This window comes from Micromonospora sp. WMMD1120, assembly GCF_029626235.1.
Taxonomy (GTDB): Bacteria; Actinomycetota; Actinomycetes; order Mycobacteriales; family Micromonosporaceae; genus Micromonospora.
Map to the genome: position 1 here is coordinate 6,621,027 of NZ_JARUBO010000005.1, position 461,373 is coordinate 7,082,399.

Genomic DNA, 461,373 nt, shown 5'->3' on the forward strand with positions numbered 1-461,373 from the left:
GCCAACCGCTCCGGCTGGCCGCCCACGTCGTCGAGCGGGCCACCGTCGGGGTGCTCGTCTGTGCGGCGTTTTTCGAGCTGGTCACGGGTCTGTTCAACGTCGCCCAGTCGTACCCCTGGGGGTTCTTCTTCCCGGCGGCGCACCACGCGGTCGCCTGGCTGCTGGTGGGTGGGCTGCTGCTGCACATCGCGGTGAAGCTGCCCACCGCCCGCACGGCGCTGGGCACGCCGCTGCGCCGGAACCGGATGATCGACGAGCGCGCCGACCGGGAGTCGTCCGGACGACGCGCGTTCCTGCGTACGTCGGCGGGCGTCGCCGGCGTCGCCGTGCTGGCCACCGCCGGGGTCACCGTTCCGTGGCTGCGTCGGGTGTCCCCGCTGGCGTGGCGCTCCGCGTCCGGGCCGCAGGGCGTGCCGATCAACCGTACGGCGGCGGCCGCACGCGTCATCGTCCCGCCCGACTGGCGGTTGGAGATCGTCTGGCCCGGTGGTCGACAGACCTTCTCCCTGGCCGAGCTGTCCGCTCTGCCGCAGCGCACCGCGCGACTGCCGATCGCCTGCGTGGAGGGCTGGAGCGCCTCCGCGCGGTGGACTGGCGTGCCCGTCGGCGAGTTGCTACGGCGAGCCGGCGCGCCGGCCGGTCGACCGGTGCGGATCGCCTCGCTGGAGGCCGACGGCCTGTACGCCACCAGCACGCTCCCGGCGAACCATGTCGGCGACCCGCTGACCCTGCTCGCACTGAGGATGAACGGAGAAGAGTTGTCCCCCGACCACGGCTATCCATGCCGCCTCATCGCGCCGAGCCGGCCCGGCGTGCTCCAGACCAAATGGGTGACCCGGCTGGAGGTGCCACGGTGAGAGCCGCCCGACTGCTGCTGTTCCTGCTCGGCGCCGCCTCGGCGGCGTACGGCGGTCGGCTGCTCCTCCCCCAGCTCGGCCCCACGCTGCCGTGGCTGATCGGCGGTCCGGTGCTCCACGACCTGGTGGTGGCGCCGCTGGCCGGGCTGGTGGGGCTGGCCCTGGGCCGACTGGTGACGGATCGGCTCCGCCTGACCCTGATCACCTTCGGCCTGCTGGCCAGCGCCACACTGCTGCTGATCGCAGCGCCGCTGCTGTGGCGGCCCCCCTCGGCACCCCCGAACCCGGGCCTACCGGACCGCGACCATCCGCTGGGTCTCGCCGTCGGGCTGGCTGTTGTCTGGGCCGCGGTCGCGCTCGCCCTGGTCGTCGCCACCATCGTCAACCGGCGCGGCGCGAGCCGCCGAACCGACACCCGGTGAGGAGCAGCGCCATGGCGGCCGAAGCGACACCCGTCGAAGGCCCGCGGATCGGCGTGATCGGCGGGTCGGGTTTCTACGAGTTCCTCGACGAGGTCACCGAGGTTGCCGTCGACACGCCGTACGGGGCACCGAGCGACCAGGTCTCCATCGGTGGTCTCGCCGGGCGGGAGGTGGCGTTCCTACCGCGGCACGGACGTCGGCACGCTCTTCCCCCGCACCGCATCAACTACCGGGCCAACCTGTGGGCGTTGCGGGCGCTCGGCGTCCGGCAGATTCTCGCACCGGGCGCCGTCGGCGGCCTGCAACCGGAGTTGGGCCCCGGCACCCTCGTCATTCCGGACCAGTTGGTGGACCGGACCAGCGGCCGCGAGCAGACCTACCACGACGGGCGACCCGGTACGGACGGGCAGCTCCCCCAGGTCGTGCACGCTCCCTTCGCCGACCCCTACTGTCCGGTCGGACGGGCCACGGTCCTCGACTCCGCCCGGCGCGGGGGTTGGTCGCCGGTCGACGGTGGCACCATGGTGGTCATCGCCGGCCCCCGCTTCTCCACCAGGGCCGAGTCACGCTGGTACGCCCGGGAGGGCTGGACAGTGGTCGGGATGACCGGCCACCCCGAGGCGGTGCTCGCCCGGGAACTGGGGCTGTGTTACACCGCCCTGTCGCTGGTGACCGATCGCGACTCGGGTGTCGAGGCCGGGCAGGGGGTGACCCAGCAGGAGGTCTTCGCGGTCTTCGCCCGGAACGTCGACCGCCTCCGCGTCCTGCTCGCCGAGGCCTTGGGCAGGTTGCCGGCGGGCCAGGTTGGCTGTGCGTGTGCGGGACACTGACCGAAACCGAGAGGAGATCGTCGTGCGGGTTCCGATCCTGAGGTCGCGCCCGGCCTGGGCCGCTCTGGCCTGCGCCGTCGTCGTGGGGCTCGTGGTGGGCCTCTACTGGTTCCAGCCGTGGAAGCTGTTCACCGACACCTACGTCGACGAGGCGGTTCCCCCCACCGAGACCGCGGCGACGGTGCCCACCGCCACGGCGGCGGCCCCGGCGACCTCGGCCGCCGCGCCAGCGGCCACCGAGGTCCTGACCGCCGGCGCGTTCGTCACCCACGAGCACCGGACCACCGGCCGGGCCGAGATCCACCGGCTCGCCGACGGGCGACACCGGCTCGTCATCCGTGACCTGGACACCTCGAACGGGCCGGACCTGCGGGTGTGGCTGACCGACCAACCGGTGGTCGAGGGCACGGCCGGCTGGCGCGTGTTCGATGACGGCGAATGGGTGGAGCTGGCCCGGCTCAAGGGCAACAAGGGCAACCAGGTGTACGAGCTGCCGGCCTCGGTCGACCCCGGTGACTTCCGCAGCGTCTCGATCTGGTGCAAGCGATTCGCGGTCTCCTTCGGGGCTGCCGATCTGAAGAGCGTCTGACCGGACCCACCTGCGACCGGCCCGTCTTGTCGGGCCACCGCCGCACCGGTTCGTCGGGCCGCAACCCGACGGACACGACATTGACATCTTTCACTGCACGATCTAGCGTCTGAGCGAATCGATTCGAGGCCAGGCGGGGCGCTCCGGCCCCGTCCGGCTCGGTCGGGTGGCGTTCGGGCGCGTGCGGTGCGGGCCACCGACGATTCGACGACCACCTGGTCCGCGTGGGCAGCGAGACCGGTGGCGGGAACCCGTTGTGCCGGGCTCAGGTGCCGTGACCCGAGCGCGCCCTCCGGTGTCCCGCCCGCGGTGAGCGCGCCGGCGGTGACGACCCGGCCCGGCGTGCCGATCGCCGCGCGCCCTTTCAGCTGCATCGATTTCGTGCCGAACGGCGGGAGCCCCATCATGACAAGACGTAGACCCATCAGCGCCTCTCTCGCGGCGGCGGCGGTTGCCGTCGTCACCACCGTCGCGGCGGCACTCGCCGGCGGACTGGGCGGCACCGCGTCGGCCGCGGACGTCACAGCTGCCGCCGCCACCGCGGGATGCGGTAAGGCGCCGACGTTGACAAGCGGTCAGCGGTCCATCCAGAGCGGCGGGCAGAACCGAAGCTTCATCCTGAGGATCCCCGACAACTACGACCGGAACCACCCCTACCGACTGATCTTCGGGTTCCACTGGAACGGCGGCACGGCCAACGACGTGGACGGCGGCGGGTCGGACGGGGCCGCCTGGTCCTACTACGGGCTGCGGCAGCAGGCGAACAACAGCACCATCTTCGTGGCCCCGCAGGGCAACGGGAACGGCTGGGCCAATCCCGGCGGCCAGGACGTCACCTTCGTCGACAACATGATCAGCCTGATCGAGGCCGACCTCTGCGTCGACACCACGCAGCGCTTCGCGCTCGGCTTCAGCTACGGCGGCGGCATGAGCTACTCGCTGGCCTGCTCCCGGGCGGGCGTCTTCCGCGCCGTCGCGGTCTACGCCGGCGGGCAGCTCAGCGGGTGCAGCGGCGGCAACGAGCCGATCGCGTACATGGGCATCCACGGCATCGGTGACTCGGTGCTCAACATCTCCGCCGGACGGTCCCTGCGCGACAGGTTCGTCCGGAACAACGGCTGCACCGCACAGAGCCCACCCGAGCCGAGGGCGGGCAGCCTGACGCACATCACCACCACCTACTCCGGCTGCCGGTCCGGCTACCCGGTGGTGTGGGCGGCCTTCGACGGCGGGCACACCCCCGGCCCGGTGGACGGCGGCGGGGACAGCGGCGCCCGGACCTGGACCAAGGGCGAGGTGTGGAGGTTCTTCACCCAGTTCGGCGGTACCGACCCGACCACCCCACCCCCGACGGACCCGCCCGCGGGCGGCACGTCGCCCCTGCGCGGCGTCGCGTCCGGACGGTGCCTGGACGTCAACGGCGGCTCGCAGGCCAACGGCGCGGCCGCGATCATCTGGGACTGCCACGGCCAGAGCAACCAGAGCTGGACCTCGACAGCCGCCCAGGAACTGCGCGTCTTCGGTGGCAAGTGCCTCGATGTCAACGGCGCCGCCACCGCGAACGGCAGCCCGGTGATCGTCTGGGACTGCAACGGGCAGTCCAACCAGAAGTGGCGGCTCAACTCCGACGGCTCGATCACCGGCGTCGGTTCGGGCCGGTGCCTGGCCACTGCCGGTAACGGCACCGCCAACGGCACCCGCGTCCAGATCTCGGACTGCAACGGCGCGGACAGCCAGCGCTGGAGCCGGAGTTGACCCCGCCGACGACGGAGAAAGGTTTCGCTGTGCCACCTCGCAGACTCGCCGCCGCGCCCTGGCTCGGAGCGGTCCTGGCAGCCCTGGTCCTGGTTGCCGTGGGGATGTCCGTCGTCGCGACCGTCGCGCCGGCCGCCGCGGCGCCCACCGCCGGATGCGGCAAGGCGCCCGGCCTGACCAGCGGCACCCACACCATCCAGAGCGACGGCAAGACCCGCAGCTTCATCCTGCGGCTCCCGGACAGCTACGACAACACCTATCCACACCGGCTGGCCTTCGGCTTCCACTGGTTGGGCGGCACCGCCACCCAGGTCGCGTCGGGCGGCACCGACGGCGCCGCGTGGGCCTACTACGGCATGCTCTCGCAGGCGAACAACACCACGATCTTCGTCGCCCCGCAGGGCATCAACAACGGTTGGGCCAACTCCAACGGTGAGGACGTGACCTTCACCGACGACATGATCCGGACAATCGACAACGCACTCTGCGTCGACACGTCGCAGCGGTTCTCGGTCGGGTTCAGCTACGGCGGCGCGATGAGCTACTCCCTGGCGTGCTCCCGGCCGACCGTGTTCCGGGCGGTGGCGGCGATCGCGGCCCCGGGCCCGATCAGCGGATGCAGCGGCGGCACCCAGCCCGTCGCGTACCTGGGCATCCACGGCATCAACGACAACATCTCGAGCGGGCGGGCGTTGCGCGACAGGTTCGTGCGGAACAACGGCTGCGCCGCGCAGAACCCGCCCGAGCCGGCGGCGGGCAGCCGGACCCACATCACCACCGCCTACTCCTGCCAGCCCGGCTATCCGGTGCTCTGGGCCGCGTTCGACGGCGGCCACCAGCAGGGCCCGGTGGACGGGTGCGCCGGCTGTGAGAGCGGGGCGCGGAGCTGGGTCAAGCAGGAGGTGTGGCGGTTCTTCGCCCAGTTCGGTGGCACCGATCCGACCACCCCGCCCCCGACCACCCCGCCGCCCGGGCAGCAGAACGTGCTGATCGCCGGCACCCAGTCGGGACGGTGCGTCGACGTGCCCAACTCGAGCACGAGCAACGGCGCCCGGGTGCAGCTGTGGGACTGCAACGGTGGCAGCAACCAGCGCTGGACGCACACCGCCAACCGCACCCTGACCGTCTACGGCAACAAGTGCCTGGACGCCAGCGGAGCGGGCAGCGGCAACGGCACCGCGGTGATCATCTGGGACTGCAACGGCCAGCCCAACCAGCAGTGGAATCTGAACGCCAACGGCACCATCACCGGCGCACAGTCCGGGCTCTGCCTGGACGCCGCCGGGTCCGGCACGGCCAACGGCACGCAACTGCACCTCTGGGCCTGCCACGGCGGCGCCAACCAACGGTGGAGCACGCGCGCCTAGCGCGCGTCGGCGTCCTCGATCGGTCGAGGAGTCCTGGAGCGGTGCGCCTCAGGGGCGAATCCATGCCCCTGAGGCGCACCGCTCGACACCGCAGTCGCCGCCGTGCGTCGTGGAGTTGCGGACACTGGCCGCCGGGTTTTCTAATCGGCCTCAACCGTCCGTCTGATCCACGCCAGATAATCCGCCGAGCCGTGAACAACCGCTACGGCCGTAACTTGCGGATTGTCCCACGGGTGCGCGTCGACCAGGTGTGATTCCAGGGCGGGATACCGGTCGGCGGTGGTGAATAGCAGCACCTGCCATTCCTCGCCGGCGCCTCGTTCGCCGAGGTGCCAGAACACGGACGTGACCGGGCCGGTCACCTGCGCGCCCGCCGCCAGGCGTGCCGTTGTTGCCCCCTCGGCCAGCTTCACTGCGGCATCGCGGGTGGGGGCGGATGTCGACACCTGCACGTAGTCGCTCACCAGCACAGGCTAACGGCGCTGGTGTCCGCGGACAGGTGCGGACAGCCGGAGGACAGTTGCACCCATCTGAACGTCCTGGCAGCCCGTAACGTCCCACTCACGAAACGGCGGCGCTGCGTCTATGCCCGATGTCGATGCGCGGTCCCCCCGCCGTACCGCCGAAGGGCGGGGGGCGTCCGAGCCGGACAGACCGGGCGCCCCTCTGCCAGCCCAACCCGAGGAGACGGCCATGATGGGGGCGGAACCAACAACAGTTCAGGCGGGCAGCACCCTGTACGCCCGGCGGACGGCGGCGGAGCTGAACGGGCGGTTGGGCGGAGAGCACGTACCCCGGCGCCCGCAGTGGGACTGCCTCGCGTGCGAGCAAGATTCGCCATGTGATCCGGCCCGGATGCGGTTGGCCGAGCAGTACGGCGACAGCCGGATCAACCTGTCGATCTACGTGGGCGGCCTGCTCTTCGTGGCCATCGCCGAACTGCCCGACGCCAATCCGGCTGATCTGCACGAACGGTTCGTTGCCTGGACCAGGTGACCTGTCGCTCGCGGCCCGCTCAGCCCACCGAGCAGGGCGCGCCGTTCAACGAGAAGCCGGTCGGCGGCGCGTCGCTGGCACCCCACCGTCCCTGAACGCCGAAGGTCGCCGAGCCGCCCGGCGCGAGCACCCGGTTCCAGTCGACGTTACGGGCGGTCACCGTGGCGCCGGCCTGACCGACGGTGGCGTTCCAGGCCGAGGTGACCTGCTGGTCACCAGGGAAGCCGAAGGTGACGATCCAGCCGTCGACCGGCGCGGCTCCGGTGTTCTGCACCGCCACCGTGGCCACGAAACCGCCCTGCCACTCGGACTGGTTGCGGTAGGTCACCCGGCAGGTCGAGGGCGGCGGGGTCGGTGGCGTCGACGTCGTGGGCAGCTCGATGGTGTTCGAGGCGATCGACACGTTGCCGGCCGCGTCCCGGGCCCGCACGTAGTAGCGGTTGCGCAGCGGCGTCGTGGCCGGCAGCGGCGTCGTGTACGTCGTCCCCGGGACGGTGGCGACAAGCCTCGAGGTGAACCAACCGTCGAACTCGTAGATGTTGTATCCCAGTACGGCGACGTCGTCCGTCGACGGGGACCAGGACAGCGTGGCGGTGGAAGGGGTCACGTCGCCGAGGGTCAGGTCCTGCGGCGCGCTCGGCGGGGTGGTGTCCGGGCCGGTGTCCGTCACCGGCGTGACCACTGCCAACGCGTTGGACCAGTTCGACCGGTGTCCGAGGTCGTCCCGGGCGGACACCCGGAACGTGTACTGCTGGCCCGGCGCGATGTGGTTGGTGATCGTGGTGGTGGTGACGGCGCCGACGCTGGCGCTGAAGGCCAGGTCGCCGAACTCCTGGTAGTACGCGATGTCGTAGCCGGCGATGGCGCAGCAGTCGGACGTCGCGGCGGTCCAGGTGAGGGTGATCGACCCGGTCCGCACCTCGGCGGTGGTCAGGCCGGTGGGCGCGCCCGGCGGCGCGACCTCACCGGACGCCGGAGCGACCGCCGGATGGACGGCGGGCGCGGCGCCTGCCGCCGACGCCGCGTTCAGCGGGGTGCCCACCACCGCTGTCGAGAGCACGACGGCGGCCAGCAAAACCGGCCGTGAACGGCGGAACAGCGAGGAGGAGAGGGCGCCTGTCATGTCCAGACGATGCCGCCGTGACATCGATGATCGCCAACGCGTCTCACCACTCGGTCCGGGGAAACCTCAGGATTTCCGCCGCGGCCGTACGCGCCTGTTCGGGACGACCACGGACCTGACCCCGCTGTACATCTACAGTGCCCACCGCATCAACTGATCTCCTGCCCCTGGCACTGCGGGACGGAGACGTGGGCGGTGACGATCCGCCAACCGACGGGTAGGCGTACCCAGGTCTGGGTCTGCCGCCCGGTGGCGTCGGCGTCGGCGTAGCCGAAGCGGGTCGTCACCACCGCGAGGTCCGTGCCGAACGTGGTGACCACCGGGTCCACCAGCCGGCGACCGGCCGGCAGCGGCGGCTGCGCCGCCCGCCACTTGCGCTGCTCGTCCAGCCCGTACTGGTGGTCGGCGAGGCCGAACCGCACGGTCCGCCCGGAATCCCAGAAGTACGCGCAGATCCGGTCCGCGTCACCGTCCACCAGCGCCCGTTCGTAGTCGGCGAAGGCCGCCGCCACCTCGGCGACGACCTCGGTCCGGTCGATCTCCATCCGGTACGTCCCTTCGATCGGTCGGGTCGGGTGTCGGCGGTCCGGTCGGGAGCGGTGACCTCCCGACCGGACCCGACCACTCAGCCGGGCAACGCGGACGTCCTCCGGTCGGCGTCCGTCCGCTGGTGGGCGGGGTCGGCGCGATCGGGCTCCTGGTCCGGTTCGAAATCCTCCGGTTCGGGCTCGCGGGGGGTGGGGCGGCCGAGCGCGAAGACCGCGCAGATCGCCGCCACGAAGAGGTAGCCCAGCGCCACCTGGCCGTTGGCGTTCCACTCGATCCGCTCGCCGTGAATGAGCCCGATGAACGACAGCAGCGCGCCGGAAGCGGCGAAGATCGCGGCCCGGACGAACCGCCTGTCGATGATGAAGACCACCACCGCGCCGAGCACCAGCCCGGCGAGGATCGCGCCCTGACCGAGCACCAGCAATCCGTCGTAGACCACTCCGGCGCCGTTGAGCGCGTCGTCGCCGACCGCCGCGGCGGTGGTGCCGGCCGCGGCCAGGGCGTTGTCGATCTGCCCGGTCGCCCAGGCCGCGATGTTCGGGATCAGCGCGGCGACCACGGCGGCGGCGTGCGCGCGGGGCGTGGCCTGGAACGCCTGCGCCCCGATCAGCAGCCCGATGTAGAGCAGGATCGGCACGATGGCCGCCGTCGGGAAGATCGCGCCGAGCAGCCCGAACATGCCGAAGAAGCACAGCAGGGCGATCACCACGCCGGTCGCCATCGAGTAGCCGGTGCGTCCGCCGGCCGCCTTCCAGCCCGGGTGCCCGACGTACACGGCGGGCGGGAACGGCGAGCCGAGCGCCGCCCCGACCACCGCGCCCGCGCCGTCGGCGAGCAGGACGCTGCGCAGGTTGTAGTTGTCCCCCGCGGTGGCCGCGCTCTCCACGTTCGTCATGCCCTCGGTGAAGTTGTAGACACCGAGCGGGATCGCCGTCGCCAGCAGCGGCGCCATGTCGGCCAGCCCGGCGCCGAGCAGGTCCAGCTTGAGCGAGGGTACGGCGAGCGCGATGTCCCGGGCCGCCGCCGTGACGTCCGGCACCGACATCGCTCCACCGGCCCAGCCGATCGCCGTGCCGAGCAGCAGCGCGGCCAGCCCGATCGGGAAGTTGAAGGGCAGCCTCACGTCGGTGAGCAGGCCAATCAGCAGCAGCGCGAAGACCGGCAGGGCGACCCAGGCCATCCGCCACATCTGCCCGGCCGGGTTCATCGAGATGAAGGTGATGGAGATACCGGCGAGGGTGCCGAGCAGCGCGGCCCGGGGCGCGTACCGGCGGATGTAGGGCCCCACGAACGCGCCGATCAGCACGATCACGCCGATGATGAAGGCCCACGCCAGCCCGGCCTCCCAGGCCCGCACCGGGTCCTGGGTACGCAGGTAGATCGGCAGCATGATGACGAAGATGACGATGAACATGTGCGGCACGCTCGGCCCGTACGGCAGGGCCGTCACGTCGCTGCGGTTCTCCCGCCGGGCCAACCGGCGGGCCAGGTAGGTGTAGTAGATGTTCCCGGCGACCAGGGCGATGCCGAGCGCCGGCAGGATCGTGCCGAACACCTCCCCCTCGGGAAGGTTCACCACGACCAGGCAGAGCCCGGTCAGGGTGAGCACGTTGACCAGGACGTTGACGCCGAAGCCGAAGAACGCGTTGGTGTCGCCGCGTACCCAGTACGGCAGCGGGGCGACTGTCGGTGTGGTCGAGGCCATGACTGCTCCCGGTCAGGAGGAGGGCTGCAACACGGGGGTGGTGGGCAGCGCGGCGCGCACCTGCGCGGAGTCGGCGACCCAGCCGAAGATGCCGCCCTGGGCGGCGATCATGTCGAGCCCGACCCGCTGGAACTCGGGGAAGTAGGACCCGACACAGTCGGCGAGCACGAGACACTCGTACCCGCGGTCGTTGGCCTCCCGGACCGTCGTGTGCACGCACACCTCGGTGGTGACTCCGGCGACCAGGAGGCTGCGGACGCCCCGCTCGGCGAGCAGGGCGTCCAGGTCGGTGGCGTAGAAGGCGCCCTTGCCGGGCTTGTCGACGACCGGCTCGCCGGGCAGCGGCGCCAGCTCGTCGACGATGTCGTGGCCGTACTCGCCGCGGATCAGAATGCGGCCGTTGGGTCCCGGGTCACCGATCCGCCGGCTCGGCGCGCCACGGTGGAGCTTGGCCGGCGGGCAGTCGGACAGGTCGGGCAGGTGCCCCTCACGGGTGTGCAGGACGTTCAGGCCCACGGCGCGGGCGTCGGCGAGCAGCGCGGCGAGCGGCGCGATGGTGCGGCGCAGGTGGCCGACGTCGTTGCCCAGGCTCTCACCGAATCCGCCGGGTTCCAGGAAGTCGCGCTGCATGTCGATGACGAGCAGCGCCGTGCTCGCGATGTCGAAGGTGTACGGGCCGGGTCGCGCGGCGGCGATCGTCAACACTGGGGCACCTCACCCGGCCGTCGCGGCGATGACGTCGTCGGAGGTGGTGACGCAGCCGAAGACACCGCCCTGCATGGTGACCATGTGCAGTGCCGCGTCGTGGTTGGCCTTGTCGGTGGCGCCGGTGCAGTCGGACAGGATCAGGCACTCGTACCCTCTGTCGTTCGCCTCGCGCATCGTCGTGTGCACGCAGACGTCGGTGGTGATGCCGGTGAGGATCAGGTGGGTGATCCCCCGGGTACGCAGCACCAGGTCGAGGTTCGTGGCGTAGAAGGCGCCCTTGCCCGGCTTGTCGATGACCACCTCGCCGGGGAGCGGGGCGACCTCGGGCACGATCTCCCAGCCCGGCTCTCCTCGGACCAGGATCCGACCGGCCGGACCGGCCGAGCCGATCTCGGCGCCGATGCGCGCGGAGCGCCACCGTTTGTTCGCCGGGAGGTCGGACAGCTCCGGGTCGTGTCCCTCCCGGGTGTGCACGACGAGCATCCCGAGCGCGCGGGCGTGCGCCAGCAGCCGGGCGGTGGCCGGCAGGCCGGCCCGGGTCAGCCCGATGTCGTAACCCATCGCGTCGACGTAGCCGCCCGGTCCACAGAAGTCGGTCTGCCAGTCGATGCAGAGCAGTGCGGTACGCGCGGTGTCCGCCACGCCGTCGTACGGCCACGGATAGGGGTTGGCCGGTACCGGTCCGATGCTGCCCATCCTCTCGCCTCCTGTCGTCATCGCGGGTGTCCGCCCGCCCTATCGCCGGACGGCGGCGCGCCGGTAGGCCCGCCATCCGCCGGCAGCGCTGATGTCCTCGGCCGGTGGGCCGGCCGCGTACGCCTCGCAGAGGAAGCCGAGCACGTCCCGGCCGTCGTGCAGACGGACCCAGCCGAGCGAGAGCGGCGCCGGCACCCCGGCCAGCAGCCCACCGACCGCGTGCCCGGGTAGTCGCCACAGCTCGACGTCGATCTGGTGGCCGGCGGGTCCGTCCGGCGCGACCCGCACCAGGCCGGGCAGCCCTTCGCCATCCGGGGTGTCCATCCGGAACAGCCGGTAGAGCGGGGCGGTGCGGGCGGCGCCGACGAGGGACGCACCGCGCCCGACCAGCTCGGCGTTGCGGGACTCGCCTGTCAGGTGCCGGCCGACGACGGCGACCACCAGCTCGGCCGGTGGTGGACCGCTCTCGACCGCCACCGCCGGCGCCTGCTCCCCGGTGAGGGTGGCGGCCAGGCGGGCCAGCGTGGTGTCGGTGAACGCCGGGCCGACCAGGGTCAGGCTCGCCGGCCGGCCGGCGCTGGTGAAACCGTTGGGGACCGTCACCGCGGCCAGGTCGAGCAGGTTCGCGAACTGCGTGTAGCGCCCGAGGACGGCGTTGCGCCCGATCGGATCCTCGGCGATCTCGTCGAGCGTGAACGTGGTGCCGACGGTGGGCACCACCAGCACGTCGACGTCCTGCCAGATGTGATCGACCTGGGCGCGCAGCGCACGGAGGTGGTGCTGGCCCCGGAAGGCGTCGACGGCGTCGTAACGCCGTCCGGTCTCCAGCACGGCCCGGGTGACCGGGTGCACGGAGTCCGGGTGCGACCGCAGGAAGTCGTCCAGGGCGACGAGTCGCTCGGCCACCCAGGGCCCGCGGTAGAGCAGGTCGCCCGCGTCGAAGAAGGGACCGAGCGGCACCGGCCGGGATGACCCCACGAAGGTCCGCAACCGTTCCACTCCCGCCGCGAACCGCGCCTCCTGCCCGGTGTCGCCGAAGAACTCCAGGTCTTCTGCCCGTGGCACGCCCAGGCGTAGCGTCCCCGGCATGCGGGCAACCACCTGCTCCGTCGGCAGCGGACGCCCCCACGGGTCGGCAGTGGTCACCGCACGGGCCGCGTGCAGCACGTCGACGGCTCCGGCCACGTCGGTGGCGAAGACCGACACGCAGTCCAGCGAACGGCAGGCCGGGACCACGCCGGCAGTGCTGAGCAGCCCCCGGGTGGGCTTCAGGCCGACGATCCCGTTGAGCGCCGCCGGCACCCGGCCGGAGCCGGCGGTGTCCGTACCGAGCGCGAAGCTGACCTGGCCCGACGCCACCGCCACCGCCGATCCGGAGCTGGACCCGCCGGAGACGAGGCCGCCGCCGAAGACGCTCTGGCAGCTGCCGTACGGCGAGCGGGCCCCGGTCAGGCCGGTGGCGAACTGGTCGAGGTTCGTCTTGCCGACGAGCAGCGCGCCGGCGTCGAGCAGCCGGCGTACCACCGGAGCGTCCCGGGTGGCCAGGTACCCGAAGTCGGGGCAGCCCGCCGTGGTGACCATGCCGGCCACGTCGATGTTGTCCTTGACCGCGAAGGGAATGCCGTACAGCGGCAGCGCGGGGTCGCCGTGGCGGGTCAGCGAGCGGGCGCGCTCGCGCAGCCGGTCGGCCGGGACCGTGCTGATCCAGACCGGCCCTCCGTCGCGTCCGGCCAGCCCGTCCAGGACGCGTTCGACCTGGTCCGTCGGGGTCAGGCCGCCATCGCGGTACGCCGACCGGAGTTCCGAAATCGATTGCACTGGATCTGGCATACAGTCGATTGTCGACTGTTCTGTTACGGCAAACCGCGCGGCGCGTAACGAGGACATGACGGCGCGTGGCGTGAGCCGGTCGCCCGGTTCGCGCGCGCCACACCTCAGCCGAGGTACGAGCGGGCACCGTGCCCGGAGAGCACGGTGAGCACCTCCTCCGGGTCTCCCCCGGCGACAGCCTCGAACAGCCGCTCGTGCCGGTGGACCCCGTCCAGTGGCTGCGCCACCTCGGCCTCGCGGCGCAGATTGATCGCCATGTAGAGCTGCAACTTCACCAGGATCGAGCCGTACACGGCGGAGAGTTGCCGGTTGCCGGCGAGCGCGACCAGCTCGACGTGGAACTGCCGGTGCGACTCGGCGACAGCCAGCCGGTCACCGGCCCGGGTCGCCTCCCTCAGCTGCTCCAGCGTGGCCCGCAGCGGGACGAGGTCGCTCTCCCGGGCGACCGGGATCCCCGCCCGCACCGAGAACCGCTCCAGCACGTCACGCAGCTCGTACAGCTCGCGCACGTCGCGGTCCGACAGGGTGGCCACCCGCACCCCACGCCGGGGCACGTGCTCGACCAGTCCCTGCTGGGCGAGCAGCCGCAACGCCTCCCGCAAGGGCGCCCGGCTGATCCCCAACCGGCGGGTCAGCTGCTCCTCGACCAGGCGTTCGCCCGGGTCGCTCTTGCCGCTGAGGATCTCCCGGGTCAGCCGGGAGACGGCGAGGTCCACCAGACTGACGCTCTCCAGCTCACCATCCACCGTCGGTGCGGCCCCGTCGTTCACTCCGATGAGTCTGCCACCTGCTTGCCGGGGGTTCGCGTACGCGCGTGCCGTCGGGTGTCGACCGGCGGACGGCGTCGCCGCCGGACGGAGGGCCTGCCGAATCCGGGCTGATAACCGTCAATGTTGCCAGAGCGGACCCAGGCATGTTGAAATGGCTCACATCGCCGCAGCACGGGGGCAACCGTGCTGGGGACGGCCGCGCGGGAGCAGCGCAGTGCCGGCAGCGTGTCGCTTGGGCAGACCCACGCACGCCGCATGGCCGGGCCACCTTCAGGACGACGGGCGCTTCGACGGGCAGGTTTCCCGCCCGGTCGTACGCGCGCCCCGGTCTGCCAGCACACCAGAACCGGCGACGAGGTGAGAAGCAGTCATGATTTCCCGAGAGGCTTTCACGGGGTGGTACCGACACCGCCTGGTGTGGGTGACGGTGATCCTGCTGGTGGTGTCGGCCGGCGCTGTCGTCCTGGTCAACCGCTCCGGCGCGGAGACCGAGCCGGAGGATCTACAGGCGCAGATAGTGGCCCGGATGCGCACCACACTGGAACGGGTGGACCCGGGGCAGCACAACCACGCCGGACACACCGCGCAGCAGGCGGCCGGCGGGGACCAGAAGCCGGCGGTGATCTGCGGGGTTCGCGTCTACGGCTACGAGCCCTCCGACGTCACGGCGCTCGCCGACGTGCGGACGGTCTACGGCTTCCACCTCTGCGGGATCGCCGAGAAGAAGCGCCCGTGGGACGTGGCGGTCAAGCTCGTCGGCCCGGTGATCATGGACATGTCCACCGATCCCCCCGGCATCCAGGTGGTCGAGGCGACCGAGAACGTCAGGTTCGTCGACAGGTTGCGGGAGATGTTCCCGGACAAGTACGAGGAGCTGGCGCTCAAGGAGGCGCTGACCGAGTCGGAGATGGCCGACCAACGCCGCCGGTACGACGCCGCAGCCGGACTGTGAGCGACCGGATCGGACGATTCGGTCCAGCTCGATCCACATCCCACCTTAGATAGATCAACATTGATATTTAGACATATAGATGTAACAGTTGGCTTGGGAGCGTTCCCAACCCGTCCCGAAGAACGGAGGATGAACAGTGCGTTCACACGTGTCCGATCAATCCGGCGGACGATCCCGGTCCACTGTCCGTCGGTCGCTCCAAGCGCTCGCCCTGATGTTCGCCATGGTGGTCGGCACGCTGCCGTTTACCGGCGCCGCCCAGGCGCACGGCACGATCATCAACCCGGCGAGCCGGGCCTACCAGTGCTGGAACACCTGGGGCAGCCAGCACATGAACCCGGCGATGCAGCAGCAGGACCCGATGTGTTGGCAGGCGTTCCAGTCCAACCCCGACACGATGTGGAACTGGATGAGCCAGTTGCGGGATGGACTCGCCGGCCAGTTCCAGGCCCGGACCCCGGACGGGCAGCTGTGCAGCAACGGCCTCTCCCGGAACAACTCCCTCAACCAGGTGGGAGCCTGGAAGTCGACGACTGTCAGCAGCAACTTCACGGTCCAGCTGTACGACCAGGCCAGCCACGGTGCTGACTACTTCCGGGTGTACCTGACCAAGCAGGGCTTCAACCCGGCGACGCAGCAGCTCGGCTGGGGCAACCTGGACCTGGTCGCGTCACCGGGGCGGTACGCGCCGGCACAGAACATCTCGTTCAACGTCTCGGCGGGCGGGCGCACCGGAAACCACATCCTGTTCGTGATCTGGAAGGCGTCCCACATGGACCAGACCTACATGTGGTGCAGCGACATCAGGATCGCCTGATCCGCGACGTCCCCGGTAACACCGTTCCGGCCCAGGGTGTTCACACCCTGGGCCGGTTCGTCGCTTCCGGCACCACCGGCGCGGTCGCGCACCGAACCGCAGGAGTGGACCGACATGCGCGCCAACCCGCAACATCCCCGAAACTACCGGTTGAAACTTCTGGAATTTTCTGCGAGCCTGAGGCATCGATAGCTGTGAACGTTAACAGGATCCATCGTGGGTCGGAGGCGCCGTACCCGACTCCTCGGGCCCACCCGCACCGCCGCTGAGCACGTCCCACCACCGCATGGGAGCAGCGCGCACGCCATCTTCCCACCCCACCACCGGAGGATCAGCATGACTTCCCGGTCCCGTCCCCCCGGACGCGCCAGACTACGAACGTTCACTATTTCCGGAACAGCCGCGATAATTGTGGCCCTGGCCGCGTCGCTGCTGCCCAACCTCGCCCAGGCCGCCGAGCCGACCCTCGGCGCCGCCGCGGCCCAGTCCGGTCGATACTTCGGCGCCGCGGTGGCCGCGAACAAGCTCGGTGACAGCGCCTACACGACGATCCTCAACCGGGAGTTCAACAGCGTCACTCCCGAGAACGAGATGAAGATCGACGCGACCGAGCCGCAGCAGAACAACTTCACCTTCGGCAACGCCGACCGGATCGTGAACCATGCCACCTCCCGGGGTTGGAAGGTCCGGGGCCACACCCTGGCCTGGCACTCCCAGCAGCCGGGCTGGATGCAGGGCATGGAGGGCAGCGCGCTGCGCAACGCGATGCTCAACCACGTGACCCGGGTCGCCACCTACTACCGAGGCAAGATCCACTCCTGGGACGTGGTGAACGAGGCGTTCGAGGACGGCAACAGCGGCGCCCGTCGTAACTCGAACCTCCAGCGCACCGGCAACGACTGGATCGAGGCCGCGTTCCGCGCCGCCGACGCGGCGGACCCGAACGCGAAGCTCTGCTACAACGACTACAACACCGACAACTGGACCTGGGCCAAGACCCAGGCGGTCTACAACATGGTGCGCGACTTCAAGTCCCGGGGCGTGCCGATCGACTGCGTCGGGTTCCAGTCGCACTTCAACGCCAACTCGCCGTACAACAGCAACTACCGCACCACGCTGTCCAGCTTCGCCGCCCTCGGGGTGGACGTGCAGGTCACCGAGCTGGACATCGAGGGCTCCGGCACGACGCAGGCCAACACCTACCGCAACGTGGTCAACGACTGCCTCGCCGTGGCCCGCTGCAACGGGATCACCGTGTGGGGGGTTCGGGACTGCGACTCGTGGCGCTCCGGCGGCACCCCGCTGCTCTTCGAGTGCAACGGCAACAAGAAGGCCGCCTACACGGCCACCCTCGACGCGCTGAACAGCGCCACCCCCACCAACCCGCCCACCGACCCGCCGACCGACCCGCCCACCAACCCACCGGGCTCGGCCAACGAGATCGTCGGGACACAGTCGGGCCGGTGCGTGGACGTGCCCAACGCCGCGACCACCAACGGCACCCGGGTGCAGCTCTACGACTGCAACCGGCAGACCAACCAGTCGTGGACGTACACCTCCGGCAAGCAACTCCAGGTGTACGGCAACATGTGCCTCGACGCCGCCGGCTCCGGCAACGGCGCGGCAGTGCAGATCTACAGCTGCCACAGCCAGACCAACCAACAGTGGAACGTCAACTCCAACGGCACCATCAGCGGCGTCCAGTCCGGCCGCTGCCTCGACGTCTGGAGCACCGCCAACGGCGCCCAGATCCAGCTCTACGACTGCCACGGACAGGCCAACCAGCAGTTCCGGCTCAACTCGCTCGGCGGCACCACGCCGCCGCCGACGACGCCGCCGACCACGCCGCCGCCGAGCAGCTCCTGCGACCTGCCGTCGACGTACCGCTGGTCGTCGACCGGCGCGCTGGCGCAGCCGAGGTCGGGCTGGGTCTCGCTGAAGGACTTCACCGTCGCGCCGTACAACGGCCAGCAGCTCGTCTACGCCACCACGCACGACACCGGCACCACCTGGGGCTCGATGAACTTCGGCCTGTTCAGCAACTACTCGCAAATGGGCTCGGCCAGTCAGAACGCGATGAACTCCGCGACCGTCGCGCCGTCACTGTTCTACTTCGCGCCGCGCAACATCTGGGTGCTGGCCTACCAGTGGGGTGGCCCGGCGTTCTCGTACCGGACCTCCAGCGACCCGACCAACCCCAACGGGTGGTCGTCGCCGCAGACGCTGTTCAGCGGCAGCATCTCCAACTCCAACACCGGCCCGATCGACCAGGCGTTGATCGGTGACGACCAGAACATGTACCTGTTCTTCGCCGGTGACAACGGCCGGATCTACCGGGCCAGCATGCCGATCGGGAACTTCCCGGGCAGCTTCGGCTCGAACTACACCACGATCATGACGGACTCGACGAACAACCTGTTCGAGGCCGTTCAGGTCTACAAGCTCCAGGGCCTGAACAAGTACCTGATGATCGTCGAGGCGATCGGCGCGAACGGGCGCTACTTCCGCTCGTTTACCGCCAGCAGCCTGGGCGGCACCTGGACGCCGCAGGCCACGTCCGAGAGCAACCCGTTCGCCGGCAAGGCCAACAGCGGCGCCACCTGGACCAACGACATCAGCCACGGTGAGCTGCTGCGGACCAACGCCGATCAGACGATGACGGTGGACGCCTGCAACCTGCAACTGCTCTACCAGGGTCGCTCGCCCAGCTCCGGCGGTGACTACGGGCTGCTGCCGTACCGGCCGGGTCTGCTGACCCTGCAACGCTGACGGACGGCGCATCCACGGGGGCGGGCGGCTCGGCGAAGGGCCGAGCCGCCCGCCCCACACCACACGACCACCAGGAGGTACCGACCGTGCGCGCACACGGATACCACCCCCCGAACTCGGGGGACACGCCTGCCGGCCGGGTGTCGCCCCGGTCGCGGGGACGACTGTTGAAGCTCGCCGCGGTCGGGATGGCGGCCGCTGTCGGGTTGCTCGGCATGACTGTGGCGACCGGGTCGGCGTCCGCGGCCGACAACCCGTACCAGCGCGGGCCAGACCCCACCCGGACCAGCGTCACCGCCGTGAACGGCCCGTTCGCCAACACGTCGGTGAGCGTCCCGACCGGGTACGGCTTCAACGGCGGCCGGATCTACTACCCGACCGACACCAGCCAGGGCACCTTCGGGGCCATCGCGATCTCGCCGGGCTACACGGCGTTGTTCTCCGCCGAGCTGGCGTGGATGGGGCCGTGGCTGGCCTCGCACGGCTTCGTCGTGATCGGCATCGAGACCAACAGCCGCAACGACTTCGACACCGCCCGGGGCACCCAGTTGCTCGCCGCGCTGGACTACCTGACCCAGCAGAGCCCGGTACGCGACCGGGTCGACCCCACCCGGCTGGCCGTCGCCGGTCACTCCATGGGCGGCGGCGGAGCGCTGAGCGCGGCCATGCGGCGTCCGTCGTTGAAGGCGGTGGTGGGCATCGCGCCGTACTCGCCGTCGTCGAACCTGGCCAACGACCGGGTGCCCACCATGATCTTCGCCGGGCAGGCGGACACCGTGGTCACCCCGTCCTACGCCACCGGCCTGTACAACAGCATCCCGACCACCACGGAGAGCGTCTACCTGGAGGTCGCCGGCGCGGACCACGGGTTCATGGTCGGCCGGTCGAACCCGGTGATGGTCCGGACGATGCTGCCGTTCGTCAAGATGTTCCTCGACAACGACACCCGGTACAGCCAGTTCCTCTGCCCGCTGCTGGACAACAGCGGCGTGGTCACCTACCGCAGCACCTGCCCGTTGCTGCCCACGACACCGACCACCCCACCCACCGACCCACCGACCGACCCGCCCACGGACCCGCCGACCACGCCACCCGGCTCGGCCGGTGAGATCGTCGGCACCCAGTCCGGCCGGTGCGTCGACGTCCCCAACGCGTCACGCACCAACGGCACCCGGGTGCAGCTCTGGGACTGCAACCGGCAGACCAACCAGACGTGGACGTACACCTCCGGCAAGCAACTCCAGGTGTACGGCAACATGTGCCTCGACGCCGCCGGCTCCGGCAACGGCGCGGCAGTGCAGATCTACAGCTGCCACAGCCAGACCAACCAACAGTGGAACGTCAACTCCAACGGCACCATCAGCGGCGTCCAGTCCGGCCGCTGCCTCGACGTCTGGAGCACCGCCAACGGCGCCCAGATCCAGCTCTACGACTGCCACGGACAGGCCAACCAGCAGTTCCGGCTCACGCCCCGCGCCTGACGGGCGTCGCCGCTTCGACGAACACCCGAAACAGGTCGCCACGACACGGGCGGGCTCGGCGTCATCGCCGGGCCCGCCCGCGTCGTACCCGACCCGCCAGGGGGCTGCCTCGCTAACGGTGTTCCCGGCGATCTTGGTCAGTAGATTTCAGCGGCTGGGAGTGATAACGAAGGCGTTCAACGCGGGTTCCAGCGCATCGTCCATCGGGTTGGGCCCGCTCCGGCAGGGTCCAGGGACCAGGTCACCAGGTACAGACGCTTCAACGCGGCCTGCTCCTTGGGGAAGTGGCCGCGGACTTTCACGGCGCGTCGGTAGCGGGCGTTCAACGACTCGATCGCGTGGTGCATGACCTGCTCGACGCGGGCCAAGCTGCGTTGCTGCCGACGCAGAGCCACCCCAATCCTGCAGGCCATCCTCGCCCTTCAAGCCGCCGAGGACGCCCGCTACCACGATGAAAATGGCTCAGTGCATTGACCTGTGGGTTCCGGACGGTCGCCGATCGGCCCAGCCAGCCTACCTAAAGGGAGCAGTCGAGCATGGACGCCCGTCGCTAGACTTGGCATGAGTGCTGATTAATCGATCATCGCGCTCTGCTTACCAGGCAAAGATCGGCGACCATGGAACACAAGAATTCCGGCGAAGTCGTGAACCAGCAGACGGTGCAACGTTGGCTAAGCGCCACCACGGGGCTGAATGCAGTAGTCTGCGTTTCCCTGTTCACGCAGAAGAGTGGAGATCACTCCAGCGTGGGCACACTAGCCTACTTGGCCCTCGCCGCGGCTGGCGTCTACCTAATTGCACTCCTGGCATTCAGCTTTTACTACAGGAATCACCAGCAGGATCATAAGATTGCCACACTTACGACTTGGATATCGCAACAAGTCTCCACCATCCCCCTAATCGGCGCATCCGGCATTCTACTGCTTAGCATATCGTTAATCGGCCTGGACACTGCCCGGCCTGACGAAGTGCCCGACGAGAGCGCTCCCGACCTGCCAGTAGACCCAGATGACGAACCGTTCAAATTTAGCTCACCAAGTGCGGAACCCGCCCTACCACGCAGCGAGAACACGGACAGCAAGGTATTCGCGCTACGAGGTCTCCAGCTCGCCTACGACAAAAGAATGAATCGGATGTCAATCCATGTCATCAACCGCACGGACGAGGTCCAGCTAATTCGACGCCTCGCCTTTGCTGCCCAGTCCGACGGCAGCGGTGAATGCCAATCCGAGCATTGGATATGGGAGCTAGAAAAGACCATTACCATCGCTGGAGATGGCAGTTTTCGAGGGCAAGTTAAGTCGAAGCGCGGACCACTCGAAGGCTTCAAAACAGATGTCGGCGGATCACTTGAGATGGGATGTGATGCCTTCTCGCTTCAGGTGAACTTGCGCACCGCCGTGTTGGTTGAACCGCATGCCGTCGGGGTTCTCACGCTTGATTTACCGAGAATACTTCGCGGAAAAGTCTCCCGCATCCTCTATTCGATGGGGCCGGACCGCCCAGATGTGGTGGGGAAAACGGATGACATCGAGATGTGCTTCCCTGAGCCAGCGGCTTTCCACGTCGCAGCCAGCACGGCAACATCGGGCGATTATGATGTGACATTTTCGACGTACTACGGTGAACTGGGTGAGCAAAGTCCACCGGGGCTAACGTCCCCCCTCCCCTGCTAGTGCCGTGACCACCAACGTTGGCCGGGTGGGTGAGCCGCCGGGCCGGGTCTGCCGGGTGGTTTCGGGTCGGTCAAGACTGTGTATGTGTAGGTGGCAGAACCCGTTCGAGTACGCCGATTAAGCGATCCAGGAGGCCACGAGCTGCAACGCGTCGTGCGTCAAGGGACCGGTTCGGCGGTCCGTCTGCGGTGTCATCCACCGGTTCAACGAGACGGGGATGCCCAGCCTGGACCCTCAGTGGGCGGGTGGCCGTCCCCGCCAGATCAGTCCTGACGACGAGCGGTTCATCGTCTCGACGGCCAACACCCGCCCGAGCAAACCCCGGCAGCCGTTCACCCGCTGGAATATCCGCAGGCTCGCCTGAGTGTCTAGCCGCCAACCCGACCGCAGCGCCGTGGTGGGCCGCGAACGGCTACGGCAAACTCCTGCGCAAACACCAGATCACCTTCCGGCACACGAAAACGTGGAAGAAGTCGAACGACCCGCAACGGGAGGCGAATTCGGCGTCATCCACCAGCAGAAATCCACGGTCAACACCCTCGCCGCCCTGAAATCGATCTGCGCGAAACGCGCGGACGGCACCCCGATCCACGTCATCCTCGACAACCCGATCGAAGCCACTTCGGGCCGCTACGCACCTTCGTGATCGCCGGATCCGCCCACCACAACCGCGTCGCTCTGTCGCCACCTACATCAATACCCATGCTGGCGCGACGCCAACGCCGCCCCCGACGTCCTGACCGCTCAACGCCGCGAACGCGCACGCGTGCGCAGCGAACGACATCACCGCTGGGGCCACCCCGCAGTCAGGGCCACCTAACCACCCCGGCGAACGTTTGTGGTCAAGGTGCTAGCCGGCGGTGGCGCGGGCGGCGGTGTCGATGAAGTCCGCGACGGCGCCCGGTTGGGAGACCGCCACGGCGTGGGACCCGTCGACCTCAATGGTGGTGGACCCGGCCCGCTGGGCCATGAAGCGTTGCAGCTCCGGCGGAATGCCCTGGTCCTGCGTGCTGATGAGGGTCCACGACGGAATGGTCTTCCAGGCGGTCTTGGTGACGGTCTCGGTCTGGGCCTTCTCGCTGGCCGGCCGCTGCGTGACCGCCATCAGCCTGGCGAGGTCGGGATCGACGTCGGCGGCGAACACCGCCGGGAACTTCTGCTCGTCGATGTACTGGTCCTTCCCGGTGCTGCCGTCGTCGAGACGGAACGGGACCATGGTGATGGCGGTGCCGAGTTGGCTGCCGGGATATTTCATGATCAGGCTGAGTGCGCTCTCGCCGACCTCCGGGCTGATGCTGGCGACGTACACCAGGGCCTTGACGTTGGCGGCGCCGTCCGCGGCCTCGGTTATCACCAGCCCGCCGTACGAGTGCGCGACCATCACGACCGGCCCGTCCACGCTGTCGATGAGAGAGCGGACGTAGGCGGCGTCGTGCTGCACACCGCGCAGCGGGTTGGCGGCGGCCATGACCGGGTAGCCCCGCTGCTTGAGGTGCGCGATCACCCCGTTCCAGCTCGACGAGTCGGCGAACGCGCCGTGCACCAGCACAACGGTGGGCAGCCCCGCCCCCTGGGCAGGCGTCGCAGGAGTGGCGTCCATGTGGCATCCCCTCTGTAGATCGCCCGGCATCCCAGCCCGGTGCGGTACACCACAATCTTCGGCACGAGCAAGACCTGTGTCAGCGAGATCGAGCAAACCGGCCGAATCAGGACACTCTGGGTGGATCGGTTGGCCGCCCGGCCATGGCCCACCCGACGACCGGTCCCGCAGCGCCGGCGGACCTGTCAACCGCCGTGGGTCCCGGCGTCGCGGGTGCGTGCCGCGATCCGGATGGTGGTGCCGGCGGGCCCGCTGTCGACGAGGAGGTAGTCGGCCATCTGCCCGACGACCCACAGCCCGATTCCTCCGGTGCCGGACAGGGGCGGGCGCCCGGCGGGCAAGACGTAGTGCGCGGCTTCGAAGCCCTGCCCCTGGTCGACCACCTCGCACGTGAGCTGACCGTTGAGGAGCAGGCGCACCGCACCCCGGCCTCCCCCGTGCCGGATCACGTTGATCAACAATTCGTTGACCGCTGTCACCCAGTCCTCGATTTCGTCCTGGTCGAGGCCGCACCGGCGACTGACGGCCTCGACCTCGTTGCGAACGCGGGCGAGGTCGGCGAGGTCGAACGACGTGGAGAACACCGGCGTCCCGGCAGTCGACGCGGGCTGGTCACATGGTGGGTCCGTCACCGCTCCCCCCTTCCCCGTCGGACACGCCGGCCGGTGACGTCGCCGATGGCACGACGCGGATAACTCTCCGCAACGGGCTCACCGGACGACTCGAGCGTTCAATGTGACATGGGAAGGTACCTCACGCCGAAGGTCCGACGCCGTTCAGCGCGCCACCGCACTCCTGGCACACCGGCAGTGGCGGCCCGGCGTCTAGGCTGCCTGAGTGGCCGGTACCGAGGTGGTGACGAACGAGGAGCGGCTGCGCCGTATCGCGGCGATCACCGATGCTGCCCTGTCGGACCTGGACATCGCCGAACTGCTCGACGAGCTACTCGCACGTGTGCAGGATCTGCTCAAGGTCGACACCGCCACCATCTTGCTACTGGAGGGGCACACCGGCGAACTCGTCGCCACGGCGGCCAAGGGTCTCGAGGGAGAGGTGCGTCGCGGCTTCCGCATCAGGATCGGACGGGGCTTCGCCGGTCGGGTGGCGGAAACCCGTGCTCCGGTCACGATCTACGACGTCACGTCTGAGGACGTGGTCAGTCCGATCCTGCTCGCCAGCGGCGTACGCGCCCTTCTGGGCGTGCCCATGCTCGCCAACGGCAAACTCGTCGGCGTGCTGCACGTCGGCTCGTTGGCCCTGCGCCGGTTCGGTCCCGACGACGTGCAGCTGCTGCAGCTCGTCGCCGATCGTGCCAGCTCCGCGGGCCAGGCCCGCGCGCAGGTCCTCGACCGGCAGGCGGCGCTCGCTCTGCAACGCAGCCTGCTGCCCGCCCGGTTGCCCGACATCCCCGGTCTGGACCTGGCCGCACGGTACGTGCCGGGCCACGACCTGGGCATCGGCGGCGACTGGTACGACGTGTTCGTGTTGCCGTCCGGCTGGCTGGGCGCCGTCATCGGCGACGTCTCGGGCCACGGGCTGCCATCCGCCGTCATCATGGGACGCATCCGCAGCGCACTACGCGCCTACGCACTCGACGCCGACGACCCCGCCGAGGCACTGACCTCCCTCGACCGCAAGATCCACCACTTCGAGGCCGGCACCCTGACCACCGCCGTCTACGCTCTCATCGCGCCCGACCGCTCGACGGTCCACCTCTCCTCCGCCGGTCACCTGCCACCGCTGCTGGCGACCCCCGGCCACCCCACCCAACTCGTCAACCTGGCGGTGGACCGGCCGCTCGGTGTGGGCCGACCGACGACCAGTCGCCGCACCACGGTTGTCGACCTACCGCCGGGCGCGGCGCTCGTCTTCTACACCGACGGGCTCATCGAACGCCGTAGCGAACTCATCGACACCGGCATCGAGCGCATCGCGGGCGTCGTGCGGTCGGAGCCAGCCGGAGCGCTGTGCGATCGCATCATGACCACCACCGCTGAGGAGCACCCGAACGACGACATCGCCCTGCTGGTCATCCGCCGTTGGCCACCAACCGTCGAAGAATCAGGCGGTGGTCCGGGACGATGATGGCCGACCTCGGCGGCGGCGTCGTCACCCCCGACCTCATCTCCACCTGGGTCGCCTGGAAGCGCGCCAACGAGGTCAACATCGCCGCCGGGCTCTCGGCCACACGCCGGGCCGCGCTGCACGACGCGCTGGCCGCGTACGTCGCTGCCGTTGCCGGTCAGCCCGCCTGCCCACCGAAGCGTGCGTGGACCTCGCTGGGGTAGGACCCCTTCTGCCAGACCACCGAGAGTCGGCCCGTCGGGCTGGACGCCGGCTGCGCGTACCGCCCGTCGGGGGCGAGGATCTCGGCCGTGCCGAACAGGCCGTCCTGCCCGAACGTCCGGGCGTGCACCCGGCTGGTCGAGTAGTCAGGGCTCGGCGCCTGCCAGGTGACCAGGCCGTCGCCGTCGTCATCCATCGTCAGCTTCGGCCAGTCGCCTACGCCGAGCCGGGTGACCGGACCGAGGACGCCGCCGCGGGAGATCGAACGGGCGAAGACCTGCGTACCGTCGGAGGTCCAACGGCCCCAGGTCAGCACGGCGTCACCGTCGAGGTCGCCGGCGAGTTCGTCGAAGAGGCTCAACTCGTGGGCGGCCGGCGAGACGCTGATGACGCTGCCCAGGGTGTCGGTGCTGCTCCAGTGCCGTACCCGCAGCCGGGGCCCCTCTCCCGCCCGCACCCACCGGTAGCTGATCACCGCGTCCCCGTCCCGGTCCACGGCGAGCGAGACGCTGGCGTACCTGATGTCGGTGGCCGCGCCCGCGATGACGCGCAGGGCGGAGACGCCCTCCGGGCGGACCCGGCGCGCGACGACCCGCTCGTAGCCCTCGGTCCAGGCGACGACGGCGGTCCCGGCGCGGTCGACGCCGACGACCGGCTGGTCCACTCCGCCGCCCAGGGTCAACTCCGGGCCGAGGGAGCTGTCCGCGCCGAAGTAGCGGGCCTTCGTCGTGTACGCCCCGTCGCGGATCTCCGTCCAGGTGACCAGCGCCAGACCCGACGGGTCGACAGCGACGGCCGGGCTGATCCCGTGCCACGTCGCGATCATCACCAGCGGACCCAACTCGCCGGTGGCGGACACCCGGCGCCCCGCCACGAGACCGTCCTGCGTCCACACCGCTGCGGAGTCTCCGTCGTCGTCGGACGCGATCTTGGGCCAGGACGCGGACGCGCCGAGCGGTGACAGCGTCCGGACCGGCCCCAGCGCGCCGTCGACCGACCGGGTCTGCGTCTTCACCTGGTCGTAACAGCCGCTCGCGCTGCTGTCGCAGCCAGCCCAGGCGAGCAGCGAGTCACCCTCCCGGTCGACAGCGACGAAGGGCTGGTCCTGCCCGCTCCAACCGGCCTCCGACACGACCTGGATCGGCGACCAGGTGGCCGCCCGCGCGGGTGTCGGAACGGCGGCCAGGAGCGCCACCGCGCCGACCACCCCGGCCGCGAGTCGTCGGGTCGCTGCTCTGCCTGCTCGGTGCACCGTCGCCCCCTCGATCGATGAACATGCTTGATCAAGGGCATGATGCCATCGACCGACCCGGACCGCTCGCCGGAGAGCCGTCGCGCCGGGGCCGGTTCGTGCCGTCGGTCTCCCGGTCGCGAGCCACGGTCAGGTCGAGCACGAGGAAGCCGCCGATCCGGTCGCCATCTCGGTCCCGGATGGAGCGTCAGCCTGCGCGCTGGTCGCCCCGGTCCCGCGGAGGAATGACGACAGCAGGTCCCGGAACTCGCGCGGGTGCTCGACCGCCGGCACGTGCCCGCACCGACCGAACACGTGCAGCCGAACATCGACCAGGTGCCCGAGGAGCGGCAGCGCCGCCGTCTCGAGCGGGGTGACCCGGTCCTCGGCGCCGTGCACGAGCAGCACGGGCGCGCGCACCGCCGCCAGCGTCTGCGTCGAGAGGGTGAGGTCGTCGACCCAGCGCGCCCTGGGTGCAGGAAACAACGGCGCGTACGCGGCTGCCCCCTCCCGCATCGCGGCGGCACGGGCGTCGACTGCCGCATCGGTCACGAGCGCCTGGTCGAAGAGGAGACGTCGCAACATGTCCCGTGCCCCGATCGGGCCGGCGGGGGCGGCCCAGAGCGCGTCGAGATCGTCCGAGAGCGGAGCCCCGGGAGCGCCCATCGTCGCGACCGCCACGACCCGGGTCACCTGCTGCGGGCGAGCGGCGGCCAGCGCCAGCGCCACGGCGCCGCCCATGGAGTGACCCACCACGGCGTAGCGCTCGATGCCGAGCGCGTCCATCAGGCCCGCGGCCTGCTCCGTCCACAACCGGAGGCCACCCGTGGCGCCCTCCGGGAGAGGTGTCCGCCCGAATCCCGCCTGGTCGGGAGCCACCACGTGGCAGGACCCGCCCAGCGCCTGCGCCGTCGTCGCCCAGGCTCCGGACCCGGTCGTGCCGGGCCCGGAGCCGTGCAGCATCAGCACCGCGGGCCCGGCGCCGCTCTCCAGGACGTGCACGGGAGAGCCGTCGACGGTGACTGTCCGAGGTGCGGTCACCGGGGCAACCCGGGTGCGCTCATGCCGATCCGGAGGCGACAGACTTCGAGAAGACCTCCATCATCGCCCTGCCAAACTGCGGCATGTCGGGCCAGCCCCGGCACGAGACGAGGTTGCCGTCCACGACGTCGGGCGCGTCGATGACCGTCGCGCCAGCATTTTCCATGTCGCCGGTGATGGGCGGGAAGCACGCCGTCTTGCGGCCCTTGAGCAGCCCGTACACCGCCGGCACCTGCGCTCCGTGGCAGACCAGCGCGATGGGCAGGTTGCGCGCGAAGAAGTGCTCGGTGATGCGCCTGACGTCGGCGTCGGTCCGGATCCACTCGGGGGCGCGCCCGCCGGGGATGATGAGGGCGTCGTAGCGCTCCACGTCGACATCGGCCCAGGGCACGTCGACCGGCAGCTTCCGGCCGTCCTTCTCCACGTAGGCGTCCGAGTTGGGGTCGAACTCGTGGATGACCAGTTGCACGTCGCGCATCGTCCGCGACGAGACGTCGACGTCCCAGCCGCCCTCCTGCACACGGTAGTAGGGATACATGGTGTCGAGTTCCTCGGCGGCGTCGCCGGTCAGGAGCAGCGCTCTGGGCACCTGGTTCTCCTCGTAGCTGGGGACGGGTGAGGTAGATCCAATCCGATCCGATCCGGTCGAGTCAGCATTCCTCGGCCCAGCCCGGCCGTCAAGCCTCTACCGGTGCCCCGTCCGCATCCTTGGCCTCATCGAACAGCCGCCGGAAACGCTCGCCGGAGCGCAGGATGTGCCGCCGCATCGCGTAGGCGGCGGCGTCGGGCTCGCGCGCGGCGATCGCGGCCACCACCTCCTCGTGCTCGGCCATCGCCAGGTGCGTGACCTGGGTGTCGTGGTGCAGCCGGAAGAGGTGGACGTGACTGTGCAGGCGAGCGAGGGCCTCGCGGATGACCTGGTTCTCCGCGCTCAGGGCGACGAGGTCGTGAAAGGCGGCGTCGCGGAGCCCGAAGGCGCCGTAGGCAGCGGGGCCGGCGCCCCCCTCCAACTCCGCCATCTCCTCCAGCATCCGACGCAGGCCGGCGACCTGCTCCAGGGACGCGCGCTCGGCCGACCGGCGCGCCGCAGCCGGCTCGAGGAGCAGGCGGACCTCGAGCATGTCCTCGAAGCGGTGCCGGGTGATCTGGGGAGGAATGCGGTAGCCGGCGTGCGGCACCCGCACCACCAGGCCCTCGGCCTCCATCCGGTTCAGCGCGTCCCGGATGGGTGTCTGCGAGACCCCCAACTCCCGCGCCAGGACGTCGATCGTGACGCGGGAGCCAGGTTCGATCCGTAGCGACATCAACTGCCCGAGCAGCGTGTCGTACACCTCGTCGGCGAGCCGGCCGCCGGATCTCGCCGCCGGCGTCGCGCCCGTCACGGCCTTACGACCCCGCCCGGTCATAGCTGCGTCGTCCATCGTGACGTGATGTCCTCTCCTGCGCCTTCGGGAATCTGTTGACATCTGTCACAACGCTGCGACATGCTGACGCCCACCTCAGATCGTATAGGAAAAGTGGCGCAAGTCCGCCATTCCACACCGTTCCGACGGCCGACGACCCGGCACACCGCGGCGTACCCGTACGGCCGGTCCGCGGGTCGGCCGCCGTGCCGGCACCGCACCACGACTCGAGAACACGTAACTGCTGTGCGAAGCACCTAGCGAGGCCCTAGAAGTTCCCACCACCCAGAAAGCAGGCTCGAAGATGCGGCAGCCAGGGCGAACAGGACGCACATCCACTTCCCGTCGAAAGATACAGCTGGCGACGGCGGCCATGCTGATGGTGGCCGCGACGCTGACGGCCTGCGGCGGCGACGGCGAGGACGACGGCGCGAAGGCGAGCGCCCCCAAGGCGCCGGCGACCATCCCGCAGCTCTCCACGGACCCGGTGACCCTCAGCTTCATCTGGTTCGAATGGCCCCCCGCGCAGGCGCTGGAAGCCTTCGCGAACGCCGAGTACAAGAAGGAACGGCCGAACACCACCATCAAGGTCAACACCGTGCCGAACGCCAACTGGCACGACGCGATGTTCACCCAGTTCGCCGCGCGCAAGACCGACTTCGACATCGCGATCCTGGACTCGCAACACATCGGTGAGGCCGTGACGAACGGCAACATCCTCGACATCACCGACTTCGTCAAGAACAACATCGAGGTCTCCGCCTACGACCCGTACCTGCTCGCGGCCTACGGCCAGTTCCCGCAGGCGGAGACCGGCAAGCGCGACGAGAACGCCAGCCTGTACGGGCTCCCGCTGCTCGGCGACACCTGGACGATGATCTACCGCAAGGACCTGATCGGCGACAAGCCACCGCAGACCTGGGACGAGATGATCTCGGTCGCCGAGAAGTGCCAGGCGGACAACCCCGGCGTCAGCGGGCTCGCGTTCCACCAGGCCAACGGCTCCGATGCCGCGGCCGTCACCTACAACACCGTCAACGGCGTCTACGGCGGCAACCTCTGGGACGCCAAGACGCGCAAGATCGATGGCATCCTCAACGACGCCGCCGGCCAGGAGGCGATGGACGTCCTGGTCAACAAGATGAAGCCGTTGACCGCCAAGGGCTCCGGCAACTGGTTCATCGACGAGGTGAACGCTGCGGTCGCCCAGGGCAAGGCGTGCATCGCGTTCAACTGGATCGCCGCGAGCGGCGGGCTGCTCGATCCGAAGCAGTCGACGCTCGGCACCTCGCGCGAGCAGATTCTCGACAAGCTGGGCTTCGCCACCCTGCCGAGTCAGAAGACGAACCTGGTCCCGCTCGGCGGCATGGGGATGCACGTGTCGGCCTACTCCTCCGCGGCGAACCAGGCGGAGGCCCTGAACTTCATGAAGTGGTTCGAGCGGGCCGACATCCAGAAGAAGTGGGCCGCGGCGGGTGGCGTGCCGTCGCGTACGGACGCGATCCAGTCACCGGAGTTCCTCAACGCCGGGCCGTTCAACAAGGTGTACGCCGACTCGGTCCCGCGGATGCGGGACATGTGGAACGTGCCCGAGTACGCGCGCCTTGTCGACATCGAGAACACCAACGTGAACGCGGCCCTCAACGGCGCGAAGAAGCCGAAGGACGCGCTCGACGACATCGCCAGGGAGCAGCAGAGCGTGCTCGACTCCAGCAACCGCAAGGGCGGCGGCGGACTGTGAGCGACCCCGTCCCTCTGACGACCGACGACCCCGGGCGGGTGGCGTCCGCGACGCCACCCGCACCGGGTCGGTCCCGCCGGTTGAGCGACCGCTGGCTCGCCGTCACCTTCATCTCCCCCGCGATGCTGCTGTTGCTCGCCATGTCGGTGTTCCCGTTGCTGTGGGCGCTGTACCTGTCCTTCACCGACTACTCGGCCACCCGGGGCGGGCCGGCCAACGGCGTCGGGTTCGGCAACTACACCGCCATCCTCACGTCGCCGCAGGTCCACACGAGGACCCTGACGACGCTGATCTACGTGGTCGGCGCTGTCGGCCTGCAGACCGTGCTCGGATTCGGCATCGCCTACCTGATCTCCCGGCGTACGCGCGGACGAGGGGTGCTCACCACCCTGTTCCTGGTGCCGATGATGCTGTCGCCGGTCGTGGTCGGGCTGTTCTGGCGGTTCATGCTCGACGCGCAGTTCGGCGTGGTCAACAGCATGCTCGGCTCGCTGGGGCTGGGGCAGGTGGAGTGGCTCACCCGGCAGCGGACCGCACTGATCTCCCTGATCGTCGTCGACACCTGGCAGTGGACGCCGTTCATCATGCTCATCGCGCTCGCGGGCCTCACCGCGGTGCCCAAGTACCTCTACGAGGCCGCCTCGATCGACCGGGCGTCCGAGTGGTTCCGGTTCCGCACCATCACTCTTCCGCTGGTGTGGCCGCTGCTCCTCATCGCCGTGATGTTCCGGGCCATCGAGGCGTTCCGCCTGTTCGACCTCGTCTACATCCTGACCAACGGAGGTCCGGGCGTCTCCACCGAGACGTTGTCGTTCCACGTCTACAAGGTGGCGTTCCTGGGCTTCAACACCGGAACCGCATCGGCGTACGGGATTCTCATGGTCCTCGTCGTCATCGTCCTCACGCAGCTCTACCTGCGCTACCTGAACAAGCTGAAGGAGGGCTGATGGCCGTCTCCGTCGACGAGGCCGTGGCGGCGGGTCCCGCCCGCGACCACACGCCCCCCGCGCGCCGCCGGGGCGGCCGGGGCCGCTCGCTGCTGGAGGTCGCGCTGCTGACCGTGCTGGCAGTCGTGATGCTCTTCCCGGTGCTGTGGATGATCGAGACGTCCATCAAGGAGAACCGGGACGTCTACGCGGTCCCGGCCGAGTTCTTCGGCTTCACGGTCACCATGGACCACTTCAAGGACGTGTTCGTCGCCCCCGGCGGCGGCCGCTCGGCGCTGTCCGTCGCGTTCCTCAACTCCGTCGTGGTCGCCGGGGTCTCCACGGTGCTGGCCACGGTGCTGGGGGTTCCGGCGGCCTGGGCCTACGCGCGCTTCGCCGTGAGGGCCAAGAAGGACCAACTGTTCTTCATCCTGTCCACCCGCTTCATGCCGCCCGTGGTGGTGGTGATCCCGATCTTCCTCATGTACCGGCAGGTCGGGCTCATCGACACCAAACTCGGACTGATCCTCATCTACACCGCGTTCAACGTGCCGTTCACGATCTGGATGATGAAGGGATTCGTCGACGAGGTGCCCGCCGAGTACGAGGACGCCGCCATGCTCGACGGCTACACCCGTCTGCAGGCGTTCCGGAAATTCACCCTTCCCCTGCTCGTGCCCGGCATCGCCGCGACGGCGGTGTTCGCGCTCATCTTCTCGTGGAACGAGTTCGTGTTCGCCACCTTCCTCACCTCCAGCGACAGCGTCCGGACGGCCCCACCCGCCATCGCCGGTCTGATCGGCGGCACCACCACGGACTGGGGTCTCGTGGCCGCCGCCTCGGTGGTGTTCGCCCTCCCGGTGCTCGTCTTCGCCTACCTGGTCCGGCGGCACCTCGTCGCCGGTGTGACGCTCGGGGCGGTGCGACGCTGATGGCGGGTATCGAGGTGACCGCTCTGCACAAGCGCTACCCGGACGGGACGCTCGCGGTCGAGCACGTGGATCTCTCCATCGGCGACGGCGAGCTGTTCGTGATGCTCGGCCCCTCGGGCTGCGGCAAGACGACGACGCTGCGCGCCATCGCCGGCCTGGAGCGGCAGACCAGCGGCGACATCCGCATCGGCGACACCCTTGTCAACGACCTGCCCCCCGCCGAGCGCGACATCGCGATGGTGTTCCAGTTCTACGCCCTCTACCCGCATCTGCGTACCCGCGACAACCTGGCGTTTCCACTGCGGGCCGAGGGGCTGCCGAAGGCGGAGGTGCAGGAGCGGGTCGACGAGGCCGCCCGGCTGATGCGGCTCGGTCCCCTGCTGGACCGACGACCGCGCCAGCTCTCCGGCGGCGAGCAGCAGCGCGTCGCGCTCGCCCGCGCCCTGGTACGACGACCGCGCGCGTTCCTCATGGACGAACCTCTCACGAACCTCGACGCCGAGCTGAGAGCCGACATGCGCACAGAGATCAAGCACCTGCAGGGCGAGCTCGGGACGACGATGGTCTACGTCACCCACGACCAGGTCGAGGCGATGTCGCTCGGTCACCGCATCGCCATCCTCAACAAGGGCCGCGTCGAGCAGATCGGCACGCCGCTGGAGGTCTACGGCCGCCCGGCGAGTCTCTTCTGCGCCGCGTTCATCGGCTCCCCGCCGATGAACCTGATCGAGGTGGAGGTCGCCGACGGGAAGCTGCGCGGCAAGGGCGGCCTCGTCCTCACCCCGCCGCCCGGTCTGCCGCGCGACCGTCCCCTGGTCGCCGGCGTCCGGCCGGAGGCGCTGGAGGTCACCGCACCCGGGGCGGACGGTTCGGTGCCGGCCCGTGTGGTCTCGGCGGAGTGGCTGGGCGACGAGATCATCTACGTGGTCGACCACGGCGGCGAGCGGGACGTACGGGTCCGGATGCCACCGACTGTCCGGTTCACCGCTGACACCCCGGTCGGCCTACGGCACACCGGCGGGACCCCGGCGGTCTACGACGTGCGCACGGAAGAGCTGGTGGCCTGATGGGAACCGTGGCAGCAGATGGGCTGCACAAGTCTTTCGGCAAGGTCAAGGCCCTGGACGGGGTGACGCTGGACGTGCCGGACGGCTCGTTCTTCGTCGTGCTCGGGCCCTCCGGGGCGGGCAAGACGACGACCCTGCGAGCGATCGCCGGCCTGGAGAAGCTCGACGCCGGCTCGGTACGGCTGGACGGCAGGGACGCGACAGGCGACGCGCCGGCCGATCGCGACCTGGCCATGGTCTTCCAGAACTACGCCCTCTACCCGCGACACACGGCGTACGAGAACATCGCCTCGCCGCTGCGGGCACGCCGCTGTTCCTCGGCCGAGATCGCCACCGCGGTCGAGCGGATGTCGAGCCTGCTGCACATCGAACGTCTGCTGCAGCGTCGTCCCGCGCAGTTGTCGGGTGGTGAGATGCAACGCGTCGCCCTGGCCCGGGCGCTGGTCCGCAGCCCTCGGGCGTTCCTGATGGACGAGCCGCTGACGAACCTCGACCTGAAACTCCGCGTCGAGATGCGCACCGAGCTCACCCGCATCCACCGCAGCCTCGGCGCGACCTTCGTCTACGTGACGAACGACCAGGTCGAGGCCCTGTCCATGGCCGACCAGGTGGCGGTGCTCAAGGAAGGGAAGGTGCAACAGGTCGGCACGCCGACCGAGGTGTACGAGCGTCCCGCCAACCGGTGGGTCGCGGGGTTCGTCGGCAGCCCGCCGATCAGCCTGCTCGCCTGCCGTGCGGAGGGTGACCGCCTGGTCGGCGCGGAGGGCTGGAGTCTGCCGCGGCCCCGCTGGACCACGGCCGGGGACGGGCAGCCGCTGCTGCTGGGCCTGCGCGCCGAGGACCTCTCCGTCGAGCAGCGGGGGGACGCGTCCCTGTCCGGCGAGCTCTACGGGCTCGAGCCGCTCGGCGACCGGACGGTCGTCGACGTCCGGGTGGGCACGGACATCCTCAAGGTCAAGGCACGACCCACTGTCACCGGTACGCCGGGCGAGCGGGTGCTCGTCACCGTCGACCTGGACCGTGCGCACCTGTTCGACGCGGACACCGGGCTGTCGCTGTCCGAGGCGGGGCGGTGAGAGCGCCGTACCCCGCACCTCACCACGACGATCACAGGAGGCGACGCGATGAGTGACCCGATGAACGTCCTGGCGCCCGAGCACCGGCGGCTCCGGATCGGCGACGCGTGGCGCGCCGCCGCGAGCGGCGCCACCTTCGCCGTCGAGGACCCGGCCACCGGCAAGACCATCGCCGAGGTGGCGGACGCCGACGTCGTCGACGGGCTCGCCGCTCTGGACGCGGCGAGCCGGGCGATGGCGGAGTGGGCGGCGACCCCGCCGCGACGGCGGTCCGAGCTGTTGACCGCCACGTACCGGGCACTGACCGAGCGATCCGAGGACGTCGCCCGGCTGATCACGCTTGAGATGGGCAAGCCGCTCGCCGAGGCTCGGGCGGAGGTCGCCTACGGCGCCGAGTTCTTCCGGTGGTTCGCCGAGGAGGCGGTGCGTGTCGAGGGGCGTTACAGCGTCGCTCCGGCAGGTGGCTACCGCATCCTCACCGTGCCGAAGCCGGTCGGACCGTGCGTGTTCGTGACGCCCTGGAACTTCCCGCTGGCCATGGGCGCCCGCAAGATCGCCCCGGCGTTGGCGGCGGGCTGTACGACGATCACCAAGCCAGCGGGTCAGACGCCCCTCACCATGCTGCTCCTGGCCCGCATCATGGAGGAGGTCGGCGTCCCCGCTGGCGTCGTCAACGTGGTGACCACAAAGCGTTCCGGCGCCGTGGTCTCCGCGCTGCTGGCTGACGCCCGGACCCGCAAGCTCTCGTTCACCGGCTCGACCGAGGTCGGGCGCGTGCTGCTGCGTCAGGCCGCGGACAACGTGCTGCGTACCTCGATGGAGTTGGGCGGCAACGCGGCCCTGATCGTCTGCGCGGACGCCGACCTGGACGGCGCTGTCGACGGCGCCATGGTGGCCAAGATGCGCAACATCGGGGAGTCCTGCATCGCGGCCAACCGGATCTACGTCGAGGAGCCGGTGCGCGAGGAGTTCACGGCGCGTTTCGCCGAGCGGATGGGCGCGCTCTCGGTGGGGCACGGCCTCGACGACGGCGTGGACGTCGGCGCGCTGATCGACGAGGCATCGGTCGCCACCATCGACGGGCTGGTCGCCGACGCCGTCGATCGCGGCGCCCGGGTCCTGGTCGGTGGCGAGCGTCCGGACGGGCCGGGCCACTTCTATCCACCCACCGTCCTGGTCGACGTGCCCGACGACGCGCGGCTGCTGAAGGCGGAGATCTTCGGCCCGGTGGCGCCGATCATCTCGTTCACGTCCGACGACGAGGTGCTGGCGAAGGCCAACGACACCGAGCACGGCCTGGTCGGATACGTCTTCACCAGCGACCTCCGCAGGGCGCTCCGGTTCACCGAGGGGCTGGCCACCGGCATGGTCGGCGTCAACCGTGGTCTGATCTCGGACCCGTCGGCCCCGTTCGGGGGCGTCAAGCAGTCCGGGATCGGCAAGGAGGGGTCGCACGAGGGCATCCTCGAGTACCTCGACCTCACCTACGCGGCGATCGACCTGCCGTGACCGGCCTGTTGCTCCGGGCACCCGCCCAGCAGATCACCGCCGACGTTCCGAAAGAGGCACCGACATGCTTGAGACCGTGCGCGGACCACGCCAGCTCATCGTGGGTGAGGGCGTGGCGCAGAACATCCCCCGGGTGGTGGCCGAGAGCGGCTCGCGCGTCCTCGTCGTGACAGACAAGGTCCTCCTGGGGCAGCCCGGCGTGGCCGAGATCGTCGCCGCCGTACGGGAGAGGGTCAGCGCCGTCGAGGTGTTCTCCGACGCGACGGCGGACGTGCCACTGAGCGATGTCGCGGTGGCCGTCTCGGCCGCCGCCGCCGTGGACGCCGACGTGATCCTCGCCATCGGTGGCGGCACGGTGATCGACCTCGCGAAGATCGTCGGTGTGATCCGGCGGCACGGGGGGACGCCGCGCGACTTCTACGGCGAGTCGAGGGTGCCGGGGCCGACGTTGCCTCTCGTCGCGGTCCCGACCACCTCCGGCACCGGCTCAGAGCTGACACCCGTGTCGGTGCTGACCGACCCGGACCGCGCGCTGAAGGTGGGGGTTTCCAGCGTCCACATCGTGCCCGACTTCGCCATCGTCGACCCCGAACTCACCTACAGCTGCCCAGCGACGGTCACCGCCCACTCCGGCATCGACGCGTTCTGTCACGCCGTGGAGAGCTACACCGCGCGACCCCGGCCGCACGGACCACGCGACCCGGTGGAGCAGGTGTTCCTCGGCCGCAACCCGATCACCGACCACTACGCGCTGCTGGCCGCGGAGCGGATCGCCCGTGGTCTGCGTCGTGCCGTCCGCGACGGAGGCGACACGGAGGCCCGCGCGGACATGTCGTACGGGTCGATGCTCGCCGGGATCGCCTTCTCCCACGCGGGCAACGCCGCCCCGCACGCCCTCCAGTACCCGATCGGCGCGGCCACGCACACGCCGCACGGCCTGGGCGTCGGGCTGCTCCTGCCGTACGCGCTGGACGCGGCCAGGGACGCCATCAGCGACCGGTTGGCCATCCTCGCCCGGGCGTGTGGGCTCGACGTGACCGACGCCTCCGACGCCGAGGCCACGGACATGTTCCTCACCTGGCTCGACGGGCTGCTCGCCGACATCGGCATCCCACCCACCCTGGCGGACATCGGCGTGGCACGCGGGGACCTGCCCCGCTTCGCGGAGATGGCCAGCGGTGTCACCCGCCTCATCCAGAACCACCCGGGCCCGACCGACACCGCCAGCCTGACCGCGATCCTCGAGGCGGCCTGGACCGGGAACCGGACGTCCCGGTAGCTCGGGCAGGCGCTCGTCGGTCACTACAGTGGCCGTCATGAGCGTACGTCCGCCTCTCGCCGAACAGTTCGACCTGCGCCCGCATCCCGAGGGTGGTTGGTTCAGGGAGACCTACCGGTCCGCCGTCGCGTTCGAGCCCGCCGGCTACCCGGGCAGTCGTGCCGCCGCGACCGCGATCCTCTTCCTGCTCGAACCGGGTGACTCGTCGGCCTGGCACACCGTACGGTCGGACGAGCTCTGGTTCTGGCACTCGGGTGGGCCGTTGGCGTTGACGGTCGGTCGGGACAACCCGCCGACGATCCTGAGCGCCGAACGCCCGCAGATCCTGGTCCCGGGGGGCGAGTGGCAGTCCGCGAGACCGGCGGGCGACAAGCACGTTCTCGTCAGTTGTGTGGTGGCACCGGGCTTCGACTTCGCCGACTTCACGATGCCGTGAGCGCTTGCCCCCGGCCCGGGACCTGCTGACCGGCGCTGTCGCGTCACTCCTGCGGAGCGATCAGACGACCGTCGGTGGCATCGCGCACCGTGATCGCCTCCACCGGGCACGAGTCGGCGGCGTCGAGAACGACATCGGCCGCATCGACGACGTCGACCAGCGGCGCGGACCGGCCGTCGACAAGGCGGAAGTGCTCGGGCGCGGTGCCGGCGCAGATGCTCGTGCCGATGCACCGGCGCGAGTCCACCCCGACCCGCCACGCGGTGCTCACCAGGTCACCGGCATACCGAGCAGGCCCCGCACCAACATGCCGCGTTTCCACTCCAGCTCGGTTTCCGGTACGGCGAGCCGCAGCCCGGGCAGGCGGGTCACCAGGGTGCCGACGGCGACCTGCAACTCCATGCGGGCCAACTGCGCGCCGACGCAGTGGTGGACGCCGTGCCCGAACCCCATATGGGGGTTCTGGGCGCGATCGAAATCCAACCGGTCCGGGTCGGCGAAGACCGTACCGTCCCGATTCGCCGACGACAGTGAGCCGAGAACCGGCTCACCGGCCCGGACCAGCACCCCGCCGACCTCGACGTCCTCCTTGGCGTACCGGGCGAACGAGGAACCGACGCCGAGCGGCACGTACCGCAGCAGCTCCTCGACCGCGGCCGGCACCAGCGACGGATCGGCCCGCAGCCGAGCGAGTTGGTCGGGGTTGTGCAGCAGGACGTAGACGAAGTTGGGGATCTGGGTCACCGTGGTCTCGTGGCCGGCCGCGAGCAGCCCTCCGGCCAGCTCCACCAATTCGGTCTCGCTGAGCCGGTCCTGGTTCTCGTCCCGGGCCCGCACCAGCGCGCCGAGCAGGTCGTCGATCCCGGGCTCGCGGCGGCGCTCGGCGACCAGGGCAGCGATGTAGCCCCAGAGACTGTCCAGGTACTCCTGGATCGTCTCCACCGGCAGGGAGGTGGTCGAGACGATCGCCTCGGACCAGACGTGGAAGCGGTCGCGATCGGCGTACGGAACCCCGAGCAGCTCGCAGATCACCTGGATCGGCAGCGGCGTGGCGACGTGCTCCACCAGGTCGGCCGGAGGACCGAGCCGCACCATGTCGTCGACCAGCGCGTCGGCGATCTCCTGGGTGCGGGGGCGCAGCGCCTCCACCCGGCGTGCCGTGAACGCCTTCGCCACCAACCGGCGCAGCCGGGTGTGCTCGGGTGGGTCCAGGGTCAGCATGCCGCTGTACTGCTGGCGCGGCGTCAGCCGGGGCTCGTCGCGCTGGACGGCCGGCGCACGGCCGAACCGCACGTCGCCGAGGACGGTACGGACGTCGTCGTACCGGGTGGCGAGCCACGCCTCCTCGCCGTAGGGCAGTCGCACCCGGGTCATCGGCTCGGTCTCGCGCAGCTCGGCATAGGTCGGGTCGACAACGAGACGGTCGGGCACGCTGAACGGGTACGGCCGCGCGGGTGGAACGGTTCGGCTCTCGGTGGTCTGCGCGCTTGCCGAGCACGGCGGGGCGGCCGCACCGATCAGAAAAATGCCGCCGCGCCGTCAGTCCTGGTGGCCCCCACGCTCCCGATGGAAGGATCCATGACCATGACCGACGCTAGACCGCTGGGCGCCGACGAGGCCACGTTCCTCGCGGCGGTCCGCTCCGGCGACCCGGCGCGGTTCGCACGATTCACCGAACGTCACCGGCGTGAGTTGCAGGTGCACTGCTACCGGATGCTCGCGAACTACGAGGACGCCCAGGACATGACGCAGGAGACGTTCCTGCGAGCGTGGCACAAGCGGGAGTCCTTCAAGGGCCACGCGGCCCTGCGGACCTGGCTGTACCGGATCGCGACGAACGCCTGCCTCGACTTCCTGGCGAAGCGCACCGACCGCAGCCCGATAACCGCCGAGCTGCCGGGAGTGGAGTGGGAGGTGCGATACCTGCAGCCCTACCCGGACCGGATGCTCCCGGAGGACCCGCAGGAATCGGTGGTGGCCCGCGAGACGATCGAGTTGGCCTTCATCGTCGCCGTCCAGCACCTGCCGCCCCGGCAGCGGGCGGCGTTCATCCTGCGTGACGTGCTCGGCTGGCCGGCGTCGACGGCGGCCGACACCCTCGGGCTGACCGTCGCATCGGTGACCAGCGCACTACAGCGGGCGCGCGTGACGATGCGCGAGCGGCTGCCCGACCGCCGCCTCGACTGGCGCAGCCCGGCGACGCACGAACTGTCGAACGACGAGCGCGCCGTGGTGAAGTCGTACATGCGGGCCCATGAGCGCAACGACCTCGACGGGCTGACGGCCCTGCTCCGCGATGACCTGCGCTTCGCGATGCTGTCCGAACCGGGCGCCTGGCTCGTCACGGCCAAGGACGCGGTGGACGGCTGGGTCTCCAACGGGCTGTTCGGGCGCGGCTTCGACGACTGGCGCGGCGTCGCCACGACTGTCAACCGGATGCCCGCCGCCGCGCTCTACCGCCGCACCCCCGACGACCCGACGTACCGGTTGTTCACCATCGCCGTCCTGCACGTCGTCGACGGCAGGATCGCCGAGCTCACCGGGTTCGACGCGGCCGGCAAACCATGGCTGGACCTGCCCCCGACCCTGTGACCGGACCGGTCCGGTCAGCAGCAACGCCGCCCCGCCCACACCACGGGCGGGGCGGCGTCGACGGTTCAGCGCCTCGTCTCGTACCGGGTCAGCACCACCCCGCCGGGGAACGTCCTCGTCTCCACGAGTCTCAGTTTCACCCAGGTGTCCAGCGTGCTGAAGAACGGCGTGCCGCCGCCCACCAGGACCGGGTAGGTGACCAGGACGTACTCGTCGATCAACCCGGCCCGCATTGCCGCTCCGGCGAGCGTCGCCCCGACGATGTCCATCGGGCCGCCGTCCTCGGCCCTGAGCCGGGTGATCTCGCTGACCGGGTCGCCGGTGACCAGCCGGGTGTTCCAGTCGACAGATCTGGGCGTCGAGGAGAACACCACCTTCGGCATGTCCCGCCAGCGGCCGGCGAACTCGATCTCCGCCGGTGTGGCGCCGGGCCGCTGGTCGGCGGTCGGCCAGTGGGAACTCATCGTCTCCCACAGCTTGCGCCCGTACAGCGCGAGGCTCGTCGCCCCCACCCGGTCGGACCACCACTGGAACAGCTCGTCGCCCGACGACGAGTCCGGACCCTCACCCCCACTCCAGCCGAGGTCACCGGGCGCGGCGATGTAGCCGTCCAGTGTCACGTTCATGCCGAAAATCAGTTTCCGCGTCATGTCAGCCTCCTGTGAGTCGATCACAGGTACAGACGGGCGCGGTCCGAAAAGCTCATCGGTCCACGCGGGCGCGTCGACGTCGGCGTTGTTCGGCGCCGCCGCCCGCGTCCGGCGTCAGAAGGGTCCGCCGGCCCGGCTGGCCTGGTCGATCAGTCCGGCGAGCAGGGCGGTACGCGGGACCACCGTATCGAGGTCCAGCCACTCCGACGGGCTGTGGTCGGCGCCGCCGACCGGGCCCAGCCCGTCCAGCACTGCCGCACCCGCCTCGGCCAGCAGATTCGCGTCGGCACCCCCACCGGTGGCGGTGTGCGACAGCGGGATGCCCAGCGCCGCGCCGACCTTCGCGGCCAGCTCGGTGAGCCAACGGCTGGTGGGGTTCGGCTCCCAGGGTGGGGTCGGCGCGTGCACGACCAGTTCGGCGCGGACCCCGGCGACGATCGGTGCCGCCGCCAGCCGACGGATCTCGGCCAGGGCGGCCTCGTACTCGCCGGTGCGCCAGGCCCGCAGGTCGACCAGCATCCGGGCGCGATCGGCGATCACGTTGGGTCGGTCTCCTGCCCGCAGGTGCCCGACGTTGACCGTCACCCCGGCCCAGCGGCCGTTGAGGGCGTCCAGCGCGACGGTCAGCCGGGCCGCCGCGAGCAACGCGTTGGCGCCGCGCTCCGGCTCGATGCCGGCGTGTGCGGCGCGGCCGTGCAGGGTGACCTCCAGCTCCGCGACACCCTTGCGCGCGGAGACCAGGTCGCCGTTGTCCCGCGCGCACTCCAGACAGAGCGCGAAGTCCACCTGCGATCCGAGGCCCCGAAGGAGGGCCCGGCTGCCGGGCGAGCCGATCTCCTCGTCCGGGGTGCAGACCAGGATCAGCTCGCCGTACTCGGCCAGACCAAGCCCGGTCAGGACCTCGATCGCGGCCAGCCCGGCCAGGACGCCGCCCTTGTCGTCGCTCACCCCCGGGCCGTACGCCCGCCCGTCTCGCACACGGAACGGGCGGGCGGCGGCCGTGCCGGGCGGGAACACCGTGTCCAGGTGGCCCGCGAGCAGGATCCGGCGGGTGCCGCGGCCCCGGCGGCGGGCGGTCAGCACGTCACCCAGCGGTGTGCCCGTCGGGTCGACGACGGGTGTCCGCTCGACCGCCAGGCCGGCGGCCAGGCACCAGGTCTGGACGAGATCGGCGGCGGCGCGCAGCCCGTCGACCTGACCGGACCCGGAGTCGATGCCGACCAGTTCGGCCAGCCGCTTCTCATAGGTCGTGAGCCGGTCGCCGGCGGCGGCAATGAGCAGGTCCATCAGAGCACCTTGTCCAGGAAGGCACGGGTGCGGTCGTGCCGGGGGTTGCTCAGCACCTCCGCCGGTGGACCGGACTCCACGACCACACCGCCGTCGAGGAAGGCGACCGAGTCGGCCACCTCCCGGGCGAAGCCCATCTCATGGGTCACCACGACCATTGTCATACCGTCGACGGCGAGGCCCTTCATCACCTCCAACACGTCACCCACGAGTTCGGGATCGAGCGCCGAGGTGGGCTCGTCGAAGAGCATCAGCTTCGGATGCATGGCCAGCGCCCGGGCGATCGCCACCCGCTGCTGCTGCCCGCCGGAGAGCTGCCCCGGGTACGCCCCCGCCTTCTGCGCCAGTCCGACCCGCTCCAACAGCCGGACGGCTTCGGCGCGGGCCGCCTCGGGGGCGGTGCCGAGCACCCGGATCGGCGCCTCGATCACGTTGCCCAGGGCGGTCAGGTGTGGAAAGAGGTTGAACCGCTGGAACACCATCCCGATGTCCCGCCGACGGCGGGCGACCTCGCGGGGTTTCAGCTCGTACAGCTTCTCGCCGCTGCGGCGGTAGCCGACCAGCTCGCCGTCAACCCAGAGCTGACCGCCGTCGATGCGTTCAAGGTGGTTGACGCAGCGCAGGAAGGTGGACTTGCCGGAGCCCGAGGGGCCGAGCAGGCAGGACACCTCGCCGGGTGCGATCGCGAGGTCGATGCCGCTGAGCACCTCGAGCGGGCCGAACCGTTTGGTGACCGCCTCGGCCCGGACCATTGCCGGCACCGCTGTGGTCGTCGCGGGCCCGACGCCGGGACGTTCGACGGCCGTCATCGCACTCCTCCCCTGCTGAAGCCGCGGCCGAACCGCCGTTCGATCGCCCACTGCCCAGCGGAGAGCAGGCTCACCAGCGCCAGGTACCAGATGGCGGCGACCGTCAGCAGCGGGATCACCTTGTAGTTGCCCTGGTAGACGGTCTGCACGGCGGTCATCAGGTCCCGCCCGGCGATGATCGAGACCAGTGCGGTGGATTTGAGCATGGTGATCGTCTCGTTGCCCATCGGTGGGATGATCACCCGCATCGCCTGGGGCAGCACCACCCGGCGCAGGGTGAGCGTGGGGCTCATGCCGAGCGCCGCGGCCGCCTCGGTCTGGCCCTGGTCGACGGCCAGGATGCCGCCCCGGATGACCTCGCAGGCGTACGCCATCTCGTTGAGCGACAGCGCCAGGACGGCGGCTACCGTGCCGGTGATCACGACGCTGGTCGGCTGGTCGAACAGGACGGTTCCGGTGAACGGCACGCTCAACGTCAGCCGGGGGAAGAGCGCGCCGAGGAACCCGAAGAAGATGATCTGGACGAGCAGGGGTGTGCCGCGGAAGACCCAGACGAAGGCCCAGGAGACGCCGCGCAGCACGGGGTTGGGCGACAGCCGCAGCACGGCGAGCAGGACACCACCGGCTGTGCCCAGCACCATCGCCAGCACGGTGAGCCAGAGCGTGGTGACCACGCCCTCGAGGATGTAGTCCTTGAACAGGTAGTCGCCGATGGTGCCGGGTTCGAGGTTGGGGCTGTCCAGCAGCGCCCGGAGGAACAGGGCCGCCAGGCCGACCACGAGCAGCGCGGTCAGCCAGCGTCCGTAGTGCCGTACGGGGACCACCCGCACGGCCTCGACGTCGCTCATGTCGGAGTCTCCTGGGAAGACGGTGGGCGGTCGCCGGGTGCCTTCCGGGCCCGCCCTCACGGTGTCGAAAGGGGCACCCGGCGACCGCGGTTCAGGGGGTCGCCTCCGCCGGGATCAGTCGATGGCCTGGTCGATCGTGGCCTGCTTGACGGCGATCGGGCTCTGCTTCCACCGGCTGAGGATCTTGGCGTACGTTCCGTCGTCGATCAGCGACTGCACGGCGGCCCGGTACGCCTCGGCGACGTCCTTCTCGCCCTTGCGGAAGCCGAACCCGTTCGGGCTGGCCAGCCAGCCGTTGGGTGCGCTCGGGTCCTCCACCAGGTCGGCCTTGCCGGCCAGCGTGTCAGCGGTGTCCACCAGGTTGACCTTCGTGGCGGCGACCACCTCCACGTTGCCGGCGATCAACGCCTGCACCGCCTGCGGGTTCTCCGGGTATTCCCTGACCTCGACGGCCTTGCCGGCGCAGCTGGCCGTCGAGTACGCAGCCAGGTTCTTCGCCTGATTGCTCGCCTTCTGTACGGCGACCTTGCGGCCGCACAGGTCGGCGACGGCCTTGATGCCGAGCGGGTTGCCGGTACGCACGAGGAAGCCGGTGCCGGAGGCGGAGTAGTCGACGAAGGTGGCGACCTGTTGCCGTTCCTTCTTGTCGGTGATGCCGCCGGCGATGGCGTCGTACTTGCCGGCCTGCAGGCCGGGCACCAGGCCGTCGAAGGGTTGTTGGGTGAAGGTGGCCTTGAGGCCGAGTCGGGCGGATGCGGCGAGGAACAGGTCGTGGTCCAGACCCGTGAACTCGTCGGTCCGGCCCTCCTGCTTGAAGTCGATGAACGGCTCGTACGGAGCGTTGGTGGCGACCGTGACCGCACCCCGGCCGCGCAGGTCGGCAGGGACCTTCCGGGCGAGGTCGGCGTTGGTGCCGATCGGGCCGACGCCCTCGACGGTGACGGTGACGGTGGACGCCTCGCCACCGGAGCCGGCAGCGGTGGTGCCGCCGCAACCGACGGTGGCGGCGAGGAGAGTCGCGGCCAGGGTGGCCAGGGTGAACTGACGGGTACGCATGGGGGGTCCTTCCGGGTGCCCGACGAACCAGCACCCGGACTGTAACGCACATTACGATTTCTGTGGGGTTACAGTTTTCTGTAACGAGAATCAACCGGTGTGGAACTCCTGCTGCGCCTGCTCCATCGCCTTCAGACGGGTGCCAGCGACCGGCCCGAGTCGATCGACCACCGCCGCCACCACCGTCTCCACCAGCGCCAACGCCGGCACGAAGCTGTCATACAGCGACGGTGATTCGACCCGACCGGGCAGCACCACCTCGGCCAGACCGGCCACCGGGGAGAGCCACCGGTCCGTGAACAGCACCACCCGCGCGCCGCGTGCCGTCACCTCCCGGGCCAACGCCAGGGTCGGCTCCTCGTAGCGACGGAAGTCGAAGAGGACCACCAGGTCCCGCCGACCCACGTCGACCAGCATGTCGGTGCGCTCCACCGGGCTGACCGGCAACAGCCGGCTGGCCCCGCGCACCTGCATCAGATGCAGCACCAGGTAGTGGGCGAGCAGCCCGGAGAACCGGCCGCCGGCCGCGGTGACCCGTAGCTGCTGGTCGGCGATGAGTCGGGCCGCGGCGTCCAGTTCGCCCTGCGGCAGCTCGACGAGGGTGCGGGCGACCGCCTCGGGCAGGCTGTCCGCCGCGCGGGCCAGCGCGCCCGTCGACGGATAGCTGGCCCGCTCCGCCGCCCGGTACGCGGTCAGCGGCGAGGTCTCCCGCTCGGTCAGCTCGTCGCGCAACGCCCGCTGGAACTCCGGGTAGCCGCCGAAACCGAGCCGACCCAGGAAACGCAGCACCGTCGGCGCGCTCACCTCGGCGCGTTCGGCCAGCGTCGCCACGGTGCCGAGCCCGGCGGCCGGATAGTCGGCGAGCAGGGCACGCGCGACCTTCCGTTCAGCCGGGCTGCACTCACCCACGCGCTGCCGGACCAGGGCGGCGACACCCACCCCACGCGGCTCGTCCGGCGCGGGACCGCCCAGGTGGTCGCCCGCCTCGGTCACCTCGGCCCGCTGATCGGATGTCGACACGCAGCCGAGCCTAACGGGCGACGACCTCTCACCCGGTGCCGCGACGTGACGGTGACCCTCGGCAGCCGAGCGTCACCGTCACGTCGGACGAACCGCCCTACGACCTGGCGAGCGCGCAGCTGTAGTCGGTTCCACCCGAGCCGGAGTACGCCTCCAGGTCGACGTAGTAGGTCGCCGAGCCGGACGCGGTGCGGCTCGTGGACGCCGACTCGTCGGCGCCCGCGCCGTCGTTTGTCGACCGGGCCAGCGTGCTTCCGGTCGAGCTGAGCAGGTAGAGGTCGGCGTCGTACGCGCCGGGCACCGCGCAGGTCACCGTCAACGTCTGCCCACTGGCCAGGATGACGGCGAAGTAGTCCCGGTCACTGCCACTCTTCATGTCTCCGGTGATGGTCAACGGATAGCCGAGAGCCCGCACGTCGTTGGCCTCGGCGCGTGAGTCGTTCGGCTCCCTCTCGGGGTAGCCGGACCCGCCGCCGGGCGGCGCAGTGCCGCAGTCGGTCACCGGGGTGCCACTGTAGAGGCTGCTGCTGGGCACCCCGTTGGTCACGCTCTTCAGGTAGTAACCGCAGGTGGGGCGGTTGGCGAAATCGTAGGTCTGACCGGTGGTCAGCTTCCAGATCTTGAAGTTGGCGTAGGTCAACGGCCGCCCCGGGGCGGCCACCTCAGGCTGGTGGTCGCCGAGCACCACGTACGCGCTGGGCCCGGTGAGGGTGGCCAGGCCGTTGCGGTCGATGAAGAGCGAGGCGCCCTCCTCCACCCCGACACCCCACGCCCTGCCCCCGCTGCTGCGGCCGTCCTGGACGGCACGAGCCACGAACGCCATGAGCCGACCCATCCGGTCCCGGGTGACGAAGTGCGAGTCGTTGATGGTGTTGGCGTAGTTCGGCCAGCGGAACATCCCGGTGGTGAACGTCAACGAGGAGTCGTACGGGTCGTCGAGCGCGATGTCCGAGGTGGCGCTGCCGCCGCAGGCGTCGTACACGATGTCGCTGTTGACGTGGTGCCCGGCGCTGCCGCCGCCGACGCCGCCACCCTTGGCCACCACCGACTCGACGGAGGCTTCCAGCGCGGTGCCCTTCCAGGCCACGTAGCGGCACTGGTCACCGCCGGCGAAGTACACGAACTCGGCGTTGCGGACGTCGGTGTTGACCTGACTGTTGTTACCGTCGCTGGCCGCGGTGAGGGTGAGGGTGGTGCATGAGTTGACCCCGCTCAGGCCGCTGATCACGTCGCATTCCGGGGTGCCGCTTCCAGAGCCGGCGATGACGACGACGTCGATGGAGCCGGAACCGCCGCGGATCGCGCCGATCGCCTTGTTCATGGTCGCGGTGATGATGCCGCCCGAGCCGTTCATGGTGAACGCGGGCCCGGACCAACCGGCCCGGCTGACGTCCGCCGAGCTGCCCTGCCGGACCCGGGTGACCTGGGCTTGCGCCGCGGTCACCCCGATCGGGGCCAGGGTCAGCACTGTCACCGTGGCGGTGAGCACCGCGAGCCGGACGCGGATGGGATTGGGGTGTTGGAACATGGGCACCTCCGAGGGGCCACGAAACGATGAAACAGAAATTACATCCATCGCCGTCATTGCTCAATAAGTATGTTCTGTTACACCGCCGTCGACCGCTGCGCCGACAGACCGGGCGGCCGGGGTGGTGGCGCACGCCGTCGCCCCGAGGCACCTGGATGCCCCGGGGTCCGGCGAGCCGGCACGGGTCAGGCCGCGCCGATACCGACCACCACGCCGGTGAACGAGGTGACGTCACCGGCCCGCCAGCCGGCGAGGTCCCTGCCACGGGCCAACCGCGCCTCGAACCGCGGACTGTTCTCGTACGAGGTGCCGGAGACCGAATCACAGTCCCGGTTGGCGACCAGGCCCTCGGCCAGGCCGACCATCTCGTAGTTGTAGAAGACGTCGTCCGACGCTGCGACGGGGCAGGGGCCGGCGGCGGCACGCACCGGCTGCTTGCCGGGCGCGACGACCGGCTGCCAGCGCTCGGCCCGGTACCGGTCGCCCGTGGTCAGCCGGCTCCACCGAACCCCTTCGATCCCCCAGACCCGCGTGTCGGTCACCCGGGACCGGCGCAGGTCGAGCACGCTCACCCCACGCGCGCCCAGCACCCGCAGCGACAGGTGCCGGGTGCCGACGCCGGTCACCTCCAGCGCGGTGTCCTCGTCCAGCCCGAAGACCCGCCGGTGTCCGGTGTCCGCCGCCAACCGGATCGACCGCGCCTCCCGGCCCCGACGGGAGAAGTGGGTGTCGAGCAGACCCTCGGTGAAGAACCCGAAGCCGCCCCGGGGCAGGTAGGCGAGGACGCTCGGGTCGTCGAAGTAACCGGGCCGGGACCCATCGCGCAGGCCCGGCTCGGTCGACCCGCCAGTGATCATGTCTCGACCGGCCATGATCTGCGCTCCCGCGCTGGTACCGGCCACCACCGCGCCGCCCCGCAGCTTGCGCCGCACCGCGGCGAGCGCCGCGGTGTCCCGCTGCGCCTCTCCCCGGGTCATGGTGGTGACGTAGCGGTACTGGTCGCCGCCGCCGAAGAAGAAGCCGGTCATCGAGTTGATCTGCTCGACCACGACCGGATCCTCGGCCGCCCCGGGCCGGTCCAGGTCGATCGGGATCCACTGCGCGTCGGCGACCCCGTACGAGCGGAACAGGGTGGCGTAGTAGTCGCCGTTGCAGACGCTGTTGTTGCAGTTCCCGGTGTTCGCGTCCGGGTCCTCGGCCGGCACCGGCGCCGCCGCGGTGAAGATCCCGATCCGGGCCTTGCCGGTGCCGCCGGCCAGTCGGACGATGTCGCCGTAGATCGCGGCGTTGTCGTCGGCGAGCCCGCCACCGACCAGCACCAGACTTCCACCGTGGGTGCCGTGTGGGTGGGCCGAGGCCGGCACCGAGGCCAGCGGAACGCTCAGCGCGACCGCCAGACATGCGCTGAGCGACACTGTCGACAGGTGTTTCAAGGGCATGACCGCTCCTCACTGGAACCGTGAGGGCGGGCCGATCAGAAGCATACGACAACGCCGTGTCGGCCGGCGGTGTTGACCGGATCAGCACCACCTGTCGAATCGATGCTGACAAGTCGTGGCCAACCAGGCCCCGACGGCGTCCCCGGCCTCACCGCCCGGTACGACTGACTGCCCACCAACCCGCCGTCCCGGTTGGCCGGCACGGGCCGTTGACCACGCGGGAGAAGAGCACCATGGACACGAACTTCCGCAAGGGCACCCAGCCGCCATGGGTTCGGTGGCCGCTTGGCCCCGGACGGCGCCGCGCCCGGGTCAGTCCTCGTCGTCCTTCTTCTTGTCCCGGTTCATGGCCAGGTCGAGCGCGAGGACGCTACCGATGATGAGCAGCGGGTCGACGCCGGCGGTGACCCGCACGGCATAGGTGTCCCGGATCGACAACCACCGCTTGGAGACCGCCGCCACCTCGGTGCCGTCGCGCTCGATCACGTACTCGTGGTCGAGCAGGTTGCCCTTCATCTCCAGGTCGTCGGGGCCGGGCACGTCGATGGTGAACCTGTCCCGGAACGGCGTGAGCAGCTTCTTGCGGACCTCCGCCGCCTTCTCGCCGCCGATTCGGATCTCGTACGTGGGACGCAACGCCACCAGGTGCCGGTGCACCGTGGCGACCTCCTGGCCGGAGGCGTCCTCGATGACGACCCTGTTGCGGACGCTGAGCACCTTGCCGTCGACGTGGAAGACCTTGGTGCCGTGCTCGTCGAGCACGTCGAAGTCGTCGCCGATGGAGAAGAACCGCTCCCTGATGACAAACATCAGTCGATTCTCCCCGACCACACCCGGAACCGCCGGCCGCGTGTTTGCCGTTCTGCCCGGCGGCGGCCGAACTCCTCGGCCGCGCTGCGGACCGTGACCAGGATCGGCGCGCTGGCACCGGCGCCACCCGTGACGAGTCATCAGGGTGGATGCCGGCGCAGCCGCGACGGCCCCGCGACGATCAGCTCGTCCGGCCGGCGCCCACCTTCCGCACCCCGCCGCTCGCGCCCGAGCGGGTGAGCAGGAACGCGCCGCCACCGACGAGGACGGCGCCGAGCACCAGCCCGATGGTGTCGCCCTGGGACAACGCGGTGAACAACATCAGGAGACCGAAGATGACTGCCACGCCACCGGACAGTCGCATGAGGTATCGACCGATCGACCTGCTTCGCTCATTCGCCATGGCCCGTTCCATTCCCGACGTGCGCGCTCCACAAACGCCGGACGCCGCTGGGCCGTCACACCGGTGGGGACTGGGAGTTCCATGCGGGCGCGGGAGTCGGGGCGGCCGGCGAGGATCGCGGCGAGGATCTCCGCGCCGTCGACGACCCTCGGGCCGGGGCGGTTGAAGTAGGCGGGCCCGTCGACCACCCACACCTGCCCGTCGCGCACCGCGGGCAGGTCAGCCCACCCGGGTTGCGTGGTCGCCACGGACAGCTCGTCGATGGTTCGCTCGGGTGTGAACCCGCACGGCCCGAACACCAGCACGTCCGGGGCCAGGTCCGCGACCACCGACCACCGGTGCGGGATGCTGTGCGCGCCCGGCCCGAGCAGCAGGGACTGCCCGCCCGCGTAGCCGATCTGCTCCGGCACCCAGTGCCCGCCGGGCATCAACGGGTCCAGCCACTCGACGAACAACACCCTCGGCGCGCCGTCGACCGGCCCGGGCAGGGCGGCGAGGCGACGCTCGCCGTCGGCGCGGATCTCCGCTGCCCTCTCCTCGGCGCCGGTCAGCGCGGCCACGGCATCGACGGTGTCGAAGATCCCGCCGATGGTCCTTGCCTCCAGGGAGAGCACCTTGACATCAAGGTCCATCAGTCGGACGGCGTCGTTGACCCGGGCGTAGGAGACCGCACACACGTCGCACAGATCCTGGGTCAGGATCAGATCCGGCTTCAGCTCCTCCAGCACCGCGACGTCGAGTTGGTACAACGACGACCCCCGGTGCGCGTCGCCGGCGATCGCCGCCGAGATCTCCCGGCTCGTCAACGCCTCCGGCAGCGACGTCGCGGTCACCGCCGGGACGTCGGCCAGCTCCCCCGGCGGCCAGTCGCACTCATGGGTACGGCCGACCAGATGGCCGGTCAGGCCGAGCATGGCCACGATGTCCGTGGCTGCCGGCAGCAGGGAGACGATGCGCACACCCGTGTGCCTACCAGGCACTACCGGGCGGCGTCCACTCCGCACGACGGGCGACGGCAGCGGGCTACTCGGGCGGCTCGGCCAGCCGCTGCATCCGGTTCCAACCGGACCAGCCACGCTCGCGCATCAGCTCACGCAGCCGCCGCACCCGCGGGTCGGACTCGACGGCGAGCGCGTCGATCAGGTCGTGCGGGAGATGGTCGTCATCCTCCCCGTCGGGCATGACCTCGCCGGCGGCGTGTGCCTGCTCCGCCAGGCAGGCCATGATGTCGGCGGCCTCCGCCAGCCGCGGGTCGTCCTCCTCGTCACCGTCGAAGATCTCCGAGAGCACCCGGTAGAGCCGGACGACGGTCGGATCGTCGAGCGCGGCCATCTTGCTGGGCATCCACTGCGCGATCTGGTCCGGCCAGCGCGCCGCGACCAATATCCACCCGTCCCGTTCGGCCTCCACCATCCGCTGCGACGCCCCGACGGCCCGCAGCCGGTCGAGATAGGCGACGACCTCCTGCGGAAGCGCCAGGCCGTGCCCGGCGGTCAGCCGCGCGATGTGCGAGCGGCTGGTCTCCAGCCGTTGGATCTCCGCGCGCAGCTGGCCGTCGATGGTCCGGATCGCCTCGGCAAAGGCTGGTGGGTCGGCTTCGAGCATCCGACTGATCTGCGACAGCGGCACGCCGGCGTCGGCGAGCGTGCGGATCTTGATGAGGGACACGACAGCCGTCGCGCCGTACCGCCGGTAGCCCGACGCGTCCCGATCCGGCTCGGGCAGGAGTCCGACCTGGTGGTAGTGCCGGACCGCCCGAACCGTGACACCGGCGTAGGCGGCCAGTTGACTGATCGTCAGCATGCTCCGATCCTGCCCCCTGTCTTGCCCGGTCAGGGCGATACCGGCTCAGGAGACCTTGCGCCGGTAGGTGAGGCCGGCGAACAGGTAGGCCAGGACGAGGATGCCGACGCACCAGGCGAGGGCGGTCCAGATGTCGGCGTCGACCGGCTGCTGGGCGAACAGGTCCCGGATCGCGTTGACGATCGAGGTCACCGGCTGATGCTCGGCGAAGGCGCGCACCGGGCCGGGCATCGACCCGGTGGGCACGAAGGCGGAGCTGACGAACGGCAGGAAGATGAGCGGATAGGAGAACGCGCCCGCGCCGTCCGGCGTCTTCGCGGTGAGGCCGGGAATCACGGCGACCCACGTCAGGGCCAGGGTGAGGAGGGTCAGGATGCCGGCGACGGCGAGCCACCCTCCCACGTTCGCCCCCGTGCGAAAGCCCATGATCAGGCCGACGCCGATGACGACCACGAGCGAAACCAGGTTCGCGACCAGCGAGGTCAGCACGTGCGCCCACAGCACCGACGAGCGGGCGATCGGCATGGACTGGAAACGCTCGAAGATGCCGCCCTTCATGTCCAGGAAGAGCCGGAAGGCCGTGTACGAGATGCCCGAGGCGATCGTGATGATCAGGATGCCGGGCAGCAGGTAGTTGACGTACGAGTCGGAGCCGGTCTCGATCGCGCCGCCGAAGACGTAGACGAACAGCAGCATGAACGCGATCGGCATGATCGCGGTGGTGATGATGGTGTCCGGGCTGCGGGCGATGTGCCGCAGCGAACGCCCCAGGAGAACCATGGTGTCGCCGAGAAAGTGTTTGTTCATCACTGTTCCTTGTCCGTGCGGGCGCCGACGAGGGTGAGGAAGACGTCCTCGAGGCTGGGCTGCTTCTCGACGTACTCGACTTTCGCAGGCGGGAGAAGTTTCTTCAGCTCGCTGAGGGTGCCGTTCACGATGATCCGCCCCTCGTGCAGGATCGCGATCCGGTCGGCGAGGTGTTCGGCCTCGTCGAGGTACTGGGTGGTCAGCAGCACCGTCGTACCGCCCTTGGCCAGTTCCTTCACGGCCTGCCACACCTCGATGCGCGCCTGCGGGTCAAGTCCGGTCGTCGGCTCGTCGAGGAAGACGACCGGCGGGTTCCCGATGAGGCTCATCGCGATGTCCAGACGGCGGCGCATGCCTCCGGAGTACGTCGCCACCCTTCGGTTGCCCGCCTCGGTCAGCGAGAAGCGCCCCAGGAGGTCGTCCGCGACCGCGCGCGCGTCCCTGAGGTGCCGGAGCCTGGCGACCAGGACCAGGTTCTCCCGGCCGCTGAGCATCTCGTCGACCGCCGCGAACTGACCGGTGAGGCTGATCGACTCACGGACGTCGGCGGCTTGGGTCTGCACATCGAAACCGTTGACCCGGGCAGTCCCCGCGTCGGCCTTGAGCAGCGTGGAGAGGATCTTCACGACGGTGGTCTTACCGGCCCCGTTCGAGCCGAGAAGGGCGAAGATGCTGCCCCGCGCCACGTCGATGTCCACCCCGCGCAGGACCGTCAACTGCTTGAACGACTTCTCCAGGCCGTGCACGCGGATCGCGGGTTCCTCGACCTGGGCTGGTGTTGGCGAATTACTCACGGCAGAGAGCATGAAGGGTTGACGCTGCGTCAGGGTCAAGCCCACGGCGTGGGAATCGGCTCCGTCTGCGGGAACACCACAGCCGCGAGCAGAGCCGCGATGATCATCACCGCCCAACCTGCCGCGACACTGACACCGGTCGGTGTCGGTTGGCGGCCGGCCGGGGCCGACGGACTCGAATCGACAGTCACCACGCGCCTCCTGCGACGGTGAGGACCCGTGTCTCGTGCCCTAGTCGCCATGTCACTCCCGGGGGCGCGGCGCCGTCGATGGTTTTCACGCACGCGCTACGACCCGAGCCCAACTTTTGACGCCGCCGTGACGGCGACCGCTCGCGTGAACCGAATTGCGGCGGACCCGTCCGACGCCATCAGAGCACCGATCGATTCTCAATAGGCGTGAGGTTGGTCGCGATGCCGATGTCGGTGCGGCAGGGTAGGTTTATGACCGGTGTGCCGGGAAGGCTGGTCGGCAATGTTCTTGTCGTGCCTGGTTGAGGAGCTTCGTGTCCGGTACCCCTTCTCGTTCGCCTCGTTTCCTGTTCGGCCGTGGTAGCTGGCCAGAGACCCGCCGGATCGGTGACGTGTTGCGCACCGAAACCGTTGGCGGGGCGCTGCTGCTGGGCGCGGCAGTGCTGGCCCTGGTCTGGGCGAACTCTCCGTGGGCGTCGGCCTATCAGAAGCTGGGCGCGTTGCAGATCGGGCCGCACGCGCTGCACCTGGACCTGACTCTCGCGCAGTGGGCTGCCGACGGCCTGCTGGCGATCTTCTTCTTCGTCGCCGGGCTGGAACTCAAGCGTGAGTTCGTCGCTGGCGACCTGCGCGACCCGCGTCGGGCGATCATGCCGGTCGCCGCGGCCCTGGGCGGCATGATCGCACCGGCACTGATCTACACGGCGATCAACGCGAACACGGCCGGCGGGGCGTTGTCCGGGTGGGCGGTGCCGACCGCCACCGACATCGCCTTCGCGCTCGCCGTGCTCGGGGTCATCGCCACCCACCTGCCCGCAGCGCTGCGCACGTTCCTGTTGACGCTCGCCGTTGTCGACGACCTTCTCGCCATCGTCATCATCGCGGTGTTCTACACCAGTAGCCTGCACCTGCTGCCGCTGCTGGCCGCCCTGGTGCCGCTCGCCGGGTTCGCGGTGCTGGTGCAACGCCGGGTGCGGTCGTGGTGGTTGCTGCTCCCGCTGGCCGCCGCCACCTGGGCGCTGGTGCACGCCTCGGGGATCCACGCCACCGTCGCCGGCGTGTTGCTCGGGTTCATGGTGCCGGTGCTGCGTCGCGCCGAAGGCCCCGGGCCCGGCCTGGCGGAGCATTTCGAACACCGGTGGCGGCCACTGTCAGCCGGAGTGGCGGTGCCGGTTTTCGCGTTCTTCGCCGCCGGGGTGTCGCTGGCCGGCGCCGGCGGGCTCGGCGCGACAGTGCGGGACCCGGTGACCATCGGCATCGTCGCCGGTCTGGTTCTCGGCAAGTGTGTCGGCGTGCTCGGTGCGACGTGGCTGATGCAGCGGGTCACCCGCGCTTCCCTCGGCGACGAGGTGAGCTGGTGGGACGTGCTCGGGCTGTCGCTACTGGCCGGCATCGGGTTCACCGTGTCGCTGCTGATCGGCGAACTCGCGTTCGGCACCGGCAGCGAGAAGGACGAGCACGCCCGCATCGGCATCCTGGCCGGATCGCTGATCGCCGCGCTGCTGGCCACCGTGGTGCTGCGCGCCCGCAACCGCCACTACCGGCGGCTGTGCGCCGTGGAGGAGGCGGACGCGGACGCCGACGGCGTCCCCGACATCTACCAGCGGCAGGACTCCGACGTACCGCGCTGAGCCTGGCGGGGCTCCCCTCCGTGGCGGCAGCGAGTACCCAGGACGGCGAGGGCACGGCGTGGTCGGCGGGCGGTCCCGTGACCCAGGGGCCGGCCAGCTGCACGGCGCGGCCCGAGCAGGCAGGTTCCTAATTCCGGCGTCGCGTCAGGTGTACGACCACCTCGTCGCCGTCGGTCTTGCCGATCGCCCTGCGCACCGCGCCGTTGATGGGCAACTTGTGCGTGCCGTCACCGAGCGCCATGAAGGCTCCCTCGAACGGCACGCCGTCCACGGTGCCGGCGACCTTGACGAGGCCCCGGGTGCCGAAGATCTCGGCCGAGTCAGGCAGTTTGACGCAGGTCCAGGTGTCGCCCTCGCTGATCTTGCCCAGGGTGGCGGTGAAGGTGATGTCGAGCGGTCCGAGAGCCATGTCGGGTCCTTCCGGATCGATGTGACGCCGGCAGGAGGTCATGCGAAGGCGCCGACGATGGCGCCGATGGCGAGCAGCTTGATCAGCCAATCGGCGCCGTGCAGTGTCGCGCTGCGGACCGGCACGTTCTCCCAGACGACCGAGCCGGCCAGCAGGACGACCGGCAGGGCCCAGAGTGCCAGGCCCAGCAGCACACCGGCGGCCAGACCTGACCAGTCCCCGGCGATCAGCAGTCCCGCGGTCAGCGTGGCCGTGACAGCGTTCCGCAGCGCCTCGGCGATGACCTGCCACGCCTGCGGGCGCGTGGGCGCCGTTTCCACCACGGCGGGCGCCGCGGGCACGACCGAGTAGAACGCGAAGCTGACGATGGCGGCGACCAGCGTCGCGACCGAGATCCCCACGACGACCACAACCCCGACCCCCTTATAGTACCGCAGGGTACTAATTGCGGACAGCGTAGGAGCGCAATTAAAGTACTGTCAAGTACCGAATTTGGAGGATGGTCATCACCGAGTCAACCGCACGTCGGCGTGGACGTCCCAGCGGCACTCGCGGCGCCGAGCTCCTCGGCGTCGCACGCGAACTGTTCCTGACGCACGGCTTCGCGGCCACGACGATGGACGCGGTCGCCGCCGCGGCCCGCATCTCCAAGGCGTCGCTCTACGCACAGCACCCGTCGAAGGGCGCCCTCTACGCCGCGGTGGTCACCGACTGGGCGAGCCGAGGACGCGACGCGATGCGACCGCACCTCGACGCGCTGGTCGCCGCGCCGGATCTGCCGGCCGCGCTCGGCCGCTTCGGGCGCACGCTGCAGGCGGCGGTGCTGAGCTCCGGCGTGCTCCGCATGCGACGGCTGGTCGCGGCCGAGGCCGACCGGCATCCCGAGGTGGCCGCCCGCTACGCCAGCGAGAGTTGGGACCGCAACATCGCCGCCCTCGCCGCCGCCCTCGCCGAGCTGCACGACCGTGGCAGCCTCCGGGTGGACGACCCGGCCGTGGCGGCGCAGCAGTTCACGTGGCTGCTGCTCGGCGCGGCCCTCAACGACCGGACCCTGCGGGGCGAGATCGCGCCACAGGAGGACCTGTCCACAACGGCCGATGCCGCCGTCGCGACCTTCCTCGCCCGCTACGGCCCAGCCGGAGTCGCACCGCGACGCTGACGGAGCGCTGCCGATCGGCATGCTCATCGCCGGAGGCGCCGTTCGCGTAGCCAGACCAGCACCACCATGGCGATGTTGACCGCGCCGAGGATCAGCACCGTCGCGTCCCCGGAGTCGGTGGACCGGTCGATCGCGTAGGGCTCGCCGTCCGCCAGCACCGTGTTGACGATCCCGAACAGGACGTTGTTGGCGACGTGGAACGCGACCGGCCGATGCTTGGCCGGTCAGGAGCCGTACTCGACGAAGGGACCGTCGGCGCGGAACGCCCGCTGCGCGAAGCGTTCACCGATGCGCAGGTGGGTGGCGGTGTCCGGGTGTAGTTGGTCGGGCAGCGGCAGCTCGGCGAAGTCGGCCTCGCCGTAGAGGCCGAGGCCGTCGAGGTGGTGCAGGTTCGGATCGTCCACCGCGCGCTGGGTGGTGATACGGGCCAACTCGTCGCGGACGACGCCGAGGGTGAGTTTCCCGCTCGCCCGTTCCGCCGGGTCGCCGGTGGCCCGGAAGCTCACCTGACCGGCGGCGAGGGCGGTGAGGTCGAACGTGCCGGGGCCGGGGGTGTCCTCGTGGATGGGGCAGTAGATCGGTGACACGACGAGCAACGGCGTGCTCGGATGCCCCTCCCGGATGGTGTCGAGGAAGCCGTGTACGGCCGGGGTGAAGGCGCGCAGCCGCATCAGGTCGGCGTTGACCAGGTTGATGCCGATCTTCACGCTGATGAGGTCTGCCGGCGTGTCCCGCATGGTGCGGGCGGTGAACGGGTCGAGCATCGCGCTGCCGCCGAAGCCGAGGTTGATCAGGTCGACGCCGCCGAGGGACGCGGCGACAGCGGGCCAGATGGCGGTGGGGTTGGTGGCGTTGGAGCCCTGACTGATGGAACTGCCGTGGTGCAGCCACACGCGGCGTCCCCGCTGCGGCGTGGGCGCCACCGGAGCGTCGGTACGCAGGGCGACGAGTTCGGTGGTCTCGCGGTGCGGCAGCCAGATCTCGATGTCCTTCACCCGGTCGGGCAGGCCGGTGAAGCGGACGGTGCCGGGTGGACCGGACCGGCGCTCCGTGGTCCCGCTTGCCATGTCGATGATCTCCGTGTCGCCGCCGGCGGCACTGGCCTGGTCCGTCAGCTGGCCGTCGACGAGCAGGTCGTAGACGCCGTCGGGGCGGGACGGCAGGCCCTTGTGGACGACGCGGGTGGGCAGCGTGTCGAGTTCGACGGAGGTGGCGCGGGTCCGGAAGGCCAGCCGCACCCCGGAGGGTTGGGACTCCACCATCGTGAGCTGGTCGTCGGTGTACTGGGCACGGGCCCAGGCGGGCAGGCGGTGCGGCAGCACACCGCGCCGGGTGTGCTGCAGGTCGAGCGCGCCGCGCAGAAGCTCGGTGCTGATCGGGGTGGTGATCCAGGTGTGGGTCATGTTCTCGATCCGTGGCTCGGTGTGACATGGTCCGCGCCCGGCGGCAACCGGGTCCGCTGTTACAGCCAATCGTGTTCGCGGGCGTAGCGGGCCGCTTCGTGACGTGTCCGGGTCTGGGTCTTCCGCATGGCGTTGGACAGGTAGTTGCGGACGGTCCCCGGGGCGAGGTGCAGCCGGACGGCGATGTCGGCGACCGAGTAGCCCTCACCCGTGACCCGTAGGACGTCGGCCTCACGATCGGTGAGGGGGTTGTCCTCGGTGACCGCGAGCGCGGACACGTCCGGGTCGATCCAGCGCTTACCCGCGTGCAGGGTGGCGATGACGGAGGAGATGTGCGCCGGCTCGGCGGACTTGCTGACGAAGCCCTGGACGCCGAGCTTCAACGCCTTGCGCAGCACGCCGGGGCGGGCGTGCCGGGTCAGCATGAGGACCACCTGGTCCGGGCGCGTACGCCGGATCTCGGCGACCGCGCCCAGGCCGTCCACTCCCGGCATCTCCAGGTCGATGACCAGCACGTCGGGCTCGTGCCGCACTGTGGCAGCGACGGCCGTCGCGGCGTCGGACGCCTCGGCGAGAACGGTGATGTCGCCCTCCATCGGCAGCAGCGCGGCCAGGGCCGTACGCAGCAGCGCCTCGTCGTCGGCGAGCACGATCCTGGTCATCGGCCGGCGCTCCGCCGCCTGCCGGCACGCACGGTGGGGAACACCGCCGCCGTACGGAACTCGTCCTCCTGCTGTTCCACCGTCAGCTCCCCTCCGTCGCCCGCCACCCGTTGCCGGAGTGCGGCCAGTCCTCTCAGCTCGGGCGGCGAGGTCGCGGTCACGCCGTCGTTGGCGATGGTGATGCCCGACTCGGCGAGCGTGATCCGCACCTGGGTGGCCTGCGCGTGGCGCAGGATGTTCGTGGTCGTCTCGCGCAGCACCTGCCCGAGCAGTTCGCTGAAGCGGGCGTCGACCTCGGCCTCCCGGGTCACCCGCACCCGGATGCCGGCCGCCTCGAACAGGTTCTTGGCGTTCTCGATCTCCGCGGTGAGGTTGAGCCGCCGTTGCGCGTAGGCCAACTCCTTGGTCTGCGCGATGGTGTCGCTGACCAACCCGTACGTCTCCCGCAGTTCCCTCTCCGCCCGCGCGGTGTCGCGGAGCAGCAGTCGCTGCGCCAGGGCGATCTTCAATTTCACCACGTGCAGGGTGTGGCCCTGGATGTCGTGCAGGTCGCTGGCGAAGCGGACGCGTTCGCGGATCACCGCGAGTTCCGCTTCCCGCTCCCGGGTCTGCTCCAGTTCCCGGATGAGGTCGAAGAACCGTTCGCCCACGATCGTGAAGACCGTCACGATGATGGTCAGGACGGTCGGAATGAGAACGTAGGTGAGCAGCACGGCACCGATGTCGTCCCGCTGCACCAGCAGTCGCGTCGCGCCGACGGCGGCGACGTAGCCGAAGAGCCCGGCCAGAGCGCGCTTCCGGTGCCGCCGGACCTCGCGCATGGCGAGGGAGCCCACCGCGCAGAACCCCCAGTAGGCGTTGGGGCTGGCGGTCACCAGGACCCCCAGCGGCCACACCACCCCCGCCACGACCAGGCACGGCCGCGCCACCCGCGCCAGGTCGTCGGCCGTCCACCGCTCGAACGCCACCACCGCCGCCACAGCTCCGGGCCCCAGGATGATCACATGCCACCAGGTACGCGCGTCGACGTAGAGCAGGACCACCGCGGCGAACACCACGGGCGGTAGCGAGGTGGCGAGGTTGAGTCGGCGCAGTCTTCCCTGCGTCGACTCGGTGTAGCGCGGCGACGTGGCGGTCACCACCCCAGTATTGGGCAGCCAGGAACCGCGAACAGTGACACCACGTCACATCCGGTGGTGACGTGGCGCCACTGACGGGGAGGCCGCGTCCGCGCTGTCATTGGCCCATGTCCACCACACCAGTCATCGAAGTCGACCGGCTGAACCTCACCTACGGCGACTTCCACGCCGTCAGGGAGCTCTCCTTCGAGGTACGGCCCGGAGAGCTGTACGCGCTGCTGGGCACCAACGGCGCCGGCAAGACGTCGACCCTGGAGGTCGTCGAGGGCCACCGGAGGCCGACCTCGGGCTCGGTACGCGTCTTCGGGCACAGCCCCGACGACCGTCGGGCGGTCCGTCCCCGGACGGGGGTGATGCTCCAGGAGAGCGGATTCTCCCCGGACCTCACCGTCCGTGAGTCAGTCGGCCTGATCGGCCGGCTCACCCGACGCACCGACGACGTCGACCGGGTGCTCGACGTGGTCGACCTCACCGGTCGGGCCGGCCGCAGGGTGTCCCAGCTGTCCGGCGGGGAGAAACGCCGGCTGGACTTCGCCACAGCGGTCTACGGCACCCCGGAGCTGATCGTCCTGGACGAGCCGACCACCGGTCTCGACATCCAGTCCCGCGACGCCGTCTGGGCCACCGTCGACCGGCTGCGGGAGAACGGTTCCACGATCGTGCTCACCACGCACTACCTGGAGGAGGCGCAGCAGCGCGCCGACCGGATCGGACTCATGCACGACGGCGCCCTGCACCGCGAGGGCACCGTCTCCGAGCTGACCCGCACCCTTCCCGGCATGATCCGCTTCTCCCTGACCGCGCCGGTGCCGCCACTACCACTGCCGGCGGCCGTCGACGCGGACGGAAAGGTCACCGTCGAGTCCTTCGAACTGCAGAATGATCTGCACCTCCTGCTCGGCTGGGCCCAGGAGCACGCCGTGGAGCTGCGCGACCTGGCGGCGGGACCGACCCGACTCGACGACGTGTTCCGCGCCATCAACAGTTGATCCACTTCTCCGAGAGGTCCAGCACCGTGTTGTCCATCGCGTCCAGCGAGCTGATCCAGATCTTCCGCAACCGGCTGGTGCTGATCACCAGCCTCATCATCCCGGCGGCGGTGTCCGCGTTCTTCGTCCGTCAGCACGACACCTACGCCGCCCTCGGGAGCCTCGGCTACGTCGCCGCGATCGTGCTGTTCACGATCACCGCGTTCGGGCTCTACACCACGGCCGTCACCACCCTGGCGTCCCGGCGGCAGAACCTCTTCCTCAAGCGGCTGCGCTCCACTGCCGAGAGCGACGCCGGCATCCTCGCCGGTTTGCTGCTGCCCGTACTCCTGCTCACCGTGGTACAGGTGACGGCGATCCTGACCGCCCTGGCCGTGGTCGCCGGTGGCCCGGACAACGTCGTCCTGCTGGTGGTGGCGGCCCTCGCGGCAGTGGCCATGTTGATCGCATTGGCCCTGGCCACGGCCGGGTTGACGAACTCCCCCGAACACGCCCAGGTCACCACCCTGCCCGTCACCCTCGGTGTGATCGCCGTGGCGAGCTGGGTCGGCATCTCCGGCACCGAGAGCCTCGCCTGGCTCAAGCGGCTGCTGCCCGGCGGAGCGGCCACCGAGCTGACGATGAACGCCTGGAACGGCGGCGTCGCCGTCGTCGACTCCCTGCTCCTGCTCGCGCCCACGCTCGGCTGGGTCGTCATCGCCGTCATCCTCGCCACCCGACTCTTCCGCTGGGAGCCCCGCCGATGACCACCGCACCCCGGGCCGACACCCCGACCCTCGCCGAGGACCTCCTCCTGCTGTTCCAACCCGCATCCGGAACCATCGCCGGCGAGAACACCCTCTTCTACGTCCTCGGTGGAGCCGTCCTCGCCGACCTCGCCCTCGGCGACCACCTGACCGCCGAGGCCAAGGGGCGGGTCGGCAGCGTGCCGGGGCATCCGCCGTCGGACGGCCTCCTGCGGTCGGCGTGGGACTACCTCGCCGCGAAACCCCGAGGGGTGCAGACGGCCCTGGCGGCGATCGGTCCCACCCTGCGCGAGCCGGTGCTGCGGCGGCTCATCGCGCGCGGTGATATCGACCAGGAGCCCCACAAGGTGCTCGGCCTGTTCCGCACCACGGTTCTGCGCGACGGCCGGACCGAACGCCGGCCACGCCTCCTCGCCGACGTCCGGCGGGTGCTCGTGGACGGCGCGGAGCCGCCGGCCCGGGTCGCCGCGCTCGCGGCGCTGCTCTCCGCGAGCGGGACGCTCCCGCAGTTCCACCGGGAGATCCCGTGGACGTCACCGGTGATCAACCGGGCCAAGGAACTCGAGCGGGGCGACTGGGGCGCCGACGCCGCCGGTGCGGCCGTGACGCGTACCGTGACGGCCACTGTCGTCAACAGCGCCATCGGGGCCATCACCGTGCTCCCGCGAAGCTAGCGCCGACGCGCGTGGCCCCGATGCCCAGCCGACGGTGACAGTTCGGCGCCCGTCAGGCGTGCGCAGACATCGAGCAACCCGTCCTGTCTCTCCGGGGATTTCTCGGCATTCCCCGGTCGCCAGGCGCGTTGCCGTCGACCGTCACCTCCCGCTCGTTGGCACCCATGCGGCCGAGACCGACGTTCAGCACGACTGTGTCGTACGGGCCGAGCTTCTGCGCATCAGCCACGCGGCCACCGCCGTGGCCGAGGCGGTCCTGGTCACGGCGCCGGTCTGGCGACCTGGCTCGGGGTGACCATCATCGGTGGCGAGTTGGCCACGGGTGCCGCGCTGCGCGGCACCTGGAACATCCTTCCGCTCGTGCTGCTCAGCCTCGGCGCGGCGGTGTTAGCGGTCGGCTGGACACCTCGTTGGACGATGCTCGTCGGCGGCCTGCCCACCACCGGTGGTTTTCTCCTGCTGGTCACCGCCGAGAGCATCGCGGCGCCGGTCCGGCGTCGGCGCGTCGGCCTGACCGCCGTCACGCCGTTGCGAGGAATCCTCGCGTGTGACCGTCGCATGCTCCAGAGTCAGAATAAGAAGCCATCGATAGGCGGGAGTGAACCATGTCGGCGGAACAGGTGATCACGGCGGCGTTGGCAGCAGGGGCGGGCGCGGGGCTGAAGGACACCGCCTCGGCGGTGGTGCAGGACGCGTACGCGGGTTTGAAGGATCTGCTCAAGCACCGGTTCGGCGACCGCGAGGGTACGGCGGCGCGGGCGTTGGCGGCCGACGAGACGGACCCCGGTGTGTGGCAAGCCCGGATCGGAGAGGCCCTGGTCACGTCCGGCGCCGACGGCGACGAGCGGGTCCTCGCCGCCGCGCGCCGACTGTTGGACCTGGCTGACCCGGTGGGCAAGTTCCGTGTCGACGCCCACGCGGCCAAGGGTGTGCAGATCGGTGACCACACCACCCAGAACAACACCTTCTCCTGACCCGGACCGGCCGCCGAGGCCGGCCCACCGGTTTGACGTCCGCGCGGCCGGTGCGGTGTTGGCCGGTGATCGCCGTACTCGAACGGAGGCCCGGTGCGCAGACTCCGCCACGCCCTCGCCGTCTCCCTTCTCCTCCTCCTCGCGCTCACCGCGTCGGGTTGCGGGCGCGACCGGTCGCTGTGCGAGTACGCCAACGGCCTGGTCACTGACGCCCGTCTGACCGAGGCGGCGAACGCCTACGCTGCCGCTCAGCGAAGTGGCGAGGGACGCTGCGCCGACACCGGGGCGGACAAGGTCGCCGACCTGCGACGGGACGTCACCAAGCACGTGGCGGCGGGGCGCGCGGCCCTGGCGGCAGGCGACAAGGCCAAGGCGCGGAGCGCGTACGAGGCGGCGCTCGCCGTCGACCGCGGCGACGAGACAGCTCGGGGCGAGTTGCTGCTGCTCGGCCAGGCCACGCCCGCCCCGCCGGTGCCGACGCTCGTCGTGCAGGAGGTGCCGGCGAAGCGGGACCGCCCGAGCGTCTTCACCTGGCTGGCTCTCGCCACGGCCGTCACCACGGCGATCGTCAACGCGGCGCTGTTGGTCCTGTGGCACCGCCGGGTCGCGGCGATCGGTCGGCAGGTGGGCGCCTCCCTGCGCACGGTTTACGGCATGGACCAGCGGATCAGCGACGTGGAGCGTCGCGCCGCCGCGACCGATCGGCGAGTCGACGAGGCGGGCGCGCGGATCGACAGAACCGGCGCAACCGTGGCGGCGCTCGACCGGACGGTCACCGAGTCGGCGCTCACCGCGCGACAACTGTCCGCGATGGACGCCCGGCTGTCGGAGGTCGACGGTCGGGTCGCGTCGGCCAACGCCCGAGCGGTGGCGGCGAACACCCGGATGGACGGCCTGGCCGCCGATGCTGCCGCCCTGCGCGACGACGTCGAGCGGTCCCAGCGCACCCTCCTGCGCCTCATCCGGTCGACGGCGACGCGCGACGGGCGGGCGGTCGCTCATGAGAGGTTCGTCCGACCGGAGGACACGTGAGCCAGGACATCACCGTCGGCCTGTTCCTTCTCGAGGACGGGCCGGACACCGCCGACGACCACGCCCGTCTGCTGATCCACCGGAGAATGCGCACGGACGAGGGCGGCCGACTCGACGAGTTCTGGATCTCCGACTGGGTCGATCCCCTGCGGATCGCGTCGGTCGGAGCCGAGGACGACGACGACACCGGCGACTGGCACGGCCTACTGCTCGGCCTGGACCTGCCGACTGTGACGTTCCGCGCCGCACCGACACCGATCGTGCTCACCCGAGGTGAGCGTGAGCGGTTCGCGGGTTCCCGTCCCGTCCCGTTGCTGCGCGCCGAGGCGCGACTCGACGACAGCGGCATCGTGCTCGACGCCATCCATGCCGACCTGCGGTTCAACCGCGACGAACCGCTGGTGGTGGGCTTCCTGCGGGCCGTCCGCGACACCATCGACGGTCTCGACCTCAGCATCCAGCGCGCCGCGGACGTCACCGGGCGCTCCGTCGGCCCCGGCCAGCCGGTCGCTGATCCGGAAGCCGTCCGCCCGCACCCCGCCCGTCCGCGCCGGACCCGCACGGACGGGTTCACGGTGGCGAACGAGCTCGACGCATGGGTCGTCGAGCTGCGAGACGTGCGCGGCGCGCAGATCGGCAACCACAACCGTCAGATCAACCGGTTCGTCGTACACCGGCCGGACCGGGCCATCGACTTCCGCGACGTGCTCGACCGCGAGAACGTGCAGCGGGCGATCCGCCGGCTGTCCGAGCAGCGCGACGACCGGGGCCTGCGCGACGACCTCGTCGCGGCGCTGCGCGGGGCTACCGGCGGGTGGGTCGCCGAGAAACCGCTGGCGCTGACCGCCCGAGTACGGGAACCGGGCTTCTGGGAAAGCCTGCTCTTCGTCGACGATGTGCGTGGAGTGCAGGTCGGCGATCACGGGACGCAACGCAACACGTTCCGCTACACGGTGATGGACGAGCCGCGGGCCGCCGCGTTGCTGCGCGAGAGCCCCGGCCTGGCCCGCGCGCTGGCGGACTGTCTCTGCCCGCGAGACGGCCGCGGCGACGTGAACGCGGTGACCCGGACGCTCGACACCCATCTGCGCTCGCTGCCCGTCGAGGTCGACCGCCACCGGGGCGTGGCTGTCGGCACCCCGGGGCGGGGCGAGCATCTGCGGATCATCCGCACGGACGGGGTGACGGTCGGGGTTGGCAACGCGATTCGCAACGACGAGCAGTTCGAGTTCGCACGGCTCGCGCGGACACGCGCCGAACTCCTCGAGCAGATGCGTCTGACGCGGCCGGAGCGGGAGACAGACCATCCCGGCCGCGGATTCGACTTCTAGCGGTGAACCGTCGACCGACTGACGAGCAGGTCCCGGGTCAGCGGGCTGCGGGCGGGGTGGGCCGGTTCGAGGCTATCTGCCAGCAGGCGTCGCGCGCGTCGGTCAGCTGTTCCGGGGTGATGCCCTCAAGGGTTCTGGCGAGTTGACCGGCTCGTTGGCGCATCGCTGTGGTGACCTGGTGGGTGCCGGCCCAGGTGAGGCGCGGGTCGGCCATGGCGGTGCGTAGGCTCTGTAGCAGCGGGTCCAGCATGATCGCGGCGGTCTGTAGCGCGTGGAGCGTTTCGGTTTCGAGGATCTGCTCGGGTTGCAGCGTCGGTGCGGCCGCGTGTCGCACGTCGACAGCGTAGAGATGGCCGGCGTCGTCGTGGGCCAGGGAAAGGCGTGGCAGGCGCGCCATCCGGTGGTATGTCCAGTTGGAGATCGTCGTCAGGCAGGCGTGGCGGACCACCGCCATCTGATCGGGGCTCAGCCCACGCAGCAGCGGTGCGAGCTGGCGATGCTGCCAGCGCAGAAAGTTCCGTTCATGGTGGCACCGCGGCGGCAGGGCAGCGGCCGCCGCGTTCACGGCGAGCGACGCCGCACTGATCGCGAGCAGCGTTTCGCAGCCAACGGTGTGGTCGAGCCCGGCGAAGCCCGGTGCCCGCTCGCGTACCCCGGCCGGGTCCAGGTCGGCGGCAGACGTCGGTGCCGGGGTCTCCTTGGGAAGCGGGGGCGGCGTGTCGGTAGCGGTTCGCCAGACGACGCTGACGTACCAGTTCGATGGGGCCTGACCCGGTCTACGCATCTCGTGGTAAAGCGAGACGCTGCCACTGTCCCTCCCCCGTCCCAGCGAGTACCTGACCATGCAGGTCGCGTCGACGTATTCAGCCACCTCGGCCGCGGCGACGCTGCCGAGCGCACACCCAAAGGTCCGCAGTTGCTGTGGGTACTCGACGAACGGCCGGCCTGGACGCCGCCACGCGGCGTGTTCCCAGGTGCCGTCGCGGGCCCGCTGAGCGAGGACGAGCGTGGCTTCCCGCGGTGCGGGGAAGCCGGCGGGGAAACGTGGAGGCAGCCCCGCGTCCAGTTCGGTCAGGCCCGTCGCGGCGCCGTAGAAGATGTCGGCCTGGGCGTCATAGTCGTAGGGCGGCTGTGGTGGCCTCCTCGGCTCGAGTCGGCCGTCGATGTCGGCCGCGTCGAGCTCACCGAGGACGATCCGGACGACGTGCTCGGCGTACTGACCTTCGTCCTTGAGATCCAGCCGAAAGACCGGAACATCGTCCTCCACGAGCACCGAGCACCAACTCGGCAGCGGGTCCTCCGGGACGTCCGGATGCGGTATCCGGCCAACCCTCCGAACCGCGCGCCGCAGCGCCGCGACGCCAGCGGTCTGGTCTGTGGTGTCGTATAAGGCGAGGGCCACCTGGGAGCAGTGGTCAGCAACGTAGGCGACCAGGTCCGCCTCGTCATAACGCAGCATCGAGCGATGTTCTCACGCCCACCGCGGTGCGGTGTCGCCGTCGAAAACATCTCGACTGGACCGGCGGGATCGACCACGATGCCAGCGTGGATCGCGAGCGCCTGGTGAGGTTGAGCAAACGGATGTCGAAGGCCCTCCGGCACGATCCCGACCGGGCCGGCCTGGTGCTCGACCCGGCCGGTTGGACTCCGGTCGACGCCCTGCTCGCCGCCCTCCGCATCGAGCGGGCCGAGCTGGACGCGGTCGTCGCCGGCAACGACAAGCAGCGGTTCGCTGTCGAGCGTGGCGCCGACGGGGTGCTGCGGATCCGGGCCAACCAGGGCCACTCCGTCCCGGTGGACCTCGGGCTGCCCCCGGCGACCCCGCCGGACCGGCTCTATCACGGCACCGGTGCCGGCGCGCTGGAGTCGATCCGGGCCACCGGCCTGCACCGCGGCGGCCGGCACCACGTCCATCTCTCCGCCGACTCCGAAACCGCCCATTGGGTCGGCGCTCGACGGGCCGGTCGGGTGGTGATCCTCACCGTCGACGCGGCGACGATGGCCGCCGACGGGCACGTGTTCCACCGCAGCGCCAACGGCGTCTGGCTCACCGACGCGGTCCCGGCCCGCTACCTGCTCGACTGAGCTGGCCGCTGTTCCTGGCGGTCGCACGCGGCACCGGACCAGCCTCTACGGCAAAATGATCGCATGCCAGGCCTTCGCATCGCGCTCGCCAATGTCGAGATCCCGACGAGCCCGGAGGACTCGGTGACGCGGGCCGAGCACGCGGTGCGGGCCGCCGCCGAGGCGGGCGCTCGCATCGTGTGCTTCCCGGAGGCGTACGTGCCGGGGTACCCCTGGCCGCCGCGCACGCGTAAGCCGGTGACCGCCGAGTTCCTGGCGGCCGCGCACGAGCGCATCGCCAGGGTCGCGGGCGAGAGCCGGATCCACGTGGTGCTCGGCACCGAGCGGTACGTGTCGGACAAGCCGCGGCTGACCGCGCTCGTGCTGGGACCGGATGGCGACGTGGTGGGGCACCAGGACAAGGTGCAGCTTGATCCGGACGAGGACGCCACCTACGAGCCGGGCGCCGGGCGGCGGGTGTTCGACGTCGACGGCGTCCGCTTCGGCATCACGATCTGCCACGAAGGCTTCCGCTACCCGGAGACCGTGCGCTGGGCGGTACGCAACGGAGCGCAGCTGGTGTTCCACCCGCACTACAACGAAGCCGAGCCCGGATCGTTCCAGCCCACCGAGTTCGCCGACCCGAGGAACTCCTTCCACGAGAAGGCGTTCCTCTGTCGCGCCGCGGAGAACGCCTGTTACGTCGCCGCCGTCAACTGCGCGAGCCCCGGCTCGCCCACCACCTCCGCCGTCGTAGGACCGGACGGCACGCTGCTCGACTTCCAGCCGTACGGCACGCCCGGCCTGTTGGTCTGCGACATCGATCCGACCGCGGCCAGCCCACTGCTCGCCCAGCGGCTGCGAACCACTCCTTGACCCGCCACAGCGGGTCGATGGTCCGAAGGAACGAGCGGTGTACGCCGGTACAGTTCACGGCACGCGGGGCAGCTCGGGCGTGCTAGCCAGTGGTCGCCTCGCGCTGGATCTGCTCGAACTGCGCGGCCATCGCGGCGGCCAGGGTCTGCGCGGCGGACAGCGGTCGAACCATGACCGTCAACTCATCGATCAGACCGCTCTCATCCAGATGCAGGAAGTCACAGCCCTCGACGGCGACGTCACCCATCCGCGCCTCGAACACCAACGCGTGATCGCGACCGCCCTCGCCGCTCAACTCGCGGACGTACCGGAAGTCCTCGAAGACCCGCAGCACACCCCGCACGATCGCAACGGTGATCGCCTTGCCCGGATAGGGCTTGAACGCCACTGGACTGCGGAACACCACGTTGTCGGCCAGGGACGCCTCGATGGCGTCGAGGTCGCCCGCTTCAACCGCCGCACGAAAGTCGGTCACCACCTGAGCGTACGGGCTCTGCCACCGTCGTTCTGCCCGCGAAGGCCATCCGGCGCACGGTGACGGTCATGCCCTGAACGTGCGGCGGTAGGTGTCCGGCGGCACGCCGACCGAGCGTTGGAAGTGGCGACGCAGCGTCGTCGCGGTGCCCATGCCGGCGGCCGCCGCGATCGCGTCCACGCCGTCGTCGGTGTTCTCGAGCAGCTCCTGCGCGCGCCGGATCCGCTGGGTCAGCAGCCACCGCAGCGGGGTGGTGCCGGTGACCGCGTGGAACTGCCGGGTCAGGTGACGGGTGCTCAGGTTCGCCTGCCGGGCCAGGTCCGCCACGGTGAGCGGCTGGTCCAGCCGCCGCATCGCCCACGGCATCAGATCGGCCAGTGGATGGTCGTCCCGGACCGGCACCGGCGTGGTGACGAACTGGGCCTGGCCACCCGCCCGGTGCGGCGGCACCACCAGGCGACGGGCGACGATGTTGGCGACCGCCGACCCATGGTCACGCCGGACCAGGTGCAGGCAGAGGTCCATCGCCGCGGCCTTGCCCGCCGACGTCAGCACCTCGCCGTTGTCGACGTAGAGCACGTCCGGGTCGACCGTCACCCGGGGATGACGCGCGGCCAGTTGCTCGGTGTGCGCCCAGTGCGTGGTCGCCCGCAGGCCGTCCAGCAACCCGGCGGCGGCGAGCACGAAGACCCCGGTGCACAGGGAGACCATCCGGGCGCCCGCCCGGTGGGCCTCGCGTACCGCGGCGACGAGGTCGGCCGGCGGGTCTGCGTCGACGTCGGCGACCGCGGGGACGATCACCGTGCCGGCACGGGCCAGGTCGGCCAGGTCGCCGTCCGGCTCCAGCAGGAAGCGGCCGACGCGCGCCGGCCTCGTGCCGCAGACGCTCACGTCGTACCAGGGGCCGGGGACAGCGTCGGGCGGTGAGCCGAAGACCTCGTAGGCCAGGGCCAGTTCGAAGTGGAGCATCCCGTCGGTGGCGGCGATGGCGACGGAGCGCGGGACGACATCCATGTCGGGAATTGTATGGGGCACGTCGTTCCGGACACTGGTGGCGACCATCCGGCCCGACCAGGATCTCTGGCAGTGGATCACCTCGAGGCATGGAGAGCTGGACATGGCGACGGTCGGGAACATCGCGGTCTACGGCGCGTACGGGCACACCGGGCGGTTCGTGGTGGCCGAGCTGCGCAGGCGCGGGTTGGTCCCGCTGCTGCTCGGCCGGGACCGGGACCGGCTGCTGGCGCTGGCCCAGGACCATCCGGGTGCCGAGGCACGACCGGCGTCGGTCGACGATCCGGCCTCGCTCGACCGGGCCCTCGACGGCGCGGAAGCTGTGATCAACGCCGCCGGGCCGTTCGCCTCGACCGCCGGCCCGGTGGTCGAAGCAGCCCTGCGCGCCAGCATTCCCTACGTCGATGTGGCGGCGGAGATCGAGGCCAACCTCGACACCTTCGCCCATCACGCCGAGCGCGCCCGCGCCGCCGGCCTCTTGGTGGTCCCCGCGATGGCCTTCTTCGGCGGCCTCGGTGACCTGCTGGCCACTGCCGCGATGGGCGACTGGACGGCCGCGGACGAGGTGCATGTCGCGTACGGCCTGACCAGCTGGCACCCCACCGGCGGCACGCTGGCCTCGGGGGCGGTCTCGACCCAGCGGCGCGGTGGCCGCCGCCTCCGCTTCACCGGCGGACGGTTGCGTCACCACGACGACGCGCTGCCCACCCTGGAGTGGCCCTTTCCGGCCCCGCTCGGCCCGCGACCCGTGCTCGGCGAGTTCACCATGGCCGACGTCGTCACCATCCCCAGCCACCTGGCCGTCTCCGAGGTCCGCACCTACATGACCACCCGGGCGGCCGCGGACCTGGGATCTTCCGAACCCACCGCGCCGACCGCCGTCGACGAGTGGGGCCGCTCCGCGCAGACGTTCGTCGTCGACGTCCTCGTCCGGTCCGGCGGCACGGAACGCCGACTCGCCGCCACCGGTCAGGACATCTACGCCGTCAGCGCGCCCCTCGCGGTGGAGGCCGTCGACCGCATCCGCACCGGGCGTGCCCGGACGACAGGTGTCGTCTCCGCGGGCGCGGCCTTCGACGCCGTGGACTTCCTCGGCGCTCTCTCCACGCACCTCACGGTGCACCGTCCGGCGGACGTCTGAAGCCGGTCGCCCATCGACGGGGTAGCGCTCAGACGGGTTGACGTACATCGATTGATTGCGGTTACGATCCTCACGACCATCGTTACTCGCCCCACCTCCACGATCCAGAGTGGGATCGACCAGGTGTGGACCCCGCACCGGTGACGGCCAGCGGCACTCGCAGTTCCGGGACGCCTCGAGCCACCGATCGACCTGCCCACTTCGGCACTTCGGCGATGGAGGAGCAATTCATGCAGCGTTCGGTCGACTGGGAACCCGGCTGCGTCGTCGCTGTCGACCAGACGACACTCCCCCACGAGATGACCGTCCTGCACATGACCAGCATCGACCAGATCATCACGGCGATTCAGCGCCTGGCGATCCGGGGCGCTCCGGCCCTCGGACTGGCAGGTGGACTCGGCGTCGCCCTGTCGGCGCACCTGCGATCCGTCGACGACAATGTCGATCATGCTGCGGTACGGGCGGACGCCGAACTACTCGCGGCCGCCCGACCCACCGCCGTGAACCTGCGGTGGGGTGTTGACCGGGCGCTCGGCCGGCTCGCGGACGGCCCGGATGCCGTCCTGCAAGAGGCCCTCGACATGATCAGCGAGGACGAGCGGACGAACCGCGCCGCAGCGACACGTGCCGCGGCCCTCATCCGTGAGGTGTCCCCGCGGCGGCCACTGCACGTCCTCACCCACTGCAATACCGGCCGATTGGCGACCGGCGGCTGGGGAACGGCCCTGGGCGCGATCCGCGAGCTGGCGGCCGGCCGTGACCTCGGCTCGGTGCTCGCGACCGAGACCCGGCCACTGCTGCAGGGTGCCCGACTCACCGTGTGGGAGCTCGCCGAGGCGGGCATCCCGCACCGGCTGTGTATCGACTCGGCCGCCGCGGCGGCCATGGCCCGTGGCCTGGTCGACTGCGTCATCGTCGGCGCGGACCGCATCGCCGCGAACGGCGACACCGCCAACAAGATCGGCACCTATGCGTTGGCCGTGGCCGCGGCGCGCCACGACATCCCGTTCGTCGTCGTCGCACCGGAGTCGTCGGTCGACGTCACCACGCCACACGGCGATGACATCCTCATCGAGGACCGGCCCGCCGACGAGGTACTGGAGATCTCGGGCGCACAGATCGCGCAGCCCGGGACAGCGGTCTACAACCCCGCGTTTGACGTCACACCGATCGACCTGATCACAGCCATTGTCACCGAGGACCGGATCATCCGGCCCACCCGGACCGGCGACACCCCGCCGATCCGCCACGCAGCCGCCCACCTGGCGCGGGAGGCCCGGGAGCTGTACCTGCGGGGGTGGCTCGAGGGTACGTCCGGCAACCTCTCCACGCGGCTCGACGACGCCACGATCCTCGTCACCACGAGTGGACGCAGCAAGGGACGGCTGACGGAGAGCGACACCGTACCCGTCAGCGTGCGGACCGGGACGCCCGTGCGGGCCGACGGGCCGAAGCCGTCCGCCGAGACCAGCATCCACGCCGCCATCTACGCCGCCGATCCGCGCTGCGGCGCGGTCATCCACGTGCATTCCCCGCACGCCACCGCCGTCGCCGTGTTGGCGGCCCGCGCCAACCGGACGTCGGTACGGTTCGTCGATCTCGAACTGATCAAGGGAGGTCCTGACCTCCGCGTGGTGGAACGACGCGGATGCTGTGGCGGGCGACGTGCGCGGTGCGGGTTCCGCGAGTGTCGTCATGCGCCTGTTGACGCAGGACGCCCCGTTGGGCCTCACGACACGCTATGCCTCGCGAGACGTATTCGTCGACACGCTCGGCCAGATACCACGAGGCGCCCTGATCGAAGTGGATCTGGCCAGTGCGAGCCTGCAGTCGGGCACCGCTGAGACGGACGATCGCCGCATGGCCCAGAGCTACGTCTTCGGGGCGGGAGCGCACCGCTGCCCCGGGGACCGCTTGGCGATGCTGGAGGCGCAGGCCTACCTGGACGGGCTCCTCACCCTGGACGCTTCCGAGTACGCCCCCGTTGCCGCGGCCGAACCGCGGCCGTCGACGTTCCGGCACCTGCCCTGGCAGGCACTGGAACGGACGACGAAGTCGGGCGCGGGCACTCCCGGTGGGAGAAGCATCGCGGATGCATAGAATTGTGGTCGGTACTGCCGGACCAGCACATTTTCCGAACTTCCAGTATCTGGTTGGGGACCCTGCGACAGGCCATGCGGTGGTCGTGGATCCGGCATGGGACAGCAAGAGCATCGCCCGAAGAGTTCACCGTGAGGGTTGGAGTCTCCAGGCGGTGCTGCTGACGCACTCGCATTCTGATCACGTCAACGGAGTCGCCGAGCTGGTGGGCCTCCTGCCGGCTCCGGTCTACCTGTCCGGTAACGAAGCCGCCTTCTACGGCTGCGACCAACCGGGGATGGTGCACGTCCGCGACAGCGAGAGCCTGGCGGCTGGCTCCATCGAGGTGAGTGTGCTGGAGACACCCGGCCATACGGTGGGCTCGTCCTGCTTCCGCATAGGCGACGCTCTCTTCGCTGGCGACACGCTGTTTCCCGAAGGCATAGGTTTCACGCACTTCGATGGAGGCTCCGCCACAGACCTCTACGACAGTGTGCGGCGGTTGGAACCAGGAGGTCTCCGAGGACGTCCGGGTCTATTCCGGACACCGGTACCGACGCGGCCCCGGGCTGACCTTCGCAGAGCTTCGGCGGCTCAACGTCTATTTCCACCTGTCCAGCCGGAGGGAGTTCGTCGAGTTCGCCAACAGGCGGACAGTGGCGACGTCGCACGATCGGCTTCTGGGCAGAACGTCAACGACACGCCCCGAGATTCTTGGGTTGACGTGGAGTGATGGCGTCTCGCTCGGTGCGTGACCACACGGGTTCGCATCAGACGTCACTCGCGGTGCAGGACCAGGCCGTACCCACCCTCGCGGGGATCTTGCTCTGGACCAAACCGTGATGCGACAGCTGGTTCCTAGGCATCGTTCCTGCCCCAGTCGCCGAGTGCGACGATCGCCTCGCGCAGGGCGAGCCCGCGATCGGTGAGCGCATAGGCCCGCGTGTTGTGTCGAAGGGGCAGGCGGAACAGCACGCCAGCCGCTTCCAGCTCGCGCAGGCGTGTCGCGAGCATGTTCGTCGGAGCACCGAGGTCGCGCTGCAGATCGCCGTAGCGTTGTGGCCCGTCGAGCAGCCGTTCCACGATGAGAAGGGCCCACCGTGCTCCGACGATGTCGAGGGCCGCGGCGAGGTCGCTCACGCGGTCGGATCGGCGTCCGCCTTCATCCAGAACGGTGAGTAGTGGTAGCCGTCGGGGTCGTCGAATTGGCGCTGGTACATGAAGGGGTAGTCGTCGGTGTCACCGATCCGCCCGCCGGCCGCGCCGGCGCGGTCAACCAGCTCGTCGACCGCCTCGCGGCTGCCCAGGTTGAACGAGACCGTGACCTTCGAGGGCGTGTCAGGTCCACCGACCAGCTCTTCGACTCCGCCGACGCTCGCGTACATCTCGCGGCTGCCGAGCATGACGTACTGCTCGGGCGCGATCGCGAAGCACGACACATTGTGGTCGGACATCTCGGTGTTCAGGGTCCAGCCGAGGGCCGTGTAGAAGGCGGTTGCGCGCTCGACGCTCTCGACCGGGCAGGTGATGAAGAGGCTCATGCGGGCCATGCTTGCAAAATGCAAGTGGTCTGTCAAGGGGCATCCGTCCCGCACAAGGGCCGGGTAGTGCCTGCGTCCCACACCACGGTGTCGCCGTGGGCGCCCGGGTCGTCGACGAGGCGCCGCGATGGCGTTCATGACCGCTTCGAACTGGGGCGCGTCGCCGGCTTGGCCGTCAGCGCGGCCGTGGACGCGGTGGCCGCCGCCGTCAGGGATGTTGCCGGGTTTCTTGATGTCGACGTGGACCCGGTCGCCGGGGGCGCCGTGACCCGGCGACCAACGGCTCCTTACCGTCGTTCAGGGCACGCCGCTGCTGCGCCGATCGCCGGCCCGGCCGTGGCGCGTTTCCGTCAGTCGCAGGGCGGCCGGTACGGCAGGCTCGGCACGTAGCGGGCCCATTGCTCGGGGCTGATCGGGTCGCCGACGCTGGCGCAGATCCGCCCAACCGCCCGCGCCGGATCCACGTCCCAGAAGTCGACGCGGCCATCGCCGCTGTTGACGGTGAGTTGCCGGCCGTCCGGGGTGAAAACGAGCTCAACGTCGCCCAGGCTGGTCTCTTCAAACGCGAAAGCACCGCGCAGGACCGGCCGGCCCGGGTCGGCGACGTTCCACAGCTCCACGCGGCTCACCCCGGCGACCTCCGTCTCGAACGCGATCGTCAGACCATTCGGACTGAACTCCAGACCATGCGGCGCGCCGCCCGTGCGAACCACCGACGGCGGGTCGACGAGCCGGTCGGCATCGACCCGCCAGGTCCACAGCGTTCCGGTGGTGTCGCCGGCCATCAGCAGCCGACCGTCGGGGCTGAAGGCACCGTTGGCGAGGATGGACCGGGCGGTCAACTGCCGCACGGGGCCGACCATCGGCCGACGTGGGTCGGAGAGATCCCATGTTAGGAGAGCGTTGTTGCCGAAACCCGCGAGCAGTCTGCCGTTTGGGGAAAAGCTGGTGTCCCAGACCTGGCCGGGCAGCGACGCGATTCGTTGCGGGCGGACGGGATCGGTGATGTCGAACAGCTTCACGGAGGGCGGCCTGGTGATGCTGGAACTGAACTCCGCGTTGTCTACCACGGCGAGCAGCCGTCCGTCAGGGCTGAACCTCATCTCGATCGCGCCGTTGTCGAGGTCGGTGATGGTGGCGACCGGATCGGCCAGCAGGCTTTCGGTGCGCCGCAGTTGCACGGCGACGAGCTTCCCCACTGGCTCGACAGTCGCCATAAGGGTGCCGTCCGGTCTGAGCGCCAGGCCGCCGCCCTGCGCCGGGCCGACGCCGGGGATCTGCCCGAGCAGTGTGACGGGCGAGTCCTCGCCGATCCGCCACACCTGGGTCCCGGGGGCACCGGCGAGCGCGATGAGGCTGGGATCCGAGCGGCTGAAAGCCGTAGACGTGCGGAAGCCGCCCGGCGTCTCCGCCAGACTCATCCGTGTCCCCGGCCGCCACGGGTTCGCGGCGTCCCAGACCTGTACGCCGTTGCCCGTGGCCTGGAGCAGTTGCCAGCCGGCCGGAGAACGGCGCAAAGCCGGGGCGGCGCCGACCGACGCCTTGACCCGGCCCGCCGCCACATACTGGGCCGGCCGGCCGGAATTCGGGGCAACGAACCGGTAGAGGCGGGTTCCGTTTCGGCTCCCGACAGCCACCACCTGGTCACCCGCGCCGAATGTGAGCCCGACGATCTCCTCGCTCGAGAGTCCGCCTGCTATCGCGAGCCGCCGGGGGCGATCGGGCGGGCGCACGTCCCAGACGGCGGACTTCGCCGGGTCGTCGCCGCTGGGCGCGACCAGGTAACGACCGGCGGCATCGAAGGCGACCCGGCGGGTCCACACCCGTTTGTCAAAATCCTGGTCGCTGGTGTCCGCCGGGTTCCGGCGCACCGGCGCCGCCGGCACCTGCGACAGCAGGGTGAGGCGAGCGGGATCGGCGACGGACCACATTTTCAGCTTGCCGTCGTCGCCCGCGCTGGCCAGTGTCCGGCTGTCCGGGCTGAACGCCAGCGAGTCGGCCCATCTCGGGTGGGCGACCAGGTCGGGTAGCCGGGTCGGCGCCCCGGCTGAGGCGAGCCGCCACAGCGCGATCCGCCCGGAACCGAGCGCAGCGGCGAGCAGCCGGCCGTCCCGGCTGACCGCCAAGGCGTTGACGGTGGACTCCGGCACCGGTTGAACCGCGACTCTGGTGACGGTGGCCGGATCGGTCAGCCGCCAGATCGCGACGACCTCGCCCTTGGCCGGCTCGTCGTACAGCGACGCGGCGAGCAGCCCGCCGTCCGCTGCCAGTGCGATTGCGCCGACCTGTTTGTCGTTCAGGTCGGTGACCTCGCTCCGGCGGCCGTCGGTCAGCCCACGGAGCAGCAGTTGCCGGCCCGTGGACAGGGCCAGCACGGATCCGTCGCCGCCGAGCGCGAGGTCGTGCGCGGGCTGCTCGGCGTTGAACACGCCGGGCGTCTCCTGGGCCGCGTAGACCGCTCCCGCGCCAATCGAGCTGTCGACGCCGTAGGCGATCAACGCAAGCTGCTTGGACAGCCCTGGCTGGCTCTCCCGCTGGCTCTCTGCCTCGGACACGAGGAGTCTCGTCAGGGCGATGTCGCGCTGGTCAGCCGCCCGCCGCTGGAAGGCCAGCGCGCCGACGCCACCGGTCACCGCCAGCAGTAGCAGCACCACCAGGCCGGCTACCACTGCCCGCCGCGCACGGGCGGCACGCTCCTCGTACCGGCGGGACGCGGCGAGGAACTCCGCCAGCGCCGGGGGAAGCTCCACCGCCTGCGGGGTCGCCGCCGCCCGCTCGCGCACCGCCCCGAGTCTGGTGCCACGGTAGAGCAGCGACGGGTCCCGGCCCGAGCGCCGCCAGCCTTCCGCGTCGGCGGTCAACTGCTGACGGGTACGTAGCCAGTCCCGGTCGGCGTCGATCCATCCCCATAGCAAAGGCCAGCCGTGCAGCAGCGCCTCATGGCTGATCCGTACGGTGTCCCGGTCGAGGGTGACCAACCGGGCCTCGGCGAACCGGGCGAGCGCCAGGTCCGCGGCGAGGCCCCCGGGCACCCCGTGCAGCAGCGCGCCCCGGTCGACGGGGCGGGCCGTATCCATCGCCTCGTCGTCGATGTGGACCAGCCGGGGCAGCATCCAACGGGTCGCCTCGCGTCCGGCGTCGTCGAGTGCCGTGTACGTCTGATCGGCCGTGACGGCGAGGGCTTGGGCAACGCCGCCCGTGGCCCGGTAACCGGCGACGGTCAGCCGGGTGCCCTGCCGCCGCTGCCAGGTCGCCCAGAGGGTGTGGGCGAGCAGCGGGAGCATGCCGGCGTGCGGCTGGCGAAACGAGCTCGCGCCCAGCTCGTGCAGGACCAGGTCCGCCAAGCCGTCGTCCAGGACCCACCCCGTCGCGGCGGCCGGCTGCTCGATGGCGGCGCGCAGATCGGCGAACTCCATCGGCCCCAGGATGAACTGATGGTCCGACAGCGCCTGGGCCAGCACCGGATGGGCGGCGGCCCGCCCGTACAGATCGGCGCGCAGGGCGAGCACAACCAGCGCCGAACCGGCATTGCCGGGAGCGTCCGCGATTGCCGCGAGGGCCGTGAGGAACGCGACCTGCTCCACCTCGTCTGGCCCGAGGGTGAACAGCCGTTCGAGCTGGTCCACCACGAGCACCAGCCGCGCCTCCGGCCGGGGCCGCGGTAGCGCCTCGACCAGCGCCGCAGCAACAGCCGGGTCCCGCCTGATCCGGTCGGCCGCATCCGCCTCGGCCGGGGCCAGCCGGGCGGCCAGGGCTTCCAACGGGTGCTCCTGCGGCGTCAGCACGATCCACGGCGATCCTCCGCAGCCAGGCAGCTCGGGCGCCCCCCACTGCAGCCGGGCCAACAGCCCGGCGTGCAGCAGTGACGTCTTGCCGGCGCCCGATGGGCCGACCACCACCACCGGTTGGCGGGCGGCGAGCGCGCCGCTGGCCACGGCGACCAGGCGGTCGACGACCCGCTCCCGTCCCCGGAACAGGTCCGCGTCCTCGATGCCAAAGGCGGCCAGACCAGGGTACGGGCAGCGGCCCGGCTCCGGTTCCCGCAGCGCCGGATCATCCGGCTCGGGCGGCGCCGGCTGCACGAGATTCGGTGCGAACACCAGCTCGCCACTGCGGTCGCCGGCCTGCCGCTGCGGCAGCGGATGGCTCCGCGCCCGCATGGTCCGGAAGAGATGGTCATAGACGGCGTCAAGGGTGAGCTGTCGGGGCGCGCGCGGATCGCCCCGGTCCAGCAGGTCGATCAGCGAACCTGTGAAGGCCGTGTACTCCTCGTCGGCCGGCGCGGACGCGTACCCGTGAGCCGACCCGAGCCAGTAGATCCCATGCGTGGCCGGCAGAGTGAACGCCAGCTCTGGACTGCGCCGCACACCCGACCCAGCCAGGGCACGGCCGGCGAAGCAGCAGTCCAGGACCACCACGACCGCAGCGGCCGGGCACGACGTGACGGCCTCCCGAATGGCGGCCACCGACAGAGCCTGGTGAGCGGCGAGCCCGGGAACCAGCCGATCCGTGCCGGTGGCCGCGAGGTACAGTTCACCGCCGGGACCGAGTAGACCGTGGCCGACGTAATAGACGAGCAGGACGCTGTCAGCGGCCCGGGCGGCCTCGGCGATCGCGGCGGCCATGGTCGCCGCGTCGGGTGGGTCGACCAGCAGGCGCAGCCGGTCCGGACGGACGCCGCAGCGATCGAGGAGCCGTTGGCGCAGCGCCATCACGCTCCGAGCCGCCGCCGGCACCGGGGTCAGCGTCGGCCCCTCGTGTCCTGCGGTGCCGATCAGCAGTATCCGTACGCCGGCACCGGCCAGGTCTGTCACTGCGGCGGCGGGTCGGGAGGCAACTCCCGCCCCAACAGCCGGGTCAACCGGTCGACCTCGTCACGCACGGCCGCCTCGTCCAACTTGCGTACCCGGAACGCCGACACCTCCACCTCGCCGCCGTCAGCCGAGGTGACCCGGATCGTCACGTCCGAGGTGCGGTGGCGCAGCCAGGAGATCACGGCAACCGTCATGGCCGCGACCGCGCCGCCCGGCCCGAGGGCGACCAGCAGCGCCTCCAGAACGGGCCCCAGTCTGCCGGGCGGCGGCGGGGACTGTTCCATGGTCACGCGGCCGCGCAGCTCGGGCGCGTCGAGTAGCCACTCGTACAGGAATCGCAGCTCGTCTTCGGCATCCGGTGCAAGTGCCCTGATCCGTAGGTGTTCCACAGCGTCATACTGCTACGCGACGACAACTCTACGCATCCCCAGGCCGCGGCATGAGCCACGAACTGCTCGTCGACGCGGCCGTCGAGCACCTCTCGGCATGGCCGAGCGCGAAGGAGAACGGCCGACGCAACGGCGACGCCGCTGTGATCGACAGTGCCACAATGCTCAGCTACATCCGCCCGGTCGAGGCAGGTCGCGCCCACGCCGCCATCTTCGATCGCTACCGCGAGTGTCGACGGCGCTGGCCACCCCTGATTGCTACGCCCACACCTCCGGCCGCCAGAACCTGCTCGCCAAGATCCTGCAACCTCTCACCTGCTCGCCGCCGCTGAACGGGCCGGAAACGATGTCTTCACCCACCCCGATTCACCAGTCGTTCGCCCCTGCGGGCGCGAGTCCCCCGCCCTACCGCTGAGGGGGCGGACTGGGCGGGTCGTGCTCCGCGGCGAGCACGCGGTACGCGGCGAGGCCTTCGAGGGTGCCTCTCATCCAACGCCGCCGGCCGTCGTTCGGGCCCGCCGCAGGCCGGCCAGGGGCTTTGACACACGCCCTAACGGCCCGCCGGCCGACTCGCTCCGTGGCCGCCTTACCGACACAGGGGGCGCCGCCCGCCGTTCACGACGAACGACACCTTCGGCGACCCGCCGCGGCGGCTGTTGCAGCCGACGCGCGACGTGGCGGTCCGCCGGGCCGAGCAGATCCTTCGGGCCGCTGGCGTGAAGGCCGACATCGTCCGGCGCAGCCCGGCGACGTCGTGATCGTGTTCGTCGGCCCGCACGGCGGTCCCTGACGAAGCACTACCATGCGCGGTTCATCACCAGAGCGCCTGACCCCCCGTGGTCGAGTTGCGGTGATCCTGCGGTCAACCGCGTGGCGCTCGGTCCGCCGGAGCGTCACGACGCTGAGCTGCACGGCTCGGCTGCCCGGGGATGGTGCCGTCAGGACGAGTCGCGGCCCCCGCAGCCACAGCCTTGGATGTGCGGCGGTGGAGCGTGAGAGTCACGACCAGCACGACAAACGCTCCGACGATCAGCCCGAGGATCGCGCTGGCCACCGTGTTGACGAGCCAGCCGACGAGCCCGCCGAGAACACCCGCGGCGTCGTGGGCGGCGACCTCCACATGGTGCACGGCCTCGTACAGGAAGTGCAGGTTCAGCTCGTTCGTGCCTAGCAGCAGGATGTGCCCACCCACCCACAGCATCGCCGCGGTGCCGACCACCGTCAGCACGGTGAGGACCGCCGGCATCGCCCTCACCAGACCACGGCCGAACGTGGCGACGGCGCCCGACCGTTGCGACAGGCGCAGCCCGGCGTCGTCCATCTTGACGATCAGAGCCACCACGCCGTACACCAGAACGGTTATGACGACGGCGACGACAGCCAGGATCACCAGGCGGGACCAGAACGCCTCATCGATCACCTCGTTGAGGCTGATGACCATGATCTCCGCCGAGAGGATCAGGTCGGTTCGTACCGCCCCGGACACCAGTGTCGTCTCGTCCTGCACCTGTTCCTCGCCCGCGCCGGAGGCACCGTGATGGGCGATCTTGGCCCACACCTTCTCTGCGCCTTCGTAACAGAGGTAGGCGCCGCCGAGCATGAGGATCGGGGTGAGCAGCCAGGGCACGAACTGACTGAGCAGCAGCACCGCCGGCAGGATGATGAGGAACTTGTTGCGCAGCGACCCCACGGCAATGCGCTTGATGATCGGCAACTCACGCTCGGCCGCCAGGCTCCGCACGTACTGCGGCGTGACGGCGGCATCGTCGACGACGACGCCCGCAGCCTTGGCGCCGGCCTTGGCGGCGGCCGCCCCGATGTCATCGATCGACGCGGCAGCGGCCCGGGCCAGCACCGCCACGTCATCCAGCAGGGCTACGAGTCCACCGGCCAAGGGAGGGTCCTTCCAGGGGTTGCGGTTCGAACTGGCCCATTCTCGCTCAGGTCCCTGCGCCCGGCACGCCACCGCCCGGTCCCATTTCGGCGGGAGTTCGAGGTGAGCGACCATCCTGCTCGGCCGGCGGCCCGCCACCACCGCGCCCGGGTCATCACCTAGCGCCAGCTCGGGACGCCACTCCCGCTCTGACCTGGAGGACAAACGTGGAGGCCCGGTACCAACAACTTGCCCAGGCTGATGTCGTCGACGTAGGTGCCGTCGATCAGGAATTCGTCGATGTGTCGGCCTTCGACGGCGTAACCGTGCTGTTCGTAGAGCCGGATGGCGCCGGTGTTGGTTCCGAGGACGCGCAGTCCGACTTTCTTCGCACCCTGTGCGCCGGCAAGGCGTTCGGCGGCCGAGAGCAGGGCCGAGGCGATGTTCATACGGCGGGCTTGCTCGGCCACCATCAGGTTCCACAGGCCGAAGACGTGGGCCCCTTCCGGGAGCGGGGTCGTCCGGTGGGTGCTCACGGTGCCGACGATCTGGCCGCCGAGCGCGGCGACCAGGTGAGTTTCGGGCTTTCGTCGTTCGTTGAAGTAGGCCGTTCGCTCCTCGGCGCGGGTGGAGGGGATTTCCGATCCGGCCGTCCACGCCGCTCGGTCCAGGGTGAGGAGAGCGGTGTCGTCCTCGGTTGTGGCGGGTCGGACCAGGGGCCGCCAGTCGACGGTGAGCGGGTTCCTGGTCGCGAATCGCAGCAGGTGGCGGGTGATGGTGTCCGCCACCGCGGCGATGTCGTCCGCCGCGCCGGCTCTGACGATCAGGTCGAGGTGTTCGGCCGAGGCCACGAGCAGGCATCCGCCGCGGCTGAACCTGATAGACCCGCGTTCCTCGCTGAGTTCGGTGGGCACCTTGCGCCCCATGTGTGAAACCAGCTGTTTGAGGTAGCGGTGGGGGCGTTCGGTGACGACGTGTGCGGTCGAGTAGAGCATCTGTTGCCTTTCCGGCAGTCGTGACGTCGGAGCTGGTAGGTACGCCGATCAGGCAGCGACCGCGTCGGCGGGACGGCTGTCCTGGGTCGGGCTCTTGTGATCGGCAAAGCCACGGAATGCCGCCTCGACTCGGCGGTTGCTGGTCATGGTCGACGTGAGGGCGGTCATGGCGAGGAGGAGACCGGCGGCGGCGTAGAGCGGAGTGCGCACGTCGAAGGTGGTGGCCAGCCAGCCGCCGAGAAAGGCCCCGAACGGGGCGGCGCACACGGCCAACATGCGCGAGGTGGAGGCGACGCGGCCCATCAGGGCGGCTGGAACAATCGCCTGCCGCAGGGAGGGTGCGAGCACCATCGTGGCGCCCATCCCGGTTCCACAGACCGCGAGCGCCAGCCCGGCCACGTACGGGTTCGGGGCCGCGGCCAGGCCCAGGACGGCGAGTCCTTCGGCCGCGGCTGTGCAGGTCAGTGCGGTGCCGGTGCCGAGTCGCCGGCCAAGGTAAGAGGCGATGCCGGCGCCGAGCAGGCCGCCGGTTGCTTCTGCCGTGAGGAGCAGGCCGAAACCGTACGTGCCGATGCCGAGGCGATCGTGCGCGAAGAGAGCGAGGACGGTGCCCACCGCGAGGAAGGCGACGTTCCCGACCGCCGGGCGCAAGGCGAGCCCGAGCAGCAACCGGTCCCGGAAGACGTACGAGGCTCCGGCCCGCGCCTGCCGAAGCAGCGACTCGCGAATCTCCGGCACAGGCCGCGGCATGGCGGGCAGCGACCGTACGAGCAGTGCGGAGAGCGCGAACGACACCGCGTCGACGAACAGTGGAACCGCGCGCCCGAGCGCGAGCAGAGCGCTCCCGGCGGGTGGCCCCGCGAAGCCGGACATGGCGGTCTGCGCGCCACGCAGGCGAGAGTTGGCTCGCTCCAGGAGTGCGGGGTCGCGGCCGAGCAGATCCGGCAGGTAGGCGCTGGTGGCGGTGTCGAAGAAGAGTCCGCCGAGGCCGAGCAGGAAGGCGACGGCCGCGAGCAGCGGAATACTCAGCACGTCGAACGCGGCCGCTGCGGCCGGTATCGCGAGCAGCACCGCACGCGCCGCGTCCGTGACCCACATCGTGCGTCGGCGGTCCCAGCGGTCCACCAGCGCACCGCCGAGCACCCCGAAGAGCAGCCACGGCAGTGTCCCGCCGGCCGTGACGACGGCGAGCGCCATCGGGTCCCGCGTCACCATCAACGCGAGCAGCGGCAGCGCCGCATGTGACACCCCGTCACCGAGCGAGGACACCGTCTGCGCCGCCCACAGCCGCCCGAACCCGGCCGGCAACCTCCGCAGGTCCGACGTCACCTCGCACCTCCTTCGATCTGCCCGCGCGGTGCCGGGTGAAGCAGCGCGATCGACGCCGGTATCCGCACCTCCAGATGTCCCCGCACCCGCGTCTGTACCACCGTCACGACGCCGGCCCGATCGAGCAGCCGTACGCGGCGGCAGCTGGCGCGCCCCCGTTGGTGGGCGGTGTGCCGAACCAGCGCGAGAGCGCGTCTCGCAGCGTCGCCCCAGCGGTGACGGTGGGTTCGTCGAGCGTCGCGGCCCAGGCGACGTGCCCGTCGGGGCGGATCAGGAGGGCGTCTGCTGGCGGGGTGTCGGTCTTCGCGGTGCGGATGTCGACGCGAGCCATCCAGTCTCCGGCGATCTGGCGCAGGTCGGGGCGGTCGGCAAGGTCGAGGAGGACGGGCCGTGCGGTGTGCATGAGTTCCGCGACGCTGGTGATGCCCCGATCGGTGTGCAGGGTGAGGTCGGGTACGAAGGGGCCGGCCAAGGCGTGGTGGCCGGCACCCGGCATCGGGTAGCGGACGTCGGCATGGGCGACGAGTGCTCCCATCCGGCGCAGCGCCGGCTCGTCGATGACCAGTTCCTGGAAGACCTGCCGGAGCGCTTCGGCGGCCGGGTCGTGTCCGCGTCTCATGGCCGCTTGGGCTCGGGTCTGCAGCTGTGCGCGTGCGCCGGCGAGGTGGCGCTCGTCGTGGTAGGTGTCCAGCAGGCCGGCCGGCGCCCAGCCGTGGATGTCGGCGCCCAGCTTCCAGGCGAGGTTGACCGTGTCGAGCATGCCGACGGTGAGTGCCGTACCGGTGGCGGGGAACAGGTGGGCTGCGTCGCCGGCCAGCATGATCCGCCCGTGGCGGTAGCGTTCGGCCTGCCGATCCTTGAACGTGTAGCGCGACAGCCGGATCGGTTCCCCCAGGGGGAGGTCCGCGCCGAGCACACGGCGAGCGCTCTCGGCGAGTTCGGTCAGGGTCAGCGGTTCGTCGTCGTCGTACTCGGTGGTCTCGTCCTCGGTGATCTGCATGAACAGGACGCCTGCGGTGATCGCGAACGCGAACACCCCGCGGTCCGTCCGGGTGAATCCCGCGCGGATCCGGCCCAGCCCGGGAACGTCGATGTCGCCGTTGTCGAGCACCGTCACCGAGTCGGGCACGGTGACCTGGCCCAGCCTGTTGACCTCCGGGTAGGTCACGCCGGGGAACGCGATCCCCGCGAGGTCGCGGACCCGGCTGCGTCCACCGTCGCAACCGACCAGGTATCGAGCGGTCACTCGGTCGGGCCCGTTCGGTCCACGCACGTCCGCGGTCACCGTGGCATCGTCCTGGGTCACCCCGACCACGTCGTGTCCACGCCGGATATCGGCGCCGAGTTCCCGCGCGCGTTCCTCGAGCAGTCGCTCGACCTTCCGCTGCGGAATCGGCATCGCCCGCATCGGCGGATCCGCCAGGTGCGTGAAGTCCAGGTGCAGAGTGCCGAACGGAAATCGAGGGGCGACCCGAGGATTGCCGCTGGCCTCCTCGAATCGCTCCAGAATTCCCCGGTGGCGCAGCAGGTCCAGGACCCGCCCGCCGAGGCCGCTGGCCTTCGGGATGTCTCGCGGCTGCGGGTGGCGCTCCAGCACCACCGTTCGGGCTCCGGCCAGGCGCAGTTCCCCGGCCAACATCAAGCCCGCCGGCCCGGCGCCCACGATGATGACGTCAGTCTCCATTACTCTCCGTTCCCCTGTGAGGTTCTTCGCGTCCCGGGCACCGCCGTCGCGGCGGGTGCCGCCGTCAGTGGGTCGGCTCGCTGAGTTGTTGCACGTGGCCGGCACGTAGCTGTAGGTGCGTGCCGGCGAAGCGAGCCCGCATTCGGCGGTCGTGGGTGACGACGACCACCGCGCCCGGGTAGTCGACCAGCGCCTGCTCCAACTCCTCGACCAGAGCAGGGCTGAGGTGATTGGTCGGCTCGTCCAGCAGCAGCAGGTCGACCGGCTTGCTGACCAGGCGGGCCACTTCGAGCCTGCGGAGTTGTCCGTACGACAGTTCCCGCACCCGCAACCGCAGGTTAGTCGGCCGAAACAGGCCCAGCGACAGCAGTTCGTCCGGGTCACCGGCCGGCCCGCCGGCGAACGCTTCCAACACGGTCAGGTCCGGCGGCCACGGCGTCATCTGCTGCCGCAGGTGACCGATCCGGCCCCGGGTGCGTACCGCCCCATGGTCCGGGCGGACTTCTCCTGCCAGGACCTGGATGAGGGTGGACTTGCCCGCCCCGTTGGGCCCGGTGACCAGAAGCCGGTCCGTGCCACCGATCCGCAGGTACGGCACGGACAGTCGGTCGGTGACGCGAACCTCGGCGAGCTCGGCAACCGTCTCCGGGGCGTCCCTGTCGACGCCGGTGATGCTGACCGAGAACACCAGCGGGTCGGGCGGCGGCGTAACAGGGCTCGCGGTGAGACGCTCGATGCGCTCCTTGGCGTTGCGGATGCGTCCCATCGCTCCGTGATCACGGCCGCGGGCACGGAAGGCCCCGTGCCCGAACTTCGCCATCGGCGTCTTACGCGGGATCGCTTCCAGCCGGAACGCGTTGGCGGCAGCGAGCTTGTGGTTGCGAGCTACCTCAACGCGCCAGTCCTCGTACTCCTGTAGCCGACGGCGGCGTTCGGCGGCCGTGGCGGTCAGGTACCCGTCATAGCCGTCGCCGTGGCGCGTCACAGTGCCCTGACCGACGCTCAGGATCGTGTCGGTGACCTGGCTGAGGAACTCCCGGTCATGGGTTACCGCGAGCAGTGTGCCGCGGTGCTGGCGCAGGCGCGCCTCCAGCCAGCCCACGGCCTGGTCATCGAGGTCGTTGGTCGGCTCATCGAGCAGGAGCAGTTCCGGTTGAGAGGCCAGCGTCGCGGCCAGCGCCACCCGGGACCGCTCCCCGCCGGACAGGGTGCCCAGCGCCCGCGTCCGGTCCAGATTCGGCAGGCCGAACCGGTGCAACGCCTCCTCCACCCGGGCGTCCGCCCCGTACCCACCCCGTGCTTCGTAACGGGAGACCAGCCCGGCGTAGTAGTCCAGGCCGGCGACGAGCTCAGCACTCGACAGTCCACTCAGTGCGGCCTCGGTCTTCATGATCAGCGATTCGAGCTCGCGGAGGTCGGCCAGAGAGAGGTCGATCGCGTCCTGGACCGAGGCACGTGGCGGCAGCGCCAGCGATTGGGCCAGGTAGCCGACGCCACCCGGCGCGATGACCGTCAGGTCCCCGTTGTCGGGTCGGTCCACCCCGGCGATCAGGCGTAACAGGGTCGACTTCCCGGCGCCGTTGTCGCCGATGATGCCGACCTTCTCGCCCGGTTTGACGTTGAAGGACACGCCGGCCAGCACGATGCGCTCGTCGTAGCGGCGGATGATGTGGTGCAGCGAAAGTTGCGACGTGAGCAAGACACACCCTGTTCTGGCAGGTGGAGAAGGACATGCCGGCGACGGCCGTCCGGCCGCGACGGCCAGGTGGCGAGCGCGAGCGCACTCAACCTGTTGCGGCGCCGCCTCGTTGGCTACGTTCACCGAGGCGGCGCCGCAAGGGCCCCACACCGGCCGGGGTCACGCTCGCTTCGTGAAGGGCCGCCGGGTGGCGGCCCGGGATCACCAGGCGGGTCTCGGCTCCCGACCGGGGCGGCCCATGTCCGGGAGCGGACAGGATCTTTCATCACAAACCTCTCTTCATCGGGGCACAGGTCAGCCCGGACGTGCCACTGGATCGGAGCCGGGGCCGCCGGTTACGGCAGGGTGAGTTCGTAGCGGAGACGCCGCCCGAGAGGGCGGAAACCCAGGTGTCGACGCAGGGCGGCCATGTCGGAGTCCTCGTCGGCGGTGCGGGTCTCGATCTCCTCGACATGTGGATGGATCTCGCGCAGTCGGGTGAGCAGAGCGGCGTTGACCCACAGCCCCAGCCGCCGGCCGCGATGACCGACGAGCACGGCAGGGCCGTACTGGCGGGCGCGACGCTGCGGCAGTGCAGCCGTCGTCGCCAGGGCGTAGGCGACCACGCCGCCGTCCGACTCGGCGGCGCTCACCACCGCGGCACCGGGCCTGCTCGGATGCCGGAGCAGTTGCTCCACGCTGGTCGCGCCGCACGCATCCCCGGTCCAGTGACGGAGTCGGTATCCGGGGTGCTCGACGTCGACCAACTCACCCAGCCAGGCATGGTGGACATCGCAGTACGTGAGCAGATCATGGCTCCCGGATCCGGTGCGCCGAAATCCGTGCCGCTCACAGAACGACTGCGCGGCAGAAGCCGGGCCGGTCTCCACGATCAACCGCTGCCCCACCGCGTACGCACCGACGGCGGCCAGCAGACGCGATCCGATCCCTCGACGACGCCACTGCGGCTGCACCCAAAGGCTCAACTCGAGGGTGCCCGGCCGCAGGGCGGTCGGCGGTGACAGTTCGCCTCCGAACGACATGGCCGGACGCAGGCCAGCGACCCCGGCCACCGCACCGGGCGACGTCACAGCGTGCCAGCGTGGGGCCCCGAGATGATCCGGCGCCGCCACGATGTCGATCACGCTTTCGCTCATGCGTCCACCATCGCCCGGCGGCCCCGGCCGAACAACGCTCAAGATCGCATCGCCGCATTAGCCAGCGGTGATCGATCGACGACAGAACCTGCGACGGAAGGCTCTCCGAGTCGCGCTCGTGCAGCCCGGTCTCGCCGCGGCCGTAGACTGCCCAGTCCCAGGCCACGATGATCGGAGACAGGGCCGTCCGGTGGAGCTGCGCGATATCGAGATCTTTCTGACGCTGACCGAAGAGCTTCACTTCGGTCGCACAGCCGAGCGTCTGCACGTGTCCCAGTCGCGAGTCAGTCAGTCGATCAAGCAGCAAGAACGCCGGATCGGCGGGGGCCTCTTCGAGCGTACGAGCCGTGCCGTTCGGCTCACCCCGCTCGGCGAGCGGCTACGCGACCGCCTCCGCGCCGGTTACAGCGAGATCATCTCCGGCATCGAGGAGGCCACCGCCACCGCCCGCGGACAGGCCGGCACGCTGACCATCGGCACGATGGCCACCCAGTATCAAGCGCTCGAGGCCGCCCTCGACCTGTTTCGGCAGCGGCACCCGCAGTGCGAGCTGCGCCTGCGCGAGGTCCTGCCGACCGATCCGCTCGGGCCGCTGCGGGCCGGTTCGGTCGACATCGGGATTCTTTGGCTACCCATCCGCGAACCCGACCTCACAGTCGGGCCGGTCCTGCACCGCGAGGAGCTGGTCCTGGCCGTCGCCGCCGGCCATCCGCTGGCCGGCCGCGGCAGCGTCGATCTGGAGGATCTGGGCGATCATCCGGTGGTCTACCCCGAAGGACCCATTCCCGACTACGTGTGGGAGGCGCACACCCCGTCCACCACGCCGGCCGGACGGCCCGTCCGGCGCGGACTGGGCATCGTCACTCTCGAAGAGGCGTTCAGGGCGATCGCCCGCGGCAGCGTGGTTTCTCCGATCGGCTCGGATGTGGCCTCCACCCGGCGGCGAGGCGACATCACCTTCCTGCCCATCACCGATGGACCGGTGTTGCATTACGCGCCCGTGTGGCGCAAGAAGGGAGAGAACGCCCTGGTACGCGCGTTCGTGCAAGTTGTCACAAAGGCGCGGCAAACGTCGTAGCCGGGCGTGGCCCCGCCCGCTACAGCGGCGGACGGAATTCGCTCAACCGCGCTACGTTGCCCAGCCAGAGCCGAAATCAAGGCCGCCCTGCGGCTGGTTAAACGGGTGGGCAACGACGTGGACAGCTTCGGCGAAAGCGCGAACGCGGGCGGTGGCGTCGTCCGTGCGCCAGAGCAGACCCCAGTGCAGGGGTGGCGCGTCGCGCAGGTGCACGTAGGCGACGTCGGGGCGTGGGTAGTAGCGGCTGGCGTTGGCACCGACGGGAAAGACGCCCTGTCCGTCGCCGACGAGGGCGAGGATCTCCTGGAACGTCGAGGCGGACTGCCCGGCTTTGATGGGCAGTCCGGCCGGGGTGGTGTGTGGGGTTCGGTCGGCGAGCAGGGATCGCGGCAGCGTGTCAGGCAGTTGAAGGACGGTGACCGTGGCCAGGTCTTCGACCGAGACAGCGTCGCGACGGGCCAGTGGGTGGTCAACCGGCACGGCCAGGAACCGGGCCTCGGATACCAGGACCGGGCCGGCGGCCACGCCGGGCTCGTCAACGGGGAACGTGGCCAGGGCGAGGTCCACGTCGCCACCACGTAGCCAGGGCATGAGCTCGCCTATCTGTGCTTCGCGGATCTGCACGTCGCACTCGGGATGGTCCTGCCGGAACGCCTGGCTGGCGCGGACCAGCAGCCGGCCGCCGGCGGCGCCGGTGAAGCAGACTCGCAGGATGCCGGTGACCCCACGGCCGGCCACGACCGCCCGCTCCAGCGCCGCGGCGATCTGATCATGCGCCGGTCGGAGGTCTTCGTACAGCGCGCGCCCCACCCGGGACAACTCGACCCGGCGGCTCGTCCGGTCGAACAACGCGACACCAACCTGCCGTTCCAGCTTGCGGATGGTCTGGCTGACCCGCGCGGTGGAGACCCGCAACCGTGCTGCGGCGCGGCCGAAGTGCAGTTCCTCGGCGACGGCGAGAAACGCCTCCAGTTCGTTGCGCTCCAGCACGAGCGTCCCCCAGATCGTTAAGTCCAGCTTCACGATCGTTACACACCTCGTCGTTGATCATCGCGCGGGCCTGCCGCAGGGTGGAGACACCAAACAGTTGCTCAGAAAGGACCACAAATGAATGCCCTGAGCTCGTTGCGCTGCCCCGTCCGCGGCCAGGTCTGGCTCCCTGGCGAGGGCGGCTTCGATGCCGCGCGCCGCCCCTGGAACCTCGCCATCGAGCAGCCGGTCGACGCCGTTGTCGAAGCTGCCGCCGCGCATTCTCTGACCGGTATGCCGGGCAGCTCACCGGTGGTCAGTGTCGCCGGCGTCGCGCTCGGCGGTGGACTGAGCTGGTTCGGTCGTGCGCACGGCTGGATCGCCGACAACGTGACGGCGTTCGACATCGTTGACGCCGATGGCCGGGAACGTCACATCACGGCGGACCTCGAACCCGACCTCTTCTGGGCACTGCGCGGTGGTGGTGGCAGTTTCGCCATCGTCACCGCCCTGGAGCTCGATCTGCACCCCGCGCCGAACCTGTACGGGGGCCGGGTGCTGTGGCTCGCCGAGCACGCGCCGGCGGTCCTCGAAAGCTTCCGCGATATCACGGCCACGGCGCCGGACGCTCTGACGCTGTGGCTGGACCTTCTGCACTTTCCCGGTGCCGCGCCGATGGTCGCCCTGGACGTCACTTTTCTCGGTGACGCGAAGGAGGCCCGAGAGCTTCTGGCACCGCTGGATCACCTACCGTCGGCGATGTCGGACAGCCGGCGAGCCATGTCGGTAGCGGAGATCGGATCCATCACCGCGGAACCCACCGAACCGAGCGCCGGCCTGTCCCAGGGCGAACTCCTGACCACGCTGGACGACGTCACCGCCAAGACGCTGTTGGAGCAACCTGTCGATCCGCTGCTGAGTCTGCAGCTGCGGCACCTCGGCGGCGCGCTCGCCCGCCCGTCGGACAGTCCACACGGTGCCCTCGCGGAGCCGTACGCCATGTACCTGTTCGGGCTGCCCACAGACGCGGCTCGCGCCGAAGCAGTCACCGCGAAGCAGCGCGCCCTCGCCGCCGCGCTACCCACCAGCGGCCGGAAGCCGTTCAGCTTCCTCAACCCCGGCGAGGCCATCATCGACGCCTTCTCCCCGCAGGTGGTCGAGCGGCTGCGCGACGTCAAACGGCGTCACGATCCACACCACGTGTTTCGCGCCAACTTCCCGGTAACGACCTGAAGGAGCGGTTTGGCGGGCTGGTGACCGGTGCGGGGTCAGTGCCCGTTCGCATCGGTGTGCAGGACATCGCGCGCCTGCTCGGCGGCGCGGGTGATGGTCTCGCTGATGAAGTCGAGGAAGCGGGCGACGTTTTCCAGGCGGGCGGCGGCGGGGGTGTGCGGACCGAGGACGGCGACGCCCTGGCGTGCCGTCGCGGACAACTGGTCGTTCGCCCGGGCGCTGGCGATCGTCGCCTGGTAGAAGAGTTCGGTGTCGACGACATAGCGGTCGCGGCGGCGCTCGTCGCGCTCCCGGCGCACGAGACTCTGACCCTCCAGGAAGCTGATCGCCTTGGAGATGGACGCCGGGCTGACGTTCAGGCGCCGAGCCAGCTCAGCCGCGGTGAGGCTGCCCGTGTCGGTGGTGAACAGGGAGGTCAGCACCCTGGCCCCCATCTTGTTGACGCCCGATGCCATGAGGACGGTGGTGAACACCTCCTCGTACTCGGCGACGGCCTCGGCGTCCCGGCCGTGCGGCTGCGGGACCGACTCGCCGGTCCGGGTGGTGGCCGGCACCCGGCGGCGGGCGCGGCGTTCGGTGGCACGGTGGGCAAGGTCGGCGCGGTAGGCGTTCGGACCGCCGTTGCGCAGCACCTCCCGCGTGATCGTCGAGGTCGGACGGTCGAGGCGCCGAGCAATCTCGGCGTACGGGAGGCTGTCGGCCAACCCCGCCGCGATCTGCTGACGTTCCTGCTGGCTGAGCCTGCCTCCCGGCACGGTGATCTCCTCGGTGCTGCTCTCGCGGTGGCTGTCGTGCCCCATCACCATAGCGTTCATCATCATTCGATTGCAACGGCGACAGTCCTTGTCATTGCGTTACCCGCAGGGTTGTTGCAACGGTTTTACCGTCTCTAGCTGCGGGTTTTGACTTCTCATGCAACATCACAGTTGCCTCCATATAGAAAGCAACGTAGCGTTTCCGGTGTTGGAAACATCCTGAACGAGCATCGGAGAACACCGTGCAGACCTTCGCCACCCCCGCCCCCATCGCCGCCATCCTCGACATCCCCGCCGGGCGCGTTCAGCTCATCGCCGCCGACCGTGCGGACACCACCGTCGAGGTCCGGCCCGCCGACGCCGGCCGCAGCCGCGACACCCGGGCCGCCGAGCAGACCATCGTCGCGTACGCCGACGGTGTCCTGCGGGTCACGGCCGCCGCCCCAGCCCACCAGCTCCTCGGGACCGGCGGCTCGGTGGAGGTCACCGTCCAACTGCCCGCCGACTCCCGCGTCGAGGTCCGGGCCGCCAGCGCCGAGCTGCGCGGCGTCGGACGCCTCGGCGACCTGTTCATGAACGGCGCGTACCGCCGCATCAAGATCGACGAGGCGGCGAGCGTCCGCCTCACCGCCATCGACGGCGCCGTCGAGGTCGGCCGGCTCAACGGACCCGCCGAGATCACCACCACGCGGGGCGACATCCGCGTCGCCCAGGCCACGCGCGGCACTGTCGTGCTGCGCACCGATCTCGGCGACATCTCGGTCGCCGCCGCCGCCGGCGTCTCCGCATCGCTGGACGCCGGCACCGGCTACGGCCGCGTCAGCAACGCCCTGGCCAACAACGGCAGCGCCGACCTCACCATCCACGCCACCACCTCGTCGGGCGACATCACCGCCCGCAGCCTCTGACCCCCAACCCCCACGAAGGAGTACGACGATGACGACGACCAACGATTCCTCGACCAGTTCGCCGTGGACCGGCATGGTGCCGGTCGACGACACCGCCCTGGCCGTCACCGACACCGGTGGCGGGGGCGTTCCGGTGGTCTTCCTCAACGGCCAGTTCGCCACCCAGGGATACTGGCGGCACGTCCTCGGCGACCTGGGTGACGGGTGGCGGCACATCACGTACGACGAACGGGCGCGCGGCAGGCAGTCGGGACGGTCGGCGGACTACTCGTTCGAGGCCGCCGTGCGGGACGTCGACGCCGTTCTCGCCGCGCGAGGCGTCCAGCGGGCGGTGCTCGTCGGCTGGTCGTACGGGGCTGCCGTCGCCGCCCACTGGGTCCACCGCAACCCGGACCGAACCATCGGGGCAGTCCTGGTCGACGGCGCGTTCCCGCACGACTGGCTGGACGAGGCCACGGAGGAGCGCATCCGCAAGCTGTTCCGGCGCATGCGCTGGTTCGCGCCGCTGCTGCGCCCGGTCGGCCTGATGCCACGGATGACCGCCGCCCAACAAGCAGAGAGCAACATCGAGCTGGGCCGGTTCTCCCGCGAACGGGTGCTGGGCCCCGTGCTCGACGGCATCACCGTGCCGGTGCGGTACGTGATCGCCTCGGGAACGTCCTTCGGCAGCAAGGGCGACGAGCAGGAGCGCATCCGCGCCAGCCTCGACGCGGTGACCGTCCGCAACCCGAACATCCAGATCCACGCCAAGGTCGCCAGCAACCACGGCGCGATCCTCAAGAAGGACCACGCGGTTGTCGCCCAGGCCGTACGCGAGGTCGCCACCCCTGGCGGCAAGCTGCGCTGAGCGATCACCCGCCCCAGCACCCCGGTCTGCCCCTTGCGGCCGGGGTGCTGGGCGGAACTCCGCCGGCCGCCGTCGTGGGCGGGCGTTCGGAAAGCCACTCGCGATGGTGGGACGGCCAGCAGGCAGTACTGGCCCCTGCCACGGGGTCCGACGCCGCCTCGGGCACCCCGCCGGCCTCGCCGCCGTCAGGCCTGGGCTCTATCGGTGCCTCCGGCAGCTCGCCGGCCGTGACCCTGATTCACTGAACGGTGTCCACGCGCATTGCTGTGTCTGGCGTCAGTCGTCAACCCGCCATCTGCCGTCTGCGTACCGCCAGGTCCGCCAGTACCCGCCCGCGATGGTGGTGCCAGGCCAGGGAGTCGGCGATCCCGGTGCGCAGGTCGCGCTGCGCCCGCCACCCCAGCATCTCCCACGCACGCCGGCTACGGGTGTAGCCGCCGGCGGTATCGCCGGCACGCCGGGGTGCCTCGCGGACCAACACCGGACGATCCACCACCGCGTTGAACGCCGAGACGAGTTCCAGCACGGTGGTACCGGTGCCGCTGCCCAGGTTGAGGGCCGTGTGCGCAGCACCCGCGTCGGTGATGATGTCGTCGAAGCGGCTCAGCGCCCGGAGGTGGGCGTCGGCGAGATCCCAGACGTGGACGTAGTCGCGCAGGCCCGAACCGTCGCGGGTGGGCCAGTCCAGTCCGTTCACCGAGAACGGCACACCGGCCTGGTATGCCTGCACCAGACGACCCAGAGCGTGCGATGGGGCGGCGACCTGGAGACCGGTACGCAGCGCCGGGTCCGCGCCGATCGGATTGAAGTAGCGCAGGGACAGCACCCGCAGCCGGCTGCTGGCGGCGATGTCGGCAAGCATCCGTTCCACCACCACCTTGGTCTGCGCGTACGGGCTGGTGGCTTGCATCGCGGATGTCTCGTCAACGCCGAGATCCACTTCCGGCTGGTAGATGGCCGCCGACGAGCTGAAAATCAACCGGTGTACGCCGTGGGCGAGCAGCCGGTCGACGAACTCCAGGGTCGCGGAGACGTTTGCCCGGTAGTAGTCGACCGGCCGCGCCACCGAGTCCGGTACCGCGATCAGGGCGGCGCAGTGCACCACAGCCTCGATGTCCGGATGTCGAGTCAACAGCCCGTCCACGGCGTCCGCGTCCGCGATGTCGCCGAGATGGAAGGACCGCCCCCGGCAGAACTCACGTCGCCCGGTCACCAGGCTGTCCAGCACCACCGGCGTGTGACCCGCGTCGATCAGGGCCGAGGCGATCGTACTGCCGATGAATCCCGCCCCGCCGGCGATCAGCACTTTCACGAGCAGACCTCCCTGGGTGACCTGGCGGTGCCGTACCCATCTGCATCCTGACCACAGGGCAGACCTCCCACCTGCGGAATCGCCGGATCGGCACCCAGCCATGGGGACGACACAAATCGATGACTTATCCGTGCCGGTCGGGGTACGCGGCGGCTCGGGTCGGACGGTCGGGTCGAATCAGGAGGCGGCATGGCGGGACAGCGCATCGGGGTCGCGGTGGTCGGTCTGGGTGGCGCGGTCGCAACGACGGCGATAGCCGGGGTGGAGTTGTTGCGACTGGGCATGACAGACATGTCGGGGCTGCCTCTGGCGCACCGCAGCGATCTGGTCCCGTACGAGGCACTGGTCTTCGGCGGTTGGGACCTGGCGCCCGACGACCTGGCCAAGGCGGCGCACCTGCATCGGGTGGTGGAGCCGGCGCACCTGGAGACCGTCGCCGGGCCGCTCGGGCAGATACAGCCCTGGCCCGCGGTGGCAGACCCGGCGTACTGCCGCAATGCCAGCGGGGCCAACGTGGTGCCAATTGGGCCGCTGCGCGACCGGGTGGCCCACCTGCGCGCCGACCTGGGTCGGTTCAGGTCGACACAGGGTGCGGAACGGGTGGTCGTGGTCAATCTGGCCTCGACCGAGGCGCGCCCGGATGCGGCGTCGCCGGTGCTGCGCAGCCTCGCCGGTTTCGAGGCCGGGCTGGACGCCGACGATCCGGCCATCACCCCTGGCCTGCTCTACGCGTACGCGGCGATCCTGGAGGGTTGTCCCTACGTCAACTTCACGCCAAGTCTTGGTGCCGACGCGCCCGCGCTGTTGGATTTGGCGGAACGCGAGGGCGTACCGGTCGCCGGCAAGGACGGCAAGACGGGTCAGACGCTGATCAAGACCGTCCTCGCCCCGGCGTTCCGGTCCCGCGCGCTGACCGTGGAGGGCTGGTACTCGACGAACATCCTGGGCAACCGGGACGGGCAGATCCTCGACGATCCGTCGTCGCTTGCCAGCAAACTCGACACCAAGGGCTCGGTACTCAACCAGATCCTCGGCTACGACGTGGACGACCACGTGGTCCGGATCGACTACTACCGGCCGCGTGGGGACGCCAAGGAAGCCTGGGACAACGTCGACCTCATCGGCTTCCTCGGTCAGCGGATGCAGCTCAAGGTCGATTTCCTGTGCCGGGACTCGATCCTCGCCGCGCCACTGGTGCTGGACCTGGTTCGGCTCATGGCGGAGGCCGCCCGTCGCGGCGAGCATGGCGCACAGGAGCAACTTGGCTACTTCTTCAAGGCCCCGATGAGCCGAGATGGTCGAATCCCCGAACACGCGCTGCACGCGCAGGAACGGGAACTGCTGGCCTGGCTGGACGGGCCGGCATGACCGCCACCCTGGCCGCACCACCGGTGGACCGACTTGCTGCCGTGACACCCACGCTGCGGCAGGTGGCGGACCTCAAACGGGTTCGAGTGGCACACGCCGACGGTTCGGCGGCCGAACGGGCATTCTCCCGGGCCTGGGCGTCCCTCGTCGACGGTGCCGATCCGGCGGTCGTCGCCGACCGCGAGTGCGCCGCCGCGGTGGCCGGGGCACGACTGGGTGGGGTCGACGCGGCGACCCTGAGCGCGTGCGGCCTGACCGGCCGGGAGGTGGAGGAGGTCCTCGGTCGCGCCGTCGACGAGGTCGTCGGCTCGTTGCACCCGGACACCGCACGCCGGATCTGGGCGGCACTGCCCGACCTGGTCCTGCACGGAACGTCGAACGTTGCGGTCCCGTCGTTCGTGACGGCCCTGCGCCGGCAGCCACGCGCCGGCGCCACCGCCGCCGGACGGCCACGGCTGGTGGTCGAGCCGGCCGAGAACCACGCCGAGCACTGCTGGGCGGTCGCCGTGTACGGCGCGCTGCTCGCCGACGACACCGGCGCGGACCCGGCCGAGGCGTTCCTGCTCGGCCTGGCTCACCACCTCCACAACGCCCGGCTCCCCGACGCGGGATTCGCCGGTGAGGTGCTGCTCGGCGCACACCTGGAACCGGTGATCGACCGGCTCACCGAGCGGGAACTGGCCGAGCTGCCGGACCTGCTGGCCGCCCGGGTCACCGAGGTGCTGGCGGCGCGGGCCGACGCCGAGACACCGCTGGGACGGACCTTCCACGCCGCGGACGTGCTGGACCGGGTCCTTCAGGTGCACCACCATGCCCGTGCCGCCGCGTTCACCGCCGAGCAGGCCCTTGTCGACCTGGCGCTGGTTCATGACGGCCCGGTGGTCGACTACCACCGGGCAGTGCTGCGGGCGGCCGGGCTGTGACCGCCGTCCGCGCGGCGCCCGCCGCCACCGTGACGCCGTGGTGTGGCCCGGACGGCACGCCGCTGCGAGCAGACACGCCGTACACCCTCACCGATGGTGTACGCCGCTGGCCGGTGGTCGAGACCATTCCCTGGCTGCGGCCGGACCGGGACGACCTGCGGGAACGGGCGGTGGCCGCGCTCGACGCGGGCGAACCCGACCGGGCCGCCGTAGCGCTGCTCGCCGACGCCGACGACTGGTGGGACGGCGCGCCGCCACCGGCGGAACACCTCCGGGCCGCGCTGCACGCCCGTACCCTGCGCGACGCGGTGGCGCTGCTCGGGCTCGGCCGCGTCGGGGTGTACTTCCTGCACCGCTGGTCCGACCCGAGCTGGTTGGCGGCCCTGGCGCTCACCGCCGCCCACCCGCCCAACGGCAGACCGGTGGTCGACGTGGCCTGCGGTGCCGGACACCTGCTGCGGCACCTGGTGACCCACGGCCACCCGGACCTGACCGGAGTGGACGTGGTCTTCGCCAAGCTGTGGCTGGCCCGCCGATTCGTGTTGCCCCCCGCCGCGCCGGTCGCGCTGGTCTGCGCCGACCTGACCGCCGCCTGGCCCCTGCCGATGGCGACGGCGACGGCACCTCGCCACGTGGCCTGCCATGATGCGCTGTACTTCCTGCCCGACAAGGCTGCCGTGGTGGCCGCCGCGCTCGCCTGCGCCGGGCCGCAGGGGGCTGTGCTCCTCGGTCACCTGCACAACGTGCGGCACCCGTCCGGCGGCGCCGGGCTGCCGCTGACACCGGAGGGCTGGACGGCCCTGTTGCCGGGCGCCGACGCGTACGCCGAGGAGGAACTGACCGCGGCGACCGCCGCGGGGCGACTCCCCGCGCCGGCCGAACCCGCCGCGCTGGCGCGTACCGAAGCCGTCGGCCTGGCCCACGACGCCGGCGCCGCGCCGGCCGACCCGGCGCTGCTGCGGCCCGCGTCGACGAGTCCGCTGCAAGCGAACCCGCTCTACGACGACGGGACCCGCCGCTGGCCCGACCCGCGGTGGGCGGCGGAGTACGGCGAGCGCGCCGCCACGTACCTGCCGGCGATCTGGCCGAGCGATCCCGGCCCGGACGCGGTGCGACGTCGCCTCCTGCTCGACCTGCCCGAGCGGTGGTGAGCGTGGAAACGGTCGGGTGGGGTGTGATCGGCTGCGGCTGGGTTGCCCGCGACCACGTCGCGCCGGCGATCCGCGCCGCCGGGCACCGGCTCGTCGTCGCGTGCGACCCGGACCGGGACGCCGCCCTTGCGCTCGGCCCCGAACGGCTCGCCACTGCCGACCTGGACGAGTTGCTCGACCACCCGGAGGTCGAGGCGGTACACGTGGCGACCCCCAACCACACCCATGCCGATGTGGTGACCGCGGTGGCCAAGGCCGGGCTTCCGGTGCTGTGCGAGAAGCCCCTGGCCGCCACAGTGTCCGACGCGCGGCGGCTCGTTGACTCGGCCGGTGGCGCACTCGCCGGCACCGCCTTCGACCAGCGGTTCCATCCGGCTCACCGGCGGATCGCCGACCTCGTCGCCGAGGGCGCCCTCGGTACGGTGACAGCGATCCGGATCGTCTACGGCTGTTGGTTGCCCGAGCGGTGGAGTCCGGACGGGCGGCCGCACGACAACTGGCGGGTCGATCCCACCCGCTCCGGCGGTGGCGCCCTGGTGGACCTGGCCCCGCACGGTGTCGATCTGGTCGGCGCGCTGCTCGGCGAGGATCTGGTCGAGCTGACCGTCCGCACCCAGCGGCGGGTGCACCCCTACCCGGTGGACGACGGGGCGCTGCTGGCCGGCGTGACCGGCGGCGGAGTGCTGTTCCAGGCCCACGTCTCCTTCAACACCGCCGACGCACTCCCCCGCCGTCGACTCGACGTGGTCGGCACCGCCGCGCAACTCGTCGCCGTCGACACCCTCGGCCAGAGCGCCGGCGGCACGCTGACCCGCCTCGACGCCGCCACCGGCGCCACCACCGCAGTGCCGTTCGACGTCGACACGACACCGTTCACCGCCCAGGCGCGTGCATTCTCCACCGCCGTGCGCGACGGCGGTTGGCAGTGGCCGTTGGCACGGGATCTGCGCCTGCACGAGTTGCTGCACACCGCCGCGGAGAGGAGCTGACAGTGCCCCTGCGCCCGTACGCCTGCGCGAACTGCGGCCACTGGCAGCGCTGGTTCGCGGCCCCGTCGTCCTGCCCGGTCTGCACGGACGTGCGCAACGCACTGCCCGAGGACGGCTGGCAGTTCGACGCCGCCGACGAGGTGGCCGTCGGCCGTCGGGCACTGTGGACCGAGGTCGCTCCCGGGGTGACCGGCTACTGGTCCGAGCCGCAGCTCGGGCTCGGCAGCACCGGCTGGGTGATCGAGACCGACGCCGGTCTGGTCGGCTGGGAGGCGGCCGGCTGGTACCCGCCGGAAGCCCTCGCCGACCTGCGCGCCCGCGGCGGCCTCGTCGCCCTCGGCGCGAGCCACGTGCACGGGTACGGCGCCCTGTGGCAGCTCCAGGACGAACTCGCCCCGCCGGTGCTCGCCATCGGCGTCGACGACCTCGTCTGGACCAAGGCGTTCCAGGTGACCTGGCCCACCGACGATCGGCTTGCGCTCGCGCCCGGCCTGGTGATCCACCGCAGCGGCGGCCACTTTCCCGGTCACAACGTGCTGCACGACGAACGGCGCGGAATTCTCTTCGTCGGCGACCTGATCAAGGTCGAGTTGGCCGGCGGGACACCTACCGCGCTCTCCTGCCACAAAGCCTTCCACGCCCAGATCCCGCTCTCGCACGCCGAGGTGGCACGGGCCCGCGACCTGGTCGAGACGCTCGACTTCGACGCGGTCGCCACTCCGTTCGAGTACGCCGCACCGGTCTCCCGCAGGCAGGTGCTCGCCCTGTTCGACCGGCAGCTGCGGGGGCAGCCGACGGCCGGGCCCATCCCGATCGAGGAGTTGACGTGAGGCGAGCCGTCGAACCGCGTACCCCGACCGTTTCGGCGTTGTCGGTCGCCGACCGGCTCGCCGACGCCCTGCCGCCCGGCGAGGTCGGTGACTTCGACGTGTCCGGACTGGACCGGATCGGTCTGCCGGTGATCTCCGCCGACCACCTCGGCGACGGCTGGCCCCGGGCCGCCGCCGTGGGCTACGGCGCCACTGTCGAACAGGCGCGCACCGGCGCCTACGGCGAGCTGGCGGAGGCGCTGCTGCTGCACGGACAGCTGCGAGCCATGGTGCCCCGGCGGGCCTCGTACGCCGAACTTCGCGCCGAGGTGGGCCCGGCCGGCGTGGTGGATCCACGGTCGCTGGTGCTTGCCGCCGGAACGACTGTCGACGACCACCAGCCCCGCTCCTGGCTGCCCACGACGCGGTGGCGCACCGGCGAGACGGTGCTGGTGCCGGCGGAGTTCTGCGCCTCCGCCGGCGAGGACCTGCCCTGGCAGGACCCGGCCGAGCGACTGATCACGGTGATCACCAACGGGTCGGGCGCGGGTGACACGATCGAACGGGCTGTCGCACACGGCCTGCTGGAGCTCCTGCAACGCGATGGCAACACCACCGCCTTCCGCGCCATGGACGCCGGCGTCGCGATCGACCTCGACGAGATCCGCGACCCGGTGACCCGGGCGACCCTCGATCGCCTGCGGAACGCCGACATCGAGGTGATCCCGAAGCTCGCCTCGACCGCTTTCGGTCTGGTCGACGTGCACGTCGTCGGCATCGACCGAGAGCCGGACACCCCACCGCTCGCCGTCACCGCATGTGGGGAGGCCGCCCACCCGGACCGGGAGACCGCGCTGCGCAAGGCGCTGCTGGAGTACGTCTCCTCCCGCTCCCGCAAGGTCTTCTCCCACGGGCCGCTGGAGACCCTGCGGCGGGTCACCCCGCAGGCGTACTGGCGGCGGGAACTCGCCCGGCCGGTCGAGTCCCAGGAAACCCGGGCGTTCACCGCGATGCGCGAATGGACCCACCTCGACGGTGGACAGCTACGGGCCCTGCTGGAGCCCGTGGTGCTGGCCCGCAGAAGCACGGTGCTCTTCAGCGCTCTGCCCACCGTCGCGCCCGGAAGCCTGGACGACCCGACCGCGCTACTGGTCGACCTGTTACAACGACTGGCCGACTTCGACGTCCTCGTCGTCGTCGCACCCGGGGACGGAGCGGCGGCGGTCAAGGTGATCGTGCCCGGTCTGGAGGCGGAAACCATGTCGTACGGACGGATCGCCGCGCGCGGCGTACAGCGGCTGATAGAGCGGGAATCGCCGCTGGTCGGGCTCGGGGCGCCCCCGCACGACGGTGCCGCGCCGGTGGTCCTCGACCCGGCCGGCCGGGAGCGACTGGGCGGCGACGCCTGGCTCGACCTGGACGCGGTCGCCCGGACCATCGGACCGCTCTACCCGCTGTACCGCGAACCGAGCCGGCACGTCGTCGCCCGGAGTGGGGAATGAGCCTGCGATTCGCCTACAACACCAACGGCCTGACCTCGCACCGCCTCGACGATGCGCTCACGTTGCTCGCCGACTGCGGCTACGACGGCGTCGCACTCACCCTCGACGTGGCCCACCACGACCCGTACGCGCCCGATCTCGCCGGGCGCACCCGTCGGCTGGCGCGCCGCCTCAACGCGCTCGGCCTCGCGAGCGTGGTGGAGACCGGTGCGCGGTTCCTGCTCGATCCGCGACGCAAGCACCACCCGACCCTGGTCTCGCCGACCAAGGAGGATCGGATCCGGCGGCGTGACTTCCTGCGCCTCTGTGTTGACGTGGCGGTCGGACTCGGCAGCGAGGCGGTGTCGTTCTGGGCCGGAGTGCCGGAGCCCGGCGCCGACCGCGACCGCAGCTGGCACTGGTTGGTCGACGGGGCTCGAAGCGTGGTCGAGTACGCGGAGCGGCACGGCATGACGTGCGCGCTGGAACCGGAACCGGGCATGCTGGTCGACGACTGCGACGACTGGGCCCGTCTCGCGGCCCAGATCCCCGGTCTCACCCTGGCCCTGGACACCGGGCACTGCCTGGTATCCGGCCGGTACGCGCCGGACGCCGCCGTCCGGGTCTTCGCGAGCAGGCTCGGCGCCTGCGCCATCGAGGACATGCCCCGCGGTCGGCACGAGCACCGCGCACCGGGCGAGGGCGACCTGGACTTTCCCGCGGTGCTCGGCGCGCTGACCGATGTGGGATACCCCGGTCTGGTCAGCCTCGAACTCTCCCGCGACGCGCACAGAGCCGACACCCTGGTGCCCGCCGCGCTGGCCGCGCTGCGCGCCGCCGAGCAGCAACCGAACACGACCGCCGAGCTGAAGGTCGACGCCTGATGAGGATCTGCTTCGTGTCCCGCCGCTACTGGCCGGCCGTCTCGGGGATGAGCGCGTACGCCGAGAACCTGCTTCACCACCTGGTGCGTGCCGGCCACGAGCCGACCCTGGTATCCCAATACCGGGGCGACAGCGCGGGTCGCGCCGTGTACGGCGGTGGTCCACCCCCGGCGGACCGGGTGCCTCCGGGGGTCGAGGTGCACGCCCTGGAAGCGCACGGGGAGCAGGCCGTGGGCCGGGGTGAGCCCGCGGACTTCGAGGCGGACGTGGCCAGGATGACCGAGATGGTGCTGCGGCTGCACGCCCGCCGACCCTTCGACGTGCTGCACGCGCAGTACGCCTACCCGAACGGGTTGGCGGTGCTGCGGGCCGCGCGGGCGACCGGGCTACCCGCCGTGGTCTCCGTGCAGGGCGGCGACGGTCACTGGGTCGGCACCTGCTGCACCACCCATCGCGAGCTGGTGCGGGCGGTCTTCGCGCACGCGCCGGCACTGCTGATCGGTTCGCCGTCGTTCGCCGCCGAGGTCTGCCGACGACACGACCTCGATCCGACCCGCTTCACCGTCGTACCCGGCGCCACCGACGTCGAACGGTTCGTACCGGTCGCGTCCCCGGGACGGGTCTCCGACCCGGCGGTGCTGCTCTACCACGGCCGGGTCGACGCCCGTAAGGGCGTACTCGATCTGCTCGACGCGGTGGCCAAGCTGCGCGCGGACGCGGTGCCGGTCCGGCTGCTGATCTCGGGTATCGGCCCCGACCTTGACGCGGTCGCGAGCCGGATCACCGAGCTCGGCCTCGCCGACGTGGTCGAGCTGCTCGGCGCGGTGCCCTACGAACGGGCCCACGAGGTGTATGCCCGCGGCGAGGTCTTCGTCAGCCCCACCTATGCCGAGGGCTTCTCCAACACCATCCTGGAGGCGCTGGCCAGCGGCCTGCCGGTCATCTCCACCGACGTCGTCGGCGTCCGCGACTGTGTCCGCCCCGACGAGAACGGCCTGCTGGTGCCGCCCGGTGATCCGGCTGCCCTGGCGGCGGCCGTGCGTCGCCTGCTCGACGACCCGGCGCTGCGCCGTCGGCTCGCCGAGCAGGGCCGCCGCGACGTGGAGCGGCAGTGGAGCTGGCCGGTGATCGCCGACCAGATCACCGGTGTCTACGACGGGCTGACCCCGGCCGTCCCGGAAATCACCGATCCGCCGGTCGACCCGACCTGTCGCTTCCGCGCGGCGCCGCACCTGCTGTGACAGCGCGGATCGCGCCGGGTTCGGAAGCCCCGGCAGGCGGCAATTCCGGGGTTGCGGTGGCAGTCAGTCCGCACCTGGACGACGCGGTGTTCTCCATCGGCGGGACTCTCGCGGCACTGGTCGCGGCGAGCTGGACGGTACGCGTGGTCACCTGCTTCACCGCCAGCGTGCCGGACCCCTCGCCGTTCGCCCTTGCCTGCCAGCTCGACAAGGGACTCACCGCCGACGTCGACTACATGGCGGTGCGCCGGGCAGAGGACGCCGCGGCCTGCGCGATGCTCGGGGTGCAACCCGTACATCTGCCACTGCCCGAGGCACCGCACCGCGGGTATCCCGACGCGGCCGCGCTCTTCACCGGTGTCCGGGCCGACGACCGGATCACGGCGGCACTGGACCCGATGCTCCGCCCACACCTGGCAGAGGCCGACGTGGTCCTCGCGCCTCAGGCCCTCGGTGATCACGTCGACCACCGCGTCGTCACCGCGACCGTCGCACGGCTCGCGCCCGACGGCCTGTGGTGGCGCGACGTGCCGTACGTCAGTCGACAACGGGCGGCGTCCGCAGGAGTCGGCGCACCCGGGGCCGTCGAGGCGGGCGTCGACATCGGCGGCTACCTGGCCGCGAAGATCGCGGCCGCCCGCAGCTACCACAGCCAACTCGGCTTTCAGTTCGGTGCTGGCGGGGTGGCACCGCTGCTGCAGGACCTCGCCGCCGCGGAGGCCGCCAGACTGGGCCTGCCTGGCACGGTCGAGGCGCTGCGTGGGCGCGCGGACTGCCTGGTGAGGATCGGCGCGGTACTACCGGCGTCCAGCGTGTCGACGAACACGACGGGCCGCCGCACCAGTCGGCTCCGACACCGTTGACCCGTTCGGCGAATGCCGGTCCATGGAGTTGGATAGCACATTGACCCGACGACGCATCTGGTTGGCGACCTGCAAGGCGGCGCCTGCGGTGCGACGGTGACTGAACAGACCGACGAGGGTGTCCACCGGCTTCGGGGGCTCGACGGTCTCGCGACTATTGCGGCGGGCAGCCGGGTCGCACGGCGTGGCAGAGGTCAGGAACACCATCGCGGCGTAGCGAAGCTGGACCGCTGCGACGCGCTGGGCGCCTGCACGGCGGCCAACAGTGGCGGAGGTTGGTCTCTAACGTGACGTGGACTTGCAGCAAGAGCCTCCTGGTTGGTCCTGAGTGACAATCTACGGGCTGGTCCGTGGGAGGATGCTTGTGAGCAGCTTGGAATCGCTGCGGCAGTTGCTGCGGCAGTCGCACCATGCCCGTCCTGATGATCTGCCGGAGATGGCGATGCGGGCGGCGCCTCTACTGGACGCACGTGCCCTGGTGATCTACCTCGTGGACCATCAGCAGCGGCTGCTGCTCCCGCTGCTGGGCGGCAGCGCACCCGCCCGTGACTCGATCGACATTGACGGCACGCTCGCCGGACGAGCGTTCAGCACCGCGTCGACCTGCGTCAGCACCAGCGGCGCTGACGGCGTGCGGGTCTGGGTGCCGGTGCTCGACGGCAGCGAGCGCATGGGCGTGCTGGAAGTTGTCACCGACGTCCCGATGGCCGACGAGAGCGTCGACGACTGCGCCGCGGTCGCGTCCCTGCTCGCCGAACTGGTCGTCACGCGAAGTTCGTACAGCGACAGGATCGAGCGGCTCCGGCGCCGGGCCCCAATGCAACTGGCCGCGGAGATGCTGCGCGCGCAGCTACCGCCGCTGACCTTCTCGACCGGGCACCTGATCATCAGCGGCATCCTCGAACCGTGCTACGACGTGGGCGGCGACGCGTTCGACTACGCGGTCAACGGTGACATCGCGCACCTCGCGTTGTTCGACGCCGCCGGCCATGGCTCCAGTGCCGGCATGCGGGCCGTGGTGCTCGCCTCCATCGCCCTCGCCGCCTACCGCAACGCCCGCCGCACCGGCCTGGACCTGACCGCCACCTACCATCACATCGACGTCGCGGTCCGCGACCACGACCGGTACGGGATGATCACTGCGGTGCTTGCCGAGCTCGACCAGCGCAGCGGAATCCTGCAGGTCATCTCCGCCGGTCACCCCGGTGGGATCGTGCTGCGCGACGGCAAGGTCGTCAAGGTTCTGCCCACCCCGACCGCTCTCCCGGTCACCCTCGGCGACCGGCGCCCACCGGTCGTCGTCGAGGAAGCCCTCGAACCCGGCGACCAGGTGCTGCTTTACACGGATGGCATCATCGAAGCCCGTACACCCGAAGGCGAGACGTTCGGCATGGAACGCCTCGTCGAGTTCGCCACCAAAGCAGTCGCCGACCGACTGCCGCTGCCCGAGACCGCCCGTCGGCTCGTGCACGCCATCCTCAACCACCAGGACGACCGCCTCCAGGACGACGCCACCGTCCTGCTCGCCCAATGGCGCAGCCCCGCACCCCTACAATCGGACCGGGAAACGATCAACGCGCCAACCCACCAACCACTCGAAACGCAGTCAAAACCCGACTGACCTCACCGGATTCTTCCGCGAAATGCGCTGACCGAAGTGGCGGCCAGTACGCGAGGTGCTCCTGCCGTTTCCCGGCGTCGACGGCTACCGCGCCGGCGCGGACGCGCCGTTGCACGCCATGATCTACAACGACTCCAAGAGCCCCGTCACGGTCACCGTCACCACTCAGGACGCCCGCGACGTCGTCCTCGTCGGCGCGGAGCAGCCACTACCGACCGGCGAGCACACACCTCCTGCCGGTCAGCCCGCCTCGCCCGCCGGCTTCCGGAGCCCGGAAGGGGCACCGACGGTCACCGCATCAGCCGGCGGCCCGGCGACGGGGCCGGCCGCCCAGCCCGCACGCTTCGAACTACCCCCGCTCAGCTTCGTCCGGTTCAACGAACAGGTCGGCCGGTTCTTCCAGCTCCTCGGGCTGGAAGAATCCGTCCGTTCAGGCCAGGTCGCCCACGCTCGTCCGAGCGGCGCGAGCCGAGCGGGTACAGGCCGCCGGGGTCGCGCTACCGTGCGACGGGCAACGGCGACGGCATCATCGGTTGGTGGGCTGGAAGACGGCTCGTACGCATCCGTCCAGTTTCTGTTTGAACATCTCGTAGCCGCGCGGCGCTTCGTCCAACGGCATCGTGTGTGTCGCGAGATGCTCCGTGACCAGCTCGTCGCGGGCCATCCGCTCCAGCAGCATGGGAATGTAGCGCTGTCCGTGCTGCTGTGCGCCGCGCAGCGTGAGCCCTTTGTTCATCACCGCACCGAGCGGGAACTTGTCGACCAGGGCGGCGAACACGCCCAAGATGAACACGCTGCCGCCTTTGCGGCAGTTGTAGATCGCCTCCCGGGCGGCGATCGGGCGGTCGGACTCGATGCGCAGCTGCTGCTTGACCTGGTCGTACCAGAATTGCGGACCGCTGCTGTGCGACTCCATTCCCACTGCCTCGATGCACACGTCGGGGCCTCGACCGCCACTGCGCTCCAGCAATTCACCACTGACGTCCTGCTGCTCGTAGTTCAGCGTCTCGACGCCGAGATGTGTCCGGGCCATCTGGAGCCGGTTGTCGAGTCGGTCGATCACGATCACCCGATCGGCACCAAGCAGCACGGAGGCCCGAGCCGCCATCTGCCCTACCGCGCCGGCACCCCAGACCGCCACGACATCGCCCGGTTTGACCCCGGCGAGGTCAGCGCCCATCCATCCCGTCGGCGCGGAGTCGGAGGCGAAGAGCGCGCGCTCGTCGCTCACCTCGTCAGGAACGGTGAAGGCGCCCTGGTCGGCGTAGGGGACGCGGATGTACTCGGCGTGGCTGCCGGCGAAGCCCCCGAGTGCGTGCGAGTAGCCGTAGCAGCCTCCAGGCGCGGCGCCCCAGATGTTCTCGGTGATCATCGGGTTCGTGTTCCCGTTGTCGCACAGCGAGAACTGTTGTTGCTGGCAGTACCAGCACTTGCCGCAGGAGACGAACGAGCAGACGACGACGCGGTCGCCGACCTTGTGGTTGCGGACCTGCGGACCGACCTCGACGATGTCGCCGAGGAACTCGTGCCCGAGGACATCGCCGCGCTCCATGAACGGGATGTACCCGCCGAGCAGGTGCAGGTCCGAACCGCAGGTCACGGTTCGACGGACCCGCACAATGGCGTCCTGCTCGTTGCGGATCTGCGGGTCGGGAACCTGCCGCACCGCGAGTTCGTTGGCTCCCTCCCAGACCAGCGCCTTCACTGTCGTCCCTCCCGCCGGCCCTGTCGGGTGGCCATTCGCAGTGGCTTGTTCAGCAGAGTCGGCTCGGTGGTGGGCGGATAGTCCGGGTGCAGGACCTCGCTGGTCTCGATCAGTTGCTTCGACTCTCGCAGGAACAAACAAGTCAGCAACCGGTACCGTCAGGGTCGCTCGTGGTGTGGCGCAACAGCTGCAGCCGGCCGGACCGGTTACGGCCTGGTGATGGACCCCTCAACCCGACATCGGAGATACGAGCCCGTTACCTGGCATCGCGGATCACGGCCATTCGTCGCTGGGCTCGCTCGGGTCTTGTAACGGCAGGTCGATGATGAGACGTGCAGCGTCCGCCGGCCGTGTTCGACAGCTCGGCGTCCTTCGCCAAAGCCGTCCCGCTCGAAGCATGGGCGCCGAGGCACGGGGTATCCGCCCCGGCATGGGTAGCCAACAGCGTAACAAGCATGACAGCGGCGGCGAGTCGGCGCGAGGCCGCCGGCACCCGGGCAGCGGCGCACGGGGTCGGCAGGGGGCCACGGTGGAGCACTCGCCGAACCAGCGGCACGAGCGCACCGCAACCGGGTCAGCCGGCACCGAGCGCGACCACAGCCGGTCGAAGGCGGCCCGGGAGGGGCGGGTAAACCGCCAAGGTACGGCCTGATCCTCGGTTACCCTCCTCCCCGCAGCGTTATTCGAAAGACACTCGAAACCGGAGCGCGCTGTCGCGCGTTGGCCCTCGCCATCCTCCAGACGATCACAGCCTTCCTCACACGGGCCACCCCGTAGCCCGCGGAGGGCCCTGATCCCGTCAGTCCGCAGCGCAGCAGGAGCAGCCGGGCTGGCATCCGCATCCGTCACCGGCGCCGCTGGTGACACCGGCGCGGGTGCCAGCGACCGGCTCGGCCAGGGGAACGATGCAGCAGGCATCACCGCGCCACGCCTCGCGGCCCTCCTTGACCGCCACGGCGGCGATGACGAACGCGGCGAGCGGGTCCGCCCACGACCAGCCGAAGAGGCTGTTCACCGCGAGGCCGACGAGCAGGACCGCGGACAGGTAGGTGCACAGCAGGGTCTGCTTGGAGTCGGCGACCGCCGAACGGGAGCCGAGTTCCCGGCCGGCACGGCGCTGCGCGTACGACAGCCCCGGCATGATCCCCAGGGACAGCGCGGCCAACGCCAGACCGACGGTGGAATGCTCGGCCTCGACGCCGCCGACCAGTGCGCGTACCGACTCGACGGTGACGTAGGCGGCGAGGGCGAAGAACGAGACCGCGATGACCCGCAGCGCGACCTTCTCCCGGGCCTGCGGGTCGGGGCCGGTGAACTGCCACGCCACGGCGGCCGCAGACGACACCTCGATGATCGAGTCCAGGCCGAAGCCGATCAGGGCGGTCGACGAGGCGATGGTGCCGGCGGTGATCGCCACGACCGCCTCGACGACGTTGTAGCCGATGGTGGCGGCGACCAGGAGGCGGACCCGGCGGGTGAGCATCTGCCGGCGAGCCGGCGACGGCACCACCGGCCCCGGGTCGACCAGGGGCAGGGACATCAGCAGCAGCCCTTTTCGCCGGCGGCCGGACACGCGGCCGGGTCGACGGCCAGGACGAGACCGAGCAGGTCGGCAAGGGCATGCGCCAACCGGGGGTCGGCCAACTCGTAACGAATCCGGCGGCCCTGCGGCACAGCGACCACAAGGCCGCAGCCACGCAGGCACGACAGGTGGTTGGACAGGTTCTGCCGGGTCGTGCCCAGCAGGTCCGCCAACTCCGCCGGGTAGCCGGGCCGCTCGCGCAGGGCCAGCAGCAGCCGCGCCCGGATCGGGTCGGACAGGGCGTGGCCGAAGCGAGCCAGCACCTGCCCGTGCGTCACCGTCTCCACCGGAGAAACAGTACACCGTTTGATGTACTAACGCGCCGGGTGCGACACTCAGGCCGAGTTCTCGGCGTGGCGCAGCACCTCCGTGATGAGTCTCCTGGTGGCCTCACCCGGCAAGGTGTAGGTGACCTCCCGACCGCGACGCTTGCGCCGGATCAACCGGGCGTCCCTGAGGTACCGCAGGTGGCGGGCGACGAGCGTCGGATCGACTGACATCGCCTCCACCAGTGAGGCGGGCGTCTGGTCGCCCTCCTGCAGCAGGACGAGAATGCGTATCCGGTGCTCGTACGCCATGGCGCGCAGCACGACGACCGCCCGGTCCAGCGCGCGCCTCGTGACGTCGAGGTGTGCGGTGCTCATGCCGGCCCCGCCGGCAGGCCGGTGATCGCGGTGGGCCGGAACGAGACCAACCGGGACAGCACTGTCGACAGCGCCAGGATCGCGGTGGCGGTCAGGGTGATGCTCGCGCCGGCGGCGACGTCCCAACGGCTCGACGCGTACAGACCACCGAGCCCGCTGATCGCGCCGAGTGTGACGGCGAGGGCGGTGATGATGCTCAGCCGGTGCGACCACTGGCGCGCCGCCGCTGCCGGCGCCACGATGAGGGCGAGGGCGAGGATCGTGCCGATGGCCGGGACGATCGTCACGACCGCCACCTGGATGACGAGCAGCAGCACGACGTCCCAGACTCCGGTGGCGAAGCCGGCCGCCTGCGCGCCGTGCCGGTCGAAGCCGGTGTAGCGCAGCGGGCGGGCGCAGGCGGCCAGGACGGCCGCGACGACGACGAGCGCCACCGCGGTGGTCACCAGATCCTGCGGGCTGACGGTGAGGATCGATCCGACGAGGAACGATGTCAGGTCTCTGCTGAAGCCGCTCTGGGTGGCGACGAGCCCGGCGCCGAGCGCGAAGCCGCCCGAGAGCAGGACGCCGGTCGCCGCTGCCGTGTTCTGGCTTCGGTGGCGGCTGAGCGCGGCGACGCCCAGCGCGACGACCGCGCCCGCGACCACACCGCCGATGATGATGTTGACGCCGATGATGGAGGCGGCCACCACCCCGGGGAACGTGGCGTGGGTCAGTGCCATGGTGAAGAAGGACAGCCGGCGGAGCACGACGTGAACGCCGACGAGTCCGGCGAGCGCCCCGGCGAGCAGCACTTCGGCAGTGGCCCGGTGCAGCGCGTCATCCCACCAGTTCATGTGGGGACCTCCTTGCGTCGGAGACGATCCGCCCGTGGTTGCGCCGTGACCGCAGCGCGCCCAGCGGGAGCAGCAGCAGGTAGGCGAGCACGAGCAGCAGGACGACGGCGGAGGCCGAGGTGAGGGCAATGCCGTAGTCGACCGAGGCGGTCCAGCTGGCGAGCAGACCGCCGTATGCGGCGATGAGGATGAGACCGGTGCCGATCACCGCCATCAGCGCCAGGCGTGTGGTGAGCAGGCGGGCGGCCGCGGCCGGCACGATGAGCAGCGCGACCACGAGGATGGTGCCGACCGCGCGCACCGCGGCCACGACGACGAGCGCGACGATGACGTTGAGTAGCAGGTCGAGCCCGGCGATCCGGAAGCCGGCGGCGGCGGCGCCGGCCGGGTCGAAGGTGCGGAAGACAAGAGCGCGGGCGCTGATCAGCAGCAACCCGAGGATGACGACCGCCAGCACGGCGGTCTCCGCGATCTGGCGCGGCGTCACCGTCAGGATGCGCCCGAAGAGAAACGACGTCAGATCCGATGTGTACGAGGAGCGCCGCGACACGAGCACCACACCGATCGAGAACATGGCGGTGAGCACCACGGCGGTGGACGCATCGTCGGACAGCGCCCCGCCCTGGCTGAGCACTGTCAACACCACAGCGGTCACGACGCCGGCGACCAGCGCTCCGACGACGACGCCCTCGATGCCAGCGGCCAGGAACCCGATGACAACGCCGGGAAAGACGGTGTGCGTGAGCGCGTCCGAGACGAACGACAGACGGCGGACGAAGACGAAGACACTGACCGGTCCGCAGATGAGGGCGAGCAGCGCGAGTTCGGCCAGGGCACGTCCCATGAACGGTACGGTGAACGGCTCGATCATGGCTCCACCAACACCGTTCGGCCGTCTCTCAACTCGATGGCGTGTCCGCCGTACGCGCGGCGCAGCGTGTCGGCGGTCAACGTCTCCTCGGGCGGGCCGAGCGCCCACTGCCGGCCGTTGAGCACGCAGACCGTGTCGGCGAACTCGTGCGCGAGCGTCAGGTCGTGGGTGCTCAGCACGAGGGTGGTTCCGGCGGCGCTGAGTTCGCGCAGGACGGACAGGATGGCGTCCTGGCTCACCACGTCGATGCCGTTGAACGGCTCGTCGAGCAACAGCAGTCGGGGCTCGGCGGCGAGGGCGCGGGCCAGCAGCACCCGCTGGCGTTGGCCACCGGAGAGCACGCCGAAGTGGGTCTTCGCGTGGTCGGCGAGGCCGAGGCGGTCGAGCGCCTCGTGGACTGTTCGACGGTCGACGCCGCGGGTGGGGCGCCACCAGCCGATGCGCCGGTAGCGGCCCATCATGACGACCTGGCCCGCGGTCACCGGGAAGTCGGCATCGAGGGAGTCCGTCTGGGGCACGTAACCGATGAGCGCCCGGGCCTTGGCCGGCGCGCGGCCGAGCACGGTGGACCTGCCGGCGAGAACCGGAACCAGGCCGAGGATCGACTTGATCAGCGTGGACTTGCCGGCGCCGTTCGGCCCGATCAGGGCCAGGCGCTGCCCGGGGATCAGGTCGATGTCGACGTCGGTGAGCACGGGCGTGCCGTGGTAGCCGACGCTCACCCCGGTGTAGCGAAGGGTGGCGTCGGCCACCGCGACATCGCTCATGTCAACCGCCCAGAGCCGTGACGATGACCTGGGTGTTGTGCCGCTCCGCGCCGAGGTAGGTGCCCTGGGGGGTGCCTTCGGCGCCGAGGCTGTCGCCGTAGAGGGCGTCCTCACCGCCGATCACCTTGACACCGGCCTGCTTCGCGATCGCCTCGGCGCTCTTCGGCGGCAGCGAGGACTCCGCGAAGATGGCCTTGGCACCGGTCGCCTTGATCTTCGCGACGAGATCGTTGAGCTGCTTCGCGCTCAGCTCCGCCGAGGTGTCGAGGCTGGGAATGACCGAACCGACGAACTGCAGCCTGTACCGGTCGACGTAGTAGCCGAAGGCGTCGTGGTTGGTCACGAGCTTGCGTTGGTCGGCAGGGATGCGGGCGAAGGCGGCCTCGTTGTCGGCGTCGAGCTTGTCGAGCTCGGCCGTGTAGTTCCTCAGATTGCCGGCGAAGGCCGCGGCGTGCGCGGGGTCGGCTGCGGCGAGGCCCTTCTCGATGTTGGCGACCATCGTCTTGGCGTTCTGCGGGTTGTGCCAGATGTGCGGGTCGTACTCCTCGCCCTCGTGCGCCTCCTCGCCCTCCTCGTGGCCCTCGCCCTCCTCGTGGCCGCCCTCGCGCAGGGCGACACCCTGGCTGGAGTCGACGACGGCGCCCTTGAAGCCGGCCGACTCGATGGTCTGGTCGAGCCACTCCTCGAGGCCGACACCGTTCTTGACGACGACGGCGGCCTTACCGATGGCCTGGATGTCGGCCGGGGTGGGCTCGTAGTCGTGCGGGTCCACGTTCGGCTTGATGATCTGTGTGACGGTGACGTCGCCACCGCCGACGGTGCGGACGAAGTCGGCTACCTCTGGGGTGGTGGCGACCACAGCGAGCCTGGTGCCGGGCGAGGCGTTGCCGCCGTCCCTGGCGGCATCGTCTCCCGAGCCACAACCGGCAAGAAGGACGAGCGCGGCGGCGGTCGCCGTGGCGATGATCATACGGTGTTGATGCTTCACGAGAACGCTCCATTCCTGAGATGCGGAACGGTAATCGTTTTCGCTAAGTATCGTCTAATAGTGAGATGACGACACGTGCATGTGTCCCCCGCGGCCGTCGGGAACCGGGCGGTCGAGCCTCAGGTCCTGGCCGCCAGCGCCGCGTGCCTGCCACATCGCCAGAGAACCCCGGCCTCGCCGAAGCCGGCCTCCCGAGCGGCGGCGGCGTGCCAGCCGCCCGAGGCGGTGAACTCGGCCGGCGGGCGGTTCGCGAAGATCGCCGCCCGCTGCGCGAACAGTGGGCGCAGCTGCTCCATCTGCCCGATGTCGTTCCACCACTGCGCCCAGGCCAACTCCGCGGCGGCTTCGTCCGGCGCGGGGTCCAGGGCACTCATCAGGGACGGGAGGCTCTCGTCAGGCATGAGGTCCGCGACGATCAACAACCCGCCGGGCGCCAGGCAACGGCGGACGTCGTCATAGAACGCACGCACCTGAACCGGTGGGAGGTAGTGCAGGGTCATCACCACCGTGACAAGGTCGTAGCCGCCACCCACGCGGTCCACCCAGTCCGGAGCCGACAGGTCACCCTGTAGCGCCCGCGCCTCGCCGGCCAGGGCGCCGCTGGCCAACGCGAGCAGCACGGGGTCGATGTCCATGAGGGTGATGGCGGCACCGGTCCATCGCCGCGCCATCCGCCCGGCCAGCACGCCGGGACCGCCGCCGAGGTCGAGCACGCGACCGGGCGCCGGGCCGTGAACAGCCTCGGCGACGCGGAACAGCGTCTCCTCAAGGCCGGCGAGGTGCGGCACGAACCCCTCCATGACCTGGGACCACGTATCGCGCCAGCGAACGATCTGCGCGGGGTCGAGCACGGCGCTGGGCGCGCCGGTGGTCGTTGCCATGGATGCACTCCGGAGGATACGCCGACGGAAGGCCACACGATAACGGAAGCCATTTCCGAAAGAGTAGGTCATCCCGCCCGGCAGTACCGGCGTATCGCGGTACGTGTCGGTCAGTCGCGGTCGAGCTCGACCAGGACCGACAGGAGCCGGTCCACCTCCTCGGCCGTGTTGTAGACGTGCAGGCTCGCCCGTACCGATGCCGTCTTCTCGCCCTGGTCGCCCTGGCAGTGACCGTCCGCGCGGACCAGGAGGCCGTGCGCGGCGAGGATGAACCCCAGGTCGTTCGAGCCGATCAGTCGATGGCGGAAGGCCACGATGCTCTGCCGTTGCTGGATCGGACTGTCGGCGGCCAGGCTGCTCTGACAGCCCAGCACCTCGATGGTGGCCAGCCTGCGTAGCCCGTCGGTCAGCCGAGCGCCGAGCGCGGTGTTCCACCGGGCGATGCGGTCCAGGCCGGCGGCGTCGAGCCAGTCCAGCGCGGCGACCAGGCTGATGATGCCACTGGTGTTCGGAGAGCCGTTCCAGCCGGCCGGCGCGTAGATGGGGCCCCGCTGGTTGCGCGCCCAGATCGCACCGGTGCCCGGCAACGCCATCGCCTTGTGCCCGGAGAAGACCACGAAGTCGACATCGGTCGCCGTGGTGGACAGCGGCAGGTGGCCCACGCCCTGCGCGGCGTCCAGGCAGATCGGGATCGTCGCTCCCGCCGCCGCACGCAGCCGGTGCACGTTCATGTCGTTGCCGTAGACGTGGTGTATGTGGGTCGCGGCGATCAGGCGCGTCCTGTCGTTGATCATCGACGCGAGCCTGCCGGTGTCGTAGTCGTGGGCGGCGTCGTAGGGCATCGGACGGACGCCGACGGACACGCCACGGTGCCGCAGCAGCTCAACGACCTCCAGCCAGGGCGCGATGTTGGCGGCGTGATCGGCGAACGGCACGATGATCTCGTCGCCGTCGCGCAGCTGCGGCGCGAGCCAGTCACGGGCGACGGCGCGCAGCGCCTCGGTGGTGCCGGAGACGAAGTGCACGCCCGAACGCTCCGGCACCGGATCGTCGAGGAATCGGCGCAGGCGGTCGCGGGCCTGCTCGATGCGGGCGGTGGTCCGGTTCGCCCACGGGTACGTACCCCGCGCGGCGTTGGCATTGCCCGTCGTGAGGTAGGTCAGGACGGCGTCGAGGACCGCCTGCGGCTTCTGCGAGGTGGCGGCGCTGTCCAGGTAGACCACGTCCGGGTTCGCGGTGATCAGCGGGAACTGGGCGCGCAACGTCTCCTGCCACGGACGTAGCTCGTCGAGAACGTCCACGTCAGTCGCGTACGAGCTCAGCGCCCGCGTCGCGCCAGGCGATGATCCCGCCGTCGAGCGACCGGACGTCGGGATGACCCATCCTGGTCAGCAGCGCGGCGTACCGGGCCGACTTCTCCCCCACCGGGCAGACCAGCAGCACCGGCTGACGACGACCGAACGGCAGCCCGCCGTGCAGCAACTCGGCGAAGAGTTCGTCGACGATGTTGATCGAGCCGTCGATGTGCAGGGCCTGGTACGCGAACGGGCTACGCAGATCCACCATCAGCCCCCGGCGCTCGGCGATCCACCGCTGGGCTGCCGCGACATCCACTGTCGCCGCCTGTCGCACCTCCGCGTCGGTCACCGTGCGGACGGAGTTGCGCCGCGGTGGCCGACCGAACAGCTCGGGACGCCGCTCCCGCAGATAGCTCATGTAGCTCTCGACCCGGTCGCAGACGATGAAGACCGCCGTACGACGGTCGGTGAGCTGGGCGTCGATGGCACGCAGGTGCCGTACGGCGCCCTGGTACGCGCCGCCGCCGGTCGGTCCGGCGAGCGTGCCGCACCGGCGCACGAGAGTCAGCAAGCCATCGATGGCGTCGTCAGCGGTGATCGTCTCCACCACGTCGTAGACGCCAGGGTCGAACAAGCCGACCTCGTGCACCTCGTCGATGGTGCGGATTCCCGGTATGAAATCGGACTTGTGCGCCACCAGCCCGACGACCCGTACATCGGGGTTGTGCTGGCGCAGCGCGGCCGCCACCCCGGTGGAGGAGCCGGCGGTGCCGACGCAGGCGATGAAGTAGTCCGGTGCTCGGCCGTCGAGGTCCTTCACGATCTCCGGGCCGGTGCCGTTCAGGTGGGCGTCGACGTTGAGTTCGTTGAAGTACTGGTCGGTGTGCAGGTAGCCGCCGCCCGACGCGGCCAACCGGTGGTACATCCTGGTCAGCGGGTCGTCGGTGTCGGTGGGGTCGAGGCATTCGGCCTGTCCGGGCAGTTCGTCGATCTCCGCTCCGAGCAGCAGGAGCAGGTCCTTGATCTCGGCGACCTTCATCCGGTTGGTGACGCTCCTGAAGGTGAGCCCGTGCATGCCGGCGATGACGGCGAGAGCCTTGGCAGTGTTGCCACTCGACAACTCCACGACGGTGTCGCCGCGTTCGACGGCCTGGGCGAGCAGCGGCCGGGCCATGTTCCAGGCAGCGCGGTCCTTCAGGGACCCGAACGGGTTGAGCAGCTCCATCTTGGCGTACAGGTCGATGTTGCGCAGACCGTGCACGGCGGCGTCGATCCGCACCAGCGGCGTGTTGCCGATGGCATCCGTCATGTTCTCGAATCTCATGGTGCCTCCACGCGATGGTGAACGGGCCAGTACTGCTCGTCGAGGCACCATCGCCACGCGCCACCGTCGCGGTACAGCGCGACCTTGCGGCCGATCGGCTGGCGCAGCGCATGCGTGGCGCTGAAGTCCATGAGGTAGCCGGCGGTGTTGACGAAGGCCAGCAGATCGCCGAGGCGGGGTCGGGACGGCAGAAAGACCTTGCGCCGAGTGATGAGATCCGATTCGAGACAGAGGTTGCCGAACAGGTACACCTCCGCGGACCCCACACCGGCCGGGGTCGTACGGTGCACGACGACCGGGTCCATCAGGACCCCGTGCTCCTCGAGACTGACGTCACGCGCGTTGCAGTCCAGTCGCACGATCGTGTCACCGTTGGGCTCGTCGCGAACCTCGAGAATGCGCGCCAGCACCACACCGCACTGATCAAGCAGGGCCCGCCCCGGCTCGACGTGCAGGTCGTACATGTTGTCCAGCAGCAGTGTCCCGAGTGGGCGACGCTGTTCGGGCGCGGCTGTTCGTAGCAGTCGATCGAGGTACGCGGGCCCGGAGATTGGCCGGTGAGCCGGGTAGAGGTTCAGAGCACCCCGAATGTGGCCCCCCTCGGCGCGCAACCCGTAACCGTGCCCGTTCCAGGTCAGCGGTGCCCGTCGGCCGAGCACCGCCTCGGTCAACGCGGACGTGTATTGCTCCCACTGCGCGCCGTCGGCGAGGTAGTCGACGCCGAACCCACCGCCGATGTCGACCGACCAGGGCCGTAGACCGCGCTGGCGACACTGCTCCAGCGCGGCGAGGCAACCTTCCAGCGCCGCGGCCTTCTCCGGCAGCCCCATGGTGTCGAGATGGAACGCCACGCCGACCAGGTCCAGGACGTCGGCATGTTTGTCGATCACGTCGACGACTTCGCTCGCCGCGTCGGCCGACACTCCGAAACGGCTGCGACGGCTGTTGAGCTGCACACCCGCCGAGGTGAAACCCGACAGGCGCGCCGTCACCCGCGCGCGCGGCAACGACCGATCGGTGACCAGTGCGGCGAGCGCCGCCAATTCGCTGACCGAATCAGCGCTGACAGTGACTCCGGCGCGGGCGCAGAGCCAGAGGAACTCCTCGTTCTTCGGCCCGGTCGCCACGATGCGCTGCGGCACGAGACCGGCCCCGAGCGCGTGCTGCAGCTCGGCGAGCGACGCCACGTCGATCCCCGCGTCGGTTGCGGCGAGTTCACGCACCAGGGCGCTGGAGCGATTGGCCTTGTGCGCGTAATAGATCTGACCGGAGAGGCGGTGGTCGGAAAAGACCGATCGGAATGCGGCAACGTTGTCCGTCAACTGCTGTGGCAGGATCACTCCGAGCGGAGATCCCAACGCATCGGTTAATTGTGCCAGTAACGCGGTTTTGTCGAGCGCCGACTGCAGTGTCGGACCGATTCGCGGAGACAGAAAAAGGGGCAATGCGACTCCTCAGGTGAGCCGTGGCGCCACGGACGCCGCCACCCCTCTCACCCAAAACCCTTCGTGACGACGGCCTGCTTCAACGTAACCGATGTTCCGACGCCCGCCAAGAGGTGGCAGCCGAGCGATGGCACGCTTCGCCAGACATACACGAGTGCGCATATATGACAGTTGCCGTCAATGCATCCGTGGAATATCCAGCCGACCGAAGACGACGGGCCGACATCACCGTCCTTTCTGACCGGAGCACGCTCTACGCCCGGTGCGGGAGATACCCCGAATCCGCGGTTCAGCCTTTCGCGCGGGCTTCGCAGATTCCGAAGATCCGATCCGTGGACGCGGCACGGCGGAGGTCGGCGCTGGTGGGGCGCGGCGCCTACGGGGAGTAGGCGCCGCGCCGGTCGCACCCACCACAGCCCACCCGTCCCAGCGGAGCGGACACCGACAACGTGGTCGCGGATCAGGCGCGCTGGAAGGGGTCAGGAGAGAACTTCGAAGGTGAAGGTCCTGGCACCCGAGCTGACGGTGGCGCCGCTGGAGGCGAGCTTGCCGGTGACTTCGAAGGTGACCGCGTAGGTGCCGGCCGCGTCGAAGCCCCAGTTCGCGTGGGCATGGGTGTTGTAGTTGACATTGAGGCTGTCGGGTAGGCCGTTCCCGCTGTCGAAGAGCACAGTGGGGGCGCCTCCGGAGACGGTGTAGACACTGAAGCCGGCAGGGCCGGAGACGCTGGTGAGCTTGAAGGTGACCCGGTTGTTCTGGAAGGTGCCGCTGGGCACCTCGGTGGTGTTCCACCCGGCCCACAGGAGCCCGGCGGTGCTGGACTGCGGCAGGACCCACGCCTGGCCGCCGGTGCCGAGGAAGGACCAGGCCGAGGTGCCCGGCACGGTGATCTTGGCCGTGTTCGGCACCCGGAAGAGCACGTCGGCGGGGTTGCGTTCGACGCTCGTGGAGCCCGTGCCGTCCAGGACGTTGACGGTGAGCGCGCCGGCGGCGTAGTCGACGTCGATCACGTCGACATGACCGCTGGAGAGCACCAGCGGCGCCGCGGCGACGGGCGTGCCGGTTCCGACGAGCAGCGTGGCGGTCACGATGAGACCGGCGATCAACCGGCGGCGGATACGCACGGCGCTCACGCCTTGACCGCGAAGCGCAGCGTGGTGGGGGCGGAGGTCACCTGCTGGCCGGTGGCGACCAGGGTGCCGGTGGCGCGCACGGTCACCTTGTAGTTGCCGGCCTGGTCGAACGCCCAGTTGGCGTGGGTGTGGTCACCGGCGGTCACCGTGATGTCGTCCGGGAGACCGTCACCGCTGTCAGCCAGGACGGTTGGCTGGCCGACAGCGTTCTCGGTGTAGATCGCGAGCTGGCCGGGACCGCTGATCGACTGCACGGACAGCGTCAGCGCGTCGTTGGCGAAGACTCCGGCTTCGATCTCCTCGGCAGAGATGCCCGGCCAGATGAGGTTGGCGTTCTGGATCTGCGGCAGGACCCACACCTTTGACACGCCCGGGGTGCCCAGGAAGGCGAAGGCGGGGTCGGCAGGAACGGTGATCCTGGCCTGGCGCTTGACGACCAGCTTGACCTCGTCGGCGTCGTACTCGATGTCGTTGTCCTCGTCGTGGACGCCGACCTCCAGCGTGCCGGCCTCGTAGGCCACGTCGACGAGGTCGAGATGTCCGGTGTTGAACACCACGGCAGACGTGGTGGCGGCCTGGGCGGGCAGGGCCGTGGCGACCAACGCCAGGCCCAGGACGCCCGAGGTCAGCAGATTACGCATGGTGTTACGCACGAAGAGACTCCTCTCCGGCGACGGTCCCGAGTGGACCGCCACTTAATGAAAACGATAGTCGTTTCAGTTAGCGTGCGGTAGGGCTGGGAGAGGATTCGGAGAAGCGTCATCGCTGAGTTCAAGCCCGCCGGGGCGTCGCCACCGTCGGGTCAGGAGGCCGTGCCGCGGGGCGATCAGCCATGCGGCCAGGAAGACCACTGTGGCGATCAGCACGATGGTGCCGCCGACCGGTGTGTCGAAGCTCCAGGACAGGTACAGCCCGACGGTCGCCGAGATGCCGCCGATCAGCGGGGCGAGCAGCATCATGACGCCGAGCCGGTCGGTGAGCAGGCGGGCTGCCGCCGCAGGAGTGATCAGCAGGGCCAGGACGAGAATGTTTCCGATGGTCTGCAGGGAGATCACCACGGCCAGGGTGACCAGGACGTAGAGCACGATGTCGAGCCAGAAGACGGACAGCCCCATCGAGCGGGACATCTCCCGGTCCAGGCAGACCGCGACGAATTCCTTGTGCAGGGCGAGCACCAGGCCGAGGATGACCAGGCCGGTGCCCCCGACGACGTACAGGTCCCGGTCCGGGATGCCGGTGATCGAGCCGAAGAGGAACTGCTGCAGCGATCCGGCGTAGCCGGGGGCCTGCGAGATGATCACAATGCCGAGCGCGAACGCGCCGACCAGGAAGACCCCGATGATCGAATCCTCCTTCACGCGCCGGTTCTGCGCGAAGATCGCGATCAGCAGGGCGGTGGCGACACCCGCGACGGCGCCACCGAGCACCAGGCTGCCCTGCAGGACGAAGGCGACCGCGATACCCGGAAAGACCGCGTGCGCCACCGCGTCACCGATGAACGCCATGCCACGCAGAACGACGTAGCAGCCGATGACGCCGCAGACGATGCTCGACATGACCGCGATCGCCAGCGCCTTCGGCAGGAACGCGAGGTCGGGGTTGAGCAGGTCGGTGAGAAAATCGGTGATCGACATCAGGTTGCCCTCACGAGCTTCAGCAGTGCGGAGGTGGCGCTCACCCCGAAGGTCTTCGTCCACAGCTCGGCGTCCTGCAGGTCCGCCGGCTGCCCGTCGGCGATGATCCGACCGTTGAGCAGGACCAGACGGGTGCAGGAGTCCACCGCCGCGACGAGATCGTGCGTGGTCATCAGCACCGCACGGTCCTCTCTCGCCAGGCTGGTGAACAGGTCGCCCAGCAGTTCCTGCGTGGGCATGTCCAGTCCGGTGAACGGCTCGTCCAGCAGCAGGATGCGCGGCGCGAGCGCGAGGGCGCGGGCGACCAGGACGCGTTGCCGTTGCCCGCCGGACAACTCACCGACCGGCCGCTGCCGTAACCCGGTCAGCCGAACCCGGTCCAGCGCGTCGCCGACCGCCCGCCAGTCGGCGACGCCCGGTCGGCGCAGTAGGCCGATGCGGCCGGTCCGGCCGCTCATCACGGCCTGCTCGACCGAGATGGGAAAGTCCCAGGTGAACTCGTGGCGCTGCGGGACGTAACCGATGTCGGACCGGCCGGGACGGGCGGGCTTGCCCTGCACCGTCACGGTGCCGCCGCGACTGCGGGTCAGTGCCAGGATGGCGCGGAGCAGAGTGGTCTTGCCGGCGCCGTTGGGCCCGAGCAACCCGACCAGTTCGCCCGGCTCCAGGTGCAGCCGGATGTCCCGCAGGACCGGTCGGCCGCCGAGGTCCACGTCCAACCCGTCGATGTCCAGCGCTCTCACCGCTGGCCCTCCGACGGTACGGCGGCGCGTTCCTGTTCGGCCCGGCGCCTCGCGCCGCGTCCCCGTAGCAGCAGGAGGACCAGTCCGACGGCGAGCAGGGCGGCCGCGCCTCCCAACGCGATGAGCAGCAGCGTCGTGGACGGGCCGGTCGGCTCGTCGTCCGCGGCCCGCTCCTCGCCGGTCGGTGCCCGCCCTGCTGCGCTGGGAAGGTCCGCAGTTGCGGCGAGAGCCTCGTCGGCGCTGGTGGTGTCGCCCACGGCGAAACGCAGCGTGCGGGTCGCCGACACCGTCTCACCGTCGACCAGGTCGGCCGACGCCTGAACCGCGACCAGGTAGATGCCCGGTGCGGTGAACACCCAGTTGGCGTGGGTATGGGTGTTGACCTCGGCCCAGAACGGCTGCGCCGTGGAATCGGCGGAGCGCCACAGCGGCTGGGGTGCGGCGAAGTTGCCCGACTGCAGGTACGTGGTGAGGGTGCCCGGTCCGCGTACGCCGAGCAGGGTCAGGGTGACGCCACGGTCGATGGTCTGCATCACCCGGGGGTCCTGGGTGTTCCAGCCGAGCCAGACCACGCTCTGGTTCTGGGTCTGCGGCACCACGTACACCCGCCTGCCGGCCTCGACGCCGAGGAAGGCGTACGCCGGGTCGTCCGGAACGGTCTGCAACGCCGCGTCGGAGACCCGGAGCAGGGTCTCGTCGGGGTTACGCCACACCGGTCGCGCCTGCGTGCCGTCGTGGATCAGCAGTGTCCACTGGTTGTGGACATAGCGGGGGCCCAGGTCGACGTGACCGGTGGCGAGCTCCGCCCGACCGGTGGCCAGGGGCTGGTCGGCGGCGATCGACTGGCCAAGACCCGGTGTCGGCTCCTCGGCCCGAGCCGGGGTCTGCGTCGTGGCCAGCACGATGACCATGGCCACGGCACACCGCAGGATCGCGGTGCTCGTACGAGGGCGTCGGCGCGCCCGTCCTGCCGTCACTGGCTCCTCCATCACTTGTCCGTCAGGCAGTCGTGCAGCGATTCGGCGTTGAACCGCATCATCTCGAGGTAGGTGGTGACGTCCCGGTCCAAGGTGTCGCCGTAGATCGCGCAGATCCGCAAACCCTCCTCGCGGGCCACCTCGGTCAGGGTGGTGGATCGGGCTGCCAGATTGGGTTCCAGGAAGACGGCGGGAATCCTCAGGTTGCGGATCGTCTCGGTGAGCCGGCGGCGGTCGGCGAGACTCGGCTCGGTGGCGGGGTTCGGGGTGACGAAACCGGAAATCTGGATCCCGTACGCCTGGCCCAGGTAGCCGAAGGCGTCGTGGGTGCTGACCAGGTGTCGGCGCGAGAGCGGGATACGGGCGATGGTGTCCCGGACCTCGGTGTCGAGCGTCTCCAGTTCCCGCACGTAGGCCGAGGCGTTCGTGCGGTAGTCCGTCGCGCCCTGCGGGTCGGCACCGATGAGGGTGTCCCGGATCAGCTCCACGTAGGAGATGGCGTTGCGGACGTTCTGCCACAGGTGCGGATCGATCTCGCCGTGCACGTGCTTGCCGAGCACCGCCTGCGGAAGTTGGTAGACCTGGGTGCCGGGCCGGCCCAGGAACCGGAAACGGCGGTCACCGGGCACCTCCAGCAGTGCCTTGTTGGGCACCTCGATCACCGTGCTGGCCGGGTCGTACACCCGCTGGTTGGCCTCGCCGCTGCCCTCCGGGTCGGCGAACAGGTAGAGCCGCCGCTCGTCGAGGTCGACAGTGACGTCGGCGTGCCCGGAGTTCAGCACCTCCGCGCCCGCCATCCCCGGCACCGAGTGCGGGTCCACCCCGACGGCGAAGGTGAACACCTGCTCCCCCATCGGAACAGGGGCCGTGTCGGGGGTGACCGCCAACTGCGCCCGCATGGTCAGCCGGTAGACGCCGGGCTTGGTGAACGCCCAGCTCATGTGGGTGTGCGCGTCGGGTGGCAGCGTGGCGGTGTCGTCCCGGTACCCGTTGGCGGCCTCGAACCCGTCGCCCGAGTCGACGGAGAACGACGGGTTGCCGAACGACTCGGTCAGGTACGCGAACACCCTGCCCGGCCCGTTCGCGGCGGTCGCGCTGAGCAGCACGTCGGAGGAACGGTTCGCGCCCTGCGCCGCACCGGTGCCGCGTACCCGCATGCCCAACCAGATGGTGTCCAGTGACACGTCCTCGACCAGCGGGATGATCTCCGCGGCGTACTTCACCGCTCCCTCGGCCAGCGAGATGTTCGGTACGCCGTCGCGCAGGTTCGCGTCCAGCGCCTTGATGACGGCCTGCTCCTCCAGAAGCAGGTAGTTGCTGAACGCCACGTCGGCGTAGACCACATCCCGAACGTCCCGCAGCGACGGCTCGTAGCTGTGCGGGTCGGCGTTGTCGGGCACCAGGGAGGTGACGGCCACCCGCTCTCCACCGACGTTGCTCACCAGATCCCGCAGGATTCCGGTGGTCGTGATGACCTGGAGCCGGTCGTCGGCGGCGGTCAACGCCACCTCCGACCGACAGCCGGCGATCAGCCCCACGATCAGCAACGGCAGGATCGCCTGCCGCAGCCGTGGCACGACCAGCGGGTTCATGCGTCTGCCGTCGAGAGGCCGGCACGGCGGCGACGGCCCAACACCACCAGCAGGACCCCCGCCGCCACGAAGACGATGCCGACCACTCCGGCGGTCATCACCCAGCCAGCACCGGTACGCGGCAGGGGCCCTCCCCCGCCCTGGGCCCCACCGCCGTTCCTGTCACCGTCAGCGCCACTGCCACTGCCACTGCCACTGCCACTGCCGGAACCGAAGCCGCTGTTCGGATCGGTGCTGTCGCCAACGGCGAGGGTCAGCGTCTTGGTGTCGGTGACCGCCTTGCCGGCGCTGGTGGTGCCGTTCATCTGCACGGCGAGGCGGTACAGGCCGGGCTTGCTGAACGCCCAGTTGCCGTGCGCGTGGGTGTTCAGCGGAACGCTCAGTTGCTGCGGGAACGCCTTGGCCGAGTCGAACAGCACGTCGGCCTTGCCGAACGAGCCGGTCAGGAAGAGGGCGAACCGGCCGGGCCCGTTGACGCCTTTCAGCGTCCAGGTGACGTTGCCCTTGATCCCCGACACGACGGACTCGTGCTGGGTGTTCCAGCCGGGCCAGACGATCCCCGCCTGCTGGGACTGCGGCAGCAGCCACACGGCCTCGCCCTGCTTGCCGAGGAAGTCGGCGCCGGCGGGCACCGTGATCTTCGCGTTGTCCTTGACCTGCAGGACCACGTCGGCGGTCTCCCGCCAGACCGGAGGACTCGTGCGGTCATCCTTGATCCGGATCGTCCACGTGTCTCCGGACAGTTGGGGGCCCATGTCGACGTGCCCGTCGGCGATCACCTGGCGGGCACCCGTGGCGGTGGTGGCCGCCGCCTTCGCGGCCGCCGCCGGCGGGGCTGCGGCGGGTTTCGGCGCAGCCGCGGGCGCCGGCGCAGCCGCGGGCGCCGGCGCAGCCGCGGGCGCCGGCGCAGCCGCGGGCGCCGGCGCAGCCGCGGGCGCCGCGAACGCGCGCGCTGCCGACTGCTCGCCGGACCCCGGCACCTGCTTGGCGGGAGGGGCAAGCGGCGCCTGCTCGACCGGGTTGATCGCCGGCACGCGCACCCGGTACGTCGTCTCCGCGCTGACCTTCCGGCCGGAGCGCAGGGTGGCCGAACCGGTCAGGGCCAACCGGTAGTCACCGGCCGCGTCGAAGGCCCACACCACCCCGCCGGTCCGCGTCGCCACCGGTAGCTGCGCCGTCCGCGCCAGACCCGGGCCGCTGCCGAAGAGCGGAGTCGCCGTGCCGAGACCGGACACGGTGTACGCCGTGAACGTTCCCGGGCCCTCGACCGAACGTACGGTGAGGGCCACCGTGTCATCGGTGACGACGCCGGGGCGTACCCCGGTGGTGTCCAGCGCTGGGAACCCGCTGTCGCCGGCGGACAGTGACCACACGGCGTGCCCCGGCGAACCGAGGAACGCGAAGCTCTTCCCTGCCGGCACTCGGCCGGCCAGCCCGCCAGCCGGGCCGAGCACCACCTCGGCCGGGTCGTGTCCGGCCGCGTCGTGGGACACCTGCGCGGCGTCGCGCAGTCGCAGCGACATCGAGTCACCGTTCAGGGCGACGGACACCAGGTCCGCGCCGGCCGCGGTGACCGCGGCCGGTTCCGCGGCTGCCGGCGCACCCCCGAGGGCCAACGCCAGTACGGCTAACGCAAGGCCGGCGGCACCGGCGCGCATGGTTCTCATCCTCATTGCCTGCTCCAGACGGGTTCGTGGTGGTTCATCGACGTCGTGCCGCTCCGGTCGCGGCGGAGGCGGCGACCTCGCCGTCCTCCGACGCCCGTTCGGTCTGCCGGCCGGCCTCGGAACGCCCCTCCTCCCGGGCGGCGGCTACCGCCCGGGCGAGCTGTCGGGCCCGCCGTCGGCGGGCGGCGATCAGTGCCCAGCCGCCGAGGGCGAGCAGGACCAGCAGGGCCAGCTGGGGCCAGGGCACCGCCCAGGCAGTGGCGCGCGCCGTGCCGCTCTGCGGCTGCGGGTCGAGGACCTGGTCGCCCACGGCGGCGGGTGTGACGGCGGCGTTCACGGTCAACCGGAACAGTGGCGGCACACCCGTCATGCGTACGGTGGTGGTCAGTTCGCCACCGGGCAGGATCTCCGGCAGTGCCGCCCCGTCGGTCGAGCGCCGGCCGAGGCCGAACGGCCCGGCCGCGGTGAGCGTGGGCCGCCCGGTGAGCCGGACGTTGCCGGTGTTGCGGACGGTGAAGGTGGCGGTGAGTGTGCCGCCGGCGAGGGGGTTCAGCGAGCCGGTGTGCCGTACCTGAAGGTTTTCGACGGTCATCGCTGGTTGCAGCTCGCCGCTCACCCGCAGGTAGATCCGCGCGCCGACCCGGTGGTCGACGGCGACCTGGTTGCCCTGTGCGTCTGCCGCCGTGGAGGCGAGCGAGGCGACGATCCCACCGGCGTGGTCCCCGGGCGTGGCATTGTTCGGCACGGTGAGCGTGAACGGGATGTCCAGGCGGGACGTGGACGGGATGGTCACGGTGCCGCCGGTGAAGCGGACCCAGGCGCCGACGTCGGTGGGCTTCTGACCACCGGCCAGCAGGTCGAACCCGCCCTGCGCGGTGGTGAACGCGTCGCTGGCATAGAGGTTCAGGGTGAGCGGGCGCGTCGAGTGGTTGGTGACCGCGACGTAGTCGGTCACTGTGGCGCCGGGATCGAGCTTGTAGGTGAACGCCGGCCGACCGTTCGGGCCCTTCGCGCTCGACGGCGCCACCCCCCACGTCGCGGCAGACGCCGGCGGTGCGGAGGGCGCCGGCGTGGGCGGTGCCGGAGCCGCGCCGAGCAGGACGATGCCGGTGGCGATGGCGACGAACAGACGCATGGTGGGGATGGATTCCGTTCCTGGATACGAGGGGTGAAGCGGGGTGGGCGGGTCGCGGCAACGGCCCACCCACCCCGCGGCCGTCCGGTGGCACGGTTCAGCGCCGGGCCACCGGACAGGTTCGGGCGATCAGATCGCGGTGAGGGTGAGGGTCGCGGAGTACGTCCCCGCGGCCGTCTCGGTGGGCAGGCTCAGCCGCAGACCCGCGCCCAGTTGCGCGGTACCCCGCCCGGCACCGTTCGGCGCTGCTCCCAGCACCGCGCTGTTGCCGAGACCGCCGCCGGAGCCGACGACGTACGGCGTAACCTCCGGACCAGCGACGACACCCTGCCCGGCGCCCTGGGTGATCACCCGAGGGTCCCAGCCGAGGTAGCCGGAGCTGAACGTCGCACCGTCCGGCCCGGCGAAATCCGCCGGGATCTGGCCGGACGCGCTCCACCCCGGTTGCCCGGCGCGCGTGTCGGTCACCGTGACCGGGCGGAGCTCACCGTTGCTCTCCCACCGGTCAGCACCGGCGGTGAGCTGTGCCGGTGGCAGCACCACGGCACGGTCGTCCGGGTTGACGCTGATCACCAGAGAACCCTGCGTCTCGTCGATCGACGCGGTGATCGTCTGTGAGGTGCCCGGCTCCTGCGGCGGGAACGCCACCCAGAGGGACACGGGTTCGCTGGTCGCTACCACCTCGTGACCGTCGCCGTACAGCTTGGCCACGTACTCGCAGGCGTTCAGCTCCCGGGTGGCCGTGAACGAGTAGCTCGCTCCCGCCTCACCCGCGATGATGCTCCAGTCGTCCGTGCCGGGGCACCTGCTGAACCAGTGGTAGTGGTCCAGCTCGGTCTGCGGCGTCTGCACCGCGTTGAGCGTCACCGTGTCGTTGGGCTGGTACTCGTCGGCCATACCGCGGACCGACAGGCTGACCTCCGGCCCACCGCCGGACAGCTCGCCGACGACGAACGAGTAGTCGACCGGCCCGGTGCTGACCGTCGTGCCGTTGGTCAACGTCGCGTCGGCCTGGAACTTCAGGGTGTAGCTACCCAGCGCGCCGAACGCCCAGTTCGAGTGCGCGTGGGTGTGCACCGGCACGTCGATCGCGTCCGGCAGGCCGTCGTCGGAGCGGAACTTGATGATCGGACCGCCGAACGAGTCCTGGGTGAACAGCGTGACGCTGCCCGGTCCCTGCACGCCGACCAGGCTCAGCCGCACCCTGTTTCCCTCGAACACCCCCGAACCGAGCGTCGTGGTGTTCCAACCCGGCCAGAGCAGATCCGGGTCCTGGGTCAACGGGAGCAACCAGACCTGGCTGCCCGCCGGCCCGAGGAAGGCGAACCGAGGATCGTCCGGGACGGCCATCGCCGCCTCCGGCAGAACCTGGAACGTCACGTCGGCCGGGTCCCTCGTCACCGAAGGGCTGACCGTGTCGTCGTGCACCTTCAACGACAGCGCACCACCCTCGTAGTGCACGTCGACCGCATCGGTGTGCCCCTTGGACAACACCACCTTCTCGGCCGCCGACGCAGCGGTCGGCGCCAGCACCGTGCCGGCGACCACCACCGCCCCGGCAACCAGGGCCGCGAAACCGCGAGCCCTCAGAGTCGCATTCATACCTTCCCTTTCAGCACCGCGCGTACCTGGGCGCGGTGGGTACATGTGGTGACATCACCAGGACGCCTTGCGCACCCCGGGCATCTCGCCACGTAGAGCCAGCTCCCGGAACCGCACCCGGGACAGCCCGAACCGGCTGAGCACCCCGCGCGGGCGGCCGTCGATCTGGTCGCGCGAGCGCAGCCGCACCGGGCTGGAATCCCGCGGCAGCCGGCTGAGCCGACGCACCGCATCGGCGCGCGCGCCCGGGTCGGTGTCCGGATGGGCGACCAGCCGCTTCAGCTCCGCCCGCCCCTCGGCGTGCCGGGCTACCAGTTCCTCGCGGCGCGCCTGCCGGTTGACCAGGCTCTTCCTGGCCATCAGCGGGCCTCGCGGAACTCGACGTGCCGGCGGACGACCGGGTCGTACTTCCGCAGGACCAGCCGGTCCGGGTCGTTGCGACGGTTCTTGCGGGTGACGTACGTGTAGCCGGTGCCGGCGGTGCTGCGCAGCCGCACGATCGGTCGTACGTCGGTCTGGCGGGCCATCAGAGCTTCACCCCCCGGGCGCGCAGCTCGGCGACGACCTTCTCGATGCCCTTGCGGTCCACGGTCTTCAGCGCCTTCGTCGTCAGGGTGAGGCTGACCCATCGGCGTTCCGACGGCAGCCAGTAGCGGTGGTTCTGCAGGTTCGGGTTCCACCTGCGGCGAGTGCGTCGGTGGGAGTGGGACACGGCGTTACCGAAGCTCGGCTTCGCGCCGGTGACGTCACAACGTCGGGACACAGTGCACGCTCCTCGCTCAGGTTGACGATAACGACAACGGTTTTCAGTTTTACATCATCCGATCGGCCAGACCCTCGCCGGGTGGGTGCCGGGCCCCCCATCAGGCGTGCCCACGCCCGGGGGCCATCCCGCCGTCGCTCCGCCGCCACGATATGGCTAGAATGACAATCGTTTTCATTAACTGTCGAGAGGAGCGTGATGTCCTCGTCACCACAGGCCCCGACCAACGTCGTGACAACAGACGCTGACACCCGCCCGTCGTTGACCGTGCTGTCCGGCTTCTGGCCGGCGGCGACCTTCGCCGTCGCACGGGCGTTGCTCGCCGCCGACGAGTCACTGCTGCTGGTGCGCCACGACCTCACCGGGATCCGCGACGGCGTCGTGCGCCGGGTGGTGCGATCGAGCGCCGGCATCATCGAGGACGAGCAGGTCGACCTGAGACACGGCTGCGTCTCCTGCACCCTGCGCGAGGACGTGCTGCCCACCCTCGTTCGACTCGCGCGCGACCAGCCCGGTCGGGATCTCGTGCTGATGCTGCCCGAAGTGGTGGAACCAGAGGCGGTCGCCGCGGCCTGCGCGCACTGCCTCGTCGACGGCGCCCCGATCACCGAGCTCATCCGCGTCGACTCCTACGTCACCGTCATCGACGCCGAACACCTGCTCGACGGCCTCGCCAGCACCGACGACCTCCGCGCACTCGGCATCCAGGCCGCCGACGACGACGACCGGGCGCTCGCCGACGTCGTGGTCCGCCAGATCGAGTACGCCGACACACTGCTGCTCTGGGGTCAGTCCCCGGAAGGCGCCTTCGACACCAGCCGACTGTCGGTCCTGCTACAGCGGATGGCGCCCTGGGCGGTACACATCCGCGTCGACGGTGACCTCGTCGACGCCAGCACGCTGACCCGTCAACTGCGCCACACCCATCGACACCGGCCGGAGACACCAGGGCTCCTCGCCCGCGGGCTGCAGGGCTACACCCTGGGCTCCCATGAGCCCGAAGGCGACTGCGGGGTGGTCTCCGCCGTCTTCCGCGCCCGCCGCCCGTTCCACCCACAACGCCTGCACGACGTCCTCGAGGACGTCAACGCCGAGATGATCCGCGCCCGGGGTTACCTCTGGCTGGCCAGCCAACCTGACACCGTGGTGGCTTGGGAATTCGCCGGCGGCGGTCTGGCCATGGGATCACTCGGCCACTGGCTGGTGAGCCTGCCCGAGGACCGTTGGGAGCACGTCGAGGACCAACGCCGCCTCGCCGCCGCCCTGGACTGGGACCCCTACTACGGCGACCGCCACCAGCACCTCGTCTTCATCGGCCTCGACGTGGATGCCGTCGACCTACACCGCACCCTGACCCGCTGCCTGCTCACCGACGCCGAACTCGCCGACGGCGAAGAGGTGTGGCGCACCTACCACGACCCGTTCGCCGGCTGCTTCCCCCTCGGGGTGGAGGAACTGGCAGACACCGACACCGAAACCGAAGGAGCGCAACCCGCATGAAGCCCGGAATCCACCCCGACTACCGCCCCGTCGTCTACCGCGACAAGGGCGCCGACTTCGCCTTCCTCACCCGCTCCACCGCCACCAGCGACCAGACCGTCGAATGGTCCGACGGCCGGACCTATCCCGTCATCGACGTCCAGATCTCCTCCGCCAGCCACCCCTTCTGGACCGGCAGGCAACGCCTGCTCGACACCGCGGGCCGAGTCGAGAAGTTCCGCCAGAAGTACGCCCGCCGCGGGCCACAGGGCAGTTGACCATCGGGGTGCCGGGCTATCGGACCGACCAGCGCCGCAGGGTGTGGGGGCCATCGGCCAGGACCGGGCTTGGTACTCGGAGGTCGGCCGCGAGCTATCTGTCCACGGTGACCGGCTCGCGGTCGACCCTCGGCGGCGCCGGCGGGATGGCCCTCGCGGTGCTCGCCGCGCTGACCTTGCCGCAACCCAGCGGCGAGCGTCAGTCGTCCACACTGGTGCGACCGAACGCGATAGCTACGACGACTCTTCCGGATCTGCCGCACCGGGTGTCCGCACCGCGACGGTGACACGGATCGCGGTGGTCAGGGCCAGGCCGCCACCGGGTACGCGAGCGGGCTCGAGCGCTCGGGCGGCGTCGGTGGTCGCGGCGTCGAGACGGTCGGCCGGGATGTGCCGCAGCAACGCGCGCGCGCCGTGCGACCACAGCCACGTCATCCAGTGGTCGACGTCGCGGAAGCGACTCTCGACATGGTGCTGAGTGATCGCGGTGACGGCGAGACGGGCCGCCGTCATGGTCGCGGTGATGGCTTTGTCATCGGCGAACGGGTCCGCGGACGGAGCAGGCCGAGGCCCGTCCGCCGGCAGGTGAGCTGCGAGGGCGTCCATGGCCGCGACGAAGGCTGGGTCCTGCGCGGCGAAGGTGCTGATCGCCAGCCGGCCCGACGGTCGCAGCAGCCGCCCGTACGCTCGAATCGCCTGACCGGGATCAGGCAGCAGGAAGACGACGAGCCCGGCGAGGACCCTGTCGAAACTGCCCGGAGGGAAATCGGGTTGCTGGGCATCGCCGACCCGGACATCGACGTGGGCCAGGCCGGCGCGGGTGACGTCCTCGGTGGTCAGCGCCACCATGGCCGGTGCGAGGTCGATGCCGGTGACGCGGCCGGTCGGCCCGGTGGCCTCCGCCGCTGGAAACAGGACGGCTCCTCGGCCGCACCCGACGTCGAGGACACGATCGCCTGGCCGGACGCTGGCGCAGCGCACCAGGTCGACGCCGAGCGGACCGAAGAAGGACACGCCCGTTCGGTCATAGCTCGAGGCAGCCTGCTCGAACACCTCGACGGTCGTGTTCGATCGCCTACCGCTGCTCATCAACAATCCCCCTCGTTCTCAGACAGCGCCAGGGCATCAGCCGGTGGTACCCCGGCACCGGACGGCGCGGCAGCATTCACCAGCGGCCCCCGGGCCGATGACACGCCATCAGCGCGCCGCGACCAGTTTCGTGGTGGCGCGTCATGGGTCCCCGATCGCGCCGCCACGTGCCGACATCCGAGTCGGCATGGCTAAACCCGAACAGGGTCGACAAGGTCGTGTTCGTGCGGTTCGCTCAGGTCCCACTCGGGGAACGGGTCGGGCAATACCCGCCAGGCATCCGCTCCGGCGGCGATCTCGGCGTCGGTGAGCAGGCAGGCGGTCAGGGCGGCCCGCAGCCCCTGGCCGTCCAGATCGATACCGATGAGGACGAGTTCCTGCTGCCGGTCTCCGAAGACCGGATGCCAGCGAGACTCCAACTCGATCCGCTCGTCGGGATCCTCTGGCCACTCTCCGGATACCACGACGGGCGCGCCGACCGGATCGCACCGGCCCGACGGACCGGCCTGCGACCACAGTGCCTGCACGTCCGGGCGGCTGGCCAGCCACAGGAAGCCCTTCGAGCGCACCACACCGAACACGTCCAGCCCTTCGGCCAGCAGGTCCCACAGCCGCTGCGGGTGGAACGGCCGGTGGTCGCGGAAAACGATGCTGGAGATGCCGTACTCCTCGGTCTCCGGCACGTGCCCACCGTTGAGCTCGGCGACCCAACCCGGCGCCGTCTCCGCGCGCTCCAGGTCGAAGCGGCCCGTGTGCAGAATCTCCGCCGGGGCCACCCGGCCGTGCACGGCACGGACCTGTCGGGCGGCCGGGTTCAGGCGGGTCAGCAGCGCCTCCACCATCGCCAGATTCTCCGGGGCGACCAGGTCGGTCTTGTTGACCACCAGTACGTCGGCGAACTCGATCTGGTCGACCAGCAGGTCGGAGACGCTCCGGTCGTCCCCTTCGTACGCGGCCAGCCCGCCCGCCTCGAGGGTTTCCCCCGCCTCGACGCGGGCCAGCAGGCCCGCGGCGTCGACCACCGTCACGGTGGTGTCCAGCCGCGCCAGGTCATCAAGGACCCGCCCGTCCTCCACGCCGAAGGCGAACGTCGCGGCCACCGGCATCGGCTCGGAGATGCCGCTGGACTCGATCAGCAGGTAGTCGAAGCGACCGAGCCGGGCCAACCGGGCCACCTCGTCGAGGAGATCGTCGCGTAACGTGCAGCAGATGCAGCCGTTGGTCAGCTCGACCAGCCGCTCCTCCGTCCGCGACAGTGCTCCGCCGTCCCGCACCAACACGGCGTCAATGTTGATCTCGCTCATGTCGTTGACGATCACCGCCACCCGCAACCCAGCACGGTTGGCCAGCACATGATTGAGCAGGCTGGTCTTACCCGCGCCGAGAAATCCGGACAGCACCGTCACCGGCAGCCGGCCCGTCACGGCTGATCCACCACCTGACGCCCCTTGTACAGCCCGCAGTGCGCACAGGCACGGTGGGGCACCACCATCTCCTTGCGCGGACACGGGCAGGGCGTCAACTGCGGCACAGTCGCCTTCCACTGCGCGCGACGGTGGCGCGTGTTGGACCGGGACATCTTGCGCTTGGGCACGGCCATGACGGATCTCCTCACCGATGGGTCACCCAGATGCTAATGGTTCCCGTTTTCGATTAGGAGCTCGGGTGCCGGAGAGCTCACGCTCAGCCCACGCACTCGGCACACGTGCCGAAGATTTCCAAGGTGTGACCGACATCGACGAACCCGTGCTGGGCGGCAACCTGGTCCGCCCACCGCTCCACGGCCGGCCCGGCCACCTCGACCGTGCGCCCGCAGTTCCGGCAGACCAGGTGGTGGTGGTGCTTGCTCTGGCTGCACCGGCGAAAGAGCTGTTCGCCGCCCGGCAGCCGAGTCGAGTCGATCTCACCGGCATCCACCAGCAACTGCAACGTTCGATAGACGGTGGTCAGGCCGACCCCCGCCTTGCGCGCCAGCAGCATCTGGTGCAGTTGCTGTGCCGAGTGGAAGCCCTCCACCTCGCGCAGGAGCGCCAGCACCTCTGCCCGCTGCCGCGTGTTGCGGGTCACATTCGGCATCGCCTGGTTCACCGTGGCCGCCCATCCTCCCGTGACGTTGGGCGCCGCCGACGCCTGCCGCTTCCGACACGTCGCCTCGCTGCCCGTCGGACCATTATGCGTCGTTGCGCATGAACGCCGTCGCGCCATCTCCGGGGTCCACCTCTGTGCCGTCTCCGGCGATCACACCAACCCCGTCTCGGGTCGGCACCACCACCGGCCGCACGGTAATGGAAACGGGAACATGTATCGACAGGTGGCAGCGTGGCGGGGCCGACAGACATGGTCGCTGCCGGTGACCTGCTGCGGAGCGTGCCGGTGTCGGCGCGGCCGGCGACCCGGCGCGGTCGCCGGCATCCGCGCCGTTGGCTCGGCACGACATTCGCCCGCTGGTGAACGGCCACGCACCGAACGGCGAACCGGCGCCCGACTACCGCAACGCGGCGATGGCCGAATGTGGTCAGCAGACCATCCTTCGAGGCCACGGCGGTTGGTCTCAGCCTCACCGCGAACTGGCGCGCCGACGATGTCACGGCGAGATCACAACATGGATGCATCTATCGACATCGACTACCAACACCACGAAGGATTCGCTCACGCGTGCCCTGTCGTCTCAGGGCCCTGTTCTCTGGAGGAAAGAGAACGTGAGTAGACCCCGCAACCTGAGCAGGCGTACCAGCGCCGCGCTCTTCGCATCGGTGGTGGCCGCCGCTGCCATGACCGTGACGGGTGCCGCCACCGCGAGCGCCACTCCCTCCACCCCCGACACTCCGCAGGCCACCCCCGCCGAGGCGTTGGGGTCGCACGACGCCAAGCTGCTCGCCCAGGCTGAGGCGAAGCACGCGCCTACGGTCACTGTGATCGTCGCCGCCGAGAAGGGCCAGAGTAACGCCGTCGTCGACGGAGTCGAGGCGCTCGGCGGTGCGGTCAACCGGCGCTTCGACCAGATCGGCTACGTCCTGGCCACCGTGCCGACCAGCAAGGTCCTCAGGGCGGCCCGGCTGCCGGGCGTCGCCGCCGTCGACCTGGACGAGGTCATCCAACTGCCCGACCCGACCGCCGGCACCACGGGTTCCGGCGCCAAGGCGGCCGCGCAGGGCGCGACTCTCAGTGGTCCCGGTGCGGGCACCGGCGCGGTCAACCCGTACATGCCGACCAACGAGACCGGCGCCGAGTCCTTCAAGGCCGCCCATCCGCAGTGGGACGGCCGCGGGGTGACCATCGGCATCATGGACTCCGGCATCGACCTGGACCAGCCGGCGCTGCAGAAGACCACGACCGGCGAGCGAAAGATCGTCGACTGGGTCACCTCCACCGACCCCGTGACCGAGAACGACGACACCTGGCGGCAGATGGTCACCGAGGTGAACGGCCCCTCGTTCGGCGCGGACGGCGCGACGTGGACCGCGCCGGCGGGGAGCTACAGGTTCAACCTGTTCCACGAGTCGACCACCGCCGCCAGCGACCCGGAGGGTGACGTCAACCGCGACGGGGACACCACCGACGCGTGGGGCGTGCTGTACGACCCGCAGACCCACGACATCTGGGTGGACGTCGACCAGGACAACAGCTTCACCGACGAGACGCTGATGCGCCCGTACCGGGAGCGCTTCGACGTCGGGCACTTCGGCACCGACAACCCCGCCACGGCCGTACGGGAACAGATGCCCTTCGTCGTCGAGTACCGCGAGGACGTCGACATCGACCCGGGTGACGGGAAGCCCGGCCCGTACGCCGACTACGTCAACATCGGCATCATCGAATCCACGCACGGCACCCACGTCGCCGGCATCACCGCCGCCAACGACATGCTCGGCAACACCGCCTTCGACGGCGCCGCCCCCGGTGCCAAGCTCGTCTCCGCCCGGGCCTGCTCCTGGGGTGGTGGCTGCACCGCCGCGGCGCTGACCACCGGCATGGCCGATCTGGTCATCAACCGGCGCGTCGACGTGGTCAACATGTCGATCGGCGGCCTGCCGTCGCTCAACGACGGCGCGAACGCCCGCGCGCAGCTCTACAACGACCTGATCACCACCTATGGCGTGCAGATGTTCATCTCCGCCGGGAACTCCGGTCCGGGCCTGAACACCGTCGGCGACCCGTCGGTCGCCGAGAACGTCGTCAGCGTGGCCGCGAGCATCAGCAGGGACACGTGGCTGGCCAACTACGGCTCGGTGGTCACGAAGAAGAACGCCCTGTTCAACTTCTCCTCTCGCGGTCCGCGCGAGGACGGCGGCTTCAAGCCGAACATCAGCGCTCCCGGATCGGCGATCTCCACCGCGCCGACCTGGCAGCCGGGCAGCGCCGTCGCCGAGGCCGGCTACCCGTTGCCGCCGGGCTACCAGATGCTCAACGGCACGTCGATGGCCTCTCCGCAGGCCGCCGGCGCCGCCGCCCTGCTGCTCTCCGCCGCCAAGGCAACCGACAAGGGTGTCACCCCGGCCGCGCTGCGCCGGGCCATCTACACCTCGGCCAAGCCCATCGCCGACGTGGCGACGTACGCCCAGGGCTACGGCATGTTCAACGTTCCCGGCGCGTGGAAGCTGCTCGCCAAGACCGTCGAGACCCGCTCGTACGTCTCCGACGCCCCGGTCTGCACCGAACTCTCGGAGAACCTGACCCGCTACGACCGCGACCTGAGCCGATTCGTCCCGAACCCCAACCGTGGCGCCGGCGTCTACAACCGCTGCACCCCGGCCGAGGGCGGGCACAGGGTCGGCCAGAGCCGCACCTACCCGGTCAAGGTCACCCGGACCAGCAGCCCGGCCGGCACCATCAGCCACAGGCTGGCCCTGCGCGGCAACGACGGCACGTTCACCGCACCCAAGACGGTCGCGCTCCCGTTGAACAAGACCGTCACGATCCCGGTCACCGCCAAGCCGCCGACCACCGGAGCGCACGGCACGATCCTGACCGTGGACGACCCGAAGACCTCGGTGCTCGACTTCGAGGTCTCCGCCGTCGTGGTCGCCGCCACCACCGTCACCCAGCCCGGCTACTCGTTCTCCGCCGAGGGCTCGGTGGCACGCAACAGCTTCACCTCGTACTTCGTCACGGTGCCGGCCGGCGCGGGGGCGCTGCAGGTGAACCTGTCCGGCATCGCCACCGGGTCACAGACCCGGTTCATCGCCATCAACCCCTACGGCGTGCCGGTGGAGAGCACGGCGAGCACCGCCTGCTACACCAACTACTCAAACGCCGCCGCCTGCAAGCCGCAGGAGCGCGACTACCAGAACCCGATCGCCGGGGTCTGGGAGATCGAGGTCGAGTCCCGGCGGACCTCCCCGGCGCTGAACAACCCGTTCCAGCTGCAGACCCGGGTGCAGGGCGTACAGGTCGAGCCGTCCGTGATCGAACTGCCCGCGGTTGCCGCCGGCCAGCCGACACCGGCGACCTGGACGCTGACCAACACCTTCGGCCCGGTCGCGGTGACCGGCAGAGGCGGCCCGCTGTCCAGCGTGCACGCCGAGCGGCCGACCATCGCCGAGGGCGACCAGCAGGAGTACCTGGTGGACGTCCCGGCCGGCGCCAGCAGCTTCACGGCCCGGATCGGCAACACCGCCAACCTGGGCGCCGACCTGGACCTGACGGTGTTCCGCGGTGACGTGCAGGTCGGCCAGGCCGCCGACGGTGACTCCGAGGAGGCGGTCACCATCGCCAACCCGCCGGCGGGCACCTACCGGGTCGTCGTCGACGGGTACGCCGTCGACGGACCTAACACCAGCACCGCCTACGACTACCGGGACTCGTTCTCGGCATCGTCGCTGGGCACGCTGGACGCCCCGGCGACCTCGCTCGCCCTGCCCAACGGCGCCACCGCCACCCTCACCGGAACGATGACCGCCCAGTCCGCCCCGGCCGCCGGGCGCGAGCTGTACGGCGAACTGGCCGTCGTCACCAGCGACGGCGCGGTCGTCGGCCGCGGCGCCGTCTCCATCGGCGCCGTCAACTGATCCTGCCGCACCGCACGGGAGCCCATCTCCGATCTCGTGGGATGGGCTCCCACGCACCCCGCGATGTGCAGCACGACGACCTCGTCGCCGCGCCTCCCACATCGAGGGCAAGGTCAGACACCTTGCCCAACACCAACGCCGGTACGGCTGGGCGGCCAAGCTAACGCCCCATCCACATGCCCCGAGCAGAGAAGAGGGTGGCGTGGCCGCATCTGAGCCCACCACGTCGAATCCTGGCGACAGGTAACCGCCCCCAAGGACCCGTACGAGTAGCCCTCGCAGCGTCGAGCGCACACCCGGGTCGAGTACGGCCACCGGAGCGTCGCAGGTTCGCACATTCGCCACGACGCCGACTGCGCGCGCGCCGGCATCCGTTGCCCGCCGAACGTGGTCGCGGCGTCAACGTCCGCGATCGGTCACCTGCCTGAGCCTTCTGCCGCGCCGTCCGGGGTGAAGGCGCCGCCGCCGGGACTGGTGTCCAGGTAGACATGTTGATGGCCTTGACCAGCATCGATGTTGACCTGATCGAGTTGGGTGGCCGCCACGGACCAGGCCGCCACCGCCTGGACTGCCTGCCGTTTCGCCAGAGCCGTCAGAGCCGCCCGTTGGGCGGGCGGCCCGGTGACCGCGAGGAGATACGACTCGACCGCCAGGGACGCCTGCTAGACCGCGCCGCGCAGCCCGCCGCGGGCCACGTTGGTCGCGGTGGTGCCCGACGGGGGATCCGCGAACGGCTCCGCCGCCCGTACCATAATCTGTCGCCACTGGCGGGCCTGATCCAGGCCCGGTTGCCCACTGGTCGGCGTCTCCGCGCGCAGGGCGCTGAGAACGGGAGAGATCTCCTCACGAAGGCGGCGCGCCGTTGCCGTCAGCTCGACTATCTGCTGGCTGTCGCGCTCCGCCTCGGCCTCGCGTATGTCCGCGACAACTGACTCCGTGGCGTCCGGCCGATTGGCCGTGTAACCGGCGGCGCCCCCCACCAGGACAGCCGCGAGCCCGACCGTCGCGACGACGACAGCGACGCGTGCCACCCGCCGCCGGCTCGTGTCAGGAACGGGCATCTGGTAGGAGGGCTTACCGGTACGGCGCGACACGACATCCTCCTGCGTCGATCGAGGCCTGCACGCAGGTTAGCCTCTCCGTCCGATGACAGTCGATAGTCAGCACGGTTTCACCGCTCGGCGCGCAGCCACCGAACGGGTGCCGGCACTGGTCGCGATTACCCCTCGACAGCCTGGGTAACAACCAGCATGGCTCCGTCGACGCACACCACCGCCCGGAGTCGACGGTGACTGCCGGGTGGTGGATTCCTCTGGTGGTCGTGGCCTGGCTGACCGTCGGCCTGCTCGCCGCCGCGTGGTTCGTGATCCGTGCCGGCCATCGCCACCGGATGTGGTACGTCGTCGGTGGATTTCTCGGCCCGCTCTTCATCCCGATCGTAGCGGAACGGGGACGCGCAGACGCGGCGGTGGTCGAGGTGGCCCAGGGACCGCCGAGCGGACCGGGCACGGGCCTGAAAGTGGCAGTCGGGGTGGATGGGTCACCCGATTCGGACCGGGCCCTGCGCACTATCGCCCGGGCGCTCACCGGTACGGCAAGTGAACTGGTGCTCATCACGGTGACGAGCCCTGACGCGGTGGGCGTGGACGTCGGGGTCGAGCAGCGGGCCGCCCGACGCACGCTTGACGAACGCGCGGACGCGCTGCCTGACCAGTTACCGCCGCCGACCACCGAGATCCTCCGCGGTCACCCGGTGGACGCACTGCTGGCGGCCGCCGAGTCGCATGACGTCGATCTGCTGGTCGTCGGCCGGCACGGCCATGGAGTGCGGGAGCGGCTGCTCGGCAGTGTGGCCGAGGAGTTGGCCCGCCGTTCCTCCCGCGCCCTGCTACTTGGCGGCCTGCCCGACCGGTGAGGAACAACGCCCGCACGTTCGTCAGTTGGACGTTTGACGCAGCACCGCGACGGGACAGGGCGCGTGGTGCAGCAGGGAATGGCTGACGGAGCCGAGCAGCAGACCGGCGAAACCACCCCGACCGCGCGCCCCGACCACGACGAGCTGCGCGTCCCGGGCGGCGTCGAGCAGGACGGCCGCGGGCTGTCCAGGCAGGGACACCTGTTCCACGGTGAGGCCCGAATGGCGGGCGGTCGGGTCGGCAGCTTTCACGGCCTCCGCCAGCAGCCGGGGCTCCGCCCTGTCCAGCTCGCCACTCCCGGGACCCAGGGCCGGGCCGGCGACCGCGTGGACCACTCGCACCGCGGCCTGGCGCCAGTCGGCCTCTTGCAGGGCGAAGGCGAGAGCGGCGTCCCCGTGCGGTGACCCGTCCACGCCCACCACGACCGGACCGCGTGGGACAGGTTCACCCCGTACGACGAGCACCGGGCAGGCGGCGTGCGGGGTGACACCCACCGCCACCGAACCGAGCAGTAGACCGCTGAAACCGCCGAGGCCGCGGCTGCCAACCACGATCATCTCCGCCGTGCGTGCTTCGCCGATCAGCACCGGTGGGGCGGCACCCTCCACCACCACGCCCACCACGTCTATCCCGGGCTCCTGGGCGCGGGCCTGCTCGACAGCCCGCTCGACGATGCGGTTGGCCTCATTGCGCAGTCCGCTCTCTGGCGGGCCCCCCTCCGGCGGGCCGAGCGGTACGTTGAACAGCGGCCAGATGAACGCATGGACCACCCGCAGCGGCAGACCCCGCCAGCTCGCCTCCCGGGCGGCTTGCCGTACCGCGCGATCCGCGTCGGCAGATCCGTCGGCACCGACGACGATTGCGGCACGATCGGTGTCCATCAGCGTTCAGTCCCGGTGCGGCATCGGGAAACCGGCCACCACGATCCCGTAGAGCAGGTGGTCGGCGATCAGTGCCACCTGCTCGTGGACGTCGGCCAGCCGCTGCTCGATGCGCAGCATCGGGGCGATACCCACGTGGAACACGACCAGGAGGGCGGCGCCGTAGAGCGGACCCACCCACACCCGGTGACGCAGGTGAGCCGGGAGCATCCCGAAGGCCAGCCCGGCGTTGAGACCGTACCCCCAGTGTGCGACCGCGAGCAGCGCCGGGTGGTGACTGTGGTGGACACGGCTGAGCAGTCCGGGCGCGAGTTTTTCCAGCACCGACTTGGGTGGAGAACTCTGCACCAGATTCAGCGAGGTGGTTGCCTGCCGCAGACCCGACATGGCCATCGCCGCGACCACGCCGCGGGTGCCGGTCCTCACCATGGTGCCCCAGTTGAGCTCCAGCTTCATCGCAACTCCCAGACGGCAGGCGGGCAGGATGCGTCGGGCTACCCCCTTGCTACGCCGTGAAACTCGGCAGTCCTCGGCGGTTGACGGCGCGGGGTCGAAGCCTCTGAGCTCAACAGCCGCTCGTGCTCGGGCGTGCGGCGCAGCGCGCACGGGTGAGCGACGCTCGTCGGGTCTCGCAAGGTCACAGCAGATGCCGTCGTAGTCGCTTGTCGAGCGCGACCACGGCCGCGGCGGCGACCGCCACCGCCAGGATGCGCAGCCAGACGTCGCCGCTGATCGGTGCGGTGTTGAAAATGTCGTTCATGACCGGCAGGTAGGTGATGGCGAGCTGGGCGACGGCCTGCACCAGCACACCGGCCAGGATCCACCGGTTGGAGAAGAGACCGACATGCCACGCCGAGTGGACGAGGGAGCGGCAGCTGAACAGGTAGAACGTCTCTACCACGACGAAAAGGTTGAGCGCTGCCGTACGCGCTTCGGCAACACCGGCGCCTCGGTCCTGCTCCCACTGGAACAGCCACCAGGTACCGGCGACGAGCAGTGCGGCCACCAGCACGATCCGGACCACGAGAGCACCGGTCAGCAACGGTCGACGGGGGTCGCGGGGCGGTCGCCGCATGATGCCCGCCTCCTTCGGCTCGAAGGCGAGCATCAGGCCGAGCAGGACGGCGGTGGTCATGTTGATCCACAGGATCTGCGTCGGTAGCAGCGGCAGGGTGGCCCCGAGGACGATGGCCACGAAGATGACCAGCCCCTCACCGAGGTTCGTCGGCAGCGTCCAGACGATGAACTTGGTGAGGTTGTCGAACACCCCGCGGCCCTCCTCGACCGCGGCTTCGATGGTGGCGAAGTCGTCGTCGGTGAGCACCATGTCGGCGGCCTCCTTGGCCACCTCGGTCCCGCTACGCGCCATGGCGATCCCGATGTTCGCCTGGCGCAGGGCCGGGGCGTCGTTGACCCCGTCACCGGTCACCGCGACCACGTGGCCCCGCTGCTGGAGCGTCTCCACCAACCGCAGTTTCTGCTCCGGCGACACCCGGGCGAACACCGTGGCGCGGTCCACCGTCTCCGGGAACCGATCAGCGGACACTGCCTCCAGGTCTCTGCCGGTGAGCACGTGTCCATCATGATCGTCGCCAAGTACGCCGAGCTGGGTGGCGATGGCGGTGGCCGTCGCCGCATGATCCCCGGTGATCATCTTCACGCCGATCCCGGCGGTGTGACATGCCTGCACCGCCGACGCGGCGGCGCTCCTGGGCGGATCCAGCATGGCCTGTAGGCCGGTCAGGCACAGGGTGCCGGGTAGTTCCTCCTCGCCGAAACCGGCGGACCCGCCAGCCGGACGCACGGCCGTCGCGAGGACCCGCAGTCCTCGGCCGGCCAGGTCCTCCGCCGTACGCAGGACCGCATCGCCGTCCAGCGGGCGGCTGCGCCCTTCAACGCCCATCTCGGTCCGGCACATCGAGACGACCCGCTCCACGCTGCCCTTGACCAGCACCACCTCCCGCCCGGAGCCGCGTTCGCCGTGCAGGGTGGCCATGTACTGCCGCTCCGAACTGAAAGGAATCGTGGCGGTACGTGGACATTCGCCTTCGAACCGGTCCCGGTCGATGCCACCCTTTCCGGCGACCACCAGCATCGCGCCCTCGGTCGGGTCACCGGCGAGGACCCACTCGCCGTCCTCCTCCGACAGCCGGGCGTCGTTGGAGGCCGCGCCCGCGAGCAGCGACCAGTGCAGTGCCTGGCTGGTCGTCTCGCTGACCGGTACGCCCGAACCGTCGGTGATCTCCCCCTCGGGCCGATAGCCCGAACCCGTGACGGTGAACTCGCCGTCCGGCGTCCACAGCGCCCGCACCGTCATCTGATTCTCAGTCAACGTACCCGTCTTGTCGGAGCAGATGACCGTGGTGCTACCGAGCGTCTCGATCGCCGGCAGGCGTCGGACGACCGCCCGTCGCCGCGCCATTCGCGTCACTCCGATGGCCAACGTGATGGTGACCGCCGCCGGCAGCCCTTCCGGAATCGCCCCCACCGCGAGAGCGATGGCCGCGGTGAAGGTCTCGGCCGCCTCCTGCCCCCGCAGCACACCCACGCCGAAGGTCAACCCCGCCAGGGCGAGGATGGCCACCGTCAGCACCTTGCTGAACCGGGCGAGCTTGCGGGTCAACGGGGTCGCCAGCGTCTCGGCCGCGCCCACCAGCCGGTGGATCTGGCCCAACTCCGTCTCGGCGCCGGTGGCCACCGCGATGCCGGCACCACTACCCGCCGTCACCAGCGTCCCCGAATAGACCATGTTCCGCCGGTCCGCCACCTCGGTCACATCCGGCAGTTCCACCTCGTCCTTCGCCACCGGGGTCGACTCGCCGGTCAACGCCGACTCGTCCACCCGCAGCTCGGCGAGGCGCACCAGGCGCAGGTCGACCGGCACCTTGTCGCCGGCCTCCAGCACGATCAGATCGCCGGGGACCAGCTCCTCCGAGGAGAGCGTCCGCTCCTGCCCGTCGCGCACCACCCGCGCCTCGGCGCGCGCCATCGACCGCAGGCTCTCCAGGGCGGATTCCGCCTTGGACTCCTGCGCGTATCCGATCGCCGCATTGACCAGCACGACCCCCAGGATCACCGCGGAGTCGACATACTCGTCGAGAACCGCCGTAATCACCGCAGCCGCCACCAACACGTAGATCAACGGATTGTGGAACTGGCGAAGGACCCGCCGCAGGACCCCACCGCCGCCGGCGGCAGGGAGCACGTTGCGCCCGTACCGCTCCAGCCGGCGCGCAGCCTCCTCCCCACGCAAACCATGGCGTGGGTCCGTCTCCAGCAGGAGCACCACCTCATGGGCGGCCATGGCGTGGTGCCCATCGCGGCGAGGAGACCCCGGCAGTTCGCTAGAACCCACCTTCACCTCACCATCGGGGATCGGACCCACGCCGCCTACTGCGGAGCGGGTGGCCCCGGCCTCTGGGTCGCCGAGCTGGAGCCGGACAGTTGGTCAAATTCTCGGCCACGCCGACGGGGGTTGACCGCGAAAAGCCAGAACGGCGCGAAAGTCGTCGGGCTCACCCCGGCTGCCCCTGACGAGGGGCCAGCGGCGATTCCGGCCGGCGCCTGTGAACGGCGAAGCCGGCTGATTCGTCGAAAAGGCGGTGCCCGTTCCCCGACGATCGGGACATGAACCGGACCCGGACCGTGGGGCGCGACCTCGTCGACTGGCGCGAACGTGCGTCCTCCGGGCAGGTTCGACTCTGGCCGTTGGCAGCGCTGGCGCTGCTGGTGACCGCATCCGCCGCGGCGGGTCTGATCCCCCGCTGGCCCGGTGTGGTGCACCTCGTCGGACTTCCCCCGCTGGATCTCTACGGAGACCTGCGCCTCCTGCTGACCTGGGCGCCGTCCTGGCCGTTGTTCCTGCTCGGTCTCGGCGCCGCGCTCACCCTGCGGGTGTCCGTCCTGGTCCTGATGTTGGGCGGCTTCACCCGCGCACGGGTCCGCTTCGCCGTCACCTTCTACCTGGTGAGCCTGCCAGTGCTCCTGTTGGCGGCCGAAGCGGCCTACGCAGCGGCTGCGCTGCTGTACTCCCGGCTGTTCTGGCCGGCGTTGACAGTGGTGGCGGTGGTGACGATGCTGGTCGGCCCGGTGCCGTGGCAGGGGTCCACCCGGCTCAGAAGTGCGGTGGCGGGTCTGGTCCGGGCCGGACTGCGGGCACCGGTCATGCTCACGTACGCGGTGGTGGTCGCGGGTCTCGGGGCGTTGGCAGACACCGGCTCGGCCGTGGCGGTCTGGCTGGTACCGGTCTCGGCCCTGGCCACCGCGTTGACGATCCGGACGTTGAGCCGCCCGGCCCCGCGCTGGGCGCTGTGGCGGCTCGCCGGAGTCGTGGTGGCCATCCTGTTCGCGTCGGTGGTCTTCGTGAGCACCCGGGGCGTCGAGCCGGGCCCGGCCGCGTCCCCGCGCCCCGGATCGGTTCTCCTGATGTCCGGAATCAACTCGGGTTCCGGGCGGGGAACGATGTTCAGCAGCCGCTCCGACGAGTTGGGCTACGACTGCGACCAGACCTACTACTTCTCGTACGCGCGTACTTCGCCGCCTGGCACTCGGCCCGGCACGTCGCCCGGTTGCTGCGCGCCGACCCCGACAACGAGCGTGACCTGGCGGCCGGGAGGTTGGGCGCTCCGCTCCGCAGGTTCGCCCGACAATCGGCGCTACCCAGCATCGGCGCCTGCGCCGTCCTGGCCGCTCTGCTGCACAGTGCGACGTCGACCGCCGGTGAGGGCTCATCTTTGTTCGCGGCTGACCCGCTGCAGGTGGTCTTCGCGGTACTCGCCGGGCTCACCGTCCCGCACGCGGTGCTGGTCGCTCGGTTCGGCAGCAGGACGAGGGGGTGGCCGGCCGTCCCGACGCCCAGCGGGCGAACTGCGGCTCACCGCCCTGATCGCGCTCGTGAGCCCCTGCGGCCGCACTCCGACGGCCGCCTCTGACCGGGTGGACGCCTGAGGTCAACGTCGAAGCCCTATGGCCCGTCGGGTGGTCGACCGTCGTCGGGCGCCGGCGGGGACGTGTCACGCTGTTCGGCCCGGTGCCGCAGGAGGACAGCGCCGGCCCGGTGCAGCACGGCCAGGATCGGAACCGCGATGACCGCTCCGGCGATACCCGCGGTCAAGGTCCCGGCGGTGACGGCGAGAAGCACCGGGGCGGGATGCGGTTTGAGGGCTCGACCGACGATCAGCGGCTCCAGCAGGTTGCCTTCGAGTTGTTGGACGACGATGACGGCGGCGACGACGAGCAGAGCGTCCGCGGGCCCCTCGGTGACGAGGGCGACCAGCGCGGCGGCGGCGCCGGCGGCGGTGGCACCGACGATCGGCACGAATCCGCCGAGGAAGGTCAGCAGCGCCAGGGGCAGGACCAAGGGCACACCGATCACCAGCAGGGCGATGCCGATACCGACGGCGTCGACCGCCGCGACGACCACCTGGCCGCCGATGTAGCGGCTGACCGCCCACCAGCCGGCCCGGCCCGCCTCGTCGATCGGGGCGCGCAGCCGGTCGGGGAAGAGCCGGAGCAGCCAATCCCACATCCGGGGTCCATCGCGGAGCAGGAAGAAGAGCAGGACGAGGGCCAGCAGCGCCGCGCCCACCGCCTCGAGGGTGGCCGACACGGTGGCGGCGGGATCGACGTCCCCCGAAGCCTGGGTGAGTCGCCGCTGCGCGGCCTCGGCGGCGGCCCCGAGTTGCTCGTCGCCCACCGGCAGTGGACCGTTGACGATGGCTTCCCGGATCTCGGCCAGGCCGCTCGACAGTGTCTCGCCGAGGTCGTCGAACTGGTTGACGATCTGGTTGGTCACGAGCACGCCGGTGAGCGCGAGCACGCCCAGCAGGGCGAGTACCCCGCCCAGGGCGGCCAGCGTGTTCGGTAGCCGGAGTCGCCGCAGCAGCCGGCTGACCGGGTGGAGCAGTGCGGCGAGCAGGAGTTCGACGGCCACGGCGAGGGAGAGCGGAGCGACGGCGAGCAGGAGCCGGCCGACCAGGTACGCGGTGGCGGCCAGCACCAGCAGGCACAGGCCGTACAGGGCGGCGACCCGCAGTAGCCAGGGCAGGGCCTGCCACGGACTCCGGGGTCGGCCCGTCCCGGCTGTGTGCTTCGGCATGGTGGACTCAACTCTCCCGCGGCGGCCCCCGGTCGTTCGCGGCCCAGGCGTGCAGGGCGTCGCGGGTCTGGCCGGCGTCAAGGTTGAGGGCGGCCTCGATCAGGGCGAGGTGGGTGAACGCCTGGGGATAGTTGCCCAGGGCGGTGCCGTCGGCGGCGAGCTGTTCGGCGTACAGGCCGAGCGGTCCGCAGGACACCAGCAGTTGGTCGAACAACCGGCGGGCGTCGTCGTGCCGACCGGCGAGGACGAGAGCGGAGACGAGTTCGAAGGAGCACAGCAGGAACGCTCCCTCCTCACCCGGCAGGCCGTCGTCGGCGGTGTAGCGGCGGATCAGCGCGGGCCCGATGGAGAGACCCCGCCGGATCCGCTCGATGGTGCCGACCACCCGAGGGTCGTCGCCGGGCAGGAAACCGACCAGCGGAATTCGCAGCAGCGAGGCGTCCAGGTCGGTGGTGCCGTAGGCCAGAACGAAGCTGCCGACGCCTTCGTCGTAGCCGCGGTCCAGGATCTCGGCGCGCAATTCGTCGCGGGCGGCCCGCCAGTCGTCGACCGGCGCCCGCTGGTCGTTAACGAGCTCGGCGAGTTGAATGCCCCGGTCGAGGCAGACCCAGATCATGACCTTGGAGTTGACGTAGTGCCGGCGCGGGCCGCGGATCTCCCACACACCGTGGTCGGGCTCCCGCCACCGGTCAGCCATCGTGTCCACGTGCCTGCGGAGCAGCTGCCACTGTTGTCCAGTCAACTCCCCGGTGAGCTCGTGATAGGCCAACGCGGCATCGAGAATATGACCGTAGGTGTCGAACTGGATCTGCTCGGCCGCCTTGTTGCCCACGCGTACCGGCGTCGAGTTGGCGTATCCGGTCAGGTGGGGCAGTTCCCCCTCGGCGGTGGTGTGCCCCCGGATGCCGGTCAGCGGAGCGAGGAGGTCCTGTTGGGTGCACAGACTGAGCAGGAAGTGCATGTAGCGGCGGCCCTCCTCGGCATGGCCGAGCCGGAAGAGGGCGAGCAGCAAGAGCGCCGCGTCGCGGTGCCAGGTGTAGCGGTAGTTCCAGTTGCGTACCCCGCCGCGTTCCTCCGGCAGCGACGTCGTCGCCGCGGCGAGCAGGGCGCCGGTCGCGTCGTGCGACAGGCCGCGCAACACCAGGGCGCTGTGCCGCACGGCGTCAGCGGCGAATCCGCTGTAGTCGCTACGCGACGCCCAGTCCCGCCAGGTCCGGCACGTCCGCTCGACCAGTCCGCCCGCGTCCGCGCTGGTCACATCGGCCCCGTAGGACAGCAGCAGCGCCACCGTCGAACCGGCCGGCACCCGCCCGCGGACCACGAGCGCCCCACCGTCCTCGGTGACGGGTAGGTCGGTGGCGAACCGCAGCGGCGTGCCGTCCGCCTGCCAGACCGAACCGACGCGCCGCCAGGAAACCGTCTGGGCGCCGAACTCCGGGCGGGCCTCCAGGCGCGCGTGCACCTGTACGCAGCCGCGCCGCGCCGTGACCAGCCGCACCAGGACGCGGTCTGCCCGGACCGGCTGCTCCGGTGATCCCGCGTCGACCGCGAGACAGTCGAGACCGACCGCGGTGCCGTCCGGGCAGTCCCAGCGGCTCTCCAACACCAGGGTGCCGGGCAGATAACGCCGAGCGGGCCCGGGAGCGCCGGACACCGTCAACGTGAAGCAGCCACCGACGTCGCGGTCCAGCAGGCGGGCGAGGACGGCGTCGCCCTCCGCGTCGGGCACGCACAGCCACTCGACCGCGCCGTCCGGTGCGACCAGCGCGGTGGTGTGGGTGTCGGAGAGGAACGCGTACGCGTCGATCGGCGGGAAGCTCATGCCAGCTCCGGCAGGACGCGAGCGCCGAAGACCTCCAGGAACCGGTCTTGGTCGCGCCCCACATGGTGCAGGTGGATCTCGTCGAACCCCAGGTCGGCGTACTCCCGTAGCCACTGCGCGTGGCGGCTCGGGTCGGCGGAGACCAACACGTGCGCCCGCATGTCCTCCGGGCGGACGTAGGCGGTTGCCTCGGCGAACTCCGCCGGCGTGGCCAGTTCCCAGCCGAGATCGCTACCGAGGATGGCGCTGCGCCACTGCTCGTGCGCGACCCGCAGGGCGGTCGCCTCGTCGTCCGCCCAGGACAGGTGCACCTGCAGAACCAGCCGGCCGCCCCCGCCGCCGTCGCGGTACGCCTCGACCACGCGCCGTACCTGCCCGACGCCCTGGTTGATGGTGATCAGCCCGTCCGCCCAGGAGGCCGCCCAGCGGGCGGTGGCCTCGGTGACAGCGGCCGCGAACAGCGGCGGCGGGTGCTCGGGCCGGGACCAGAGCACCGCCCGATCCACGGTGACCCGCCCCCGGTGGGTGACGCACTCGCCGGCGAACAGCGCCCGGATGACGTCAACGCACTCGCGTAGCCGGGCGTTTCGCTCCGTCTTCGTCGGCCACGGCTGCCCGGTGATGTGTTCGTTGAGGGCCTGCCCGCTGCCCAGCGCGAGCCAGAAGCGCCCGGGGAACATCTCGGACAGGGTGGCGGCAGCCTGGGCGACGATGGCGGGGTGGTACCGCTGACCGGGCGCGTTCACCACCCCGCACGGCAGGCCGGTACGGTCCAGCGCGGCACCCAACCAGGACCAGGCGAACCCCGAGTGGCCCTGCTCGACCCCGAACGGCGCGAAGTGGTCCGAACACATGGCACGGGTGAATCCGACCTGCTCGGCCTCTGAGACGAGACGCAGCAGCGCGCTGGGCGGGAACTGCTCGTGCGAGGCGTGGAACCCGTAGGCCGCCATCCGTCCCTCCCACCGTCGACGGCGGTGACGGTCCCGCCTGCCCTGAGCGGGCAGGCGGGGATACCCGGACGTGGCGGTTGGAAACGTCACCGTTCGGTGAGCGCACCGAGCATGAGCTGGTTCCACAGCCCATACCGGCGGCGACTGCCCGCCGCGCCGCCGGGTAAGCCGCGGACGCCCAACGACGACGAAAGGGGGCGAGGAATTGCCGCCGTCGTTTGTCAACCGGTCGGGCAACCTGCGCTTCACGCCAGCCCCGTTGGCCGAACCCGCGAAGAGGACGAGCTGCCGGAGACGGAGGGGGTGAAGCTGGTGAAACGGCTGGGTGGCCTGATCCGGGACAACGGCCGAGGAGCTTGGCATCGGGTGCGTGACAACCTCCTGGTGGCGGCGCAGGCAGGGTTGGCCGCGACCCTGTCCTGGGTGGTGGCGCGGCAGTTGCTCGACAACTCGCAGCCGACCTTCGCGCCGGCCGCCGCGGTCGGCGTGATAGCCGCCGCGATGGGCAACCGCTTCCGCCGTGCGGTCGAACTGATCGGCGGGGTGGTACTCGGCCTTGTCATCGGCGATCTGCTCATCGCCCTGCTCGATACCGGGCCGCTACAGACGGGACTGATCGTCTTCTTGGCCGTCTCCGCGGCGGCAGCGGTTCGCGGCAGCGGCGCGTTGCTGGTTCAGGCCGGTGTCACCGGGGCACTGGTCGCCACGCTCACCCCCACCGCGCCGAACGTCGAACTGCCACGGACGCTGAACGCGCTGGTCGGTGGCGTGGTCGGCCTCTTCGTGGTGCTGGTGCTGGCACCGCTCAACCCATTGCGGGCGGTCCGCCGGATCGCCGACCCCGCCCTGGACCGCTTCGCCGACGAGATGACCGCCGCGGCCGGCGCCCTCGCCAGCGGCGACGCCGCCGAGGCCGAAGCGGTGCTGGACCGGATGCGCGAAGCCGAAGCAACACTCGATCAACTACTCGAGGTCGTGACGGCGGCGGACGAGGTGGTGCGGCTCTCGCCACTACGATGGCGGCGGCGCCGCGCGCTGGACGCCTACCGGGATGGTATCGAGCACATGGAACGGGCGTTCCGCAACAGCCGCGGCATGGTCCGCCGGATCAACACCACGCTCCGGGACGGAGAGCCGGTACCCGCGGACCTGCCCGCCGGGGTCGAGCACTTCGGGGAGGCCGTCCGCCTGCTGCACCGCGAATTCCTGGCAACCCGGGAACCGGTGAAAGCCAGGGAACGTGCCCTCGAGTCGGTACGCGAGGCAGGCCGCGCCTATCGGCAGGGCCTCGGCTTCTCCGGAGCTATCGTGGCATCCCAGCTTCGCGCCGTCGCCAGCGACCTGCTCCGCGCGACTGGCCTGCCTCGGGACGAGGCTCGTAGCCTGGTCGGTCAGGCAGCCGCCACCGATGGGTGACCCGCGATCACCACGTCGATTCCAGCTCGGCGCCTGGGCGGCGGACGCCGCGCCGAACTGACCCAGCGTAGGTGATGGTCGCGGCCACGAACAGCCGCACCCGGCGGATCAGCACCGCCCGTCGAGGCGGCGACGGCGTCGCGGTCAGCGGGATGCGTGGCGGGCTCATCAGCGGCAGCCCTCGGCCTCGGTGCTCGGGCAGGCGGCCGGGTCGACCGCGAGGACGAGATCGAGGAGATCCCCCAAGGCGTGCGAGAGGCGCGCGTCGGCGAATTCGTAGCGCGACCGTCGGCCCTCGGGCACGGCGACGACCAGGCCGCAGCCGCGCAGACAGGCCAGGTGGTTGGACACGTTCTGCCTGCTCGTGCCCAGCAGGTCGGCGAGGTCTGCCGGATAGCCGGGGCCGTCGCGCGGTGCAAGCAGGAGCCGGGCTGGGCAGGAGGCGGCAATTGCGCTGGTCAAGAACTTCTGCCGCAGGCGATTGGCTGTACTGACCCGTGAGGTTGGGGACGCGGCCACACCGCGCCCGATACACTCAGATCGCTGTCGATGGTTGTGAGCAAGCCAGAGGTCAGGGCACGCACGCCGCTCTACACCAACGCCAGTACGGGTAGGCGACCAAGCTGACGCCCCATCCACATGCCCTGAGCAGAGAGAAGGGGGCGGCGTGGCCGCATCCGAGCCCACCACCTCGTCGAGCACCAGCACAGCCCCCGACGCGCCCGTCGACACAGACGGCACGCGGCCAGGCACCACCACTGCTCCGCATGACCATGGCCACCCACCCCCTTCCCTCTTCGCCGGCCGGATCGGTTCGGTCGAGGTCCTCGCCGCCGTACTCGTGCTGCTCATCTTCCTGCGCGACCCCCTGGCGAGGCTGCTGTCCGCGCCCTCGCTGGCGACCTGGACGACGGTGTTCGTCTCCGTGATGGTGCAGGCCGTGCCATTCCTCGTCTTCGGTGTGCTGCTGTCCGCCGCCATCGCGGTGTTCGTACCCCGCTCCTTCTGGGCTCGGGCCCTGCCGAAGCACCCGGCCCTCGCCGTCCCGGTCGCCAGCGCCGCCGGGGTGATCCTGCCCGGGTGCGAGTGCGGGGCCGTACCGATCGCAGGCTCTCTGATCCGCCGCGGCGTCACGCCGGCGGCGGCGCTGGCGTTCCTGCTCGCGGCGCCGGCGATCAACCCGATCGTCCTCGCCGCCACCGCTGTGGCCTTCCCCAACAATCCCGAGATGGTCCTCGCCCGCGCTGTCGCCAGCCTCGTCGTCGCCATGGTCATGGGCTGGCTCTGGCTACGCCTGGGCCGCACCGACTGGATCCGACTCCCGCACCGACCCGACCTGGACGGGCTCCGACGCGGGGAAGCGTTCTGGTCCGCCGTACGGCACGACGTGGCCCACGCCGGCGGGTTCCTCGTCATCGGCGCGATGGCCGCCGCCACCATCAACGTCGTCGTCCCCGAACAGTGGCTGCAGACCCTCGCCGACCAGCCGGTGCTCTCCGTGCTCGCCCTGGCCGCGCTCGCCGTCCTGCTGTCCATCTGCTCCGAGGCGGACGCGTTCGTCGCCGCGTCACTGTCACAGTTCTCCCTCACCGCCCGACTGGCCTTCCTGGTGGTCGGCCCGATGGTCGACCTGAAACTCATCTCCATGCAGGCCGGCATCTTCGGCCGACGCTTCGCCGCCCGATTCGCGCCGGCCACCTTCACGGTCGCCGTCGCGGTCGCCGTCACCACCGGGATGGTGCTGCTGTGAACCGGATGGCCCAGGCCTGCATCATGATCTTCTTCGGTGCGGCGGTCCTGCACGCCAGCGTCACCGACCTCTACCTGCGCTACGTCAAGGAAGGGCTGCGCCCGTTCCTCATCGCCGCCAGCCTGCTGCTGATCGCCGCCGCGGTGATGACCCTCTGGTACGACCTACGTCCCCGAGCCGACGTGCCCGAAGATCACCACGACGAGCACACCCACCGCGAACCGCGAGTTGCCTGGCTGCTCCTGCTACCCGCTCTCGGGCTACTGCTGGTGACTCCACCCGCCCTCGGCTCGTACGCCGCCGGCCAGGCGGGCACCGCACTGACCGCTCAGCAGGACTACGACGACGACTACCCTCCCCTGCCCGCCGGTGATCCGGTCACGACCACCGTCTTCGACTACGCCGCCCGAGCGCTGTTCGACAAGGGTCAGTCGATCGGCGACCGCCGGATCCAGCTCACCGGCTTCATCACCCCCGGACCCGACGGACAACCGATCCTCGCCCGCATGATCCTGTCCTGCTGCGCCGCCGACGGCCGACCCGTCAAACTCGGCATGGCCGGCAACGCACCCACCGGCCTGGCGGACGACACCTGGATCCAGGTCACCGGCCGCTACACCGACCGCGTCACCCGTGATCCCGTCAACGACGAAGAGATCCCCTACATCGACGTCGAATCCTGGCGGCAGGTGACCGCTCCCAAGGACCCGTACGAGTAGCTGCCCGCACCGCCGACCGAGGACAACCCGAGGTGGGCACATGGCCGGACCGCGACGTGCACGATGCCTACGCGAGGCCCGCCTTCGGCTTCGACGACGACGTCACCGGCTGAGCTACGCGGGAGCGTTGCGCAGTTCGGCGGCCATCGCGGCCGAGTAGTGGTCGAGCCCGACGCCCTCGACGATGATCACCTCGCCCTCCAGGTGGTTTGCCCGCAGCGGCAGGATCGCCTGGTAGGCCGCCGACTCGTACCACTCACGCGCGTTCCGCACCGACGGGAACTCGAGCATCACGACGCTCCCGGGCCAGCTACCCTCGCGGACGTCGACCGGCCCGCCGTGCACGACGAAGCGACCGGAGAACGGGTCCATCGTCGCCTGGACCCGCTCCATGTACTCCAGCACCTGCGGGTGAAGCTGCTCCGGGTCACGCAGATGCGCGATCACGTAGGCGGTCATGGTTTCTCTCTCTGTTGCGTCGACGACCGAGGCTGGCTGAGCCGCCCGACGACGAACCCGCGCCGGTGGCCAACCGGCCTGAGCGCCCTTCTAACAGTCGTCTCAGATTCGCTCGGTACGAAGGTCGGCATCCAGACAAGTGGTGTGACCCGTTCGTAGGAGGCTAGTGATGGCAGTCGACACAGCGCCGCCCGGGGAAGCGCCGGCCGGTCGGTTGGCAGGCCGGTGGGTGCCGTGGTTGGTGATCGGCCTGTGGGTGGCGCTGGCGACGGTCATGGTGCCGTTGAGCGGAAAGCTGAGCTCGGTCACCACCGACAGAGCCGTGGACACGCTGCCGGCCGGTGCCGAATCCACCAGGGTGGCGGTGCTGGAGGACAGTCTCCCCGGCGGTGAGGACAACACGTTCGTCTTCGTGTACCACCGCGCCGGCGGCATGACCGAGGCCGACCGCGCGACTGTCGAGCGCCACCACGACACCCTTACCAGGCGGTACCCGCCGAAGGTGGCGGCCCCGGCCGGCGAGGACGACGAGGGCCCGCCGACGAGACTCTCCACCAACGGCAGGGCGATGATGTTCACCCTCGACGTGAGCACGACCTACGGCGCACCGGAGGCCATCGTCGGCCCGTTGCGGGACGCCGTGGAGGACCGCCCCGCCGGCCTGGAGCTCGACGTGACCGGCCCGGCCGCGATCGACGGCGACATGGACGCCGTCTTCGACGGCATCGACCTGCAGGTCTTCCTCACCACGGTCATCGTCGTCACGCTCCTGCTCATCCTCACCTACCGCAGCCCGGTGTTGTGGTTCATCCCGCTGGTGGTCGTGAGCGCGGCGGCACTGATGGCGATGGCGACCGTCTACCTGCTCGTCAGAGGCTTCGGCATCGTGGTCAACGACCAGAACTCGGCGCTGCTGACGATCCTGGTATTCGGCGTCGGCACGGACTACGCGCTGTTGCTCATCGCTCGGTATCGGGAGGCACTGCACCACCACGAGAACGTCCGGGTTGCGATGGTCCACGCGTTGCGCGGCGCGGCGCCGGCGATCGTCGCCTCCGCGGCCACCGTGGTCGCCGGCCTGCTCTGCCTGCTCGTCGCGGACCTGAACAGCACCAGCGGGCTGGGCCCGATCGGTGCGGCCGGCATTCTGTGCTCGCTGGTGGCCATGCTGACGCTGTTCCCGGCGGTGCTCGTGGTGCTCGGCAGGCGGATCTTCTGGCCGGCCGTCCCGCGGTTCAGCACGAGCGTGGAGGAGAAGCCGGGGCTGTGGGGGCGGCTCGGCGCCGCCATCAACCGCCGCAGGTGGGTGGCGACGCTCGGCTCGCTCGGAGTCCTCGGCGTGCTCGCCCTCGGGCTGGCGGGCAATACCGGCCCCCTGCGGGAGCAGGACCAGTTCCTGTCCGCGCCGGAGTCGGTCACCGGCTTCACCGTTCTCCGCCAACACTTCCCGGAGCTCGGCGGCCAGCCGATGACGATCTTCGTGCGGCCGGCGTACCAGGAGCGGGTGCTCGACGTCGCCACGGACACCCGCGGTGTGGCCATGTCCATCCCGGGTCAAACCAGCGGTGGCTGGGCCGACATCTCCGTGTTCCCGACGGACGCGCCGGACACCGTCGCGGAGTACGACACGATCAAGCGGGTACGCACCGCCGTGCACGCGGTGAGCGGGGCGGAGGCGATCGTCGGCGGGCCGAGTGCGGAGAACCTCGACACCGAGGTGACCACCAGCCGCGACGAGAAGCTGGTGATCCCGCTGGTGCTCGCCGTCGTCCTGATCGTGCTCGGGCTGCTGCTGCGCGCGATAGTGGCCCCGCTGGTCCTGATGGCCACCGTGGTCGTGTCATTCGCCGCGGCATTCGGCGGTAGCGTGTTCGTCTTCGACACGATCCTCGGGTTCGAGGGGATCGACTATTCGGTGCCGCTGCTGGCATTCCTGTTCCTGGTGGCGCTCGGCGTCGACTACAACATCTTCCTGGCCAGTCGTGCCCGGGAGGAGGCCGTACGTCTCGGCACCAGAGACGGCATGCGCAAAGCCCTCTCCGCCACCGGTGGCGTCATCACCTCGGCGGGCCTGGTCCTGGCCGCCACGTTCGCGGTCCTCGTCTCACTTCCGCTGGTGATGCTGATCGAGGTCGGGTTCCTGGTCGCCTTCGGCGTGCTGCTCGACGCCCTGCTGGTGCGGTCGGTCCTGGTGCCCGCCCTCACCCTGCTGATCGGCCGGCGGATGTGGTGGCCGAGCCGACTGTCCCGACCGGTGGAGCCGCCGGACGGGCGACAGTCGCCCGCCGACGACGAGGAGCCCGCGCTGCAACGGTGAGCGCGGCGGCACGAGCGAGATCCGGGACGGAGCCGCTGGCCCGTCCCGGATCGTTTCATGACCCTGCGGTGGGCCAGGTGATTCGACCGGGCGGGGCCGCAGCCGGAAGGTCGACCCGAAGCAGCGCGCCACCGCGTCCGGAGCGGGCGACGGTGGCCCGGCCGCCGTGGGCGTCGACGACCCGCTGGACGATCGACAGCCCGAGACCGGATCCTGGCAACGCCCGGGCGCTGTCGGCACGGTAGAACCTGTCGAACACCCGCGGTACGTCGGCGGCGTCGATGCCCGGTCCGGCGTCGTCGACCTCAAGCACCGCCGACGCGCCCTCGGCGCGGAGCCGGACCTGGACCGGTTGGTCCGCGGGGGACCACTTGCCGGCGTTGTCGATGAGGTTGAGCACCGCCCGTTGGAGCGCAGCGGGACGGCCGCTCACCCACACGGAGGTGACGTCGAGCGCGACCTCGATGTCGGGCACCCGGGAACGCGCCCGGGTCGCGGCGGCCACCACCACGTCGGCGAGGTCGAGCAGCTCGGTGTCTTCGTCGCTGACGTCACCGCGCGCCAGGTCGGTCAGCTCGGCGGCGAGGGTGCTCAACTCGGCTACCTGGGCGCCGAGGTCGTTGAGCAGCCGGGTCCGGCTCTCCGCCGGCAGTGCGCTGTCCAGGGTGCCGCGCCGATCGAGCCGCAGCAGCAGCTCGACGTTGAGGCGCAGGCTGGTGAGCGGGGTCTTGAGCTCGTGGGCGGCGTCCTCGGCAAGCAGCCGCTGGGCCTGCCGGGAGTCCCGCAGCGCGGCGAGCATGTCGTTGATCGACTGGATCAGCCGACGGATCTCCCCACCGCCCTCATCCGGGATGCGGCCGTCGAGATCCCGGGTGTGCGCGACATGCACCGCGGCGGCGGTCAGTCGGTCGATCGGTGCCAGCCCGGTCCGCGCCACGGTCCGCCCGACAAGGGCGCCGCCGACCACGCAGAGCAGCCCGATCAGCAGCATGCCGAACCCGAACTGGTTGATCGGGCTGTCGTCGGCGACGCTGGCCACCTGAACCGCGCCGTCGCCCGCCCGGAGCGTGTAGATGAGGTAGCCGTCCTCGTCGATGCCGTTCGACTCCATCAGGTCGACCGAGCCGCCCTGCGCGACGCGCCCGGCCTGCTCGCTGACCGGGGGCAGCGCGGGTTGGCCGGCCGGCGTCCGGGTCGAGCCGTCGGGCAGGATGACCCGCACCAGTCGACCGGACCCGGGATACGGCGGTAGCTGGACCTGCGCCAGAGCGGCGCGCTCGGCGTTCGCCGCCAGGACGCGGGAGTCGGCGCGCAGCTGGTCCTCGGCGGTGTCCCGCAACTGCCAGTCCAGCAGCTCGCTGGCCACCTGGAAGGCCATGAACACGCTGACGGCGATGGCCGTCGCCGCGATCACGGTCAGCCTGGTCCGCAGTGACCGCCGGCGCCACCATCGGGTCAGCCGGCGCGGTTCCCGGCCGGCGGGCCTGCTCACGGAGGAGTTTCCCGCAACGTGTATCCCAGGCCGCGCAGCGTGTAGATCAATCGCGGCTCACCCTCGGCCTCCATCTTGCGGCGCAGGTAGCTCACGTACACCTGGAGGTTGTTGGCGGTGGCGCTCATGTCGAAGCCCCAGATCGCCTCGAACAGCGCGTCGCGGGTCAACACCCGGGTCGCGTTGCGCACGAGGACCTCCAGGAGAGAGAACTCGGTCCGGGTCAGGCGCAGCGGCCGCCCGCCCCGCCACGCCTCGAACCTGTCAAGATCGATCCGGACGTCGGCGTACGACAGGACCGGCGACTCCTCGCCGGCCGGCGCACGCCGACGCAGCAGGGCCCGCACCCGGGCCAGCAACTCCTCGGTGGCGAACGGCTTGGGCAGGTAGTCGTCGGCACCCGCGTCCAGCCCCGCGACCCGGTCCGAGACCTGGTCACGGGCGGTCAGCATCAGCACCGGCAGATCCCGACCCGCCGCCCGCAACCGCCGGCAGGTCTCCAACCCGCCGAGGCGGGGCATCATCACGTCGAGGATCAGCAGATCCAGCGTGTCACCGCCGACCCCACCGACCCCGTCGAGCACGGCGAGACCGTTGGCGACGGTGCTGGTCTCGTAACCCTCGACCTGGAGAACCCGCTCCAGCGACTCGCGGATGGCCGTGTCATCATCCGCGATCATGATGCGCACGCCGGGGCACCCCTTCCGGTAGATGCTTCTGCCGCTCATTGTCCCCGATCAACCTGAGGCCATGATTCGAAAGGTCTGGGTGGGCTCCCAGCCTTTGTCAGCCAGGCAAACCGCCGTTAGATGGGTCCGCCACCCCCGAATCGACAAACCGCACGTCGCGGTACACGTCGATGCCGTTGCCGTCCGGCAGCCGGGCGTCGAGCACCGCGACGTCGGGCCGCACCTGTGCAGCCGGCTCACACGGGGCCGGTTGGTCCTGCACCAGCTAGGCCGGCAGAGGGCCGGAGGGCCTGCGGTGACGGGACCTCACGCTCTACCCCGTGGGCGTAGGCAATCCGAGGATGAAACAGGACGTGAGAGGAGCCCGCCACGAGGGCCACGAAGACCGCCGCGCACCGACAGCACGGCATGCAGCCGGATGCTCGAGGTCGCGCGACCACAGCACTGATGGTGTTCGGCAGCCGCAGGCACGGCGGGTATGCCAGCTTGTGGCCGGGCTCGGTGACCCGGCGGGTGGTCACCCACGCGCCCCGCCGTGCTGCGCGGGATGAAGCGGCTGGCCGTACCGAGAAAGGAGTCACGTCATGACCACCAAGAAAATCATCGTCGGTTACGACCAGTCGACCGAGGCTAGGTCCGCGGCGTCCTGGGCGCTGGACGAAGCCGCCCGCACCGGCGCCCCGGTCGAGTTCTTCTACGCCTGGGAATGGCCCACCTGGGCGCCCGGGGCGTCGATGATCCCGGCGGCGGATGTCTGGCCGGAGGGCGAAGTGGAGCGTTTGCTCCGCGGCGGCCTTGAGGATGTGGTGAGCGCGGCGAAGCTGAGCCACCCAGGCGTGCACACCACGATCTCCGTCGTGCACGCACCCGCCGCGCTGACCCTGATCGACCGGTCCGCCGAGGCGAGCACCATCGTGCTGGGCAGCCGTGGCCACCACGCGATCGCCGCGCTGGGGTCGCTGACCGTGGCGGTCAGCGCCCACGCCCACTGCCCGGTCGTCGTGGTACGCGGCGTGCCCGCGCCGGATGCCCCTGTGGTGGTCGGTGTGGACGACTCCGACTGCGCCCGGCTCGCGCTCGAGTTCGCCATCGAGCAGGCCGCCGGACGCGGCGTCCCGCTGCGGGTCATCCGCGGCGGCACCTTCGCCGCCGGCCTGGTCGAGGAACGCCCCAGCGTGGCGGAGCAGATCATCCAGGAGCAGAGCGACGCCGTCCGCGAGCTACTGGCCGAATGGCGGCAGAAGTACCCGGACGTGCGGGCGACAGCGACATACCTGGCCGAGCACCCGGCCGACGCGCTCACCGAGGCGGCCGCCGGAGCGCAACTGGTGGTGGTCGGCAGCCGCGGGCGCGGTGCGCTCCGCGGGATGCTGCTGGGCTCGGTCAGCCAGCACCTGCTGCACCGGTCGCCATGCACGGTGGCGGTGGTCCGGGAAATCCCGCAGGCCTGAACCACGGCGGTGAACGAACCGAACGGGCCCACCGGTACGCGCGCGGGCCGGTGGTCCCGTGCTCGCGGGACCACCGGCCGTGCCGCCGTAGATCGACGGAGACCTACGTTCGAGGGGACGGATCGACGGAGGGCGGAAGCATGATCGAGACCTTGGTCGCGAACGGTCTCAAGGCGTTGGCCGACTACGACTCCTACGACCAGAAACAGGTCGACGAGATCGTGAAGAAGGCGTCGGTGGCCGCGCTTGGCCGGCACGCCGCGCTGGCGATGCTGGCGGTCGAGGAGACCGGCCGCGGCGTGTTCGAGGACAAGGCGGTGAAGAACATCTTCGCCTGCGAACACGTCACCAACCACATGGCCGACATCCGTACCGTCGGGGTCATCGCCCAGGACGACATCGCGGGGCTCACCCAGATCGCCGAGCCGGTCGGGGTGGTGGCCGCGGTGACGCCGGTGACCAACCCGACCTCGACCACCATCTTCAAGGCGCTGTTGGCCCTCAAGACCCGCAACCCGGTGATCTTCGCCTTCCACCCGGCGGCGCAACGTTGCAGCCAGGAGGCCGCCCGCACGGTCCGTGACGCCGCCGTCGCCGCCGGCGCGCCGGCGCACTGCGTCCAGTGGATCGAGAAGCCGTCGGTGGCCGCGACGAACGAGTTGATGCAGCATCCCGGTGTCTCGGTGGTCCTGGCGACCGGCGGCAACGCCATGGTCCGGGCCGCCTACTCCACCGGCAAACCGGCGCTCGGCGTCGGCGCCGGCAACGTCCCGGCGTACCTCGAGGCTTCGGCCGACGTGGCCCGCGCGGTCAACGACGTGGTGCTGTCCAAGTCGTTCGACAACGGCATGATCTGCGCCTCCGAGCAGGCCGTCATCATCGACGACGCGATCCAGCCCGCCGTCCTCGCCGAGTTCCGGCGACTGCACGCCCACGTCGCGACGCCGGAGGAGAAGTCGCTGCTGGAGACGCTGCTCTTCGGCCTCGGAGAACTCAACCCGGACGTGGTCGGGCAGTCGGCGACCTGGATCGCCGAACACGCCGGTTTCGCGGTCGCCCCGGACACCTCGATCATCCTGGCCCCGGTCGACCGGGTCGGCCCGGCCGAGCCGCTGACCAGGGAGAAGCTCTGCCCGGTGCTCGCCCTGCTGCCGGCCACCGGTCACGACCAGGCCTTCGCGTACGCCGAGCAGATGGTCGAGTTCGACGGACTGGGCCACAGCGCCGTCATCCACACGCGGGACGCCGATCTGGCCGAAGCGTACGGTCGCCGGGTCAAGGCCGTCCGGATCATCTGGAACGCACCAGCGTCGCAGGGCGGCATCGGCGACATGTACAACGCCTTCCTACCGTCGCTGACGCTGGGCTGTGGAAGCTACGGCCACAACTCGGTGTCGCACAACGTCACAGCGGTCGATCTGATCAACATCAAGCGGGTCGCCCGGCGTACGAACAATCTGCAGTGGTTCAAGGTTCCACCGAAGATCTACTTCGAGCCGAACGCGATCCGTTACCTCGCCGACATGTCCGACGTGCACCGGGTCACGGTGGTCACCGATCACACCATGACCAAGCTGGGGTACGTGGACCGCGTGCTGTCCGTGCTGCACCGCCGCCGCGAACAGGTGGCGCTACAGATCATCGACGACGTCGAGCCGGAGCCCAGCGTCCGCACTGTCGACCGTGGCGCCGAGTTGATGCGGTCGTTCCGGCCGGACACCATCATCGCCCTCGGCGGGGGTTCGGCGATGGATGCCGCCAAGGTGATGTGGCTGCGTTACGAGCACCCCGAGGTCGTCTTTGCCGATCTGCGGGAGAAGTTCTTCGACATCCGCAAACGCGCGTTCAAGTTCCCCACCCTCGGCGCCCTGGCCCAACTCGTGTGTATCCCGACCACCTCCGGCACCGGCGCCGAGGTCACCCCGTTCGCCGTCATCACCGACACCACGTCGGGCAAGAAGTACCCGCTCGCCGACTACGCCCTCACGCCGAGCGTGGCGATCGTCGACCCGGTGCTGGCCGCCGACCTGCCGGCGGTGGTCACCGCGGACAGCGGCTTCGACGCGCTCACCCACGCGGTCGAGTCCTACGTGTCCGTCTACGCCAGCGACTTCACCGACGGCCTGGCCCTGCACGCCATCCGGCTCATCTTCGGCAACCTCGCCCGCGCGGTGCAGCACGGCGCTGCGGACCCGCAGGCCCGCGAGAAGATGCACAATGCCGGGACGATCGCCGGAATGGCGTTCGGCAGCGCCTTCCTCGGCATCGTGCACGCCATGTCGCACACCCTGGGCGCCACCTTCCACGTCGCACACGGGCGCACCAACGCGATCCTGCTCCCACATGTCATCCGCTACAACGGGGCCGTGCCGAGCAAACTCACCGGCTGGCCCAGATACGAGAGCTACCGGGCGCCGCAACGCTTCGCCGACATCGCCCGCACCCTCGGGCTGCCCGCGGCGACGGACGCCGAAGCGGTCGAAGCTCTGGCGACGGCGATCGAGAAGCTGCGGGACGAGGTCGGTATCGAACCCTCGTTCGCGGCTGTCGGCGTGGACGAGCGGGCCTTCCTCACGGCGCTGCCGCAGCAGGCGCTCATCGCGTACGAGGACCAGTGCGCGCCCGCGAATCCCCGGATGCCGATGCTCGCCGACATGCAGGAGCTGATGCGCGCCGCGTACTACGGACCGACGAGCGCCGGCTGAGCAGGCCGGAACGTGCCGCTTCGCGCAGAAGGGAGAGGCCATGAAGGGAACAGCGCTCCAACGGCCCGGCCGGTAGCTCACGTGGGGAGCCACAGCGGGCGAGCCGGGCAGCCTGATCACGGAGCGCCGGATGTTGCTCGGTATCAAGCAGAGCGCGGAAGGCGCGTCATGAACGTGCTGGCCCGGTGCGTGGCGGCGGCGACACTCGCCCCTTCGCTGCACAACAGCCAGCCGTGGCGTTTCCGGATCACCGGCCGGGAAGTGCGGGTGTACGCGGACCACAGCCGCCGACTCGACGCGCTGGACCCGTCCGGTCGAGAACTCCTGATCAGTGTCGGTGCGGCCCTGTTCACCCTGCGGCTGGCTCTGCGAGCAGAGGGTTGGCGCACGACGCACGTCCTCTTCCCGGAGCCGGACTCGCCCGACCTGGTGGCCCGGGTGCTGCTCGATCGAGAAGCCCCACCGCCGGAAACCGTGACGACGTTGGCCGAAGCGATCGCCCGGCGGCACACCAATCGGTGGCCGTTCGCCGACTCGGCGGTCTCTGCCAACGCGATCGAGGAGCTGACCATGGCCGCTGCGGACCAGGGGGCGGCACTCACGGTCGCCGGCCCGGCCGCCCGCAACGCCATCCTGGGGCTCGGGCACCAGGCCGAGCGCCGGCTACGCGCGAGCGGCCGCTACCGGGCCGAGCTGAGCCACTGGACGAGGCCCGCGCCGGGCCGCCACGACGGCATCCCGGCCGCCACCATCGGACCGTGGGACGCCCTCGAACGGATGCCGATCCGAGACTTCGGCCTCGTCCACCCGCAACCCCGGCGGACCAGTGAGTTCTTCGAGGCGCACCCGACCATCGCCGTGCTCGCGACGCTCGGTGACGGCCCGCACGACTGGGTCCGCGCCGGTCAGGCGCTTCAGCACGTCCTGCTGGCGGCCACCCGGCTGAGGCTGGCCACCACCCCCATCAGCCAACCGGTCGAGGTTCCGGCGATCCGCGAACTGCTCACCGACACCGCGGCCGGCCGTTGGGCGCAGATGATCATCCGGATCGGGTACGGACCGCAGGCCGCGGTGACACCGCGCCGGCCGCTCTCCGAGGTACTGAAGAGGAACGACCAGTGATCTTTTCACGTGCATGGCGCCGCTGGATGTACCCGGGCGGCCGCCCCGGTCGCCTGGCGCGGGTACTCAACCGGATCGCCGCCGCCCAGCACAGCAGCGGATTCCTGGCGCCGTCGACCTGGGTGACCCTGGAAGTGCTCGGCCGCAGGAGTGGGCGGACGGTGGCCTTCCCGTTGGTGATGGTCATTCATGACGGGCAGCGCTACCTGGTCTCGATGCTCGGGTGGCGGGCCAACTGGGTGGCCAATGTCCGGGCCGCCGGCGGTGCGGCCACCCTGCGCCGTGGCCGGCGCGAGCCGGTCCGGCTGGTCGAGGTCGACGTGGCGCAACGAGCGCCGATCCTGCGCGAATATCTCGCCAAGGCGCCGGGTGCCCGGCCGCACTTCCCGATCGGTCGACGATCTCCAATCGCACAGTTCGCTCCGATAGCTGCGGAGTACCCGGTATTCCTGATCACACCGGCGGGGCCCTGAGGTCCCGGAGTCGGGGGCCGGAAGTCCTTCCACGGACGGCTTCCGGCCCTGGGTGGCCGGCCTCGGCTGGGCCTACCGTGAGTCCGACAAGCCGAGATCTGTGAAAGGAACCACGTGACCGCGGTCGTTTCCGAATCCCGTACGCTCGCCGAACTCGACGACATCGAACTCGCCCGTCTGGACGCGTGGTGGCGGGCGAACAACTACCTGACCATCGGGCAGATCTATCTGCAGGGCAACCCGCTGCTGCGCGAGCCCCTGTCGGCTGAGCACATCAAGCCACGCCTGCTCGGTCACTGGGGCACCAGCCCCGGTCTGTCGCTGATCTACGCGCACGTCTCCCGGCTGATCCGGCACACCGGGCAGCAGGCGATCTACCTTGCCGGTCCGGGTCACGGCGGTCCGGCGCTGGTGGCCGCCGGCTACCTGGAAGGCACCTACAGCGAGGTCTACCCGGACGTCAGCCAGGATGAGGCCGGGATGCTGCGTCTGTTCCGGCAGTTCTCCAGCCCGGGTGGGATTCCGTCGCACGTGTCGGTGACCACCCCCGGCTCCATCCACGAAGGCGGCGAGCTGGGCTACGTCCTGGTCCACGCGTTCGGCGCGGTCATGGACAACCCGGACCTGCTAGCCATCGCGGTGGTGGGCGACGGTGAGGCCGAGACCGGGCCCCTCGAGGGCTCCTGGAAGGGCGTGTCCTTCCTCAACCCCGAGCGCGACGGCGCTGTTCTGCCGATCCTGCACCTCAACGACGCCAAGATCTCTGGTCCCACCGTGCTGGGGCGCAAGGAACCCGAGGAGGTACGCGCCCTGCTGCGCGGCCACGGCTACGACGTCATCGAGGTCGAGGGCGCCGACCTGCCCGGCATGCACCACCGCTTCGCCGCCGCCCTGGCCACTGCCTGGACGACGATCCGCGACATCCAGAACGCCGCCCGTGACGGTTCCTGGGACGGCACCCGCCCGGTCTGGCCGCTGATCGTCCTGCGGTCGCCGAAGGGCTGGACCGGGCCGGACTCCGTCGACGGGATCACCGTCACCGGGACATGGCGGTCACACCAGGTTCCGCTGTCCGGCGTCAAAGACAACCCGGAACACCTCGCGCTCCTCGAGCGCTGGCTCACGTCGTACCGTCCGGAGGAGCTGTTCGATTCCGCCGGCTCGCCCGTGGCGTTGATCCGGGACCAGGCTCCCGACGGTGACCTACGGATGAGCGCCAGCCCGCATGCCAACGGCGGCGTGCTGACCCGGGATCTGGACCTGCCGGACTTCCGTACCTACGCGGTCGACGTGTCCCGGCCCGCGCGGCAGCGGACCGAGTCGACACGCAAGCTGGGCGAGATGATGCGCGACATCTACAGCCGCAACGCCGACCGGTTCCGGTTGTTCTGCCCGGACGAGACCAACAGCAACCGGCTTGGTTCCGTCTTCGAGGTCTCCGACCGCGCCTTCATGGAGCGGGTGACGCCAGAGGATGTGGCGATCAGCCGCGACGGCCGGGTCATGGAGGTGCTCAGCGAGCACAACTGCCACGGCTGGCTGGAGGGCTACAACCTGACCGGCCGGCACGGCATGTTCGCCACCTACGAGGCGTTCGCCATGGTCAGCGCCTCGCAGACAGTGCAGCACGGCAAGTGGTTGCAGGAGGCCAAGCACCTGCCGTGGCGCGAGAAGGTGCCCAGCCTCAACGTGCTGCTCACCTCGACGGCGTGGCGCAACGACCACAACGGCTTCTCCCACCAGGGGCCGGGCCTGATCCAGGTGGTGCTGACCCAACGCGGCGACGTCGCCCGGGTCTACCTGCCGCCGGACGCCAACACCCTGCTGTCGGTGGCCGACCACTGCTTCCGGTCGCGGTCGTACATCAACCTGATCGTGATCGACAAGCAGCCGCAGCTGCAGTACCTCTCCATGGACGAGGCGATCGAGCACTGCGCCCGTGGCGCGGGTGTCTGGGACTGGGCCGGCACCGACGACGGCACCAGCGACCCCGACATCGTCCTCGCCTGCGCCGGCGACGTCGTCACCATGGAGACGGTCGCGGCGGCACAGATCCTGCGCGACCGGCTGCCCGGCTTCAAGGTCCGTGTGGTCAACGTGGTCGACTTGATGACCCTGGTCCGGCCCAAGGACCACCCACACGGCATGAACGAGACCTTGTTCACCGAACTGTTCACCGACACCGTCGACGTGGTGTTCTCCTTCCACGGCTACCCCGGCGCGATCCACCAGCTCGTGCACGGCCGCCCCGATGTGGACCGGTTCCGCGTCCGCGGCTTCATCGAGCAGGGCACGACCACCACCCCGTTCGATATGACGGTGCGCAACAGGGCGTCGCGGTACCACCTCGTGATGGACGCCATCAACAACGCCAAGCGCCTCCCCCGCGGCGCAGCGGACCTCAAGGCGTGGTGCCAGAGTCAGCTCGACCGCCACGAGACGTACGTGGTGGAACACCTCGAGGACATGCCCGAGGTCCGCGACTGGGCCCTCGGCGACTGGGCGGCACGCGGCTGAGTTCCACCGAGACGGTCCCGCCGCGACCCGTCGATGCGGGACCTCCGACCCTACGACGAGCTGCCCCGACCGGCCTACAAAGGAGACAAGGGAAGGGGTGCCAAGGGCCATGACCAGATACGTGTACGACTTCACGGACGGCAACAAGGACCTCAAGGACCTGCTCGGCGGCAAGGGCGCCAACCTGGCCGAGATGACCCTGATGGGCCTGCCGGTACCGCCGGGTTTCACCGTCACCACCGAGGCGTGCCGCGCCTACCTGCGCACCGGCACGATGCCGGCGGGCCTGCTCACCGAGGTCGAGCACCACCTACGACAGATGCAGACCCGGATGGGCAAGACCTTCGGCGACCCCAGGGATCCGCTGTTGCTGTCGGTGCGCTCCGGTGCCAGGTTCTCGATGCCAGGGATGATGGAGACGATCCTGGACATCGGCCTGAACGACGCGAGTGTCGCCGGCCTCGGACGGCGGAGCGCGGATGAGCGGTTCGCCTGGGACTCGTACCGGCGCCTGATCCAGATGTTCGGTAAGACGGTTTTCGACGTTCCAGCCGAAGCTTTCGAGGAGGAGCTGACGGCCGCCCGGTCGATCGCGGGCGTCGGGACGGACCCGGAACTCGACACGGCTCAACTGCAGGACCTGGTACACGCGTACAAGAAGGTGTTCCACGAGCACACCGGCCGGACCTTTCCGCAGGCACCGCACGAACAGCTGTTCCTGGCGATCGGCGCGGTGTTCCGCTCGTGGAACGCCGAACGCGCCGTCCTGTATCGCCGGCAGGAGCGCATCCCGCAGGATTTGGGCACCGCGGTCAACGTCATGGCGATGGTCTTCGGCAACCAGGGGACGAACTCCGGCACCGGGGTCGCCTTCACCCGGGACCCGGCCACCGGCCGGCGCGGCGTCTACGGCGACTACCTGCGCAACGCCCAGGGAGAGGACGTGGTCGCCGGGATCCGCAACACGGTGCCGCTGGCCGAGCTCGCCGTCATCGATCCAGCCAGCTATCGGCAGCTACTGTCGATCATGCAGCGGCTCGAGCAGCGTTACCGCGACCTGTGCGACATCGAGTTCACCATCGAGAACGGCACGTTGTGGATGCTGCAGACCCGGGTCGGCAAGCGCACGCCAGCCGCCGCGTTCATCATCGCCGCCCAGCTGGTCGACGAAGGCCGCATCACTCTGGACGAGGCATTGCAGCGGGTCACCGGGGAGCAACTGGCCCAGCTGATGTTTCCCAACTTCGACACCACCGCCGCTCCCCCGCCGCTGACCACCGGCGTGCCGGCCTCTCCGGGCGCGGCCGTCGGCGCGATCGTCTTCGACTCCGCCTCCGCGGTGGCGGCGACCGAGCCGGTCATCCTGGTGCGCCGGGAGACCAACCCCGACGACCTGCCCGGCATGATCGCTGCTCAGGGCATCCTGACCTCGCGCGGTGGCAAGACGTCGCACGCCGCGGTGGTCGCCCGCGGCATGGGCAAGACGTGCGTCTGCGGAGTCGAGGAGCTGCGCGTCGACGCCGACTCGGTCACCGTGGCGGGCCGCACCCTGCACGCCGGTGACGTCATCTCGATCGACGGCACCACCGGAAGGGTCTACCCGGGGTCGGTCGCCGTGCGGCCCTCCGCGGTGGTGCGGTACTTCGAGGGCGACCTGACGGCGCACGACGACCCACTGCTCTCCGCCGTGGAACGGCTGATGATCCACGCCGATCACCGGGCCCGGCTCGACGTGCACGCCAACGCCGACACCGGCGCCGACGCGACCCGAGCACGCCGCTTCGGCGCCACCGGAATCGGCCTGTGCCGCACCGAGCACATGTTCCTCGGCGAGCGCCGCCGGCTGGTCGAGCGGCTGATCCTGGCCGAGGACGACGCCGCCCGCGCCGAAGCCCTCCAGGCGCTGCTGCCCTTGCAGCGGGCCGACTTCGAGGAGTTGTTCGCCGCGATGGACGGGCTGCCGGTGACCGTGCGGCTCATCGACCCGCCGCTGCACGAGTTCCTGCCCCCGCTGGAGGAGCTGACCGCCCGGGTGGCCCGCGCGGACGCGCTCGGCGTGGACCCCGGCCATGACGGTGCGCTGCTGACGGCGGTGCGGCGAATGCACGAGCAGAACCCGATGCTCGGGCTGCGCGGCGTACGCCTGGGCCTGATGATCCCGGGTCTGTTCGCCATGCAGGTCCGCGCGATCGCGCAGGCCGCGGCCGCCCGGGTCGCCGCCGGCGGCGACCCGCGGCCGGAGATCATGGTTCCGCTGGTCGGAGCGGTCCAAGAACTCGAGACGGTACGCGCGGAAGCGGAGCCGGTGCTGGCGAGCGTGCCCGGTGCGCCGCCGATCCGGCTCGGCACCATGATCGAGGTCCCCCGGGCCGCCCTCACCGCCGGGCAGATCGCCACCGTCGCCGAGTTCTTCTCGTTCGGCACCAACGACCTGACCCAGATGACGTGGGGCTTCTCCCGCGACGACGTGGAAGGCGCGTTCTTCGGCCGGTACCTCGAACTGGGCATCTTCTCGATCTCACCGTTCGAGAGCATCGACCGCGACGGCGTCGGCGAACTGGTCCGCACCGCCGTCCAGCGCGGCCGAGCCGTCCGGCCCGATCTCACCGTCGGGGTCTGCGGTGAGCACGGTGGCGATCCGACCTCCGTGCGGTTCTTCCACGACGCCGGCCTGGACTACGTCTCCTGCTCGCCGTTCCGGGTGCCGATCGCCCGGCTCGAGGCCGGTCGTGCCGCGAGCGCGGCGGCCGGCTCGGACAGCCGCTAGGAGGTCGTGATGACGACGACGGTGACCCCGGTACGCCGTGGCGATCGGGAGATCGGCGCGGTGACGATGGGTCCCGGCGGCTGGATCAGTCTCAAGCGCACCGGCAGACCACCGCTGCGCGCCGCTTCGACGAACCGGCCCTGGTGGGCTGCTGCGCGCGCACCGGCTCGTCGAGCAGCGCTGAGGTGTTCCGCCCGCACGCCGCCTGGCGCCCGTGCTGCCGTAGACCACCCACAGGGCCGACGAGATCGCGCCCACACCTGAAGGTCCCGGACGGTCCCGACCCGTCCGGGACCTCTGGCCCTTAAACCACGGGTTGTCACTCGGCGAGGCTGGAGGAGACGAAGGAGGGGCCATGGCCACCACATTCCACGAAGCCTGGCGCGGGTTCCACGGCACCGGCTGGCGCGAGACGATCGACGTCGGCGCGTTCATCCACGACAACATCGAGCCGTACACCGGCGGGCCGGAGTTCCTGACCGGGCCGACGCGCCGTACCGAGCGGATCTGGCGGCAACTGCGGCACATGTTCGTCGAGGAGCGCCGCCGCGGGGTCTACGACGTGGATACCCTCACCCCGTCCACGATCACCTCGCACGAGCCGGGCTACCTCGACCAGGACGATGAGCTCATCGTGGGCCTGCAGACCAGCGCGCCGCTGCGCCGCGCGATCATGCCCAACGGCGGGCTGCGAATGGTGGAGGCCGGTCTCAAGGCGTACGGCTTCACCCTCGACCCGGCCGTGCAAGCGATCTTCAGCCGGTACCGCAAGACGCACAACGACGGCGTCTTCGACGCCTACCCGGCCGACGTGAAGGCCGCCCGCCGCTCACACATCATCACCGGGCTGCCGGACGCGTACGGCAGGGGCCGGATCATCGGCGACTACCGGCGCGTCGCGCTGTACGGAGTGGACCGCTTGATCGCCGAGCGCCAGGCGGTCAAGGCGTCGCTCGACGCTCAGCTGTCGTCGGAGGACGTGATCCGCGACCGTGAGGAGTTGGCCGAGCAGATTCGCGCGCTGGAGGAGCTGCGACTCATGGCCGGCCGGTACGGGTACGACATCTCCGGCCCGGCGAGCACCGGCCGCGAGGCCATCCAATGGCTGTACTTCGCCTACCTGGCGGCAACCAAGGAGCAGAACGGCGCGGCGATGTCGCTCGGCCGGACCGCCACGTTCGTCGACGTCTACCTGCAGCGCGACATCGTCGAGGGCCGGCTCACCGAGCGGGAGGCGCAGGAGCTGGTCGACGACTTCGTCATCAAGCTGCGGATCATCCGGTTCCTGCGCACGCCCGAGTACGACCAGTTGTTCTCCGGCGACCCGACCTGGGTGACCGAGACGCTCGGGGGGATCGGCTGCGACGGCCGACCGCTGGTCACCCGCACGAGCTTCCGCTACCTGCAGACCCTGTACAACCTGGGTCCGGCTCCGGAGCCGAACCTGACCGTGCTGTGGTCGCCGGCGCTGCCCGAGGGGTTCAAGCGGTTCTGCGCCCAGATCTCGATCGACACGAGCGCCATTCAGTACGAGAACGACGACCTGATCCGGCCCGCGTACAGCGACGACACGGCCATCGCCTGCTGTGTGTCCGCCATGCGGGTGGGCAAGGACATGCAGTTCTTCGGCGCGCGCGCCAACCTCGCCAAGGCCCTGTTGTACGCGATCAACGGCGGCCGCGACGAGATGACCGGCGAGCAGGTCTTCGTCGCCGAGCCGCTCACCGACGACGTGCTCGACTACGACGAGGTCCTGGCCGCGTACGACCGGACTCTGGACTGGCTGGCCGAGACCTACGTCGACGCGCTCAACGTCATCCACTACATGCACGACAAGTACGCCTACGAGCGCATCGAGATGGCCCTGCACGACTACCCGGTGCACCGTTTCCTCGCCACCGGCATCGCGGGCCTGTCGGTCGCCGTGGACAGCCTGAGCGCCATCAGGCACGCCCACGTCAAGGTGCTGCGTGACGAGAACGGTCTGGCCGTCGACTACGCCGTGGACGGCGACTTCCCGGCCTTCGGCAACAACGACGACCGCGTGGACGCGATCGCCGTCGATCTGGTCGAACGATTCATGGCCAAGATCCGGCGGCAGCCCACCTACCGGGGTGCCGAGCCGTCGCTCTCGGTTCTGACGATCACCTCGAACGTGGTCTACGGCACGCACACCGGCAACACGCCCGACGGGCGGCGCGCGGGTGAGCCGTTCGCGCCGGGCGCCAACCCGATGAACGGCCGCGACAGGCACGGCATGGTCGCCGCCGCGCTGTCGGTCGCCAAGCTGCCGTACCGCTGCGCGCGCGACGGGATCTCGCTGACGATCACCGTCGCTCCGGACGGCCTCGGCCACGCCCGCGACGAACGGATCACCAACCTCGCCGGAGTGCTCGACGGCTACACCGACAGCGGCGGCTTCCACATGAACGTCAACGTGCTGAGCCGGGCGACGCTCGAAGACGCCATGGCCCACCCGGAGAAGTACCCGCAGCTGACCATCCGGGTCTCCGGGTACGCGGTGAACTTCGTCAAGCTCACTCCCGAGCAGCAGCGCGACGTCATCTCCCGGACCTTCCACGGGTCGCTGTGATGACCGCCGTCACGGCGCCGGTGACCGGCTCGCTCCACTCCTTCGACATCTCCACCGGAGTGGACGGGCCGGGCACCCGGTTCGTCGCGTTCCTGGCCGGCTGCCCACTGCGCTGCCTCTACTGCCACAGCCCCGACACCCAGTACCGCCGTTTCGGCCGGCCCACCTCCGTCAACGACCTGCTCACCAAGATCCGCCGCTACGAACGCTTCCTGAAGGTCGCCCACGGCGGCGTCACCCTCAGCGGCGGCGAACCGCTGCGACAACCCGCCTTCACCCGCGAGGTGCTGCGCCACTGCAAAGAGATGCGGCTGCACACCGCCCTGGACACCAGCGGCATGCTCGGCGACTGCGCCGACGACCCCCTGCTCGACGCCACCGACCTGGTACTACTCGACATCAAGTCCGGGGACCCGGCCACCTACCGGACCGTGACCCGCACCGGGAGGCTGACGCCGACCGTGCGGTTCGCGCACCGCCTGGCCGACCGTGGCATGCCGATCTGGGTCCGTTTCGTCGTCGTGCCCGGCCTCACCGATGACCCGTTCAACGTCGACGCCGTCGCGTCCATCGCGGCGGACGTGCCCACCGTCGAACGCGTCGAGGTACTGCCCTTCCACCGGCTGGGCGCTCGGAAGTACGCCGCCCTCGGCCTGCCGTTCCCGCTGCCGGACACGCCGCCGCCGGATGAGGCGCTGCTGCATCGGGTCCGTGGCCAGTTCCACGATCGCGGGCTGACGGTGTACTGACAGCCAGCGGCGTGGTCGAGCCCGGCGGAACGAACGCGCGAAACAGCCGACAACCGTGCAGCGGTGGACCAGCTCGGGCGGGTGCGGACGCGGATGAAGGCCGCCGCGCCCCGAGCCCTCGTCGTCGCCGACCGACCCCCGCGAGAGCTCGGCCCGGACCCAGATCGCTGATGAAGTCGGCTGCCGACCACGAGCGGAGGCAGGACACCGGGCATGTCCTCACGTGCCGGCATCGTCGCCCCTTCCATCGGCTTCGTCTCGGTGACCGTGCCCCCGTTTCGGCCGTACCGAACCCGCCACCCGTCGACGGCTACTTCCCCATTCGAGGGTTTGGATCGCCGGTGCGTGGAAAGGTGACGACCAAGGTGCTTTTTGGCGATAGGGGCATTCCATGCGGATTGGGTACAAGCTGGCCAGTGAGGGGTTCGGGCCGAAGGAGATCATCCGGCAGGCGCTCCGAGCCGAGGAGGTCGGCTTCGACTTCGTCGAGATGAGCGACCACTTCCATCCCTGGCTTGACGTGCAGGGCCACTCGTCATTCACCTGGACAGTCTTGGGTGCCATCGCCGCCCGGACCGAGCGGGTCGGGCTGGTCACCGGGGTGACCTGCCCGACGGTGCGCTACCACCCGGCGATCATCGCGCAGGCCGCGGCCACTCTCGCGATCGTCTCCGACGGCCGGTTCACCCTCGGTGTGGGTGCCGGCGAGCGGCTCAACGAGCACGTCGTCGGCCAGGGTTTTCCGAGCGTGCGGGGCCGGCACGAACGGCTTCGGGAGGCGCTGGAGATCATCCGATTGCTCTGGCGGGGCGGTTACCAGTCGTACGAGGGCAAGCACCTCCACCTGGAGGACGCCCAGGTCTTCGACCTGCCCGATGAGCCGCCAGTGATCGCGGTGGCTGCCAGCGGGCCGGCGTCGGTGGCGATCGCCGCCGAACTCGGCGACGGGCTGTTCGCCACCGAGCCGAAGCCCGACCTGGTGCAGGCGTACCAGCGTGGCGGCGGAAGTGGCCCACGCTACGCGGAGGTGCCGCTGGCCTGGGCTTCCGACGAAGAGCAGGCGGTGCGGGCGGCCTGGCAGACCAGCCGGTGGGCGGTCACCGGGTGGAAGGTGATGAGTGAGCTGCCGAACCCGGTGAACTTCGAAGCCGCGTCCCGCACGGTCACGAATGACGACATCCGACAGCAGTTCGCCGTCGGCCCCGACCCCGACGTCCATGTCGCGGCGGTACGCAAGTACGCCGACGCGGGCTTCGACCATCTGGTCCTGCAGAACGCCGGCCCCGACCCCGACGGCTTCCTCGATTTCTATCGCGACACCCTCGCCGATCGCCTCCGTGCGTTCGGCTGACACCAGAGAGGAAAAGTCCTGATGCCGAGCATGCCGATGCTGGAGACGTACCCGAAGTCGATCAACCTGGACCGGGCGAAGCTCGCGGCGGCGATCGATGCCCTCAACGATTGCGCCCAGGCTTGCACCGCCTGCGCGGACGCCTGCCTGAGCGAGGACATGGTCGCGGAGCTGACCAAGTGCGTCCGGACGAACCTTGACTGCGCGGACATCTGCGCCACCACCGCCCGGGTGCTGTCCCGGCACACCGGCTACGACGCGAACATCAGCCGCACCCTGTTGGAGGCCTGCGCCACTGCCTGCAAGTCCTGCGGCGACGAGTGCTCCGGCCACGCCGACAAGCACGAACACTGCCGCGTCTGCGCCGAGACCTGCGGCGCTTGCGAGCGCGCCTGCCGAGACCTGCTCGCCACGATCAGCTGAGCGCGCCCTGGGCGGTGCCGCTGGACGACCTGCTGTCGGTCTCCCGCCTGAGCAGCACCCTCAGGAGGAAGACAATAGTCAGACAGATCGCGCTGCCCCGCAGCGCGATCTGTCACAGCGGCGTGTCGGGAACGAACAACTGCCACCGGTCGTAACGCCGACCAGACGTTGGTCTCACCGTTCCGCCGGCGTGACAGACGGCGCGGCCGCATCCACCGGAACGACGTCGTCGACCACCTTGCGGTTGAGGCTCACCTGCGCCATGCCGGTGCCGCCCACGCGGATGTCGTCGTACGCCTGCAGGTGGCGGTTCGGGCCGAGGTAGAGCACCGACATGGCCAGCGGCGTCGGTTCGTCGCCTTCGAGCCCTCGTAGTCCGGCTCCGCCGGTGGAACCCTGCACCGCCAGCCGGGTGCCGACCGCGCCCATGGGCGGAAGCGTCGTCACTTTCCGCTGGTGTGTATGGCCGGCCAGGATGAGGGGCACGGTTCCGTTGAGCCCGGACGCGGATGCCGGGTCGTGCACCAGCGCGATGTCCACCGGTACGTCGAGGGAGCGGATCGTTCTGGCGAGCTGTTCACCCGTGCCCTCGACGGTGGTCGTGGGTTCGTCCCAGGGTCTCGTCTCCGCCTCCTGCTTGTCGGGGGTGAACCGAGGGTCCCCGATGCCGGCGATCGTCACCCCGGCGATCGTCGTGGCGGAGTCGTTCAGCACCACCGCGTTCGGCTGGCTGGCCACCGCCGCCGCGGTGCGGGGCGAGTCGTGGTTGCCCCGGATGTAGACGTAGGGCACCTCGAGTTGGCCGATCATGGAGACGTAGGAGGTCTCGGGCTCACTGCCCCAGTCGGTGATGTCGCCGGTGTCGATCACCAGGTCGATGTCGTACTGCTCGACCACGGTCCGGATGACCGGCCAGGCGGCGGGGTTGAGGTGGAGATCCGAGACGTGCAGGATCCGGGTCGAATCCGGAGCCGCTTCGTAGATGGGCAGTGTCGACACGGTGGTGTAGAGCTTGCCGACGTTCCCGACCAGGCGTTGCAGTTGCTCGGCGTAACGGTTGTAGTCGTCCGCGATCCGTTGGGCGTCGCCGATCAGAGTCGGGGCGTTGACCAGCAGGCCCTCGTAGCGAGGCTCGGCCAACGCCTGTGGTCGGACCGTCAGGGCGGCGCCACCGAGGGTGCCGCCGGTGACGAGCAAGGCGAGACCACCGGACCACGCGACACGGCGCCACGACCGGAACGCCAGCCCGGCGAGCAGCATGGACGCGAGAACGGACACGCCGAGCGTACGAATCCCGAGGCGGACCAGGGCGTCCCGAAGGTCCTGCGGTGCCGCGTCGCCGGCTCGGGCGAGGCCGGCCGGGTCGTCGAGCAGCGCCTCGGTGCGGTGTCGGTCGAGCGAGTCGAGGCGGGCGGTCAGTCGCAGGGGACCGTCGTGGCTGTCGAGGAAGAGTGCTCCCAACGGTGGGATGGCGATCTCTGTCCCCCCGTCCCTGGACGGGGTGATCTGGAACGCGACCCGGAACGGCCCGACATCACTGGACCCTCTGGCACCCAGCAAGGTGCCGATCGTGATGCCCGTCAGGGTGACGGCGACAAGCGCCGCCGCCGTCAGGGCGCGGCCACCCCACCGTGAGCGTACGAGCGTCAGCGGGCGAGCGGCCACGCGTCGCAGCCGAGCGGCGGCACCGCGACGGGGGGACGCGGCATCCGGGGGCGGAGTCACGAGCAAGATCCGATCTGTGGGGTCAGCGAGGGGTCAGTCCGGCGCAACAGCCCGCGGGTCGTCCTCCGCGCCCAACAGGCCGAGCAGGCCCGCGGCGAAGAGTTGCCGTCGAACGAAGGGCGAGAGGTTCTGCAACCGCAGGGTGCCGCCCCGCACCGCGACGGCCCGCTGGCAGGCTACGAGGGTTCCCATGCCCGAGGAGTCGATGAAGGTCAGGTCGGCGAAGTCGAGGAGGACCTCACGCACCGAATCGGACGTCAGGGCCGCGATCACCGCGTCGTGCACGAGGCCGGTTGTCGCCATGTCGATCTCGCCGCGCAGCCGGATCCGAACCACGGGACCGTCGCGCGTCGTGTCGATGGACAACTCCACGCCCACTCCCTTCTGATCGACGCTCGGCGAACCCCTGAAACATGCATGAATGCAACAATTGGTCGCCGGTCAGCGTACTCGGCGCTGAGAACTCTCGCCAAGATCACGAAGTGGCCGCAGCCGACCTGCGGCTCGCCGGTGCCGTCGGCTGGCGCTCGGCCAGCAGGAGCGCGATGTCGTCGTGCGGCTCGCCACCCACGTGCCGGTGCACGGCCTCCCAGACGGCCGTGAGGCAGTCGTTCGCCGCGGGCTCGGAGAGGCATTCCCGCACGGCGGACATCGGGAAAAAGCGCCCCTTGTCGTCCCGCGCCTCGATCAGGCCGTCGGTGTGCAGCAGCAGCCGGTCACCCACCTCCCAGCGGTGGGTGACCTCCGCCGACCGTCGGCCGCCCAACCCGAGTGGCCGATCCGGTGCGGAGACCTGGAGCTCGTCAAGGCGCCCGGAGCGCTGCCGGAGGATTGGTGGCGGATGACCGCAGTTGACCGAACGGATCTCACCGCCACGTATCTCCACCAGGACTGCGGTGACGAACGTCGCGCCCCGAGCCGGGGTCGGCTCGCGACCGACAAGATCGTCCAGGTCGCGTGCCACCTGTGTCAGATCGGACCGGATGATCGCCGACTGTCGGAACGCGCCGGTCACCGCCGATGCCAGCCGGACCGCGTCGAGTCCCTTGCCGCACACGTCACCGACGATGATCCGCAGCCGCCGTGAGTCGAGAACCACCACCTCGTACAGGTCACCTCCCACGCCGGCCTGCTCAAAGGCCGACACGTAGCGGGCGGCCAGTTCGACCCCGGCTGCCCGCCGGGGCGGCTCCCGCAGGATCGCGGCCTGCGTGGTCCGTACGATCTCGGCCATCCGACGCAGGCGCTCTTCCCGGCCGGTGCGGGCCTGGGCGACGTACACCGCCATCAGGCTGACCGCGATGACGACTGCTACTCGTAACAGGTGATCGAGGCTGCCCAGCATCCCGCTGGGCAGCCCGGCCGCCACCGCCGCGGTGGTGGCGGTGGCCGACACCACGGCGGTGCGGCGTAGGGTTTCGACGGCAGCGGCCAGCAGCGGGGCGAGCGCCAGAAAACCGATGAGTACGGCGTGGGTGCCCGCTGCGGCATCGACCAGCAGGACCAGACCGATGAACCCGAAGGCCAGCCGTAATCCGAGCCAGCGGGCCCACCACCGCGCCGGCGAATCGTCCGCGACGGTGGCCGGCCTGTCCAACCTGCGCTCAGTCGGCCGCACGGCTGTCCCGGTGGGAATCGGCGCCCGCGGTCGGGGTCAGCGGATCGAGCTGCCGACGCAGGGCCGCGATCTCGGCACGCAGGGCCGCGATGTCCGCGACGGTGGCCGTGGCGGAGGTTTCCCGGGCCGACACCCGTTCGACGATCCAGGTGGCCAGTGAGCCCGTGACGAAACCGATGAGACCGATACCACCGATCATGAGCCCCAGCGCCACGAAGCGGCCCGTGCCGGTGACCGGGTGGTAATCGCCGTAGCCGACGGTGGTGATGGTCACCGTCGCCCACCACAACGCGTCGTCGAACGAGGAGATGTTGCTGCCCGAGGCGGACCGTTCGGCGTCCAGCACCGCCAGCGCGGAGACCAACACGAGCAACATGGTGGTGGCGCCCACGTAGACGGCGAGCCGGCCACGCGCCCAGGACTCGGCCTTGCGGCTGAGGCTCAACACCACGGTGATCAACCGCAGGGCGCGCAGCGGACGCACCACGGGCAGGACCAGGACGGCGAGGTCGAACAGGTGATCCCGCAGGAACCGGCGCCGACGCCCGGCCAGGACCAGCCGTGCCGCGAAGTCGAGCCAGAAGGTCAACCAGATGAGGACGGCCGTCGCCTCGCAGACCCGTTGCCAGGAATCCGCCAGGTCGGGCCACAGGATCGGTGCCGCGTAGACGACGAGGAACAGGACCGACAGGGCGGTCAGGGGTAGCGCGGTGAGCCGCTCCCACCTGGCGGCCCAGTCAGCGGGCCCCGTCTGAGTCATCGCCTGCTCCGGTTCACCCGACAAACATACCTGCACCCGTGCAATCATTTCCGGGTGAAACTGTACGTGGAGGGCGGCCCCGCGTCGACCGGAGACCACGATCTGCTGGTTGACAGCTTGTCCGCGCTGAGTCGCACCCTGGTGGGGATCACCGCTCGGGCGTTGGGCTCACTGGATGCCGAGGTGACCCTGTCGCAGTACCGGACGCTTGTCATCCTGGCGTCCACCGCCCCCCTGCGTACCGTGGATCTGGCGTCCTCGCTCGGCGTGCACCCGTCGACCGCGACAAGAACGTGCAACCGCCTGGTGCAGCGGGCACTGGTGGCCCGACATCATCGCCCCGACGACCGTCGGGTCGCCTGGTTGACTCTCACCGAGGTAGGCAAGACGCTCGTGGGCGACGTCATGCGGCACCGGACCGCCGAGATCCGGCGGCTCCTGGAGGCAACCGATGTCGAGCGTCCACAGACGACCGCGAATCTGATCAACGCCCTGGTGGTCGCCGCCGGAGAACTGACGGAGGAGTCGTGGTGGCAGCGTTGGGAGCAGTCCGGGCCGTGATCAGCGTGCGCTTCGTAGTCTCCTGCACTGCTCAGTGACGGACGAGTTCGGGAGCGGCGGTGTCCAGCGGAACGGCTGTGCCCGGCACCAACCCGAGCTGCACGGCCGGCCGGTCGCCCGCCGCGCTGAACAGCCAGTCGGCCACGGTGCGGGTCCGGTTCGCCGGCAACGACAGCAGATGGTAGCCGCGGGCGACGGCCCGCGCGACCGGCCCGGAGAGTGGGACGTGCAACGGGTTGGCGGTGGCCTGCCAGCCGCCGAGGTCCACCACGAACCCGAGGTCGCGGTGCCGGTACGGACGCCGCCGGCCCACCCCGTACGACGCGGCGATGTTGTCGGCGGCGAGCCGACCCTGCCGTACGGCGTGCTGGGCCGTCATCGGGGTGATCTCGCCCGGCCGCGACGGGTCCGGCACGGCGGCGGCGTCGCCGCATGCCAGGATCTCCGGGCGACCGGGAACGGCAAGAAACTCGTCGACGGTGATCCGCCCGCTCGTCACGGACAGGCCGGTGGCCTCGACCAGCGGGTCGGGCCGGACCCCGACGCACCACACCAGGGTCCGGGACGGCACGAACCGGCCGTCGCTGAGCTTGACACCGTCGGCGTTCGCCTCGGTCACCGACGTGCCCAGGCACACCTCGACGCCACGCTCGCGCAACACCCGCGCGGCGGCCGAGGACATCCGGTCGGCGAGACCGGGCAGGACCCGGTCGGCGGTGTCCAGCAGCAGCCAGCGGGGACGTACCTCGCCCAAGCGTGGGTGGCGGCGGGCGATCGCCGTGGTGAACATCTGCCCCTGCGCGGCGACCTCCGTGCCGGTGTAGCCGGCACCCACGACGACGAACGTGCAGCGGCTCTCCCGTTCGGCCGGGTCCTCGGCGGCATCGGCCAACTCGATCTGCTGGACCAGCCGCTCGCGCAGGTGCACCGCCTCCGGGATGCCCCGGAACCCGTGCGCGTGATCGGCCACTCCGGGGATGGGCAGCAGCTTGTTGACACTGCCCGCGGCCAACACCAGCCGGTGGTAGGCCAGCCGCCCCTGGCGGCCGTCCGCATCGGTGTACGACACCGCGCGCCCGTCCAGGTCGACGCCGTCGACCTCGCCGACCACCACTCGGACGCCGGGCAGCGTGTCCGCCAGCGGCACCGCGACCCGGCGGGGATCCAGCACGCCTCCGGCCACCTCGGGCAGCAACGGCAGGTACAAAAAGTAGTCGGTCGGATTGATCAGGACCACGTCCGCCGCCCCTCGGGCGAGCCGGGCCAGCCGGCGTGCGGCGTGAAAGCCCGCGAAGCCGGCTCCGACGATCACGATCACAGGTCGCGCCACGACATCTCCCCAACCGTCGAGCTTGCTCTGTCCCTTCTGAGCGCTACCCCGGCCCAGGAGCGAGAAACAGGGATCTGCTTCAGCCGTACCCATTTGTCCGCTGGACGGGAGCGACGGGGAAAGTGACGGACGACTCGGTGGACCAGGTGGCGCCGCGCGGCCTGGGCGTTGACGGCTGCCGACGCCTACGCCGTCCGGAGGGAGCGAGCGCGACGATGGACGCTCAGGACGGCGACCAGGGTACGGTCGGCTGGAGCACCGCCTCCTGCAACGCCGCCGCACGCAGCCGGGTGACCTGCTGGTACGCGGGATCGGCGACCATCGCGCAGAACGCCTGCCGGCTCGGGTACCGGACCAGCAGCACGGCGTCCCACGCCTGGCCGTCCTCGGCCACGAGCGCCCGCCCGCCCGCGCCGGCATAGATGACCTCGCCACCGTAGCGAGGCAGAAGCGTCTTCCGCAGCTCGGCCGCGTAGCTCGCGTACGAACTCCGCCCCCCGTCGACGAAGCGCAGCAGGTTGAGCATCACCACTGGTGCCTGTGGATCCTCCGTCAGGAAGTCCCGCAGGTCCTCGCCGCTCGGATCGACCGCCATGCTGCCTCCTCGGCTCGACTGCCGGAATCATAGTGTGGCGACGAAAACCGATCACTCCCCCGCGATTCCGGTGCCGCCGGACGCACCCGGCAGTTGACCGACGACCAGCGCCGCGAGCAGGACCGCCGGCACACCGACGGCAATCGTGAAACCGATCCGGCGCGGCCGCCCGCTCGCCGCCGCCGCTGCCCCGCCGCGAGCACCGGGAGTCGGCGCCAGCGGGTCGCCGGTCTCGCCTCGTCGGCCGGCGCCTGACCGATCGCCGCGTGCGTCTCCTACCGCTCCGCTGCTCGCCGTAGTCGTGGACGACGGCGATGTGCGGATGGGCGGTTGTCTCCGGCGTCGGCACCCGCTCGCGGCCGGCGACGTTCCTGCCGTCCGGTCGGGGTCCGAGCTCCCTTCGACGCTCGGGCCCACCCCCGCCATCCTGGACCAAGACGCCCTGCTCAGCGGGCATCTCCTCAACGGCGGAGGTTGTCACACGACTGTCACGTAACCGCCGTCGTACTGCCATCTCTCCTGGGCATTCCGAAGGTGCGCTCCCCGGAGAGGAGGAAGACGATGCACAGGTGGCACGACCGGAACCGCACGGTGCTGGCGGCTCTCCTCCTGGCGACTCTGCTCGCCACGGGATGTGACCACCCCGCTGCCGCACCGAGACCCAGTCCCGAGCCCAGGCCAACGGCCCCGGCCGGCACGGTCGCGCGGGCGGAGATCGGCGATCACCTCACCATGACCGCCACCGTCGACCGGGTCATCACCGACACCGCATTCGTCGTGCGCGACGTGGACCTGACCGACGGAACCCTGCTCGTACTGTCGGAACGTCCGTCCGAACTAGCCTCGCCGCAGCTTGTGACCGTGCGAGGCACGGTGGCCTCGTTCTCCCACCGTGCCCTCGCGGACCGCTACCGCCTCGGGCCCGCTGGACCGTACCGAAATTTCGAAAAGGGACGGGCGCTCGTGGCGCAGGAGGTGACCGTCTGGGACTGAGCGCCCGCGCCCCGGCGTGGCGGATCCACCGCGCGACGACGGCTCAACGCGGGCTGATCAGTGCGGTGTAGTCGGCGCGCACGAGCGGCTGGTTGGACAGTGAGCCGTCGGCGCGCGGTACGGCCAGAGGTTTGCCGTCGCGGAGGAACGTCACCGAGGTGACGTCGTCACGGCTGGTGAGAGTACAGACGATCTGTCCGAACGCGAGGATCTCATCGCTACGTCCGGCGTCGCTGCCCGGTTCGTCGACCACGACCTGAGCCTGGGTGCCCGTCACCGTCACACCGGCGGCGTTGACCGCTCCCGGCAGGGCGCTGGTGAGGTCTTGGTCGCGTTCGGCGGTGGTGGGTCCGCCAAGCAGATCCCGCAGTTGCTCCTGGATGCTGGCGGGGCGGTCGGCGCGTCGCGGAACCGGGATGATCCGGTTGTCACGGACCAGGCAGAGCGTCTCGCTGGCGGGGCCCGCCGGCGCGCTGGCTTCACTGGGTGTCGGTCCCTGGAACGGGCCCGGCGGTGGTTGGACGGTACGTGGCGCGTCCTCGGCCGGGATGCCACAGCCGGCCAGCAGCGAGACGAACGCCACGACCACGAGAGGGCGACGGTTCATGTCAGGCAGTCCATCAGCGTGACGCGGAAGCGGGCGCCGCCGCCCGGGCGGTCGGCGACAGTGACCTGACCGTCGTGCGCGGCGGCGTGCTGGGCGACCAGAGCCAGCCCGAGGCCGGTGCCGTCGCCGGCGCCACGGGTGTGCGCGGCCCGACCGCGGACGAAGCGTTCAAAGATCATCTTACGGTCCTCGACCGGCACGCCAGGGCCCTCGTCGTCGACCTCGATCACGCCGGCGCTGCCGTCACGACTCAGCAGGACAGAGGTCGGGCCGCCGCCGTAGGTGACCGCGTTGTCGAGCAGGTTCGCCAGGATCTGCGCGATTCGTCGCCGGTCGATCCGCCAGGTCGCGGGCGTGGCCGGTGCGAGGTGAACGATCGAGTCGGGCAGGTCGAGGGCGTGACAGGCGTCGCGGGCCAACGCCGCCACGTCCACCGAGGCACGGTCGGCGGCCTGGTCACTGCGCGCCAGATCGATCAGGTCGTTGACCAGCCGCTGGAACCTGTCGATCTCGTCGGCGACGAGCCCGGCCGCGAGAGCGGTTCGCTCGTCCTGGTGTTCCCGGCGACGGGCCAGGACGCTGGCGGCCGCGGCCAGGGTCTGCAACGGCGAGCGCAGCTCGTGGCTGACGTCGGCGGCAAAGCGGCGATCGCGTTCGATGCGGTGGGCGAGCCGGTCGACCATCTGGTTGAACGAGGACGACAACCGGGTCAGGTCGGGGTCCACGGCCGGATCGAGGCGGGCGGTGAAGTCACCGGCGGCGATCTTCTCGGCGGCGTCGGCGACCGCCGTCAGCGGACGCAGTCCGTGCCGGGTGGCGTACGAGCCGAGGGCGGCGCCGGACCCGGCCACCACGACGGCGACGGTGGTCAACGCGAGGGCCAGCACCTGGAACGTCCGCTCCAGTTCGAGCAGCGAGTTGACCTCGAAGTACGTCGCTGTCGCGGACAGGGGCACCCCGACCACCAGGGCGGTCTGGCCGTTGACACGGACACGCTGCACCGCTGGCCGGCCAGCGGCGACGGCGTCCCGTAGCTCGGCGGGGATGGCGGTGGTGGTGTCCGGGTCGGCGGTGCGGGCGTACCACTCGCCGTCCAGGTTCAGCACCGGCCGACGGCTGCCACCGGTGTCCAGCGACCGGAGCACCTCCACGACGTCGGGGGTCTCGGTGGCCAGCCCGGCCCGGACCACTGTGGCGTCGAAATAGGCGGCACGCAGGGCCGTGCGTTCCCGCTCGCCGATCAGGGACCGGCGGGTCAACTCGTACGAGACGAGAGCCATCGACGCCGAGAGCAGGAACGCGCCCACGGCGAACGCGACGGTGACCCGGGTACGGAGGCCGAGCCGTCTCATCGCTGCAACTTGTAGCCCAGACCCCGCAGGGTCACCAGGTGCGTCGGGTTCGCCGGATCCGGCTCGATCTTCTGCCGCAGCCGGCCGACATGCACGTCGACGAGCCGCTCATCGCCGCTGTCGTAGCCCCAGACGCGGCTGAGCAACTGCTGGCGGGACAGCACCCGGCCCGCGTGCTCGGCCAGCTCGCACAGCAGCCGGAACTCGGTGCGGGTGACCGCTACGGGTCGACCCGCGCGGCGAACCTCGCCCGCGTCGGGGCTGATCTCCAGTTCGCCGAAGGCGAGCACCGGCACCGGTTCCGGTACCTGCTCCGCGCCGGCACTCCGGGCGCGGCGACGCAGGGCCCGAAATCGGGCAGTCAGCTCCTTGATCGCCACCGGCTTGACGACGTAGTCGTCGGCGCCGGCCTCCAGCGCGGCCACGATGTCATTGGTGTCGTCCCGGGCGCTCACCACCACGATCGGCACGTCGTCGTTCCGGCGCATCTGCCGGATGCACTCGAAGCCGTCCAGGCCGGGCAGCATCAGGTCGACAAGCACGTAGTCGGCGGGAGCACGGCGCTGCGCGCGCAGCCCCTCCTCGGCGGTGGCGGCACCGATGGCCTCGTAACCCTCGTCCTCGAGTGCGAGCAGCAGCGCCAAGCGGATGCGGTCGTCGTCCTCGATCAACAGTACGGCCGTCATACCCGGCATCATGCCCAGACCACCCGCTGGCGGCCAGCCCTGACGGCCGGACGACAGATTTGTCACGTAACTGTCATACGTCCGCGCGGTGACCGCCACGTGCCCACGGCACGGTCGAAGGCGACCGGAACCGAGAAGAGAGGGCACGCCTGTGACGGGGCCACTGGCGTCTACGCCGTGCACACTACCGCTGGTCGAGGTGGGCGTCAGCGAACTCAATCGGGATTGCCTGCCGGCGGCCGGAGCGGTGTTCGACCGGCTGCTGGCTCTGCAGCCCCGGCGGATCGTCATCGACCTGTCGCAGTGCCGGCACATCGACGCCGCCGCGATCGGCCTGCTGCTCGAGGTGCACCGGCGGCTGGCGCGCGCCGACGGCGTCCTCACCGTCCGTGACCCGAATCCCCGTATCGCGCGCATCCTGCGTGACGCCCGGCTCGACCGGGTCCTGCAGCTCGTCAACAGTCCCCCGTCGTGTGCGTCCGTTCCATCGGCCGAGGGACATCAGTCCGACTCGGCACAGCCGGCGCTTGTCGCCCATGGCCGCGCGTCGGTGCAGAGCCCGCACTGGACTAACTGACAGCAACGGCATCGCCAACGCCTGAACACCTGAAACGCGGGCTTGCCGAGCATGGGCCCGATTCCCGGAGGAAACCAGAATGACGGTCGTCCCGGACGAACACCTGATGACACTGATCTGTGACGCTTGCGGCGAATCCGTCCAGGCCAGCGCGTGCGTGCTCCCCGACGCCGAGGTCGTCTGGACCCTGGTGTCGGAGCAGGGCTGGAGCGGCTCCCCCTTCGCCACCGGGCCGCACCGCTGTCCGCACTGCAGTTTGCTGCCAGTCTCCGGCGGCGGTACGACGCGGCGTGACGACCACGGACCCGGGGGCATCCTCGGCATCGACCATCTGGACGACGTGACGATCGTCGTCGCCACCGGCGACATCGATCTCGACACCGGTGACACCCTGCGCGCGGCCCTACGCCACGCGGCCGACATGGGCGGGCACGTGGTGGTCGACCTCGCCCGGGTACACGTCATCGACTCCACTGGCCTCGGGCTCCTCGTCCGCGCCCACCGTGACGCCCGCGAACGTGGCGTCACGCTGTCGCTGGCCGCGCCGTCCCGGTTCATCCGCACGGTCCTGCACACCATGCGCCTGGAGGCGGCGTTTCCCATCTTCGACAGCCGTGACGACGCCCTCGTTCAGCTGTCCCGGAGAACACCTGCCGATTCGGCGGCCACCCCGGCCACCGCGTCCGCTCGGTTCGGGCGGTAGCACCCCAACGCTGAGCTGGAGAGCCATGGTGCCGCCGCGGGCCTGGCGACACCAGTCGTGGATTCCGCACCACCCGACTGCCACCAGGAGTTCCATGTACATGCACTGGCGGACACCCGGCGAGAACTGGTTCGGCGACGACTCGGACCAACCCCGACCGGGCGTCGAGGACCTGCGGATCGAGGCGCTTGTCGCCCAACGTCTGAGCGGCGACTGGACCACGCGGAAGCAACAGATCACCGTCGCCGTGCAGAACCGGGTCGTCATCCTGACGGGTCTGGTACGCGACGCCGACGCGCGACGGGTGGCCGGCGAGCTCACCTGGGACACGCCTGGTGTCTTCGATGTCTGCAACACCCTGCGGCTCACCGGGCAGCGGCGCGGCCGCCGGTAGGCGCGGACCCAGAGCCAGCCGAGCGCCGAGTACGGCCGCCTGAAGGCTGAAGCGTTGCGTGGGCTGCGTGGGGTGGTGATCGGTGAGGTCGCGAATGCGGTCGAGAACGACAGCTGACCGCGCCACCCAGCTGTGCGGCGCTACTGCGCGTTCGCCTGACCGTCCTCAGCCTTCTCGGTACCCTCGGAGGGGACAGCCGCCGCCGGGTTGTCGGTGGGCTGGCGCGAGACCGTCACCCGCCGGCGCACCCGGCGCACGCGACGCACCCGGCGCAGCGCGTCGTGCCAGGTGGGCGTGTCGCCGGTGTCGTCGAAGGCCCGCGCGACCACGACGTCGGTCGAGGAGTGCGCCAGGATCGAGATGACGATCGTCAACGCGACCAGGTGGAATATCTCGTCCGCCGCGGGGATGCCGGACTCGATCACCAGCAGGCCGTAGACGACCGAGGCGAAACCTTTGGGCCCGAACCACATGGCCGCCGCCTGCTCTCGCAGGCTCAGCCCGGAGCGCAGGAACGAGATCCACAGCGCGATCGGCCGGGCGACCACGATGGCCAGCACGGCGAAGACCCAACCCGTCCACGAGATGTCGCCGAGGAAGTCGACCGAGATCAGGGCCCCGAAGACCAGCAGTGCGCCCAGCTTGAGCAGTTCCGCGACGTTCTCTCCGAAGTGCTCGAACGCGGCGCGCTCGCGGGGCCCGAAGGTCGCCACGGTGATGCCGGCGGCGAACGCGGCGAGGAACAGGTTGCCGTGGGTGGCCTTGCCGAGCGCCAGCACCAGCAGCCCGATCGCGACCCCGTTCAGCGGCGCGTACGCCGCCGAGGCGGCGAAGAAGCGCGTGCGCTCCAGCGCGAGCGCCGCCAGCGGCACCAGCACACCGATCGCCAGGCCGACGGCCAGTTCCGTGGTCAACTCACCCAGGTGCAGGTCATCGGAGCCGGCCGCTACCGCGAGCAGCACCACCACGAACGGCAGGGCGAGGCCGTCGTTCACCCCGGACTCGACGTTGAGGAGGTGCCGCAACCGTGCGGGCACCTTGTCGTTGCCGACCAACGCGGCCGCGAAAACCGGGTCCGTGGGCGCCAGGATCGCCCCCACCAGGAGAGCCTCCGCCCAATCCAACCCGGCCACGTAGTGCGCCAGCGCCGCGGTCACCAGCAACGTCAGGGGCAGGCCCCAACCCAACGCCCTGCCGGGCAGTCTCCACGCGCTGCGCAGGTCCGGCCAGCCGACGCGCATCCCGTCGGTGAACAGCACCGCGAACAGAGCCAGCTCGGCCAGTTGCGCCACGATCGGTGAATCGGCCTCCAGGTGCAGCACCCCGGTGGTGCCGTCACCGAGGACGAACCCGGCGACCAGGAAGAGTGCTGCCGTGGACAGGATCGTCCGGTGCGCGAGCGCCGACACGAGCACGGCGGCGAGCAGGACAGCGGCAAAGCACAGGAGCAGCACGTAAACCTCCGACGCACAGGGTTCGACCCGGTGCCGACCAGACTTCCCGGCGCTCCAAGACCCCGCAGATCATAACGGTCCACCGACGGTACCGCTCTCGCCGCATGGAGGCCGTGGGACCCGGGTCGGCCGCGCCCTCGAACAGTTACCGCTCCGCGTCGACGACGTCCGACAGGCTGCTGCCGTCACCGATCTGGTTGCGGGGAATCAGGCTGAGGCTTCCGTCCGTCTCCAGCACCACGGCGCCGAGACCGCTGAGCTCACCCGTACCCCTGGCTGCGGGCGGCCTGCCGGATCTCGCTGTCGGTGACCCGGGCCTGGCGCATGGCTCGCGCGCGCAGGTGTCCGTCGTACAGCAGCCGCAGGATTATCACGAGCGCCGGGTAGACGAGTGCGGCGACGACCAGCACACGCAGCAGATCACCGGGATTCTTCAATACCATCACCAACTCGTACCCCCGGGGTGGTTTCCAAGCGACGCCCCGTGCCCGGCACGATTCATCGGGCTGGGTGGCGGGTAGGTGCCAGCATGAATGCTCGCCGCTCGTCGACCGGGGGCAGCCGGGCGCCGCTTGTCGTTCTGGCCCGCCGGCTCCGGAATCTGGTGGCCGGGAGCCGCAGCCGCGCCGACCGTGCGGCCCGGCTGCGGAGGCGCCAACTGGGGATCATTGTGTTGATCGCGGCGCAGGCCGGCCTGGCAGCGGCGCTGTCATGGTGGTTGGCTTACAGCGTCTTGGGCAATCCGAACCCGGTGTTCGCGCCGACCGCCGCGGTCGGCACCATCGCCGCGGCGATCGGCCAGCGCGGACGGCGCACCCTGGAGCTGTTGATCGGGGTGGGCCTGGGTATCGCCATCGGCGACGGCCTGGTCTCGCTCATCGGCACCGGCGCGTGGCAGACGGGCGTCATCGTCGCCCTGGCCATCGCCGTCGCGCTCGGCCTGGCCGGGCGGGGCGGCACAGTGGTCAGCCAGGTCGGTGGTACGGCGGTGCTGATCGCCACGCTCTCCTCCAGCCAACAGAACCTTGAACTTCCCAGGATCGTCGACGCGGTGACCGGGAGCCTGGTGGGCCTGGTGGTGGTGGCGTTACTGCTACCGCTGCAACCGATGCGGGTCCTGCATCGAGCGGTTGCGCCCGTCTTCGACGCGCTCGCCGGCCACCTCGACGAGACGCAGCAGGCGATACGCACAGAAGACGCGGACCGTGCGGTCGGGGCGTTGCGCGGCATGCGCGCCATGGGACCGGACATGGAGCGGCTGCGCGAGGCGCTCAGCGGCGCCGAAGAGGTGGTGACGGTCGCGCCGGCGCGGTGGCGCTGGCGGCAGCACTACCGCCGCTACGAGTACGGCGCCGAGCATCTGAGCCGCGTTATCACCGGCAGCAGGAGCCTGGCGCGCCGATCGGCGACGATGATCGAGTACGGGGAGAACATTCCCGGTCACCTTCCCGACGCCGTCGCGGCGCTCGCGGATGCCGTGCGGCAGTTGCAGCGGGAGGTGCGTGCCGACAAGACCCACGAGGGGACCCGCCGACACACGCTCCGAGCAACGGACGAGGCGGGCCGGGCCGTCGGCGTGGGATTGCAGAATTTCGGCACTTCTGTCGCCACTCAGGTCCGTGTCATAGCCAGTGACCTCTTGCGAGCCACCGGCTGCCCGGTGGAGGAGGCGAACCGGCAGGTCCGGGACGTGGCACGGGCGGCCGAACGGCACGGGCCGGGTGAACCGTCGTGACGGTGGACCGGCCTGTTCACCGCTGCAACGGTCGCAGCCGGTTGTTGACGTCGTGCACGCCTGGCGTGCTCCAGGCCAGAGCATGAGCGTGCGCGCTCAATTCGGCGCAGGTGACCACGCCGTCGAGAATCACCACACGGTTCTGCACCTCGATGCAGATGCGTTCATAGCGCAACTGGGGGTCCCGCTGCATGATCTCCAGCAGCCGGTAAGCCAGCCGCGCATCGTCGCAGGGGGGCTGAACCGGAACAGACGAGAAGAAATCGTCGGGCAGGAACCAGGGGACGTAGGTCATGATGCTCCCTCGCAGATGCTTGCGTGTTTCGACGGCCGGGGCACGGCCGCCGAAACACGCCTCGATCGAGGTTCGCCGGCACCTCAGCGTCGGGCCGGGGGTGTGGGGTACGGCGGGGCTACACCACTCGGACTGAAGAACGGCGCATAGCCGTAGTACCAGTACACGTCCTCGTAGAAGCCCGTGTTCTCGACGACCTCCGGGTCGTACGTCGGGGCCTGCTCGATCTTCTCCCGGGTCAGCTCGACCCGCACGGTGTCCTCGGTGACGTCGCTGACCGCCTCGACCGGCAGGAAGGTGGCCGTCGCGCCGATGCCGAGAATGCCCCCGTGCTCGACGCGCAGGAATCGCACCTTGCGCTCCTCGCGATCGATCAGCAGGTCGTCGACCTTGCCCAGGTCGCCACCGTCGGCGTCGAGGACCCGCCGACCACGCACATCCTGCTCGGCATCCGCGATCGTCTGCCCCGAGTCGGCGAGCTTGACCAGAATCGCCGCCGTCGTTTCGTGTGCCATGAGCTGCTCCTTCCGTAGCGCCTGATCCTTCTGCCCTACCCAGGCGTCGGCCCGATCAATACGACGAAACGATGACGTTTACCGCCCGGTCTTGTGACGGATGAATACAACTGCGCCACCTGAGGTGTAATACGGCGTGGGTACTCTCGATGAGGCACCGCCATCCGGCACTGCTGATCAGCTGAGGGGGAAACATGCCCGACCACATCGACGTCGCCCGCCTGCGCGAGGTGCTGGACGGGCCGTGGGCGAAGGTGCGCGACGCGCACCGGGAGCACCTCGACGAACGCTTCCTGCCGGTGTACGGCGAGACCGGTGAGCAGGCACGGGAGCGGATCACCAGGTTGCTCACCGAACTTCCCACCGAGCTGGGCATGGCCTCGGCCTTCCCGACGGAGTACGGCGGCAGCGCCGACGTCGGCGGCTCGATCGTCGCCAGTGAGATGTTGGCGCAGGTCGACCTGTCGCTGATGGTCAAGGCGGGCGTGCAGTGGGGCCTGTTCGGCGGCGCGCTCGCGGCCCTCGGCACCCGAGCCCACCACGACGCCTATCTCCGGGACATCGTCTCGGGCACGATCTTCGGCTGCTTCGCCATGACCGAGACCGGACACGGCTCCGACGTCCAGCAGTTGCGCACCACCTGCACGTACGACCCGCGGACGCAGACCTTCGACCTGCACACCCCGCACGAGGCGGCCCGCAAGGACTACATCGGCAACGCCGCCCGGGACGGACGGATGGCCGTGGTGTTCGCGCAGTTGATCACGAACGGTGAGCGGCACGGCGTACACGCGTGGTTGGTGCCGATCCGCGACGCGCAGGGCAACCCGATGCCCGGCGTGCGCATCGGCGACGCCGGGCCCAAGGCCGGCCTGCTCGGCGTGGACAACGGGCGGCTCACCTTCGACCACGTAAGGGTGCCGCGCGAGATGTTGCTCGACCGCTACGGCCACGTCGCCGAGGACGGGACGTACTCCAGCCCGATCGAGAACGACTCCCGGCGCTTCTTCACCATGCTCGGCACCCTGGTCCGTGGCCGGGTGAGCGTGGGTGGCGCCGCGTCGGCGGCCACCAGGTCGGCGCTGACCATCGCGGTGCGCTACGGCGACATCCGCCGGCAGTTCGCCACGCCCGACGGGAAGCGGGAGGTGCTGCTCAACGACTACCTGGCCCATCAGCGCAAGCTGCTGCCCGCCCTGGCCACCACCTACGCGTTGCATTTCGCCCAGACCCAGCTGGTCGTCGCGCTCAGCGAGGTGCAGGGCGGCGACGAGCCGGTCGACGAGCACCGGCAACGGGAACTGGAGTCCCGGGCCGCCGCCCTCAAGGCCGCGCAGACCTGGCACGCGACCCGCACCATCCAGATGTGCCGGGAGGCCTGTGGCGGCGCCGGCTACCTGGCCGAGAACCGGCTGCCCAGCCTCAAGGCCGACACCGACGTCTTCACCACCTTTGAGGGCGACAACACCGTGCTGTTGCAGCTCGTCGCCAAGGGGCTGCTCACGGGCTACCGGGACGAGTTCGGCTCACTGGACGGCTGGGGTCGCGCGTCCTTCGCCGCCGAGCAGGTCCGCGAGATGGTGCTCGAACGCACCGCCGCGCGGTCGCTCATCGAGCGGCTCGTCAGCGCCGTGCCCGGCCGGGACGAGGAAATCGCCGTCACCGACCGTGGCTGGCAGCTCAGGGCCTTCGAGGACCGCGAGAGGCACCTCCTCGACGGCGCGGTCCGTCGCCTGCGCAACGGGGCGGCGACGAAGAAGGACCGTCCCTTCGACATCTTCAACGACGTCCAGGACCACGTCCTGAGCGTCGCCACCGCGCACACCGACCGGATCACCCTGGAGGCGTTCGTCGCGGGCATCGACGACACCGCCGACCCGGCGGTCCGGGCGCTGCTCTCGCGGGTCTGCGACCTCTACGCGCTCAGCGTCATCGAGGCCAACAAGGGCTGGTTCCTGGAGCACGGCCGGCTCACGCCGGCCCGGTCGAAGGCGATCACCAACGTGGTGAACGACCTACTCAAAGAGCTGCGCCCGCACCTGCGCACCCTCGTGGACGGTTTCGCCATTCCAGACAAGTGGCTGCACTGCGCCATCCTGCGCGAGGAACCCCGCCGACAGGAGAGCACGACCGCCCACGACATCGCCGATGATCCGCAGGCAGTCTCGGCGTAGGCAGAGGGCTCCGCTGGCACGGCCGTCTGGCGCAAGGCTGATCGTTAGCGGGTGTCGCGGACGGCGCAGCCGGATCGGTTGATCAACTTCGAGCCCGCGCAACCCCCGTCCGACCAACTCAGCCCGCACCGGCCGTTCCCGAGAATCCGCTGACACCGGCTGCCTATGGTGAAGCAGACGCGACAGCAACGTACCGACCGGTCGCCGCCGAGGACGATGGGCAAGCACCATGGAGCGGTTCCTGGAGGCACTCTGGGACACGAGCAGCGTGAGTGGCCGCCTCGTGACCAGCGCTGTCCTGATCGTGCTTGCCGTCGTCATCGCCGCCCTGGCCGGGCGACTCTCCACCCTGCGGGTGAAGGACACCGCCAACCGCTACTACCTGCGCAAGGCGACGCACTACCTGACCGTCGTGGCGTTGCTGTTCGCGCTGGCACTGCTGTGGAGGCCGTTCGCCGGCAGGATCGGCCTGGTCGTCGGACTGGTCGGCGTCGGTCTCGCGCTGGCACTGCAGGAGGTCATCGGCGCGTTCGCCGGGTGGATCAGCATCATGACCGGCCGACAGTTCCGCGTCGGTGACCGGATCCAGATGTGCGACGTGCGCGGCGACGTTCTCGAAATCACCCCCCTGCGCACCCGCATCCTGGAAAGCGGCTCGTCCACCGACCCGGAATCGTGGATCCGTGGCCGCCAGTACACCGGGCGGGTGGTCTCACTGTCGAACCGCTTCGTCTTCTGCACACCGGTCTACAACAGCAGCATGGTGCTCGACCACCTGTGGGAGGAACTGACCCTGCCCATCCCCTACGAGGCCGACTGGCACCTGGCGGAGCGCATCCTCTGCGAGGAAGCCCGGAACGTCTCCTCGACGGCCGAAGCCCGCGGTGCCATCGACGCGATGCGTCACCGCTACCCGACTGCCGAGGCGGAGGTCGATCCGCGCGTGTTCGTCCGCGCCACCTCGAACTGGATCGAGCTGTCGGCACGGTTCGTGGTGCCGGTGCGCGGCGCCCGTCACGTCAAGGACCAGGTAACCCGGCGGGTGCTGGATCGCTTCGCCGAAAGCGGCATCCGGGTGGCATCGGAAACCCAGGACATCACCATTCACACACCCCACCCGATGAAACCGGCCGCCACCTCGTCCGACCACAGGTAGGGGTCGCCGTGCTCGCCCCCGTCATCACACCCGGCAGCCCAACCTGAGGATCTCGTACCTCTCGTCCTGCTGTAGCCGCCCCGTCTGCTGCTGCGTCCACTCGCCGGCCCGGCCGCCGGTGCGCTACTCGTGGCCGCGACCATGCTCGCCGCCTCACTCGGTGTCCGCCACACGGTCGAGCCGGGCACCGTCAGCGTCGGAAACCTCGCGCCGACCGATCCCTTCGGCGTACGCCCCTTGAATCGTGGGTAGCTCCCCGTAATGGTGTGGAAGAACCCCGCAGACCTCCTCCGTCTGCTCGTCGTCGCGCTACTCGTCTACCCGGTGCTGGTGGTGATCCTGCGGGTGTCCGGGAAGCGGACACTGTCCAAGCTCAACGCGTTCGACTTCGTGGTCACGGTGGCGCTGGGCTCGACGCTGGCGACGATCCTGCTGTCGCGGGACGTCTCGCTGGCTGAGGGGATCCTCGCGTTGGCTCTGCTGGTCAGCCTGCAGTACGGGGCCGCGTTGCTCGCGGTCCGCTGGCCGCCGTCGCAGCGGCTGCTCAAGGCCCGACCGACCCTGCTGCTACGAGACGGACGACTCCGGCACGAGAGCATGCGCAGCGTCCGGGTGGCGGAGAGCGAAATCCGGCAGGCCGCCCGCAGCCAGGGCACCGGCGACCTCGGGAACCTCGCGGCGGTGGTGCTGGAGACCGACGGAAGCCTCAGCGTCATCACCCGGGGCCAACTCGGCGACGGCAGCAGCCTCGCCGACGTGCCCGACGCTAAGGCGCAGCCCGGCGAGTGACCGCTCGTTTCGGCCGGTGTCGCGGGGGAACGCCACAGGCATGCGCAAGCCGACAGGAAGGGCCCGATGAGCGCCGGCGGGTACGACGCGATCGTCGTCGGCGCGGGGCACAACGGGCTCGTGGCCGCCAGCCTGCTGGCCGACGCCGGCTGGCACGTCCTCGTGCTGGAGGCGGACGACGCGCCCGGCGGTGCGGTACGGTCCGCGGAGGTGCTCGGGCCCGGTTTCACCACCGACCTGTTCAGCGCGTTCTATCCGTTGGGCGCGGCCTCGCCGGTGCTACGCGCGCTCGATCTGGAGCGGCACGGGCTCCGGTGGAGTCACGCTCCGGTCCCGCTGGCGCACCTCCTGCCGGACGAGCGGGTGGTCGTGCTGTCCCGGGACGTGGCCGAGACGGCCGCGTCCGTCGAGCGGTTCGCTTCGGGCGACGGCGCGGCCTGGGAGGCCCTGGCGCAGCGGTGGGACCGGTACGGCGACGACGTGCTCCAGGCACTGTTCAGCCCGTTCCCGCCGCTGCGCTCCGGGGTCCGACTGCTGACCCGGATGGGCCCGGCCGATGCCCTGCGGGCCGCGCGCTTCGCCACCCTGCCGGTCCGGCGCCTCGGGATGGAACAGTTCCGCGGCGACGGCGCGCGGCTGCTGCTGGCAGGCACCGCGCTGCACTCGGACATGTCACCGGACGAGCCGGGCAGCGGACTGTTCGGTTGGCTGATGACGATGGTCGGGCAGCGGACCGGTTTCCCCGTCCCGCGCGGCGGGTCCGGCAAGCTCGTCGAGGCGCTGGTGCGCAGGCTGAGGGCGGCCGGCGGGGAGCTGCGCTGCGGTGTCCGAGTGGAAAAGGTCATCGTGGTGGGTGGCCGGGCGCGGGGTGTGCTGACCAGCGCGGGTCGGATCCTGGCACGGCGGGCGGTGATCGCCGACGTCGACGTGCCCACGCTCTATCTCGATCTGGTCGGTGCGGAGCGGCTGCCCGACCGGGTCCTGTCGGACCTGCGCCGGTTCGACTGGGATCCCGCCACGGTGAAGCTGAACTGGGCGCTGTCCGGGCCGGTGCCGTGGACCGCCGGCGAGGTCGCCGGCGCGGGCACGGTCCACCTCGGCGAAGGGCTCGACGGGTTGACGGACTACGCGGCGGACCTGACCGTCGGCCGTGCTCCGCGCCGGCCGTTCCTGCTGCTCGGGCAGATGACCACGGCCGACGCAACCCGCTCGCCAGCGGGTACGGAGGTGGTGTGGGCGTACACGCACCTGCCACGTGGGGTGGCCTTCGACCCCGGGGTGGTACGGCGGCAGGTGGCGGCGGTGGAGAACCTGGTGGAGCGGCACGCGCCCGGCTTCCGCGACCGGGTGCTCAACCGCGTGGTCCAGACGCCGGCAAACCTGGCGGACGCGGACGGGAACCTGGTGGGCGGGGCGATCAACGGCGGTACCACGAAGATCTACCAGGAGTTGGTGTTTCGGCCGCTGCCCGGGCTGGGCCGGGCGGAGACGCCCGTCCGGGGGCTCTATCTGGGCAGTGCCGGCGCGCACCCGGGCGGCGGGGTGCACGGTGGACCGGGGGCGAACGCGGCGAAGGCCGCGCTGCTGCACGCCGGCGGTCGTCGGCTGCGGGCCGCGGCGGTGCGGGCGACGGTGCGCCGGATCAGCGGGGCGCCGGACCGTGGCCTGCTGCCGCCGCCGGTGGGTGACCTTCCCGAGGCCACCAACCGGGGTGGTGCGGTCGGTGGCACCGGGACGACCGGCGACGACTGATCAGCTCCGGCGCCAGGCGAGGACGGCCACCCCCGTCCCCAGCACGCCGGCGGCCACCCCCATCCGGTGTCGGGAGAGCCAGGCCTGCGGGCTGCGGCCGTGCGCCCGGGAGGAGAAGTCACCACGCGCGCCGTAGTCGTGTCCGCCGGGCCCGTCGAGGGGATGCCAGAGGTTGTTCGGCCGGTCGTGGTCGGCGGGACGGCCGGTTTGCTGGGATTTGTAGCCGGTGTGCGCCAGGTAGCGGTCCAGCAGCCCGGGCGCGACGCGATTGCCGAGGATGGTCAGCACGGTGGAGGTGCCGACCCAGTACTCGCGCCGGCGGGGCCGGTCCACGGCGCCGACGATCGCGCGGGCGGCCACCTCCGGCTCGTAGATCGGCGGTACCGGCTCGGCACGCCGGGGCAGCCGGGACAGCAGCCATTCGAACTGCGGGGTGTTGACCGCCGGCAGGTGCACCATGGTGACCTTGACGTTGCTGCGCTCGTGCAGCAACTCGCAGCGCAGCGACTCGGTGAACCCGACGATGGCGTGCTTCGCCCCGCAGTAGGCCGCCTGCAGGGGGATGCCCCGGTAGGCCAGCGCGGAACCGACCTGGACGACGGTGCCCCGGTCGCGGGGCGTCATGTGGGACAGCGCCACGCGGGTGCCGTGCACGTAGCCGAGGTAGGTGACCTCCATGGCTCGGCGGAACTCCTCGGGCCGGGTCTGCTGGAACGGCGCGAAGACGGAGCTGAACGCGTCGTTGATCCACAGGTCGATCGGGCCCAGTTCCGCCTCGACCCGCCGGCCGGCGTCGACGACCTGGTCGTAATCGGCCATGTCGACCTCGATCGGCAGGGCTCGGCCGCCGGCTTCGCGTACCTCCTCGGCGGCGGCGGCGAGCCCCACCCGCCCGCGGGCCAGCAGCGCGATCGCGATGCCGCGCCGCGCCAGCAGCCGTACCGTGGCCCGACCGACTCCCGCGCTGGCGCCGGTCACCACCGCCACCCCGATGTCCTGCCGCCGCATGCCCATCCCGCCTCCCGTCGCCGACTCCTGCTGCCCGCACTACCCGTCGTCGGTCGGCTCAGTCACCCCCGGCGCGCCTGATCTGCGCAGCCCGCACGTGTCAGATCGGGACGGGCGGGTACCGCACGCCACGGACGCCGAGGGAAGGGGCGACAGCGATGGCCGCAGCGGACGCGGACCAGCAGGCCGCCGGCACCACGCCCGCGGTGCTGCGGGACTACGCGTTGCTCGCCGACGGGCACCGGGGCGCGCTCGTCGGCCCCGGCGGGGACGTCGCCTGGCTGTGCGCGCCCGGCTGGTCCGACCCGGCGGTGTTCAGCACCCTGCTCGGCGGGGCGGGCACGTTCCTGGTGGCGCCGGCGGCCGACCGGTTCGTCTGGGGAGGACACTACGAGCCCGGCTCGCTGATCTGGCGCAGCCGGTGGGTCACCGGGGACGGCATCGTCGAGTCCCGGGACGCGCTGGCCTTTCCCGGCGAGGCCGGCCGGCTGGTGCTGCTGCGCCAGGTCCGCGCGCTGCAACAGCCGGCGCGGGTGCGGATGGTGCTGGATCCGCGGGCCGACTTCGGCCGGGAGCCGGTGCGCGAGGTCACCCGCGACGGCGAACGCTGGCTGGCCCGTGCCGGTGGACTGCACCTGCGCGTGCAGGGCGGCGGCGAGCTGGGCCGGGACCCGCAGGGCTTCCTGGCCGGCGAGCTGACGATCCCGGCGGGCGGCCGGCACGACGTGGTGCTGGAGCTGGCCGCCGGTCCGCTCGACACGCCGTGCGAACCCCCGGGAGAGTTGTGGCGCACCACCGAGCACCACTGGGCGTCGGTGGTCCCGCCGCTGGCCGGGCCGGCCGCCCGGGACGCCACGCTGGCCTACGCGGTCCTGCGCGGGATGACCCGCCCGGGTGGTGGCATGGTCGCCGCCGCCACCACCGCCCTGCCGGAGCGGGCGATGGCGGGGCGCAACTACGACTACCGGTACGCATGGATCCGGGACCAGTCCTTCGCGGGCCAGGCTGCCGCGCTGGTCGGGCGGTACGACCTGCTCGACGACTCCGTCGCGTTCCTGACCGCTCGGGTACTGGCCGACGGGGACGGGCTCGCGCCGGCGTACACGGTCGGCGGAGATCCGGTGCCGCGGGAGCAGCCGCTGACCGGCCTGCCCGGGTATCCGGGCGCGGGGGCCCGCATCGGCAACTGGGTACGCGGCCAGTTCCAGCTCGACGCGTTCGGCGAGGTGCTGCTGGTGTTGGCCGCCGCGCAGCGCCACGACCGACTCGACAGCGACGGCCGGCACGCGATGCAGATTGCCGCCGAGGTGATCGAGCGGCGCTGGGCGCAACCGGACGCCGGGATCTGGGAGCTGCCGCCCCGGCAGTGGACGCACTCGAAGCTGACGTGTGTGGCGGGACTTCGGGCGGCGGCACGTACCACGACGGCCCGCCCGTCCGCGCGCTGGTCGGCGCTGGCGGACCAGATCCTGGCCGACACCGCCGCGCACGGGTTGGCGGCGGACGGGCACTGGCGTCGTGCGTACGACGACGACCGGACCGACGCCGCGCTGCTGCTGCCCGGCATCCGGGGCGCGCTTCCGCCGCAGGACCCGCGCACCGACCGGACCCGCCAGGCGGTCGTCGCCGACCTCGCTCAGGACGGCTATCTCTACCGGTTCCGGCCGGACCGGCGGCCGCTCGGCGACGCCGAGGGCGCGTTCCTGCTGTGCGGCTTCGCCGCCGCGCTGTCCGCGTGGCAGGCCGGCGACGAGGTCGGCGCCAACCGGTGGTTCGAACGCAACCGGGCCGCCTGCGGCCCACCGGGCCTCTACACCGAGGAGTACGACGTACGGCAACGCCAGCTCCGCGGCAACGCGCCCCAGGGGTTCGTGCACGCGCTGATGTTGGAGACCGCGGTGACGCTCGGCCAGGTCGACCCCTGCCGCTGACCGGTCTACCGACCGGGACCGGCGATGAGCGCCAGCCCGGTCTCCGGGTCGACGCGCTTGGCCAGCTCCGGTGCGACCTCGGTGACGATCACTTCAAGCGTCGGCCACACCCGGGCCGAGAGCAGGTGGCCGCCCACCGTGCTGCCGTCCGAGCGGCCGAGCACCGCGTGCACGTGCAGGGCCGGCTCGCCGTTGCGTGCGGCCACGTCTCCGACCAGCGACAACACCTCGACCTGCGCGCGGACCGGGATGTGCCGGTAGTCGCCCTTGTCCCGGTCGAACCAGCCAACCTCGGCCTCGCGGAATCCACCCACGGCGGTCACCCGGCCGGCGCGCAGGTCATGGCGGCGCAGCGCGTCGCCGATAGCGGTCACCGGCTCGTCGCCCTTGTCACAGACGACGACCAGCACCCGGCCGGTCGGCTGATGCAGTTCATCGACCTTCATGACTCCTCCTCGTGTCGTCCCGTGGTCGCGCCCAGCACCGCCCAGACGGCAGCGACGGCCGCGTCGGCCAGCGCGGCGTGCCGCTGCCGCCGGTCGGCGGCGGCGAGACCGAGCGCGGTGAGCGCGTGCAGGCCATCGACCGCCGCGCCCGCCACGAGCACTCCCGATGCGGGCCACCGCAGGGTGAGCGCAGCCTGCGCCAGGTGTCGGGCGCCCAGCACCCGAAGCGTCGCTTCGGCGGTGGGGGTCGGCGGTCCGACCGGCCGCAGCAGCGCGCCGGGGGCGAGCAGCAGCAGGCTGCCCCAGGCCACGCGGCCGGTGAGTGCCGCGTGTCGCAGAGTTCGTCCCGGGGGTCGGCGGCCCATGTCAGGCCACCCGGAACTGCTGGGCCTGCTCGGCGCGGAACTCCAGCCCGTTGCCCGGCTGGTCGTTGTGCACCTGCACCGCGCCGCCGGTGGCCGACCGTACTCCGTCGAAGAGCATCGCCTCGATGCGGACGTGGTCGTGGAACCACTCCAGGTGCCGCAGGTTCGGCGTGGCAGCGGCGACGGCGAGGTGCTGATGCGGTGCGCAGTGCCCGGACACCTGGATCCCGGCGGCGTCCGCCACCGCCGCCGCGCGGAGGAACTCGCTGATCCCGCCGCACCGCGTGACGTCGATCTGGAGACAGTCGACGTACGGGGCCATCCGGTGGAAGTAGACCAGGTCGAAGCCGTACTCCCCCGCCGTCACGTCGGCCGCGACCCGGTCGCGGACGAGGCCGAGTCCGGGCAGGTCGTCGGAGCTGACCGGCTCCTCGTACCAGCGCACGTCCAGGTCCGCGGCGGCGTGCGCGACGCGGACCGCCTGCTTGCGTTGGTACGCGCCGTTGGCGTCGACGAACAGCTGCGTGTCGTCGCCGATCGTGCGACGCGCCTGCCTCATCCGCTCCAGATCGCGCTCCACCGCCGTGCCGCAGGACTCCCCGATCTTGATCTTCACGCGGGGGATGCCCTGTTCGTGCACCCAGCCGCTGAGCTGCCGGTGCTGCCGCTGGGCGTCATAGGTGGTGAAGCCGCCGCTGCCGTAGACCGGCACCTCCCGGCGGGCGACGCCGAGCAACCGGGTCAGCGGCAGGTTGTGCCGGCGTGCCTTCAGGTCCCACAGCGCGCAGTCGGCGGCCGACAGGGCGAGCCCGGCGATGCCGGGGCGGCCGGCGTTGCGCAGCCGCCGTCGCATGCGGTCCCAGGCCGCCGGCACGTCGTCCGGGTCGAGGTCGGCAAGCACCGGCGCGAGCAGGTCCGCCACCACGGCGACGACGGCGCTCGGGCCGTAGGTCCAGCCGATCCCGGTGTGCCCGTCGGCACGCGCTCGGACCAGCACCAGCGTGGTGGCGGTCCAGGCGAGGGTGCCGTCGCCCTCCGAGGCGTCGGTGGGGATCCGGTACGCCTCGGCGGTGACGCCGACGCCGGTCACCGCGTCCACCGCCGGGCCAGCGCGGTGGCCGCGGCCAGCCCCGCGGCGGCCACCAGGCTGACCGTCGCCCAACGGGTGATCGGGCCGGGCTGCCGGGGCCGGTCACCCCAGCTCTGTTCCGGCCGCCGGGGAACGGTGTCGTTGTACATGGCCGCGCGCAGCAGTTCGGCCAGGTGCAGCGCAGAACGGCCATCTGCGGCGCTCTGCTCGACCTGGGTGCGACAGCTGAACCCGTCCGCGAGGATCACGTCCGTGTCGGCGGCGTCCCGGACGGCCGGGAGCAGCACCCGTTCCGCGCACGCCTCGGACACCTCGTGGTGGCCCTGCTCAAAGCCGAAGTTGCCGGCCAGGCCACAGCAGCCGGAGTCCAGGAACTCGGCGTCGACGCCGGCCGCGGAGAGCACGGCCTGGTCGGCGGCGGTGCCGAGGATCGCGTGGTGGTGGCAGTGGGTCTGGATCAGGGCGTGCGCGTCCAGGCGGGGCGGCTGCCAACCGGGGCTGTGGTCGTTCAGCAACTCGGCGAGCGTGACGGTCTGCTCCCGCAGGCGGGTGACGTCGTCGTCGGCCGGAAACAGCTCGTGCGCGTCGCTGCGGAACACGGCCGTGCAGCTCGGCTCCAGCCCCACCACCCGGGTGCCGGCGCGCAGGTGCGGCCGCAGCGCGTCGACGCTGCGGCGCAGCACCCGCTTGGCGACGTCGAGCTGGCCGGTGGAGATCCAGGTCAGACCGCAGCACACCGGGCGCTCCGGTACCCGTACCCGCCAGCCGGCGGCCTCCAGCACCTCGACCGCGGCGCGGGCCACGCCCGGGTGGAAGTGGTTGCTGAAGGTGTCCGGCCAGAGCACGACCTCGCCCCGGGCACCGTCGCCGGTCGGGGTACGGCGGGCGAACCAGTGCTGGAACGATTCCGGCGCGAACAGCGGGATGTCGCGGCGTTTGTCGATCCCGCCGACGACCTTGGCCAGGCGACTGAGGCCCGGTGCGTGCGCGAGCGCGTTGACGGTGCGGGGCAGCCGGGCGGCGACGGTGGCCACCAGCGGCAGCCAGCCCATCGAGTAGTGCGCGCGGGGGCGCAGCCGACCCGCGTAGTGGTGCGACAGGAACTCGGCTTTGTAGGTGGCCATGTCCACGTTGACCGGGCAGTCGGCCTTGCAGCCCTTGCAGGCCAGGCAGAGGTCGAGCGCGTCGCGGACCGCGTCGGAGCGCCACCCGTCGGCGATGGTGCCTCCCCGGGCCGCGCCGTCGAGCATCTCGAACAGCAGCCGGGAGCGGCCCCGGGTCGAGTGCTCCTCCTCCCGGGTCACCATGTAGGACGGGCACATCACCCCGCCGGAGTGTCGCCGGCACTTGCCGACGCCCACGCATCGCAGCACCGCGTCGCCGAAGCTGCCGCGGTCGTCCGGGTAGGCGAAGGTGGTTCGCACGCCGCCGTGGTCGTAGTCGACACCGAGGCGCAGGTGACTGTCGAGGGGGTAGGGCGGCATGGCCTTGCCCGGGTTCATCCGGTCGTCCGGGTCGAAGATCGCTTTGAACTGGCCGAACGCCCGGATGAGGCGCTCGCCGTACATCTTGGGCAGCAGCTCGCCGCGGGCCTGGCCGTCGCCGTGCTCCCCGGAGAACGACCCGCCGTAGGACACCACGAGGTCGGCGGCGCGCTCGACGAAGGAGCGGAAGTCGCGCACGCCGTCGGCGGTGCGCAGTTGGAACGGGATCCGGGTGTGCACACAGCCCTGCCCGAAATGCCCGTACAGCGAGGCCTGCTGGTAGCCGTACTCGCGGTAGAGCGCCTGCAGGTCGCGCAGGTAGTCCCCCAGCCGGTCCGGGGCGACCGCCGAGTCCTCCCAGCCGGGCCAGGTGTTGTCCGCGCCGGGCACATGGGCGGTGGCGCCCAGCGCGGACTCCCGGACCCCCCACATCCGCTTGTCGTCGGCCGGGTCGGTGAACTCGTGCACGCGGGGGCCGCCGTCGCGGCGCACCGCGTCGATCAGCCGACGGGCGGCGGCCCGGGCCTGTTCGGGTGTGTCGCCGCCGAGCTGCACCATCAGCCAGGCGCCGCCCTCGGGCAGCTCGTGCAGCGCGTGCGGGTGCAGGCTCTTGCGCCGCTCGAAGCTGATGAGCTTGTCGTCGATGCCCTCCAGCGCGATCGGCTGGTGCTCCAGGATCCGCGGCACGTCGTCACCGGCCGAGGCGATGTCCGGGTAGCTGAGGAACACCAGCGCGTCGGCGTTGACCCGCGGGACCAGTTTCAGTCGGGCCCGCAGCACGGTGACCAGGGTGCCCTCGGAACCGACCAGGGCCTGGGCGATGTGGAAGTTCTTCTCCGGCAGCAGGCTGTCCAGGTTGTAGCCGGAGACCCGGCGGGGGATGTGCGGATAGCGGGTACGGATGTCGGCCAGGTACTCGTCGCGCAACGCCCGCAGCCGCCGGTAAATCTCGGCCTGGCGGCCGCCGTCGCGCTGGATACGGGCGTACTCCTCGTCGCTGGTCTCCCCCACCCACAGGCGGGTGCCGTCGTACAGCAGCACCTCCAGCTCGACGATGTTGTCGACCACCTTTCCGGCGCGCTGGGCCGTGGCGCCGCAGGAGTTGTTGCCGATCATGCCGCCGAGTGTGCAGTGGTTGTGCGTGGCCGGCCGGGGCCCGTACTCCAGGCCGGTTGGCTCCAACTGGGCGTTCAGCTCGTCGAGCACGATGCCGGGTTCGACCAGGCAGGTGCCGGCCCGCTCGTCGACCTCCAGCAGGCGGTGGCAGTACTTGGACCAGTCGAGGATCACGGCGGTGTTGGTGCACTCGCCGGCCAGGCTGGTGCCGCCGCCGCGGGAGGTCAGCGGCGCGCCGTGGCGGCGGCAGACGGCCACGGCGGCCACCGCCGCCTCCAGGGTGCGGGGCACCACCACCCCGAGTGGGACCTGGCGGTAGTTGGAGGCGTCGGTGGAGTACGCGGCGCGGGAGCCGGCGTCGAAGCGGACCTCGCCGTCGACCTCGGCCCGCAGGTCGGCGGCGAGCGCGGCCAGGTCGACGTCGCGGGCTGGCTCGGGTGGCCGCAGGACCGGGTCGGGGAGCACCTCGGTCATGAGCGCAGCTCGTTGATCTTGTCGCGGGCGACGGTCGCGACGGTGGCGACCTTGTGCGGCTGCCCGCGCAGGAACGCCTCGGTGAAGTGTTTCGCCTGGTCATATTTGATCTTGCCAGGCATCGGCGGCTCGTTCGGGTTGACGTCGCAGTCGACGAGCGCCGGGCCGGGGTGGGCGAGCGCCTCCCGGATCGCGCCCGGCAGCGCCTTCGCGTCGGTCACCTTCACCCCGAACGCGCCGCAGCCACGCGCCCAGGTGGAGAAGTCCGCCTCCGGCTGGCGGTGCCGTACCGCGTACTCGGGGTAGCCGAGGATGATCTGCTCCCAGAGGATCTGCCCGTACGAGTTGTTGTTGTTGATGACCACCTTGATCGGCAGGTCGTGCCGCACCGCGGTGAGGAACTCGGCCATCAGCATGGCGAAACCGCCGTCGCCGACGAACGCGATCACCTGCCGGCCCGGGTAGGCGTGCTGCATGGCGATCGCGTACGGCAGGCCGGGCGCCATGGTGGCCAGGTTGCCCGACAGGTAGAACTCACGGTCGCCACGGATCGTCCAGTGCCGGGCGGACCAGGTGGCGATCGTGCCCGAGTCGCAGGTCAGGATGGCGTCGTCGGCGGCGGCGGCGTCGACGCAGCCCATCAGGTACTGCGGGGCGATCGGCGAGCGCTCCGGGTCCACCAGGCTGGCCATCTCCCCACGCCAGTCACTCATCTTGCCCTGGTACTTCTCCAGGAACGACCTATCCGCGGTGTGACCGAGCAGCGGCAGCAGATCCCGCAGCGCCAGCCGGGCATCCGCGCAGACCGGCGCCTCGACCGGCAGCCGCATCCCGATCAGGCTCGGGTCGGCGTCGATCTGCACGACCTTCGCCTGCCCCGGCCCGGGCAGGTACTTCCCGTACGGGAAGGAGGTGCCCACCATCAGCAGCGTGTCGCACTCCTCCATCAGCTCCTCGCTCGGCGCGGTGCCGAGCAGGCCGAGCCCGCCCGTGGTCAGCGGATGGTCGTCGGGCACCACCAGCTTGCCGGGCAGTGTCTTGACGATCGGACTGGCCAGGGCCTCGGCCACCGCCAGCACCTCCTCGCGGGCACCTCGGGCGCCCACGCCGACCAGCATGGCCACCTTCCGGCCGGCCTTGAGCACCTCGGCCGCCTTCGCCAGCTCCCCCGGGTCGGCCGGCAGCTGGGGGTACGACACCGTGGCGGCGCTCATCGGCGGCTTGCCCGGACTCACGTGCCGGTACGGGTCGTCGGAGGCCGGCGCGACCTGCACGTCGTTGGGGAAGGTCAGGTGCGCCACGGTCCGCTTGCTCAGCGCGTCGCGGATCGCCAGGTCCACCACCGCCGGCATCTGCTGCGGGTTGGTGACCATCAGGTTGTAGGAGGCGACGTCCTGGTAGAGCTGCGTGGTGTGCACCTCCTGCTGGTAGTGCGAGCCCAGCACCGACGTCTCCTGCATACCGGTGATCGCCAGCACCGGCACGTGGTCGAGCTTGGCGTCGTAGAGCCCGTTGAGCAGGTGGATCGCCCCCGGGCCGGAGGTGGCGCAGCAGACCCCCAGCCGACCGGTGGCCTTGGCGTAGCCGGTGGCCATGAACGCCGCCGCCTCCTCGTGGTGCACCAGCACGAACCGCAGCTTCTCGCGCTGCCGGCGGAATCCCTCCATCAGGCCGTTGATGCCGTCGCCGGGCAGGCCGAACACGGTGTCGACCCCCCACTCCACCAGGCGTCGGGCCAGGCTCTCGCCCACGATCTCCTGCACGTCGTCCTCCTCTTTCCGGGGTTCGCCCGTCCTCGTCCGCGTCAGCGGGATCTCACGTGTCCCACCGGACACCGCGGACCGGGGCGGACGGGGCGGCGGCTACCCGGCCTCCCAGACCGCAAACCCACCAGAGCCACCGATTTCGGGCCTTGGTCATCGGTGCCCTTCGTCCCGGGGCAGCACCGACAGCCGTCCCCGCCCCTCCAGCACGGCGAGATGCACGGCGTCGACCTCGCCCACCCCGTGCTCGCGCAGCAGGGCATCGAGGTCGGCGCGCGTCATCCCGGCACGGTGCAGGTTGCCGGTGAGCGCCCGGCCGTGAGCGACCACCACCACCGGACCCTTCTCGATCAGCCTCCGGCCGGCGGGCCGCAGCCGCACCCAGGTGATCAGCGCGTGAGCGGCCAGGATGGCCACCAGGGTCACCGCGCCGGAGAGGTAGCTCGCGTCCGGGGCGCTGGGCAGCCGCCCGACGATCGCGCCCACCGCGACGGCGGCCACGAAGTCGTACGCGGACAGCTCGGCAAGCGTCCGGCGACCGCCGACGCGCATCGCGAGTACAGCGGTCAGGTAGAGCAGGATCGCCTTCACCGCCACCCAGACCAGCCAGCCCGGGTGACCGACGAGGGAGCTCACCGCGTTCATCGCCCCGACCCGTTCCCGCCACGGCGCCAGCGCCCGCGCCGCACGCGCAGAAGCCGTGCCGAAGCCACCGCGTCCCGCTCGGTGAGTGCTGCACGGTTGTTAAGGATCACCACGCCGGCAGGACGTCGAACACGACGAACGAGCCGGCCGGTCTGGTAACGCACCGCCGGCGGCCGGGTCGCCCTGGTGGCGACCGTGGCATGGCCGCCGACCGGCTCACCCCACCAGCGGTGACGCCCCGCGCCGACCCGATAGCGGTCGCGCTGCGACTGGCACAGGATCTGCAGGACGACGCGCCCGAATCGCCGGACGGACTGCTGGTGCTGAGCCTGACACAACGCACCACCCGTCCCGTCGAGGAGCAGAAGACGCTGCGCCGGTTCCTCGCCGTCGCACCGGCACACCCCGCTGCCCCGGAGATCCGTCCCCTGCTCGGCCACTGACCGGGCTCATGAACGGCGCCGCGCCAGCAGGTAGCCCAGAAACAGGCCGCTGCCCAGCAGGACCACCACACGTGGCGTGATCGCCGCACGGAGCTTGCCGAAGCCCGTCTTCGGGTCCACCACGCTGCCGGCTACGTCACCCGCGGTGCCCACCACCACGTCACCAAGCCTGCCGAGATTCACCCGACCCACCACCTTCCCGAGGTCGCCGGCTACCCAAGGAGCCGCCGACGAAACACTCACTCGTCCTGACCGGTGAAGACTCGCTGCGCCAAGGGCTGCTCACCGCCGGCCACCAACACCTCGTCGCCAGCGCGCAGCACCGTCGCCCGGCCGAGCCGGACCTGCTCGCCATCGCGGCTGACCAGGCTCACCCACACCCCCTCGTCCCGGCTCAGTTCGAACAGCGGCCGCCCGTCGGCCGGGGCGCCGGATGCGACGGTGTAATGCCGCAGCCCGACCGGCTCGCCCTGTACCCGGATGCCGACCGCCCACGGCTGCAGTGGGGTGGTCCGCATCGGCACCCGGCACCACCGAGCCATGAGTGGAACCAGTCCGCCCTGCACCACGATCGAGAACGCGACCACGGCGAAGATGATGTCGAACAACCGCAGGTCCTGTTCCAGGTCGGCAGTGAGGATGAACGTGCCGAGCAGGATCGGCACCGCGCCTTTGAGGCCGGACCAGACCACGAAAACACGCTCACCCCAGCGCAGCCGGACCGTGCTGAGCAGCCCGCCGACCACGATCGGCCGGATCACGAATGTCAGCAGCACCGCCAGCGCCAGGCCGGTGAGCCAGGCCCGCTCGGTCACCATGCTGCGCAGCGACACGATCAGGCCGAGCAGGCCGAACGCCAGGATCTCGCCGAGGCTGGCCAGCGCGCCGTGGAAGCGCTGGATCTCCCGCTTGAACGGTGCCCGGGCGTCACCGACGACGATGCCGGCGAGAAACACCGCGAGGAACCCAGAGCCGCGCGCCAGTGTCGCCACACCGTAGATCGACGCGGCGGCGAAGAGTACCTGGAGCGGGTAGAGACTCTCGTCCGGCAGGGACACCCGGCGCATCAGCTGCAGGATGAGCCACCCGCCGGCCAACCCGATCACCGACCCGACCAGCAGTTGCAGCGCGAACTCCCCCGCCCCGGAGGCGACCGCCGACCAGCCCCAAGCGGTCCCGGCGGCGAGCAGGCTCGCCATCAGCGCGATCCCCACCGGGTCGTTCGCGCCCGACTCGCCCTCCAGGATCGTGCCGCTGCGCCCCACGACGGTGCGCCGCCCCAGCACGGAGAAGACGGCGGCGGGATCGGTCGGCGAGAGTGCGGTGCCGACCAGCAGGGCGGCGAGCCAATCGAACCCGAACACCCAGCGCAGCACCAGCGCCAGTGCGCCGGCAGTCAGCAGCGTCCCGAGCACACCCACCAGCACGACCGGCCCGAGCGACGGGCGTAGTCGCCGCCAGCCCATGCTCATCCCGCCGCTGAACAGCACCAGCACGAGGGCGATCTCGACCAGGTGCCGGACCGTGTACAGCGACAGATCGTCCAGCCTCGGGAACAGGTCGGAGACGATCGCGGCGGCGAACAGGAACAGCGCCGGCGCGGGCAACCGCAGCCGATCGGCGAGCCGGTTGGAGAGCACGGCCAAGACCGCCACCGCGCCCAGCCCGGCGACGTAGAGCGCGAATCCCGTCACCGCCACCCCATCCAGGTCCGACCCGCCGGATCCCCAGCGGCTCCCGTGGGCTGCCGCTACCCGCCCAGGCCGGAGTTAACCGGGCCGGCACCCGATCAGTGGGCGAGAACCTGGGGCACCGGCTGATGCGGCGGCACGGTCAACGCCGCTTCGCGATCTCGTGGTGTCCGGCGGCGTACCAGCGGCGCCCGGGCATCGCGGTGGCGCCATGCACCACGACGCTGACCGCGACGACGAGGCTGCCGGCGCTCCAGAGCAATGGGTCGACCGCCCCCTCGTCGGCGCTGAAGGTCAGGTAGAACAGCGCGGACACGCCGATCGGACCGAACCAGCCGAGGAAGACCAGCTCCCGCCAGGGCAAACCGAGCGGTTTTCCGAGCGCCAGCACCACCGGCAGCCGTCGCAGCAGCAGGACCGCGACGGCGAAGAGCGGCAACCGCCAGCCGGCGTCGAGCCAGTCGCGCCAGGGCAGTTCGACGCCGAGCAGGAAGAACAGTGGCAGCACCAGGTAGCGGGTGAGCGAGTCGTCCAACTGCTGCTCGGCGATGCGGGGCTGGTCGCCGATGACGCGGTTGTAGGCCAGCCCGGTGACGAACGCGGCGAGGATGCCGTCGGTGTCCAGCACCCGCGCGACCCCGAGCGCGGCGATCCCGAGCAGCACTGCGAAGACCAGCAGCGACCCCTGGTCGAGGGTCTCCCTACGGCTCGCCGCGCGCACGGCGTGCCCGGCCAACGAACCGAGCAGGACGCCGACGACCACCGCGCCGAGCACACCCCACACCGCCGCGGTCACCTGGTCCGTCCACGGCTGCGCGCCGACGGCGGCCAGGGCGAGGACGACGAGGGGGAACGCGAGCCCGTCGTTGCCGCCGGACTCACCGCTGATCACCTGCCGGAGCCGGTCGGGCAGTTGCCGCTCGGCGGGGCCGCCGGAGACGATGCCCGAGGCCAGCACCGGGTCGGTGGGGGTCAGGCAGCTGCCGAGCAGCGCTGCCAGGCCCAGCGGCATGCCGAGTACCAGCCAGGACAGTCCGGTGCTGAGCAGCGCCATTCCGATCATGCCGGCGGAGAGCAGCACGAGGATCGGGCGCAGCACGGCCCGGTAGCCGGCGATCGGGAAGCGCAACGCGACCGCCATCAGAGACACCGCCAGCAAGGCCCGGCTCACCTCACGGTTGAGCTCGGCGCCGAGCCGGTCGGTGAGGTCGATCAGGCCGATTACCGGGCCTGCCAGCACTCCCAGAGCCAGGGCCAGTAGCGGCTCGGACAGCACGGTACGGCGGATGGCGCTGGACCAGAACGCGAGCAGGACACCGAGCCCTCCGACGAGGGCGTATGCGAGCAGCAGGGGACTCATGCCCGCCCGCTACCCGGCGTGGCCTCGAACGCGCCCACCCGCCGCCACCTCACGTGCGCCGGGAGCGGGCGGTGGCCCGGGCGTTGGCCTTCTCGATCGCCTCGACCAGCTCCCCCTTGTTCATGTTCTCCGGCTCGTCGATGCCGACCTTGCGGGCCACGTCGTCCAGGTGCCCCTTGCTGGCGTTGGCATCCACCCCCTGCGCGGTCGGCCGTTCGCGGTCGCGTGACGCCGGGGTGCCCTGGGCCGCCTGCGGGTCCGAAGGGCCCTTGTGCTCCTTGGGCTCCCAGTGATCGCCGACCTTCTCGTGGGTGTGCTTCAGCGACGCGTACGCCGCCCGGTGCGCCCGCTCGCCGTCGCCGTAGCTCTCCTCGGCCGCCTCCAGGGTCTTTTTGTACGTGCGGACCGCCTTGTCGTCCGAACGCGCGATGGTCGACGGCACGTCGTCGCGCATCTGTTCGGCTTGCTCGTGCTTGTCCGGCATCTCGCTGTCTCCTGATCCCCTATCACCTGTTCAGTTCGTCGCGGGCGGCGTCGACGCCCGCCGGCAACACCCGACCCGCGGTCTCGGTGACCATGTCCCGCACATCGTCGGCGAGCCGCGCCGAGGGTCCCCCGGCTGCCCGCAACTGCGCCAACCCCGCCCGCCCCAGCACCACGGCGGCGACAAGGTAGCCGGCGGTGAGGCCGGCGGCGGCCAGCCGCCGCGGGAGCATCGTCTCCAGCACGCGCAACACGGTGGTCGACGCCGCTCCCGCGCCGAACACCAGGCAGCCGCCGGCGGCCGCCAGCAACACGATCCCCACGCCGGCCGGGCGGGCCGCCTCGCCCACCTGCGCGCGGACCGCCCGGACCTCCTCGCGTACGACGTCGGCCACGTCCTCGGCCAGCCGCTCGGTGGGGCTTCGCCGCCCGTCCGGTCGTACGGTCCCGTCGCTCATCGCACCTCCCACTGCGCCCCCGCTTGCTCCGGGCGTACCCGGGCGAACGGCCCCGCACACGGCGATGCGCAGCTTTTCCGCAGGCGCGGAGGCGCAAAGCCGGGACCCGCATCGGCCGGATGCCCGACACTGGCCGGGTGAGCAGCCCACCGCGTCTGCGCCGGTCCCGGTGGCTGATCCCGGTGGCGCCGGGCAGCCGGGTCACCCGGCTCGAGCTGTTCTACGACCTGATCTTCGTCTTCGCCTTCCTCAACGTCACCGGACTCGTCTCCCGTGATCTGGCGGCTGCGCAGGTGGTGAGCGGTGTCGTGGTGGTGGCGCTGCTCTGGTGGTGCTGGACCGGCTTCGTCGCACTCGGCAACGTGGTACGCGCCGACCACGGCGTCCTGCCGGTGCTCGGCTTCGGGATCATGGCCGCAGTGTTCGTACTCGCGATCGCGATTCCACAGGCCTCCGTCGACCAGCCCGACGACCTGCCAGGCCCCCTGGTGTTCGCCGGGTCCTACCTGACCGTGCGGGCGCTGACCTCGGTCGGGTTCGTGTTCGTGCTCACCCGTGCCGCACACCCGCGTCCAGCTCGCCGCCGTCACCGTCCCGCCGCTGCTGGCCGCCGTGCTGATCGGGCTCTCGGTCGCCGTGCCGTGGTGGGTGCCGGCCGAGGCGGTACTGGACGCCCGCCTGCTCCTGTGGAGCGCGGCCCTGGTCGTGGAGTACGCGGTCGGCCTGGTGCTGCCCTACGCGCACTGGTCGCTGCCGTCAGTCGGGCACTGGGCCGAGCGGCACGGACTGATTGTGCTCATCGCCCTGGGCGAGGTGGTGATCTCGCTAGGCGTCGGGCCGGGCCGATTCGACCGGTTGGCGCTGACCACCCGGGTCATCACCGCATCCGTACTGGGCATCGCGCTGGTCGCCGCCCTCTGGTGGTTGCACTTCGACAGCCTGGCCGCCGGGGTGGAGCAGAGCCTGCATGGTGTGCGGGACGCCGTGCGGGTACCGCAGGCCCGTGACATCTACACCTATCTGCACCTGCTGACCATCCTTGGCGTGGTGAGCACCGCCCTTGGCCTCACGCTGCTGGTGGAAACGGTCGCCATGCGGCATTCCCCACTGGCCGCTGCGGCCAGCGTCGCCCTGCACGGCGGCGTCGCGCTCTACCTGCTGAGTCAGGTGGCGATTGCTCGCCGGACATTTCACCGCACGAACCGGCCTGTTCTCGGCACCGCTGTCCTGGTCGCCGCCCTGGCGCTGCCCGGGGCGCACCTCGTGCCGCTGGTCGCCCTCGTGGTACTCGTCGCGGTGTGCGGGGCGCTCGCCGTGTCGCAGCGCATGACCGCCGACCGCAGGCGCGTCAAGAACCTGTTGCGTCGGGAGGAGCACGTCACCGAGGAGGCGGTCAGCGCGTGGCGGAAGCGACACCTGTGAGGCGGTCCTGTCGATCCTGCCCGCACTGCCCGCAGTACCAGCCAAAATAGGATTCGCAGTCCTTCCCGGCGAGTCAGGCCGTACAGCCAAGGAGCCCCATGCATCGACGCCGCAGCCCGGTGAGACCGCCCGGCGAGTCGACCAGTTTGTGGCACCGGGGTCTCTCCCTGGGAGCCAAGGCGTTGCAGGACACCACGCCGCTGAAGGGCTTCGACGCGTACGTTGTCGGTTTCCACCCGGCGAAGGACGACCCGTCGATGCAGATGGAGGCGCACCACTACTGCCGGCAGGTCAACGACGACTTCCTGCAGTGCGTGCTGTTCGACGGCAACACCGACGAGGCCAACCTGATCGGCGTGGAGTACATCGTCTCCGGACGCCTGCACGACACGCTGCCGGAGGAGGAACGCCGCTACTGGCACCCCCACAACTACGAGGTGCTCGGTGGCTCACTGATCGCGCCGGGGCTGCCCGAGCCGGCGGAGCGGGCGCTCATGGCAATGCTCATGAACAGCTACGGCAAGACGTGGCACACCTGGCACACCGGCCGCCTCGACACCGGTCCCGGGGATATCCTGCCGCTGGGCGACCCGCTGCTGATGTGGTCGTTCAACCGCGACGGCCAGTGCGATCCCGCCCTTGAACAGCACCGCAACCAGGCCATGGACGTCAACCGCGCGCAGAAGCGCGACGCCCGCTCCGGCCTGATCGAGGAGGCACACCCGCAGGACGGGGTGGCCCTGCTCGACGATGCGTTTCCCGACAGCACACCGCTTCCCGGTGTGGTCGACCGGCAGACCAGCCGGTAGGGACCGGGCCGAGTCAGGAGTTCGGACGCAGAGACCTACGGCGACCGAGGGAGACGACGCCGGCGCTCGTGTTTCCCTGGCCGGCCGAAGCCTAGAGCGGGGTGCCCACGTCGTTCGGCACGCTCCGACGGCTCCTGTCGGAAGAGCCGGCAGCCGGGCTGGCGAGACGCGCGGCCCGATCCAGCGCGCCGACCACCAGCGCGTGCGGCACGGTCAGCGCGGCGATCACCATCACGGTGACGGCCGCCGACTCCGGCCAGCGGGCGTTCGGCCAGAACAGGACCAGAGCCAGCAGGACCGCCAGGGTCGGCAGCGCCGCCTGCCGGCCGAAGCGCCACAGCGGCTCGCCCAGCCGACCGGCGGCGAGATCTGTCCGGTTCGCCGGCTCGGTGCTGAGCATGCGCGCGAGATGGCGGGGTGCGTGCCAGCCACCGACGTACACGCCGACCGCGACCGTCGGCGGCACCACCAGCACCAGCGCGGTCAGCAACGCCAGATCCGCCGCCTCGCTCGCCGCGCCGCGCCGCCAGCGGCGTACCGCGGCCACCGCCAACAGGGCGAGCGTCGTGACCTCGACCGCGGCGGCCGGCCCCGGCGGCAGCCCGGGGTTGCCGCCGGAGACCTCCGCGACCAGCGGGGCGAGGTCGGCCCGGTGGTGGGCCAGCGGAAGCAGCACGACTGCCGCGCCGAAGGCGGCCGCGGTCAACGGGTCGCGGCGGCGCGGTCGCGCGGCGGCGCGGTCGGCGAACGCGGTCTCCCCCGCGCCGAAGTGCGCGACGGAGAGCAACAGGAACACCAGCAGCGCCGGACCGGGCGCCGCCCGGAAGACCAGGAAGGCAGCGACCGCGACCGCCGCGTAGGCGAGCGCGAGCAGAACCGGGCGCGGCCCGCGCCAACCGGGCAGCGAGCGGGGTACGAGATGGTCGACCGCGCCGTGCGGGATGCTCGCCAGCAGTCCCGCCAGCAACACGGCGCGTCCGGCACCGGCGCTCCACCCGACGGTCAGGTCGACGGCCAGCGCCGCCCCGGCCAGCGCTCGGCTACCCAGCCCCGCAAGGCGTTGTAGTCGTCGAACAGCAGGCGGGACCACCTGCACACCACCTGCACACCTTATAGCCTTTTTGCGAGATTTCTCCGGCCTTGGGAGCGCGATGAACGTCGAGAACGTCTTCGGCTACAACGTCATCCAGTGGACGCTGGTGTCGCACGTGCTGACGCTCGGATACGCCGTGATGGCCGCCGGCCTGGTCTACTTCCTGACCACGCGCAGCAGCTCAGGCCCCCGCTACCGGCTCTCCTCCACGCTGTCCGCGGTCGTCATGGCCTCCGCCTTCTTCGAACTCTGGGTCCTCTCGCAGCGCTGGTCGCAGGCGTTCCGATGGGACGGCACCGCCTACGTGCAGTCCGACACCCTGTTCAGCAACGGCTACCGCTACATGAACTGGTCCATCGACGTACCGGTGCTGCTGATCCAACTCCTGGTCGTGCTCGGCATCACCGGACGCGCCTTCCACCGCACCTGGGTGATCTTCGCCGCCGCCGGACTCGCCATGATCTACACCGGGTACGCCGGCCAGTTCCACGAGGTGGACCGTGGCCCGCAGTTCTGGATCTGGGGCCTGGTCAGCACCGCCTTCTTCCTCCTGATCCTGGTCCTCGTCGCCCGCACCGTCTTCGCCAACGTGGGCCGGCTGCCCGCCTCCGCCCGGCCGTTGGCCAAGGCCGTCTGGTGGTTGCTTCTGGGCTCCTGGCTGCTCTACCCCGGCGCCTACCTGATGCCGGCCATGTGGGACTCGGCCGACGGAGTCGTCGCGCGTCAGATCACCTACACCGTCGCGGACATCACCTCCAAGGTCGTCTACGGCGTCCTGCTCGGCATCATCGCCCGCAAGGTGAGCGCCGAGGAGGGCTGGCCCCCGGCACAGGAGGAGGACGTCGCCCGCCCGCGTGGCGGCCTGACCTCCCGCGCCGGATGAGCCGGACGGCCAGTCCAGCCCAGCGCTCCGTACACCGTCGCGCGTCCGGTGGTGGTCTTCCCCCAGGTAACCAGACCCTCGGCCAGGTATGCGGAAGGCGCACACGGGGGATCACGGCGGGATGAGCCCTGTGCCGCGTACCCTCCGCTCCCGCCTGGCGGCGGCGTGGTCGGGGTTCTGGCTGGTACCGGCGGCGTTCGCCGCCGGGGCCGTGCTGCTGGCCCTCGGTTTGTCGGTGGCCGAGCTGCGGCTGGGTCTGCCGACCGGCGGGTTCCTGCCCAGCAGCGTGGGCGGCGCCCGGTCGCTGCTGTCGTCGATCATCACCGCGATGATCTCGTTCACCGCGCTGGTCTTCTCCATCACCGTGGTGGCCGTGCAGCTCGCCAGCAGCCAGTACTCGCCCCGGGTGCTGCGGACCTTTCTGCAGGACCGGATCACGCAGGCGGCGCTGGGCACCTTCCTGGCGACCGCGCTGTTCGCCATGGTGGTGCTGGCAGCCCTGCCGGCCGGCGCCGACACCCGACTACCGGAGCTGTCGCTCGCCGTGGCGATGGCGCTCGTGCTGGCCAGCAGCGGGCTCTTCGTCTACTACCTGCACCACGTCACCACTGTCATGCGGGTCTCGCACATCATCGCCGCGGTCGGCGCACAGACCCGCCGGGTGATCGAGGAGCAGTACCCGGCCGGTCGGGCCACCGCGCCCGCCCCGCCGCTGGCTCCACCGGTACAGGTGATCCACGCGGCGCAGCCCGGCATGGTCCAGCACGTCGATCTCGGCCGGCTCGCCGCACTGGCCCGCACACACGACTGCGCCCTGTCGGTCCTGCCCGCGCCGGGCGACTTCGTGGTGGCCGGACAACCGCTGATCGCCGTCCACCCGCTACCCGGCGGCACCCTTCCGACGACCGTGCCGGATGCGCGGGCGTGCCTCGCGGTGAGCCTCGGTGTGGAACGGACCCTCGGTCAGGACGTCGGGTTCGGGTTCCGGCAACTGACCGACATCGCCGAGCGGGCACTGTCGCCGGGCATCAACGACACCACCACCGCCGTCCGCAGCGTGCAGGAGATGCACGACCTGCTACGCCGGCTCGCCGGCCGGCCCGGTCACCGTCTGATCGTCGACGACCCGGACGGCACCCCACGCGTACGGGCCCGCGCACAGACGTTCGACGGCTTCCTCGCGGTCGCGGTCGACGACGTCCGGCGGGCGGGACACGACCAGCCACGGATCGAGCGGCTCCTGGATGACGTCCTCGCGGATCTGCGGTCCGTGGCGCTACCGGAACACCTGCCCGACATCGTTTCCAGGACCGTGACGCGGCAGGCGTGAGCTTCTCCCCGCATCACAACGGCCCAGATCGACGGATCGCCTCCCCTACGCCGTAAGCAATCGGTAAGCCGACCCCACCTGGCGGCAGTGATCTCCTGCGGTTTGACTTGAACCGTGATTCGCCGTCTTCTCCGTGCTCCGGCTTCCTGGATCGTCGTCGCCGTGCTCGGCATCGGTGTCGCAGGAGGGCTCTACTGGTTCCAGCCGTGGCGACTGTTCACCGACACGGTCGTGACAGACACTCTCTCCTCCGTCGCGCCGCCGTCTCCGTCCTCGTCGCAGACCGGGGACACCCCGGCATCGCCAGCCGCGGACATCCCTGCGTCGCCGGTCGTTGTCGCCGAGGGCACGTTCGTCACGCACGAACACGACACCAGCGGCGCCGTCCGGATGGTCCGCAACCCGGACGGCAGTCACCAGTTGGAGATCGTCGGGCTGGACACCAGCGACGGCCCCGACCTGCGGGTGTGGCTGTCCGACCAGCAGGTTCGGGCAGGCACCGCCGGCTGGCGGGTGTTCGACGACGGCAAGTACGCGGAACTGGGCAAGCTCAAGGGCAACCAGGGCGATCAGGTGTACCGGCTGGGCGCGGGAGTCGACCCGGCGGATTTCCGCAGCGTGAGCATCTGGTGCAAGCGATTCGCCGTCTCCTTCGGCGCCGCGGAACTCGCCGCCGTCCCGTCGTAGCCGAACCCGTCCCTTCGCCGAACGGACGCCTCACGACTGAGAACTGCCGGCCCAACCTCCTTCGCGCACGCAGGGGTTCGCGGCCGCCTCGGTCGCTCGGACAGTACGCTCACCACCGCCGCGACATGTCAGTGCCGGCCACGTACGCCTGACTGGCTTGTCACCGCCCCGACCAGATCGAGAACACGACCGCCTCGCTGGCAGAGCGCCTCTCTCGACCACGCACCGGTTGTGGCGGTTCCGCCGACCCCGTCGAAACCGCGGCGGCCTCGCGGGGCTGCTGGGAGACTGGTGCGGTGAGCGGTCCCGCCCTCGTGCGCCGGTCCCGGTGGTTGACGCCGGTCGTGCCGGGAACGCGGGTGACCCGCCTGGAGTTGTTCTTCGACCTGATCTTCGTTTTCGCGTTTCTCAACGTGACCGGCCTGATCTCGACCCACCCGACCCCGCGATCGTTGGTGTCCGGGTTGCTCGTACTGACGCTGCTGTGGTGGTGCTGGACCGTGCTGGCTGCCCTGGGCAACCTCGTCCGCATCGACAAGGGGATCCTGCCCGTGTTCGGGCTCGGCATCGCCGTCGCCACGTTCGTGCTGGCGATCACCATTCCGCAGGCGTTCCAGAACCAACTAAACGACCTGGCGGGACCGGTCGTGTTCGCGCTGGCCTACCTGGCCCTGCGCGGTCTCACCCTGGGCGCGTTCCTCTTCGTCCTGACCGGCACCGGTCGAGACCGGCGGCAACTGGCGCTCGTCTCCGCGCCGCCACTGGTGGCGGGCGTCCTGGTCATCCTCGCCGGCACGGCGGCCTGGTGGGCACCGCCGGACGTGCGCGTGGACGTCCGCCTCGGTCTGTGGGCGGCCGCGCTCCTGACCGAGTACTCGGTCGGCCTGATCCTGCCCTACTCCAAGTGGGCGGTCGCCTCGGCCGGGCACTGGGCCGAGCGGCATTCTCTGATCGTCCTGATCGCGCTCGGCGAGGCGGTCATCTCGCTGGGGCTCGGACCCGGCCGGTTCGAGCGACTCGCGCTGTCCGGGCCGGTGATCACCGGGTCGGCCCTCGGCATTCTGCTACTGGCGGCCCTGTGGTGGCTGCACTTCGACACCCTCGCGCCCAGCGTGGAGCAGGCGATGCACGGCACTCGGGACATCAAGCGGGTCTCGCTGGCCCGGGACGTCTTCACCTACCTGCACCTGCTGATGATCACGAGTGTCATCGCCGTCGCGCTCGGACTCAAGGTGGTCCTGCAGGCCGCGGCCGAGATCAGCGTCGAGCCGCTGAGCTGGTCCGGGGTCGCCGCCCTCTACGGCGGGGTCGCCCTGTACCTGCTGACCGAGGTCGCGGTGGTCGCGCGCACCTTCCGCCGGGTGCGGCCCACCAGGCTGGCCACCGCCGCGGTCGTGGCTCTGCTGAGCTGGCCGGCGACGCTCGTCACGCCTCTCGCCGCGCTGGGCGGGCTGATAGTCGTCCTGATCGCTCTCATCGTGGTCGACCGGTTCACCGGCACCGCCGCCCGCAGCAGGATCAAGGCTTTCCTGCGGGAGGAGGAAGAGGTGTCCGAGCGGGCGGTCAGCCAGTGGCGGCAGCAGCACCTCTGACAGCGACCGTCAACCTCGGTCTGGCTGCGGGAAGCCCGGACATGGGCCACACAGCCACCTAAGCTAGGAATTGACCGTTTTGTCAACTTCCGAAGGTTCGAGTTGGCTCTTCACATCGCGAGGTACCCGCACCCCGCGGGCGCGTAGGTCGGCGACGAAGCGGGCCACGAGCGGATCGGGCTCTCCCGGCGTCACCGCGACCAGTTCCCGGGTCCACCGAGGCGAAAAGGAGCGGACCACGCCCGGAAAGCCTCCGCTGACGGCACTAACAGGGGTTATCGCGATGCCCAATCCGGCCGCTGCCAGCTGAGGTGCCGCGGAGGTGACGGCCGTTCTCAGCGCCGGCCTCAGCCGGATCCCGGCCGCGGCGAGCGACTGGTCGAGCCAATTGCTCAAGCCGTTTTCCGGCGCGAAGTGCACCAAATCCTCACCATCGAGCTCGGAAAGCCGCACTGATCCCCGCTCTGCCAACCCATGATCGCGGGATGCCGTCAGCACGATCTCCTCCGTACCGAGAACCGTGGACGTGAAGCGATCGTCGACCGGGCCGGACAGCACCAGCACGTCGACCTCCCCACCGTTGATGGCTTCGAACAGACCATCGGACACGACCGCCTCCCTGATGTCGATCGCCACCTGCGGGTGGCGCCGGTGCCAGGCGCGGATCACGGGTGCGAGCAGCGGCACGGTCAGGCTCTGGGCGCAGACCAGGCGCAGCGATCCTCCCTTTGCCTCGCCCCTGGTCCGGGCCAAGCGGACCGCTGACGCGGCCGCATCGATCGCTCGTCGGGCCTCCACGACGGCGGCACGCCCGGCCGGCGTGAGTGAGACGCCACGTGCCCTGCGGTGGAGCAGAGGGGTACGGGTCTCGCGCTCCAGAACGGCGATCTGCTGGGACACCGCCGGCTGCGAGGAGTGCAGCAGCCGGGCCGCCTCGGTAATCGACCCGGTGTCCGCGACCGCGACCAGACACTCCAGAGCACGCAGCGTTGCCATTCGGAAATCTTATCGCAGGACCTTGAAAGATAGATGGTGCTGGGGGAAGCAGCGACAGTCACCGGATGCTGAACCAGGTGAAGGACCACAACCACCGAGGAGAACGACATGGCACAGACCTTCGTGACAGGCGGTTCCGGCTTCATCGGTCGGAGTCTGATCCGGCGCCTCGTGGCCGACGGACACGAGGTCAAGGCGCTGGCCCGCAGTGCGACGGCCGCCGACGTGGTGGCCGCCCTGGGCGCCGAACCGGTGCGCGGCGAGCTGACCCGTCCCGAAACCTGGCGCGCCGGCATCGAGGGCAGCGAAGTACTGTTCCATTTGGCTGCGGAGACGGACATCACCGCCGATCGGGCGCGTCAGGAGCTGGTGACGGTAGGCGGCACGCGGGCCGCCCTGCAGGCAGCCCGGCAGGCCGGGGCGGCCCGCTTCGTGCACGCCGGGAGCGAAGCCGCGCTCATGGCCGGCGAGCCGCTCGTCGACATCGACGAGAGCGCGCCGCTACGACCGGACTCGGAGGCCGCGTACAGCGCCACCAAGGCGGAAGCCGAGGCACTGGTACTGGCCGCCAACGCACCGGGCTTCGCAACGGTGTCGATCCGGCCACGGTTCGTCTGGGGCCCCGACAGCTCTCTCGTCGAAGGTCTCGTGCGTTCAGCCCGCAACGGCGAGTTCGCCTGGATTGAGGGCGGCCGGCAGAGCACCGACGTCACGTTCGTCGACAACGCGGTCGAGGGGCTGGTCCGGGGTTGGCAGCGCGGTCGGCCGGGTCAGGCCTACTTCATCACCGATCAGCACCGGGTGACCCTCCGCGACTTCCTCGAGAGCGCCTTCGCCGTCTACGGAGTCGACACCCCGATCCCCGAGATCGACGCCGGCACCGCGGCCAAGGTGATTCCCGTCCCCGCGCGCTGGTTCCTGGAGCAGACCTGCACGCTACGCACCGATAAGGCCGTCGCCGAACTCGGATACCGCGCGATCGTCACGCAGGCGGACGGCATGAACGCCGTGCGGGAAGCGGTCACCCGCCGCGCCGCCTGAGATCGACATCGCATCTGACCGAACAGCCTCTCGGCGATGCCCGGCTGTCCCGGCCCGGCGATTTTTGGAACGGGCCGGGACAACACACCCCGATCTGTTGGCCGAGCGGGGCACGGCGCCGATGTCGGCCGGTGGCCTGCTGATCGAGATCGGCGGTCGCCGGCTGCTGATCGATGCCGGCGTGGGTCCGATGCGGGGGCAGGCGGGCGGTGGGACGGTCAACTCCGCTTCGCTGCTCGACACGCTGGCACACCTCGGACATGACGTGGCGGACAATCGGCATGCTCGCGCTGACTCATCTGCACCCCGACCAGGCGGGCTGGGCTCGGTCCTTCGCGCGTCGTGCTCTCTCGTGGGAAAGGACGGGACGATCACTCGGGAGCCGTGCAAGGCAGCGTGCTCGCGCCCCAGCCGCGCCTCCCACATTCAGGCGGAAGGGCCGTCGGATACGGGGCCAGCATTCGTCGACGGCCGGCCCTCGCACACCTCACGAAGCGGGCTCCACACGTCTTGAGCTCTTGTCCAGACGGTTTCAACAGCACCCATCGGCGTTTTACGCGTTACGCGTCTGTGCGCTGCGGCCCGGAAACGGACAGATCCGATGGTGGACAGGCAGCAGCAAGGAAGGTTTCGATACCTGTGACCTCAAGTATGGCCGCCCCCCTTGGAGCGATGTCGGTCCACCGGAACAGTGCTGACAGATCGCTGATGGAATCGGTCTATGCTGCCCACCACCGACAGGTGCTGCGCTTCCTGATGAGCTTGACCAGGAACGAGCGGACGGCGGCCGAGGATCTCCTGCAGGAAACGATGTTACGGGTGTGGCGCCGCCTCGAGTCGTTGCCGCGCGAAGAAGAAGGCACGCGGAAGTGGTTGTTCACCATTGCCCGCCGGGTGGCCATCGATGCCGTGCGCTCGCGGCAGGCTCGTCCCTGCGAGGTCAGCCTGACCGAGGCCAGCCAACTGAGCGGTGTCGACGATACGGACTGCGCGCTCGCGCTACACAACCTCAAGACCGCATTTCTTCGGCTGAGCGACGAGCATCAGCAGGTGCTGCGAGAACTTCACCTCCATGGCGCTTCCATCGAGGAAACCTCGAGGCTGCTCAGCGTTCCGGTCGGAACGGTCAAGTCGCGAGCGCACTACGCCATGCGTACCCTCCGTGCGGCCGTCAACCCCGTCGACCGGGGGTGACGCACGGGCTCGCCCTCTCGCGCCAGGACCTCCCTCGTTCCGCGCTCTGCCGCTCGAAGCCACTGCACCACGGGCCACGGCAAGACGCCCCGACTCCGGCTGGCATTGATGACGCCGCTGCGGTGTGAGATTGGCAGCGAGTCCCGAGTCGTGCGTTGGCCGTCAACGTTTCGTCTGCGTCGCGTCGGCGACCCGCTGGTCGACTGGACTCATGTCGAACCCGATGAGTGGAAACCCGACCCAGATCTCGGCCGAGGACGCGGCCGAGCTCGCCACCCGAGTCACCGGCCCCGTCCTGTTGGCCGGGCAGGACGGGTACGCCGAGGAGTGCGCGATGTACAACCCGGCCGTACTCCTTCAACCGGCCGTTGTCGTGGGCGCTACCGGCCCGGCCGACATCCAGGCCGCGCTGGCGTTCGCCCAGAGACACCGCCTGGACGTGGCCGTCATGAACACGGGCCACACCGCCGCGGTCGAGGGCAATCGGACCTTGCTCATCACGACGCGGCGGATGGACGAGGTCACGATTGACCCGGCGACCCGTCGTGCCCGGGTGGGTGGTGGAGCGCGCTGGCAGCAGGTCGTCGACGCTGCGGCTAGGCACGGGCTCGCACCTCTCACGGGCTCCTCCCCGCTGGTCGGCGTCGTCGGCTACCTTCTCGGCGGTGGTCTGAGCGCCACGATGGGACGAAAGCACGGCTGGGCCTCCGACCATGTCACCGCGCTGGACGTCGTCACCGCGGACGGACAGGCTCGGCACACCGACGCTGCCAACGAACCGGAGTTGTTCTGGTCGCTCCGCGGCTCCAAGAGCAACCTCGGCGTCGTCACCGCGGTGGAATTCGACCTGTTCCCGGTCACCAGACTGTACGGCGGAGCGCTGATCTTCCCGGGCGACGAAGCCGAGGCGGTTTTGCGTGCGTACGGGCGGTTGACCGCCGAGGCGCCCGACGAGCTGACCACGTCGATCGCGTTCATGCGGCTGCCAGACGTCCCGATCTTCCCGGAACCGTTGCGCGGCACCTTCACGGTGCACGTGCGGATCTCCTTTCTCGGTGAGGCCCCCGAGGCGAACCGGCTACTGGCGCCGCTGCGAGCCGCCGCGCCGATCATCGTGGACACCGTCGCGGACCTGCCCTACACCGCATTTGCGTCCATCTACTCCGATCCGGAAAGCCCGGCGCCGTTCGCCGAGCGCACGCTGAGTCTGGCGCCGCTCACGGACGACTCGATGACACGGTTGATCGAGGAAATCGGCCCGAAGGCCGACGTGCCCGCGAACATCATCGAACTTCGTCATCTCGGTGGCGCACTGCGGAGGACGCCCGCAGGCGCGGGTGCGGCGGGTTTACGCGACGCCGAATTCGTCCTGTGGGTCGTCACCGTGGGTGATCCGGACACCACCGGTCCGGCCGTACGGTGGACCAGCGAATTCTTCGACCGCCTGCAGCCGTGGGCGGTGGAGGGCAAACACCTCAACTTCATCGGTCGGGAGGACCAGAGCCAGGAGGCGGTACGGGCGGCATATCCAGCGGCGACGTTTGCCCGGTTGGTCCGAGCGAAGGCCACCTACGATCTGGCGAACGTCTTTCGCCTCAACCACAACATCCAGCCCTTGCGCTGACCGCACACGGTTCGGAGGTACGAAAGTTCAACCACACCCCCGGTCGCATAACTCACCTCCAGCGGACTTGGCAGAGGTAATCGCCGGTCGGACGATGGCGATATGCGATTCACTCTGTTGGGTCCGGTGCGAGCCATCGCCGAAGACGGTGACGTCTCTCTCGGTCCACCCCAGCAGCGCGGGCTGTTGACACTTCTGCTCCTGCGCAAAGCGCCGGTTCCGATCGCCGACGTGGTGGACGCGCTGTGGGGCGAGGCGCCCCCCGCTTCGGCCCACAGCACCGTCCGCACCTACGCGGCCCGATTGCGGCAGATTCTCGCCGGCGGTGAGGCCGAACTGCTCCACTCGGCCAGCGGGTACCAGCTCGTGCGTCACGGAGCCCAGGTCGACGCGGACGATTTCGACCTGCTCGTCAGTGAGGCACACGCCGTCCGACGTTCCGGTGACGCCGCCAGAGCCGCCATTCTGCTGCGCCGGGCGCTCGCGCTGTGGGCCCGGCCGGCGCTCGGCGGGGTGAAAGCCGACTTCGCCGCCGCCCAACGCGTCCGTCTCGCGGAGGCCTACCGGGTCGCCCAGGAGCAGCTGTTCGAGGCCGAGCTGGCGGCCGGCCGGCATGAGGAGGTCTGCGCGGAGCTGGGTGCGGCTGTCGCCGACCGGCCGCTGGATTCCCGACTGACCGAACTGTGGATGAATGCCCTACACCGCTGCGGGCACACGGTGGAGGCCCTTGAGGCCTTCCGCCGGCTACGCGGGGAGCTCAATGAGCAGTTGGGGATCGAACCCGGTCCTGAGCTACAGCGGTTGCATCAGCGGTTGTTGGAGGGCGAGGAAATCGTCCCCGCGCCCAAGGTGGCGTCCGAGCCGCAGCTCCTCCGGCCGGACCAGATTCCCCCGGATGTCCGGGACTTCACCGGTCGTGACGCCGAGATCGACAGGCTGCGTCAGATCCTCACCGAGGATCGTGTTCCGGTTGCCGGCATCACCGGGCTCGGCGGTGCCGGAAAGTCGACCCTCGCCGTGCACGTGGCTCATCTCCTCGCCGACCGGTTCCCGGACGGTCGGATGTATTTGGATCTGCACACCCGCACCGGCCGGCCCCTGCAGGCACGCGACGCACTTGGCTCGTTGCTGCGCACGATCCGGCCCGACCTGGACATCCCCGACACCACGGCGGAGCGCTCCGCGTTGTGGCGGACGGTGACGTCCGGACGCAAGATGCTGGTGATCCTCGACGATGCCAACGACAGCGTCCAGGTCGATCCGCTGCTGCCGGCCTGCGCGGTGATCGTCACAGCGTCGCGCCGCCTGCTGGAGCTGCCCGCGGTCGCGTGGCAGCGGCTTGGACCGCTCAATGAGCAGGAGTCTTTCCGACTTCTCGGCAAGATCGCCGGCCATCGGCGTGTCGCCGCCGAACGGGCGGCCGCGCTGGACCTTGTCGCCGCGTGTTCGGGGCACCCCTTGTCGGTCCGAGTCGCCGCCGCGCGCCTGCTCGACCGGCCGTTGTGGACGGTATCGCAGATCATGGAGCAACTCGCCGATGACCTAAGGCAACCAGTGGTCATGCACAAGGACTGCAAGATCGTCGACGAACCGATCCGTCGCGCCGAGGCCCAGCTCGCAGCGGCCTCGGCCAGCGTCTTCCGCGTAGCCGCGCTCGCCGTCTCGCCCGTGCGCAGCGTCGACGAGGTGGTGGCGATGACGGGACTGCCCCGCGCCGAGGCGCGGGCCGCGCTGGAGGACCTCGTCGACGTGCATCTGGTCGAGACCGTCGGCATCGACGCCTATCGCTACCCGGTGTTGATTCAGGCCGTCGCGCGGCGCCGGGCCGAACAGGTCGAAGGACCGGAACGATGCAGGACGGCATTGGACGCGCTGGCATTGTCGTCATCGGTGACCGTCTGAACGAATCCTGACAGCCGTGCTGACCGTCATCTGTGATGCCCCCGGGTGCTCTCAGTCCTGGAAGATGCCAGCCATGGCCTCCCGGATGGACCGCATGGCCTCGAACGGCTGCCCCAACGACAGACCACCATCGACCACAAGGTTGTGCCCGGTGACGTACGAACTGGCCTCGCCAGCGAGGTAGACCGCCGCCCCGGCGACATCATCGCCGGAACCGGGCCGGGGCAGTGCCTGCATCGATCCTGCTTGCTCGCGCGCATAAGCCGCGAGAGCGTCCAGGCGACCCCGGGCCTGCGCCTCGGTCACTCCTGCAGCCTTGCCGAAGCGAGCAGTCGAGATGAAGCCCGGTGAGATGCTGTTCACCCGGATGTCGTGCCGGCCGAGCTCGGCGGCCGCCCACTTCGTGAGGTTGATGAGAGCGGCCTTGGAGACCGAGTAGGCGACTCCGGCATAGACGACCCGCTCACCGGTGATGCTGGCCATGTTGATGATGCTGCCGCCCGTGCCCTGCCGACGCAGATGAGCCGCAGCGTGCTTGATGCCGTACAGCGCACCCATCAGGTTGACTTCCTGGGTGGCGCGGAAGTCCTCGGCATCGACGTGCTCGATGCCGCTCAGGTGCGACGGCGATCCGGCGTTGTTGACGAGAACATCGAGACGGCCGTGCCGTGTGACCGTCCGGTGCAGCAGGTCGGCCACCTCGGTCTCGTGCGAAACGTCGACCGGCAGGAAGGAGGCCGTCGGCCCCAGCACCCTGGCTGCCTCCTCGCCCTCCGGCCGGCGCCGTCCGGCAAGCACCACGGTCGCCCCCTCTCGCACGAACGCGCGCACCACATCCAGTCCGATTCCGGCGGTCGCACCCGTGACGACCGCCACCTTGCCTTTGAGCAGATCCATGTCCGGTTCCTCACCTGATTATTTGATCGAACTAAAGGACCGACGGGCCGGCAGCGGGCCCACCTCGACCGGCCGGCTCAGCGGCTCATAGGTCGCCCGGTACGTCCGCCGCAGCAGGAGCCTGCGGATCCAGGCAGGTGTCCGAGCACTGCGGCTCGTCAGGTCGGTCATCTTCGCGATGTGGTCGACCCGCCGCACGCCGTGGCGCGACGCCTCGAAGCGGGCGCCGGCGACCGACCAGGCCGAGTCGGCGCGCACATCGGCCAGAACCAGCGCATCCTCCATGGCGAGACCGGCACCGACGCCCCAGATCGGTGCGGTCGCATGCGCGGCATCGCCGATCAGCAGACAGCAGCCGCGGCTCCATGTGGGAATGCGAACTCCGGTGACTCGCAGTGATACAACCGGTACGGATTGGTCAACAGGGCCTCGACCACTTCCGGAACGGGTGCGGCGAGGAGAGACCCTCGCTGGCGGACAGCACGTTCCAGTGCGAGTCTGGCGATGCCAGCGCCGGCGATCAAAATCGAGGTGTCAGTCACCGATCCTCCCATCTCGTGCGACCGGTACGTTCGCTCGAGTAGATGCCGGGGTCGTTGGCGAGCGTTCCACGTGGGCAGTGGACCCTGTCTGCCGGACAGGGCCCAGCTCAGGCAGGGCCGCCGACAACGTGGATCACTGGCCGAGCAACATGAGGGGGTCACCCTCGAACCAGGCGTTGGCGATGTCCAGGCGCCGGATGCGCCACCGCTTGCCGTCGCGGACCATCGCGGCGGTATAGCGGTTCATCATTAGAGCGTGGCGGGTCACCGTCGCGTCTGATCCGACGCCGGGCTTGAAGTGGTTGGCCAGCGCGTAGGCGAACACCGTGGCGGTGTCGCCGTCGATGTCGTACCGGATGTTGCTGACGGCGTGGCTGGTATCCAACGGGCCCACCGCGCCGATCAGAGTCTCGACGACGGTTTCCCGCGGGGTGAGCGCCGGGAAGTCGTAGCCGATCCGCCGCATCGCCGGACCCAGGTCGACAACGGCATCCTCCGTGAGCGAGGAGGCCAGCAGTTCGGCGTCGTTCAGATCGAGGCCGGCGGTGTAGCGGTGGAGCGTGTCGGTGATCGCGGCCCGGTCGACTAGGCCCGCGAGGGCGGAAGTGCTGATCGTGTCCGTCATGTGTCCAGTGGACCGGGCGAACGCAGACGTGCCGCCGATGAAACGTTGACGTATACGACCGGTATCCGGATCAATGACGGCGCAAGATCAAGTTCTCGTGCGCGGGTTCACCTCGGGAACCGCTCGACCGGGGCCGCGGCGGCCAGGGCGGATCCCGGATCGACCAGGTGGAGGACACGGATGAACGCCCGGGCCGCCTCCACATCCGTCGCCGTGGCCGAACGGACCGCACTGAGATGGGCGACCACAGCCGGGGCGGCAGGCCGGCGCACACCCACCGCCTGCGGGAAACGCAGGTCCTTCGCCGTCGGCGCCGCAGGCCGGCCGTCCAGTACGGCATCGGCCGAGGCGAAGAACCGGACGGCCAGCTTCTCCGTGCCGACGCTGAGGACATCCGCGAGCGCCTGGGCCAGCAAGGCCGCCACGGTCATGCCCTGCACGTGCAGGTAGCTCAGGGAGCACAACGCGTCGTCCACGTCGCGGGTTCGCGCCGCGAGCGCCTTCATCGCGAAGATGTGCTCCGGCGAGGCAGCCATCACGCGCAGGCCAGGATGGTCGAAGACTCGCCGCTTGGCCGCGCGAAGTAGGCGTACTGGGAGATCAGCACCGGGCGACCCGATTTGAAACGTCGGCGGCAGTCATCGGTCCGCCTTGCCGTGGCCGTCGGCGCGAATGATCTCCGGGAGACGAAACAGTTCGTCGTCGGAAGCCAGCGAGTCACCGGCCGAGACGAAGGTGAGCAGCCTGATCAGGGCGTTGTTGGCCGCAGCAGCTGCCATCTTGTGGTGTCCGTCGAGCAGGAAGTGGAACAGGCCCCAGTGCCGTTCCCGCCTGAACCAGGGACCTTCGATGTCGAGCAGCCCGAAGGCGACGGCCGTCGGTCGGCCCGGCGCCTGGGAATAGCGCGCTACGACATCGGCGTCCAACTCGGTCGGGTCGCCCATCGGAACGGCGAACTCAAAGAGTTCGTCATGGGCGCCGACAGCAAGCCGATCGAGCCGGTAGTAGCTCGCGTTGGCAGGATCGATGGAGTACTCGAACTCTTCGTTACGCCAGCCTGCCGGCCCGTCGAACGCGAAGTAGTCGTTCGTCGAGCCCGACGCGGCGAGCATTGGCAGCGTGTCGAGGAGCATCACCTGGTAGTCAGCGCGCGGCAACTGGGCAGCGAAAGCGTCGACGACGTCCTGGTCGAGCCCGTTCAGTCCGGCGTTAAGACGATCTCGTACGGCGGCCGCCGATAGTGGCCCCGTCGGAGCGCCAGGCTGACGGCGCAGGACGAGCCCGCAGGTGCCGCATGAGTAGCCGATCTGGTAGGCAGGAACGCCGTCGATGGTCAGGTAGCGGCTCGGCATTCTGCACCCGTCGACCCCGATCCGGGGGTTGGCGGTACCGATCGTCATCAGCTCGTGGGCGATGAGCCGGCTCATACCGTCACCTGCCGACCGTCACGGCGCATGACCTGGCCGAGGACCTCATGCAGATCGGCTTGGACGAGGTCCAGCAGGTCGCCGCCGAACACGCACAGCGATAGCTCCCACGGGTGGCCGAACGTACCGAACCGGTGGTCCTCAGCGAGGTAGATGAAGTAGTCGCCGTCGGGGTACGGCGACAGCGGCCAGCCGGGCTGGCCAGGCGGATCGATGTTCTCGGGCCCGACGAGGCTGGGCCAGACCCGGTAGCACGGGTGCTGCCAGTCCAGACACAGGATCGAACCCGTGCCCACCAGCGCTGTGAGCCCAGCGTGCACGACCTCGCTCATACGATCCAACCGGGTGTAGCCGGGATCGTCCTCGAGGCCGCTCAGACTCCAGGTGACCGACGGAGCCGGCTCGATGATCGCCGGGAAGCGGCGCGTGCTGGGTCGGAAGTCGAACGTTGCGGAGAAGCGGTCCCAGACCACCGCCTCGTCGCCGCTCAACTCGCGGTACGTCTTCGTCGCCATTGGTTGCTCACACTCGAATCAAGCGTGGTAGTAGTCGGCGTACGAGGCCACCTGTTTCTCCACGGAGAAACCGGCGAAGTCCCCTGCGGCCTCACTACGGCCGATGTGATCCAGCGCCTGCGCGGCGTCCTCGGAACCCTCCGTGAGCAGGTATGCCTTGGTCTCGGCCAGCCCGCCGCCGCACAGCAGCTGGACGTCGATCGAGCAGTGCGCGTCCCAGCTTGACGACTTCGCCCGCCAGATCGTCAGGACGTCGCTCATCACACCGGCGTCGAACAGCTGCACGCAGCAGAGCTTCATCACCTCCGTGTCGCCGTAGCCTTGGCTCTGCCGCTCACGCTCGGTCTGGGCCGTGAGCAGGTCGCGGATCTGATCGAGGTGTTCCGCGGCTGGATACAGGCCGTAGCGGTGCAGGATCTCATCCTCGTCCACCGACACCACGTCCCCCTTCAGCTGCCAGCCCGAACTCGTGGACCACCTCGATCAGCCCGACGATGTGCCGGTTGAACTCGTCGAGTTCCTCGGCGGGCACCCACAGCTCGAGGATGTCGCGGCCGCCGGCCAGCCGGACCGGGTAGCGGGAGACAAACTCGCGGTCGACCTCGAACCGGGTGACGTAGCCGACGCCGGATGCGGGGACGTTCCAGTCCCGGGCGATCATGATCGCGTACTGCTCGTTGAGGACCGGGTAGAAGATCGGCTGGTCGGGCAGCCGAGGCGGCCAGGCTGTCCAGCCAGAGGCGCGTACGAGGTCGAGCTCCTTGGGGCCGGTCGGCCGCCACAGGGTCATTGTCTCGGTCATCGCCGCTCCTTCCTGGCTGGCGCAGAGTACTGGCTGGCCCACGACGTGGACCAGCCAGTTTCCGTCCTCAATGCCGTACAGGCCAGTCGAAGCCGAACTGCCCGGGCGGCTTCCGCACTGCCGCCGGTCAGCCACTGCTGGCGGCGCGGGTCCGCGTCCGTGATCCGCCGAACAATCTCATCGGCCACGATCTCAGGGTCGCCCCGCGGGCAGGTCGATCACCACGACGAACTGCAGCCAGAGACCTTCCACACCAGCAGGCTGGTTGGGGTAGAAGTACGACACGTGCACCCGGCCCTGGTCGTCCGGGCGTGCTGCCACCCACCCAAGATGGCAGTCCCACCGGCCCAGCAGATCGGGATGTTGCCGTAGCCGCGCCCGCAGCAGCCGGGCGACGGTCCGGTCCGGCCACTCCCAGGAGTGATCGTTCTCAGCCCGGTTGATCTCGGCGTCGTACTGGGCAGCGTCGAAGCGAACGGTCGGCAGGTCAAGGCCGGCCCGGTCGGGGTTATGCCAATCCCGCCAGATCACCTCGTCGCCGCGACGCTCGATGGTGACGTACAGCGCGCCGCAGCACCCTTCGGTGCAGTCCGCCTCGGCCAGACGCACCTGGTGCGGCTCCACGTCAGCGTGCAGCCGGACGGCACCCCACGCGTACGGGCACGGTCACAGACGTTCGACGGCTTCCTCGCGGTCGCGGTCGACGACGTCCGGCGGGCGGGACACGAGCAGCCAAGGATCGACCGGCTCCTGAATCATGTGCTCGCAGATCTGCGCTCAGTGGCGCTACCGGCCCATCTGCCCGATATCGATCGGAGGATCGAGACTCGGCAGAAGTGAGTCGACAACGACGGGTAGTGCGCAGTGTCATGGGGCTTTCGATCGGGTGCGCGCCGGAGGTACGGTGAGCAACAGGTGTGCCGGGAAGTCTGGTCGGCGGTCATCGATCCATACCGACCGAAGGGCTTGGCGCCATGACCGACCTCGCGCTGCGCGCTGTCGACCTCACCAAACGGTACGGTCACCTGACCGCTCTCGACGCGTTAAATCTGGACGTCGTTCCCGGTGAGGTGTTCGGGTTCCTCGGTCCCAATGGTGCCGGCAAGTCGACCACCATCCGCCTGCTGCTCGGCCTTGCCCGGCCCACCGCCGGCCGGGCCGAGGTGTTCGGCGTCGACGCCGCCGACGTGGCCCGCGCCCACCGGCACCTTGCCTACGTGCCGGCCGATGTGGCGTTGTGGCCGCACCTGACCGGTGCCGAGATCCTGCACCTGCAAGCCCGCACCGGTCCCGGCATCGACCTGGCCTACCGCGACGAACTCGTCGAACGCTTCGCCCTCGACCCGTCGAAACCGGCACGTACCTACTCGACGGGTAACCGGCAGAAGGTCGCCCTGATCGCCGCGTTCGCCACCCGGGCCCGGCTGCTGGTGCTCGACGAGCCGACCAGCGGCCTGGACCCTCTGGTGGAACGGGAGTTCCGCACCGCGGTCCGGCAAGCACGCGACCGCGGGCAGACCGTCTTCCTGAGCTCCCACCAACTCGCCGAGGTCGAGGCGGTCTGTGATCGGGTCGCCATCCTGCGCGCCGGCCGGCTCGCCGAGGTCTCGACGATCGGCGACCTACGGGATCTGCACCGCGCCGAGGTGACGATCACCTACACCGGCATCGCACCAGACCTGAGCGCGATTCCCGGCGTCGAGGCGGTGGAACCGGCCGGCGAGCGACGAATGCGGTTCACCCTGACCGGCGAACCCGGCCCCGCTCTGCGCGCCCTCGCCGCCGCCGAGGTCACTGCCCTGAGCATGCGGGAGCCGAGTCTGGAGGAAATCTTCCTCGACTACTACGGAGCGGAGGCCGCCCCATGAGCCTCAACACCATGTCCGCCCCGGCCAACCCCCAACAGACGGCAGATCCCGCGCCGGGCCGGGCTGTCGCGTGGCTGACCATCCGCCAGATTCGACGTGGTGCACTCATCCTTGTCGGTCTGGCCGCCGGGATGACCGCGCTGGTCGCCGCCACGTACGCGCAGGTGATGGCCGATCCGGCGGCGGCCGGCAGCCTGCGGGCTCTGGCCGCCAACCCGGCGATCCGGACGCTGTTCGGCGCCCCGGTCGGCCTCGACACCGCCGGCGGGTTCACCGTGTGGCGGGTCGGCACCGTCCTCGCGGTCCTGCTCGGCGCCTGGTCGATCCTGGCCACCACCCGGATCACCCGTGGTGAGGAGGAGGCCGGACGGTGGGACCTGCTGCTGTCCAGCCGTCTTCCGGCACCAGCCGTGCTGCTGCGCCACCTGGTCCCGGTGCTGGCGGTCAACGCGGCCACCGCCGCCGCCATCACGGCGGCCCTGCTGCTGTCCGGCACCGAACCGGCAGGCGCTCTCCTGCACGGCGCCGGCACCGGCCTGCTCGGGATGTTCCTCACCGCGGTCGCCGCACTGGCCGCCCAGGTCTTCCCCGCCCGGTCGCCAGCCACCGGCGCAGCCGTGGCGGTGCTCGGCTGTGGCCTGCTGATGCGGATGATCGGCGACGGCATCACGGCGCTCGGCTGGCTGCACTGGCTCTCCCCGTTCGGACTGCTGTCCCTCAGCGGCCCCTACGTCCACAACCGTGTTCCGCCACTGCTCCTGCTCGCCGCCGCCACCGCGCTCATCACCGTGCTGGCCCTGGCCGCGGTCCGCCGCCGCGACGTGCACGACGGTCTACTCCGTGCAGCACCCGGACGGCGCCCGCGAACCCTACTCCTGGCCAACACGGCAACGTTCGCGGTACGCCGAGTGCTGCGGCCGCTGACCGGCTGGCTGATCGGTGTCGGCGCCTACTACCTGCTGATCGGGTTGACCGCGGTGTCGGTCACCGAATTTCTGGGCGACAACCCGGGACTGGCCGGCGAGGCCGCACAGGCCGGCTTCGACGGGTTGGGCAGCATCCTCGGATTCACCGCGACCCTGTTCGCGATCCTCGCCCTGCCTGCCGGTGGTTTCGTCGCCGTCCGGATGACCGCGTTCGTGGCCGCCGAGACCGACCGGCGACTGACCCTGCTGGCGAGTCAACCGATCACCCGGACCCGGCTGATCGGCGCCGAGCTGGCGGTCACCACCGTTGCCGCAGCGCTCCTGGTCACCGGCGCCGGTCTGGCGACCTGGCTCGGGGTGATGGTCATCGGCGGCGAGCTGGCTCCGGGCGCTGCCCTGCGCGGCGCATGGAACATTCTCCCGCTCGTGCTGCTCAGCCTCGGCGCGGCGTCGTTCGCGGTCGGCTGGATGCCGCGTTTGACGATGCTCCTCGGCGGCGTTCCCACCACCGGCGGGTTTCTGCTGTTGGTCATCGCCGAGAGCGTCGGGGCACCGGACTGGGTACGCGACATCTCACCGTTCGCTCACCTGGCGCCCGTGCCACTCACCGACGCCAGCATGACGGCCACGACAGTCACCACGGCCCTCGCCGCGCTCCTGACCGCGCTCGGGGTCGCCGGCTACCGCCGCCGAGACCTGCGTTCCTGAACGAGTTTCCTGGCACCGGTGTCCTGTCCGCAGATGGTAGGTGACCGGCTCCACTGCGAGAGCCAGGTACGCGGTGCCGCGGTGGCTTGTCAGGTGAGACCGAAGCTGGCAAGGACCAGTCGCTGGGAGGGCTCGGTGGCGTCCCACTGACCGTCCGAGGCGATCCAGGACAGGCTGTGAGCGGTGGTGCTGTTGTCGTTGACCAGCAGCCGACGGACGTGCAGCCGCTCACCATCGGGCTGGTCGCACGTGTACTCCCACTCGGCGGCACCACCCGCGCGGATCACGGGTCCGATGCTGATCTTGCGATAGCCGGATAACGCCCCGGCCTCCAACGCCTCTCGCTCCGCCATCTCCCACTTCGTGGACGGTACCGCTGACGCCTCCGCAGCCAGGTCGACCGCGACGGCCCGCACCTGTGTGGGGTCACGGAAGCAGACCGTTCCGCCTTCGGTGTGCCGCGTCCAGCCCACGGGCACCGCGAGCCGGAAACCGTCCGGGTCCTGATGCCACACCCACCCGTCCGGCAGCACTTCCGGCTGCGCCGGGGTGGGCTCATGTAGGGGTTCGGCCTCGCTGGAGGCGTCGTCGTCCAGGCAGAGGTGGGCGGGCGGCGCCGGTTCGGTCGACTCCATCGCGCCGGCTGCCGCACCGCCAGGCGCGGCAACCGGCGCGTCGTCCGAACCTCGCAGATCGTTGATCACCGTCCCGCCGGCCAGAACCACGACGGACGCGACCGCCGCCAGCCCCGCCACGGCCCCGGCGAACGCCCAGCCGGTCGTCCGGTCACGGGTGGCCGACGCACTGACCGGAATGACCGTGGTGTCGATTTCGCCTTGTCCGATCGGCAACGTCGGGGGGTCGGGACGACGTCGGCTGGCGGGCGTGCGCCGCCAGCGGCGCGGTCGAGGCCTGGGCTCGATGGGTACAGTTGCCTCGGCCACCTGCTCAAGCAGGTCGCGTGCCTCCTGCGCAGACAGACGCTGACGCGGGTTACGCCGTAGCAGACCGGTAATCACGGGTTCGAGCGGCAGGACGGTCATCCGGTCGGGCACCTCGGTGGCCAGCGCGGAGAGCGTAGCCAGGGTCGACGGCCGACTCCATGGTGGACGCCCCTCCGCCGCCAGGTAGAGCGTCGCGCCGAGGGCCCACAGGTCGGTGGCGGGGGTGGACCTGCCGTCGCGGGCGAGCTCCGGTGCGACGTACTGAATCGTCGACAGGCTCGGCGTGGTGACAGTCGCTGGATCGCGGCTGTCGAAGATCGACAGGCCGAACCCACCGAGCACGACCCGACCGTCGTCGGCGAGCAGCACGTTCTGCGGGCGGAGCTCCCGATGCACCACTTTCGCCGCGTGGGCGGCGCCCAGCGCGGCGAGCAGGTGCAGGCCAACCCGCGCCACCTCGGTCGGTGCCAGCGGGCCGTCGGCGGCGACCACCTCGGCGAGAGGCCGGGAGGGGACGTGCTCCATGACGAGCCACAGGTGCCCGTCGGTGCTCAACACGTCCCACATGCCGACCACGCCCGGATGATCCAGACCGGCCAGGCCGCGCACCTCGTCGAGCGTGCGCTCCCGCAGCCGCGACCGTTCGGCGTCGCTGACCCAACCGGGTACGGCGATCTGTCGGAGCGCGACGTGCCGGTCGAGCATCTCGTCGCGTGCCAGCCAGACACGCCCCGGGGTCGCGGCGTCTCCCATCAGCAGGAGCCTGCGGTACCGCCCCGCCAGCAACTCGTCATCCATGTGAGTGATTCGGAGCGGAACCCCACACGGATGGGGTCAGCGCTGGGAAGCGATCGGAGCGGGCCGGCCGACGTATGACCGTGGCCGGCCCGGGCTCAGCTCAGCTCGACCGTACCCACAATGCGGGTAGGGGCGACGGAGCCGCCCACGGGCTCGTTGGACAGCCCGAACGTTCCCGCCTCGGCGACCGGCCCGACGACCGTGGTCGACGCCCTGACCCCCTCGGCCAGTTGCCCGACCTTGCGGGGCTCGTCGCCGCGGATGAGCCAGAGTTCGTAGATCCGGCCCGGGCCAGGTTCGGGCAGGTCGCGCAGCAGCACCACCCCTCGGTCCCGGTCGCGGGAGACCACCACGGTCGCGGCGCCGCCCGGCTGCAGCGACCGCTCGAACACGCGGGCGTCCGGGGCGTCCAGGACGGCGGCGATCTGCCGCGCCTGGTCGCTACGGGCCCGTTCGTCGCTGATCCGATCGTTGCCCACGGTCCAGGTGACCGCGCTCGCGCCGCCGGCGACCAGGACGGCGGCAGCGGCGGCCACGGTGAGCCGCCGCCACCTGCTGGCCGATCTTTTGGCGCTGCCCGCTGTTGCTGCCGAGCGCACCTGCGGGGTGCGCGCCGCCTCGGTGAGGGTGCGCTCCCGCAACCCGGGGGGTGTGGCGTCTACGGCGGTGTCGTCGGCGAGCCGGGCGACCGTCTCCCGTAGCTCGGTGACCTCCTGACGGCACGGCTCGCACTCGGCCAGGTGCCGCTCGAACGCGGCCCTCTCCAGGTCGTCGACCGCGTGCAGGGCGTACGCGCCGGCGAGGGTGTGGATGTCGGCGCTCACGCCCGTTCCTCCATCTCGATGCCCAGGCAGTCGCGCATCCGGATGAGTCCGTCGCGCATCCGCGTCTTCACCGTCGGCAACGGTGTGGCCAACTGCTCGGCGACCTCGCGGTAGGTGTGGCCGCCGTAGTAGGCCAAGGTCACTGCCTCGCGCTGCACCGGCGTCAACCGGCCCAGGCACCGGCGGACCTGTTCCCGCTCCAGGCGGGCGGTGACGTCCTCGACCACCTCGTCGTACGGGACGTGCGTCTCGGTCGCGGCGACCCGCGACGAGCGGTCGGTGTGGGCCTGCTCGGAGCGCACGCGGTCCACCGCCCGGCGGTGCGCCATGGTCAGAATCCAGGCCGAGGCCGAGCCGCGACCGGCGTCGAAGCGAGCAGCCGTGCGCCACACCTCGACCATCACCTCCTGCGTCACCTCCTCCGCCTGCGCCGGATCGCGCAGCACCCGGCGGGTCAACCCCAGTACCCGGCCCGCCACCGCGTCGTACAGCGCCGCGAACGCTGCCTCGTCACCCCGCGCCACCTGCGGGAGCAGTTCGTCGGCACTCGCTGGAGTCGCCTCGTCCGGCGGCACCGCCCGTAATCGCCGCGCCTGCTCCGGGTCACCCCTCATCTCGGCATGTCCTCTCTGGTGCTGGCGACGGTTCGGCGCGCCGCCGCCGCATGCTAGGCGGGATGTGCGTGGGCAAGGCGGGCATAGGCGATGACATTGTCGCGGTAGTGCTGCGTGCTGTCGTCGAACTCGCCGCCACAGGTGATCAGGCGCAACGCCGCGTGGTCGGTCGCCCCGTACACCTCATCGGTGGGGAATCGGTCCTTCGGATACCGCTCGACCTTCGTGACGGTGAAGATCGCCGTGCTGCCGTCCTGACGCTCGACGGTAATCCCGGCGCCGACGGCCAGCTTGCCCAGGTCGAAGAACGTTCCGCGACGGCCCTTCCAATTGACGTGCCCCGCCAGCACGGCCGGGCCGAGAGCGCCGGGTGTCGGCGCCTTAGTGAACCAGCCCACGTCGGTGGCGTTGTCCGGCACCTGCATCGCACCGTCCGCCTGCAGACCCAGGGGGACCGTCGCCGCGGCGGCCTTCAGCGACGGGATCGACACCCGCACCGGCGGTGAGCCGGCCATCAGCGGGCCCGAGGTCAACTCCCCTGCCCGGGTGGCCGGCACGGGCGACGCGTTCGCGGCTGGCGCCGCGGCGGACGCGTCGGGTCGTGGTGGGTCACCACCCGGGTCGGCGACCGCGCAACCGATCGTCACGGCCGCCGTCACGGTGAGGACGCCGGCCACCGCCAGGAGCGCGAAACGCCCCCGGCGGCGGCCGGCCGACACTGGTACATCGCCGGAATCCATCACGGTTACCTCCAGCTCAGCGCTCGCCCGCGAGCCGGCGTCGCGCGACGACCGCGCCCGCGGCGCCGAGCAGGGCGAGGCCACCCACGGTGTACGCGATCAGCGGCGATCCACCCGAGGTGCTGCCATCACCGGTGGCCACTCCCCCGGCGGGTACGGAGCCGGCCGCCGCGCCGCTGACCATGCCACAGGTCGCAGGGTCGGTGGCCTCGGCGGGGATGCCGTTGACACCGACGGACTTGGCGAACGTCGACTCCCCGAGCGCCTCCATGTCGTACTTGCCGTTCTTGTTCGCGTCGATGCCGTGCTGCACGACGTGCAGGTCCTTGAGGTGCTCGATCGTGCCCTTGGGCAGCTCGGCAGCGGGGATGGTGCGCTCGTAGCTGAGGTTGCCCTTCGCGTCGGCCTTCGGCATCCGGTCCACCGCCAGTCCGCTGGCCTTGGTCGTGTCCCCGGTGGTGGTCAGCGAGATGAAGATGTCCCCGTACATCTTCAGGCCCTCCTCGGTGCTGACGTAGCCGTTGCCGTTGGTGTCGGCGGACTTGTCCGGGCAGTGGAAGTCCATGCCGTTGGCCGCGCCGTGCACGTGCTGGGCGTGCGGCGAGTTCGGCGTCATGCCCTTCGACCGGATCATGACCTTCAGGTCGCCGCCGCTCGTCGCGGTCAACGTCGCGGTACCGGTGGCACCGGTCTCGTTGAGGTCCTGCAACTGGACCTGCACGCTCTCGTCGGCCTGCGCGACGCCGGGGAACGCAAGGATCAGCGCGGCAGTGGGCAGGGCGAGCAGGGCTCGGGACAGTCTCACAACACATCTCCATCTCCGCCTGGGTACGGCGTTGGTACTCACGTGCGGTCAGGAGGCATTCGAGGCGTGCCGGCCGCCGGATTGGTGCCGGACGGAATCTTTTCGAGCCGAGCCGAAGAACGAGCCAGCCACCGGCAGTCCTGTTCAGCGGAGCGGCCGCGTCGCGGACAGCCGGTCATGGTGATGGTGACCATGGCGCGCCAAGGCACCAGCCTCTCGTCGGGCACAGACGCGTGCGTGCCGTAGTCGTGCAGGCACGGGTGCAAGAGGAACGGCCGTTCGGTGGCGAGCACCGCTCGGCCGTTGCGGCGCAGCTCCAGGTGCACGGGCAGTCCGGTTACGAACCCGCCGCGGCGTCGATGTCGCGGTCGCTTCAGCCGTCCGAGCGGTTGGGATCAGGAATTACCGATCCGCGAGAGGGTAGGCGGATGACGACGATGGCGGTGTCGTCATGGACGTGACCGGCGGTGTAGGTGGTGACGGGGCACCTCTGCCGGTCAGCTCGTCGACGCGGTCGACAACGCGCCTTGTTGTCAGCGAGGACCCCGTACAGCCGCTCGATGCCGAACAGGTCACGGCTACCGTCGCGACGGCTTTCGGTGACACCGTCGGCGTAGATGTCGGCGACGGCGAGCGCGGCGCCGGACTGGGCGAGATGGTGGGCGGCGACGACGCCGAATTCGCCCAAGCCGAGCTGCGTCTGGCCCTCGGCCCCGCGCTGGCCACCCTCGACGAGCGGGAACAGAAGATCCTCATGCTGGGCTTCTGCGGCAACCAGACCCAGAGCGAGATCGCCGAGCAGGTCGGCATCTCGCAGATGCACGTCTCGCGGCTGCTGGCCCGCGCGCTCGTCAAACTACGCGCGCAGTTGGCCGACGTCGCCTACTGATCGCGCAACCTACCGCGAAGTCCAGCCGCACGTTCGCTCAGGAGGCACGCATTCCGTCATGGGAGGTTCCCTGCGCCGGGCTTGCTCCTCCTGACAGCACCCGGACCTTCGAGGCCCATGGTCGACACGGCCAGCCACGAGACGATTTATCAATCATCGTGGCTGGCGGCCTACAGTCGTAGGCTCGTGCACGTGAACACTGCCGCCGACGCCACCGGCACCCGGCCCTCCACACTGCGAATCCTACTGGTCGAGGACGACCCGGCCGACGTCGCCCTTATCGAAAACGCTGTCGCGGCGCGCAGGCTACCCACCGAGCTGCACCATGTCGGCGACGGTGAGGAGGCCATGGCATTCCTGAACCGCACCGATGCCCACACGAACGCACCACGCCCCGATCTGATCATCCTCGACTTGAACATGCCTCGGATGAACGGGCGCGAGGTCCTGTCGGCAGTCAAGTCCGACGACCAGCTGAAGGCGATTCCCATCGTGGTTTTCACGACCTCCGGCATCGACGCGGATGTGCTCATCAGCTACTCCGCCCACGCCAACGCCTACGTCACCAAGCCCCTCGACCTTCCCACCTTTGAGCGCGTCGTCAGCGACATCCACCGCTTCTACAGCAATATCGCCTCGCTTCCTCCCGCACGGCCGGACGTCGGCTAGGTCACGAAGCTGGCATTGCCGGAGGCGTTCCAGCCTTCCCACTCAGCACCCGCCGGCCCTGGTATTCGATGAGCGCGATCAGATGTCCAGCACGGTTGATTGCCTCAGGTGGATTGCGTTGTGCAGAAGGTGCGAAAGTTGAAGGAAACGCCGAATCCCGACAGATGCTGTGGATCGCCCCTACATAGGCGCTGAGCAGGGAATTCATCCCTGCACCTCCGCCGGCGACGGCGTCGGATTCCGCCGAGGAGTCCGGCGGTGCATCTGATCAAGGAAGTGCCTCTCATGCACCGCACGCTCCGCCGAGGGCTGCTCGCAGCAGCCACAATGATCGCCGTCAGCATCGGGATCACCGCGACGCCAGTCAACGCCGCTCCACCAGGCCACCGCACCGCAGCGAGCATCCCGGCGCGCGGCCTTCCCACGTTGGGCTGTGGGACCTGCACGCTGCTGTGGGACCTGCTCAACGCCGGAGGCCGCAACGGGCTCGTCGCCATCGGTCTCAGCGACGGTCAGCGGCTGATCAAGTTCGCCGCCAACCGCCCCGGCTTGGCCTGCACCATCGGCCCGGTCGACCTGCCCGGCAGTGAAGTGCTCATCAGCATCGACTTTCGCGTCCAGGACGGAGGGCTCTACGGCGTCGGGAACAACGGCGGCATCTACGCGCTGAACACGCGCACCGCGGCGGCCACGAAGGTCAGCCAACTGACCGTCGCGCTCAACGGCACGTCGTTCGGCATCGACTTCAATCCCGCCGCCGACCGACTCCGGATCATCAGCGACACCGGCCAGAACCTGCGCCACAACATCAACCCCGGCGGCACGACCCTTGTCGACGGCCCTCTCACCTACCCGCCCAGCACAGCCGCCGTCGGTGTCACCGCCGCGGCGTACACCAACAACGACCTGAACCCCGCCACCGCAACCACCCTGTTCGACATCGACACCAACCTCGACCAGGTCGTCCTGCAATCCCCCGCCAACTCCGGGCAACTCGCCGCCACCGGCGCACTGGGGGTCAACGCGAACCTCCAGGCAGGCTTTGACATCCACAGCACTCTGAGTGGCGACCGCGCCGTCGCCAACAACGCCTACGCCGTCCTCAACGGCTCCCGGCTCTACCGGGTCGACCTCCTCACCGGCGCGGCTCAGACGACAGGCGCGTTCAACGGACACGTGGTCGTCGACCTCGCCCTACTATTGCGACAGTAGCCGGGCCCGGCAGACATGATGCTCCCCTGCGGGTCGCAGTGCTCACTGGCCAGGTGTTGCTGCGTCACATCTTGCCGTCCGGCCTGCGAGCTCCCCCACCACGGCTGAGCCTGCCCGCTGGCCGACCAGCGGTCCACCGGGCAGACGTTCGCTGGCCCTAACCTCACTTCGTTGGGTGACCGCGCCAGGGCTTTCCGTAGCCAACTCGGCGAAGACCGCACCACTGGGCCGGTTCAAGCCGAGGCCGGCGAACGATCAGACTCATAAACAGTTTTGACGTTACAAATCATCGAACCTTGTTAACCAGCCTGTCTTCGTCGTCCGTCCTGGCCCTACCTTTCGGCACAACCGCCGAGTTCGTTGTCATCGGGACGCGAGCGGGGCGTCGACAGGAGGTCCACCCGTGTTGCAACGACTCCCAGCCGCCGGCTTCGCGCTCGTCATGGCGTTAAGCGGCGCCATCGGCGTCGGTGGTGCGGCTCAGGCCGCACCGACCGGCACCATCAGGTACGCGGACGGCCCCAACGCGGTGGCCGACCGTTACATCATCACGCTGACGTCCACCGCGGTGGCCGCAACTCCCGTCGCCACGAAGGCACGTGAGCTGACCGGCCGCTTCGGTGGCCAAACGCGACACGTGTACGCGTCGGCTCTACCCGGCTTCGCGGCGGCCATGTCCGCCAAGCAGGCACAACGGCTCGCCGCCGACCCGTCCGTCGCGGCGGTCGAGCAGGTCCAGCGGATTGGTGTGCTGGACACCCAGAACAACCCGCCGAACTGGGGGGACGACCGGATCGACCAGCGCAACCTGCCGTTGAACCAGACCTTCACCTATCCGGCCAACCCGGGCCAGGGGGTCACCGTCTACGTCCTCGACACCGGGATCAACGCCAACCACAACGAGTTCACCGGTCGCGTGCGGCAGGGAACTGACATGGTGGACAACGACAGCACCCCCCAGGACTGCCATGGACACGGCACACATGTCGCCGGCACCGCCGTGGGCACCGCGTACGGCATCGCGAAGAAGGCCAACGTGGTTGCCGTACGCGTGCTCAACTGCCAGGGCAGCGGCACGAACGACGACCTGATCGCGGGAATCAACTGGGTACGCGCCAACGCGCAGAAGCCGGCGGTTGTCAACTACAGCATCGGCTGCGGAAGCCGGTGCACCAGCCAGGCGATGGACAGTGCCGTCACCAGCCTGATCAACTCGGGTGTCCAGTTCGTACAGGCGGCCGGCAACTCCTCCGACGATGCCTGCTACTACAGCCCGCAGGCGGTCAGCGCCGCTATCACGGTCGGCAACAGCACCAGCTCCGACGGACGTAACAGCAGCAGCAACTACGGCTCCTGCCTGGACATTTTCGCCCCCGGCACCAGCATCGTCTCGGCGTCGTACTCCAGCAACAACGGCAGCGCCACGATGACGGGCACCTCGATGGCGTCACCGCACACGACCGGTGCCGCAGCGCTGTACCTGGGCGTGAACCCCAGCGCGACGCCCGCCCAGGTCCGGAACGCGCTGGTGACCAACGGCACCAGCGGCAAGATCACCAGTCCGGGTAGCGGCTCACCGAACGTGCTGCTCTACACCGGGTTCATCGGCGGCACCGACCCCGGTCCGGGCAGTCCGACAGTGACCAACCCGGGTAACCGCACCCCGGCTGTCGGCCAGGCCGTTGACGTGCAGGTGCAGGGCAGCGGCGGTACCACCCCGTACACCTGGAGCGCCTCGGGTTTGCCGGCCGGTCTCACCATTGGCGCGTCCACCGGACGGATCACCGGCAGCGCCACCACGGCGGGCACCTCCACCGTCACGGTGACCCTCACCGACGCGGCGGGGCGAACTGCTACCGCGACCTTCACCTGGACGGTGACCAGCGGTGGTGGTGGCTGCACGCCGGCGCAGGTCGTCGGCAATCCCGGCTTCGAGAGCGGCACCTCACCGTGGACCGCGACGGCGAACGTGATCGGCACCTGGTCGCAGTACCCGGCGCGCTCCGGCACCCGGAACGCCTGGCTCAACGGCGGCGGCCAGGTGCAGACCGACACCATCTCGCAGGCGGTGACGATTCCGGCCGGATGCACCAACGCAACGCTGCGCTTCTGGCTTCGAATCACCACAGCCGAATACGAGAACCTCGCCTACGACCGGTTGACCGTCACACTCGGCAACACCGCGCTCACCACCTACACGAACCTGGACAGGACCAACGGGTACGTCGAGAAGACCATCAACGTCGGGCAGTTCGCCGGGCAGACCGCCACGTTGACGTTCAACGGGGTGGAGGATTGGTCGTACCAGACCAGCTTCGTGATCGACGACGTGACGATCAGCGCAAGCTGACCGGCAAGCTGACACCGGAGTGGGCGGCTCGCGGACCCGGCGAGCCGCTCACTCCCACTCCCAGCGCATACCCACGATCCCTGGGGGTACGTCGGAGGCAACGATGTGAGCGCCGTGGGTTGAGCCGATCCACGCCTCCCACACGCCCTGGTCCGGCGCATTGAGGCCACGTCGCTCGAAGCGGTGGCAGCGGGCCGGCACCGCGTCGTGGTCGAACTGCACCTGGAGCACGTACTCGGTGACCGGAGTGGAGAACCCCCGGTAGTAGTTGTCAGTTGGCGACTGCGAGGTGCTGAGGAACTCGTACTCGATCACGACGGTGTCGCCCTGGGCCAGCATCCGGTCGAATATGATCTCGGCGACGAGTAGGCCCGATCCGCGGTCCCACCGGACCCGGCCGACCCGGCAGTTGCGTGCCGCGTTGATCCGGGTCGACGCCGTCAGGTCGTCGGTGCGGAAGATACCCACCGTCCGCGAGACCCGGTCGGTGTTGGCCCGGAGTACCTGCCGACAGGTCAGGCTGATCTCCTGGCGTCGGTCGCCCACCACGTAGAGGTCGTGCAGGCTGAGCCGGGTCAGCTCGTGGTACAGCCACCGGTCGACCTCGGCGACCAGCTTGGCCACGCTGGTGCCGTCGGTGAAGAGACGATCGATCTCGATCGTGCCAGGTGGTTGGCTCAGCCAACGCCCCCGAGGTCGACGGGGCCCGAGTTGAACGATCAAGGACTCGGCTGGGAGCGAAAGGATTCTTTCCAGGAGCCGGACCGCCTTGATGGACTCCGGGCGTTCCGGTCGGCTACGACCGCGCCGCCAGTAACTCAGCGTGGTAAGGCTCACGTTGACTCCGGCGTTCGACAGCTGCTCCTGGATCTCCTCCAGCCTTAATCCGCGATCCTCGATGGCAAGGTGAAGCGCCGCCGAGAACGGGCCGGTCCGCAAAGCGTGCGCCAGATCCCGGCTCAACTCGGTGGGGGCCCTCTCCATGTCCGCCGAGTATGGCGGTGCCACCGCCGTCGCGCCAGCGGTGGCGCCCGGTTCACAGCGGGCCCAGGAAGGGCCGGACACGTGCCGCGGATGTTCGCTCAACGCCTGCAGGGCCACAGTCTCGCCAGCATGCCCCCCCTGACTTTGCCTTGGAGAAGTTAGCCTGATACGGTCCTGACTTAGCACTTGTGAAGTCAGGCGGTTCGGGCGAGAGCTGTCACCCGTGCGCCTGAACGGGCGCGACGTCTTACTCGGCCGCCGCCAGCACAGAGGAGTCTCTGGTCATGTCAGCAGCCATACGCTCAGCTCTCGCCGAGACCCAATTCGTCGAGACGCGTGGCGGGCGCATCGCATATCGCCGGTTCGGCCAGCAGGCAGGCGTGCCGCTCGTACTGGCCATGCGCTTCCGCGGCACGATGGACCACTGGGATCCCACCCTCCTGGACGCTCTCGCCGCGCACCACGACGTCATCGTGTTCGACAACGTCGGCACGGCAGCCAGCACGGGCGAGGCGCCGGCTTCGATCGAAGGGCTCGCCGACGGCCTTCTCGGCTTCGTCGAGGCGCTCGGCCTCGACCGGGTCGACCTGCTGGGCTGGTCAATGGGCGGCTACGTGGTCCAGACCGCCGCCCTACAACTACCCGAGCGGATCCGCCGGCTTGTCGTCGCGGGCAGTGGACCCGGCGCCGCCCCCGGCGTCGAACGGATGACGCCCGAGATCATGCAGATCGCCACGAGGTCGACCAACGACGACGAGGACTACCTCCGCCTGTTCTTCCCGTCCGACCCTGACGCCCGGGACCGTGGGCTCGCGTCGCTACGTCGGTTGGACGCGCGCCTGAACGAGTCCGGCGCCGTTGTGGCCGCCGACACCGTTCGCCGGCAGCTCGCCGTGATCCAAGGGGTCGGGACGACGATCTGGGATCGGCTGGACCAGCTCACGCTACCCGTCCTGCTCGCCACCGGAGTTCAGGACGTGATGATCTCCGCCTATGGCAACTTCCTGATGGCGCAGCGGCTCCCCAACGCCCGCCTGGTGATCTACAGCGACGCCGGCCACGGCTTCCTGTTCCAGCACGTCGAGGAGTTCGCCGAGGACGTGCACCGTTTCCTGAGCCGGTAGCGACCGGCATCGCAGGGCCTCTCCAGTGGTTGCCGCAACACCTCTTCTTGCTTGGCAGCCGACTGCTGCGTACCTGATGACCAGCCCGGCCCACAGGTCGTTACGGCGACAGCGTGCGCGTGGCGGGTATGGGCGTCAACGTCCGAGTTCCGGTAACCGTGAATGCGCGTTCGACACGTGCGGACATCGGACCCGCTGCCCAGGAGGTTCGCCGTGGAGATGACGGCGCCCGGCTGAAGCAAAGCACGCAGCCGGGCGGCCCCGCGCGCGGGCGGCCGGGATGGGCGGTGAGCCATCCGTTCAGGGTGTCCAGTCGTTCCTGGAGGTGGGTGGGATGACAGTGGTCGCCGGCGAGCCAGACCGGCACCGGGCCGACCGTTCCCACCGCTCCGCCCGGTGGGCCGGGTGTCACCAGCACCACGTCCATCCGGGGACAGCTCGGGTGGCGGTGTTCGCGTCTGCGCGCGTACCCCTGTCAGTGGGTGTCCGGGTGCACGCGCAGCGTGTGGTCGCCGTGCGGGCCGCGCACCCTGACCAACGTCGCGCCGGAGAGGCGGCGGGCGAGCACGGCCGCCACCGCTGCCGCGTGTGCCAGTCGGTGTGGGTCCGCGAGACGGCCCCGACCTCCACGACCTGACGCCGCCGAGGCCAATGCGCGGCCGGGCCAGCTCACCAGGCGCGACCGCGGCGACCAGGGCAGCCGTTGCCGCCACCATGTCGGACCGCTACCCCGGTCGAGAGGTGGGAAACAGTGGTCTGAACCGCCGTACCCGTTGGTCCCTTTCCGGCGGCGACGGCGCAAGGACGGCCACGCCCTTGGCCGGGTCATCGCGGCATCGCGGCGGATGCAGCTCGGCTCGCACGGGGACGCCTCGCTGCCAAGTCAGCGACCTCAGGCCGGTGCCGGCCTTGCCGTCAAGCAGCCGTGAGGCCGCCGTCGATCGCAAGCGCCGCCCCGGTGACGAACTTGGCCTCGTCACTGAGCAGGAACGCGACGAAGGCCGCGATCTCGTCCGGCTGGGCGACCCGCCCTACCGGGTGCCACGACCCCGCCGCCCGGACCGCTTCCTCCGGGTCCGTGCCCAGGTTGTTCCGCAACAGGGGGGTATCGACGCCACCGGTGACCAGCGCGTTGATCCGCACGCCGCTGGCCGCCACGTCCAAGGCCGCGGATCGGGTGAGCCCCACCACGCCGTGCTTGGCCGCACTGTAGGAGGCCATGCCGGCCGCGCCGGTCACGCCGAGGTTGGACGCGTTGTTGACAATCGCGCCACCGCCGGTCGACCGCAGCGCGGGGATCTGATATTTGAGACCGAAGAAGACGCTGCCGAGGTTCAGCGCCAGATCGCCCTGCCAGGCGTCGCCATCGATATCGGTCAGCGGACCGACCGCGGTAGCCGCCCCGACGTTGTTGAACGCGCCGTCGAGTCGCGCGTACCGCTGGACCGTTTGTCGGACGAGTGCTGCCACCTCGGCCTCCACCGTCACGTCGGTGGGCACGAAGTGGGCGTCCCGGCCGGCGGAGCGCAGCTCGGCGGCGAACGCCTCGCCCGCGTCCTTCCCGCGTGCGGCCAGCATTACCTTCGCGCCTTCGGCAGAGACCCGTTTGGCGACGGCCCGGCCCATGCCGGACGTGGCACCGGTGATCAGGATGACCTTGTCTGCGAAACGTGTGGACACGACTGCTCCTGTTGGATGGTGGTCAGGGATAAAGGGAGTCGAACGGGTCAGAAGGTGAGGACCAGGCGTCCGCGGACGCCGCCCGCCTCGAAACGCCGGTGGGCCTCGGCCGCCTCGGCGGCGGGCATGGTCGCGGCCAGGCGCGGGGTGAGCACACCAGCCTCCGCAAAGCGCCGGATCGCGTCGAGTTTGCCGGTCCGTCCCGCGTAGTCGGGGACGAACGGCGCGACCATCGTGATTCCCCGCAGGTCGTCGATCCGGTAGCCGCCGGGCTCTCCCGCGCTGCGGAACCGGGCGAAGCGTCCGCCATCGCGGACGGCGGCAAGCAGGTCCGGCCCGAGCAACGCCACGTCGGCGATCGCGTCGACGCCGTGCGGACGGCGGGCCAGAATCGCCTCGGTCACCCCCGGCCCGCGCGCGACGATCTCCGCCGCCCCGAGCGAGCGGACCAGCGGCTCGTCGGCGGGCGCGGCGTCGGCGATCACGACCAGCCCGAGGTGGGTGGCCAACTGCACCAGATAGCCGCCGAGAATCCCGGCAGCCCCGGTCACGGCGAGCACCGAGCCCGAAGCGAGGGCAAGCTGGTCAAGCGCGAGCAACGCGGTGAGCCCGTTCATCGGCAGCGTGGCCGCGGCCGGATGGTCGACACCCGCCGGCGCGGGAACCACCCAGCCCGCCGGCAGCACCTTGTACTCGGCGTAGCCGCCCGCCGCCGTCCCGATCGGCTGCACCATCGCCATCACCGGCGTGCCGATGCCGAGCGGGGTCTCGGTGCCCGGGCCGATCTCGTCGACCACTCCGGCGATCTCCATGCCGGGCACGTACGGCGTCGGCACCCCGGCGAGCGCTTGGGCGTGCACGCCGGCTCGGACCAGCGTGTCCGCCGGATTCACCGCGGCAGCGTGCACGCGTACCCGAACGTCACCGGGCCCGGCGTGCGGTTCCGGCAGGTCGATGACGCGCAGCACGTCCGGTCCGCCGAACTCGTAGAAACCAACCGTACGCACGGGCCCAACCCCTTCATGTGTGGTACCTCACATACACCTGGTACCGAATGAGTACCGGTATGCGAGTCTGCTCCCCACGCCGGGAGTCGACAAGAAGGCACTTCGACCTGCCCAGGTATCACTGGGTGAACCACATCCCGCAGCGCGACCGCAGGGGCTCACCGACAACCTGGTATCGCTCGTATACTGGCCGGCATGGCATCGCCCGGCACCACCACCATCACCCCGACCAGCGCCCCCGACCACTCTCCTGCCGCCAACTGCGAACAGCGTCGCGCCCTGATCCGCGACGTGCTCGAACGGATCGGCGACAAGTGGTCCGTGGTCGTCATCTGCCAACTGGGCCACGGCACCCGACGATTCAACGAGCTGCGTCGGCAGAGCGACCCCATTACCCAACGGATGCTCAGCGCGACGCTACGTGGACTGGAGCGGGACGGGTTGGTGACCCGGACCGTGCACGACAGCAAACCACCGCGCGTCGACTACACGCTCACGCCCCGCGGCCTCAGCCTCCTTGACGTCGTCCGGGGCCTGGCGAGTTGGGCAGAGGGCAACGTCACCGACATCCTGGCCTCCCGGGCGCTCTTCGACGGCCGGTAGGTCGAACGCCCCTGCCTCGGGCGGCCACGGGCGTTCGACCTCCCGCAGCGCCACCGTGCGCAATCGGGTGATCTGCTGGTACGCGGGATCGACGACCATCGCGCAGAACGCGCGAACACGCGGTGAGCATGCAGTTACTTGAATACTTGGACTGCGGCTACTCTCGTGTCCTGTGCCGGGAAGGCGTCTGGGGAGGGCCTACCGATTTGCCGACCAACTCACGACACGTCACTGGTCCGGACGGCGACGATTCGCAGAATTTCGACGTTCAGGTCACCGACTCTCGGCGGGCGATGGCCTACCTGGTGGCGCCGGGCTCGGACGACTACATCCGGATCATGTCGGTGCTCGAGTCGTCGGTGACCGACCTGACGCCCGCCGAGGTAGCGCTCCTGGTCTCCGCCGATGGGCCGGTCATGCCCGAGGGCGTGGTCCAGGCACGACTCGACAAACTGAAGGACTGGACGGCGGCTACCGGCCGAGCGGATCCCTCGAGGATTCGGCGGCATGCCGACATCTTGGCGCGCAACTGGCGGTGGACGGCCACCCCGGCCGGCCGTCAGGTGCACCGCTTCTACACCTCGGTGCTGGCCGCTACCCCCACGATGCGGGAGATTCCGCTACCCAGCCTGGCCCGGATCGTCGAGTCGATCGAACAACTGGCCCACGAGCTGGCTCTGCCCCGCCGTGACGACGGCAGGACCGCGGAACTCATCGGGCGACTGTTCACCGCCCACGACGATCTTGACGCGTCCCTGGTCGGCGCGGAGGACAGCCTGTCCGGCCTGGCCGACCGGTTCGACCTGGACCGCGACGCGACAGCGGAACTCAAAGGACTGCTGGTCGACTACGCCACCCACGTCGCCGGTGAACTCGAACGTGGTGCCCAACGCGTCCACGACGTGCTGAACCGGCTACTGCGGCCGCACTTCAGCGTCCTCGCCGAGATCGCGGTGGCTCAGTCGCAGGCCCGGGCACTGATCGAGCGCGGGGCGCTCACCGCGTCCAAGGGTGGCCGGGTCACCGACTGGGACGGGCTGGCGGCCTGGTGCGACCCGCACACCGGACGGTCGAGCCGGTTCGCGTTGCGGTTGGTCCGCGCGTTGCCCGGAATGCACGCCAACCTGCGCCGTCTGCACAGCTCAGCCGGGTACGCGACGGGCCGGGCGCGGGCGTTGCTTCTGGCCAGGGCGTGCCTTGATCCCCGGTACGGCACGGCGATCCTGCAAGCAGCCACCGGGGATCATCCGTGGCGCAAGCTGTACGGGGAAGCGGACGACGCCGACCTGTCCACCAACCCGGGATGGCGTTCCGGGCCGCTGGTCGAGCTGCCCGAGTTGCTGCGCACCACCGGCCGCACCGGCGCTCGCGGACGTGCCCCGGCGGCCCGCGACGACGCCGCCGCGCGGGCGGCGGTGCAGGCGGCTCGGCAGCAGCGGATGGCCGAGCATGCGGCGGCGATCGAGGAGATCCTCAACGAAGCGCCGGGCGGCGTGTTGTCGGTGCGTGCCGCGCAGGTGGCTCTGGCCGCGCTGATGACCGCGGTCCGGACCGGGCTCGTGCCCGGCACGAACGACCGGCGGACCGGCACCCGCGACGGACTCGCCTGCACGCTGTTTCACACCGGCTCCGGCACCGGGTTGCTGGCCGCGCCGACCTGGCGGGTCATCCTCCCCGGGCGCTTTCCCGTCTTCCACCTGCCGGGCCAGTGGGTCGGGGCGCCCCGGCCGACCAGCCCCGACCCGTCCCGCCACGTTCCGGCCAGAGTCGAGCAGATTCCGGGTGCGGCATGACGACCGGCGCGAAGGCGTGGCGGCAACGCCGGACCGATGCCCCGGAAACCGCTGCCGAGACGGCCACGGTGCTGCGGCAGCTCATGGTCCAGCCTTGGCTGGTCGCGGGCCGGGACGACGTGGCGATCGCGGCCGTACGCCGCAACGAGGCCGCGATCCGTGAGGTGCTCGGCCGGCTGGGCTGGGTCCTGGTAGCCGAACGGGACTTCGTCCGGCTGCGGAAATCTCCCCCAGTGCGCCGCGACGCCTGGGCCGCTACCGGGCCCACACCCTTGACCAGCTCATGGTTCTTTCTGCTGGTCGCCGCCGCAGAGTCCCTGCCACCGCGGGTGAGCATCGGACAGCTGATCGCCGCCGCCCGCAGCGCCGCCGCCGAGGCCGAGATCCCGGCGGCCGACGACATGCCCCAGCGATACGCGATCCTGGCCGCCGTCAAACTTCTGGAACAGCGCGGCGTCGTGGAGAGCCTCGACGGTGATCTCAACCTCCTGCTGCGCGAGAACGACCCGCCGGTGCTGCTGGCGGTGCACCACCATCGTCTGGTGCACGTCATCGCGAACTTCGGTACGGCCGACCCGGTTGCCGACCCGGCGGGCTGGCTGCATCAGGTCGTACGGGAGAGCGACCCGGCGCGGCGGATGCGCCGCAAGCTCGTCGACGACACCGCCGTCTACGCCATCGACCTGGACCCCGACGAGGCCGACTGGCTGTCACGCCGGGTCCGCGGCGACGATGGCCTGCCGCTGGCCGAGGCTTTCGGCCTGCACTTGGAACGCCGGGCCGAGGGTGCCGCGTTCGTGGTGCCGGCCGACGCGTTCCGCTCCCGCGACGCGCTCGGCGACCGGCCCTTCCCCGGCGGCGGCACCGTCGCCCACGCCGCGGTGTTGCTCTGCGACCTCGCCGAGTCCGACGGGATGGTCGCCGCCGAACGACCCGGCTGGCGCGGCATCGCCGACGACGACGTGCTGCGCCACCTGACGACCCTCGCCGCGAAATACGCCGGGCAAGGCTGGGCCGCCGAACACGTCGCCGCACCGGCCGGGCTGGCAGTCGACGTGGCGGCGCTGCTCGCCGGCGTGAACCTCCTGCGTGTCGAAACCGGCATGTGGTGGTTCGCCCCGCCGGCGGGCCGCTGGGCGCGGCCCCGCGAGCCACGGCGCGAGCAGGCACGCAAGGACACCCATGGCATCGGTTGACGAACTGTCGCTGTTCGGCGACGATCTGGTGGCGCCGGCCGGGCACCCGCAGCGATTCACCACGCGGTGGCGGCTGGTCGGCGCCGGCTTGTCGAACGTGTGGCGCTACGGCGACCTGCTCCTGACCGCACCCAGCGGCCGGCTGTTGCTGCGCGGCCCGAACGGCACCGGCAAGACGACCGCCCTGGAAGCCCTGTGGCCGTACCTGCTGGACCTCAACGCGCAGCGGCTGGCGGCCGGCAAAGCACGGCCGACCTCACTGGCACTGCTGATGCGGGAAGGCGCCGACGGTCACCGTCGCCGCTGCGGATATCTGTGGCTGACCTTCGCGGCGCCGGGCGGTGACGGCGTCCGCTCCTACGGCGTACGGCTGATGTTCAGTGAGAGCGGATCCCCGGCGGTCCGGGTCGTGCCGTTCACCGCTGCGGGCGTACCGCTGAAGGACTTCGCTCTTTATGGTCCGAACCGGGCGGCGCTGTCGAACGAGCAGTTCGGCGACACCATCGCCGCGGCCGGCGGCATTGTGTTCGACGATGAGGATTCCTACGTCGCTCACCTCGCGACACATGTGTGGCGGACCGCCGACCGACCGCTGATCGAACTCGCCAACCGGGTGCGTTCGGTGCGCAATCCGAGCCTGCTCGGCGACGTGTCCCCCAAGGCCGCCGCGGATGCGCTCCGGGAAGCGCTGCCCGGCGTATCCGACGAAGTGGTCACCGCCACCGCCGAAGCCCTCGCCGAGTCCGAGGCAACCCGGGCGGCCTTCCAACGTGACCGCGACGCCGCCGCCGCGCTCGAACGTTTCGCCGAGGCATGGGCCGGACACGTCATCGACGTTGTCGGCGGCGCCCACACCGCCGTGACCTCCGCGCGGCGTGCTGTCCGCGACGCCGAACGCAACCTGGCCCGGGTGGCCAGCAGCGAGCAGGCAGCGTTCGGGGACCACGAGCATGCGGTGACCCGAGGGAAGGACCTCAAACGTCAGGCCGCCGAGCTTGACGTGATGATACGTGCGCTGGAGGAGTCCGAGTCCTATCAGGCGGCCGGTCGGCTCGCCGAGATGCAGAAGCGGGTCGATGCCGAGAACCGTGCCGCGGCTGCGGAGCGATCCAAGTTCGCCGAGTCCGTGGCCGCGAGCAGGTCCCGGGCGGAGAACCTGCGGGCCACGGCCGCCGAGATCATCGCCGACCTCGACGACCTGGTGGGTGAAGCCGCCGCCGTCGACAACCGTGCCACTCCAGATCATCCGCTACTGACCTGTACCAGCAACCCACGGCCCGTCTTCCACCTCGACGAGACATCCCTCGACGCCGGTCAGACCGCCGTCATCCGGGCCGAGCCGGCGCGAGCCGCGACGCTCGCCGGCCTGTGGCGCGAATTCGCCGCCGGTCACCGCCGCAGCGGCAACGATGCCGGCCTCGCGCTGACCGACCGGCGCGAGACCGATGACGCCGAACGCGAAGCCGCCGACCAAGCGCCCGTCACGGCCCGCGCCCGGGGGGCTGCCGACGCCGCTCAGCGGCAGCTGTCCGCCGAAACCGCAAAAACACGGCGGGCGCTTCGCGACCTGGCCGATGCCATCGACACCTGGTACGCCGACCATCACGAACTGGCAATCCTGGTCGGCGCCGGATGGTACCGCGACGACGCCGACCTTCTCGGCACTGACGAGCCCGCCCAGATCCTCACCAACATCGACGTCATCGCCCACACCGTCAGGCAGGCCGGCGCAGCCGCCGTTGCGGATTTGAAGCACCGCGCCAGGGTCGCTGGCGCGGAGGCGACTCGTTTGACCAGGGCCGCCGAGGAGATCCGCGGCGAAGCACGTATGCTGCGTGCCGGCAAGCTACTGCCGGTCCCCCGGCCCGAGTGGGCCGGTCCTGCACCCGACGGCCACGCCTTTGCCGACGCGGTCGACTGGCACCCGGCCGTCATCAACCCCGACGAGCGGGCATTGATCGAGACCGCACTGGCCGCCAGTGGCCTGCTCGGCGCCGCGCTGCACGCCGACGGCGTACGGTCCGACAGGTGGCACATCGATTCGACCGGCGAACCTGTCACTCCGAACCTCGCCAGCGTGCTGATCATCGACCCGGACCATCCCCAGTCCCAGATCGCCGAACGAGTACTGCATCGCGTTGCCGTCAACGACACCAGCACCCCGTCGGCCGGACTCGTCATCGGCCGCGACGGCACCTACACCGCCGGACCCGTACGCGGCCGGCCACCTCACCTGGCGACCGCCGAGCACGTCGGCGCGGCCCAGCGGCGAGCCGCCGCCCTCGCCCGCGCCGACGCCCTGGACGTCGAGGCGGCCGGCCTCGATATGCAGGCCACCGAGCACCAACAGACCGCTCAACGTGCATTCAGCGACGCCGACCACGTGCGGGCGGCACTCAGCGACTTCCCGAAAAGCACCGCCGCCGGCCGGGCCGAGGCCGTCCGCGCAGCCGCCGCCACCCGGGCCGGCGAAACCCGCCGCGTCGCCGACACCGCAGCCGAACTCGCCGCCCAGCTCACCGAGACCTCAGAAACGTTGCGCCTCGCCTGGGAACAACGAACCCGCGCACGCCATCTACCGATCGGCATCGTCGAGCTCCAACAGCTTCGCGCCGACGGCGAACGCCGCGCCCGCGACCTCGACGCCAAGGCCAAGAAGCTACAGCAACGCGTGATGCCCCGACTGGACCGGCTTGCCGCCACCGCCGGCGAGGACCAGGAACACAACGAACGGCTGAACCGTCAGCACGCCGACGCCACCGTCATCGTCGAGCGCGCCACCCGACTGGCCGCCGAGCACGAAGCACTGGTCCGCGCGATCGGCCTCGACGCCGCGACCGCCCTGGCCCGACATGCCGAGGCGAGAGGCCGCCGCGACAACCTCGACGGTGAACTGGGCGCTGCCGCAAAAGCCGTGACCGAGGCAGAGAACCGCGTCCGGGAGCTCGGCTTCGAGAAACGAGGAGCCGAGCAACGCATCGAGGACGCCGCTCCGCCACTGGCGGCAGCGCTGCGCCGGGTACGGGTGCTGCTCGACGTCAACGGAGTGTCGGCGCTGCTGTCGGTCCGGCCGAACCAAGACGATCTGATCGACGCGCTCGGATCCGCCGTCGCCGGTAAGCGCACCATCAGTCAACGTCTGCTCCGCGAGCGCTACGACACCTGCCGTACCGAACTGGCCGGCCTGTGGACGCTCGACCCCGGCGACACCGTCGAAAACCTCGACACCTACCTGCTCACCCACGACGGTGTCGGCTACGCCCCACCGGACGCCGCCGACGCCGGCCGGCAACTGCGCGACCGCGCCCAGCAGGCCCTCAACCGCGCCGAGGAATCAGCGCTCCGCGACTTCGTGATCGGTCGCCTGCCCCTGGCCATCGGAACCGCGTGGGTCCACATCGAGGACTGGGTCCAGGCCGTCAACCGCAAGATGCGCAACGCCTCCGCGTCGTCCGGTGTCGGCGTCCGCATCGCCCGCTCCCTGTCCAAGGACCTCACCGCCGCCGAAGCCACCGTGCACCGACTCGCCTGCACCCGCACCACCCTCACCGCCGCCGAACAGACCGAAGTCGGCGAAGCCCTGCAAGCCCTCATCGCGGCAGCGCCCGGAGCGACCATGGCCGAACAACTCACCCATGCCATCGACGTCCGGCAGTGGCTCGACATCTCCTACGAAATCGTGCGCCCCGACGGACAGACACACCGCTGGACCTCCAAGACCGGACTGTCCGGCGGCGAACGCCGACTCGTCGTGCTGGCCCCCATGCTCGCCGCCGTCGCCGCCTACTACGACCAGCTCGGCCCGACCGGGCTACGCCTGACCGCCCTCGACGAAGTTCCCGCCGAGGTCGACGAACGCGGCCGCGAAGGCCTCGCCCGGTACCTGGCCGAACTCGACCTCGACCTGATCTGCACCAGCTACCTGTGGGACGGCGCACCCGGCGCGTGGGACGGCATCGACGCCTGGGACCTCGAAGCCGGCCCCGACACCACGGTGGTCGCCTTTCCGATGCTCGTCCGCGGACTCCACCGGCTGCCCGAGGACCCCGCATGACGCCGCAATGCCCCTGGTGTACGGGCGACTGCGCCGGCGTCAACGACGCGCCCCTGCGCGGCGAGAACCTGGACTGGCTCTGGCAACGGCTCGCCGACGTCGGTGACCGGCGCGGCGACCAGGACCTGATCACCGGCACCGCCGCAGTCACCGCCCCGGCCGACGCCATGCAACGAGCCGCCGTCACCGGCCTGGTGGGCGGCCGTACACCGCGAGCCGGACAAACCATCAGAGTGGATCTGAGCGCACTCACCGCCCGGCTGCAGGCTCATGATCCGCGCCTGAAGCCCGGCATGCTCGCCGCCCACACTGCTGGCCGCAGCCTCGGCGAACGGATCCGCGGCAATGCCGAACGCCGAGACGCCCTCGAACACCTGCGACGACACGCCCTCAACGCCATCGACTGCGAAGGCGAATTCTGGCCTGCCCTGCACCGGGCCGGCTGGGTCGCGAGGCTGCTGGCCACCAGCAACCGTGAACAGATCGTCGACCAGGCCGCGGCAGTCATCGCCGCCCTACCCGCACCCGGTGAACGGCTCGACCGGCGGCGGCTGGCCGACACCGTCACCGGCTTCCCGCACGCCCTGGACAGCGGCACCCTGCCCGGACTGGTCCTGGCCATCCTCACCGCCACCGGCCGCGTCCCCACCGGGCTGCCACCGCGTGCCGCCTGGGCCGCCGCCGGCGTCGACTGCGACGACCTCACCGGCGGACTACTCGCCCTCGGCATCCACCCGGCCGGCTGGTCCCTGCCAACCGGCACCGTCGTCACCCTTCCACCGCGCGAGCTCGCCCGCTGCACCTGGCCCGAACCCCCACAGCCCGGTGCCCGGGTGTTCGTCACCGAAAACCCTTCCGTCGTAACCGCCGCCGCAGACCTCGGCAACGACGCACCAGTCCGGTTGCTGTGCACCGTGGGCACACCGTCCGCACTTGAGGTCGATGCCATCGGACGACTCGCCGGCGCCGGCTGGCAGGTAGCCGTCCGCGCCGACTTCGACCAGGCCGGACTGCAACACGTGGCCACCCTGCTCGCCGGCATCCCCTCCGCGGTTCCCTGGCGAATGACGGCAGCCGACTACTTGAGCAGCCTCACCAGCCCCGCGCACGGACGGACCCAACTGGATACGGCCGCCCTGCCCACGACAGCCTGGGATCCGAACCTGCACGAGGCTATGACCGAGTCCGGATGCGCGGCGTACGAGGAAAGCCTCATCGATGAACTCCTTGACGACTTGCTCAAGCACTGAGCGGCGGTCTCGTGGGGCCTCGATCGATTCACTGGTCATGCATTGGCATCGTGGCGGGGCGGGGACCTGCGGGCAGGACGGCGGGTACGAGTGGACCGACGAGGTGTTCCTTCGGTCGGATAGGTCGTGTCATGACCGAACAACCTCATTCAGCGATAAGGCGCGACACGTCAGAGGCGGCCTGATGCCCTTCAGCGGCGTAATGCCGAGATTAATCTGGGATTTGGCGGAAAGAATTGTATGATTAGCGCATGTTGTATCGGACCCCTGCGCTCGCCGATGACGACAAGCGCGTGCTCGGCGAACTGGACACCATGCGGGACACTGGACAGGGCAACTCCGACGAACCCTGATCGCGCACGCCATCCAGGGCTCGAATTCGATCGAGGGCTACCAGGTGTCCCTGGACGACGCCGCCGCCGCCGTCGCCGGCGACGAACCGGTAGAAACGAACCCGCGAACCTGGGACGTCATCACTGGTTACCGGGACGCCCTGACCTATGTGCAGCAACTCGCCCGCTCACGCGAGTTCGCCTGGCAGCACATGTTGCTCAACGCGCTGCATTTCATGATGCTCCGCCGCGAGCTCGACAAGTGGCCGGGCCGCTACCGTCCGGGTGACATCCACATCGACGAGGCGCACACCGGCCGACGCGTCTACACCGGGCCGGACGCGGACGACGTTCCGTCGCTGATCTCCGAGCTGATGGACTGGCTGGCCGACGGTGAACCGGAGACCCCGCTGCTCGTGCGGGCCTCCATGGCTCACCTGAACCTGGTCAAGATCCATCCCTGGCGGGACGGGAACGGTCGAATGTCCCGCTGCCTGCACACCCTCGTGCTCGCCCGCGACGGTGCCCTCGCCCCGGAGTTCTCCTCGATCGAGGAGTGGCTCGGCGTCGGTCGGAACACCTACGCCTACTACGACGCACTCGGTGAGGTCGGCGGCCCAACCTGGCAGCCTGACAACGACACCAGCAAGTGGATCCGATTCTGCCTGAGCGCCCACCACCAACAAGCCCAACTGGTCCGACAACGCCTCGACCAGGCCGCGCAGCTCTGGGAACTGCTCGACACCTGGGTCCGGCACGCTGGGCTGCCCGAGCGGGTCGTCAGCGCCCTGTACCTGGCCGCGACCGGCGGTCGAGTCCGCCGCACCCTCTATCAACGCGACGAGAACCTCACCGACGACCAAGCAACCCGCGACCTACGCGCCCTCGTCCGGGCGGGCATGCTCGAACAGCACGGCGAAACCCGAGGCAGGTTCTACCTCACCTCGCCGACGCTGCGCGACCTCGCCGCACCCGCGCTACGCCCCAAGGAAATCATCGACCCGTACCGACGCTGAGGCGCAGACCCGGCACGTCCCACGTCAATCTGCGACGTCAGCGCGCGGAAGAGAATACATTACCTGTCACCGGATTGGACAGGCGCAGCAGACATAGCCAAGCGTTCGCGCCTAAGATCATAACATTTGCGACTAAGAGAGCTTAAACAAGACAGCCGTTCCATCCCATTTATCGTGATTTTCCACGAAATTTGGTGTCCGAGGGGGGATTCGAACTCTTGTACGTATCATCGGTGCTCCATTTCGGGTGCACATGCTCATAGATTACGGCACGTTCAGGGTTGACTCAACCTCGTGCGCTCATTACCGGGCGTGAGCATGAATCGAAGTCGGGCTGCGTATGGTCTAATCTTGCCAGTCAGCTGGCTCGGTTATCAACTGACCGAAATGAACGTGCAGGCATCAAGCTTGAGCCCCACCGCAGGGGTCCTGGTGATTTCAGTCGACCGGCGCTGACGGCAACCCGTGCCGCTCGCGTTCTTCGGTAGCGAGCGCACCAGGTTCACCGCCTTCGTCGAACTCTGGAATCCACCACAACCGCGCACAGCGCCAGAGCATCCAGCGCCGACCAACGCGATGCAACGAGGTGTTCCCGCGACGCGCAGATCTGCGTTCGCACCGCCAGGGCGGGGGTCTAGATCCGGATGAGTCGCCGGCGTCGCGGTGTCGGAGCTGGGGTAGTACAGCCAGTCATGGTGACGGCATAAGCCCGGACGAGCAGGCTGGCATACCAGGCCGTGGCAGGCCTGGAGGCCACCCCGCACCTACTTCTCGCAGAGCATCACCCCACTTGACCCTGCGCACTCTGATCGATACTTTCCGTGCATGACTCAACATGCGTTGTCCCTGAGTAGAGGGGACCTCGATCGGGCCTCGGGCAGCATCTGCTCATGGCTCCCCCGCGCATCAGCCCTGAAGCGTTACAGCGAATGCAGTGGCAAATCCCGCCTGAACGCCGATCGGCGCCGGGAGCGTCCGCCACGGGAGGTCGCTACCCGTGGCCCACTGTGACGTCTGTTGTCTGCGTCTGAAGCTCACGAAGATCAAGACTCTGCCGAAGCATTACGGTGAAGAGACGCACGGCGTGTTCGGGCACGGTGCCCAGAAGGAGTGCAGTGGCTCAGGAACGACTCGTCACACTGCGGATCGTGATATACCAAGACAGTGCAGGCGCCCACGCAGCCGTCAAATCTGTCCATCCTGCCGTCGCACGTCCCTGACGCTGAACAGGAACGGCAGATTCCCGAAGCACCTCTCCCCTGACGGCACCAGCTGTTCCATGTCCGAAGCGAACAACCGCAGATAGGATTCTGAGCAAGCGCTCCGCAGGACGGCCACGTTTCACCTGCTTTCGGCGGTCAGATGAGAATCCTGCTCAGAGGCATGAGCTATAGGAAATGATCAGGTTGAGCGCCGAGGTGCAATGTGTATCCGAATCATCCGAAAAGTTCGCGGATAACTCCCATTGCTCGTGGCGAGATCGCTTCGTCGGGGTAAAAGTCGGCGCACAGACGTATAGCGTCGTCCACCGTCGTTACCTTGGCCAGCGCCGCCAGGGTGCGAAGGTCGTCCACGTCGCGGGTTCGCGCCGCGAGCGCTTTCATCGCGAAGATGTGCTCCGGCGAAGCAGCCATCACGCGCAGGCCAGGGTGATCGAAGACTCGCCGCTTGCCCGGGTCGTCCTTGCCGGAGACATACACGCTGGCCTGCTCGTTGAGCCACCACGGCGGTAGGCCCAGTTCGTCGGCCGCTGCACGCGCCTCATCGAGGACGACTCCGTGCGGGACGAACATCGCGTCGACGTCCCGGGTGACCCGTTTCGCGTCGTAGGCGAGCGCCATTGCGGCACCACCCACAATGAAGATGTCAGCGACGACTCCGCGGCGGACAAGCCGGTCGCCCAGGTGAGCGAACGCGCGTACGAGTTCCGCGCGCCCCATGAGGACGCCGCCTGATCCGCTCACGCCGCGGCCAGGTCGTGAACGGAGAGGTACACACCGTGCTTACGGAACGCAGCCGGGGCCCATGCCAGGGCGTCGGCCCGGTGGATGGCCAGTTCGGCCGGAAACCATGCCCGGCGCAGAACACGTGCGTCGCCCCAGGCAGGCGGAGCAAGATCTGCCTGAGCTAGCAGGTGCTCCGCAAGCGCGGCAAGCAGCGCGTCCCACCGCGGGTCTCCGGTCAGCCCGGGCTCATCTCGCAACAGGTCGACCCTGGTTTCAGCGGGTTCCCAGCGGTACTCCTCCAGAAACTCCCATACGAGCTTCCAGCGAGTCTGGTCGGTGTCCGCAGATGCCAGATGGGTGGCCAACCTGGCCAGACTCATCGGTTCGTAGCTGGTACCCATCGGGCAAGCCTCACCTTCGAGCCGACGGCTTCATCCGTTGCAGACTATCGCGGCGCCGCCCGCGAACACCGCAGAGATGAGGTCGCGACGGGTGGCCGATTTCGGACCGCGCCCCTACTCGGACCGTTCACTCATGTCGCGCGCACGGCGTCACCCTTGCGATCTTGGTTGAAGGCAGCGCAGTCTGTGACGTTGCCTGCTAGATCACAGGGGGTGGATGCGAGCGTGACTCTCAGTCAGGATGCGATCGGGAAGACTACGAAGCTGATTGATTTTCTCGCGGATGTGACAGCCGCAGTCGAACGGGATCCGGTTTGCGACATCCTGGAGGATCTCGACCTACCAGATCTCCTTGTCTGGCTCGATGCCCTACCGCAGGGTGTCCAGTGGGTAGCCACCCCGCCGACGATGTGATCATTCGTTTATGCCCGGCCCGGACGCCAGCGGAGCCGGCACCGCCGGAGTTGCTGCACGAGTGGATTGACATGGAGTCCCTGCGTGGAGCCGCTGGTCCCGCGCCGCGCCTGTTGAGCGCCCCGCCCCAAGACGAAAACGGTCGCACAGGGCCGCCCGGCCGGGTTGTGCGTGCCTTCGACGCTTGGTGCGAACAGTGGCAGGCCTGGTCCGACGAGACACAACGCGTACACACGGTCCGGCGGCTATACGAGCAACTTGAGCGCGCCGCCAAGCTGTTGGAGCAGCAGAATGACGAGTACGAGCTCATTCTCGGGCTCGGCCTGCTTCGCTGGACGGCCCCGGACGGCACGCGTTTCGTCGCCACCTTGCGACCGAGAGTGTCGTGGCGCGGCTGGATCGAGCCACGGCTGAGGTATCGGTGTCGATGGGAACGGGGCGCCGTCGGACCGAGGACCGGGAGCTTCTCGGCGACCAGGAGTTGTTCCGCAGCGAGCGTGGAAGACCTCACCGTCAAGCGATCGTCGACGGCAACCGGCCATGGCTGGAACTGCTGCGCCCGATCGTGGAGCTGTTGGAGGAATGTCTCGACACCGACGTGCACACCGAAGCCCTACCGTTCGTGATGGGAGACGAACTGCCGAGTGCACCGACGGTTAGTCTCTCGCCGGCACTGGTGGTACGTCGGCGCAGTCGGGTACTGCTGACCGAGGCATACCAGCACATTGGTCAGGCGCTGCGCCAACCTGACGTGCAAGTGCCCGTCGCGCTTGCTCAACTGGTGGTGGACACCGAGCCCGAGCATCGCAACCAGTGGCTCAAGCATCAGGGGGCTGCCAGCGGCGACGTCCTCGGCAGCGACCCGCTGTTTCCGTTGCCCACCAATTCCGTTGCCCACCAACGATGAGCAGATGCATGTCATCGAGCTGCTTCGTTCGGAAACGGGTGTCGTAGTTCAGGGGCCTCCCGGGACCGGCAAGACGCACACGATCGCCAACCTGGTGTCGGCGCTGCTGGCTCGCGGTCAGCGGGTGCTCGTCACCAGCCAAAAGGATCAGGCGCTGCGTGAGCTTCGCGCGAAGGTACCGGCGTCGTTGCGTGACCTGTGCATGTTGATGACCGACGGTAGGAACGCCGCCCTCGAGGTCGGCTCGGGTCTAAGGCGTGTTTCATAAGCCCGGTCAGAGCCACTCGCAGATGATGGTGATGGTCAGGACGGCTTGGAACCGGACGGCCAGCTTGTCGTAGCGGGTGGCCACGCCGCGGTGGCGCTTGAGTCGGGCGATGCCGTTCTCAACGGCATGTCGCATCCGGTAAAGGTCTCGGTCGAACTTCGGCGGGCGTCCGCCGCGGCTGCCCTTGGCTTTGCGGTGGGCGTCCTGGTCGGTCTTGCTCGGGATGCACGCCTTGATGCCACGCTTGCGCAGGTAGGCGCGGTTGCCGCGGCTGGTGTAGGCCTTGTCGGCCAGGACGAGGTCGGGGCTGGTGCGGGGCCGGCCTGCTCCGAGTCGGGTCACCCTGATCCGGCGCAGGACCGGGATGAACTGAGGGCTGTCACCCCGGTGTCCGGCGGTCACGACCATTGATAAGACCTTCTGGCCCTGCTCACAGGCCAGATGCGTCTTGGTGGTCAGACCGCCGCGAGATCGTCCGAGAGCGTGATCAGCGGGTTCGTCGTGCACGCCGCCGGGCGGCTCTTTCTGCAGGTGAGGGTTCCTACGGGCGCCCGCGGCGTGTTGATGGGCGCGGCTGGTCATCGAGTCCACGCTGATCGTCCAGGTGATCCGGTCTTGCGCGTCTGCGGTGGCCTGTGACGCGGCCAGGATCTTGTCCCAGGTCCCATCGCGCTGCCAGCGACGGAACAGGCCGTAGAGCGTCTGCCATGGTCCGTACTCGGCCGGGACGTCACGCCAGGGCGACCCGATCCGGATCCGCCACCTGATCCCGTCGATGAGCTGCCGTTTCTCCCACTTCGGCGGACGACCCTTCGCCGACGCGACAGGCAGCAGCGCGGCGAGCCGCTGCCACTGAGCGTCGGTCAGGTCGTGCCGCCTCGTCACCGCTAAGGTGGCCACGAGGTCTCCGGTATGAAGTTCTTGCTTGGTCGCAGAACCAGATACCGGAGACCTCTTCAGTTGTCGATCACCGCCACACCATGACCTTCATCAGCCACCACGACTTCTGAAACACGCCTTAGTACTGCAACGGCAGTAGGCAAATCGAGTTCGACTCGTGTTCGTTGGTCTGCCTGTGACGGATGTTGATGTTGGCCGGTGGCATGCGGAGTTGGACCGGTTGCACGCGCGGATCGGGCCTCGGTTTCGTCGGTCGGAGCCGCGGCGGCGGGCGCGTCAGTACCTGTGCGGGCTGGTGTCGGGTCTGGGTCGCAAGAACGGCTGGACTCTGGCTGAGCAGGCCGGGGATGTGTCGCCGGACGGGATGCAGCGGTTGTTGCGGTGGGCGGACTGGGATGTCGACGCCGTCCGCGACGATGTGCGGGACTACGTGGTCGAGCACCTCGGCGATCCGGCCGGTGTGCTGATCGTCGACGACACCGGCTTCCTGAAGAAGGGCACGCGGTCGGCCGGGGTGCAACGCCAGTACTCCGGCACCGCGGGGCGGACGGAGAACTGCCAGGTCGGGGTGTTCCTGGCCTATCGCTCCAGCAAGGGCCATGCGTTGATCGATCGGCAGCTCTACCTTCCGGCGTCGTGGACCGATGACCGGGACCGGTGCCGGGCCGCCGGAATCCCCGACGAGGTGGAGTTCGCCACGAAGGTGCAGATGGCCCGCCAGATGCTGGTCCGTGCGTTGGACGCCGGGGTGCCGGTGGGGTGGGTAACCATGGACGAGGCATACGGTCAGTCGAAGTCGCTGCGGTTGTGGTTGGAACACCGGGATGTGGGTTATGTGGTCGCGACCCGCCGCAACGACGACATGATCACCACGTCGATGGGCATCACCCGCGCGGACAAGCTGATCGCGGCCCTGCCGGCTCGGGCGTGGTGCCGGCTGTCCGCCGGCGCTGGCGCCCACGGCCCCCGTGAGTACTGGTGGGCGCGGGTGCCGGTGCGCATCGGCTGGCAGCCCGGTCGCGGGCACTGGCTGCTGGCTCGACGCAGCATCACCACCGGCGAGATCGCTTACTACGTCTGCTACGGACCCCGTCGCACCCGCCTGGTCGACCTCGCCCGCATCGCCGGCGCCCGCTGGGCGGTCGAGGAGTGCTTCCAACAGGCCAAGAACGAAGCCGGCCTCGACGAATACCAGGTCCGCGACTGGCGAGCCTGGTACGCCCACATCACCCTGTCCATGGCCGCCCACGCCTGGCTGTCCGTCGCCCGATCCCTTGCCACAAAAGGGGATCCAGTCCCGGCGACGGCATGATGATCGGCTACACCGTACCGGAGATCCGAAGACTGCTCACCGCACTCGTAGTGCGATCAACTCATCCACCAGAGCGCGTCTGGGCCTGGTCCCGATGGCGCCGACGACGCCAACACCAAGCCCGGACCTGCCACTACCGACGACGCGGCTACCCCTGACAACTGGCGAGACGACGGCGCTCTGACATGATCACGTCGTGCCCGACCTCGAGCCAACAGAAGGCATTCCGTCACCAGAACCGCGTACGTCGGCAGCACGCAGCGATTTGAGCACGCTTCTTGCGCTGCTCCTCATCTCAGCCGTGTTACTGGCGCTGTGTCTCGGCTGCGCCGCCTTCTGGCTATACAACTAATCTCGCCCCGACGGCAGGAGCCGGCCGGAGCACCGCGCTTACTGCCGTTGCAGTACTAGGGCCTGTCCTGTCGATCTTGGATTGACTGGTCAGGTGACGTCACCCCGAGGGATCATGAGGCGTGACCGATGCTGATGCGGTGCTGAGGATTGCGGATTTGCGCCGAGCATGCTCGATGCTGTTGGACGCGGCGGAGAGTCGGTTCGGTCCTCAAATCCAGCTGTCACAGCTCAGCGTCGACTACTACTGGAACGTCGATCTTCGTGCGGCATTCGCGATGGTCTCGCGGCCGGAGCTGGAGATCGACTGCGGGCAGAGCAGCGACGATCTCGCAGAGCTGTCCAGCCTCCTTCAGCGAGATCCGGAGGACGTCGTATCGCTGTGGCACGACGTCCCGCACGTGAGCGGGCTCCTGCGGCTGCTGGCGTACCTCGACCTGCCTGACTCTGGCGAGGTTCGCGGCAACTAGCTGTTGCTGCCGATCACTGGAGCCAGATGATGGCGGCGATGAGGATCAGACTGGAGCGGTAGAGCGATGCGCGTTTGGCGTAGCGGGTAGCCAGGTCGCGCCACTGTTTGAAACGGTTGAAGCAGCGTTCCACGACGTTGCGCTTTTTGTAGATCACCTTGTCGAAGGCTGGTGGTCGCCCGCCGACGCTGCCTCTGGCCGCTCGGCGGGCAACTTGGTCGGTGCGCTCCGGGATGACGTGCCGGATGCCGCGTTGTCGCAGGGCTCGACGAGTTGAGTCATGCGCGTAGCCCTTGTCCGCGATGAGCATGTCGGGGCGTTTTCGGGGCCGGGCCGGGTCCGGGCTCGTTGACCCGGATGGCGTCGAGCAACGCCAGAAGCTGCGGGTTGTCGCCGGCCTGGCCTGGAGTGAGCAGGATCGACAACGGCCGGCCACGTCCGTCGACGGCCAGGTGGATCTTCGTGCTCAGCCCACCGCGGGATCGGCCGATGGCCTCGCCATCTTGCGCACGAGGCGTCGCCGGACTTGCGGGGGAGCCCCTTTTTTGCGGGCGCCAGCGGCATGCTGGTGCGCCCGCACGATCGACGGGTCGATGCTGATCGTCCACTGCACCGGTGTGCCGTCGTCATGGACCTGCGCCACGGCGAGGATCCGATCCCAGGTGCCGTCGGCCGTCCAGCGGCGCAGCCGTTCGTGGCAGGTCTTCCACGGCCCGAAGCGTTCCGGCAGGTCACGCCACGGCGCGCCCGTGCGCAGCTTCCACAAGATCCCGTTGATGACCTGCCGGTGATCCCGCCACCGCCCCCGCGCACCACCCGGCTCCGGCAGCAGCGGCGCGATCACCACCCACGCCTCATCGGTCAGCTCACCACGACGCACCACCGGAACATCGTCAACGATCAACCACTACAAGATCGACAGGACAGGCCCTAGACGAGTGAGTCCTAACGCCCCTGGGTGGTGGAGATAGACGAAGGGTGTTGAGGATCAGTTTGTGACGACCGACCTCAACACCCTTCTGACCGCACTTTACGTGAAGATCGACGATTGGCTCGGGCGGCAGAGTAGGCCCGGGCGGCCACCCAGGCTGTCCGACGCGGAACTGCTCACCCTGGCCGTGGCTCAGGCCCTGCTCGGCGTGCGGTCCGAAGCCCGCTGGTTGCGGTTCGTCCCCGGGCATCTGCCTGGGGCGTTTCCGTACCTGCCCGGGCAGTCCGGCTACAACAAGCGGTTGCGTGCGGCGTTGCCGCTGCTCAAGCGAGCGATCCGCGTGGTCGCGGCGGACACCGACCTGTGGACCGACGCCACCTGGGTGGTCGACTCGACGCCGGTCGAGTGCGGCCGGTCCAGGCCGACGGTGAAACGCTCGGACCTGGCCGGGTGGGCCGGGTACGGCTACTGCGCCTCGCACTCGCGGTTCTTCTGGGGACTGCGGCTGCATCTGATCTGCACCCCGGCCGGCTTGCCGATCACCTGGGCCCTCGCGACACCGAAAGTCGACGAACGTCAGGTCTTGATGGCTGTCCTTGACCACGACCCCGACCTCATAGCCGAGCGTCCAGGACTGCTGATCGTCGCGGACAAGGGATACGTGTCCGCGGAGCTCGACCGGTGGCTGACAGAGCGTGGGGTGCGGTTACTACGGCCGTCGTATCGCAACCGCGTCCCACGCTCGGACGAGCACTTACTGAAACCGATCCGGCAGCTCATCGAGTCCGTCAACGACACGTTGAAGGGCCAACTCGACCTCGAACTGCACGGCGGACGCAGCATCGAAGGCGTCGCGGCACGCGTCGCGCAACGCCTCCTCGCGATGACCGCCGCGATCTGGCACAACCGGACCACCGGCCAACCCGTGACCAGGTCCCTGATCGCCTACGACCACTGACCCCGACTTCGGACTTACTCGTCTAGTACTGCAACGGCAGTAAGCGCGGTGCTCCGGCCGGCTCCTGCCGTCGGGGCGAGATTAGTTGTATAGCCAGAAGGCGGCGCAGCCGAGACACAGCGCCAGTAACACGGCTGAGATGAGGAGCAGCGCAAGAAGCGTGCTCAAATCGCTGCGTGCTGCCGACGTACGCGGTTCTGGTGACGGAATGCCTTCTGTTGGCTCGAGGTCGGGCACGACGTGATCATGTCAGAGCGCCGTCGTCTCGCCAGTTGTCAGGGGTAGCCGCGTCGTCGGTAGTGGCAGGTCCGGGCTTGGTGTTGGCGTCGTCGGCGCCATCGGGACCAGGCCCAGACGCGCTCTGGTGGATGAGTTGATCGCACTACGAGTGCGGTGAGCAGTCTTCGGATCTCCGGTACGGTGTAGCCGATCATCATGCCGTCGCCGGGACTGGATCCCCTTTTGTGGCAAGGGATCGGGCGACGGACAGCCAGGCGTGGGCGGCCATGGACAGGGTGATGTGGGCGTACCAGGCTCGCCAGTCGCGGACCTGGTATTCGTCGAGGCCGGCTTCGTTCTTGGCCTGTTGGAAGCACTCCTCGACCGCCCAGCGGGCGCCGGCGATGCGGGCGAGGTCGACCAGGCGGGTGCGACGGGGTCCGTAGCAGACGTAGTAAGCGATCTCGCCGGTGGTGATGCTGCGTCGAGCCAGCAGCCAGTGCCCGCGACCGGGCTGCCAGCCGATGCGCACCGGCACCCGCGCCCACCAGTACTCACGGGGGCCGTGGGCGCCAGCGCCGGCGGACAGCCGGCACCACGCCCGAGCCGGCAGGGCCGCGATCAGCTTGTCCGCGCGGGTGATGCCCATCGACGTGGTGATCATGTCGTCGTTGCGGCGGGTCGCGACCACATAACCCACATCCCGGTGTTCCAACCACAACCGCAGCGACTTCGACTGACCGTATGCCTCGTCCATGGTTACCCACCCCACCGGCACCCCGGCGTCCAACGCACGGACCAGCATCTGGCGGGCCATCTGCACCTTCGTGGCGAACTCCACCTCGTCGGGGATTCCGGCGGCCCGGCACCGGTCCCGGTCATCGGTCCACGACGCCGGAAGGTAGAGCTGCCGATCGATCAACGCATGGCCCTTGCTGGAGCGATAGGCCAGGAACACCCCGACCTGGCAGTTCTCCGTCCGCCCCGCGGTGCCGGAGTACTGGCGTTGCACCCCGGCCGACCGCGTGCCCTTCTTCAGGAAGCCGGTGTCGTCGACGATCAGCACACCGGCCGGATCGCCGAGGTGCTCGACCACGTAGTCCCGCACATCGTCGCGGACGGCGTCGACATCCCAGTCCGCCCACCGCAACAACCGCTGCATCCCGTCCGGCGACACATCCCCGGCCTGCTCAGCCAGAGTCCAGCCGTTCTTGCGACCCAGACCCGACACCAGCCCGCACAGGTACTGACGCGCCCGCCGCCGCGGCTCCGACCGACGAAACCGAGGCCCGATCCGCGCGTGCAACCGGTCCAACTCCGCATGCCACCGGCCAACATCAACATCCGTCACAGGCAGACCAACGAACACGAGTCGAACTCGATTCGCCTACTGCCGTTGCAGTACTAGCTGAACAGGGCTGGTCAGTGGCACCGTGACGCACACGACGCCGGCAAGTTTTGCTTCAACGGCTGGTGGCGACCGGCCTCGCCGCGGCGTGTCGGCATCGGCTGCACGGCGAGGAGTCCCGAGGTGATCCAGAGCAGCACCGCTGCGACTCGACGAAGACCAGCGGCACCCCCGACCCATGTATGCGCAACCGAGCACCCTGGTCGTGAAAGCGACTGCCCGTCCTCACGGCAAGTTACTAGCCTGGTTTTCCTATGGGTTTGGCCAAGTCCCGGAAGGGGCCGACGTTAGCCGGTGGGTGAGCTCATCGAGGCAGGCGGCGGAATCGGTGGCGGTGGACATTTCGTAGTGGGTGCTGGTAACGGCGCCTGTGGAGATCTGGGCGAGGTCAAGGTCGGCTTCGCCGCTGGCCCAGACGGTGAGCTGGGCCTCGTGGTCGGTGGTGGTGCAGACGATCCAGGCCGCTGACTTGTCGCGGGTGGGTCCGCGATGCAGTTCCCATCGCACGCCTGCGCTGTTCCATTGGCTGGCGCGGGGCATCGGCGAAGTCGTCGAGGTCCAGGCCCATCACGCCGTTGATGCTAGAGCCGGCAGCGGCCGGGGCTGGTAGGGAAGACAACGTCTGGGGTGCATGAACTGGCCATCGGCGATCTGTTCAGGGTTCAGTCCTGGGGTGCCGTCATCGAGTGACTGCTTCTGGCATCGCCCATCTCCACAACGCAGTTCTGGCGGGATGACGCCAGCACTGCGGCAAGCTCACCTCCCACCGATTACGAGGCACCGATTAGGTTTTCGAGCTCAACGGTAATTCCGAGACAAGTAATGCCACCAACCCTTCCAGGTCATGTCCAGCCATCCGGGGTAGCGTCGCCGCCGAGACGTCGAGGAGGGTGCACCGACGCTCGTTAAGACCCCGTCACGAGATACCACAGATGGCACCGGTACGAGCGCGGCGAGTCGCTGTTGAACAGCGCCGGGACGATTGCTCACCATGCGCATCGACCTCTGCCGCAAGACTGGTCTCGTCACTCCATCGTCCAGTCCGTTTGTTCAGCCATACCTATCCATTGGTATCTTTGAGTCGGGGCGCACTCACCAGGTACGCCCCGACCAAAGGATGGTCAAGGGGTATCGTCACTCGACTTTCCATTCCTGTCGCCTCTCCCCGTGAAGCCGGCACACCGACATTCACGCTCACCAAGACCGACGTGGTTGAATCAGTACCGTCAATAGTGTTGATCGACTGAAGGGTCAGCTTCGCACTCCTGATCGTGGCGTGAACCCAGGAAGCAAGTTTCCATGGCAGAGGCGCCCGGCCTGGCACGCGGAACCCACCACACCCTTACGAGACCGTTCGTGAATCAGCCCGTACGCTCCCAGCTCAGCGCGATCTCGCTATACGCCTGATAGACGGCAAGAGTCCGGTGGGCCGCAGCCAGCGAGAGCACTCGGACTCGCTCCACGGTCAGTTCACCACACGCCACCTCGCTCCGGCCCACCTTCAGCTTGCTGAGTACGTGATGCGTTCTTACAGCTTCCATGCCGGCGACCCGAACACATATTGGGAGCCACAGAACGACCTTCGCGCTTGACAGTCACTGCGAGACTTCCGTTTGACGGCAGCAGTGATGGCGCATCGAGAGGGCGAGCGCAACTGACAACCCGCCGCGACTCCGATACACAATAGCAAGCGCGCAACGGAGTGACACCAGCACTGCCCGTACCGATGCCACTCCGGGCTCCAGGAAATGCAATCTCTCGCCGATTCGCATGGCGAGCAGTCCTCAGAGAATGCGTGCCGCAGCTTCCTTGCCGCGTGAACCGACAGACTGTCACGGGAAGTTGACGGTCACGGCAGAACACGCAAGCCTCAACACTAATCTAGTGAATACCCCTCGAGCCATTTCCATTCCCCTGGCAACTCTCGCAGCCTGGAAAGGCAATACTCTAGCGCCTCTCGTAGATTACGGAAGTCTGAATGAATTGCTCGAAGATCACCCAGCGGCGGCCCCGAGAGTGTGACCGTCCAGGGCTTTTGCCCAAATCCGAGGCGCTCATGATCGACTTTTAGAATCATGGTCACACCATGGCGACCAAGATCCTCCATGAGCTCCGGCAGGCCGAACCCCGTCTCAAGCACTAGAACCCCCTTAGCATACGTGCGATCTCGCCAACCTCCATGCTGTGACCCTTCTTGTTGGAATCGCCTACTCGGGCCACCACGCTCCATAGTTCATCAGAATTTGGTCCACTGATGATGTTATTTCTCTGCATTAATTCCGACACAACCGCATGGGCTGTACGCTTGTTCCCGTTATTATACATATGGGCGCCCGCAATATCCCGCAACAACACTGCTGATTTCTCCCAGAAACTATCGTAGCGAGTTGCATTGGTCAGCGCGTTGGCGGCAGATCCGTTATATACGTGCGTGCCTTCGAAGTTACGGTTGATGCCGTCGATTTCATCTGCGGAGATGCCGTTCTTGAAACCTCCGTCGCCTGCCTTCTTGCTGGTCGTCCCACTGTCGTTCTTGGCAGGCTTGCCCTTGTTGCCTGAATCTGGCTTCTTAGTAGGGGGTGTTGGCGGCTTTGGCGTGACCGAAAGGTCTTTCGCCCGCGCCTCAGCCTTGATTTTGGCAATCTCGTCGGCTTCTATCGCAGGGTTGATTCTGGGCTCGACCTTGCCCCTGGTGGCTCGACTGATGAGTTTCTGCGCTTTGTCGCCTAGCGCCTTCTCAACCTTTTTGCAGATGCTTTTGGCTACGCCGCAGATCGGAGGGCCAGGCATGAGCGCCTCGGCAGCGGCATCATAATTGCCTTCATAGATGTAGAAGGCTGTGTTCCCGGCATCCGCCACTGACCCCAGGAGAGGGACGGCGGATAGTACATCCAGGGCTCGGTGGATAGCCTTGTTGTTGACCAAGCCGTCATCGCGGCGAGTGGTCTTGGTTTTCTTTCCGCCTTCGATGATCGCCTGGCAATCGTAGGCACTTCCGCCCTCGGTGCACTTTGCATCCCAGTTGCCCGTCGGCTTGTCGACTCCTGCGTATTCGGCGATGATGCGGCCGCTGGGGTCGCTGTAGGTGGTGGGGTTGTTCGCGGCGTAGGTGTACGCCGGAAGTTGTTGAGGATTTCCTGGGTCGTTGACCGGGTCGACGGATATGAACCGGCCGATGGTGGGGTCGTATTCTCGGGCGCCTAGGTGGGTGAGGCCTGTCGGGTCTTGGTAGCCGCCGAGGAAGCCCTGCTTGTTAGGCCAGGACACCGCGGCCCCTCGGGGTGCGCCGTACGGGGTTTGTCGACGCTGGGTGATCGTCTGGTTGGTGTCGTTGGCGACGCTGACTTGGGCGGTGCCCTGGTGGTCGCTGGCAAGCCAGGTGATGCCGGTGAGCGTCCGTTGGGCGATGGTCTCGCCGTTGAACGAGTAGTACCTGGTGGCGGTCACTTGGCCGGTGCTGGCGTTGCGTCGGACTTCTTGGTCGCCGAGGAACAGGGTGCTGCCGGTGGCGTCCTTGGCGATGAGTCGGTTGCCGGAGGCGTCGTAGGTGTAGGAGTTCGTGCCGGTGCTGTCGGTCAGTTTGTCGAGTTGACCCTCGACGGTCCAGGTCAGGGTTTGCGGGCCGGCCGGGCCTGGGCGGGTTGTGGTGTTGCCGGACTCGTCGTAGGTGTACGACCCGGTGGTGGTGCCGGTGTTGTCGGTTCGGCTCCACCCGTCGAGGCGGTGTGGTTGGTTCGCCTTCGGGGAGGGGTAGGTGTAGTCGGTGGTCACCGTGCCGGTGGGCGTGCCCCGCTCGGTTTGCTTGAGCCGGTTGCCGATGCGGCCCTTGGGGTCGTCCGGCGCGCCGAAGGACCACTGTTGCCAGTACGGTGCCGGGCCGCCCAGTTGTGACTCGGCGGTCGGTGCGGTCTTGCAGTCTGTCGAGGTGGACGCGGGCGTCCACGCCTCGGTCAGTCGTCGCTGATGGTCGTAGGTGAAGCACTGGATGTCGCGCGGTCGCGCGACGGAATTGTCGTCAATTTTGAGGAGGTTGCCAGCCTCGTCGTATCCGTAGGAGACGGCGGCGATGGGAGCCGGCGACGTGGATCGGGTGATGGAGCTGCTCTTGACCCGTCCGGTGGCGTCGTCGTAGTAGTTGGCGGTTTGGACGAACTTGGCCCCGGTGAATTCAGCAGCGCGGGTGATGGTGCTCAGTTCGTACAGGTTGGTGTAGCTCGATTGGATGGCGTAGTAGCTGACGTCTCCGTAATCCGTGGCAAGGCGATCCGACATCGCGTACGTCGGGTCGTACTTGTAGGTCAGGACCTCTTGGTCGAGTCCGCCGGCGGCCGGAAGGGTGACGGTGTTGGGTGAGCCGTCGACCCGGAAGGTGGCCTTCGAGGTGAAGCTGCAGGTGGTCGCGCCGATGCCGCAGAAGCCTGCTTGGGACGCCGGCAGGGTGAGTTTGGTCTGCGTCGGCCGGTACAGCGTGTCCACGCTGACGGTCTCGCTGCGGTACTCGTCGGTGCCGATCCATCGGGACGACGAGGAGGTCAGGCCCTTCAGCGGCGAGTCGTAGGTGTTCTCGACGCGTTTTTGTCCGGTCAGACTGCCCTCGCGGACAGTCTGGGGACGGCCGATTCGGTCGTAGGTGTAGTACAGGTCCGGGGTGTCCGGCCGCGCGTCGGTGGTTTGCTCCAGTTCGCCCCGGTCGTTATAGGCCAGGGTGGTGGTGCCGGAGTCGGGGTCCTGGGAGGAGGTCAACCGACCCTGGATGTCGTACGTGTAGGACCACGAGTTGCCTGAGGCGTCGGTGACGGACGCCAGCTGACCCACCGGGTGGTACGTGTAGCTGGTCTCGTCGTACGTGCCGGTCGCGGTGCGGCCGTGGTACTGCCACAGCTTTTCCACTCGGCCGTGCGCGTCGGTCCACGCGGTCGTCGCCGACTCACCGGCCGACGGCACGACGGTGGTGTGGTCACCGTGGTAGGTGGTGGAGGTGCGGGCCTTCTCGACCTGGACGCTTGCCTGGGATGCCAGCAGCAGCGCGTGTGTGGGTCGACCTGCCCCGTCGAACAGGGTCTTGGTCTGGCTGGGGATGTCCTGGTCCAGCCCGGAGTAGAGCGCCGTGCTGGGCGCCGCGCTGTTGTAGTAGGCGGCGTTGGCCTTGTAGACCCGGCCGGTAGCGTCGTAGAACGTGTCGGTCAGGATGCGTCCGCCGCCGTAGGCAGCCTCCTGCGTCTGTCGGGGCCGGCCGAGCGCGTCGAGCAGTTCGTAGCCGGTGTCGTAGGTGCCATTGGTGTTCAGCGAGCGGGAGGTGACCGACGATGGCGCGGACTTGGACAGGGTGTAGGTGAAGCTGGAGGACGGGGTGTCCGGGAAGGTCGTCCTGCTTCGTCCCGGGATCCAGACGGATGTGGTGCGCCCCATGGCGTCGTAGGCCACTTCGGTGACACGGTCGTTGGGGTCGGTGCTTTTCGTTGGTAGCCCGAACGTCGGGTCGATGTCGACCGAGTTGGTCCAGAGCAGCGGGTTGGTTGAGACGATCTTGGTGACCAGGCCGCCGCTTTCCGGGGTGTATGCCGTGGTCGACGTCTCGCCGGCGATGTCGGTGGATTCCTTGAGCCGGCCGACGTCGTCGTACTTGCCGGTGAAGGTCTGCTGGTAGCTGCGGGTGCCGCTGGCGAAACCCTTGATCGTCTCGATCGCGGTCACCAGACCCTTGGTGGGTGTGGCGCCGTAGCCGAGGGAGTCGAAGCTGAACTTGGTGTCGGCGGTGATCTGGCTCTGCGTTGTTGGCTCGGTGGCGCAGGGTCCCGCCCAGCCGTGGGTGCGCTTGACCGGCGTCAGCAACCAGGTGGAGATGTTTTGGGCGTACTCGGTCTTGACGCACCCCTCGTCGCCGGTCTTGGCGTCGTCGCCACCGTCCTGCACGCTCGTGGGCATGCCGTAGGTGTTGTCGAACGTGGTCGTGGTGGTGGACCGGCGGATTCCGCTGTCGGTGCTGGCGCGGCTGTGGACCTCCGCGACCCGGGCGAAGCGGGCCTCCGCACCCGGTGTGCCCGCGCGGGACGCGGTGGGCGGGTTTGAGCGCCACATGTCGTTGACGGTGGCGGCGAGGATCGTCGAGCCGAGCCAGACGATGTGCTCGCGGGGGGTGCCCGAATAGTGGTCGTAGTCGTTGGCGGGGCCACCGTCGCGGCCCTGCACCTGGGTGGTGCGGGTGCCGCCTGCGGCGAGCTTGTCGCCGTACATGCCGCGGAAGTAGAGCGTTTCCGACTTGACCCGTGCGGTCCCCTCACCGACGTAGGTGATGACGGTGGGATAGCCCCGCCACTGCGACCAGGTCATCCGGTCGTCAGGGGTGATCCCGTCATCGTCGTCGTGATGCCAGAGCGGTTCGTTATCGTCGTTGACGTACTCGTAGGCGGTTCGCACTGGCCGCGCGCCACCGGTGTGGTCGATCTGTTGCACCTCGGTCACGACGTACTTGTGGAAGTAGTCGGTGAGCACATCGAGTTTGCCCGGGGGCGTCCATCGGACCGGGTAGCAGCGCAGATGGTTACTGTCCAGAGCGGTGGGCGTGGGCATGGTGCCGCCCTTGGCGCACTGGCGGGAGCTGTAGGTCACATAGATCTCACCGCCGGTCTCCAGCCTGATGGAGTTGACCCGCCACCAGTTCATCGCCAGCGCCCAGTCGCTGCCGGAGGCGTCGACCCGGTTCTGCATCTGCATGCCCGAGAAGGTCACCTCGGGCGCGGTCACCGTCGTGCCGTTCAGCCCGCGGTGGGTGATGCCGTCGAGCCAGAGTCCTGCGCGGGTGCCGTCGCCCGGGTCGGGGAAGCTCTGCCGCAACGTCCAGGAGTCAGCGGGCTGGTACGACGAGGTGACGGCCTTCCACGCCATCGTGGTGACCACCGTCGTGCGCTTCGCCGACCAGAAGGTGGGCGACCCGATCTGGCAGGGGTTGGTTGTCGCCGTGCATTCCTGGTCCCAGGGGGTGTCGGGCCAGGTCGTGGCATTCTTCGTGGTGCAGTTGGACAGACACCGGTCGACGTTGATGAACTCGACCCGTCCCGGGGCATTCTGAACGTAGGGGCTGACCGAGGAGTATTCGGTGCTGTCGCGGTTGTCGGTGCCGTAGTCGATGCGCGTCAGGTAGCCCGCCCGGTCATACGACACCGGCGAGGTCATGCTCCGGTTCTTGGCGTAGTAGTTGGTTTCCTTGGTCCACCAGAAGGACATGGTGTTGCCGTGCAGGTCCTGGACGTAGTCCAGGTTCCACCGCCAGGCCTGCTTCTTGCCGCCACAGTCAGACGCGGCGAAGGTCAAGCCGTTGCACGGCTCGCCAGGGTTGTTGCCGTACACCGGGACGGTCAGGACGGAGTTGGTGACCGGACGGTTAGCGCTCCACCCGGGCAGTTGGTGGCGCCCGAACCAGTACTGCGTCCCGTCGACGGTGGTGAGCTTCCAGTACTCGTTGTCGTCGTCGCCGTTGGCGTAGGCCGGCGACTTCAACAACTCAATCTTGGAGCCGTCCTCCTTACGGGGATGCCACTTACCGTCGCTGCCCTTGAGCAGTTCCATCGTCGAGCCGCCGAGGGACAGGACCGCGTTCTCCGGCCCCCAACACAGATCCCCCGTCTCGACGGTGTTGTTGGCGTTGCCGTCCATGTCGTCCGCGCAGGCCTTGTACCGACGCTCAACAAAGCCCGGCGAGTAGTCGAAGCCCTCGCCGATGGCGCCGGGCTGGTTGTTCGTCGCGGCCTGGCGCCCATCGACCGACTGTGACGAGTAGGACAAGCCAAGGCTCGGTGAGGGCCCTCCCGGGCTGGGCGGAACCCGCATCGGATAGGACCAGTTGAAGCTGCCCGTGGAGCCGCTGTGCTCCCAGGATGACGCGGGAGCAAGGCTGGAAGCGGAGTAGTCACCGGCGCCACCGAAGGTGCCGGCAACGAGGGCGACCATGGTGCCGGTCGTCGCCGCGGTCGCGCGCAGCCCCAGCCGCTTCGCGTCCGTGCTCGACAGCGCCGGCGAGATCGCCGACGCCACCACCGATGCTGAGGCGGTCTGGGTCCGCGCATCGTTGCGTGACGGCAGCGGCGTCAACTCGCAACCCGTGGCGTTCGGGGTGGTCATGGCGCATTCCGGCACTTCGACGAGGCGAAGCCGCGACGACCAGTCCGCGCCGTACGCCGAGGCGAACCCGGCGTAGTTCACGCCCACCTCTACCTGCCCGGGCGATGCCTCACCATCCGTGCGCCCCACGCGCAGCAGGAGACCCCCGCGCACGCCCACGGCGTCGGCCCTGTCCTTGGGCAGGACTTCGACGCGCACCTTACTCGGAGCGGTGGCGGGCGCCTTAGCGATTGCCGCCGTCGTCTCCGGCCGCACCGTCACCGGTAGCGCCCCGACCTTCACCGCGGTAGCCGCTGCGGCGGACCGTGCACCCGCCGGCGCGAGGCTCACCTCGGCAGCACCCGCGGCTGGCCACACGGGCGCCGGGCGGGTCACCTTGGCCGCGGCCTCCTCCGGCTCACCGCCGGGCTTCGTCGGGGTGACGGGCTGGACCGGCACGGACTCGTAGCGTTGCGCCTCGAGACGCTTCGCCTGGGCGACCTGCTGTGCCTGAGCGGGCACCTGCCCTCCGAGGGTGCTGACAAGCACCCCGAGTAGACCGGCGGCGATGGCCTTGCGGCTCCTCGCCGCCCCGGCGCCAAAGGTCGACCCGCGCCGCGGTGAGCGGCTTGGTCGACTAGGTCTGACCGTCTTCATGATGTCCCTTCCGAGGGGATGACAGCACGCCAGAGGCTCCGACGTGGTGAACAAGAGGGGTCACCAGCCAGGCCGCCGCGTCGGCGTAGTCCACGTCGTGGATGGCCTTGCACGCGTCGGCCCGGCCGATGCCCAGCGGGAGAGGCAGCTGTGGGAAGCATTGCTGCCACGGCGATTGCCCGAGGGGGACGAGCTTCCCGGTGCCGCGTCATTCGCTACGACGAGAGTTCCTTTGGCGCACCCACTAGGTCGCAACGGTTCGTTTCCGGCAACCGGCTGTGTCCGGCGGGGTCTCCGGGGCCGGCCAGGCTGCCGCCGCCCCGGAGCCCTCGACCATCAGTCGTTACACCTCATTGGCGTAGGCAAGGACCTCCGCGTCGGTCAGCGCACCCTGCCACACCCGGACCGTGCTCATCGCGCCGTTGACGAAGTCGCCGCTGTCGGAGGAGCCGATCCGCAGCGATCCGCCGGTCGCGAACAACGGGGGGACGTCCTTCTCGCCGACAGAAGCGCCGTTGACATACAGCTTCAATTTCTTCGTGTTCGAGTCGTAGGTCGCCGCGAGGTGTACCCACTGGTTGAGGATCGGCGCGTCGCTCCACTTAACCGTGGTGTAGCTGACGTTCGGCTCGGGCTGGTCTCTGTCGGGCACCACGATGGCCCACCCTGGCGACGACCCGGCTTGTCGTTGCAGGTAGAAGGCGCACCGCGACACACCGCACTGGGAGAGCACGGTGTGGAAGCTGGTGAAGGCCGTCGGTTTCACCCATGCCGCCACGGTCCACGAACCCTCGGTGCGCAGCAACTGCCCCGCAGTGGTTGCGGTGCCGCTGCTCCCGTCCAGGCACAGCGCGTCGCCGCCAGTGGGTCCCTGCCCCTCGCAGATGGTCGCGCTGGGGGCGGCGGTGAGGTTGACCGGCCGGTTGTATCCCGAGGAGTCGCCCTGCTGATGGGCCGTGGCGGCGAGATCAACGTCATCCAGGATCCACTCGCCGACGAGCTTCGGCTTGAGCATCTCCTGCAGTTCTACCTGGTCGACCACCCGGTCCCACAGCTGAACCTCGTCGACGTCACCGTCGAAGTAGTTCGTCTCCACGGCGTTGTACCGCACCCGACCCACCTGCAGGACGCCAGTGGACTTCCACAGCGAACTCAACGCCTGCGTTCCCGCCGGCTGCCCGTTGACGAAGATCCGGATCTCTTTCGCGCCAGCGTCGTAGACGCCGACGATGTGTTGCCAGACGCCGATCGGCGCGATTGTGCTGGAGGCGACCGAGGTGCGGGTATGGGTGCTGCTGTCAGCGGAGAACGTGTGGAAGTACCAGTTGCCGCCCTTGTCCCGCTGCAGCTGCCACGCGCCGTTGTTCGTGCCATTCACCGCGACGACCGAGCCGAAGGTGTTGGTGCTGATGACCCGCGCCCAGGCCGCCACGCTAAAGCTGCGCGACGAGTCGATCGGCGGGGCTGTCGAGGTGGCCGCCCATCCCTTGTTCGTGCCGAACCCCAACGCCCGATCGGGTGTGGTGTTTTTGCGGGTGCCATGCACCCAACTCTCCGACCACCCCACAGCGCTGGTCAGGGTCAGGTTGGGTCCGCCTGCCGGGGTCGTCGCGGCGGCGGACCCGGTTCCCTCGTCCATCTTCCAGACGGCCTTCGGCGCCGAGTAGCCCAAGGCCAGGAACTTGTAGTCGTACTTATCCGATGAATTGCCCGCTCGGTCGCGGCTGCGCACCGTGAGAACGTTCTCGCCGATAGCAGTTGGCGTCACCCACACGTCGGCCGAGCCGCCCAGCGTGGCGGCCTGCACCGTCATCTCCGGCCCATTGCCGAGCTTGTAGACGTAGTCGTAGACGTCGGCAGCGCCGTTCGCGGAGAACGTGAACTTCCCGGACAGACCGACCGATCCCTGAGCGTCCACGTTCGTGCCGTTAGGCGGGGCCTCAAGGTAGGGGTCGTCGCCGATCGCGGTCACCCTCGGTCGCTGCCCGGGCGCCGAGTAGTCCACGTAGAACTCGCACCACGGTGAGCCCGTTGACGCGCCACCGAGGGTGTCCTTGGTCTGTATCTGCCACCGGTAGACGTCACCGTCGACGGTTTTGGTGGTGACCTGCACCTCGGCCTTCGCCCCCGGTGCGACACCCGAGTCGGTCTTCGGCCAGCCCTGCAGACCCGTCCACGCACCGTTGACGAGCTTTTGAAGAGTGAAGACTCCGCTCAGCGACCCGCCGTTGCTGCCATCCGGGTCGGACACCGTCGCCTTCAGCCACGGGTAGTCCGACCGCACCATCGGCCGCGACGCCCCCGTCACGCAGGCCTGCGCCGGACCCGTATAGCCCGCGTGCGTCGACAGTTGCGCCGCGGTCGGCGTGTTCGGGTTGCTGTTGTACTCCACCGACAATTTGGTGAGCACCGGGTCGAACTTTTTCCACCACGTACTGGTCGACTCCGACGACCCGTTCGACTTCCGAGTCGACAGCACAAGGGTGTAGTTGCCCTGACCCCGGGCGTCGGACACGTCCGCGCTGAGCTTGTCCCCGGAGAACTCCATCGGCATATCCGGCTGCGGGTCGTTATCGCAACCCTCGCCGCCGGACGGTTTGTGCGCGTGCCCGGAACGCTCGTCCAGCCACAACGCTAGGTTCGGCCCATCCCATGACTGCTTGCCCGGACTCGTCAAGTCCGCTGAGCGCCACAGGTTCACGGGCGTGTTAACACAGTCGTAGGAGTGGGTCATCTCGGTCAGGAATTTGGCCGAGCGCACACTCTTCCCGCTCAAGGAGGAGAGATTGAACGCGAAGAATGACCGGTATAAGCCGCTGCCGGCCGGATCCTGGCCAACCCGGGCGACGCCATCGTCGCGGGTCGCGTTCTCGGAGCCCGCATAACCCCAGCGCAGCTTGTTGAACGTCGACCACGGGTCGATCACCACGGGAAAGACGGTCTCGTCGTTGCGCAGCAACGACAGGTCCGGCCGGATCACGAGGTCGCTGCCCTGAACCTCCACCGGCAGCTCCGCAGTGCGCGCCAGATCCGGCGCCGACTGCAAACCCTCCTGACTCACTTTGGCAGCGGCGCGGGCATTCCCGGCCGGCGCCGAGGCGGCACCGGAGGAGTCCCACATCAACGCGTCACCGGCGGACAGCAGCGACTGACCCGATCCGTTCACCACCTCGAAGCCCCCGCTGGCGCGCTCGCGCGTCGTCAACCCCGGGGCGTCAAGCCGGAACCGCAGCGTCTCCAGCGCCGGATTAGCCGCCGCCTGCGCCGACTTCACCACCAGCACCCACGTGAAACCGTCCACCAGCGCCCGCAGCCGAAGATCCACCTCCGGTAGCACCGAGTCATACACAGCCGCGTCGCCCTCGATCCGAGGAGCAGGAAGCGCACCCGGCCACGTCAACGACACCTGCGAACCCGCCACCGGCAGCGTGACAGCAGGAGCGGTCCCACCGGCTGAGAAGACGACATCGGCCAGTGTCGCCCCCGGCGCCACGGTCCCGTCCGGCCTGCGCTGAAGCGCGGTATCGATGCTCCACCAGCCACTAGCGTCCGTGCGCCTCTTCCAGCGAGGCGTGGCGTAGGACTCCAGAACAAGCGAGCCCTCTGGCGTCGCCACCACCCGGGAGGTCTCCGACCGAAGGCGAGACGCCTCAACCGGCCGGCCCAAGCGCGTTGCGGCAGCGATCGCATCAGACTCAGACAGATCGACGGCAGCACCCGGGTTCACGACGTCGGGCTCCCTGGCGTCAGCCCGTTGAGGAAGCACAACAGCGGTAGAAACAGCCACTGCGAGGGCTGTCGCAGTGATCTGCAGCCGACGCCACCGAGCGGCTGCAGATGTGTGGGGCTCTGGCACCAAATCTCCTGAGTGATAAGGATGTCGCTACTACCAATGGATCGGGGTTGGGCCGGACGGTAATTGAGGGATGGCCAGGATCCGTTTATGGGCGAGGACCGCGTCGGTTGCCGCTTCACCACAAACCACCGTTGGCAGGGCGAGCGACCGAAGCAGTGCGAGAGGATGTTGATTCGGTTTACTTGAGAACCTTGAACGGCAACGAACCGCGACAGTAACCGCCGGAAATCCACGTCTTTTAACGAAATGGTCGACGGCCGAACCGCGTCACATCTGGTGGATAGACCCGAAGCGAAACCGGAGCGACCGCGCTGTCGGCCACATGGACGAAGACGTCCACCTGGCCCAGGCTTTCTCGTTGCCCAACGTGACTCCGCACGTCGCCCTCCCCCGTGATCAACTGGCATGAACGTAAGGACCGACAACCGTTCGTGTCAACCACAACACTGAGCGCTACTTTGGGTAGCTGCCGAAAGCAATGCGATCAGGAGGAAACACCCCTGGCGGGCACCGAACGTCACATCGGCCAACGCCACCTGCCCCTCGCCGCGTGGATAAGCAACCCCTTGACAACAATCTCCACGGCAGATCCAACGGGGTTGCCACCCCGATGGCGCAGCAGGTCACTGCGCTACGCCAGCGACCAATCGGCGTCTCCGTCCTTGACCGTGGCCTCGTTGTAGGTGGTTGAGTTGGGCGAGGGCCACCTGCCACCTGCCACCTGCCACCTGCTACCTGCTACCTGCTACCTGCTACCTGCTACCTGCTACCTGCTACCTGCTACCTGCTACCTGCTACCTGGGAAGGATCGGCTGTCCACCGCTTCGCCGTGCGGGTTGACCATGCTGGTTGCCTGGGCTGCGAGGAAGGCGGACAGGGTGGTGAGAGCGGTGGCGACGATCGCGGTGTTGACGCGGAGAAGCGGCACCGGGTGAAAGCCCCAGGGTTGTGGTCCCGGTGATGCCGGTTCGGTTCCGCCCAGTCACCCCAAGGGAGTGCGCCACAGATGGTGAGAGGTAGGCCGGGTTGTAACCCCGATGCATTCGCGCTCGGGGAGTTCGAATCTCTCCACTCCCACCACGCCCTCGTAGTTCGGCGCATAGAGCACTAGGCTCCGAGCCTGAGGGCCGCTGGTTCGATCCCAGCCGGGGGGCACGTCGCATAGCTATCCAACAAGCGAGGCGAACCGCGCCGGGCACGTCATCGATACAATGGCTCTGGGTCTGTTAACGAGACGGAAGTTTGGCCCGTGCCTGAGATTCTCGTCGTCATTCGCAATTCTCTCGACAACATTGAAGAGTTGGCGATTACGGTTGCTTCGCCCGCGAAGTCCATCGGGATACGTAAACTAAGACGACCATGTTCGCCTGTTACTCCTGATGCCAACTCAACGCCTCCTCCGCTTGCCGCAACATTTGCTCCTGGCAGCGGCAGAGTAAGGCAGCTCTTCCCTCCCACCTCCGGACACGATGACGCGTTAACAGACACATCAATCCGACGGTCGACATCAGACAAACAAGAATCGAGGGCGGCCAATAATACGACACGGACTGCGATGACGCTTACAACCCTGCACTTCACATAACCCCCTCGGCGAAGATAGCCAGAGGACCCACCGGCTCGATCAGCAACCGTTTGGGTCCGCAGCGTCCAAGTGTGATGCTCCCGCCCATACGCTGCGCCGTGCCTGAGGTGTAGAACCCCATACGGGTCCGCTTCGCGCCGACCCTTGAGGCTTGGCTGGATAAGCAACTGGGTGTCGACGACAGCGAGTCAAGCGGCAAGCCTGCGGACTCTAGTTCACCGCCCGGGCACGGCAGCCCTTTCAATTGGGCAACCCATCGGAGGTACGTGAGGCCACAGACGGCCGGCGACGCTGGATCCTGCACCCTAACGAGTACGTGGGCACGGTGACAGCGAGCCCTGATCTCACCTTCGCCGGCCACGACGTGTACGGGTTTGGCACGAACGCCCTAACGACGACCGAGCGCGCCCGCCGGTCACGGCAGTCAGTCCACCGCCTCATCGCTAAAGTCGAGCTCGTCGTCGTCTTCGGGCAGGACATTGCTGAACCAGACTCGGATCAGATACTCCCGACCCCGTCGCACGGTGTGAACAGGGCAAGCCAGGCTGTTGCAACCGTTTCTGACAGCCGCTCGTCGAGGCGTCGCAACGCCGCTCGGGTCTCGCCGCGACCCCGGTACTGCATCTGCACGGTGTACACGCCCGGTCCGTCCGGGAGATCGATCCCGCCGACAGCGGTCCCGCTGCCGTCTCCTATTTGCAGCACGCCACTGGGACATGTCAGCCCAAAAGTCAGGACGTCATCGAAACCGTCGGCCGAGCCGCCCGGCCGGTTCCAAACCTCTAAGCGGGCTCGCACCTTGATCAAATCTTGAGCCGCCGTTACGTACACCTCGTAGCCTGTGGTGGCGGCGCCAGTCTCGTAAGCTTGAACGAGGGCCTGGTAGGCGCCGACCGCGGCATCGCACTCTTCATCTCGAAGGGTGAATGATCGGTGGTCTGGCCTGAACAGCAACTCGTGGTAAGTGACAGGGCCTGTCATTGTTTCCCTCCGCTGGGCGACGCTCGCCGTTGCTCTAGCCTCGGCCCTTCGGTAAGGGCTGTCCACGGGCTGGGCTGAGAACGAAGAAGTGCCTTCTGATCTGGGAAAATAGGGCTTGTCGAGAGTCCCATGTTCCTGTCACGGAAGGCACTTGCTGGGTGAAGGTTACCGCAACACGTCCGAAGATCATGGTGACCGGCGGCGGGCGGGGCGTGGTGGGTCACGTCGGTGCCCGGCTGCTCGCTGATCTGGCCGACACGACGGGGTTGACCAGCATGTTCAGTGACGCCTTGGCTGGGCTGCGGCAGAGGCAGGGCGGACATGACCCTGGCCGGATCGCCGTGGATCTGGCGGTGATGCTCGCCGACGGCGGCGAGGCCATCGCTGATCTGGCGGTGCTGCGGGACCAGCCGGGGTTGTTCGGGTCGGTCGCCTCTGACCCGACCGCGTGGCGGCTGTTGTCGCAGGTGGACGAGGCTCTGTTGGCCGGTTTGCGTGCCGCGCGGGCCCGAGCCCGTGAGGTCGCCTGGGCCCAACATGCCGAGGTTCGTGGTCACCTTCCGCAGCCGATGGTGGCGGGCCGGCAGGTCGAGGGTCTGGTCCTGGACATCGACGCGACGATCGTGATCTGCCATTCCGAGAAGGAAGCGGCGACCCGTACCTGGAAAAAGACGTTCGGCTACCACCCGCTGCTGTGTTTCCTGGACAACACCGGCGAAGCTATGGCTGGTCTGCTGCGGGAAGGCCGAGCCGGGTCGAACACCACCGCCGACCACATCACCGTCCTGGACCAGGCCCTCGCGCAGATCCCCGACGCCGTTCGGCACGGCACCCCGATCCTGCTGCGCGCCGATTCAGCCGGCAGTAGTCACGGCTTCCTCGCCCACGTCCGCAGCCTGCGGCAGCAGCACCTGGACATCCGGTTCTCCGTCGGCGCCGCGATCACCGAGCCGGTCCGGGCCGCGATCCAGGCCGCCACCGGCTGGGTCCCCGCCGTCGACACCGACGGTGAACTGAGCGACCACGCCGAGGTCTGCGAGATCACCGGCCTCATCGACGCCGCCGGCTGGCCCGAGGGCACCCGATTCCTGGTCCGCCGCGAACGCCCGCACCCCGGCGCCCAACTGACCTTGTTCGACACCATCGAGGGGTGGCGGCACCAGGTCGTCGCCACCGACACCCCACCCGGCGGCGGCAGCATCCAGCACCTCGAGGCCCGACACCGCGCTCACGCCCGCGTCGAGGACCGCATCCGCTGCGGCAAGGACACCGGCTTCGGCCGGTTCCCGTCCCGAGTCTTCGCGATCAATCAGGCCTGGCTCCACCTCGCGCTGACCGGCATCGACCTGATCGCCTGGACCCAAACCCTGCTCCTGCACGGTGACCTCGCCCGCGCGGAGCCGAAGAAACTGCGCTACCGCCTCCTGCACGTCGGGGCCCGCCTCACCCGCACCGCCCGCCGGACCCGCCTCGCCATCACCGCCGACTGGCCGTGGACCGACGCCCTGACCAGCGCATTCAACCGACTCGCCGCACTGCCACGACCCGCCGGCTGACCCCGAAGCCTCACCCTCGACCCGCAGCACGGAGGAACCCGGCCCAGCGCCGGGCCATCAGCATGCCAGCGAACCGGCCGATCAGCCCCGAACCAGAATTATCGACCAGCAGCTATGAAAGACCACCCAGACGGTAGGTCGATGACGGTGACGCCTTCACCCGCCGCCTGCGCCAGTTTGCCGGCCAGCCCCGTGACGATCTTCGCGAGTTCGACGCCGTAGTCGACGTTCGCCTTGGCGATCGTGAAGAGCCACTGGCTGATGAACTCCGACTTGACGACGGACTCGTCGACCGCGGCCTTCTGCTTGAGCGCCTTGGCGCTGTAGGCACTCGCGGCGTCACCGGTCCACTTGGGCAGATTCTCGTTGGCCGGATCGGTGGTGGCGGACGACAGCTCGGAGACCGGGGTCTTCACGTCGTTGACCCAGCGGAAGCTGACCTCGATCAGCGAGAGCACCGGCAGTTGATGCTCCAAGGCCTGCTCGACGCGGTCGAGGACGGCGTTCAGGGCCGTTCTGGTGCTGTCCAGGCTGTGTTTGATCCACAAGAGTGCTGCGGGTCCGAGGAGCCACTTCCACTGCTGTACCTGCTCGACGATCTCGTTGAACTTCCCGATCGCCGTGTCGATGCCGGAGCGGATGTGGTCAAACGCCTTGTTGAACGGTTCCCCGTACTCAAGGTCAGTGGTACCTGGCGGCATGGGATGCTCCGTGCCCTCTCCGAACGTCGCGCGGTGTGTCGCTACACCTTGTAGATGCTGTTGAGGTCGAGTGAGACGATCTCGTCGGCTCGGTCGTACTCGTCAGCGATGTGCCGCAGGGCCTTGCCCACTTGCTCGAATTCGGTCACCGCCCCATTCAGGACGGCGACCATGAAGGTGTGGAAGTCGTTGTATGCCAGCGAGTGAATGAGGACGTTCGCGTCACCGATGAAGAAGGCCGATGGGTCGAGGTGGAGCTGCTCCGCAGCGACCTTGATGGCGGCGACCCGGTCCGACAGCGTCAGCCACTTACCTCCCTCATCACGTAGCGAATCGGTGATGACGTTCAGTTCGGCCATCGCACTACCTCACGATCCAGTCCGACCGGCGCTGGCCAGCGTGAACGCGCGGAAGAGGGAACGGGCTTCGAACTGCAGCTGGCCCGCGTCTGCCCGTGCGATTCGCCGGACGTCGCCGGTGATGCCGGTGATGCCGCCTCCGCGGATGCGCGCCGTCAGGCAGCCGTTGGGGCTCGACATGCTCGACTCGTCCGTCCGCCTGGGCAAGCGAGCCGCAGCGTCCAACTTTGCGTCGAGGTCGTCCAGCGTCCGCCAGGTGTTACGCAGCCAGGTGTGCTCGTCGACGTCTCGCTCGGGGCTATCCGGCGGTCGCTGTTGCGGTGCTGCAGGACCTCTCTCCTTGGCCTGCAGATGAAGGAGCGCCGCCAGTTCGAGGGCAGCCTGCACGGCGGCGGTGTACGCCTCGAAGAGCGCATCGGCGAATCCGCTGGGGCCGAGCCGGCTGCGCCAGTCGCGAGCGATCGTCAGAGCTGAGACCTCTCGTTGGGTGTCGACCACCACGCGGACGGAGCCGGAGTGGTCTGTCCCGGGGCACTCGTCGGGTCGCAGTTCACCTCCCGTCTCGCGCAGCGCACGATCGGCCTGCTCGCGTAAGACGGAATCGTCGCCCAGAAAGTCCAGACTCGCCAGTTTGAGGCGTTCATGCCTGCTGCCCTGCTGCATTCGCCCCCGGCTTCCTGCTCGGTCGATGCGTTCCGTGATGCGCTCGTGACGGCGCGGTAGGACCACGGTACGTGAATGACCAAGATCCGGGGACCCCGGGCGCTGGGCTGGACGTCCTCGCCATGGCGAGGACGAAGGTGCAGCAGAGAGATCCCCTGGGGCGTTCCGGGACTACCGCTCAGCGAAGGATCACGTGCTGAGCGACCGACAGCTCTATTCTCCGGCTAGCTCCTCACACCGTCATCAGAGTGATCTTTGCCCAACGGTCCAGGGAGGTCAGACGGTGATCAGTAACTCCCTCGTAGGGGCCGTCATCGGTCGAAGGCGAACTGACAACCGCTGCCTCTCGGTCACGATATGCTTCCGATCCACTCTGCCAGCGTGAGCGTGCAGCCAACGTGTAGCTAGCAAACGGCAACCGGGGGTCTGCAGCGGTCGTTCTAGGTCGAAGCGGCGTCAGTCGTTGCGCGCGACGTAAAGCAGAACGCCGATCGGCGCTTCCGCTGGTCGGCGCTCCTGCAGCCAGGCCGAAGGCTATGTGGTCAGGGGCGGAGTCGAACCGCCGACCTTCCGATTGTCAGTCGGGATGCCTGATGGGTGCCCAGGGGGTTAGGCAAGCCGTCTGGTGCGGGTGGCCGTGATACTTGCGATGCCGCTGTCGGACAGGCCGGAGATCAGGTACGCCCGGTAAGTGCCGTCCGAAAGCGCGGTCCACAGGTCCGGGGTGCCGTCGGCGTTGATGTCGGCGGCCTGCAGGGTCGTGATTGCGACGCCGGTGTTCCAGTTCACCGCCACCTGGTACTGGGTGTGGGCGAGCATGCTAATGCCGTCGCCCTGGTCGACCATCATGACGTCGGTCCACAGGTACAGCTCACCGGTGCCTGTGTTGCGCAGAAAGAGCGCGATGCCTGAGTCGGTCTCGGTGCTGGCGAGGCTCCAGTTCTGCCAGTCGGTCCCCCCGGTTGGCGTGGGGTTGATCAGGCTGGTGACGCCGTAGTAAAGGCCCGGCGCGAAGTAGTTGGGGTGGTAGCCAAGCCGGTAGCCGTTGGTGGCGTCACCGGCAATGCCCAACAGATCCGGGATGCCGGTGTCGACGCCGTCAGCCTGGAACGCGTTCACCAGTTGCAGCGGGATGTTGCCGTTGGCATCGGCCAGGTTGTCGGAAAAAATCGAGAACTGGTTTCCGTTCGCGCTGGCCATCGTGCCGTCCCCGGCGCCGCGGATGACGCCACCGTTGCCGGCTGAATTGCCGGTCGGGTAGTAGTACAGGAAATCCTCTTGGTTGCCGCCGGTGAAGCGTCCGGTGATGACCTGGGAGCCATCGAAGTCGGCCGGGGAGTTGTTGCCGGTGACACCGTTGCCGTGCAAACCGACGTTGCTGGCCGGGGTCTGCACCTGGCCGGTGCCTACCCCGGTCTTGCGGGACTTCACGCCGAGCCCGGACCAGACGCCGGAGCCGAGACCGGTGCCCGGACCGCCGACCGCGACGAGGTCGGGCACGCCGTCACCGTCGAGGTCTTTGTCAACCGGCCCGGGGACGACGACGGTGAGTGTGGGTTTCGGCGCGGCCTGGGCTGGCAGGGCCGGGGCGAGCGCGGTTAGCACGAGCACCACGGGCGCCGTCCAGGCGAGCATGTGGCGGGTGCTGAAGGAATTCGTCAAGGTACCCCCGTGCGGTGAGTGATCTTCCGCTGAGAACGTACTGCACGGATGCACCAGACGCGCCAATCCGCCCCCTCACCGAACTGGTCAGGGACCGGATCACGCCCTACCGGGCGCGGCTACCGCAGTAGGTTACTTCCCGGCGCTCCTCGCCTCCGCGTACGCAGCGGCCAGCAACTTGTACTGAACCAGACGAGACCGATAGCGCGCTCTGCGCGCCCCTGCGGCGACGGCTGCCTGCCACGTTTACCAACGTCGCCCAGCCCACCGGCGCCGGACAGACCGGGACCAGTCTGCGGTACGTGTCCTGCGTTATCGTGTGCGCGCTAAACACGAGACGGGGACGGAATTTATGACACGCTCAGTGCCGGCTGGTTCAGCGATCGTCGGTGCCCTGACTTCGGCGATCCTCCTAGGCACGACCGGGTGTGTGGGGCTGGCCGACGACCGCGCACCGGCAGCGGTCGCGCAGTCATCGCCAGCCGCCGCGGTGATGCGTATCAACAAACCGGCCAAGCTTCTGGGCACCTGGACCGAGTCGGTTGACAGGGTTCTGCGTGGCCATGCTGAGCAGGACATGAGTAACGCCAAGAAGCTCCTGAACGCTGGGCCCACGAGCGCGATGGGCACCGCCTATGTCCGCGCTCAAGAGGTGCCCTCAGGAGCGGACGGGCTGTACATTCCCGGCGACGATCAGCGCGTCATCCTGATCAGCGCGGTCTCCGGCACGATCACCGATCCGACCGCGGCGCTCGACAGGATGTTCGGCGGATTACCGAACATCACCGACGTGGCGCCGATCCGCGCGGGCGCTCTGGGAGGAGTGGCCGCCTGCGGCGCCGCTCAGGGCAAGAAGGGCATCCCCGTCGATTTCTGCGCGTGGAGCGATCCTCATACGCTCGGCATGGTGACCTTCATCGGTTTTGCGAACACGGATGACCCGCATGGCGTGTTCGGCCAAATCCGCACCGAGTTGGAGCAGCCAACTCGGTGACTTGACCTCGTCCGTGACGAGGTTCTGCCGAGCCTCGAACTCGGCATCCGTCATCGGCCCGGTGGCATCGGTTGTGGCTCTACCGGGCTTGGCAGTCATGCCGCCCCTACTGAGCCGTTTTCATCATGAGTAGCGGCTGGTCTCGACGCGGTGCAGGACGAGGATGGCGTGCACGATCGCGGTCGAAAGACTGGGACAGCAACGCAGCTTGGCCAGGGTTGAAGTCACTGAACGAGTCGTCGGAGATGTACCCCCAGATCACGTACGCCGCCGCGCACAAGCCCCACTGATGCGCGCGTGCGGCTACCCGCCCGTAGCAGCGGTAGAACTCAACGATGAGCTCCACCGGCAACTGCGCCAGCCTCGCCGCCAGCGCTCGACCGATCACCGACCCCGACGGCCAACCCCCACCGTCGCCGTGCACGTCCTCGCGGGCCCTCTCGACCAGCGACCAGAACTCGTTCACCTGCACCCGCGGAGTCTGACACGAGCAACCCTCACCCGTTCCTCACCGCCCTCAGAACCTTCATCGCTGAGGTTGGAGAAGGTTCATAGAAGGAGTGGGCATCTATCCGAACCTCACCGACATGCATCGCCATCGCTGCCCCTTCTCATGGAACGACTTCGACCCAGCAACTGTCGACCGGGTGACCGCTCGCTGGTCAGGACCCGCAGGTGTTGAGCATGCTCTGTAGCGCGGACTTCCCCGACGACTGCAGGGTGAGGCCCCAGCTGTACTTCACGGTGATCCACATCTGCTGTAGGTGCACCGGTACGACGACAGCGGCGGCTTGCCAGGTGGAGGAGTCTTGGTCGCCCTTGGCCTGGTTGACGTTGTCGGTCACCGCGATCAAGTGCGCTCAGGTCGTTGGCGAAGCCCTGCCGGCGGCTGGTGGTCCACGAGCTGGCGCCGGAGCGCCACGCCTCCGCGAGCGGCACCACGTGGTCGATGTCGACGTCGGAGGCCGCCGTCCAGGTCAAGCCCGGTCAGCGCGAAGGTCCAAGTGATGACGCGCTCCATCGAGCAACTATCCGACGGAGCAAGGGAAGGCATCGACGCCATCATCCAAAGCATTCTGAGGATGGAGCAAGCCGCGCGGGAGTCCGCCCAACTCGCCGCCGAGGAAGCCCGGCGAGACGCGCACTGATCCCGCTGTTCACAACATAGGTGAATCACCCGAACCGTCCGACTCGCCCGCAGCCGCAATCTGGCTCCGGCAATGCCACGCTCTCGCCCGCACCGCGACGACCGGCCGCGCGCCGGCGGCGACTTCGGGCCGCCGTCTGCAGGTGCCAGCCCGCCGGAATCACGAACCGAACCAACCAACGGTAGTCGGATCTCCACGTACGCCAAAGCCGCAGGCCACCGTCGCCATCGACACGTCGACAGCGCATGACGAGCAGGTGCATGCCTGGCCAAAGCCGAGCTTCATCGCTAGCGTCACGAGGCTCCGATGCCAAACGGTGTCAAAAGCTACCGGTGGATGCCACGGTGAAAGGGGCAATTGCATGGTAGATCGATGGGCCGTAGAGCGTGCAGTTCGAGACGCTGACTGTTGCCTTAGCCCTTCCGGGCGCCACCTCATCCTGACACTCCTCACCTGGACCGATACCGCAACCGCCGTGATCCCTCCGCAATTCTCACCGAGCTTGACGGACCTGGAAGGTGCAACAGGTTTGGCCCGCTCCACGATCGGCGTCTGGCTGAACCGACTTGAGAAATTGGGCTGGGTCATCCGGTTTAGACCGAAAGTGGAAGACGCTCGCCGCAAAAAGGCACGGACCGTCTATCGACTTCGAGTTCCCACGGGGGCCGGAGTTGGTGCGACCACAGCACCACCGCTAGTACGACAGCCGGACGGATCTAGTACGACAGCCGGACTGGGTCCAAACAACAAACATCGTCCCACCGCGCGAAGCTCGTCGACCAGCCGCCTAAGTCACTCCTACACCCCAGGGGCCAATGGCTACTGCTCTTATCCCGATTGCGGCAAGTCCGCGCCGCTTCATTGAGCGGATGAATCGCATGTTCGGAGCACGGCCAAGGCAGACGCTAATGACAGCACACGCATTGCAGGTCGAGTCCCTGCTTGCACCTCCATGCCGCCGACAGATCCCACGGTGGGGTCCGGCCCTGTAAGACCGGGCCCCACCAGACGACTAGGCTAGAGGGTGCGGCTCATTGGTAAGCGCTGACAGGGCAGCGGCGATTTCCTGCGGCGTTGCTTTCACGTAGGTGGCTGTAGTGCCAGCGTCGCCGCCACTCTCCGAATGACCGGCATAGGCTCGCGCGATAGCGTATCCGAAGTTCCTTTCCACCCATGTCAAAGTAGTGTGACGTAGCCAGTGGGTACTGATCTGTTGCACGTAGACCCACGGCAGATGTTCGCCCATGCGTACCCACAGGTGGTCGTAACGCCGGCGCGTGATCGGCGCACCGTCCCGGTAGCGCAGCAATTGCCCCGCCTCCGTCGCGCCCCGCTCCTCAGCATGCCGCTGCAGGTATTTCATCAGCGTAGGCGAAACTGGTTGCCAACGTACTGAGTCCCCCTTCTCTCGAAGCAGGATCAAACATTGGTCCGGGTCAAGATCAACCGGACGGAGCGCCAGAGCTCCACCGCGTCGACACGCCGTTTCGGTGTGCAGCCGCAAGAGCAAGGTGTCGAGAGCTGGATCGTTACCCGTGCTGGCCGCAACCTCGTTGATCTCGGCTAGCCGGGTGTCCGCCACCGCTCGCCGCGTGCTCGGCAGACGCCGCGGCTTCGCCACCTTCGAAGCAGGGTTGTCCGACTCTGCGATGAAACCATCAGCTACCGCCCTCCTGTAGAGACACCGCAAGGCGGCAATCAGATGCTCCACCGCACTTCGGCCTCCGCGGGCATTACGCCGAGCTACAACGTGCGCCTTGACGTATTCCGCCAGCTTCTCAATCTCCGACGGCGTGGGCTCGTCGAGCCTGCGTTGCCCCCACCGTTCCACTACACGGTTCCAGTAGGAGCCATAGGCACGTCTCGTACCCGCCGAGACCGCAGCCGCCACCACGGGAACGTATTCGGCGAAGGTCGGCGACGGGGGCCGCGCCACGGCGGCCTCCAGAAGTTCGGCAGGCGAGATGCCCATCCGAGCAAGAAGGAGCCGAGCCGCGTCCAGCTCAGCTTGACTCGCCGATGCGTCACTCATGCTTGCCCCCGAAGATCGCATCGTGAGCCTGCCCGATCATCTCGTCGAGCTTCGCCGGCGGATGAACCACGAGGCAGTTGCTTGCTGATTCCGCCACGACGAGTACGCGGTCGCCGGCGGCGAGGCCGCACCATTGACGGACCACTGCCGGCAGCCGGACGTAGCCGTCCTTCGACACCTTGAAAACGCCTTGCTCGTCTGCGGATACGACAATCAGCCCTCGATACTCCTTGATGTTCAATGGAAGCCCGGGGGCCCACTGGAGTTCACTGATCGCGGTTTGGTCCGCGATTCGACCACGCGAATCGAGCGTGACCAGTCCGTAGACAGCTGTTCGGCTTCGGGTGGCGGCAAGGGTAGGAAGCGGTAGTGGTGGACGCCTCATTGCTGCCGCGGGCGAGCCAGGAGCAACGCGCACGCCAGACGCCAAGCCTGGCGGGAGGACGGCGGGGATCACTGACGAGCCGTCGCGCGTCATCGCGGGGCTTGCCCGGCGCTGGTCACTGAGGGTAGTGCCCGGCGGGGTGTCGGATGAGATTCGCCGGTGGTCAATCATGCTTGACCACCGGCACGTCAAACGTTGCACGTATGCAACACACTGGTGTCCGAGGGGGGACTTGAACCCCCACGCCCTATACGGGCACTAGCACCTCAAGCTAGCGCGTCTGCCATTCCGCCACCCGGACCTGCTCGTCCAGCCTACCTCGCCGACCAGATGATCATTCGATCCGATGGTCGGCACGGCGGGCCGCACGGGGAGTTACTGTACACGCCGCTGGTGGATCATGCACATCGCCTTCCGCTGCTGTCTCGGCGACACAGATATCGCTGGTCACGGCCCCGTGATCGACCCGACTGATGCGCCGCCGCCGCGTGTCCGGGTAGCGTCCGGCGGCCTCTGCCGGCAGCATGGCCCCGTGTCCCATCCCTCTCCTCTGGCAGCCGCCCAGCACCGAGCCCTCGCCCTGCGCGCCGCGGGCGATCTCAGCGCCGCCCGGCACCTGCTCGCGGAGGCCGTCGAATTCGCTCCCCCGCCCTATGGCGCCGATCACCCCGAGGTGCTGCACACCGCGCATCTGCTGGCCCGGCTGCACCGGGAGGGGGACGACCCCCTCGCCGCCCGCCGGGTGCTGGAGGAGGCGTTCGCGGCGGGCGAGCGGAGGTGGGAGCACTCCGACCCGGTGCTGCTCGCGCTCGCGTTCGAGTTGGCCGAGGTGGCGGAGGAGTTGGGCAACCGCCATGAGGCCCGCCGCAACTACACCCGGGTCGCGACCGCCGGGCCCGCCGCGCTCGGCGAGGACCACCCGACGGTACGCGCCGCCCGCGCCTACCTCGGCCTGCCCACCTCGGCGGCGGGCCAGCGCGCTGCCGATCCTCCAGCGAGCCCGGCCGCCGCGGCGGTCGAACCCGACGTCCGGGCGGCGCTGTCCGGGCCCACCCTGTCGATGGCGACCCTGGCCGCGATGCGACCCTCCGCCGCTGGTCCACCGGCCGCCGCCTCATCCTGGGCGCCGCCGCATCCGCCGGCCACGCCCCGGACAACCCCTCCGGCGGTACGCGCACCGGCGACCCCCGCGCCGGGGGTTCCCGCCCCGCCGCCCACCAGCCCCGGCGCAGCGGCCCCGCGCTCCCCGATGGCGCCGGTGCCACCTTCGTCCGCACCGGTCAGGCCCACCCATTCCGGCGCGCCGACGGTCGCGCCGACGGGCTCTCGCGCCGAGCACCCCCCGGCCCCGCAGCCGCCACGCCAGCACACCGACCAACCCACGCCGCAACCCGGGACGCCACCGCACCCTCGCGTCGGTGCGGACCCGACCGGGAGAACGTCACTGGCGGTCGGAACCGCCGAGCGGTCGCCGGCGGGTACGCTACCGCCCCGTCAACCCGGTCCGGAGCGATCGCCCGAATCCACGGGACCGGCGCCCGGGCCGAGGGTTGCCGGTTCGCCGGCTGCGACCACGCCACGGCCGCAGTCCACGGCTGCGGCGCCACGGCAGCGAGTGGGTGGCGCGACGACGCCCCCGGTTGCCGACCCACCGGTGCTGCCGACGGCGCCAGCCGCGCCGGCAGCTCGTTGGGACAACCCGACCGTCCAGGTTCAGCAGATCGAACCACTGCTCGCCGAGGAGGCCGCCCGCGCCGCGACCCCGCCGACCGCGCCGAGCGAGTCGCACACCGCGTCCGGCGTCACCCCGGCCGCACCGGACCGGTCCTCCCCGAGCGGTTCCCGTCCGGGGCCGGCGCAACCGGTGAGCGGACCACCGGCCCACCCGGTCAGCGCACCACCCACTCCCCCGACGTCGATCTCCGCGCCCCCAGGTGATCACGCAGCGCCGATCTCCGGCCCGCCCGGCTACCACCATCCGGTTTCGGCACCACCTGGCTACCACCCGCCCGTCTCGGGGCCACCCGGTTACGTCCACCCCGTCTCCGGCCAGCCCGGCCACCACCCACCCGTCTCCGGCCAGCCCGGCCACCACCCACCCGTCTCCGGCCAGCCCGGCCACCACCCACCCGTCTCCGGCCAGCCCGGCCACCACCCACCCGTCTCGGGACCGCCCGGCTACACCTACCCAGTTTCCGCGCCGCCCGTCTCCGGACCGCCGGTCTCGGCGCCGCCCGTGAGCGCACCGCCGGTCTCGGCGCCGCCCGTGAGCGCACCGCCGTGGGGCCTGACCGCGCCGCCCTGGAGCGGCAGCGCCCCACCACAACCACTGCCCGCAGCGGCTTCCGATCCCGCCGAGCCGGCCACGGTGGACCCGCGCGGCACGGACGGTGACTCCGGGCTGGGCCTCCTCGACACCACGGCGACCGTGGCGCGGCAGGCTCCGGTCGACCAGACCGAGGTGATCCCGGTCGTCGCGACGAGCGATGGCCCGGGCACTGTCGAGGCTGTCGGTGGTCAGTTCACTGTCGGGCAGCCGGGTTCGACGACGCCGGCCTGGTCGCCGGGCGCCACCCCGCCACCCGCACCGACCGCGCCGCGGATGGTTGCGCCGCACCACCAGCCGGTGCCGCAGCACCACCCGGTCCTGACGTCGTACCCGGGTCAGGACCCGTACCGCACGGCGTACACCGAGGGGAGCGGTTCGAACGGCCGCGACCGGACGGTGCTGGTCGGCGCGATCGCGGCGGTCGGGGTGGCCGTCGTGGCGGTGGCCGGCCTCGGCGCGGTGGTGTTGACCCGCGACGACCCGCCGCCGGCGCCGCCCGCTCCGACAGCGGCGGCGGCGCCGACGGCGGCCGGGCCTCCGCCGGGGGACCTCAGGCTGCGCGACGAGTCGGCAACGATCACGCTGAGCTGGACGGACCCGACGAACGGTGGGGTGCCGTTCATGGTCGCCGCCGGTCGGGCCGGGCAGGCGCTGGGCGTGATCGCCACCGTGGACCCGGGACGGACCACGCACACTGTCAACGGGCTGAACTCGCGAGTGGACTACTGCTTCACCGTGCTGGCTGTCTACTCGACTGACAGCTTTGCGACTTCCGGGCAGGTCTGCACCACGCGGGAGGACACCGCCGGGTCGGGCGGCGAGCCGTCGGGTCGGCCGTCGCCGCGCTGAACCGCGCCCAACCGGACCGACCCGGGGGCTGAGCTGGGCGTCCACAACGCACACGCTCGGTATCCACAGGGGTGACGGTGCGGGTTTCCCCGGCACCGGCAGCGCCATATGATGGCACCCGGCTCAGGGGAGGGGTCGCCGCGAGGCGTACGCCACCTGCCACGACTTACGGGAGGCAGCCGGCTGTGGCCAGCATCGACGACGCCGTACGGACCGACGCCACACGCTCCCGGTCGCGGCTTCGCGGCGGGCTGGTGACCGTCGGCACGGTGGCCGCGCTGCTGGCCGCCATGGGGTTGACGGTCCTCGGGCTGGGCGCCGCGGACAACGCGGTGGCCAACTACGACGCGAGTTCCTGGCTGTGGAGCGCGGCGCGCAGCGAGTTGGCCCGGGTCAACGGGGTCACCGCGCGGGTGGACACCCGCACCGAGATCCCGGCGGCCCGCCAGCACCCGATGCAGGTCACCCAGACCGACCGGCTGCTGCTCCTGCGCGATCTGCAAACCGGGCAGGTCAGCTCGCTGGACCTGGCCACCCTCCAGCTCGGCGCGACCACCCCGACCACCCCCGGCCTGGGCGTCAGCGTCGCGCTGCACGAGGATTCGGCGTTCGTCGTCGACGCCGTGCAGGGCATCGTGCGCCAGCTCGACCCGCGATCGCTGACGCCGGTCGGCGAGCCGGTGCGTTATCCGCCGGGCATCACCGGCGGCACGTTCGACGGCGAGGGCCGGCTCTGGATCGCGGTGCCCAGCGAGGGCACCGTCTCGGCGATCACCGCCGCCACGCTGCCGTCCGCGCCGGCCTCGGCCCCGGGCGCCGGGCTGAGCCCGGAGAAGGTCGCGTCGTACGACGTCGCCGAGCCCAGCCACGAGCTGGTGGTCACCGCTCTCGACGACGGTGTGGCGGTGCTCGACCGCACGGCCGGAAAGCTGGTGCGGGTGCAGCGCGGCGAGGTGCGCCCGACGCCGTTGACGCTGCCGGGCCCGGCGGAGATGCCGACGCGCACCAGCGGGCCCCGGGTTCCGGTCACGGTGACCGCCGAGCGGCGGGTGCTGCTGGTGGGTGACGGTGGTCAGGAGAGCACGTTCACGGTGCCGGGCGAGGGCAACCGGCTCAGCCCGGCGGTGGCCTGGGCCGACCGGTTCTACTGCGCCGACGAGGCCACCGGCACCATCTACTCGTTCGACGCGGGTGGTCGGCTGGTCGAGACCATCAAGGGTCGGGCCAACGGGCCGTTGGAGCTTGAGGTCCGGGAGAACCACCTGTTCATCAACTCCCCCGACGCGTCGACCGCCCGGGTGGTGGACGACAAGCACCAGGTGCGCGAGGTCAACAAGTACGCCAACGACGTGCTCGGCGGCGACCCGCCGCCGGTCCCCCCGCCGCCGCCACCGCCCAAGAAGCCCCGGGTGGGTAAGCCGAGCGCGCCGCGCAGTGTGACCGCCGCCGCCGGCAACGCGCAGGCGCGGGTGAGTTGGCGGCCGGCCGCCGCCAACGGCGCCGAGATCATGAAGTACGTGGTGGAGGGCGCCGGCAAACGCCTGGAGGTGGGCGCGAACCAGCGCGCGGTGGAGATCAAGGGTCTGACCAACGGCGAGACCTACCGGTTCGCTGTGCACGCGGTGAACGCCAAGGGTGCGGGTCCGCCGCGTAACAGCAACCCGGTGACGCCGACCGCCGCGGTGCCCGACCCGCCGGCGAGCGTGACCGCCGAGGCGCGACCGGACGGCACGGTGCTGGTCAGGTGGCCGGCGGCGAACGGGCAGGGCAACACCATCGCGAGGTACGCGGTGACGGCCAGCTCGGCGGGGACGAACGCCCCGGCTGGCGAGTCGACCAAGACCGAGCTGGTGGTGCCCGCCGGCGAGCTGGAGTTCGGCACCCAGTACGCGTTCACGGTGGTGGCGGTCAACAGCAAGGGCGCCGGTTCGGCGGCGTCCCCGGTGAGCAACACGGTGGTGCCGTTCGCGGCGCCCGGTCGACCGGTCGACCTGCGCGCCGGCACTGTCGCCAACCAACCGGGCGCGATCACCGTGCAGTGGGCGCCGGCCGAGGCCAACGGCCGGCCGGTGACGAAGTACGTGGTGGACGTGGGTGGCCGGGTCAGCGAGGTGACCGAGACCCGTACGACTGTCACCGGGCTGGGCAACGGGCAGAACGTCACGGTGAAGGTGAAGGCGGTGAACGAGGCGGGGCCGGGCCCGGAGGCGACCGCCACCGCGCGTACCGTCGCGCAGCCCCGGGTCACGGTGACCGGCTCGTCGGCCACCGCCACCGGCGCGACGGTGACGTTCACAGTGGACGCCGGTGGTGGTCAGGCCACCTGTTCGTTGAGCACGACGGGTGAGCCGGCGAAGGCGGGCGCGTGCTCCAGCATCACGATGACCGGGCTGACGCCGGGCACCAACTACACCTTCACCGTGACGGCGAGCAACGCCGCCGGCAAGGGCACCGCGACGAGGGCGCAGAAGACCCAACCGCTGTACGGGATCGCGACGTGCCGCAACGGAGCGTCCGGACCGGAGGCGACCTACTGCTCCCGCGAGATCCCCGACGAGCGCAACGGCAACGAAATCTTCTCGGTCCCCCGGCAGGACAACGACAAGCAGGTCGGGTGGGTGCCCAACGGGCGTCGGTTGGAGACGTTCTGCAAGAAGAAGGGCGAAGAGGTCTACGCCTACATCTACAACAACGACAAGCGCAGCACCTGGTGGGTGCAGGTCAACTTCGAGGGGAAGAACTACATCCCCTGGGCCTGGCTCAATCTGGAGGGCGGCGACAACATCAACGTCCTGCCCACCTGCTGAGCCACCAGGCGAGGAGCACCACCGACCGTGAACACCCACGAGCCGCTCACCCAGCCGGAGGTACAGGGTTTCGCCGCCCTGGCCGCCCGGCTGGCCGAGAACGTCAACGCGGTGGTGCTCGGCAAACCGCAGGTGGTGCGGCTGGCGCTGACGGCGCTCTTCGCCCAGGGTCACGTGCTCCTGGAGGATGTGCCCGGGGTGGGCAAGACGACCCTCGCCCGGGCCATCGCGGCCACGGTGAAGGGTCAGTGGCGGCGCATCCAGTTCACGCCGGACCTGCTGCCCTCGGACGTGTCCGGCGTGACCATCTTCAACCAGGCGAGTAGGGACTTCGAGTTCCATCCGGGGCCGGTCTTCGCCAACATCGTCATCGCCGACGAGATCAACCGGGCGTCGCCGAAGACCCAGTCGGCGCTGCTGGAGGTGATGGAGGAACGCACGGTCACTGTGGACGGGGTGCGGCATCCGGTGCCGTCGCCGTTCCTGGTGGTGGCCACCCAGAACCCGGTGGAGATGGACGGCACCTACCGACTGCCCGAGGCGCAGTTGGACCGCTTCCTGGTGAAGCTGTCCGTCGGCTACCCGGACGAGGCGGTCGAGGTGGAGGTGCTGCGCGGCGCGACGGTGCGCTCCCCCGAGGCGTTGGCTCCGGTGACCGACACCGCCACCGTCGGGGAGATGGTGCGGATGGCCCGGCGGGTGCACATCGCCGAGCCGCTCTACGCGTACGCGGTCCGGCTGGCCGCCGCCACCCGCAGCCACCCGCAGGTGCGGGTCGGGGTCAGTCCGCGAGGTGTGATCGCGTTGACCCGGGCGGCGTGCGCGTACGCGCTGATCGACGGTCGAGGTTGGATCATGCCGGAGGATCTGAAGGCGTTGGCGGAGGCGGTGTTCGCGCACCGGTTGCTGCTCACGCCGGACGCCCAGGTGCGCGGGTTGACGGCGGCGGAGGTGCTGCGCCAGGCCATCGGCTCGGTGCCGGTGCCGCTGCCGTCGGGGCAGCCCGCTCCGGTGCAGGGCTGACCGGCCGCGACACGATGGGGATCACCGCCCGTGGCGCCGGGCTGCTCGTCGCCGCCGTCGTGCTGCTGGTCGCGGGTTTCCGGTTCGCGTACCCCGAGTTGACGTTGCTCGGAGCGGCGGCCGGCGCGGCCGTCGGCTACGCCGCGCTGGTGGCGGCGTGGCGGCCCCGGCTGACGGTGACCCGGCGGGCCGATCCGGACCGGGTGGCGCGCGGCGAGCCGGCGAGCATGACACTGACGGTGCGCAACGCCGGCCGGCTGCGCTCGGCGAACCTGCTGGCCGAGGATCGGTGCGGCGATCGGAGCGTGCCGGTGCCGGTGCTGCGGCTGCGGCCCGGCCGGGACACCGAGGTCCGCTACGACGTGCCGACCCACCGCCGGGGGGTGGTGCAGGTCGGGCCGCTGCGGGTGACGCGGCGCGACCCGCTGGGGTTGGTGGCGCTGGCCCGCCCGTACGGGGCGTCGGTGCCGGTCTGGGTGCACCCGCGCGTCCACCCGTTGACGGCGGTGCCCACCGGCGCGGGGCGCAGCCTCGACGGGCGGCGGGACGGCGTCCCGCACGGGTCGATCACGTTCGACTCGCTGCGGGAGTACGTGGTCGGTGACGAGCTGCGCCGGGTGCACTGGCGGACCAGCGCCCGGGTGGGTGAACTGATGGTGCGGGAGAACGTGGACACGAGTCTCCCGCGCCTGGTCGTCCTGCTGGACAATCGTGCCGCCGCGCACCCGCACCGTTCCGGCGCGGTGGCCGAGTCGTTCGAGTCGGCCTGTGAGGCGGCGGCGTCGGTCGTCACCGCCGCGCACCGCGCCGACCTGCCGGTGCTGTTGCTCTTCGTCGCCCCGGAGCCGACGCCGCCGGGCGACACGGAGAGTCCCGACGGAGAGGCCGACGCGAACCGGGCGCTCGGACCGCTGGACCGGCTCGCCGCCGCCGAGTTGTCCGCGGGGGCCGGCACGGTCCAGGCGGCCACCACCCGGCTGCGGCAGGACCGCCTCGGCGACACGCTGATCTTCCTGACCGGGCCGGGTGGCCGGGACGAGCTGGGGCACGTCGGCGCGCTGCGCGGGGCGTACCCGTCGGTGGTGGTCGGGGTGTTCGGCGCGACCGAGCCGACGCCGCCGGGCGCCGCCGGCCTGGTGGTCGTCGACGCGGCGGACGGCGCGCAGTTCGCGGCCGAGTGGGACGGGGTCCGCCGGTGGTGACGCACGTCGTGCGCGTGGCGCGGGCGGCGGTGGTCCCGCTCGCGCTGATCGGGATGACGGCGCTCGCCGGGGTGGTGCTCGGCCGGGTGTACGCGGGTGGCCTGCTCAGCTGGCTGGTCATCGGTGCGGCGGCCGGGTCGGTGCTGGTCAGTGTGGCCGCCCGACGGTTACCGTCCTGGCTGGTGGCGCCGGTGTCGATCGCCGCGATGGCCGGCTGGACCCTGGTGTCGCTGCGTCTGGCCGCCACCCAAGCCGCGCTGCCGGGCAGCCTGCTGGAGGTCACCGCCGACGCCGCCCGCAACGCCATTCCCCGGCTGCTCACCGCGCTGATCCCGGTGGAGCCCACACCGGACACGGTGCTGGTGCCGGTCGTCGCCACCTGGCTGGCCGGGCTGACCGGGTCGGAGGTGGCGCTGCGCGCCGGCCGGGTGCTGCTGGGCTACCTGCCGGCGGCGGGGCTCTACGTCGCCGCCCTCTACGTGGTGGGCCCGAACGCCGAACCGGCGGTGGGGGCGACGCTGGTGTTCGTCGCGGTCGCGGCGGTCGGCCTGGCGGCCTCGTCCGCCACCGCGCCGACCGGCGGCGATCCGACCAGCGAGTTGCCCTCCCGGGTGCGCGCGGCGGTCCGGCTGCGGTTGGCCGGCGGCGCGGCGCTCGGGGTGGCGCTGGTGGTGGGGCTGGTCGCGGCGCTCGGTCCGGTCGTCGCCGACCAGGTCGACGGTCGGCCGGTGGACCCACGTCGGTACGTGGAGCCGCCGCAGGTGCAGACGCTCGACGAGAACCCGTTGATCCGGATCTCCGGGTGGGCGCTGCACCCGGAGCAGAAGCTGCTCGACGTCAGCACGGAAGGCGCCAGCACGGAAGGCGTCAGCACGGAAGGCGTCAGCACGGAGGGCGCCAGCACGGAGGGCGCCGCCACCGGTGCTACCCGCATCCGGTTGGCGGTGCTCAGCGACTACGACGGGGTGACCTGGCGGGTCGGCGCGACGTACCGCAACGCGGGTCGGATCCTGCCGGCCGGCGCGGTGGCACGGGACAGCACCGTGACGACGGTCCGGCAGCAGATCACCGTCGCGGAGTTGAGTGGTCGGCTGCTCCCGGCGGTGGCGACACCCCGGGAGGTCAGTGGCGCACGGGTGGCGTACGACCCGGCGAGCGGGACGTTGATCCGGCCGGAGGGGCTGACGCCGGGGCTGCGGTACGCGGTCACCTCCGCCGCGGAGCGCCCGGACGAGAATCTGCTGCCGACCGCCAACGTGCCCGCCGGCGAGGAGGTGGCCCGGGTGCTCCGGGTCGCCGACGGCGCGCCCGACCCGATGCGCCGGCTGGCCGCGCAGCTCGCCGAGGAGAACGGCGCGCCGTTCGCGCGGGCGTCCGCGATCGAGCAGTTCCTGGCCGAGCACTACCGGGTGGTGGCGGACGCGCCGAGCGGGCACGCGTACCCGAATCTGGGTTTCTTCCTCTTCGGTCCCCGCGGCGGCGGTGGCCAGGAGGGGACATCGGAGCAGTTCGCGGCGGCGTTCGCGGTGCTCGGCCGGCTCTCCGGGTTGCCGACCCGGGTGGTGGTGGGTTTCCGGACCACCGGGCAGGGGCCGGTGCTGGCGGGTGACGCGTCCGCCTGGCCGGAGGTGCTCTTCGACGGGTTGGGCTGGGTGCCGTTCAACCCGCTGCCGCAACCGGACGACGAGCCCCGGCCGGTGGAGGAGGATTTCCGCGAGAAGCCGGAGGACCCACCGCCGTCGGAGGCGCCGGCGCCCACGGTGGAGCCGAGCGCGTCCCCCGAGCCGGTCGCCGCTCCCGGTGGACCGTCCGGCGGTGGTGGGGTTTCCACACCGGTGCTTGTCGCCGGCGGCAGCGGCGGTCTGCTGCTGGTGCTGGGGGCGGTGCTGTTCGCCCTGGTCGCGATGCGCCGCTCGCTCACCCGCGCCCGGTTGGGCCGGGGCGACCCCGGCCAGCGCATCGCCGGCGCCTGGCGGGAGGTCACCGACGCGCTGCGCCTGGCCGGGCGGCCGGTCGGTGGGGACCTGGCGGCCACCGAGGTCGCCGAGCAGGCACGACAGGCCCTGCTGGCCGCTCGTCGGGAACGCTCCGGCGCGCCGGCCGACAGCGCCGGTGGCGGCGACGGGCCGGTTCCCGTGGTCGACGAGTTGGCGGGCCTGCTCAACCAGGTGGCCTTCGCGCCCGGCACCGCGACGGCCGACCAGGCTGAGCGCGCCGGTGCGGTCGCCACCGCCTACGTGGCGGGTCTGCGTGCCGCCCGCCCGTGGTGGCGTCGGCTGCTCTGGTCGGTCCACCCCGGTCCGCTGCGCCGCCGCTGAACCCGCCCCGTCGTCAGCCGTCGCGGGCGGGCGTCGTCGCCCAGGACGGACGCCAGGTCGCCGCCGGCAGTGGCGGCAGGTCGGCGAGATGCTTGATGATCGGCCGCAGTCCCGGGTGCGGGTTCGTCCGGCGCAGCAGGAGGTTGATCGGGTACGCGAGCGCCGGCTCGACGATCGGGATGCGCCGCAGGTCGTGGTTGGTCGGCCAGAGGTAGCGGTCGCGTGCCCCGACCAGTGTCGCCACGGTCGCGGACTCGGCGAGGGTGTCCAGCAGCACCTCGTCGCCGAAGTGCGGGCCGGCCGCGTCGACGCGCAGGTCGAACTCGGTGACGAGCTGGTCGTAGAACTCCGCCCACTCGCTGCCCGGCGCGATGCCCGGCACCCAGATCCGGTACGTCCGGAGCTGGGCCGGGGTGAGTGCGCGCGCGGCGGCGAGCGGGTGTCGGGGGCCGACGAGGAGTTCCAACGCGGAGTCGAACGCGGGGATCATCCGCACCTCGGGCGGCAGGGCGGCCGGGTCGGTGACGGTGCGGAACGAGGCGTCGAGGTCGCCGGACTCGACGGCGGCGGCCACCACACGTGGATCGGTGGCCTTGAGCGTCACCACGTCGAGGTTGCTGCCCGGATGGGACCGCCAGTACTCGTGCAGGATCACCGCCTGCGCGCTGCGCAGGCCGAGGACGTCGATCCGCAGGGCCCGGGAGCCCGGCCGGACCGCGGCGACGGCACGATCCAGGCCCGCGACGACACTCCGGGCGTGCGGGAGAAACGCCTGGCCGTCGAGGGTCAGCTCCACCCCTCTGGGGGTACGGGCGAACAGCCGGACCGCCAACTCGCGCTCCAGGACCGCGATGCGCTTGGAGATCGCCTGCTGCGTCACGCCCAACTCGGCGGCGGCCTGTTGCAACTGACCGAGGTCGGCAGCCCGGACGAACGATCGCAACCCCTCGGTGTCCATCCGGCGATCGTACGGGGGTACAACCGCTGGTTGTGGCACGCCGAGCAGCCCGTTGTTTGCCAGCGGGCCGGCGTCGCTGCTGTGCTGCCGCACCGGCGACGTGTTGGCGCGAGGGGGTCACGTGGGCGTGCGGATGGGAGCGGACTTCGGGTGGCTGTGGTCGGCGTACGCCGTCAGCACGTACGGCACCTGGCTGGCCTTCGGGGCGTTTCCGCTCCTCGCGGTGCAGGTGCTGCACGCGTCGACGTTCGAGGTCTCGCTGCTGGCGGCCACCGGCCTGGCCGTCGCCGCTGTCGTGGCGGTCCCGTTCGGCCCGTGGGTGGAGCGCCAGGCGAAGCGGCCGGTGCTGATCGCGATGGATCTGGTCCGGTTCGCCGCCACGGCGACCGTTCCGATCGCGTACCTGGTCGGGTTCCTGTCGTACGGTCAACTGCTGGTTGTGTCGGTGCTCTGCGGCACGGCGGGCATCGCCGCCACGGCCGCCTCCGGCGCGTACCTGAGACAGCTCGTCCCCACGGACCGCCTGCTCGTCGCCAACGGACGGCTCGAAGGCACCCTCTGGGTGGCGACGGCGGTGGGACCACCGGTCGGCGGCGCGTTCGTCGGGCTGCTCGGCCCGGTCGTCACCGTCGCCGCCGACGCCGTCAGCTACCTGCTGTCCGCGCTCGCGGTGCGGCGCATCCGGGGCGGCGACTTCGCGACCCCCCGCGACCGGGCGGACGGGATGCGCGCCGCCGACCTGCTCGACGGCTGGCGGTTCGTCCTGCGCGACCGTGTCCTGCGGCGGTTGTTCCTGAACACGGTCGCGGTGAACGGTCTGATCATGGCCACCGGCCCGCTGCTGACCGTCCTCCTGCTCGACCACTACGGCTTTCCGGCCTGGCAGTACGGCCTCGCCTTCGGCGTGCCGGCACTCGGCGGCTTCGTGGGCGCCCGCCTCGCCGCCCGACTCGCCGACCGCTACGGGCGGCACCGCACGCTGCTCGTCTCCGGCTGGCTGCGCGCGATCGTCCCGCTCGGTCTCGCGTTCACCCAGCCTGGCACCGCCGGGCTGGTCACCGTGGTCCTCGTCGAGGGCCTGCTGATCGCCTGCATCGGCGTCTTCAACCCGCTCGCCGCCACCGAACGCCTCCGCCGCACCCCGGACCAGCACACCGCGCGGGTCCTCACCGCCTGGAGTGTCAGCGGCAAACTCGCCCAGGCCACCCTCATGGCGGTCTGGGGAGTCCTCGCCACCCGCACCGGCCCGCTCACCGCCATCACCATCGCCGCGGTCCTGCTCCTGCTCACGCCACCGCTGCTGCCCCGCGCCGGCGCAGCGGCACCAGGCGATGGCGGCGGGGTCGCCCCCGGTCAGGCGGTCAGCCGGCGGACGAGCTTGCGCATGCCCGCCTGCCAGCCGTCCGGGTCCTCCGCACGGCGACGCGCGTAGTCGGCGACCTCGGGATGCGGCAGGATCAGGAACCGCTCCTCGGCCAGCCCGGCGACGGCCGCGTCGGCGACCTGCTCCGGGGTGAGGACCGCGCCGGAGGCGGCGATCACCCATGCGCCGAGGTGGCCCTCGGCGATGCCGTCGGCGAGCATGGGCGTGTCCACCCCCTGCGGACAGAGGGCGCTGACCCGGATCCCCCGGTCCCGGTAGGTGATCGCCAGCCACTCGGCGAAACCCACCGAGGCGTGTTTGGTGGCGGTGTACGCGGCGTCGCCGACGGCGGTCAGCACCCCCGCCGCCGAGCAGGTGTGCAGCAGGTGCCCGCCGCCGCGGGCGAGCATGCCGGGCAGCACCGCACGGGTCGAGTAGACGTGGGCGAGCACGTTCACCCGCCACGCCCGCTCCCAGCCTGCGTCGTCGACCTCCACTCCCCCTCCGGTGGTCACCCCCGCGTTGGCGCAGAACAGGTCGATCCGGCCGTACCGCCGCTCGGTGTCGGCCACCAACGCGCGGACCTGCTCCTCGTCGGTGACGTCGAGGGCGGCCGGGCGCGCGACCGGGCCGATGCCCTCGGCCACCGCGCGGGCCGCGTCGGCGTCCAGGTCGGCGACCACCACCGCGGCGGCACCCTCTGCGGCGAAGCGGCGGGACAGCGCCGCGCCGATGCCACCGGCACCGCCGGTCACCACCACGACCCGGTCGGTCAGATTCACGCGGCCGCCTCCACCACGTCGACGCCCAACCGGGCGATGAGGTCGAGCAGCGCCTCCGCGCCGCCCTCGGCGACCTCGGGGGTCGGCAGCAGCGCGAGCACCGGCACGTCGACGCCGGCCTCGGCGTAGCAGCGCACCTGGTCGCGGCACCGCTGCGGCGACCCGTGCAGCACCAGCGCGTCGACCACGTCGTCCGGCACCGCCGCGCCGGCGCCGCGCCGGTCGCCGGCGGCCCAGGCCCGCCACATGGGCGCGAGCACCTCGTCGCGGCCGAGCCAGCGGTGGAACTCGGCGTACGCCGGGACGGTGAGGTAGCTGGTGATGAGCCGGCGGCCCAGCGCGCGGGCGTAGCTGGCGTCCTCGGTGGGGCAGACGAAGATCCGGGCGGCGACCTCGAAGCCGGAGCGCCGCTGGCCCAGCTCGGCGAGGGCCTGCGGGACGTCGTCGGCGCCGAGCCAGTTGAGGATGACCCCGTCGGCCTCCGCGGCGGCCAACCGGAGCATCCCCGGGCGCAGCGCGGCGAGCAGGATCGGCGGCGGCACCGCCGGTGGCCGCTCCAGCGTGAACCGGCGGACGGTGAACGTGTCGAAGGCCCCGTCGACGGTTTCGCCGTTCAGCGCGGCGCGCAGGAAGCGCAGCACGTCGCGGGTCCGCCGGAACGGCTCCTCGAACGGCACCGCGTTCCAGTCCCGCACGAGCACGGGCGAGGACGCGCCGATGCCGAGCGCGAACCGGCCCGGCGCGGCCTCGGCGACCGTCGCCGCGCTCATCGCCAGCAGCCCGGGGCCCCGGGTGAAGACCGGCGCGACAGCGGTGCCGAGCCGCAGCCGGGGCTGCCAGGCCGCGGCGAGCGCCAGCGGGGTGAACGCGTCGGTCCCGGCGACCTCGGACGACCACACGTCGGTGAACCCGGCTCGGTCGAGGGCCGCGTAGACCGTGTCGTGCTGCGCCAGCGCGATCCCGCCCAGCGGCACCGTCATGCCCCATCGATTCGTCACCGGTCGATCGTGCCCGTTGACGGGGCGCCCGAGCAAGATCCGCGCACTGGGCAGAATCGCCGGTTTTTGCCGGTGCGCGCCGACCGGGGGTGTTACGACTGCGAGGTGAACCGGACCGACCGCGCAGGCCGCTGACCATGCATTCCAGGGCGTCAGGACACCTGGAGCCGGTCCCCGGGGCGGCCACGCCGGGCCGGGCCACCTTCCTGGAGCTCTTCTTCGACCTGGTGTTCGTCTTCGCGCTCACCCGGATCTCGGCCCGCGCCTTCGAGAACCTGGCCCAGGACCCGGGCCGCCACGACGTCTGGGGCGCGGTCACCGGCGGCGGCAAGACACTGCTGTTGCTGCTCGCGCTCTGGGCGGTCTGGCAGGGCACGGCGTGGACGACGAGTCGGTACGACCCGTACCGGGTGCCGTTGCAGGCCGTGGTGATCACCGCGCTGGTGTGCAGCATGCTGATGGGGGTCGCGATCCTCCGGGCGTTCACCGAGACCGCGCTGATGTTCGCTGTGGCGTACGTGATCGCCCAGTTGAGCCGGCCGGTGATCCTGTTGTTCGCGTTGGGTCCGCACCCGTACCGCCGGTTGAAGGCACGGATGGCGGTGGCCTACGCCGTCAGCGGAGTGCTGTGGGTCGGCGGGGCGCTGTTGTCGACCAACGCGCAGGTGGTGCTCTGGTCGACGGCGTTGGCGTTCGAGTACCTGGTGGCCCGCTGCGGCTGGCCGGTGCCGGGTCTGGGTCGCTCGAAGATCTCCAGGTGGGAGATCGCCGGAGAGCACCTGGCCGAGCGCTACCAGCAGTTCTTCCTCGTCGCTTTGGGCGAGACGATCCTGGTGGCGGGTTTCGCCTACAGCAAGGGTCCGTACGAGGCGGGGCACGCCTGGGCGTTCGCGCTCGCGCTCGCCACCTCGATCATGCTGTGGCGGATCTACATCCAGCGGGCCGGGCAGGTCCTGGGCGAGGCGGTCACGATGGCCCGGCACCCCGCCACCATCGGCCGTTCGGCGGCCGACACCCACCTGGTGATGGTGATCGGTCTCGCGCTCACGGCGATCGGCTACGAGCTGATCATCGAGGACCCGCTGGAGCGCGTCTCCGGGCCCTGGCTGGTCGTGGTGCTCGGCGGTCCGGTCCTGTTCCTGGCCGGGCGGGCCCGGCTGGAGTACGAGGTCTTCGCCCGCGTCTCCCCGTCCCGCTGGATCGCCCTGCTGGTGTTGCTGGCATCGGCGGTGCCGCTGCTGGCGCTGCCCGGGGTGGTCGCGACAGCGGTCGGGGCGGTGGTGCTGGCCGCGGTCGTGGTGACCGACGCCCGGCGGGCGCGGGGCGCCCCACCGGAACCCGCCGCGCCACCCTTCTGAGCCAGCGACGTGCGGCGATACCCCTCCCGGGCGAGCGGCTGGGGCGTGCGTCAAAGTCCTCGGTCGAGCCGAGGCGGAGTCCGGGCGGCGGTCCGGCAAGGGGCTTTGACGCACGCCCTAGTCTCGGTGGGTGACCTTCTCGCTCGTCGCCCGCTCCGCCGACGGCCGCCGACATGGCGTGGTCGTCGCCAGCAAGTTCCTCGCCGCCGGGGCGTTGGTGCCGGCCGCCGCCGCCGACGTGGGCGCGTTGGCCACCCAGGCGCACGTCAACCTCGCCTACCGCCCGCAGGGCCTCGCGCTGCTGCGCACCGGGGTGGCCGCCGCCGACGTGGTGGCCGGGCTGGTCGCCGCCGACGCGGGACGTGAGCACCGCCAACTCGGCGTGGTCGGGGTGGACGGGCCGGGGGCCAGTTGGACCGGGCCGGCCTGCCACCCGTGGGCGGGCGGCCGGACCGGCGACGGGTGGGCCGCACAGGGCAACATCCTGAGCGGGCCGGAGGTCGTCGACGCCCTCGGTGAGACCTGGCTGGCGGAGTCGGAGCTGCCCTTCGCCGAGCGACTGGTCGCCGCGCTGCGGGCGGGAGACGAGGCCGGCGGTGACCGACGCGGGCGGCAGAGCGCCGGGCTGCTGGTGGTCGAGCGCGGCGGAGGATACGGCGGCACCAGCGACGTGGTGGTCGATCTCCGGGTGGACGACCACCCGGACCCGGTCGCCGAGTTGGGTCGGCTGCTCGCCGTGCACACCATGCTGTTCGGCCGGCCCGACCCGGCCACCCTGCTCGACCTCAGCGGGGCGGTGGCCGCCGAGGTGACCGCGCTGCTGGGCGCGTTGGGCCACCCGGTGACCGACGGCGGGACGGAGGCGGCGTTGACCTCCTGGGCCGGCCTGGAGAACCTGGAGGAGCGACTGGTGCCCGGTCGGATCGACCCGGTGGTGCTCGCCCACCTGCGCGGCGTCGCCCCGCACGTCCCCGCGCCCCGCGCTGACCTGAGGCGGCCCTCAGCGGCAGCGACGACCAGCGAGTGACGGCCACCAGCGCGCGACGGGAACGGCGACCAGCGGCAGCGCCAGCGGGCGTGGGCAGGGTTCAGCGGCCGAAGGAGAGCCAGCGGAAGCCGGCCGCGTCTATCGTGGCCCGCTCCCGACTGATCAGCGCCGCCCGGCCGGTGGTCTTGCGGATCAGCGTCAGCCGGTCCCAGCCCAGGGCGGCAGGCACCGGACGCCCTCCGCTGAGCAGGTCGGCGATCACCTCGGCCGCTGCGGCGGTGAGCCACGGCGGCCGGCCCAGCGCGGCGGCCAGGTCCAGACCGTGCACGCCCACCTCGACGACGCGGGTCCGCAGGAACTCGGTGAGGCTCATCGCGTCGCCGTGCCGGGTCCGCACCAGCCGACCGGGCGGCGCGGCGGCGACGGCGGCGTCGGTGGCCCGCCACGCCCGGTCCAACTCGGCGGCGAGCGCCGAACGGTCCACCTGGAGCGCGTCGCGCCGCCCGCCGGCGATCCGGTCGGCGTCGACCTGCTCGGTGAACTTCGCCCGGGAGAAGTAGCCCGCGGCGTCCACCTCGGCACGCGGCGGCGCGGGCGCGGCCAGCATGTCACTCAGCCGGCCGACACCGGTGCGGACGTGCGCGGTCAGCTCCCGTACGGTCCACGGCGGGCAGTCGGTGGAGCGGTCCAGGTCGGCCTCGGACAGGTCGGCCAGCACCGCCGTGAGCGCCGCGCACTCGGCGGAGAACGCCGCGCGGATTGGCTCCGTCATCCGGGTCAGCCCTTGACCCTGGGCACCAGCCGGTGCACCACGGTGAGCACCAGCGCCATCACCACCGCCATCGTGCCGGCGATCCCGGCGGCGCTGCCCGCGTATCCCACGAACAGCGGGCGGCGGCTCAACTCGGTCGGCCCGAGGTCGCGCAGGTTGATCAGCCAGGCCAGGGACAGCCCGCAGGCGATCAGGGCGAGGACGCCGCCCAGCCCGAGCACCGCCGCCGCGACGCGGTGCGCGTCGCCGGGGGCCACCTCGGCCTGCTCCCGCTGGGTGACCAGCAGGAGCAGCCCGGCCAGCGCCGCCCAGACACCCACCACGAGGTACGCGGCGACGGCGTCGCTGGGCCGGTGCCAGCCGGCGGAGAGGGTGGCGACTCCGGCGACGGCGGCGTAGCTGGCACCGATGAAGGCGCCGACGGCGCGCACCTTGCGCGGCAGCACGAGCACCAGCGCGACCGCCACCGAGGCGGCGACGGTGGTGTGCCCGCTGGGCAGACTGTTGCCCACGGCGGCACGCTCCGGGTCGAGACCGAAGTCGGGTCGGCTCAGTCCGTACTTCAGCAGTTGGGTCGAGACGTTCGCGCCGGCGATCAGCAGGGTGGCGGTGATGGCCAGCGCGATCCGACCCCGGATCAACGCGATGAACCCGATCGTCGCGGTGGCGGCCAGCAGGGAGACCACCGACATCGCGTTGAGGATCCGGTCGACGGGGCCGTCGATGGTGTCCTGCCCGATCCGGTTGCCGGTGAGGGCGACGGTGTCCACCCACTGGCCGATCTCCAGGTGCACCGCCACCCGCCAGACGGCGAGGAAGGCGGCCGTCTGCACAAGGGCCAGTACGACCAACCAGACCGCCGTCCAACCCCGTGCCGTCGCGCGCATCCGCACACCGTAGCGGCAGGTGTCGCCGGTCCGACCGGTGGCCCGCCGCCAATCGCCGGTTAGGTTGTGCCGGGAGCGAGGAGGCGGTGATGGACGGAACACCGGAGCGTGGCAGCGGTCCGACCGGGGCTGGTCCGGGGCGTGCCACCGCGGACCCGGCGGGACCGGAGCGGACCGAGTCGCTGGCGGATCTGCTGGGCGGGCGACGCGGCGCCGTCGACGCCACACTGCCCCCGGTGGCGTTCGCGGCGGGCTGGCTGCTGGGTGACGAGTCGTTGTGGGCCGGGGTCGGCGCCGCGCTCGCGGTGGGCGCGGTGGTGGCCGGCGTACGCCTGCGTCGGGGTGACCGTCCGCGCTCGGTGCTGATCGGTCTGCTGGCCGTCTGTGTCGCGGCGTTGATCGCGGTACGCACCGGCCGGGCCGAGAACTTCTTTCTGATCCAGGTGCTGTCCAACGCCGCGAGCGCTCTCGCCTGGACGGTCAGCATCGTGGTGCGCTGGCCGCTGCTCGGCGTGCTGGTCGGCGCGGTGCTCGGTCAGCGCGCCCGGTGGCGGCGGGACCGGGCGCTGCTGCGCGGGTACGGCCGGGCGAGTTGGGTGTGGACGGCGACCTACGTGCTGCGCGTGGCGGTGTTCGTGCCCCTGTACCTGGGTGGGCAGGTGCTCGCGTTGGTGGTGGCCCGGGTGGCGTTGACCTGGCCGCTGGTCGCCGCGGCGCTCGCGTTGAGCTGGGTGGTGCTGCGGCGGTCGTTGCCGGCCGGGCACCCGGGTCTGCGCCATCCGGTCGTCGAGGGACCGGTCGCCGGGCCTCGCTGAGCCGACGCGTCCACGACGGATCGTGGGCAAAAAAGTGGAGAGGCCGCCACGGGGGGAGCGGCCTCTCCGGTGACGTACGTTACTCCGTTCGGGACCCCGGTGTGATCCCGTGACGGCCCGAATTTCTGGGCTTTTTTGCGGCTGGCTCCAGTCCGGGCGGTGGGGTGGGCCAAGCCGATCCGCTGCGTCGGCCAGATGGCCGGCCCACCCCGGCCTGACCGTGGGTGTCAGGCCGTCCGCCGGTCGGGGTCCGTCGTTCCCCGGACCCCGCCGGACCCCGGGGTGGGCGGTCCACGCCACCCACCCCGGGTCGTCTGTCAGCCGTTCGGGAACAGGCTGCCGTAGTCGGCGTACGCCATGGCGACGTCAGCCTGTGCCCAGAACCGGTGGTAGTTGAAGGTCGGTTCCGGGCCACCGTCCAGGTACGCCTGCACCTTCGGCCAGTCCGGGTCGTTCTTGTAGAAGGACCGGATGTCGAGGAAGCTCTTGCCGGCGGCGATGGCGTCACCGTTCGGCATCTCCCCGGTCCAGCCGGACGGGACGTACAGGCCCTGCCCGGTGGAGGCGTTGTAGACGTCGTCGAAGCGCCGGTAGTCGCCGCGCGTCTCGGTGGTGGAGACACCCTTGGCGTCGCTGGCCGCCGACAGCGCGTCCAGCAGGCCCTTGGCGGTGGTCTTCGCCGCCGCGTTGCTCGACTTGGCCGCGTACGCGATCAGGGTCCGGGCGTAGGCGGCGGTGACGCCGACGTCCTGGCCCTTGGTGATCACCTCGACGTGCAGGTTGGTGTTGGGCTGCGGGTTGGACGGGTTCCAGGTGGTCGGCTGACCGGTCCACGCCATGTCCGACGGGATCGACCAGTTGGCGCCGAGCGTGGTGTTGGCGATCGCCCACGGCACCCACTTGTCCAGCAGCGCCTTGGCCTTCGCGTTGCCGGTCTGCAGGTACAGCTCGGCGATGCGCTGCATCGACCAGGCCTGCATGCCGAACCACTGGTTCGACGGCGGGTCGTTGTAGACCGGGTCGACGTCGTAGAACATGCCGTAGAAGGTGCTGGTGCCCGCCGGCGGCTGCGCGTAGCTGCCGTCCCAGCTGTTGGTGGCGCCACCGGCGATGCCGCCCTCGGCGGACTGCAGCCAGGTGTAGAACTCCAACTGCCGCTCGAAGCTCTTGGTCCAGTCGCTGGCGGCGGTCGGCGACTTCGGCGCCAGCTCCGGGGTGTTGGTCAGCGCCCAGGCCGCGAACGGGTTCTGGTAGCCGAAGTGGTTGTGGCTGGAGCCGATCCGCCAGGACCAGTTCTGGCTGGTGTCGTACGCGCCGCCCCAGGCGTAGTACCAGGACAGCAGGTAGTGCGCCGAGTCCCGGCCGCTGCCGGCGGGGCAGGTGCTCGCCCCGACGCAGTTGCCGATCTTCTTGAAGTACTTGTCGAACATCGCGTACCGCAGGTAGTCACCCATCTTGGCGGCCTTGGTGATGGTCGCCGCGACGTCGGCCTGCTTGCCCTGCGCCTTGGCCCAGGTCAGCGCCCAGTACGCGGCCTGCACGGCGCGGGCGTCGGCGTCCGGGGCGTTGGTGTACTTCCACTGCTTGGCCGGGGCGCCGGTGTCCTTGACGAACAGGTCGAGGTAGCCGTACTGACCGCCGTGCGCGAAGGTGTCGCAGGAGGGCTGCGGGATGGTCTCCCACACCGACTCCTGGGTGCCCCGCTGGAAGGTGTTGATGTAGGCGGGCTTGGTGGTGCCGTCACCGCAGCGGCCGAAGCCGTAGGTGTTGTCGACGTCCATCAGCCAGTGCATGCCGTAGATGTCGCCGGTGCCGTAGGTGGACTGCAGCTCCGAGCGCAGCGGGTCCTGCCCGACGGGGACGTTCGGGTTCAGCGCCGAGGGGTACTGGCTGGGCAGGTTGTACTCCGCGGCGTACTGCGGCGTCCCGGCCGAGCCGGACGTCGGCTGGTCGGCATGCGTCGGGATGATGTACTTCTCCATCACCGTCCAGGCGTTGTTGAACGGGGCCCAGTTCTGGGTGACCCGCCCGTAGTTCGCCTCCAGCCAGAGCCAGAAGCTGAACGCCTCGGAGGTGGTCTCGTGACCGTGGTCGGGTGCTTCCACGATCAGCGTCTCCACCGAGTGGTACGGCACGCCCTCGGGGCTGAAGTAGCCCGAGTTCTTGATCTTGCCGTACTGCTCGAGGAACTTCGCGATGTAGGTGTTGTCGCCGCCCGGGGTGTCGTTGTCGATCTCGGTGGCGGTGACCGCCAGCGAGGCCAGCCCCGTGGCGGAGGCGGTGATGGTGGCGGCGCCACCGGCGGTGTCGGCGTCCTCGGCCGCGGCGACCGTGACGGTGACCCCGGTGTTCCAGTTGCTCGAGGTCAGCGTGGCGCTGGTCGGCGAGACCGTGACGTCGGAGTCGCCGGTGCGGGTGAGGGTGACCGGCACGCTTGCCGTCGGCGCGGCGCTGAGCTTCAGGTTGAAGGTGGCGGTGCCACCCTCGGCGACGCTCACCGCGGACGGCGTGGCGACGAGCTGCGGGCCGCTGGCGGCGCCGACGGTGAACGCCTTCTCGTCGACCCCGATGCCGTTGGCGTTGTCGTAGGCCTTGGCCTGGACGGTGTAGCTACCGGCGGGCAGGTCCTCCTGCGTGTAGGAGTACGGCGCGCTGGTGTCGGTGTTGATCAGCAGGCCGTTGCGGTAGAACTCGACCTTGCTGATGGTTCCGTCCGGGTCGCTGGCGGTGGCGGTCAGCGGCACGTCGGCCGGCGCGGTGAACGGGCCGGCCGGCAGGCTCAGCGAGACGGTCGGCGGCTGGTTGGCCGGGGTGCCGTTGCAGGGCGTGCCGTTGAGCGTGAACGCGGTGGGCTTCGGGTTGCTGCCCGAGTGCGCGCCGTTGAAGCCGATGGTGGTGGAGGCCCCGGTGGCGAGGTTGCCGTTGTACGACTCGTTGGTCGCGGTGACCTCGCTGCCGGTCTGGCTGAACCGGGCCGACCAGCCCTGGACCACCCGCTGGCTGCTGTTCGGGAAGGTCCACTTGAGCGTCCAGCCGTTGATCGCGTCGCCCAGGTTCTTGATCGTCACGTTGGCGGTGAAGCCGGTGTTCCAGTCGTTCGTCGCGTAGACCACGTCGCAGGCGGGCGCGGCCTGTGCGGCGCCGGCGGGCAGGGTCACCCCGCCGACGGCGAGCACGGCGGCGGCGACTATCGCCACGCGACGGCGTCGTGCCAGTTGTCTCATGTGCGCGGTGTCTCCTCGGGCCAGGCCGGGATGGTCCCGGCGGGGCGCCTGCCCGCGGGGGTGCTGGTCCGCAGGGGATTCGAGGCGCCGGAAAGGTGGTGGGGGGCCCCGGGCCCGGCCGGGGTCAGACGGTGCGGCCCGCACGGGACGGGTCCCGTCGGCTGCATGGGTAACCGTGACCGGCCTGGTGTCGCCGGCTGCCCTCGGTGGACCCGCGCTCGCGCGACGTGGCTCCGGTCGCGTCGAATCGACAGTGTGCCATGGAAGCGCTCCCACAACAAGCGCGCGGGACGCCTGAGCGCATCGTTGTTTCGATCTCGTTTTGGGTCTTTCACAAAGGCGTGACGGGCGTTACAGTCGCAACATCGGTCGATGGGAGCGCTTCCATCGACAAGGTTCCAAAAAGAAGATCGCCGGGGACCGTTCCTGACGGCCCCCGGGGAACCAGACCGAGGGCCGACGACGGGCCAGCCCGGACGCCGTCGTCAGCCATCGTCCCGCCACACGGAGGGAGGTGGAACCAGAGCCACTCGCGTGGCCCGGCTCCCGCGCGACACGCACGGCAGGACCCAAATTCCGCCCGCGCGTGTGCAGTTACGGTGGGGACGGGGGTTGCCCTCCCCCGTCCCCACACTAAACCCCCGTACACGATAGGAAAAGAGGCCGACGGGACAGGCGCGCCGCGCCGCCCGGACGGCCTCGTTCGCTGCTCGGGGCCACACCCGCCACCAGCCCGCCAGCGCCGGCCGCCAGCACGGCCGGCTGACCGGGCGGCAGCGCCTGCCCTATCATGGGAGCGCTCCCGAACTTCCGGCGGTGGCTCCGTATCCACGAGGAGAATCCATGTCGATACCTACCGGGCCCGCCGGCCCGTTGCGCTTCCCGGACAACTTCGGCTGGGGCGCGGCGACCTCCGCGTACCAGATCGAGGGCGCCACCAAGGAGGACGGGCGCGGCGAGTCGATCTGGGACACCTTCAGCCGCGTTCCCGGTCGCACCCGCAACGGTGACACCGGCGACGTGGCCGCCGACCACTACCACCGGTACGCCGAGGACCTCGACCTCATGCGCGACCTCGGGTTGCGCAGCTACCGCTTCTCCATCTCCTGGCCACGGATCCAGCCCGACGGCACCGGCGCCCCCAACCAGCGCGGGCTCGACTTCTACCGCCGCCTCGTCGACGGCCTGCACGAGCGTGGCATCAGCCCGATGGCCACGCTGTTCCACTGGGACCTGCCGCAGGCGTTGCAGGACGCCGAGGGGTGGGAGTCCCGCGACACCGCCTACCGCTTCGCCGACTACGCCGACGCGGTCTTCCGCGCCCTCGGCGACCGGGTGCCGGTCTGGCTGACCATCAACGAGCCCAAGACAGTGGTGCAGAACGGCTACCTCATCGGGCACCACGCCCCGGGCCGCCAGGACCCGGACGCCGCGTACCTGGTCGCCCACCACCTGCAACTCGCCCACGGGCTCGCGGTCGAGGCGCTGCGGGCCACCGGCAGCGACAGCCGGATCGGCCCCGCCCTCAACCTGCACCCCTGCTACCCGGCCGACGACTCCGCGCGGGCCGCCGCCGCCACCCACCTGCACGACGGCTACGAGAACCGGCTCTACCTGGACTCGCTGCTCAAGGGCAGCTACCCGGAGGACGTGCTGGCCGACCTCGGGCCGCAGAGCCGGATGGTCCAGGGCATCCGCGAGGGCGACCTGGCCATCATCTCCGCCCCGGTCGACCTGGTGGCGGTGCAGTACTACACGCCGATCTACGTCACCGGCGACGGCGGCACCGAGCACCGCTGGCCGACCTCCGAGGCCGAGTGGCAGCAAATTTACCCCGACGGCATGTACGACATCCTGACCCGGGTCACCCGCGACTACGGCCCGATTCCCCTCACCGTGACCGAGAACGGGCTCCCCACGCCCGACACGATGGGCGCTGACGGCACCGTCGACGACGCCGGCCGGATCGCCTTCCTCCGCGACCACCTCGCCGCCGCGCACCGGGCCATGGCCGCGGGCGTGCCGCTGGAGAGCTTCCACGTGTGGTCGCTGCTGGACAACTTCGAGTGGGCCGAGGGGTACGACCAGCGGTGGGGCCTGGTCTACGTGGACTACCCGACCCAGCGGCGGGTGCTGAAGAGCAGCGCCAGCTGGTACCGCTCCGTCATCGCCGACGGCGGGTTCTGAAGGGTCGGCCACCCGGATGACCGGGCCCGGACGGCTCGGCTCCGGTGAGCCGGTGACCGTCCGGGCCTCGGCCGGGCCCGTCAGCGGGGCAGCGCCTGCTGCAACTCCGCCCGCAACGCCGGGGTGAGCATCTCCCCCGCCTGCTTGGCCAGCCGGGCCATCTCGTAGCCCACCACACCGATGTCCGCGTCCCCGGCGGCGAGCGTGGCCAGGATCGAACCGTCGCGGATCTGCATCACCAGGAAGTAGCCGCGGCCCATCTCGACCACCGTCTGCTTGACCACATCGCCGTCGAACATCTGGGCCGCGCCCGCCGTGATGCTCATCAACCCGGAGGTCACCGCGGCCAGCTTGTCCGCGTTGTCACGGGGCAGGTGGTCGGAGATGGCCACCAGCAGCCCGTCGGAGGAGACCACCACCGCGTGCGCCACGCCCGGCACACGCTCGGCGAACGCGCTCACCAGCCAGCTGAGGTCACGCGCCTCCTGGCTCAACGTCGTCACTGTCGTCGTCCCCCTTCGTCGTGCCCCCCGGACGGTGGCACGGGTATCTCGGTGGTGTCCTCGGCCTCGGCGCGCCGTACTCCGCTGTAGAGCCGCGAGAGCATGCCGCCGACCGCCTCCGGGTCCGGGTCGGTGCGGGTCGGTGCCGACGTCGGTTGCGCCGAGCGGGTGACAGCGCTCAACTGCGCCATGGGCACCCGCACCGGCAGCCCGCGCTCGTTGGTGCCGGCGGTCACCGGGATGGTCGGCGGGGCCACCGGCGGGGGCGCCGCCGGCGTGGACGGGCCCTGCCGCGAGTACCAGCCGCCGCCGTCGCGCGTGGCGGCCGGGGTGAGGACGTCCTCGGCGCGTACCGGCACCGGTCGGCCCTGACGGGGCACGGCGGCGACCGGCGGGCGGCCGGCCACCGGCAGGTCCCGCGCGGCGCCGCCCAGCCCCGCCGTGGCGGGCGCGACCATTCCCCGGGCCGCGCTGGTCGCCAGCATGCGTGCCGGCGCGGGTTGGTCCAGCTCCCCCTGGCCCGGTGTGGCCAGCAGCATCGGAGGCAGGCCGAGCCGGGCGACCAGGCCGCCCTCGCCGCCGTGCAACCGCACCTGTACGCCCAGCCGCGACGCCAGGTGGCTGACCACGAACAGACCCATCCGTTCGACAGCCGCGACGTCGGCGGCCGGCGGGCTGGACAGGACCGTGTTCGCCTGTTCGAGCGCTGTCGGGCTCATGCCGAGGCCACGGTCGGCGATCTCGATCACCGCCGCCGCTCCCTCGGCGCGGGCGGTCACCACCACGGCGGTGTCCGGGCGGGAGAAGACCGTCGCGTTCTCCAGCAACTCGGCCAGCAGGTGCACCAACTCGCCGACGGCGTGCCCGACCACGTACACGTCGGCCACCGACTCGATGCGGACCCGCTGGTACTGCTCGATCTCGGCGGCGGCGGCCAGCAGCACCGCGCCGAGGCCGGCCGGCCGGTTCCACCGCCGGGTCGACTCGGTGCCGGCGAGCACCAGCAGGCTCTCGTCGTTACGGCGCATCCGGGCGGCCAGGTGGTCGAGCTTGAAGAGGTTCTCCAGCTGGTCCGGGTCGCTCTCCTCGCGCTCCAGGTCGTCCAGCAGCTCCAGTTGGCGCTCCACCAGCACCTGGCTACGGCGGGCCAGGTTGACGAACATCGCGTTGACGTTGCGCCGCATCAGCGCCTGCTCGACAGCGACGGTGACCGCGCTGCGGTGCACCGCCACGAAGGCCTCGGCCAGCTCACCGATCTCGTCGAGGGAACGCACCACCGCCGGCGCGACCTCGATGCTCGGCACCCCGCCGGTGACCGTCTTGAGCCGGTCCAGCGTGTCCGGCAACTCGTCCTGGGCGATCTTGAGCGCCTGGCTGCGCAGCAGCCGCATCGACCGGGCGACCGACCGTCCGACGAGCAACGAGATCAGCAGGGCGACCAGCAGGACCGTGACGACCCCGCCGACGACCAGCAGGGTCGCCCGGAGCTGGCCGCTGCTGGCGTCCTCGGCCTGCCGCACGGCATCGTCCAGCACCCCCGCCTCGATCTGACGCAGCAGCTCCTGCCGCTGCTGGCTGGCCTCCCACCACTGCTCCGACGGCAGCACCTCGCGCGCCGCGCCACTGGCCGGCAGGCTGCGCTCCTCCAGCCGGGTGGCGGCCACGAACAAGGGGGCCAGCGAGGTCTCGTCGTAGCGGCGGACCTGCTCGGCGGTCGCGGCCACCCGGAACGCGCCGAGCGCGGTGAGCTGCTGGGCGCGCAGGTCGGTGAGCGTCACCCGGTCCTCGGTGCTGTAGCGGCCGGCGCGGGCGGCGGCGTAGAGCTGGGCCCGCACCTGGGAGGACAGCTCCTTCACCCGGGCCAGTTGCACGTAGCGCAGCACGGCGTCGTTCAGCGCCGGCTGGTTCTGACCCGGGGTCGGCTCGGCGAGCAGGTCGAGCATCGCGCTGACCGCGCGGTTGTAGTTGCCCAGGATGGTGTTGCTGCTCAGCACCGCCGGCGGGATCGCCGGCCGGACGTCGACCACCTGGTCGTACGCCTCCAGGGCCTGGGAGAACGCGACCCGCCACGACGCGTCGGCGTCGGCCAGGGGTTCGGCCGCCCGGCGGAGGTCCACGATGGCCTTGTCGGTGGACGCCTGCAACTGTCGCAGCGAGCTCGCCGCGGCCTGCCGGTCGCCCCCCTGGCGCAGCTCGCTCAGCTCCCCCGCCGACCGGTCACGCTCCTGCTGGAGCTGGTGCACCGCCGCGGTGATCTGCCGGCCGATGCCGACCTGGCCGGAGAAGTCGTTGAGTGCCGTCGTCCGTCCCACCAGCGCGTTGGTCTGCACCCCGGCGAGCAGCAGGAACGCCATCGACGGCACGACCAGCACGGTGGCGAGCTTGGTGCTCATCCGCCAGTCGCGCAGCCGGAACGGCGACCGCCGCCGGTGCGGGACGACGCGCACGTCGAAACGACGCCGGCGATGGTTGGACACCGCGCCGTTCGCCGGCTCGGAACCTCTCGCCACCCTGCCTCCTCCGTTGCCGCGTCCACCGCGGTCCGGGGAGCGCAGTCCATCCAACCAGGCTCGGGAGCGCTGTCAACGGCCCGAACAACGTGGAAGTTCAGGAAGGATACTGCGGGTGGGATCGTCCTGCCGTGCCCGGCAAGACGAGTTCGTCCGTCCGGCCGATGTCGGCGAGCTGAATCGCGTCACCGAAGCGGCCCATCGCCACCAACGCGGCGCCGGTGGCACCGATCTCCGGGTTGCGTTGGTGCGACACCGGCCGCGGCGCGAGCGCGGTGGCGAAGGCCTGCCGCCACCACACCGAGGCGGCCACCGCACCCCCGCCCAGCACCACGCCGACCGGTTTGTCGATGGTGGACTCCAGCACCGCGAGGTCCTCGGCGACCAGCTCACACAGCCCCTGCATCAGCCCGGCCAGGATGTCGACGGCAGTGGTGCCGAAGCTGAGGCCGCGCAGCTCGCCGCTGCCCGCCGGCGACAGGCCGGGCGCCCGGTCGCCGCCGAAACGGGGGTCCGCCGGTCGGCCACCGCCGGCCGGCACCAGCGCCAGCGCCGCGTCCAGCTCCGCGCCCCGGGGCAGGCGCAGCTCCCGGTCCGCCCAGGCGAAGAGGTTGCCCCCGTTGGCGTACGCCGCCCCGGTCACCACGTGGTCGTGGTCGACCCGGTACCGCCACAGCCGTTCGGGGAGGCGCGGCAACTCCTCGCCGGCCGGGATGCGCTGCATCAGTCGTACGGCCGCCGAGGTGCCCACCGTGACGGCGGCCCGGCTCGGGTCGACGCAGCCCGACCCGACGTTGGACGCCCCGCCGTCACCGACCGGCGGTGACCAGCGGGCCTGCGCCAACGCGGGCCACCGACGGGCCAGGTCGACCCGCAGCCGGCCATGCCAGTCGAGCGCGCCGAGGGACGGGAGGTCGTCCGGTCCCGCCCCGGCCAATGCCAGCGCCTCGTCGTCCCAGGTCAGGGTGCGCAGGTCCAGCAGACCGGTGCCGCTGGCCTGGGAGATCGACATGGGGGCGTCGTCCAGCAGCTGGCCCAGCACGTACTCGGGCAGGCCGACGAACCGGGCGATCGGCGTGCCGGACTGCTCGCGCAGCCAGGGCAGCCGCATCGACCAGTACGAGCGGTGCCACCAGCAGCCGGTGCGCTGGTGGAACGCGTCCGGAGCGGCCGGACCGGCGCTGGGGCCGACCGGCGTGGGCCGGGTGTCCAGCCAGGTGACGACCGGGCCCATCGGAACGCCCTGACGGTCCAACGGAAGCACCGAGTGCCACTGGGCGGAGACCGCGACCAGGCCGACGTCGCGCAGGTGACCTGCCTCGGCCAGCTCGTCCAGGCACTCGACCAGGGACGCCAGGTAGTCCGGGCCGGACAGTGTGCCGGTGCCGTCGTCGCCGATGGCGAGGTCGACCTTGCGCCGGGCCAGCGCGCCGGGCATCGGCTGGGTGTCCGCGTCCAGCACCAGCCCGCGCACCGACGAGGTGCCCAGGTCGAGCGCGAGAATGTTCATCGCCGGTCAAGTTACCCGGTGCCAGGCGGGCGCCGGGCGGGTAGGGTGGATCACATGCTCGCGCGTCTGACTTGCTGGTGGCCCGCCGACCCGGCGGCCATCTCCCGCGCGTAGCTTCCACCACGCGGCCGCCCATCGAGGCGGTCGCCGGATCTCCCGGCCGGATGGGCCGCCCGACGGGCGACGCCCGGCCCAGACGGGACATCCGATGACACACCTGACCGACCTGCTCGCCGCCGTCGACGACGGCGTCGACCCCGGCCCCTTCGCGCTGCTGCGCCGCGACGGGGCCGCCGAACTGGACCTGCTCACCGGCCCGGTCGACACCTTCGAACGGCTCGCGGACCTGCCGCTGACGTCGGGGCCACCCGGTGCGCGGGCGCTGGCCCTGGTGCCGTACCGACAGGTCACCGAGCGCGGCTTCGCCTGCGTCGACGACGACGCCCCGCTGGAGTGCCTCCAGGTGCGTCAGCACCGGCGGATCGCGCTGGCCGACGCTCTCGCCGTACTGCCCGACGAGCCGGTCCGCACCGACGACGCCGGCTTCGACGTCAGCGACGAGGAGTACGCGCGGACCGTGCAGCGGGTGCTGTCCGAGGAGATCGGCCGTGGCGAGGGCGCGAACTTCGTCATCCACCGCACCCTGCGCGCCACTGTGCTGGGCCCGCCGCTGCGCGCCGCGCTGGCCGCGCTACGCCGGCTGCTGGTCGCCGAGCGCGGCGCGTACTGGACGTTCGTGGTGCACACCGGCGCCCGGACACTCGTCGGCGCGAGCCCGGAGCGGCACGTCAGCGTGGACGACGGACTGGTGATGATGAACCCGATCAGCGGCACCTTCCGCTGCCCCGACGGCGTCGTCGACCGGGCCGCCCTGCTGCGGTTCCTCGCCGACCCGAAGGAGGTCGAGGAGCTGTACATGGTGCTCGACGAGGAGCTGAAGATGATGGCCACCGTCGCCGAGCGGGGCGGGCAGGTCATCGGCCCTTACCTCAAGGAGATGTCGCACCTGGCGCACACCGAGTACCTGCTCGCCGGGCAGAGCACCCGGGACGTGCGGGAGGTGCTGCGCGAGACGATGTTCGCGCCCACCGTCACGGGCAGCCCGATGGAGAACGCCTGCCGGGTGATCGCCCGGCACGAGCGCCGGGGCCGGGGCTACTACGGCGGCGTGCTGGCGTTGCTCGGCCACGACGACGCCGGCCGGCAGACGCTCGACGCCCCGATCCTGATCCGGACGGCCGAGATCTCCCCCACCGGCGCGCTGCGGGTGTCGGTCGGCGCCACACTGGTCCGCCACTCGACGGCCGTCGGAGAGGTGGCCGAGACGCACGCCAAGGCCGCCGGTGTGCTGGCCGCGCTGGGTCTCGGGCCGGCGGCGTCCGCCGGCGACCGGCTGCCGGTCGCGCGGCTGGCCGACGACCCGGCGGTACGCGACGCGCTGGCCGCGCGCAACGCCCCGCTGGCCCGGTTCTGGCTGGACCAGCGGGCGCCGGACGCGCCCGGCCTGCCCGGACTGGTCGGCCGCCGGGTGCTGATCGTGGACGCCGAGGACACCTTCACCGGGATGCTGGCCCACCAACTGGGCGCCCTGGGTCTCGTGGTGACCACCCGGGGGTGGCGGGAGGTCGGCGCGCTGGACGCCTACCACCTGGTGGTGGCCGGGCCCGGCCCCGGCGACCCCGGGAGCGCGGACGATCCCAAGGTGGCAACGCTGCGCGGTCTGCTGGTCGAGCGGTTGACCGCTGGCGGTCCCGTCCTCGCGGTCTGCCTCGGCCATCAGGTGCTGGCCGGGCTGCTCGGGCTCGAACTGCACCGCCGGAAGGCCCCCTACCAGGGGCTGCAACGGGAGGTGTCGCTGTTCGGCAGCACCCGTCGGGTCGGCTTCTACTCCACCTTCACCGCCCGCGCCGCCTCCGACCGGCTGGACACCGCGTACGGGCCGGTGGAGCTGGCCCGGGACGCTGTCGACGGCGCCGTGCACGCGCTGCGGGGCCGCGGCTTCGCCGGTGTGCAGTTCCACGCGGAGTCGGTGCTCAGCCCGGACGGGCTCGCGGTGCTGACCGAGTTGGTGACCGAGCTGCTGCCGGCGCCCCGGCGGGACGAGCTGTCCACCACGGGCGGGCGCGCATAGCCCCCGGCTCGGAGGGTAGGGCTGGATCGACCGGTGGCGTGGACGGGCCGAGAGCCCCCGCCCGCGCCACCGGTCGCCACGCCGGTCAGCCGGTCAGGCCCTTCTTCAGAGCGGCCCCCATCTGCACCGCCCGGCGTGCGGTGAGCGCGCAGGCCTCCAGCGCCACGGCGTCCGGAGCGATCTCCCCGTTGTTGCTGGTGTGCGAGGGCCCGTACGGGTTGCCGGCGATGAACTGGCTGGTGTCGGTGTAGCCGGGCACGACCACGACGCCACCCCAGTGGTAGAAGACGTTGAACAGCGAGGTCAGCGTGGTCTCCTGCCCGCCGTGCGAGGTCGCCGTCGAGGTGAAGGCGGAGTACACCTTGTTGGCCAGCGCGCCCTGTGCCCAGAGCGGGCCGGTGGTGTCGATGAACTGCTTCAACTGGGCCGCGATCATGCCGTAGCGGGTCGGCGCGCCGAGGATCACCACGTCGGCCCAGGCCAGGTCGTCGATCATCGCCTCGGGCACGTCCTGGGTCTCCAGGTGGTGGGCCTGCCAGCCGGAGTTGGACCGGATCGCCTCGTCCGGGGCCAACTCGCGGACCTTGCGCAGGCGCACCTCGGCACCGGCGTCCCCAGCGGCCTCGCAGACAGCCTGCGCCATCTGGTAGGTGATGCCGGTCGCGCTGTAGTAGATCACCGCTACCTTGGTCTGGGCCGCCATCGGATGTCCCCTTCTCGTCTCGGATCAGCTCCGCGACTACCCGCTGAGAACCCGCTCTAACGAGACCGTGCCGGGACTCTCGGCTCAAATTTTCCGCAACTTCCCGACCGTTTCGGTCCGGTGCCCACCGCGGGCGGCGATCCTGTAGTCCATCGGTGTCGGCGGATCGGTCTGCCGCCCCGCGTGGGGGACCTGAACGGGGGATCGCGCTTTGCCGGCAACCCGCTGGCGAAGCGCGATCAGGGGAACGCAGCGCGGGACGGCGCCGACCGCCACCGGTCGGTCTCAGCCGACCAGGGCCGCCATCAGCCGATCCAACTCGGCCTCCGGATCGATGGTGAGGCCGGTGTGCACCGGGCCGGTCTGGATCATCGTGCTGCGCGGAGCGGCCAACCAGTGGAACCGCTCACCGAGGCGCATCCGGGTCGCCGGCCCGTCCCCGGAGCAGGTGCGGTCCCAGGAGTCGAGCACCGCGGCCACCGCCGGCAGGTCCACGTCGGGCGCGAGCGCGCGGGCCCGGTCCGCGTCCAGCCGCGTGCGCGCGGCCAGGAAGTCACGCTGCTGGCAGTAGAGCAACACCCCCACGTTGATCTGCTCGCCGCGCTCGATGCGGGGCACCAGCCGGATCAGCGCGTACTCGAAGGGATGCCTCATGCCGCCCTCCCGGATGGCAGCCAGTCGGCGGTGCGCGCGACGCGACCCGACAGGTGCCGCAGGTAGGCGTCGCGCGCCTCCTCGGCCGTCGCGAAGTCGGCGGCGGTTAGCCACGCGTCCGGCACCACTGCCAGCACCTCGGCGAGCAGCTCCGGGGTGACCCGGGCGGCCAGCTCCGCGTCCGCCTCGGCCAGCCGCGAGGCGTACGGCGCCAGCACGTGGTCGTCGCCGCGGTAGGCACGGTGCACCACCGCCTCGGCGCGCGGCCAGTTGTGGTGGAAGTACAGCGCGGCGCCGTGATCGATCAACCACAGCTCGCGGTGCCAGATGAGCAGGTTGGGGTTGCGCCAGCTCCGGTCGACATTTTCGACGTACGCGTCGAACCAGAACACCCGCGACGCGAGCACCGGGTCGACCGGGTGCGCCACCGGGTCGAAGCCCAGCGCCCCGGGCAGGAAGTCCATCCCCAGGTTGGCGCCGCCACTGTTGCGCAGCAGCTCCTGCACCTCCTGGTCGGGCTCGGCGCGCCCGATCACCGGGTCGATGTCGAGGACCACCAGCGGCGGCACCCGCAGGTCGAGCCGACGGGCCAGCTCACCGCAGATGACCTCGGCGATCAGCGCCTTGGGCCCCTGCCCGGCGCCCCGGAACTTCGCCACGTACGTGCCCAGGTCGTCGGCCTCCACCACGCCCGGCAACGAGCCACCCTCGCGCAGCGGGGTGACGTACCGGATCGCGGTGACCTGGCGGAGCACGCCGCCCACCCTACTGGGGCTGCGTTGACGGCCGGCACGCCAGTCCTCGACCGGGCCGCACCCGCCCACGGCCGGACCACGCGCCGCGGGGCGCGGGCGTGGTCCGCCGTCCGTGGGAGCCGCTGGTGTCAGTCAAGCCTGTCGCGGAGGTCGTCGACCTGGTTCTGGAGGCGGTCCACCGCGCCCTCGTTGTTGACGAACGTGGTGATGCCCGCGGCGAGGCCCAGGCCGATCAGGACGGCCAGGATGCTCAGCACCAGGCCCCCGATGGCGACGCCCCGACCGGTCACGCCCGGTCGCTGGGCCATCTTCAGCCCGACGATGCCGAGGATGATGCCGATGATGCCCAGCACCAGCCCGATCCAGGCGAGGATGGCGGTCAGCACGCTGAGCAGGCCGGCGACGCCGAAGACCAGGGCGAAGGTGGCGGCCGCGCTCGTCTTCGCGCTGGCGTCACCCCGATGGCTCCGAGACCCGGCCGTCACGCCGGCCCCCCGGGCCGGCTCGCTTGCGGCAGTCATGGGAAGTCCCTTCCGTACGCGCGGCGCGCGCACTTCCGCCGCGCCGCTTTCCCAGGTCGACCGCCCTTACGCCTCCCGTCTGCCGGAGTGTCGGTGGGCCGACCTAGGCTGGCCGTCCGGCCGTGGAAAGGACGTCCGATGCCTGCCGACCTCAGCGCGGCCGACGCCCTGGCGCTGCGAACGACCAGCCTGCTGTTGCGCCCGCACCCGAGCACCCGCCCCGGCACCGTCGCCGACGTGGTGGAGTGGTTCGGCGCGATGCAGGCGCAGGACCTGTCCAGCGGGCTGTGGTCGCTCGGCGTGCGACTGCCCGGCCACACCGTCGACGACGTACGGGCCGCGTTGGAGCGGCGCGAGGCGCTGCGCACCTGGCCGATGCGGGGGACCGTACACTTCGTGCCGCCCGCCGACGCCCGGTGGATGCTGGAGCTGACCGGCGTCCGCGCGCTGGCCGGCTCGGCGACCCGCCGGGCCCGGCTCGGTCTCACCGAGGCCGACGAGGACCACGCGCTGGACGTCCTCGGCGGCGCGTTGGCCGGCGGCGGCCGACTCACCCGGGCGGAGTGCCTGGCCGCCCTGCGGGCGGCCGGGGTGGGCACCGACGGGCAGCGCGGCTACCACCTGCTCTCGCAGGCGAGCGTGCGCGGCGTGACCTGCCTGGCGCCGAACGTCGGCACCGAACAGACCTTCGCCCTGCTGGACGAGTGGGCCCCAGCGCCCCGCCGGCCGGAGCGGGACGAGGCGCTGGCAGTGCTCGCTCACCGCTACGTCCGCGGGCACGGCCCGGTGACCGACCGGGAGTTCGCCGGGTGGAGCGGCCTCACCCTCACCGACTCCCGGCGCGGCCTGGCCGCCCTCGGCGACGCCGTCGTCGAGGTCCGGGTCGAGGGCGAACCGATGTACGTCGACGCGGCGCTGGCCGACGCTCCGCGCGCGCCGCTGGACGCGGTGCTGGCACTGCCCGGCTTCGACGAATACCTGCTCGGCTACCGGAACCGCACGCTGATGCTCGACCCGGCGCACCGGGCGGCGGTGGTGCCGGGCAACAACGGCGTCTTCCGGGCCACCGTCGTCCACGCCGGCCGGGTGGTGGGTGTCTGGAGGCGCGCCGTCGGCCGTTCGGCGGTCACCGTGACGATCCAGCCGCTCGTGACGCTCGACGCTGCCACCCGCGGCCGCGCGGAGCAGGCGCTGGGGCGTTACGCCGACTTCCTCGGGTTGCCGCCCCGCGTCGCCTGGCTGCCCTGAGCGGCCGGCCTCACTCCGGGTCGACCGGTCGGGGACGGGCGGCGCTGAGCAGGTCGACGATCCGCTTCACCCGGGGGTCCGCGCGGATCTGCGCGACGCCCGCCGGCAGCGGCAGCCGCCAGTTCGGATACTCGTCCACGGTGCCCGGCATGTTGGGTTGGCGCACCTCGCCCAGCACGTCGTAGAGCGAAACGCCCAGCAACCGGGCCGGGCTGGCCGCCAGCGCGGCATGCATCGCCACCACCACCTCGTCGTCGAGCGGCGCACCGCCGGCCCCCGGCCCGGCATCCCCCGCCTCGGGCCGCGCCGGGCCGGGGCCGGTCGCCGCCTCAGGCCGCGCCGGGCCGGGGCCGGTCGCCGCGTCGGGCAGGAGATGTTCGGCTCGCAGCATGTCGAGCAGCCGGGCCCGGTCGGCGCTGGCGCGGGCCCGCTCCACCGCCACGTCGGTGCCGAGCAGCTTCAACTCGTCGCGCACCCGCACGTGCTCACCGGTGAGGAAGCCCGGCGCGGTGGGCAGGTCGTGGGTGGAGATCGTGGCGAGCGCGTTGCGCGGCCACCGGGCGGGTGGGACGAAGTCGCCCTCGTCGTCGCGCGCGAACCAGAGCACAGTGGAGCCCAGCATGTTGCGTCCCCGCAGCCCCCGGGTCACCGCCGGTTGCACGGTGCCCAGGTCCTCCCCGACCACCACCGCTCCGGCCCGGTGCGCTTCCAGCGCGAGTATGCCCAGCATCGCGTCGGCGTCGTAGCGCACGTAGGTGCCCTCGGCCGCCCCGCCGCCCGGCGGCACCCACCACAGTCGCCAGAGCCCGGCGACGTGGTCGACCCGCAGACCGCCGGCGTGCCGCATCGCCCGACGCAGCATGTCCCGGTAGGCCGCGTAACCGGTGGCGGCGAGCCGGTCCGGACGCCACGCGGCGAGCCCCCAGTCCTGACCGAGCTGGTTGAAGTCGTCCGGCGGCGCCCCTACCCGTACGCCCTGGGCCAGCACGTCGGCGAGCTGCCACCCGTCCGCGCCGCCCGGGTCGATACCGACGGCGAGGTCGTGCACCACGCCGACCGGCATCCCCGCGGACCGGGCCGCCGCCGTCACGGCGTCGAGCTGCTCGTCGCACAGAAGTTGCAGCCAGGAGTGGAAGGCGACCCGGCCGGTGAGTTGCCGGCGCTGCTCGGCGACAGCCGGGGAGTCGGGGTGGTGCAACTCCGCCGGCCACGCACGCCAGTCGTTGCCGTGCCGCTCGGCGAGGGCGCACCAGGTCGCGAAGTTGGTCAGCGCCGGGTCCGCCGCGAGGTCCACCGGCTGCGCGTACGGGTGCAGCAACTCCAGGGCATGCCGCTTGGCGTCCCACACCTCGTCGTAGTCGATCAGCGGCCCCCGGTCCGGGCGCAACGCGTCGACGACCGCGCGGGTCGCCGGGTCGGCCGCCCGGTACGCGGCCGTGTCGCTGACCCGCAGGTAGAGCGGGTTGACGAAGCGCCGGCTGGCGGGAGAGTAGGGCGAGGCGGCGACCGGGTGCGCCGGGCCGACCGCGTGCAGCGGGTTGAGCAGCACCAGACCGGCACCGGTGGCGCCGGCCCAACCGGTGAAGTCCGCCAGGTCGCCGAGGTCGCCCATTCCCCAGGAGCGGTCCGAGGTGAGCGAGTAGAGCTGGAGCATCCATCCCCACGTACGCGGCGGCACCGGCAGCCGACGGGGCACCACCACGAGTGTCGCCTCGCGGTCGGCGCAGGCCAGCCGATGCCAGCCGAGCGGTAGGTCCGGGGGCAGCTCCGCGTCGACAGCGCGTCGGCCGCCGTCCTCCAAAGTCACCACACCCGGACCGGGGAGCGGACGGGTGGCACCCCGGGCGAGCACCACGGTGTCCGGCAACGCGTTCCGGTCGACAGCGCGGACGGCGGCGAGCGCGTCGGCGATGGCGGTCGGGCTGCTGGCGTCCACACCGAGCAGGCCGAGCACGCCCACCACGGTCTCCGGCGCGACCTCGACACGCCGGTGCCGCCAGTCCTCATACCAGGTGGAAACGCCGCGCGCAGTGGCCAGCGCGGCCAGCCCTCGCTTCATTGTGCCCCCCGCTCCACGACGCACTCTCCAACCACCCTCCCACGCAATCCCCCACCCCGCAGAACACCAGCCCCCACCCCACACCCTCCCCCGCCCTGCCCCGCACTCTCACCCCGCCCCGCCCCGCCCCGCCCTGCCCCGCACCCCGCCCCCGCCACACCCCGACCCCGGCCCACCCCACCCCACCCCGCCCCACCCCGCCCCGCCGATCTTGCGGTTTCTGTCGTGGCAAAAGGCCTATTCCAGGCCTATCGACATCCGCAACTGCAAGATCGACGCGGGGCGGGGCGACGCGACGCGACGCGGGGTGGGGTGGGGTGGGCGCGGGGCGGGGTGGGGCGCGTAGGGCGGGGGTCGTGGGGTTCAGTCGGCGAGGGCGCCTGCCGAGTGGCCCTCGTGCAGGGTCAGGTTGCGTCCGGTGGACGGGTCGAACAGGTGGATTTTCTCCAGGTTGAACCAGACCCGCCGGGTCTGTCCCTCGGAGACCGGGGACTCGGCGGACAGCCGGGTCACCAGGTTGCCCCCGGCGCCGGCGAAGTCGGCGGCGCCCGCGTCGGCGGCCAGCTCCTCCAGTTCGGCGGCGCTGGCCTTCTCGCCCTCCACAGTGAAGTAGACGTACTTGTCCGAACCCATCGACTCGACGATGTCGACCGGCGCCTCGAACTCCATGCCCCGTCGGCGGGTGTCGTCGTCGACGAGTTCGGCGTCCTCGAAGTGCTCCGGCCGGATGCCGAGGATCAGTTCGCGGGGCGCGTCCGCCGCCTCCAGCTCCCGCCGGATCCGGTCGCCGAGGGGTACGTCACCCAGCGCGGTGCGCAGCCCGCCGTCCTGCACGGCGGCGTGCAGGAAGTTCATCGACGGCGAGCCGATGAACCCGGCGACGAAGAGGTTGCGCGGGTGGTCGTACAGCTCCTGGGGAGGGCCGACCTGCTGCACCGCTCCCCCGCGCATGATCACCACGCGGTCGCCGAGGGTCATCGCCTCGGTCTGGTCGTGCGTGACGTACACGGTGGTGGTGCCGAGCTGCTTCTGCAGGCGGGACACCACGGTACGCATCTGGACCCGCAGCTTGGCGTCGAGGTTGGACAGCGGCTCGTCCATCAGGAACGCCTTCGGCTGCCGGACGATCGCCCGGCCCATCGCCACCCGCTGGCGCTGGCCGCCGGAGAGGTTGGCGGGCTTGCGGTCCAGCAGCGAGGTCAGCTCCAGCACCTTGGCCGCCTCGTCGACCTTGGCGTTGATGGTCTCCTTGTCGAGCTTCGCCAGCCGCAGCGGGAACGCCATGTTCTCCCGCACCGTCATGTTGGGGTAGAGCGCGTACGACTGGAACACCATGGCGATGTCCCGGTCCCGGGGGGCCTTGTCGTTGACCCGCTGCCCGCCGATGCGCAGCTCGCCGGAGCTGATGTCCTCCAACCCGGCGATCATGTTGAGGGTGGTGGACTTGCCGCAGCCCGAGGGCCCGACCAGGATCACGAACTCGCCGTCGGCGATCTCCAGGTCGACGTCCTGCACGGCGACGGTCCCGTCCGGGAACCTCTTGCTCACCTTGTCGAGCACGATGTCAGCCATGACTACTCACCTATCCCTTGACTGCGCCGGAGGTCAGCCCGGACACGATGCGACGCTGGAAGAAGAGGACGAACAGGATGATCGGCACGGTGATCACCACGGCGGCGGCGCAGATCGCCCCGGTCGGGTCCTCGAACTGCGACTCGCCGGTGAAGAACGACAGCGCGACCGGCACCGTACGGGCGCGTTCGGTGGAGGTCAGCGTGATGGCGAAGAGGAAGTCGTTCCAGCAGAAGATGAAGACCAGGATCGCCGTGGTGAACAGACCGGGCGCGGCCAGTGGCGCGATCACCCGTCGGAACGCCTGCCCCTGGGTGGCGCCGTCCATCTTCGCGGCCTTCTCCAGGTCCCAGGGGATCTGCTTGAAGAACGCCGACAACGTGTAGATGGCCAGCGGCAGCGCGAAGGTGATGTACGGCAGGATGAGCCCGGGCCAGGTGTCGAAGAGGCCGAGCTGACGCTCGATCTCGAACAGCGGCGACACCAGTGACACCTGCGGGAACATGGCGATCAGCAGGGAGACCCCGACCAGCAGCCGCTTGCCGGGGAAGTCCAGCCGGCTGATCGCGTACGCGGCCATCGCCCCGAGCACCACAGCGATCAGCGTGGCGATCAGCGCGATGCCGATGGAGTTGACCAGCGCCCGGACGAACTGGTCGGTGTCGAAGATCGTCCGGTAGTTGTCGAGCGTCCACTCCCTCGGGATGAACTTCCCGTCGGTGAGGGTGGCCGGCGTCTTGAACGACAGCGACGCGATCCAGAGGACGGGGATCAACGCGAAGACGACCACCAGGACGTCCAGCAGACCCCAGCGCAGCTTTGCCTTGGCAGTGGTGTCGACGGCCATGTCAGCGCCTCTCCCCGTCGTCGCTGCCGGGGGCAGCGGTGCCGAACAGCTTCACGAAGACGAAGGCGATGATCGCCACGGTGATGAAGATGAGCACCGACATCGTCGAGCCGATGCCGAGGTTGAGGCCCCGGATCAGGTTGTTGTAGGCGAGCATCGACACCGACGAGGTCTCGTTGCCGCCGGCGGTCAACACGAAGATGTTGTCGAAGACCCGGAACGCGTCCAGGGTGCGGAACAGCAGCGCGACCAGGATCGCCGGCTTCATCACCGGCAGCATGACCTTGGTGAACTTCTGCCAGCCGGTCGCGCCGTCGGTGGAGGCCGCCTTGAGCAGATCCTCCGGCACCAGCGCCAGCCCGGCCATCAGCAGCAGCGCCATGAACGGGGTGGTCTTCCAGATCTCCGCGAGCATGATGATCGCCAACGAGCTGGCCCGCTCGGTGAGCGGCGCGCCGTCGCTGAACAGGTTGGCCAGGTAGCCGGTGCCGGGCGTCCAGGCGTACCGCCAGGAGAACGCGGCGACCACGGTGACGATCCCGTACGGGATGAGGGCCGACGTGCGCACGATGCCGCGCCCGACCAGGGTGCGGTGCATGATCAGCGCCAGCCCCATGCCGAGGACCAGCTCGACGGCCACGGTGACCACCGTGATCAGCATGGTCACCCCGAAGGCGGTCCACCAGAACTCGTTGGTGAGCACCGTGACGTAGTTCTCCAGCCCGATGAACTCGCGCTGGTCCGGGAAGCGCAGGTCGAAGCGCTGCAACGACAGCCAGACCGAGTAGATGATCGGGTACGCGGTGACCGCCACCATGACCAGCGCGGCGGGCGCGCAGAGTAGCCAGCCGAGCCGGCGTTCGGCCTTCTTGTTCTCGCTCAGCGGCGGCTTGCCGCGGCCGCCCCGCTGGGCGGGCACCGTGGCGGTGGGACGGGTCTCCTCGGCGGCGACGTCCGCACCGGCCGGTGTGGCGTTGACGCTCATGGAAGCACCCCCTTCGACTGGAGGGCGTCGGCGATGGCGTCGCGCAACTCGTCGGCGGTCTGCTGCGGGCGAATACCGGACGGCGGCGACAGGATCGCCGACATCACAGTGGAGATGCTCTGGTAGGCCGGCGTCAGGGGACGGGTCGCCGGTTCCTTCAGCTCCTCCAGGATGGTGTCCTTCATCGGGTACGCCTCGGTCATCTCCGGGTCGTCGAAGACGGCCTCGATGGTGGGCGGCACGCCGTCGTTGATGGCGGAGAACTTCTGGTGCTCCGCGCTGCGCAGGCACCGGGCCGCCTCGAACGACAGCTCCGGGTGCCGGGAGTAGGAGCTGACCGCCAGGTTGACGCCACCGATGGTTACCTTGCTGGGGCTGCCCTCCTCGACGCCGGGAACGCGGGCCCAGCCGACCTGCTTGGCCAGGTCCGGGTTCGCCTCCTGCAGGGCCGGGTAGACGAACGGCCAGTTCACCTGGAACGCGCCGGAGCCGGACTGGAACTCCAGCCGGACCGGGTCCTCGGTGGCGTTGCTGAACGACGGCGAGGTCACGCCCGACGTGGCGAAGCGCTTGAGCTGGTCCAGCGCCCGGACCGTGCCCTCGTCCATCACGGCCTTCGTGCCGTCCTCGTTGAGGATCTGCCCGCCGGCGCTCTCCGCGAGGGTGTTGTAGAGGACGACCAGGCCCTCGTACTGGGCGCCCATCGTGAGCACCTGGTACGGCTTGCCCTGCTCCTTCAGCTGCTGGGCCGCGCTGATCATCTGGTCCCAGGTGGTCGGCGGCTGGGGCACCAGGTCCTTGCGGTACCAGAGCAGCTGGACGTTCGTGTTCTTCGGCGCCGCGTACAGCTTGTCCTGGTAGCGGGCGGTGTCCAGCGGCCCTGCGAGGGTGCCCTGCTCGACCTCGGCCTTGTCCTGGCCGGTCCACTCCCGGAGCCAGTCGGCGCTGGCGAACTCCTGGGTCCAGGTGACGTCCAGGCCGAGCAGGTCCATGCCGGTGTCCTCGGCGGCCAACCGGCGCACCATCTGCACCCGCTGGTCGTCTGCCTGCCGGGGCAGCACCCGGTACGCGATCTCGTACCGGCCCTGGGCCTGCGCGTTGCAGTCGTCGACGACCTTCTGCAGGTTCTGCTCGGGCGGGTAGTACAGGTTGATCGTTGGTGGGCCACCATCGTCGTCCGCGCCACACGCGGCCAGTGGTGCGACGAGCGCCAGCGCGACAGCCGCCGCGCCCAGCCGCGCGACCGGACGGCGGCGGCGTCGGGCCGCTTCGGGCTCCGTCATCGCCCTCCCCCCTCTCTTCGGCGAAACCGGGGAGGGCATCCGTGCCCCGGCGCACGGCGAGACAACCCGAGCCCTGAACTGCGGAAACGCCCCGGCTCGGATGCTCCGTGCGGCTACACTGCCCCACCCGCGAAGTCACGAAACCTGACTGTCACAGCGAGCGTGCGGGCAGCGACCGCTGGCCCCTCGAGGTGCGTGATCGACTCGCCTTCCTGGAAGTCGGGCTGTCACCGTGCCGAGGAAGCCCCGCCTTTCAGGAAGCGGATTCGATCGCGCTCCGGTATATCGCGACGCCTATTAGCCCGGTATCATGTTGCGCATGATAGCGGGCGAGGGTCAGCCGACTGCTGACAGCGACCGGCAGACGCAGCTCCTGCGGGGTGCGCTGGACATGTGCCTCCTGGCGCTGCTGGCGCGCGAGCCCGCGCACGGCTACGAGCTGGTTCGGCGGATGGAGGCAGCCGGCTTTGGCGCGATCAGCTACGGCACGATCTATCCACTGCTGACCCGGATGCGCCGGCTCGGCCTGGTCGCTCACGAACAGCACGCCAGCCCGACCGGCCCGCCCCGGAAGGTCTACGCGCTGACCAGGTCCGGCCGGGTCCACCTGGATGCCTGGCGGCAACAGTGGAACCGCTTCGCCGACACCGTCGGCACGGTTCTCGACCAGCTCGACCAGAGCCCCACGAGGAGTTGACCATGGACACCATCGACAGCCTTCTGGGCGAAGCCGACCAGGCGTGGCGCGCGTACGGAGTCGGCTCGGCGGATCGGGTCGCACTCGCCGCGGAGCTGCGCCTGGATCTCCGGGCTGCGGCTGCCGACGGGGGCGATCCCGTGCAATTGCTCGGCGGCGACGTTGCCGGCTTCGCACGACGCCTCGCCGACGAGGCTGACGTTGAACGAGTGCGCCGAGACTACTTCCGCGTTCTCGGCAACGCACTGATCGGCGCGGTGCTCGGTGTCGTGCTCGGCTACGGCATCCTGGTCGCGGCCTACCCGGCGCTCGTCCGCATGATCGATTTTCCCCGCTCGATCGACGTACCGATCCAGCTCGCCGTCACCGTCTACTACGGAACACCGGCCGCCGTGATCATTGTGGGAGCTGTCATCGCGGTGCGGACCCGACTACGCGACCTACCCCAGATCCGGCAGACAGCTCGGATCATGAGCGTGCTCATGCCGACGGCCGGCATCATCATCACGCCAGTCACCATCGCATTCGCGTGGTCCACCGGCTACAGCACCGCGCCGGCAGTGGTGGTCACCGAGATCGCCATGGTCCTGTTCGCACTCGCCGGTGCCACGGTTCTGGCTCGCCACCTGTCGCTCCGCGAGCGCGCAACAGTATGACAGGTGTAAGCTGCGAGTATGACAGAGCCGCAGCGCCGCTTCACGATCTCCGTCCCACCGGACGTGAGTCAGATCCTGGAGAGTCAGGGCAACCGCATGGCCAGCGCCTACGTCACCGAGTCGGTGCGTCGGCGCAGGCGTGTGGAGCAGCACAAGGAGTTGTTGCTCGCGGCCGGCATTCACGTGACCGAGCAGGGTGTCGCGGAGGCTCGGGCCCGCCGACTGGGCGTGGAAGCCGAGTGGCCCGCGGAGCGGTTTGAAGCGGAACGGGCCAAGATCCGCGCCGCGATGGAGGCCGAGATGAACGGCGACGACGCTGCTCCCCGCGCCGATGCCGCGTGACCTCGGAGACGCAACCACCGGTCCGGCTCATCCTGGACCGGTCGGCCCTGCTGGGGTACGCCGTCCTCCGGACTGTGCACGTCGGCGAGCCCGTCCACGAGGTCATTGAGGACGGCGTGCTATTCGGGGTGCCGGTGGTGGCAGCCGCCGAGGCCCTGAACATGGCAGCCGGCAAGGATCTGGCGCTGCTACACAAGCTGCTGGCCCTACCCTCCTGCGCGCTGCTGCCGGAGCGGGCACAGGACCTGCCGGAGCTGACCTTCTGGCAGCGCCGGACCCGCCGCTTCGACCTCGCTGCGGCCGCCGTGGCGGGTCTGACCCACGACGCCGCAGTGCTCACCGGCGAGGGCCCCGGATACTCCGACGGGGTGCCGCTGATTCACTTTCCGGGATGAACGTCCGGGCCCGAGCGTCAGCTCCGGGCTCTCGCCCAGGAAAGGAAACGCTCGGTCATCCGAGCTCTCGCCGGAGCGCACACCCCGCAAGATCCGCGCAAGATCCCTGATGGTGCTGCCTCGGGGCCGCCGGAGGCAGCACCATCAGCGAAACTGCGCGGATCTTGCCGCCCCAGCAGTGCGCGACGCGACACCGCGTTCCACGCGGCACTGAGCCCGCCCGGCCCGACCGACCAGGCATGCTGGGGCGATGATCGCTCAGTTCAAGGACCTCTGCCTGGACGCCACCGACCCGCTCGCCCTCGGCGGCTTCTGGGCGCGGGTGCTCGACGGGGACGTGGCCGACGCCGGCGACGACGACACCCGGGTCGACCCCCGCTCGGCGCGCTCCGACGCGGAGTCGATCTGGGTCAACAAGGTGCCGGAGCCGCGGGTCGGCCGGACCCGCGTACACCTGGATCTGCGGTTGGCCGACGCGGACCCGGCGGCGCTGCTCGCGGCCGGCGCCCGACTGGTCCGCGAACCGGACGGCGACGAGGCACGGTGGGTGCTGACCGATCCGGAGGGCAACTCGTTCTGCGCGCTGCCGGGCGGTGCGGACACCACGCCCGGTCCGGTCGCGCTGGTGGTGGACGCGATCGACCCGATCGCCCAGGCGACCTGGTGGGCCGGCGTGCTCGGTGGCGACGTCGAGCACGGGTCGACCGACTCGTCCGTCCTCGGCGCGGCCAACTTCCCCTGGCACCTGTGGCTCTTCGACGCGGTGTCCACGCCCAAGACGGTCAAGAACCGCCTGCACTGGGACGTCGAGCTGGTCGACCCGGAGCCGATGGCGCTGATCGCGGCGGGCGCGACGCTGCTGCGCGAGCCGCTCGACGAGGCGCGCTGGTGGTGGGTGCTGGCCGACCCCGAGGGCAACGAGTTCTGCGCCTTCGCCCCACGTCGAACCGGGTGAACGACCGACTACCGGGCGCGGACGCCGTCGGCTAGCGTTTTCCTAACGCCGCAGCCAGCGCGGTCGCCGCCGTCGTCGACACGCCTCCGGCCGACCCCAGCCTGCCCGATCGGTGGGTAATCGCGCGAACGCCTCACCGTCGCTCCCCCGGTTCGGCAGGATCGTCCCAACGAGGAGGTGCCGTCGTGCAGGACACCCGCGCTCTCGCCCTGACGTTCGAGGTGAGCGGCCTGCCACCGGTCAAGACCGAAGCGTTGTCCATCTTCGCCGCCGGGCACCGGCAGGCGACGAGGGTCCGCACCCTGCTCCAGGCCGCCCTCGTCGCGGCCCAGCGCACCGGCTGGACGCCGTTGCCCGGGCCGATCGAGGTGAACGTGGTGTTGCGCTGTCCGCCCGGGCACCGCACGTCCGACGCGAGCACCCTGCTCGGCGGTGTCTGCGCGGTGCTCCAGGACAAGAAGCGGGTGTCGACGATCGGCCTCGCCCACCTCGGCGTCCTGGTGGACGTCGCCCTCTACGACGACGACCGGCAGATCCGCCGGCTGTCGTTCCACGAGGAGCCGGCGGAGGATTTCTCGTACCAGGTGCGGGTTTCGGCCGTACCGGACGGGGTTTGACCGACGTTCGCGTTGGGGTACCGCGAACGTCGACGAAGGGAGCACCGATGTCGGAGCCACATGTCACGCTCGACCCCCGCGGGCTCGACCCGGTGCAGCAGAAGCTGCGCGGCCCGCTGGAGGAACAGCTGACCTCGGCGCTTCAGGCAGCCACCGAGCGGGTCCGCGCCGACTACGACGGCGAGCCGGTCGAGCAGGTCTGCCAGCGCCTGCTGGAGGAGACCCGCTCCGGGCTCCACCCCGACATCGCGGCCGGCTTCAACCCGGACATGGACGAGTTCTGCCGGGTGGCGGTGGCCATCGTCCGCCGCGAAGCCGGCTGAAGCCCGGCGCGAAGCCGGCCGCAGCCCGGCGCGAAGCCGGCCGCAGCCCGGCGCGAAGCCGGCCGCAGCCCGGGGGCGCGGCGCGCTGCGCCCCCGGCGGCCCTCAGTATCGCCCGAGCTGGGCGTACGGGCTGAGCACGATGCGGGGCGACAGCGCCGGGTCGAGCCAGGTGAGCACGTCGACCAGGTGGTCGCGGGACAGCGAGACGCAGCCGGCGGTGGCGTTGCCGGCGCTGGTGCTGAACTGGTGCAGGAAGATGCCGCTGCCGGCGTTCGGCACCGGCGTCGCCACGTTCGGCGGCATGTTGTAGGTGATCACCGCGAAGTGCGTGTACGCGGGCGTCTCCTGCCACAGCGCCTCGCTGGCCCCGCCCGGGTTCGTCGAGCTGTGCTGGAAGGTGTTGTACCGCGTCGACGACGGGTTCTCGTTCCACCAGTCACCGCTGACCAGCCGGTGGTACGGGTAGCGCACACCGGGGTTCGCGGCGATGCCGTACATGGTCGGGCCGATCGAGTAGACCCCGGTGGGGGTGGTCGGCACACCCTCCACGTGGTTGTCGCTGAACCCCTTGGAGCCGATCCGGGCGGGCAACGACGCCGAGGCCGGCTGCCACCGGTCCCGCACCCGCACGTACGCCTCAAGTGTGGCGTAGGTGGTGGTGTAGCTGGTCGCGCCGACCACGATGACCTGCCGGGTCTGGGCCGGCAGCGTGGTCAGCCGGGCGGCCAGGTTGTGTCGCGGCACCGTCGTGCGGGCGCGGCGCGGAGCGGGGACGGTGGCCCCCCACGTCGGGGCCGGCGGCCTTGTCGCGCCGAGCGCCGGCGCGGTCGGGGTGAGCACGGCCGGCGCGGTGAGTCCCGCCGCGGCGCCCAACAGGAGAGATCTGCGCTTCATTCCGTCATCCTGACCGTCGGCTCGGCCCGCGTCTGCCCCGCGCGGCGGAGGTGGTGTGTGCGTGGTCGGGTCAGGACCGGGTCCGCAACCACCCGGCCCTGACCCCCGGCCGTCCGATGGTAAGCGGACAGCTCCGGCACCTCGTCGTGCAGGCGTGCACGGGGCGGGCCGCCGCTCTGCACTCAGCTCCACGGTGCCCACCGAGCAGAGGCCGGCGCGCGCCGGCATCCCCGGTGGGGCCGGCAGCGCCGGCACAGGTTAGGCAGGTCGCGGCGGGCCGGACAAGCCACGATCGACCTCCGGCAGCGGTCTGGCGCTACGCTGAAAAACCGGCATCTCGACGTAACGAGATCATCATCGAAAGCGCTGTCGCGGTTCCGCGCGGTCGCGGCGGTCAGAAGTGCCGCAGCAGGTCCCGGAACGCGGCCAGCCGCAGGATGCCGGCGTCGGTCGGGTCAAGCTCGTCCTCCTCCAGCGCCCAGGTGTTCTCGTTCGGAATGAACACCGCGTTCAGCCGGGCCGCCCGCGCCGGCAGGATGTCGGACTTCGGCGAGTTGCCGATCATCCAGGCCCGATCCGGCGCGAAGCCGTGCTCACGGATCAGCCAGCGGTACGTGTCGACGTTCTTCTCGGCGACGATGTGCGCGGCGCCGAAGTGGTGCAGCAGGCCGCACGCGTCGAGCTTGCGCTGCTGCTCCTCCCGGTCGCCCTTGGTCAGCAGCAACAACTCGTGCCGGCCGGCGAGTTCGTCGAGCGCGTCCGCCACCCCGGGCATCAACTCCACCTTGTGCTCGACGAGGGCCACGGCCAGCCTGTCGATCTCCTGGCGTTCGGCGTCGGTGGCCGGCCGCTCACGCAGCCGCTCCAGGCACTCCGCGAGGCTGCGCAGGAAGACCTTGCTGCCATACCCGTGCGCCACCGCGTTGGCCCGCTCGATGTCGTCGAGCACGGCCCGTAGTTCGGCCCGGTCCAGGGTGGGGTGGTCCAACCAGCTCAGGAAGTCCTCGATCACCCGCTCGAAGACGACGTTGTTCTCCCACAACGTGTCGTCCGCGTCGAAAATCAACACCTGCGCCTGTCGCACCGCCGTGCCCCTTTCGCGATCATGCCCGTCGCGATGCGGAACTCTAGGGCATCTCACCCGGAGCGCCCACCGGGTTTCCGCCCGTCGGGCAGGGCCAGCGCAGCAGCCGGGCGGCGATCAGCGCCTCCCGCTCCTCCTGCCCCTCCGGCCTGAGCCGGCCGCCGCGGGTCAGCATCACCACGCCGTGCAGCAGGCTCCAGCCCACCTCGGCGAGAGTGTCCGGGTCCCGTCCCTCGGCCAGCGGGGTCAGGGCCGCCCGCAGCTCGGCGAAGACCGCCCGGGGCGCGGCCGGCACCCCATCCACGCCGAGGGCGAGGTCGGGGGTCAAGGCGAGCATCGCGTCATAGACCTCCGGGTTCGTGTACGCGAAGTCGAGGTACGCGGACGCGACCGCCGGCCAGGCGCCGTCCGGGCTGTCGGCGGCTTCCGCGTGCGCCTCGGCGAGATCGGCGGCGAGATCGGCGAACGCGCACACGGCGACGGCGGCGAGCAACGCCTCCAGGTCCGGAAAGTGCCGGTAGACGTCGCCGACGTCGATCTCGGCCTGCTCGGCGAGGCGTCGGATGCTCACCCCGGCCCAGCCCTCCGCCTCGGCCAACTCCCGCGCGACAGTGACGATGAGGTCGCGCCGGTCCTGTTCGGTGGCCTTCTCGGCAGGTCCGGGCACGCACCCGAGCGTAAGGGCGCGCACGTGCGGTAGCCGCCGGGTGACGGATTGGTGACAGGACCTACCGGCAGTCCTCGTGACGTGCCGTGACCGCCGCTGGCTCGTTAGGCGGAAGGATCACCGCGAACGGGAGGGCACGTGCTGGTACGGCGGCACCGGTCCGGAGCGGGCCGATGAGTGACGTGCCGGTCACGCGGCTGGTGCGCAGCGACGCCACCCGCCAGCGGGCGACCTTTCTGGAACTCTTCCTCGACCTGGTCTTCGTCTTCGCCCTGACCCGGATCTCCGCCCGCCTGATCGTCGACTTCACCGGCGGTGAGCGTGGTGTGTACGCCGGAATCGCCCAGGCGCTGCTGCTCTTCCTCGCGCTGTGGGTGGTCTGGTCGATGACCGTCTGGTCGACCAGTTGGCTGGACCCGGAGGCGCCCCTCGTCCAGACCGTCATCGTCATCACGACGCTCGGCGCCATGACGATGGCCGTCGCCGTGCCCGACGGCTTCGGCGCGCGGGCGCCGCTCTTCGCGATCACGTACGTGACCCTCCAGATCGGGCGGGTGCTCTACTTCCACCTGGCCGGGCACGGTCAACCCGACCCGCAGCAGTCCGTCCGCATCCTGTTCTGGCTCCTGCTGAGCGCACCACCGTGGATCGCCGGCGGTCTCGTCGACCACGGCACCGTACGCGGGTGGTTCTGGGCCGTCGCCGTGCTCCTCGACTACGCCGGGCTGTTCCTCGGCTGGCCGACACCCCGCATCGGCGCACAACGGATCGGCGTCCGGATGATCGCCGCCGAACACCTGGCCGAGCGGTACCAGCAGTTCCTCCTCATCGCGCTCGGCGAGGCGATCTTCGTCATCGGGTTGGCGTTCAGCGGCAGTGACTTCCACATCGACCAGAGCGCGGGGTTCGTCCTGGCGCTGGCGTCCACCGTCCTGCTCTGGCGGATCTACTTCCACGTCGCCGGCGGCCTACTGGACGCCGCCGTCGACCGCGCCGGCGACCCGGCCCGGCTCGCGACCTACCTGGCGTTCGCCCAACTGGTGATGATCGCCGGCATCGTCCTGACCGGCGTGGGCTTCGAGCTGTTCATCACCGAGCCGCTCGGGCACCTCCCGGCGGCCTGGCTCGTCGCCATCCTCGGCGGTCCGGCGCTCTTCCTCGCCGGCCGGGCGATCCTGGAATACCAGGTCTTCGCCCGGGTCTCCCGGTCCCGGGCTGCGGGCCTGGTGGCCCTCGGCCTGCTGACGCCGGTGGCGCTGCGCCTCGACCCGCTCAGCGCAGGCGGCACCGCCGCGCTGGTGCTGCTCGGCGTCGCCGCGGCGGACACCCGACGGTCCCGCCGGCACCCACCCGAGACGCCCTCGCCGCCGTTCTAGACCCCGGCGGCGCCCGGCGCTCTCGTTCACTTCCAGCGACGCACGGCGGTCTCGCGCCGCAGGTGCGACAACTTCTCCGGATTGCGCACCGCATAGAGCGCGGTGACCAGGCCGTCGTCGATGCGCAGCGTGACGACGGTGTCGATCTCCCCGTCGAACCGGAGGACCAGCGCCGGGCACCCGTTGACCTCGGCCGGCCGCATCGCCAACGCTGCGGTCCTGGCCTCGGCGCTGGCCAACAGTCGGGCCACCCGGTCCGCCCCAGCGACCGGCCGCAGCACCGCCTGTTTGATTCCGCCACCATCGCCGATGAACACGACGTCCGGCGCGAGGATGTCCAGCAGACCCTGCACGTCCCCGGTTCCGACCGCCCGCTGGAACGCGTCCAGCACACGCCGGGCGTCGGCCGGCGAGACGCGCGCGCGAGGTCGACGCGCGGTGACGTGTGCGCGGGCCCGGTGGGCGATCTGGCGAACGGCCGCTGGACTCTTGTCGACAGCGTCGGCGATCTCGTCGTAGGCCAGGTCGAACACCTCGCGCAGAACGAACACCGCCCGCTCGGTCGGCGTCAGCGTCTCCAGCACCAGCAGCATCGCCGTCGAGACGCTCTCGGCCAACTCGACATCGTCGGCGACGTCGGGCGCCGTCAACAACGGCTCGGGCAGCCAGGGGCCGACATAGGACTCCCTCCGCCGGCCGACAGCCCGCAGCCGGTTCAGCGACTGGCGGGTGGTGATCCGCACCAGATACGCCCGTGGGTCCTGGACCGCCGCCAGGTCCACGTCCGCCCACCGCAGCCAGGTCTCCTGGAGTACGTCCTCAGCGTCCATCGTCGAGCCGAGCATCTCGTAGGCGACGGTGAAGAGCAGGTTCCGGTGGCTGACGAACGCGTCGACGGCCGGATCAGCGTGCTCGTCCGCGTTCATGACTCCGCTCCCCGCACCCGCCATGTCTGCCTCCAGTCTCGTCGGTACGACTCCGTCGCCCACCAGACACCAGCCGTCTGCCCGCTGTGACGCCCGGAGGCTGTGGGCCCGGTCACCCGGTCGCGCTGTCACACCGGGCGAACCGGCGGTGTCTCGTGGTCGACCCGAGACGGAAGGATTCCCATGAACCTGGCACTGTGGATCGCTGCCGGACTGCTGGCGGCGGTCGCCCTGCTCGCGGGCAGCACCAAGACATTCGTACCCAAGGAGAAGCTGGCGGCGACCCACGGCGGTGGGTGGACCGGCGACGCCAGCGTCGGGTTCGTCAAGACCCTCGGGGTCCTCGAACTCCTCGCCGCGGTCGGCCTGATCCTGCCCGCCGTGCTGGACATCGCGCCGGTGCTGGTGCCGGTGACGGCCGTCTGCTGGGTCCTGCTGATGGTCGGCGCGATCATCACCCACCTGCGGCACGACGAGGCGAGGTTCACGGTGCTGAACCTGACCTATCTGGCCCTGGCGGCCTTCGTGGCGTGGGGTCGACTCGGGCCCGAGCCGTTCGGCGGCTGAGCGGGCCGGTCTTATCATCGGCTCGTGTCCCTGTGGGAGAGCGTCACGCGCATCGGCGCACCCCTGCTCATGGTTGCGGGTTCCCTAGTCGTGCTCTTCGGCGTCTTCTCCGCCCCGCCCGAGAAATTCTCACGGCCGCGCGGCTGGCAGTGGGCTTGGATGGGTCTGTGGCTGATGTTGGTGGGCGAGGCGGCCTTCGGCGACGATCGGCAGTGGTTCGAGCGGGCCTGGAAGGGTGCTGTCGCGCTGCTCGTCGCCGTGGCCGTGGTCGTGGCGGCGGTCCGTCGTCACCGGTGGAGGGCTGGACGGGGCGACGGCCAGCAGCCCGGGAGTGGGCTCAGAGGTCCGACAGCGTCTTGATGTCGTGGGCGGCGAGCAGCGCGGGCAGCGGATCGGCCAAGCGTCGACGCCGGGGTCGCCAGATGCGGCCCACGTTCGTCGACGCGTTGGGCCCCGGGACGTCGTAGGGGCCGCCTGCGGGATAGACCGTCAGCACGCTCCCCCACATACCCGCGTCCACCCAGCCCATCCGCTCGATCTCGGTCCAGGCGTACGAGCGGCGCAGACCCCGACGGCTGCGGACGAGCAGCCCGACGTCGTCCGCGAGCACCGCGTTCCGCCAACTCGTGGAGGCGACGATGACCGACGCCGCGCCGAGCGCCAGCACGGTCCCTACGAACAGATCGAAGAGGATCCACACCACGATCATCAGGACCAGGATCGCGCCGGGTATCGCGACGGCGGGCCACACCCGCGACTGCCCGAGAACAATCGTCTCGCCCACCGGACGCGCCGACTCCCCCATGGAGGTTCACGATAGTGAATGCTCCTCGGCCGGGCACCGGCCAGCACCGCACCTCCGACAGGAGGACACCCCACGTCCAGTCGCCGTCGAGGGCTGCCGGAAGGCTCCAGCCGTACTCCGGCGTCCAGTGCGACGAGCTCGTCGGGCACCGCGGTCGGCGAACCGTCCGGGCCCTCGGCGCTGACCGACGAGCGGATCTGCTCGATCGGAGTGCTCGGCCAGCGCTCTCCCTTGGCGGCCAGGAAACGGGACACCCGGGCGGACACCGTCGGATCGTCGAGTACGTGCACCGGCACACCGTACGGCGTGCCTACCGACGCGGTCCGCTGTCGCTCGGGTCACATCGCTTGACGTGAAGCGCTTGAAGTTGGGGACGCTTCAGCCATGGCAGCGACCACGACAGCTCGAAAGCGGGTGGAGCCGCCCCTGACCATCCAGGAGATGGCCCAGCGGTCCGGCTTCAGCGAGCCGACGCTGCGGTACTACGAGAAGGTGGGTCTGCTCGGCCCGGTCCCGCGGGACGACAGCAGCGGTCACCGCCGCTACTCCGCGGTGCTCGCCGAGCGCGTCGACGCCCTGGCCTGCCTCCGGTCGTCCGGGATGAGCATCGCGGAGATGCGCCGCTACCTGACGCTGCTCGACCAGGGCGGTCGCGCGGCCGCCGCCGAACAGCACGAGCTGTTCGCCCGGCACGCCGACCGGCTGTCCGAGGAGATCGAGCGCCTTCGGGTACGGCAGGCGTACCTGCGCGCCAAGGCGGACATGTGGGACGCCCGGTACCGCGCTGATGACGCCGCCGAGGCGTATGCAATCGAGCAGGTTCAGCGAGCACTCCGGAAGTTTTGAGCAACGATGGGACATACCGTGCGAAACACCATGGAACTTCAGGCCACCGACGACGCGCCGGTGCTGGTGACCGGTGCCACCGGTCACCTCGGCAGCCACTCCGTCGCGCGTCTGCTCGACGAGGGTTACCGGGTACGGGTCGTCATCCGCGAGTCCGGCCAGCGCGACGAGATCCTCGACCGGCTCCGGCAGCCGGACGACCGGGTCGAGTTCCGCACCGCCGCCCTCTCCGCCGACGAGGGCTGGCCCGAGGCCGTCGACGGGGTGCGGTACGTGCTGCACCACGCCTCACCGTTTCCGTTCACCCCGCCGGAGAACGACGACGAGGTGATCCGGCCGGCCCGCGACGGCGCGCTGCGCGTCCTGCGGGCCGCCCGCGCCGCAGGCGTGCGCCGGGTGGTCCTGACCTCGTCGTACGCGGCGGTGGGCTACACCGTGAAGCCCGACGGCCGGTACAGCGAGGCGGACTGGACCAACGTTGACGACGACATCCCGGCGTACCAGCGGTCGAAGACGCTCGCCGAGCGCGCGGCCTGGGACTTCGTCCGGGAGTACGGCGGGGTCGAGCTGAGCGTGGTCAACCCGACCGGCATCTTCGGACCGCTGCTGGGCGCCCGGCTGTCCGCGTCGACCGGCCTGGTGCGGGCGTTCCTCACCGGAGCGATGCCTGTCGTACCCCGGATGTACTTCGGGGTGGTGGACGTCCGGGACGTTGTCGACCTGCACCTGCGCGCGATGCTGCACCCGGCCGCCGCCGGCGAACGCTTCATCGGCGTCGGCGGCCCGTCGATCAGCTTCTTCGACCTGGCGACGATGCTGGCGCGGCACCTGCCGAGCCTGGCAGACCGGGTGCCGGCGCGGGAGCTGACGGTCGCGGAGGTACGCGCCGCCGCCGCGACCGAGCCGGGCCTGCGGGACGCCGCCGCCCTGGGTGGACAGGTCCCGGTGATCAGCAACGGGAAGGCCCGTACGGTGCTCGGCTGGCAACCCCGCCCGGTGGAGACCACCATCACCGACACCGCCGACAGTCTCGTCAAGCACGGCCTGGTAACCCCCTGACCCACCCCGCACCGCCCGTGCCGCCAGGCGTCGCCCGCGGCAATGATCGCGCTCGATCCAGGATGTAGTGGCCTCCCGCGCCAAGGACACCACTAGAACAAGGATCGAGCGCGATCACGGCCCGACACCGCCCGGGGCGCTCGGCCCGTCAGCGGCGGAGGGTGAGGATCAGGTCCGCCACCAGGGCGGTCCAGCCGGTCTGGTGCCAGGCGCCCAGGCCGGCGCCGTTGTCGCCGTGGAAGTACTCGGGGAAGGCGACCAGGTCCCGCCAGTCACCGTGGGTCTGGAAGAGCTGGCACGCGCCGTAGATCGGTCGTCGCCCCCAGTCGTCCTGGGTGAACAGCGAGATCAGCCGGGCGGAGAGGTCGTCGGCGATCTCGTCCAGGGTGCGCTTCACACCGGAGCGCGTCGGGTACTCCACCTGGAGGTCGTCGCCGAAGAACGCCGCGTAGTCGCGCAGCGCGCTGATCAGCAGGAAGTTCGTCGGCATCCAGATCGGCCCGCGCCAGTTCGAGTTGCCGCCGAACAGCCCGCTGGTCGACTCGGCCGGCTCGTAGCCGACGGAGAACTCCTGCCCACCCAGGGTGACCGAGAACGGCTTGTCCAGGTGCGCGCGGGACAGCGTCCGCAGGCCGAAGTCGGAGAGGAACTCGTCCGGGTCGAGCATCCGGGCGAGCAGCCGGACCACCTGCTCCGGGCCGACCATGGACAGCAGCCGCTGCTGCCGCCCGTCGGGGCCCAGCCGGCGGGTGCCGATCACCTGCGCGTACTCCGGGCGGTTGGTGAGGAACCAGCGCAGCCGCGCGCCCAGCTCCGGCAGGTGGTGCAGGGTCCTCGCGGTGAGCCGGGTGGTGGCGGCCAGCGGCAGCAGCCCGACGACGGACCGGACCTTCAGCGGCACCTTCGTGCCGTCGGCGAGGCGCAGCACGTCGTAGAAGAAGGCGTCCTCCTCGTCCCACAACCCCTGCTCGTACGCGGCGGCGGCGATGTAGGCGAAGTGCTCGAAGAACTTGGTGGCGGTGTCCACCCAGGTCCGGTCGTGTTCGGCCAGCACGATCGCGATGTCCAGCAGGTTGAGCGCGTACATGCCCATCCAGCCGGTGCCGTCGGACTGCTCCAGCACACCGGCCACCGGCAGCGCCGCCGAGCGGTCGAACGGCCCGACGTTGTCCAGCCCGAGGAAGCCGCCCTCGAAGACGTTGTTGCCGCCGGTGTCCTTGCGGTTGACCCACCAGGTGAAGTTGAGCAGCAGCTTGTGCATCACCCGGGCCAGGAACTCGTAGTCCCGACCGCCGTCGATCTCGAACACCTTCAGCGCGGCCCACGCGTGCACCGGCGGGTTGACGTCGCCGAACGCCCACTCGTACGCCGGGATCTGCCCGTTGGGGTGCAGGTACCACTCGCGCAGCAGGAGCAGCAGTTGCGCCTTGGCGAAGCCCGGGTCGACCCGGGCGATGCTCACGCAGTGGAACGCCAGGTCCCAGGCCGCGTACCAGGGGTACTCCCACGGGTCGGGCATGGAGATCACGTCGAAGCTGGTCATGTGCCACCAGGCGCTGTTGCGCCCGTGCCGACGCCCGGCCGGTGGGGTGGAGTGCGGGTCGCCGTCGAGCCACCGCTTGACGTCGAAGTGGTAGAACTGCTTGCCCCACATCAGCCCGGCGATGGCCTGCCGCGCCACCAGTGCCTCGTCGGCGGTGGCGGCCGGCGGGATCACCCCGGCGAAGAACCGGTTCGCCTCGGCCCGCCGGGCCCAGACCACCGCCTCGAAGCCCTCGCTCAGGTCGGCCGGCGGCGGCGGCGCGGCGGCCGGCGGCGACGCGGTGCGGGTCAGCCGCAGCCGGATCTGCCGCTGCCCGCCGGCCGGCACGTCGAGCACGTAGTGCAGCGCGCCCTTGGTGCCCTCGCGCGCCGGGTTGACGGTGGCCGCGCCGTTGACGACGTGGTCGTTGATGCCGTCCTTGGGATATTTCGAGCGCCCCGGCAGGCCCCAGAGCCGTTCGGCGTTCGTGTCGTTGTCACAGAGCAGCGGCACCGGGCCACCGTCACCCTCCAGCAGCAGCTGGCCCAGCACCCGGTGCTCGCCGACGAGCCGGGTGCCCTGGCCGGTGATCCGGGGAATCCGGTCGCCGCCGGGCAGGCCCCAGGCCCAGGTGTTGCGGAACCACAGGGTCGGCAGCACGTGCAGGGTCGCCGCCCGGTCGCCCCGGTTGACGACAGTCACCACCATGCACAGGTCGGTCGGGGACGCCTTGGCGTAGTCGACGGTCACCGCCCAGTACCTGTCGTCGTCGAAGATCCCGGTGTCCACCAGCTCGTACTCGGTGTCGTCGCGGCCGCGCAACGCGTTCACCGCGACGATCTCGTCGTACGGGAAGGCGGCCTGCGGGTAGTGGTAGCGCCAGCGCATCCAGGAGTGCGTCGGGGTGCTGTCGAGATACCACCAGTACTCCTTGGCGTCCTCGCCGTGGTTGCCGCCGTCGCCCCCGAGGCCGAACATCCGCTCCTTGAGGATCGGGTCCTTGCCGTTCCACAGCGCGAGGGCGAAGGCGAAGGTCTGCCGGTCGTCGCAGACGCCCGCCATGCCGTCCTCGTTCCACCGGTAGGCTCTGGACCGCGCGTGGTCATGCGGGAAGTAGTCCCACGCCGTACCGTGCTCGCTGTAGTCCTCCCGCACCGTCCCCCACGCCCGTTCGGACAGATAGGGACCCCATGCGCGCCAGTCCTGCTCCCCCGAGTCGGCCTGGGCGAGCCGGAGCCGCTCAGCGTCGGGTGGCGAGGCGTCGGAGGACGATCCGTCAGTGATCACGTCAACATCTTTGACGTCGCCGCGGTACTTGACCACAGCAGCCATTGTCGTCGTGGCGTGTTACACCTTGCCGCACGTGGAGGAAACGTGATCGACATTCGGTTCGGCTCGCAGGTCTGCGGCGATCTGACCAGCGCGGCCAGCCGGGAGTGGCTGGTCCCCGACGGCCTCGGCGGGTACGCGATGGGCACCGTCGGCGGGCTGCGGACCCGTCGCTACCACGGTCTGCTGGTGGTCCCCGGTGAGACGCCGGCGTCCCGCCGGGTGGGACTGGTCAGTCTCGACCCGGCGGTCACCCTGCCGTCCGGCGCGCGGGTACGCCTCGGCGCGCACGAGTGGGCCTCCGGCGACGTGGACCCGCGCGGCTTCGAGCTGCTGGAGCGCTTCGACCTGGTCGACGGGCTGCCCCGGTGGCGGTGGCGGATCGGCGCCGTGGTGATCGAGCGGGAGCTGGCGATGCTGCCCGGCCGCTCCTGCGTGGCGGTGGTGCACCGGCTGGTCGCCGGCGGGCCGGTCCGGCTGGACCTGTCGGCCGCCTGCACCTGGCGGGACGCGCACGGCGAACGGCGGGCCGACGGCCCGGTCCCGCAGGTCGAGCCGGTGGCTGACGGCGCCGTGGTGGAGGGCGCGTACCGGCTCGCCGGCCCGGGCTGGACGCCCGAGGGGCAGTGGTGGCTGGGCGTGCACCACCGCGAGGAGGCCAACCGGGGTCTGCACCCGGACGAGGACCTGTGGTGCGCGGGCCGCTTCTCCGGCGAGCTGCGCCGCCCCGGCGACACGGTGTCGGTGCGTGCCTGGGCCGGGCAGCTCGACGAGGAGCCGCCGGCGGCCGAGGAGATCGTGGCGACGGCGCGGGAGCGCAACCGGCGGGTGGTGGCGACGGCCAAGCCGGCGGACGCCGTGGACGCCACCCTGACGCTGGCCGCCGACGCGTTCGTGGTGCGCACCGGTCAGGCGGCGGTGGACGTGGTCGCCGGCTACCCGTGGTTCGGGGCGTGGTCCCGGGACACGATGATCTCGTACGAGGGGTTGTTCCTCTGCACGGGCCGCGCCGACGAGGGGCGGGAGCTGCTGCGGGCGTACGCGGCGACGCTCTCCGAGGGGATGCTCGCCAACACCGCCGACACCGGCCGGGTGGAGTACAACACCGTCGACGGCACGCTGTGGTTCCTGCACGCGGTGAGCCGGCACGTCACCGTCACCGGTGACACCGACCTCGGCGACGAGCTGCTGCCCGCGCTGCGCGCGGTCGTCGACGCCCACGCGGCCGGCACCCGGTACGGCATCCGCGTCGACCCGGCCGACGGCCTGCTCACCCAGGGTGCCGCGGGAACCGCGCTGACCTGGATGGACGCGCGGGTGTACGGGGTGCCGGTGACCCCGCGTACCGGCAAGCCGGTCGAGGTCAACGCGCTGTGGATCAACGGTCTGGCCGGGCTCGCCGAGTTGACCGAGTTGGCCGGGCAGGACGCGGGAGAGCTGTGGCGGCGGCACGGGCAGGCCACCGTCTCGTTCCGGGAGCGGTTCCCGGCGCCGACCGGGTGGCTGCACGACGTGCTGGACGCGCCCGCGCCGGCGTACCCGTTGGGTGGCGCGGCCCTGCACGACGACGACGCGCTGCGCCCCAACCAGTTGCTGGCCTGGTCGCTGCCGTACGCGCCGTTGGAGCCGGACGAGGCGACGCTGCGGCGGGTGGCCGACGCGCTGCTGACCCCGCTCGGGCCGCGCAGCCTCGCCGCGGACTCGCCGGAGTTCGTGGGTCGGCACCGGGGCGGTCCGGCCGACCGGGACGGCGGCTACCACCAGGGCACGGTCTGGCCGTGGTTGCTCGGTCCGTACGTGGACGCCGCCCGCCGGGGCAAGATGGCGGTCGATGACGCTTTCGTCGGCATTGAGGCCCATTTGACGGAGTATGGGATAGGCTCGGTGAGCGAGACGGCCGATGGCCTCGCGCCGCACGCCGCGACCGGCTGTCCCTTCCAGGCGTGGTCGGTGGCCGAGCTGCTGCGGGTGCGTCAAAGGGGCCAGTAGCGCTTTACACGACCGCAACGGTGGTGTCGCCGCTGGTTATCTCGATCCCGGCAGGATTGGCCTCGATCCAGACGCGACGGCGACACCGACTGCGGTGTCGGTCGGCGCGCGCCCGGGGACAACTCAAAGGGGGCCGCATGTCACCCGACGCCCACGTGATCGACATCCACCCCGCCCGGCAGCTACGGGTGCTGATGCTCTCCTGGGAGTACCCGCCGGTGCTCGTCGGTGGCCTCGGCCGGCACGTGCACGCCCTCTCCGTCGCGCTCGCCGCCGCAGGCCACGAGGTCACAGTGGTCACCCGGCACGCCGAGGGCGCGCCCCTGGAGGAGTACGCCGAGGGCGTGCGCATCCTGCGCGCCCCGGAGGACCCGGTCGCCTTCCCGCTGGCCACCGGATCGTTGCTGGCCTGGACCATGGCGTTCAACCACACCCTCACCCGCACCGCCCTGCGCGCCACCCAGGCGGGCGACTACGACGTCATCCACGCCCACGACTGGCTGGTCGCGCACACCGCCGTGACCCTCTCCGAGCACCTGGACCTCCCGCTGGTCACCACCATGCACGCCACCGAGGCGGGCCGGCACCAGGGCTGGTTGCCGGAGGAGATGAACCGCACCATCCACGGCGTCGAGCACTGGCTCAGCGGGTCCTCCATCCGGGTGATCACCTGCTCGGGTTACATGCGCGAGCAGGTCACGACCCTGTTCGACGTCCAGACCGCCCAGGTCGACGTGGTGCCCAACGGGGTCGACGACCGGGCCTGGCGGGCCCGGCCCCGCGCCGTCGCGTCGGCCCGCGCGCGGTTCGCCGGGGACGGGCCCCTCGTCGGGTACGCCGGACGCCTGGTCTACGAGAAGGGTGTCCAGCACCTGGTGCACGCCGTACCCCGGCTGCGCGAGCGGCACCCGGGGCTCCGCGTCGTGATCGCCGGCGACGGGCCGTACCGTGCCGAACTGGAGGAGGAGGCCCGGCGGCTGGCGCTCAGCTCGACCGTCCGGTTCACCGGCTTCCTCGACTCCACACAACTGCCGGCGATGCTCGGCGCCACCGACGCGACGGTGGTCCCCAGCCTCTACGAGCCGTTCGGCATGGTGGCGCTGGAGGCCGCGGCGGCCGGAGCGCCCCTCGCCGTGGCCCGCACCGGCGGCCTCGCCGAGATCGTCGAGCCCGGCGTGACCGGTGTGACCTTCCCGCACAGCGACCCGGACGCGCTCGCCGGCGCCGTCGGTCAACTGCTCGGCGACGAGGTCCACGCCCGGCGGATGGCGCGGCGGGCCCGCACCATGGTCGGCGAGCGGTACGGCTGGGGCACGATCGCCGCCCGCACCGCCGCCAGCTACGCCGCCGCCCGCCGGGAACACGGCCCTGTGCAGGCCCGACGCGCCGCCGCCCGGCTGGCCGGCGGTCGCGCCCGGATCGCCATCCCGGAGGGGAATCTGCTCGCCGCCGACCACGCCGCCTGCTGAGCCGGGTCGGACGACCGATAGGTGACTTCCGATCCGCTCGTTAGGGTGTAGCCCGGACAGCGGTTGAGGAGGAGCGTGCGCAGGTGCTGATCGCCGGTCGGTACCGGCTGCTCGACCTGGTGGGTCGCGGGGGCATGGGCCGGGTGTGGCGTGCCCACGACGAGATGCTGCACCGCGAGATCGCGGTCAAGGAGGTCGTCCCGCCGAGCTGGTTGACCGATCGCGAACGGGACGAGGTGCGCTCACGCACCCTGCGCGAGGCGCGCACCGCGGCCCGGCTCAACCACCCCGCGGTGGTCCGGCTCTACGACGTCATCGCCGTCGAGGGCAGCCCGTGGATCGTGATGGAGTACGTCCCGTCGCGCACCCTCCAGGACGTCGTGGACGCCGAGGGGCCGCTGGAACCGGCGCACGCGGCCCGGATCGGCCTGGCGGTGCTCGACGCGTTGCAGGCCGCGCACACCGCCGGCGTGCTGCACCGCGACATCAAGCCGCAGAACGTGCTCGTGGCACACGACGGGCGGGTGATGCTCACCGACTTCGGGTTGGCCACCTTCGACGGCGGCGACGGCGCGATGACCCGCCCCGGCATGGTGCTCGGCTCCCCGCAGTACGTGGCACCGGAGCGGGCCGCCGAGGGGGTGTCCACTGTCGCCGCCGACCTGTGGTCGCTCGGAGCGACGCTGCACGCCGCTGTCGAGGGGCGGTCCCCGTACGCCCGCAGCACCGCCATGGCCACACTGAGCGCCCTGGCCGCCGGCCCACCGGACCCGGCACCGCACGCCGGGATGCTCGCGCCGGTGCTCGCCGGGTTGCTGCGCCGGGACCCCCGCGAGCGCCTCGACCACGACGAGGCCCGCCGGCTGCTGACGGCCGCGGCGACCGGCCGCGTGGAGCCGCCACCGACGGCCGATCCACATACGGTGTCCGGGCGGCCGGGATCGGTGCCGGGCCTGGTCGGGCAGCCCGTCGTGGTGCGGGACGGCGAGGAGCAGGAGCCCACCGTCCCACTGCCCGACGACTCCACCGCCCCGAGCGCCGGGCCGGCCCTGGTGGGCACGGCAGCCGGCGCGACGCCGCGATGGATGCGCGGTTCGCGTACCGCGCGTCGGCTGTCGCTGATCGCGGTGGCGCTGCTGGTCGCCGTCGCGGCCGGTGTCGGCACCGCGCTGACCGTCGCCGACGACGAGCCCGGCGGCCCCACCGGCTGGTCCTCGTCGCCGCGGCACCGCCCGCCCGACGGCGGCCCGGGCGGGCCCGGTCCCGGCCCGGACGGTGCCGGCCCGCCGCCCGGCGGGCGGGACCGCCCTCCCCCACCGTTCGCGTGCGTCCGGCCGCACGTGGAGGGCAGCCCGGTACTCGCCGGTGACCCGGCGCCGGGCGAGCGCTTCCGGCCGCCGCGTGGCTGGGTCTGGCACGCCGACACCGCCGGGTTCCACGTGGCCGTGCCGGCCACCTGGTACTACTCCCGGAACGGCGAGGTGGCCTGCTTCCAGGACCCGGTGTCCGGGCGTGCCCTCAGCGTCGCCCCGGGCAACAGCGCCGACCCGCTGGTCCGGCTGCGTGCGGCCCGCGACGCCGCGATCGGCGCCGGGGCGCTACCGGGGTACGACGAGATCCGGCTCGCCGCGAACGACGACGGGGCGGAGTGGGAGTGCCGCTGGCAGACCCCGTACGGCGGCCCCTGGTTGCGCGCCCGGCAGCAGGCTGTCGACGCCGGTCGCTGGGCGCTTGGTTGGATCACCCACGACGAGGACTGGGCGGGGGCCGCGGACGACTGGAAACCAGTCCGAGAAAGTTTCCGAACACCCCGCTGACCTGCACCGTATGGCCATGATCCGGACTACCGTCCGGCGTGGATCGAGGCCGCTCAGTGGATGGAAAAGCCGGTTTCGGTGGCTATCGTGGAATGCGGGGTGACCGAGGGGGAGCGACCGTGCAGCAGTTGCTGATCGCGGGTCGGTACCGGCTGCTCGACCTGGTCGGCACCGGTGGGATGGGTCGGGTGTGGCTCGCGCGCGACGAGATGCTGCACCGCGACGTCGCGGTGAAGGAGGTCGTGCCGCCGTCCTGGCTGGCCGAGGCCGAGCGCGAGCAGTTGCGGCTACGGACCCTGCGCGAGGCGCGCACCGCCGCCCGGCTCAACCACCCCAACGTGGTGCGCATCTACGACGTGGTGCACGACCGGGAGAGCCCCTGGATCGTGATGGAGTACGTGCCGTCCCGGTCGGTGCAGCAGATCATCAGCGCCGAGGGGCCGCTGAGCCCGCAGCGGACCGCCCGGATCGGGCTGGCGGTGCTCGCGGCGCTGCGGGCCGCGCACACCGCCGGCGTGCTGCACCGCGACGTGAAGCCGCACAACGTGCTGGTGGCCGACGACGGCCGGGTGGTGCTCACCGACTTCGGGTTGGCCACCTTCGACGGTGGCGACGGCGCGATGACCGGCCCCGGCACGGTGCTCGGCTCACCGCAGTTCGTCGCCCCGGAGCGGGCGCGCGAGGGCGTGTCCGACCCGCGCACCGACATGTGGTCGTTGGGGGCGACGCTCTACGCGACCGTCGAGGGGCAGTCGCCGTACGCGAGGTCGACCGCGATGGCGACGCTGAGCGCCCTGGCCACCGAGCCACCGGATCCGATGCGTCGGGCCGGCCCGTTGCGTCAGGTCATCACCGGCCTGTTGCAACGCGACCCGTGGCGGCGGCTGACCGCCGTCGAGGCGGAGCCGCTCCTGCGCAGGGCCGCCGCGAGCGCGCAGCAGCCCGTCGGGCCGGCCCGGTCCTCGGCGGTCGCGGCGGTCCGCAGCGCCGCTCGTGGCATCGCGCCCCACGAGGTCGAGCCGCCCGGAGACTGGGGGCCGTCCCCGCCTCCGTCCCGTCGACCGCGCCGGCGACGGCTGGTCGCCCTGGGCGGCGCGGTCACCGCGCTGCTCGTCGCGGGCGGCGTGACGCTGGTGCTGCTCGACCGGACTGATGGGCGGACCCCGCCGTCCGGCTCCGGCGGGGGCGCCCCGACCTCCCGGCCGGCCGCGTTCGCCTGCGCGTCGCCACCGCCGCCGACGGCTACCCCGGTGGCGTCGGTGTCGCCGCCCGCGGACGCGCAGTACCGGTTGCGCGACGGCTGGACCTGGCACGACGACCCGACCGGGTTCCGGATCGCCGCGCCGGTGGGCTGGGCGCGCTGGACCGAGGGGGCGGTGACCTGCTTCCGGAAGTTCACCGGGAGCCGGGTGCTCAGCGTCGAGGCGGGGCCGTTCAGGCCGGACCCGGTGGCGCACTGGCGGGCCGAGGAGGCGCGGCTGCTCGGCGGCGACGCGCTGCCCGGCTATCGCCGGGTGGACATCTCCGCGATGGACATCTTCGACGGTGGCGCGGTGTGGGAGTGCGCCTGGCAGAGCCCGCGCGGCGAGTCGCTGCACAGCTTCCGGCTGCTGGCGAACACCTCGGCCAACCGCTCCTACACCGTCTCGTGGTTGACAGAAGAGTTCGACTGGCAGGTCAACGCGGCATACTTGCTGATGATCCGGCAGAGCTTCACTCCCATCCCGTGACGAGATCCACTGTGGACCTTCCGGGTGATGCCCCTGCGGCGCCGGCGCTGACTACAGTGGCGTAGTTTTGGGCGCTCAAGATCCCTGGGGAGGGTGAGCCGAGATGATGGGACCGTCGCACGCGCTGTCCGGCGCGGCGGTGTGGTTGGCCGGGTCCTGGGCACTGGACCAGTTCGCCGACTACCACCAGTCGCCGCTCGCGTTGGCGGTCGGCACCGCGGTGTGCGCCGGGGGCGCGCTCTTCCCCGACCTCGACATGTCGGGCAAGGTGACCAAGAACCAGGGTGGGGCGACGGTGGCCCGTACCTTCGGGGTCTTCTCGCTCTTCGCCGCCGAGGTCATGGAGAAGATCTCCCTCGGCGTCTACTACGCCACCAAGCTCAGCCGGGACCCGCGTCGCAGCAACGGGCACCGCACGCTGACCCACACGTTGCCGTTCACTGTGCTCGTCGGGTGGGGCACCACGGCGCTCTGCGCCACGTACGGCAAGTGGGCCGTCATCACCATCCTGTTCTTCATGTTCGGTCTGGCGCTGCGCGGGCTGTTCGACGAGTGGGCGCAACGCGCCGGCTGGGTGATCATCACCCTCGCCTCGGCCGGGGCCGCCTGGTTCACCTTCGCCAACCTCCCGGGCGGGCGTGGCTATCCGCTGATCGGCACCGCACTGGGTGTGGGCTGCTTCGTGCACATCCTCGGCGACATGATCACCCGGGCGGGCGTGCCGATCCTCTGGCCCATCCCGATCAAGCGGCGGATGTGGACGATGATCGGCCTGCCGAACGGCATCGCCCTGCGCACCGGCAGCAAGGCGGAGGTGGTCGTGCTGCGGGCCGTCCTGACCGTCGTGGCGGCGCTCGCCACCGCCGGGCTGATCGCGCCGTCGGTGCTCCAGCGGTTCAACATCGAGATCTGACCGGGCCCGGCCCGGAGACGCCGCCGGCCTCCAGTGGTGATCGACTCGGCTTCCTCGATGTCGGGGCATCCTTCGTGTGGAAGACCCTGGTTCACCAAAACAGCGGGTGGACCATCCGCGCCGGGACGGGGGTGGGCCCCGACGTCGGTCCGAACCAGATTCGACATCATCTATTGACGTCGCCGTAACAGGTGGCCTAGCGTCCTGTCGAACCGCCTCGTCGAAACGCTTCGACGCACCGTTGGGAGCGATCCCGACCCGGGACGGAGGAGGTGTGCGGTGGCCACGATGCACGACGTCGCCCGCCTCGCACAGGTCTCGGTCAGCACCGTCTCGTACGTGCTCACCGGCGCGCGACCGATCTCGCAGGCGACCCGCGACCGGGTGCTCGCCGCGATGGCCGAACTCGACTACCAGCCCAACGCGCTGGCGCGGGGCCTGGCCAGCCGACGCAGCCGCATTCTCGGCCTGCTGATGCCGATGGACGAACGCGGTCTCGGCGCCACCGAGACCGCGTTCGTCACCGGCGCGGCCGCGGCGGCCGGCGTCGCCGGCTACCACCTGGTGCTCTCGCCGGTCGGTGGGGGCGACCTCGACGACCTGCGCCGGCTGGCCAGCTCACGGATGCTCGACGGCGTCGTGCTGATGGAGGTCCAGCTCACCGACCAGCGCGTCGCCGTGCTCCAGGAGGCCGGCGTGCCGCTGGTGTTGATCGGCCGCACCGGCGACACCGGCACGCTGCCGTACGTCGACATCGACTTCGACCAGACGGTCCGGGAGGCCGTCGCGCACCTGGTCGGCCTCGGGCACCGGCAGATCGTCTACGTCAACCACTCGGCCGCCACGCTGGCCAGCGGCTACGGTCCCGCGCTGCGTACCCGGGACGCCTTCACCGCGGCCATGACCACCCACGGCCTGGAGCCGGTGATGATCGCCGCGGAGGACAGCGCCGCCGGTGGGCGTGCCGCCCTGGCCGCCGCGTTCGCGCGGGCCCCCGAGCTGACCGCCGTGCTGGCCATGAACGAGGCCGCGATCTTCGGCATCCTCGGCGAGCTGACGCGCCGTGGGTTGTCGGTGCCCGACGACGTCTCGGTCGTCTCGATGGTCACCTCGCCGCAGGTCGCCGAACTGGCCACCCCGGCGCTGACCGCGATGACCTCGCCCGGTTCGGCGATGGGCCGGATCGCGATCGAGGCGCTGGTGCGGCACCTGGGCGGCGCCGCCGTCGAGCGTCACCAGCAGCTCCTGCCGTGCACGTTGGAGGTCCGGGGGTCGACCGCCGGGCCACGGAGCCGCCAGCCACTGGCGGCTGATCGATGAATGGCCCGCCGCCGCGCTGCAACGCGACGACGGGCCCCGTGAAGTACCGGTCAGATACTCAACGAGGAGGATGCTAATGCAGCGATTCCACCGGCTCGTCGCCGCGCTCGCGGTGGCCGCGACAGCGACGACCACACTGGCCGCCTGCAGCGGCGGTGACAGCGGGGACGACAGTGCCGCCACGGTTCTCAAGCTCTGGCACTACGAGAGCGAGAACAGCGCCATGGGCATCGGCTGGGACCGGGCGATCGAGATCTTCAAGTCCGAGCACCCCGGCGTCGAGGTGCGCTTCGAGCGCAAGGCGTTCGAGCAGATCCAGCAGAATGCCGGCATGATCATCAATTCGTCCGAGGGTCCGGACATCATGGAGTACAACAAGGGCAACGCGACGGCCGGCCTGCTCTCCGCGCAGGGCCTGCTCACCGACCTGAGCGCCGAGGCCGACAGGCGCGGCTGGGCCGGCAAGCTCAGCCCCAGCCTCCAGACCACCGCCCGCTACAGCGACAAGGGCGTGATGGGCTCGGGCAAGTGGTTCGGCGTGCCGAACTACGGCGAGTACGTCACCGTCTACTACAACAAGGACCTGTTCCAGGCCAACGGCGTCGCGGTGCCGACCAGCATGGCCGAGCTGACCGCCGCGATGGACACCTTCGTCGGCAAGGGCGTCACCCCGCTGGGCATGGCCGGCGCCGAATATCCGGCCGGGCAGCTCTTCTACCAGCTCGCCCTCTCCAAGGGTGACCGGCAGTTCGTCGACAACTACCAGCTCTACGAGAACCCCGTCGACTTCACCGCCGACCCGCTGCGCTACGGCGCGGAGACCTTCGCCGAATGGGTGCGCAAGGGCTACGTCGCCAAGACCTCGGCCAGCCTGAAGGCCGAGGACATGGGCACCGCGTTCATCGCCGGCAAGGTGCCGATGATCGTCTCGGGTAGCTGGTGGTTCGGCCGGTTCAAGACCGAGATGAAGGCCAACTGGGACACCTTCCTCTTCCCCGGCAACACCCTGCACGCCGGCTCCTCCGGCAATCTCTGGGTGGTCCCGGAGAACAGCAAGGCCAAGAGCCTGGCGTACGACTTCATCGACATCACCATGCGTCCGGAGGTCCAGGACCTGATCGGCAACAACGGCGGTATCCCGGTCGCCGCCGACCCGGCGAAGATCAGCGACCCCAAGGACCGCAAGCTGGTCGAGGACTTCACCACCGTCAGCAAGCAGGACGGGCTCGCCTTCTACCCGGACTGGCCGGTGCCCGGCTACTACGACGTGCTGGTCTCCGGCTTCCAGGGTCTGCTCAACGGCTCCAGGTCGCCGGATGAGGTTCTCGACGCGATAGCCAAGCCGTACGCCGATGGCGTCAAGGAGATCACCGGCAAGTGACACGGCGAGCGGCAGGCGTGCCGGTCACGCCTGCCCGCCCGGCCGGGAAGGACCCGCCATGGCAGTCTCCGAGACCGTCGCCGCCACACCACCGGCCGCGACAGCCGCCCCGCCCGCTTCCCCCCGCACCCGCCGCGCGGTGTACTGGCTCTACCTGCTCCCCGGCGCCGCGCTCTTCGTCCTGGTCATCGGCGCGCCACTGGTCGGCACCGGCTACCTCTCGCTGACCAGGTGGTCCGGGGTCGGCGACCCCCGGTGGGTCGGCCTGGACAACTACCGGCAACTGTTCCAGGACGAGCTCTTCTGGACGTCGTTCCGCAACACCGTCGCCATGATCGTCGCGATGGTGGTGGTGCCCACGGCGCTCGGGCTGCTGCTCGCCGCCGTGCTCTTCGACGTCGTCGGCCGCCGGTTCACACCCCGTACCGCCGCCGCGCTGCGGGCCGCCTTCTACCTCCCGCAGGTGCTTCCCGTCGTGGTCGCCGGCATCGTCTGGGGTTGGATCCTCCGCCCCGACGGCGCGTTCAACGGCCTGCTCGACGCGGTCGGTCTCGGCGCGCTGCGCCATGACTGGCTCGGCGACCCCGGCACCGCCCTGCCGGCGGTGATGGCGGTGATGATCTGGGTGCAGATCGGCTATCCGGTGGTCGTCTTCATGGCCGCGTTGCAGCGCGTGGATCCCGAGCTGTACGAGGCGGCCGAGGTCGACGGCGCGAACTGGCTGCACCGGTTCCGCGCGATCACCCTCCCGCAGATCCGGCCGGAGACCTTCGTGGTGGCCCTGACCTGCACCATCGCCGCGTTGAAGGTGTTCGGCCCGGTCTTCGCCCTGACCCGGGGTGGACCGGACAACGCCACGAACGTGCCGTCGTACTTCGCGTATTACACGTTCTTCCGGAAGTTGCAGGTCGGCTACGGCTCGGCGATCTCGATGGTGCTGACGCTGATCATCGTGGTGGTGGCCGGGATCTTCATCTGGGCGCAGGCCCGCAGCGAGCGCCGGGACCGGGGGTTCTGACATGGCCGTTCCGCTGACACCGCGCAGCGCGCCGGCGACGTCGGCCCGGGTGCGCGACCGTGACCACCGTGGCGTCAGCCGCTGGGTGGTGCTCGCGGTGGTCACCCTCGGCGCGCTCGTCATGCTGGTGCCGTTCGTGTTCATGCTGCTCAACGCGTTCAAGTCGCCCGGGGACTACTCGTCGGACGGTCCGCTGAGCTGGCCGACGGAGTTCTACACCGAGGGCCTGCGCCGATATTGGACGACTGTCGACTTCCCGCTCAAGCTCTGGAACTCGGCAATCATCGCCGGGTCGGTGGCCGTGCTCGGCGTGCTGGTGTCCCTGCTCAACGCGTACGCCCTGGGGGTCGGCCGGGTCCGCGGCCGGCTCTGGATCGTCGGTCTGTTCCTGCTGGCCAACATGCTGCCGCAGGAGGCGCTCGTCTACCCGTTGTACTACGTCGCCAAGGAGGTCGGCCTCTACAACACCCAACTCTCGGTGATCATCATCTTCACCGTGATCCAGAGCGCGTTCGGCACCTACCTGCTCGCCTCGGTGCTGGGCACGTTCCCGCGCTCCCTGCTGGAGGCCGCCGCCCTGGACGGCGCCGGCACCTGGCGCGTGCTGTGGCGGGTGGTCTTCCCCAACCTGCGCCCCACCCTGGTGGTGCTGCTCATCTTCTTCTTCATCTGGACCTGGAACGAGTTCCTCATCCCGCTGGTCATGCTCATCGACAACCAGACGCAGACCGTCCCGGTCGCGCTCGCGTCGTTGCAGGGCGACCGGTTGATGGACGCCCCGACCACGAACGCCGGCGCGCTGATCAGTCTGCTGCCGGCCGTCCTGTTCTTCCTCATCTTCCAGCGCACCCTGGCGCGCGGCATCACGGCAGGAGCCGAGAAGTGAAGTTCACCGACGGGTACTGGCAGCTGCGCCCCGGGGTCAGCGTCCTGCGCCCCGGCGCCGTGGAGTCGGTCGAGCCGGACGAGCGCGGCTTCACCGTCTACGCGCCGACGGGTCGGCTCGCCGGGCGGGGCGACACCCTCAACCGTCCCGTGGTCACCGTCCGTTTCTTCTCCCCCGCCGCCGGCGTCGTCGGGGTGACCATCGCCCACCACACCGGAGGGCTGCCCCGCGAGCCGCGCTTCGGGCTCCGCACCGACGACACGCACCCGGTCACCGTCGACATCACCGGGCTCAGCGCCACGCTGACCACGGGCGAGCTGACCGTCCGGGTGGCGCTCGTCGACGGGTGGCGGGTCGACTTCCGGCGCGGCGACCGGTCGCTCACCGCGTCCACCGAGCGCAGCGTCGGCGTCGTCACCGACGCCGACGGCCGCCGGTACGTGCACGAGCGGCTCGCCCTCGGCGTCGGTGAGACGGTGTACGGGCTGGGCGAGCGCTTCGGCCCGTTCGTCAAGAACGGACAGACCGTCGACATCTGGAACGCCGACGGCGGCACCGCCAGCGAGCAGGCGTACAAGAACGTGCCGTTCTACCTGAGCAGCGCCGGCTACGGGGTCTTCGTGGACCACCCGGAGCACGTGTCGTTCGAGATCGGCTCGGAGGTCGTCGCGCAGACCCAGTTCAGCGTCGAGGGCCAGTCGCTGACCTACCACGTCGTCGACGGGCCCACCCCGAAGGACGTGCTGCGCCGCTACACCGCGCTCACCGGCCGACCGGCCCGCATCCCCGCCTGGTCGTACGGCCTCTGGCTGTCCACGTCGTTCACCACCTCGTACGACGAGAAGACGGTGACGGAGTTCGTCGACGGGATGGCCGAGCGCGGGCTGCCGCTGTCGGTGTTCCACTTCGACTGCTTCTGGATGCGGCAGTTCCACTGGGTCGACTTCGTCTGGGACCCGGCGACCTTCCCCGACCCGGAGGGGATGCTGCGCCGGCTGCACGAGCGCGGCCTGAAGGTGTGCGTCTGGATCAACCCGTACATCGCGCAGCGGTCGTACCTCTTCGAGGAGGGCCGCGAGGCCGGCTACCTGGTCCGCAACCCGGACGGCTCGGTCTGGCAGTGGGACCGGTGGCAGGCCGGCATGGCGCTGGTCGACGTCACCAACCCGGACGCGGTCCGCTGGTTCACCGGCAAGCTGAAGGCGTTGCTGGACATGGGCGTCGACTGCTTCAAGACCGACTTCGGCGAGCGCATCCCGACCGACGTGGTCTGGCACGACGGCGCCGACCCGCAGCGGATGCACAACTACTACTCCTACCTCTACAACAGGGCGGTCTTCGAACTGCTGACGACCGAACGCGGCGAGGGCGAGGCGGTGCTGTTCGCCCGCTCGGCCACCGCCGGTGGGCAGCAGTTCCCGGTGCACTGGGGCGGTGACTGCGAGTCGACGTTCGTCGCGATGGCCGAGTCGCTGCGCGGCGGGTTGTCCCTGGCCGCGTCCGGTTTCGGCTACTGGAGCCACGACATCGGCGGTTTCGAGGGCACCCCCGACCCGACGGTGTTCAAACGGTGGGTCGCCTTCGGGCTGCTCTCGTCGCACTCCCGGTTGCACGGGTCCGGCTCGTACCGGGTGCCGTGGGCGTACGACGAGGAGGCGGTCGACGTGCTGCGGCACTTCACCCACCTCAAGCTCGGCCTGATGCCGTACCTGGCGGCCGCCGCCGAGGAGGCGCACCGCGACGGTACGCCGATGATGCGGCCGATGATGCTGGAGTTCCCGGACGACCCGGCCACCGCGTACCTGGACCGGCAGTACATGCTCGGCCCGGACGTGCTCGTCGCGCCGGTGTTCGACGCCGACGGCGACGTCACGTACTACGTGCCCGCCGGCACCTGGACGCACCTGCTGACCGGCGCGCAGGTCAGCGGCCCGGCCTGGCGCACCGAGAAGCACGGCTTCGACAGTCTGCCGGTGCTGGCCCGGCCCGGCGCGGTCATCCCGTTCGGGTCGCGCACCGACCGACCGGACTACGAGTGGGCCGACGATGTGCGGCTGCGCCTGTACGCACCGACCGAGGGGCAACGCGTCCGGGTACGGGTACCGTCACCCGGGCACGGGCCGGGCGCCGAGTTCGACGTGCGCTACGAGGGTCGGACGGCCGGTGCCGAACTGGTCGCCGGCGCCTCGACGGGTTACAGCTGCGAGATCCAGGGGACGGAACGATGACGCAACACCACTTCCCGGACGACTTCGTCTGGGGATCGGCCACGGCGGCCTACCAGATCGAGGGCGCGGCCAGCGAGGACGGCCGCGGGCCGTCGATCTGGGACACCTACAGCCACACGCCCGGCCGGACGCTCAACGGCGACACCGGCGACGTGGCCGCCGACCACTACCACCGGTGGGTCGAGGACCTCGGGCACATCGCCGACCTCGGGCTCGACGCGTACCGGTTCTCCATCGCCTGGCCCCGGGTGCAGCCGGGCGGCTCGGGCCGGTTCAACCAGGCGGGCATCGACTTCTACTCCCGGCTGGTGGACGGGCTGCTGGAGCGGGGCATCCGCCCGGTGGCCACCCTGTACCACTGGGACCTGCCGCAGGAGTTGGAGGACGCCGGCGGGTGGGCGGCGCGGGAGACCGCGCTGCGCTTCCAGGAGTACGCGACGGGTATCGTCGGCGCGCTCGGCGACCGGGTGCACACCTGGACGACGCTGAACGAGCCGTGGTGCTCGGCGTACCTCGGCTACGCCTCCGGCGTGCACGCCCCGGGCCGGACCGAGCCGGCGGCGGCGCTGGCCGCTGTGCACCACCTCAACCTCGCGCACGGCCTGGCCGGGCGGGTGGTCCAGGAGCTGGCCCCGGCCGCCGAGCTGTCGGTGACGCTGAACCTGCACGTGGTCCGGGGCGCGTCCGACGCCGAGGCGGACTCCGACGCCGTCCGGCGGATCGACGCGCTGGCGAACCGGGCGTTCCTCGGCCCGATGCTGGACGGGGCGTACCCGGCCGACCTGCTCGCCGACACCGCCGCCGTCACCGACTGGTCGTTCGTGCGCGACGGCGACGAGAAGCTGATCGCGGTGCCGCTGGACGTGCTCGGGGTCAACTACTACTCCAGCACGCTGGTCCGCGCCTGGGACGGCGTCTCGGCCCGCTCCGACGCCGACGGGCACGGCGCGTCCACGTCGACGCCCTGGGTGGGCGCGGACGACGTCGACTTCCTGCCGCAGCCCGGCCCGTACACCGCGATGGGGTGGAACATCGACCCGCCGGCCCTGACCGAGCTGCTGCTGCGGCTGCACCGGGAGTACCCGAACCAGCCCATGATGATCACCGAGAACGGCGCCGCGTTCGACGACGTGGTGTCGCCCGACGGCCGGATCCACGACGACCGCCGGATCGACTACCTGCGCCGGCACATCGGCGCGGTGGCCGACGCCCGCGCGCGGGGCGCGGACGTGCGCGGCTACTTCGTCTGGTCGCTGCTGGACAACTTCGAGTGGGGCTACGGCTACGACCGCCGCTTCGGAATCATCCGGGTCGACTACGACACCCAGGTCCGCACCTGGAAGGACAGCGCCCACTGGTATCAGCGCCTCGCCGCCACCGGTGAGCTGCCGGACGCCTGACGGGCAGACGAACAGCGACGGGCTGGATGCGTTCGGCGATGACCGAACACATCCAGCCCGTCGACCGTCAGGTCAGTCCGAGGAGGCGGTCGGCAAGCCGTCGAGGTAGCGGGCCGGGAGAACAGTGAGCGGCGCGTCCGCGTACCCGCTCTCGACGATCTCGTCCCACGAGCGGAAGTACCTCTTGGCGCCACCGACGATCAGGTAGACGTCGCCCTGCGGATTGCTCACCATCGTGCCGTCGCGGGGAACCCCGCCGATGCTGTCCAGGTACCGCGTGGGCAGGATCGCCGGCGTCACTCCGCCGTAACCGGTGGCGGCCATCTCCTGCGGGCTGTTGAACCAGACCATCGCGCCACCCACGAACACGTAGATGCCGTGATTCGGACCGGACACCACGGTGCCGTCACGCGGCACAGTGGGGAGGGTGTCGAGGTAACGGGTGGGCAGAAGGGTCGGCGGCACCCCGCCGTAACCGGTATCAACGATCTCCTGCGGGGTGTTGAACCAGATCCTCGCACCGCCCGCGACCACGTAGATGCCGTGCTGCGGACCGGACACCACGGTGCCGTTGCGCGGAACTCTCGGCAGCAGGCCGAAGGTGCCGTTCGGAACGTCGGCCCACGCGGGGTTGTAGCCCGTCGCACTGATCTCGGCAATGCTGTCGAACCAGATGGGAGCTCCCCCGGCGATGACCGAGATCGACCCCGCCGTCTCGCGGTAGAGCGAGCGGTCGTTGAGAGGAAAGTCGACGATGCTGCGACGGACCCAGTCGGCGAGGTCGTCGACACGGACCTCGACAGCACCCTGGCGGGTCTGGGTTTCGCCGATGCACCCGGCCTGCCAGGACGTGCCGTTTATCCCCACCAGCTCCGGGCCCGCGTCGAGCTCTCGGAACGCCGGCCCACCCGCGTCACCCTTGCAGATGCTGGCGTTCACCGGATCACGGCCCTTGATGTCGAAGGTCGTCGCCGTCTGGTCGGCCCAGCCTCCCACAGTGAACTGCGCCGTGTGCATCCGGTCCGGCACCCACTCGGTCGCCGTCCGGCCGAAACCCGCGACGCGCAACACCTGCCCGTAGCGCGGTTCGGTTGCGGCGAGCCTGATCGGCGTGACGTCGTTCACCGGGTTCGCGAGCCGAACGAGCACGACGTTTCGCCCCGGGTGTGGAACCAGCCTGTCGACGGCGACGACCGCACCGGCGGAGGAACTGAGACTCGCTCGCCCGACGGTCACCGTGGTCGGCCGTGGCGGTGGGCCGAGGGCTACCCCGGACAGGCCGAAACAGGTCTTTGCGGTGACCACCCACTGGGGCGCGACCAGCGCGCCCGAGCAGGAGGTGCCTCCCTCCGCACCGGGTTGCCCGATCACCAGTTTGGCGACGAACCGGTATGTGCCGTCAGCGGCCGGGACGCTGACAGCCGCCTGCGCCGGCACCGCTGACGAGGTCAGTCCCGCCGCCACCAGAACGAGCGGTAGGGCAGCCCGCCAACCCGTTTTCGCGATCTTCACCAATCATCCCCGTTCACCGCTTTGCCAGAGGTGGGCTGCCCGAGCGGACAGCCCAGCGCGCACACAGGCAAGCAACAACGGCGATGCCACAACAACCCCCGTGGAAGCGAGACCGCGCTGCCACAGCGTAGTGGTACGGCGACTCGGCCCACAACATCGACGTTCGCGATACGGAAGGGCAACCACCAGCCGGCTCGATCCTCCTCCACCAGGACCACGTCGATCTTGCGCTTGCTGTTCCGGCGACGGGGAATGCAAGATCGGCGGAGTACGGGGCCGGGGTCAGACCCCCACGCGCTGGGGTGGGACGGTGAGGCCGTACATCTCCATCAGCTCCGGGGTGTCGACCCGGCTGCCGTCGGCCACCGAGTCGCAGGCGATGTCGACGATCTGGTCCTTGTGCGCCAACAGGTACGGCCGGGCGCCCACGTCGGCGCTGGCCAACGTCGCGATGCCGGGCCAGTGCCGGCGGCCGAAGAGCATCGGGTAGCCGCGCAGCCCGTCGTAGGTGGCGCAGACCAGCACGTCGGGGTACGGCAGCGCGGCCACCCGCAGGACCGCCGCGGTGGTCAGGCCCGGCATGTCCACGGGGACGACCACCACCGCCTCGATGCCGTCGTCGTGCAGGGCAGCGAGGCCGGCCCGGATGGACGAGCCCACTCCGGTGCCCCAGGCCTTGTTGATCACGACGGTGACCCTCGTCAGATCGGCGGTCTCCTGCACCTGCTCGGCGGCGGCGCCCAGGACGACCACGATCCGCTCACAGCCCGCCTCGGTCATCGTGTCGATCATCTGGTTGACCAGGGGCTTGCACCCCTGGTGCAGCAGCGCCTCCGGACCACCGATCCGTCGTCCGCCACCCGCCGCGATGATCATTCCTGCGATCCCGTTCAGCTGCGCCCCCTCCAGCACGGGACGAACCGTTACCGGCCCGTCCCCTCCTACGGACACTGCAACGAGGACGGCCAGCGGGGAGTGGCGGGGCGAAAAGGAGAAATAGCACAACCGTTACACGCCCGGCATCTCCCAAGGCGGCGCGGAGACGGTCACGACACTGTCGGAGACCACACGTCGACGGAGCCGCTCCGGTGCCGGGAAACCCACTGGGCCACCCAGCCGAGCCCGCGCGCGGTGAGCGCGTAGAGGACGACAGGGGCGACGACGAGGAGCGCGGCCACCGCAGCCACCAAGGGCAGATGACCAGCGGACACCTGCGTGACAGCCGCCGCGCCCACGGCGTACGCGGCGGCGAGAACGACAGCGACGAACACGGCCGGGCCCACCACCCCGGCGGTCCCCCGCCGCCGCCCGCGAGCCTCCGCGACCACCACCGCCGGCAGGAAGAGCAGTGGGACCAGAGCCCCACCGAGCACTGCGGCGATCACCACGAGCATCGGCCCGGCCAACGGCCCACCCACCTCGGACCCGGTGACCAACGCGTACGCCAGCAGGCCGAGGTAACCCACCATCGCTTCGGCGACGAAGACCAGCCAGGCGGCGGCCATCCCAGCCAGATGACGGAGGACTCCGGTGACCATGGGACACCTCCCGGTTCGGCCGGCGGCGCGGCTGTGGGCCGAGACTAACCGAGCGGTCGTCCCGGCACCGTCCCGTCGCGCACCGGCGCCGGAGACAGCGCTCACACCCGCTGGCACCGCAGCGGCCACCCGGTGGCACGCTGGGCAGGCCACGGACAGCGCGTCGGTCAGGTCGCGTCGGCGTAGCAGTCGACGACGGACAGATCCAGCGGAAACCGCACCGGTGTCGCACCGAAGAGCAGGGCGGACGCCCGCTCGCCGGACCGGGTGACCGCCTCGGCGACCGCCGTCGCCTGCGCGGCCGGAGCGTGCACGACCACCTCGTCGTGCTGGAAGAAGACCAGCTCGGCACCGGTCCCGGCCAGCTCCGTACGCAGCGTGGCGAGCAGTGTGGAGGCCCACTCGGCGGCGGTGGCCTGGATGACGAAGTTGCGGGTGAAGCGCCCCCGGGACCGCGCGGCGCGGGCCCGCGGGCTCTGCGGATCGGCCGCCTCGCCCGGATCGGCTGACGCGTCGTCGAGGTCGCCGAACCCGGCCGAGCCGGGCGGACACGTCCGCCCCAGCCACGACCGCACCAACCCGCCCACCTCACCGGTACGCGCCGCCGCCTCGACGTAACCGAACGCCGTCGGGTAACTGCGCTTCAACACCGCCAGCGCGGGCACCGCGGCGCCGCCGGTCTGCCCGTACATCGCGCCCAGCAGGGCGACCTTGGCCTTGGACCGGTCGCCGCCGAACGAGTCCCGGGCCAGCGCGGCGTAGAGGTCGCCGGCACCACCCGCCGCCGCCAACCGCGCGTCGCCGGAGACCGCTGCCAGCACCCGGGGCTCCAACTGGCCGGCATCGGCGACCACCAACCGCCACCCCGGGTCGGCCACCACCGCGCGCCGGATCACCTTCGGGATCTGCAACGCGCCACCGCCCCGGGTGGCCCACCGGCCGGACACCACCCCGCCCGGCACGTACTCCGGTTGGAACCGGCCGCCCTGCACCCACTGCTCCCGCCAGGACCAGCCGTGCGCCGTCCAGATCCGGTAGAGCTCCTTGTATTCCAACACCAGCGGCACCGCCGGGTGGTCCACCCCACGCAGCACCCAGGCCCGGGTGTTGGGCAGCTCCACCCCGGCCCGGGCGAACGCCTTCAGCAGCTCCGCCGGGGAGTCGGCGTGCAGCCGGCGTACGCCGAGCGCGTCGGCGATGCGGGCGGCCAGCTCGGCGAGCCGTCGGGGCGGGCCGCCGACCGGGGACGGCTCGCCCAGCAGCTCGTGCAGGATCTCGTCGTGCACGTCGGCGCGCCAGGGCAGCCCGGCGACGCCCATCTCCGCCGCGACCAGGGCGCCGGCCGACTCGGCGGCCACCAGCAGCCGGAACCGGCCGGGGTGTTCGGTCCGGGCGACGCGGGCGAGCTGGTCGGCGTACACCCGGGTCAGCGCGTCGATGCCCGGGCCGGGCGGGCCGGGCAGCGTGTCGAAGAGCGCGCCCTGACCGAGCCCGGGCGGCGCGGCGGCCCGCGGCGGCGGGTCGGGCGGCACCGCCGCGCCGGTCAGCCGGGCCCAGGCGGCGGCCAACGAACGGGGCTCACCCCAGCGGCCGGCGTGCCCGAGCAGTAACGCCTCGGTCAACTCGACGTCGTGGCAACGGTCGACCCGGACACCGGCGCGCAGCAGCGCCGGGTAGATCGCCGGCGCTGTCGACCAGACCCAACGCGGATGCTCGGCGGCCTCACGGGCGGCGACCGCGGCGGCCAGATCGGCGACGACCTCCGGTGGGCCGGTCGGCCGGCCGGCGGCGTCCAGTGGACGGAGGACTCCCCCACCCCGCTCGTCTGACACCACCGCCACCAGCACGAACGCGATTCTGCCTCCCACCTGCGACAGGAACCGAGGCGCACCTCACCCGTTCCGGGTCGGTGCGCTGTCGGGGTCGGTCGGTAGCGTGACCAGGTGCCCCCACAGATCCCGCATCCCGACCCCGGCACTCCGGACGCCCGCGGCCCGATGCGCTACCTGTGGTGGCTGGTGCGCTGCCAACCCTGGCGGGTGCTGCGCGGTGGGCTGATCGGCACGGCCTGGATGATCGGGCTCTCGGCCCGGCCCTACCTGATCTCCCGCGCCGTCGACGACGGGCTGCGCGCACGCGATGCCCGCTCCCTGGCGTTCTGGGTGGTGGTGATCGTCGTCGGGGGCGTGGTGGAGTCCTACCTCGGCATCATGCGGCACCGCACGATGACCTTCATCCGGGAGGACGCGAAGGCCCGCTCGGCGGAGGTCCTGCTGCGCCACCTGTCCCGGGTCGGCGCGGTGCTGCCCCGACGGTCCGGCGCGGGCGAGGTGTCCACCGTCGGCGGCTCCGACATCGAGTGGACGGCGCAGGTGCTGACGCTGACCGGGCCGGGCGTCGGCGCGGTCGTGGCGTACGGGGTGATCGCCGTGGTGCTCTGGTCGGTCTCCCCGCTGCTCGCGCTCTGCGTGCTGGTGGGGGTGCCGGTGGTCGGGCTGGTGGTCGGGCCGCTGCTGCGCCGGCTGGAGCGGGCCGAGTCGGTCTACCGGGGGCAGCAGGGCGCGCTCACCGCCCGGTCCGGCGACATCGTGGCCGGCCTGCGCGTGCTCGCCGGGGTGGGTGGTCGGGACCTGTTCGCCCGGCGCTACGTGGCCAGGTCCCAGGAGCTGCGCGCCGAGGGCTACCGGGTCGGCGCGGTCAACAGTTGGATCGAGGCGGCGTCGATGGCCATCCCCGGGTTGTTCCTGGCGGCGGTGGTCTGGCTGACGGCCCGGATGGCGGTGAGCGGTGACGTCACGATCGGGGAGTTGGTCGCCGTCTACGGTTACGTGGCGACCCTGATCGTGCCGGTCTGGTTCCTGCTCGAAGGCAGTCACCAGCTCATCCGGGGCCGGGTCGCCGCGCGGCGGATCGCCGACCTGCTGAACGTGACCCCGGACGACGTCGGCGGGCCGGGCCGCCGGTGGCCGGACACCGCGCCCCGGGCGCGCCACGCGGGTGTTCCGGCCGCGCCCGCCGGCCCTGCCGACCTGCACGACCCGGTGACCGGCCTGACCGTACGCGCCGGCCGGCTGACCGGGGTGGCGGCGGACGACCCGGCGGCGGCCGTGGCCCTGGCCGACCGGCTCGGCAGGTACGTGGCCAGCGGGGTCACCTGGGGCGGTGTGCCGCTGACCGACGTCGCGCTGGACGAGGTGCGCGCCCGAATCCTCGTCGCCGACCACGACTCGTACCTCTTCGCCGGCACGCTGCGCGACATCCTGCGCGCCGGCGCCGACGACACCGACGAGCGGATCGGCGAAGCGGTGCGGACCGCCTCGGCCGAGGACGTCGTCGCCGCGATGCCGTCCGGTCTGGACACTCCGGTCGACGCACGCGCCCGTACCCTCTCCGGCGGCCAGCGGCAACGGATCCGCCTGGCCCGGGCGCTGCGCGGCGAGCCGGAGGTGCTGATCCTCGTCGACCCGACGTCGGCCGTCGACGCGCACACCGAGGCACGGATCGCCGAGCGGCTGCGAGCGTCCCGGGCCGGACGGACGACGGTGCTGATCGCCACGTCACCGCTGTTGCTCGGCCGGGCCGACCTGGTCGCGCACCTGGGCGGCGACCGGATCACCGCCACCGGCAGCCACGCCGACCTGCTCGAACGCGACCCGGACTACCGCCACCTGGTGGCCCGGGGCAGCGCGGACGCTGACCTGGAGGTGCAGCGGTGACGGCGCTGCCGGTGGCCGACCGCCGCACCGTACGGCGGGCGTTGCGGGACCTGATCAGCCGACACCGGCGCGCGGTCGCGGTCCTGCTGGCGTTGCACTGCGCCGCGGCGGTCGCCGGGCTCGCCCCGCCGTGGTTGCTGGGCACCATCGTCGACCGGGTCACCGCGGGCGCGGGCGTGGCCAGTGTGGACCGACTGGCGCTGGTCATCGCCGGCTGTGTCGTGGCCAGCGCGGTGCTCACCCGGTACGCCCAGTACGCCGGTCACCGCTTCGGCGAGCGCGCCATCGCCGAGCTGCGCGAGGAGTTCGTCGCCCGGACCCTCGGCCTGCCGGTCGCGGTCGTCGAGCGCGCCGGCGCCGGGGACCTGGCCACCCGCAGCTCGGTCGACGTCGCGACGGTCGGCACCACGGTCCGGGAGGTGGTGCCCACCATCGTCATCGCCTCGGTGCAGCTGACGTTGCTGTTCGGCGCGGTCTTCCTGCTGCACCCGCTGCTCGGGCTCGTCGCGCTGGCCGGGCTCCCGTCGATCGTGGCGGTGACCCGCTGGTACCTGCGCCGGGCCAGCCCCGCGTACCTCGCCGAGGGCGCGGCGGCGGCCGAGCTGACCGAGGCGCTCACCACCACCGCCGAGGGCGCCCGCACCGTGGAGGCGCTGCGGCTGGCCGACGACCGCGTCCGGCACGGCACCACCCGGGTCGCCGTGCTGTGGCGGGCCCGGCGGGCCACCCTCGCGCTGCGTACCGTGTTCTTCTCGGTCGTCGAGGCCAGCTACCCGATCCCGGTCGCCGCCGTGCTGCTGGTCGGGGGTTACCTGTTCAGCAGGGACATGGTGTCGCTCGGCACCGTGGTCGCCGCCGCGCTCTACCTGCAACAGGCGATCGAGCCGCTGGACCGGCTGTTGATCTGGACGGAGCAGGCGCAGCGCGGCTTCGCGTCGTACGCCCGGGTGCTCGGCGTCGGCCTGGTCCCGCCGGAGCCGCCCGGCAGGGCAGGATCGTCCCAGGGTGAGCGGCTCGTCGTCAGTGGCGCGCGCTTCTCCTACTCCGACGGGCCGGACGTGCTGCACGGCATCGACCTGGAGGTGCAGCCCGGCGAACGGCTGGCCATCGTCGGCCCGTCCGGGGCCGGCAAGTCCACCCTGGCCCGGCTGCTGGCCGGCATCGACGCGCCCCGGGAGGGCGTGGTGAGCATCGGGGGCTGCCCCGTCACCGACCTCGACCCGGCCGAGCGCCGCCGCCGGATCGCCCTGGTCACCCAGGAGCACCACGTCTTCATCGGGTCGGTGCGCGACAACCTCGCGTTCGCCGCGCCGGACGCCTCCGACGAGCAGATGCGCGCCGCCCTGGTCACCGTCGGCGCCGACTGGTACGAGGCGCTGCCCGACGGTATGGACACCCCGCTCGGCGACGGGGCACGTCAGCTCGGCGCGGCCGAGGCCCAGCAGCTCGCGCTGGCCCGGCTGGTGCTCGCCGACCCGCACACGCTGATCCTGGACGAGGCGACCGCGGCGCTCGACCCGACGACCGCCCGGCGGACCGAGCGCGCGCTGGCCGCCGTGCTGGTCGGGCGGACCGTCATCGCCATCGCGCACCGGCTCAACACCGCGCACGACGCCGACCGGGTCGCCGTGCTCGCCGACGGCCGGATCACCGAGATCGGCAGCCACGACGAGTTGGTCGCCGCCGGCGGGGCGTACGCCGCCCTGTGGCGGTCCTGGCACACCCCTACCGACGAGCATTGAGCGTCTGTTACTTCACCGCGCCGGAGGTGAGACCGGCCTGGATCTGCCGTTGGAACACGGCGTACACGAGGATCATCGGAAGGATCGCGATGGTCAGCGCGGCGAACAGCCCGGACCAGTCGGCCTCGTAGCCGGCGTTCACCGAGATGTCGGCGATGCCCTGGGTGAGCACCCACTTGTCCTTGGCGTTGGATAGCAGCACCAGGGGAAGCTGGTACTGACCCCACTGACCGATGATGTTGAAGATCGCCACGCTGATCAGGCCCGGCTTCGCCATCGGCATCATCACCTGGAAGAACAGCCGGGTGTGTGAGCAGCCGTCGATCATCCCCGCCTCGGCCACCGACGACGGCAACGTCTTGAAGAACGCGGCCAGGAAGAACACGGTGAACGGCAGGGAGTACGCGATGTAGACCAGGATCACGCCCTGGTAGGTGTCCAGCATGCCGAGGTTCTTCACCACGAAGAAGAGCGGCACCAGGGCCAGGAAGACCGGGAAGGCCAACCCGGAAACGAACAGGTAGTAGATCGCCCGGTTGCCCCAGAACTTGTACCGGGCCAGCACGTACGCGGCCATCGAGCCGAGCAGCATGGTGCCGAACGTGCTGCACGCCACCACGAACACGCTGTTGAGGAAGTACCTGCCGACGTTCGCCTTGGTCCAGGCCCGCCCGAAGTTCTCCCAGCGCAGCTCCGCCGGGAGAGTCCAGGGGCTGCTGAAGATCTCGCTCGTGTTCTTGAACGCGGCGAGGAAGGTCCAGAGGATCGGCACGATCACGATCACCGCCCACACGGCGAGCGCGACGTGCCCCAGGCCGGCGAAGAGCCGTACCTCCGAACGAGGGCCCCTGCTCCCCCGCCCGGCGGCGGCGGACGGGTCACCGGTCTTCGGCGGTAGCGCCGCCGGGGTCGGCGGCAGCGTCGACTGCGGATTCATCAGTACTCCACGCTTTCCCGCTTGGTGAGCCGCAGCGTCAGCGCCGCGAACGTGAGGGTGAGGAAGAACAGCGCCACGCCCATGGCGGAGGCGTAGCCGTACTTCGAGTAGACGAACGCGTTGCGGTAGATCTCCATCGCCAACACGGTGGTGGCGCCGTCCGGGCCGCCACCGTCCACCGAGAGCACCGCCACGATGGCGAACGCGTCGAACGCCGCGATGCCCAGGTAGACCCAGGCCACCTGGAGGGTGTCCCAGAGCAGCGGCAGGGTGACCCGGAAGAAGAGGGTCACCCTCGTCGCCCCGTCCATCTCGGCCGCCTCGTAGATCTCACCGGGAATGGATGCCATTCCGGCCGAGAAGAGCACCACGTAGAAGCCGACCGCCTGCCAGACCAGCACCGCGATGATCGACCAGAGCGCCAGGTTCGGCTGGACCAGGAACAGAATCGGTTCCAGGCCGAACTTCATCAACACGCCGTTGATCAGGCCGGACTCGTTGGGCCGGTACACCGTCTGGAACAGCACCGCGATGATGGCCACCGCGAGGACCTGGGGGAAGAAGAACACCACCCGGTAGAACTTCGCCCCCCAGACCCCCCGGCGTTGACCACCGCTGCTCCGGCCCCCCACGTTGAGCAGGAAGGCGAAGAACAGCGCGATGGCGATGGTGATCAGCGGCAGGGCAAGCAGCAGTACGCCGTGGTGCTGGACCGCCTTCCAGAAGGCCCCGTCGTCGAGCAGCCTCCGGTAGTTGTCGAAGCCCACCCACTGCGGGGCGGAAAGCCCCCGCCAGTTGGTCATCGAGATCTGGAACGCCTGCGCGTACGGCGCGATCACGAATGTCACGTACAGCGCGACCGGGGCGATCAGGAACCCGATCACGAATGGATACTTGCCGTGCCGCATGACCCTAGCTCCGATCGATCAGCGCTTGAACTTGGTGACGGAGCTGTCCTTCTTGATGGCGTCGGCGCGCTTCTGGATCCGCTCCACGAACGCGTCGGCGTTGATCCGGCCGAACATCAGCTCGTTGGTGGCGGTCCGCGCCTCCGTGTCGAGCTCCTTGTACCAGCCGTCGAAGTACAGGTTGAACACGTCCTGACCGGCCGCCTTGAGGGCGGCCTGCGAGCTGGCCACACCGGGCGGGAAGGCGAAGCCCTCCGAACCGGCGGTGACCACGGTCGGGGCCTTGACCACCTCGGTGAAGCCCTTCGCGCCCGCCTTCGACAGCATCTGGCGCATGTACTCCAGGCCGCCCTTGGGGTTCTTGCTCTTGGCCGAGACGAAGTAACCCTCACCGGCGGTGGCGCGCAGCGCGGTGGCCGGCAGCTTGTCCGAGGCGGACAGGCTCGGCACCGGCATGAGCTGGTAGTCGAAGCCGGCCGGGGTGTCCTTCTTCTGCTCGCCCTCCAGCCAGTCACCGCTGGGGTACAGGGCGACCTTGTACTGGTTCTGCCGCAGCTGCACGTCGGTGTGCTTGAGGCCCTCGAAGCTCTTGTCGCTGAACTTCGCCCCGACCTCTGCCCACGCCGCGGCGGCCTGCTTGACGGCGTCCTGCTTCCAGGCGCCGTCCTCCAGGTTGTCGATGTTCTTCAGCACGTCCGTGCCACCGATCTTGGCGGCGTGCGTGAGGATCACGTTCCACTGGTAGTAGGCCGCGTTCGCACCGGCGTAGCCGTACGGGGTGATGCCCTTGGCCTTGATGTCCGTGAGCAGCTTGATGAAGTCGTCCCAGTTCTTCGCCGGGGCCCAACCGTTGTCCTTGAACAGCTTGCCCGAGTACCAGATGCCGAAGACGGTGGAGACGTAGTACAGGACGTACGGCTTGCCGTTGAACGAGCCGGCCTCGATGGTGCCGGGCACCACGGTGTCGCGCACCTTCTTGGCCGGGTCGTCGACGGACGGGGCGTCCCACAGCTCGGTGAGGTCCTGGAGCTGGCCGTCGGCGACGAGCGCGCCGAAGTCCATCAGCTTCTCGCCCGAGTTGTTCACGAACTCCGGCGGGTTGCCGGAGGCGAACCGCGGCTGGAGCACCGTGGAGACCGCCTGGGTGGACTGGTGCTTGATCTCCGCCTTCGGGAACGCCGTCTTGTACAGCGGCTCGTGCACGTCGGTGGCGTACTTCTCGCCGTAGCCACCGTTGAAGATGACCACCTCGATCGGGGCGTCCTCCTTGACACCCAGCGGGTTCTTCTCGCTCTTGGTGCCGCCGGCGACCTGCTCGTTCTCCTTGTCGCCGCCGCTGGTGGCGCAGGCGCCGAGCAGACCGATGGCCGGAGTGGCGAGCACGCCCACGGCGGCGGCACGACGCAGCACCGTGCGACGGTCGAGTGCGACCGGGTGTTCGGGGGTAATCGACATCGTCGTCTCTCCTTGGGAAGTTCGGGTCATGCGGTACGACGGAGACGCCCGGCGTACCGCGACTCGAGGGCGATGTTGTGCTCGTCCCCGCCGGGGACGTTGGCGGAGAGGTAGATAGGGGGTACCTCCCCGGCCTGGTGGAACCGTCGTACGACCTCCGCCGTCAACAACTGCGCCAGCAGCGCCGTGGTGACCGAGGAGACCGCACAGACCGCGCCGCCGCCCTCGAGCGGCAGCAGTGCGTCGCCGTACGGCGCGCCGTTGTCCAGCACGACGTCGGCGAGGTCGGCGAGCCGGTGCCCGGACGGGTGCCGTGGCGCCACCCGTGCGGTGTGCTCGACCGAGGTGACCGCGATCAACGGGTGACCGCGCTCGGTGACCAGCGCCGCCAGCTCGACCACCGAGCCGTTGATGCCGGACTGGGACGCCACCACGAACACGTCGCGCGGCTGCGGCGCCGCGAGCGCGTAGATCTGGTGGGCGATGGAGGGATCACGTTCCAGCTTGGGGTCGGCGAGCACGTCGCGCGGGGCGTCGCCGTGCACGACCAGGTCCCGTACCGAGAGCCTGTTGGTGGGGACCAACCCGCCGGCCCGGGCGACCAGCTCCGCGGCGAACGCCTCCGAGTGCCCGGCGCCGAACGCCTGGAGCACGCCGCCCGCGCGCAGGCTGTCGGCGATCAGGTCGGCGGCCCGGGTGATCCCGTCGGCCTCGGTGTCGAGCAGCCGGTCGAGCACCGGCCGGACGGCGTCCGCGTACCCCTGGGCGCTGATCATGAGACGACCCCTTTCGCGGCCTTGTGCCCGTCGACGGCCTGGGCGGTGCGCCGGAAGGCCGCGTGGGCGCGGTCGTGGGTACGCTGCGCGACCGCGATGTAGAGCAGGTCGAGGACCACCAGCTGCGGGTGTCGGGCGGAGAGCGCGTCCGGCCGGAAGGTGGTCGCCTGGCTGGCCGTGAGCAGCACGATGTCGGCCAGCTCGGCAAGCGGTGAGCGGGGGAACCCGGTGAGCGCGACGGTGGTGGCGCCCCGGCTGCCGGCCTCGGCGAGCATCTCGATCGTCTCCCGGGTCTGCCCGGTGTGCGAGATGCCGAGCGCCACGTCCCCCGCCCGCAGCAGAGCGGCGCTGGCCAGCCCCTCGTGCACGTCGTTCCACGCCCAGGCGGCCACCCCGATGCGGTGCAGGCTGAACTGCATCTCCTCGCCGACCAGCGCGCTGCCGCTGGCCCCGAAGATGTTGACCCGGTTGGCGCCGGCGATCGCCATCGCGGCCCGCTCCACCTCGACGAGGTCCAGCAGGGTGGCGGTGTCGTGCATGGCCCGGGTGTCGGCGGCCATGATCTGGTCGAGCACCCGGGCGAGCGGGTCGCTGGGCTGGATCTCCCGTCCGATGTCGACGGTCCAGCCGGCCGAGCGCGCCCGGCCGGTCTCGGCGGCGATGCCCAGCCGCAGGTCGGCGTACCCCTCGAAGCCCATCGCCCGGCAGAAGCGGGTGATGGTCGCCGGCGAGGTGCCGCTGCGCTCGGCCAGCTCGACTATCGTCGAGCGGGCCGCGGCCTCCGGGTCGCTCAGCACGTGGTCGGCGACCCGGCGCAGGGCTCCGGTCAGCTCGCCCAGCCCGTTGCGGACCCGGGCCAGCACCCCGTCGGAGGCAGCATGCCGGCGGTCGATCGCGTGGGCGTCGACCACCGCGGTCCCCGCGGCGGCGTCCACCTCGTGATCAACCATCAGTCGCCACACCTTTCCGAAAAGCTTGTTAACTGTTAGTGGTAAAAGTTCTTACTGAACGACCCTCCGTGTCAAGACTGTGGGCGAAGTTTTCAAACTGTTACCTGGCGCACAGCCCGGCGAAGCCCTCGGATCTTGCCCTTTGCCCCCGCGCCGACCAGCATGAACAGTCCCTACGACCCGCCCAGCGCAAGGAGAACCGTGCCGATGCCCGACACCCTCGTGGTCGGTCTCGACGTCGGAGGAACGTCCACCCGGGCGAGCGTGCTGACCCTCGACGGCCACCGCGTCGGCACCGGCCGCGCCGGTGGCGGCAACCCCACCAGTCATGGCGCGGAGCGCGCCGCCGCCGAGCTGCTGACCGCGCTCCGCGCGGCGCTCACCGACCTGGACCCGACCCGGGTGGCCGCCGGCACCATCGGACTGGCCGGCGCCGCCCGGCTGCTCGCCGACCCGCAGGGGCGGGTCGCCTTCGACAGGGCCTGGCACGACGCCGGCCTGCGCTGCCCGTACACGGTCCACGGCGACGCCCTGGTCGCATACGCCTCCGGCACCGCCGCCCCGGACGGGACCATCCTCATCGCCGGCACCGGGGCGATCACCGCACAGGTCCACGACCTGCGACTGGACCGGATCGCCGACGGCCACGGTTGGCTCCTCGGGGACGCCGGCTCCGGCTTCTGGCTCGGCCGGGAAGCGGTACGCCGACTCCTCGCCGACCTGGACGCGGGCCGTGGGCTCGGAGCGCTCGCCACGACGGTGCTCACCGAACTGCTCGGCAGCGCCGAGATCGCCCCCCGCGCCCGCGACACCGTCGACGCCACCATCCAGGCGGTGACCCGCCGACCGCCCGTCGACCTGGCCCGCCTCGCGCCACTCGTCGTCGACGCCGCCGAACGCGGCGACGAGGTCGCCACCGCGCTGATCAGCCAGGCCGCCGCCCACCTGAGCACGAGCGTGAGCCGCATCCGTCCCGCCGGCGCGGTGACGCCTCTCGTGCTGGGCGGCGGGTTGCTCACCGCGGACACCCCACTGGCCGCCGCCGTCCGCGTCGAGATCGCCCGGCACTGGCCGGACGCGCCCCTGCGCACCGCCGGCGACGGCGCGGCGGCGGCCGCCTGGCTCGCCGCCCGCGAGCTGCCCGAGACGACCGACCCGGCCGCCCTGCACGCCCGCCTCTTCCCCGTGGGCTGACCACCCCGCCGCGGCCCGTCGCCGCCCGGCCCGTCACGGGCGGGCCGGGCCGGGGCAGTGCAGGCCGATCCGAGCCGAGCACGCTCGTGCCGAGCCGATCATGATCGTGCTCGATCCAGGATGTAGTGGCCTCCTGGCGTGAAGAGGGGACTGTATCCAGGATCGAGCACGATCAAGGGCCCGCCGCACCGCTTCGACGCGCCGCGACCCGGCCCAGGACCCGCCGGGCGGGTCCTGGGAGCGGGCCATGGGCAGGCGGGATGTTCTACTTGAGCTGGCCGGCGGTGAGGCCGGTCTGCACCTGGCGCTGAAAGGCCACGTAGACCGCCAGCACCGGAAGCACAGCGATGCTCAGCCCGGCGAAGAGGCGGGCGTAGTCACCGGCGTACCCCTGGCTGACGGACAGCGCGAACAGCCCCTGCGCGAGCATCCACCTGGAGTCGTCACCCTGCATCAGCACCTGGGGCAGCAGGAACTGGTTCCAGTGGCTGAGGAAATTGAAGATCGCGACACTGATCAATCCCGGACGCGCCATCGGCAGCATCACCCGGAAGAAGAGCCGGAAGTGGCCGCAGCCGTCGACCAGCGCCGCCTCCGCCACCGACGTCGGCAGGGTCCGGAAGAACGCGGTCAGGAAGAACACGGTGAAGGGCAGCGAGTAGGCCGCGTACACCAGGATCAGCCCGAGCCAACTGTTGAAGAGGCCGGCGTTGCGGACCACGAAGAAGAGCGGCACCAGGGCGAGGAACACCGGGAACATCAGGCCGCCGACGAACAGGTAGTAGACGACCTGGCGGCCCCGGAACTCGTACCGGGCGAAGACGTACGCGGCGGTGGCGCCCATCAGCATGGTGAGGCTGACCGAGCCGGCCACCACCACCAGGCTGTTGAGGAAGTACCTGCCGATGCGCGCTCCGGTCCAGGCCCGCGCCCAGTTGTCCAGGTGCAGGGCGCCGGGCAGACCCCAGGGGTCGGCGAGGATCTCGCCGTTGCTCTTGAACGAGCTGATGAACATCCACAGCAGCGGCAGAACGGTGAGTAGGCCCCACAGGATGAGGAAACCGTGCGACAGCGTGTTGGCCACACCGAGTTCCCGCCGCACCGGGCGGTCCCGACCGGTGGTCGACGGCGGCTCGGCAACGGGTCGGGTGGACTGATCCAAAGTGGTCACGAGTACTCGATCCGTTCGCGCCGGCCGACCCGCAGCGACAGCACCGCCACCGAGAGGGTCAGGAAGAACATCACCACGCCGATCGCCGAGGCGTAGCCGAACTTGGTCTCGCTGCCGAAGGCGGTGTCGTACATGCGGACGCCGATCACGTCGGTGGAGAAGTTCGGCCCTCCGTTGGTCATCAACTGGACGAGGATGAACCCGTCCAGAGCGAAGATGGCCAGGTAGACCCAGGCGACCTGGACGGTGTCCCAGAGCAGCGGCAGGGTGACCCGGCGCAGGGTGGTGAACCGGGACGCGCCGTCGAGCAGCACCGCCTCGTAGATCTCCTTCGGCACCGCCGACATCGCCGCGCCGAACAACACCACGTAGAAGCCGACGTTGCTCCAGACCATCACCGCCAGCACACACCAGAACGCGGTCGCCGGGTCGCCGAGCCAGGTGGGCGCGGGCAGACCGACGGCGTGTACGGCGCTGGTGAGCAGCCCCTGATTGGGGTGGTACACCTCCTTCCACAGCAGCGCGATGATCACCACCGACAGCACCTGCGGGAAGAAGTAGACGGTCCGGTAGAGCGCGCCGCCGCGTACCCCGGTCACACCGGCGCGGCCCTTGCGCCCACCCATGGCGAGCATCGTGGCGAAGAAGAGCCCGAGCACGATGGTGAGCACCGGCACCAGTGCCAGCAGGATGGCGTTGTTCTTGAGCGCGTTCCACACGTAGTCGTCGTGCCAGAGGGTCCGGAAGTTCTCCAGGCCGACCGGGTTGGCGTCCGCCGAGTAGCCGAGCCAGTCGGTGGTGGAGATCTGGAAAGCCTGGAGGTACGGCGAGACGACGAAGAAGACGTACAGGAGCACCGGCGGCACCAGGAACGTGCCGATCAGCGGCCACTTGCCATGTTTCACGGGGGGAGGACCTCTTCCGTTGGGGTACGGCCGGCGGGGGCGGCACCGCTCCCCCACCGGCCGGGCGGGTCAGGCCGCTCGCTTGTACTTCTTGATCGAGTTGTCCTGGGCGATCGAGTCGGCGCCCTTCTGGCACTGCTCCAGGAACTCCGCCGGGCCGATCCGGCCGCTGAAGAACTCGCCGCACGCGGCGTCGACGAGGTTGCGCTCCAGCTTGCGGTAGAAGTTGTTGTAGACCCAGTTGAAGCCGTTGGCCCCGGACGCGTCGAGGGCCTTGACCACGGTGCTCAGCCCGTACGGCAGTTCGACGCCCTCGGTGGCGCCGGCGACCACGGTGAGGCTGGCGACCTTCCTGGTGAAGTCCTGGGCGCCCCGCTTGGAGAGCATGGTCCGGAAGTACTCCAGTCCGCCGGCGACGTTACTGGCCTTGGCCGGCACCATGAACGGCTCGCCCGCCGTGCCCCGGATCGCCTCGAACGGCAGTTTGTCGCCGCTGCCCAGGCTGGGCGTCGGTTGGATGGTCATGTTGAACCCGGCCGGGGTGACGTCCTTCTGCTCGCTCTCCAACCAGGAGCCGCAGGAGATGAACGCGGCCTTGCCCTGGCACCACGCGGTCTGCGACTGCTTGTGGTCGAGGCCGGGCGAGCCCTCCAGGATGTACTTGTCCTTCACGATCTGGTGCCAGGCGTCGGCGGCGGTCCGCATCGAGTCGGACTTCCAGGCGTTCGGCTCCAGGTTGTCGATGGCGGTGGCCACCGAGGGGCCGCCCAACTTGATCGCGGTGGCGATCAGGGGCCAGCTCATGTAGCGGGGGTGCAGACCGGCGTACGTCCACGGGGCGATGCCGGCGGCCTTGATCTGCTTGCAGAGCGCGATGTGGTCGTCCCAGGTCTTGGCGTACTCCCAGGAGCGGTCGGCGAAGAGCTTGCTGGAGTGCCAGATGCCGTAGGCGGTGTAGGTGTAGTTCAGCACCAGGAACCGGCCGTCGTACGAGCCGACCTCGACCGCGCCGGGCAGCAGCGTGTCCCGGACCGTCTTGCCCGGCACGTCGAGGCTCGGGGCGGCGAGCAGTTCGCCGAGGTCGGCGATGGCGTTCTGACTGACCAGGCCGTTGAAGTCGATCTGGCTGGCGCCGGAGTTGTTGACCACGTCGGGCGGGGTGCCGTCGACGAAGCGCGGCTGGAGGGTCTTGCTGATCTCCTGCGTCGCGGTGTGCTTGATCTTCGCCTTCGGGTACTTCTCGGTGTACATGGCCTCGTGGGCCTTGGCGTACTCCTCACCGAAGCCGCCACCGAAGATCACCACCTCGAGCGGGGCGTCCTCCTGCACGCCGAGCGGGTTCTGCTCGCTCTTGGTGCCCTTGTAGGTCTTGGCGTCGCTCTTGTCGCCACCACCGCCGGTGGCGCAGCCGGCCAGCAGACCGGCGGCGGGGGTGGCCAGCAGGCCGGCGGCGGCGCCGCGCCGCAGGATGTCACGCCTGTTCATGGGGGTCTCCTCGGGTCGGGGTCGGATGGATCGCCGCTAGCAGGGGATGGCGTCCAGCACGCGAGGCACGGTGATTCTCTTCAGTTCATGCTCTGTTGCTGAAGAATTTCTACGACAGCCAGGCCCGGACTTCAAGCCCCGAAGCCCGAACCGTTATCACCACCAGCCCCCCACCCCGACCCCCGCCCGGCCCCACCCCACCCCACCCCACCCCGTTGATCATGAAGTTATGACCAGGACACGCCGATTCGAGTGCCAATAACTTCATGATCAACGGGGCGACGGGGACGGTGGGGCCGGTGGGGACGGGGGTTCGGGTGGGGGTGGGGGTTTGGGGTGCGGCAGGTGGAGGGCGGCGGCGACCGCCGCGAAGGCCATCCAGCCGGCGACCAACGCCACGACCGGGGAGACGTTCTGAAGATAGTGGTACGCGGTGAGGAAGCCGACCAGCGCGAGGCTGTTGCGGGCGAAGTGTCTGCTGAATTCGGGCAGGTGACGGCGGGCCTCGATGGCGACCAGCACCCCCGAGTACGGGAACGTCACCACCATGCCGCGCAGCACGGTGCCGAGCAGCCCGGTGAGGACGGCCCCGACGAAGATCACCACCAGCTTGAGCAGCGCCGGCAAACTCCCCGGGCGATCCTCGGTCGCGCCGTCGACGACGGCAGCCGGAGCCGGAGCGGCAGCCGAAACGCCAGCAGCAGCCGAAACACCAGCGGCAGCCGAAACACCAGCAGCAGCCGTAGCCGCAGCGGCGGCCGGACCCGCGGCGGCGCGACGGCGCAGCACCAGCGCCGCCGTCAGCCAGAGCACGACAGTGGACGTGAGGGCCGCTTCGAACGGGATGGGGACGGCCAACAGGCCGGCGCTGAGCGCCACGTAGCCGGCGATCCCGGCGGCGTCGGCGAGCAGGATCGGCCAGCGCAGCCGGCGGTACGTGAACGCCACGGTGACGAAGAAGAGGTTGAGGCCGAGCACGCCGAGCACCTGCGCGCCCTGCACCGGGTGGCCGCTGCTGACCAGGGCGAGCGTCATCGGCAGCGGCAGGCTGTAGACGAGAGCGCGGAGCCGGACGGAGCGGATCACGCTGACCACCCACACCAGGGCCGTGACCAGCAGGACCCCGCTCCACGTCATGGCTCACCGTCCCCACCCCGACGGGGCCGTCAGTCCTTGAAGGTCGCGGCGGTCGCACAGAGGTCGAAGACGCGGGTGAGCCGGGCGACGTCGGCGCTGTTCACCGAGAACTGGTTCTCGGCGATCTCACCGTGCGCCGTCATGCGCGCCTCCCAACAGCTCGACCCGTCCCAGAGCGTCAGGTTGACGTGCAGCTCAGGGCTGACCACACCCAGGGGCAGGAGGCCGACCCGTACGCCGGCGGCGCGCTGCTGCTCCACCAGGGCGGACAACTCGTCGGTGAGCGTGACGTAGACGAAGATCCGGGTGATCTGGACGCCCCGCCGCAGGGCCTCCAGGTTGGCCTCCCAGTAGCGCCGACCGATCTCACCGCGCCACCAGCTCAGCTCCCCGCTCACCCGGGGCAGCACGTTGGTCAGGGCGTCCAGTCGGTGCGCGCAGGTGCGGGTGGCCCCGACCAGGTCCTCGTCGTCGTCGCCCCGGCGGATGATCCGGCCGTCCGCCAACTGCTCGGCCTCCAGCCGGAACTGCTCGTAGCGCCGCTGCGCCTCCGCCGCGACCCGGGTGCCGGCGTGCTGCTCGGCCGCCTCCCGGATGGCGCCGGCCAGCTCGGTGGTGGTGCGCACGAGCCACTGCGGACCGTCCAACAGGGTACGCAGGTGAAACCGGCGCTCCGCGCGGGCCAGCGAGTCCACCAGCAGCGAGATGGTGATGCCCATCAGGCCGGCCAGCAGCGACTCCACCCCGGAGGCGGCGTTGCTGAGATCCAACGCGATGCTGAGACCGATCGACAGCATGATGCCGACCAGCGCCACCGGGTCGGCGTGCGCCGCCAGCCGGAGAACGCCCCTGGCGGAGGTGCCGCCTCGCGCCCGCGGACGGGCCGCGTCACGGGTCATCCGAACCCCCAATCAGCCGCTGCCACCAGCGTAAATACCGGATACAACCGCCCGTGGCGGCGCACCGGTAGCATCCCGCAGATGCAGAGAGCGGAGACGGTCCCGTCGGGCGACACGGCCGCCGAGCGGATCACGCGGGACGTCCGGTCCTGGGTCTGCTCCACCCCGCTACGCGGCCTGGTGAGTCACTTCGGCGGTGACTGGCCGGCCGGTGACCTCGGCGAGGTGCTGCGGTTCCTGGACGACTTCTCCGCCCGCCACTGGGACTTCCGGGGTGGGCGGGAGCGGCCGGACGCCCGGGAGCCGGACCTCGACCCGACCACCGCCGCGCTGGTCCTCGACACTGCCGCCGCGCTCGGTCTGATCCAGCCGGTGCCGCCGGCCCGCCCGGCGTACGCCCATCTGGTGGTGCTGGGCGGCCTGGCGCACGCGTGCGTGCGTCGCGTCGGGTACGCCGCGCGCCTGCTGCGCACGGGCCTGGCGGTACGGGGTGAGGTCGCCGTGTTGGGCAGCTTCCGGCCGCTGTCGGACTGGGAACGGCGGACCCTGGCCGACGCGGGCCTGCCCGCCGACGCCACCGAGGTCGACGTGCTGGACAGCGCCGTGCGGCGGGTGTTCGAGGTGTGCGCGCCGGCCGAGCAGGCCGGCGTGGACGCCGGCCACCCACACCACTCCTGGTCGTCGCGGACCTACCGGCCGGCGGGCCTGCCACCGGTACGGGTGCTGGCCGCGCCGTCCAGCGAGCCGGACCGGCGGCGGGCGCACACCGCCGACACCCAACGTTTCTGGGCCGGGCACGTGCGGCTCGCCCCGGGCGACGAGGTGCTGACCGTCACCGCGCCGATCTACGTGCCGTTTCAGCACTGCGACGCGCTGCGCACCCTGGCTCTGCCCTACGGCTGCGACATCGACACGGTCGGTGTCGACCCGGCGGTGGCCGACCTGGCGGGCCTCCCCGAGCAGACGCTCACCCCGGGCCGCTACCTCCAGGAGATCCGCTCGGCGATCCGCTCCATGCGCGCCCTGCACGCCGGGCTCCCCGCACGCTGACCGGAACGCCGGGCGGCAGCTCGTGCTCAGAGCAGCGCCGGGCGGCATCCGGGCCGGCGGCGACGCCGGGCGTCAGCCGGCGGTGTCCGCGACGGCCTGGGCGAAGACCTCGGAGCGGTGCTCGTAGTTGCGGAACCGGCCGTAACTGGGCGCGGCGGGCGACAGCAGCACCACCCCGCCGGCCGGGGTCACCTCCCGGGACAGCCGTACCGCGTCGACCAGGTCGTCGACCACCTCGGTACGCACCTTGGGCAGGCCGGCGAGCGCCTCGACGATGCGCGCCCCGCTGTCCGGGATGCCGATCACCGTCAACTCCCGCTCGGCCAGGTGCTCGGCCAGCGGCGTGTAGTCCAGACCCCGGTCGTTGCCCCCGACGATCACCGTCAACGGCCGCCCGTCGTACGCGTCGATCGCGTGCATGGCCGCGTACGGGCTGGTGGCCAGGGTGTCGTCGACGAACGTCAACCCGGACGGGTCGGTGATCTCGGTGAGCCGGTGTGCCAGCCCCTGGAACTCGGCGACCGCGACGGCGAGGTGGTCCTTGCCGGCCACCACGTCGACCCCGAGCGCGTCGAGCACGGCGAGCGCGACGCAGAGGTTGCCCTCGTTGTGCCGGCCGACCAGCGGCAGCACGGCGCGTGGGAAGAGCGGCTGGGCACCGTTGTGGAACCACTGGGTGCCGTCGGGCCCGGTGGCGACGTGGACGGTGTCCGGGCGGCCGGCCCGTACCGCGGGCAGCTCCCCCAGCTCGGCGGCGAGCCGCGGGTCGGCGCCGTTGACCACGATCGTCTGCGGGTCGTGGGCGAGCAGGTTCAACTTGTCCCGGTAGTACTCCCGCTCCCCACCGTGCGCGTCCAGGTGCTCGGGGAAGAGCGCGGTGACCACCGCCACCCGGGGCGAGTCGGTCAGATCGCTGCACTGGTAGCTGGACAGCTCCAGCACGTACAGCTCAGCGTCGGGCAGGTCCAGGGTCGGCACCCCGATGTTGCCGCCGAAGACGTTCGGTCGGCCCATCGCGGTGAGCAGGTGGCTGATCAGGCTGGAGGTGGTGCTCTTTCCCTTGCTGCCGGTGACGCCGACGGTGCGCGCGGCGTGGTCGGCCATCCACAACGCGGTGCCCTGGGTCACCATCACCCCGCGCCGGCGGAGTTCGACGAGCCACGGGTGGGTCTGGGGCACCCCCGGGGAGCGCACCACCACGTCGGCGGCGGCCAGCCTCTCGAAGCCCGCCTCGCCGGTGACCAGCGGCGCGGCCTCCGCCAGCGGGCCCTCCCAGGGCAGCGACAGGAAGTTCGCGCTGTCGTCGACGGCGACCAGCTCGGCCGGGCCGTGCGCGGCGATCGCGGTCACCGCGGCCCGGCCCTCCCGACCGGCGCCCCAGACGGCAACGGTACGTCCGCGCAGGTCAGACAGGCGCACTGGGCTCTCCTCGGGGGTCACGGCGACAGTAGGGCGGGCCCGGTCCGGACACGGCCGGACGAACCAGGGCCTAGTATGGCGTGTGCCCAACGAGCAGCTCCGGCGGATGGACGCCTTCACCTTCCCGTCCTACTCGATCGACTTCGCCACCGGCGAGGTGTTGTTCGACTACGCGCTGACCGGCCCGGCCGGCGAGCAGCGATTCACCGAGGTGATCACGCTGCCGCTGCCGGCGGAGCCGCCCTCGGACGAGACGGTGGCCACCCTCAACCGGGTGCTGGAGGTGCTGCACCTCGTCGCCGGGGTCAGTTACTACAAGGCCGCCGCGCCTCCCCGGCTGGTGCTGCCGGCGCCGCTGGGCGCGGCCACCGTCGACTACGTCACGGCCGTCTACACCAAGGGCCTCGCCGAGTACGCATACCGCAACCAACTGCCGCACGTGCTCGAGCTGCGCCCGGAGGTGCCGGCCGGCACCCCGGAGACACCCCGGGTGTACGACGACTCCGACCGTCGCCCGCTCTCGGCCGTCGGCGGCGGCAAGGACTCGATCGTCAGCCTGGAGGCGCTGCGTCGCGCCGGGTTCGACCCGGTGCCATTCTCGGTCAACCCGAACCACGTGATCGTCTCGGTCAACGAGGCGTCCGGGCTGGTCCCGTTGGCCGCCCGGCGACGCCTCGACCCGGTGCTGTTCGACCTGAACGCCGACGGCGCGCTGAACGGGCACATCCCGGTCACCGCCATCAACTCGCTGATCGCGGTGGCCACCGCCGTGCTGCACGGGCTGGGCCCGGTGGTGATGTCCAACGAGCGCTCCGCATCCGATCCGAACCTGGTGTGGAACGGTCACGAGATCAACCACCAGTGGTCGAAGGGCGTCGAGGCGGAGGGGCTGCTGCGGGCGTCGCTGGCTGAGCACGCCGGCCTGACCGAACCGTACTTCTCGCTGCTGCGCTCGCTCTCCGAGCTGCACATCGCCCGGCTGTTCGCCGAGTTCACCCGCTACGACGGCGTGGTGACCAGCTGCAACGCGGCGTTCAAGCTGCGCGACGCGAGCGAGCGCTGGTGCCGGGACTGCCCCAAGTGCCGGTTCGTCTTCCTGGCCATGGCGCCGTTCATGCCGCGGGAACGGGTGGTCGGCATCTTCGGCGGCGACCTGCTCGCCGACGAGTCGCAGATCCCGGGCTACCGCGAGCTGCTGGGCGTGGACGGGCACAAGCCGTTCGAGTGCGTGGGCGAGGTCGAGGAGTCGGTGGTCGCCCTCGGCCTGCTCGCCGAGCAGGACCAGTGGCGCGACGCCCCGGTGGTCCGCGCCCTGGTCGACGCCGTCCCGGCGACAGCCTGGTCCGCGGTGGCGACAACCGACGTCTTCACCCCCGGCGGCCCCAACCACATCCCCCCCACCTACGCCAAAGCCCTAACCGCCCTAACCTGACCCCGCCCCGCCCCCTGCCCCCCTGCCCCCCTGCCCCCCGCCCCGCCCGCCCCCGCCCCCGCCCCGCCCCGCCCCGCCCGGTTGATCATGAAGTTATGGCCAGGACACGCCGGGTGGTTTCTAGGCTTCAGTGCAACTGATCTTGGTTGGGCTGGGGGTGCTGGTGGCGAGGCCGGGTGTGGTGACGTTTGGGCATCGGCAGGTGTTGGAGCATCTGTGGGGGGCAGGGCGGACGATTTCGCAGATCGCGGGTGTGCTCGGGGTGTCGGTGAGCACGGTCTCGCGGGAGGTGGGCCGGTATCACAGTGCCCGGCATGGGACGAAGAACCCGTTGGGGCGGTCGTTGCCGTCGGGGCGGGCTCGGGCGCCGTATCGGTGGGGGTATCAGGCGCAGTGGGCGCAGCGGCGTGCTGACGCGGCGCGGCGTCGGCCGAAGGCGACGAAGTTGGGGGCCGGGACGCGGCTGCGGCAGGTGGTGCGGGGCAGACTGGCGCGTAGGTGGTCTCCGACGCAGATCGCCGCGTGGCTGCGGGCCATGTTCGCTGACCGGCCGGAGTTGCAGGTGTCTCACGAGACGATCTACCAGGCGATCTACGTTCAGTCGCGGGGCAGCCTGCGGGAGGAGTTGACTCGGCAGGTCGCTCTGCGCTCGGGACGCGCCGACCGGCGTGCCCAGTCGCGGCTGGCGGCAGCGGATCGGGGCCGCCGCCCCTGGATCGGGGACCTGCACATCAGTAACCGGCCCGCCGAGGCCACCGACCGGGCCGTGCCGGGTCACTGGGAAGGTGATCTGGTCATCGGCAAGGGCGGCCGCTCGGCGATCGTGACACTGGTCGAACGCGCCACCCGCTACGTGATGCTCGGCGCGCTGCCGCACGGGCGTGACACCGAAGCCGTCATCGGCGTGCTCACCGACCTCACCGCCCGACTACCGACGCACCTACGCCGCTCACTGACCTGGGACCAAGGCAGCGAGATGGCCGCCCACGCGGTCTTCACCGTCGCCACCGGCTGCCCGGTCTACTTCTGCGACCCCCACAGCCCCTGGCAACGCGGCAGCAACGAGAACACCAACGGCCTGCTACGCCAGTACTTCCCCAAAGGCAGCTACGACTTCCGCAGCATCAACCAGAGCGGCCTCGACGAGATCGCCCACGAACTGAACACCCGCCCCCGCCAAACACTCGACTGGGCAACCCCAGCCGAACGCCTAGACCACCTCATCGCCGCCTAACGATTGCACTCACCCCTTGACCCCAAGCCGACACAAGTGGCCATAACTTCATGATCAACGGGGACGGGAGTGTGGGTCTAAGGGTGTTTCCGGCCTGACCTGCCGGGCGTTGTGCCTGGTGAGGAGGGTGCCGTGATGACCGCGACGCTGAACGAGCAGACCGGACGCAGGAAGCGGCCCGAGCCGTCGGCGGAGGCGAAAGCCGCCGCCGAGCTGGTTCGGGCCGCAAAGGAGCAAGGGCTGTCGTTGACCGGCCCGGACGGGCTGCTCAAGCAGTTGACCAAGACGGTCCTGGAGACTGCGCTGAACGAGGAGATGACCGAGCACCTCGGCTACGAGAAACACGACCAGGCCGGGGCGGGGTCGGGCAACATCCGTAACGGAACCCGGTCGAAGACCGTGTTGACCGAGGCCAACGGTCCGGTGCAGATCGACGTGCCGCGGGACCGGGCTGGCACGTTCGAGCCGCAGATCGTGCGCAAGCGGCAGCGCCGCCTGTCCGGGGTCGACGAGGTCGTGTTGTCGCTGTATGCCAAAGGGCTCACGACCGGGGAGATCTCGGCGCACTTCGCCGAGATCTACGGGGCTTCGGTGTCGAAGGAGACGATTTCGCGGATCACCGACAAGGTGATCGAGGAGATGACCGACTGGTCCCACCGGCCCTTGGACGAGATCTACGCGGCGGTGTTCATCGACGCGATCGTGGTCAAGGTCCGCGATGGGCAGGTCGCCAACCGGCCGTTCTACGCCGCGATCGGGGTCACCCTCGACGGTGATAAGGACATCCTCGGGCTGTGGGCCGGCGCCGGCGGTGAGGGCGCGAAGTTCTGGATGAGTGTGTTGACCGACCTGCGCAACCGGGGCGTCAAGGACGTGTTCTTCCTGGTCTGCGACGGCCTCAAAGGGCTGCCGGAGGTGGTCACGAACGTGTGGCCCCGAACGGTGGTGCAGACCTGCATCATCCATCTGATCCGCAACACGTTCCGGCTCACGTCCCGCCGCTACTGGGATGAGCTCAAGCGGGACATCAAGCCGATCTATACCGCCGTGAACGCTGACGCGGCCAAGGCCGCGTTCGACGACCTCGCGGAGAAGTGGGGCGGCCGGTATCCGGCGGTGATTCGGCTCTGGGACAACGCCTGGGCCGAGTTCATTCCGTTCCTCGACTACGACCTGGAGATCCGCAAGGTCATCTGCTCCACGAACGCGATCGAGTCGCTCAACGCCCGCTACCGGCGGGCCGTGAAGGCCCGTGGCCACTTCCCCAACGAACAGGCCGCGTTGAAGTGTCTGTACCTGGTGACCCGATCCCTGGACCCCACCGGAGCAGGCAGAACCCGATGGACGATGCGCTGGAAACCCGCGTTGAACGCCTTCGCCATCACCTTCAGCGACCGCTTCCCAGCCGCTGAAACCTACTAACCAAGATCGCCGGAAACACCGTTAGCGAGACAGCCCCACGGGGACGGGCGGGGAGGGGGCGGGGAGGGGGCAGGGGGGCGGGGAGGGGGCAGGGGGGAGGGGGCGGGGGTGGGGTTAGGGGGTTCTTACTGCTTCTAGGGCTAGTAGGGCTACGTGGAGGGAGAGGGTGGCTTCTACCGAGTCCAGGTCCACGTCGAGGATGCGGGCGATGCGGGCCAGGCGTTCGTAGAAGGCCGGTCGGGACAGGTGGGCGGCGGCAGCGGCGGCGGACTTGTTGCGCCCCTGCTCCAGGTACGCGCGCAGGGTGTCGAGCAGTTGCTCCCGGGGGTGTCGGGCGTCGTACTCCAGGAGGGCCCCGAGTTCGCGCTCGACGAAGGTCTGCAACCGGGGCTCGTCGCGCAGCAGGTGCAGCAGCCCGGCCAGCCCGACGTGCGGCAGCCGGAAGATCGGCAGGTCGCGCCGGTCCCGGCGGGCCGCCTCGGCGATCTGCCGGGCCTCGACGAGTGAGCGTCGGGCCTCCCGCAGACTGGCGACGCCGGAGCCGGCGGCCACGATCACCCCACCCGAGCCCCGGGCCCCGTCCGTGCCCGCCGGCCCGGTGGACGGGTCGATGCCGGCGGGTACGCGGCCGTCGAGGCGTACCCGACGAAGGGCCCCGGCGAACGCGGAGAGCGCGCGGTCCTCGGCGGCCGGGTCGGGCAGGGCCAGGAGCGCGCCCACCGAGTTGTCGTCGACGGCGCTGGTGAGCGCGGTGAGCTTCGCCTCGCGCAGCGCCTGGCCGACGGCTTCGGAGAGGTCCCGCAGCCGGGCCTGGCCGCCCTCGGGGCCAGTCTCCCCGCCGGGGTCCTCGGCGCGGTGCCGGACCATGACGCCGACCAGGTGCCGGCGGTCGAGCGCCACGCCGAGCGCCTTGGCCCGCAGCGCCACCTCGTCCACCGGCCGGGAGTGGTCGAGCAGCGCGGTGAGCAGGGTGCGGTGGATCTGCCGTTCCAGCCCTTCGGCGTCGCGGCGGATGAGCCGGCCCAGCGCGAGGGTGGACGCGGCCCGCTCGATCAGGATGGTGAGCCGGGTCGGCGGGGCGGAGTTGGGCACGTCCCCGCTGGCCGGCCAGCGCAGCAGCAGCCGACCCCAGTCCTGTCCCCGGGCGCCGACGGCGGTGACCAGCCACCCGCTGTCCCGGTCGTACGCGGTCCGCCCGGCCGGCCGGATCCGCCGGGAGTGCTGTTCCCAGGCGTCGAGGAGCAGTTCGGCGCTCTCGCCGGCCGGGTCGTACCCGAGCACCTGCCGGGACAGGTTCTCCAGCACGACCGGGCAACCGGACAGTTCGGCGGCCTGCCGGAGCACCTCGGTCGTCTCGGCGCCCTCGACGGACAGGTCGTTGAACCGCTGGTGGATCTCCTCGGTGGCGCGCAGTTCGGTGAGCTGCGCGTCGACGATGAGCGCGTGCACCGCCTCGGTGATCGGGACGAACGGGGTGGCACGGCGCAGCTCGACCAGGGGCAGCCCGCGCCGCTCGGCGGCGGCGGCCATCACCCGGGGTACGCCGCTGACGTACCGGCGGCCCAGCTCGACGACGAGCCCGGAGACGCCGACGTCGGCGAGGTCGCCGATGAACGCGCGCAGCCCGGCGTCGTCCCCGGGCAGGCCGATGCCGGTGGTGAGCACCAGCTCGCCGCCGCCGAGCAGGGTGGCGATGTCCGGCACCTCGGCGACGTGCACCCAGCGGACGGGCCGGTCCAGACCGGCGTCCCCGGCGACCACGCGCGGCGCGCCGTGGCGGACCGGGTCCAGACCGAGGACCTCACGGACGGTAGGGAACACGGCCGCCACGCTACCGTCCGTGACGTCGGATCTCGACAGCCGCCGGCCGACGCGGGGTCAGTCGACGCCGAACTCCATCGCGGCGCGGTCGAGCGCCGCGTCCTCGGCGGTGGGGACGCCCCGGGAGGCGATGGCCTCCGCCCCGCCCTCCGGCATCGCGCCGATCAGGCCGGTCGAGGCGGCCTGCGCGGCGCCGATCACCCGCTGCGGGTTCGCGCCGCCGACCAGGCCGAGCGAGGCGTACTGCTCCAGCTTCGAACGGGAGTCGGCGATGTCCAGGTTGCGCATGGTGAGCTGGCCGATCCGGTCGGCCGGGCCGAACGCCGAGTCCTCGGTGCGCTCCATGGACAGCTTGTCCGGGTGGTAGCTGAACGACGGGCCGGTGGTGTCGAGGATCGAGTAGTCCTCGCCCCGGCGTAGCCGCAGCGTGACCTCGCCGGTGACCGCCGTGCCGACCCAGCGCTGCAACGACTCGCGCAGCATCAGGGCCTGCGGGTCCAGCCAGCGGCCCTCGTACATCAGCCGGCCGAGGCGGCGGCCCTCGTTGTGGTAGTTGGCCAGGGTGTCCTCGTTGTGGATCGCGTTGACCAGCCGCTCGTAGGCGGCGTGCAGCAGCGCCATCCCGGGCGCCTCGTAGATGCCCCGGCTCTTGGCCTCGATGATCCGGTTCTCGATCTGGTCCGACATGCCCAGGCCGTGCCGGCCGCCGATGGCGTTGGCCTCCAGCACCAGGTCGACGGCGCTGCCGAACTCCTTGCCGTTGATGGTGACCGGGCGGCCCTGGTCGAAGCCGATGGTGACGTCCTCGGTCGGGATCTCCACCGACGGGTCCCAGAACTTCACGCCCATGATCGGGTTGACCGTCTCGATGCCGGTGTCGAGGTGTTCCAGGGTCTTCGCCTCGTGCGTGGCGCCCCAGATGTTGGCGTCGGTGGAGTAGGCCTTCTCGGTGCTGTCCCGGTAGGGCAGGCCGCGCTCCAGCAGCCACTCCGACATCTCCTTGCGCCCACCCAGCTCGGTGACGAAGGCGGTGTCCAGCCACGGCTTGTAGATCCGCAGCATGGGGTTGGCCAGCAGGCCGTACCGGTAGAACCGCTCGATGTCGTTGCCCTTGAAGGTCGAGCCGTCGCCCCAGATCTGCACGTCGTCGGCGACCATCGCCCGCACCAGCAGCGTCCCGGTCACGGCCCGGCCCAGCGGGGTGGTGTTGAAGTAGGCCCGCCCGCCGGTGCGGATGTGGAAGGCGCCGCAGGTCAGCGCGGCCAGGCCCTCCTCGACCAGGGCGGCGCGGCAGTCGATCAGGCGGCCCAGCTCGGCGCCGTAGCTGAGGGCACGGCCGGGCACCGAGGCGATGTCGGGCTCGTCGTACTGGCCGATGTCGGCGGTGTAGGCGCAGGGAATGGCGCCCTTGTCGCGCATCCACGCGACCGCGACCGAGGTGTCGAGGCCGCCGGAGAAGGCGATGCCGACACGTTCGCCGATGGGCAGGGAGGTGAGAACCTTGGACACGGGGAAAATTATGCAATAGAACGCATGGCCATGCAAGCGGAAGGCGTTACTCCCCGTCGGACGGCGGATCGTCGCGGCTCAGCTCCCAGAACGCCACCGCCGCCGCGGCGGCCACGTTCAACGAGTCCACGCCGCGCCGCATCGGCAGAACCACCCGCACGTCGCTGGCCGCCTGGGCCGCCGCGGTGAGGCCCGGCCCCTCCGCGCCGAGCAGCAGCGCCGGCCGCTCGCGCTGCGCCGGGGTCAGCCGCTGCATGGGTACGGCGTCCGCCGCCGGCGTCATGGCGAGCACCGTGAAACCCGCCTCCCGCACCTGGTCCAGGCCCGCCGGCCAGTGCTCCAGCTTCGCGTACGGCAGCGCGAAGACCTCACCCATGCTGACCCGTACGCTGCGTCGATAGAGCGGGTCGGCGCAGGTCGGCGACAGCAGCACCGCGTCGACGCCGAGCGCGGCGGCCCCTCGGAAGATCGCGCCCAGGTTGGTGTGGTTGTTCACGTCCTCCAGCACGACGACCCGGCGCGCGGTGGCCAGCACCTCGGCCGCCGTCGGCAGCGGCCGGCGGTGGAACGACGCCAGCACCCCCCGGTGTACGTGGAAACCCGTGGCCCGTTGCAGCACGTCCGGAGTGGCCGCGTACACCGGGGCGTCGCCGGTGTCCAGGTCGGCGAGCTGGTCGGCCCGCTTGGCGTCGACCAGGTACGACCGGGCCGGGTAGCCGGCGCGCAACGCCCGGCGCAGCACCAGCTCCCCCTCGGCGATGAACAGGCCGTGTGGCGGCTCCCAGCGGGTGCGCAGTTCGACGTCGGTGAGCGCGCGGTAGTCGGCGATCCGGTCGTCGTCGGGGTCGGTGATCTGGTGGACAGGCACCCGACGATTCTGCCGGACCCCGCGCCACGGTCCCCGCCGCCCGCCGTTCGGGGTGTTTTGTCCGCTGGAGAAGGGGAACGACCGGCGCAGGACCGGACTCGACGGGAAGGACCAGCCAGGTGAGCACAGACCACACGGCACCGGGCGAGGCAGGCCCCCTGCCCCGACACCCGACCGTCGCGGACCACATCGTGTCGCGGCTGTTCAGCTGGGGCGTGCACCGCTACTTCGGCTATCCCGGCGACGGCATCAACGGCCTCACCTCCGCCCTGCAACGCACCGGGGAGCGGGCGCAGTTCATCCAGGTACGCCACGAGGAGACAGCCGGCTTCGCCGCCTCCGCGCACGTCAAGTACGGCGGCGGACCGCTGGGCTGCGCGCTGGTCACCAGCGGACCGGGCGCCATCCACCTGCTCAACGGCCTGTACGACGCGAAACTCGACCACCAACCGGTGATCGCCCTGGTCGGGCACACGGCGACCACCGCCGAGGGTGGCGGTTACTACCAGGAGGTCGACCTGCTCGCCCTCTACAAGGACGTGGCGGCGGCGTTCCTGGCCCAGCTCGACCACCCGGCGCAGGTGCGGCACCTGGTCGACCGGGCGTGCCGCACCGCGCTCGCCCGGCGCACCGTCACCGCCCTGGTCCTTCCCCTCGACGTCCAGGACGAGCCGGCCATCCCGGACCCGCCGCACGCGCACGGCTACTACCACACCAGCAACGCGCCGAGCAGCACGCCGACGGTGCCCCCGGCGGCGGACGTGCGCCGCGCCGCCGAGGTGCTGCGCGGCGGCGAGCGCGTGGCGATGCTCGTCGGGCAGGGCGCGCTCGGCGCCCGCGACGAGGTCCGGGAGATCGCCGACCGGCTCGGGGCCGGCGTCGCCACCGCGTTGCTCGGCTTCACCGCCGTCGACCATCGTGAGCCGTGGGTGACCGGGGCGATCGGACTGCTCGGCACGCGACCGAGCTGGCAGTTGATGTCCGGCTGCGACCGGCTGCTGATCGTGGGCAGCAACATGCCGTACTCGGAGTTCTATCCGCCACCCGGTCAGGCGCGCGGGGTGCAGATCGACCTGGACGGCACCCAGCTCGGGCTGCGGTATCCGACCGAGGTCAACCTGACCGGCGACGCCCGCCCCACAGTGCGCGCGCTGCTGGACGAGCTGGGCCCCGGCCCCGGCCCGATTGCCTGGCGGGAGCAGATCGCGGAGGCCACCTCGGCGTGGCGTCGGGCCCAGCACGACCTGGCCCAGCAGGCCGCCGACCCGGTCAACCCGCAGTTGCTGTTCCACACCCTCAACGAGCGGCTGCCCGACGACGTCATGCTCGCCGTCGACTGCGGCACCACCACCGCCTGGTACGCCCGCCACCTCCTGGTACGCCCCGGAATGCTGGCCAGCCTCTCCGGCACGCTGCTGTCCATGGGCGGCGCGATGCCGTACGCGTTGAGCGCCAAGTTCGCCCACCCGGACCGGCCGCTGGTCGCGTTGATCGGCGACGGCGCCATGCAGATGAACGGGGTCAACGAGCTGATCACCGTGGCGAAGTACTGGCGGAGCTGGTCCGACCCCCGGTTCGTGGTGCTGGTGCTCAACAACCGGGATCTGGCGTTCGTCAGTTGGGAGCAGCGCTCCACCGAGGGAACCCCGATGTTTCCGGACAGTCAGCAGTTGCCGGACATCGCGTACCACCAGTGGGCCGAGACGCTCGGGCTGCACGGCGAGTTGGTCGACTCACCCGAGCAGGTGCCGGCGGTCTGGGACCGGGCGCTCGCCGCCGACCGGCCGGTGGTCATCAACGCCCTGGTCGACCCGGCCGAGCTGATGCTGCCGCCACACTTCACCGTCGACCAGGCCCGCAAGACGGCGGCGGCGGTGCTGCGCGGCGACACCGACTGGGCCGGCATCATCAGGCGCGGTCTGCCCTCGACGATCGCCAGCTATCGCCCTCGTCGCCGCGAGCGCTGAACACGGCCCGCTCGGGTGCTCCGACCACGTCGGACGGACGCGCAGATCGAAGGATTGCCGGAGATCGATCACGGGTACCAGCGTCTCTGCTCACCCACGGGGGGTGGCACGAGGGAGCTGACGATGAGATCGACAACAATCGGACGAAGCATGGCCGTTGTGCTGGCGGCGGCGTTGCTGACCGGCTGCGGGAGCAGTGACGGCGGACAGCCACAGTCGACTGCCCCCGCCGACAACGGCGTCGCGGCACTGGCGCCGAACGAGGCGCTCCAGCGGGCCACGACCGCGGTGAAGAACGCCAAGTCGTACCACCTCGTCGGGGACATCGTCGACGACGGCCAGAAGATGACCCTCGATCTGAAGGTGACCGGCAGCGACCTGGGTGGCCGGGTCTCCACCAACGAGGGCACCATCGAGCTGCTGTCCACGGGCGGTCAGCAGTACATCCGGCCGGACGAGACGTTCTGGACGAAGAACACCGGCGCCAAGGCATCCGGCGAGATCGTGAAGATGATGGGTGACAAGTGGGCCAAGGTCTCGACCAAGGACGACCTCTCCCAACTGTTCAGCATCGCCAACGTCGACGAACTGCTCAAGCCGGACGGCACCCTGACCAAGGGTGAGGCCAAGGAGTTCGACGGCGTCAAGACCATCGGGCTGGTCGACGGCGACAAGAGCGGCACGCTCTACATCGCCACCACCGGTGAGCCGTACCCGATCCGCCTGGAGGGCGGCCAGGACGCGGACGGTCAGGTCACGTTCAGCGAGTTCGGTGCGACCTTCGACGACGTGAAGGCGCCGGCAGAGGACCAGGTGATCGACTTCGAGCAGTTGAAGAGCAGGACCTAGACGACGTACGGCCGGCGCCTCCCCACCTCGCGGTGGGGAGGCGCCGTCGCGTCGGGCGTCAGCCCCGCCGGTCGAGCCAGCGTTGCAGGGCCGAGCGCGGGTCCTGCTCCCGGGTGGGCTGCTGACGCTCGGGAACGGCGGGGCGCTCGACCGGGCGGCGCGGATCGCCGGCCAGTTCCTTGCTGGGCGCGGCGAACGCCTTCTCCGGCTGCCCCTTGACGGCGGTGGCGATGACCCGGGCGACCGCGTCGATCACCTTGGTCTGCACCGCCGACCCCACCGAGTCGGCCGGGTCGTCCGGGTTGGCGGCGATGCCGGCCACCGCCACCTGCGGGGTGAAACCGACGAACGTCTCGGTGGAGTTCAGCTCCGAGCTACCCGTCTTACCGGCCACCGGCCGGCCGTCGAGGATGCCGTTCACGCCGGTGGCGGTGCCGCCGTTGCACTGCCCGTACGCCGACTGCTGGCCCACCGGGCAGCGCGCCGCGTCGGTGGCGGCCCGGGCGACGTCCGGATCGAGGACCCGCTTGCAGGAGGGCTGCCCGACCGGGACCTTCGCGCCCTTTGCGTCGGTGACCGAGACCACCGGCAGCGGCGTGCAGTAGGTGCCCTCGGCGGCCACCGTGGCGTACGCGTTGGCCAGGTCCAGCGGGGTGGTGGCCGCCACGCCGAGGGTGAAGGAACCCCAGTTCGCGGCGTTGTTCTTGGCGAAGGCGGCATCCGAGTCGGCCCGGAAGGTGATGCCGAGGCGCTGCGCCATCTGCACCACCTTGTCCTGGCCGACCTGCTCGGCCAACCAGACGAAGTAGGTGTTCACCGAACGGCCGAAGCCGTCCCACATCATCCGGTACCCGTCCATCCAGTCCGGGTTGGCGTTCGCCGGGCACCAGCGACCGTCGCAGCTGCCCGGCCCCTCGGCGGGGTACCGGGTGGGCAGCCTGGCGGGCGCGTCGAAGCCGGTGGAGAGCGTACGGCCCGACTCCAGGGCGGCGAGCATGGTGAACATCTTGAACGTCGAGCCCGCCTGGTACCCGTCGACACTCGCCCCGCCGGAGATCAGCGGGTTGACAGTGTTCGGATAGTTCGCCTGCCCGGCCGGGTTGTCGGCCAGGCTGTAGTGCCGGTTGACCGCCATCGCCAGCACCCGCCCGGTGCCCGGCTGGACCGCCGCGATCGGCAGGGCGCGCTTGTTGTCGTACCCGTAGACCTTCGTGGCCTGCTGCTGGGCGGTGGCCTGGATCTTCGGGTCGAGCGAGGTGACCACCGTGTAGCCGCCCGAGCGCAGGGCCTGCTCGCGCTCCGCGACGGTGGCCCCGAACGCCGGCTGGGTCAGCCACCAGCGGCGCAGGTAGTCGCAGAAGTAGCCCCAGTCGTCGTGGCCCTGGGAGACCGCGGTGCAGCCGTTGGGCTGGGCGGTCGGGCGCAGGGTCAGCGGCTCCGCCTTGGCCTGGGCGGCCTGGGCGGCGGTGATCGCGCCGGTGGCGACCATCGAGTCGAGCACGTACGACCGGCGGGCCAGCGCCTGGTCCCGGTCCCCGTCGATGGGGCTGTACGCGTCCGGGGACTGCACCAGACCGGCGAGCAGCGCCGACTCGCCGAGGGTCAGCAGCGCCGGCTGCTTGCCGAAGTACCGCTGGCTGGCCGCCGCGATCCCGTACGCGCCGGAGCCGAAGTAGGCGATGTTCAGGTACCTGTCGAGGATCTCGTCCTTGCCGAGGCTCTTGTCCAGCGCGCTCGCGTACCGGATCTCCTGGATCTTGCGACCGATGGTGGGGTCGGTGGCGGCGGCGCGCTCGGCGGCGGTGCGGGTGGGGTCGGTCTTGAGGACGTTACGGACGTACTGCATGGTCAGCGTCGAGCCGCCCTGCTCGGTGCCGCCGCCCCTGACGTTGGCCACCAGCGCCCGGGCGAGGCCGCGCAGGTCCGCGCCCCCGTGGTCGTAGAACCGCCGGTCCTCGGCCGCCACGATCGCCTGCCGCATCACCGGCGCGATCTCGGACAGCGGCACGTCGCTGCGGTTCACGTCGTAGAACGTGGTGATCAGCGTCTTGCCGTCGTTGGCGTAGAGGTACGAGCGCTGCGGCGTGGCCGGGGTCTTCAGCGAGGCCGGCAGGGCGGCGTACGAGCCGAGCGCGGCGCGGGCGGTGAACCCGAGCAGCAGGTTGCCCGGCAGCGCGGCGACGGCCAGGACGAGCCCGGCCAACACGCCGGCGAGCAGCACGGTGAACAGCCGCGACAGCGGCGAGCGGGGGGCGGCCATGCTCCCCAGGATTGCCACAAAAACCACCAACCGACCACCCCCACCCCCACCAGTGTCACCAACTTCACGCCCCCACCCCCCTGCCCACGCCCCGCCTCCCACCCCGCCCAGCCCCGCCCTCCCACCCCGTTGATCATGAAGTTATGGCCAGGACACGCCGACGCAGAGGGCAATAACTTCATGATCAACCGGGGCTACCGGGCGGGGCGGGGCGTGGGGGCGGGGGCAGCCGGGCGGGGGTTTAGGGGGTTGGGGTTGTCAGGCTGGCGGTGGCGGCGTCTTGGGCGGTTTCGCGGGGCATGAGGCGGCCGGAGCGGTAGCCGATGCCGATGCCGGCGATCAGCACGAAGATCGCGCCGAAGGTCTGCAACGAGCCGATCAGCGCGCCGCCGAGGCCGAGCAGCGGCGCGGCGATGATCAGCATGATGCCGTCGCCGAGGCTGAAGGTGCCCGAGCGGGCCACCGCCCAGCCGGTGAGGCACCAGCCCACGCTGTAGAACGTCGCCCCGAGCAGGACCAGCGACCGGGCGGTGGCGCCGAAGACCGGGGTCTGCTCTTCGAGCCCGGCGAACGGCAACATGAGCACGGTGCCGGCGATGCTGACCAACAGCCCCGCCGCGGCCACCCGGCGACTGCGGGTCGCGGCCAACAGCCCGGTGAGGGCCAGCAGCGCGAGCAGGCCGAGCCAGACCGCCGCCACCCAGCCGATCAGGTACACCGCCCGGCCGTCGGCCGGATAGGGGTCGTTGCCCACCCCGCCGTCGCTGGCCATCGCCACCGCGCCGTAGAGGATGGCGTACGCGGGCAGCAGCCACACCGCCGCCCGCGCGAACCGCCGCACCGACCAGGCCCAGCTGGCGTTCGTGGCCGGCGCGCCGGGGGTCGGCTCCCCGACGAACGGCAGGACACCGAAGCCGCCACCGCTACGCCGGGAGCCCAGTGGGGCGACCGGATCGTGCGCGCCGGGCACCGGGGCCGAGGACCACATCCGCTTCGCCGGATCCTTCATGCGTCACCTCGCTCGTCGTCGAGCGGTGCACCGACGCGCCGGGGCGCCCCGATTGCCTGGTCACCACCCGTCCTAGGACCGATCGTGGCAGGCGTCGGAGCGCCCCATGAGCGTTTCTCGCATTAACCGGTGCGTCAGCCCCGCTCACGCTCGTCGGAGGGGTCCTCGACCAGGCTGGCCGGGGAGACCGGCTCCGGCGCGGGCAACCCCTGCGGCTTGTTACCGCCGGTGGCCTGCGCCTCGGCGACGCGTACCTCGTCGTGGATCTGCTGGGCCGCGGCGGCAGCGGCCTGGGCCGCCTCCGCGGCCTCGCGCTCGACCTGGCTCGCGTGGTCGGCCGCCTCCGGCGCCGGCAGGTCCCCCACCATCTGGCTCAGCCCACCGAGCGCGCCACCCATGCCCTCCAGGGCCTTGGTCAGCTCGGCCGGCACGATCCAGACCTTGTTGGCGCTGCCCTGGGCGATCTGCGGCAGGGCTTGCAGGTACTGGTAGGCGAGCACCTTCTGGCTCGGGTTGGCCTGGTGGATGGCGTCGAAGACGGTACGGATGGCCTTCGCCTGACCCTCGGCCTGGAGGATGCGGGCCTGCCGGTCACCGTCGGCCCGCAGCACCGCGGACTGCTTCTCACCCTCGGCGGTGAGGATCTGCGACTGCTTGTGCCCCTCCGCGGTGAGGATCGCGGCGCGGCGGTCCCGCTCGGCACGCATCTGCTTCTCCATCGAGTCGCGGATGCTGGCCGGCGGCTCGATGGCCTTGATCTCGACCCGGGTGACCTTGATGCCCCAGCGGCCGGTGGTCTCGTCCAGCACGCCGGAGAGATGCCGGTTGATCTCGTCCCGGCTGGTCAGCGCCCGCTCCAGGTCCAGCGAACCGATCACGTTACGTAGTGTGGTGACGGTCAACTGCTCGATGGCCTGGAGGAAGCTGGAGATCTCGTAGGTCGCGCGGACCGGGTCGACCACCTTGAAGTAGAGGACGGTGTCGATCGAGACCACCAGGTTGTCCGAGGTGATCACCGGCTGCGGCGGGAAGCTGACCACCTGCTCGCGCATGTCGACCTTGGTGCGCACCGCGTCGATGAACGGCACCAGCAGGTTGAGGCCGGGACTCAGGGTGCGCTTGTACTTGCCGAGCCGTTCCACCACGTCATGGCGTTGCTGCGGCACGATCCGCACCGCCTTGGCCAGCGTAATCACGGCGATCAACGCCACCGCGATCACCAGCACCCCGATTATCGTCATTCCGTTCACCCTCTCGATTCCGGCAGCTCGCCGGCGGAAGAAACGTCGTCCTGCCAGACCAGGGCGGTCGCGCCCCGGACCTTTATCACCCGAACCCGTTGACCGGGTTCATACTTTTGCGTCGTGTCGTACGAGCGGGCGCTCCACAGCTCACCGTCGATCTTGACCAGACCATGCTCGGCGTCCACCCGTTCCAGCACCAGCGCCGTGGAGCCCTCGATCGCCTCCACGCCGAACGGCTGTTCGCCGTTCTCCAGCGCCGAGCGCTGGTGTCGCCGCAGGGCCGGCCGGGCCACCAGCAGGCTCAGCGCCGACACCACGGCGAAGACCAGCGCCTGCACCGCGACCGGCGCACCCAGCGCCGCCGCACCGGCGGCCGCGAACGCGCCGACCCCGAACATGATCAGAAATAGCGTCGTCGTGAAGATTTCGGCGACGGCCAGCAGCACACCCAGAACAATCCACACCACGGCGTCCACCCCTCGATCGTGACACGCGCACGCACGCGCGGCCCACCCGCAAAGATCAGTAGGCTCGGCGCTGCCCGTTCCGGCCCCTCACCGACACCACGAACCGGCGGCCCGACCCGAGGAGAAAACGGTGATTCTGCTACCCGAGACCGCCCGACAGATCGACACCCGGGTCGCCCAGGCCCAGGCCGACGGGCACGCGCCGTCGCTCGTGCTCGGCGTCGTCCGCGACGGCGCGCTCGTGCACCTGGCCACCGCCGGCGAGACCCCCCGCCCCCACGTCGACCTGCAGTACCGGCTGGGCTCGATCAGCAAGACGATGACCGCCACCCTGCTCCTGCGGATGCGCGACGAGGGCCGGCTGACCCTGGACGACCCGCTGGAGAAGCACCTGCCCGACACCGGCGTGGGCGCGCTCACACTGCGCCGACTGCTCGGCCACGCCAGCGGCATCCAGCGCGAGCCCGAGGGCGACTGGTGGGAGCGGTCGGCCGGCGCCGACCTGGCCACCCTCCTGCGCGGGGTGACCGCCGACAAGATCGCCTACCCGCCGCACCGCACGTACCACTACTCCAACCTGGCGTACGGGCTGCTCGGCGGCGTCCTCGAACGGCTCGCCGGGATGTCCTGGGTCGACCTGCTCGGCGAGCGGATCCTCACCCCGCTGGGTCTGCGCCGCACCACCTACGCGGCCACCGAGCCGTACGCCCGCGGCTACGTCGTGCACCCCTGGCACGACACGCTGCGCGAGGAACCCCGTACCGACACCGGCGCGATGGCCCCGGCCGGGCAGCTCTGGTCGACGATCGAGGACCTGGGCCGCTGGGCCGCGTTCCTGGCCGACCCCGACCCGTCGGTGCTGGCCCCCGAGACCCTCACCGAGATGTGCTCCCCCGTGGTGATCAGCGACCTGGACGCCTGGAGCCACGGCCACGGCCTGGGGGTCGAGCTGTTCCGCGACGGCAACCGGGTGTACGTCGGGCACGGCGGCTCGATGCCCGGCTACGGCGCCTCGCTGGCCGTGCACCGGCCCAGCCGCACGGCGGTCGTCGGCCTGGTCAACGCGTACACGCTGCGCAACGTGCACCTGGGCGCCCTCGGGCGGCAGCTGCTCACCCTCGTGCTGGACGCCGAACCAGCGCCGGTCACCCCGTGGCGACCGGCCGCCGCACCGCCGCCCGCCGCCCTGGCCGAGCTGACCGGCCAGTGGTGGTGGATGGGCACCAGGATCGAGGTCGTCGTCGACGCCGACGGCGACCTGCGCGCCGGCCCGGTCAACGCGCCGAACCTGCGCTTCGTCGCCGAGGGCCCGGATCGCTGGCGGGGGCGCGCCGGTGGGCAGGACGGCGAGATCCTCACCGTGCGCCGCGACGACCAGGGTCGGGCGGTGGCGCTGGACATCGCCACCTTCGTCTACACCCGCACCCCCGACCAGGAGCCCTGACCGGCTCCGGCCGGCCCGCGTCAAGCCGGCCCGCGTCAAGCCGGCCCGCGTCAAGCCGGCCCCGGCTCCCGGCCGGCCCGGCGACCCGGCTCCCGGCCGGCCCGGCGACCCGGCTCCCGGCCGGCCCGGCGACCCGGCTCCCGGCCGGCCCGGCGACCCGGCTCCCGGCCGGCCCGGCGACCCGGCTCCCGGCCGGCCCGGCGACCCGGCTCCCGGCCGGCCCGGCGACCCGGCTCCCGGCCGGCCCGGCGACCCGGCTCCCGGCCGGCCCGGCGACCCGGCTCCCGGCCGGCCCGGCGACTCTGGTCAGGCCGGCTCGGTGACGAAGTCGATGAGGCGCTCCATGGCGTTGATCAGGGGCGTCTCCACATCGGCGAAGCTGTGCACCCGGGACAGGATGTGCCGCCACATGTCGGCGGGCTCGGCCACCCCGAGGGCCGCGCAGACGCCCTCCTTCCACGGCCGACCCGGCGGCACCACCGGCCACGCCGTGATGCCCAGCGCGGTCGGCTTCACCGCCTGCCACACGTCCACGTAGGGGTGGCCGGTCACCAGCACGTACGGCGAGGTCACCCGGGCCACGATCCGGCTCTCCTTGCTGCCGGCCACCAGGTGGTCGACGAGCACGCCGAGTCGTCGGGTCGGACCGGGGTCGAAGTCACGCACCTCGGTGTCGAGGTCGTCGATGCCGTCCAACGGCTCGACGACCACACCCTCGATGCGCAGGTCGTCGCCCCAGATCCGCTCCACCAGGGCGGCGTCGTGGATGCCCTCGACCCAGATCCGGCTGGCCTTGGCGACCTGGGCGCGGACGTTGTCCAGAGCGACCGAACCGGAGGCGGTACGGCGGCGGGCCGCCGGCACCGGAGCGCGGGTCGGCCGGCGCAGGGTCACCGGGCTGCCGTCGAGCAGGAACGCCGCCGGCAGCAGGGGGAAGTTGCGCCGCCGGCCGTGCCGGTCCTCCAGCACCACCGCGCCCGCCTCGAAGCCCACCACCGCCCCGCAGAATCCGGAGTCGGCGTCCTCGACCACGAGGTCCGGTTCGGCGTCCACCTCGGGCGTGACCTTCCGCCGCCGCCAGTCGCCCGCCAACACGTCCTCGCCGTATCGCCCCGCCATGTCGATCACGCTAACCCCGGGCCGGCGACCCCGCGCCCCGACACACCGCCCCGGGCCGCCACCCGGCCGCCCGCCAGCGGAACCGAAAGGGTACGGACGGAGCGTGAATGTGGGCGAAGAGGGCAGTTGGGTGCAGGCCGGGCGGCCGGAGCGGCAGTCGAGACAGGGCCGGTCGTGACCACGTACCCTTTCGGCATGTCCACCCCCGCAACGGGCGCGGCCACGCTCGCGCCGCGCCGGTCGAGCCGGTTCGTTGCCTGGGTGCGCGCGTGGCGCGCCGGGTTGGTGCCGTACGACGAGGTCGCCGACGCCATCGCCGGCGACGAGGAGCACCTCGTGGCCGACGCTCCCGGCACCTGGACCGACGTGCCGCTCGGCGCCGCGCTGCCCACCCTGGCCAAGCTCTCCCCCGACGACATCCGCCTGGTGCTCCCCGCGCCGGGCGATCCCCGAGGGCTGCCCGGCCCCGGCGACTTCGCCGGCGCGGCGCTGGTGGCGGGCGAGGCGGTGGTCGCCGGTGGCCTCGGTCTGATCCCCGAGGTGCGGTCGCACACCTCCGGCTCGGGCGACTGCTTCGAGACCGTGCTCTGGCGGGTGTACCCGTTGCCCGCCAACGCCCCGGCCGCCTCCCTGTCGCTGCCCGGCGCCGCCGAGGCGGAGGCCGAGCTGGCCGCCGCGCTGGCCGAGACCACCGCCGCCCTGACCCGCCTCGACGTGGCCCAGTGGCGGCCCGAGCTGGCCGGCGCGCTGGCCGCGCTCCGCCGCCCGGACGGAGCCACCGACCTGCCACCCGGCTTCGACCCGAGGGCCCGCCGGCTGTTCGCCAGGGCCGCCGTGCTCGACCGGGTCCTCGCCCTCGCGGGGCACGCCGCGCCGGGCGGTGCGATCAACAACTACGAGGCCCAGCAGCGCGACGCGGCGCTGCGTCCACTCACCACGGCATGCCGGCAAGCCCTGGTGGCCGCCTGCAACGCCCCGCTGCGCCCGTAACCCCGCCCCCACCCCCCACCCCCCGCCCCCACCCCCCGCGCCCCCGCCCGAACCCGCGCGCCCCTCTCCCGCGTCGATCTTGCACTTACTGTGGCGACATGGCGGTCAATCCGGGCATAACGACGACAGAACGCGCAAGATCGACGAGGGCGGGGCGGGGCGAGGGCGTGGGCGGGGCGAGGGCGTGGGCGGGGCGGGGGCGGGGGCGGGGGCGGGGTGGGTGGCTTTAGATCTCGTCTAGTAGGTCTGCTACCGAGTTGACGATCCGGGACGGGCGGTACGGGTAGCGCTCCGCCTCGGTGCGGCTGCTGATCCCGGTGAGCACCAGGATGGTCTCCAGCCCGGCCTCCAGGCCGCAGAGGATGTCGGTGTCCATCCGGTCGCCGATCATCGCGGTGGTCTCCGAGTGGGCGTTGATGGTGTTCAGCGCCGACCGCATCATCATCGGGTTGGGCTTGCCGACGAAGTACGGCTCCACCCCGGTCGCCTTGGAGATCATGGCGGCGACCGAGCCGGCGGCGGGCAGCGCGCCCTCCACCGACGGGCCGGTCACGTCGGGGTTGGTGCAGATGAACCGGGCCCCGTCATTGATCAGGCGGACCGCCTTGGTGATCGCCTCGAAGCTGTAGGTGCGGGTCTCACCGAGCACCACGTAGTCCGGGGCGAAGTCGGTGAGCACGTAGCCCACCGCGTGCAGCGCGGTGGTCAACCCGGCCTCGCCGATCACGTACGCGGTGCCGCCCGGCCGCTGGTCGGCGAGGAATTGGCCGGTGGCCAGCGCGGACGACCAGATCGACTCCTCCGGAACGTCCAGCCCCATGCGGCTCAACCGGGCCGTCAGGTCCCGCGGCGTGTAGATCGAGTTGTTGGTCAGCACCAGGAACGGCTTGCCGGAGGCACGCATCCGGTTGATGAACTCGGGCGCCCCGGGCACCGGCTGGCCCTCGTGGACCAGTACGCCGTCCATGTCGGTCAGCCAGCTCTGCACGGGCTTGCGGTCATGCATCGGTGCCCCCGGCGGGCGTCGGCCGACGGGCAGGCACGCAGCAGACGGTCGGGCAGGTGTCCCACATCGGCAGCTCGCCGAGGCGGCGGCGAAGCTGCGCGCCGTCCGGGTCGGTCCGCTCGGTGACCAGCTCACGCACCATCGCCACGAAGCGCGGGTCGACGCCGGGGGTGGCGGCCCGGACGAAGCCGAGGCCGAGCTGCTTGGCCGTCTCCAACGCCTCGGTGTCCAGGTCCCACACCACCTCGAGGTGGTCGGAGACGAACCCGATCGGGCTGACCACCACGGCGGTGGTGCCGCCCTGGGCGAGGGTGGCCAGGTGGTCGTTGATGTCCGGTTCCAGCCACGGCACCTGCGGCGGCCCGGAGCGGCTCTGCCAGACCAGGTCGTACGCCAGGTCGGGCGCGGCGGCAGCGGCCACCAGCCGGGCGGTCTCGTGCAGCTGCGCCTCGTACCGGCCGCCGTGCGGGCCGGCGTTGGCAGCCATCGAGCTGGGGATGGAGTGGGCGGTGAAGACCAGCCGGGTGGTGTCGCGCTGGGCCGGGTCGAGCTGGCCGAGGGCGGCCCGCACGGCGTCCACGTGCGGTTCGACGAAGCCGGGGTGGTCCCAGAACTGGCGCAGCTTCTCGATCACCGGGGCGTCCGGGCCGACCGCAGCCCGCGCGGCGGCGATGTCCTCCTGGTACTGCCGGCAGGACGAGTAGCCACCGTACGCGCTGGTGACGAAGGCCAGCGCCCGGGTGACCCCGTCGTCGCGCATCTGGCCGACGGTGTCGGCGAGCATCGGGTCCCAGTTGCGGTTGCCCCAGTAAATGGGCAGGTCGACACCGTGCGCGGCGAAGTCCGCGCGGATGGCGGCCAGCAGATCGCGGCACTGCTGGTTGATCGGGGACACCCCGCCGAAGTGTTGGTAGTGCTCGGCGACCTCGGCCAGCCGCTCGGGCGGCACACCCCGGCCCCGGGTCACGTTCTGTAGGAACGGCATAACGTCCTCGGGCCGCTCCGGCCCACCGAAGGACACCAGCACCACCGCGTCGTACGACATGGGGTCATTCTGGCCCCTCGGCCCGGACCGCCCGGCGACGCCCCCTGGTCCCGACGCGCGGATCACGCGAACGGCGACCAGGGAGCGTCACGCTGACGGCGGCCGGGGGCGCCCCACGCCGGAAGGCGTCACGGTGCGACGTCAGGAACCGACGGCGTGGTAGCCGCCGTCGACGTGCACGATCTCGCCGGTGGTGGCCGGGAACCAGTCGGAGAGCAGCGCCAGGCAGGCCCGCGCGGTGGGCTCCTGGTCGGTCAGGTTCCAGCCCAGCGGGGCCCGCTCCGCCCAGGCGTCCTCGAACTGCTCGAAGCCGGGGATCGACTTGGCGGCCATGGTGCGCAGCGGCCCGGCGGCGACCAGGTTGCTGCGGATGCCCTGCTTGCCCAGGTGCATCGCCAGGTAGCGGGACGCCGACTCCAGGCCGGCCTTGGCCACGCCCATCCAGTCGTAGACCGGCCACGCCTTGGTCGCGTCGAAGGTCAGGCCGACCACCGCGCCGCCCGGCGACATCAGCGGCAGCGCCGCCATCGCGAGGGACTTGTACGAGAAGGTGGAGACGTGCAGCGCGGTCGCCACGTCCTCCCACGGCGCGTCGAGGAAGCCGCCGCCGAGGCAGCTCTGCGGGGCGAAGCCGATCGAGTGCACCACGCCGTCGAGGCCGTCGACGTGCTCGCGGACCCGGTCCGCGAGGCTGGCCAGGTGCTCCGCGTTGGTCACATCCACCTCGATCACCGGGGCCGGCTCGGGCAGGCGCTTGGCGATCCGCTCGACCAGGGACAGCCGACCGAAGCCGGTGAGCACTACCTGCGCGCCGTTCTCCTGGGCGAGCTTCGCCACCGAGAAGGCGATCGAGGCGTCGGTGATGACACCGGTGACGAGCAGCCGCTTACCGGCGAGCAGTCCGGACATCCGAGGGTTCCTCCGTACGTAGGTGTGGATCAGTGGCCCATGCCGAGGCCGCCGTCGACCGGGATCACGGCGCCGGAGACGTACCCGGCGCTGTCCGACGCCAGCCAGGTGACCACCCCGGCGACCTCGTCCGGGCTGGCCATCCGGCCGGCCGGGATCGACTTGCGGATCTCCGCCTTGCGGTCCTCGGACAGGCCGGCGGTCATGTCCGTGTCGATGAAGCCGGGCGCCACCACGTTGGCGGTGATGTTGCGGCTGCCCAGCTCGCGGGTGATCGAACGGGCGACGCCGACCAGGCCGGCCTTGCTGGCGGCGTAGTTGACCTGCCCGGCGCCGCCGGCGAGACCGACCACCGAGGAGATGAAGATCATGCGGCCCCACTTGGCGCGGAGCATCTTGCCGGAGGCGCGCTTGGCGACCCGGAACGCGCCGGTCAGGTTGGTGTCCAGCACGCCGGTGAACTGCTCCTCGGTCATCCGCAGCAGCAGCGTGTCGGCGGTCATGCCGGCGTTGGCGACCAGCACCTCGACCGGCCCCAGCTCGGCCTCGACGGCGGTGAACGCCGCGTCGATCGACTCGGCGTCGGTCACGTCGGCGCGGACACCGAACAACCCGTCCGGGGCGTCGCCGCTGCGGTGGGTGACCGCCACCCGGTCGCCCTGCTTCGCGAAGGCCTGCGCGATGGCCAGGCCGATCCCCCGGTTACCCCCGGTCACCAGCACGGTACGGGCCACGGTTCCCCCTTGCGAATGGTCAGCACGGACGGGTCGGAGCCTAGGCGTTACCGGCAGGTAAGCGCTAACGGGAGTCGTGTCACACCGGGGTACGACACCGGGATCAACCCCTGGTGGCACGCCCGGTGACGGGGTCGACCCGTAGCCTCCGGGTGGTGAACCGGCAACCGATCGTCGGGGCCGTGCGGGCCCTGCGGCAGACAGTGCTGGGCCCGGACGCCCCGGTCGAGCGGCCGCTGGTGGGCCGGTGGCCCCGGCTGGCCCCGTACGCCGCGCCGGTCGGACTGCTCGCCACCCTCGGGCTGTTCCTGATCACGCTGACCGTGGAGACCGAGTGGGGGCTGCCGCTGCCGGTCGCGGTGCTGTTCGCGGCGCTGACCGTGGCGCCGCTGCTGGCGCTGCCCCGGCGGCCGCTGCTGGCCTGGCGGCTGGCGGTGCTGGCGCTGCTGGTCTGCACGTTCAACGCGCCGGCCGACCAGTCCTGGCCGTGGACCCCGACGCTGGCGCTCGGGTCGGTCGCGGTGCTCGCGGTGGTGGTCGCGCGGGTCGACCGGCCGGTGCTGGTCTGGGTGGTGCTGATCTCCACCGTGCCGGTGTTCGCCCTGGTGCATCCGGACAACCGGGTCCCCGTGCTGCTGCTGCTCGGCGCGCTGGCGATCGTCGGCGACCTGGTCCGCCGCAACCGGCTGTCCGGGCGGGCGCTGGCCGCGCAGACCGAGCTGAGCGAGCGGGAGCAGGAGCGCCGCGCGGTGTTGGAGGAACGCGCCCGGATCGCCCGGGAGCTGCACGACGTGGTGGCCCACCACATGTCGCTGATCGCGGTGCAGGCGGAGACCGCCCCGTACCGGCTGACCGACGTGCCGGCCCCGGCCGCCGACGAGTTCGTCGCCATCGCCGCCTCGGCCCGCGACGCGCTCACCGACATGCGCCGGCTGTTGGGTGTGCTGCGCAGCGAGGCGACCGGGCCGCAGACCGCACCGCAACCGGACCTGAGCGACCTGGGCGCGATGGTGGACGCCGCCCGCCGGGCCGGGCTGCCGGTCACACTGGACGCCACGTCGGTGACCGAGGGGCAGGTGCCCGCGCCGGTCGGGCTGGCCGCGTACCGCATCGTCCAGGAGGGCCTGGCCAACGCGGCCCGGCACGCGGCCGGCGCCGCGGTGCGGGTCACCGTCCGCGCCGACGCGTCCACCCTGGGGGTACGCGTGCAGAACGCCCCGCCCGAGGAGGTGCGCTCCCGGCCGGACGCGGAGGCGGGCGCGGGACACGGGCTGACCGGCATGCGGGAGCGGGCCACGTCGCTGGGCGGTACGTTCACCGCCGGGCCACTGCCGGACGGGGGTTACGCGGTGGTGGCCGAGTTGCCGTACGACGCGGAGGGCGGGGACCGATGATCCGGGTGCTGATCGCCGACGACCAGGCGATGGTCCGGCAGGGTTTCGGCGCGCTGCTGGCCGCCCAACCGGACCTGCTGGTCGTGGGTGACGCCGCCGACGGCGCGCAGGCGGTCGGCGCGGCCCGCCGCCTCGACCCGGACGTGGTGCTGATGGACGTGCGGATGCCGGTCATGGACGGGTTGGCGGCCACCCGCAAGCTGCTCGGTGACCGCTCGGCGCAGCGTCCCCGGGTGCTCATCCTCACCACCTTCGACCTGGACGACTACGTCTACGAGGCGCTGCGCGCCGGGGCCAGCGGCTTCCTGCTCAAGGACGCCCCGGCGGCCGACCTGGTGCAGGCGGTGCGGGTGGTGGCGGCCGGGGACGCGCTGCTCGCCCCGGCGGTCACCCGCCGGCTGATCGCCGAGTTCGCGGCCCGCCCGGACCGCCACCGTCCGCGCCCCACCGACCTGGCCGGGCTCACCCCGCGCGAGACGGAGGTGTTGCGGCTGATCGCCCGGGGTCGCAACAACGCGGAGATCGCTGACGACCTGGTGGTGGCCGAGCAGACGGTGAAGACGCACGTCGGCCGGATCCTGGCCAAGCTGGGTCTGCGCGATCGGGCCCAGGCGGTGGTGCTGGCGTACGAGACGGGTCTGGTGGCCGCCGGCGAGTAGTCCCGCCGAGCCAGCCGAGGAACGGCTCCCCGGTACGACGACCGGGCCGGACCGACCCGCGCACTCTCCTTCCGACGACACGCCGGAGGGAGAACGTGATGCGACGACGAGGTGCGGGCCGCCTGGCGGTGGCCACGCTGCTCGGGGTGAACCTGGTCCTGCCGATCCGAACCGAGCCGACCCCCACGGCCGGGTTCGTCGAGGCGTACCCCATGGTGGCGGCGGCGATGCGCGCGGCCGGGCCGCCCTACGCGGACTGGGCGGCCGACGGACGCCGGTTCCTGCTGTTCGACACGCGGGGCGACGGGCGTGCGGTGGAGGTGCTCGGCGACCTGGCCGGCGCGGACCGGATCGCGGTGCTGGTGCCGGGGGTCGGCAGCACCCTGGCCGACTTCGACAGGGGGCTGGGTGGGGTGGCCCGCCGGGCGCCGGCGGCGCAGGCCGGGGCGCTCTACCGGGAGCTGCGGACGGCCGACCCGGCGGCGCGGGTCGCCGTGCTGGCCTGGCTGGGCTACGACCCACCGGACGGGTTGGTGAGCGCCGTCGCGGACGCCAGCGCCCGACGCGGCGCGGTCGGGCTGTCCACGCTGCTGCGGGAGTTGGCGTCGCGACGCCCGACGGCGGCCGTCACGCTGGTCGGGCACAGCTACGGGGCGCTGGTGGTGTCGTTGGCGGCGGCGGACGCCCCGGCCCAGGTCACCGACGTGGTCAGCCTCGGCGGCGTCGGGGCCGGGGTGCAGCGGGCCGACGACCTTCCCGGCGGGCGGCGGTTCTGGGCGGCGGAGGCGCCGACCGACTGGATCCGCCGGGTGCCGCCGGTGCGCCTGCCCGGCCTGGGCTTCGGCCGCCGCCCCGGCGACCCGGCGTTCGGCGCCCGCCCGCTGCCGGTGGCGGGAGTGGCGGGACACGACGGTTACCTCGTCGCGGGCAGCGCCGCGCTCGTCGCGACGGCGGCGGTCGTGCTCGGCGGCCCGAACGGGGACCGCCGGTGAGCCGGGACCGGGCGGTCGACGCGCTGCGGGCGTACGCGATCGGCGGGGTGGTGCTGGGGCACTGGCTGGTCACCGGGTTGGTGCTGGGCGACGACGGTGGTCTGCGCCAGGCCAGCCCGCTGACCGCGCTGCCCGGCCTCGCCCCGGTGACCTGGGTGTTGCAGACCCTCGGGTTGTTCTTCTTCACCGCCGGTTTCGGCTCGACCCGGTCGCTGAGCCGGCACCCGGGAGGCGCGGGCGGCTGGCTGGCCCGTCGACTGCGACGGCTGCTGCTGCCCGCCGTGGCGCTGCTCGGGGTCGGGTCCGCCGGGTTGCTCGCCGCCACCGTCCTCGGCACCCCGGACGCCACGCTCTCGGTGGCGCTGCGGCTCGCGGTGAGTCCGTTGTGGTTCCTGCTGCCGCTCGTGGCCCTGGTGGCGACGACCGGCCCGCTGCGCGCCGCCGTACGCCGGTGGGGGCTGCTCCGGTGCGTGACCCCGGCGGTCGCCCTGGTCGCCGCGGCCGACCTGGCCGTCCGGTCGCTGCCGGCGGGCGGCGCGCTGCCCCCGGTCACCGTCGTGGTGGCCTGGTCGGTGCCGTACCTGCTGGGGGTGGCGCACGCCGACGGGCGGCTGGCCGGCTGGCGGGCCGGCGTCGCGTTGCTGGCCGGCGGGGCGGTCGCGTTGGCGGTGCTGCTGGCGCTGGGCTACCCGGTGAGCGCTGTCGGCGTGCCCGGGGCCGGAGTGTCCAACCTGAACCCGCCGTCGCTGCTGGTCGTGGCGCTCGCGGTCGCGCAGGTCGGGCTGGGGCTGCTGGCGCGGCCGGCGCTGCGACGGCTGCTGACCCGCCCGCTGCCGCACGCGGCGGTGACCGGGGTGAACCGGCACGCGATGCGGATCTACCTGTGCCACCAGCCGGTCCTGGTGGGGGTGACCGCGCTCACCGCCCGCACCGGGCTGCGTCTGCCCGGACTGCACACCGACCCGGACGATCCGATCTGGGTGCTGGCCCGCTTCTGCTGGTTGCCGCTGCTCGCCGCGGTGCTGGTCACCGTCGTACGGACCGGTCGGCCGGGAGCGCGTGGCGGGCCGGGCGGTGGAGGCTCCGCCGGCCGGTCGGCCGAGTGCGTCGCGCCGCCGGCGCGGGTGTACGATCATCGACGTTCCGGCCCGCCCGACCCGCAGGAGGTGATCGCTGTGCGAGATAGCGATCCTCCCAGTCGTGGCCGGGCCGATGGTCAGCCCCGCTGAGCCACGACTCAGTCCGGTGAGCTGACCCCGCTCCGCTCCCCCACCGCTTCGGCCTCCGCTGCCGAGGTGTGTGCGCCGCGCGCCGCCCGACCCCGGGCGGTCGCCGGGAGCCGCCCGGTCACGACTTCGTGTGCGCGTCCCCACCCCCTGCGGTCCGCCCCCAGCACGCGGGCCGTCCAGCCGCCACCCGGAGCCGTCCATGAGCCGCTACGTCGCCCCGCTGGGCTTCACCCTCGCCGCCGTCTGGGTGGCCGTCGTCTTCGTCCTCGCCGGCGGCGGGCACTGACGCTCCCGTCGTCGGCCGACCACCCCGGCCCTCGGCGTGCCGCTCCCGACTGCCGGTCCGCCCGGCGCGGGCGGCCGGCGGCGGTACGCACCGCCGCCGGCTCGCCGGTCAGAGCATCCGCGACGACCACAGCAGACTGAGCGCGCCCGCGCAGAGCGCCAGCAGCAACGCCACCCCGGCGTACCACTGGGTCACCTCACGCGGTTCGGTGCGGAACCCGATCGAGCTGCCCATGTCCTGGTAGACCTGCTTCAGCTCACTCACCGAGGCCGCCTCGTAGAAGTAGCCCTCGGTGGTCTCGGCGAGCTCGGCGAGGGCCAGCCGATCCACCGGAACCCGCTGCAACTGCCCGCCGATGTCGACCTGGCCGGTGTCGGTGCCGAAGGCGATGGTGGAGACCGGGACGTTCGCCGCCTGCGCGGCAGCCGCCGCCTCCTCCACCGCCCGGCCGGAGGTGCGGAAGCCGTCGGAGAGCAGCACGATCCGGGCCGGCGGGATGCCCGCAGCGCCGTCGGCCGGCACCCCCCGGATCGCCTCCAGGCAGGTGAACACCGCCTCGCCGGTAGCTGTCGCCTCGGCCAGCACCAGGCCGTCGATGGCGCTGGTCACCGCGTCCCGGTCCTTGCCCGGTGGCACCAGCACGTTCGCCGCCTTGGCGAACGACACCAGCCCCAGGTTGTAGCTCTTCGGCAGCTCGCTGACGAACTGCTTGGCCGCCTCCTGCGCCGCCTCCAGGCGGTTCGGCGCCACGTCGTCGGCCTGCATCGACAACGACACGTCGATGGCGAGCATCACTGTCGCCCGCTCCAACGGCTCCTTGGTGTCCACAGCCGGCCGGGCCAGCGCTGTGGCAAGCACCAGCAGGCAGAGCAGGAACGCCGTCGCCGGGACGTGCCGACGCCACCCCAGGCCCTTGGGCGCCACGGTACGGAGCAGGTCCACATTGGTGAACCGCATCGCGTACGCCCGGCGGTGCAGCTGGCGCCAGACGTAGAACGCGGCGAGCGCGACCACCGGCAGGACTGCCAGCAGCCACCACGGTTGCATGAATCGGATCATCGTGTCGTCCCCCTGGTGCGCGCGTGCCGCTGCGCGGCCACGAATCGCACCATGTCCAGCAGCCAGTCTCGGTCCGTACGCAGACGCAGGTGGGCGGCCCCGGCACCGCGCAGGGCGGTGGCGATCGCGGCCCGTTGGGCGGTGGCGGCAGCGGCGTAGCGCTGCCGCAGCCGGGGGTCGGCGGTCTGCACCTCGTGCAGCTCGCCGCTCTCCGGGTCGACCACCGGCAACACGCCCACGTCGGGCAGCTCCAGCTCGCGCGGGTCGACCACCTCGATCGCCAGCACGTCGTGGCGGACCCGTAGCTTGCGCAACGGACGGGCCCACTGCTCGGGCGGGGAGAGGAAGTCGGAGACCACCACGACCACCCCCCGCCGCCGCGGCGGCCGGCTGAGCATCTCGATCAGCGCCCCCAGGTCACCACGGCCGGGCTGGATGGTGGTGCCGGCGACGGCGCGCAGCAGGCCCTGCGCCTCCTTGCGGCCGGAGCGGGCCGGCAGCCGGGTGAGCACACCGGGCCCGGGCGGCGGTGGTCCGCCACGCCAGCGCCGGGCCGGCGCGGACACCCCGCCACCGGTGCCGATCACGGCGCCGATCCGGTTACCGCCGCGCACCGTCAGGTGCGTGATGGCGGCCGCGGCGGCGACCACCACCTCCCGCTTGAGCCACTGCCCGGTGCCGAAGTCCAGGCTGGCCGAGAGGTCCAGCGCGAGCCAGGTCTCCAGTTCCCGGTCGGCGACCGTACGCCGGACGTGTGGTGTGGTGGTCCGTGCCGTGACCGGCCAGTCCATCCGGCGTACGTCGTCGCCGGGGCGGTACTCCCGGGACTCCCCCGCCTCGCTGCCCGGCCCGGGCAGCAGGCCGGCGTAGTCGCCCTGGAGCAGGCCGTCGAGTTTGCGGGTGACGAGCAGTTGGAGCCGGGACAGCAGCGCCTCACTCCGGTCGGCGAGCGGGGCGGGACGAGGGGTGGATGAGGTCACGGCCGCTGCCCGGGCCAGCCTGCCCCCGGTGGCGGCGTGCTCGACGGCGGGGTGGCCTGCTGTCGGGGGGCGACCGCCGGGAGCGGGATCGTCGACATCACCCGGTGCACGATGTGGTCGGCGGGTACGTCGTCGGCGAGCGCGTCGTAGCTGAGCACCAACCGGTGCCGCAGGATGTCCGGCGCGATGTCCTGCACGTCCTGCGGCAGGGCGTAGTCCCGCCCGCGCAGCAGCGCCAGCGCCCGGGTCGCCCGGACCAGGCCCAGCGAGGCGCGCGGACTGGCCCCGTACTGGATCAGTTGCGCGACGTCGGGCATGCCGTGCTCGGCCGGGGCCCGGGTGGCCAGCACCAGCCGGACCGCGTAGTCGACGAGGGCGTTGTGGACGAACACCCCGTCCGCCTTGCGCTGGAGCGCGACCAGCTCGGGGGTGTCGAACACCGGCGTCGGCTCGGGCGCCGCCACGCCCATCCGGTAGACGATCTCCCGCTCCTCCGCGTCGGTCGGGTAACCCACCACGATCTTCATCAGGAACCGGTCCCGCTGCGCCTCGGGCAGCGGGTAGACGCCCTCCTGCTCGATCGGGTTCTGCGTCGCCATCACCAGGAACGGGTCAGGCACCCGATGGCTCTCGCCGCCGATGGACACCTGCCGCTCGCTCATCACCTCGAGCAGCGCGGACTGCACCTTCGCCGGCGCCCGGTTGATCTCGTCGGCGAGGAGGAAGTTGACGAAGACCGGGCCCAGCTCGACGTCGAACTTCTCGCTCGACTGCCGGTAGATCCGGGTTCCCATGATGTCGGCCGGCACCAGGTCCGGAGTGAACTGCACCCGGGCGAAGGACCCGCCCACGACCCGGGCGAGGGTCTCCACCGCCAGGGTCTTGGCGACCCCGGGGACGCCTTCGAGCAGACAGTGACCACGGGCGAGCAGCGCCACGAACATCCGCTCCACCATCCGGTCCTGCCCGACGATCACCCGTTTGATCTCGAACAGCGCCTTTTCCAGCAGGGTGGCGTCCTGCGCGGGCGTGGTCACCGGTGGCGGTGTCTGCGGTGTCGCCCCGTTCGGCGTCGGGGCGTCGGGCATGGTCGGCTGGGCCACCGGTCCTCCACAGCGTTCGTCGGTCGTCAGCGTTCGTCGGTTGTCGCGGCGTATCAAGACTCGCACGCCTTGCTGAGTGTCGAGGTGGGGAGAAGCCGATTTTCGCCGTGCCGTCCCCAGCAGCCGAATCGCGCATCTCGGGTGTGCGAAGAACGGCCTACCGCGTGTACGATTCACCCGTCGCCGGGCGACTCCCCCCGTGGTCGCCCGGCGCTCAAACTTTCGTCCCGCCGCCCTAGACTGGCCGGGATGAGCACCCCCTCCCCCGCCGCCGAGGCCCTGGTCTGCTCGGCCCGTGGCTGCCGAGCCGCCGCCGTGTGGGCGCTGGAGTGGAACAACCCCCGCCTGCACGACGCCGACCGGCGCAAGACCTGGCTGGCCTGCGCCGAGCACCGCGGCACCCTCGGCGACTTCCTCGACGTACGCGGCTTCCTGCGAGCCGTCACCGCGGTGCCCGGATCGCCTACGCTCGACACGTGAGCGGCGACCCACCGGCTTCCCCCGGCCCCACCTCCCCGTCCCGGCCGCCGATGCCGGCCACCGCGCCAACCGACGTCGAGCCGCCGGCCGACGCGCCAACCGACGTCGAGCCGCCGGCCGACGCGTCCCCGGGAGCCGGCGCGGAACAGCCCGACGTCGAGCCGCCACCCGGGGCGTCCCCGGGAGCCGGCGCGGAACAGGCCGACGTCGAGCCGCCGCCCGGGGCGTTCCCGGCGCCCGGCACGCTCGGTCCGGAGCCCGCCGCTCCCGACGTCTCGGCGCCCGCGCTGCTGCCACCGGCCGCGCTGCCACCACCCGGCCACCGGCCCGCGCCCGCCGACCGGCGTGCTCCCGACCTGCCGGCGCCCGGCCTGCTGCCCGCCGACCCCGGGGCGCTGCTGACGGCCCCGCCCGGCGGGGGTCCGTTGGAGCCCTGGCCGGACACGGTCTCCTGGCAGCCGATCTCCACCGATCTGATCTGGGTGGAGCTGATCCGGCTGGCGGTCGTCGTCGCCATCGGGCTGGCGGTGACGGGGGTCGGCTGGGCACTGAGTGGTCACTGGCTGTTCGGGCTCGCCGTCGCCGTCGTGGTGCTGCTCGGGGCGTGGCGGGCCGTCACCGTCGTCCGCGCGGTCCGGGCCTGGGGGTACGCCGAGCGGGAGAACGACCTGCTGGTCCGGCACGGGCTGCTGGTCCGCCGGCTCTCCATCGTGCCGTACTCGCGGATGCAGTTCGTCGACGTCAGCGCCGGGCCGCTGGAACGAGCCTTCGACCTGGCCACCGTGCAGCTGCACACCGCGGCGGCGGCGAGCGACGCACGGGTTCCCGGCCTGCGCCCCACCGAGGCGTCCCGGCTCCGCGACCGACTCACCGCGCTCGGCGAGGACCGGGCGGAGGGGCTGTGAGCACCCCGGCGGACGACCGCCGACCGGCCCGGGGGCCGGCCCGATGAGCGACGGACCCGCCGAGCCGAGCACCGTCCCACCCGCCGGGCCGGTGCCAGCGGGGGCCGTGCCACCCGCCGGTCCGGTGCCAGCAGGGGCCGCGCCACCCGCCGGTCCGGTGCCAGCAGGGGCCGCGCCACCCGCCGGTCCGCCGGGGTACGGGCCGAGGCAGCCGGGGGCGCCCGACGCGTGGCCGACACCGCCCGGTGACGGTGACCGGGAGCCCCGGCAGCGACTGCACCCGCTCAGCCCGGCCCTGCACGGGGCGAAGTCGCTCGTCGTGGTGATCGCCGGCCTGTCCTGGTCCACGCTGTCCCGGGTCGGCTTCGGCTGGTTCGCCGCCATGGTGGCGGTGCTGGCGCTCGGCGCGACGGTGCTGTCGGTGGTCAGCTGGTACAACACCGGCTACCACGTGGTGGGCCGGGAGCTGCGGGTCTACGAGGGGCTGCTCTGGCGGCGTACCCGGGCGATCCCGTTGGAACGGCTCCAGGCCGTCGAGGTGGTCCGACCGCTGCTCGCCCAGCTCACCGGCCTGGCCGAACTGCGGCTGGAGGTGGTCGGCGGAGGCAAGACCGAGGCGCCGCTGGCGTACCTCGGGGTGGCCGACGCGACAGCGCTGCGCGAGCGGCTGCTGGTCCTCGCCGGGCGGGTGACGCAGACGCCCACGCCCGACCATGAGGTGCCCCCCGGAACGGCGACGACGCCGACGGCCCCACCGGGCCGCGCACTGCACACGGTCCGCAACCGGACCCTCCTGATCAGCCAACTCCTCACGCCGCAGGCGTTCCTGCTCCCGTTCGGTGTGGCCTTCGTCGTGGCGCAGTTCCTCAGCGAGGGATCGTGGTCCTTCGTCGCGGTGGCGAGCACGCTGACGGCGATGGCCGGGGTGCTGCTGCAACCGATCCGTCGGGTCCTCGACGACTGGAACTTCCGGCTGGCCCGCAGCGGCGGCACGCTACGGGTGCACAACGGCCTGCTGGAGACGCGGGCGCAGACCGTGCCGCTGGAGCGGGTGCAGACCGTACGGGCCACCTGGCCGTTGCTGTGGCGGGTGAACGGCTGGTTGCGGCTGCGCCTGGAGGTCGCCGGGTACTCCGTGGCCGAGGCCGACGAGCGCAACAGCCCCGACCGGCTCCTGCCGGTCGGTGACCTGCCGACGGCGACGATGATCGTCGCCGAGGTGCTTCCGGGGGTACGCCTCGACGCGCTCACCCTGAGCCCACCACCACCCCGGACCCGCTGGCTGCACCCGCTGGGCCGCAGCGCGTTCGGCGCCGGCCTGTTCGAGCAGGTGTTCGCCACCCGCTCCGGTCGGCTCACCCGGCAGTTGGTGATCGTGCCGTACGCCCGCATCCAGAGCGTGCGCGTGGTGCAGGGGCCGATCCAGCGCCGGCTGGGGCTGGCTTCGGTACACGCGGACACCGCCGGTGGCTCCGGCGCCACCGCCCAGGACCGCGACCTGGCCGAGGCCTGGGCCCTGGCCGCCGAGTTGACCACCCGCGCCCATCAAGCCCAAACCCCCAACCCCCGCTAACGCCCCCGCCCCGCCCCGCCCCGCCCCCGCCCCCGGCCCCGCCCCCGGCCCCGCCCCCGGCCCCGGCCCCGGCCCCGTCGATCATGAAGTTATTGCCCTCCTCTGCGGCGTGTCGGCGCAATAACTTCATGATCGACGCGGGAGGGCGGGCCAGCGGACCGCAGACCGCACCAGACCGGACCAGGCCGGACCAGACCGGACCAGGCCGGACGGCGACGAGCGTGCACGTCGCGGGGTCGCGCCCGGAGTTTCAGCGGTCGGCGCGGACCGTTGGCGTGTCCGGGGTGGGCTGCCGCGGTGACGGCTGACTGCCGGTGGGTGCCGTGTCCACGTCAGCTGTCGAACCCGGGGTGACCTCGGTTGTCGAGTGCGGGGCTACCTCGGGCGGGGTGGCGCGGCGGGCCTTCCAGGCCGCCCAGCCGCGCTCGGCCAGGCCGACCACCAGGAAGGTCATCCCCACGTACGCCCAGCCGACCAGCACGTCGATCACGTAGTGCTCGCCCGAGTAGACGAGCGTGAAGGTCATCGCCAGGGGGTACGCGAGCAGCAGCGGCCACCAGCGGCGACGGGTGGCGGTCAGGAAGAACACCACCACGAACAGCGCCCACGCGGTGTGCAGGGACGGCATCGCGGCGACCGGGTTGGAGGCGATCTGCCCGGCGTTGAGGACGTTGCCGGCGCCGTGCATGCCGAACGCCTTCCAGCCCCGGGTCGAGATCCGGGCGACCTCGGTGAGCAGACCGTTCTGCGCCGCCCACCAGGGCGGGGCGGCCGGGTAGAGGAAGTAGGTGACCAGGCCGGCCGCGCAGAGGAAACCCCACCGCCGCATGTACGCGGCCCAGCGGTGACGGTTGCGCAGCCAGAGCACCGCGGCGGCGGCCAGCGTCACCACGAAGTGGGAGAAGTACACCCAGCTCGCCAGCACGTCCCACCACTGCACCTGCGGGTGGTAGAGGTGCTCCTGCAACCAGACGGTGGGCACCTCTCCGCCGGTGGCCCAGCCGAACATGAACCGGTCGGCGACGATCAACTCCATGGCGTGCGGGGTGGCCCCGTTGTCGGCGAACCCGCGCGAGAGGTTGTAGACGACGAACAGCAGCACCACCGGCACCCAGTCCCGGGCGAAGAGCAGGTGACTGCGCCACGGCCGGTCGCTGTTCCAGGCGATGGTCGCCGCCCAGATCCAGACGAAGGCGTACGCCGGGTCGGTGGGCAGCCCGATGGCGAGCCACGCGGCGACGAAGGCGACGGCCCACACGGTCATCGCGACGACACGCCGACGACCCCCGTCCGGGGACGCGGGCGGGTCGGTCCGGGCGGGGGGCTGGGGGTCAGTCACGACGGCCATCGGGGTCAAGGTTAACGACGGGAACGGCATCGACCGACGGGTACCACCCGGCGGGGCCCGGCACAGGTGGGAGGGTGGGCGGTGCCGGGATCGTCGGGCGCGTGCTCGGCGGACCCGGCGAGCACCTAGGCTGACCACCATGCAGGAGCAGCCCGAGCCGGCCTTCGCGCCGGGTCTGACCGCCCAGGTCGAGCTGACCGTCACCGACGCGGACACCGCCCAGGCGGTCGGTTCCGGGGACGTACCGGTGTTGGGCACTCCCCGGGTCCTCGCGCTGGCCGAGGCGGCCACCGTCGCGGCGACCGCGACCGGGATGCCGCCCGGTTCGACGACGGTGGGCACCCGGGTGGACCTGGAGCACCTGGCCCCGACTGTGGTCGGCCGCACGGTCCGGGCGCAGGCGCTGCTGGCGACGGTCGACGGCCGCCGGCTGTCGTTCGAGGTCACCGTCAGCGACGGCGACCAGACGGTGGCGCGGGGCCGGGTGGACCGGATCATGGTCGACCGGCAACGCTTCGTCGAGCGCGCCGGGCGGGCGTCGTGAACGCTGGCGTCGTGAACACCGACTTCGTGGAGATCGCCGACCGGGTGCACCTGCGGCGGGAACCGCTGCTGGGGGTCAACGTCACACTGGTCGTCGGCGACGACCAGGCGCTGCTGGTGGACACCCTGTCGTCGGCCGCCCAGGCCACCGAGCTGGCCGAGGCCGTCCGCGCGGTCACCGACCGTCCGCTGACGCTGGTGAACACCCACCACCACTACGACCACTGCTTCGGCAACGCGGTCCTCGCCGGCGAGCCACCCCGCCCGGTGTACGCGCACGAACTGGCCGCCGCCGCCCTGCGCGAGGAGCCGGAGCGGCTGCGCCGGGAGGCGTACGAGGAGTTGCGCTCGGAGCACCCGGCGCTCGCCGCCGAGCTGGCCGACACCCCGCTGCTCGCCCCGACGCACACCGTGCGGATCGAGACGGAGATCGACCTGGGCGGGCGGCGGGTGCTGCTGCGGCACCCGGGGCGGGGGCACACCGACGCCGACCTGGTGGTGCACGTGCCGGACGTGGACGTGTTGGTCGCCGGGGACCTGGTCGAGCAGAGCGGCCCGCCCGCCTTCGAGGATTCGTACCCCCTGAAGTGGCCGGACGCGGTCGCGGACCTGCTGCGGCTGACGACCGCGCGCACGGTGGTGGTGCCGGGGCACGGCGACCCGGTGGATGTCGGGTTCGTCCGCGCCCAGCACGCCGAGCTGGTGCGGCTGGCCTGGCTGATCCGGGCCGCGCACACCGGCAGCGCGTCGCCGGAGCGGGTGGCGGCGGAGGCGCCCTTCGGCGCCCGCGCCGCCCTGATCGCGGCCCGCCGCGGCTACCGGGAGCTCAACGGCGAGGGCTGAGCCCGGTCAGACCGAGGTACGACGCCACTGCTGGTTGGTGCCCGTGCCGCAGGTCCACTGCACGACGCGGGCGCCGTCGGTGGTGGCGGAGTTGAGCACGTCGAGGCACTTGCCGCTGTGCCGGGCGACGAGCTGTACGTAACCGGTGCCGAGGTCCTGCACCCGCCACTGCTGGTTGGTGCCACCGTTGCAGGTCCACTGGGTCACCCGGACACCGTCGGCGGTGGCGCCCGCGCCGCCGTACACGTCGAGGCACTTGCCGCTGTGCACGCTGACCACCGTCTGGTAGCCGCCCCCGGCGTCCTGGAACCGCCACCGCTGGTTGGGCTGGCCGTTGGCGGCCCACTGCACCACGTCGGCGCCGTCGGCGGTCGCGTTGTTGGAGACGTCCAGCAGCTTCCCGCTGTGCCGGGCGGTCAGCGTGGACGCGGTGGGCACCGGCACTGTGGTCTGCGGCGCGAGCCGGTACAGCCCGGCGCCGTGGGCCGGGAGCGTACGGGTGAAGGTCCCGCTCGACGTGCCGAGGGCCGCGCCGGACCACAGGTCGGTGGCGCCCGCCGAGCCGATGCCGAGGTCGGCCAGGTTGACAGTGACCGGGGCGGCGCTGCTCTCCCGGTTGAAGAGGGCGACGTAGCGGTGGTCGCTCCCCGGCACGTCGGCGGTCCACACCTGCCGGGTGCCGCCGGTGAGCTGGCGGTTGTTGGTGCTGTTCTGGTCGACGGCCAACACCGCGGCGTTCGTCATCAACGCCAGCTCCGCGGCGCGGTTCTCGACCAGGTTGCCGCCCCACATCAGCGGCGCCCGGTTGATCACCCAGAGGGACATCAGGGTGCGCTGCTCGTCGGCGGTCAGGTTGGAGTAGCGCGGCGACCCCACCGGTCCGTACTTGGAGAGCCGGCCGATCGGGATCATGTCCGGGTCGGGCCAGGCGCCGGTGGCGCGGTACGGCGTCCAGTTGCGCAGTTGGTCGAAGAGAGCGTCGACCGAGGACCAGTTGTCCCACAGGTCGTTCACGATGCGCCACATGTGCGCGTTGTTCTGCACGTGCCCGCCGCTGGCCAGCGGGGTCGCGCCGGGCGACAGGCTCAGCACCATCGGCCGGCCGCTGCGCTGGATCGCGGTGCGGTACCCCTCGACCTCCGCCTGCCGGTACGTCGGCGCGGCGATGTCGTCCACCTTCACGAAGTCGACGCCCCAGGACGCCAGCAGCTGGAACACCGAGTCCAGGTAGCTCTGGGCGCAGGGGTTGGCCATGTTGAGGCCCCACATCAGGTTCAGCCAGGCCGCCGTGGTGGTGTTGTTGATCTGGTTGGCGCGGCAGGTGGTGCCGAGGATCGGGACGTTGTCGGCGACGGCCTGGCGGGGGATGCCGCGCATCAGGTGTACGCCGAACTTCAGCCCCTGCGCGTGCACGTAGTCGGCGAGGGGCTTGAACCCGTTGTCGCCGGCCGCGGAGGGGAAGCGTGTGGTGTCCGGCAGCAGCCGGCCGTTGCCGTCCATCCGGAGCCGGGGTTGCAGGTTGGCGTCCTGGTTGGGGCTGCCGGTGTGTTGACCCGGGTAGTACCAGGCCCAGTCGACCACCACGTACTGCCAGCCGAACTGGCGCAGGTTGGTGGCCATGTAGTCGGCGTTGGCCCGGACGTCGGCCTCGGTGACCCGCCAGTTGAACGAGTCGTAGCTGTTCCACCCCATGGGCGGGGTGTCGGCGACCCCGTTGTCCCACGCGAGGGCCCGTCCGGGCCGGTCGGCGAAGACCATTCCGGCGGCTACGAGAAGCATGACCAGCAGCGCCGCCACGTGGCGAAATCCCGAAGGCACCGAAACAACACCCACCGAAGCCTCCCACCGTTTCCATAGCAAGGCGTCGATGTTAACGTTCACAAACAATCCCCGTCAATCCCCACCCCCACTCCCCGCCCCCAGCCCGCCGCCCAGCCCCGCACCCCTTCAGCCGTGCGCCCTCCAGCACCGTCGATCTTGCGATTTCGGTCGATGTTTTGTCCCTTTTATTGGTCTATTACCCCACAGGAACTGCAAGATCGACGGTGCTGGAGGGCCGCGCGGAGCGCGGGGCACCGGGAGGGGCGCGGGGCGGGGAGGGCGGGGAGGGCGGGGAGGGCGGGGCGGGGAGGGCGGGGGGTCAGGAGGGGAATCGGCGCTCTACGTCGGCGCGGGTGGGCATCGCGGTGGCGCCGCCGGGGGACTCGCAGACCAGGCCGGCCACCCGCAGCGCGAACGCGACCCGGTCGACCCAACCCTGCGGGGAGTCCGGCTCCCCGCCCAGGAGCAGGTCGGCGATCAGCGCGGCCAGCACCGAGTCGCCGGCCCCGGTGGCGTCGACAGCGTTCACGGGGGGTGCCGGCACCCGGACCGGGTCCGCGTCGGCGGCGGCCAGCACCGCGCCGGCCGCGCCGAGGGTCAGCACCACCGTGGCGGCGCCGACCTCCCGCAGGTACGCCGCCACCCCCTCGACCGGTTCGCCCGGATAGAGCACCATCGCGTCGGCGGCGCTGAGCTTGACCAGGTGCGCCCCGGCGGCGAACTCGGCCACCACCGCACGCAGTTCCTCCACCGCCGCCGGGCCGTCCAGCAGCCGGGGGCGCACGTTCGGGTCGAGGACCCGCAGGCCGGTGGCGAGCGACCAGGCGCGCCGGGCGGCGGCCAACCCGGCGGGCTCCAGCAGCGTTATCGACCCGCAGGAGAGCACGTCGGCGCCCTCCAGCAGGGCCAGGTCCAGATCGTCCGGGCCGAGCAGCCCGTAGGACGCCGGTTCGCCGTAGAAGCGGAAGTCCGGCTCCGGCCCGTCGTAGGTGACCACCGCGAGCGTGGTGGGCGCGGGCACCGTCACCGCGCCACTCACGCCGACGTCGGCCGCGCCGAGGAAGGCACGAATCCGCCCGCCGAGCACGTCGTCACCGAGCGAGCCGACGAACTGCGCCGCGCCGCCGAGCCGCGCCACCCCGACGGCGACGTTCAGCGGCCCGCCACCGATCGCCTGCCGGTAGACCCGCTCACCGTCGAGGTCGCTGTCGAGCAGGTCGACGAGCGCCTCGCCGAGCACCACCGCGTACCCCATGCCGATCCTCTCCTCGTCGCCGGCGGCCGCCGCGCCGGGCCGATCACCCCCGCCCCCAGGCTGGCACAGCACCCCCCGACCGGATGCCGAAAGGCGGCGGCGTCCTACCCCGGCCGGTGGATCGGCCCGTCGAGCGCCGCCAGCGGACGGCCGGTGCCGCCCCACCGGGCCGCGACGATCTGCGCGGCCACACTCACAGCGGTCTCCTCCGGGGTACGCCCACCGAGGTCCAGCCCGATCGGGGAGGCCAGCCGGGCGAGCTGCGCGGAGCTGAGCCCCGTCTCGCGCAGCAGCTTGTGCCGCTCGTCGTGGGTACGCCGCGAACCCATCGCGCCGACGTACGCCAGTGGGTGACGCAGCGCCACCTCCAGCAACGGCACGTCGAACCGCGGATCGTGGGTGAGCACGCACACCACCGACCGTTCGTCCACCCGGCCGGCGTCCAGCTCGGCGCGCAGGTAGCGGTGCGGCCACCGCACGACCACCTCGTCCGCCTCGGGAAACCGTCGCGCGGTGGCGAAGACCGGCCGGGCGTCGCAGACGGTCACCCGGTAACCGAGGAACGCGCCGATCCGGGCCACCGCGGCGGCGAAGTCGATCGCCCCGAAGACGAGCATCCGGGGCGGGGTGGCGTACGCGGTCACGAAGACGTCGAGGCCGCTGCCTCGGCGCTGCCCGTGGTAGCCGTACCGGAGCAGCCCGCTGTGCCCGGCCGCGAGCAGCCCGAGGGCGTCGGCGGTGGCGGCGTCGTCGAGCCGGTCGTCACCGAGCGAGCCGAGCACGCGCCGGCCGCCGAGCGCCAGCCGGCGACCCAACCGCCGGGCCGGGTCGCCGCCCGCGTCGGCGGCGTCGGCGGACACGCAGGTGACGACCGCCGCCGGCTGGCCCGCGCGCCGGGCGGCGGCGACCGCGTTCAGCTCCGGCAGGGCACCCGGGTCGACCCGCTCCACGAAGACGTCCAGCACCCCGCCGCAGGTCAAACCCACTGTGTACGCGTCGTCGTCGCTGATCCCGTAACGGCACAGCTCGGGTCGACCGGTGTCGAGCACCCGGCGGGCCCGCTCGTAGAGGTCGGCCTCGACGCAGCCGCCGGAGACGCTGCCGGTGACGGTGCCGTCGACGGCGACCAGCAGGGCGGCGCCCGGCGGTCGCGGGGCGGAGTGCCAGGTGGCCACGACGGTGGCCAGCGCGACCGGTTGGCCGTCGCGGCAGCGGCGATGCATCTCGTCGAACACGTCCGGCACCGACTGCCGCCTCTCCGCTCCTCTCCCCGTACGCAGGATAGGGCGTCCACGATCGACCGGCGGGGTCTTCGCACGCATCGAGGAAGGACTATTGCGCTAATGCCGTCGTCGTGATGGGATGACGCGTACCGGGCGGTGCGAGGGCTGCGGCGCCGCCGGTTGCCGGGTTCGTTGGCGCGAGGGCACCGGTCCTGGGCAGGGACCGTCGATGGCGCACGTCCACCGGCCGTTCCCCGGCCGGGCACGTCGCCGTGATCGTCGCACCGCGCAGCGGGGCGACTCCCAGGCCACATCCCACCCGATTGCGGCGAGGCGGCTCGATCAGCGCGCCTCGCGAGTCAGGAGAACCCGTGAACCGTTCCCGTACGGCCGCGCTGCTCATCGCGGCCGTGACACTCGCGCTGGGCGGCGTCGCCCTGGCGTCCAACCCGCAGCCGGCCGCCGCGCACGGCGCGGCGATGACGCCCGGCAGCCGCACCTACCTGTGCTGGCAGGACGGCCTCAGCACGACCGGTGAGATCAGGCCGACCAACCCCGCGTGCTCCGCCGCCGTCGCGCAGAGCGGAACGAACTCGCTCTACAACTGGTTCAGCGTACTGCGTTCCGACGCTGGGGGCCGGACCACCGGCTTCATCCCGGACGGGCAGTTGTGCAGCGGCGGCGCCACCGGTTTCCGCGGCTACGACCTGCCCCGCACCGACTGGCCGCTGACCCACCTGACCGCCGGCGCGCGGTTGGACTTCCGGTACAGCAACTGGGCGCACCACCCGGGCACGTTCTACTTCTACGTCACGAAGAACAGCTGGAGCCCGACCCGGGCGCTGGCCTGGAGTGACCTGGAGGAGCAGCCGTTCCTCACGGTGACCAACCCGCCGCAGCGCGGCAGCGTCGGCAGCAACGACGGCCACTACTACTTCAGCGGCAACCTGCCGTCGGGCAAGAGCGGCCAGCACATCATCTACTCGCGCTGGGTGCGGTCGGACTCGCAGGAGAACTTCTTCGGCTGCTCCGACGTGGTCTTCGACGGGGGCAACGGCCAGGTGACCGGCATCCGGGGCGGCACGACGACGCCGCCCAGCGACCCGCCGACCGACCCGCCCACCGACCCGCCGACCACCACCCCGCCGCCGGCCGGTGGCACCTGCGCGGCCACCTACAAGGTGACCAGCTCCTGGCAGGGCGGCTTCCAGGGCGAGGTCACGATCAGGAACAACGGCAGTTCGGCGCTCTCCGGCTGGACCGCCAGCTGGACCTGGCCCAACGGGCAGGCGATCAGCCAGATCTGGGGCGCGACACAGACGTCGTCCGGCTCGTCGGTGACAGCGACGAACGTGGCGTACAACGGCACCGTCGCACCGTCGGGCACCGCGACGTTCGGCTTCCTGGCCAGCGCCACGGGAACCAACGGCGCTCCCACGGTGAGCTGCGCCGGCCGCTAGGCAACTCCGATTAGTTGATCAAGAGGTTTGCATCACCCGGCAGTCGCTCGGGTGACGCAAACCTCTTGATCGACGTCAGGGTCCGGGTCAGCGGACCATCGAGCCCACCACCGGCTTCGTGAGCAGGGCCGACTGGTTGCGCTGGATGCCCGGGTCGAGGGTCTTCGCCACGAAGATGGCGTGCCAGATGCAGAAAATCAGCACCGTCCACACCTTGCGGGAGTGGTCGGCCTCCTCCCGCTTGTGCTCGTCGAGCAGCCGCAGCGCGTACGACAGGTCGAGCAGGTCGCCCGCGCCGGAGGTGCTCAGCACGTGCCGGGCCCACTCGTACATCTCGCCGCGCAGCCAGACCCGGGTGGGGGTCGGGAAGCCCAGCTTCTTGCGGTTGACGATGGCCGGCGGCACCACGCCCTGCAACGCCTGACGCATGGCGTACTTGGTCGCGTCGGAGCGCGGCGGCAGCTTCAGGTCCACGGGGATCTTCGCCGCGACGTCGAACACCTCACGGTCGAGGAACGGCACCCGCACCTCCAGCGAGTGCGACATCGAGATCCGGTCGGCCTTGACCAGGATGTCGCCCCGCAACCAGGTGTAGAGGTCGACGTACTGCATCTTGGTGACGTCGTCCAGCTCGGTGCACTCGGCGTAGATCGGGGCGGTGACGTCGGTGTAGCGCACCGACGGGTCGTAGCGGCGCATCAGCTGCCGCTTCTCCTCCTCGGTGAACATCCGGGCGTTGCCGTAGTAGCGCTCCTCGATCGGGGTGGTGCCCCGCTCCAGGAAGCTCTTGCCCTTGACCCCCTGCGGGATCGCCCTGGAGACCGCCCGCAGGCCCTTCTGCACCCCGCCGGGCAGCCCGTTAACGGTGCCCAGCGACAGCGGCTCCCGGTAGATCGTGTAGCCGCCGAAGAACTCGTCCGCGCCCTCGCCGGAGAGCACCACCGTGACGTGCTCGGCGGCCTTCTTGGCGACGAAGTAGAGCGGCACCAGCGCCGGGTCGGCCACCGGGTCGTCCAGGTGCCAGACGATCTTCGGCAGCGCCTCGATCATGTCCTGCGGACCGATCTTGGTGGGGATGGTGGTGACGTCGAGGTGCCGGGCCGAGTCCTGCGCGACGTCGATCTCCGAGTATCCCGGCACGTCGTAGCCGACGGTGAAGGTCAGGATGTTCGGGTTGAACTCCCGGGCCAGCGCCACCACCGCCGTCGAGTCGATGCCGCTGGACAGGAACGAGCCGACCGGCACGTCCGAGCGCATGTGCATGCGCACGCTCTCCCGCAGCGTCTCCCGGATCTCGTGGTACAGCTTCTGCTCGTCGTCGACCGGCGCGGGGCGGAACACCGGCCGGTACCACCGCCGGACGTCGATCCGCCCGCCCGGGGTCCAGTTCAGGTACTCCCCCGAGCCGATCCGGCTGATGCCCTTGTGCAGGGTGCCGGGCTCGGGGACGTACTGCAGGGTCAGGTAGTGGCTCAGGTTGGCCCCGTCGACCCCCGCGTCGCCCTGGTAGTTGCTGTGCGCGAACGGCAGCAGCGCCTTCTTCTCCGACGCCAGGTAGAGGCCGTCGGCGGTCTCCAGGTAGTGCATCGGCTTGATGCCGAAGTAGTCGCGGGCGCCGAACGCCCGCCGCTCCTGCCGGTCCCAGATGACGAAGGCGAACATGCCCCGCAGCCGGGTGAGCACCTGCTCGCCCCAGTAGTGGTAGCCCGCCACGATCACCTCGCCGTCGCCGGCGGTGGCGAACTGGGCGCCGAAGTTCCTGATCAACTCCTCGCGCAACTCGATGTAGTTGTAGATCTCGCCGTTGAAGGTCAGCAGGTAACGGCCGTTCGCGTAGGGCAGTGGCTCGTGGCTCGACGCGACGTCGATGATGGCCAGCCGCTTGTGGGCGAACACGCCGTCCGCGTACCGGCCGGAGGCGTCGCCGACCACCTCGACCCCGGTCTCGTCGGGGCCGCGGTGGTGCAGGCATTCCAACGCTCCGGCGATGTGGTCGCGGTGCGCGGCGGCGTTACCGTTCGCGCTGAAGAAGGCCAGAAGTCCGCACATGGTGGTCATCCTCCCACGCGCGTTGTGGGCCCTCGCAGCCGTCCGTCGATCCACCCGGCTCCCGGGGGGCGGAACCGCGAACCGGGCGCGCGGTACCGTCGGGACCAGCAACGAAGCGGAGGGAGCGGCGCAATGACCGAGGGACGCACCGACGGTACGCCGACGGATGGCACCGAATCACACGATCCGGACTTCCCGGACGCGTTCCTGTCCTTCATGCGGCAGGGGTGGCGGGACACCGCGCTGCCCGTGACGCCCCGCCCGGAGACCCCCAACTACGCCAAGCGGCGGGCCGCGCTCTCGGCGGCCTTCCCCGGCGAGACCCTGGTGATCCCCACCGGCACCGAGAAGGTCCGGGCCAACGACACCGACTACCCGTTCCGGCCGGGCAGCGACTTCGCCTACCTGACCGGCGACCACGACGCGGACAGCGTGCTGGTGCTGCGCCCCAACGGCTCCGGGCACGACGCCACGCTGTACATGCGGCCCCGGTCCTCCCGCGAGACCGACGAGTTCTTCCGCAGCCGCAACGGCGAGCTGTGGGTGGGCCGGCGGCACACCCTCGCCGAGAAGTCGACCGAGCTGGGCCTGCCCACCGCCGACCTGACCGGCCTGGAGGCGACGCTCGCCGACCTGGCTCCGGGGCGTACCCGTGTGTTGCGCGGTTTCGACGCCCGGGTGGACGCGGCCGTCCGCCAGTACGACGGGCCGCGCGCGGACGGTCAGCCCGCGCGCGACCGCGAGTTGGCGATCACCATCTCGGAGCTGAAGCTGGTCAAGGACGAGTGGGAGATCGGCCAACTCCAGGACGCGATCGACGCCACAGTGCGCGGCTTCGAGGACGTGGCCCGGGTGCTACCGGCCGACCGGGCCGTCTCCGAGCGGCTGCTGGAGGGCGTCTTCGCGCTGCGGGCCCGCCACGACGGCAACGACGTCGGGTACGGCTCGATCGTCGGCGCCGGTGAGCACGCCACGATCCTGCACTGGGTGCACAACCACGGCGCCACCCGGCCGGGCGACCTGCTGCTGATGGACATGGGAGTGGAGGGTCGCAACCTCTACACCGCCGACGTGACCCGGGTGCTGCCGGTCAACGGCCGGTTCACCGCCCTGCAACGCCAGGTCTACGACATCGTGTACGCCTCACAGCAGGCCGGCATCGACGCCATCCGTCCCGGGGTGAAGTTCAAGGACGTCCACCTGACCTGCATGCGGGTCCTCGCCGAAGGGCTGGCCGACCTGGGCCTGCTGCCGGTGAGCGTGGACGAGGCCATGGACGAGAAGTCGACCGTCTACCGCAGGTGGACCCTGCACGGCTTCGGCCACATGCTCGGCATCGACGTGCACGACTGCTCGAACGCCCGCAAGGAGGCGTACCGCGACGGTGCGCTGGGCGAGGGCTACGTGCTCACCGTCGAGCCCGGGCTGTACTTCCAGCCGGAGGACGAACTGGTCCCCGCCGAGCTACGCGGCACCGGCATCCGGATCGAGGACGACGTGCTGGTCACCGCCACCGGTGCGGTGAACCTGTCAGCCGGGCTTCCCCGCACCTCCGACGAGGTGGAGACCTGGCTGGCCGAGCAGCGCGAGGCAGGCCCCCGCCTGCCCGGCTGACCGCACGATCCTCCGGCGCTGCGAAAGGGTCCGCCCCGCCGAGCGCACCAGCCCGGACCCGGCCACCCGGCCGGACCCGACCACCCGGCCGGACCCGACCACCCGGCCGGACCCGACCACCCGGCCGGACCCGACCACAGGCTGGGGCTAGGCAGAGGGCCGGACCCGACCACCCGGCCGGACCCGACCACCCGGCCGGACCCGACCACCCGGCCGGACCCGACCACCCGGCCGGACCCGGCCACCAGGCCGGGCCGAGTCACAGGCCTGACCTGGCCACAGGCTGGGGCTAGGCAGAGGGCCGGGGCTAGACAGAAAGGCCGGGGCTAGACAGGAGGCCGGCCCCGTGGGGCCTCGGTGACCGACGCGCCCGGCGGGCTCAGACCTGCCCGCCGGGCGCGGGTCGTTCGTATGCGTGCCCGGCATGATCGACTCGGCTTCCTTGACGTCGGCCCTTCCACGACGCTCCGATACCGCGTCTTCCAAGAAGCCGAGTCGATCACGCCTCGGTAGGACCTGGTGGGCCGACTCCACCGCCCCGAGGCAATCGGAAGGCCGCATCCGGACACGCTGCGCACGCTCGCCGCGCCACCGTCGGCATCATCAGGTGACGCGTCGGCACTTGGCAACGGGCCACGACCCACACGACCGGCGGCGCGAGTCGCGGCCGCACTGCGCACCCGGGCCGGTCCACGGCCGCGACCCGCAGACCCCCGGCTCTCGGACCTTCCGACCCCAGCATCGCCGGACGCCAGCCTCCCAGGACGCCGGCCTCCCAGACCCCCAACCCCAGGCCCTCAAGCCCTCCGGACCCCGAGGCGCCCCGCCCCACCCTCGGCCGTCAGCCCTCAGCCGTCAGCCCTCAGCCCTCAGCCCTCAGCCCTCAGCCCTCAGCCGCAGCTTCCGGGCCCCAGTCCCGGACCCCGCGCCCTCAGCCCCAGCTTCCGGACCCCGGCCTTGGACCCCGCACCCTCAGCCCCAGTCTCCAGCCCTCGGACCCCGACCCCGGGCCTCGGGTCCCGCGCCTCCAGCCCCCGGACCCCGCGCTCCCAGCCTGCAAGCCCTCGGACCTAAACACTCCCCGTCCTTCGTCCTTTGCTCTGCACCTGCGGAGGCGACAGTCACCGTCGGTAGGCGGTGCATCCGCGGGTGCAGAGCAAAGGGACGAAAAAAAGGGGTTGGGGGTGGGGGCGCGGATGGCCGCACTCAGCGACGCAAGCTCGCCGCTAGCCATCACCCGGTCTGGGACGGTCAGCCAGGCGGGACCAAGGCGCCGGCGTCGAGCAGCAGCGGTCCATCACGGCCTTTGTGCTGATCAGCGCCTGTTCAGACCACGCGGACCCGTTGACCGCCCTCACCCGACCTGGGGCTAATGCGTGGTTATTTCGGATACGCACGCATCACGAAGATGGTTCTCATACGGTGTGGATCAGAGGCTGCAACCCATTTGTAGCTGGTCGTGGCGCCTCGGGCGGTGCGATCCCGTCTGTAGCAGGAAGGGCGGAAGGCTCTGATGTCCAACGACGTAACGAGTACCGACGGCGGGGCCTCGACAGCTCCGCCGACACGGCGACGGCGAGCGCTCTGGGTCGCCGGCGTTGCCGGGCTGACCGGCGTGGTCGGCCTGGCGGCCCTCGGCGGTGTCGCCGCCCGGGACGACAAACCCCACTCCGACCAGGTGTCCGACGCCCAGCCGTCGACCAACCGGCAGAACGTCAGCGACGACGGCGGCGCGGACAGGGCCGGCGCCGAGACGGACGGCCAGGACGACGACTGGAGCGGCGACGACTGGAGTGGCTTCGACGACGACTCCGGCAAGAGCGGTAGGGACGGTGAGGACGGCCGGAGCGGTGGGCACGACGACAAGGACCGCACCAGGCAGGTGCCGTGCGACACCGACAAGCTGATCCAGGCGATCACGTTCGCCAACAACGAGAACGGTGGCGTGCTCGAACTGGCCAGGGGGTGCACGTACACGCTGACCCGCAACCAGGACGGTAACGGCCTGCCGGTGATCACCGAGAACATCACCCTGAAGGGTGAGCACACCACCATCGGTCGTGAGGCCACGGCGGACCACTTCCGGATCCTGAACGTCGGGGCCGGCGGTCACCTCACCATCAAGGGCCTCAGCATCAGGGGTGGGCAGACCCGCCAGCCGGCGATCACCGCCGACCCGGCGGCGGTCTGGGCACCGTACTCGGCCGTGGTCCGCTCCACCGTCGCCAAGCCGAGCGCCGAGGCCGCGGTCGAGCCGAGCGCCAAGGCCGGCACGACCTCCGCCCCGACGGCGACGCCGGCAGCGCCCGCGGCCAAGACCACGGCGGGCAAGCCAGCAGCCAAGGCAACGGCCACCGCGAGCCCGAGTACGGCGGTCCGGCCCGTCGCAGCGACGGCGACGCCAGGGGCGACCGGGCTGGCGGGCACCGCCGCGGCGGTGACGCCTCTGGTCGAGCAGCCCGGGTTCGCCGACGGCGCCGGGGTGCTGGTGCAGCCCGGCGGTCGGGCGGAGATCCTGGACAGCGAGGTGCTCTACAACCAGTCCGGTGGCAACGGCGGTGGCCTGGCCAACTTTGGCAGCACCCGGCTCAGCAAGTCGACTGTCGCGCACAACACCGCGTTCTTCTTCGGCGGTGGCATCTTCAACGCCGGTGTGCTCCAGGTCGACGAGTCCAAGGTGAAGGACAACACCGGGATCATCGGTGGCGGCGGCATCTCCAACGGCGCCGCCGAGATCTTCACCGAGGACGTCGAGGGTGGCTCGGCGTGGGTCTACAAGAGCGAGATCACCGACAACGAGACGCTCGGTTTCGGCGGTGGCGTCCTGGACGTCGAGGGCACCACGACCCTGCACGAGACGACGGTCCGGGGTAACACCGCTGTCCTGGCCGGTGGCGGTGTCGCGGCGGCCGACAGCCAGCTCACGCTCAAGAAGGCCACTGTGGTCGACAACAGCACGGCTGGCGTGGGCGGTGGCGTGGCGGTCGCCTTCGACAGCGTCGCGACGATCGAGGACACCGCGATCAAGGACAACAGCGCCGGATTCTTCGGCGGTGGGCTCTACAACGACGACAGTGTCACCACGCTGCGGGACAGCGAGGTGACGGGCAACCGGGCCATCGGTCCGCTCGGCAGCGGCGGTGGCATCTACAACACGGACGGCGGCGAGGTCAGCCTCCGCCGGACGAAGGTGACGCACAACTTCGCCACCCTGCCACCCGGGGGCATCTCCAACGGCCTCGGCAGCTTCGTACGCCTCGACGACGACTCCGCCGTGTCGGCCAACCGTCCCACCAACTGCCTGAACGTTCCCGGCTGCTTCTGACCGGGCACGGATGGCTGATCCACATAGAGGGTGCGCCCCTCCGGCCGGCGACGGCACGGAGGGGCGTACCCATTTGTGCAGCTCACGTGCCCTACAGGAGGCCTGTCCCGAACCGAGACGTAGCAGCCCTTCCGCGCCGGACATGAACCGAATGTGGGCTTCTCTCGGATAAGCCCACGAGGCGAGGAACCTTCTCATACGGTGTTTTTGGGAGCTACAACCGATTTGTAGCAGGGGACGCCCGTCTGGTGACGGCGACCCTGTCTGGTACGAGGAGAGGGCAGAGAGCTCCGATGTCCAACTACCTATCGAACAACGAAGCCTCCGGGCAGGCGACGGGCAAGCGCCGTCGCAAGCTCTGGCTCGCCAGTGGCGTGGCCGGTTTGACGGGCGTGATCAGTCTCGCGGCGGTGGGCGTCGCGGGCAGCGCCGGGGCGGTCGGCCTGAACTGGAACACCGCGCAGGTCAGCAAGGACGGCGACCAGCGGGGCGACGAGGCGCGCGACTGGGACAAGGACCAGGGCCGCGACGAGGGCCGGGACAAGGACCGGGACCGGGACCGGGACCACGAACGCGGGAAGGAGGTGCCCTGCGACACCGACAAGCTGATCCAGGCGATCATCTACGCCAACAACAAGCACGGCGGTGTGCTGGAGCTGGCCAAGGGCTGCACCTACAACCTGACCCGCAACGACTACCAGGGCAACGGCCTGCCGGTCATCACCGAGCGGATCACGCTCAAGGGCGAGCACACCACGATCGCCCGGGAGGCCACCGCCGACTACTTCCGCATTCTGAACGTCGGCAGCGGTGGGCACCTGACGATCAAGGGCCTGACCATCAAGGGTGGGCAGACCCTGGAGCTGTTCAACAGCGTCACGCCGGCGGCCGTCTGGGCGTCCTACTCGGACTCCGAGGCGATCGCCGCGCAGGTGAAGGCGGGCGTACCGCTGAACCAGGCGCTCACCGCGCGGCAGGCCAACCCGAAGGCGGGCCTGACGGCGGCGCCGAAGGTCACGGCCAAGGCCGCGCCGGGGGGCGTCGTCACGCCGCTCGTCGAGTACCCGGAGCCGACCGACGGCGCCGGCATCCTGGTCCAGCCGGGCGGCACCGCGGAGATCCTGGAGTCCGAGGTCGTCCTCAACCAGTCCGGCGGCAACGGCGGTGGGGTGGCCAACTTCGGCACCACGAAGATCTGGCACAGCACCGTCACCCGTAACACCGCCTTCTTCTTCGGCGGTGGTGTCTTCAACGCCGGCCTGCTCAAGGTCGAGGAGTCGAAGATCAAGGACAACACCGCGATCATCGGCGGTGGCGGTATCTCCAACGGCGCCGCGGAGATCTTCACCGACGACGTCGACGGTGGCACCGTCGAGCTGAAGAAGGCGGAGATCACCGACAACGAGACGCTCGGCTTCGGTGGCGGCTACCTCGACATCGAGGGCAACACCACGGCGTACGAGACCAAGTTCGCCTCGAACACCGCGGTCCTCGCCGGTGGTGGGCTCGCCGCCGCGGACAGCCAGCTCAACCTGCACCACGTGTCGGTGGAGAAGAACAGCACCGCCGGTGTCGGTGGCGGTGTGGCCATCGCGTTCGACAGCGTGGCCACGTTCGAGAAGAGCAGCATCAAGGACAACACCGCCGGCTTCTTCGGCGGCGGGCTCTTCAACGCCGACAGCGTCACCACGCTGCGGGACAGCGAGGTCGTCGGCAACCGGGCCATCGGCCCGATCGGGGTCGGCGGCGGCATCTTCAACATTTTCGGCGAGGTCCACCTGTCGAAGACGAAGGTCGCCCACAACTTCTCCACCTTCGCTCCGGGCGGTGTCTTCAGCTTCTTCGGCGAGGTGCGCGTGGACGACAAGTCCGCGATCACCGCGAACCGTCCGACGAACTGCCTGGCCATCCCGGGCGGCACCATCGAGAACTGCTTCGCCTGATCACCAGCGGGTGACGACGGCGTAGCGCCAGCACAACGGGCCGGCCCCCTTCCGCGGAACGCGGGAGGGGGCCGGTCCGCTCGTCACCGCTGGACGAAGACCGCCACGCTGCGCGCCGGCACGGTGAACGTCCCGGCCGCCCGGTCGAACGAGGCGGTACGCAGCACCGGGTCGGCCGAGTCGACGAGCACCGGGTGCAGCGCGACGTCCGCCCCGCGCAGACCGGTGAGCGTCTGCGTCGCCGTCTGCGGGGTGGCGTTGAACACCACCGTCACCGACGTCCACGGCCCGCCCAGCCCGCGGGCGTCCAGGGTCATGGTCAGCACACCCGGCGTCTCCTGCGCCCCGGACAGCGGGAACGCCACCCGCCGCTGCACCTGCTCGGCGGTGGCCAACCCGAACACCGGCGACGACGCCCGGATGCGCAGCAGCTCGGCGTACCGGGCGTCGGTGGTGATGATCGCCGCGCAGTCCGGCACCAGCGCCGGGTCGGCCAGCAACGGCTTGGCGTACGACCACTTGTCGGCGTTGTCCGCGGCGGGCGGCAGACCGGCGCCGAACCCGTTGCCCTTGGCGCAGTCCCAGCGGATCTGGTTGAACCAGTCCCCCGAGTTGTACGAGTTGCGGTCCAGCGACTTCGACCGCAGCCGTTCGGTGCCGGTGGTGACGAAGCCGGTGCCCTGCCCCAGCACCACGGTGCCCAGCGCCAGCACCTGCATGCGGGAGCGGTCCGCCGCCGTGGTGGCCTGCGGCAGTTTGTACGCCAGCGCGTCGTACAGGATCTCGTTGTCGTGCGCGTCGGCGTAGGTGACGGCCTCCCCCGGCGCGGCGGTGTAGCCGGCCGGGGAGCCGTTGTAGTCGACCTGCGCCCCGGTGACCTGCCGTCCGGCGGTGTCGGTGAAGCGGTAGCCGCGCAGGTTGCCGGTGAGCCCCACCTTGATCAGGTCGTGGGCGTGCAGCAGGCGGGCCTTCTGCTCGGCCGGTGACCCGTTGACCGGGTCGCCGTTCGGGTCGGTGTAGAGCCCGGAGGCGAAGCCCTGCACGCGCGGGTTCGCGTCGAAGGGTCCACCGCCGCGTACCGCGTCGCGGAGCCGGTCGTTGAACGTGCCGATGCCGGTGCCGGCCATGTTGGCCTGGGTGGCCTGGACGAACCGGGCGTCGTTGGCGACCTCGCCGAAGTTCCAGCCCTCGCCGTAGAGCAGGATCGACCGGCCGTCGACGCCGTCCCGGGCGACCGTCAGCCTGTCCAGCGCCGCGCGGACGGCCAGGATGTTCGCCTTCGGGTGGTGGCCCATCAGGTCGAACCGGAAACCGTCCACCCGGTACCGCTTCGCCCACGTGACCACCGAGTCGACCACCAGTTTGCCCATCATCGCGTGCTCGGGGGCGGTGTTGGCGCAGCAGGTGGAGTTGGCGACGGTCCCGTCGTCGAGCAGCCGGTGGTAGTAGCCGGGCACGATCTGGTCGAGCACCGAGGTCGCGTCGGTGCCGGCGGCCGAGGTGTGGTTGTAGACGACGTCCATGACCACCCGCAGACCGGCGTCGTTGACCCCGGCGACCATCCGCCGGAACTCGGTGGTCCGCGCCGCGCCGACCGGGTCGACGGCGTAGCCGCCCTCGGGCACCGTGTAGTGCAGCGGGTCGTACCCCCAGTTGTAGCCGTCGGTGTCGGCGACCGCCGCCACGCACTCCTGCTGTTCCTCCGAGTCCGGCGCGAGCGCCGCCAGGTCGCAGGCCGGTTGGCGCTGGTCGGCGCGCCGCTCCGGGATCGTCGCGAAGTCGAACGCGGGCAGCAGGTGCAGGTGCGTGACCCCGGCGTCGCCGAGCGCCCGCAGGTGGGTCATGCCGGCGGTCTTCGGGTCGGTGAAGGCGAGGAACGTGCCCCGCCGCTCGGCCGGCACGGTGTCGTCGGCGATCGAGAAGTCCCGCACCGACAGTTCGCTGACCTGCGCCTTCGAGGCCGGCACCGGCGTCGGTTTGCGCAGTGTCCGCCAGCCGGGCGGGGCCAGCGCCGGGTCGTCCAGGTCGACGAGTTGGCTGTGCGTGGAGTCCGCGGCGAGGGCCACCGAGTAGGGGTCGGTGACCGAGGCGGTGACCATTTTCTGCGCCGCCGGCTGCCAGGCCCGCACCTCGTACCGGTAGTACCTGCCGGTCCAGGTGTGGTCGCCGCGCACCGACCAGACGCCGGTGCGGTCGTCGCGGCGCATCGGCACCGTTCGCGGCGCGGCGGTGGGTGAGTCGAAGAGTTGGAGCGCCACCGTCCGGGCGGTCGGCGCCCACAGCGCGAGGCTCGGCGTCCGCCCCGCGAACGTCGGCCCGAGCGTCGCGTCGGTCGCCCGGGGGTACACGTCGTCGAGCACGCCGGGTAGCTGCACGCCGGTCGCCGCGAGCAGCGCGCCCTCGGCGTCGCGCTCGGTGACGAGCACCTGCCCGCGCAGCGCCGCCGGGACCTTCGCCAGGTCCGCGCGGTCCAGAGCGAAGCTGCGGTACGACCACAGGTGCGGGAACCGCGTGCGCTGGGCCTCGGTGAGCCCGTTGCGCTGCGCCCGCAGCGGCAGTGTGGTGTACGCCCCGGTCAGCTCCCCGTCGACCACGCGTACCCCGCCTTCGGGGGCGGTGACCAGCGCGTACGTCCTGCCGTCGGTGGGTGGGGTCTGCCACGCCACAGTGGACCTGTCGATCCAGTGCGCCTTCTGCTGGGTGATGTCGGTGTCCCCGCCGGTGCTGGTCGCGGTCGACGGCAGCAGCCGGCCCGGGGTTGCGGCGAGCAGCCACACCTCCCGGCCCGCGCTGGCGACGTCGAGCCGCTGGTCGTCGGGGAGATCCTTGGTGTCGCCCCGGTGGATGATGTAGTTCAGCCCGGTGGCCCCGGCCGCCAGCGGCACCCGGAACACCGCGCCGAACGCGTCCACGCTGCTCGGGCGCAGCGGGGCCGACCACTCGGTCGGGTTGGCCGCGCCGTCCCAGACGTGCAGGCCCCAGCCGTCGTAGTCGCCGTCGGTCCGCCGGTAGTGCAGCACGGCGGTGCCCTCCTCGACCGGTGGGTCCGGTTCGCCGGTGGCCGCCTGGCGGCTGGGATAGATCGCCGGGTCGCCCTGTTTGAGCCAGACCTCACCGGTGGCGGTGACGTCGATGCCGCGGTCCTGGGCGACGTCCTTCGTGCCGTCGGCGTCGACCACCAGGAAGTTCACCGTCTTCGCGCCGGGCTTGAGCTTCACCCAGGCGAACCGGCCGTAGGAGTCCTCCCCGGCGAACTGTTGCCCCTTGGGCCACTCGGTGACGTACGCCGGGTCGATGTCACCCCAGGCGTAGAGCCCCCAGTCGTCGTACCCTCCGGCGGGGCGCTGGTAGTGCACGACCGCCCACTCCCGGGACCCGCCCTGCGGCGGCGTGCCGACGGTGGCGGTGGACCGGGCCGTCGCGGTGCGGCCGCGGCCGTCGCGGACCACCGCCTTGTACTCGATCCGGGTGCCGCCGGCCAGGCCGGTCAGGTCGTGCGGCACCGTGTACGGGGCGCGGTCGGCGCTGCCCAGCAGCGTCCAGCGTCCGCCGGCGACCCGGGCCGCGACCGTGACGGTGGCCAGCGGGTCCCCGGTGACCTGGGCGGTCACCGCCGCCCGGGTGGCGACCGGAGTGCCCGGCGCCGGGCTGGTGATGGTGATGGTCGGCTTGGTGGTGGCGTGCGCGATGGGCGTGCCGGCCCGGTACGCCACCGCCGACAGCGGCGGCACCGTCACGGTGAGCTTGCCCTCTGCGGTCGCCGTGGTGCGGCCGGCGCCGCCGTAGATGCCGGTGAAGGTGGCGCCGGCCGACCAGGTGTCCACTGTGACAGTCTGCTCGGTGTCGGCGTTGTTGACCGCCACCAGGTACTCGGTCCGGTCGGCGGGAGCGACCCGGGAGGCGGCGAAGACGCCGGGTCCGTCGGCGGCGTGCCGGGTGACCTGCACGCCGTCGCGCAGCGCCGGGTGCGTCTGGCGCAGCCGGCCCAGCTCGGCGATGGTCCGGTACAGCGGGTGGGCGGTGTCGAACTGGTCGCTGGCGTGGGTGCGGTCGGTGCCGAGCAGGTCGTCGTCGAGGTAGTCGGGCACCTTCGAGGCGAACATGTCCTGCCGGGCGTCCTTGTCGCCGCCGGGGCCGGTGAAGCCCTGCTCGTCGCCGGAGTAGATCACCGGTTGCCCCCGGGTCAGGAACATCAGCTGGTGGGCGAGTTGGTCGCGGCACAGGTGGGTGGCCGGGTCGCTGCCACCACCGGCGATGAACGAACCGATCCGGCCCATGTCGTGGTTGCCGAGGAAGGTGGGCAGCCGCCCCGCGTCGGTGTCGCGGGTGGCGTAGAGGTCGTCGCGGGCGTACACGTCGGCGAGGGCCTTCGCGGAGCCGGCGCCTGCGGTGAACCCGCGCGCCGCCTCCTGGAAGGGGAAGTCCAGGGTCGCCGGCAGGTTGCCCTGGCGGACGTAGCTGGAGGTGATCTCCGGGTCGGCGCTGTAGACCTCGCCGAACATGAAGAAGTCCTTCTTGCCGGCCTTCTCGGCGGCCCGTTCGATGCCCTGGCTGAACTGCGGCCAGAAGTCCATGTTGACGTGCTTGACGGTGTCCAGCCGGAACCCGTCGACGCCGAGCGCGCCGATCCAGTCCCCGTACGCCTTGGTCATCCCCCGGACCACCTCGGGGCGTTCGGTCCACAGGTCGTCGAGGCCGAAGAAGTCGCCGTACTCGCTGTTCTCGCCGGCGAAGGTGGAGTCACCCCGGTTGTGGTACATGGTGACGTCGTTGAGCCAGGCCGGCACCTTGACAGTGGCGTCCGCCGGCTCACCGAACGTCGGCGTGTACGGGAACGATCCCTCGTCGACCGGCGGGAATGCCCGACTGCCGTCGGCGTAGTTGCGGTCCTCGAACGCGCGCCCCCGCGCGTCGGTGTACGGCGACGTCGCCTTGTCCACGTACGCGTACTTGCCCTCGGCGTACTTGATCACGTCGGCGGTGTGGTTGACGATCACGTCGAGGTAGATCTTGATCCCGCGCCGGTGGGCGAGCTGGACCAGCCTCTTCATTTCCTCGTTCGTGCCGAAGTGCGGGTCCACCTGGGTGAAGTCGGTGATCCAGTAGCCGTGGTAGCCGGCCGAGATGTCGTTTCCGGCGCCCTGCACCGGCCGGTTCTTGAAGACCGGGGCGAGCCAGATGGCGGTGGTGCCGAGCCCCTGGATGTAGTCGAGCTTGTCGATCAGGCCCTTGAGGTCGCCGCCGTGGTAGAAGCCCTTGTCGGTCGGGTCGAGCCCGGTGCGCAGCCGGTCGCCGGCGAGGCCGCCCCGGTCGTTGCGGGGGTCGCCGTTGGCGAACCGGTCCGGCAGGACGAAGTAGAACTGCTCGGCTCGCGCCCCGTTGCTGCCCGCCCTGAGCAGCGCTTCGGCGCTGGGCTCGGCGCGCCACTGGGCGGCTCCGCCGGTCGGGAGGGGGGCGTCGGTCCGTGCCGCCGCGACGGCGGGCGGCACGGCGACCGGAGCGCCGACGAGCGTGATGGTGAGCATCGAGACGAGGGCCAGCAGGGCGGTACGCGGTATCGGCGAGGGTTTCATCGACGCCTTCCTCTGGTCGCTGATGGGCGCACGCTAGCCCTCGCCGAAACAATCTGCAATACCTTGCAAACACAGTCGCAATCCAGCAGTGTCCTTGCGGAAACATCGCTCAGAAGCCGCTACAGCGCGCCCCGTCCACAGTGCACCCGCGCGGCGTGGACGGTGCCCGCTCCAGGTGGAAACGCAACGACACCGAGCCACCCGGCGGCACGTCCACCCCGCTGGCGTAGGTGAAGCCGCCGTCGAACTGCCGCACCGTCCCCTGTGGAACGCCTTCCACCCAGGTGGTCACCAACCGTCCACCTCCGAACTCCAGCCGCACCGTCCACCCACGGCTCCGCGACGATCTGTTGACCATCGACACCTCGCCGATGAAACCCCCGTCGAAGCTCTGCACCACCCGGTAGCGCCCGGTCATCGCCGGCTGGTCCGGCACGGCACGACTCGGTGAGCGGGTCACCACCGGCGCCTTCGGCGGCGCGACCGACGGGGATGGCGAGCTGGGCGTCGGGCTGGGTGGCAGTCCACTCGCCCGCCCCGACAATCCCGGCAGGGCCGGCGCCGGCGACGACACGGTGGTGGGCGCGCTCGGCGCGGCCACCGTCGACGGCACCGGCAACGTCGGCGGCAACGCGCCGTCCGGCGCGGGGCTACGCCCGCGGTACGCGCTCAGGGCGACGATGAGCAGCACCACCATCACGACGACACCGGCGCCCACCACGATCCAGGGCGACGACGCGATCGCGACCGGACCGTGCGATGAGCGCGGAACACGGCGCATGCCGGACATGTACCTCCCTCAGCGGACCGTCCGGGCAGCGTAGCGATCGATGCCCCGAGCCGGAAAGTTCGGTGGCGTCCTTCGCGGGCGGCCTGACGCGGGGCGGCCCGGCGACGACCTGACGCGGCACGGCCCGGCGGCGACCGGACGCGGGCGGGCGGGGTTTGGGCCCGCTCAGCCGATGCGGCAGTCGACCCCGTTGATCGTGCAGCGCAACGGTCGCTCCCCCGACTCGCCCCAGCCGATCCGCAGTCGCACCGCACGGGAGTCGCCCGGCCCCAGCGAACGGATGCCGCGCAACACGAACCTCCCGTCTCCGCGTCCCCGCACCGAGACCTCCTCGTCGTCGCTGACCCGCAGCGCCCACAGGTCGTCGTCGAACGCCAGCTCCACCTGCCAGTCCATCGACCGGCTCGACTCGTTGGCGATCGACAGGACCGCGGCGTCCCCGTCCCAGCCGTCGGTGCCGACCTGGTAGCGCGCGCTGACAGCGCCGGCCAGGGGCACCGCCGGCGCCGTCGAGGCGGTCACCCGGCCCTGCGCCGGAGTCGCGCTCACGCTGGCCCGCGGCGACGGTGTCCGGCTGCTGCGCGAGGGCCGCGGCGAGGTCGTACGCCGCTCCACCCCGGCCGGGGGCGGGCCCCCGGTCGCCGACGTGGCGGCCGGCGCCGTGGGCAGGAACACCGGCGGCGCGGACTGCGGCGGGGTTTCCCGCTCCCTGGTCCGGAACGACAGCAGCGCGATCACCAGGAGCACCACGAGCGCGCACACCCCGAGCAGCACCACGACCCACGGCACCGACACCAGCACCCGGGCCGCCCGTGAAGCTGCCGCACCCTCCGGCCGCACCGCCATCAGGTCTCCCCTCGTCCCCACCGACGCGCCAGCGTAGCCAGCACCGCCACAACCGGAAACCAGGTGGGTAGGGATCGGGCCGACCGGACACGGAAAACGGCTCGACCCGGTGGACGGTCCCGGTCGGTCAGGCCGTCCGGACGACGGTGCAGATCAGCGGACCCTGATCGGCGGAGCGCAGCAGGTAGCGGTACCGCTCCCCGGGCACCGCCCGCCCCCGGCTGTCCAGGAACTCCCACTCCACCGCCACCATGGTCAGCAGCGCCGAGATCGGCTGCACGTCCTCGATCCGGGCGTGGGCCGCCACCAGCTCCCGATCCTGGTAGTCGGGCGCGGCGCCCACGAAGGACAACGCCACGGCGGCGGCCGACGTGAAGGAGAAGCTGTAGGTGTCCGCCACCACCATCCCCGGCAGCGCGTAACAGCCGGCGATGGCCGGCAGGTCACCGGTGGTCAGGGCCACGCCGTACCGGTCGAAGAAATCGGTCAACGTGTCGAGGTCCGTGGAGGCGTTCACAGCGACAGCAGTTGCCGGTCGACGCCGAGGTCAAACCTCAGCGCGGCGGCACCCGTACCTCGATCTCCGAGCCGAGCCGGGCGTCGGCGGCCAGACCGAGGTCGTCGCCGCTCCAGAACCGCCCCGGGTCGTACCAGTTCGGACGCCGACCCGCCGGCAGCAACCCCATGGCCTCATAGGTCACCGCCACCACCTCGGCGCAGTACGCCGTCTCCAACGCCCGGTCCCGCTCGGCGGGCGCGCCGGCACGGCCCCCCGGTGCCCTCGCGGGGCCGCTGTGCTCGGCGCGGTCAGTTGGTGTGGGCCCCGGTTCCGGGCGGAGCAGACGCGGCAGCGCCGACAGACGGCCGGGGCGCGGCAGCGACGGCACCCGACCGCGCACCCACCGCCAGGCCAACTGCGCGGTGGACGGGAACGGCGTGCCGTCCAACCGGGCGATGGTGCGCAGCACCGCCCGTTCCATCTCCCCGTCGGCCGGCGGGTCGAGCTGCCGCAGCCAGGCGCGTTGGCCGTACCGGTTGGCCCAGACGCAGACCGCGTCCCGCAGGTCGTGCAGTTGGACGCCGCGCTGGTGGGTTCCGGACCAGAGGTCCGGCAACGACCTGCCCAGCTCCGCGTGCCACATCAGCGGCGGCATGTCGTCAAGCACCACAGCCATGCCAACGTGGTTGACCGGGCTGTTGGTGGTGAACTGGATCGCCCGGTCCGGCACGCTGCGACCCCGGAACACCCACACGTCGCCGGTACGGGTCAGCTCGACGGCCTCATCCAGGCTGATGCTCATGAGGGTCTAGCCTAGGCGGATGCGGCAACGAGTGCGGTGGTGGAAGGTCCTCGGGCTGGCCGGCCTCGCCGGTGTCGCGGCCTCCGGTGTGGTGATCGCCCGAGCCGAGCGGCGTCGGCGCGCGTACACCCCGGAGGAGATCCGGCAGCGACTGCTGGAACGGCACGCCCAGGCGGGCGACACGGCCAAGCCGGACTGATCCCGCGTCCGCTGTGGACGCTGGTGGGGCCGCCGGGACAGGCGACGTGATCGACTCGGGTTTCCGGAAACCGGGGCATCCTGCGCGCCGGAAGGCCCGACTTCCAGGGACCCCGAGTGGATCACGGAGCCGGGCTGCCACGCCCGGACACCGGCCGCCCGGACAGGCGACGTGATCGACTCGGGTTTCCGGGAAACCGGGGCATCCCGCGCGCCGGAAGGCCCGACTTCCAGGGACCCCGAGTGGATCACGTGCGTGGGCAGGGTCGTGGGCTGCCCGGATGGGGTGTTCGTCCGGTTTGCCGGGCCGTGTCCCGTGGGCGGGGCCACCCGGGCGGTGGAATCCCCGCCGGGTTGAGGTCGTTATACCTGGCACGCCGCCGCGACTGGTAGGTCGATGGCGCGGGGCAGCCGGCGGGAACACCGGCCAGGCCGCCTCGGTTACACCCCCGGACGCCGGCTGACCCCGGTTACACCCCCCGGACGCCGGCTGACCGCGCCCGGTTACACCCCCCGGACGCCGGCCACCCGCGCCCGTCGCACCATCCGGGCCCGGGAATGAGCCCCGGTCGGGTGTCGTTGCACAGGGTCCCGATGCCGGCCCCACCGCAGGGCCGCCGGGCGCCAGCACCGATCTTCCCCCGCACGCCCCCCCGATCACAGCGTGCGGGTTCTTTCCCCCGAATGAAGCAGAGGAGCACGCCATCATGCGTACCGATCTGATTCGTAGGACCGCTCTGACCGCTGCCGGTCTCGCGTTCACCGGTGGGGCCATCGTCGGCCCCGTCACGACCGCGTTCGCCGCGCAGAGCACCGCCAGGCCCACCACCCAGACGGTCGCCGACCGTCAGGGGCATGGTGAGCGTCAGCTCGGCGTGCGCTACGAGGCGCAGCCGAACTTCTACTACTGCGGCCCGGCCGCTGCCCGTAACGCGCTGAGTGTGCAGGGCAAGGACATCAGCGTGGACGCGATGGCCAAGGAGATGGGCACGACCGAGGCCGGCACGAACTCGATCAACGACATCACGCCGGTGTTGAACAAGGAGACCGGTAAGGCCGACGCGTACCACTCGGTCGAGATCAGCAAGCCCGACGCCGACGCGGCGCAGACCGACACGCTGCGCGCCGACATCGTCAAGACCGTCGACGACGGTCGGGCAGTGGTGGCCAACATCGCCGGCACCACCACCGACACCGACGGCAACACGCACTCGTTCGAGGGCGGGCACTACATCAGCGTCACCGGCTACCGCGACAACGGCAACGTCGTCACGATCGCCGACTCCGCCGACCCGGACACCGCCTCCTACCAGATCACCGTCGAGCACCTCGCCGACTGGATCGCCACCCGCGGCTACGCCACCAGCTAAGCACCACCACGAAGGGCCGGACCCCACCCGGGGCCCGGCCCTTCGCCGTGTTCAGGCCTCAGTGCTCGCCGCCCGCGCGGACCGACCCGACGGCGGGGGCCGCCGCGGCGGCCTCGACGGCGGGGCCGACGTCGTTCGACTCCGAAGCCGACGACTCCGCCCGGTGTGCGCGTCGGCGCAGCCACCAGGTGCTGCCGAGCCCGGCGAGCACCGCGAGGACCAGCCCGGCCCAGGAGATGTCCTTCAGCCAGTGCTCGGCCGCCCGGCCGACCGAGTAGAGCAGGTACGTCGTGCCGAAGGCCCAGACCAACCCGCCGGCCGCGTTGGCCACCAGGAACCGCCGGTACGGCACGTGCAGCGCCCCGGCGAGCGGACCGGCCAGGATCCGCAGCAGCGCGACGAACCGGCCGAAGAAGACCGCCCAGACACCGTGCCGGGCGAAGCTCTGCTCGGCGCGGGCGAGCTGGGCCGGGCCGAGGTGCTTGGGGAATCGGCGACCGAGCCGGGCGAGCAGTGGACGACCACCTCGCCGGCCGACGGCGTACCCCACGGAGTCACCGACGATCGCGCCGAAGGCCGCGGCGGCGGCCACCCACTCGGGCTCCACGACGCCGGTGGCGGCCAGCAGGGCGGAGCTGACCAGGACGATCTCGCCGGGCAGCGGGACGCCCATGCTCTCCACGCCGATCACCCCGGCGACGATCAGGTAGACCACGCCCGGAGGCAGCGCCGAGAGCCAGTGCTGAACGTCGACCACCCGGCACCCCTTCCGATCCGACCCCCGACCCTACCCCGCTGGCCCGACCACCAGGGGCCACCGTGAAGCGGCCCGGACCGCCCGGGCGTGACGTCGGGTTGCGCAGATAGCAAGACGGACGTACGGTTTTGTTGGGAGCGGAATCGGCGGTAAGTGTCACCTAACTTCGGCGGCACCCCGACCGGTGCGACAGACTGCTCAGGACTACTCACGGTCGCTGGTGTGAAGGAGTACGACGTGGCGAGCCTCGACACCTTCGGTGCGAAGACCCAGCTACGCGTCGGAGACGCGAGCTACGAGATTTTCAAGATTGACAAGGTGGAGGGCCACGCCCGGCTGCCGTACAGCCTGAAGATCCTGCTGGAGAACCTGCTGCGGACCGAGGACGGCGCGAACATCACCGCCGACCACATCCGCCAGCTCGGCGGCTGGGACCCCGACGCGGACCCGAGCGTGGAGATCCAGTTCACCCCGGCCCGGGTGCTGATGCAGGACTTCACCGGCGTGCCCTGCGTGGTCGACCTGGCCACCATGCGCGAGGCCGTCCGCGACCTGGGCGGCGACGCCACCAAGGTCAACCCCCTCGCTCCCGCCGAGCTGGTCATCGACCACTCGGTGATCGCCGACCTGTTCGGCCGCGAGGACGCGTTCGCCCGCAACGTCGAGCTGGAGTACGAGCGCAACAAGGAGCGTTACCAGTTCCTGCGCTGGGGCCAGACCGCGTTCAACGAGTTCAAGGTCGTCCCGCCGGGCACCGGCATCGTGCACCAGGTCAACATCGAGTACCTGGCCCGCACGATCATGGAACGCAACGGGCAGGCGTACCCGGACACCGTCGTCGGCACCGACTCGCACACCACCATGGTCAACGGCCTGGGTGTGCTGGGCTGGGGCGTCGGCGGCATCGAGGCCGAGGCCGCGATGCTCGGCCAGCCGGTCAGCATGCTGATCCCCCGGGTCGTCGGCTTCAAGCTCTCCGGCGAGATGCCGGCCGGCACGACCGCCACCGACCTGGTGCTGACCATCACCGAGATGCTGCGCAAGCACGGTGTGGTCGGCAAGTTCGTCGAGTTCTACGGCCCCGGCGTGAGCGCCGTGCCGCTGGCCAACCGGGCCACCATCGGCAACATGTCCCCGGAGTACGGCTCCACCGTGGCGATCTTCCCGATCGACGCCGAGACCGTCCGCTACCTGGAGCTGACCGGCCGCGACGCCGCGCAGGTCGCGCTCGTCGAGGCGTACGCCAAGGAGCAGGGCCTCTGGCACGACCCGGCCGCCGAGCCGGTCTACTCGGAGCGCCTGGAGCTGGACCTCGGCACCATCGAGCCGTCGCTCGCCGGCCCGAAGCGCCCGCAGGACCGGGTGCCGCTGGGCAGCGCGAAGACGCTGTTCCGCTCGGCGCTCACCGACTACGTCGCCGACGACTCCGACGTCGAGCGGGACCTCAAGCCGAGCGTGGCCCGCGAGGAGCTGCCGCGCGGCGCGAACGGCCCGGCCGACGAGGCCAGCGCCGAGTCGTTCCCGGCCAGCGACCCGCCGGCCAACGAGTTCAGCGACCCGGCCGACGAGCCGCGCGACCTGGAGACCGCCGCCGCCGGGGCGGGTGGCCGGGCCACCAACCCGGTCCGGGTCACCGGCAGCGACGGTGTGGAGTACGAGCTGGACCACGGCGCCGTGGTGATCGCCGCGATCACCTCCTGCACCAACACGTCCAACCCGCAGGTGATGATCGGTGCGGCGCTGCTGGCCCGCAACGCCGTCGAGAAGGGCCTGACCCGCAAGCCGTGGGTCAAGACCACCCTGGCGCCCGGCTCGAAGGTCGTCATGGACTACTACGAGCGCGCCGGCCTCACCCCGTACCTGGACAAGCTCGGCTTCAACCTGGTCGGCTACGGCTGCACCACCTGCATCGGCAACTCGGGCCCGCTGCCCGAGGAGGTGTCCGCCGCCGTCAACGAGCACGACCTGTCAGTGGTCTCGGTGCTCTCCGGCAACCGCAACTTCGAGGGCCGGATCAACCCGGACGTCAAGATGAACTACCTGGCGTCCCCGCCGCTGGTGGTCGCGTACGCCCTCGCCGGCACGATGGACATCGACCTGGCCAACGAGCCGATCGGTGAGGACAGCGAGGGCAACCCGGTCTACCTGCGCGAGATCTGGCCGAACAGCGCCGAGATCCAGGACGTCATCGCCCAGGCGATCGGCGCGACCGGGTTCAGCGCCGCGTACGCCGACGTGTTCGCCGGCGACGAGCGGTGGCAGTCGTTGCCGACCCCGACCGGTGACACCTTCGCCTGGGAGAACGACTCCACCTACGTGCGCAAGCCCCCGTACTTCGAGGGCATGCGGCAGGAGCCGAGCCCGGTCGTCGACATCACCGACGCGCGGGTGCTGGCCAAGCTGGGTGACTCGGTGACCACCGACCACATCTCGCCGGCCGGCGCGATCAAGGTCGACTCCCCCGCCGGTAAGTACCTCGCCGAGCACGGCGTGCCGCGCCACGAGTTCAACTCGTACGGCTCCCGCCGGGGCAACCACGAGGTGATGATCCGGGGCACGTTCGCCAACATCCGGCTGCGCAACCAGCTGGTGCCCGGGGTGGAGGGCGGCTTCACCGTCAACCACCTCACCGGCGAGCAGACCTCGATCTACGACGCCTCGATGGCCTACCAGGAGGCCGGCGTCCCGCTGGTCATCCTGGCCGGCAAGGAGTACGGGTCGGGCTCGTCGCGGGACTGGGCGGCCAAGGGCACGATGCTGCTGGGCGTCCGAGCGGTCATCGCCGAGTCGTACGAGCGGATCCACCGCTCCAACCTGATCGGCATGGGCGTGCTGCCGTTGCAGTTCCCGGTGGACGTCACCGCCGAGTCGCTGGGGCTCACCGGCACGGAGACGTTCACCATCACCGGCGTGACCGCGCTCAACGACGGCGAGACCCCGCGCACCGTGCACGTCAGCACGGACACCGGCGTGGAGTTCGACGCCGTGGTGCGGATCGACACCCCCGGTGAGGCGGACTACTACCGGCACGGCGGCATCCTGCAGTACGTGCTGCGCCGCATGATCGCCAACTGACGTACCGACGTCACCGGGCTCCCTCCCCGCTCCGGCGGGGAGGGAGCCCGCGTCGTTTCCGGCTGCGCCGTGGTTGGCGGGGACCTGCTCGTCTAGCGGAGCCTGAGTGCGACAGCGCGGGCCTCCTCGTCGGTCAGGGGCAGGAACCAGAGGAAGCGGCGGACGATGGCGACCGGATCGGGGCCGCCCGGCTGGCCGCGCAGGTCGCGGATCGCCCGGCGGGTGATCCGGGAGAACTCGGGGATCAGGGTCGCGCGGCGAGCGGCGTCCGTGGGGGTCGCTCGCAACGCGGGGCAGGGCCAGTCGTGACCGCAGGCGTCACACGTCCAGAGTGGGCCGTCGGCGGTGTGCGCGGCCGGCGGGCCGCACCGGGGCCGCCAGCGTGATTCGGGTACGACGTTCGCCGCGCGGCCCGGGCCACGGTACGGAGGGTGCCGAGGCCCGGTCGGTCCGGCGCTGGTCGTACGGGGCGGGACCGGTCGACTGCCGGGCCGATGGGGACCGTTGCAGGGTTTGTCGTCGGGCATCCCGTGCTTCCTCTCGATGCTGTCTACACAGCACCCTGCCGAGGGTTGCCAACCGATCACACCGCGTATGACTATTACCCTCCAACGTCTGGAACGTTCTGAGGGGTCTGAGGATGAATCGAGCCGTACAGGCGGCGATGGCCGAGAGAGGCCACACAGCCGACAGCCTCGCTGCTCAGGTCGGCGTCGATCCGAAGACGGCGGCGAAGTGGGCGAGCACGGGACGAATTCCTCAGACGCGTCATCGCGCGCGGGTGGCCGAGCTGCTCGGTCGGAACGTCGACGAGCTGTGGCCCGACGCGCTGAAGCGGCGTACGCCCGCCTGGTTCCGCCCCTGGGCCGAGATCGAGCGCGAGGCGCTGTCACTGCGATCGTTCCAGCTCACATGGATTCCGGGGCTTCTACAGACCAAGGCGTACGCGTTGGCGACGCTGGTCGGTGAGGCGCTGACGCCGGCCGAGGCCGACGATCTCGCCGAGGCACGACTGAGTCGACAGGCCGTCCTGCGCCGGGAACGCCCGCCGCTGCTCGTCGCGGTCCTCGACGAGGCAATCCTGCGGCGCACCCTCGACGGCGACCGGGCCCTGATGCGGGAGCAGTGCGAGCGGCTGGCCGAGCAGGCCGCCCTGCCGAACGTGTCGGTCTTCGTCGTGCCCGCCGACGTCGGCATGTACCCGGGCCTCGGCGGCCCGTTCACAGTGGCCGAGATGCCGGACGGCGCGCGGGTCGCGCACGTCGACAGCCAGGCGCAGGCGCAGCTCATCGACAAGGTTGCCGACGTTGCTACGCTCGACCGACGGTGGGAACGCATCCGGGACAGCGCCCTGTCGCGGGCGCAGTCCCTCAACCTCATCAGGGAAGCGGCAGCCTCATGGACCTGACCGGCGCTCGGTGGCGCAAGAGCAGCAAGAGTGGCAACAACGGCGGCGACTGTGTCGAGGTCGCCGACAACCTCGCGGGCGTCATCGGCGTACGCGACTCCAAGGACCCGGCCGGTCCGGCGCTCGCCTTCGACCCGGCGGCCTGGTCCCGATTCCTGGAGATGGCCAAGCGCGGCTGAACCCCTGAGCTTCACCGTGCCGCCCCTCTAGGGTGCGAGTTCGGCCGCCCGGTCCAGCAGCGCCCGGCGCTCGACCGCCGAGCCCACCATGGCCGCCGCCTCCCGGAACAGCGCGGCGGCTCCACGTCGGTCCCCCTGCCGGGCCACCAGGTCGGCCTGCACCGCCACGGCCAGCGGGTGGCCGTCCAGACCGCCGCCGGCCCGCGCCGCGTCGAGCAGCGCGAGCCCGACCGCCGGCCCGTACGCGTAGCCGTGCGCCACCGCCCGGTTGAGCGCGATCACCGGCGACCGCTGGAGGTTGCTCAGCGCGTCGTACGCCCGCGCGATCGTCGGCCAGTCGGTGGCCCCGGCGTCGGCCGCGGTGGCGTGGCACGCCGCGATGCGGGCCTGCCACGCGTACACCCCGTCGTGGCGTACCCGATCGAGGGCGGCCAGGCCCTCGGCGATGGCGGCGCGGTCCCACCGGGCCCGGTCCTGCCTGTCGAGGGTGAGCAGGTTGCCGGCGGCGTCGCGGCGGGCGTCCCGACGGGAGTGCTGCAACAGCACCAACGCCAGCAGCGCGGCCACCTCGGACTGCTCGGGCATCAGCCGGTCGAGCAGCCGGGCCAGCCGGACCGCCTCGGCGGCGAACACCGGCTCGCCGTCGTTGACGTAGCCCCTGGTGAACAGCAGGTACACCACGGCGAGGACGCCGGGTAGCCGCTCGGTCAGCGCCGGTCCGCTGGGCACCCGGTACGGGATGCCCGCCTGCGCGATGCGGGTGCGGGCGCGGGTCAGCCGGCGGGTCATCGTCGACTCGCTGACCAACAGCAGACGGGCGATGTCGGCGGTCGGCACACCGCAGACGGTGCGTAGCGTCAACGCCACCCGGGCCTCCAGCGCGAGCGCCGGGTGGCAGCAGGTGAAGACGAGCCGCAGCCGGTCGTCCACCACGTCCGGCGGCGCCTCCGGCTCGCCCGTGCCGGCCGGCGTGAGCACCGCCAGGTCGTGCAGCTTGCGACGCTCGACGGTGGCTCGGCGCAGCACGTCGACAGCCCGGTTACGGGCCACCGTCAGCAGCCAGCCGCCCGGGTTGGCCGGCACCCCGTCGGCGGGCCACCGCTCCAGGGCCACTGTCAACGCCTCCTGGGCGCAGTCCTCGGCCAACGCCCAGTCCCCGGTCACCCGGATCAGGGTCGCGACCATCCGGGGGTACGCCTCGACGCCGGCCGCCGCGACGGCTCGCGCGGCCACGGCCGCCGGGTCGTCGGGAGACCGGTCACCGGGGCGGAGCGCGCCGGCCGACGCGCGGGTGTGCGTCGGCCGGCGTTGCGAGGTGGACACGCCGTCAGTCGGGCAGGTCCGCGAACGGGCGCAGCTCGATCCGGCCCTCCCGGGCCATCGGGTGGGTCCGCGCGACCTCGATCGCCTCGTCCAGGTCGGCGCAGTCGAGCAGGTCGAAGCCGACGATCACCTCGGTGGTCTCCGCGAACGGCCCCTCCGAGACGAGCAGCGCGCCGTCCCGGACCCGGACGGTGGTGGCCGCGCTGGTCGGCGCGAGCGCGTCGCCGGTCAGGCGGCGTCCCCGGGCGTCGTTCTCCGCCACCCACTTGTGGATGTCGGGCAGCTCGG

398 protein-coding genes, 4 tRNA genes and 11 pseudogenes (2 of these 413 running past the window's edge) are annotated in these 461,373 nt (G+C 70.7%); 184 read left to right on the top strand and 229 right to left on the bottom strand.

Translation table 11 applies throughout. The features are described from left to right. The 6 genes from O7634_RS29520 to O7634_RS29545 all read left to right on the top strand — a co-directional run. Positions 1–857: the 3' portion of a molybdopterin-dependent oxidoreductase gene (locus O7634_RS29520; protein ID WP_278153409.1), read on the top strand. It extends 301 nt beyond the left edge of the window; 857 of the gene's 1,158 nt are visible here — the last part of the coding sequence; the start codon falls outside the window, past its left edge; the stop codon is at positions 855–857. Continuing rightward, complete coding sequence (locus tag O7634_RS29525; RefSeq protein ID WP_278153410.1) at positions 854–1,279, top strand: hypothetical protein; 426 nt, start codon at positions 854–856, stop codon at positions 1,277–1,279. Before O7634_RS29520 ends, O7634_RS29525 begins: the two co-directional genes overlap by 4 nt. Before the next feature lie 11 nt (positions 1,280–1,290). After that, complete coding sequence (locus O7634_RS29530; protein ID WP_278153411.1) at positions 1,291–2,109, top strand: S-methyl-5'-thioadenosine phosphorylase; 819 nt, start codon at positions 1,291–1,293, stop codon at positions 2,107–2,109. A 37-nt stretch (positions 2,110–2,146) separates the two neighbouring features. Beyond that, on the top strand, positions 2,147–2,698 hold the full coding sequence (locus O7634_RS29535; RefSeq protein WP_278154112.1) for a DM13 domain-containing protein: 552 nt from the start codon (positions 2,147–2,149) through the stop codon (positions 2,696–2,698). Between the two features lie 405 nt (positions 2,699–3,103). Next, a complete protein-coding gene (locus tag O7634_RS29540; RefSeq protein ID WP_278153412.1) occupies positions 3,104–4,453 on the top strand; it encodes a ricin-type beta-trefoil lectin domain protein in 1,350 nt (449 codons plus the stop codon). Between the two features lie 104 nt (positions 4,454–4,557). Continuing rightward, positions 4,558–5,820, top strand: a complete 1,263-nt coding sequence (locus O7634_RS29545; protein WP_278154113.1) for a ricin-type beta-trefoil lectin domain protein — start codon at positions 4,558–4,560, stop codon at positions 5,818–5,820. Between the two features lie 140 nt (positions 5,821–5,960). On the opposite strand, the gene cutA is transcribed toward O7634_RS29545, so the two are convergent. Next, the gene (gene cutA, locus O7634_RS29550; protein ID WP_278153413.1) at positions 5,961–6,284 is read right to left on the bottom strand and encodes a divalent-cation tolerance protein CutA; all 324 of its coding nucleotides are present in this window, start codon (positions 6,282–6,284) and stop codon (positions 5,961–5,963) included. A 229-nt stretch (positions 6,285–6,513) separates the two neighbouring features. Between cutA and O7634_RS29555 the strand changes: the two genes are divergently transcribed. Then, complete coding sequence (locus O7634_RS29555; protein WP_278153414.1) at positions 6,514–6,816, top strand: hypothetical protein; 303 nt, start codon at positions 6,514–6,516, stop codon at positions 6,814–6,816. Between the two features lie 19 nt (positions 6,817–6,835). Here the strand turns inward: O7634_RS29555 and O7634_RS29560 are convergent, their stop codons facing one another. The 7 genes from O7634_RS29560 to O7634_RS29590 all read right to left on the bottom strand — a co-directional run bounded on the left by O7634_RS29560 (position 6,836) and on the right by O7634_RS29590 (position 14,197). Then, positions 6,836–7,939 carry a cellulose binding domain-containing protein gene (locus O7634_RS29560; protein ID WP_278153415.1) on the bottom strand — a complete coding sequence of 368 codons (1,104 nt, stop codon included), beginning with the start codon at positions 7,937–7,939 and terminating at the stop codon, positions 6,836–6,838. Between the two features lie 149 nt (positions 7,940–8,088). Then, complete coding sequence (locus tag O7634_RS29565) at positions 8,089–8,484, bottom strand: AtzH-like domain-containing protein (protein ID WP_278153416.1); 396 nt, start codon at positions 8,482–8,484, stop codon at positions 8,089–8,091. Between the two features lie 80 nt (positions 8,485–8,564). Next, positions 8,565–10,193 carry a regulator gene (locus O7634_RS29570; protein WP_278153417.1) on the bottom strand — a complete coding sequence of 543 codons (1,629 nt, stop codon included), beginning with the start codon at positions 10,191–10,193 and terminating at the stop codon, positions 8,565–8,567. A 12-nt stretch (positions 10,194–10,205) separates the two neighbouring features. Further along, positions 10,206–10,898 (bottom strand): cysteine hydrolase, encoded by a 693-nt coding sequence (locus O7634_RS29575; protein ID WP_278153418.1) that lies wholly within the window; start codon positions 10,896–10,898, stop codon positions 10,206–10,208. A 9-nt stretch (positions 10,899–10,907) separates the two neighbouring features. Then, the gene (locus tag O7634_RS29580; protein WP_278153419.1) at positions 10,908–11,597 is read right to left on the bottom strand and encodes an isochorismatase family cysteine hydrolase; all 690 of its coding nucleotides are present in this window, start codon (positions 11,595–11,597) and stop codon (positions 10,908–10,910) included. A gap of 39 nt (positions 11,598–11,636) precedes the next feature. Continuing rightward, positions 11,637–13,427 (bottom strand): allophanate hydrolase, encoded by a 1,791-nt coding sequence (gene atzF, locus O7634_RS29585; protein ID WP_278153420.1) that lies wholly within the window; start codon positions 13,425–13,427, stop codon positions 11,637–11,639. A gap of 104 nt (positions 13,428–13,531) precedes the next feature. Beyond that, positions 13,532–14,197, bottom strand: coding sequence for a GntR family transcriptional regulator (locus O7634_RS29590; protein WP_278153421.1), 666 nt, complete (start codon positions 14,195–14,197; stop codon positions 13,532–13,534). A 370-nt stretch (positions 14,198–14,567) separates the two neighbouring features. On the opposite strand from O7634_RS29590, the gene O7634_RS29595 reads away from it, so the two are divergent. The 4 genes from O7634_RS29595 to O7634_RS29610 all read left to right on the top strand — a co-directional run bounded on the left by O7634_RS29595 (position 14,568) and on the right by O7634_RS29610 (position 20,216). Continuing rightward, entirely contained in the window at positions 14,568–15,149 is a 582-nt protein-coding gene (locus O7634_RS29595; RefSeq protein WP_278153422.1) for a hypothetical protein, read from the top strand. Between the two features lie 214 nt (positions 15,150–15,363). Next, complete coding sequence (locus O7634_RS29600; protein WP_278153423.1) at positions 15,364–15,966, top strand: lytic polysaccharide monooxygenase; 603 nt, start codon at positions 15,364–15,366, stop codon at positions 15,964–15,966. A 411-nt stretch (positions 15,967–16,377) separates the two neighbouring features. Next, positions 16,378–18,735 carry a non-reducing end alpha-L-arabinofuranosidase family hydrolase gene (locus tag O7634_RS29605; protein ID WP_347404297.1) on the top strand — a complete coding sequence of 786 codons (2,358 nt, stop codon included), beginning with the start codon at positions 16,378–16,380 and terminating at the stop codon, positions 18,733–18,735. An 86-nt stretch (positions 18,736–18,821) separates the two neighbouring features. Next, positions 18,822–20,216, top strand: coding sequence for a ricin-type beta-trefoil lectin domain protein (locus O7634_RS29610; protein WP_278153424.1), 1,395 nt, complete (start codon positions 18,822–18,824; stop codon positions 20,214–20,216). Positions 20,217–20,392: 176 nt separating this feature from the next. Here O7634_RS29610 and O7634_RS29615 read toward each other — a convergent pair. Continuing rightward, positions 20,393–20,557, bottom strand: a pseudogene (locus O7634_RS29615) (transposase); the annotation flags it as partial. Positions 20,558–20,833: 276 nt separating this feature from the next. Between O7634_RS29615 and O7634_RS29620 the strand changes: the two are divergent. Both O7634_RS29620 and O7634_RS31925 read left to right on the top strand, forming a co-directional pair. Further along, the gene (locus O7634_RS29620; RefSeq protein WP_278153425.1) at positions 20,834–21,892 is read left to right on the top strand and encodes a hypothetical protein; all 1,059 of its coding nucleotides are present in this window, start codon (positions 20,834–20,836) and stop codon (positions 21,890–21,892) included. A gap of 90 nt (positions 21,893–21,982) precedes the next feature. Then, positions 21,983–22,712 (top strand): annotated as a pseudogene (locus tag O7634_RS31925) (helix-turn-helix domain-containing protein). 30 nt (positions 22,713–22,742) lie between these two features. On the opposite strand, the gene O7634_RS29635 reads toward O7634_RS31925, so the two are convergent. Continuing rightward, complete coding sequence (locus O7634_RS29635; RefSeq protein ID WP_278153428.1) at positions 22,743–23,492, bottom strand: alpha/beta hydrolase; 750 nt, start codon at positions 23,490–23,492, stop codon at positions 22,743–22,745. A 185-nt stretch (positions 23,493–23,677) separates the two neighbouring features. Then, on the bottom strand, positions 23,678–24,124 hold the full coding sequence (locus O7634_RS29640) for an ATP-binding protein (protein WP_278153429.1): 447 nt from the start codon (positions 24,122–24,124) through the stop codon (positions 23,678–23,680). Between the two features lie 205 nt (positions 24,125–24,329). Here O7634_RS29640 and O7634_RS29645 point away from each other — a divergent pair, with 205 nt between their 5' ends. After that, positions 24,330–25,577 carry a GAF domain-containing SpoIIE family protein phosphatase gene (locus tag O7634_RS29645; RefSeq protein WP_278153430.1) on the top strand — a complete coding sequence of 416 codons (1,248 nt, stop codon included), beginning with the start codon at positions 24,330–24,332 and terminating at the stop codon, positions 25,575–25,577. Further along, complete coding sequence (locus O7634_RS29650) at positions 25,574–25,780, top strand: hypothetical protein (RefSeq protein ID WP_278153431.1); 207 nt, start codon at positions 25,574–25,576, stop codon at positions 25,778–25,780. The genes O7634_RS29645 and O7634_RS29650 overlap by 4 nt, the downstream gene beginning before the upstream one ends. Here O7634_RS29650 and O7634_RS29655 read toward each other — a convergent pair. The 4 genes from O7634_RS29655 to O7634_RS29670 form a co-directional block, all read right to left on the bottom strand. After that, positions 25,735–27,030 (bottom strand): hypothetical protein, encoded by a 1,296-nt coding sequence (locus tag O7634_RS29655; protein ID WP_278153432.1) that lies wholly within the window; start codon positions 27,028–27,030, stop codon positions 25,735–25,737. The two genes, O7634_RS29650 and O7634_RS29655, sit on opposite strands and share 46 nt — an antisense overlap. A 129-nt stretch (positions 27,031–27,159) precedes the next feature. Then, a complete protein-coding gene (locus O7634_RS29660; protein ID WP_278153433.1) occupies positions 27,160–28,050 on the bottom strand; it encodes an alpha/beta hydrolase in 891 nt (296 codons plus the stop codon). Between the two features lie 19 nt (positions 28,051–28,069). Then, positions 28,070–28,639 carry a DJ-1/PfpI family protein gene (locus tag O7634_RS29665; protein WP_278153434.1) on the bottom strand — a complete coding sequence of 190 codons (570 nt, stop codon included), beginning with the start codon at positions 28,637–28,639 and terminating at the stop codon, positions 28,070–28,072. 88 nt (positions 28,640–28,727) lie between these two features. Beyond that, positions 28,728–29,471, bottom strand: a complete 744-nt coding sequence (locus O7634_RS29670) for a GntR family transcriptional regulator (RefSeq protein ID WP_278153435.1) — start codon at positions 29,469–29,471, stop codon at positions 28,728–28,730. 355 nt (positions 29,472–29,826) lie between these two features. On the opposite strand from O7634_RS29670, the gene O7634_RS29675 reads away from it, so the two are divergent. The 8 genes from O7634_RS29675 (at position 29,827) to O7634_RS29710 (ending at position 38,419) form a co-directional block, all read left to right on the top strand. Further along, positions 29,827–31,194 carry an extracellular solute-binding protein gene (locus O7634_RS29675; RefSeq protein WP_278153436.1) on the top strand — a complete coding sequence of 456 codons (1,368 nt, stop codon included), beginning with the start codon at positions 29,827–29,829 and terminating at the stop codon, positions 31,192–31,194. Positions 31,195–31,274: 80 nt separating this feature from the next. After that, positions 31,275–32,141 (top strand): sugar ABC transporter permease, encoded by an 867-nt coding sequence (locus tag O7634_RS29680; RefSeq protein ID WP_278153437.1) that lies wholly within the window; start codon positions 31,275–31,277, stop codon positions 32,139–32,141. Then, on the top strand, positions 32,141–33,052 hold the full coding sequence (locus O7634_RS29685; protein ID WP_278153438.1) for a carbohydrate ABC transporter permease: 912 nt from the start codon (positions 32,141–32,143) through the stop codon (positions 33,050–33,052). The genes O7634_RS29680 and O7634_RS29685 overlap by 1 nt, the downstream gene beginning before the upstream one ends. Then, positions 33,052–34,119 carry an ATP-binding cassette domain-containing protein gene (locus tag O7634_RS29690; RefSeq protein ID WP_278153439.1) on the top strand — a complete coding sequence of 356 codons (1,068 nt, stop codon included), beginning with the start codon at positions 33,052–33,054 and terminating at the stop codon, positions 34,117–34,119. Before O7634_RS29685 ends, O7634_RS29690 begins: the two co-directional genes overlap by 1 nt. Next, positions 34,119–35,195, top strand: coding sequence for an ABC transporter ATP-binding protein (locus tag O7634_RS29695; protein WP_278153440.1), 1,077 nt, complete (start codon positions 34,119–34,121; stop codon positions 35,193–35,195). The genes O7634_RS29690 and O7634_RS29695 overlap by 1 nt, the downstream gene beginning before the upstream one ends. Positions 35,196–35,243: 48 nt before the next feature. Further along, positions 35,244–36,704 carry an NAD-dependent succinate-semialdehyde dehydrogenase gene (locus O7634_RS29700; protein WP_278153441.1) on the top strand — a complete coding sequence of 487 codons (1,461 nt, stop codon included), beginning with the start codon at positions 35,244–35,246 and terminating at the stop codon, positions 36,702–36,704. A 76-nt stretch (positions 36,705–36,780) separates the two neighbouring features. After that, positions 36,781–37,983, top strand: coding sequence for an iron-containing alcohol dehydrogenase (locus O7634_RS29705; RefSeq protein WP_278153442.1), 1,203 nt, complete (start codon positions 36,781–36,783; stop codon positions 37,981–37,983). Between the two features lie 37 nt (positions 37,984–38,020). Further along, the gene (locus tag O7634_RS29710) at positions 38,021–38,419 is read left to right on the top strand and encodes a cupin domain-containing protein (protein ID WP_278153443.1); all 399 of its coding nucleotides are present in this window, start codon (positions 38,021–38,023) and stop codon (positions 38,417–38,419) included. 43 nt (positions 38,420–38,462) lie between these two features. On the opposite strand, the gene O7634_RS29715 is transcribed toward O7634_RS29710, so the two are convergent. Together O7634_RS29715 and O7634_RS29720 are read right to left on the bottom strand one after the other, a co-directional pair. Further along, a complete protein-coding gene (locus O7634_RS29715; RefSeq protein WP_278153444.1) occupies positions 38,463–38,690 on the bottom strand; it encodes a ferredoxin in 228 nt (75 codons plus the stop codon). Next, on the bottom strand, positions 38,687–39,850 hold the full coding sequence (locus tag O7634_RS29720) for a cytochrome P450 (protein ID WP_278153445.1): 1,164 nt from the start codon (positions 39,848–39,850) through the stop codon (positions 38,687–38,689). The genes O7634_RS29715 and O7634_RS29720 overlap by 4 nt, the downstream gene beginning before the upstream one ends. A gap of 153 nt (positions 39,851–40,003) precedes the next feature. Between O7634_RS29720 and O7634_RS29725 the strand changes: the two genes are divergently transcribed. Continuing rightward, positions 40,004–41,011: an RNA polymerase subunit sigma-70 gene (locus tag O7634_RS29725; protein ID WP_278153446.1), complete on the top strand. Its 1,008-nt coding sequence runs from the start codon at positions 40,004–40,006 to the stop codon at positions 41,009–41,011. A 65-nt stretch (positions 41,012–41,076) separates the two neighbouring features. On the opposite strand, the gene O7634_RS29730 is transcribed toward O7634_RS29725, so the two are convergent. From O7634_RS29730 to O7634_RS29795, 14 genes are all read right to left on the bottom strand, one after another. After that, positions 41,077–41,661 carry a dihydrofolate reductase family protein gene (locus tag O7634_RS29730; protein WP_278153447.1) on the bottom strand — a complete coding sequence of 195 codons (585 nt, stop codon included), beginning with the start codon at positions 41,659–41,661 and terminating at the stop codon, positions 41,077–41,079. A gap of 114 nt (positions 41,662–41,775) precedes the next feature. Further along, positions 41,776–42,948 carry a M20 family metallopeptidase gene (locus O7634_RS29735; RefSeq protein WP_278153448.1) on the bottom strand — a complete coding sequence of 391 codons (1,173 nt, stop codon included), beginning with the start codon at positions 42,946–42,948 and terminating at the stop codon, positions 41,776–41,778. After that, a complete protein-coding gene (locus O7634_RS29740) occupies positions 42,948–43,757 on the bottom strand; it encodes an amino acid ABC transporter ATP-binding protein (RefSeq protein WP_278153449.1) in 810 nt (269 codons plus the stop codon). The genes O7634_RS29735 and O7634_RS29740 overlap by 1 nt, the downstream gene beginning before the upstream one ends. After that, complete coding sequence (locus O7634_RS29745; RefSeq protein WP_278153450.1) at positions 43,754–44,605, bottom strand: amino acid ABC transporter permease; 852 nt, start codon at positions 44,603–44,605, stop codon at positions 43,754–43,756. Before O7634_RS29745 ends, O7634_RS29740 begins: the two co-directional genes overlap by 4 nt. Before the next feature lie 114 nt (positions 44,606–44,719). Further along, a complete protein-coding gene (locus tag O7634_RS29750) occupies positions 44,720–45,661 on the bottom strand; it encodes an ABC transporter substrate-binding protein (protein WP_278153451.1) in 942 nt (313 codons plus the stop codon). Between the two features lie 90 nt (positions 45,662–45,751). Further along, complete coding sequence (locus tag O7634_RS29755; protein WP_278153452.1) at positions 45,752–46,681, bottom strand: MurR/RpiR family transcriptional regulator; 930 nt, start codon at positions 46,679–46,681, stop codon at positions 45,752–45,754. Between the two features lie 97 nt (positions 46,682–46,778). Continuing rightward, positions 46,779–48,209, bottom strand: coding sequence for a hypothetical protein (locus O7634_RS29760; protein ID WP_278153453.1), 1,431 nt, complete (start codon positions 48,207–48,209; stop codon positions 46,779–46,781). Positions 48,210–48,394: 185 nt separating this feature from the next. After that, entirely contained in the window at positions 48,395–49,648 is a 1,254-nt protein-coding gene (locus O7634_RS29765; protein ID WP_278153454.1) for a cyanophycinase, read from the bottom strand. A 312-nt stretch (positions 49,649–49,960) separates the two neighbouring features. After that, a complete protein-coding gene (locus O7634_RS29770) occupies positions 49,961–50,458 on the bottom strand; it encodes an LURP-one-related family protein (RefSeq protein ID WP_278153455.1) in 498 nt (165 codons plus the stop codon). Between the two features lie 181 nt (positions 50,459–50,639). Then, positions 50,640–50,804, bottom strand: a complete 165-nt coding sequence (locus O7634_RS29775; RefSeq protein ID WP_278153456.1) for a hypothetical protein — start codon at positions 50,802–50,804, stop codon at positions 50,640–50,642. Continuing rightward, on the bottom strand, positions 50,780–51,820 hold the full coding sequence (locus O7634_RS29780) for a cobalamin-binding protein (RefSeq protein ID WP_278153457.1): 1,041 nt from the start codon (positions 51,818–51,820) through the stop codon (positions 50,780–50,782). Before O7634_RS29780 ends, O7634_RS29775 begins: the two co-directional genes overlap by 25 nt. A gap of 64 nt (positions 51,821–51,884) precedes the next feature. Next, entirely contained in the window at positions 51,885–52,664 is a 780-nt protein-coding gene (locus tag O7634_RS29785) for a MerR family transcriptional regulator (RefSeq protein WP_278153458.1), read from the bottom strand. A 45-nt stretch (positions 52,665–52,709) separates the two neighbouring features. Beyond that, complete coding sequence (locus tag O7634_RS29790) at positions 52,710–53,471, bottom strand: ABC transporter permease (protein ID WP_278153459.1); 762 nt, start codon at positions 53,469–53,471, stop codon at positions 52,710–52,712. Then, complete coding sequence (locus O7634_RS29795; protein WP_278153460.1) at positions 53,471–54,265, bottom strand: ATP-binding cassette domain-containing protein; 795 nt, start codon at positions 54,263–54,265, stop codon at positions 53,471–53,473. Before O7634_RS29795 ends, O7634_RS29790 begins: the two co-directional genes overlap by 1 nt. Positions 54,266–54,770: 505 nt before the next feature. Here O7634_RS29795 and nhaA point away from each other — a divergent pair. Beyond that, on the top strand, positions 54,771–56,087 hold the full coding sequence (nhaA, locus tag O7634_RS29800; RefSeq protein ID WP_278153461.1) for a Na+/H+ antiporter NhaA: 1,317 nt from the start codon (positions 54,771–54,773) through the stop codon (positions 56,085–56,087). Between the two features lie 127 nt (positions 56,088–56,214). Here the strand turns inward: nhaA and O7634_RS29805 are convergent, their stop codons facing one another. Then, positions 56,215–56,496 (bottom strand): DUF1905 domain-containing protein, encoded by a 282-nt coding sequence (locus O7634_RS29805; RefSeq protein WP_278153462.1) that lies wholly within the window; start codon positions 56,494–56,496, stop codon positions 56,215–56,217. A 38-nt stretch (positions 56,497–56,534) separates the two neighbouring features. Then, entirely contained in the window at positions 56,535–56,897 is a 363-nt protein-coding gene (locus O7634_RS29810) for a DUF1761 domain-containing protein (protein WP_278153463.1), read from the bottom strand. Positions 56,898–56,995: 98 nt separating this feature from the next. On the opposite strand from O7634_RS29810, the gene O7634_RS29815 reads away from it, so the two are divergent. Further along, positions 56,996–57,655, top strand: coding sequence for a TetR/AcrR family transcriptional regulator (locus tag O7634_RS29815; protein WP_278153464.1), 660 nt, complete (start codon positions 56,996–56,998; stop codon positions 57,653–57,655). Between the two features lie 23 nt (positions 57,656–57,678). Here O7634_RS29815 and O7634_RS29820 read toward each other — a convergent pair whose 3' ends face one another. The 4 genes from O7634_RS29820 to O7634_RS29835 form a co-directional block, all read right to left on the bottom strand. Beyond that, positions 57,679–57,813, bottom strand: a complete 135-nt coding sequence (locus tag O7634_RS29820) for a hypothetical protein (protein ID WP_278153465.1) — start codon at positions 57,811–57,813, stop codon at positions 57,679–57,681. Between the two features lie 66 nt (positions 57,814–57,879). Then, a complete protein-coding gene (locus O7634_RS29825; protein WP_278153466.1) occupies positions 57,880–59,058 on the bottom strand; it encodes an SGNH/GDSL hydrolase family protein in 1,179 nt (392 codons plus the stop codon). Positions 59,059–59,117: 59 nt separating this feature from the next. After that, positions 59,118–59,720 (bottom strand): response regulator transcription factor, encoded by a 603-nt coding sequence (locus O7634_RS29830; RefSeq protein WP_278153467.1) that lies wholly within the window; start codon positions 59,718–59,720, stop codon positions 59,118–59,120. Beyond that, entirely contained in the window at positions 59,717–60,859 is a 1,143-nt protein-coding gene (locus tag O7634_RS29835) for a histidine kinase (protein WP_278153468.1), read from the bottom strand. The genes O7634_RS29830 and O7634_RS29835 overlap by 4 nt, the downstream gene beginning before the upstream one ends. Before the next feature lie 107 nt (positions 60,860–60,966). Between O7634_RS29835 and O7634_RS29840 the strand changes: the two genes are divergently transcribed. The 7 genes from O7634_RS29840 (at position 60,967) to O7634_RS29870 (ending at position 66,605) form a co-directional block, all read left to right on the top strand. Continuing rightward, positions 60,967–61,848, top strand: coding sequence for an ABC transporter ATP-binding protein (locus O7634_RS29840; protein ID WP_278153469.1), 882 nt, complete (start codon positions 60,967–60,969; stop codon positions 61,846–61,848). Continuing rightward, complete coding sequence (locus O7634_RS29845) at positions 61,845–62,594, top strand: ABC transporter permease (RefSeq protein ID WP_278153470.1); 750 nt, start codon at positions 61,845–61,847, stop codon at positions 62,592–62,594. Before O7634_RS29840 ends, O7634_RS29845 begins: the two co-directional genes overlap by 4 nt. Then, complete coding sequence (locus O7634_RS29850; RefSeq protein WP_278153471.1) at positions 62,591–63,268, top strand: GPP34 family phosphoprotein; 678 nt, start codon at positions 62,591–62,593, stop codon at positions 63,266–63,268. The genes O7634_RS29845 and O7634_RS29850 overlap by 4 nt, the downstream gene beginning before the upstream one ends. Before the next feature lie 291 nt (positions 63,269–63,559). Next, a complete protein-coding gene (locus O7634_RS29855) occupies positions 63,560–63,892 on the top strand; it encodes a hypothetical protein (RefSeq protein ID WP_278153472.1) in 333 nt (110 codons plus the stop codon). Next, complete coding sequence (locus tag O7634_RS29860) at positions 63,874–64,242, top strand: hypothetical protein (RefSeq protein WP_278153473.1); 369 nt, start codon at positions 63,874–63,876, stop codon at positions 64,240–64,242. Before O7634_RS29855 ends, O7634_RS29860 begins: the two co-directional genes overlap by 19 nt. 93 nt (positions 64,243–64,335) lie before the next feature. Continuing rightward, the gene (locus O7634_RS29865) at positions 64,336–65,274 is read left to right on the top strand and encodes a hypothetical protein (RefSeq protein WP_278153474.1); all 939 of its coding nucleotides are present in this window, start codon (positions 64,336–64,338) and stop codon (positions 65,272–65,274) included. Then, the gene (locus O7634_RS29870; RefSeq protein WP_278153475.1) at positions 65,271–66,605 is read left to right on the top strand and encodes a hypothetical protein; all 1,335 of its coding nucleotides are present in this window, start codon (positions 65,271–65,273) and stop codon (positions 66,603–66,605) included. The genes O7634_RS29865 and O7634_RS29870 overlap by 4 nt, the downstream gene beginning before the upstream one ends. 37 nt (positions 66,606–66,642) lie before the next feature. Here O7634_RS29870 and O7634_RS29875 read toward each other — a convergent pair whose 3' ends face one another. Continuing rightward, complete coding sequence (locus O7634_RS29875; protein WP_278153476.1) at positions 66,643–68,064, bottom strand: hypothetical protein; 1,422 nt, start codon at positions 68,062–68,064, stop codon at positions 66,643–66,645. Positions 68,065–68,150: 86 nt separating this feature from the next. Here O7634_RS29875 and O7634_RS29880 point away from each other — a divergent pair, with 86 nt between their 5' ends. Then, positions 68,151–68,690, top strand: coding sequence for an RNA 2'-phosphotransferase (locus O7634_RS29880; protein WP_278153477.1), 540 nt, complete (start codon positions 68,151–68,153; stop codon positions 68,688–68,690). Between the two features lie 63 nt (positions 68,691–68,753). Further along, on the top strand, positions 68,754–69,545 hold the full coding sequence (locus tag O7634_RS29885; protein WP_278153478.1) for a carbon-nitrogen hydrolase family protein: 792 nt from the start codon (positions 68,754–68,756) through the stop codon (positions 69,543–69,545). An 82-nt stretch (positions 69,546–69,627) separates the two neighbouring features. On the opposite strand, the gene O7634_RS29890 is transcribed toward O7634_RS29885, so the two are convergent. Together O7634_RS29890 and O7634_RS29895 are read right to left on the bottom strand one after the other, a co-directional pair. After that, complete coding sequence (locus O7634_RS29890) at positions 69,628–70,020, bottom strand: nuclear transport factor 2 family protein (protein ID WP_278153479.1); 393 nt, start codon at positions 70,018–70,020, stop codon at positions 69,628–69,630. 66 nt (positions 70,021–70,086) lie between these two features. Continuing rightward, positions 70,087–71,034, bottom strand: a complete 948-nt coding sequence (locus tag O7634_RS29895) for a helix-turn-helix domain-containing protein (protein ID WP_278153480.1) — start codon at positions 71,032–71,034, stop codon at positions 70,087–70,089. Between O7634_RS29895 and O7634_RS29900 the strand changes: the two genes are divergently transcribed. The 3 genes from O7634_RS29900 to O7634_RS29910 all read left to right on the top strand — a co-directional run bounded on the left by O7634_RS29900 (position 71,033) and on the right by O7634_RS29910 (position 74,275). Further along, entirely contained in the window at positions 71,033–72,175 is a 1,143-nt protein-coding gene (locus O7634_RS29900) for a saccharopine dehydrogenase NADP-binding domain-containing protein (RefSeq protein WP_278153481.1), read from the top strand. The two genes, O7634_RS29895 and O7634_RS29900, sit on opposite strands and share 2 nt — an antisense overlap. A 140-nt stretch (positions 72,176–72,315) precedes the next feature. Next, entirely contained in the window at positions 72,316–74,019 is a 1,704-nt protein-coding gene (gene mtnA, locus O7634_RS29905; protein ID WP_278153482.1) for an S-methyl-5-thioribose-1-phosphate isomerase, read from the top strand. Between the two features lie 16 nt (positions 74,020–74,035). Beyond that, positions 74,036–74,275 (top strand): hypothetical protein, encoded by a 240-nt coding sequence (locus O7634_RS29910; protein WP_278153483.1) that lies wholly within the window; start codon positions 74,036–74,038, stop codon positions 74,273–74,275. An 837-nt stretch (positions 74,276–75,112) separates the two neighbouring features. Here the strand turns inward: O7634_RS29910 and O7634_RS29915 are convergent. The 4 genes from O7634_RS29915 to O7634_RS29930 form a co-directional block, all read right to left on the bottom strand. Then, positions 75,113–75,394, bottom strand: a complete 282-nt coding sequence (locus O7634_RS29915; RefSeq protein ID WP_278153484.1) for a helix-turn-helix domain-containing protein — start codon at positions 75,392–75,394, stop codon at positions 75,113–75,115. Further along, positions 75,391–75,831 (bottom strand): VOC family protein, encoded by a 441-nt coding sequence (locus O7634_RS29920; protein WP_278153485.1) that lies wholly within the window; start codon positions 75,829–75,831, stop codon positions 75,391–75,393. Before O7634_RS29920 ends, O7634_RS29915 begins: the two co-directional genes overlap by 4 nt. A 314-nt stretch (positions 75,832–76,145) precedes the next feature. Next, entirely contained in the window at positions 76,146–80,609 is a 4,464-nt protein-coding gene (locus tag O7634_RS29925) for an AAA family ATPase (RefSeq protein ID WP_278153486.1), read from the bottom strand. Next, positions 80,606–80,998: a hypothetical protein gene (locus O7634_RS29930; RefSeq protein ID WP_278153487.1), complete on the bottom strand. Its 393-nt coding sequence runs from the start codon at positions 80,996–80,998 to the stop codon at positions 80,606–80,608. The genes O7634_RS29925 and O7634_RS29930 overlap by 4 nt, the downstream gene beginning before the upstream one ends. Positions 80,999–81,048: 50 nt before the next feature. Here O7634_RS29930 and O7634_RS29935 point away from each other — a divergent pair, with 50 nt between their 5' ends. Further along, positions 81,049–81,330 carry a hypothetical protein gene (locus O7634_RS29935; protein ID WP_278153488.1) on the top strand — a complete coding sequence of 94 codons (282 nt, stop codon included), beginning with the start codon at positions 81,049–81,051 and terminating at the stop codon, positions 81,328–81,330. 530 nt (positions 81,331–81,860) lie between these two features. Here O7634_RS29935 and O7634_RS29940 read toward each other — a convergent pair. From O7634_RS29940 to O7634_RS29965, 6 genes are all read right to left on the bottom strand, one after another. Continuing rightward, complete coding sequence (locus tag O7634_RS29940) at positions 81,861–82,892, bottom strand: DUF808 domain-containing protein (protein WP_278153489.1); 1,032 nt, start codon at positions 82,890–82,892, stop codon at positions 81,861–81,863. Positions 82,893–83,050: 158 nt separating this feature from the next. After that, positions 83,051–83,866 (bottom strand): GNAT family N-acetyltransferase, encoded by an 816-nt coding sequence (locus O7634_RS29945; RefSeq protein ID WP_278153490.1) that lies wholly within the window; start codon positions 83,864–83,866, stop codon positions 83,051–83,053. 48 nt (positions 83,867–83,914) lie between these two features. Next, entirely contained in the window at positions 83,915–85,195 is a 1,281-nt protein-coding gene (locus tag O7634_RS29950; RefSeq protein WP_278153491.1) for an MFS transporter, read from the bottom strand. Between the two features lie 103 nt (positions 85,196–85,298). Next, entirely contained in the window at positions 85,299–86,879 is a 1,581-nt protein-coding gene (locus tag O7634_RS29955; protein WP_278153492.1) for an FAD-dependent monooxygenase, read from the bottom strand. A 64-nt stretch (positions 86,880–86,943) separates the two neighbouring features. Further along, the gene (locus O7634_RS29960) at positions 86,944–88,578 is read right to left on the bottom strand and encodes a TlrC/CarA/OleB/SrmB family ABC-F type ribosomal protection protein (RefSeq protein ID WP_278153493.1); all 1,635 of its coding nucleotides are present in this window, start codon (positions 88,576–88,578) and stop codon (positions 86,944–86,946) included. A gap of 335 nt (positions 88,579–88,913) precedes the next feature. Next, positions 88,914–89,714 carry a GNAT family N-acetyltransferase gene (locus O7634_RS29965; RefSeq protein WP_278153494.1) on the bottom strand — a complete coding sequence of 267 codons (801 nt, stop codon included), beginning with the start codon at positions 89,712–89,714 and terminating at the stop codon, positions 88,914–88,916. A 190-nt stretch (positions 89,715–89,904) separates the two neighbouring features. Here O7634_RS29965 and O7634_RS29970 point away from each other — a divergent pair, with 190 nt between their 5' ends. Continuing rightward, positions 89,905–90,792, top strand: a complete 888-nt coding sequence (locus O7634_RS29970) for a LysR family transcriptional regulator (RefSeq protein WP_278153495.1) — start codon at positions 89,905–89,907, stop codon at positions 90,790–90,792. Positions 90,793–90,843: 51 nt separating this feature from the next. Here O7634_RS29970 and O7634_RS29975 read toward each other — a convergent pair whose 3' ends face one another. After that, positions 90,844–91,815, bottom strand: coding sequence for a LysR substrate-binding domain-containing protein (locus tag O7634_RS29975; protein WP_278153496.1), 972 nt, complete (start codon positions 91,813–91,815; stop codon positions 90,844–90,846). An 84-nt stretch (positions 91,816–91,899) separates the two neighbouring features. Here O7634_RS29975 and O7634_RS29980 point away from each other — a divergent pair, with 84 nt between their 5' ends. Further along, positions 91,900–92,994: an FAD-binding protein gene (locus tag O7634_RS29980; RefSeq protein WP_278153497.1), complete on the top strand. Its 1,095-nt coding sequence runs from the start codon at positions 91,900–91,902 to the stop codon at positions 92,992–92,994. Between the two features lie 35 nt (positions 92,995–93,029). Here the strand turns inward: O7634_RS29980 and O7634_RS29985 are convergent, their stop codons facing one another. Continuing rightward, positions 93,030–93,749 carry a helix-turn-helix domain-containing protein gene (locus O7634_RS29985; RefSeq protein ID WP_278154115.1) on the bottom strand — a complete coding sequence of 240 codons (720 nt, stop codon included), beginning with the start codon at positions 93,747–93,749 and terminating at the stop codon, positions 93,030–93,032. 242 nt (positions 93,750–93,991) lie between these two features. Between O7634_RS29985 and O7634_RS29990 the strand changes: the two genes are divergently transcribed. Both O7634_RS29990 and O7634_RS29995 read left to right on the top strand, forming a co-directional pair. Continuing rightward, positions 93,992–94,657, top strand: a complete 666-nt coding sequence (locus O7634_RS29990; RefSeq protein WP_278153498.1) for a DUF4097 family beta strand repeat-containing protein — start codon at positions 93,992–93,994, stop codon at positions 94,655–94,657. A gap of 28 nt (positions 94,658–94,685) precedes the next feature. Continuing rightward, positions 94,686–95,504 carry an alpha/beta hydrolase gene (locus O7634_RS29995; protein ID WP_278153499.1) on the top strand — a complete coding sequence of 273 codons (819 nt, stop codon included), beginning with the start codon at positions 94,686–94,688 and terminating at the stop codon, positions 95,502–95,504. 283 nt (positions 95,505–95,787) lie between these two features. Here O7634_RS29995 and galE read toward each other — a convergent pair whose 3' ends face one another. Continuing rightward, entirely contained in the window at positions 95,788–96,816 is a 1,029-nt protein-coding gene (galE, locus tag O7634_RS30000) for a UDP-glucose 4-epimerase GalE (protein WP_278153500.1), read from the bottom strand. Positions 96,817–97,005: 189 nt separating this feature from the next. On the opposite strand from galE, the gene O7634_RS30005 reads away from it, so the two are divergent. The 10 genes from O7634_RS30005 to O7634_RS30050 all read left to right on the top strand — a co-directional run bounded on the left by O7634_RS30005 (position 97,006) and on the right by O7634_RS30050 (position 108,146). After that, positions 97,006–98,184, top strand: coding sequence for an inositol-3-phosphate synthase (locus O7634_RS30005; RefSeq protein WP_278153501.1), 1,179 nt, complete (start codon positions 97,006–97,008; stop codon positions 98,182–98,184). Beyond that, entirely contained in the window at positions 98,181–99,107 is a 927-nt protein-coding gene (locus O7634_RS30010) for an HD domain-containing protein (protein WP_278153502.1), read from the top strand. Before O7634_RS30005 ends, O7634_RS30010 begins: the two co-directional genes overlap by 4 nt. Further along, positions 99,104–100,258, top strand: coding sequence for a class I SAM-dependent methyltransferase (locus tag O7634_RS30015; RefSeq protein WP_278153503.1), 1,155 nt, complete (start codon positions 99,104–99,106; stop codon positions 100,256–100,258). Before O7634_RS30010 ends, O7634_RS30015 begins: the two co-directional genes overlap by 4 nt. Positions 100,259–100,260: 2 nt before the next feature. Beyond that, a complete protein-coding gene (locus O7634_RS30020; RefSeq protein ID WP_278153504.1) occupies positions 100,261–101,247 on the top strand; it encodes a Gfo/Idh/MocA family oxidoreductase in 987 nt (328 codons plus the stop codon). A 2-nt stretch (positions 101,248–101,249) separates the two neighbouring features. Next, positions 101,250–102,077, top strand: a complete 828-nt coding sequence (locus O7634_RS30025) for a hypothetical protein (RefSeq protein WP_278153505.1) — start codon at positions 101,250–101,252, stop codon at positions 102,075–102,077. Then, positions 102,074–103,558 (top strand): YcaO-like family protein, encoded by a 1,485-nt coding sequence (locus tag O7634_RS30030; protein WP_278153506.1) that lies wholly within the window; start codon positions 102,074–102,076, stop codon positions 103,556–103,558. The genes O7634_RS30025 and O7634_RS30030 overlap by 4 nt, the downstream gene beginning before the upstream one ends. Next, on the top strand, positions 103,555–104,421 hold the full coding sequence (locus O7634_RS30035) for a sugar phosphate isomerase/epimerase family protein (protein WP_278153507.1): 867 nt from the start codon (positions 103,555–103,557) through the stop codon (positions 104,419–104,421). Before O7634_RS30030 ends, O7634_RS30035 begins: the two co-directional genes overlap by 4 nt. Then, the gene (locus tag O7634_RS30040) at positions 104,421–105,662 is read left to right on the top strand and encodes a glycosyltransferase family 4 protein (RefSeq protein WP_278153508.1); all 1,242 of its coding nucleotides are present in this window, start codon (positions 104,421–104,423) and stop codon (positions 105,660–105,662) included. Before O7634_RS30035 ends, O7634_RS30040 begins: the two co-directional genes overlap by 1 nt. A gap of 56 nt (positions 105,663–105,718) precedes the next feature. Beyond that, entirely contained in the window at positions 105,719–106,525 is an 807-nt protein-coding gene (locus tag O7634_RS30045; RefSeq protein WP_278153509.1) for a PIG-L family deacetylase, read from the top strand. Between the two features lie 364 nt (positions 106,526–106,889). Beyond that, complete coding sequence (locus O7634_RS30050) at positions 106,890–108,146, top strand: PP2C family protein-serine/threonine phosphatase (RefSeq protein ID WP_278153510.1); 1,257 nt, start codon at positions 106,890–106,892, stop codon at positions 108,144–108,146. A 526-nt stretch (positions 108,147–108,672) separates the two neighbouring features. Here the strand turns inward: O7634_RS30050 and O7634_RS30055 are convergent. From O7634_RS30055 to rpmB, 25 genes are all read right to left on the bottom strand, one after another. Next, positions 108,673–109,851, bottom strand: a complete 1,179-nt coding sequence (locus O7634_RS30055; RefSeq protein ID WP_278153511.1) for a zinc-dependent alcohol dehydrogenase — start codon at positions 109,849–109,851, stop codon at positions 108,673–108,675. After that, positions 109,848–109,988 (bottom strand): hypothetical protein, encoded by a 141-nt coding sequence (locus O7634_RS30060; RefSeq protein ID WP_278153512.1) that lies wholly within the window; start codon positions 109,986–109,988, stop codon positions 109,848–109,850. The genes O7634_RS30055 and O7634_RS30060 overlap by 4 nt, the downstream gene beginning before the upstream one ends. 662 nt (positions 109,989–110,650) lie before the next feature. After that, positions 110,651–111,391 (bottom strand): cation transporter, encoded by a 741-nt coding sequence (locus tag O7634_RS30065; RefSeq protein ID WP_278153513.1) that lies wholly within the window; start codon positions 111,389–111,391, stop codon positions 110,651–110,653. Beyond that, positions 111,391–111,720, bottom strand: a complete 330-nt coding sequence (locus O7634_RS30070) for a metalloregulator ArsR/SmtB family transcription factor (RefSeq protein WP_278153514.1) — start codon at positions 111,718–111,720, stop codon at positions 111,391–111,393. The genes O7634_RS30065 and O7634_RS30070 overlap by 1 nt, the downstream gene beginning before the upstream one ends. 48 nt (positions 111,721–111,768) lie before the next feature. Beyond that, positions 111,769–112,077, bottom strand: coding sequence for a metalloregulator ArsR/SmtB family transcription factor (locus O7634_RS30075; RefSeq protein WP_278153515.1), 309 nt, complete (start codon positions 112,075–112,077; stop codon positions 111,769–111,771). Further along, positions 112,074–112,913, bottom strand: a complete 840-nt coding sequence (locus O7634_RS30080) for a metal ABC transporter permease (RefSeq protein WP_278153516.1) — start codon at positions 112,911–112,913, stop codon at positions 112,074–112,076. Before O7634_RS30080 ends, O7634_RS30075 begins: the two co-directional genes overlap by 4 nt. After that, a complete protein-coding gene (locus tag O7634_RS30085; protein ID WP_278153517.1) occupies positions 112,897–113,784 on the bottom strand; it encodes a metal ABC transporter permease in 888 nt (295 codons plus the stop codon). Before O7634_RS30085 ends, O7634_RS30080 begins: the two co-directional genes overlap by 17 nt. Next, complete coding sequence (locus O7634_RS30090; protein ID WP_278153518.1) at positions 113,781–114,551, bottom strand: metal ABC transporter ATP-binding protein; 771 nt, start codon at positions 114,549–114,551, stop codon at positions 113,781–113,783. Before O7634_RS30090 ends, O7634_RS30085 begins: the two co-directional genes overlap by 4 nt. A gap of 1 nt (position 114,552) precedes the next feature. Continuing rightward, entirely contained in the window at positions 114,553–115,521 is a 969-nt protein-coding gene (locus O7634_RS30095) for a metal ABC transporter substrate-binding protein (protein ID WP_278153519.1), read from the bottom strand. 137 nt (positions 115,522–115,658) lie between these two features. Next, complete coding sequence (locus O7634_RS30100; RefSeq protein WP_278153520.1) at positions 115,659–116,420, bottom strand: class I SAM-dependent methyltransferase; 762 nt, start codon at positions 116,418–116,420, stop codon at positions 115,659–115,661. A gap of 110 nt (positions 116,421–116,530) precedes the next feature. After that, positions 116,531–117,721 (bottom strand): aminotransferase class V-fold PLP-dependent enzyme, encoded by a 1,191-nt coding sequence (locus O7634_RS30105; RefSeq protein WP_278153521.1) that lies wholly within the window; start codon positions 117,719–117,721, stop codon positions 116,531–116,533. A 1-nt stretch (position 117,722) separates the two neighbouring features. Beyond that, positions 117,723–119,042, bottom strand: a complete 1,320-nt coding sequence (locus O7634_RS30110; RefSeq protein WP_278153522.1) for a pyridoxal-phosphate dependent enzyme — start codon at positions 119,040–119,042, stop codon at positions 117,723–117,725. Further along, a complete protein-coding gene (locus O7634_RS30115; RefSeq protein WP_278153523.1) occupies positions 119,039–120,487 on the bottom strand; it encodes an alanine racemase in 1,449 nt (482 codons plus the stop codon). The genes O7634_RS30110 and O7634_RS30115 overlap by 4 nt, the downstream gene beginning before the upstream one ends. Positions 120,488–120,966: 479 nt before the next feature. After that, the gene (locus O7634_RS30120) at positions 120,967–121,620 is read right to left on the bottom strand and encodes a choice-of-anchor M domain-containing protein (RefSeq protein WP_278153524.1); all 654 of its coding nucleotides are present in this window, start codon (positions 121,618–121,620) and stop codon (positions 120,967–120,969) included. Beyond that, positions 121,617–122,273: a choice-of-anchor M domain-containing protein gene (locus O7634_RS30125; protein ID WP_278153525.1), complete on the bottom strand. Its 657-nt coding sequence runs from the start codon at positions 122,271–122,273 to the stop codon at positions 121,617–121,619. Before O7634_RS30125 ends, O7634_RS30120 begins: the two co-directional genes overlap by 4 nt. Before the next feature lie 63 nt (positions 122,274–122,336). Further along, positions 122,337–123,254 (bottom strand): anchored repeat-type ABC transporter permease subunit, encoded by a 918-nt coding sequence (locus tag O7634_RS30130; RefSeq protein WP_278153526.1) that lies wholly within the window; start codon positions 123,252–123,254, stop codon positions 122,337–122,339. Further along, entirely contained in the window at positions 123,254–123,997 is a 744-nt protein-coding gene (locus tag O7634_RS30135) for an anchored repeat-type ABC transporter ATP-binding subunit (RefSeq protein ID WP_278153527.1), read from the bottom strand. The genes O7634_RS30130 and O7634_RS30135 overlap by 1 nt, the downstream gene beginning before the upstream one ends. Beyond that, positions 123,994–124,986, bottom strand: coding sequence for a choice-of-anchor M domain-containing protein (locus O7634_RS30140; protein WP_278153528.1), 993 nt, complete (start codon positions 124,984–124,986; stop codon positions 123,994–123,996). The genes O7634_RS30135 and O7634_RS30140 overlap by 4 nt, the downstream gene beginning before the upstream one ends. Further along, positions 124,986–126,566: an anchored repeat ABC transporter, substrate-binding protein gene (locus O7634_RS30145; protein WP_278153529.1), complete on the bottom strand. Its 1,581-nt coding sequence runs from the start codon at positions 126,564–126,566 to the stop codon at positions 124,986–124,988. Before O7634_RS30145 ends, O7634_RS30140 begins: the two co-directional genes overlap by 1 nt. After that, the gene (locus O7634_RS30150) at positions 126,563–128,239 is read right to left on the bottom strand and encodes a TIGR03773 family transporter-associated surface protein (protein WP_278153530.1); all 1,677 of its coding nucleotides are present in this window, start codon (positions 128,237–128,239) and stop codon (positions 126,563–126,565) included. Before O7634_RS30150 ends, O7634_RS30145 begins: the two co-directional genes overlap by 4 nt. 28 nt (positions 128,240–128,267) lie before the next feature. After that, positions 128,268–129,368 (bottom strand): DUF916 domain-containing protein, encoded by a 1,101-nt coding sequence (locus O7634_RS30155; RefSeq protein WP_278153531.1) that lies wholly within the window; start codon positions 129,366–129,368, stop codon positions 128,268–128,270. Positions 129,369–129,497: 129 nt separating this feature from the next. Next, positions 129,498–130,970, bottom strand: coding sequence for a choice-of-anchor M domain-containing protein (locus tag O7634_RS30160; protein WP_278153532.1), 1,473 nt, complete (start codon positions 130,968–130,970; stop codon positions 129,498–129,500). A gap of 54 nt (positions 130,971–131,024) precedes the next feature. After that, positions 131,025–131,330 (bottom strand): 30S ribosomal protein S14, encoded by a 306-nt coding sequence (rpsN, locus tag O7634_RS30165; protein WP_278153533.1) that lies wholly within the window; start codon positions 131,328–131,330, stop codon positions 131,025–131,027. Beyond that, complete coding sequence (gene rpmG / locus O7634_RS30170) at positions 131,330–131,497, bottom strand: 50S ribosomal protein L33 (RefSeq protein WP_013287204.1); 168 nt, start codon at positions 131,495–131,497, stop codon at positions 131,330–131,332. Before rpmG ends, rpsN begins: the two co-directional genes overlap by 1 nt. Continuing rightward, positions 131,497–131,733, bottom strand: coding sequence for a 50S ribosomal protein L28 (rpmB, locus tag O7634_RS30175; RefSeq protein WP_278153534.1), 237 nt, complete (start codon positions 131,731–131,733; stop codon positions 131,497–131,499). Before rpmB ends, rpmG begins: the two co-directional genes overlap by 1 nt. A 198-nt stretch (positions 131,734–131,931) precedes the next feature. Here rpmB and O7634_RS30180 point away from each other — a divergent pair, with 198 nt between their 5' ends. Together O7634_RS30180 and O7634_RS30185 are read left to right on the top strand one after the other, a co-directional pair. Next, the gene (locus tag O7634_RS30180) at positions 131,932–133,233 is read left to right on the top strand and encodes a GTP-binding protein (protein WP_278153535.1); all 1,302 of its coding nucleotides are present in this window, start codon (positions 131,932–131,934) and stop codon (positions 133,231–133,233) included. Further along, a complete protein-coding gene (locus tag O7634_RS30185; RefSeq protein WP_278153536.1) occupies positions 133,230–133,490 on the top strand; it encodes a type B 50S ribosomal protein L31 in 261 nt (86 codons plus the stop codon). Before O7634_RS30180 ends, O7634_RS30185 begins: the two co-directional genes overlap by 4 nt. Before the next feature lie 234 nt (positions 133,491–133,724). On the opposite strand, the gene O7634_RS30190 is transcribed toward O7634_RS30185, so the two are convergent. From O7634_RS30190 to O7634_RS30205, 4 genes are all read right to left on the bottom strand, one after another. Then, entirely contained in the window at positions 133,725–134,579 is an 855-nt protein-coding gene (locus O7634_RS30190) for a class I SAM-dependent methyltransferase (RefSeq protein WP_278153537.1), read from the bottom strand. 191 nt (positions 134,580–134,770) lie between these two features. Further along, a complete protein-coding gene (locus tag O7634_RS30195; protein ID WP_278153538.1) occupies positions 134,771–136,003 on the bottom strand; it encodes a GTP-binding protein in 1,233 nt (410 codons plus the stop codon). Then, the gene (gene rpmF, locus O7634_RS30200; protein WP_278153539.1) at positions 136,000–136,179 is read right to left on the bottom strand and encodes a 50S ribosomal protein L32; all 180 of its coding nucleotides are present in this window, start codon (positions 136,177–136,179) and stop codon (positions 136,000–136,002) included. Before rpmF ends, O7634_RS30195 begins: the two co-directional genes overlap by 4 nt. Positions 136,180–136,262: 83 nt before the next feature. Continuing rightward, positions 136,263–136,655: a transcriptional repressor gene (locus O7634_RS30205; protein ID WP_278154116.1), complete on the bottom strand. Its 393-nt coding sequence runs from the start codon at positions 136,653–136,655 to the stop codon at positions 136,263–136,265. Positions 136,656–136,898: 243 nt separating this feature from the next. Between O7634_RS30205 and O7634_RS30210 the strand changes: the two genes are divergently transcribed. Together O7634_RS30210 and O7634_RS30215 are read left to right on the top strand one after the other, a co-directional pair. Beyond that, positions 136,899–137,030 carry a hypothetical protein gene (locus tag O7634_RS30210; protein WP_278153540.1) on the top strand — a complete coding sequence of 44 codons (132 nt, stop codon included), beginning with the start codon at positions 136,899–136,901 and terminating at the stop codon, positions 137,028–137,030. 248 nt (positions 137,031–137,278) lie between these two features. After that, a complete protein-coding gene (locus O7634_RS30215; RefSeq protein WP_278153541.1) occupies positions 137,279–140,587 on the top strand; it encodes a S8 family serine peptidase in 3,309 nt (1,102 codons plus the stop codon). A 662-nt stretch (positions 140,588–141,249) separates the two neighbouring features. Here the strand turns inward: O7634_RS30215 and O7634_RS30220 are convergent. After that, entirely contained in the window at positions 141,250–141,681 is a 432-nt protein-coding gene (locus O7634_RS30220) for a hypothetical protein (RefSeq protein ID WP_278153542.1), read from the bottom strand. Positions 141,682–141,908: 227 nt separating this feature from the next. On the opposite strand from O7634_RS30220, the gene O7634_RS30225 reads away from it, so the two are divergent. Continuing rightward, positions 141,909–142,502 (top strand): universal stress protein, encoded by a 594-nt coding sequence (locus tag O7634_RS30225; RefSeq protein ID WP_278153543.1) that lies wholly within the window; start codon positions 141,909–141,911, stop codon positions 142,500–142,502. Positions 142,503–142,523: 21 nt separating this feature from the next. Here the strand turns inward: O7634_RS30225 and O7634_RS30230 are convergent, their stop codons facing one another. From O7634_RS30230 to O7634_RS30240, 3 genes are all read right to left on the bottom strand, one after another. Then, entirely contained in the window at positions 142,524–143,384 is an 861-nt protein-coding gene (locus O7634_RS30230) for a universal stress protein (protein ID WP_278153544.1), read from the bottom strand. A gap of 6 nt (positions 143,385–143,390) precedes the next feature. Next, complete coding sequence (locus O7634_RS30235; RefSeq protein ID WP_278153545.1) at positions 143,391–143,840, bottom strand: hypothetical protein; 450 nt, start codon at positions 143,838–143,840, stop codon at positions 143,391–143,393. A 181-nt stretch (positions 143,841–144,021) separates the two neighbouring features. Next, positions 144,022–146,688, bottom strand: a complete 2,667-nt coding sequence (locus tag O7634_RS30240; RefSeq protein ID WP_278154117.1) for an HAD-IC family P-type ATPase — start codon at positions 146,686–146,688, stop codon at positions 144,022–144,024. Positions 146,689–147,011: 323 nt separating this feature from the next. Here O7634_RS30240 and O7634_RS30245 point away from each other — a divergent pair, with 323 nt between their 5' ends. Beyond that, on the top strand, positions 147,012–148,331 hold the full coding sequence (locus tag O7634_RS30245) for a hypothetical protein (RefSeq protein ID WP_278153546.1): 1,320 nt from the start codon (positions 147,012–147,014) through the stop codon (positions 148,329–148,331). A 16-nt stretch (positions 148,332–148,347) separates the two neighbouring features. On the opposite strand, the gene O7634_RS30250 is transcribed toward O7634_RS30245, so the two are convergent. The 3 genes from O7634_RS30250 to O7634_RS30260 are packed head-to-tail and all read right to left on the bottom strand — an operon-like array spanning position 148,348 to position 152,256. Then, a complete protein-coding gene (locus tag O7634_RS30250; RefSeq protein ID WP_278153547.1) occupies positions 148,348–149,481 on the bottom strand; it encodes an AI-2E family transporter in 1,134 nt (377 codons plus the stop codon). A gap of 7 nt (positions 149,482–149,488) precedes the next feature. Continuing rightward, entirely contained in the window at positions 149,489–151,303 is a 1,815-nt protein-coding gene (locus O7634_RS30255) for a glycoside hydrolase family 15 protein (protein WP_278153548.1), read from the bottom strand. After that, the gene (locus tag O7634_RS30260) at positions 151,300–152,256 is read right to left on the bottom strand and encodes a TIGR03885 family FMN-dependent LLM class oxidoreductase (protein ID WP_278153549.1); all 957 of its coding nucleotides are present in this window, start codon (positions 152,254–152,256) and stop codon (positions 151,300–151,302) included. The genes O7634_RS30255 and O7634_RS30260 overlap by 4 nt, the downstream gene beginning before the upstream one ends. A gap of 111 nt (positions 152,257–152,367) precedes the next feature. Here O7634_RS30260 and O7634_RS30265 point away from each other — a divergent pair, with 111 nt between their 5' ends. Beyond that, the gene (locus tag O7634_RS30265) at positions 152,368–153,672 is read left to right on the top strand and encodes an FUSC family protein (RefSeq protein ID WP_278153550.1); all 1,305 of its coding nucleotides are present in this window, start codon (positions 152,368–152,370) and stop codon (positions 153,670–153,672) included. Between the two features lie 67 nt (positions 153,673–153,739). On the opposite strand, the pseudogene O7634_RS30270 reads toward O7634_RS30265, so the two are convergent. Beyond that, positions 153,740–153,841 (bottom strand): annotated as a pseudogene (locus O7634_RS30270) (cation transporter); the annotation flags it as partial. Continuing rightward, positions 153,841–154,134, bottom strand: coding sequence for a helix-turn-helix domain-containing protein (locus O7634_RS30275; protein WP_278153551.1), 294 nt, complete (start codon positions 154,132–154,134; stop codon positions 153,841–153,843). The gene O7634_RS30275 and the pseudogene O7634_RS30270, both read right to left, overlap by 1 nt. A 346-nt stretch (positions 154,135–154,480) precedes the next feature. Here O7634_RS30275 and O7634_RS30280 point away from each other — a divergent pair, with 346 nt between their 5' ends. Beyond that, positions 154,481–155,422: a permease gene (locus tag O7634_RS30280; RefSeq protein WP_278154118.1), complete on the top strand. Its 942-nt coding sequence runs from the start codon at positions 154,481–154,483 to the stop codon at positions 155,420–155,422. Continuing rightward, on the top strand, positions 155,419–156,141 hold the full coding sequence (locus tag O7634_RS30285) for a TIGR03943 family protein (RefSeq protein ID WP_278153552.1): 723 nt from the start codon (positions 155,419–155,421) through the stop codon (positions 156,139–156,141). Before O7634_RS30280 ends, O7634_RS30285 begins: the two co-directional genes overlap by 4 nt. Before the next feature lie 114 nt (positions 156,142–156,255). Here O7634_RS30285 and O7634_RS30290 read toward each other — a convergent pair whose 3' ends face one another. Then, the gene (locus tag O7634_RS30290) at positions 156,256–156,600 is read right to left on the bottom strand and encodes a DUF1330 domain-containing protein (RefSeq protein ID WP_278153553.1); all 345 of its coding nucleotides are present in this window, start codon (positions 156,598–156,600) and stop codon (positions 156,256–156,258) included. 169 nt (positions 156,601–156,769) lie between these two features. On the opposite strand from O7634_RS30290, the gene O7634_RS30295 reads away from it, so the two are divergent. Next, entirely contained in the window at positions 156,770–158,917 is a 2,148-nt protein-coding gene (locus O7634_RS30295; protein WP_278153554.1) for an MMPL family transporter, read from the top strand. A gap of 55 nt (positions 158,918–158,972) precedes the next feature. Here O7634_RS30295 and O7634_RS30300 read toward each other — a convergent pair whose 3' ends face one another. The 3 genes and pseudogenes from O7634_RS30300 to O7634_RS30310 all read right to left on the bottom strand — a co-directional run. Further along, positions 158,973–160,409: a HAMP domain-containing sensor histidine kinase gene (locus O7634_RS30300; protein ID WP_278153555.1), complete on the bottom strand. Its 1,437-nt coding sequence runs from the start codon at positions 160,407–160,409 to the stop codon at positions 158,973–158,975. Next, complete coding sequence (locus O7634_RS30305; protein WP_278154119.1) at positions 160,406–161,089, bottom strand: response regulator transcription factor; 684 nt, start codon at positions 161,087–161,089, stop codon at positions 160,406–160,408. The genes O7634_RS30300 and O7634_RS30305 overlap by 4 nt, the downstream gene beginning before the upstream one ends. 139 nt (positions 161,090–161,228) lie before the next feature. Continuing rightward, positions 161,229–161,321: pseudogene (locus tag O7634_RS30310) on the bottom strand (DNA-binding response regulator); the annotation flags it as partial. A gap of 361 nt (positions 161,322–161,682) precedes the next feature. Between O7634_RS30310 and O7634_RS30315 the strand changes: the two are divergent. From O7634_RS30315 to O7634_RS30360, 10 genes are all read left to right on the top strand, one after another. Beyond that, positions 161,683–162,549 carry a universal stress protein gene (locus tag O7634_RS30315; protein ID WP_278153556.1) on the top strand — a complete coding sequence of 289 codons (867 nt, stop codon included), beginning with the start codon at positions 161,683–161,685 and terminating at the stop codon, positions 162,547–162,549. Positions 162,550–162,689: 140 nt separating this feature from the next. Continuing rightward, positions 162,690–165,254, top strand: a complete 2,565-nt coding sequence (gene adhE / locus O7634_RS30320) for a bifunctional acetaldehyde-CoA/alcohol dehydrogenase (RefSeq protein WP_278153557.1) — start codon at positions 162,690–162,692, stop codon at positions 165,252–165,254. A 168-nt stretch (positions 165,255–165,422) separates the two neighbouring features. After that, positions 165,423–166,376 (top strand): nitroreductase family protein, encoded by a 954-nt coding sequence (locus O7634_RS30325; protein WP_278153558.1) that lies wholly within the window; start codon positions 165,423–165,425, stop codon positions 166,374–166,376. Next, positions 166,373–166,849, top strand: coding sequence for a nitroreductase/quinone reductase family protein (locus O7634_RS30330; protein ID WP_278153559.1), 477 nt, complete (start codon positions 166,373–166,375; stop codon positions 166,847–166,849). Before O7634_RS30325 ends, O7634_RS30330 begins: the two co-directional genes overlap by 4 nt. A 114-nt stretch (positions 166,850–166,963) precedes the next feature. Continuing rightward, entirely contained in the window at positions 166,964–169,366 is a 2,403-nt protein-coding gene (locus O7634_RS30335; protein WP_278153560.1) for a phosphoketolase family protein, read from the top strand. Positions 169,367–169,475: 109 nt separating this feature from the next. Further along, positions 169,476–172,133, top strand: coding sequence for a pyruvate, phosphate dikinase (gene ppdK, locus O7634_RS30340; protein ID WP_278153561.1), 2,658 nt, complete (start codon positions 169,476–169,478; stop codon positions 172,131–172,133). 355 nt (positions 172,134–172,488) lie between these two features. Then, positions 172,489–174,726 (top strand): formate C-acetyltransferase, encoded by a 2,238-nt coding sequence (gene pflB, locus O7634_RS30345; protein ID WP_278153562.1) that lies wholly within the window; start codon positions 172,489–172,491, stop codon positions 174,724–174,726. After that, on the top strand, positions 174,726–175,475 hold the full coding sequence (gene pflA, locus O7634_RS30350) for a pyruvate formate-lyase-activating protein (RefSeq protein ID WP_278153563.1): 750 nt from the start codon (positions 174,726–174,728) through the stop codon (positions 175,473–175,475). Before pflB ends, pflA begins: the two co-directional genes overlap by 1 nt. A 391-nt stretch (positions 175,476–175,866) precedes the next feature. Continuing rightward, entirely contained in the window at positions 175,867–176,826 is a 960-nt protein-coding gene (locus tag O7634_RS30355; RefSeq protein WP_278153564.1) for a TIGR03557 family F420-dependent LLM class oxidoreductase, read from the top strand. A 21-nt stretch (positions 176,827–176,847) separates the two neighbouring features. Continuing rightward, positions 176,848–177,249, top strand: coding sequence for a four-helix bundle copper-binding protein (locus tag O7634_RS30360; protein WP_278153565.1), 402 nt, complete (start codon positions 176,848–176,850; stop codon positions 177,247–177,249). 174 nt (positions 177,250–177,423) lie between these two features. Here the strand turns inward: O7634_RS30360 and O7634_RS30365 are convergent, their stop codons facing one another. From O7634_RS30365 to O7634_RS30380, 4 genes are all read right to left on the bottom strand, one after another. Next, positions 177,424–178,899 carry a metallophosphoesterase gene (locus O7634_RS30365; RefSeq protein WP_278154120.1) on the bottom strand — a complete coding sequence of 492 codons (1,476 nt, stop codon included), beginning with the start codon at positions 178,897–178,899 and terminating at the stop codon, positions 177,424–177,426. 108 nt (positions 178,900–179,007) lie between these two features. Next, entirely contained in the window at positions 179,008–179,346 is a 339-nt protein-coding gene (locus tag O7634_RS30370) for an STAS domain-containing protein (protein WP_278153566.1), read from the bottom strand. Between the two features lie 103 nt (positions 179,347–179,449). Then, positions 179,450–180,592 carry a PP2C family protein-serine/threonine phosphatase gene (locus O7634_RS30375; RefSeq protein WP_278153567.1) on the bottom strand — a complete coding sequence of 381 codons (1,143 nt, stop codon included), beginning with the start codon at positions 180,590–180,592 and terminating at the stop codon, positions 179,450–179,452. Beyond that, a complete protein-coding gene (locus O7634_RS30380; RefSeq protein WP_278153568.1) occupies positions 180,579–181,352 on the bottom strand; it encodes a potassium channel family protein in 774 nt (257 codons plus the stop codon). Before O7634_RS30380 ends, O7634_RS30375 begins: the two co-directional genes overlap by 14 nt. 54 nt (positions 181,353–181,406) lie before the next feature. Between O7634_RS30380 and O7634_RS30385 the strand changes: the two genes are divergently transcribed. After that, positions 181,407–181,913, top strand: coding sequence for a MarR family transcriptional regulator (locus O7634_RS30385; protein WP_278153569.1), 507 nt, complete (start codon positions 181,407–181,409; stop codon positions 181,911–181,913). A gap of 31 nt (positions 181,914–181,944) precedes the next feature. Here O7634_RS30385 and O7634_RS30390 read toward each other — a convergent pair whose 3' ends face one another. Next, positions 181,945–183,243: an FAD-dependent oxidoreductase gene (locus O7634_RS30390; RefSeq protein ID WP_278153570.1), complete on the bottom strand. Its 1,299-nt coding sequence runs from the start codon at positions 183,241–183,243 to the stop codon at positions 181,945–181,947. Positions 183,244–183,466: 223 nt separating this feature from the next. After that, positions 183,467–183,838: a DUF1330 domain-containing protein gene (locus tag O7634_RS30395; protein WP_278153571.1), complete on the bottom strand. Its 372-nt coding sequence runs from the start codon at positions 183,836–183,838 to the stop codon at positions 183,467–183,469. Between the two features lie 732 nt (positions 183,839–184,570). Between O7634_RS30395 and O7634_RS30400 the strand changes: the two genes are divergently transcribed. Next, positions 184,571–184,831 (top strand): hypothetical protein, encoded by a 261-nt coding sequence (locus O7634_RS30400; RefSeq protein WP_278153572.1) that lies wholly within the window; start codon positions 184,571–184,573, stop codon positions 184,829–184,831. 43 nt (positions 184,832–184,874) lie between these two features. Here the strand turns inward: O7634_RS30400 and O7634_RS30405 are convergent, their stop codons facing one another. Genes O7634_RS30405 through O7634_RS30415 form a run of 3 tightly spaced genes read right to left on the bottom strand, consistent with a single transcriptional unit; the run spans position 184,875 to position 187,476 of the window. Further along, complete coding sequence (locus tag O7634_RS30405) at positions 184,875–185,438, bottom strand: GerMN domain-containing protein (RefSeq protein ID WP_278153573.1); 564 nt, start codon at positions 185,436–185,438, stop codon at positions 184,875–184,877. Continuing rightward, a complete protein-coding gene (locus O7634_RS30410) occupies positions 185,435–186,790 on the bottom strand; it encodes a HAMP domain-containing sensor histidine kinase (protein WP_278153574.1) in 1,356 nt (451 codons plus the stop codon). Before O7634_RS30410 ends, O7634_RS30405 begins: the two co-directional genes overlap by 4 nt. Next, positions 186,787–187,476, bottom strand: a complete 690-nt coding sequence (locus O7634_RS30415; RefSeq protein ID WP_278153575.1) for a response regulator transcription factor — start codon at positions 187,474–187,476, stop codon at positions 186,787–186,789. Before O7634_RS30415 ends, O7634_RS30410 begins: the two co-directional genes overlap by 4 nt. 199 nt (positions 187,477–187,675) lie before the next feature. Here O7634_RS30415 and O7634_RS30420 point away from each other — a divergent pair, with 199 nt between their 5' ends. The 3 genes from O7634_RS30420 to O7634_RS30430 all read left to right on the top strand — a co-directional run bounded on the left by O7634_RS30420 (position 187,676) and on the right by O7634_RS30430 (position 189,150). Beyond that, entirely contained in the window at positions 187,676–188,053 is a 378-nt protein-coding gene (locus tag O7634_RS30420) for an STAS domain-containing protein (RefSeq protein WP_278153576.1), read from the top strand. 79 nt (positions 188,054–188,132) lie between these two features. After that, positions 188,133–188,756, top strand: coding sequence for an STAS domain-containing protein (locus O7634_RS30425; RefSeq protein WP_278153577.1), 624 nt, complete (start codon positions 188,133–188,135; stop codon positions 188,754–188,756). Between the two features lie 94 nt (positions 188,757–188,850). Beyond that, on the top strand, positions 188,851–189,150 hold the full coding sequence (locus O7634_RS30430; RefSeq protein ID WP_278153578.1) for a BON domain-containing protein: 300 nt from the start codon (positions 188,851–188,853) through the stop codon (positions 189,148–189,150). Between the two features lie 140 nt (positions 189,151–189,290). Here O7634_RS30430 and O7634_RS30435 read toward each other — a convergent pair whose 3' ends face one another. Both O7634_RS30435 and O7634_RS30440 read right to left on the bottom strand, forming a co-directional pair. Then, the gene (locus O7634_RS30435) at positions 189,291–190,604 is read right to left on the bottom strand and encodes a cation:proton antiporter (protein ID WP_278153579.1); all 1,314 of its coding nucleotides are present in this window, start codon (positions 190,602–190,604) and stop codon (positions 189,291–189,293) included. 260 nt (positions 190,605–190,864) lie between these two features. After that, positions 190,865–191,047 carry a hypothetical protein gene (locus tag O7634_RS30440; protein WP_278153580.1) on the bottom strand — a complete coding sequence of 61 codons (183 nt, stop codon included), beginning with the start codon at positions 191,045–191,047 and terminating at the stop codon, positions 190,865–190,867. Between the two features lie 86 nt (positions 191,048–191,133). Here O7634_RS30440 and O7634_RS30445 point away from each other — a divergent pair, with 86 nt between their 5' ends. Beyond that, complete coding sequence (locus O7634_RS30445; protein WP_278153581.1) at positions 191,134–192,339, top strand: FUSC family protein; 1,206 nt, start codon at positions 191,134–191,136, stop codon at positions 192,337–192,339. Between the two features lie 16 nt (positions 192,340–192,355). Here O7634_RS30445 and O7634_RS30450 read toward each other — a convergent pair whose 3' ends face one another. Together O7634_RS30450 and O7634_RS30455 are read right to left on the bottom strand one after the other, a co-directional pair. Further along, positions 192,356–192,634 carry a BON domain-containing protein gene (locus O7634_RS30450; RefSeq protein ID WP_278153582.1) on the bottom strand — a complete coding sequence of 93 codons (279 nt, stop codon included), beginning with the start codon at positions 192,632–192,634 and terminating at the stop codon, positions 192,356–192,358. Positions 192,635–192,717: 83 nt separating this feature from the next. Continuing rightward, positions 192,718–193,149 (bottom strand): PRC-barrel domain-containing protein, encoded by a 432-nt coding sequence (locus O7634_RS30455; protein WP_278153583.1) that lies wholly within the window; start codon positions 193,147–193,149, stop codon positions 192,718–192,720. Positions 193,150–193,343: 194 nt separating this feature from the next. On the opposite strand from O7634_RS30455, the gene O7634_RS30460 reads away from it, so the two are divergent. From O7634_RS30460 to O7634_RS30475, 4 genes are all read left to right on the top strand, one after another. Continuing rightward, positions 193,344–195,323 carry an acyl-CoA dehydrogenase gene (locus tag O7634_RS30460; protein WP_278153584.1) on the top strand — a complete coding sequence of 660 codons (1,980 nt, stop codon included), beginning with the start codon at positions 193,344–193,346 and terminating at the stop codon, positions 195,321–195,323. 229 nt (positions 195,324–195,552) lie between these two features. After that, a complete protein-coding gene (locus O7634_RS30465) occupies positions 195,553–196,479 on the top strand; it encodes a mechanosensitive ion channel family protein (protein WP_278153585.1) in 927 nt (308 codons plus the stop codon). A gap of 261 nt (positions 196,480–196,740) precedes the next feature. Next, on the top strand, positions 196,741–197,268 hold the full coding sequence (locus O7634_RS30470) for a YetF domain-containing protein (protein ID WP_278153586.1): 528 nt from the start codon (positions 196,741–196,743) through the stop codon (positions 197,266–197,268). Positions 197,269–197,334: 66 nt separating this feature from the next. Then, on the top strand, positions 197,335–199,020 hold the full coding sequence (locus O7634_RS30475; RefSeq protein ID WP_278153587.1) for an NAD(P)/FAD-dependent oxidoreductase: 1,686 nt from the start codon (positions 197,335–197,337) through the stop codon (positions 199,018–199,020). Here the strand turns inward: O7634_RS30475 and O7634_RS30480 are convergent, their stop codons facing one another. Further along, the gene (locus O7634_RS30480) at positions 199,021–200,034 is read right to left on the bottom strand and encodes an SDR family oxidoreductase (protein WP_278153588.1); all 1,014 of its coding nucleotides are present in this window, start codon (positions 200,032–200,034) and stop codon (positions 199,021–199,023) included. 152 nt (positions 200,035–200,186) lie between these two features. Here O7634_RS30480 and O7634_RS30485 point away from each other — a divergent pair, with 152 nt between their 5' ends. Further along, on the top strand, positions 200,187–201,959 hold the full coding sequence (locus O7634_RS30485) for a glycoside hydrolase family 15 protein (protein ID WP_278153589.1): 1,773 nt from the start codon (positions 200,187–200,189) through the stop codon (positions 201,957–201,959). Positions 201,960–201,964: 5 nt separating this feature from the next. On the opposite strand, the gene O7634_RS30490 is transcribed toward O7634_RS30485, so the two are convergent. From O7634_RS30490 to O7634_RS30515, 6 genes are all read right to left on the bottom strand, one after another. Then, positions 201,965–202,405, bottom strand: a complete 441-nt coding sequence (locus tag O7634_RS30490) for a PPC domain-containing DNA-binding protein (protein ID WP_278153590.1) — start codon at positions 202,403–202,405, stop codon at positions 201,965–201,967. Then, positions 202,402–202,716 (bottom strand): hypothetical protein, encoded by a 315-nt coding sequence (locus tag O7634_RS30495; protein ID WP_278153591.1) that lies wholly within the window; start codon positions 202,714–202,716, stop codon positions 202,402–202,404. The genes O7634_RS30490 and O7634_RS30495 overlap by 4 nt, the downstream gene beginning before the upstream one ends. A 55-nt stretch (positions 202,717–202,771) precedes the next feature. Further along, a complete protein-coding gene (locus tag O7634_RS30500; RefSeq protein WP_278153592.1) occupies positions 202,772–203,860 on the bottom strand; it encodes an enolase C-terminal domain-like protein in 1,089 nt (362 codons plus the stop codon). Then, positions 203,857–206,934, bottom strand: coding sequence for an FAD-binding and (Fe-S)-binding domain-containing protein (locus tag O7634_RS30505; RefSeq protein WP_278153593.1), 3,078 nt, complete (start codon positions 206,932–206,934; stop codon positions 203,857–203,859). The genes O7634_RS30500 and O7634_RS30505 overlap by 4 nt, the downstream gene beginning before the upstream one ends. Continuing rightward, positions 206,931–208,697 (bottom strand): thiamine pyrophosphate-dependent enzyme, encoded by a 1,767-nt coding sequence (locus tag O7634_RS30510; RefSeq protein WP_278153594.1) that lies wholly within the window; start codon positions 208,695–208,697, stop codon positions 206,931–206,933. The genes O7634_RS30505 and O7634_RS30510 overlap by 4 nt, the downstream gene beginning before the upstream one ends. Positions 208,698–208,850: 153 nt before the next feature. Next, the gene (locus tag O7634_RS30515; protein WP_278153595.1) at positions 208,851–209,342 is read right to left on the bottom strand and encodes a YetF domain-containing protein; all 492 of its coding nucleotides are present in this window, start codon (positions 209,340–209,342) and stop codon (positions 208,851–208,853) included. A gap of 200 nt (positions 209,343–209,542) precedes the next feature. Here O7634_RS30515 and O7634_RS30520 point away from each other — a divergent pair, with 200 nt between their 5' ends. Then, positions 209,543–209,785 (top strand): hypothetical protein, encoded by a 243-nt coding sequence (locus tag O7634_RS30520; protein ID WP_278153596.1) that lies wholly within the window; start codon positions 209,543–209,545, stop codon positions 209,783–209,785. A 6-nt stretch (positions 209,786–209,791) separates the two neighbouring features. Here the strand turns inward: O7634_RS30520 and O7634_RS30525 are convergent, their stop codons facing one another. From O7634_RS30525 to O7634_RS30545, 5 genes are all read right to left on the bottom strand, one after another. Next, positions 209,792–209,968, bottom strand: a complete 177-nt coding sequence (locus tag O7634_RS30525; protein WP_278153597.1) for a hypothetical protein — start codon at positions 209,966–209,968, stop codon at positions 209,792–209,794. A gap of 56 nt (positions 209,969–210,024) precedes the next feature. Further along, positions 210,025–211,479 carry a cation:proton antiporter gene (locus O7634_RS30530; protein WP_278153598.1) on the bottom strand — a complete coding sequence of 485 codons (1,455 nt, stop codon included), beginning with the start codon at positions 211,477–211,479 and terminating at the stop codon, positions 210,025–210,027. A 139-nt stretch (positions 211,480–211,618) separates the two neighbouring features. Next, positions 211,619–212,836 (bottom strand): cation:proton antiporter, encoded by a 1,218-nt coding sequence (locus O7634_RS30535; protein ID WP_278153599.1) that lies wholly within the window; start codon positions 212,834–212,836, stop codon positions 211,619–211,621. Positions 212,837–212,885: 49 nt separating this feature from the next. Next, positions 212,886–213,320 carry a ChaB family protein gene (locus O7634_RS30540; RefSeq protein WP_278153600.1) on the bottom strand — a complete coding sequence of 145 codons (435 nt, stop codon included), beginning with the start codon at positions 213,318–213,320 and terminating at the stop codon, positions 212,886–212,888. 22 nt (positions 213,321–213,342) lie between these two features. Beyond that, on the bottom strand, positions 213,343–213,777 hold the full coding sequence (locus tag O7634_RS30545) for a phage holin family protein (RefSeq protein WP_278153601.1): 435 nt from the start codon (positions 213,775–213,777) through the stop codon (positions 213,343–213,345). A gap of 555 nt (positions 213,778–214,332) precedes the next feature. Between O7634_RS30545 and O7634_RS30550 the strand changes: the two genes are divergently transcribed. Next, positions 214,333–215,199, top strand: coding sequence for a low temperature requirement protein A (locus O7634_RS30550; protein ID WP_278153602.1), 867 nt, complete (start codon positions 214,333–214,335; stop codon positions 215,197–215,199). 98 nt (positions 215,200–215,297) lie between these two features. Further along, positions 215,298–216,008, top strand: coding sequence for an OBAP family protein (locus O7634_RS30555; RefSeq protein WP_278153603.1), 711 nt, complete (start codon positions 215,298–215,300; stop codon positions 216,006–216,008). 91 nt (positions 216,009–216,099) lie between these two features. On the opposite strand, the gene O7634_RS30560 is transcribed toward O7634_RS30555, so the two are convergent. Further along, complete coding sequence (locus O7634_RS30560) at positions 216,100–217,098, bottom strand: Brp/Blh family beta-carotene 15,15'-dioxygenase (protein WP_278153604.1); 999 nt, start codon at positions 217,096–217,098, stop codon at positions 216,100–216,102. A gap of 61 nt (positions 217,099–217,159) precedes the next feature. Between O7634_RS30560 and O7634_RS30565 the strand changes: the two genes are divergently transcribed. The 4 genes from O7634_RS30565 (at position 217,160) to O7634_RS30580 (ending at position 221,593) form a co-directional block, all read left to right on the top strand. Beyond that, positions 217,160–217,984 carry a bacteriorhodopsin gene (locus O7634_RS30565; protein ID WP_278153605.1) on the top strand — a complete coding sequence of 275 codons (825 nt, stop codon included), beginning with the start codon at positions 217,160–217,162 and terminating at the stop codon, positions 217,982–217,984. Between the two features lie 121 nt (positions 217,985–218,105). Then, positions 218,106–219,314 carry a DUF2254 domain-containing protein gene (locus O7634_RS30570; RefSeq protein ID WP_278153606.1) on the top strand — a complete coding sequence of 403 codons (1,209 nt, stop codon included), beginning with the start codon at positions 218,106–218,108 and terminating at the stop codon, positions 219,312–219,314. 114 nt (positions 219,315–219,428) lie between these two features. After that, positions 219,429–220,001: a DM13 domain-containing protein gene (locus O7634_RS30575; protein WP_278153607.1), complete on the top strand. Its 573-nt coding sequence runs from the start codon at positions 219,429–219,431 to the stop codon at positions 219,999–220,001. A gap of 296 nt (positions 220,002–220,297) precedes the next feature. Further along, positions 220,298–221,593 carry a low temperature requirement protein A gene (locus O7634_RS30580; RefSeq protein ID WP_278153608.1) on the top strand — a complete coding sequence of 432 codons (1,296 nt, stop codon included), beginning with the start codon at positions 220,298–220,300 and terminating at the stop codon, positions 221,591–221,593. A 63-nt stretch (positions 221,594–221,656) separates the two neighbouring features. Here the strand turns inward: O7634_RS30580 and O7634_RS30585 are convergent, their stop codons facing one another. Further along, the gene (locus O7634_RS30585) at positions 221,657–222,589 is read right to left on the bottom strand and encodes a LysR family transcriptional regulator (protein WP_278153609.1); all 933 of its coding nucleotides are present in this window, start codon (positions 222,587–222,589) and stop codon (positions 221,657–221,659) included. Positions 222,590–222,697: 108 nt separating this feature from the next. Between O7634_RS30585 and O7634_RS30590 the strand changes: the two genes are divergently transcribed. From O7634_RS30590 to O7634_RS30605, 4 genes are all read left to right on the top strand, one after another. Further along, positions 222,698–223,630: an NAD-dependent epimerase/dehydratase family protein gene (locus tag O7634_RS30590; RefSeq protein WP_278153610.1), complete on the top strand. Its 933-nt coding sequence runs from the start codon at positions 222,698–222,700 to the stop codon at positions 223,628–223,630. 672 nt (positions 223,631–224,302) lie between these two features. Beyond that, positions 224,303–224,824 (top strand): sigma-70 family RNA polymerase sigma factor, encoded by a 522-nt coding sequence (locus tag O7634_RS30595; RefSeq protein ID WP_278153611.1) that lies wholly within the window; start codon positions 224,303–224,305, stop codon positions 224,822–224,824. 211 nt (positions 224,825–225,035) lie between these two features. Beyond that, positions 225,036–226,448: an FAD-binding oxidoreductase gene (locus O7634_RS30600; RefSeq protein ID WP_278153612.1), complete on the top strand. Its 1,413-nt coding sequence runs from the start codon at positions 225,036–225,038 to the stop codon at positions 226,446–226,448. Positions 226,449–226,574: 126 nt separating this feature from the next. After that, a complete protein-coding gene (locus O7634_RS30605; RefSeq protein ID WP_278153613.1) occupies positions 226,575–228,350 on the top strand; it encodes a BTAD domain-containing putative transcriptional regulator in 1,776 nt (591 codons plus the stop codon). Between the two features lie 51 nt (positions 228,351–228,401). Here the strand turns inward: O7634_RS30605 and O7634_RS30610 are convergent, their stop codons facing one another. From O7634_RS30610 to O7634_RS30650, 10 genes and pseudogenes are all read right to left on the bottom strand, one after another. Next, complete coding sequence (locus O7634_RS30610) at positions 228,402–229,247, bottom strand: SDR family oxidoreductase (protein WP_278153614.1); 846 nt, start codon at positions 229,245–229,247, stop codon at positions 228,402–228,404. 18 nt (positions 229,248–229,265) lie between these two features. Continuing rightward, a complete protein-coding gene (locus O7634_RS30615; protein ID WP_347404302.1) occupies positions 229,266–229,532 on the bottom strand; it encodes a hypothetical protein in 267 nt (88 codons plus the stop codon). Beyond that, positions 229,506–229,625, bottom strand: a pseudogene (locus tag O7634_RS31930) (FAD-dependent monooxygenase); the annotation flags it as partial. The pseudogene O7634_RS31930 and the gene O7634_RS30615, both read right to left, overlap by 27 nt. 297 nt (positions 229,626–229,922) lie before the next feature. After that, on the bottom strand, positions 229,923–230,414 hold the full coding sequence (locus tag O7634_RS30620) for a nuclear transport factor 2 family protein (protein WP_278153615.1): 492 nt from the start codon (positions 230,412–230,414) through the stop codon (positions 229,923–229,925). A gap of 107 nt (positions 230,415–230,521) precedes the next feature. After that, positions 230,522–230,950, bottom strand: coding sequence for a hypothetical protein (locus O7634_RS30625; protein WP_278153616.1), 429 nt, complete (start codon positions 230,948–230,950; stop codon positions 230,522–230,524). A gap of 102 nt (positions 230,951–231,052) precedes the next feature. Continuing rightward, entirely contained in the window at positions 231,053–231,841 is a 789-nt protein-coding gene (locus tag O7634_RS30630) for a hypothetical protein (protein WP_278153617.1), read from the bottom strand. Continuing rightward, positions 231,838–232,332, bottom strand: a complete 495-nt coding sequence (locus O7634_RS30635; protein WP_278153618.1) for a DUF2716 domain-containing protein — start codon at positions 232,330–232,332, stop codon at positions 231,838–231,840. The genes O7634_RS30630 and O7634_RS30635 overlap by 4 nt, the downstream gene beginning before the upstream one ends. A 42-nt stretch (positions 232,333–232,374) precedes the next feature. After that, on the bottom strand, positions 232,375–232,788 hold the full coding sequence (locus tag O7634_RS30640; protein WP_278153619.1) for a hypothetical protein: 414 nt from the start codon (positions 232,786–232,788) through the stop codon (positions 232,375–232,377). Continuing rightward, on the bottom strand, positions 232,775–233,158 hold the full coding sequence (locus O7634_RS30645) for an ADP-ribosylation/crystallin J1 (RefSeq protein ID WP_278153620.1): 384 nt from the start codon (positions 233,156–233,158) through the stop codon (positions 232,775–232,777). Before O7634_RS30645 ends, O7634_RS30640 begins: the two co-directional genes overlap by 14 nt. Before the next feature lie 192 nt (positions 233,159–233,350). Next, the gene (locus O7634_RS30650) at positions 233,351–233,767 is read right to left on the bottom strand and encodes a hypothetical protein (RefSeq protein WP_278153621.1); all 417 of its coding nucleotides are present in this window, start codon (positions 233,765–233,767) and stop codon (positions 233,351–233,353) included. Between the two features lie 365 nt (positions 233,768–234,132). Between O7634_RS30650 and O7634_RS30655 the strand changes: the two genes are divergently transcribed. Together O7634_RS30655 and O7634_RS30660 are read left to right on the top strand one after the other, a co-directional pair. Continuing rightward, positions 234,133–235,026, top strand: a complete 894-nt coding sequence (locus tag O7634_RS30655; RefSeq protein WP_278153622.1) for an ABC transporter ATP-binding protein — start codon at positions 234,133–234,135, stop codon at positions 235,024–235,026. Beyond that, positions 235,023–236,660, top strand: coding sequence for a hypothetical protein (locus O7634_RS30660; protein WP_278153623.1), 1,638 nt, complete (start codon positions 235,023–235,025; stop codon positions 236,658–236,660). Before O7634_RS30655 ends, O7634_RS30660 begins: the two co-directional genes overlap by 4 nt. An 89-nt stretch (positions 236,661–236,749) precedes the next feature. Here O7634_RS30660 and O7634_RS30665 read toward each other — a convergent pair whose 3' ends face one another. From O7634_RS30665 to O7634_RS30690, 6 genes are all read right to left on the bottom strand, one after another. After that, positions 236,750–238,402, bottom strand: a complete 1,653-nt coding sequence (locus O7634_RS30665) for a serine/threonine-protein kinase (protein ID WP_278153624.1) — start codon at positions 238,400–238,402, stop codon at positions 236,750–236,752. Positions 238,403–238,497: 95 nt separating this feature from the next. After that, on the bottom strand, positions 238,498–239,226 hold the full coding sequence (locus O7634_RS30670) for an anti-sigma factor (RefSeq protein WP_278153625.1): 729 nt from the start codon (positions 239,224–239,226) through the stop codon (positions 238,498–238,500). Next, a complete protein-coding gene (locus O7634_RS30675) occupies positions 239,223–239,840 on the bottom strand; it encodes a sigma-70 family RNA polymerase sigma factor (protein WP_278153626.1) in 618 nt (205 codons plus the stop codon). Before O7634_RS30675 ends, O7634_RS30670 begins: the two co-directional genes overlap by 4 nt. A 53-nt stretch (positions 239,841–239,893) precedes the next feature. Beyond that, positions 239,894–240,397: a class F sortase gene (locus tag O7634_RS30680; RefSeq protein ID WP_278153627.1), complete on the bottom strand. Its 504-nt coding sequence runs from the start codon at positions 240,395–240,397 to the stop codon at positions 239,894–239,896. Between the two features lie 199 nt (positions 240,398–240,596). After that, the gene (locus tag O7634_RS30685; RefSeq protein WP_278153628.1) at positions 240,597–241,385 is read right to left on the bottom strand and encodes a hypothetical protein; all 789 of its coding nucleotides are present in this window, start codon (positions 241,383–241,385) and stop codon (positions 240,597–240,599) included. Between the two features lie 38 nt (positions 241,386–241,423). Continuing rightward, entirely contained in the window at positions 241,424–241,711 is a 288-nt protein-coding gene (locus O7634_RS30690) for a hypothetical protein (protein ID WP_278153629.1), read from the bottom strand. A 296-nt stretch (positions 241,712–242,007) separates the two neighbouring features. Between O7634_RS30690 and O7634_RS30695 the strand changes: the two are divergent. The 4 genes and pseudogenes from O7634_RS30695 to O7634_RS30710 all read left to right on the top strand — a co-directional run. Next, a pseudogene (locus O7634_RS30695) lies at positions 242,008–242,274 on the top strand (sigma-70 family RNA polymerase sigma factor); the annotation flags it as partial. 192 nt (positions 242,275–242,466) lie between these two features. Continuing rightward, the gene (locus O7634_RS30700; protein ID WP_278153630.1) at positions 242,467–242,943 is read left to right on the top strand and encodes a response regulator; all 477 of its coding nucleotides are present in this window, start codon (positions 242,467–242,469) and stop codon (positions 242,941–242,943) included. A gap of 285 nt (positions 242,944–243,228) precedes the next feature. Beyond that, positions 243,229–244,155, top strand: a complete 927-nt coding sequence (locus O7634_RS30705; RefSeq protein ID WP_278153631.1) for a DUF4394 domain-containing protein — start codon at positions 243,229–243,231, stop codon at positions 244,153–244,155. 403 nt (positions 244,156–244,558) lie between these two features. Then, positions 244,559–246,505, top strand: a complete 1,947-nt coding sequence (locus O7634_RS30710) for a S8 family serine peptidase (RefSeq protein ID WP_278153632.1) — start codon at positions 244,559–244,561, stop codon at positions 246,503–246,505. A 48-nt stretch (positions 246,506–246,553) separates the two neighbouring features. Here O7634_RS30710 and O7634_RS30715 read toward each other — a convergent pair whose 3' ends face one another. Then, positions 246,554–247,489, bottom strand: coding sequence for a hypothetical protein (locus tag O7634_RS30715; RefSeq protein WP_278153633.1), 936 nt, complete (start codon positions 247,487–247,489; stop codon positions 246,554–246,556). 380 nt (positions 247,490–247,869) lie between these two features. Between O7634_RS30715 and O7634_RS30720 the strand changes: the two genes are divergently transcribed. Further along, positions 247,870–248,613: an alpha/beta hydrolase gene (locus tag O7634_RS30720; RefSeq protein WP_278153634.1), complete on the top strand. Its 744-nt coding sequence runs from the start codon at positions 247,870–247,872 to the stop codon at positions 248,611–248,613. Positions 248,614–249,528: 915 nt separating this feature from the next. Here O7634_RS30720 and O7634_RS30725 read toward each other — a convergent pair. Next, positions 249,529–250,293: an SDR family oxidoreductase gene (locus tag O7634_RS30725; protein ID WP_278153635.1), complete on the bottom strand. Its 765-nt coding sequence runs from the start codon at positions 250,291–250,293 to the stop codon at positions 249,529–249,531. A gap of 47 nt (positions 250,294–250,340) precedes the next feature. Next, positions 250,341–251,300 (bottom strand): NADP-dependent oxidoreductase, encoded by a 960-nt coding sequence (locus O7634_RS30730; protein WP_278153636.1) that lies wholly within the window; start codon positions 251,298–251,300, stop codon positions 250,341–250,343. 195 nt (positions 251,301–251,495) lie between these two features. Here O7634_RS30730 and O7634_RS30735 point away from each other — a divergent pair, with 195 nt between their 5' ends. From O7634_RS30735 to O7634_RS30760, 6 genes are all read left to right on the top strand, one after another. Beyond that, entirely contained in the window at positions 251,496–251,903 is a 408-nt protein-coding gene (locus O7634_RS30735; protein ID WP_278153637.1) for a helix-turn-helix domain-containing protein, read from the top strand. A 293-nt stretch (positions 251,904–252,196) separates the two neighbouring features. Beyond that, the gene (locus O7634_RS30740) at positions 252,197–253,696 is read left to right on the top strand and encodes a DUF2397 family protein (RefSeq protein WP_278153638.1); all 1,500 of its coding nucleotides are present in this window, start codon (positions 252,197–252,199) and stop codon (positions 253,694–253,696) included. Further along, the gene (locus tag O7634_RS30745) at positions 253,693–254,892 is read left to right on the top strand and encodes a DUF2398 family protein (RefSeq protein ID WP_278153639.1); all 1,200 of its coding nucleotides are present in this window, start codon (positions 253,693–253,695) and stop codon (positions 254,890–254,892) included. The genes O7634_RS30740 and O7634_RS30745 overlap by 4 nt, the downstream gene beginning before the upstream one ends. Then, on the top strand, positions 254,879–258,946 hold the full coding sequence (locus O7634_RS30750) for an SbcC/MukB-like Walker B domain-containing protein (RefSeq protein ID WP_278153640.1): 4,068 nt from the start codon (positions 254,879–254,881) through the stop codon (positions 258,944–258,946). The genes O7634_RS30745 and O7634_RS30750 overlap by 14 nt, the downstream gene beginning before the upstream one ends. Beyond that, complete coding sequence (locus O7634_RS30755; protein ID WP_278153641.1) at positions 258,943–260,196, top strand: DUF2399 domain-containing protein; 1,254 nt, start codon at positions 258,943–258,945, stop codon at positions 260,194–260,196. Before O7634_RS30750 ends, O7634_RS30755 begins: the two co-directional genes overlap by 4 nt. Positions 260,197–260,593: 397 nt before the next feature. After that, complete coding sequence (locus tag O7634_RS30760; protein WP_278153642.1) at positions 260,594–261,544, top strand: Fic family protein; 951 nt, start codon at positions 260,594–260,596, stop codon at positions 261,542–261,544. A 1,436-nt stretch (positions 261,545–262,980) separates the two neighbouring features. On the opposite strand, the gene O7634_RS30765 is transcribed toward O7634_RS30760, so the two are convergent. Together O7634_RS30765 and O7634_RS30770 are read right to left on the bottom strand one after the other, a co-directional pair. Further along, entirely contained in the window at positions 262,981–263,484 is a 504-nt protein-coding gene (locus tag O7634_RS30765) for a DUF6036 family nucleotidyltransferase (RefSeq protein ID WP_278153643.1), read from the bottom strand. 20 nt (positions 263,485–263,504) lie between these two features. Then, positions 263,505–263,891 carry a hypothetical protein gene (locus O7634_RS30770; RefSeq protein WP_278153644.1) on the bottom strand — a complete coding sequence of 129 codons (387 nt, stop codon included), beginning with the start codon at positions 263,889–263,891 and terminating at the stop codon, positions 263,505–263,507. A 225-nt stretch (positions 263,892–264,116) separates the two neighbouring features. On the opposite strand from O7634_RS30770, the gene O7634_RS30775 reads away from it, so the two are divergent. From O7634_RS30775 to O7634_RS30785, 3 genes are all read left to right on the top strand, one after another. Continuing rightward, entirely contained in the window at positions 264,117–264,305 is a 189-nt protein-coding gene (locus O7634_RS30775) for a hypothetical protein (RefSeq protein ID WP_278153645.1), read from the top strand. A gap of 385 nt (positions 264,306–264,690) precedes the next feature. Continuing rightward, the gene (locus O7634_RS30780; RefSeq protein ID WP_278153646.1) at positions 264,691–265,212 is read left to right on the top strand and encodes a hypothetical protein; all 522 of its coding nucleotides are present in this window, start codon (positions 264,691–264,693) and stop codon (positions 265,210–265,212) included. 4 nt (positions 265,213–265,216) lie between these two features. Further along, the gene (locus O7634_RS30785) at positions 265,217–265,480 is read left to right on the top strand and encodes an AAA domain-containing protein (protein ID WP_278153647.1); all 264 of its coding nucleotides are present in this window, start codon (positions 265,217–265,219) and stop codon (positions 265,478–265,480) included. A 6-nt stretch (positions 265,481–265,486) separates the two neighbouring features. Here O7634_RS30785 and O7634_RS30790 read toward each other — a convergent pair whose 3' ends face one another. Further along, complete coding sequence (locus O7634_RS30790; protein ID WP_278150315.1) at positions 265,487–266,380, bottom strand: IS5 family transposase; 894 nt, start codon at positions 266,378–266,380, stop codon at positions 265,487–265,489. 211 nt (positions 266,381–266,591) lie between these two features. Here O7634_RS30790 and O7634_RS30795 point away from each other — a divergent pair, with 211 nt between their 5' ends. Both O7634_RS30795 and O7634_RS30800 read left to right on the top strand, forming a co-directional pair. After that, positions 266,592–267,692, top strand: a complete 1,101-nt coding sequence (locus tag O7634_RS30795; protein WP_278153648.1) for an IS701 family transposase — start codon at positions 266,592–266,594, stop codon at positions 267,690–267,692. Between the two features lie 473 nt (positions 267,693–268,165). After that, a complete protein-coding gene (locus O7634_RS30800; protein ID WP_278153649.1) occupies positions 268,166–268,513 on the top strand; it encodes a hypothetical protein in 348 nt (115 codons plus the stop codon). A gap of 13 nt (positions 268,514–268,526) precedes the next feature. Here the strand turns inward: O7634_RS30800 and O7634_RS30805 are convergent. Next, positions 268,527–269,393, bottom strand: a pseudogene (locus tag O7634_RS30805) (IS5 family transposase). A 115-nt stretch (positions 269,394–269,508) separates the two neighbouring features. Here O7634_RS30805 and O7634_RS30810 point away from each other — a divergent pair. Beyond that, the gene (locus O7634_RS30810) at positions 269,509–270,402 is read left to right on the top strand and encodes an IS982 family transposase (protein ID WP_278153650.1); all 894 of its coding nucleotides are present in this window, start codon (positions 269,509–269,511) and stop codon (positions 270,400–270,402) included. A 433-nt stretch (positions 270,403–270,835) separates the two neighbouring features. On the opposite strand, the gene O7634_RS30815 is transcribed toward O7634_RS30810, so the two are convergent. The 4 genes and pseudogenes from O7634_RS30815 to O7634_RS30825 all read right to left on the bottom strand — a co-directional run bounded on the left by O7634_RS30815 (position 270,836) and on the right by O7634_RS30825 (position 284,510). After that, complete coding sequence (locus O7634_RS30815) at positions 270,836–271,936, bottom strand: IS701 family transposase (RefSeq protein ID WP_278153648.1); 1,101 nt, start codon at positions 271,934–271,936, stop codon at positions 270,836–270,838. 345 nt (positions 271,937–272,281) lie between these two features. Next, a pseudogene (locus O7634_RS31935) lies at positions 272,282–272,597 on the bottom strand (hypothetical protein). A 1,571-nt stretch (positions 272,598–274,168) separates the two neighbouring features. Continuing rightward, positions 274,169–280,648, bottom strand: a complete 6,480-nt coding sequence (locus O7634_RS30820; RefSeq protein ID WP_278153651.1) for an RHS repeat-associated core domain-containing protein — start codon at positions 280,646–280,648, stop codon at positions 274,169–274,171. 478 nt (positions 280,649–281,126) lie between these two features. Next, positions 281,127–284,510 carry a LamG domain-containing protein gene (locus O7634_RS30825; protein ID WP_278153652.1) on the bottom strand — a complete coding sequence of 1,128 codons (3,384 nt, stop codon included), beginning with the start codon at positions 284,508–284,510 and terminating at the stop codon, positions 281,127–281,129. Between the two features lie 1,120 nt (positions 284,511–285,630). Here O7634_RS30825 and O7634_RS30830 point away from each other — a divergent pair. Both O7634_RS30830 and O7634_RS30835 read left to right on the top strand, forming a co-directional pair. Further along, positions 285,631–285,719: transfer RNA gene (locus tag O7634_RS30830), tRNA-Tyr, on the top strand. 1 nt (position 285,720) lies between these two features. Continuing rightward, positions 285,721–285,794: transfer RNA gene (locus O7634_RS30835), tRNA-Arg, on the top strand. A gap of 928 nt (positions 285,795–286,722) precedes the next feature. Here the strand turns inward: O7634_RS30835 and O7634_RS30840 are convergent. Then, the gene (locus tag O7634_RS30840) at positions 286,723–287,205 is read right to left on the bottom strand and encodes a hypothetical protein (RefSeq protein ID WP_278153653.1); all 483 of its coding nucleotides are present in this window, start codon (positions 287,203–287,205) and stop codon (positions 286,723–286,725) included. Positions 287,206–287,363: 158 nt separating this feature from the next. Between O7634_RS30840 and O7634_RS30845 the strand changes: the two genes are divergently transcribed. Further along, complete coding sequence (locus O7634_RS30845) at positions 287,364–288,761, top strand: IS1380 family transposase (RefSeq protein ID WP_278153654.1); 1,398 nt, start codon at positions 287,364–287,366, stop codon at positions 288,759–288,761. Between the two features lie 98 nt (positions 288,762–288,859). Here the strand turns inward: O7634_RS30845 and O7634_RS30850 are convergent, their stop codons facing one another. The 5 genes from O7634_RS30850 to O7634_RS30870 form a co-directional block, all read right to left on the bottom strand. Then, positions 288,860–289,462, bottom strand: a complete 603-nt coding sequence (locus O7634_RS30850; RefSeq protein ID WP_278153655.1) for a hypothetical protein — start codon at positions 289,460–289,462, stop codon at positions 288,860–288,862. 41 nt (positions 289,463–289,503) lie between these two features. After that, entirely contained in the window at positions 289,504–289,821 is a 318-nt protein-coding gene (locus O7634_RS30855) for a hypothetical protein (RefSeq protein ID WP_278153656.1), read from the bottom strand. Between the two features lie 9 nt (positions 289,822–289,830). Next, positions 289,831–290,484, bottom strand: coding sequence for a hypothetical protein (locus O7634_RS30860; protein ID WP_278153657.1), 654 nt, complete (start codon positions 290,482–290,484; stop codon positions 289,831–289,833). A gap of 539 nt (positions 290,485–291,023) precedes the next feature. After that, positions 291,024–291,100 (bottom strand) — tRNA-Val (locus O7634_RS30865). Then, positions 291,094–292,146: a hypothetical protein gene (locus O7634_RS30870; protein ID WP_278153658.1), complete on the bottom strand. Its 1,053-nt coding sequence runs from the start codon at positions 292,144–292,146 to the stop codon at positions 291,094–291,096. Before O7634_RS30870 ends, O7634_RS30865 begins: the two co-directional genes overlap by 7 nt. A gap of 430 nt (positions 292,147–292,576) precedes the next feature. Between O7634_RS30870 and O7634_RS30875 the strand changes: the two genes are divergently transcribed. Then, entirely contained in the window at positions 292,577–293,140 is a 564-nt protein-coding gene (locus O7634_RS30875; RefSeq protein ID WP_278153659.1) for a hypothetical protein, read from the top strand. A gap of 123 nt (positions 293,141–293,263) precedes the next feature. Here O7634_RS30875 and O7634_RS30880 read toward each other — a convergent pair. From O7634_RS30880 to O7634_RS31940, 3 pseudogenes are all read right to left on the bottom strand, one after another. After that, a pseudogene (locus tag O7634_RS30880) lies at positions 293,264–293,356 on the bottom strand (IS5/IS1182 family transposase); the annotation flags it as partial. Positions 293,357–293,369: 13 nt separating this feature from the next. Further along, positions 293,370–293,612: pseudogene (locus O7634_RS30885) on the bottom strand (DUF4240 domain-containing protein); the annotation flags it as partial. Positions 293,613–293,802: 190 nt separating this feature from the next. Next, positions 293,803–294,118 (bottom strand): annotated as a pseudogene (locus O7634_RS31940) (DUF1524 domain-containing protein); the annotation flags it as partial. Positions 294,119–294,147: 29 nt separating this feature from the next. On the opposite strand from O7634_RS31940, the gene O7634_RS30895 reads away from it, so the two are divergent. Beyond that, positions 294,148–294,288 (top strand): hypothetical protein, encoded by a 141-nt coding sequence (locus tag O7634_RS30895; protein WP_278153661.1) that lies wholly within the window; start codon positions 294,148–294,150, stop codon positions 294,286–294,288. 1,012 nt (positions 294,289–295,300) lie between these two features. Here the strand turns inward: O7634_RS30895 and O7634_RS30900 are convergent. The 3 genes from O7634_RS30900 to O7634_RS30910 form a co-directional block, all read right to left on the bottom strand. After that, positions 295,301–296,320: a site-specific integrase gene (locus O7634_RS30900; protein ID WP_278153662.1), complete on the bottom strand. Its 1,020-nt coding sequence runs from the start codon at positions 296,318–296,320 to the stop codon at positions 295,301–295,303. Next, positions 296,313–296,561 (bottom strand): AbrB/MazE/SpoVT family DNA-binding domain-containing protein, encoded by a 249-nt coding sequence (locus O7634_RS30905; protein WP_278153663.1) that lies wholly within the window; start codon positions 296,559–296,561, stop codon positions 296,313–296,315. The genes O7634_RS30900 and O7634_RS30905 overlap by 8 nt, the downstream gene beginning before the upstream one ends. A 358-nt stretch (positions 296,562–296,919) precedes the next feature. Further along, positions 296,920–297,006 (bottom strand) — tRNA-Leu (locus tag O7634_RS30910). A gap of 231 nt (positions 297,007–297,237) precedes the next feature. Here O7634_RS30910 and O7634_RS30915 point away from each other — a divergent pair. The 5 genes from O7634_RS30915 to O7634_RS30935 all read left to right on the top strand — a co-directional run bounded on the left by O7634_RS30915 (position 297,238) and on the right by O7634_RS30935 (position 307,233). Further along, positions 297,238–299,883, top strand: coding sequence for a tetratricopeptide repeat protein (locus O7634_RS30915; protein ID WP_278153664.1), 2,646 nt, complete (start codon positions 297,238–297,240; stop codon positions 299,881–299,883). 185 nt (positions 299,884–300,068) lie between these two features. Next, positions 300,069–302,690 carry a fibronectin type III domain-containing protein gene (locus tag O7634_RS30920; protein WP_278153665.1) on the top strand — a complete coding sequence of 874 codons (2,622 nt, stop codon included), beginning with the start codon at positions 300,069–300,071 and terminating at the stop codon, positions 302,688–302,690. A 27-nt stretch (positions 302,691–302,717) separates the two neighbouring features. Then, positions 302,718–303,713 carry a MoxR family ATPase gene (locus O7634_RS30925; RefSeq protein ID WP_278153666.1) on the top strand — a complete coding sequence of 332 codons (996 nt, stop codon included), beginning with the start codon at positions 302,718–302,720 and terminating at the stop codon, positions 303,711–303,713. A gap of 14 nt (positions 303,714–303,727) precedes the next feature. Continuing rightward, on the top strand, positions 303,728–304,915 hold the full coding sequence (locus O7634_RS30930; RefSeq protein WP_278153667.1) for a DUF58 domain-containing protein: 1,188 nt from the start codon (positions 303,728–303,730) through the stop codon (positions 304,913–304,915). Positions 304,916–304,968: 53 nt separating this feature from the next. Continuing rightward, a complete protein-coding gene (locus tag O7634_RS30935; RefSeq protein WP_278154122.1) occupies positions 304,969–307,233 on the top strand; it encodes a transglutaminase domain-containing protein in 2,265 nt (754 codons plus the stop codon). A gap of 13 nt (positions 307,234–307,246) precedes the next feature. On the opposite strand, the gene O7634_RS30940 is transcribed toward O7634_RS30935, so the two are convergent. Further along, complete coding sequence (locus tag O7634_RS30940) at positions 307,247–308,191, bottom strand: LysR family transcriptional regulator (RefSeq protein WP_278153668.1); 945 nt, start codon at positions 308,189–308,191, stop codon at positions 307,247–307,249. Positions 308,192–308,312: 121 nt separating this feature from the next. Between O7634_RS30940 and O7634_RS30945 the strand changes: the two genes are divergently transcribed. Continuing rightward, positions 308,313–309,623, top strand: coding sequence for an MFS transporter (locus O7634_RS30945; protein ID WP_278153669.1), 1,311 nt, complete (start codon positions 308,313–308,315; stop codon positions 309,621–309,623). Here the strand turns inward: O7634_RS30945 and O7634_RS30950 are convergent. Then, complete coding sequence (locus tag O7634_RS30950) at positions 309,545–310,336, bottom strand: SDR family oxidoreductase (RefSeq protein ID WP_278153670.1); 792 nt, start codon at positions 310,334–310,336, stop codon at positions 309,545–309,547. The genes O7634_RS30945 and O7634_RS30950 overlap by 79 nt on opposite strands. Beyond that, the gene (locus O7634_RS30955) at positions 310,333–311,316 is read right to left on the bottom strand and encodes an LLM class F420-dependent oxidoreductase (protein ID WP_278154123.1); all 984 of its coding nucleotides are present in this window, start codon (positions 311,314–311,316) and stop codon (positions 310,333–310,335) included. The genes O7634_RS30950 and O7634_RS30955 overlap by 4 nt, the downstream gene beginning before the upstream one ends. A 155-nt stretch (positions 311,317–311,471) precedes the next feature. Here O7634_RS30955 and O7634_RS30960 point away from each other — a divergent pair, with 155 nt between their 5' ends. Beyond that, entirely contained in the window at positions 311,472–312,692 is a 1,221-nt protein-coding gene (locus O7634_RS30960; protein ID WP_278153671.1) for a low temperature requirement protein A, read from the top strand. Between the two features lie 130 nt (positions 312,693–312,822). After that, positions 312,823–313,719, top strand: a complete 897-nt coding sequence (locus O7634_RS30965) for a DUF1028 domain-containing protein (RefSeq protein WP_278153672.1) — start codon at positions 312,823–312,825, stop codon at positions 313,717–313,719. A gap of 61 nt (positions 313,720–313,780) precedes the next feature. Here the strand turns inward: O7634_RS30965 and O7634_RS30970 are convergent, their stop codons facing one another. Together O7634_RS30970 and O7634_RS30975 are read right to left on the bottom strand one after the other, a co-directional pair. After that, entirely contained in the window at positions 313,781–314,452 is a 672-nt protein-coding gene (locus O7634_RS30970) for a maleylpyruvate isomerase N-terminal domain-containing protein (RefSeq protein ID WP_278153673.1), read from the bottom strand. A 5-nt stretch (positions 314,453–314,457) separates the two neighbouring features. Continuing rightward, entirely contained in the window at positions 314,458–315,345 is an 888-nt protein-coding gene (locus O7634_RS30975) for a phosphatase PAP2 family protein (RefSeq protein WP_278153674.1), read from the bottom strand. An 83-nt stretch (positions 315,346–315,428) separates the two neighbouring features. Here O7634_RS30975 and O7634_RS30980 point away from each other — a divergent pair, with 83 nt between their 5' ends. Beyond that, positions 315,429–316,154 (top strand): DUF3159 domain-containing protein, encoded by a 726-nt coding sequence (locus O7634_RS30980; protein WP_278153675.1) that lies wholly within the window; start codon positions 315,429–315,431, stop codon positions 316,152–316,154. A gap of 317 nt (positions 316,155–316,471) precedes the next feature. Here the strand turns inward: O7634_RS30980 and O7634_RS30985 are convergent, their stop codons facing one another. Then, a complete protein-coding gene (locus tag O7634_RS30985) occupies positions 316,472–319,378 on the bottom strand; it encodes a glycoside hydrolase family 48 protein (protein ID WP_278153676.1) in 2,907 nt (968 codons plus the stop codon). 843 nt (positions 319,379–320,221) lie between these two features. Here O7634_RS30985 and O7634_RS30990 point away from each other — a divergent pair. Further along, the gene (locus O7634_RS30990) at positions 320,222–321,565 is read left to right on the top strand and encodes a GH1 family beta-glucosidase (protein WP_278153677.1); all 1,344 of its coding nucleotides are present in this window, start codon (positions 320,222–320,224) and stop codon (positions 321,563–321,565) included. 80 nt (positions 321,566–321,645) lie between these two features. Here the strand turns inward: O7634_RS30990 and O7634_RS30995 are convergent, their stop codons facing one another. The 3 genes from O7634_RS30995 to O7634_RS31005 all read right to left on the bottom strand — a co-directional run bounded on the left by O7634_RS30995 (position 321,646) and on the right by O7634_RS31005 (position 326,088). Beyond that, entirely contained in the window at positions 321,646–322,059 is a 414-nt protein-coding gene (locus O7634_RS30995) for a roadblock/LC7 domain-containing protein (protein WP_203148617.1), read from the bottom strand. A 5-nt stretch (positions 322,060–322,064) separates the two neighbouring features. Next, positions 322,065–324,578 (bottom strand): nitrate- and nitrite sensing domain-containing protein, encoded by a 2,514-nt coding sequence (locus O7634_RS31000; protein WP_278153678.1) that lies wholly within the window; start codon positions 324,576–324,578, stop codon positions 322,065–322,067. 97 nt (positions 324,579–324,675) lie between these two features. Beyond that, positions 324,676–326,088 carry an FGGY family carbohydrate kinase gene (locus O7634_RS31005; RefSeq protein WP_278153679.1) on the bottom strand — a complete coding sequence of 471 codons (1,413 nt, stop codon included), beginning with the start codon at positions 326,086–326,088 and terminating at the stop codon, positions 324,676–324,678. Between the two features lie 208 nt (positions 326,089–326,296). Between O7634_RS31005 and O7634_RS31010 the strand changes: the two genes are divergently transcribed. Beyond that, a complete protein-coding gene (locus O7634_RS31010) occupies positions 326,297–328,219 on the top strand; it encodes an anthranilate synthase family protein (RefSeq protein ID WP_278153680.1) in 1,923 nt (640 codons plus the stop codon). An 85-nt stretch (positions 328,220–328,304) separates the two neighbouring features. Here O7634_RS31010 and wrbA read toward each other — a convergent pair whose 3' ends face one another. The 4 genes from wrbA to O7634_RS31030 form a co-directional block, all read right to left on the bottom strand. Further along, complete coding sequence (gene wrbA / locus O7634_RS31015) at positions 328,305–328,922, bottom strand: NAD(P)H:quinone oxidoreductase (RefSeq protein WP_278153681.1); 618 nt, start codon at positions 328,920–328,922, stop codon at positions 328,305–328,307. 285 nt (positions 328,923–329,207) lie between these two features. Then, entirely contained in the window at positions 329,208–329,576 is a 369-nt protein-coding gene (locus O7634_RS31020) for a DUF3037 domain-containing protein (RefSeq protein ID WP_278153682.1), read from the bottom strand. Next, positions 329,573–330,331, bottom strand: coding sequence for a HipA family kinase (locus tag O7634_RS31025; protein ID WP_278153683.1), 759 nt, complete (start codon positions 330,329–330,331; stop codon positions 329,573–329,575). The genes O7634_RS31020 and O7634_RS31025 overlap by 4 nt, the downstream gene beginning before the upstream one ends. 128 nt (positions 330,332–330,459) lie before the next feature. Further along, positions 330,460–330,852, bottom strand: coding sequence for a hypothetical protein (locus O7634_RS31030; RefSeq protein ID WP_278153684.1), 393 nt, complete (start codon positions 330,850–330,852; stop codon positions 330,460–330,462). A gap of 138 nt (positions 330,853–330,990) precedes the next feature. Here O7634_RS31030 and O7634_RS31035 point away from each other — a divergent pair, with 138 nt between their 5' ends. Next, on the top strand, positions 330,991–332,100 hold the full coding sequence (locus O7634_RS31035; protein ID WP_278153685.1) for a winged helix DNA-binding domain-containing protein: 1,110 nt from the start codon (positions 330,991–330,993) through the stop codon (positions 332,098–332,100). Between the two features lie 10 nt (positions 332,101–332,110). Here the strand turns inward: O7634_RS31035 and malQ are convergent, their stop codons facing one another. The 5 genes from malQ to O7634_RS31060 all read right to left on the bottom strand — a co-directional run bounded on the left by malQ (position 332,111) and on the right by O7634_RS31060 (position 338,846). Continuing rightward, positions 332,111–334,159, bottom strand: coding sequence for a 4-alpha-glucanotransferase (gene malQ / locus O7634_RS31040; RefSeq protein ID WP_278153686.1), 2,049 nt, complete (start codon positions 334,157–334,159; stop codon positions 332,111–332,113). A gap of 363 nt (positions 334,160–334,522) precedes the next feature. Continuing rightward, positions 334,523–335,731 (bottom strand): sn-glycerol-3-phosphate ABC transporter ATP-binding protein UgpC, encoded by a 1,209-nt coding sequence (ugpC, locus tag O7634_RS31045; protein ID WP_278153687.1) that lies wholly within the window; start codon positions 335,729–335,731, stop codon positions 334,523–334,525. Between the two features lie 10 nt (positions 335,732–335,741). Next, complete coding sequence (locus O7634_RS31050; RefSeq protein WP_278153688.1) at positions 335,742–336,578, bottom strand: carbohydrate ABC transporter permease; 837 nt, start codon at positions 336,576–336,578, stop codon at positions 335,742–335,744. Position 336,579: 1 nt separating this feature from the next. After that, a complete protein-coding gene (locus O7634_RS31055; protein WP_278153689.1) occupies positions 336,580–337,563 on the bottom strand; it encodes a sugar ABC transporter permease in 984 nt (327 codons plus the stop codon). Beyond that, entirely contained in the window at positions 337,560–338,846 is a 1,287-nt protein-coding gene (locus O7634_RS31060) for an ABC transporter substrate-binding protein (protein WP_278153690.1), read from the bottom strand. Before O7634_RS31060 ends, O7634_RS31055 begins: the two co-directional genes overlap by 4 nt. Positions 338,847–339,165: 319 nt before the next feature. Here O7634_RS31060 and O7634_RS31065 point away from each other — a divergent pair, with 319 nt between their 5' ends. The 7 genes from O7634_RS31065 (at position 339,166) to O7634_RS31095 (ending at position 342,831) form a co-directional block, all read left to right on the top strand. After that, on the top strand, positions 339,166–339,543 hold the full coding sequence (locus tag O7634_RS31065) for a PadR family transcriptional regulator (RefSeq protein WP_278153691.1): 378 nt from the start codon (positions 339,166–339,168) through the stop codon (positions 339,541–339,543). A 2-nt stretch (positions 339,544–339,545) separates the two neighbouring features. Next, on the top strand, positions 339,546–340,199 hold the full coding sequence (locus O7634_RS31070) for a hypothetical protein (protein ID WP_278153692.1): 654 nt from the start codon (positions 339,546–339,548) through the stop codon (positions 340,197–340,199). An 18-nt stretch (positions 340,200–340,217) separates the two neighbouring features. Continuing rightward, on the top strand, positions 340,218–340,541 hold the full coding sequence (locus O7634_RS31075) for a hypothetical protein (RefSeq protein WP_278153693.1): 324 nt from the start codon (positions 340,218–340,220) through the stop codon (positions 340,539–340,541). Further along, positions 340,538–340,936, top strand: a complete 399-nt coding sequence (locus O7634_RS31080) for a hypothetical protein (protein WP_278153694.1) — start codon at positions 340,538–340,540, stop codon at positions 340,934–340,936. Before O7634_RS31075 ends, O7634_RS31080 begins: the two co-directional genes overlap by 4 nt. A gap of 250 nt (positions 340,937–341,186) precedes the next feature. After that, the gene (locus tag O7634_RS31085) at positions 341,187–341,891 is read left to right on the top strand and encodes a VOC family protein (RefSeq protein ID WP_278153695.1); all 705 of its coding nucleotides are present in this window, start codon (positions 341,187–341,189) and stop codon (positions 341,889–341,891) included. 185 nt (positions 341,892–342,076) lie between these two features. Then, on the top strand, positions 342,077–342,508 hold the full coding sequence (locus O7634_RS31090; protein ID WP_278153696.1) for a hypothetical protein: 432 nt from the start codon (positions 342,077–342,079) through the stop codon (positions 342,506–342,508). Between the two features lie 47 nt (positions 342,509–342,555). Continuing rightward, complete coding sequence (locus O7634_RS31095; RefSeq protein ID WP_278153697.1) at positions 342,556–342,831, top strand: hypothetical protein; 276 nt, start codon at positions 342,556–342,558, stop codon at positions 342,829–342,831. A 103-nt stretch (positions 342,832–342,934) separates the two neighbouring features. On the opposite strand, the gene O7634_RS31100 is transcribed toward O7634_RS31095, so the two are convergent. The 3 genes from O7634_RS31100 to O7634_RS31110 form a co-directional block, all read right to left on the bottom strand. After that, a complete protein-coding gene (locus O7634_RS31100) occupies positions 342,935–343,726 on the bottom strand; it encodes a L,D-transpeptidase family protein (protein ID WP_278153698.1) in 792 nt (263 codons plus the stop codon). A 394-nt stretch (positions 343,727–344,120) separates the two neighbouring features. After that, positions 344,121–344,795: an HAD family hydrolase gene (locus tag O7634_RS31105; protein ID WP_278154124.1), complete on the bottom strand. Its 675-nt coding sequence runs from the start codon at positions 344,793–344,795 to the stop codon at positions 344,121–344,123. 58 nt (positions 344,796–344,853) lie between these two features. After that, a complete protein-coding gene (locus tag O7634_RS31110; RefSeq protein WP_278153699.1) occupies positions 344,854–345,477 on the bottom strand; it encodes a WHG domain-containing protein in 624 nt (207 codons plus the stop codon). Between the two features lie 173 nt (positions 345,478–345,650). Here O7634_RS31110 and O7634_RS31115 point away from each other — a divergent pair, with 173 nt between their 5' ends. Next, positions 345,651–346,853 carry a low temperature requirement protein A gene (locus tag O7634_RS31115; protein WP_278153700.1) on the top strand — a complete coding sequence of 401 codons (1,203 nt, stop codon included), beginning with the start codon at positions 345,651–345,653 and terminating at the stop codon, positions 346,851–346,853. A 26-nt stretch (positions 346,854–346,879) separates the two neighbouring features. On the opposite strand, the gene O7634_RS31120 is transcribed toward O7634_RS31115, so the two are convergent. Further along, positions 346,880–347,779, bottom strand: coding sequence for an RNA polymerase sigma-70 factor (locus tag O7634_RS31120; RefSeq protein WP_278153701.1), 900 nt, complete (start codon positions 347,777–347,779; stop codon positions 346,880–346,882). A 183-nt stretch (positions 347,780–347,962) separates the two neighbouring features. Between O7634_RS31120 and O7634_RS31125 the strand changes: the two genes are divergently transcribed. Together O7634_RS31125 and O7634_RS31130 are read left to right on the top strand one after the other, a co-directional pair. Beyond that, positions 347,963–348,346 carry a DoxX family protein gene (locus tag O7634_RS31125; protein WP_278153702.1) on the top strand — a complete coding sequence of 128 codons (384 nt, stop codon included), beginning with the start codon at positions 347,963–347,965 and terminating at the stop codon, positions 348,344–348,346. A 24-nt stretch (positions 348,347–348,370) separates the two neighbouring features. Next, on the top strand, positions 348,371–348,706 hold the full coding sequence (locus O7634_RS31130; RefSeq protein ID WP_278153703.1) for a hypothetical protein: 336 nt from the start codon (positions 348,371–348,373) through the stop codon (positions 348,704–348,706). Here O7634_RS31130 and O7634_RS31135 read toward each other — a convergent pair. Next, complete coding sequence (locus tag O7634_RS31135; RefSeq protein ID WP_278153704.1) at positions 348,684–349,151, bottom strand: hypothetical protein; 468 nt, start codon at positions 349,149–349,151, stop codon at positions 348,684–348,686. The genes O7634_RS31130 and O7634_RS31135 overlap by 23 nt on opposite strands. A 384-nt stretch (positions 349,152–349,535) precedes the next feature. On the opposite strand from O7634_RS31135, the gene O7634_RS31140 reads away from it, so the two are divergent. Continuing rightward, the gene (locus O7634_RS31140) at positions 349,536–349,997 is read left to right on the top strand and encodes a MerR family transcriptional regulator (RefSeq protein ID WP_278153705.1); all 462 of its coding nucleotides are present in this window, start codon (positions 349,536–349,538) and stop codon (positions 349,995–349,997) included. A gap of 30 nt (positions 349,998–350,027) precedes the next feature. Further along, complete coding sequence (locus tag O7634_RS31145) at positions 350,028–351,056, top strand: NAD-dependent epimerase/dehydratase family protein (RefSeq protein WP_278153706.1); 1,029 nt, start codon at positions 350,028–350,030, stop codon at positions 351,054–351,056. A gap of 148 nt (positions 351,057–351,204) precedes the next feature. Here O7634_RS31145 and O7634_RS31150 read toward each other — a convergent pair whose 3' ends face one another. After that, positions 351,205–353,910, bottom strand: coding sequence for a glucosidase (locus O7634_RS31150; protein ID WP_278153707.1), 2,706 nt, complete (start codon positions 353,908–353,910; stop codon positions 351,205–351,207). A gap of 42 nt (positions 353,911–353,952) precedes the next feature. Here O7634_RS31150 and O7634_RS31155 point away from each other — a divergent pair, with 42 nt between their 5' ends. From O7634_RS31155 to O7634_RS31205, 11 genes are all read left to right on the top strand, one after another. After that, positions 353,953–355,896 carry an amylo-alpha-1,6-glucosidase gene (locus O7634_RS31155; RefSeq protein WP_278153708.1) on the top strand — a complete coding sequence of 648 codons (1,944 nt, stop codon included), beginning with the start codon at positions 353,953–353,955 and terminating at the stop codon, positions 355,894–355,896. Positions 355,897–356,033: 137 nt separating this feature from the next. Continuing rightward, positions 356,034–357,365 carry a glycosyltransferase family 4 protein gene (locus O7634_RS31160; RefSeq protein ID WP_278153709.1) on the top strand — a complete coding sequence of 444 codons (1,332 nt, stop codon included), beginning with the start codon at positions 356,034–356,036 and terminating at the stop codon, positions 357,363–357,365. Positions 357,366–357,448: 83 nt separating this feature from the next. Next, a complete protein-coding gene (locus O7634_RS31165; RefSeq protein WP_278153710.1) occupies positions 357,449–359,182 on the top strand; it encodes a serine/threonine-protein kinase in 1,734 nt (577 codons plus the stop codon). A 119-nt stretch (positions 359,183–359,301) separates the two neighbouring features. Then, a complete protein-coding gene (locus tag O7634_RS31170; protein ID WP_278153711.1) occupies positions 359,302–360,912 on the top strand; it encodes a serine/threonine-protein kinase in 1,611 nt (536 codons plus the stop codon). Positions 360,913–361,015: 103 nt separating this feature from the next. Next, entirely contained in the window at positions 361,016–361,825 is an 810-nt protein-coding gene (locus O7634_RS31175) for a metal-dependent hydrolase (protein WP_278153712.1), read from the top strand. A gap of 288 nt (positions 361,826–362,113) precedes the next feature. After that, positions 362,114–363,145 carry a LacI family DNA-binding transcriptional regulator gene (locus tag O7634_RS31180; protein ID WP_278154125.1) on the top strand — a complete coding sequence of 344 codons (1,032 nt, stop codon included), beginning with the start codon at positions 362,114–362,116 and terminating at the stop codon, positions 363,143–363,145. A gap of 76 nt (positions 363,146–363,221) precedes the next feature. Beyond that, complete coding sequence (locus O7634_RS31185) at positions 363,222–364,526, top strand: extracellular solute-binding protein (protein WP_278153713.1); 1,305 nt, start codon at positions 363,222–363,224, stop codon at positions 364,524–364,526. A 58-nt stretch (positions 364,527–364,584) separates the two neighbouring features. Then, positions 364,585–365,544, top strand: a complete 960-nt coding sequence (locus O7634_RS31190) for a sugar ABC transporter permease (protein ID WP_278153714.1) — start codon at positions 364,585–364,587, stop codon at positions 365,542–365,544. A gap of 1 nt (position 365,545) precedes the next feature. Continuing rightward, positions 365,546–366,430, top strand: a complete 885-nt coding sequence (locus O7634_RS31195; RefSeq protein ID WP_278153715.1) for a carbohydrate ABC transporter permease — start codon at positions 365,546–365,548, stop codon at positions 366,428–366,430. Beyond that, positions 366,427–368,658 (top strand): alpha-xylosidase, encoded by a 2,232-nt coding sequence (gene yicI, locus O7634_RS31200; RefSeq protein WP_278153716.1) that lies wholly within the window; start codon positions 366,427–366,429, stop codon positions 368,656–368,658. The genes O7634_RS31195 and yicI overlap by 4 nt, the downstream gene beginning before the upstream one ends. Then, positions 368,655–370,058, top strand: coding sequence for a GH1 family beta-glucosidase (locus O7634_RS31205; protein ID WP_278153717.1), 1,404 nt, complete (start codon positions 368,655–368,657; stop codon positions 370,056–370,058). The genes yicI and O7634_RS31205 overlap by 4 nt, the downstream gene beginning before the upstream one ends. Before the next feature lie 72 nt (positions 370,059–370,130). On the opposite strand, the gene O7634_RS31210 is transcribed toward O7634_RS31205, so the two are convergent. The 4 genes from O7634_RS31210 to O7634_RS31225 all read right to left on the bottom strand — a co-directional run bounded on the left by O7634_RS31210 (position 370,131) and on the right by O7634_RS31225 (position 374,985). Next, a complete protein-coding gene (locus O7634_RS31210) occupies positions 370,131–371,570 on the bottom strand; it encodes a trypsin-like serine protease (RefSeq protein ID WP_278153718.1) in 1,440 nt (479 codons plus the stop codon). A 282-nt stretch (positions 371,571–371,852) separates the two neighbouring features. Continuing rightward, positions 371,853–372,446: a nucleotidyltransferase family protein gene (locus O7634_RS31215; RefSeq protein WP_278153719.1), complete on the bottom strand. Its 594-nt coding sequence runs from the start codon at positions 372,444–372,446 to the stop codon at positions 371,853–371,855. Positions 372,447–372,616: 170 nt separating this feature from the next. After that, positions 372,617–373,108 carry a hypothetical protein gene (locus tag O7634_RS31220; protein WP_278153720.1) on the bottom strand — a complete coding sequence of 164 codons (492 nt, stop codon included), beginning with the start codon at positions 373,106–373,108 and terminating at the stop codon, positions 372,617–372,619. Between the two features lie 167 nt (positions 373,109–373,275). Next, entirely contained in the window at positions 373,276–374,985 is a 1,710-nt protein-coding gene (locus tag O7634_RS31225) for a bifunctional 3'-5' exonuclease/DNA polymerase (protein ID WP_278154126.1), read from the bottom strand. Between the two features lie 120 nt (positions 374,986–375,105). Between O7634_RS31225 and O7634_RS31230 the strand changes: the two genes are divergently transcribed. Both O7634_RS31230 and O7634_RS31235 read left to right on the top strand, forming a co-directional pair. Further along, entirely contained in the window at positions 375,106–376,824 is a 1,719-nt protein-coding gene (locus tag O7634_RS31230; RefSeq protein WP_278154127.1) for an ABC transporter ATP-binding protein, read from the top strand. Further along, a complete protein-coding gene (locus O7634_RS31235; RefSeq protein ID WP_278153721.1) occupies positions 376,821–378,566 on the top strand; it encodes an ABC transporter ATP-binding protein in 1,746 nt (581 codons plus the stop codon). The genes O7634_RS31230 and O7634_RS31235 overlap by 4 nt, the downstream gene beginning before the upstream one ends. Positions 378,567–378,573: 7 nt before the next feature. On the opposite strand, the gene O7634_RS31240 is transcribed toward O7634_RS31235, so the two are convergent. Genes O7634_RS31240 through O7634_RS31260 form a run of 5 tightly spaced genes read right to left on the bottom strand, consistent with a single transcriptional unit; the run spans position 378,574 to position 383,592 of the window. After that, positions 378,574–379,503 (bottom strand): carbohydrate ABC transporter permease, encoded by a 930-nt coding sequence (locus O7634_RS31240; protein ID WP_278153722.1) that lies wholly within the window; start codon positions 379,501–379,503, stop codon positions 378,574–378,576. Beyond that, entirely contained in the window at positions 379,503–380,411 is a 909-nt protein-coding gene (locus O7634_RS31245; protein WP_278153723.1) for a sugar ABC transporter permease, read from the bottom strand. Before O7634_RS31245 ends, O7634_RS31240 begins: the two co-directional genes overlap by 1 nt. A gap of 18 nt (positions 380,412–380,429) precedes the next feature. After that, complete coding sequence (ngcE, locus tag O7634_RS31250; protein WP_278153724.1) at positions 380,430–381,866, bottom strand: N-acetylglucosamine/diacetylchitobiose ABC transporter substrate-binding protein; 1,437 nt, start codon at positions 381,864–381,866, stop codon at positions 380,430–380,432. A gap of 26 nt (positions 381,867–381,892) precedes the next feature. After that, positions 381,893–382,642, bottom strand: coding sequence for an SIS domain-containing protein (locus O7634_RS31255; protein ID WP_278153725.1), 750 nt, complete (start codon positions 382,640–382,642; stop codon positions 381,893–381,895). Further along, entirely contained in the window at positions 382,639–383,592 is a 954-nt protein-coding gene (locus O7634_RS31260; RefSeq protein WP_278153726.1) for a MurR/RpiR family transcriptional regulator, read from the bottom strand. The genes O7634_RS31255 and O7634_RS31260 overlap by 4 nt, the downstream gene beginning before the upstream one ends. 207 nt (positions 383,593–383,799) lie before the next feature. Here O7634_RS31260 and O7634_RS31265 point away from each other — a divergent pair, with 207 nt between their 5' ends. Next, complete coding sequence (locus tag O7634_RS31265; protein WP_278153727.1) at positions 383,800–384,786, top strand: BadF/BadG/BcrA/BcrD ATPase family protein; 987 nt, start codon at positions 383,800–383,802, stop codon at positions 384,784–384,786. Positions 384,787–385,051: 265 nt separating this feature from the next. On the opposite strand, the gene O7634_RS31270 is transcribed toward O7634_RS31265, so the two are convergent. The 5 genes from O7634_RS31270 to O7634_RS31290 form a co-directional block, all read right to left on the bottom strand. Then, positions 385,052–385,957, bottom strand: a complete 906-nt coding sequence (locus O7634_RS31270; protein ID WP_278153728.1) for a carbohydrate ABC transporter permease — start codon at positions 385,955–385,957, stop codon at positions 385,052–385,054. Then, entirely contained in the window at positions 385,954–386,862 is a 909-nt protein-coding gene (locus O7634_RS31275; RefSeq protein ID WP_278153729.1) for a sugar ABC transporter permease, read from the bottom strand. The genes O7634_RS31270 and O7634_RS31275 overlap by 4 nt, the downstream gene beginning before the upstream one ends. Before the next feature lie 69 nt (positions 386,863–386,931). Further along, a complete protein-coding gene (gene ngcE, locus O7634_RS31280; protein ID WP_278153730.1) occupies positions 386,932–388,347 on the bottom strand; it encodes an N-acetylglucosamine/diacetylchitobiose ABC transporter substrate-binding protein in 1,416 nt (471 codons plus the stop codon). Positions 388,348–388,617: 270 nt separating this feature from the next. Then, complete coding sequence (locus O7634_RS31285; protein WP_278153731.1) at positions 388,618–389,484, bottom strand: hypothetical protein; 867 nt, start codon at positions 389,482–389,484, stop codon at positions 388,618–388,620. 29 nt (positions 389,485–389,513) lie between these two features. Continuing rightward, entirely contained in the window at positions 389,514–390,383 is an 870-nt protein-coding gene (locus O7634_RS31290; RefSeq protein ID WP_278153732.1) for a hypothetical protein, read from the bottom strand. Positions 390,384–390,464: 81 nt separating this feature from the next. On the opposite strand from O7634_RS31290, the gene O7634_RS31295 reads away from it, so the two are divergent. Beyond that, a complete protein-coding gene (locus O7634_RS31295) occupies positions 390,465–391,433 on the top strand; it encodes a hypothetical protein (RefSeq protein WP_278153733.1) in 969 nt (322 codons plus the stop codon). Positions 391,434–391,505: 72 nt separating this feature from the next. Here O7634_RS31295 and murD read toward each other — a convergent pair whose 3' ends face one another. Beyond that, positions 391,506–392,852 (bottom strand): UDP-N-acetylmuramoyl-L-alanine--D-glutamate ligase, encoded by a 1,347-nt coding sequence (gene murD / locus O7634_RS31300; protein WP_278153734.1) that lies wholly within the window; start codon positions 392,850–392,852, stop codon positions 391,506–391,508. 82 nt (positions 392,853–392,934) lie between these two features. On the opposite strand from murD, the gene O7634_RS31305 reads away from it, so the two are divergent. The 3 genes from O7634_RS31305 to O7634_RS31315 all read left to right on the top strand — a co-directional run bounded on the left by O7634_RS31305 (position 392,935) and on the right by O7634_RS31315 (position 396,940). After that, a complete protein-coding gene (locus tag O7634_RS31305) occupies positions 392,935–394,284 on the top strand; it encodes a hypothetical protein (protein WP_278153735.1) in 1,350 nt (449 codons plus the stop codon). 268 nt (positions 394,285–394,552) lie between these two features. Continuing rightward, positions 394,553–395,518: an IS30 family transposase gene (locus O7634_RS31310; RefSeq protein ID WP_347404235.1), complete on the top strand. Its 966-nt coding sequence runs from the start codon at positions 394,553–394,555 to the stop codon at positions 395,516–395,518. 135 nt (positions 395,519–395,653) lie between these two features. Continuing rightward, on the top strand, positions 395,654–396,940 hold the full coding sequence (locus O7634_RS31315) for an IS256 family transposase (RefSeq protein ID WP_278148195.1): 1,287 nt from the start codon (positions 395,654–395,656) through the stop codon (positions 396,938–396,940). A gap of 114 nt (positions 396,941–397,054) precedes the next feature. Here the strand turns inward: O7634_RS31315 and O7634_RS31320 are convergent, their stop codons facing one another. The 3 genes from O7634_RS31320 to O7634_RS31330 are packed head-to-tail and all read right to left on the bottom strand — an operon-like array spanning position 397,055 to position 401,138. Further along, the gene (locus O7634_RS31320; RefSeq protein WP_278153736.1) at positions 397,055–398,770 is read right to left on the bottom strand and encodes a PucR family transcriptional regulator; all 1,716 of its coding nucleotides are present in this window, start codon (positions 398,768–398,770) and stop codon (positions 397,055–397,057) included. 48 nt (positions 398,771–398,818) lie between these two features. Then, positions 398,819–400,270: an argininosuccinate synthase gene (argG, locus tag O7634_RS31325; RefSeq protein WP_278153737.1), complete on the bottom strand. Its 1,452-nt coding sequence runs from the start codon at positions 400,268–400,270 to the stop codon at positions 398,819–398,821. A 46-nt stretch (positions 400,271–400,316) separates the two neighbouring features. Continuing rightward, positions 400,317–401,138 (bottom strand): RNA methyltransferase, encoded by an 822-nt coding sequence (locus O7634_RS31330; RefSeq protein ID WP_278153738.1) that lies wholly within the window; start codon positions 401,136–401,138, stop codon positions 400,317–400,319. Positions 401,139–401,257: 119 nt separating this feature from the next. Between O7634_RS31330 and O7634_RS31335 the strand changes: the two genes are divergently transcribed. After that, positions 401,258–403,105 (top strand): thiamine pyrophosphate-requiring protein, encoded by a 1,848-nt coding sequence (locus tag O7634_RS31335; protein ID WP_278153739.1) that lies wholly within the window; start codon positions 401,258–401,260, stop codon positions 403,103–403,105. A 150-nt stretch (positions 403,106–403,255) separates the two neighbouring features. Then, positions 403,256–403,954 carry a hypothetical protein gene (locus tag O7634_RS31340; protein ID WP_278153740.1) on the top strand — a complete coding sequence of 233 codons (699 nt, stop codon included), beginning with the start codon at positions 403,256–403,258 and terminating at the stop codon, positions 403,952–403,954. A 58-nt stretch (positions 403,955–404,012) separates the two neighbouring features. On the opposite strand, the gene O7634_RS31345 is transcribed toward O7634_RS31340, so the two are convergent. From O7634_RS31345 to O7634_RS31360, 4 genes are all read right to left on the bottom strand, one after another. Next, complete coding sequence (locus O7634_RS31345; protein WP_278153741.1) at positions 404,013–406,214, bottom strand: transglycosylase domain-containing protein; 2,202 nt, start codon at positions 406,212–406,214, stop codon at positions 404,013–404,015. Positions 406,215–406,455: 241 nt separating this feature from the next. Continuing rightward, a complete protein-coding gene (locus O7634_RS31350) occupies positions 406,456–407,223 on the bottom strand; it encodes a hypothetical protein (protein WP_278153742.1) in 768 nt (255 codons plus the stop codon). Between the two features lie 134 nt (positions 407,224–407,357). Beyond that, on the bottom strand, positions 407,358–408,464 hold the full coding sequence (locus O7634_RS31355) for an SPFH domain-containing protein (protein WP_278153743.1): 1,107 nt from the start codon (positions 408,462–408,464) through the stop codon (positions 407,358–407,360). 5 nt (positions 408,465–408,469) lie between these two features. Continuing rightward, on the bottom strand, positions 408,470–408,943 hold the full coding sequence (locus tag O7634_RS31360) for an NfeD family protein (RefSeq protein ID WP_278153744.1): 474 nt from the start codon (positions 408,941–408,943) through the stop codon (positions 408,470–408,472). 121 nt (positions 408,944–409,064) lie between these two features. Here O7634_RS31360 and O7634_RS31365 point away from each other — a divergent pair, with 121 nt between their 5' ends. Next, the gene (locus O7634_RS31365) at positions 409,065–410,378 is read left to right on the top strand and encodes a serine hydrolase domain-containing protein (RefSeq protein WP_278153745.1); all 1,314 of its coding nucleotides are present in this window, start codon (positions 409,065–409,067) and stop codon (positions 410,376–410,378) included. Positions 410,379–410,684: 306 nt separating this feature from the next. Here O7634_RS31365 and O7634_RS31370 read toward each other — a convergent pair whose 3' ends face one another. Then, positions 410,685–411,497: a DUF3097 domain-containing protein gene (locus O7634_RS31370; RefSeq protein ID WP_278153746.1), complete on the bottom strand. Its 813-nt coding sequence runs from the start codon at positions 411,495–411,497 to the stop codon at positions 410,685–410,687. A 195-nt stretch (positions 411,498–411,692) separates the two neighbouring features. Between O7634_RS31370 and O7634_RS31375 the strand changes: the two genes are divergently transcribed. Then, positions 411,693–412,487, top strand: a complete 795-nt coding sequence (locus tag O7634_RS31375) for a hypothetical protein (RefSeq protein WP_278153747.1) — start codon at positions 411,693–411,695, stop codon at positions 412,485–412,487. A gap of 226 nt (positions 412,488–412,713) precedes the next feature. On the opposite strand, the gene O7634_RS31380 is transcribed toward O7634_RS31375, so the two are convergent. From O7634_RS31380 to fabG, 4 genes are all read right to left on the bottom strand, one after another. Continuing rightward, positions 412,714–413,493, bottom strand: a complete 780-nt coding sequence (locus O7634_RS31380) for an HAD-IIA family hydrolase (RefSeq protein WP_278153748.1) — start codon at positions 413,491–413,493, stop codon at positions 412,714–412,716. After that, positions 413,486–414,538 (bottom strand): ferrochelatase, encoded by a 1,053-nt coding sequence (locus O7634_RS31385; protein WP_278153749.1) that lies wholly within the window; start codon positions 414,536–414,538, stop codon positions 413,486–413,488. Before O7634_RS31385 ends, O7634_RS31380 begins: the two co-directional genes overlap by 8 nt. A 141-nt stretch (positions 414,539–414,679) precedes the next feature. Further along, positions 414,680–415,447 (bottom strand): enoyl-ACP reductase FabI, encoded by a 768-nt coding sequence (gene fabI / locus O7634_RS31390; RefSeq protein ID WP_278153750.1) that lies wholly within the window; start codon positions 415,445–415,447, stop codon positions 414,680–414,682. A 29-nt stretch (positions 415,448–415,476) separates the two neighbouring features. Further along, positions 415,477–416,181 carry a 3-oxoacyl-ACP reductase FabG gene (gene fabG / locus O7634_RS31395; protein ID WP_278153751.1) on the bottom strand — a complete coding sequence of 235 codons (705 nt, stop codon included), beginning with the start codon at positions 416,179–416,181 and terminating at the stop codon, positions 415,477–415,479. 155 nt (positions 416,182–416,336) lie between these two features. On the opposite strand from fabG, the gene O7634_RS31400 reads away from it, so the two are divergent. From O7634_RS31400 to O7634_RS31420, 5 genes are all read left to right on the top strand, one after another. Beyond that, complete coding sequence (locus tag O7634_RS31400; protein WP_278153752.1) at positions 416,337–417,575, top strand: histidine kinase; 1,239 nt, start codon at positions 416,337–416,339, stop codon at positions 417,573–417,575. Further along, positions 417,572–418,234, top strand: a complete 663-nt coding sequence (locus O7634_RS31405; RefSeq protein ID WP_278153753.1) for a response regulator transcription factor — start codon at positions 417,572–417,574, stop codon at positions 418,232–418,234. Before O7634_RS31400 ends, O7634_RS31405 begins: the two co-directional genes overlap by 4 nt. A 98-nt stretch (positions 418,235–418,332) precedes the next feature. Continuing rightward, positions 418,333–419,226, top strand: coding sequence for an alpha/beta hydrolase (locus tag O7634_RS31410; protein WP_278153754.1), 894 nt, complete (start codon positions 418,333–418,335; stop codon positions 419,224–419,226). Beyond that, positions 419,223–420,455 (top strand): acyltransferase, encoded by a 1,233-nt coding sequence (locus O7634_RS31415; protein ID WP_278153755.1) that lies wholly within the window; start codon positions 419,223–419,225, stop codon positions 420,453–420,455. The genes O7634_RS31410 and O7634_RS31415 overlap by 4 nt, the downstream gene beginning before the upstream one ends. 130 nt (positions 420,456–420,585) lie before the next feature. Next, positions 420,586–420,741, top strand: a complete 156-nt coding sequence (locus O7634_RS31420; protein ID WP_278153756.1) for a hypothetical protein — start codon at positions 420,586–420,588, stop codon at positions 420,739–420,741. A 108-nt stretch (positions 420,742–420,849) separates the two neighbouring features. Here O7634_RS31420 and O7634_RS31425 read toward each other — a convergent pair whose 3' ends face one another. Genes O7634_RS31425 through O7634_RS31435 form a run of 3 tightly spaced genes read right to left on the bottom strand, consistent with a single transcriptional unit; the run spans position 420,850 to position 423,883 of the window. After that, positions 420,850–421,800, bottom strand: coding sequence for a VWA domain-containing protein (locus O7634_RS31425; protein WP_278153757.1), 951 nt, complete (start codon positions 421,798–421,800; stop codon positions 420,850–420,852). Beyond that, complete coding sequence (locus O7634_RS31430; protein WP_278154128.1) at positions 421,797–422,798, bottom strand: DUF58 domain-containing protein; 1,002 nt, start codon at positions 422,796–422,798, stop codon at positions 421,797–421,799. Before O7634_RS31430 ends, O7634_RS31425 begins: the two co-directional genes overlap by 4 nt. After that, positions 422,777–423,883 carry a MoxR family ATPase gene (locus O7634_RS31435; protein ID WP_278153758.1) on the bottom strand — a complete coding sequence of 369 codons (1,107 nt, stop codon included), beginning with the start codon at positions 423,881–423,883 and terminating at the stop codon, positions 422,777–422,779. Before O7634_RS31435 ends, O7634_RS31430 begins: the two co-directional genes overlap by 22 nt. Positions 423,884–424,132: 249 nt before the next feature. Between O7634_RS31435 and O7634_RS31440 the strand changes: the two genes are divergently transcribed. From O7634_RS31440 to O7634_RS31450, 3 genes are all read left to right on the top strand, one after another. Next, complete coding sequence (locus tag O7634_RS31440) at positions 424,133–424,363, top strand: hypothetical protein (RefSeq protein WP_278153759.1); 231 nt, start codon at positions 424,133–424,135, stop codon at positions 424,361–424,363. A gap of 371 nt (positions 424,364–424,734) precedes the next feature. Continuing rightward, positions 424,735–425,268, top strand: a complete 534-nt coding sequence (locus O7634_RS31445) for a PH domain-containing protein (RefSeq protein WP_278154129.1) — start codon at positions 424,735–424,737, stop codon at positions 425,266–425,268. A gap of 43 nt (positions 425,269–425,311) precedes the next feature. Next, positions 425,312–426,841 (top strand): PH domain-containing protein, encoded by a 1,530-nt coding sequence (locus tag O7634_RS31450; RefSeq protein WP_278153760.1) that lies wholly within the window; start codon positions 425,312–425,314, stop codon positions 426,839–426,841. A 250-nt stretch (positions 426,842–427,091) separates the two neighbouring features. On the opposite strand, the gene O7634_RS31455 is transcribed toward O7634_RS31450, so the two are convergent. Continuing rightward, on the bottom strand, positions 427,092–428,189 hold the full coding sequence (locus O7634_RS31455; protein WP_278153761.1) for a phosphatase PAP2 family protein: 1,098 nt from the start codon (positions 428,187–428,189) through the stop codon (positions 427,092–427,094). 139 nt (positions 428,190–428,328) lie between these two features. Between O7634_RS31455 and O7634_RS31460 the strand changes: the two genes are divergently transcribed. Together O7634_RS31460 and O7634_RS31465 are read left to right on the top strand one after the other, a co-directional pair. Then, the gene (locus O7634_RS31460; RefSeq protein WP_278153762.1) at positions 428,329–428,733 is read left to right on the top strand and encodes a hotdog domain-containing protein; all 405 of its coding nucleotides are present in this window, start codon (positions 428,329–428,331) and stop codon (positions 428,731–428,733) included. Positions 428,734–428,744: 11 nt separating this feature from the next. Beyond that, complete coding sequence (locus tag O7634_RS31465; RefSeq protein ID WP_278153763.1) at positions 428,745–429,575, top strand: MBL fold metallo-hydrolase; 831 nt, start codon at positions 428,745–428,747, stop codon at positions 429,573–429,575. A 6-nt stretch (positions 429,576–429,581) separates the two neighbouring features. Here O7634_RS31465 and O7634_RS31470 read toward each other — a convergent pair whose 3' ends face one another. From O7634_RS31470 to O7634_RS31480, 3 genes are all read right to left on the bottom strand, one after another. Then, complete coding sequence (locus O7634_RS31470) at positions 429,582–431,393, bottom strand: RICIN domain-containing protein (protein ID WP_278153764.1); 1,812 nt, start codon at positions 431,391–431,393, stop codon at positions 429,582–429,584. 322 nt (positions 431,394–431,715) lie between these two features. Continuing rightward, on the bottom strand, positions 431,716–432,651 hold the full coding sequence (locus tag O7634_RS31475) for a PfkB family carbohydrate kinase (protein ID WP_278153765.1): 936 nt from the start codon (positions 432,649–432,651) through the stop codon (positions 431,716–431,718). A gap of 104 nt (positions 432,652–432,755) precedes the next feature. Further along, positions 432,756–433,895: an XdhC family protein gene (locus O7634_RS31480; RefSeq protein WP_278153766.1), complete on the bottom strand. Its 1,140-nt coding sequence runs from the start codon at positions 433,893–433,895 to the stop codon at positions 432,756–432,758. Positions 433,896–434,245: 350 nt separating this feature from the next. On the opposite strand from O7634_RS31480, the gene O7634_RS31485 reads away from it, so the two are divergent. Further along, a complete protein-coding gene (locus tag O7634_RS31485) occupies positions 434,246–435,334 on the top strand; it encodes a lytic polysaccharide monooxygenase (protein WP_278153767.1) in 1,089 nt (362 codons plus the stop codon). An 87-nt stretch (positions 435,335–435,421) separates the two neighbouring features. Here O7634_RS31485 and asnB read toward each other — a convergent pair whose 3' ends face one another. Beyond that, positions 435,422–437,383 carry an asparagine synthase (glutamine-hydrolyzing) gene (gene asnB / locus O7634_RS31490; RefSeq protein ID WP_278153768.1) on the bottom strand — a complete coding sequence of 654 codons (1,962 nt, stop codon included), beginning with the start codon at positions 437,381–437,383 and terminating at the stop codon, positions 435,422–435,424. A 132-nt stretch (positions 437,384–437,515) separates the two neighbouring features. On the opposite strand from asnB, the gene O7634_RS31495 reads away from it, so the two are divergent. The 3 genes from O7634_RS31495 (at position 437,516) to O7634_RS31505 (ending at position 444,265) form a co-directional block, all read left to right on the top strand. After that, on the top strand, positions 437,516–438,997 hold the full coding sequence (locus O7634_RS31495) for an aminopeptidase P family protein (protein ID WP_278153769.1): 1,482 nt from the start codon (positions 437,516–437,518) through the stop codon (positions 438,995–438,997). Positions 438,998–440,510: 1,513 nt separating this feature from the next. Next, the gene (locus O7634_RS31500; RefSeq protein ID WP_278153770.1) at positions 440,511–442,322 is read left to right on the top strand and encodes a right-handed parallel beta-helix repeat-containing protein; all 1,812 of its coding nucleotides are present in this window, start codon (positions 440,511–440,513) and stop codon (positions 442,320–442,322) included. A 293-nt stretch (positions 442,323–442,615) separates the two neighbouring features. Then, positions 442,616–444,265, top strand: coding sequence for a hypothetical protein (locus O7634_RS31505; RefSeq protein ID WP_278153771.1), 1,650 nt, complete (start codon positions 442,616–442,618; stop codon positions 444,263–444,265). Between the two features lie 83 nt (positions 444,266–444,348). On the opposite strand, the gene pulA is transcribed toward O7634_RS31505, so the two are convergent. The 5 genes from pulA to O7634_RS31530 all read right to left on the bottom strand — a co-directional run bounded on the left by pulA (position 444,349) and on the right by O7634_RS31530 (position 452,775). Next, positions 444,349–449,838: a pullulanase-type alpha-1,6-glucosidase gene (pulA, locus tag O7634_RS31510; RefSeq protein WP_278153772.1), complete on the bottom strand. Its 5,490-nt coding sequence runs from the start codon at positions 449,836–449,838 to the stop codon at positions 444,349–444,351. 109 nt (positions 449,839–449,947) lie between these two features. Further along, positions 449,948–450,619, bottom strand: a complete 672-nt coding sequence (locus O7634_RS31515; protein ID WP_278153773.1) for a cellulose binding domain-containing protein — start codon at positions 450,617–450,619, stop codon at positions 449,948–449,950. Positions 450,620–450,793: 174 nt separating this feature from the next. Continuing rightward, a complete protein-coding gene (locus tag O7634_RS31520; RefSeq protein ID WP_278153774.1) occupies positions 450,794–451,474 on the bottom strand; it encodes a hypothetical protein in 681 nt (226 codons plus the stop codon). 127 nt (positions 451,475–451,601) lie between these two features. Beyond that, on the bottom strand, positions 451,602–451,991 hold the full coding sequence (locus O7634_RS31525; protein ID WP_278153775.1) for a hypothetical protein: 390 nt from the start codon (positions 451,989–451,991) through the stop codon (positions 451,602–451,604). A 37-nt stretch (positions 451,992–452,028) separates the two neighbouring features. Further along, positions 452,029–452,775 carry a hypothetical protein gene (locus tag O7634_RS31530; protein WP_278153776.1) on the bottom strand — a complete coding sequence of 249 codons (747 nt, stop codon included), beginning with the start codon at positions 452,773–452,775 and terminating at the stop codon, positions 452,029–452,031. Between the two features lie 19 nt (positions 452,776–452,794). Here O7634_RS31530 and O7634_RS31535 point away from each other — a divergent pair, with 19 nt between their 5' ends. Together O7634_RS31535 and O7634_RS31540 are read left to right on the top strand one after the other, a co-directional pair. Further along, positions 452,795–452,974 (top strand): hypothetical protein, encoded by a 180-nt coding sequence (locus tag O7634_RS31535; RefSeq protein ID WP_278153777.1) that lies wholly within the window; start codon positions 452,795–452,797, stop codon positions 452,972–452,974. Positions 452,975–453,680: 706 nt separating this feature from the next. Then, the gene (locus tag O7634_RS31540; RefSeq protein ID WP_278148148.1) at positions 453,681–454,343 is read left to right on the top strand and encodes a C39 family peptidase; all 663 of its coding nucleotides are present in this window, start codon (positions 453,681–453,683) and stop codon (positions 454,341–454,343) included. Between the two features lie 58 nt (positions 454,344–454,401). On the opposite strand, the gene O7634_RS31545 is transcribed toward O7634_RS31540, so the two are convergent. Next, a complete protein-coding gene (locus tag O7634_RS31545; RefSeq protein ID WP_278153778.1) occupies positions 454,402–455,100 on the bottom strand; it encodes a DedA family protein in 699 nt (232 codons plus the stop codon). 222 nt (positions 455,101–455,322) lie between these two features. On the opposite strand from O7634_RS31545, the gene O7634_RS31550 reads away from it, so the two are divergent. Beyond that, positions 455,323–458,175 (top strand): aconitate hydratase, encoded by a 2,853-nt coding sequence (locus O7634_RS31550; RefSeq protein WP_278153779.1) that lies wholly within the window; start codon positions 455,323–455,325, stop codon positions 458,173–458,175. 92 nt (positions 458,176–458,267) lie between these two features. Here the strand turns inward: O7634_RS31550 and O7634_RS31555 are convergent, their stop codons facing one another. Beyond that, positions 458,268–458,462 carry a hypothetical protein gene (locus O7634_RS31555; protein WP_278147061.1) on the bottom strand — a complete coding sequence of 65 codons (195 nt, stop codon included), beginning with the start codon at positions 458,460–458,462 and terminating at the stop codon, positions 458,268–458,270. Between the two features lie 353 nt (positions 458,463–458,815). Here O7634_RS31555 and O7634_RS31560 point away from each other — a divergent pair, with 353 nt between their 5' ends. Together O7634_RS31560 and O7634_RS31565 are read left to right on the top strand one after the other, a co-directional pair. Further along, positions 458,816–459,583: a DUF5753 domain-containing protein gene (locus O7634_RS31560; protein ID WP_278153780.1), complete on the top strand. Its 768-nt coding sequence runs from the start codon at positions 458,816–458,818 to the stop codon at positions 459,581–459,583. Next, positions 459,574–459,762 carry a DUF397 domain-containing protein gene (locus tag O7634_RS31565; RefSeq protein ID WP_278153781.1) on the top strand — a complete coding sequence of 63 codons (189 nt, stop codon included), beginning with the start codon at positions 459,574–459,576 and terminating at the stop codon, positions 459,760–459,762. The genes O7634_RS31560 and O7634_RS31565 overlap by 10 nt, the downstream gene beginning before the upstream one ends. Before the next feature lie 27 nt (positions 459,763–459,789). Here O7634_RS31565 and O7634_RS31570 read toward each other — a convergent pair whose 3' ends face one another. Further along, entirely contained in the window at positions 459,790–461,085 is a 1,296-nt protein-coding gene (locus O7634_RS31570; RefSeq protein ID WP_347404304.1) for a DUF6596 domain-containing protein, read from the bottom strand. 4 nt (positions 461,086–461,089) lie between these two features. Continuing rightward, positions 461,090–461,373: the 3' portion of a YciI family protein gene (locus O7634_RS31575; RefSeq protein WP_278154131.1), read on the bottom strand. It continues 43 nt past the right edge of the window; 284 of the gene's 327 nt are visible here — the last part of the coding sequence; its start codon lies beyond the right edge, outside the window; its stop codon occupies positions 461,090–461,092.

Coding starts and splice junctions, on each gene's coding strand:
- O7634_RS30590 (WP_278153610.1), top strand. CDS start 222,698: ATGGCACAGACCTTCGTGACAGGCGGTTCCGGCTTCATCGGTCGGAGT.
- O7634_RS30610 (WP_278153614.1), bottom strand. CDS start 229,247: ATGGATCTGCTCAAAGGCAAGGTGGCGGTCGTCACGGGTGCGACCGCC.
- O7634_RS29900 (WP_278153481.1), top strand. CDS start 71,033: ATGTCGGGAATTGTATGGGGCACGTCGTTCCGGACACTGGTGGCGACC.
- O7634_RS30140 (WP_278153528.1), bottom strand. CDS start 124,986: ATGGAGGAGCCAGTGACGGCAGGACGGGCGCGCCGACGCCCTCGTACG.
- O7634_RS30405 (WP_278153573.1), bottom strand. CDS start 185,438: ATGAACCGTCGCCCTCTCGTGGTCGTGGCGTTCGTCTCGCTGCTGGCC.
- O7634_RS31035 (WP_278153685.1), top strand. CDS start 330,991: ATGCCTGCCGACCTCAGCGCGGCCGACGCCCTGGCGCTGCGAACGACC.
- O7634_RS29560 (WP_278153415.1), bottom strand. CDS start 7,939: ATGACAGGCGCCCTCTCCTCCTCGCTGTTCCGCCGTTCACGGCCGGTT.
- rpmF (WP_278153539.1), bottom strand. CDS start 136,179: ATGGCCGTGCCCAAGCGCAAGATGTCCCGGTCCAACACGCGCCACCGT.
- O7634_RS31055 (WP_278153689.1), bottom strand. CDS start 337,563: ATGAGCGTCAACGCCACACCGGCCGGTGCGGACGTCGCCGCCGAGGAG.
- O7634_RS31370 (WP_278153746.1), bottom strand. CDS start 411,497: ATGGCGGGGCGATACGGCGAGGACGTGTTGGCGGGCGACTGGCGGCGG.
- O7634_RS30625 (WP_278153616.1), bottom strand. CDS start 230,950: ATGGCTGCCTCGCCGGAGCACATCTTCGCGATGAAGGCGCTCGCGGCG.
- O7634_RS30035 (WP_278153507.1), top strand. CDS start 103,555: ATGAGCCTGCGATTCGCCTACAACACCAACGGCCTGACCTCGCACCGC.
- O7634_RS30295 (WP_278153554.1), top strand. CDS start 156,770: ATGGCAGTCGACACAGCGCCGCCCGGGGAAGCGCCGGCCGGTCGGTTG.
- O7634_RS30360 (WP_278153565.1), top strand. CDS start 176,848: ATGCCGAGCATGCCGATGCTGGAGACGTACCCGAAGTCGATCAACCTG.
- rpsN (WP_278153533.1), bottom strand. CDS start 131,330: ATGGCCAGGAAGAGCCTGGTCAACCGGCAGGCGCGCCGCGAGGAACTG.
- O7634_RS30940 (WP_278153668.1), bottom strand. CDS start 308,191: ATGGACACCGAGGGGTTGCGATCGTTCGTCCGGGCTGCCGACCTCGGT.
- O7634_RS31455 (WP_278153761.1), bottom strand. CDS start 428,189: ATGGCCGTCGTGACTGACCCCCAGCCCCCCGCCCGGACCGACCCGCCC.
- O7634_RS31160 (WP_278153709.1), top strand. CDS start 356,034: ATGTCACCCGACGCCCACGTGATCGACATCCACCCCGCCCGGCAGCTA.
- O7634_RS30465 (WP_278153585.1), top strand. CDS start 195,553: ATGGAGCGGTTCCTGGAGGCACTCTGGGACACGAGCAGCGTGAGTGGC.
- O7634_RS30250 (WP_278153547.1), bottom strand. CDS start 149,481: ATGCCGAAGCACACAGCCGGGACGGGCCGACCCCGGAGTCCGTGGCAG.
- O7634_RS30290 (WP_278153553.1), bottom strand. CDS start 156,600: ATGACCGCCTACGTGATCGCGCATCTGCGTGACCCGGAGCAGCTTCAC.
- ugpC (WP_278153687.1), bottom strand. CDS start 335,731: ATGGCTGACATCGTGCTCGACAAGGTGAGCAAGAGGTTCCCGGACGGG.
- O7634_RS30660 (WP_278153623.1), top strand. CDS start 235,023: ATGAGCCTCAACACCATGTCCGCCCCGGCCAACCCCCAACAGACGGCA.
- O7634_RS30085 (WP_278153517.1), bottom strand. CDS start 113,784: ATGATCGAGCCGTTCACCGTACCGTTCATGGGACGTGCCCTGGCCGAA.
- O7634_RS29945 (WP_278153490.1), bottom strand. CDS start 83,866: ATGCTCTACTCGACCGCACACGTCGTCACCGAACGCCCCCACCGCTAC.
- O7634_RS31460 (WP_278153762.1), top strand. CDS start 428,329: ATGCAGGAGCAGCCCGAGCCGGCCTTCGCGCCGGGTCTGACCGCCCAG.
- O7634_RS29565 (WP_278153416.1), bottom strand. CDS start 8,484: ATGGAGATCGACCGGACCGAGGTCGTCGCCGAGGTGGCGGCGGCCTTC.
- O7634_RS30240 (WP_278154117.1), bottom strand. CDS start 146,688: ATGGCCGCCCATGAGGTGGTGCTCCTGCTGGAGACGGACCCACGCCAT.
- O7634_RS30455 (WP_278153583.1), bottom strand. CDS start 193,149: ATGGCACACGAAACGACGGCGGCGATTCTGGTCAAGCTCGCCGACTCG.
- O7634_RS30450 (WP_278153582.1), bottom strand. CDS start 192,634: ATGACCTACGTCCCCTGGTTCCTGCCCGACGATTTCTTCTCGTCTGTT.
- O7634_RS30960 (WP_278153671.1), top strand. CDS start 311,472: ATGCATTCCAGGGCGTCAGGACACCTGGAGCCGGTCCCCGGGGCGGCC.
- O7634_RS30555 (WP_278153603.1), top strand. CDS start 215,298: ATGCATCGACGCCGCAGCCCGGTGAGACCGCCCGGCGAGTCGACCAGT.
- O7634_RS29725 (WP_278153446.1), top strand. CDS start 40,004: ATGACCGACGCTAGACCGCTGGGCGCCGACGAGGCCACGTTCCTCGCG.
- O7634_RS30785 (WP_278153647.1), top strand. CDS start 265,217: ATGCATGTCATCGAGCTGCTTCGTTCGGAAACGGGTGTCGTAGTTCAG.
- O7634_RS30840 (WP_278153653.1), bottom strand. CDS start 287,205: ATGACAGGCCCTGTCACTTACCACGAGTTGCTGTTCAGGCCAGACCAC.
- O7634_RS31030 (WP_278153684.1), bottom strand. CDS start 330,852: ATGACTGCCGCAAGCGAGCCGGCCCGGGGGGCCGGCGTGACGGCCGGG.
- O7634_RS30460 (WP_278153584.1), top strand. CDS start 193,344: ATGCCCGACCACATCGACGTCGCCCGCCTGCGCGAGGTGCTGGACGGG.
- ngcE (WP_278153730.1), bottom strand. CDS start 388,347: ATGAACAGGCGTGACATCCTGCGGCGCGGCGCCGCCGCCGGCCTGCTG.
- O7634_RS29690 (WP_278153439.1), top strand. CDS start 33,052: ATGGCGGGTATCGAGGTGACCGCTCTGCACAAGCGCTACCCGGACGGG.
- O7634_RS30205 (WP_278154116.1), bottom strand. CDS start 136,655: ATGCCGAATGTGACCCGCAACACGCGGCAGCGGGCAGAGGTGCTGGCG.
- adhE (WP_278153557.1), top strand. CDS start 162,690: ATGATCGAGACCTTGGTCGCGAACGGTCTCAAGGCGTTGGCCGACTAC.
- O7634_RS29875 (WP_278153476.1), bottom strand. CDS start 68,064: ATGCTGCGTTATGACGAGGCGGACCTGGTCGCCTACGTTGCTGACCAC.
- O7634_RS30850 (WP_278153655.1), bottom strand. CDS start 289,462: ATGCCGCCAGGTACCACTGACCTTGAGTACGGGGAACCGTTCAACAAG.
- O7634_RS31535 (WP_278153777.1), top strand. CDS start 452,795: ATGCGGCAACGAGTGCGGTGGTGGAAGGTCCTCGGGCTGGCCGGCCTC.
- O7634_RS30245 (WP_278153546.1), top strand. CDS start 147,012: ATGAACCGGACCCGGACCGTGGGGCGCGACCTCGTCGACTGGCGCGAA.
- O7634_RS31345 (WP_278153741.1), bottom strand. CDS start 406,214: ATGGCCGCCCCCCGCTCGCCGCTGTCGCGGCTGTTCACCGTGCTGCTC.
- O7634_RS29760 (WP_278153453.1), bottom strand. CDS start 48,209: ATGTTCCAACACCCCAATCCCATCCGCGTCCGGCTCGCGGTGCTCACC.
- O7634_RS31215 (WP_278153719.1), bottom strand. CDS start 372,446: ATGATCATCGCGGCGGGTGGCGGACGACGGATCGGTGGTCCGGAGGCG.
- O7634_RS31340 (WP_278153740.1), top strand. CDS start 403,256: ATGGCCGTTGTGCTGGCGGCGGCGTTGCTGACCGGCTGCGGGAGCAGT.
- O7634_RS30740 (WP_278153638.1), top strand. CDS start 252,197: ATGGCCTACCTGGTGGCGCCGGGCTCGGACGACTACATCCGGATCATG.
- O7634_RS30705 (WP_278153631.1), top strand. CDS start 243,229: ATGCACCGCACGCTCCGCCGAGGGCTGCTCGCAGCAGCCACAATGATC.
- O7634_RS30470 (WP_278153586.1), top strand. CDS start 196,741: ATGGTGTGGAAGAACCCCGCAGACCTCCTCCGTCTGCTCGTCGTCGCG.
- O7634_RS31515 (WP_278153773.1), bottom strand. CDS start 450,619: ATGCGCCGTGTTCCGCGCTCATCGCACGGTCCGGTCGCGATCGCGTCG.
- O7634_RS30715 (WP_278153633.1), bottom strand. CDS start 247,489: ATGGAGAGGGCCCCCACCGAGTTGAGCCGGGATCTGGCGCACGCTTTG.
- O7634_RS29765 (WP_278153454.1), bottom strand. CDS start 49,648: ATGCCCTTGAAACACCTGTCGACAGTGTCGCTCAGCGCATGTCTGGCG.
- O7634_RS29830 (WP_278153467.1), bottom strand. CDS start 59,720: ATGACCAGGATCGTGCTCGCCGACGACGAGGCGCTGCTGCGTACGGCC.
- O7634_RS29740 (WP_278153449.1), bottom strand. CDS start 43,757: ATGACGGCCGTCGAACGTCCCGGCGTCGGGCCCGCGACGACCACAGCG.
- O7634_RS30155 (WP_278153531.1), bottom strand. CDS start 129,368: ATGCGTCTGTTCGTCGCCATCGCCACCGGCATCGTCCTGCTCGGCGCG.
- O7634_RS29580 (WP_278153419.1), bottom strand. CDS start 11,597: ATGGGCAGCATCGGACCGGTACCGGCCAACCCCTATCCGTGGCCGTAC.
- O7634_RS31425 (WP_278153757.1), bottom strand. CDS start 421,800: ATGATCCGATTCATGCAACCGTGGTGGCTGCTGGCAGTCCTGCCGGTG.
- O7634_RS30230 (WP_278153544.1), bottom strand. CDS start 143,384: ATGGACACCGATCGTGCCGCAATCGTCGTCGGTGCCGACGGATCTGCC.
- O7634_RS29745 (WP_278153450.1), bottom strand. CDS start 44,605: ATGAGCGACGTCGAGGCCGTGCGGGTGGTCCCCGTACGGCACTACGGA.
- O7634_RS30990 (WP_278153677.1), top strand. CDS start 320,222: ATGTCGATACCTACCGGGCCCGCCGGCCCGTTGCGCTTCCCGGACAAC.
- O7634_RS31195 (WP_278153715.1), top strand. CDS start 365,546: ATGGCCGTTCCGCTGACACCGCGCAGCGCGCCGGCGACGTCGGCCCGG.
- O7634_RS31145 (WP_278153706.1), top strand. CDS start 350,028: ATGGAACTTCAGGCCACCGACGACGCGCCGGTGCTGGTGACCGGTGCC.
- O7634_RS29650 (WP_278153431.1), top strand. CDS start 25,574: ATGATGGCCGACCTCGGCGGCGGCGTCGTCACCCCCGACCTCATCTCC.
- O7634_RS29675 (WP_278153436.1), top strand. CDS start 29,827: ATGCTGATGGTGGCCGCGACGCTGACGGCCTGCGGCGGCGACGGCGAG.
- O7634_RS29815 (WP_278153464.1), top strand. CDS start 56,996: ATGGTCATCACCGAGTCAACCGCACGTCGGCGTGGACGTCCCAGCGGC.
- O7634_RS30980 (WP_278153675.1), top strand. CDS start 315,429: ATGGACGGAACACCGGAGCGTGGCAGCGGTCCGACCGGGGCTGGTCCG.
- O7634_RS31060 (WP_278153690.1), bottom strand. CDS start 338,846: ATGACGGAGCCCGAAGCGGCCCGACGCCGCCGCCGTCCGGTCGCGCGG.
- O7634_RS31295 (WP_278153733.1), top strand. CDS start 390,465: ATGCAGAGAGCGGAGACGGTCCCGTCGGGCGACACGGCCGCCGAGCGG.
- O7634_RS31220 (WP_278153720.1), bottom strand. CDS start 373,108: ATGGTCACCGGAGTCCTCCGTCATCTGGCTGGGATGGCCGCCGCCTGG.
- O7634_RS31125 (WP_278153702.1), top strand. CDS start 347,963: ATGAACCTGGCACTGTGGATCGCTGCCGGACTGCTGGCGGCGGTCGCC.
- pflB (WP_278153562.1), top strand. CDS start 172,489: ATGGCCACCACATTCCACGAAGCCTGGCGCGGGTTCCACGGCACCGGC.
- O7634_RS31180 (WP_278154125.1), top strand. CDS start 362,114: ATGCACGACGTCGCCCGCCTCGCACAGGTCTCGGTCAGCACCGTCTCG.
- O7634_RS30325 (WP_278153558.1), top strand. CDS start 165,423: ATGAACGTGCTGGCCCGGTGCGTGGCGGCGGCGACACTCGCCCCTTCG.
- O7634_RS30400 (WP_278153572.1), top strand. CDS start 184,571: ATGACCGCCACCGTCGACCGGGTCATCACCGACACCGCATTCGTCGTG.
- O7634_RS31495 (WP_278153769.1), top strand. CDS start 437,516: ATGACCGAGGGACGCACCGACGGTACGCCGACGGATGGCACCGAATCA.
- O7634_RS29825 (WP_278153466.1), bottom strand. CDS start 59,058: ATGACCCACACCTGGATCACCACCCCGATCAGCACCGAGCTTCTGCGC.
- O7634_RS31050 (WP_278153688.1), bottom strand. CDS start 336,578: ATGGCCGTCGACACCACTGCCAAGGCAAAGCTGCGCTGGGGTCTGCTG.
- O7634_RS29895 (WP_278153480.1), bottom strand. CDS start 71,034: ATGGATGTCGTCCCGCGCTCCGTCGCCATCGCCGCCACCGACGGGATG.
- O7634_RS30515 (WP_278153595.1), bottom strand. CDS start 209,342: ATGAACGCGGTGAGCTCCCTCGTCGGTCACCCGGGCTGGCTGGTCTGG.
- O7634_RS30145 (WP_278153529.1), bottom strand. CDS start 126,566: ATGAACCCGCTGGTCGTGCCACGGCTGCGGCAGGCGATCCTGCCGTTG.
- O7634_RS30355 (WP_278153564.1), top strand. CDS start 175,867: ATGCGGATTGGGTACAAGCTGGCCAGTGAGGGGTTCGGGCCGAAGGAG.
- ppdK (WP_278153561.1), top strand. CDS start 169,476: ATGACCAGATACGTGTACGACTTCACGGACGGCAACAAGGACCTCAAG.
- O7634_RS30410 (WP_278153574.1), bottom strand. CDS start 186,790: ATGAGACGGCTCGGCCTCCGTACCCGGGTCACCGTCGCGTTCGCCGTG.
- O7634_RS29620 (WP_278153425.1), top strand. CDS start 20,834: ATGGAACACAAGAATTCCGGCGAAGTCGTGAACCAGCAGACGGTGCAA.
- malQ (WP_278153686.1), bottom strand. CDS start 334,159: ATGAAGCGAGGGCTGGCCGCGCTGGCCACTGCGCGCGGCGTTTCCACC.
- O7634_RS30440 (WP_278153580.1), bottom strand. CDS start 191,047: ATGGTATTGAAGAATCCCGGTGATCTGCTGCGTGTGCTGGTCGTCGCC.
- rpmG (WP_013287204.1), bottom strand. CDS start 131,497: ATGGCCCGCCAGACCGACGTACGACCGATCGTGCGGCTGCGCAGCACC.
- O7634_RS30485 (WP_278153589.1), top strand. CDS start 200,187: ATGGCCGCAGCGGACGCGGACCAGCAGGCCGCCGGCACCACGCCCGCG.
- O7634_RS30235 (WP_278153545.1), bottom strand. CDS start 143,840: ATGAAGCTGGAGCTCAACTGGGGCACCATGGTGAGGACCGGCACCCGC.
- O7634_RS30895 (WP_278153661.1), top strand. CDS start 294,148: ATGACGCGCTCCATCGAGCAACTATCCGACGGAGCAAGGGAAGGCATC.
- O7634_RS30075 (WP_278153515.1), bottom strand. CDS start 112,077: ATGAGCACCGCACACCTCGACGTCACGAGGCGCGCGCTGGACCGGGCG.
- O7634_RS30305 (WP_278154119.1), bottom strand. CDS start 161,089: ATGATCGCGGATGATGACACGGCCATCCGCGAGTCGCTGGAGCGGGTT.
- O7634_RS31405 (WP_278153753.1), top strand. CDS start 417,572: ATGATCCGGGTGCTGATCGCCGACGACCAGGCGATGGTCCGGCAGGGT.
- O7634_RS31190 (WP_278153714.1), top strand. CDS start 364,585: ATGGCAGTCTCCGAGACCGTCGCCGCCACACCACCGGCCGCGACAGCC.
- O7634_RS30110 (WP_278153522.1), bottom strand. CDS start 119,042: ATGAGATTCGAGAACATGACGGATGCCATCGGCAACACGCCGCTGGTG.
- pflA (WP_278153563.1), top strand. CDS start 174,726: ATGACCGCCGTCACGGCGCCGGTGACCGGCTCGCTCCACTCCTTCGAC.
- O7634_RS30855 (WP_278153656.1), bottom strand. CDS start 289,821: ATGGCCGAACTGAACGTCATCACCGATTCGCTACGTGATGAGGGAGGT.
- O7634_RS31095 (WP_278153697.1), top strand. CDS start 342,556: ATGTCGGAGCCACATGTCACGCTCGACCCCCGCGGGCTCGACCCGGTG.
- O7634_RS31560 (WP_278153780.1), top strand. CDS start 458,816: ATGAATCGAGCCGTACAGGCGGCGATGGCCGAGAGAGGCCACACAGCC.
- O7634_RS30770 (WP_278153644.1), bottom strand. CDS start 263,891: ATGGGTACCAGCTACGAACCGATGAGTCTGGCCAGGTTGGCCACCCAT.
- O7634_RS30570 (WP_278153606.1), top strand. CDS start 218,106: ATGAGCCCTGTGCCGCGTACCCTCCGCTCCCGCCTGGCGGCGGCGTGG.
- O7634_RS29935 (WP_278153488.1), top strand. CDS start 81,049: ATGAGCCACGAACTGCTCGTCGACGCGGCCGTCGAGCACCTCTCGGCA.
- O7634_RS30745 (WP_278153639.1), top strand. CDS start 253,693: ATGACGACCGGCGCGAAGGCGTGGCGGCAACGCCGGACCGATGCCCCG.
- O7634_RS30430 (WP_278153578.1), top strand. CDS start 188,851: ATGTACATGCACTGGCGGACACCCGGCGAGAACTGGTTCGGCGACGAC.
- O7634_RS30260 (WP_278153549.1), bottom strand. CDS start 152,256: ATGGCGGCCTACGGGTTCCACGCCTCGCACGAGCAGTTCCCGCCCAGC.
- O7634_RS31285 (WP_278153731.1), bottom strand. CDS start 389,484: ATGACGTGGAGCGGGGTCCTGCTGGTCACGGCCCTGGTGTGGGTGGTC.
- O7634_RS29570 (WP_278153417.1), bottom strand. CDS start 10,193: ATGGCCTCGACCACACCGACAGTCGCCCCGCTGCCGTACTGGGTACGC.
- O7634_RS30010 (WP_278153502.1), top strand. CDS start 98,181: ATGACCGCCACCCTGGCCGCACCACCGGTGGACCGACTTGCTGCCGTG.
- O7634_RS31290 (WP_278153732.1), bottom strand. CDS start 390,383: ATGACCCGTGACGCGGCCCGTCCGCGGGCGCGAGGCGGCACCTCCGCC.
- O7634_RS30180 (WP_278153535.1), top strand. CDS start 131,932: ATGTCCTCGTCACCACAGGCCCCGACCAACGTCGTGACAACAGACGCT.
- O7634_RS29840 (WP_278153469.1), top strand. CDS start 60,967: ATGTCCACCACACCAGTCATCGAAGTCGACCGGCTGAACCTCACCTAC.
- O7634_RS31505 (WP_278153771.1), top strand. CDS start 442,616: ATGTCCAACTACCTATCGAACAACGAAGCCTCCGGGCAGGCGACGGGC.
- O7634_RS31565 (WP_278153781.1), top strand. CDS start 459,574: ATGGACCTGACCGGCGCTCGGTGGCGCAAGAGCAGCAAGAGTGGCAAC.
- O7634_RS29685 (WP_278153438.1), top strand. CDS start 32,141: ATGGCCGTCTCCGTCGACGAGGCCGTGGCGGCGGGTCCCGCCCGCGAC.
- O7634_RS31375 (WP_278153747.1), top strand. CDS start 411,693: ATGTCCACCCCCGCAACGGGCGCGGCCACGCTCGCGCCGCGCCGGTCG.
- O7634_RS29730 (WP_278153447.1), bottom strand. CDS start 41,661: ATGACGCGGAAACTGATTTTCGGCATGAACGTGACACTGGACGGCTAC.
- atzF (WP_278153420.1), bottom strand. CDS start 13,427: ATGCCAGATCCAGTGCAATCGATTTCGGAACTCCGGTCGGCGTACCGC.
- O7634_RS29850 (WP_278153471.1), top strand. CDS start 62,591: ATGACCACCGCACCCCGGGCCGACACCCCGACCCTCGCCGAGGACCTC.
- O7634_RS30620 (WP_278153615.1), bottom strand. CDS start 230,414: ATGACGGACACGATCAGCACTTCCGCCCTCGCGGGCCTAGTCGACCGG.
- O7634_RS29670 (WP_278153435.1), bottom strand. CDS start 29,471: ATGGACGACGCAGCTATGACCGGGCGGGGTCGTAAGGCCGTGACGGGC.
- O7634_RS30425 (WP_278153577.1), top strand. CDS start 188,133: ATGACGGTCGTCCCGGACGAACACCTGATGACACTGATCTGTGACGCT.
- O7634_RS29635 (WP_278153428.1), bottom strand. CDS start 23,492: ATGGACGCCACTCCTGCGACGCCTGCCCAGGGGGCGGGGCTGCCCACC.
- O7634_RS30255 (WP_278153548.1), bottom strand. CDS start 151,303: ATGAGCTTCCCGCCGATCGACGCGTACGCGTTCCTCTCCGACACCCAC.
- O7634_RS31230 (WP_278154127.1), top strand. CDS start 375,106: ATGCGCTACCTGTGGTGGCTGGTGCGCTGCCAACCCTGGCGGGTGCTG.
- O7634_RS30380 (WP_278153568.1), bottom strand. CDS start 181,352: ATGACTCAGACGGGGCCCGCTGACTGGGCCGCCAGGTGGGAGCGGCTC.
- O7634_RS29530 (WP_278153411.1), top strand. CDS start 1,291: ATGGCGGCCGAAGCGACACCCGTCGAAGGCCCGCGGATCGGCGTGATC.
- O7634_RS29595 (WP_278153422.1), top strand. CDS start 14,568: ATGATTTCCCGAGAGGCTTTCACGGGGTGGTACCGACACCGCCTGGTG.
- O7634_RS31475 (WP_278153765.1), bottom strand. CDS start 432,651: ATGGGGTACGCGGTGGTGCTCGGCGAGGCGCTCGTCGACCTGCTCGAC.
- O7634_RS29540 (WP_278153412.1), top strand. CDS start 3,104: ATGACAAGACGTAGACCCATCAGCGCCTCTCTCGCGGCGGCGGCGGTT.
- O7634_RS30540 (WP_278153600.1), bottom strand. CDS start 213,320: ATGCCGGACAAGCACGAGCAAGCCGAACAGATGCGCGACGACGTGCCG.
- O7634_RS30475 (WP_278153587.1), top strand. CDS start 197,335: ATGAGCGCCGGCGGGTACGACGCGATCGTCGTCGGCGCGGGGCACAAC.
- O7634_RS31100 (WP_278153698.1), bottom strand. CDS start 343,726: ATGAAGCGCAGATCTCTCCTGTTGGGCGCCGCGGCGGGACTCACCGCG.
- O7634_RS30445 (WP_278153581.1), top strand. CDS start 191,134: ATGAATGCTCGCCGCTCGTCGACCGGGGGCAGCCGGGCGCCGCTTGTC.
- O7634_RS30150 (WP_278153530.1), bottom strand. CDS start 128,239: ATGAGGATGAGAACCATGCGCGCCGGTGCCGCCGGCCTTGCGTTAGCC.
- O7634_RS31135 (WP_278153704.1), bottom strand. CDS start 349,151: ATGGGGGAGTCGGCGCGTCCGGTGGGCGAGACGATTGTTCTCGGGCAG.
- O7634_RS30160 (WP_278153532.1), bottom strand. CDS start 130,970: ATGAATGCGACTCTGAGGGCTCGCGGTTTCGCGGCCCTGGTTGCCGGG.
- O7634_RS30630 (WP_278153617.1), bottom strand. CDS start 231,841: ATGAGCCGGCTCATCGCCCACGAGCTGATGACGATCGGTACCGCCAAC.
- O7634_RS31175 (WP_278153712.1), top strand. CDS start 361,016: ATGATGGGACCGTCGCACGCGCTGTCCGGCGCGGCGGTGTGGTTGGCC.
- O7634_RS30100 (WP_278153520.1), bottom strand. CDS start 116,420: ATGGCAACGACCACCGGCGCGCCCAGCGCCGTGCTCGACCCCGCGCAG.
- O7634_RS29545 (WP_278154113.1), top strand. CDS start 4,558: ATGTCCGTCGTCGCGACCGTCGCGCCGGCCGCCGCGGCGCCCACCGCC.
- O7634_RS29955 (WP_278153492.1), bottom strand. CDS start 86,879: ATGGAGACTGACGTCATCATCGTGGGCGCCGGGCCGGCGGGCTTGATG.
- O7634_RS31255 (WP_278153725.1), bottom strand. CDS start 382,642: ATGATCAGCGCCCAGGGGTACGCGGACGCCGTCCGGCCGGTGCTCGAC.
- O7634_RS30655 (WP_278153622.1), top strand. CDS start 234,133: ATGACCGACCTCGCGCTGCGCGCTGTCGACCTCACCAAACGGTACGGT.
- O7634_RS29860 (WP_278153473.1), top strand. CDS start 63,874: ATGTCGGCGGAACAGGTGATCACGGCGGCGTTGGCAGCAGGGGCGGGC.
- O7634_RS30765 (WP_278153643.1), bottom strand. CDS start 263,484: ATGGGGCGCGCGGAACTCGTACGCGCGTTCGCTCACCTGGGCGACCGG.
- O7634_RS31385 (WP_278153749.1), bottom strand. CDS start 414,538: ATGTCGTACGACGCGGTGGTGCTGGTGTCCTTCGGTGGGCCGGAGCGG.
- O7634_RS31070 (WP_278153692.1), top strand. CDS start 339,546: ATGGACACCATCGACAGCCTTCTGGGCGAAGCCGACCAGGCGTGGCGC.
- O7634_RS30900 (WP_278153662.1), bottom strand. CDS start 296,320: ATGAGTGACGCATCGGCGAGTCAAGCTGAGCTGGACGCGGCTCGGCTC.
- O7634_RS31085 (WP_278153695.1), top strand. CDS start 341,187: ATGATCGCTCAGTTCAAGGACCTCTGCCTGGACGCCACCGACCCGCTC.
- O7634_RS30265 (WP_278153550.1), top strand. CDS start 152,368: ATGAGCTGGTTCCACAGCCCATACCGGCGGCGACTGCCCGCCGCGCCG.
- O7634_RS30970 (WP_278153673.1), bottom strand. CDS start 314,452: ATGACGGAGCCAATCCGCGCGGCGTTCTCCGCCGAGTGCGCGGCGCTC.
- O7634_RS29750 (WP_278153451.1), bottom strand. CDS start 45,661: ATGCGTACCCGTCAGTTCACCCTGGCCACCCTGGCCGCGACTCTCCTC.
- O7634_RS29965 (WP_278153494.1), bottom strand. CDS start 89,714: ATGAGCGAAAGCGTGATCGACATCGTGGCGGCGCCGGATCATCTCGGG.
- O7634_RS29785 (WP_278153458.1), bottom strand. CDS start 52,664: ATGCTGACGATCAGTCAACTGGCCGCCTACGCCGGTGTCACGGTTCGG.
- O7634_RS31120 (WP_278153701.1), bottom strand. CDS start 347,779: ATGAACGCGGACGAGCACGCTGATCCGGCCGTCGACGCGTTCGTCAGC.
- O7634_RS30315 (WP_278153556.1), top strand. CDS start 161,683: ATGACCACCAAGAAAATCATCGTCGGTTACGACCAGTCGACCGAGGCT.
- ngcE (WP_278153724.1), bottom strand. CDS start 381,866: ATGTCGATTACCCCCGAACACCCGGTCGCACTCGACCGTCGCACGGTG.
- O7634_RS30490 (WP_278153590.1), bottom strand. CDS start 202,405: ATGAAGGTCGATGAACTGCATCAGCCGACCGGCCGGGTGCTGGTCGTC.
- O7634_RS31205 (WP_278153717.1), top strand. CDS start 368,655: ATGACGCAACACCACTTCCCGGACGACTTCGTCTGGGGATCGGCCACG.
- O7634_RS31265 (WP_278153727.1), top strand. CDS start 383,800: ATGCCCGACACCCTCGTGGTCGGTCTCGACGTCGGAGGAACGTCCACC.
- O7634_RS30480 (WP_278153588.1), bottom strand. CDS start 200,034: ATGGGCATGCGGCGGCAGGACATCGGGGTGGCGGTGGTGACCGGCGCC.
- O7634_RS30860 (WP_278153657.1), bottom strand. CDS start 290,484: ATGCAGCAGGGCAGCAGGCATGAACGCCTCAAACTGGCGAGTCTGGAC.
- O7634_RS30600 (WP_278153612.1), top strand. CDS start 225,036: ATGTCGAACCCGATGAGTGGAAACCCGACCCAGATCTCGGCCGAGGAC.
- O7634_RS29710 (WP_278153443.1), top strand. CDS start 38,021: ATGAGCGTACGTCCGCCTCTCGCCGAACAGTTCGACCTGCGCCCGCAT.
- O7634_RS31150 (WP_278153707.1), bottom strand. CDS start 353,910: ATGGCTGCTGTGGTCAAGTACCGCGGCGACGTCAAAGATGTTGACGTG.
- O7634_RS31350 (WP_278153742.1), bottom strand. CDS start 407,223: ATGAAGGATCCGGCGAAGCGGATGTGGTCCTCGGCCCCGGTGCCCGGC.
- O7634_RS30065 (WP_278153513.1), bottom strand. CDS start 111,391: ATGTCCCTGCCCCTGGTCGACCCGGGGCCGGTGGTGCCGTCGCCGGCT.
- O7634_RS30665 (WP_278153624.1), bottom strand. CDS start 238,402: ATGGATGACGAGTTGCTGGCGGGGCGGTACCGCAGGCTCCTGCTGATG.
- O7634_RS30755 (WP_278153641.1), top strand. CDS start 258,943: ATGACGCCGCAATGCCCCTGGTGTACGGGCGACTGCGCCGGCGTCAAC.
- O7634_RS29885 (WP_278153478.1), top strand. CDS start 68,754: ATGCCAGGCCTTCGCATCGCGCTCGCCAATGTCGAGATCCCGACGAGC.
- O7634_RS31020 (WP_278153682.1), bottom strand. CDS start 329,576: ATGAGGCATCCCTTCGAGTACGCGCTGATCCGGCTGGTGCCCCGCATC.
- O7634_RS30985 (WP_278153676.1), bottom strand. CDS start 319,378: ATGAGACAACTGGCACGACGCCGTCGCGTGGCGATAGTCGCCGCCGCC.
- O7634_RS29555 (WP_278153414.1), top strand. CDS start 6,514: ATGATGGGGGCGGAACCAACAACAGTTCAGGCGGGCAGCACCCTGTAC.
- O7634_RS30185 (WP_278153536.1), top strand. CDS start 133,230: ATGAAGCCCGGAATCCACCCCGACTACCGCCCCGTCGTCTACCGCGAC.
- O7634_RS31140 (WP_278153705.1), top strand. CDS start 349,536: ATGGCAGCGACCACGACAGCTCGAAAGCGGGTGGAGCCGCCCCTGACC.
- O7634_RS30585 (WP_278153609.1), bottom strand. CDS start 222,589: ATGGCAACGCTGCGTGCTCTGGAGTGTCTGGTCGCGGTCGCGGACACC.
- O7634_RS30535 (WP_278153599.1), bottom strand. CDS start 212,836: ATGAGTCCCCTGCTGCTCGCATACGCCCTCGTCGGAGGGCTCGGTGTC.
- O7634_RS30615 (WP_347404302.1), bottom strand. CDS start 229,532: ATGGAGGATGCGCTGGTTCTGGCCGATGTGCGCGCCGACTCGGCCTGG.
- O7634_RS29735 (WP_278153448.1), bottom strand. CDS start 42,948: ATGGACCTGCTCATTGCCGCCGCCGGCGACCGGCTCACGACCTATGAG.
- O7634_RS30395 (WP_278153571.1), bottom strand. CDS start 183,838: ATGGCGGTCGATCCGAGCGGCGAGGACCTGCGGGACTTCCTGACGGAG.
- O7634_RS31520 (WP_278153774.1), bottom strand. CDS start 451,474: ATGGCGGTGCGGCCGGAGGGTGCGGCAGCTTCACGGGCGGCCCGGGTG.
- O7634_RS31010 (WP_278153680.1), top strand. CDS start 326,297: ATGACACACCTGACCGACCTGCTCGCCGCCGTCGACGACGGCGTCGAC.
- O7634_RS31185 (WP_278153713.1), top strand. CDS start 363,222: ATGCAGCGATTCCACCGGCTCGTCGCCGCGCTCGCGGTGGCCGCGACA.
- O7634_RS29980 (WP_278153497.1), top strand. CDS start 91,900: ATGAATGCCCTGAGCTCGTTGCGCTGCCCCGTCCGCGGCCAGGTCTGG.
- O7634_RS29790 (WP_278153459.1), bottom strand. CDS start 53,471: ATGAACAAACACTTTCTCGGCGACACCATGGTTCTCCTGGGGCGTTCG.
- O7634_RS31240 (WP_278153722.1), bottom strand. CDS start 379,503: ATGAATCCGCAGTCGACGCTGCCGCCGACCCCGGCGGCGCTACCGCCG.
- O7634_RS30520 (WP_278153596.1), top strand. CDS start 209,543: ATGGCCGCCGACCGGCTCACCCCACCAGCGGTGACGCCCCGCGCCGAC.
- O7634_RS30955 (WP_278154123.1), bottom strand. CDS start 311,316: ATGACGGTGCCGCTGGGCGGGATCGCGCTGGCGCAGCACGACACGGTC.
- O7634_RS31440 (WP_278153759.1), top strand. CDS start 424,133: ATGAGCACCCCCTCCCCCGCCGCCGAGGCCCTGGTCTGCTCGGCCCGT.
- O7634_RS31315 (WP_278148195.1), top strand. CDS start 395,654: ATGACCGCGACGCTGAACGAGCAGACCGGACGCAGGAAGCGGCCCGAG.
- O7634_RS31245 (WP_278153723.1), bottom strand. CDS start 380,411: ATGCGGCACGGCAAGTATCCATTCGTGATCGGGTTCCTGATCGCCCCG.
- O7634_RS30750 (WP_278153640.1), top strand. CDS start 254,879: ATGGCATCGGTTGACGAACTGTCGCTGTTCGGCGACGATCTGGTGGCG.
- O7634_RS30565 (WP_278153605.1), top strand. CDS start 217,160: ATGAACGTCGAGAACGTCTTCGGCTACAACGTCATCCAGTGGACGCTG.
- O7634_RS31065 (WP_278153691.1), top strand. CDS start 339,166: ATGATAGCGGGCGAGGGTCAGCCGACTGCTGACAGCGACCGGCAGACG.
- O7634_RS31410 (WP_278153754.1), top strand. CDS start 418,333: ATGCGACGACGAGGTGCGGGCCGCCTGGCGGTGGCCACGCTGCTCGGG.
- O7634_RS30735 (WP_278153637.1), top strand. CDS start 251,496: ATGGCATCGCCCGGCACCACCACCATCACCCCGACCAGCGCCCCCGAC.
- O7634_RS31530 (WP_278153776.1), bottom strand. CDS start 452,775: ATGAGCATCAGCCTGGATGAGGCCGTCGAGCTGACCCGTACCGGCGAC.
- O7634_RS29910 (WP_278153483.1), top strand. CDS start 74,036: ATGGCCCAGAGCTACGTCTTCGGGGCGGGAGCGCACCGCTGCCCCGGG.
- wrbA (WP_278153681.1), bottom strand. CDS start 328,922: ATGGCGGCCCAGACCAAGGTAGCGGTGATCTACTACAGCGCGACCGGC.
- O7634_RS31260 (WP_278153726.1), bottom strand. CDS start 383,592: ATGGTTGATCACGAGGTGGACGCCGCCGCGGGGACCGCGGTGGTCGAC.
- O7634_RS30505 (WP_278153593.1), bottom strand. CDS start 206,934: ATGACCGAGGTGCTCCCCGACCCGGTCCTGCGGCCACCCGAGCCAGCC.
- O7634_RS31540 (WP_278148148.1), top strand. CDS start 453,681: ATGCGTACCGATCTGATTCGTAGGACCGCTCTGACCGCTGCCGGTCTC.
- O7634_RS29695 (WP_278153440.1), top strand. CDS start 34,119: ATGGGAACCGTGGCAGCAGATGGGCTGCACAAGTCTTTCGGCAAGGTC.
- O7634_RS29600 (WP_278153423.1), top strand. CDS start 15,364: ATGTTCGCCATGGTGGTCGGCACGCTGCCGTTTACCGGCGCCGCCCAG.
- O7634_RS30415 (WP_278153575.1), bottom strand. CDS start 187,476: ATGACGGCCGTACTGTTGATCGAGGACGACGACCGCATCCGCTTGGCG.
- O7634_RS30190 (WP_278153537.1), bottom strand. CDS start 134,579: ATGAGCAGCGGTAGGCGATCGAACACGACCGTCGAGGTGTTCGAGCAG.
- pulA (WP_278153772.1), bottom strand. CDS start 449,838: ATGAAACCCTCGCCGATACCGCGTACCGCCCTGCTGGCCCTCGTCTCG.
- O7634_RS31450 (WP_278153760.1), top strand. CDS start 425,312: ATGAGCGACGGACCCGCCGAGCCGAGCACCGTCCCACCCGCCGGGCCG.
- O7634_RS29700 (WP_278153441.1), top strand. CDS start 35,244: ATGAGTGACCCGATGAACGTCCTGGCGCCCGAGCACCGGCGGCTCCGG.
- O7634_RS31115 (WP_278153700.1), top strand. CDS start 345,651: ATGAGTGACGTGCCGGTCACGCGGCTGGTGCGCAGCGACGCCACCCGC.
- O7634_RS30040 (WP_278153508.1), top strand. CDS start 104,421: ATGAGGATCTGCTTCGTGTCCCGCCGCTACTGGCCGGCCGTCTCGGGG.
- O7634_RS29995 (WP_278153499.1), top strand. CDS start 94,686: ATGACGACGACCAACGATTCCTCGACCAGTTCGCCGTGGACCGGCATG.
- O7634_RS30545 (WP_278153601.1), bottom strand. CDS start 213,777: ATGAGCGACGGGACCGTACGACCGGACGGGCGGCGAAGCCCCACCGAG.
- O7634_RS31380 (WP_278153748.1), bottom strand. CDS start 413,493: ATGCATGACCGCAAGCCCGTGCAGAGCTGGCTGACCGACATGGACGGC.
- O7634_RS30645 (WP_278153620.1), bottom strand. CDS start 233,158: ATGACCGAGACAATGACCCTGTGGCGGCCGACCGGCCCCAAGGAGCTC.
- asnB (WP_278153768.1), bottom strand. CDS start 437,383: ATGTGCGGACTTCTGGCCTTCTTCAGCGCGAACGGTAACGCCGCCGCG.
- O7634_RS30935 (WP_278154122.1), top strand. CDS start 304,969: ATGACGGCGCTCGCCGGGGTGGTGCTCGGCCGGGTGTACGCGGGTGGC.
- fabI (WP_278153750.1), bottom strand. CDS start 415,447: ATGTCCGGACTGCTCGCCGGTAAGCGGCTGCTCGTCACCGGTGTCATC.
- O7634_RS31355 (WP_278153743.1), bottom strand. CDS start 408,464: ATGACGATAATCGGGGTGCTGGTGATCGCGGTGGCGTTGATCGCCGTG.
- O7634_RS30005 (WP_278153501.1), top strand. CDS start 97,006: ATGGCGGGACAGCGCATCGGGGTCGCGGTGGTCGGTCTGGGTGGCGCG.
- O7634_RS30095 (WP_278153519.1), bottom strand. CDS start 115,521: ATGATCATCGCCACGGCGACCGCCGCCGCGCTCGTCCTTCTTGCCGGT.
- O7634_RS30080 (WP_278153516.1), bottom strand. CDS start 112,913: ATGAACTGGTGGGATGACGCGCTGCACCGGGCCACTGCCGAAGTGCTG.
- O7634_RS31075 (WP_278153693.1), top strand. CDS start 340,218: ATGACAGAGCCGCAGCGCCGCTTCACGATCTCCGTCCCACCGGACGTG.
- O7634_RS30930 (WP_278153667.1), top strand. CDS start 303,728: ATGGGGATCACCGCCCGTGGCGCCGGGCTGCTCGTCGCCGCCGTCGTG.
- O7634_RS30130 (WP_278153526.1), bottom strand. CDS start 123,254: ATGTCGATCACCGATTTTCTCACCGACCTGCTCAACCCCGACCTCGCG.
- O7634_RS30675 (WP_278153626.1), bottom strand. CDS start 239,840: ATGAGGGGTGACCCGGAGCAGGCGCGGCGATTACGGGCGGTGCCGCCG.
- O7634_RS29805 (WP_278153462.1), bottom strand. CDS start 56,496: ATGGCTCTCGGACCGCTCGACATCACCTTCACCGCCACCCTGGGCAAG.
- O7634_RS30595 (WP_278153611.1), top strand. CDS start 224,303: ATGTCGGTCCACCGGAACAGTGCTGACAGATCGCTGATGGAATCGGTC.
- O7634_RS31500 (WP_278153770.1), top strand. CDS start 440,511: ATGTCCAACGACGTAACGAGTACCGACGGCGGGGCCTCGACAGCTCCG.
- O7634_RS29770 (WP_278153455.1), bottom strand. CDS start 50,458: ATGTTTGTCATCAGGGAGCGGTTCTTCTCCATCGGCGACGACTTCGAC.
- O7634_RS30090 (WP_278153518.1), bottom strand. CDS start 114,551: ATGAGCGATGTCGCGGTGGCCGACGCCACCCTTCGCTACACCGGGGTG.
- O7634_RS31005 (WP_278153679.1), bottom strand. CDS start 326,088: ATGAACATTCTCGCGCTCGACCTGGGCACCTCGTCGGTGCGCGGGCTG.